Source organism: Vibrio sp. DW001, assembly GCF_029016285.1.
GTDB lineage: Bacteria > Pseudomonadota > Gammaproteobacteria > Enterobacterales > Vibrionaceae > Vibrio.
This window is the reverse complement of the sequence record NZ_CP091976.1, coordinates 57,672-519,044: the sequence shown is the minus strand read 5'-3', so window position 1 is coordinate 519,044 and position 461,373 is coordinate 57,672. Positions and strand designations below refer to the sequence as shown.

At 41.5% G+C, this 461,373-nt stretch carries 406 protein-coding genes and 5 pseudogenes (2 of these 411 running past the window's edge); 237 read left to right on the top strand and 174 right to left on the bottom strand.

The genetic code is table 11. From position 1 onward, the window contains the following. Together L3V77_RS19710 and L3V77_RS19705 are read left to right on the top strand one after the other, a co-directional pair. Positions 1-32, top strand: partial view of a fumarylacetoacetate hydrolase family protein gene (locus L3V77_RS19710; RefSeq protein ID WP_275137948.1) — the 3' portion only. Its footprint begins 583 nt before the window's first position; 32 of the gene's 615 nt are visible here — the last part of the coding sequence; its start codon lies beyond the left edge, outside the window; the stop codon is at positions 30-32. A 194-nt stretch (positions 33-226) separates the two neighbouring features. Next, positions 227-574 (top strand): XRE family transcriptional regulator, encoded by a 348-nt coding sequence (locus tag L3V77_RS19705; RefSeq protein WP_275137947.1) that lies wholly within the window; start codon positions 227-229, stop codon positions 572-574. Positions 575-687: 113 nt separating this feature from the next. Here L3V77_RS19705 and L3V77_RS19700 read toward each other — a convergent pair whose 3' ends face one another. Beyond that, entirely contained in the window at positions 688-2,445 is a 1,758-nt protein-coding gene (locus L3V77_RS19700) for a sigma 54-interacting transcriptional regulator (RefSeq protein ID WP_275137946.1), read from the bottom strand. Between the two features lie 416 nt (positions 2,446-2,861). Here L3V77_RS19700 and ygeW point away from each other — a divergent pair, with 416 nt between their 5' ends. The 11 genes from ygeW (at position 2,862) to L3V77_RS19645 (ending at position 17,613) form a co-directional block, all read left to right on the top strand. Then, the gene (ygeW, locus tag L3V77_RS19695) at positions 2,862-4,049 is read left to right on the top strand and encodes a knotted carbamoyltransferase YgeW (RefSeq protein ID WP_195705996.1); all 1,188 of its coding nucleotides are present in this window, start codon (positions 2,862-2,864) and stop codon (positions 4,047-4,049) included. A 105-nt stretch (positions 4,050-4,154) separates the two neighbouring features. Then, complete coding sequence (dpaL, locus tag L3V77_RS19690) at positions 4,155-5,357, top strand: diaminopropionate ammonia-lyase (RefSeq protein ID WP_275137945.1); 1,203 nt, start codon at positions 4,155-4,157, stop codon at positions 5,355-5,357. A gap of 122 nt (positions 5,358-5,479) precedes the next feature. After that, the gene (locus L3V77_RS19685) at positions 5,480-6,703 is read left to right on the top strand and encodes a YgeY family selenium metabolism-linked hydrolase (protein WP_275137944.1); all 1,224 of its coding nucleotides are present in this window, start codon (positions 5,480-5,482) and stop codon (positions 6,701-6,703) included. Positions 6,704-6,905: 202 nt separating this feature from the next. Then, positions 6,906-8,345 carry a dihydropyrimidinase gene (gene hydA / locus L3V77_RS19680; protein ID WP_275137943.1) on the top strand — a complete coding sequence of 480 codons (1,440 nt, stop codon included), beginning with the start codon at positions 6,906-6,908 and terminating at the stop codon, positions 8,343-8,345. A 79-nt stretch (positions 8,346-8,424) separates the two neighbouring features. After that, on the top strand, positions 8,425-9,327 hold the full coding sequence (gene arcC, locus L3V77_RS19675) for a carbamate kinase (protein ID WP_275137942.1): 903 nt from the start codon (positions 8,425-8,427) through the stop codon (positions 9,325-9,327). Between the two features lie 241 nt (positions 9,328-9,568). Then, positions 9,569-11,200, top strand: coding sequence for an NAD(P)-binding protein (locus tag L3V77_RS19670; protein ID WP_275137941.1), 1,632 nt, complete (start codon positions 9,569-9,571; stop codon positions 11,198-11,200). Positions 11,201-11,209: 9 nt separating this feature from the next. Beyond that, a complete protein-coding gene (gene nifJ / locus L3V77_RS19665; RefSeq protein WP_275137940.1) occupies positions 11,210-14,809 on the top strand; it encodes a pyruvate:ferredoxin (flavodoxin) oxidoreductase in 3,600 nt (1,199 codons plus the stop codon). Between the two features lie 193 nt (positions 14,810-15,002). Next, positions 15,003-15,611 carry a TetR/AcrR family transcriptional regulator gene (locus L3V77_RS19660; RefSeq protein ID WP_275137939.1) on the top strand — a complete coding sequence of 203 codons (609 nt, stop codon included), beginning with the start codon at positions 15,003-15,005 and terminating at the stop codon, positions 15,609-15,611. Between the two features lie 20 nt (positions 15,612-15,631). Continuing rightward, the gene (locus tag L3V77_RS19655) at positions 15,632-15,817 is read left to right on the top strand and encodes a hypothetical protein (RefSeq protein ID WP_275137938.1); all 186 of its coding nucleotides are present in this window, start codon (positions 15,632-15,634) and stop codon (positions 15,815-15,817) included. 480 nt (positions 15,818-16,297) lie between these two features. Next, positions 16,298-17,122, top strand: coding sequence for a DUF2797 domain-containing protein (locus L3V77_RS19650; protein ID WP_275137937.1), 825 nt, complete (start codon positions 16,298-16,300; stop codon positions 17,120-17,122). Between the two features lie 245 nt (positions 17,123-17,367). Then, complete coding sequence (locus L3V77_RS19645) at positions 17,368-17,613, top strand: Rho-binding antiterminator (RefSeq protein WP_275137936.1); 246 nt, start codon at positions 17,368-17,370, stop codon at positions 17,611-17,613. A gap of 107 nt (positions 17,614-17,720) precedes the next feature. On the opposite strand, the gene L3V77_RS19640 is transcribed toward L3V77_RS19645, so the two are convergent. Beyond that, positions 17,721-19,322 (bottom strand): cation:proton antiporter, encoded by a 1,602-nt coding sequence (locus L3V77_RS19640; protein WP_275137935.1) that lies wholly within the window; start codon positions 19,320-19,322, stop codon positions 17,721-17,723. A 471-nt stretch (positions 19,323-19,793) separates the two neighbouring features. On the opposite strand from L3V77_RS19640, the gene L3V77_RS19635 reads away from it, so the two are divergent. Further along, positions 19,794-20,552, top strand: coding sequence for a transporter substrate-binding domain-containing protein (locus L3V77_RS19635; RefSeq protein ID WP_275137934.1), 759 nt, complete (start codon positions 19,794-19,796; stop codon positions 20,550-20,552). Positions 20,553-20,852: 300 nt separating this feature from the next. Further along, entirely contained in the window at positions 20,853-21,380 is a 528-nt protein-coding gene (locus L3V77_RS19630; RefSeq protein ID WP_275137933.1) for an IS6 family transposase, read from the top strand. Between the two features lie 226 nt (positions 21,381-21,606). Here the strand turns inward: L3V77_RS19630 and L3V77_RS19625 are convergent, their stop codons facing one another. Further along, entirely contained in the window at positions 21,607-22,938 is a 1,332-nt protein-coding gene (locus L3V77_RS19625; RefSeq protein WP_275137932.1) for an MFS transporter, read from the bottom strand. Positions 22,939-23,507: 569 nt separating this feature from the next. On the opposite strand from L3V77_RS19625, the gene L3V77_RS19620 reads away from it, so the two are divergent. Further along, the gene (locus L3V77_RS19620) at positions 23,508-23,948 is read left to right on the top strand and encodes a MarR family transcriptional regulator (RefSeq protein WP_275137931.1); all 441 of its coding nucleotides are present in this window, start codon (positions 23,508-23,510) and stop codon (positions 23,946-23,948) included. Positions 23,949-24,080: 132 nt separating this feature from the next. On the opposite strand, the gene L3V77_RS19615 is transcribed toward L3V77_RS19620, so the two are convergent. The 3 genes from L3V77_RS19615 to L3V77_RS19605 form a co-directional block, all read right to left on the bottom strand. Further along, on the bottom strand, positions 24,081-24,437 hold the full coding sequence (locus L3V77_RS19615; RefSeq protein WP_275137930.1) for a hypothetical protein: 357 nt from the start codon (positions 24,435-24,437) through the stop codon (positions 24,081-24,083). A gap of 737 nt (positions 24,438-25,174) precedes the next feature. Further along, a complete protein-coding gene (locus L3V77_RS19610; RefSeq protein ID WP_275137929.1) occupies positions 25,175-25,660 on the bottom strand; it encodes an enoyl-CoA hydratase in 486 nt (161 codons plus the stop codon). Positions 25,661-25,985: 325 nt separating this feature from the next. Beyond that, positions 25,986-26,393, bottom strand: a complete 408-nt coding sequence (locus L3V77_RS19605; RefSeq protein ID WP_275137928.1) for a hypothetical protein — start codon at positions 26,391-26,393, stop codon at positions 25,986-25,988. Between the two features lie 137 nt (positions 26,394-26,530). On the opposite strand from L3V77_RS19605, the gene L3V77_RS19600 reads away from it, so the two are divergent. Next, positions 26,531-27,355, top strand: a complete 825-nt coding sequence (locus L3V77_RS19600) for a LysR family transcriptional regulator (protein ID WP_275137927.1) — start codon at positions 26,531-26,533, stop codon at positions 27,353-27,355. 282 nt (positions 27,356-27,637) lie between these two features. Here the strand turns inward: L3V77_RS19600 and yqeB are convergent, their stop codons facing one another. Together yqeB and yqeC are read right to left on the bottom strand one after the other, a co-directional pair. Further along, positions 27,638-29,236, bottom strand: coding sequence for a selenium-dependent molybdenum cofactor biosynthesis protein YqeB (gene yqeB / locus L3V77_RS19595; RefSeq protein ID WP_275137926.1), 1,599 nt, complete (start codon positions 29,234-29,236; stop codon positions 27,638-27,640). 18 nt (positions 29,237-29,254) lie between these two features. Further along, on the bottom strand, positions 29,255-30,097 hold the full coding sequence (yqeC, locus tag L3V77_RS19590; protein ID WP_275137925.1) for a selenium cofactor biosynthesis protein YqeC: 843 nt from the start codon (positions 30,095-30,097) through the stop codon (positions 29,255-29,257). Between the two features lie 45 nt (positions 30,098-30,142). Between yqeC and mocA the strand changes: the two genes are divergently transcribed. The 12 genes from mocA (at position 30,143) to L3V77_RS19530 (ending at position 49,543) form a co-directional block, all read left to right on the top strand. Then, positions 30,143-30,718, top strand: a complete 576-nt coding sequence (mocA, locus tag L3V77_RS19585) for a molybdenum cofactor cytidylyltransferase (protein ID WP_275137924.1) — start codon at positions 30,143-30,145, stop codon at positions 30,716-30,718. 575 nt (positions 30,719-31,293) lie between these two features. Beyond that, positions 31,294-34,398: a putative selenate reductase subunit YgfK gene (ygfK, locus tag L3V77_RS19580; protein WP_275137923.1), complete on the top strand. Its 3,105-nt coding sequence runs from the start codon at positions 31,294-31,296 to the stop codon at positions 34,396-34,398. Positions 34,399-34,412: 14 nt separating this feature from the next. Continuing rightward, entirely contained in the window at positions 34,413-35,741 is a 1,329-nt protein-coding gene (gene ssnA / locus L3V77_RS19575) for a putative aminohydrolase SsnA (protein ID WP_275137922.1), read from the top strand. Between the two features lie 14 nt (positions 35,742-35,755). Further along, the gene (locus tag L3V77_RS19570) at positions 35,756-37,948 is read left to right on the top strand and encodes a xanthine dehydrogenase family protein molybdopterin-binding subunit (protein ID WP_275137921.1); all 2,193 of its coding nucleotides are present in this window, start codon (positions 35,756-35,758) and stop codon (positions 37,946-37,948) included. Continuing rightward, positions 37,945-38,415: a (2Fe-2S)-binding protein gene (locus L3V77_RS19565; RefSeq protein WP_275137920.1), complete on the top strand. Its 471-nt coding sequence runs from the start codon at positions 37,945-37,947 to the stop codon at positions 38,413-38,415. The genes L3V77_RS19570 and L3V77_RS19565 overlap by 4 nt, the downstream gene beginning before the upstream one ends. Next, on the top strand, positions 38,409-39,293 hold the full coding sequence (locus tag L3V77_RS19560; RefSeq protein ID WP_275137919.1) for an FAD binding domain-containing protein: 885 nt from the start codon (positions 38,409-38,411) through the stop codon (positions 39,291-39,293). The genes L3V77_RS19565 and L3V77_RS19560 overlap by 7 nt, the downstream gene beginning before the upstream one ends. 501 nt (positions 39,294-39,794) lie before the next feature. Then, positions 39,795-40,589 carry a molybdopterin-dependent oxidoreductase FAD-binding subunit gene (ygfM, locus tag L3V77_RS19555; protein WP_275137918.1) on the top strand — a complete coding sequence of 265 codons (795 nt, stop codon included), beginning with the start codon at positions 39,795-39,797 and terminating at the stop codon, positions 40,587-40,589. A 2-nt stretch (positions 40,590-40,591) separates the two neighbouring features. Next, the gene (locus L3V77_RS19550; protein ID WP_275137917.1) at positions 40,592-43,468 is read left to right on the top strand and encodes a molybdopterin-dependent oxidoreductase Mo/Fe-S-binding subunit; all 2,877 of its coding nucleotides are present in this window, start codon (positions 40,592-40,594) and stop codon (positions 43,466-43,468) included. Between the two features lie 277 nt (positions 43,469-43,745). Then, positions 43,746-45,158, top strand: a complete 1,413-nt coding sequence (locus L3V77_RS19545) for a nucleobase:cation symporter-2 family protein (RefSeq protein ID WP_275137916.1) — start codon at positions 43,746-43,748, stop codon at positions 45,156-45,158. 162 nt (positions 45,159-45,320) lie between these two features. Continuing rightward, positions 45,321-46,637 (top strand): guanine deaminase, encoded by a 1,317-nt coding sequence (gene guaD, locus L3V77_RS19540; RefSeq protein WP_195706026.1) that lies wholly within the window; start codon positions 45,321-45,323, stop codon positions 46,635-46,637. Between the two features lie 161 nt (positions 46,638-46,798). Then, complete coding sequence (locus L3V77_RS19535) at positions 46,799-48,181, top strand: NCS2 family permease (RefSeq protein ID WP_275137915.1); 1,383 nt, start codon at positions 46,799-46,801, stop codon at positions 48,179-48,181. A 486-nt stretch (positions 48,182-48,667) separates the two neighbouring features. After that, on the top strand, positions 48,668-49,543 hold the full coding sequence (locus tag L3V77_RS19530; protein WP_275137914.1) for a DMT family transporter: 876 nt from the start codon (positions 48,668-48,670) through the stop codon (positions 49,541-49,543). 11 nt (positions 49,544-49,554) lie between these two features. Here L3V77_RS19530 and L3V77_RS19525 read toward each other — a convergent pair whose 3' ends face one another. Continuing rightward, complete coding sequence (locus L3V77_RS19525; RefSeq protein ID WP_275137913.1) at positions 49,555-50,202, bottom strand: hypothetical protein; 648 nt, start codon at positions 50,200-50,202, stop codon at positions 49,555-49,557. Between the two features lie 325 nt (positions 50,203-50,527). Here L3V77_RS19525 and aroG point away from each other — a divergent pair, with 325 nt between their 5' ends. Beyond that, a complete protein-coding gene (aroG, locus tag L3V77_RS19520; RefSeq protein WP_275137912.1) occupies positions 50,528-51,583 on the top strand; it encodes a 3-deoxy-7-phosphoheptulonate synthase AroG in 1,056 nt (351 codons plus the stop codon). Between the two features lie 62 nt (positions 51,584-51,645). Here the strand turns inward: aroG and L3V77_RS19515 are convergent, their stop codons facing one another. Beyond that, on the bottom strand, positions 51,646-52,653 hold the full coding sequence (locus L3V77_RS19515) for a Gfo/Idh/MocA family oxidoreductase (RefSeq protein WP_275137911.1): 1,008 nt from the start codon (positions 52,651-52,653) through the stop codon (positions 51,646-51,648). A 204-nt stretch (positions 52,654-52,857) separates the two neighbouring features. Next, positions 52,858-53,961, bottom strand: a complete 1,104-nt coding sequence (locus L3V77_RS19510) for a mechanosensitive ion channel family protein (RefSeq protein WP_275137910.1) — start codon at positions 53,959-53,961, stop codon at positions 52,858-52,860. Positions 53,962-54,135: 174 nt separating this feature from the next. Here L3V77_RS19510 and L3V77_RS19505 point away from each other — a divergent pair, with 174 nt between their 5' ends. Continuing rightward, positions 54,136-54,618, top strand: a complete 483-nt coding sequence (locus L3V77_RS19505; protein WP_275137909.1) for a GNAT family N-acetyltransferase — start codon at positions 54,136-54,138, stop codon at positions 54,616-54,618. A 102-nt stretch (positions 54,619-54,720) separates the two neighbouring features. On the opposite strand, the gene L3V77_RS19500 is transcribed toward L3V77_RS19505, so the two are convergent. Next, a complete protein-coding gene (locus L3V77_RS19500) occupies positions 54,721-55,110 on the bottom strand; it encodes a helix-turn-helix domain-containing protein (RefSeq protein ID WP_275137908.1) in 390 nt (129 codons plus the stop codon). A 95-nt stretch (positions 55,111-55,205) separates the two neighbouring features. On the opposite strand from L3V77_RS19500, the gene L3V77_RS19495 reads away from it, so the two are divergent. The 3 genes from L3V77_RS19495 to L3V77_RS19485 all read left to right on the top strand — a co-directional run bounded on the left by L3V77_RS19495 (position 55,206) and on the right by L3V77_RS19485 (position 57,431). Beyond that, entirely contained in the window at positions 55,206-55,697 is a 492-nt protein-coding gene (locus L3V77_RS19495) for a DUF2938 domain-containing protein (protein WP_275137907.1), read from the top strand. 387 nt (positions 55,698-56,084) lie between these two features. Further along, the gene (locus L3V77_RS19490) at positions 56,085-56,429 is read left to right on the top strand and encodes a DUF3316 domain-containing protein (protein ID WP_275137906.1); all 345 of its coding nucleotides are present in this window, start codon (positions 56,085-56,087) and stop codon (positions 56,427-56,429) included. 531 nt (positions 56,430-56,960) lie between these two features. Next, entirely contained in the window at positions 56,961-57,431 is a 471-nt protein-coding gene (locus L3V77_RS19485) for a hypothetical protein (protein ID WP_275137905.1), read from the top strand. A gap of 73 nt (positions 57,432-57,504) precedes the next feature. On the opposite strand, the gene petA is transcribed toward L3V77_RS19485, so the two are convergent. Further along, the gene (petA, locus tag L3V77_RS19480) at positions 57,505-58,089 is read right to left on the bottom strand and encodes a ubiquinol-cytochrome c reductase iron-sulfur subunit (RefSeq protein WP_275137904.1); all 585 of its coding nucleotides are present in this window, start codon (positions 58,087-58,089) and stop codon (positions 57,505-57,507) included. 708 nt (positions 58,090-58,797) lie between these two features. On the opposite strand from petA, the gene L3V77_RS19475 reads away from it, so the two are divergent. Continuing rightward, positions 58,798-59,433 carry an alternative oxidase gene (locus tag L3V77_RS19475; protein WP_275137903.1) on the top strand — a complete coding sequence of 212 codons (636 nt, stop codon included), beginning with the start codon at positions 58,798-58,800 and terminating at the stop codon, positions 59,431-59,433. Between the two features lie 162 nt (positions 59,434-59,595). Beyond that, positions 59,596-59,748: pseudogene (locus L3V77_RS19470) on the top strand (NUDIX domain-containing protein); the annotation flags it as partial. 74 nt (positions 59,749-59,822) lie between these two features. On the opposite strand, the gene L3V77_RS19465 reads toward L3V77_RS19470, so the two are convergent. Both L3V77_RS19465 and L3V77_RS19460 read right to left on the bottom strand, forming a co-directional pair. Beyond that, a complete protein-coding gene (locus tag L3V77_RS19465; RefSeq protein ID WP_275137902.1) occupies positions 59,823-60,416 on the bottom strand; it encodes a hypothetical protein in 594 nt (197 codons plus the stop codon). 208 nt (positions 60,417-60,624) lie between these two features. Continuing rightward, positions 60,625-61,458 carry a pyruvate, water dikinase regulatory protein gene (locus tag L3V77_RS19460; protein WP_275137901.1) on the bottom strand — a complete coding sequence of 278 codons (834 nt, stop codon included), beginning with the start codon at positions 61,456-61,458 and terminating at the stop codon, positions 60,625-60,627. A 167-nt stretch (positions 61,459-61,625) separates the two neighbouring features. Between L3V77_RS19460 and ppsA the strand changes: the two genes are divergently transcribed. Continuing rightward, the gene (gene ppsA, locus L3V77_RS19455; RefSeq protein WP_275137900.1) at positions 61,626-63,998 is read left to right on the top strand and encodes a phosphoenolpyruvate synthase; all 2,373 of its coding nucleotides are present in this window, start codon (positions 61,626-61,628) and stop codon (positions 63,996-63,998) included. Between the two features lie 298 nt (positions 63,999-64,296). Here ppsA and L3V77_RS25080 read toward each other — a convergent pair whose 3' ends face one another. Further along, positions 64,297-65,016 (bottom strand): HTH domain-containing protein, encoded by a 720-nt coding sequence (locus tag L3V77_RS25080; protein ID WP_342752111.1) that lies wholly within the window; start codon positions 65,014-65,016, stop codon positions 64,297-64,299. Positions 65,017-65,199: 183 nt separating this feature from the next. On the opposite strand from L3V77_RS25080, the gene L3V77_RS19440 reads away from it, so the two are divergent. The 3 genes from L3V77_RS19440 to pulA all read left to right on the top strand — a co-directional run bounded on the left by L3V77_RS19440 (position 65,200) and on the right by pulA (position 73,341). Further along, positions 65,200-66,144 carry an alpha/beta hydrolase gene (locus L3V77_RS19440; protein WP_275137899.1) on the top strand — a complete coding sequence of 315 codons (945 nt, stop codon included), beginning with the start codon at positions 65,200-65,202 and terminating at the stop codon, positions 66,142-66,144. A gap of 129 nt (positions 66,145-66,273) precedes the next feature. Next, on the top strand, positions 66,274-66,843 hold the full coding sequence (locus tag L3V77_RS19435) for a YdeI/OmpD-associated family protein (protein ID WP_275137898.1): 570 nt from the start codon (positions 66,274-66,276) through the stop codon (positions 66,841-66,843). Between the two features lie 480 nt (positions 66,844-67,323). Next, entirely contained in the window at positions 67,324-73,341 is a 6,018-nt protein-coding gene (gene pulA, locus L3V77_RS19430; protein WP_275138262.1) for a pullulanase-type alpha-1,6-glucosidase, read from the top strand. Positions 73,342-73,909: 568 nt separating this feature from the next. On the opposite strand, the gene L3V77_RS19425 is transcribed toward pulA, so the two are convergent. Both L3V77_RS19425 and L3V77_RS19420 read right to left on the bottom strand, forming a co-directional pair. Further along, positions 73,910-74,572: a hypothetical protein gene (locus L3V77_RS19425; protein WP_275137897.1), complete on the bottom strand. Its 663-nt coding sequence runs from the start codon at positions 74,570-74,572 to the stop codon at positions 73,910-73,912. A 483-nt stretch (positions 74,573-75,055) separates the two neighbouring features. Beyond that, positions 75,056-75,925, bottom strand: a complete 870-nt coding sequence (locus L3V77_RS19420) for a DMT family transporter (protein WP_275137896.1) — start codon at positions 75,923-75,925, stop codon at positions 75,056-75,058. A 216-nt stretch (positions 75,926-76,141) separates the two neighbouring features. On the opposite strand from L3V77_RS19420, the gene L3V77_RS19415 reads away from it, so the two are divergent. The 4 genes and pseudogenes from L3V77_RS19415 to L3V77_RS19400 all read left to right on the top strand — a co-directional run bounded on the left by L3V77_RS19415 (position 76,142) and on the right by L3V77_RS19400 (position 80,568). Then, positions 76,142-77,470 (top strand): PLP-dependent aminotransferase family protein, encoded by a 1,329-nt coding sequence (locus L3V77_RS19415; protein ID WP_275137895.1) that lies wholly within the window; start codon positions 76,142-76,144, stop codon positions 77,468-77,470. Between the two features lie 159 nt (positions 77,471-77,629). Further along, a pseudogene (locus L3V77_RS19410) lies at positions 77,630-78,225 on the top strand (tyrosine-type recombinase/integrase). A 382-nt stretch (positions 78,226-78,607) separates the two neighbouring features. After that, positions 78,608-79,900 carry a DEAD/DEAH box helicase gene (locus tag L3V77_RS19405; RefSeq protein ID WP_275137894.1) on the top strand — a complete coding sequence of 431 codons (1,293 nt, stop codon included), beginning with the start codon at positions 78,608-78,610 and terminating at the stop codon, positions 79,898-79,900. 470 nt (positions 79,901-80,370) lie between these two features. Beyond that, entirely contained in the window at positions 80,371-80,568 is a 198-nt protein-coding gene (locus L3V77_RS19400) for a hypothetical protein (RefSeq protein WP_275137893.1), read from the top strand. Positions 80,569-80,613: 45 nt separating this feature from the next. Here the strand turns inward: L3V77_RS19400 and L3V77_RS19395 are convergent, their stop codons facing one another. Further along, entirely contained in the window at positions 80,614-81,240 is a 627-nt protein-coding gene (locus L3V77_RS19395) for a class I SAM-dependent methyltransferase (RefSeq protein ID WP_275137892.1), read from the bottom strand. A gap of 671 nt (positions 81,241-81,911) precedes the next feature. Here L3V77_RS19395 and L3V77_RS19390 point away from each other — a divergent pair. Then, a complete protein-coding gene (locus tag L3V77_RS19390; protein ID WP_275137891.1) occupies positions 81,912-82,202 on the top strand; it encodes a putative quinol monooxygenase in 291 nt (96 codons plus the stop codon). A gap of 88 nt (positions 82,203-82,290) precedes the next feature. Here L3V77_RS19390 and L3V77_RS19385 read toward each other — a convergent pair whose 3' ends face one another. Further along, positions 82,291-83,751 (bottom strand): DUF3360 family protein, encoded by a 1,461-nt coding sequence (locus L3V77_RS19385; protein WP_275137890.1) that lies wholly within the window; start codon positions 83,749-83,751, stop codon positions 82,291-82,293. A 369-nt stretch (positions 83,752-84,120) separates the two neighbouring features. Here L3V77_RS19385 and L3V77_RS19380 point away from each other — a divergent pair, with 369 nt between their 5' ends. The 3 genes from L3V77_RS19380 (at position 84,121) to L3V77_RS19370 (ending at position 88,570) form a co-directional block, all read left to right on the top strand. Next, positions 84,121-86,679, top strand: coding sequence for a DUF294 nucleotidyltransferase-like domain-containing protein (locus L3V77_RS19380; protein WP_275137889.1), 2,559 nt, complete (start codon positions 84,121-84,123; stop codon positions 86,677-86,679). A 239-nt stretch (positions 86,680-86,918) separates the two neighbouring features. Continuing rightward, positions 86,919-87,665 (top strand): class I SAM-dependent methyltransferase, encoded by a 747-nt coding sequence (locus L3V77_RS19375; RefSeq protein WP_275137888.1) that lies wholly within the window; start codon positions 86,919-86,921, stop codon positions 87,663-87,665. Positions 87,666-88,039: 374 nt separating this feature from the next. Then, positions 88,040-88,570: a GNAT family protein gene (locus tag L3V77_RS19370; protein ID WP_275137887.1), complete on the top strand. Its 531-nt coding sequence runs from the start codon at positions 88,040-88,042 to the stop codon at positions 88,568-88,570. A gap of 262 nt (positions 88,571-88,832) precedes the next feature. Here the strand turns inward: L3V77_RS19370 and L3V77_RS19365 are convergent, their stop codons facing one another. Further along, positions 88,833-89,354, bottom strand: coding sequence for an NAD(P)H-dependent oxidoreductase (locus tag L3V77_RS19365; RefSeq protein ID WP_275137886.1), 522 nt, complete (start codon positions 89,352-89,354; stop codon positions 88,833-88,835). A 217-nt stretch (positions 89,355-89,571) separates the two neighbouring features. On the opposite strand from L3V77_RS19365, the gene L3V77_RS19360 reads away from it, so the two are divergent. The 5 genes from L3V77_RS19360 (at position 89,572) to L3V77_RS19340 (ending at position 94,262) form a co-directional block, all read left to right on the top strand. Beyond that, on the top strand, positions 89,572-90,474 hold the full coding sequence (locus L3V77_RS19360; RefSeq protein WP_275137885.1) for a LysR family transcriptional regulator: 903 nt from the start codon (positions 89,572-89,574) through the stop codon (positions 90,472-90,474). 119 nt (positions 90,475-90,593) lie between these two features. Further along, positions 90,594-91,349, top strand: a complete 756-nt coding sequence (locus L3V77_RS19355; protein WP_275137884.1) for a nitroreductase family protein — start codon at positions 90,594-90,596, stop codon at positions 91,347-91,349. Positions 91,350-91,614: 265 nt separating this feature from the next. Then, complete coding sequence (locus L3V77_RS19350) at positions 91,615-92,823, top strand: acetyl-CoA C-acetyltransferase (RefSeq protein ID WP_275137883.1); 1,209 nt, start codon at positions 91,615-91,617, stop codon at positions 92,821-92,823. 58 nt (positions 92,824-92,881) lie between these two features. Then, entirely contained in the window at positions 92,882-93,535 is a 654-nt protein-coding gene (locus tag L3V77_RS19345) for a CoA transferase subunit A (RefSeq protein WP_275137882.1), read from the top strand. 79 nt (positions 93,536-93,614) lie between these two features. Then, on the top strand, positions 93,615-94,262 hold the full coding sequence (locus L3V77_RS19340) for a 3-oxoacid CoA-transferase subunit B (RefSeq protein ID WP_275138261.1): 648 nt from the start codon (positions 93,615-93,617) through the stop codon (positions 94,260-94,262). Between the two features lie 6 nt (positions 94,263-94,268). On the opposite strand, the gene L3V77_RS19335 is transcribed toward L3V77_RS19340, so the two are convergent. From L3V77_RS19335 to L3V77_RS19325, 3 genes are all read right to left on the bottom strand, one after another. Next, on the bottom strand, positions 94,269-94,490 hold the full coding sequence (locus L3V77_RS19335) for a hypothetical protein (RefSeq protein WP_275137881.1): 222 nt from the start codon (positions 94,488-94,490) through the stop codon (positions 94,269-94,271). A 358-nt stretch (positions 94,491-94,848) separates the two neighbouring features. After that, a complete protein-coding gene (locus tag L3V77_RS19330) occupies positions 94,849-96,228 on the bottom strand; it encodes a short-chain fatty acid transporter (protein WP_275137880.1) in 1,380 nt (459 codons plus the stop codon). Positions 96,229-96,528: 300 nt separating this feature from the next. After that, the gene (locus tag L3V77_RS19325) at positions 96,529-97,182 is read right to left on the bottom strand and encodes a GNAT family protein (protein WP_275137879.1); all 654 of its coding nucleotides are present in this window, start codon (positions 97,180-97,182) and stop codon (positions 96,529-96,531) included. Positions 97,183-97,382: 200 nt separating this feature from the next. On the opposite strand from L3V77_RS19325, the gene L3V77_RS19320 reads away from it, so the two are divergent. The 3 genes from L3V77_RS19320 (at position 97,383) to L3V77_RS19310 (ending at position 98,700) form a co-directional block, all read left to right on the top strand. Further along, positions 97,383-97,691, top strand: coding sequence for a hypothetical protein (locus tag L3V77_RS19320; protein ID WP_275137878.1), 309 nt, complete (start codon positions 97,383-97,385; stop codon positions 97,689-97,691). 124 nt (positions 97,692-97,815) lie between these two features. Beyond that, positions 97,816-98,415 (top strand): thiol:disulfide interchange protein DsbA/DsbL, encoded by a 600-nt coding sequence (locus L3V77_RS19315; RefSeq protein WP_275137877.1) that lies wholly within the window; start codon positions 97,816-97,818, stop codon positions 98,413-98,415. Positions 98,416-98,571: 156 nt separating this feature from the next. Further along, a complete protein-coding gene (locus L3V77_RS19310; RefSeq protein ID WP_275137876.1) occupies positions 98,572-98,700 on the top strand; it encodes a hypothetical protein in 129 nt (42 codons plus the stop codon). Here the strand turns inward: L3V77_RS19310 and L3V77_RS19305 are convergent, their stop codons facing one another. The 3 genes from L3V77_RS19305 to L3V77_RS19295 form a co-directional block, all read right to left on the bottom strand. Next, positions 98,701-101,853: an efflux RND transporter permease subunit gene (locus L3V77_RS19305; RefSeq protein ID WP_275137875.1), complete on the bottom strand. Its 3,153-nt coding sequence runs from the start codon at positions 101,851-101,853 to the stop codon at positions 98,701-98,703. After that, positions 101,850-103,175 carry an efflux RND transporter periplasmic adaptor subunit gene (locus L3V77_RS19300; protein WP_275137874.1) on the bottom strand — a complete coding sequence of 442 codons (1,326 nt, stop codon included), beginning with the start codon at positions 103,173-103,175 and terminating at the stop codon, positions 101,850-101,852. Before L3V77_RS19300 ends, L3V77_RS19305 begins: the two co-directional genes overlap by 4 nt. 86 nt (positions 103,176-103,261) lie before the next feature. Further along, positions 103,262-103,621 (bottom strand): EF-hand domain-containing protein, encoded by a 360-nt coding sequence (locus L3V77_RS19295; protein WP_275137873.1) that lies wholly within the window; start codon positions 103,619-103,621, stop codon positions 103,262-103,264. A 214-nt stretch (positions 103,622-103,835) separates the two neighbouring features. On the opposite strand from L3V77_RS19295, the gene L3V77_RS19290 reads away from it, so the two are divergent. From L3V77_RS19290 to L3V77_RS19275, 4 genes are read left to right on the top strand one after another with little or no spacing between them, the layout of a single operon-like run. After that, positions 103,836-104,321, top strand: coding sequence for a TlpA disulfide reductase family protein (locus L3V77_RS19290; protein WP_275137872.1), 486 nt, complete (start codon positions 103,836-103,838; stop codon positions 104,319-104,321). Between the two features lie 9 nt (positions 104,322-104,330). Next, a complete protein-coding gene (locus L3V77_RS19285; protein ID WP_275137871.1) occupies positions 104,331-104,552 on the top strand; it encodes a DUF4266 domain-containing protein in 222 nt (73 codons plus the stop codon). Next, a complete protein-coding gene (locus L3V77_RS19280) occupies positions 104,543-105,838 on the top strand; it encodes a DUF3570 domain-containing protein (RefSeq protein WP_275137870.1) in 1,296 nt (431 codons plus the stop codon). Before L3V77_RS19285 ends, L3V77_RS19280 begins: the two co-directional genes overlap by 10 nt. A gap of 17 nt (positions 105,839-105,855) precedes the next feature. Next, a complete protein-coding gene (locus tag L3V77_RS19275) occupies positions 105,856-106,749 on the top strand; it encodes an FAD:protein FMN transferase (protein WP_275137869.1) in 894 nt (297 codons plus the stop codon). A 16-nt stretch (positions 106,750-106,765) separates the two neighbouring features. Here L3V77_RS19275 and L3V77_RS19270 read toward each other — a convergent pair whose 3' ends face one another. The 3 genes from L3V77_RS19270 to L3V77_RS19260 all read right to left on the bottom strand — a co-directional run bounded on the left by L3V77_RS19270 (position 106,766) and on the right by L3V77_RS19260 (position 109,295). Then, positions 106,766-107,944: an HD-GYP domain-containing protein gene (locus tag L3V77_RS19270; RefSeq protein ID WP_275137868.1), complete on the bottom strand. Its 1,179-nt coding sequence runs from the start codon at positions 107,942-107,944 to the stop codon at positions 106,766-106,768. 143 nt (positions 107,945-108,087) lie between these two features. Then, positions 108,088-108,378, bottom strand: a complete 291-nt coding sequence (locus L3V77_RS19265) for a hypothetical protein (protein ID WP_275138267.1) — start codon at positions 108,376-108,378, stop codon at positions 108,088-108,090. Next, entirely contained in the window at positions 108,375-109,295 is a 921-nt protein-coding gene (locus L3V77_RS19260; protein ID WP_275137867.1) for a LysR family transcriptional regulator, read from the bottom strand. Before L3V77_RS19260 ends, L3V77_RS19265 begins: the two co-directional genes overlap by 4 nt. 136 nt (positions 109,296-109,431) lie before the next feature. Between L3V77_RS19260 and L3V77_RS19255 the strand changes: the two genes are divergently transcribed. Continuing rightward, entirely contained in the window at positions 109,432-110,124 is a 693-nt protein-coding gene (locus tag L3V77_RS19255; protein ID WP_275137866.1) for a type 1 glutamine amidotransferase domain-containing protein, read from the top strand. A 278-nt stretch (positions 110,125-110,402) separates the two neighbouring features. Here L3V77_RS19255 and L3V77_RS19250 read toward each other — a convergent pair whose 3' ends face one another. Next, positions 110,403-110,642: an RNA-binding protein gene (locus tag L3V77_RS19250; RefSeq protein WP_275137865.1), complete on the bottom strand. Its 240-nt coding sequence runs from the start codon at positions 110,640-110,642 to the stop codon at positions 110,403-110,405. Positions 110,643-110,810: 168 nt separating this feature from the next. Here L3V77_RS19250 and L3V77_RS19245 point away from each other — a divergent pair, with 168 nt between their 5' ends. From L3V77_RS19245 to L3V77_RS19225, 5 genes are all read left to right on the top strand, one after another. Next, complete coding sequence (locus tag L3V77_RS19245) at positions 110,811-111,290, top strand: GNAT family N-acetyltransferase (RefSeq protein ID WP_275137864.1); 480 nt, start codon at positions 110,811-110,813, stop codon at positions 111,288-111,290. A 14-nt stretch (positions 111,291-111,304) separates the two neighbouring features. Beyond that, on the top strand, positions 111,305-111,844 hold the full coding sequence (locus tag L3V77_RS19240) for a GNAT family protein (RefSeq protein ID WP_275137863.1): 540 nt from the start codon (positions 111,305-111,307) through the stop codon (positions 111,842-111,844). Beyond that, complete coding sequence (locus tag L3V77_RS19235; RefSeq protein ID WP_275137862.1) at positions 111,841-112,467, top strand: HAD-IA family hydrolase; 627 nt, start codon at positions 111,841-111,843, stop codon at positions 112,465-112,467. Before L3V77_RS19240 ends, L3V77_RS19235 begins: the two co-directional genes overlap by 4 nt. Before the next feature lie 92 nt (positions 112,468-112,559). Further along, the gene (locus L3V77_RS19230) at positions 112,560-113,744 is read left to right on the top strand and encodes an MFS transporter (RefSeq protein WP_275137861.1); all 1,185 of its coding nucleotides are present in this window, start codon (positions 112,560-112,562) and stop codon (positions 113,742-113,744) included. A gap of 20 nt (positions 113,745-113,764) precedes the next feature. After that, positions 113,765-114,277: an NUDIX domain-containing protein gene (locus L3V77_RS19225; protein ID WP_275137860.1), complete on the top strand. Its 513-nt coding sequence runs from the start codon at positions 113,765-113,767 to the stop codon at positions 114,275-114,277. A 48-nt stretch (positions 114,278-114,325) separates the two neighbouring features. Here the strand turns inward: L3V77_RS19225 and L3V77_RS19220 are convergent, their stop codons facing one another. The 13 genes from L3V77_RS19220 to L3V77_RS19160 form a co-directional block, all read right to left on the bottom strand. Next, positions 114,326-114,799, bottom strand: a complete 474-nt coding sequence (locus L3V77_RS19220; protein ID WP_275137859.1) for a YHS domain-containing (seleno)protein — start codon at positions 114,797-114,799, stop codon at positions 114,326-114,328. A gap of 72 nt (positions 114,800-114,871) precedes the next feature. Then, positions 114,872-115,621: an NRDE family protein gene (locus L3V77_RS19215; protein ID WP_275137858.1), complete on the bottom strand. Its 750-nt coding sequence runs from the start codon at positions 115,619-115,621 to the stop codon at positions 114,872-114,874. After that, on the bottom strand, positions 115,621-116,148 hold the full coding sequence (locus L3V77_RS19210) for a DinB family protein (protein ID WP_275137857.1): 528 nt from the start codon (positions 116,146-116,148) through the stop codon (positions 115,621-115,623). Before L3V77_RS19210 ends, L3V77_RS19215 begins: the two co-directional genes overlap by 1 nt. Positions 116,149-116,160: 12 nt before the next feature. Next, a complete protein-coding gene (locus L3V77_RS19205) occupies positions 116,161-117,237 on the bottom strand; it encodes a D-alanine--D-alanine ligase (RefSeq protein WP_275138260.1) in 1,077 nt (358 codons plus the stop codon). 92 nt (positions 117,238-117,329) lie between these two features. After that, positions 117,330-117,926 carry a VTT domain-containing protein gene (locus L3V77_RS19200; RefSeq protein WP_275137856.1) on the bottom strand — a complete coding sequence of 199 codons (597 nt, stop codon included), beginning with the start codon at positions 117,924-117,926 and terminating at the stop codon, positions 117,330-117,332. A 144-nt stretch (positions 117,927-118,070) separates the two neighbouring features. Then, a complete protein-coding gene (locus tag L3V77_RS19195) occupies positions 118,071-118,652 on the bottom strand; it encodes an outer membrane beta-barrel protein (RefSeq protein ID WP_275137855.1) in 582 nt (193 codons plus the stop codon). A gap of 237 nt (positions 118,653-118,889) precedes the next feature. Further along, entirely contained in the window at positions 118,890-119,525 is a 636-nt protein-coding gene (locus L3V77_RS19190) for a bifunctional 4-hydroxy-2-oxoglutarate aldolase/2-dehydro-3-deoxy-phosphogluconate aldolase (protein ID WP_275137854.1), read from the bottom strand. A 30-nt stretch (positions 119,526-119,555) separates the two neighbouring features. Then, entirely contained in the window at positions 119,556-120,521 is a 966-nt protein-coding gene (locus tag L3V77_RS19185; protein WP_275138259.1) for a sugar kinase, read from the bottom strand. Positions 120,522-120,543: 22 nt separating this feature from the next. Continuing rightward, positions 120,544-121,956: a glucuronate isomerase gene (uxaC, locus tag L3V77_RS19180; RefSeq protein WP_275137853.1), complete on the bottom strand. Its 1,413-nt coding sequence runs from the start codon at positions 121,954-121,956 to the stop codon at positions 120,544-120,546. Positions 121,957-121,966: 10 nt separating this feature from the next. Next, a complete protein-coding gene (locus L3V77_RS19175; RefSeq protein ID WP_275137852.1) occupies positions 121,967-123,433 on the bottom strand; it encodes a fructuronate reductase in 1,467 nt (488 codons plus the stop codon). A gap of 12 nt (positions 123,434-123,445) precedes the next feature. Beyond that, positions 123,446-125,860 carry a glycoside hydrolase family 31 protein gene (locus tag L3V77_RS19170; RefSeq protein ID WP_275137851.1) on the bottom strand — a complete coding sequence of 805 codons (2,415 nt, stop codon included), beginning with the start codon at positions 125,858-125,860 and terminating at the stop codon, positions 123,446-123,448. A gap of 52 nt (positions 125,861-125,912) precedes the next feature. Beyond that, on the bottom strand, positions 125,913-127,214 hold the full coding sequence (locus L3V77_RS19165) for a TRAP transporter large permease subunit (RefSeq protein ID WP_275137850.1): 1,302 nt from the start codon (positions 127,212-127,214) through the stop codon (positions 125,913-125,915). A 26-nt stretch (positions 127,215-127,240) separates the two neighbouring features. Then, on the bottom strand, positions 127,241-127,738 hold the full coding sequence (locus L3V77_RS19160) for a TRAP transporter small permease (protein WP_275137849.1): 498 nt from the start codon (positions 127,736-127,738) through the stop codon (positions 127,241-127,243). 364 nt (positions 127,739-128,102) lie between these two features. Between L3V77_RS19160 and L3V77_RS19155 the strand changes: the two genes are divergently transcribed. The 5 genes from L3V77_RS19155 to L3V77_RS19135 all read left to right on the top strand — a co-directional run bounded on the left by L3V77_RS19155 (position 128,103) and on the right by L3V77_RS19135 (position 133,561). Beyond that, entirely contained in the window at positions 128,103-129,089 is a 987-nt protein-coding gene (locus L3V77_RS19155; RefSeq protein ID WP_275137848.1) for a TRAP transporter substrate-binding protein, read from the top strand. A 216-nt stretch (positions 129,090-129,305) separates the two neighbouring features. Next, positions 129,306-130,076, top strand: coding sequence for an FCD domain-containing protein (locus L3V77_RS19150; RefSeq protein WP_275137847.1), 771 nt, complete (start codon positions 129,306-129,308; stop codon positions 130,074-130,076). 83 nt (positions 130,077-130,159) lie between these two features. Beyond that, on the top strand, positions 130,160-131,344 hold the full coding sequence (uxuA, locus tag L3V77_RS19145) for a mannonate dehydratase (RefSeq protein WP_275137846.1): 1,185 nt from the start codon (positions 130,160-130,162) through the stop codon (positions 131,342-131,344). A gap of 585 nt (positions 131,345-131,929) precedes the next feature. Then, complete coding sequence (locus tag L3V77_RS19140; protein WP_275137845.1) at positions 131,930-132,775, top strand: patatin family protein; 846 nt, start codon at positions 131,930-131,932, stop codon at positions 132,773-132,775. Between the two features lie 18 nt (positions 132,776-132,793). Further along, the gene (locus L3V77_RS19135; protein WP_275137844.1) at positions 132,794-133,561 is read left to right on the top strand and encodes a GNAT family N-acetyltransferase; all 768 of its coding nucleotides are present in this window, start codon (positions 132,794-132,796) and stop codon (positions 133,559-133,561) included. Between the two features lie 41 nt (positions 133,562-133,602). Here the strand turns inward: L3V77_RS19135 and L3V77_RS19130 are convergent, their stop codons facing one another. Then, on the bottom strand, positions 133,603-134,217 hold the full coding sequence (locus tag L3V77_RS19130) for a 3'-5' exonuclease (RefSeq protein ID WP_275137843.1): 615 nt from the start codon (positions 134,215-134,217) through the stop codon (positions 133,603-133,605). 151 nt (positions 134,218-134,368) lie between these two features. On the opposite strand from L3V77_RS19130, the gene L3V77_RS19125 reads away from it, so the two are divergent. Continuing rightward, on the top strand, positions 134,369-135,271 hold the full coding sequence (locus L3V77_RS19125) for a DnaJ C-terminal domain-containing protein (RefSeq protein WP_275137842.1): 903 nt from the start codon (positions 134,369-134,371) through the stop codon (positions 135,269-135,271). A gap of 71 nt (positions 135,272-135,342) precedes the next feature. Here the strand turns inward: L3V77_RS19125 and L3V77_RS19120 are convergent, their stop codons facing one another. The 4 genes from L3V77_RS19120 to L3V77_RS19105 are packed head-to-tail and all read right to left on the bottom strand — an operon-like array spanning position 135,343 to position 139,017. Next, entirely contained in the window at positions 135,343-136,284 is a 942-nt protein-coding gene (locus L3V77_RS19120; RefSeq protein WP_275137841.1) for a DMT family transporter, read from the bottom strand. Between the two features lie 22 nt (positions 136,285-136,306). Next, on the bottom strand, positions 136,307-137,446 hold the full coding sequence (nagA, locus tag L3V77_RS19115; protein ID WP_275137840.1) for an N-acetylglucosamine-6-phosphate deacetylase: 1,140 nt from the start codon (positions 137,444-137,446) through the stop codon (positions 136,307-136,309). A 7-nt stretch (positions 137,447-137,453) separates the two neighbouring features. Beyond that, a complete protein-coding gene (locus L3V77_RS19110; protein ID WP_275137839.1) occupies positions 137,454-138,317 on the bottom strand; it encodes an N-acetylmannosamine kinase in 864 nt (287 codons plus the stop codon). Position 138,318: 1 nt separating this feature from the next. Continuing rightward, the gene (locus tag L3V77_RS19105) at positions 138,319-139,017 is read right to left on the bottom strand and encodes an N-acetylmannosamine-6-phosphate 2-epimerase (RefSeq protein ID WP_275137838.1); all 699 of its coding nucleotides are present in this window, start codon (positions 139,015-139,017) and stop codon (positions 138,319-138,321) included. Positions 139,018-139,274: 257 nt separating this feature from the next. Between L3V77_RS19105 and L3V77_RS19100 the strand changes: the two genes are divergently transcribed. From L3V77_RS19100 to L3V77_RS19065, 8 genes are all read left to right on the top strand, one after another. Then, positions 139,275-140,240 carry a sialic acid TRAP transporter substrate-binding protein SiaP gene (locus tag L3V77_RS19100; protein ID WP_275137837.1) on the top strand — a complete coding sequence of 322 codons (966 nt, stop codon included), beginning with the start codon at positions 139,275-139,277 and terminating at the stop codon, positions 140,238-140,240. Positions 140,241-140,315: 75 nt separating this feature from the next. Then, positions 140,316-140,822: a TRAP transporter small permease gene (locus L3V77_RS19095; RefSeq protein WP_275137836.1), complete on the top strand. Its 507-nt coding sequence runs from the start codon at positions 140,316-140,318 to the stop codon at positions 140,820-140,822. Positions 140,823-140,828: 6 nt separating this feature from the next. Continuing rightward, positions 140,829-142,112, top strand: a complete 1,284-nt coding sequence (locus L3V77_RS19090; RefSeq protein WP_275137835.1) for a TRAP transporter large permease — start codon at positions 140,829-140,831, stop codon at positions 142,110-142,112. An 84-nt stretch (positions 142,113-142,196) separates the two neighbouring features. Next, on the top strand, positions 142,197-143,087 hold the full coding sequence (locus tag L3V77_RS19085; RefSeq protein ID WP_275137834.1) for a dihydrodipicolinate synthase family protein: 891 nt from the start codon (positions 142,197-142,199) through the stop codon (positions 143,085-143,087). Between the two features lie 376 nt (positions 143,088-143,463). Then, entirely contained in the window at positions 143,464-144,297 is an 834-nt protein-coding gene (locus tag L3V77_RS19080) for a MurR/RpiR family transcriptional regulator (protein ID WP_275137833.1), read from the top strand. A 177-nt stretch (positions 144,298-144,474) separates the two neighbouring features. Then, positions 144,475-145,635 (top strand): N-acetylneuraminate epimerase, encoded by a 1,161-nt coding sequence (locus tag L3V77_RS19075; RefSeq protein ID WP_275137832.1) that lies wholly within the window; start codon positions 144,475-144,477, stop codon positions 145,633-145,635. Between the two features lie 15 nt (positions 145,636-145,650). Next, complete coding sequence (locus L3V77_RS19070; RefSeq protein WP_275137831.1) at positions 145,651-146,712, top strand: YjhT family mutarotase; 1,062 nt, start codon at positions 145,651-145,653, stop codon at positions 146,710-146,712. 168 nt (positions 146,713-146,880) lie between these two features. Beyond that, on the top strand, positions 146,881-148,059 hold the full coding sequence (locus L3V77_RS19065) for an MFS transporter (RefSeq protein ID WP_275137830.1): 1,179 nt from the start codon (positions 146,881-146,883) through the stop codon (positions 148,057-148,059). Between the two features lie 21 nt (positions 148,060-148,080). On the opposite strand, the gene L3V77_RS19060 is transcribed toward L3V77_RS19065, so the two are convergent. Further along, positions 148,081-148,416 (bottom strand): AraC family transcriptional regulator, encoded by a 336-nt coding sequence (locus tag L3V77_RS19060; protein WP_275137829.1) that lies wholly within the window; start codon positions 148,414-148,416, stop codon positions 148,081-148,083. Here L3V77_RS19060 and L3V77_RS19055 point away from each other — a divergent pair. The 3 genes from L3V77_RS19055 to L3V77_RS19045 all read left to right on the top strand — a co-directional run bounded on the left by L3V77_RS19055 (position 148,416) and on the right by L3V77_RS19045 (position 151,660). After that, a complete protein-coding gene (locus L3V77_RS19055; protein WP_275137828.1) occupies positions 148,416-149,558 on the top strand; it encodes a phosphopyruvate hydratase in 1,143 nt (380 codons plus the stop codon). The two genes, L3V77_RS19060 and L3V77_RS19055, sit on opposite strands and share 1 nt — an antisense overlap. 226 nt (positions 149,559-149,784) lie before the next feature. Continuing rightward, a complete protein-coding gene (locus tag L3V77_RS19050; RefSeq protein WP_275137827.1) occupies positions 149,785-150,657 on the top strand; it encodes a LysR family transcriptional regulator in 873 nt (290 codons plus the stop codon). A gap of 79 nt (positions 150,658-150,736) precedes the next feature. Beyond that, positions 150,737-151,660 carry an AEC family transporter gene (locus L3V77_RS19045; RefSeq protein ID WP_275137826.1) on the top strand — a complete coding sequence of 308 codons (924 nt, stop codon included), beginning with the start codon at positions 150,737-150,739 and terminating at the stop codon, positions 151,658-151,660. A gap of 80 nt (positions 151,661-151,740) precedes the next feature. Here the strand turns inward: L3V77_RS19045 and glgC are convergent, their stop codons facing one another. Then, the gene (gene glgC, locus L3V77_RS19040; RefSeq protein WP_275137825.1) at positions 151,741-152,958 is read right to left on the bottom strand and encodes a glucose-1-phosphate adenylyltransferase; all 1,218 of its coding nucleotides are present in this window, start codon (positions 152,956-152,958) and stop codon (positions 151,741-151,743) included. A 184-nt stretch (positions 152,959-153,142) separates the two neighbouring features. After that, positions 153,143-154,024, bottom strand: a complete 882-nt coding sequence (locus L3V77_RS19035; protein WP_275137824.1) for a LysR family transcriptional regulator — start codon at positions 154,022-154,024, stop codon at positions 153,143-153,145. 178 nt (positions 154,025-154,202) lie between these two features. Here L3V77_RS19035 and L3V77_RS19030 point away from each other — a divergent pair, with 178 nt between their 5' ends. The 7 genes from L3V77_RS19030 (at position 154,203) to L3V77_RS19000 (ending at position 162,139) form a co-directional block, all read left to right on the top strand. Then, entirely contained in the window at positions 154,203-154,955 is a 753-nt protein-coding gene (locus L3V77_RS19030; RefSeq protein WP_275137823.1) for an outer membrane lipoprotein-sorting protein, read from the top strand. Between the two features lie 51 nt (positions 154,956-155,006). Then, entirely contained in the window at positions 155,007-156,236 is a 1,230-nt protein-coding gene (locus L3V77_RS19025) for an ABC transporter permease (RefSeq protein ID WP_275137822.1), read from the top strand. Further along, complete coding sequence (locus tag L3V77_RS19020; protein ID WP_275137821.1) at positions 156,226-157,461, top strand: FtsX-like permease family protein; 1,236 nt, start codon at positions 156,226-156,228, stop codon at positions 157,459-157,461. The genes L3V77_RS19025 and L3V77_RS19020 overlap by 11 nt, the downstream gene beginning before the upstream one ends. A gap of 19 nt (positions 157,462-157,480) precedes the next feature. Then, positions 157,481-158,191 carry an ABC transporter ATP-binding protein gene (locus L3V77_RS19015; RefSeq protein WP_275137820.1) on the top strand — a complete coding sequence of 237 codons (711 nt, stop codon included), beginning with the start codon at positions 157,481-157,483 and terminating at the stop codon, positions 158,189-158,191. Beyond that, the gene (locus L3V77_RS19010) at positions 158,191-159,369 is read left to right on the top strand and encodes a hypothetical protein (protein WP_275137819.1); all 1,179 of its coding nucleotides are present in this window, start codon (positions 158,191-158,193) and stop codon (positions 159,367-159,369) included. The genes L3V77_RS19015 and L3V77_RS19010 overlap by 1 nt, the downstream gene beginning before the upstream one ends. Positions 159,370-159,829: 460 nt before the next feature. After that, entirely contained in the window at positions 159,830-161,215 is a 1,386-nt protein-coding gene (locus L3V77_RS19005; protein ID WP_275137818.1) for an alpha-amylase family protein, read from the top strand. A gap of 303 nt (positions 161,216-161,518) precedes the next feature. Continuing rightward, positions 161,519-162,139, top strand: coding sequence for a LysE family translocator (locus L3V77_RS19000; protein WP_275137817.1), 621 nt, complete (start codon positions 161,519-161,521; stop codon positions 162,137-162,139). A gap of 79 nt (positions 162,140-162,218) precedes the next feature. On the opposite strand, the gene L3V77_RS18995 is transcribed toward L3V77_RS19000, so the two are convergent. After that, positions 162,219-162,686: a YhcH/YjgK/YiaL family protein gene (locus tag L3V77_RS18995; RefSeq protein WP_275137816.1), complete on the bottom strand. Its 468-nt coding sequence runs from the start codon at positions 162,684-162,686 to the stop codon at positions 162,219-162,221. A gap of 500 nt (positions 162,687-163,186) precedes the next feature. On the opposite strand from L3V77_RS18995, the gene L3V77_RS18990 reads away from it, so the two are divergent. The 3 genes from L3V77_RS18990 (at position 163,187) to L3V77_RS18980 (ending at position 167,909) form a co-directional block, all read left to right on the top strand. Further along, the gene (locus L3V77_RS18990; RefSeq protein ID WP_275137815.1) at positions 163,187-163,630 is read left to right on the top strand and encodes a hypothetical protein; all 444 of its coding nucleotides are present in this window, start codon (positions 163,187-163,189) and stop codon (positions 163,628-163,630) included. Positions 163,631-163,745: 115 nt separating this feature from the next. Beyond that, entirely contained in the window at positions 163,746-165,731 is a 1,986-nt protein-coding gene (locus tag L3V77_RS18985) for a peptidase U32 family protein (RefSeq protein ID WP_275137814.1), read from the top strand. A 567-nt stretch (positions 165,732-166,298) separates the two neighbouring features. Next, positions 166,299-167,909 carry a GGDEF domain-containing phosphodiesterase gene (locus tag L3V77_RS18980; protein ID WP_275137813.1) on the top strand — a complete coding sequence of 537 codons (1,611 nt, stop codon included), beginning with the start codon at positions 166,299-166,301 and terminating at the stop codon, positions 167,907-167,909. 179 nt (positions 167,910-168,088) lie between these two features. Here the strand turns inward: L3V77_RS18980 and L3V77_RS18975 are convergent, their stop codons facing one another. Beyond that, entirely contained in the window at positions 168,089-169,219 is a 1,131-nt protein-coding gene (locus L3V77_RS18975; protein WP_275138258.1) for a site-2 protease family protein, read from the bottom strand. 514 nt (positions 169,220-169,733) lie between these two features. Between L3V77_RS18975 and L3V77_RS18970 the strand changes: the two genes are divergently transcribed. After that, a complete protein-coding gene (locus L3V77_RS18970; RefSeq protein WP_275137812.1) occupies positions 169,734-170,585 on the top strand; it encodes a putative porin in 852 nt (283 codons plus the stop codon). Between the two features lie 126 nt (positions 170,586-170,711). On the opposite strand, the gene L3V77_RS18965 is transcribed toward L3V77_RS18970, so the two are convergent. Further along, the gene (locus L3V77_RS18965) at positions 170,712-171,335 is read right to left on the bottom strand and encodes a DsbA family protein (RefSeq protein WP_275137811.1); all 624 of its coding nucleotides are present in this window, start codon (positions 171,333-171,335) and stop codon (positions 170,712-170,714) included. Between the two features lie 188 nt (positions 171,336-171,523). Between L3V77_RS18965 and L3V77_RS18960 the strand changes: the two genes are divergently transcribed. Further along, on the top strand, positions 171,524-172,213 hold the full coding sequence (locus L3V77_RS18960; RefSeq protein ID WP_275137810.1) for a haloacid dehalogenase type II: 690 nt from the start codon (positions 171,524-171,526) through the stop codon (positions 172,211-172,213). A gap of 12 nt (positions 172,214-172,225) precedes the next feature. Here the strand turns inward: L3V77_RS18960 and nrtS are convergent, their stop codons facing one another. After that, a complete protein-coding gene (gene nrtS / locus L3V77_RS18955; protein ID WP_275137809.1) occupies positions 172,226-172,474 on the bottom strand; it encodes a nitrate/nitrite transporter NrtS in 249 nt (82 codons plus the stop codon). A 41-nt stretch (positions 172,475-172,515) separates the two neighbouring features. After that, positions 172,516-174,141, bottom strand: coding sequence for a PAS domain-containing sensor histidine kinase (locus tag L3V77_RS18950; RefSeq protein ID WP_275137808.1), 1,626 nt, complete (start codon positions 174,139-174,141; stop codon positions 172,516-172,518). A gap of 377 nt (positions 174,142-174,518) precedes the next feature. Between L3V77_RS18950 and glpK the strand changes: the two genes are divergently transcribed. Further along, on the top strand, positions 174,519-176,027 hold the full coding sequence (gene glpK / locus L3V77_RS18945) for a glycerol kinase GlpK (RefSeq protein WP_275137807.1): 1,509 nt from the start codon (positions 174,519-174,521) through the stop codon (positions 176,025-176,027). 143 nt (positions 176,028-176,170) lie between these two features. Here glpK and L3V77_RS18940 read toward each other — a convergent pair whose 3' ends face one another. The 8 genes from L3V77_RS18940 to yihU all read right to left on the bottom strand — a co-directional run bounded on the left by L3V77_RS18940 (position 176,171) and on the right by yihU (position 186,554). Then, positions 176,171-178,177, bottom strand: a complete 2,007-nt coding sequence (locus L3V77_RS18940; RefSeq protein ID WP_275137806.1) for an alpha-glucosidase — start codon at positions 178,175-178,177, stop codon at positions 176,171-176,173. A 189-nt stretch (positions 178,178-178,366) separates the two neighbouring features. Continuing rightward, on the bottom strand, positions 178,367-179,416 hold the full coding sequence (gene dctP, locus L3V77_RS18935) for a TRAP transporter substrate-binding protein DctP (protein WP_275137805.1): 1,050 nt from the start codon (positions 179,414-179,416) through the stop codon (positions 178,367-178,369). Positions 179,417-179,485: 69 nt separating this feature from the next. Next, positions 179,486-180,775, bottom strand: a complete 1,290-nt coding sequence (locus L3V77_RS18930) for a TRAP transporter large permease (RefSeq protein ID WP_275137804.1) — start codon at positions 180,773-180,775, stop codon at positions 179,486-179,488. 11 nt (positions 180,776-180,786) lie between these two features. After that, positions 180,787-181,317, bottom strand: coding sequence for a TRAP transporter small permease (locus tag L3V77_RS18925; RefSeq protein ID WP_275137803.1), 531 nt, complete (start codon positions 181,315-181,317; stop codon positions 180,787-180,789). A gap of 294 nt (positions 181,318-181,611) precedes the next feature. Continuing rightward, positions 181,612-182,472, bottom strand: coding sequence for a class II fructose-bisphosphate aldolase (locus L3V77_RS18920; protein ID WP_195706147.1), 861 nt, complete (start codon positions 182,470-182,472; stop codon positions 181,612-181,614). A 248-nt stretch (positions 182,473-182,720) separates the two neighbouring features. Beyond that, positions 182,721-183,968 (bottom strand): AGE family epimerase/isomerase, encoded by a 1,248-nt coding sequence (locus L3V77_RS18915; protein WP_275137802.1) that lies wholly within the window; start codon positions 183,966-183,968, stop codon positions 182,721-182,723. Between the two features lie 583 nt (positions 183,969-184,551). After that, positions 184,552-185,613 carry an aldose epimerase family protein gene (locus L3V77_RS18910; protein ID WP_275137801.1) on the bottom strand — a complete coding sequence of 354 codons (1,062 nt, stop codon included), beginning with the start codon at positions 185,611-185,613 and terminating at the stop codon, positions 184,552-184,554. Between the two features lie 47 nt (positions 185,614-185,660). Next, the gene (gene yihU, locus L3V77_RS18905; protein WP_275137800.1) at positions 185,661-186,554 is read right to left on the bottom strand and encodes a sulfolactaldehyde 3-reductase; all 894 of its coding nucleotides are present in this window, start codon (positions 186,552-186,554) and stop codon (positions 185,661-185,663) included. A gap of 239 nt (positions 186,555-186,793) precedes the next feature. On the opposite strand from yihU, the gene L3V77_RS18900 reads away from it, so the two are divergent. The 7 genes and pseudogenes from L3V77_RS18900 to L3V77_RS18870 all read left to right on the top strand — a co-directional run bounded on the left by L3V77_RS18900 (position 186,794) and on the right by L3V77_RS18870 (position 191,487). Next, the gene (locus L3V77_RS18900) at positions 186,794-187,681 is read left to right on the top strand and encodes a PfkB family carbohydrate kinase (protein WP_275137799.1); all 888 of its coding nucleotides are present in this window, start codon (positions 186,794-186,796) and stop codon (positions 187,679-187,681) included. A 14-nt stretch (positions 187,682-187,695) separates the two neighbouring features. Further along, positions 187,696-188,457, top strand: a complete 762-nt coding sequence (locus tag L3V77_RS18895; RefSeq protein WP_275137798.1) for a DeoR/GlpR family DNA-binding transcription regulator — start codon at positions 187,696-187,698, stop codon at positions 188,455-188,457. A gap of 298 nt (positions 188,458-188,755) precedes the next feature. After that, on the top strand, positions 188,756-189,016 hold the full coding sequence (locus L3V77_RS18890; RefSeq protein ID WP_275137797.1) for a hypothetical protein: 261 nt from the start codon (positions 188,756-188,758) through the stop codon (positions 189,014-189,016). Between the two features lie 85 nt (positions 189,017-189,101). Continuing rightward, positions 189,102-190,023 (top strand): annotated as a pseudogene (locus tag L3V77_RS18885) (IS5 family transposase). A gap of 64 nt (positions 190,024-190,087) precedes the next feature. Next, positions 190,088-190,276: a TRAP transporter large permease subunit gene (locus L3V77_RS18880; protein WP_275137796.1), complete on the top strand. Its 189-nt coding sequence runs from the start codon at positions 190,088-190,090 to the stop codon at positions 190,274-190,276. Positions 190,277-190,318: 42 nt separating this feature from the next. Further along, complete coding sequence (locus L3V77_RS18875) at positions 190,319-191,131, top strand: type I phosphomannose isomerase catalytic subunit (protein WP_275137795.1); 813 nt, start codon at positions 190,319-190,321, stop codon at positions 191,129-191,131. Further along, positions 191,083-191,487, top strand: coding sequence for a DUF1801 domain-containing protein (locus L3V77_RS18870; RefSeq protein ID WP_275137794.1), 405 nt, complete (start codon positions 191,083-191,085; stop codon positions 191,485-191,487). The genes L3V77_RS18875 and L3V77_RS18870 overlap by 49 nt, the downstream gene beginning before the upstream one ends. Before the next feature lie 79 nt (positions 191,488-191,566). Here the strand turns inward: L3V77_RS18870 and L3V77_RS18865 are convergent, their stop codons facing one another. Beyond that, positions 191,567-192,070, bottom strand: coding sequence for a hypothetical protein (locus L3V77_RS18865; protein WP_275137793.1), 504 nt, complete (start codon positions 192,068-192,070; stop codon positions 191,567-191,569). A 216-nt stretch (positions 192,071-192,286) separates the two neighbouring features. On the opposite strand from L3V77_RS18865, the gene L3V77_RS18860 reads away from it, so the two are divergent. The 4 genes from L3V77_RS18860 to L3V77_RS18845 are packed head-to-tail and all read left to right on the top strand — an operon-like array spanning position 192,287 to position 193,884. Further along, positions 192,287-192,577: an antibiotic biosynthesis monooxygenase gene (locus tag L3V77_RS18860; RefSeq protein ID WP_275137792.1), complete on the top strand. Its 291-nt coding sequence runs from the start codon at positions 192,287-192,289 to the stop codon at positions 192,575-192,577. A gap of 57 nt (positions 192,578-192,634) precedes the next feature. Continuing rightward, entirely contained in the window at positions 192,635-193,012 is a 378-nt protein-coding gene (locus L3V77_RS18855) for a nuclear transport factor 2 family protein (RefSeq protein WP_275137791.1), read from the top strand. A gap of 8 nt (positions 193,013-193,020) precedes the next feature. After that, the gene (locus tag L3V77_RS18850) at positions 193,021-193,470 is read left to right on the top strand and encodes a GNAT family N-acetyltransferase (RefSeq protein WP_275137790.1); all 450 of its coding nucleotides are present in this window, start codon (positions 193,021-193,023) and stop codon (positions 193,468-193,470) included. A 36-nt stretch (positions 193,471-193,506) separates the two neighbouring features. Beyond that, positions 193,507-193,884, top strand: a complete 378-nt coding sequence (locus tag L3V77_RS18845; protein ID WP_275137789.1) for a MazG nucleotide pyrophosphohydrolase domain-containing protein — start codon at positions 193,507-193,509, stop codon at positions 193,882-193,884. A gap of 201 nt (positions 193,885-194,085) precedes the next feature. Here the strand turns inward: L3V77_RS18845 and L3V77_RS18840 are convergent, their stop codons facing one another. Then, on the bottom strand, positions 194,086-194,709 hold the full coding sequence (locus tag L3V77_RS18840) for a class I SAM-dependent methyltransferase (protein WP_275137788.1): 624 nt from the start codon (positions 194,707-194,709) through the stop codon (positions 194,086-194,088). A 299-nt stretch (positions 194,710-195,008) separates the two neighbouring features. Between L3V77_RS18840 and L3V77_RS18835 the strand changes: the two genes are divergently transcribed. Then, complete coding sequence (locus L3V77_RS18835) at positions 195,009-195,665, top strand: Qnr family pentapeptide repeat protein (protein WP_275137787.1); 657 nt, start codon at positions 195,009-195,011, stop codon at positions 195,663-195,665. Positions 195,666-195,800: 135 nt separating this feature from the next. On the opposite strand, the gene L3V77_RS18830 is transcribed toward L3V77_RS18835, so the two are convergent. Further along, complete coding sequence (locus L3V77_RS18830; RefSeq protein WP_275137786.1) at positions 195,801-196,709, bottom strand: LysR family transcriptional regulator; 909 nt, start codon at positions 196,707-196,709, stop codon at positions 195,801-195,803. 92 nt (positions 196,710-196,801) lie between these two features. Here L3V77_RS18830 and L3V77_RS18825 point away from each other — a divergent pair, with 92 nt between their 5' ends. The 4 genes from L3V77_RS18825 (at position 196,802) to L3V77_RS18810 (ending at position 198,652) form a co-directional block, all read left to right on the top strand. Beyond that, positions 196,802-197,263 (top strand): DMT family transporter, encoded by a 462-nt coding sequence (locus L3V77_RS18825; RefSeq protein ID WP_275137785.1) that lies wholly within the window; start codon positions 196,802-196,804, stop codon positions 197,261-197,263. Continuing rightward, positions 197,263-197,718 carry a DMT family transporter gene (locus L3V77_RS18820; protein ID WP_275137784.1) on the top strand — a complete coding sequence of 152 codons (456 nt, stop codon included), beginning with the start codon at positions 197,263-197,265 and terminating at the stop codon, positions 197,716-197,718. Before L3V77_RS18825 ends, L3V77_RS18820 begins: the two co-directional genes overlap by 1 nt. Positions 197,719-197,860: 142 nt before the next feature. Next, entirely contained in the window at positions 197,861-198,211 is a 351-nt protein-coding gene (locus L3V77_RS18815) for a MerR family transcriptional regulator (RefSeq protein ID WP_275137783.1), read from the top strand. Between the two features lie 57 nt (positions 198,212-198,268). Continuing rightward, positions 198,269-198,652 carry a carboxymuconolactone decarboxylase family protein gene (locus tag L3V77_RS18810; protein ID WP_275137782.1) on the top strand — a complete coding sequence of 128 codons (384 nt, stop codon included), beginning with the start codon at positions 198,269-198,271 and terminating at the stop codon, positions 198,650-198,652. Positions 198,653-198,747: 95 nt separating this feature from the next. Here L3V77_RS18810 and L3V77_RS18805 read toward each other — a convergent pair whose 3' ends face one another. The 4 genes from L3V77_RS18805 to norR all read right to left on the bottom strand — a co-directional run bounded on the left by L3V77_RS18805 (position 198,748) and on the right by norR (position 203,972). Beyond that, a complete protein-coding gene (locus tag L3V77_RS18805; protein WP_275137781.1) occupies positions 198,748-199,419 on the bottom strand; it encodes a cupin domain-containing protein in 672 nt (223 codons plus the stop codon). A gap of 83 nt (positions 199,420-199,502) precedes the next feature. After that, positions 199,503-199,901 carry a SirB2 family protein gene (locus tag L3V77_RS18800; RefSeq protein WP_275137780.1) on the bottom strand — a complete coding sequence of 133 codons (399 nt, stop codon included), beginning with the start codon at positions 199,899-199,901 and terminating at the stop codon, positions 199,503-199,505. A 72-nt stretch (positions 199,902-199,973) separates the two neighbouring features. Beyond that, complete coding sequence (locus L3V77_RS18795) at positions 199,974-202,250, bottom strand: nitric-oxide reductase large subunit (protein WP_275137779.1); 2,277 nt, start codon at positions 202,248-202,250, stop codon at positions 199,974-199,976. Between the two features lie 168 nt (positions 202,251-202,418). Next, on the bottom strand, positions 202,419-203,972 hold the full coding sequence (gene norR / locus L3V77_RS18790) for a nitric oxide reductase transcriptional regulator NorR (RefSeq protein ID WP_275138257.1): 1,554 nt from the start codon (positions 203,970-203,972) through the stop codon (positions 202,419-202,421). A gap of 238 nt (positions 203,973-204,210) precedes the next feature. Between norR and L3V77_RS18785 the strand changes: the two genes are divergently transcribed. The 3 genes from L3V77_RS18785 to L3V77_RS18775 all read left to right on the top strand — a co-directional run bounded on the left by L3V77_RS18785 (position 204,211) and on the right by L3V77_RS18775 (position 206,640). Next, positions 204,211-204,981 (top strand): ferredoxin--NADP reductase, encoded by a 771-nt coding sequence (locus L3V77_RS18785; RefSeq protein ID WP_275137778.1) that lies wholly within the window; start codon positions 204,211-204,213, stop codon positions 204,979-204,981. A gap of 37 nt (positions 204,982-205,018) precedes the next feature. Next, positions 205,019-205,354, top strand: a complete 336-nt coding sequence (locus tag L3V77_RS18780; RefSeq protein WP_275137777.1) for a DUF1971 domain-containing protein — start codon at positions 205,019-205,021, stop codon at positions 205,352-205,354. Between the two features lie 92 nt (positions 205,355-205,446). Further along, positions 205,447-206,640: an MFS transporter gene (locus L3V77_RS18775; protein WP_275137776.1), complete on the top strand. Its 1,194-nt coding sequence runs from the start codon at positions 205,447-205,449 to the stop codon at positions 206,638-206,640. Between the two features lie 25 nt (positions 206,641-206,665). Here L3V77_RS18775 and L3V77_RS18770 read toward each other — a convergent pair whose 3' ends face one another. Continuing rightward, on the bottom strand, positions 206,666-207,820 hold the full coding sequence (locus L3V77_RS18770; RefSeq protein ID WP_275137775.1) for a PLP-dependent aminotransferase family protein: 1,155 nt from the start codon (positions 207,818-207,820) through the stop codon (positions 206,666-206,668). 113 nt (positions 207,821-207,933) lie between these two features. Here L3V77_RS18770 and L3V77_RS18765 point away from each other — a divergent pair, with 113 nt between their 5' ends. The 3 genes from L3V77_RS18765 to L3V77_RS18755 all read left to right on the top strand — a co-directional run bounded on the left by L3V77_RS18765 (position 207,934) and on the right by L3V77_RS18755 (position 209,695). Then, positions 207,934-208,803, top strand: a complete 870-nt coding sequence (locus L3V77_RS18765) for an AraC family transcriptional regulator (protein ID WP_275137774.1) — start codon at positions 207,934-207,936, stop codon at positions 208,801-208,803. 113 nt (positions 208,804-208,916) lie between these two features. Next, positions 208,917-209,465 (top strand): DUF2975 domain-containing protein, encoded by a 549-nt coding sequence (locus L3V77_RS18760; protein ID WP_275137773.1) that lies wholly within the window; start codon positions 208,917-208,919, stop codon positions 209,463-209,465. Positions 209,466-209,473: 8 nt separating this feature from the next. Next, complete coding sequence (locus L3V77_RS18755) at positions 209,474-209,695, top strand: helix-turn-helix transcriptional regulator (RefSeq protein ID WP_275137772.1); 222 nt, start codon at positions 209,474-209,476, stop codon at positions 209,693-209,695. Positions 209,696-209,837: 142 nt separating this feature from the next. Here L3V77_RS18755 and ugpC read toward each other — a convergent pair whose 3' ends face one another. From ugpC to L3V77_RS18725, 6 genes are all read right to left on the bottom strand, one after another. After that, positions 209,838-210,950 carry a sn-glycerol-3-phosphate ABC transporter ATP-binding protein UgpC gene (ugpC, locus tag L3V77_RS18750; RefSeq protein ID WP_275137771.1) on the bottom strand — a complete coding sequence of 371 codons (1,113 nt, stop codon included), beginning with the start codon at positions 210,948-210,950 and terminating at the stop codon, positions 209,838-209,840. A 5-nt stretch (positions 210,951-210,955) separates the two neighbouring features. After that, positions 210,956-211,813 carry a carbohydrate ABC transporter permease gene (locus L3V77_RS18745; protein WP_275137770.1) on the bottom strand — a complete coding sequence of 286 codons (858 nt, stop codon included), beginning with the start codon at positions 211,811-211,813 and terminating at the stop codon, positions 210,956-210,958. Continuing rightward, the gene (locus tag L3V77_RS18740; RefSeq protein ID WP_195706184.1) at positions 211,810-212,733 is read right to left on the bottom strand and encodes a sugar ABC transporter permease; all 924 of its coding nucleotides are present in this window, start codon (positions 212,731-212,733) and stop codon (positions 211,810-211,812) included. Before L3V77_RS18740 ends, L3V77_RS18745 begins: the two co-directional genes overlap by 4 nt. Positions 212,734-212,887: 154 nt before the next feature. Then, positions 212,888-214,135, bottom strand: coding sequence for an ABC transporter substrate-binding protein (locus L3V77_RS18735; protein WP_275137769.1), 1,248 nt, complete (start codon positions 214,133-214,135; stop codon positions 212,888-212,890). 135 nt (positions 214,136-214,270) lie between these two features. Beyond that, complete coding sequence (locus L3V77_RS18730; protein WP_275137768.1) at positions 214,271-215,710, bottom strand: ATP-binding protein; 1,440 nt, start codon at positions 215,708-215,710, stop codon at positions 214,271-214,273. Between the two features lie 4 nt (positions 215,711-215,714). Next, positions 215,715-216,443, bottom strand: coding sequence for a response regulator (locus L3V77_RS18725; RefSeq protein ID WP_275137767.1), 729 nt, complete (start codon positions 216,441-216,443; stop codon positions 215,715-215,717). A gap of 203 nt (positions 216,444-216,646) precedes the next feature. Between L3V77_RS18725 and L3V77_RS18720 the strand changes: the two genes are divergently transcribed. After that, positions 216,647-217,198, top strand: a complete 552-nt coding sequence (locus L3V77_RS18720; protein ID WP_275137766.1) for a DUF924 family protein — start codon at positions 216,647-216,649, stop codon at positions 217,196-217,198. A gap of 281 nt (positions 217,199-217,479) precedes the next feature. On the opposite strand, the gene L3V77_RS18715 is transcribed toward L3V77_RS18720, so the two are convergent. Beyond that, positions 217,480-218,550, bottom strand: a complete 1,071-nt coding sequence (locus L3V77_RS18715; protein WP_275137765.1) for an alanine/ornithine racemase family PLP-dependent enzyme — start codon at positions 218,548-218,550, stop codon at positions 217,480-217,482. Next, positions 218,547-219,686 (bottom strand): DUF1611 domain-containing protein, encoded by a 1,140-nt coding sequence (locus L3V77_RS18710; protein WP_342752108.1) that lies wholly within the window; start codon positions 219,684-219,686, stop codon positions 218,547-218,549. The genes L3V77_RS18715 and L3V77_RS18710 overlap by 4 nt, the downstream gene beginning before the upstream one ends. 284 nt (positions 219,687-219,970) lie before the next feature. Between L3V77_RS18710 and L3V77_RS18705 the strand changes: the two genes are divergently transcribed. Further along, on the top strand, positions 219,971-220,378 hold the full coding sequence (locus L3V77_RS18705) for a GFA family protein (RefSeq protein ID WP_275137764.1): 408 nt from the start codon (positions 219,971-219,973) through the stop codon (positions 220,376-220,378). 20 nt (positions 220,379-220,398) lie between these two features. Here L3V77_RS18705 and L3V77_RS18700 read toward each other — a convergent pair whose 3' ends face one another. The 3 genes from L3V77_RS18700 to L3V77_RS18690 all read right to left on the bottom strand — a co-directional run bounded on the left by L3V77_RS18700 (position 220,399) and on the right by L3V77_RS18690 (position 224,638). Continuing rightward, a complete protein-coding gene (locus tag L3V77_RS18700) occupies positions 220,399-220,746 on the bottom strand; it encodes a hypothetical protein (RefSeq protein ID WP_275137763.1) in 348 nt (115 codons plus the stop codon). Between the two features lie 306 nt (positions 220,747-221,052). Then, the gene (locus L3V77_RS18695; protein WP_275137762.1) at positions 221,053-223,497 is read right to left on the bottom strand and encodes a molybdopterin guanine dinucleotide-containing S/N-oxide reductase; all 2,445 of its coding nucleotides are present in this window, start codon (positions 223,495-223,497) and stop codon (positions 221,053-221,055) included. Positions 223,498-223,543: 46 nt separating this feature from the next. After that, entirely contained in the window at positions 223,544-224,638 is a 1,095-nt protein-coding gene (locus L3V77_RS18690) for a NapC/NirT family cytochrome c (RefSeq protein WP_275137761.1), read from the bottom strand. 333 nt (positions 224,639-224,971) lie between these two features. Here L3V77_RS18690 and L3V77_RS18685 point away from each other — a divergent pair, with 333 nt between their 5' ends. Further along, positions 224,972-225,313, top strand: coding sequence for a thiamine-binding protein (locus L3V77_RS18685; RefSeq protein ID WP_275137760.1), 342 nt, complete (start codon positions 224,972-224,974; stop codon positions 225,311-225,313). 168 nt (positions 225,314-225,481) lie between these two features. On the opposite strand, the gene L3V77_RS18680 is transcribed toward L3V77_RS18685, so the two are convergent. From L3V77_RS18680 to L3V77_RS18655, 6 genes are all read right to left on the bottom strand, one after another. Continuing rightward, positions 225,482-225,991, bottom strand: a complete 510-nt coding sequence (locus L3V77_RS18680) for an RNA methyltransferase (protein WP_275137759.1) — start codon at positions 225,989-225,991, stop codon at positions 225,482-225,484. Positions 225,992-226,167: 176 nt separating this feature from the next. Continuing rightward, entirely contained in the window at positions 226,168-226,353 is a 186-nt protein-coding gene (locus L3V77_RS18675) for a FeoB-associated Cys-rich membrane protein (protein ID WP_275137758.1), read from the bottom strand. A 10-nt stretch (positions 226,354-226,363) separates the two neighbouring features. Continuing rightward, positions 226,364-228,367 carry a ferrous iron transport protein B gene (gene feoB, locus L3V77_RS18670; protein WP_275137757.1) on the bottom strand — a complete coding sequence of 668 codons (2,004 nt, stop codon included), beginning with the start codon at positions 228,365-228,367 and terminating at the stop codon, positions 226,364-226,366. Between the two features lie 62 nt (positions 228,368-228,429). Further along, on the bottom strand, positions 228,430-228,786 hold the full coding sequence (locus L3V77_RS18665) for a FeoA family protein (protein ID WP_275137756.1): 357 nt from the start codon (positions 228,784-228,786) through the stop codon (positions 228,430-228,432). Positions 228,787-229,333: 547 nt separating this feature from the next. After that, entirely contained in the window at positions 229,334-230,557 is a 1,224-nt protein-coding gene (locus L3V77_RS18660) for an IS256 family transposase (RefSeq protein ID WP_275137755.1), read from the bottom strand. Between the two features lie 51 nt (positions 230,558-230,608). Further along, positions 230,609-231,580 carry a transposase gene (locus tag L3V77_RS18655; protein ID WP_275137754.1) on the bottom strand — a complete coding sequence of 324 codons (972 nt, stop codon included), beginning with the start codon at positions 231,578-231,580 and terminating at the stop codon, positions 230,609-230,611. A 292-nt stretch (positions 231,581-231,872) separates the two neighbouring features. Between L3V77_RS18655 and L3V77_RS18650 the strand changes: the two genes are divergently transcribed. The 5 genes from L3V77_RS18650 to L3V77_RS18630 all read left to right on the top strand — a co-directional run bounded on the left by L3V77_RS18650 (position 231,873) and on the right by L3V77_RS18630 (position 235,811). After that, positions 231,873-232,334 carry a GNAT family N-acetyltransferase gene (locus L3V77_RS18650; protein ID WP_275137753.1) on the top strand — a complete coding sequence of 154 codons (462 nt, stop codon included), beginning with the start codon at positions 231,873-231,875 and terminating at the stop codon, positions 232,332-232,334. Positions 232,335-232,416: 82 nt separating this feature from the next. Next, positions 232,417-233,217, top strand: coding sequence for a PhzF family phenazine biosynthesis protein (locus L3V77_RS18645; protein WP_275137752.1), 801 nt, complete (start codon positions 232,417-232,419; stop codon positions 233,215-233,217). Between the two features lie 75 nt (positions 233,218-233,292). Continuing rightward, positions 233,293-234,480 carry a potassium/proton antiporter gene (locus L3V77_RS18640; RefSeq protein ID WP_275137751.1) on the top strand — a complete coding sequence of 396 codons (1,188 nt, stop codon included), beginning with the start codon at positions 233,293-233,295 and terminating at the stop codon, positions 234,478-234,480. Between the two features lie 280 nt (positions 234,481-234,760). Beyond that, a complete protein-coding gene (locus L3V77_RS18635; protein ID WP_195706200.1) occupies positions 234,761-235,114 on the top strand; it encodes a YkgJ family cysteine cluster protein in 354 nt (117 codons plus the stop codon). Positions 235,115-235,256: 142 nt separating this feature from the next. Further along, positions 235,257-235,811 (top strand): hypothetical protein, encoded by a 555-nt coding sequence (locus L3V77_RS18630; RefSeq protein ID WP_275137749.1) that lies wholly within the window; start codon positions 235,257-235,259, stop codon positions 235,809-235,811. A 167-nt stretch (positions 235,812-235,978) separates the two neighbouring features. On the opposite strand, the gene L3V77_RS18625 is transcribed toward L3V77_RS18630, so the two are convergent. The 3 genes from L3V77_RS18625 to L3V77_RS18615 form a co-directional block, all read right to left on the bottom strand. Further along, the gene (locus tag L3V77_RS18625; protein ID WP_275137748.1) at positions 235,979-236,533 is read right to left on the bottom strand and encodes a hypothetical protein; all 555 of its coding nucleotides are present in this window, start codon (positions 236,531-236,533) and stop codon (positions 235,979-235,981) included. 159 nt (positions 236,534-236,692) lie between these two features. Next, the gene (locus tag L3V77_RS18620; RefSeq protein WP_275137747.1) at positions 236,693-237,646 is read right to left on the bottom strand and encodes a hypothetical protein; all 954 of its coding nucleotides are present in this window, start codon (positions 237,644-237,646) and stop codon (positions 236,693-236,695) included. A 165-nt stretch (positions 237,647-237,811) separates the two neighbouring features. Continuing rightward, positions 237,812-238,282: a PACE efflux transporter gene (locus L3V77_RS18615; RefSeq protein WP_275137746.1), complete on the bottom strand. Its 471-nt coding sequence runs from the start codon at positions 238,280-238,282 to the stop codon at positions 237,812-237,814. Positions 238,283-238,367: 85 nt separating this feature from the next. On the opposite strand from L3V77_RS18615, the gene L3V77_RS18610 reads away from it, so the two are divergent. The 6 genes from L3V77_RS18610 to L3V77_RS18585 all read left to right on the top strand — a co-directional run bounded on the left by L3V77_RS18610 (position 238,368) and on the right by L3V77_RS18585 (position 243,041). Then, entirely contained in the window at positions 238,368-239,258 is an 891-nt protein-coding gene (locus L3V77_RS18610) for a LysR family transcriptional regulator (RefSeq protein WP_275137745.1), read from the top strand. Between the two features lie 355 nt (positions 239,259-239,613). Continuing rightward, positions 239,614-240,603, top strand: coding sequence for a rhodanese-related sulfurtransferase (locus tag L3V77_RS18605; RefSeq protein WP_275137744.1), 990 nt, complete (start codon positions 239,614-239,616; stop codon positions 240,601-240,603). 273 nt (positions 240,604-240,876) lie between these two features. Further along, positions 240,877-241,221, top strand: a complete 345-nt coding sequence (locus L3V77_RS18600) for a DUF3316 domain-containing protein (protein ID WP_275137743.1) — start codon at positions 240,877-240,879, stop codon at positions 241,219-241,221. Positions 241,222-241,411: 190 nt separating this feature from the next. Beyond that, a complete protein-coding gene (locus tag L3V77_RS18595) occupies positions 241,412-241,768 on the top strand; it encodes a rhodanese-like domain-containing protein (RefSeq protein ID WP_275137742.1) in 357 nt (118 codons plus the stop codon). Between the two features lie 65 nt (positions 241,769-241,833). Further along, positions 241,834-242,556 carry a DNA/RNA nuclease SfsA gene (locus L3V77_RS18590; protein ID WP_275137741.1) on the top strand — a complete coding sequence of 241 codons (723 nt, stop codon included), beginning with the start codon at positions 241,834-241,836 and terminating at the stop codon, positions 242,554-242,556. 29 nt (positions 242,557-242,585) lie between these two features. Continuing rightward, entirely contained in the window at positions 242,586-243,041 is a 456-nt protein-coding gene (locus tag L3V77_RS18585) for a MarR family transcriptional regulator (RefSeq protein ID WP_275137740.1), read from the top strand. A 443-nt stretch (positions 243,042-243,484) separates the two neighbouring features. On the opposite strand, the pseudogene L3V77_RS18580 reads toward L3V77_RS18585, so the two are convergent. After that, positions 243,485-244,513: pseudogene (locus L3V77_RS18580) on the bottom strand (IS110 family transposase). A 246-nt stretch (positions 244,514-244,759) separates the two neighbouring features. On the opposite strand from L3V77_RS18580, the gene L3V77_RS18575 reads away from it, so the two are divergent. Then, on the top strand, positions 244,760-245,557 hold the full coding sequence (locus L3V77_RS18575; protein WP_275137739.1) for a hypothetical protein: 798 nt from the start codon (positions 244,760-244,762) through the stop codon (positions 245,555-245,557). 172 nt (positions 245,558-245,729) lie between these two features. Next, positions 245,730-247,262: a phospholipase D family protein gene (locus L3V77_RS18570; protein WP_275137738.1), complete on the top strand. Its 1,533-nt coding sequence runs from the start codon at positions 245,730-245,732 to the stop codon at positions 247,260-247,262. 185 nt (positions 247,263-247,447) lie between these two features. Here the strand turns inward: L3V77_RS18570 and L3V77_RS18565 are convergent, their stop codons facing one another. Next, entirely contained in the window at positions 247,448-248,572 is a 1,125-nt protein-coding gene (locus L3V77_RS18565) for a M14-type cytosolic carboxypeptidase (RefSeq protein WP_275137737.1), read from the bottom strand. A gap of 413 nt (positions 248,573-248,985) precedes the next feature. Here L3V77_RS18565 and L3V77_RS18560 point away from each other — a divergent pair, with 413 nt between their 5' ends. Further along, positions 248,986-249,900: a transglutaminase-like domain-containing protein gene (locus L3V77_RS18560; RefSeq protein ID WP_275137736.1), complete on the top strand. Its 915-nt coding sequence runs from the start codon at positions 248,986-248,988 to the stop codon at positions 249,898-249,900. A 451-nt stretch (positions 249,901-250,351) separates the two neighbouring features. Here the strand turns inward: L3V77_RS18560 and L3V77_RS18555 are convergent, their stop codons facing one another. Continuing rightward, complete coding sequence (locus L3V77_RS18555) at positions 250,352-251,095, bottom strand: DUF2007 domain-containing protein (RefSeq protein ID WP_275137735.1); 744 nt, start codon at positions 251,093-251,095, stop codon at positions 250,352-250,354. 144 nt (positions 251,096-251,239) lie between these two features. Between L3V77_RS18555 and L3V77_RS18550 the strand changes: the two are divergent. The 3 genes and pseudogenes from L3V77_RS18550 to L3V77_RS18540 form a co-directional block, all read left to right on the top strand. Then, a pseudogene (locus L3V77_RS18550) lies at positions 251,240-251,425 on the top strand (hypothetical protein); the annotation flags it as partial. A 305-nt stretch (positions 251,426-251,730) separates the two neighbouring features. Continuing rightward, positions 251,731-252,462 (top strand): SDR family oxidoreductase, encoded by a 732-nt coding sequence (locus L3V77_RS18545; protein WP_275137734.1) that lies wholly within the window; start codon positions 251,731-251,733, stop codon positions 252,460-252,462. A 280-nt stretch (positions 252,463-252,742) separates the two neighbouring features. After that, a complete protein-coding gene (locus tag L3V77_RS18540) occupies positions 252,743-253,231 on the top strand; it encodes a DUF523 domain-containing protein (protein WP_275137733.1) in 489 nt (162 codons plus the stop codon). Positions 253,232-253,428: 197 nt separating this feature from the next. Here L3V77_RS18540 and gcvP read toward each other — a convergent pair whose 3' ends face one another. Both gcvP and gcvH read right to left on the bottom strand, forming a co-directional pair. Continuing rightward, positions 253,429-256,293, bottom strand: a complete 2,865-nt coding sequence (gene gcvP / locus L3V77_RS18535) for an aminomethyl-transferring glycine dehydrogenase (RefSeq protein WP_275137732.1) — start codon at positions 256,291-256,293, stop codon at positions 253,429-253,431. Between the two features lie 60 nt (positions 256,294-256,353). After that, positions 256,354-256,734 (bottom strand): glycine cleavage system protein GcvH, encoded by a 381-nt coding sequence (gene gcvH, locus L3V77_RS18530; protein WP_195706228.1) that lies wholly within the window; start codon positions 256,732-256,734, stop codon positions 256,354-256,356. Between the two features lie 441 nt (positions 256,735-257,175). On the opposite strand from gcvH, the gene L3V77_RS18525 reads away from it, so the two are divergent. The 3 genes from L3V77_RS18525 to L3V77_RS18515 all read left to right on the top strand — a co-directional run bounded on the left by L3V77_RS18525 (position 257,176) and on the right by L3V77_RS18515 (position 260,367). Next, positions 257,176-257,799, top strand: coding sequence for an XRE family transcriptional regulator (locus L3V77_RS18525; RefSeq protein WP_275137731.1), 624 nt, complete (start codon positions 257,176-257,178; stop codon positions 257,797-257,799). Positions 257,800-257,947: 148 nt separating this feature from the next. After that, on the top strand, positions 257,948-259,075 hold the full coding sequence (gene gcvT / locus L3V77_RS18520) for a glycine cleavage system aminomethyltransferase GcvT (RefSeq protein ID WP_275138256.1): 1,128 nt from the start codon (positions 257,948-257,950) through the stop codon (positions 259,073-259,075). 293 nt (positions 259,076-259,368) lie between these two features. Then, entirely contained in the window at positions 259,369-260,367 is a 999-nt protein-coding gene (locus L3V77_RS18515) for a serine protease (RefSeq protein ID WP_275137730.1), read from the top strand. Positions 260,368-260,449: 82 nt separating this feature from the next. Here L3V77_RS18515 and L3V77_RS18510 read toward each other — a convergent pair whose 3' ends face one another. The 3 genes from L3V77_RS18510 to L3V77_RS18500 form a co-directional block, all read right to left on the bottom strand. Further along, on the bottom strand, positions 260,450-260,941 hold the full coding sequence (locus L3V77_RS18510; RefSeq protein ID WP_275137729.1) for a type II secretion system protein: 492 nt from the start codon (positions 260,939-260,941) through the stop codon (positions 260,450-260,452). A 150-nt stretch (positions 260,942-261,091) separates the two neighbouring features. Further along, positions 261,092-262,462 carry a YjiH family protein gene (locus L3V77_RS18505; protein WP_275137728.1) on the bottom strand — a complete coding sequence of 457 codons (1,371 nt, stop codon included), beginning with the start codon at positions 262,460-262,462 and terminating at the stop codon, positions 261,092-261,094. 258 nt (positions 262,463-262,720) lie between these two features. Next, complete coding sequence (locus L3V77_RS18500; protein ID WP_275137727.1) at positions 262,721-263,119, bottom strand: GFA family protein; 399 nt, start codon at positions 263,117-263,119, stop codon at positions 262,721-262,723. A gap of 298 nt (positions 263,120-263,417) precedes the next feature. Here L3V77_RS18500 and L3V77_RS18495 point away from each other — a divergent pair, with 298 nt between their 5' ends. Further along, positions 263,418-264,728, top strand: a complete 1,311-nt coding sequence (locus tag L3V77_RS18495) for a peptidoglycan DD-metalloendopeptidase family protein (protein ID WP_275137726.1) — start codon at positions 263,418-263,420, stop codon at positions 264,726-264,728. Between the two features lie 99 nt (positions 264,729-264,827). Continuing rightward, positions 264,828-265,178: a hypothetical protein gene (locus tag L3V77_RS18490; protein WP_275137725.1), complete on the top strand. Its 351-nt coding sequence runs from the start codon at positions 264,828-264,830 to the stop codon at positions 265,176-265,178. Between the two features lie 91 nt (positions 265,179-265,269). On the opposite strand, the gene L3V77_RS18485 is transcribed toward L3V77_RS18490, so the two are convergent. The 4 genes from L3V77_RS18485 to L3V77_RS18470 form a co-directional block, all read right to left on the bottom strand. Then, on the bottom strand, positions 265,270-266,586 hold the full coding sequence (locus tag L3V77_RS18485; RefSeq protein WP_275137724.1) for a ferric reductase-like transmembrane domain-containing protein: 1,317 nt from the start codon (positions 266,584-266,586) through the stop codon (positions 265,270-265,272). 181 nt (positions 266,587-266,767) lie between these two features. Next, the gene (locus L3V77_RS18480) at positions 266,768-267,391 is read right to left on the bottom strand and encodes a bifunctional 4-hydroxy-2-oxoglutarate aldolase/2-dehydro-3-deoxy-phosphogluconate aldolase (protein ID WP_275137723.1); all 624 of its coding nucleotides are present in this window, start codon (positions 267,389-267,391) and stop codon (positions 266,768-266,770) included. A gap of 12 nt (positions 267,392-267,403) precedes the next feature. Further along, complete coding sequence (locus L3V77_RS18475) at positions 267,404-268,342, bottom strand: sugar kinase (RefSeq protein WP_275137722.1); 939 nt, start codon at positions 268,340-268,342, stop codon at positions 267,404-267,406. An 8-nt stretch (positions 268,343-268,350) separates the two neighbouring features. Continuing rightward, complete coding sequence (locus L3V77_RS18470; RefSeq protein WP_275137721.1) at positions 268,351-268,692, bottom strand: cupin domain-containing protein; 342 nt, start codon at positions 268,690-268,692, stop codon at positions 268,351-268,353. A 358-nt stretch (positions 268,693-269,050) separates the two neighbouring features. On the opposite strand from L3V77_RS18470, the gene L3V77_RS18465 reads away from it, so the two are divergent. Together L3V77_RS18465 and L3V77_RS18460 are read left to right on the top strand one after the other, a co-directional pair. Further along, positions 269,051-271,189: a heparinase II/III family protein gene (locus tag L3V77_RS18465; protein WP_275137720.1), complete on the top strand. Its 2,139-nt coding sequence runs from the start codon at positions 269,051-269,053 to the stop codon at positions 271,187-271,189. Then, the gene (locus L3V77_RS18460; protein ID WP_275137719.1) at positions 271,189-273,339 is read left to right on the top strand and encodes a heparinase II/III family protein; all 2,151 of its coding nucleotides are present in this window, start codon (positions 271,189-271,191) and stop codon (positions 273,337-273,339) included. The genes L3V77_RS18465 and L3V77_RS18460 overlap by 1 nt, the downstream gene beginning before the upstream one ends. A gap of 350 nt (positions 273,340-273,689) precedes the next feature. Here the strand turns inward: L3V77_RS18460 and L3V77_RS18455 are convergent, their stop codons facing one another. The 7 genes from L3V77_RS18455 to ulaR all read right to left on the bottom strand — a co-directional run bounded on the left by L3V77_RS18455 (position 273,690) and on the right by ulaR (position 280,654). Next, on the bottom strand, positions 273,690-275,174 hold the full coding sequence (locus tag L3V77_RS18455) for a tripartite tricarboxylate transporter permease (protein WP_275137718.1): 1,485 nt from the start codon (positions 275,172-275,174) through the stop codon (positions 273,690-273,692). Between the two features lie 9 nt (positions 275,175-275,183). Then, entirely contained in the window at positions 275,184-275,639 is a 456-nt protein-coding gene (locus L3V77_RS18450) for a tripartite tricarboxylate transporter TctB family protein (protein WP_275137717.1), read from the bottom strand. Positions 275,640-275,704: 65 nt separating this feature from the next. Beyond that, on the bottom strand, positions 275,705-276,631 hold the full coding sequence (locus tag L3V77_RS18445) for a tripartite tricarboxylate transporter substrate binding protein (RefSeq protein ID WP_275137716.1): 927 nt from the start codon (positions 276,629-276,631) through the stop codon (positions 275,705-275,707). Between the two features lie 10 nt (positions 276,632-276,641). After that, positions 276,642-277,121, bottom strand: a complete 480-nt coding sequence (locus tag L3V77_RS18440) for a hypothetical protein (protein WP_275137715.1) — start codon at positions 277,119-277,121, stop codon at positions 276,642-276,644. Positions 277,122-277,418: 297 nt separating this feature from the next. Beyond that, positions 277,419-278,366, bottom strand: a complete 948-nt coding sequence (locus L3V77_RS18435; protein ID WP_275137714.1) for a LysR family transcriptional regulator — start codon at positions 278,364-278,366, stop codon at positions 277,419-277,421. Positions 278,367-278,790: 424 nt separating this feature from the next. Then, positions 278,791-279,858, bottom strand: a complete 1,068-nt coding sequence (gene ulaG / locus L3V77_RS18430; protein ID WP_275137713.1) for an L-ascorbate 6-phosphate lactonase — start codon at positions 279,856-279,858, stop codon at positions 278,791-278,793. A gap of 40 nt (positions 279,859-279,898) precedes the next feature. Then, positions 279,899-280,654: an HTH-type transcriptional regulator UlaR gene (gene ulaR / locus L3V77_RS18425; protein WP_195706244.1), complete on the bottom strand. Its 756-nt coding sequence runs from the start codon at positions 280,652-280,654 to the stop codon at positions 279,899-279,901. A gap of 391 nt (positions 280,655-281,045) precedes the next feature. On the opposite strand from ulaR, the gene L3V77_RS18420 reads away from it, so the two are divergent. The 7 genes from L3V77_RS18420 (at position 281,046) to L3V77_RS18390 (ending at position 287,261) form a co-directional block, all read left to right on the top strand. Then, positions 281,046-282,824, top strand: a complete 1,779-nt coding sequence (locus L3V77_RS18420) for a PTS ascorbate-specific subunit IIBC (RefSeq protein WP_195706245.1) — start codon at positions 281,046-281,048, stop codon at positions 282,822-282,824. Positions 282,825-282,915: 91 nt separating this feature from the next. Next, complete coding sequence (locus L3V77_RS18415) at positions 282,916-283,380, top strand: PTS sugar transporter subunit IIA (protein ID WP_275137712.1); 465 nt, start codon at positions 282,916-282,918, stop codon at positions 283,378-283,380. A 119-nt stretch (positions 283,381-283,499) separates the two neighbouring features. Next, complete coding sequence (locus L3V77_RS18410) at positions 283,500-284,192, top strand: L-ribulose-5-phosphate 4-epimerase (protein ID WP_275137711.1); 693 nt, start codon at positions 283,500-283,502, stop codon at positions 284,190-284,192. Positions 284,193-284,223: 31 nt separating this feature from the next. Beyond that, on the top strand, positions 284,224-285,045 hold the full coding sequence (locus L3V77_RS18405; protein WP_275137710.1) for a Cof-type HAD-IIB family hydrolase: 822 nt from the start codon (positions 284,224-284,226) through the stop codon (positions 285,043-285,045). Between the two features lie 4 nt (positions 285,046-285,049). Further along, positions 285,050-285,694, top strand: coding sequence for a 3-keto-L-gulonate-6-phosphate decarboxylase UlaD (locus L3V77_RS18400; RefSeq protein WP_195706249.1), 645 nt, complete (start codon positions 285,050-285,052; stop codon positions 285,692-285,694). Positions 285,695-285,706: 12 nt separating this feature from the next. Continuing rightward, a complete protein-coding gene (locus L3V77_RS18395) occupies positions 285,707-286,582 on the top strand; it encodes an L-ribulose-5-phosphate 3-epimerase (RefSeq protein ID WP_275137709.1) in 876 nt (291 codons plus the stop codon). A gap of 250 nt (positions 286,583-286,832) precedes the next feature. Continuing rightward, on the top strand, positions 286,833-287,261 hold the full coding sequence (locus L3V77_RS18390) for a hypothetical protein (protein ID WP_275137708.1): 429 nt from the start codon (positions 286,833-286,835) through the stop codon (positions 287,259-287,261). Positions 287,262-287,316: 55 nt separating this feature from the next. On the opposite strand, the gene L3V77_RS18385 is transcribed toward L3V77_RS18390, so the two are convergent. Both L3V77_RS18385 and L3V77_RS18380 read right to left on the bottom strand, forming a co-directional pair. Continuing rightward, positions 287,317-287,595, bottom strand: coding sequence for a hypothetical protein (locus L3V77_RS18385; RefSeq protein WP_275137707.1), 279 nt, complete (start codon positions 287,593-287,595; stop codon positions 287,317-287,319). 216 nt (positions 287,596-287,811) lie between these two features. Further along, complete coding sequence (locus L3V77_RS18380) at positions 287,812-288,528, bottom strand: FadR/GntR family transcriptional regulator (RefSeq protein ID WP_275137706.1); 717 nt, start codon at positions 288,526-288,528, stop codon at positions 287,812-287,814. Between the two features lie 339 nt (positions 288,529-288,867). On the opposite strand from L3V77_RS18380, the gene L3V77_RS18375 reads away from it, so the two are divergent. From L3V77_RS18375 to L3V77_RS18365, 3 genes are all read left to right on the top strand, one after another. After that, positions 288,868-289,587 (top strand): FadR/GntR family transcriptional regulator, encoded by a 720-nt coding sequence (locus L3V77_RS18375; RefSeq protein ID WP_275137705.1) that lies wholly within the window; start codon positions 288,868-288,870, stop codon positions 289,585-289,587. A 378-nt stretch (positions 289,588-289,965) separates the two neighbouring features. Beyond that, positions 289,966-291,828 carry a DUF294 nucleotidyltransferase-like domain-containing protein gene (locus L3V77_RS18370; RefSeq protein ID WP_275137704.1) on the top strand — a complete coding sequence of 621 codons (1,863 nt, stop codon included), beginning with the start codon at positions 289,966-289,968 and terminating at the stop codon, positions 291,826-291,828. Between the two features lies 1 nt (position 291,829). Beyond that, positions 291,830-292,549: a 3'-5' exonuclease gene (locus L3V77_RS18365; protein WP_275137703.1), complete on the top strand. Its 720-nt coding sequence runs from the start codon at positions 291,830-291,832 to the stop codon at positions 292,547-292,549. Positions 292,550-292,722: 173 nt separating this feature from the next. On the opposite strand, the gene L3V77_RS18360 is transcribed toward L3V77_RS18365, so the two are convergent. After that, positions 292,723-294,603 (bottom strand): methyl-accepting chemotaxis protein, encoded by a 1,881-nt coding sequence (locus tag L3V77_RS18360; protein WP_275137702.1) that lies wholly within the window; start codon positions 294,601-294,603, stop codon positions 292,723-292,725. A 364-nt stretch (positions 294,604-294,967) separates the two neighbouring features. On the opposite strand from L3V77_RS18360, the gene L3V77_RS18355 reads away from it, so the two are divergent. Further along, the gene (locus tag L3V77_RS18355; RefSeq protein WP_275137701.1) at positions 294,968-295,621 is read left to right on the top strand and encodes an SH3 domain-containing protein; all 654 of its coding nucleotides are present in this window, start codon (positions 294,968-294,970) and stop codon (positions 295,619-295,621) included. A 38-nt stretch (positions 295,622-295,659) separates the two neighbouring features. On the opposite strand, the gene L3V77_RS18350 is transcribed toward L3V77_RS18355, so the two are convergent. Continuing rightward, positions 295,660-296,304, bottom strand: coding sequence for an HAD family phosphatase (locus tag L3V77_RS18350; protein WP_275137700.1), 645 nt, complete (start codon positions 296,302-296,304; stop codon positions 295,660-295,662). A 651-nt stretch (positions 296,305-296,955) separates the two neighbouring features. On the opposite strand from L3V77_RS18350, the gene L3V77_RS18345 reads away from it, so the two are divergent. The 5 genes from L3V77_RS18345 to L3V77_RS18325 all read left to right on the top strand — a co-directional run bounded on the left by L3V77_RS18345 (position 296,956) and on the right by L3V77_RS18325 (position 303,427). Next, positions 296,956-298,146, top strand: coding sequence for an iron-containing alcohol dehydrogenase (locus tag L3V77_RS18345; RefSeq protein WP_275137699.1), 1,191 nt, complete (start codon positions 296,956-296,958; stop codon positions 298,144-298,146). A gap of 521 nt (positions 298,147-298,667) precedes the next feature. Next, positions 298,668-300,446, top strand: a complete 1,779-nt coding sequence (locus L3V77_RS18340; protein ID WP_275137698.1) for a sodium:solute symporter family protein — start codon at positions 298,668-298,670, stop codon at positions 300,444-300,446. Between the two features lie 131 nt (positions 300,447-300,577). After that, the gene (locus tag L3V77_RS18335; protein WP_275137697.1) at positions 300,578-301,270 is read left to right on the top strand and encodes an aspartate/glutamate racemase family protein; all 693 of its coding nucleotides are present in this window, start codon (positions 300,578-300,580) and stop codon (positions 301,268-301,270) included. A gap of 986 nt (positions 301,271-302,256) precedes the next feature. Further along, positions 302,257-302,967 (top strand): tetratricopeptide repeat protein, encoded by a 711-nt coding sequence (locus tag L3V77_RS18330; protein WP_275137696.1) that lies wholly within the window; start codon positions 302,257-302,259, stop codon positions 302,965-302,967. Positions 302,968-303,001: 34 nt separating this feature from the next. Further along, entirely contained in the window at positions 303,002-303,427 is a 426-nt protein-coding gene (locus tag L3V77_RS18325) for a hypothetical protein (protein ID WP_275137695.1), read from the top strand. Between the two features lie 224 nt (positions 303,428-303,651). Here L3V77_RS18325 and L3V77_RS18320 read toward each other — a convergent pair whose 3' ends face one another. From L3V77_RS18320 to L3V77_RS18305, 4 genes are all read right to left on the bottom strand, one after another. After that, positions 303,652-305,004 carry a hypothetical protein gene (locus L3V77_RS18320; RefSeq protein WP_275137694.1) on the bottom strand — a complete coding sequence of 451 codons (1,353 nt, stop codon included), beginning with the start codon at positions 305,002-305,004 and terminating at the stop codon, positions 303,652-303,654. Positions 305,005-305,477: 473 nt separating this feature from the next. After that, on the bottom strand, positions 305,478-306,317 hold the full coding sequence (locus L3V77_RS18315; RefSeq protein WP_275137693.1) for a hypothetical protein: 840 nt from the start codon (positions 306,315-306,317) through the stop codon (positions 305,478-305,480). Between the two features lie 27 nt (positions 306,318-306,344). Further along, positions 306,345-307,025 (bottom strand): hypothetical protein, encoded by a 681-nt coding sequence (locus tag L3V77_RS18310; protein ID WP_275137692.1) that lies wholly within the window; start codon positions 307,023-307,025, stop codon positions 306,345-306,347. Positions 307,026-308,057: 1,032 nt separating this feature from the next. Then, positions 308,058-309,017: a transposase gene (locus L3V77_RS18305; protein WP_275137691.1), complete on the bottom strand. Its 960-nt coding sequence runs from the start codon at positions 309,015-309,017 to the stop codon at positions 308,058-308,060. Positions 309,018-309,372: 355 nt separating this feature from the next. Here L3V77_RS18305 and L3V77_RS18300 point away from each other — a divergent pair, with 355 nt between their 5' ends. Genes L3V77_RS18300 through L3V77_RS18280 form a run of 5 tightly spaced genes read left to right on the top strand, consistent with a single transcriptional unit; the run spans position 309,373 to position 313,221 of the window. Beyond that, a complete protein-coding gene (locus L3V77_RS18300; protein WP_275137690.1) occupies positions 309,373-310,080 on the top strand; it encodes an amino acid ABC transporter permease in 708 nt (235 codons plus the stop codon). Between the two features lie 2 nt (positions 310,081-310,082). Then, complete coding sequence (locus L3V77_RS18295) at positions 310,083-310,754, top strand: amino acid ABC transporter permease (protein ID WP_275137689.1); 672 nt, start codon at positions 310,083-310,085, stop codon at positions 310,752-310,754. A 9-nt stretch (positions 310,755-310,763) separates the two neighbouring features. Further along, positions 310,764-311,498: an amino acid ABC transporter ATP-binding protein gene (locus tag L3V77_RS18290; protein WP_275137688.1), complete on the top strand. Its 735-nt coding sequence runs from the start codon at positions 310,764-310,766 to the stop codon at positions 311,496-311,498. Beyond that, entirely contained in the window at positions 311,498-312,412 is a 915-nt protein-coding gene (locus L3V77_RS18285; RefSeq protein WP_275137687.1) for a N(4)-(beta-N-acetylglucosaminyl)-L-asparaginase, read from the top strand. Before L3V77_RS18290 ends, L3V77_RS18285 begins: the two co-directional genes overlap by 1 nt. Before the next feature lie 14 nt (positions 312,413-312,426). Then, positions 312,427-313,221, top strand: coding sequence for a transporter substrate-binding domain-containing protein (locus L3V77_RS18280; protein ID WP_275137686.1), 795 nt, complete (start codon positions 312,427-312,429; stop codon positions 313,219-313,221). Positions 313,222-313,232: 11 nt separating this feature from the next. On the opposite strand, the gene L3V77_RS18275 is transcribed toward L3V77_RS18280, so the two are convergent. The 4 genes from L3V77_RS18275 to tal all read right to left on the bottom strand — a co-directional run bounded on the left by L3V77_RS18275 (position 313,233) and on the right by tal (position 318,277). Next, positions 313,233-314,273, bottom strand: coding sequence for a LacI family DNA-binding transcriptional regulator (locus L3V77_RS18275; protein WP_275137685.1), 1,041 nt, complete (start codon positions 314,271-314,273; stop codon positions 313,233-313,235). Beyond that, a complete protein-coding gene (locus L3V77_RS18270; protein ID WP_275137684.1) occupies positions 314,266-315,009 on the bottom strand; it encodes a copper homeostasis protein CutC in 744 nt (247 codons plus the stop codon). The genes L3V77_RS18275 and L3V77_RS18270 overlap by 8 nt, the downstream gene beginning before the upstream one ends. A 211-nt stretch (positions 315,010-315,220) precedes the next feature. After that, on the bottom strand, positions 315,221-317,215 hold the full coding sequence (gene tkt / locus L3V77_RS18265; protein ID WP_275137683.1) for a transketolase: 1,995 nt from the start codon (positions 317,213-317,215) through the stop codon (positions 315,221-315,223). Between the two features lie 111 nt (positions 317,216-317,326). Beyond that, positions 317,327-318,277: a transaldolase gene (tal, locus tag L3V77_RS18260; RefSeq protein WP_275137682.1), complete on the bottom strand. Its 951-nt coding sequence runs from the start codon at positions 318,275-318,277 to the stop codon at positions 317,327-317,329. Positions 318,278-318,636: 359 nt separating this feature from the next. Between tal and L3V77_RS18255 the strand changes: the two genes are divergently transcribed. Beyond that, positions 318,637-319,617, top strand: coding sequence for a sugar-binding transcriptional regulator (locus tag L3V77_RS18255; protein ID WP_275137681.1), 981 nt, complete (start codon positions 318,637-318,639; stop codon positions 319,615-319,617). A gap of 53 nt (positions 319,618-319,670) precedes the next feature. Here L3V77_RS18255 and L3V77_RS18250 read toward each other — a convergent pair whose 3' ends face one another. The 3 genes from L3V77_RS18250 to moeA all read right to left on the bottom strand — a co-directional run bounded on the left by L3V77_RS18250 (position 319,671) and on the right by moeA (position 322,072). Then, entirely contained in the window at positions 319,671-319,871 is a 201-nt protein-coding gene (locus L3V77_RS18250; protein WP_275137680.1) for a hypothetical protein, read from the bottom strand. A gap of 132 nt (positions 319,872-320,003) precedes the next feature. After that, complete coding sequence (gene moeB / locus L3V77_RS18245) at positions 320,004-320,750, bottom strand: molybdopterin-synthase adenylyltransferase MoeB (protein ID WP_275137679.1); 747 nt, start codon at positions 320,748-320,750, stop codon at positions 320,004-320,006. Positions 320,751-320,836: 86 nt separating this feature from the next. Continuing rightward, entirely contained in the window at positions 320,837-322,072 is a 1,236-nt protein-coding gene (gene moeA, locus L3V77_RS18240) for a molybdopterin molybdotransferase MoeA (RefSeq protein WP_275137678.1), read from the bottom strand. Between the two features lie 301 nt (positions 322,073-322,373). Here moeA and folE point away from each other — a divergent pair, with 301 nt between their 5' ends. Beyond that, the gene (folE, locus tag L3V77_RS18235) at positions 322,374-323,027 is read left to right on the top strand and encodes a GTP cyclohydrolase I FolE (protein ID WP_195706267.1); all 654 of its coding nucleotides are present in this window, start codon (positions 322,374-322,376) and stop codon (positions 323,025-323,027) included. Positions 323,028-323,100: 73 nt separating this feature from the next. Here the strand turns inward: folE and L3V77_RS18230 are convergent, their stop codons facing one another. The 3 genes from L3V77_RS18230 to L3V77_RS18220 form a co-directional block, all read right to left on the bottom strand. Continuing rightward, positions 323,101-323,277 (bottom strand): hypothetical protein, encoded by a 177-nt coding sequence (locus tag L3V77_RS18230; protein ID WP_195706268.1) that lies wholly within the window; start codon positions 323,275-323,277, stop codon positions 323,101-323,103. A gap of 90 nt (positions 323,278-323,367) precedes the next feature. Then, positions 323,368-325,722 (bottom strand): fatty acid cis/trans isomerase, encoded by a 2,355-nt coding sequence (locus L3V77_RS18225; RefSeq protein WP_275137677.1) that lies wholly within the window; start codon positions 325,720-325,722, stop codon positions 323,368-323,370. A 136-nt stretch (positions 325,723-325,858) separates the two neighbouring features. Then, on the bottom strand, positions 325,859-327,292 hold the full coding sequence (locus L3V77_RS18220; RefSeq protein WP_275137676.1) for a methyl-accepting chemotaxis protein: 1,434 nt from the start codon (positions 327,290-327,292) through the stop codon (positions 325,859-325,861). A gap of 303 nt (positions 327,293-327,595) precedes the next feature. Here L3V77_RS18220 and L3V77_RS18215 point away from each other — a divergent pair, with 303 nt between their 5' ends. The 3 genes from L3V77_RS18215 to L3V77_RS18205 all read left to right on the top strand — a co-directional run bounded on the left by L3V77_RS18215 (position 327,596) and on the right by L3V77_RS18205 (position 329,824). Next, positions 327,596-327,724 (top strand): hypothetical protein, encoded by a 129-nt coding sequence (locus L3V77_RS18215; RefSeq protein WP_275137675.1) that lies wholly within the window; start codon positions 327,596-327,598, stop codon positions 327,722-327,724. 181 nt (positions 327,725-327,905) lie between these two features. Beyond that, positions 327,906-328,493, top strand: coding sequence for an ACP phosphodiesterase (locus tag L3V77_RS18210; protein WP_275137674.1), 588 nt, complete (start codon positions 327,906-327,908; stop codon positions 328,491-328,493). Between the two features lie 56 nt (positions 328,494-328,549). Further along, positions 328,550-329,824 carry a DEAD/DEAH box helicase gene (locus L3V77_RS18205; protein ID WP_275137673.1) on the top strand — a complete coding sequence of 425 codons (1,275 nt, stop codon included), beginning with the start codon at positions 328,550-328,552 and terminating at the stop codon, positions 329,822-329,824. Here the strand turns inward: L3V77_RS18205 and L3V77_RS18200 are convergent. Then, positions 329,821-330,570, bottom strand: a complete 750-nt coding sequence (locus L3V77_RS18200; RefSeq protein WP_275137672.1) for a TetR/AcrR family transcriptional regulator — start codon at positions 330,568-330,570, stop codon at positions 329,821-329,823. The two genes, L3V77_RS18205 and L3V77_RS18200, sit on opposite strands and share 4 nt — an antisense overlap. A gap of 184 nt (positions 330,571-330,754) precedes the next feature. Here L3V77_RS18200 and L3V77_RS18195 point away from each other — a divergent pair, with 184 nt between their 5' ends. The 3 genes from L3V77_RS18195 to L3V77_RS18185 are packed head-to-tail and all read left to right on the top strand — an operon-like array spanning position 330,755 to position 335,942. Next, a complete protein-coding gene (locus L3V77_RS18195; protein ID WP_275137671.1) occupies positions 330,755-331,801 on the top strand; it encodes an efflux RND transporter periplasmic adaptor subunit in 1,047 nt (348 codons plus the stop codon). Further along, positions 331,801-332,877, top strand: coding sequence for an efflux RND transporter periplasmic adaptor subunit (locus L3V77_RS18190; RefSeq protein ID WP_275137670.1), 1,077 nt, complete (start codon positions 331,801-331,803; stop codon positions 332,875-332,877). Before L3V77_RS18195 ends, L3V77_RS18190 begins: the two co-directional genes overlap by 1 nt. Next, a complete protein-coding gene (locus L3V77_RS18185; RefSeq protein WP_275137669.1) occupies positions 332,874-335,942 on the top strand; it encodes an efflux RND transporter permease subunit in 3,069 nt (1,022 codons plus the stop codon). Before L3V77_RS18190 ends, L3V77_RS18185 begins: the two co-directional genes overlap by 4 nt. 143 nt (positions 335,943-336,085) lie before the next feature. Here L3V77_RS18185 and ltaE read toward each other — a convergent pair whose 3' ends face one another. Beyond that, a complete protein-coding gene (gene ltaE, locus L3V77_RS18180; protein WP_275137668.1) occupies positions 336,086-337,093 on the bottom strand; it encodes a low-specificity L-threonine aldolase in 1,008 nt (335 codons plus the stop codon). 27 nt (positions 337,094-337,120) lie between these two features. Continuing rightward, positions 337,121-337,636, bottom strand: coding sequence for an NUDIX hydrolase (locus L3V77_RS18175; protein WP_275137667.1), 516 nt, complete (start codon positions 337,634-337,636; stop codon positions 337,121-337,123). A 284-nt stretch (positions 337,637-337,920) separates the two neighbouring features. On the opposite strand from L3V77_RS18175, the gene L3V77_RS18170 reads away from it, so the two are divergent. The 3 genes from L3V77_RS18170 (at position 337,921) to L3V77_RS18160 (ending at position 341,999) form a co-directional block, all read left to right on the top strand. Then, positions 337,921-339,582 carry an ATPase RavA domain-containing protein gene (locus L3V77_RS18170; RefSeq protein WP_275137666.1) on the top strand — a complete coding sequence of 554 codons (1,662 nt, stop codon included), beginning with the start codon at positions 337,921-337,923 and terminating at the stop codon, positions 339,580-339,582. A gap of 9 nt (positions 339,583-339,591) precedes the next feature. Further along, complete coding sequence (viaA, locus tag L3V77_RS18165; protein ID WP_275137665.1) at positions 339,592-341,037, top strand: ATPase RavA stimulator ViaA; 1,446 nt, start codon at positions 339,592-339,594, stop codon at positions 341,035-341,037. 275 nt (positions 341,038-341,312) lie between these two features. After that, entirely contained in the window at positions 341,313-341,999 is a 687-nt protein-coding gene (locus L3V77_RS18160; RefSeq protein ID WP_275137664.1) for a MaoC family dehydratase, read from the top strand. A 175-nt stretch (positions 342,000-342,174) separates the two neighbouring features. Here the strand turns inward: L3V77_RS18160 and L3V77_RS18155 are convergent, their stop codons facing one another. Beyond that, positions 342,175-342,993, bottom strand: a complete 819-nt coding sequence (locus tag L3V77_RS18155) for a phosphate ABC transporter substrate-binding protein (protein ID WP_275137663.1) — start codon at positions 342,991-342,993, stop codon at positions 342,175-342,177. 158 nt (positions 342,994-343,151) lie between these two features. On the opposite strand from L3V77_RS18155, the gene L3V77_RS18150 reads away from it, so the two are divergent. Continuing rightward, positions 343,152-343,511 (top strand): DUF3024 domain-containing protein, encoded by a 360-nt coding sequence (locus L3V77_RS18150; RefSeq protein WP_195706283.1) that lies wholly within the window; start codon positions 343,152-343,154, stop codon positions 343,509-343,511. A 47-nt stretch (positions 343,512-343,558) separates the two neighbouring features. Here L3V77_RS18150 and L3V77_RS18145 read toward each other — a convergent pair whose 3' ends face one another. The 6 genes from L3V77_RS18145 to L3V77_RS18120 all read right to left on the bottom strand — a co-directional run bounded on the left by L3V77_RS18145 (position 343,559) and on the right by L3V77_RS18120 (position 351,699). After that, a complete protein-coding gene (locus L3V77_RS18145; RefSeq protein ID WP_275137662.1) occupies positions 343,559-344,368 on the bottom strand; it encodes an AraC family transcriptional regulator in 810 nt (269 codons plus the stop codon). 56 nt (positions 344,369-344,424) lie between these two features. Beyond that, complete coding sequence (gene rnb / locus L3V77_RS18140) at positions 344,425-346,425, bottom strand: exoribonuclease II (RefSeq protein WP_275137661.1); 2,001 nt, start codon at positions 346,423-346,425, stop codon at positions 344,425-344,427. Between the two features lie 336 nt (positions 346,426-346,761). After that, the gene (locus tag L3V77_RS18135) at positions 346,762-347,868 is read right to left on the bottom strand and encodes an ABC transporter permease (RefSeq protein WP_275137660.1); all 1,107 of its coding nucleotides are present in this window, start codon (positions 347,866-347,868) and stop codon (positions 346,762-346,764) included. A gap of 5 nt (positions 347,869-347,873) precedes the next feature. Continuing rightward, the gene (locus L3V77_RS18130) at positions 347,874-348,998 is read right to left on the bottom strand and encodes an ABC transporter permease (protein ID WP_275137659.1); all 1,125 of its coding nucleotides are present in this window, start codon (positions 348,996-348,998) and stop codon (positions 347,874-347,876) included. After that, positions 348,999-350,717, bottom strand: coding sequence for an ATP-binding cassette domain-containing protein (locus L3V77_RS18125; RefSeq protein WP_275137658.1), 1,719 nt, complete (start codon positions 350,715-350,717; stop codon positions 348,999-349,001). A 10-nt stretch (positions 350,718-350,727) separates the two neighbouring features. Continuing rightward, positions 350,728-351,699 carry an efflux RND transporter periplasmic adaptor subunit gene (locus L3V77_RS18120; protein WP_275137657.1) on the bottom strand — a complete coding sequence of 324 codons (972 nt, stop codon included), beginning with the start codon at positions 351,697-351,699 and terminating at the stop codon, positions 350,728-350,730. A 551-nt stretch (positions 351,700-352,250) separates the two neighbouring features. Here L3V77_RS18120 and L3V77_RS18115 point away from each other — a divergent pair. Continuing rightward, positions 352,251-354,146, top strand: a complete 1,896-nt coding sequence (locus L3V77_RS18115; protein ID WP_275137656.1) for a DEAD/DEAH box helicase — start codon at positions 352,251-352,253, stop codon at positions 354,144-354,146. A gap of 87 nt (positions 354,147-354,233) precedes the next feature. Here the strand turns inward: L3V77_RS18115 and L3V77_RS18110 are convergent, their stop codons facing one another. Then, positions 354,234-354,887, bottom strand: a complete 654-nt coding sequence (locus tag L3V77_RS18110) for a glutathione S-transferase family protein (protein WP_275137655.1) — start codon at positions 354,885-354,887, stop codon at positions 354,234-354,236. A gap of 302 nt (positions 354,888-355,189) precedes the next feature. Here L3V77_RS18110 and L3V77_RS18105 point away from each other — a divergent pair, with 302 nt between their 5' ends. The 8 genes from L3V77_RS18105 (at position 355,190) to L3V77_RS18070 (ending at position 366,647) form a co-directional block, all read left to right on the top strand. Beyond that, the gene (locus L3V77_RS18105; RefSeq protein WP_275137654.1) at positions 355,190-356,377 is read left to right on the top strand and encodes an acetate/propionate family kinase; all 1,188 of its coding nucleotides are present in this window, start codon (positions 355,190-355,192) and stop codon (positions 356,375-356,377) included. Between the two features lie 247 nt (positions 356,378-356,624). Further along, a complete protein-coding gene (locus L3V77_RS18100) occupies positions 356,625-357,929 on the top strand; it encodes a diguanylate cyclase (protein ID WP_275137653.1) in 1,305 nt (434 codons plus the stop codon). Between the two features lie 200 nt (positions 357,930-358,129). Then, on the top strand, positions 358,130-360,379 hold the full coding sequence (locus L3V77_RS18095) for a transporter substrate-binding domain-containing protein (protein WP_275137652.1): 2,250 nt from the start codon (positions 358,130-358,132) through the stop codon (positions 360,377-360,379). 111 nt (positions 360,380-360,490) lie between these two features. Continuing rightward, the gene (locus L3V77_RS18090; protein ID WP_275137651.1) at positions 360,491-361,660 is read left to right on the top strand and encodes a MalY/PatB family protein; all 1,170 of its coding nucleotides are present in this window, start codon (positions 360,491-360,493) and stop codon (positions 361,658-361,660) included. Positions 361,661-362,207: 547 nt separating this feature from the next. Then, a complete protein-coding gene (locus L3V77_RS18085) occupies positions 362,208-364,094 on the top strand; it encodes a PTS mannitol transporter subunit IICBA (protein WP_275137650.1) in 1,887 nt (628 codons plus the stop codon). A gap of 105 nt (positions 364,095-364,199) precedes the next feature. Continuing rightward, a complete protein-coding gene (locus L3V77_RS18080) occupies positions 364,200-365,348 on the top strand; it encodes a mannitol-1-phosphate 5-dehydrogenase (protein ID WP_275138255.1) in 1,149 nt (382 codons plus the stop codon). A 59-nt stretch (positions 365,349-365,407) separates the two neighbouring features. Next, positions 365,408-365,938, top strand: a complete 531-nt coding sequence (locus tag L3V77_RS18075) for an MltR family transcriptional regulator (RefSeq protein ID WP_275137649.1) — start codon at positions 365,408-365,410, stop codon at positions 365,936-365,938. Positions 365,939-366,128: 190 nt separating this feature from the next. Continuing rightward, positions 366,129-366,647 carry a methylated-DNA--[protein]-cysteine S-methyltransferase gene (locus L3V77_RS18070; protein ID WP_275137648.1) on the top strand — a complete coding sequence of 173 codons (519 nt, stop codon included), beginning with the start codon at positions 366,129-366,131 and terminating at the stop codon, positions 366,645-366,647. Positions 366,648-366,665: 18 nt separating this feature from the next. Here L3V77_RS18070 and clcA read toward each other — a convergent pair whose 3' ends face one another. Continuing rightward, complete coding sequence (gene clcA / locus L3V77_RS18065) at positions 366,666-368,006, bottom strand: H(+)/Cl(-) exchange transporter ClcA (RefSeq protein WP_275137647.1); 1,341 nt, start codon at positions 368,004-368,006, stop codon at positions 366,666-366,668. Between the two features lie 432 nt (positions 368,007-368,438). Between clcA and L3V77_RS18060 the strand changes: the two genes are divergently transcribed. Beyond that, entirely contained in the window at positions 368,439-369,419 is a 981-nt protein-coding gene (locus tag L3V77_RS18060; RefSeq protein WP_275137646.1) for a GTP-binding protein, read from the top strand. Positions 369,420-369,501: 82 nt separating this feature from the next. On the opposite strand, the gene ylqF is transcribed toward L3V77_RS18060, so the two are convergent. Next, complete coding sequence (gene ylqF / locus L3V77_RS18055; RefSeq protein ID WP_275137645.1) at positions 369,502-370,446, bottom strand: ribosome biogenesis GTPase YlqF; 945 nt, start codon at positions 370,444-370,446, stop codon at positions 369,502-369,504. Between the two features lie 191 nt (positions 370,447-370,637). On the opposite strand from ylqF, the gene L3V77_RS18050 reads away from it, so the two are divergent. The 4 genes from L3V77_RS18050 (at position 370,638) to gnd (ending at position 375,900) form a co-directional block, all read left to right on the top strand. After that, positions 370,638-371,765: a fatty acid desaturase gene (locus L3V77_RS18050; RefSeq protein WP_275137644.1), complete on the top strand. Its 1,128-nt coding sequence runs from the start codon at positions 370,638-370,640 to the stop codon at positions 371,763-371,765. A 458-nt stretch (positions 371,766-372,223) separates the two neighbouring features. Further along, entirely contained in the window at positions 372,224-373,723 is a 1,500-nt protein-coding gene (gene zwf / locus L3V77_RS18045) for a glucose-6-phosphate dehydrogenase (protein WP_275138254.1), read from the top strand. Between the two features lie 2 nt (positions 373,724-373,725). After that, on the top strand, positions 373,726-374,448 hold the full coding sequence (gene pgl / locus L3V77_RS18040; protein WP_275137643.1) for a 6-phosphogluconolactonase: 723 nt from the start codon (positions 373,726-373,728) through the stop codon (positions 374,446-374,448). Positions 374,449-374,451: 3 nt separating this feature from the next. Then, positions 374,452-375,900: a decarboxylating NADP(+)-dependent phosphogluconate dehydrogenase gene (gnd, locus tag L3V77_RS18035; RefSeq protein WP_275137642.1), complete on the top strand. Its 1,449-nt coding sequence runs from the start codon at positions 374,452-374,454 to the stop codon at positions 375,898-375,900. Positions 375,901-376,090: 190 nt separating this feature from the next. Here the strand turns inward: gnd and L3V77_RS18030 are convergent, their stop codons facing one another. Both L3V77_RS18030 and L3V77_RS18025 read right to left on the bottom strand, forming a co-directional pair. After that, positions 376,091-378,058 (bottom strand): diguanylate cyclase, encoded by a 1,968-nt coding sequence (locus tag L3V77_RS18030; RefSeq protein WP_275137641.1) that lies wholly within the window; start codon positions 378,056-378,058, stop codon positions 376,091-376,093. A 219-nt stretch (positions 378,059-378,277) separates the two neighbouring features. Continuing rightward, positions 378,278-378,814, bottom strand: coding sequence for a hypothetical protein (locus tag L3V77_RS18025; RefSeq protein WP_195706302.1), 537 nt, complete (start codon positions 378,812-378,814; stop codon positions 378,278-378,280). A 521-nt stretch (positions 378,815-379,335) separates the two neighbouring features. Between L3V77_RS18025 and modA the strand changes: the two genes are divergently transcribed. From modA to modC, 3 genes are read left to right on the top strand one after another with little or no spacing between them, the layout of a single operon-like run. Next, entirely contained in the window at positions 379,336-380,052 is a 717-nt protein-coding gene (modA, locus tag L3V77_RS18020; protein WP_275137640.1) for a molybdate ABC transporter substrate-binding protein, read from the top strand. Positions 380,053-380,078: 26 nt separating this feature from the next. Continuing rightward, the gene (modB, locus tag L3V77_RS18015; protein WP_275138253.1) at positions 380,079-380,783 is read left to right on the top strand and encodes a molybdate ABC transporter permease subunit; all 705 of its coding nucleotides are present in this window, start codon (positions 380,079-380,081) and stop codon (positions 380,781-380,783) included. Beyond that, positions 380,780-381,919, top strand: a complete 1,140-nt coding sequence (gene modC / locus L3V77_RS18010) for a molybdenum ABC transporter ATP-binding protein ModC (protein ID WP_275137639.1) — start codon at positions 380,780-380,782, stop codon at positions 381,917-381,919. The genes modB and modC overlap by 4 nt, the downstream gene beginning before the upstream one ends. Before the next feature lie 29 nt (positions 381,920-381,948). Here the strand turns inward: modC and L3V77_RS18005 are convergent, their stop codons facing one another. Together L3V77_RS18005 and L3V77_RS18000 are read right to left on the bottom strand one after the other, a co-directional pair. Continuing rightward, a complete protein-coding gene (locus L3V77_RS18005) occupies positions 381,949-383,868 on the bottom strand; it encodes a monovalent cation:proton antiporter-2 (CPA2) family protein (RefSeq protein ID WP_275137638.1) in 1,920 nt (639 codons plus the stop codon). Further along, positions 383,865-384,470 carry an NAD(P)H-dependent oxidoreductase gene (locus L3V77_RS18000; RefSeq protein WP_275137637.1) on the bottom strand — a complete coding sequence of 202 codons (606 nt, stop codon included), beginning with the start codon at positions 384,468-384,470 and terminating at the stop codon, positions 383,865-383,867. The genes L3V77_RS18005 and L3V77_RS18000 overlap by 4 nt, the downstream gene beginning before the upstream one ends. Positions 384,471-384,770: 300 nt before the next feature. Here L3V77_RS18000 and L3V77_RS17995 point away from each other — a divergent pair, with 300 nt between their 5' ends. Further along, positions 384,771-385,856 carry a ketoacyl-ACP synthase III gene (locus tag L3V77_RS17995; RefSeq protein ID WP_275137636.1) on the top strand — a complete coding sequence of 362 codons (1,086 nt, stop codon included), beginning with the start codon at positions 384,771-384,773 and terminating at the stop codon, positions 385,854-385,856. Between the two features lie 99 nt (positions 385,857-385,955). Here L3V77_RS17995 and L3V77_RS17990 read toward each other — a convergent pair whose 3' ends face one another. Next, entirely contained in the window at positions 385,956-386,573 is a 618-nt protein-coding gene (locus L3V77_RS17990) for a MarC family protein (protein ID WP_275137635.1), read from the bottom strand. A gap of 491 nt (positions 386,574-387,064) precedes the next feature. On the opposite strand from L3V77_RS17990, the gene L3V77_RS17985 reads away from it, so the two are divergent. Beyond that, positions 387,065-389,713 (top strand): diguanylate cyclase, encoded by a 2,649-nt coding sequence (locus L3V77_RS17985; RefSeq protein ID WP_275137634.1) that lies wholly within the window; start codon positions 387,065-387,067, stop codon positions 389,711-389,713. An 88-nt stretch (positions 389,714-389,801) separates the two neighbouring features. Here L3V77_RS17985 and L3V77_RS17980 read toward each other — a convergent pair whose 3' ends face one another. Together L3V77_RS17980 and L3V77_RS17975 are read right to left on the bottom strand one after the other, a co-directional pair. Continuing rightward, positions 389,802-391,505: an FAD-dependent oxidoreductase gene (locus L3V77_RS17980; protein ID WP_275137633.1), complete on the bottom strand. Its 1,704-nt coding sequence runs from the start codon at positions 391,503-391,505 to the stop codon at positions 389,802-389,804. A gap of 212 nt (positions 391,506-391,717) precedes the next feature. Then, on the bottom strand, positions 391,718-391,903 hold the full coding sequence (locus tag L3V77_RS17975) for a DUF2892 domain-containing protein (protein ID WP_275137632.1): 186 nt from the start codon (positions 391,901-391,903) through the stop codon (positions 391,718-391,720). Positions 391,904-392,059: 156 nt separating this feature from the next. Here L3V77_RS17975 and L3V77_RS17970 point away from each other — a divergent pair, with 156 nt between their 5' ends. The 15 genes from L3V77_RS17970 (at position 392,060) to L3V77_RS17900 (ending at position 406,895) form a co-directional block, all read left to right on the top strand. Next, entirely contained in the window at positions 392,060-392,353 is a 294-nt protein-coding gene (locus L3V77_RS17970; RefSeq protein WP_195706312.1) for a metalloregulator ArsR/SmtB family transcription factor, read from the top strand. Between the two features lie 26 nt (positions 392,354-392,379). Then, a complete protein-coding gene (locus L3V77_RS17965) occupies positions 392,380-392,799 on the top strand; it encodes a YeeE/YedE thiosulfate transporter family protein (protein WP_275137631.1) in 420 nt (139 codons plus the stop codon). 12 nt (positions 392,800-392,811) lie between these two features. Continuing rightward, the gene (locus L3V77_RS17960) at positions 392,812-393,267 is read left to right on the top strand and encodes a YeeE/YedE family protein (protein WP_275137630.1); all 456 of its coding nucleotides are present in this window, start codon (positions 392,812-392,814) and stop codon (positions 393,265-393,267) included. A gap of 58 nt (positions 393,268-393,325) precedes the next feature. Beyond that, the gene (locus L3V77_RS17955) at positions 393,326-396,646 is read left to right on the top strand and encodes an efflux RND transporter permease subunit (protein ID WP_275137629.1); all 3,321 of its coding nucleotides are present in this window, start codon (positions 393,326-393,328) and stop codon (positions 396,644-396,646) included. Continuing rightward, the gene (locus L3V77_RS17950; RefSeq protein ID WP_275137628.1) at positions 396,643-397,701 is read left to right on the top strand and encodes an efflux RND transporter periplasmic adaptor subunit; all 1,059 of its coding nucleotides are present in this window, start codon (positions 396,643-396,645) and stop codon (positions 397,699-397,701) included. The genes L3V77_RS17955 and L3V77_RS17950 overlap by 4 nt, the downstream gene beginning before the upstream one ends. A gap of 141 nt (positions 397,702-397,842) precedes the next feature. Continuing rightward, positions 397,843-398,613, top strand: coding sequence for a transcriptional repressor AgaR (gene agaR / locus L3V77_RS17945; protein ID WP_275137627.1), 771 nt, complete (start codon positions 397,843-397,845; stop codon positions 398,611-398,613). Positions 398,614-398,964: 351 nt separating this feature from the next. Then, a complete protein-coding gene (gene agaR, locus L3V77_RS17940) occupies positions 398,965-399,741 on the top strand; it encodes a transcriptional repressor AgaR (RefSeq protein ID WP_275137626.1) in 777 nt (258 codons plus the stop codon). 8 nt (positions 399,742-399,749) lie between these two features. Continuing rightward, a complete protein-coding gene (locus tag L3V77_RS17935) occupies positions 399,750-401,024 on the top strand; it encodes a D-tagatose-bisphosphate aldolase, class II, non-catalytic subunit (protein WP_275137625.1) in 1,275 nt (424 codons plus the stop codon). Between the two features lie 29 nt (positions 401,025-401,053). After that, complete coding sequence (locus L3V77_RS17930) at positions 401,054-402,220, top strand: SIS domain-containing protein (protein WP_275137624.1); 1,167 nt, start codon at positions 401,054-401,056, stop codon at positions 402,218-402,220. A gap of 28 nt (positions 402,221-402,248) precedes the next feature. Continuing rightward, complete coding sequence (agaV, locus tag L3V77_RS17925) at positions 402,249-402,725, top strand: PTS N-acetylgalactosamine transporter subunit IIB (RefSeq protein ID WP_275137623.1); 477 nt, start codon at positions 402,249-402,251, stop codon at positions 402,723-402,725. 14 nt (positions 402,726-402,739) lie between these two features. After that, positions 402,740-403,516 carry a PTS N-acetylgalactosamine transporter subunit IIC gene (agaW, locus tag L3V77_RS17920; RefSeq protein ID WP_275137622.1) on the top strand — a complete coding sequence of 259 codons (777 nt, stop codon included), beginning with the start codon at positions 402,740-402,742 and terminating at the stop codon, positions 403,514-403,516. Then, positions 403,506-404,390, top strand: coding sequence for a PTS N-acetylgalactosamine transporter subunit IID (gene agaE / locus L3V77_RS17915; protein ID WP_275137621.1), 885 nt, complete (start codon positions 403,506-403,508; stop codon positions 404,388-404,390). Before agaW ends, agaE begins: the two co-directional genes overlap by 11 nt. Before the next feature lie 45 nt (positions 404,391-404,435). Continuing rightward, positions 404,436-404,870, top strand: a complete 435-nt coding sequence (gene agaF / locus L3V77_RS17910) for a PTS galactosamine/N-acetylgalactosamine transporter subunit IIA (protein ID WP_275137620.1) — start codon at positions 404,436-404,438, stop codon at positions 404,868-404,870. Further along, the gene (gene nagA, locus L3V77_RS17905; RefSeq protein ID WP_275138252.1) at positions 404,860-406,050 is read left to right on the top strand and encodes an N-acetylglucosamine-6-phosphate deacetylase; all 1,191 of its coding nucleotides are present in this window, start codon (positions 404,860-404,862) and stop codon (positions 406,048-406,050) included. The genes agaF and nagA (L3V77_RS17905) overlap by 11 nt, the downstream gene beginning before the upstream one ends. Then, positions 406,041-406,895, top strand: a complete 855-nt coding sequence (locus tag L3V77_RS17900) for a tagatose bisphosphate family class II aldolase (protein ID WP_275137619.1) — start codon at positions 406,041-406,043, stop codon at positions 406,893-406,895. The genes nagA (L3V77_RS17905) and L3V77_RS17900 overlap by 10 nt, the downstream gene beginning before the upstream one ends. 141 nt (positions 406,896-407,036) lie before the next feature. Here the strand turns inward: L3V77_RS17900 and L3V77_RS17895 are convergent, their stop codons facing one another. Next, the gene (locus L3V77_RS17895) at positions 407,037-407,999 is read right to left on the bottom strand and encodes an endonuclease/exonuclease/phosphatase family protein (protein WP_275137618.1); all 963 of its coding nucleotides are present in this window, start codon (positions 407,997-407,999) and stop codon (positions 407,037-407,039) included. A gap of 285 nt (positions 408,000-408,284) precedes the next feature. On the opposite strand from L3V77_RS17895, the gene nrdD reads away from it, so the two are divergent. From nrdD to L3V77_RS17875, 4 genes are all read left to right on the top strand, one after another. Beyond that, a complete protein-coding gene (gene nrdD / locus L3V77_RS17890) occupies positions 408,285-410,405 on the top strand; it encodes an anaerobic ribonucleoside-triphosphate reductase (protein WP_275137617.1) in 2,121 nt (706 codons plus the stop codon). Positions 410,406-410,450: 45 nt separating this feature from the next. Then, positions 410,451-410,915: an anaerobic ribonucleoside-triphosphate reductase-activating protein gene (gene nrdG / locus L3V77_RS17885; RefSeq protein ID WP_275137616.1), complete on the top strand. Its 465-nt coding sequence runs from the start codon at positions 410,451-410,453 to the stop codon at positions 410,913-410,915. A 310-nt stretch (positions 410,916-411,225) separates the two neighbouring features. Continuing rightward, on the top strand, positions 411,226-412,407 hold the full coding sequence (locus L3V77_RS17880) for an amino acid aminotransferase (protein ID WP_275137615.1): 1,182 nt from the start codon (positions 411,226-411,228) through the stop codon (positions 412,405-412,407). Positions 412,408-412,429: 22 nt separating this feature from the next. Then, positions 412,430-413,125, top strand: a complete 696-nt coding sequence (locus L3V77_RS17875; RefSeq protein WP_275137614.1) for an ATP-dependent zinc protease — start codon at positions 412,430-412,432, stop codon at positions 413,123-413,125. Between the two features lie 58 nt (positions 413,126-413,183). Here L3V77_RS17875 and L3V77_RS17870 read toward each other — a convergent pair whose 3' ends face one another. The 5 genes from L3V77_RS17870 to L3V77_RS17850 all read right to left on the bottom strand — a co-directional run bounded on the left by L3V77_RS17870 (position 413,184) and on the right by L3V77_RS17850 (position 419,723). Continuing rightward, entirely contained in the window at positions 413,184-413,774 is a 591-nt protein-coding gene (locus L3V77_RS17870; protein WP_275137613.1) for a DUF2238 domain-containing protein, read from the bottom strand. A 294-nt stretch (positions 413,775-414,068) separates the two neighbouring features. Then, positions 414,069-415,721, bottom strand: a complete 1,653-nt coding sequence (locus L3V77_RS17865; protein ID WP_275137612.1) for an ABC-ATPase domain-containing protein — start codon at positions 415,719-415,721, stop codon at positions 414,069-414,071. Between the two features lie 105 nt (positions 415,722-415,826). Then, positions 415,827-417,677 carry a bifunctional diguanylate cyclase/phosphodiesterase gene (locus L3V77_RS17860; RefSeq protein ID WP_275137611.1) on the bottom strand — a complete coding sequence of 617 codons (1,851 nt, stop codon included), beginning with the start codon at positions 417,675-417,677 and terminating at the stop codon, positions 415,827-415,829. 162 nt (positions 417,678-417,839) lie between these two features. After that, on the bottom strand, positions 417,840-419,036 hold the full coding sequence (fabV, locus tag L3V77_RS17855) for an enoyl-ACP reductase FabV (protein ID WP_275137610.1): 1,197 nt from the start codon (positions 419,034-419,036) through the stop codon (positions 417,840-417,842). A gap of 87 nt (positions 419,037-419,123) precedes the next feature. After that, the gene (locus L3V77_RS17850; protein WP_275137609.1) at positions 419,124-419,723 is read right to left on the bottom strand and encodes an arylesterase; all 600 of its coding nucleotides are present in this window, start codon (positions 419,721-419,723) and stop codon (positions 419,124-419,126) included. Here L3V77_RS17850 and L3V77_RS17845 point away from each other — a divergent pair. From L3V77_RS17845 to L3V77_RS17835, 3 genes are all read left to right on the top strand, one after another. Then, entirely contained in the window at positions 419,722-420,393 is a 672-nt protein-coding gene (locus tag L3V77_RS17845) for an ABC transporter ATP-binding protein (protein WP_275137608.1), read from the top strand. The genes L3V77_RS17850 and L3V77_RS17845 overlap by 2 nt on opposite strands. Before the next feature lie 2 nt (positions 420,394-420,395). Beyond that, positions 420,396-422,834, top strand: coding sequence for an ABC transporter permease (locus L3V77_RS17840; RefSeq protein WP_275137607.1), 2,439 nt, complete (start codon positions 420,396-420,398; stop codon positions 422,832-422,834). A gap of 439 nt (positions 422,835-423,273) precedes the next feature. Then, complete coding sequence (locus tag L3V77_RS17835; protein ID WP_275137606.1) at positions 423,274-424,734, top strand: FAD-dependent oxidoreductase; 1,461 nt, start codon at positions 423,274-423,276, stop codon at positions 424,732-424,734. Here L3V77_RS17835 and L3V77_RS17830 read toward each other — a convergent pair. The 4 genes from L3V77_RS17830 to L3V77_RS17815 form a co-directional block, all read right to left on the bottom strand. Beyond that, positions 424,731-425,657: a biotin-dependent carboxyltransferase family protein gene (locus L3V77_RS17830; protein ID WP_275137605.1), complete on the bottom strand. Its 927-nt coding sequence runs from the start codon at positions 425,655-425,657 to the stop codon at positions 424,731-424,733. The two genes, L3V77_RS17835 and L3V77_RS17830, sit on opposite strands and share 4 nt — an antisense overlap. Further along, a complete protein-coding gene (locus tag L3V77_RS17825) occupies positions 425,645-426,349 on the bottom strand; it encodes an allophanate hydrolase subunit 1 (RefSeq protein ID WP_275137604.1) in 705 nt (234 codons plus the stop codon). Before L3V77_RS17825 ends, L3V77_RS17830 begins: the two co-directional genes overlap by 13 nt. Before the next feature lie 7 nt (positions 426,350-426,356). After that, entirely contained in the window at positions 426,357-427,100 is a 744-nt protein-coding gene (locus L3V77_RS17820; protein ID WP_275137603.1) for a 5-oxoprolinase subunit PxpA, read from the bottom strand. 429 nt (positions 427,101-427,529) lie between these two features. Continuing rightward, the gene (locus L3V77_RS17815; protein WP_275137602.1) at positions 427,530-430,256 is read right to left on the bottom strand and encodes a bifunctional acetate--CoA ligase family protein/GNAT family N-acetyltransferase; all 2,727 of its coding nucleotides are present in this window, start codon (positions 430,254-430,256) and stop codon (positions 427,530-427,532) included. Positions 430,257-430,471: 215 nt separating this feature from the next. Here L3V77_RS17815 and L3V77_RS17810 point away from each other — a divergent pair, with 215 nt between their 5' ends. Beyond that, complete coding sequence (locus L3V77_RS17810; protein WP_275137601.1) at positions 430,472-431,044, top strand: SPOR domain-containing protein; 573 nt, start codon at positions 430,472-430,474, stop codon at positions 431,042-431,044. A gap of 197 nt (positions 431,045-431,241) precedes the next feature. After that, positions 431,242-432,243 carry a D-alanine--D-alanine ligase gene (locus tag L3V77_RS17805; protein WP_275137600.1) on the top strand — a complete coding sequence of 334 codons (1,002 nt, stop codon included), beginning with the start codon at positions 431,242-431,244 and terminating at the stop codon, positions 432,241-432,243. Here the strand turns inward: L3V77_RS17805 and L3V77_RS17800 are convergent. Then, positions 432,227-433,189, bottom strand: a complete 963-nt coding sequence (locus L3V77_RS17800) for a tyrosine-type recombinase/integrase (RefSeq protein ID WP_275138251.1) — start codon at positions 433,187-433,189, stop codon at positions 432,227-432,229. The two genes, L3V77_RS17805 and L3V77_RS17800, sit on opposite strands and share 17 nt — an antisense overlap. Positions 433,190-433,290: 101 nt before the next feature. Here L3V77_RS17800 and L3V77_RS17795 point away from each other — a divergent pair, with 101 nt between their 5' ends. The 10 genes from L3V77_RS17795 to L3V77_RS17750 all read left to right on the top strand — a co-directional run bounded on the left by L3V77_RS17795 (position 433,291) and on the right by L3V77_RS17750 (position 443,003). Beyond that, positions 433,291-433,653, top strand: a complete 363-nt coding sequence (locus L3V77_RS17795) for a DUF3319 domain-containing protein (protein WP_195706352.1) — start codon at positions 433,291-433,293, stop codon at positions 433,651-433,653. A 1-nt stretch (position 433,654) separates the two neighbouring features. Further along, positions 433,655-433,966, top strand: coding sequence for a stress response translation initiation inhibitor YciH (yciH, locus tag L3V77_RS17790; RefSeq protein WP_275137599.1), 312 nt, complete (start codon positions 433,655-433,657; stop codon positions 433,964-433,966). Positions 433,967-434,108: 142 nt separating this feature from the next. Further along, positions 434,109-434,537 carry a VOC family protein gene (locus L3V77_RS17785; RefSeq protein ID WP_275137598.1) on the top strand — a complete coding sequence of 143 codons (429 nt, stop codon included), beginning with the start codon at positions 434,109-434,111 and terminating at the stop codon, positions 434,535-434,537. A gap of 593 nt (positions 434,538-435,130) precedes the next feature. Continuing rightward, entirely contained in the window at positions 435,131-436,669 is a 1,539-nt protein-coding gene (locus tag L3V77_RS17780; protein ID WP_275137597.1) for a sugar ABC transporter ATP-binding protein, read from the top strand. Next, a complete protein-coding gene (locus L3V77_RS17775; protein ID WP_275137596.1) occupies positions 436,656-437,693 on the top strand; it encodes an ABC transporter permease in 1,038 nt (345 codons plus the stop codon). The genes L3V77_RS17780 and L3V77_RS17775 overlap by 14 nt, the downstream gene beginning before the upstream one ends. Then, positions 437,693-438,802 carry a substrate-binding domain-containing protein gene (locus L3V77_RS17770; protein WP_275137595.1) on the top strand — a complete coding sequence of 370 codons (1,110 nt, stop codon included), beginning with the start codon at positions 437,693-437,695 and terminating at the stop codon, positions 438,800-438,802. Before L3V77_RS17775 ends, L3V77_RS17770 begins: the two co-directional genes overlap by 1 nt. A gap of 16 nt (positions 438,803-438,818) precedes the next feature. Beyond that, positions 438,819-439,721, top strand: coding sequence for an SMP-30/gluconolactonase/LRE family protein (locus L3V77_RS17765; RefSeq protein ID WP_275137594.1), 903 nt, complete (start codon positions 438,819-438,821; stop codon positions 439,719-439,721). Next, the gene (locus tag L3V77_RS17760) at positions 439,712-440,197 is read left to right on the top strand and encodes a YhcH/YjgK/YiaL family protein (RefSeq protein ID WP_275137593.1); all 486 of its coding nucleotides are present in this window, start codon (positions 439,712-439,714) and stop codon (positions 440,195-440,197) included. Before L3V77_RS17765 ends, L3V77_RS17760 begins: the two co-directional genes overlap by 10 nt. A gap of 268 nt (positions 440,198-440,465) precedes the next feature. Further along, positions 440,466-441,215 (top strand): IclR family transcriptional regulator, encoded by a 750-nt coding sequence (locus L3V77_RS17755; RefSeq protein WP_275137592.1) that lies wholly within the window; start codon positions 440,466-440,468, stop codon positions 441,213-441,215. A 453-nt stretch (positions 441,216-441,668) separates the two neighbouring features. Next, positions 441,669-443,003 (top strand): diguanylate cyclase, encoded by a 1,335-nt coding sequence (locus L3V77_RS17750; RefSeq protein WP_275137591.1) that lies wholly within the window; start codon positions 441,669-441,671, stop codon positions 443,001-443,003. A gap of 34 nt (positions 443,004-443,037) precedes the next feature. Here L3V77_RS17750 and L3V77_RS17745 read toward each other — a convergent pair whose 3' ends face one another. Continuing rightward, complete coding sequence (locus L3V77_RS17745) at positions 443,038-444,447, bottom strand: amidohydrolase (RefSeq protein ID WP_275137590.1); 1,410 nt, start codon at positions 444,445-444,447, stop codon at positions 443,038-443,040. A 450-nt stretch (positions 444,448-444,897) separates the two neighbouring features. On the opposite strand from L3V77_RS17745, the gene L3V77_RS17740 reads away from it, so the two are divergent. Further along, positions 444,898-445,839, top strand: coding sequence for a sensor domain-containing diguanylate cyclase (locus tag L3V77_RS17740; RefSeq protein ID WP_275137589.1), 942 nt, complete (start codon positions 444,898-444,900; stop codon positions 445,837-445,839). Positions 445,840-446,474: 635 nt separating this feature from the next. On the opposite strand, the gene L3V77_RS17735 is transcribed toward L3V77_RS17740, so the two are convergent. The 9 genes from L3V77_RS17735 to L3V77_RS17695 form a co-directional block, all read right to left on the bottom strand. After that, positions 446,475-446,618, bottom strand: a complete 144-nt coding sequence (locus L3V77_RS17735) for a YoaH family protein (protein WP_275137588.1) — start codon at positions 446,616-446,618, stop codon at positions 446,475-446,477. A 44-nt stretch (positions 446,619-446,662) separates the two neighbouring features. After that, positions 446,663-447,847, bottom strand: a complete 1,185-nt coding sequence (locus L3V77_RS17730) for a conjugal transfer protein TraF (protein ID WP_275137587.1) — start codon at positions 447,845-447,847, stop codon at positions 446,663-446,665. A gap of 61 nt (positions 447,848-447,908) precedes the next feature. Beyond that, entirely contained in the window at positions 447,909-448,766 is an 858-nt protein-coding gene (locus L3V77_RS17725) for a DUF2861 family protein (protein WP_275137586.1), read from the bottom strand. A gap of 5 nt (positions 448,767-448,771) precedes the next feature. Next, positions 448,772-449,437: a response regulator transcription factor VxrB gene (gene vxrB, locus L3V77_RS17720; protein ID WP_275137585.1), complete on the bottom strand. Its 666-nt coding sequence runs from the start codon at positions 449,435-449,437 to the stop codon at positions 448,772-448,774. Beyond that, complete coding sequence (gene vxrA, locus L3V77_RS17715; protein WP_275137584.1) at positions 449,412-450,818, bottom strand: sensor histidine kinase VxrA; 1,407 nt, start codon at positions 450,816-450,818, stop codon at positions 449,412-449,414. The genes vxrB and vxrA overlap by 26 nt, the downstream gene beginning before the upstream one ends. Positions 450,819-451,040: 222 nt before the next feature. Continuing rightward, on the bottom strand, positions 451,041-452,417 hold the full coding sequence (gene pntB, locus L3V77_RS17710; RefSeq protein WP_275137583.1) for a Re/Si-specific NAD(P)(+) transhydrogenase subunit beta: 1,377 nt from the start codon (positions 452,415-452,417) through the stop codon (positions 451,041-451,043). 10 nt (positions 452,418-452,427) lie between these two features. Then, the gene (gene pntA / locus L3V77_RS17705; RefSeq protein WP_275137582.1) at positions 452,428-453,963 is read right to left on the bottom strand and encodes a Re/Si-specific NAD(P)(+) transhydrogenase subunit alpha; all 1,536 of its coding nucleotides are present in this window, start codon (positions 453,961-453,963) and stop codon (positions 452,428-452,430) included. A 307-nt stretch (positions 453,964-454,270) separates the two neighbouring features. After that, positions 454,271-454,549: an HlyU family transcriptional regulator gene (locus L3V77_RS17700; RefSeq protein ID WP_275137581.1), complete on the bottom strand. Its 279-nt coding sequence runs from the start codon at positions 454,547-454,549 to the stop codon at positions 454,271-454,273. Positions 454,550-454,585: 36 nt separating this feature from the next. Beyond that, the gene (locus L3V77_RS17695) at positions 454,586-454,954 is read right to left on the bottom strand and encodes a late competence development ComFB family protein (protein WP_275137580.1); all 369 of its coding nucleotides are present in this window, start codon (positions 454,952-454,954) and stop codon (positions 454,586-454,588) included. Positions 454,955-455,272: 318 nt separating this feature from the next. On the opposite strand from L3V77_RS17695, the gene L3V77_RS17690 reads away from it, so the two are divergent. Further along, a complete protein-coding gene (locus L3V77_RS17690; protein ID WP_342752106.1) occupies positions 455,273-456,406 on the top strand; it encodes a GGDEF domain-containing protein in 1,134 nt (377 codons plus the stop codon). A gap of 4 nt (positions 456,407-456,410) precedes the next feature. On the opposite strand, the gene L3V77_RS17685 is transcribed toward L3V77_RS17690, so the two are convergent. Next, complete coding sequence (locus L3V77_RS17685) at positions 456,411-457,391, bottom strand: Solitary outer membrane autotransporter beta-barrel domain (protein WP_275137578.1); 981 nt, start codon at positions 457,389-457,391, stop codon at positions 456,411-456,413. 68 nt (positions 457,392-457,459) lie between these two features. Between L3V77_RS17685 and L3V77_RS17680 the strand changes: the two genes are divergently transcribed. The 4 genes from L3V77_RS17680 to L3V77_RS17665 all read left to right on the top strand — a co-directional run bounded on the left by L3V77_RS17680 (position 457,460) and on the right by L3V77_RS17665 (position 459,409). After that, entirely contained in the window at positions 457,460-457,906 is a 447-nt protein-coding gene (locus L3V77_RS17680) for a DUF1499 domain-containing protein (RefSeq protein WP_275137577.1), read from the top strand. Between the two features lie 205 nt (positions 457,907-458,111). Further along, positions 458,112-458,324 (top strand): cold-shock protein, encoded by a 213-nt coding sequence (locus L3V77_RS17675; protein ID WP_195706375.1) that lies wholly within the window; start codon positions 458,112-458,114, stop codon positions 458,322-458,324. Positions 458,325-458,529: 205 nt separating this feature from the next. Then, complete coding sequence (locus L3V77_RS17670; protein ID WP_275137576.1) at positions 458,530-458,991, top strand: DUF3069 domain-containing protein; 462 nt, start codon at positions 458,530-458,532, stop codon at positions 458,989-458,991. Between the two features lie 241 nt (positions 458,992-459,232). Continuing rightward, complete coding sequence (locus tag L3V77_RS17665) at positions 459,233-459,409, top strand: hypothetical protein (protein ID WP_195706377.1); 177 nt, start codon at positions 459,233-459,235, stop codon at positions 459,407-459,409. Between the two features lie 38 nt (positions 459,410-459,447). Here L3V77_RS17665 and L3V77_RS17660 read toward each other — a convergent pair whose 3' ends face one another. Then, on the bottom strand, positions 459,448-461,184 hold the full coding sequence (locus L3V77_RS17660; RefSeq protein ID WP_275137575.1) for an SgrR family transcriptional regulator: 1,737 nt from the start codon (positions 461,182-461,184) through the stop codon (positions 459,448-459,450). Positions 461,185-461,270: 86 nt separating this feature from the next. Beyond that, a protein-coding gene (locus tag L3V77_RS17655; RefSeq protein WP_275137574.1) for a DUF3389 domain-containing protein crosses the window boundary here: on the bottom strand, positions 461,271-461,373 show its 3' end. It continues 131 nt past the right edge of the window; 103 of the gene's 234 nt are visible here — the last part of the coding sequence; its start codon lies off the right edge, out of view; the stop codon is at positions 461,271-461,273.

The following is a 461,373-nucleotide window of genomic DNA, read 5'->3' as shown; positions in this document are numbered from 1 at the left end:
TGATTGTCGAAGCCGAATGGGTTGCTGATTAAGCTCTGGTCTCGGTTATAGAAGTGAACATTGATCAGAGGTGATTACTTACCTGTTTTGGGTTAGAAGTGAATAAGTAGTTAGGTTGCGGTTGCTTCCAAAAATAAATTCACAGGATCAATTTTCACGGGAATTTGACACTTTTCTCAGGTTAAAAGGCATATTCATGGCCTCTATTAATCGTTAGGAAAATAGTGTGGATTTTACACAAGAAGACAGAGAAGAGCTTTACCATGTCTGGATGTCTAAAAAGGCAAACATGAGATTAATTCAGATGGAGGTGGTCAAAAAGTTAGGCATATCTCAAATGGAATTTTCGGCTCTTTTGCGTGGAGGTGCACCACTCACTTACAGTTTTGTTAAACAATTTTGCCAGATCATGCACATAGAGCCACAACAGGCCATTTCATCGCTAAGAAATGGATCGTTGGCAAAGAATAAAACGGCTTTTCTAAAAACGCGCCTTTCGGTCGATGGTGAGATTCAAAGGGCCTATGTAGAAGGTAATGAAGTGATTGTTGAATACATCCATAGAATGGAGTAATGCCTTTCACTCTAGTGCTTTAAGTACGTGACAACCATGAGCTGGAACACCGAAAGCCAATTGTGTTGTGCCCCAACCTTGGTCAAGTTGAGGCGATGGTTGAATGCTAAATGCTAATGGCTATTAGCGTTAAGTCCATACTTTTTGATTTTTCGATAAAGAGTGGCAATTCCGATGCCTAGTTCATCAGCAACCAATTTGCGATTACTCAATCGACTTATTGCATCTTCAATGCGGATTTTCTCCATCTCTTCAAGGCTCATTGCAAAATCATCCATGACAACGTTCGTTGATTGTTTCTCTACCGAGGTTTGCTCGAAATAAGGGGGCAATAAATCAACGTCAATAGTGTCACCTTCAGGAACAACGTTCACCAGATATTCAATTAAGTTACTGAGCTCACGAACGTTGCCCGGCCAGTGATAGGCATTAAGCCTAGCCATCGTTTCATCGGTAATACCTGGGTAAGCAACACCAATTTTTCGCGTATGTATATCTAGAAAAAACTGAACGAGAAGCTCAACATCACCTTCGCGTTCTTTGAGTGCGGGAAGATGAATAGGGATTACGTTGAGGCGGTAATATAGATCCTCACGGAATCGGTTAGACGCGATCATTTCGGCGAAATCACGGTTGGTCGCAGATACAATTCGGATATCGATTGGAATTGAAGTATTTGAACCAATAGGCTTGACCTCTCGCTCTTCCAGCACCCTAAGTAACTTAGCCTGCAATGTCATCGACATATCGCCAATTTCATCCAGAAACAATGTTCCTTTATTGGCGGCTTGAATTAGGCCCGTTTTGCCTTTGGTTGAAGCTCCAGTAAATGCCCCTTTTACATAACCAAAAAGTTCACTTTCTAAAAGTTGCTCGGGTATCGCCGCACAGTTAATGGCGATAAAGGGTTGATCACTGCGAGTGCTTAAATCATGAACGGCGTGAGCGATGACTTCTTTGCCGGTTCCACTTTCACCATTAATAAGCACACTTGAAGGGCTACTGGCGATACGCGAGATTAAGGTTTTCAGTTGGTGCATTTTCTTACATTCACCAATCACATTGGTGAATTGTGGTTGTGGTTCGTTAATTGAAAACGATTTATTCGGTTGGTGAAAACTCATTAGAAAGAGTTGGTGACCGCGGGCATCATGAAATTGACCAACAACTAATTCCTGTCGGTCACCCAGAGAGATAATATGTTGCTGATTCCCTTTCAATTCGTTGTTATGCAAAGAGAGTGGCTGAATATTGACTTCCACGGTTGATAACGCTTCGCGCTCTATATTGAGATTGGTGAGAGCTGGTTGGTTACCATATTTTACTTGGCGGTTACCATCTAACACTAGTACGCCCTGATCCATATTCTCTATCAGGCTTGTTAATACTTCATCCAGACCAGCTTCATGCTCTTTGTCGCTAGCCAATACTTTTGCCACTACAACTTGGGAGATATGCTGAATGTAGTCGGAAAATAACGAAACATTGTCTTTGATTCTTTCTCGTGACTCTTCAGTGAAGGCGACGAGACTGATCACCCCTACGCAGCGGTCTTCAACCATGATCGGTACGCCCAGAAAGGCGGTTTCACGACAAGTCGCTATATTGTCGCAACCTTTGCATATTGGATCTGTACGCGATTTTAGAACGACTTTTTCTTGATGAGTTTCAAGGATGTACCTAAATATTCTGGAGCTTTTGTTTGCTTTCTTACCAAAGAGTTTGCTATACGGCCCAGTGCCCGCAACACGAACTAAATCGGCATCGACGACTTCAGCATCAAGTTGAAGTACAGCTGACAGCATTTGCGTAAAACGCAATATCGTTGGTTGAAGTTGCATCAGTTCGGATTGCTGAGTGTTTTTTAGCATATAGAGATCTACTCGAGAAATGACATACCAAGTTAACAAGATTGATATCAAGGAAGATTGATGTAAGTCAGATTTTACAATGGGGTTACCAGAATGAGACGGGATCTGAGCACTGCATCACACCCGGATATCAATATGATAAACCGTTATTTGGCTACTATCATTTTGGTCGTTATCACTGATAGTAATTGATAGTGCAGCAGAAAAGGTATTGCGTACTAAAAACAGTTTATAAACTGTAACTTGTTGTATTTAATGTATTAATAGGCCTTACCAGATTATTTTACGAGTTACTTTCGTTATTGGCATAGATATTGGAATAAAGGAATCAGTGTCTGTTTATTTAATGGACTTTATCCAACCGAAAATTCCAGCCGCAAACGACATAATAATTTTTAATTACTGGGAAGAATAAAATGAAAAGCATTAATGAACTTATAAAGGAAATCAATGAACTAGACTCTGAACTTCATAAGAAAGATTTCCTATTAACGTGGGAACAAAGCCCTGAAGAGCTAGAGTGTGTATTAAAAACGGCGCAAGTCATCAAAGCAATGCGTCAGGAAAATATTGCTACAAACGTCTTTAAAAATGGCTTGGGCATTTCACTGTTTCGTGACAACTCAACCCGTACTCGTTTCTCCTATGCATCAGCTATTAATATGTTGGGCCTCGCTCAGCAAGATCTTGATGAAGGTAAATCTCAAATTGCTCACGGTGAAACCGTTCGTGAGACCGCGAATATGATTTCATTTTGTGCAGATGCTATCGGTATCCGTGATGACATGTATTTAGGCGCAGGTAATGCCTATATGCGCGAAGTGGGTGAAGCACTCGATGATGGTGTGAAAGAAGGTGTTCTGCCTCATCGCCCAGCATTAGTAAACCTACAGTGCGATGTCGACCACCCAACCCAATCAATGGCTGACTTAGCCTGGCTTGAAGAACATTTCGGCGATCTAGAACAATTGAAGGGCAAGAAAATCGCGATGACGTGGGCGTATTCACCGAGTTATGGCAAACCATTGTCAGTACCACAAGGGATTATCGGCTTGATGACCCGCTTTGGTATGGATGTGACATTGGCTCATCCAGAAGGTTATGACCTTATTCCCGAAGTTGTTGAACAAGCACGTAAGAACGCTGAAGAATCAGGTGGTAGCTTTACTCAGGTTGCCTCTATGGAAGAAGCTTTCGAAGATGCCGATATCGTCTATCCGAAATCATGGGCTCCTTATCAAGTCATGGGCCGTCGTACAGAACTTCTACGTGCTGATGATCATGATGGACTTAAAGCACTTGAACAAGAATGTTTGGCTCAAAATGCAAAACACAAAGATTGGCATTGTACTGAAGAAATGATGAAGAAAACCAAAGGTGGAGAGGCGCTTTATATGCATTGCCTACCTGCGGATATCACTGGCGTATCTTGTAAAGAAGGTGAAGTGGATGAAGCTGTATTCGAAAAATACCGCATAGCCACATACAAGGAAGCGAGCTGGAAACCATATATCATTGCGGCCATGATTTTGAACCGTAAATACCAGGCGCCAGGTGACATCTTACAACAGTTATTAGACGAGTCTGAAAAACGCGTCAAATAACCCAATGTCCCACAACGAGACAACTGGCTAATGTTAGCCATTTATGCGGGGGCATCAATTCGATTCCCCGCCCATTCCATTTAATTCATTCAATGAGGTCTGGTCGTGTCTACATTCTCTCTAAAAATGGAGATTGCTGATAATCGCCATTATAACGGTAAGCAATCTCCTCTATTCACCATTGATGAAGCGGAAAAAGCCCGTGCTTTTCATCAAAAAGTTGAAGGTTACCAACCAACGCCATTGCATTCTCTAGACTGCTTAGCGAAAGAAATTGGCCTTGGTAAAATATTAGTCAAAGACGAAGCATATCGTTTTGATTTATGCGCATTCAAAATGTTAGGTGGTGCATACGCAATTGCTCGCTTACTTTGTGCCGAGTATTCACTCGATATTAATAATTTTGATTTCGACAAGTTGAGAAACGAAATATCGGAAAAAATGACCTTTGCCACTGCAACCGACGGAAATCACGGACGTGGTGTGGCATGGGCAGCAAGTAAACTGGGTCAAAATGCAGTGGTTTATATGCCCAAAGGCTCGGCAGATGAGCGAGTTAACAACATCCGTGCTCTGGGTGCAGAGTGTATCGTTACGGATATGAACTACGATGACACTGTTCGTTTGGCCATTAAGACGGCAAACAAGAACAACTGGAAGATCGTGCAAGATACGGCTTGGGAAGGCTATACCGAAATCCCAACGTGGATCATGCAAGGTTACACCACAATGGCTGCAGAAGCTGTCGATCAAATGAAGCAACAGAATGTTGAACGTCCTACCCATGTATTTTTGCAAGCTGGAGTAGGTGCGATGGCAGGCGGTGTGCTTGGTTACCTTTGTGACATGTACGGCGCAGACAAGCTTCATTCGGTCATTATCGAACCAGATCTTGCAGACTGCATTTACCGCTCAGGTATTAGTGAACAAGGTGAAATGGTCAACGTAGAAGGCGATCTCGCCACCATTATGGTTGGTTTAGCATGTGGGGAACCTAACCCAATCGGTTGGCCTGTACTTCGTGACTGCTCTACGCAATTTGTATCTTGTCAGGACAGTATCGCTGCTCTTGGTATGCGTGTGTTAGCGAATCCGTTAGGCAGTGACCCCAAAGTGGTATCCGGTGAATCCGGTGCGGTTGGTGCAGGAATGTTAGCGGCTATTTACTATCACCCCGAACGTGAGAAGTTGATGGCAAAACTTGGATTAGACCACGATTCTATTGTGCTTCTTATTAACACCGAAGGCGATACCGATCCAGTGCATTACCGTGAAGTGCTGTGGCAAGGCAAACACCCAACGCTTTAACAAAAACAAACAAAATTCAAGTTAATGCGCAGTAACCGTCATCAAACAAAGAGCGCATCAACTCTCTATACAAATCATCATGCCGAACACGATGACCACCGTTCGGTTCAAGGAGCATTACAATGACAATGACAATGACTATCCCATTCCACAAAGTTGTGGAAAAAGCTCAAGACTATAAAGCAGACATGAGTCAATTTCTACGTGACATGATTGCGATCCCAAGTGAAAGTTGCGATGAAGAAAAAGTCGTATTACGCATTAAAGAAGAGATGGAAAAGGTCGGTTTCGATAAAGTAGAAATTGACCCTATGGGTAACGTATTAGGTTGGATTGGTCATGGTCCTCACCTAATTGCAATGGATGCTCATATCGACACTGTTGGTGTTGGTAACATAGATAACTGGGATTTCGACCCGTACGAAGGTATGGAAAATGACGAGATAATCGGTGGTCGTGGCGCTTCAGATCAGGAAGGCGGTATGGCGTCTATGGTGTATGCGGGTAAGATTATTAAAGATCTTGGCCTTGAAGACGAATACACATTGCTCGTGACTGGTACGGTTCAGGAAGAAGATTGTGATGGCCTTTGCTGGCAATACATCATCGAAGAAAGCAACATCCGTCCGGAATTTGTTGTATCAACTGAACCAACAGATTGCCAAATTTATCGCGGTCAGCGCGGTCGTATGGAAATTCGAATCGATGTTGCAGGCGTAAGCTGCCATGGTTCTGCACCAGAACGTGGTGACAATGCTATCTTTAAGATGGGTCCAATTCTAAGTCAACTTGAAGGCTTATCTCACAAGCTGAAAGATGACCCATTCCTAGGCAAAGGTACCCTGACTGTTTCTGAAATCTTCTTCACTTCCCCTAGTCGTTGTGCAGTAGCAGACAGCTGTGCTGTTTCTATCGACCGACGTTTAACTTGGGGCGAATCTTGGGAAGGGGCGCTTGAAGAAATCAGAGCGCTACCAGCGGTACAAGAAGCCAAAGCCGTCGTGTCAATGTACGAATACAATCGTCCGGCTTATACCGGTCTGGTCTACCCAACTGAGTGTTATTTCCCAACATGGTTGATCGATGAAGATCACGTTGCAACCAAGACTCTGGAAGCCTCTTATGAGTTGTTGTTTGATAAAAAACCCACCGTTGATAAGTGGACCTTCTCAACCAATGGCGTATCGATCATGGGTCGCTATGGTATTCCAGTCATCGGTTTTGGTCCGGGTAAAGAGCCAGAAGCTCACGCTCCAAACGAAAAAACTTGGAAAGACCATTTGGTTACTTGCGCAGCGATGTACGCGGTTATTCCTCAAATGTATTTAGAAGAGTTAAAAAAATAGGTTTTGATGCTGTTTAGACAGCGTCACTAAAGAATTCCGTCCCGAGGGTTTCAGTATGCTCTGCCTTAATACTGGACTTATATCCCCCTCGGGATGGATACATTAACGATAGCGAACGCTTTTCAAAGTACCTCATACTCGTAGGTATTTTGAAAAGATATTCACGAATATGACAACGTCTTAACGTTAAAAAGGTGGCGATATGGTTTTTAAGCGTTCTTTTTCCTCACAATTGAATACTGATTCTGATGGACTTTCATCGGCCATGCTAATTCGTCACGGAATTGTGGTCGACCATTTAGAGGAAAAGAAAGCTGACGTACTGATTGTCGACGGAAAAATTGCAGATATTAGTGAAACTATTTCAAACTACCCTGCAGAAACACACATCATCGATGCAAGCGGTTTATACGTAATGCCGGGTGGCATAGACGTTCATACTCATTTCAATATTGATGTCGGCATTGCAAAGAGTTGTGATGATTTTTATACCGGTACCCGAGCGGCGGCCTGCGGCGGCACCACTATGGTGGTGGACCATATGGGGTTTGGCCCCAGAGGGTGTAATCTCCATCATCAATTATCGGTTTATAAAGAGTATGCCAAAGATACGGCCGTTATTGATTACAGCTTCCATGGTGTGATTCAACATATCAACGATGAGATACTGTCTGAAATGGCCTCTATGGTTGAGGTTGAAGGCATTTCTAGTTTTAAACTCTACCTCACCTACGGTTACAAACTTGACGATGAGTCAGTTTTACGCGCATTGACACAGCTAAACAAAGTGAATGCCCTAACCACTGTGCACCCAGAAAACGATGCCGCCATAACGCTCAGGCGTAATCAGCTTCTGGATGAAGGAAAAACAGCCCCTAAATATCATGCTCAAAGCCGGCCGTTAGAGTGCGAAGCAGAAGCGATCGCCAGAATGATAAACTTGGCAAAATTAGCCGATAATGCTCCGCTGTATATTGTGCATTTATCCAATGGGCTAGGGCTCGATTATGTGCGCCTTGCCCGCCAAAACCATCAGCCTGTCTGGGCTGAAACTTGCCCGCAATACTTATTGCTCGACGAGAGCTGTTACGAACGTGACGATGCACTGAAATTCATTCTTAGTCCGCCACTTCGACCTGTTGAAGAGCGCGAAAAGCTTTGGCAGGGTCTGATAGACGGCAGCATTGACACCGTTGCAACTGACCACTGTTCGTTCACTTACTTAGACCAAAAACAACGTGGAAAAGATAACTTCAGCGCTTGTCCAAACGGGTTGCCCGGTGTTGAAAACAGGATGTCACTTCTTTTTTCTGAAGGGGTAATGAGTGGACGAATGAGTCCAAGTAGATTTGTAGAACTAACCAGTTACATGCCAGCGAAATTGTTCGGAATGTTTCCACAAAAGGGCAATATGGCAAAAGGTTCTGATGCTGATTTGGTGCTGTTTGATCCTAAGCAACAGATAACGATTACTCACGATTTATTACACGACAATACAGACTACACCCCGTATGAATCAATGCAATGCCTAGGCTGGCCAATAATGACCATAAGCCATGGGCAGGTTGTCGCGTGTAATGGCGAATTTATGGGGGAAGCTGGGAATGGCCGCTTTGTTCGCCGAAAACCGTTTTCACGTTAATCACATCTTAAACCTAACGAAAAGGCGAAAGATATTGCGGAAAGCGGCTCAGACCATAATTATAATTTAAGGAGTTAACATGAAACCCATCGCAGTTGTGGCCCTTGGCGGCAATGCATTACTACGTCGTGGCGATGCGCCAAGTTTTGACAACCAACTGGCTAATATTAAAGTTGCTGCCAGAGCGATTGCCGAAATAGCCGATAAATACCAAGTGGCAATCGTCCATGGAAATGGGCCACAAGTTGGTCTGATAGCCTTACAAAATTTAGCTTACGATAAAGTTTCACCATACCCTCTTGATGTGTTAGGCGCGGAAAGTGAAGGTATGATTGGTTATATGTTGGCTCAAGAGCTACAGAACCTTCTTCCAGATACTGAAGTTGCTAGCCTATTGACTCGTATTGAAGTCGATCGCAATGACCCTAGTATGCTTGATCCAACAAAGTTTGTTGGCCCTGTGTACAACGAAGAAGAAGCCGGAATTTTGGCTGAAGCGAATAACTGGATAATGAAACGCGACGGTGATTATGTTCGCCGTGTTGTGCCATCACCTAAACCAATTAACATCATTGACAAGAAATCGATTGATACCCTGCTCGCTGCGGGCCAGATTGTGATCTGTTGTGGCGGTGGTGGTATTCCCGTTTGTCGAAACGAAATAGGGTATCAAGGGGTCGAAGGTGTCATCGATAAAGATCTTTCAGCCACCTTGTTAGCTAAACAACTTAATGCAGACAAGCTACTGATTCTAACGGATGCGGACGCCGTTTATCTTGACTGGGGTACGGATCAACAGCGTGCATTACGAACAGCAACACCGACTCAGCTCAGCCAATACGTGTTCCCTGCCGGTTCGATGGGACCCAAAGTTGAAGCCGCAGCCGATTTTGCGACATTTGGTGGGCGAGCCTACATTGGTGCGCTTGAAGAAGGCGTAGAAGTTCTCGATGAGAGAGCAGGCACCTGCGTATCAGTATAGTCGTTCATTTTTTCCAAGATACTTACTCATCTAATAGGCCGTTGGATTTTGGGATTATAATATCCAACGGCCTGATCCGGTTGGCAGTAAGAGCAGAGACGTAACTTTATCTAAAAACTCTTATCACTAGGCACTGTGCTTGAAGGGGGAAATCTAAGAATAGACCTCCACGATCATATATTCACGCCGCAACAGTACGTCTCTTAATTTTACCAACAACCAGACAACAAGGTAAAATACTATGATTAATTGTTCTAAGGATATGACCTTACCGCCAGACCTTACCGTGAAAAAAGGATCTGGGCCGGTTCGTACTAAATTTCCAATCTATTCTAACTCCCTGCCACCCTGTAATCATGCCTGCCCAACAGGCAGTAATATTCAAGAATGGTTATCGCTTGCTCAATCAGAGCAGTATGAAGAAGCATTTCAGGCCCTTATCAAAAACAACCCGATGCCCGCTATTCATGGTCGGGTTTGCTATCATCCCTGTGAATCCGCTTGTAACCGTACGAATGTAGATCAAGCGGTGAGCATCCACGCTGTTGAGCGTTTTCTTGGCGATCAAGCACTAGAGAAAAAATGGCCCGTCAGATTTAAGGTTGAGCCAACAGGCAAGCGAGTTCTCATCGTAGGATCTGGGCCAAGTGGTCTTGCAACGGCTTATCACCTGAAGCGAAAAGGGCATGATGTAGAAATCCGCGACGCGGCACCAATGGCAGGTGGCATGATGCAGTTTGGTATCCCTGCATACCGTTTACCAAGAGATATCCTTGAAAATGAGATTGCCCGTATTGAAGCGATGGGCATTAAAATTGTGCTTAATCATAAGGTTGAAGATCTACTAGCCGAGAAAGTCAAAGGTCGATTTGACGCCGTTTTTCTTGCTATTGGTGCCCATGTTGGTCGTGGTGTTGATATCCCTAATGACTATCCAGATAAGGTGATTGATGCCGTATCCTATCTTCGAGCGATCGAAATGAACACGGCGCCAAAGTTGGGTCAACGTGTCGCCGTATATGGTGGGGGTAATACGGCAATGGACGCCGCGCGCACGGCTCGTCGAATGGGTGCCGATGTCACGGTTATCTATCGTCGTGACCGGGAACATATGCCAGCCCATGATTTTGAATGTGTTGAGGCAATGGATGAAGGTGTAGTCTTTCATTGGCAACGCACAATTAATCGAATCGATGGCACTGCATTTACTCTAGAGAAAACATCGATTGACGAAAATGGTCGTCCGCATCCAACCGGTCAATTTGAAACGGTAGAGATTGACTCTCTCATTTTGGCGCTGGGTCAAAATATCGATACAGAACTGACCGAAAATATTCCAGGCGTAGAGCATAAAAGGGATGGCAGCCTCGAGGTTAACGATCAGATGATGACCGGGTACCACGGGTTGTTTGCTGGGGGCGATATGGTCCCTTGTGATCGTACCGTAACAATTGCTGTTGGACATGGTAAAAAAGCCGCTTCTCATATCGATGCCTTTCTCAATAAACGATTGTTCAGCAAAGTCTCCAAACAGCCTCTTATCCAGTTCGATAAGCTGCATTTGTGGTACAAAACCGATGCAGAGCAGAGTGAACAACCAGCCATTTCTGTGAGTAAACGAGCCACCTCTTTTGACGAAGTTGTGGGTGGATTGACAGAAAAAGAGGCGTTGTTTGAGGCTCAGCGCTGTTACTCATGTGGCAACTGTTTTGAATGTAATGGCTGCTTAGGTGCTTGTCCGTATGGCGCGATAACTCACCTTGGAAAAGGTAAGGGTTATAAAGTGGATTACAACAAGTGTACCGGATGCGAAGCATGTTATTCGCAATGTCCTAGTCATGCGATTGAAATGGTCGCGGCGGAAATGGAATAGGAGCTGATCATGATAGAGAAAAATAACCCCGTTATGCATACCTGCGACGGAAACGAAGCCGCGGCGCATATTGCTTATCGTGTCAGTGAAGTGTGTGCAATATATCCGATCACGCCTTCATCTACGATGGCCGAGTTAGCCGACCAGTGGGCTTCAGAAGATCAACGAAATATCTGGGGAAATATTCCTCTTATAGCAGAAATGCAAAGTGAAGGGGGGGCCGCGGGTACCGTGCACGGCGCTTTACAAAGTGGGGCTTTGACCACGACCTTTACCGCGTCTCAAGGGCTCATGTTGATGCTGCCCAATATGTATAAGATAGCCGGGGAATTGACCTCGGCTGTGTTTCATGTGGCCGCACGATCACTTGCCGCGCAGGGCCTGTCTATATTTGGTGACCATCAAGATGTCATGGCGGCGCGAGGAACGGGATTTGCGTTGCTCGCCTCTTCTTCCGTACAGGAAGCCCATGATATGGCACTTGTTGCTCATGCTGCAACGCTTGATGCGCGAATTCCATTTATCCATTTTTTTGATGGGTTTAGAACCTCGCATGAAGTGAACAAGATAAACCTAATCGCAGATAAAGACATTCGCGCCATGATCTCCGATGAATTAGTGCGGGCCCACCGTAATAGAGGGTTGAGCCCTGATTCACCTTTCATTCGTGGCACTGCACAAAATCCAGACGTCTATTTTCAGGCTCGAGAAACGGTGAACCCTTATTATGAAAAAACTCCAGGGATCGTAGAATCGTGCATGGAAAAACTGGGTGAACTTACTGGCCGCCACTATAAGTTGATGGAGTTCTTTGGTGCTCCTGATGCAGAGCATGTCGTCATCGCAATGGGGTCGGGTGTTGAAACGATTAAGGAAACTGTCGATTATCTGGTTGCACAGGGTAGAAAAATAGGGGTATTACAAGTCCGATTGTACCGCCCACTATCTGCCAAGCATTTGTTGGAAGCGCTACCGAAAACGACAACAAAACTCACCATTCTAGACAGAACCAAGGAACCTGGAGCGAATGCGGATCCGTTGTATCAAGATATATTGACGGCATTGGTAGACAATCAAGATCATTTCGAAAAAATGCCTCGATTGGTCGCTGGGCGTTATGGCTTATCGAGCAAAGAATTTACCCCTGCCATGGTTAAATCTGTGTTTGATAACTCAGCATTAGATAAACCCAAACATCATTTTACCGTGGGTATTATTGACGACGTTAGCCACTCACACTTGGATGTAGATAACCGCTTCGATATTGAGTCAAACGATGTTGTGCGTGCCATGTTTTATGGATTGGGTGCCGATGGAACCGTGGGGGCAAACAAAAATACGATTAAGATTATTGGTGAAGACCCACATTATTTTGCACAAGGATATTTTGTTTATGACTCGAAAAAATCGGGTTCACAAACAGAATCTCACTTGAGGTTTGGACATCATCCGATAAATAGCCCTTATTTAATTCAATCGGCTAACTTTGTGGCCTGTCATCAGTCTACCTTTGTTGAAAGTACAGACATGCTTGCCAAAGCCGCGGAAAACGCCATTTTCTTACTTAACACAACAGAATCAGCGCAAACTGCATGGGATAGTTTACCTGCTCGTATGCAGGAGCAACTGATCAGTCGCAATATGCAGTTGCATGTCATTGATGCGTACAAAGTCGCTCGTGATACCGGAATGGGCAATCGCATTAATACCATTATGCAGACCTGCTTCTTTGCTTTATCAGGTGTGCTTGAAAAAGAACTGGCGATTGACAAGATTAAGAAAGCAATCAAAAAAACCTATACCCGCAAAGGCCCAGAAGTGGTTAAGAAAAACTTTGCAGCGGTTGATCACACACTTGCCCATCTGTATCAAGTTGACCTTCCAGATAAGGTGACGGCCAGTGAACAGATTAAACCGGTGGTATCTGACAATGCCCCAGAATTTGTTCGACAAGTTACCGCGCAAATGATGGCAGGTAGGGGGGACTTGATCCCTGTTTCAATGTTGCCAGTGGATGGTACTTATCCTTCGGGAACCACTCAATGGGAGAAACGAAACATCGCTCAGAAAATACCGGTATGGGAAAATGAAGCGTGCATTCAATGTGGTAATTGCAGTGTTGTTTGCCCTCATGCCGCGATTCGTGCCAAATTCTATGACAAATCAAAATTGGATGAGGCACCTGAAGGCTACAAGTCTGCTGGTATTACCGCGCGTGGTTTCCCTGATACTCGCTATACGTTGCAGGTTTACGCAGAAGATTGTACAGGATGCAGCCTATGTGTTGATGCTTGTCCTATGGTGATCCAAGAAGCTTCAGAGGGACAACCAGAACGTAAAGCGATCAATATGGAATTGAAAGCCCCATACATGGAGCAAGAGAAGAAGAATCTAGACTTCTTTGAAACGCTATCCTACAACGATCGAGCACGAATTGATTTCTCAAATGTACGTGGTGTTCAGTACTTACAACCCCTATTTGAGTTTTCTGGTGCGTGTTCAGGATGTGGTGAAACCCCTTATCTTAAGATGGTCTCTCAGTTGTTTGGTGATCGATTAATGGTCGCGAATGCAACGGGGTGTTCTTCAATATTTGGTGGCAATTTACCCACGACACCATGGTCGAAAAACACAGATGGACGTGGCCCTGCTTGGTCAAACTCACTGTTTGAAGACAATGCAGAATTTGGTTTTGGTTTCCGTCTCGCCGCGGTTAAGCAACACGAAATGGCAGAACAGTTGTTGATGGATAATCGTGAACATCTTGATCCCTTGTTGGTTGATCAACTGCTGAACGCAGAACAGCTTACAGAAACCGATATTCAGGCTCAGATTAAACGGGTTAATACCTTAAAAACTGAGCTAGATACGGTAACGACAGAATCTGCGTTAAATCTCATGTCTGTTGCTGACCAGTTGATCCGTCGCTCTATTTGGATTGTTGGTGGTGATGGCTGGGCATACGATATTGGTTCAAGCGGGTTGGATCATGTACTTGCTAGTGGTGCAGACGTCAATGTCTTGGTGATGGATACAGAGGTGTATTCCAATACGGGTGGACAGATGTCGAAATCAACGCCGTTAGGTGCCGTGGCTAAATTTGCGAGTGCAGGTAAGCAAGCCACCAAGAAAGATGTTGCCATGCAAGCGATATCCTACAACAACGTTTATGTCGCAAGGGTTGCTTTAGGCGCCGACCCTCAGCAGGTGTTGTTGGCCATGCGCGAAGCCGAAGCCTATAAAGGTCCGTCTATCATTATTGCCTACAGCCACTGTATTGCTCATGGTATCAATATGGAAGATGGCCTAAAGCAGCAGCAATTAGCGGTGAAATCTGGTCACTGGCCACTATTTCGCTATAACCCAGCCCTTCGTGATGCCGGTGAGAATCCGTTCTCGCTTGATACATTAAGGCCGACTATTCCTTTAGAGGAGTATCGTTACAACGAAGAACGCTTCCAAACATTGCGCAGAAGTAACCCAGAAGCCGCAGCAGAAATTACTGCAACGGCTCAACATGTTGCGAAACGCAAGTGGCAGCTATATGAAGAGTTGGCAACGCGGCCACAAGGCTCCATTGCACCTCATGCCGAGTTAGACACGCACTAAATGGCACTGAGCCCGCTTAATCAGCGGGCTCTTTCGTGTTGAAGTATTCAATGAGTTTCGCCCCGTCCCTTTCGTAGAGCCGCAAAACCGCTCCATCTCATATCTGATTGGTTGTTATCCATGTTCCTCTTTACTTACATTTGAACTCATTCTATTATACCGACCGTGCGGTTTATTTTGATTTTGGGTAAATATGAACGAAGCGATGAAAAGTAAGCAAGGTACTAAGCATAAATCAGAACAGGAAAGGCGAATTCAAATCCTTCGGTGTTCTATGGAAATTTTTATTAGTAATGGCTATCACAAGGCTACTATGAAAGAAATTATGGCGGCTACCGAACTATCTAAAGGGGCTATTTACCACTACTTTTCTAGTAAAGAGCAGATTTTCATCGCCATAGTCCATGACTTCGAACAACAACTGAAATCTGACTTTGGCAATGTGGCGACATCCGAAAATCCGTTGCTTGAAATCAAAAAAATCATCAATACGAATCTGGATGAAATGATTCGCTTCTATCGTATGTCTATTGTCTGCCTCGAAATTACCGAAAGCGATTCGGTGCAACAATGCTTTGATGAGTGTTCTCGTTACATACGGGCATGTATGACAGAAGCCATAAATGAAAAATATGACTTGTCATCAAGGGTAAATGCCGACGATGTGGTGACCAGCTTTAATTTAATGATGGAAGGGTTGTTCTCGATGGCAGTAACACAGCATTCATTTGATGCCCGTAACGAACTGGCCAAAGTACTGAGAATTCTAGACTACCTATTAGAAGTACCAGAAAAAGAATAATACTGTGGGGAAAGTTTGAAATGAATCATAAATCTTGCCCGTTTTGTGGCAACAAAAAACTGTCGATAGAGTACCTGTACCCGGCTTGGGGAGGGGATGAAAAAGAAGTGCATATTGTGTGTGATGAGTGTGCTTCATCTTCCCCTGTCTATGTCTGGAATATGCGGAAAGATAAGAACAGACAGCCAAATGAGCAGTTGAGTTAATGTTATCTTCGCTCCAAAAATAAAAGGACATAACCTGTAAAGAAAGTGCTCCATAATGCCGAATTAGACACCTACTAAAGATCTCGCTGATTAAGCGGGCTCTTTAGTATTGGATACCATGGACATTCAGGTTCCCAAGTAATATTTTCACGATTACTATCAAATTGATTTGGGACCTTGGGTGAAATTTCTATAAGTTGAAGATCGAAATTACTTGTTAGAAATATCTTTTTAGCTTTGTGATAACGATTGAAGAAATGTTCACGGGCTTGAAATTCTGTGTGTAAGCATTGTTGCGCTGCTTACGGTTCCAACCTAGTTTTATTACGGTGAATTCCGTGATTGTGCCAATAAGTTGGTGTTTGATTATATGTGAAGTCAATGCAGTAGAATAATGTGATTAGATAATCCTATGAGCGACGCTTCTTTGCTACAATTCAATCAATGAATATTCATAATAACAAAAGTAGTAGGTAAGGCATGTCTATTTTAGCGAAAGGAACCTTGAGTAAAATGCGAGCCAATCTAGGAGACGCGGTGTTTTACCGTTTACCTGTTGGAGACTCAGAGATTGATCTCAATCCATACGTAGGTCAAACGATTACACTTACTCATACCGGTAATATCTTCTGCAGTTCATGCGGTAAAAAGACCAAAAAGAGCTACTCGCAAGGCCACTGTTTTGTGTGCATGAGGAAATTGGCTAGTTGCGACATGTGCATTATGAAACCTGAAACGTGCCACTACGACCAAGGTACATGTCGTGAGCCGCAATGGGGCGAAGAGAACTGCATGATTGACCATTATGTGTATCTGTCTAATACCTCTAGCTTAAAGGTCGGTATCACGCGTCACAACCAAATCCCGACAAGATGGATTGATCAGGGGGCCACCCAAGGTCTACCTATTTTCAAAGTGAAAACTCGTTATATCTCTGGATTGATTGAGATTGAACTTGCGAAACATATCTCAGACAAAACCAATTGGCGGACCTTATTAAAGCAAGACGGTGATGCAATGGATTTATCTGACAAATTTGCTGAACTTCTGCCCTTGGTAACCGAAAAGGTAGAGGAAATTAAGCAGCAGTTTGGAGCGGACGCGATACAGGTGTTAACCGAGTTGACGACTGAGATACATTATCCAGTGACTGCTCATCCAACCAAGATTACTTCACATAACTTTGATAAGAACCCTGAAGTGACAGGTATATTACAAGGCATTAAAGGACAATATTTGATATTTGATACTGGCGTGATTAACATTCGGAAATTTACTTCTTATGAGATTGAAGTAAGTGCTTAGCTCGGAATATAGAATTCGAATCGTTGATCCGAGAAAATAAACAGGAGATGCACTCAAAGGAATGCAAAACATACAGATTTTCAAATTTAAATAATCATATTTTATTCTATACATGGATGTATAAATTGAGATTTTTTAAGAAGAATACCGGGTGCTGAATGGTCATTGATACATTGTTTTTTGAGATTGTTGCAATAACTGATGTTCAACCTTACAGTAAGTAATCCATTGTAGAGGCGAGTCTTATGATAAGTTGCAGTGAATATGATTATATTGAAATAGCTTGTTTATACCGTTATCCGGTTAGATTAACGATGAAAGAAGGGGAACCTATAAGAGGTGTTGCTCTTGATACAATTCGTAATGAAAGTCGTAATGAATGCATCAAACTTAATACTGACGAAACAGTTATTCTGATTGAATTGGATGGTATAGCTAAACTGGAAGTTTTAATTGATAACCCACATTTTATTGAGGTTACCTTTAAGTAATCTCTAGATATAAGAATATTTCTACGAGTCGCTTTATTAAGTGATTTTCTTATTTTCAGTTACTAAGGTCGTAAAAATCAACCTGATCTGCATGGCAGAAAAACGGGCTATTTCTTAACGAAAGTTTGTAGTTCATTCGCGAACTCTAGGCTAGCTACGGTGCAAGTATTGAATGTGTGATTTACTCCTAGTGCCTTTAGCTCTTGCTCTTCGTCATAGTATTTGGCCGTAACTGCTATACATCCTTGGTAACCCATCTTATTCAAACGGATGACAGAGTTTATGTTTGCCTCATGGTTTGGCAGCGTTAGCAAAACCCACTCTAGGCCATGGTGTAGTTCTGGTGCTCTTATCCAGAATTCAGGGCTAGTCACATCTCCGGTAAACACATTTAACCCCATAGAAGTGTACTTTGCGGTCTTTTCTCTATCTAACTCCACACCTGCGATACTGCCAGAATAACTTGGTTCTAGAGCGTTATACGCCGCTTGCCCCATACTTCCCATACCAAAAACGACAGCCTTAATGTGCGCTAACTCAATGTTCTCTTCGCCCACCAAACGTTTTTTTCTTTCCAGTCGGTTTAGTTTTGATTTACATTGTTCATATAAGCGATCTCCCGCATTGTTCATTGGCGCTGAAATGATAAATGAGATAGATAACACAACAGAAAGAATCACTAGCCACTCATTGGATAGCCAGCCAGACGACACGGCAATGGCACTCACAATTAGACCGAATTCACTGTAGCTCGCAAGGTTAAGTGATGTTCGCCATGCTGAGTTACTTCTTAAATAAAAGAGACTGAACAAGCCAAAATAGATCGCTATTTTTACTGGCAGGAACAGAATAAATAATAAAGCGATCATAACTTCGCTTCCACTTGGTATGCTCGTCATACCAACACTAAGAAAAAATCCCACTAAAAATAGTTCTTTAAATCCAAGCAGGTGTTTTGCCAGTTCATTTGACTTTGGATGATTGGCAAGCAACATGCCAAACACCAGAGCACCTACATCCCCCTTAATCCCCACTAATTCAAACAAATCGGCACCAACAAGTGCCATGGTAATACCAAAAAGAATTAATAGTTCACCATGCCCAACTTTATCGAATATTTTAAACAGAACAAACCTAAGTGGAAGTAATGCTATCAGCGCAAAGGTCCATATCGAGGGCAAATTTCCCATCGATATAGCGATAAAAACGACTGCTGCAATATCCTGTATTACCAGCACACCAATTGATACCTGTCCATGCAACGTATTGTTTGTTCCATTTTCATCGAGCACTTTGACCGCAAAAACTGTGCTAGAAAAAGACAAGGCGAAACCAATAATCAATGCGGTCTCAACCTCCAATTCTGAAATAAGAGGGATAGATGTATAAGAGAGAAGTATCATCAAGAAAGCGATAAGTGCTGTAGAAATCGTCATGTGCAGCGTTGCGACCCCCCACACTTCATTCCTTACAAGCGACTTTGGTTTTAATTTTAGTCCGATGGAAAACAATAAAAGGGTGATACCAAGATCAGCCAATACGCCCAGAAATCCGCCACCTTTAGCTCCAAGCGCGTTAAGTATAAAACCAGCGATAAGGAATCCAACAAGTGGAGGTAGGCCAAAAGTTTTTATTATCAGACCGCAAATAAAGGCTATCGCTATCCATAATGGGTCGCTGTAGTGAATCGAAAGTAACTGCGGATCCATGCTTGTCCTGATGGTTATCTAACTGAGAAATATACTCAACTGGTTGTCACATGTGACAGAAAGCAACGTTACAACCTCTGCTTAATTTGGTAGCGATATCGCCGTTATTCTTGTAAAGATAGAAGAGATTCTTATTTTATTTTAGCTAATTATAAGATTGGCTGACGAAAAAAACGGTGGGATACCGAGAGGGATTCGATAGTGTTTTCTGTTAATATCTTAAGTTGTAAGCCTTTTTATTGGACATCAGTACAGATAATTGTGTCTGTTGTTGCTAAAGGCATAATTTTGAAAATGATACATATACGCCTTAATGACAAATTATCTAGAGATATAGTTTCAGCCCCTATGTTTTTCAGCTGCTCAATGGTATTTTGAGCCTTGCCTTCTCAGGGGGAAATTGTGCATACGAAAGATCAAGATGTTATGTCGCTTAAGTAAGCGAAAATACAAAGAAGGGGGATAATGGTTATGAAATATGTTTTTATTATGATTTTGTCTTTCATTATCTCAAGCAAGGCTATTGCTGAAACGTATGTATTTGTAGGAACTACTTTCCCATCTATATTGGAACAGAAACATGATGGTGAAATTTATGGTTTAGGTTATGACATAGCAAATAAAATTGTTCATAGACTAGGGCATGATCTAAAAATAGAAATATACCCCTTTAAAAGAGCTTTAAAAATGATTGAACGTGGTGAGGCAGATGTATTGATAGGTCCTTATAAATCCGCTGAAAGAGAAAAGTTCATGAATTACACTAAGTACGCTTTCTATCGAGATCCTATGGTATTTTATGTTAAGGCGGATAACGCTTTTAAATGGGACAATGAATTGTCTTCGCTCAAAGGATTGCATATTGGTCTTACTAGAGGGTGGAGTTATGGTGCAAAATTTGACCAATACAAGGAGAATTTAAGAATTGAGACGACGAATACAGTAAAAGCTAATTTCCAAAAGTTACTTGCGAACAGAATTGACTTACTTGTAAGCCACCCCCGAAGCGCATCAACGCTAATTGATGAGCTGAAAATTAAAGATAAAGTAAAAATGATCTTACCACCTATCATAGTGAATAAAGGTTATTATGGATTCTCAAGAAAAAGGACACTGGATGGTTTTTTAATCCAATTTAATCTGGAATTCAAAAAAATGATTGAGAGTGGGGAGATCCAACAATTAAGCAGAAAGTATAATCTTGATTTTGCGAATATTGTTGAAGAGTAAATCAGTATACATTGGCATTCGTCAATTAATCTTTTATTAGTTAAAATAGCAAAATCGTTAACTCAGAAATACCCAGTAATGAGTCAGTTTACTGCTTGATAGCCGTTTTTACTGAACCACAACAGTTGGCGTTTTATCGCACGAAAATGCCCCTTTCCTACTTAGAGTAGAAATTCTCATACACCCTATGTATGCATTTACCTTATAAAATTTTATCCGAACTAGTGTTCAGCGGCTTTCTAGACATGACACCGCTTAGAGGTACTGTCAAGTTAACCGATGCTATGGCAGTGTTTACATATGAGCATATATAAAAGACACAGATTTCCTCCTGAAATCATCCGACACACCGTCTGGTTGTACTACCGTTTTAGCTTGAGTTTTAGGGATGTAGAAGACCTTCTAGCAGAACGAGGCATTACCGTAAGCTACGAAACGATTCGGTATTGGTGCAACAAATTTGGACGTATCTATAGTAAGCGTCTCAAGAAAAACGCCGGTCGATTTGGTGACACATGGTTTATGGACGAGGTGTATATTAACATTCGTGGAGAGCGTCACTACCTTTGGCGAGCGGTAGATCAGGATGGTGATGTTATCGATATTCTGGTCCAGAAAAAAAGAGATGGAAAGGCTGCCAAGCGTTTCTTCAACCGCCTGTTAACGATAAATCAAGGAGTTAGCCCTTGGAAAATAGTGACAGATAAACTTCGCAGTTATGATGTAGCTCACAGGGAGCAGGTTCCAGATTCAATTCATGATAAAGAAAAGTATCATAATAATCGATGTGAAAGTTCCCATGAGCCAAAAAGAGTGAGAGAGCGGTAAATGAGAAAATTCAAAAGTAGGGCGCACGCACAGCGTTTTCTCAGTATATTTTCGCTCGTTTACAACGTATTCAATTTGCAAAGACATTTGTGTCGAGCTGAATTTTACAAAAGTCGAAGATCTGATGCTTTTGCCAAATGGCGTGATATTACCGTTAGTTAATCTACCCTTCGTCGAACAGTAGAGGTTAAAACCAGTTAACTTGACAGTACCTAAAAAATTATTATCAAAAAATCGCCTTCTTTTTATCCTTAAAATAGCATGCCGCACTGATTGAAATGAACAAAAACGTAAAATAATAGAAAAATGAAGAAAGTGAGGTTAAGAAGTCAATGTGTTGTTCTATTTGTTGCTCGGTGTGGTTCTGAGACACCAATTTATAGTAGTAGGCATACAAGGTACCAATCGAGCCGTACCCGAGGTTAAACATCAAACCCTTAAAGCTTAATACGGTTGCTCTGTTGTGTGATTCGGTCTTTTTATTGAGGTGATAACTAATGAAAATGTTCATAGTCATAGTAATGAAAATTAGGATCAGTGCTGGTATTACCCCGTAAATTGACCATCCCAGACTAATCCAATAATAGGTCGCCATAGCGGCTAAACCCATAACAACAATAAACCTTTTAGGATCCATGCTTTCCGCTAATCTACGACTTTTACCTGCCAATAGAATTTGGAGCAAACTTATCCCCGCGCCAATCAAGCCGAAATAGATAATGGGGATATCAATAGCACGATAATATTGGCTGTTCATGGTTAAAAACATACGCGAAGTGTGTTCGAATAAGCTGTAATAGAGCAACATGAAGAGCACATAAGGTGTAGCAAGTACCCACTTAGCAGTAGTTGCCGTTAATTTAAGGCTTGTTATGGTTGTTGCCAATTTGGTCTGATTGCTTGGTAATACTTTTTTCTCTTCTCTCATGTTTATCGCAGAATAAATGGCGATCATCGCGACAAATAGAGTGGCATAAACGGGAATACGCATCAGATCTTTGGTACTTTCGGGCTCGGCTAATCCGAGAGCATGGAAAATGTTAGCCATAAAGTTAACATCATACATAGCGGCACCTAATAGAGTGACAAAAATGCCGACACTAGAGGAAATGCGAAGCTGGACTTGTAAGACTCTCGGCCACGCTTCTTCCTTGCCTTGCTCTTTTAACGTGTCGTAAGCCAAGGCTTCATCGGCACCGCTTGCCAAAGCCATAGCTAAGCCACTTAATATTCGGTTGATCAAAAATACAATGAATACCAAAGAGGGATCGCCAGTGGGAACAACGGCGATCATTGTGATTTCAATAAACATGACAACCGAAGATAGCACCACGAGTTTTTTTCGTCCTAAAGTATCGGCAAATGCACCCGATGGCACTTCAGCAAGAACAATGGTTGCAGCCCAAACCACGTTAAGCATGGCAAATTGAGAAAGGGTTAAACCGTAATCTAAATAGAGTAAGGTGAATACTGGGTAGTAAAAGCGCGCAAAGTAGCTGCTTCGAAACATCAAGAAGTAGCGGACATTACGGATTTGAAGGATCTCTTTGAGCGTCATAAATTATTCACAACTTTAAATTACATAAGATTATGTATAACCCTCTTTTTGCCTTATGGTAAAGGTTCAGTCTTTAAAATCATGAGATTGTTGTAATTAAATAGTAATTTCTGATTTAGCGAACCTATTGGCACTGTAATATCCACAATCGTTAATGTGAATCGACATCCGTACGACACTTTGATCTTGCGAGCGCTGCTTTAGTGGAAGTCTGTATCTGGACGCGAAGCCAGCGGTGTGCCAGATCTGTGTTCCATTTATTTATTCTTAGGAGGAGTGAGCTCTCATATCGTATACCTTTAGAATGATGAATAAAAAGGAACCGCCAGTATTATTTACACTAATGCAGTATATTGAATTCCAAAGTTAGATGATAAAGTTCAGTATGTCGCGACATTTCTAGGCTTTTCTCTACTTCGATGAGTCGGTTTACATATAAAATTAAAAAATATCAGTTGAGTGTACCAAAATAATTGGAATTAACTCAAATATTGATTCTTGCATTTATAATTATTCAATGAGATCATAACTGTAGATGTTTTTATAGTATATTCGGTGAATAATTCAATATGTCAGAAGATTTTTTGATGGTTAGGAACTCTAGCTTTGGAAGTTTAGCTAATTTAATTACTTTTCATATGACTCAAAGAATGAAAGAAAAGTTAGCTGAAAAAGAGCTAACCATTAAGTTATTTGGTGCGTTAATGATACTAATGGCTGAAGATGAGATAACACAAATTGAAATAGCCAAAAGAGCAGGTTTACCTGGTTATGCGACTAGTCGCACGTTAGATGAATTGGAAAAACTTGAACTTATAGAACGCACTCCTAACCCTTCTAGCAGACGTTCCTTTTTAATTGTGTTAACGAATAAAGGTCGGAAGTTAGGTTCTACATTACCGGCTATCGTTAATGAAGTGAATCAAGATGTTCTTTTTCCTTTGAGTAAAGAAGAGCAAGAACAATTAATATTCAATTTGCAAAAAATTGCCAAACCACTGACTAGCTAAACTACAGCTTTAGTTGACAGCCTGTTTAATTGATTGCAAACAGGAGAAGTCCTGCAATGATTAATAACATAATAATAGTAAAAATAACTTTTCCAAATGTGTCGTGCATTCTAAATACCCTTTAGAAATAAATTATGAGTAAACTGAAAAGTCTTCGAAAACAATATTAAACATTGGAATTCCACCAACATTTTCTAAACCATGAACCGCGCTATTAACGAAGCCAGAAGTTCCACAAATAAAATATAAATATTTCTGGTAGTGAGAAAAATTAATATGTTTATTTAGATAATCTGCATCCATTCGACCTTGTTCAAAACCATATTCTGACGACTCTGAAATAAGTATATGTAACTCCATATTGAGTTTTTTAGATAACTCGATTATCTCTTCGTGATAGAGAAAATCATTTTGGTTACGACAGGCATAAAAAAGTTTAATTGGTTTTTTGTAATTAGTTGCCAGCATTTCTCGTAATATGCTGATCATAGGCGTAATACCAATCGCCAGCCATCAAAACGACGCCCTGTTCATGGATTGATGGACCACGACGCTGGTTTAGTGTCAAGTGGCCATGAGGTCCATATAGAAATACATTTGAACCCACTTTAATGTTTTTCATTGTGTTAGTAAAATCACCGAGCTCTTTAATTGTAAATGAAATTTTAGGTCGATCTGATGGACAAGAACTAAAAGAGGAAGGATATGCTCGATCAGAGAACGGTGAATCGCCAAAAGACACAAAGGCATACTTGCCCCTCTAGATGTTAAAAATCGGTATTGAGATGCACTTGTTGTGGTAACCATCAGCTCATTTCCTTTACAGAAAGTATTTATGTTTATTTAGTTTGCGAAACTATGTAATCAACAGCCGCTTGGATTTGATCATTGGTGCACGTTTTACAGCCTCCCATTGGATCCATTCCTTTACCTCCATCAATCGTTATTTTGGTCATTTTTTCCGGTCCTTTTTCAAAAAATGTCATCCAGTCATTCTTCACTCCTGTTTCTGGTGCACCCGAAATTCAACCTTTAAAACCACCAGAATGACAAGAGGCACATTCTTGATCAAAAATTTGTTTACCAACATCATCTGTGACATTTACTACGAAAGATAAATTAAAAAAAATGACAGTGACTGAAAATATAAACACCCGATTTAAAAGACTAGCAAATTGCTTATTTATTTATTTATTTTTTTCTCCAAGATATAAGTAAGAAGATAGTTATTTATTTTGTAGTTTTTCTTTTCCTAATTTAGATTTGAATGAACCTAAAATCATTTCAAAAAATAAAGGAATTACGTTACTCATACCAATTGTTTTCTCAATTTCAATTTTGTCTATAAAAGCTTGGCTCACTTGCCCTGTTGGTAAAGATTGTTCAGCAAGTAATTGAAGATCGGGCATCATAGGTACAAGAAATACAAAAGCGTTAGTGGCCAAAAAAGCGGTCATCAACAGTTTAGCTTTTAACCAATTTGGTTTAAATTTGAACTGGAAATATAAGATTAGGTCTGAAATTATTTTTAGCGCTAAGCCCGGGATAATCAGAAGATCAGTACTTTGATTTTTATAGATATACACATGAAATGCTGTACTGGCATCGCTGTGCCCAAGGACTACACCAATAACAATATGCGACAAAATACCACCGACATACATAATAGAGCCAATCTCTTGTATAAAACCTAAAAATTGTCTGAGTGACATACCTTCTCAAAATAATTTAGTTCATTAAAAATAAATAGTTATTAAAATAACAATGTCTATTTTGATTAAAGAAAAAAACAAATCGATATAAAAATATTGAAGAGTAATACTTATCTATAAGTCCTGTTTTCTTGTTCGAACGCATATTATCCATTTATTAATGCAAACGCAACAGTTGCGCTTGCATTAATTGGAAGTGCACTGCTATCAGCTCCATTATGGAATTTGTAAATAATTGAATTACCGATAAATTTGTATACAACGTAGATGTATTAAAAATTATTCGGCAATAAATTAATCGTTAGCTAGGTTTGCCTTTTATAAGCTAAACTACAGTCTTATATTTAAGTGCGCCTACATTTTCACGAAAATAATCTAGTTGACCATCTAATTCATGAGAAACAATATATGTTCGGCTTTCAACCGTTTCTTCAGCCAAGCCATACCAAAATGATTGATCAAATATTGTCACATACCATCCGTTCCCCAATGTCTCTGATCTTAGTCCTGTAATTGTCGTTCCCTTAGGAAAAATTTCTGCTCCTAAGCGAGCTAATACTTCGATAAAGCCCTCTTTATTGTCACATCGCTGCCAATCAATATCTGCATCATCTTTATAGTGGTCTATTCGTAGATTGATATCGTCGGCGATGAGTTCTAGCAATGTTAAATCTCCTTCTTCAAATCGGTTTAATACTTGATGGATTGCAATATCACTGTGGCGATCGAGCATATTCTGGTTCCCTTCCTAAGTAGCCATACGAGATGACCTTGTTAGATGAGTTTTTGTATTACTTGTAGACACAAAAGTAGCAATTTCTCTGCTATAGGTATAATATTGATTATATTTACTATCCATAGGTAAATTATATGATAGAGATAAAACCACTCCATTACTTTTTAGCCGCCTATGAAGAAGGGTCTATTACTGCGGCAGCATCGCGATGTTACATCTCCCAACCGTCGATTACTCATGCTATAAAGTCATTAGAAACAAATTTAGGGGTAATAGTTTTTGAGCGTAATAAACAAGGTATTAAACCAACAAAAGAGGGGCACAAACTCTACAAGCTAGCGTCTGATTTGTTATTGCAAAGCCAACAATTAAAAGCGGCCTTTATACCCGATAGCAAAATTGAACTACATATATATATACAACCAGATATCAACATTGAACATTATGTTGGTATGATTGAATCTATAAGAAATGTGTCATTAGATATTAATTTGTCCATCGCAGATTCTATTGAACAAGCGCAAATTGCCATCATTGATGAAGAACGGTTACCGTCGCAATTTGAGTTTAAAATACTTCGTCAGGAAGGCTACAAACTAGTTGTGTGTCGAGATCATCCATTAGCGAAAAACGATGAGGTCAGTCTCAATTCGCTTGAAGGCCTCAAGTTTATTGAAAGACCTTATTGTACCAATCGAAAAGCATTTGAACGTCTTATCAATGAGAAGAACATATCTATTATTTACAAAGGTAAAGCTATACACGATCTACAACTGCAAGGCTTAGTAAAACTAGGGTTAGGGGTAGCAGTAATACCAGAGTCATACATCCAGCAAGATGATGATTTAAAGTATATTTCCATTGCCTTGGACAGGCCAATAACACGCTCTATTGTCTTAGCATATCGCAAGCTACCCAATAAACTAGTAGAAAGCATTAAAGAAATACAGTTCACATAATCGATAGGTTTATGGCGCAAAGAAATAACATACACAAAAAGAGAGTTATAGAACGGTTATGTTTTTCTGGTTCTAACATTTTTAAGTATTTCAAATCCAAAGATGAGAATGTAACAGGTCATTTAGGGTAGGTCAGAACGCGACCCTCTGATATACAAGTCAGAAGGAAATCATATGCTATTAAAAGGCAGTTCAAGTTATTCTCCATTAAAAAACCACTCGTACGAGAGTGGTTTTTTGATTTTTATTAATGGGTTATTAAAACAAACTGACGCTGAAAGATTAACTCAATTCAGTATGTTCTAGGTGAAGCATCGCTTCTAACACACTACCGCCAATGGCTCTGGCTTTATCCGACACCGTTGTATAATCGGCTTCGATTCCTCGAGGGTCAATATCGCCGATTTTAAACCCTTCAGTGACCGTGAGCCCCTCATTCAGTAACCCTCGAACCATTCCGCTTAGTGGCGCGATGACTGGGTTGTCACCAACATGAGCGACGACATCTCCTTCTTCTACAATATCACCCAGTTTGACATGATTATGCATAACGCCATCACTGCTTGCACGCATGACTCTTTGGTGAGTATAACCGGCAATATTGCCCGGAATTCCCGTATTGGCTTGAGTGACACCGTTATAGATAATTCGACCGAGGTAATGGCCGCGATTTGTCTCTATTACCGCGTCGCAATCTTCACCAGCCGTAAAACCAGGACCTAGCGCGATGGTGACTGGCGCCATGTCACGGCGAGTGCCTAGATTACGTTTCGCGAGAATCGCATCGACCAAAAAGGTTGGCTTTAGTTTGTCGATAGAGCAGCACTCTTCATCAACCATAACGGCGATTTCGTTGTCGTCGATTATCTTATAAACGTCTTTACAATTGTTTGCTTTTCTAGCAGTGACCCCTTCCACGGTAGAAGGTTCACCGTATAAGCATTGGGCGAAAGAGACGCTGCAGCGTATTACGGTGGGTTGTGAAATATCCGTCATGACGACTTTAAACCCTGAATTCTTCAGGCGAATGGCGACGCCCGTAGCAATATCTCCCGCACCTCGAATCAGAACCAATCTATTGCGATTAATACGGGGATCATCTTTCATTAATCCGCCAGCAGACTGATGCTTAACCTTAAGGATTTCAGCCATGATACTGATGGCGATTTCGTCTGGGGTTTCCGCACCAATATTAAACCCGATAGGAGAGTGTATTGCTTGGATGTGTTCTTCGCTTACATTGCATGTTCTAAGGTGATTAAACAGAGTCTGAACCTTTCGACGACTCGCCATGAGACCCGTATATCGAGTATCACGATTCACGATCTTTGAGATGGCATCTTTGTCTTGGTGGTTTGTTGCGATAACCACGAAACTCTCTTCGGTAATGTTCAATTTATCGATAGCATCTTCCATGCTCTTACCAAGGATGCATTTGGTGCCCTCTGGGAAATGTTCTTCTGCAAGGCTATCTTCGTACGCGTCAGCAACCGTAATATCAAAACCGAGTACATGCGCCGCGTGCGCGACCGCGCGATTAACATGACCGCCGCCTATTAATAAAAGGCTAGGGCGCAAACCATACACATCAATGAACACACTCATCGAACCTCCACAATCCATTCCCATCGCTTCAGGACCTGATTGCGTCATTCGACCTTTGACCACTCGAGCTTTTCTTTCCGACATCGCTTCTAATGATTGTTCAATCACGTAGCGTTCAATCATGCCGCCACCAACGGTGCCAATAATGGTGCCATCGGTTTTAACGATCATCTGTCCAGAATGACGCGGTGCTGACCCACGTGTTTCAATGATACTTGCTAGTGCAAATGGAACGTTTTTTTCTTCTAATTGTGCTGCTCTTGCAAAAATGTTCATTAATCATGACCTCAGTTTTCATGACGAGCGCTTTATGGGCGAGTTTCTCGTCAGTACGTCTTTAATCGGGGTATGACTGTTCATCGTCGCAAGCCAGATGGCATCAAGTGTTGTGGTTTGGCTGATAATTTTATTGGCTAACGTTACTATTTTGTCGTAATCAGTGGCCAGATCCAGCTTGTTTATCAACCAAATTTTGATGGCATCTTTGGGAGCGTGCTTAAACATTCCATGTTGATGTTCAATCAAGTTTCCCAGTACTCGGTGGTCTATGAGTTCGCCATCCAAGCATTGGGTTAGTGCAGAAAACGTGTCCCATCGATGAATTCTCTCGGGTATCGCCCGAGTATGAATAATTTCTGCACCAGTGACACCGATAACTATATCTGAAGTATTCGGGATGCAAGGCTCATGCCTATTAGGTGCCTTTATTGGCAAACATTTAGCACCGTCTGACTCAATAATAAAAACTGTGAAAGGGGAGTCATTTTTTAAATTATCAATAAATTGACTTGTGACACCCGACACTTTAATTTTGTTATTTTTACTATCGGTTTTAATTTTATTTTTATAACAAAAAGTGATACTCGGCTCTAATAAATTCAAGTGCTGGTATGTTATTAGTTGTTCGTTGGTGTCGTGGAGGTTAATAAAATTATCAGTTTGTTCACTGTCTGGTAAATACATTTTTGTTGTTGTGCTAACAAAAACATGATGACCTTTTTTCTTGAATTGATTGGCAAGCCAAAACACTGTTGATGTTTTACCACCACCGCCTACGAGTGAAATAACAAGCGGCTTTGTTACGGAGGCTTTAAATGGTAAAAAACGCAGTTCATTGTCGTCAAACCCCAACGTCATATGGCCTCCTAATAATGAGATTAATGTTAATTAATGGGTAATATAATGGTTCAACGTCAACACGTAGATTGTGTGATGCCTGCTGCTGGCCTGTCATCTCGAATGGGACGCTGGAAGATGATGCTACCTTACCTTCACCATACAATCCTTGATGAAAGTATCGAAAATGCACTTGGCTTTTGCGCTCGGGTAATACTTGTCGTGGGTCACCGCGGAGGTGAGTTAGCCCAACGTTATAAGAGCAACAGCAATATAGTTGTGGTCGTAAATCCGGGATTTGAACAGGGAATGTTTGGCTCTATTCAACATGGTGTTAAACAAGTCGAAACAGAAAAATTCTTTATATGTCATGGTGATATGCCATGTATTTCTGCCGATGTTTATCAGAGGGTGTGGGATGAGCGCGGCCAACACACTGTCTTTCCCGGCACAGTTCAAGCCCCGGGACACCCGGTTTTACTCTGTTATTCTATGGCGGCTGAGATAGCCAATGCCCCTTTGGACAGTAAGATGAAAAAACTGATACAGAGTGGCGAAGTGAAATACGTGGGAATGAAGGCGTCAGAAATACTGTTCGATATTGACACGCAAGATGCCTACGACGCGCTTTGTCGGCGTTGAAGCTGACTTATTAAATCATGTCCAGTTTTATTAGTATCATTATGAGAGTTGATAGTGAATATTTATCAAAATGATAATAAGTCACTATCACGAGTTAATAACTGCACGGTATAAAATCTAGATTTTTTATTTGAACCTATCTTGTCATTGAGAATAAATCACATTCCACCTTTCTATATTAAATAATTTTTGAACGCTCCGGTTTCTGATAATTACTATCAAAATAAATGGTATCAAAGTGATAGTGATTTATTAATTTGATAGGAATTTTACCTTGACTAAGAATCATAATCATTTCTGATTTATCTTGTTCATTATTAAACGCTTTACCTTCAGGTGCGTGCGTTCACACAATGGGCCTTAGTTTCGACCTCTGTCACGAATTTAACTTAGAACAATCGACTTGATGATCTCGATTTTAATATCTGGCTCAGTAGTTGCTCTTTAATAAATATAGTTGGTTGATTTTTTTCGACCTATCACTTTGAGACCGACATATTTTAGCCCCACGCATTGCATTACGAAATGTACTGGCTGTAACCAAACAAGCAATTATAGCATCAAGGAGATTTATCATGGGAGACATCATGCGTCCCGTTCCGTTCGGCGAGCTTCTTAATCGTATCTTTAGCGAGTATAAAGAAAGCCAGTCGATTTTTGGGATTCCAGCAAAGCAATTTTATCGCAAGGAGAGCAACAAAGATCTTTCTGTTTGGGGTGAGAATTGTGAAACACCAGTCGGGCCGGCGGCCGGCCCGCATACTCAATTGGCGCAGAATATTATCTGCTCTTGGTTAGCGGGTGGTCGTTTCATGGAACTGAAAACAGTTCAAAAGCTTGATACGTTGGAAATCGCTAAACCCTGTATCGACGCAGAAGATGAGTGTTTTAACACCGAATGGTCAACCGAATTTACTTTAATAAAAGCGTATGACGAATATCTTAAAGCGTGGATTGCACTGCATCTATTAGAAGAAGTTTTTGCTCCACGATTAGAAGGCGAAGCAAAATCTTTTGTCTTTAATATGAGTGTGGGCTACGACCTTGCTGGGATCCAAACAGCACCAATGCAGAAATATATCCATGACATGCTTGATTCAAGCAAGCATGAAAATTTCGTTGCATATATCGATGAATTGAATCGTTTTATCGCGAAACCAGATTTTGCTAACGAGTTTAGTTCAACACGCCTTAATCAGCTTACTGAGACAATCACGCCTCAGCTGACGCGTGGTGTCACATTATCTACTATGCATGGCTGCCCACCTCATGAGATAGAAGCGATCTGTCAATATATGATCGAAGAGAAGGGCATCAACACGTTTGTGAAATTGAACCCTACTTTATTGGGCTTCAAACGTGTCCGTGAAATATTAGATAACGCCGGATTTGACTATATTGCGTTAAGCGAAGAGTCATTCGGTCACGACCTGCAGATAGAAGACGCGAAAGCAATGCTTCATCGTTTGGTCGAATTAGGCAAAGCAAAAAATATCGGATTTGGCGTTAAGTTAACCAACACTCTTGGCACGCTAAATCGTAAGGGACGTTTACCCGACAAAGAGATGTATATGTCTGGCCGAGCTTTGTTCCCACTGTCTGTTAACGTCGCCCTTGAGCTTTCTCGAGAATTCGACGGAACATTGCCCATTTCGTATTCCGGTGGTGCTAGTAAGTTTAATATCAAAGAGATTTTTGAAACGGGTATACGCCCAATAACAATGGCAACTGATTTGCTGAAGCCAGGTGGTTATCTTCGCTTGACTGACTGTGCGAAAGAGCTAGAAACCAGTGATGAATGGGGAATGCAAAAAGTTGACCTCGTGAAACTTGAAGCATTAGCGGCAAAATCGCTGGTCGCAGATTACGTACAAAAAGAGTGGCGTGGACCAGAAGAAATCAGTGTCAAAAAAGCGCTACCATTGACCGATTGCTATATTGCACCTTGTGTCACTGCCTGCCCTATTAGCCAAGATATTCCCGAGTACATTCGTCTGTTGGGCGAGCAAAAGTACACCGAAGCATTAGAGGTTATTTATTCTCGTAACGCTTTACCTGCCATTACCGGACATATCTGTGATCATCAATGCCAGTACAACTGTACCCGTCGTGACTACGAAGGAGCATTGAACATTCGTGAAATGAAGAAAATCGCACTTGATAAAGGTTGGGAAAGCTATAAAGCCAAGTGGCATGAACCTGATTTAGATGGCGAAAAATTCCCTGTCGCGGTTATCGGAGCCGGTCCTGCTGGTTTGTCCGCTGCTTACTTTATGGCACGAGCGGGTCATCCGGTAACCATATTTGAGAAGGAACAAAATGCAGGCGGTGTGGTGAAGAATATCATTCCGCAATTCCGAATTCCGGCAGAAGTGATTCAACACGATATTGATTTTGTTACCGCTCATGGTGTTCATATTGAATACGGTTGCAACCCGAATTTAGACTTGGATGCACTAAAATCAAGTGGTTTCAAATATATCTGTCTAGGAATAGGAGCGGATAAGGGCAACCCTATTTCGCTTGCAGGTGACAATAGCAACCTCTATAAATCGCTAGAATTTCTACGTCAGTTCAATGACGGTGAAAAACTGGAGCTTGGCAGTCATGTTGCGGTTGTTGGTGCAGGAAACACGGCGATGGACAGTGCTCGTGCCGCCCTTAAAGTTGATGGGGTACAAAAGGTAACCATACTGTACCGCCGCACAATTGCCGAAATGCCCGCCTACAAAGAAGAGTATGAAGAAGCGGTTGAAGATGGCGTTCAGTTTATGTTCCTCACTAATCCGGAACAGTTCAATGCCGATGGCAAGCTAACCGCTCGTGTCATGGAGTTGGGAGAGCCTGATGAGAAAGGTCGTCGTCGTCCAGTTGCCACACAGGAGACCATTGAGCTTCAGGTGGATGCACTCATTACCGCTGTTGGCGAACAGTCAAACCGAGATGCTCTTGGCCGTATTGGTATTCCAATGGGTGAGGATGGCTGGCCTATTGTTGACGAAGAAAGCTGTGAAACAGGCGTAGAGAATGTCTTCTTAATGGGTGATGCCCACACAGGTCCTTCATCTATCGTTTCTGCTATCTCCAGTGGTCGGAAAACCGCAACAACGATATTGGCCCGAGAATCCAAATCAGAAAGCTTAGCCGATGTTTCTTCTAAGGTTAAGGCCGAGGCAATATATGCACGTAAAGGTGATATTCAAGTTCAGATGATCAACGTTAACGAACTTGAAGAGTCCGACCGTGAAAGCTTCATAGAACAAGAAGCAAGTCGTTGTCTGGAATGTAATTATATCTGTAGTAAGTGTGTAGACGTATGTCCTAACCGAGCCAATATATCGTTACCTATTCCAGGGTTCAAAGACCAATACCAAACATTGCACATCGACGCTTACTGTAACGAATGTGGTAACTGCGCTCAGTTCTGCCCTTGGGACAGCAAGCCTTATAAAGACAAATTCACCATATTTAATCTACGCGATGACTTTGCAAACAGCACCAATGAAGGCTTCTACGTAGAAGGTAAGGAAGTATTAGTTCGCTCAAAAGGTGAGACATATACCTTTAATATTAATAACGAGAGTGAACTGGATATGCCTGTGTCGATGACGGATGAAGCGACAATGATTAGCTACGTTCTTGCGCATCATAATTATTTGCTTGGCAGCGTTGATTTATAGGTTAGGAGTCAGGAATGTTAATACTAAAAAATGCAACGGCGGTGCAGTTAGAACCTGCACTGATTAAGGAAAGCGTTGATATCGTACTTGATGGCGGCGTTATCAAAGCGATCGGTTCAAATCTGGCGGGTAATTACCCCGGCGCGACGGTAAAAGAGATGAATGGAAAATTGGTCATGCCGGGCATTGTATGCTCGCACAACCATTTTTACTCGGGTCTTGCTCGCGGCATAATGGCTGATATCAAGCCAAGCCCAGATTTTATTTCGATTCTGAAGAACCTTTGGTGGCGTATGGATCGAGCCTTAGATGAAGAAGCGCTGTATTACAGTGGCCTGATTTGTTCATTGGAAGCGATTAAGAATGGTTGCTCTTCGGTGATTGATCACCACGCTTCGCCAAACTATATCGCCGGTTCGTTGAAGACTTTGCGTAGCGGTTTCTTAAAAGCGGGTTTGCGTGGAATGACCTGCTATGAGACGACCGACCGTAATGGTGGTATGCAAGAAATGATGGCTGGAGTTGAGGAAAACATTGCCTTTGCTCAACTGATTGACAATGCTAAAGCGAAAGGGGAAGAACCGTATCTTGTAGAATCGCATATTGGTGCTCATGCCCCATTTACGGTGACGGATGAAGGCCTCTCCATGATGTCTGAAGCTGTTAAGGCTACGGGGCGTGGTATCCACATCCATGTCGCAGAAGACCGCTACGACGTCACTCATAGTCATCATCATTACAGTCAGGATATTGTTGAACGTTTGGACAGTTTTGGCCTAATCAATGAGAAAACCCTGTTGGCACATGGTCTATTCCTGTCTGATCGAGACATTGATATCTTGAACGCAAAAGACGGTTTCTTAGTACACAACGCCCGTTCTAACATGAACAATAATGTAGGCTACAACAGCAAGCTCACTCGCTTTAAGAATGTGGCATTGGGAACCGATGGCATTGGTGCTGATATGTTTGAAGAACTTAAATTCGCTTTCTTCAAACATCGTGATGCTGGCGGTCCTTTATGGCCAGATAGCTTTACTCGTAACCTATGGAACGGAAACGAAATTCTTGCACGTAACTTTGGGGCCAAGTTTGGTCGTCTGGACCCGGGAAACAAAGCAGATTTAACGATTCTCGATTACACCAGTCCAACGCCATTTGTGGCCGATAACCTGCCAGGGCATATTGCTTTTGGTATCAATGCGGGCAACGTCAATAGTGTTATCGTTGAAGGACGATTTGTGTATGAAGACCGATCTTTCCCATTCGATATTGCGCCTATCTATGCAGAAGCACGCAAAGTAGCGCAACGCCTTTGGAAAACAATGGATCGATTAGACTAATGTGAGATCTCGATATGGATACGGTTAATACTCGATTCAAGTGGGAAGAAGCCACTGGTGAAGCTAAGTATATTGCCGACCGTCATTACCCGGGACTTTTAGAAGGGCGGTTCTACCGCTCTTCTTGCCCCAGAGGGGTGATTAAATCGGTCGAACTTCCGGAACTGCCAGAAGGCTACCATTTATTTGGTGCTGATGATGTTCCGGGACAAAATGCGCTCCCTATAGTAGAAATAGATTGGCCAGCGTTTGCTTGCACTGAAGTGCGGTATGTTGGTCAGGTTATCTATCTTTTGGTTGGTCCAAACCCAGATGTGATAGAGACATTACTGAATAAAATTAAGGTTGATTACACGCCGTTAAAACCGGCGTATACGATAGAGCAATCTAAAGCGCTTATCGATGGTGCGATTCACTCAACGGACAATGTGCTTGATAGGCACACGCTAACAAAAGGCGATGTCGAAGAGGGGTTTTCCCGTGCAGTGACTATTATTGAAGAGACGTGCAGTACGGGTTATCAAGAACATATCTATCTGGAAACACAAGGCTGTGTTGGTTATCCAAAGGATGGCAAAATTGTTATAGAGGGGTCGATGCAGTGTCCTTTCTATGTTCATCACTGTATGGCGGTACTACTTGGCCATGATAAAGTTCGTGCTATTCAATGCCCGACGGGTGGTGGATTTGGTGGCAAAGAAGACTATCCTGATGTCTTGGCTGGGCCACTGGCTGTCGCGGTTGAAAAACTGCAACAACCTATTCGAATTGTACTGGAGCGTAGCGAAGACATTCAATTTACGTCTAAGCGACACCCGGTAGAATTTCACTACAAAACCGGAATTGATGCCGATGGCAATATTGTTGCTATGGAACTCAACTTTGATATTAATTCAGGTGCTTACCTTAGCCTTTCTGGCATTGTTTTACAGCGTTCTCTCACTACGGCGACCAATGTTTACGATATCCCTAACGTTCGCGTAGAAGGGCATGCTTGGACAACGAACACTGTGCCAACAGGTGCATTTCGTGGCTTTGGTTCACCACAGACGTGCTTTTGTATGGAAACCCATATGAATCATATCGCCAAGCAGATTGGCGAAGACCCAATGGCTTTCAAGCATCGACATTTCCTAAAATCGGACTCGACTACCTTGACCGGCGCGGCTATTTTCGGCGAATTAGTGTTGGATCAAATGTTGGAACGGATACTGAATTTATCAGACTATAACAACAAGGCTGACGCGAATACGATTCTGTCAAATGAGCGAGCGCAGAGACAAGGGCCAGATAACGAAAAACGAAAAGGGATTGGGCTGGCCGTGTTCCAGCACGGTTGTGGTTTTGCTGGAGATTTAGAAGATACGCTGGTACGCGCAAAAGTGCGTCTTCTCAAGTTGGCGGACGGTACTATTCAGATCCTTGCTTCTAATACTGATATTGGGCAAGGCCTAAGCCTGACATTTCGTAAGATTGTCGCTGATACCCTAAATAAACCATTGGATACGATTCAATTAGCGGTGCCAGACACTGGCATTGTGCCGGATTCTGGCCCAACGGTCGCGTCTCGATCAATCTTGATTGTTGGCTATCTGTTGGAGAAGGCAGCCAAAAAAATAAGAGATAATTGGCACGAAGGTGAATCGCTAGAAATCGAAGAGGTTTACCGCAAGCCGGACTATCACGTGTGGGACCAAAATACTTATCAGGGCAATGCGTATCAAGCAACAAGCTACGGTATGAATATCGTTGAAGTTGAGGTCGACATGGCTACCGGCGAAACAGATATTCTCGGTGCTTGGGCAGTATACGATATTGGCCATGCCATTGATCCAGCCGTTTTCAAGGGCCAGATTGACGGAGGTTTGGTGCAAGCACTTGGTTATGGCAGTTGTGAGAAAATGGAGTTAAATGACGAGGGTGTTTTTGCTCAAAAAACAATGGCCGATTATGTCATTCCAACGGCGTTGGACGTGCCGTCGATTGAAAGCGACCTAGTTGATAACCCTTACCCGTATGGACCAAATGGTGCGAAAGGGGGAGGTGAGCTAACCCATAATGGGGGTGCGGCCGCATTTTCAGCGGCAGTAGAATCCGCTATTGGCGAACGCTTATCATCAATACCGGTCACGCCAGAGAAAATATGTCAGGCGATTTGTCAAAGTGAACGAGCACAGAATACTACTGGCGGAGGCAAGGCAAAATGAAGATCGGATTCTATTTAAATGATGAGTTGGTCGAAGTGGACGCGGATCCCCTGCAATCAATACTGCATACACTGCGTATCAATCTCAGTCACATGGCGACCAAAGAAGGCTGTGGTGAAGGGGAGTGTGGCGCGTGTTCAATATTGTTTAATGGCGAATTGGTCAACGCTTGCATGATGCCCATAGGTCAAGCCGAAGGTGGTCAGTTGATGACACTGGAAGGGTTGCGCAAAACAGAAAAAGGATTGTGTGTCATTAATGCGCTTCTTGAAGCAAAAGGCGTACAGTGCGGATTTTGTACTCCGGGTATGGTGCTCGCGTTATATGCCTTACTTGAATCCAACGCCCATCCGAACGAGCTGGAGATTCGGACAGCGATATCAGGTAACCTCTGCCGTTGCACAGGGTACGGGATGATTGTTGACGCCGCTAAAATTGCCAGCGAAAGAGGAGAAGGGTTATGGTAGAAACATATCGTCCGGACACTTTAGAGCAGGCACTGGATAGGCTCGCGGTTGGTTGCCATACGCTTTTTTCTGGTGGCACTGATCTCATGGTACAACACAGCGTCAGACCAGGAATGACGCCGAGTTTTAATCAGGATGTCGTTTTTGTCGATGCAATCCAAGAGCTAAAGCATATTACTAAAACTTGCGATGGCGCTTATTCGAACGGTGATGTAAAAACCGCACTGGTTATCGGCGCAGGGGTGACATTAAACGAGATTGAAAAACACCCCATGGTGCCCAATGTATTACGTCAAAGTGCGGCTAAAATAGCGGCACCTGCTCTTCGTAATCGTGCCACTATGGCGGGTAATATCTGCAATGCTTCACCCGCCGCTGATACGTTGCCTGCGTTATACTTGCTAGATGCACGTGTCGTGCTGTCGTCTGTTCAAGAGGTGCGTGAATTAGAACTTGAAGACTTTATCATTGCTCCGGGACGGACCCAGCTTAGGCAAAATGAGATGCTCACTCATATCATTATTCCGCAAGCTGATTTCCCCGTGACGTTCTACCATAAGGTTGGTACCCGTGCCGCAAATGCACTGACTAAGCTTTCGGTTGCAGGGTTAGCAAACGTTAAAGAAGGCAGATTAGTTGATTGTCGGATAGCTTTTGGTGCGGTTGGGCCGACAGTGGTTCGCAGTCGGCAACTTGAGACTCTATTTACTGGATTACCCATCGAGCAACTTTCAGAGCCAAGTTTTATCGAAGAAGTGATAACCTTGTATGGCAAGATTATTCATCCAATTGACGATCAACGTTCTACCGCTGATTATCGCCTTCAGGCATCTCTTAATCTTTTACGGCGTTGGCTTAGTCAATTAAGTTGCCAATAAGGTTATTGACCATATCAATTTTTCATCGTGTTTTATTGGGGAAGAAAGGGGGGCTATGCCCCCTTTTTCATGCCTGTTCCTTTGCATCCATATTGCTGAACAATGACGTTTTCAAGTTGGAATTACTAAACGTTTTTCACTTGAAACGTGACCTTGTGGTATTGGTATTATCAACTATCACGTTTGATAGATATCAAATTGATAGTGGAAAAATATTATTTTGATAGATATTACTAACGTATTGATAAGCATTCCTATTTGGTGTTTTTTTCTCATCCTGAATTTGTCGATATGCTCAGATTCTATCGATGATTTAGCTCTCATTTCTGCCCCGATTTCAGACGAGGTTCACGAAACGCTTCACTTATTAAGTCCTCGGTCTAGGTTGGCGCAATAGTTGCTATTTTCTTGACTAAGAATAGTTAAAGTATCGTCCAAGGCCTCGCTTAATAAAATAGGCCATGAACTCAAAGATAAGTAGAAATCTAAAGGGTAAGAATAATGATTGAGCACTACTTCAGACCAGACTCTACCGCCCAGGCTTTAGAACTCATGCAGCAATATATTGGCACAGCAACATGGTTCGCCGGTGGTTCCAAGCTTAACGCCACACCAAGTAAAACCGATAAAACAGTCGCTATATCGCTTGATAATCTGGCGTTCGACAATATTGAACAATTCGGTGATGCCATCCACATCGGTGCGATGTGCAAGATTCAGCACTTGATAGACAACGAGCTAGTACCGGTGGCGTTGAAACAATCCGCAAGCTTCATTTACTCTCGGCACGTGCGTAACCAAGCCACACTTGGTGGTGAAATTGCGGCTTTACAGACAGAAGCGCGATTAATACCAAGCCTAATTGCATTGAAAGCACGCGTAGTATTGGCTGATGATAGAGAATGCGATGTCGAAGAATATATCGCTATAGATGCACGAGATTTGATTGTTAAAGTCATTATTCCTGATGTGAACCTCAACTGTATTGGTTACAACATATCGCGCTCTGCTGCGGGATTAGCGGTTGTCACTGCCGCGGTTTCAGTAGACCCCCAAGGGAATAAGATTATTGCACTTGATGGCGTTTCCCCATTGCATAATGGCGCCGCAAAACCTATCCGTTTACGAGATGTTGAAAGTCAAAATCTCAAAGGTGAATTGTTAGAACAAGCGGTAGCGGATGCGGTTCATCCCGTTGCGGATATCATCGGTAGTACGGAATACAAGCGTTACATAGCGGGTGTCGTTGTGGCAGATCTACTGACAGAGTGTCAGCAATTGGCTGAGGAGGCTTAATTATGACCATTCAATTTACGCTAAATAGTCGCCCTCAAGAACTCCAATGTGCTCTTGGTGAAAATGTACAAAAACTACTGCATGGTATGGGGCTGCACTCCGTACGTAACAGTGATGATGGATATGGCTATGCAGGTTCAGATGTCATCTTACTGAACGGAAAGTTAGTGAATGCGTCATTGTTAATTGCAGCGCAACTCGAAGGTTGTGACGTATTTACAGCGGAATCATTAAGCACACACAATAACCTAAACGTAGTTCAGCAGGCGATGATTGATGTCGGTGTTGTCCAGTCAGGATATAACGACCCAGCGGCAGCACTGATTATTACGGATTTACTTGAGCGAATTGCCAATCCTACTCGCGAAGAGATAGATGATGCGCTCTCTGGTCTATTTAGCCGTGATGCTGGCTATCAACAGTTCTACCAAGTGGTCAGTTTGGCTGCAAACCGTAAACATACGCCGGATTACAGTGAAGAAGTGGCACCGGAATTTTGTGATGACTTGGATGTCGTCGGCAAGGTGAGCCCGAAAGACGACTCAGTGAAAATGGTTCAGGCCAAACCTTGTTATGTTGAAGATAGAATCCCTAAAGATGCGTGTGTTCTTAAGGTATTACGCAGTCCTCATCCACATGCGTGGATAAAACGTCTGGATGTCAGTAAAGCCGAAGCGCTAACTGGTGTTGTGTTTGTCATGACGTACGAAAACTGCCCAGACATTCCTTACACGCCTGGTGGTCAAACGGGGCCGGAGCCATCGCCTTTAGATCGACGTATGTTCTGTCAGAAACTACGCCATGTTGGCGACCGAGTTGCGGCCGTTGTCGCGGAAAGCGTCGATATAGCTGAAGCGGCTTTGAAACTTATAGATGTTGAGTACGAAGTACTTAAGCCCGTGATGAGTATCGATGAAGCCGCCGCGACAGATGCGCCAATCATCCACAATGAACCTATTGAGTATCTTGCGGGTGCACCTTCTGATCTCGAAGAACAAAACAGAGATGCTGACCCACGTGAAGGCAAGCTGATTGTTAACTTCCCAATAGGCTGTAAGCCGCGTGAAAATATTGCCGCTTCAGTACATGGTCAAATTGGCGACATCGATCAGGGCTTTGCGGATGCAGACATAATTTTGGAGAGAACGTACGAATCCAAACAGGCACAGCAGGCGCCAACGGAAACCCATATCTGCTACGCCTATATGGATGGCAACCGTCTAGTTATGCATGCTTCTACTCAGGTGCCATTCCATGTACGTCGCCAGATCGCTAGGATCCTTGGCGTTAAGCAAAACCTTGTACACATAATTAAAGAGCGTGTTGGCGGTGGTTTTGGGTCCAAGCAAGATATCTTGGTTGAAGATCTTACGGCTTTCGCTACCTTTATGACCGGACGACCAGTTTACCTTCATTACACTCGTGAAGAAGAATTTATCGCTTGTTCCACGCGTCACGTTGCTAAGGTAAACCTAAAAGTAGGCATGAAAAAAGATGGTACTCTGACGGCAATTGACATGGATTTCCAAGCCAATACCGGCCCTTACGGTAACCATGCTCTTACAGTACCTTCCAACGGCCCTGCGTTATCACTGCCGCTTTATCCAATCGATAACGTGCGTTTTAAAGTGACAACATACTACTCAAATATTTGCCCCACAGGTGCTTATCAAGGTTATGGCGCACCTAAAGGTGTCTTTGCCCTAACAATGATGCTAGCGGAACTTGCTGATGAACTGGATATGGATCTTCTTGATATTATTGAGAAGAACCGAGTTCATGAAGGTGACCCACTAAAAATTAAAGCGGCAGTTGGTGAAGGCGATTTACCGACAGAACCGCCTAGAGTACTTTCGTGCGCGCTTACTGAAGTGTTGCGTCGTGGACGTGACGAGTTCGGCTGGGACACACCGAAAGAAGATCTCGGACCTGACTGGAAAATCGGTCGAGGCGTTGCAATTATGCAGCAAAAATCGGGCATTCCAGATATCGATCAGGCGAACTGTAAAGCTAAGTTGGCCTCAGATGGCACAATGATTGTCCACTCTGGAGGTGCAGATATTGGCACTGGCTTAGACTTGGTCGTGAGCAAGATCGTTGCAGAAACATTGAAGATGCCGCTAGAAGAAGTGACAGTCATCTCTGGTGATACCGATCACTGCCCGTTTGATAAAGGTGCATACGCATCGTCAGGAACATGTTTCTCCGGAAATGCGGCAATGAAAGCGGCGCAAGCAATGCGTGAACGCATACTCATTTGCGGAGCAGAGATGCTTGGTGAGCAGGTTGAAAGTGTCAAACTTGTTTTCCCTGCAACGGTAGAAGCCACAGATGGCAAACAAGTCACCTACGGTGAAATTGCGCATCAAGCTGAAGGTGGTAAGGGTTGGGGGCAGTTACTCACGAGTGGTAGCTTCATTACCTCAGACTTTGCTTTTCCATATGGCGCCAATTTCGTTGAGGTTGCGGTCAATACTCGCTCCGGTCAGATAAAACTGAATAAATTTCATGCCCTTCTCGATTGTGGTACGCCAATCAATCCAGACTTGGCTCTGGGTCAGATCTATGGAGCCAGTATGCGTGCCATTGGTCACAGCATGACTGAGGAGTTGATGTATAACGAGAACGGTGTGCCAATCAATACCGATCTTAAGAGTTACGGCGCACCGAAAATTGGTGATATACCATTAGATTTTCGTGCGGCGTTAGTACCAAGTGATGATCCTGTTGGACCATTTGGCGCTAAGTCAATCTCAGAAATCGGTGTAAATGGTGCTTCACCGGCCATCGCTACCGCCATTCATGATGCCTGTGGTGTATGGATTAGAGAATGGAACTTTACACCAGAGAAGGTACTTAGAGGACTCAACAAACTGTAAATTGAACTAAAAGCGGTTAATTTTCAGGGGATGGGAAATATCCGCTTTTTTAATTTGCGAGTGAGTTGTCATAGCTTGGCTGATACGAACTAATATAGATTTAGTTGTAGTGAAATGGGGTAAGGCAGCACCTAGTTATTTACTAGGTGGGAGCCCCTTGGGGATTTTCTGGCTAGGTTATCGATTCCATACTCGTCCAATCTTTTCGTGGATACTGTTTGACTGAACAGGCACATAAGAAGCCTTAAAGCGCAGTCGTCTGTGAAAAGTCTATAAAATGGATAGTATTGAAATGAAACTCTTTTATAACGTCGAAGATAAGCCTCCTGTTGGAGCCGCAATATTATTAGCTTTTCAACATATGCTCGCTGCTATGGGGGCAATCATTGCTGTGCCTTTAGTCGTGGGAAGTGCAATCGGATTGCCTACCGATCAAATGGTTATTTTGGTCAACGCTGCCCTTATGGTCTCTGGGGTAGTCACGATTGTTCAGTGTAAAGGTGTGGGACCAGTAGGGATTCGTCTACCTGTTGTTATGGGGACAAGTTTTACCTTTGTCGCCATCTCTATCTCTATTGGTTTAGATGCCGGTATTTCAGGTATATTTGGTGCTTCGCTGGTGGGATCACTGGTGATGATTATCGGTAGCCGATTTATGCCTCAGATCCGAAAATTATTTCCGCCGGTTGTCTCTGGTACCGTTGTGGTACTTATTGGCTTAACTATTCTACCTGTTTCCGTGGATTGGTTTGCTGGTGGATTTGTGGGTCAGGAAGAGTACGGTCAGCTTAGTAATCTGTTGTTAGGTCTTTTGGTACTGGTTGTTGTTATTGTCCTATCACAGGTTGGTACCGGCATTATCTCAGCTGCAGCGATTGTAATAGGGATGGCTGTCGGCTATCTGACCGCTATCTTCATGGGCATTGTTGATTTTTCTCCCGTACGTGACGCCAAGTTCTTTGCTTTGCCTGAAATAATGCCGTTTGGCCTTAGTTTTACTGTAAGCGGTATCATTGGTATGTCGATTGCTTATCTGGTCACGATCATGGAATCAACGGGTGATTTTTTAGCACTGAGTGATGCGACTCATACCAAGTTAACGGGTGAGAAGTTATCGAAGGGTATCTTGTGCGATGGTGCCGGTAGTGCACTAGCATCTATGTTTGGTGCCACTCCTTTTTCATCATTTAGCCAAAACGTTGGTATTGTTTCTATTACTGGTGTCGCAAGCCGTCATGTGGTTGCTCTTACTGGTTTCATTATGCTGTTGGCTGGTCTATTTCCAAAGCTGGGCGGTATAGTGGTAACGATCCCTTCGCCAGTACTTGGTGGTGCAGGTTTAGTCATGTTTGCCATGATTATTTCAGCGGGTATTGGCATCCTTTCACGTATTAGTTTTACCAAACGTAACATGTTGATTATTGCGGTAGGTGTTGCCTCTGGCATGGCCGTAACCGTTCGTCCAGAAATACTTACCCACTTACCCGAGTCCTTGAAAGTCATTTTCGGCTCAGGTATCACCACTGGTTCATTGGTCGCACTTGCACTGAATGTTGCTCTAGGCGTTAATCGCGCGGATGAAGCGGAAAGTGCTACCGAAAAACGTGAAGCTTTGGAAGAGCAAATTAAAGAGTGTGAAGTGTGTAATCGTGCTTTGGAAGAAGAAAACTTGGCTCGTCAGAAAGCGTAAATCGGCACTGAATAAACTGGCAAGGAGCCGACTGGTTTCTTGCCATCAATGAATACTTAGAATTCTACATTAGAACTTTAAAATTGGTCTGTACGCTATTTGTGGCCGTCCTGTGATGAGAAACAAATAGATGTGCGTATAAAAAAATTTATAGGGGTAACTATGGAATACTCTCAATCTATTAAGGCAATCCGTGCCTCGTTCATGGATATTGCGCGTGTAGTAGATAAGCCAGGAGATATCGAAGAGAATGTTCGCTTTATAGAAGATGGGTTAATGCTTGTTGATAACGGGCGCATTGAATGGTTGGGTCCTTGGGAAGAGGGAAAAGACAAAGTCCCAGCATCGGTCCGTATTAGAAGCTACCCAGGAAAACTGGTTATGCCGGGCTTTATCGATACCCATATTCACTACCCTCAGGCAGAAATGGTTGGCGCTTATGGGGAGCAATTGCTTGAGTGGCTAAATAACTACACCTTTCCAACAGAAGCTCGTTATAAAGATAAAGAATACTCTCGGGAGATGTCGACATTTTTCATCAAGCAATTGTTACGCAATGGTACAACGACGGCTTTGGTCTTCGGTACGGTTCACCCTGAGTCAGTGGACGCTCTATTTGAGGAAGCTGAAAAAATCAATATGAGGATGATTGCTGGTAAAGTCATGATGGACCGTAATGCTCCTGATTATCTACTTGATACGCCAGAAATTGGCTACAACCAATCCAAAGAACTGATAGAGAAATGGCATAAAAGAGGTCGTTTACAATATGCCATTACTCCACGCTTTGCCCCAACGTCATCTCCAGAACAGTTGGCAATGGCAGGCAAACTAAAAGCCGAGTATCCAGATACATACGTGCATACACATCTATGTGAAAACAAAGACGAGATTGCGTGGGTGAAAGAGTTGTACCCGGAACAAGACGGCTATCTTGATGTATATCATCACCATGGTCTTACGGGACCCAAGAGTGTCTTTGCTCACTGTATTCATCTTGAAGATAAAGAGTGGGACTGCTTACAAGAGACAGATTCTGCCATTGCGTTCTGTCCAACCTCGAATCTTTATCTCGGTAGTGGTCTGTTCAAACTGCAGGAAGCATGGAATCGCAATATAAAGGTCGGAATAGGGACCGATATCGGTGCTGGCACGACGTTTAACCTGCTTCAGACCCTCAATGAAGCCTATAAGGTAATGCAATTGCAGCAGCATAGATTATCCGCTTTTGAAGCTTTCTATCTTGCAACCTTAGGCGCAGCAAACTCACTGTCGCTGGATCATTTGATTGGCAATTTTGAGATCGGTAAAGAAGCCGATTTCGTCGTCATTGACCCCTGTGCAACGCCTTTACAGCAATTGCGTTATGACAGTTCAAAAGATCTTGCTGACAAGTTATTTTTGCTGATGACATTAGGGGATGATCGCAGTATCTACCGAACCTATGTTGATGGTCGTCTCGTTTATGAACGTGGTTAATCCGTCGCCTTTTGACAAAGAATAAAAGAATTTAATAGGTAGTTTAATATACGTGGAATGGAACATTTACACACTTTCTGAGTTGTAAAGGGTATGTCTTATTTTGACGAGTTAATTAATACTAACTCTTTGAACTCAATGACTAACAAGGAAATATCACCATGTCTGAAAATAGTACAATACAAAGTGATCCAGTCAATATACCAAAAGAGCTCGCGCAACAAAGCGGATTAGATGGTTATTTTCAAATTTCGGCTCGCGGTAGTACCGTTAAACAGGAAATGCTTGCAGGGTTAACCACCTTCCTTGCGATGGTTTATTCAGTTATCGTCGTGCCGAGCATGTTAGGCGCCGCCGGGTTTAACCAAGGTGCCGTGTTTATCGCGACCTGTTTGGTGGCGGCGTTTGGTTCTCTGTTAATGGGGTTGTGGGCTAAGTTACCAATGGCGATAGGTTGCGCCATCTCTTTAACCGCATTCACTGCGTTTAGCCTAGTGTTAGGGCAGGGAATAAGTATCCCTGTTGCACTTGGTGCGGTCTTCTTGATGGGGGTTTTGTTTACTGCCATTACTGTGACAGGTATTCGTCAGTGGATCCTTACTAATTTACCTACCGGAATTGCGCATGGTACAGGTATTGGTATCGGCCTGTTCTTGCTACTTATTGCTGCAAATGGCGTAGGGTTAGTTGAGAAGAACACATACGAAGGTTTGCCTGTAAGACTTGGTGAGTTCACTTCTTTGCCTGTACTGATGTCCGTCATTGGTCTGGCTGCAATCTTCGGTCTAGAGCGTCGTCGCGTTCCTGGAGGCATTTTACTCGTCATTATTGCGATCTCTATCTTTGGTTTGGTTTTCGACCCTAACGTAACGTATCAAGGCTTATTTGCTATGCCTTCTTTCGGGGCTGAAGGTGAATCATTGCTGGGTACCATGGATATTATGGGCGCGCTTAACCCGATTGTAATCCCGAGTGTTCTGGCGCTGGTTATGACGGCAATCTTTGACGCGACAGGTACAATACGTGCGGTAGCTGGTCAGGCGAACCTGCTTGATAAAGACGGCCAAATCATTAATGGTGGTAAGGCTCTTACATCGGATTCAATCAGTAGCATGTTTGCTGGTTTTGTCGGTGGTGCACCCGCTGCTGTGTATATCGAATCTGCCGCGGGCACCGCTGCAGGTGGTAAAACAGGGCTAACCGCGACGATCGTTGGTGGCTTGTTCTTACTAATGTTGTTCTTAGCGCCTCTAAGCTATCTTGTGCCTTCTTATGCAACGGCACCGGCATTGATGTATGTTGGTCTACTAATGCTAAGTAATGTCAGTAAGCTTGATATGAGCGATTCTGTAGACGCCTTGTCGGGTCTTATGTGTGCCGTGTTTATTGTACTTACAGGGAACATTGTTACCGGTATTATGTTGGGCTTCAGCTCGTTGGTTATTGGCCGTGTTATTGCGGGTGAATTCAATCGTCTTAATGTGGGCACTGTGTTGATTGCGGTCGTACTCGTTGTATTCTATGCTGGTGGTTGGGCTATCTAAAATGGCGGTATCCGTTCTTTATTTTATAAAGAGGGTGATGGCAGAGTACAACTAAGTGAGATAGAATTTTGACGAAGTAAATGAAAAAATCGGCCTCTAACTGTGTTAGAGGCCGATTTTTTCAATCCAGTAGCGCGTGACTGGAACCATACCCATCTAGAGAATTAACGGAACAACAATATGGATATGATGGAACAGGCACCAATGGACAGCTCACCGACTCTCGATAGAGTGTATTGCGATGTTCGGGCTTGTCGTCGAGACAATATTGAAGCAATATAGTTTTCCGTTTTGCCCATTATTAAGCGTACAAGGACGTCTTGATTGGTCTACGGAGTCATATGCATGTTGATTACAAACCTATTTAGCTTGGTATCTTGGTTTGTGGTGAAGTAAATCATATAAAGTTGTCACTCCTGTTTACAGTGTCACTTAATATCAACTGCTCCTAAGATAGCTGTTTAATTTAATGGATGAATAACCACTTTGAGCTGGATATTATTTACCTTACTCGCTGCTTTTAGTCAGTCTTGGCGTAATGCTTTTCAGAGTAAACTTAGCGCTGAGCTTAACGTTGTTGGAGTGACCTTAGCTCGTTTTCTATGGGCAAGCCCTTTAGCATTGCTTTATCTCGTTTTTCTTTATGTTTGGCAGCCAGCGGGACTGCCTCTCGTGACCAGCGATTCGCTGTTTTATGTATTTGGTGCCGCCATCATGCAAATTGTTGCGACAGCATTGATGGTCGTTCTGTTTAAGCAGAAAAATTTTGCAATTGGGGCTGGGCTAGCAAAAAGTGAAGCGTCCATGGCCGCGCTGATAGGGGTTCTATTTTTTGGTACCTCATTACCGATCTTGGGTTGGGTGGGCGTTTTAATCGGGGGGATCGCAGTATTAATTCTCAGTTGTCCACAAGGCTTCCGGAGCCTATCGAAAAGTACGGCACTATTGGGACTTGCGTGTAGTAGTGCCTTTGCTTTAACGTCTCTTTGGGCCCGTGAGGCGAGCTTAAGTTTATCAGTACCCTTTCCACATCGCGCTGCATGGGTATTATTTTCAGTGATATTTCTGCAAACACTCATCTTGACCAGTTATATGTTGCTGAAAGACAGGGCGACATTAACGGCTATGTTTCGCAAGCCAAAGTTAGTGGTGATGACCAGCGTTGCCAGTTTTGTTGGTTCTTTAGGTTGGTTTAGTGCGATGTCTCTTCAGACGGTACCTTATGTAAAAACATTGGGACAGGTGGAGGTGTTTTTCACCATGCTCATTTCCTTTTTTTGGCTTAAAGAAAGCGTAAAAAGAAAAGACATTATGGCGCTTATTATGATCGCGATGGCGGCCACCTTGGTGATGTGGCAATAATAGCATTGGGTTCAGGTTAATGCGTCTATTGCATGAATGATACCCCGTTTAGGGCTACTTAATACCGGTATTGAAAACGTCCCTTTAGTCGAGGCCTCAGCCATGGAAGCTTGCGCAAGAACCACCGCATCATAGCCTACCTGTTTTTGCTGTACAGCGTCGACAATGGCCATCAGGTACCTCTCTTGTTGGCCTGAAAGAAAATACGACCACGCTTCTTTGACCACGATAAAGTCAATACTAAGCTGTCTGTTTTTTGTAATACATGACTCTTCTAAAAGTGTTTTGGTTGGTTCGATGGTGCTTTCTAGTGCCGCAACGACCAGTATGTATTGGTATTTTTCAACCGCATCGTTCGCCATTGCTCTATCAATACGTTGAAATGAACAATCATTATGAAACGACATTTTTTCGACGACGGAACCTATAGAAGAACAGGTACAAAGAAGTAATCGAGATTGTTCACTGAAAGGCAATAACATTGCATTCAATGACTCAGTCAATGTTGAATCAACGCCGTATTTCTGAGCGTGAAGTAGAAATGATTCATTTACAATGTGATGAGTCTTTAGTTCTGGCGCTAGCTCATCTATTAATATTTGAAAATTGTTAACATGAATCTCGCTGGTATGGAGAAATGTAATATCGAATTTTTTCATAGCGAACACCTAAGGCGTGGTTCCATAATGATTTGTACGTGTGATTTCTATGCTTGACGCTAAAATATAACCCAAATACTCAGGTTCTTAACCTCTAATGGGTAAGCAATGGTCAAAATATCTGAAAATAGTGTCAACAAATGAAGTGTAAAGTTAACGTTACAAGTCGTGTAAAGTGTAAATTTGATATCTTTATTGAACTTTGATTAAAAAAATGGTTGAAGTTATCTTTTTTACTCGATAAGTTACAAGAATAGAGAATGGATGAAGTCAGTTGTATCTATATCAAACTGGCTCACAAATATGAATAGGAATAGTATTAGAAATGCATCAAACTGACGACGTAAGAATTAATAGAGTAAAAGAATTACTTCCTCCTATCGCGGTATTAGAGAAGTTCCCAGCGACCGAAACAGCGGCCACAACGACTTATCAAGCTCGTAAGGCAATCTCCAATATCTTAAACGATAAAGATGACCGTTTATTGGTTGTTATAGGTCCGTGTTCAATTCATGACACTGAAGCGGCACTCGATTACGGAAAAAAACTGAAAGTTTTACGTGATGAGCTAGGGGATCGTCTTGAAATTGTTATGCGAGTTTATTTTGAAAAACCTCGTACAACAGTAGGCTGGAAAGGGCTGGTTAATGATCCATACCTTAATGATACCTACAAGTTAAACGATGGTGTGAGAATCGGTCGTAAGCTTCTTCTCGACCTTACTGATATGGGAATGCCGACAGCGGGTGAATTCTTAGATATGATCACGCCGCAATACATTGCCGATCTTATTAGTTGGGGTGCTATTGGCGCGCGAACGACGGAATCTCAGGTACATAGAGAGCTATCTTCAGGCCTTTCATGTCCAGTGGGTTTCAAAAATGGTACCGATGGCAATATTAAGATTGCGACAGATGCAATTCGTAGTGCGGAGGCTTCGCACCATTTCCTTTCTGTTACTAAATACGGTCATTCTGCGATTATCGAAACGGCGGGCAACCCCGACTGTCACATCATTCTTCGTGGTGGTAAAGAGCCAAACTACAGTGCAGAGCATGTGCAGGCCACGAAATCTCAATTGGCGGCTTCGGGCTTACCGCAAAAAGTGATGATTGATTTCAGCCACGCCAATAGTTCTAAACAATTTCAGCGCCAGATGGTCGTTGCAACAGATATTGCTGAACAGATGGCTAACGGTGAAGATGCCATCTTTGGTGTTATGATTGAGTCGCACCTAGTGGAAGGTCGTCAAGATCTTGTGGACGGAAAAGCCGCTTGCTATGGTCAGTCAATTACCGACGCTTGTATTGGTTGGGATGATACCGAACAAGTACTTCGACAATTGGCTGATGCAGTAGTAACGCGCCGTAAAATGAAGTAGTTAAGTTTAAAAATAAAAAAATCCTGCTTAATAAAGCAGGATTTTTTTATACACGTTATTCATTATCTTTCTACGAATGGATACACCACGCCAGCCTCGTCTAATATTTGATCCATCACTTTCATATTGGCAATGGTTACTTCTGGTCGCATATTGTCAGAAACGATCTGCCCATTCCTTAAGCAACGATGAACTTCATCTACCTGATACTCGAAACCACTTGCGCGCTGTGGTTTGTTGCATTTAAGTACTTCACCAACGTTGGTGGTTAAAGTTGCACTGCGGGCATCCCAAAAATTCCCGTCAACTACAATAGTCCCGTTATCACCGATGATGTGAAATTGATTGTCTAGCTTACTCAAGAAGGTACAAGTGAACTGACTGGTTACGTCGCCATAATCTAACGTCACGGTACAGCGTTCATCAACGCCGGTCTCGCCAACCAAAACCGCGGATTGTATTCTCTCTGGCTGCCTGCCCAATACAAACTCAGAAAGAGCGATATTGTAGATTCCAGTATCGAGAAGGGCACCACCGGCAAGATTGATATCAAAGAGCCTATCGGTTTCATCTTTAGGAGGTTGAAAACCAAATGTAGAGCGTAGGAGTTGAACTTCTCCGATCATTCCTTCTTCTAACCACGTTTTTACTTGGGTCCAGCAGGGTAAAAATCGACTCCATACGGCTTCCATTAAAAAGACGTTCTGTTTTTTTGCTAGATCAAATAGCTCAATACTCTGCTTTGCAGTCACCGTTAAAGGCTTCTCACAAAGCACGGCTTTACCTGCAAGAAGACACTTCTTAACGGTTTCATGATGGTATCGATGAGGGTTGGCGATATAGATTATGTCAATGTCCGGATGTTGGATCATCTCTTCGTAGTCGGCCATGACATGCTGTATGTCATATTGCTTGGCAAAGTGTGTTGCTCGCTCAACATTACGGCTCGCAACAGCAAAAAGATTCCCATCATCGATTGAAGTAAACCCTTGTGCAAAACGATGGGCTATTCGTCCCGGGGCAATGATGCCCCAATTGATCATCTGTTCCATGTCGTTATTGTTGTCCATTTTAAAGAATGTCGTTATTTTGCAGTAATGCGAAGAAAGCGTTTGAGGCTTACCTCAAACAACGGCAACATCAGATCCAAAAAGAGGAATAATTTCTCACCCAATTAATGACATACCTGTCTCGGTGGTGTTTTTAAACAACATGATTGAGACGAACGCTGTAGCAGCGTTTATTCGAGCATTGGTCGTGTAGAGTCAAAAATTTTATTTTCCCATTGATGGGAAAGGGAACCCACTGGGTGGGGTTGATTGCTCTACTTTTAAAGTCTGAGTTGGGAAGGCCACATCCGCTCCGTGGTCATGAATAATCCCCATTACCTTTAATAGTACATCTTGCTTTACCTCGTGAAAGTGCACCCAGTTTACTGTTTTTGTAAATGAGTAGATAAAGAAGTCCAATGATGATGGGCCAAAGGCATTAAAGTTAACGATCAAGGTTTGAGACATATCTAAATCGGGATGATTTTCTAGCATTATCTTTACATCTTTGATGATGCCATCGACTTTGTGCGCATCCTCATATCGCAGACCAATCGTTTCATAAATTCGTCGATTCGACATGCGAGACGGGTTTTCAACAACGATATTAGTAAAAACGGAGTTAGGTACATACAGAGGTCTTTTATCAAAGGTTCGAATGATAGTCATTCGCCAGCCAATTCGTTCAACCGTGCCTTCTATTTGCCTATCTGGTGAACGTATCCAATCGCCTAGTTTGAAAGGGCGGTCGAAGTAAAGCATCATGCCGCCAAAAAAGTTGGATAGTAGATCTTTTGCCGCCAGACCTACGATTAGGCCACCAACCCCGCCAAAAGTGAGAAGACCAGACAGGCTCAAGCCTAAAGTCTGCATGACGGAGAGGACACCCATGATGATGAACAATAGCCTTGCCACTTTAGCTATGGCTTGAACCGTAGATTCATCCCGTTTTTTTTGTTGAAGTACGTATTCTTCTACGTTATTGATAAGTCGGAGGATAATCCAAATGAATATGGCAATAACAAGCAACATTTTGAGCGTAGCTAGCCAATCGAGAGAGTGTTCTATATAGCTCTGCATGACCAAACCGATAGAAACGGTTGCAGGCCAACACCAAAGTAGTGTACTTATCGGTGTTTTTAAAGCACTGATAATTACGTTGTCCCATTGAAACTTGGTTTTGTTCGCAATCACCTCTAGTCGACCATAGATAATCCGCCAAGCGAGCCAAGCAACAAAGCTTATACCTGTAATGAGAAGAACGTCATTACCCCAATCTTGGCTAGGCTGAGAAAAATAAGCTTGTAGTTGCGCAAGTATAGAATCCATTGAGTGGTGACATCCTTTTTGAGTGTAGGGAAAAACTAGCAGATTTTGCGGTTTTTCTCTAGAGAAAGTAACTATTTAGAATTTGTTTGAACTTAACTTATGTTAATGAATGTGAGATCAAGTTAAATTAGGTTGACCTAGGTACAGCAGCTATTGGAAAAAGGGAGAGCTCTCATGATTAGAGAGATCCAAAAGTTAGACTTCGAGCAATTTTGGCCTTGTTTTGAAAAGGTAATCAAAGCTCAAGAAACTTACGCGTTTGACCCTGAAATGACTTATGAACAAGCATACGATTTATGGTGCCAATCCCCACTAAAAACCTATGTTTATATCGAGAACGGCAAGGTACTTGGTTCCTACTACATCAAACCAAATGCTCAGGGGCCAAGTGATCATATCTGCAATTGTGGTTACATAGTAAATGAGAATGTGCGGGGTAAAGGTATTGCTAGGAAATTATGTGTCCATTCAATTGAGATAGCCGTCAATCTCGGATTTGAAGCCATGCAATTCAATTCGGTTGTGTCTACAAATGAAATAGCGGTAAACCTATGGAAAAAAATAGGTTTTTCTATTATTGGTATTATTCCCCACGCATATCGCCATAAAAGGCTTGGTTACGTTGATAGTTATATAATGCATAGGAAACTAACTTAAGGCTATTCACCAGCATCTCTGTCGATACATAATTACTTTCCCTCTCAGTGATGCTGCAACAGACACCTGACTTGCCTTTGCCCACGTTTATCCTTACAAATATCAAGACAAATGGCGCTTAACTGATTTCATCAATTTTTGAAATGATAGACAGTCTAAATGAGAAGGTTGTGGGCAAGTCGCTACATGTTTAAGACTGTCTCGCACTACTTTCAGGCGCTTGATCTGAATATCAATATCTACTGCCTTTTGCGCAAGTAAAGTTCGATCAATAGCTAATTCATCTGACGTATCAAACATCGTTGAGATTTCATTTAGCGATAACCCTGCAATACGTCCCAGTGAGATAATATTTAGTTTATTCAAAACCTTTGGTGAGTATTGTCGCCTTAACCCTTTTCTTCCATTAGAACGAATAAGACCTATTTTCTCATAATATCTTAGTGTTGAAGGAGCTAGCCCTGATTCCCTAGAAACGTCTGCAATATCCATAAAATGTACTATTGACTTAAAGTCGACTTCAAGTGGTATGGTGCTTTTAATATAACAATGTCTAGATAAAATACAAAGTACGGGAGTGATATTGAATGGGAACTTTAATGTGGTTGCAAGCCATATTGATTGGTATTGGTGGCACCTTAACTATGGATATATGGGCTTGGCTGCAAAAAAAAACGTTTGGAATTCCACCACTTAATTATGCACTTGTAGCTCGTTGGCTTGTTTTAATTCCAAGAGGGCAGTTGGTACACCGCCCAATCATGGTGACACCAAAAGTTAGGGGCGAAAACCTATTAGGTTGGATATTGCATTACTTGATAGGTATTGTTTTTGCGTTGATTCATGTATTAATTTGGGGAGAAGTATGGCTAGCAGTTCCAAGTTTCATTCCTGCTTTACTCACTGGAGTTGTAACTTTGGTATTTCCTTTCTGCATTATTCAGCCTTGTCTTGGCTTCGGGGTAGCAGCAAGTAAAACCCCGAAACCTTGGAAAGCGCGATGGTTGAGTTTATTAGCACACAGCGCTTACGGAGTCGGTCTATTTGGGAGCACTTTAGTATTAACGAACTTAACTTAATTTCTAAACAGTATTGTTCATGGCTAAGTGCTATATGATGTATACAAAAATCATTCATCGATTGTTAAATTAACAAAGTTACTAACAAGCTTTTGCCCAGAGCCATGATAGTTTGCACTCTGTCATTCAAATGAAGGATCAGCTTGTTTAGTCCTTCATTGATATTAAACTAAATTGTTTACCGCTCACCAACTGTAGCCCAAACTGTGGCTAAACTTCTCTCCTTTAAAACTTTCATTTTATTGATGCTAAATTGTCCATGATGAATGGTGAATATGTGTGATGTACGTCACATATAAATAGTGAATAATAGCGTTATCGAGTGAGAGGGGCAGTTACCCCAATAAGTAGTCACTCATTTTAACAGACACTTTAAGGGTAAATAAGATGAAAAAATTAACAGTTCTAGCCGCCACGCTACTCGTTAGCGCAACCGCATTTGCCGGTACTCAAACGGTTTATAGTGAAGCAAATCTATCAACAGACAGTTTCTCTTCTAAAGCGGCGGCATATGAAGCCGGGTTTGACTACGTTGACGCATTAGAAACAGCGAGCCATTCTGAATTGCGTTTCAAATTGGCACCCATTGGAGAAAATACGGTCTCTAACCTTAAACTAGACGACACAGCGGTGACAATTGAAGAGTTCTCTGAAGCTCGCGGTGAAATCTCTTACCGCGCTATCGTGAATGTTGATTATCACTTCGACGCCCGTGATAACAACAACGACTAAAATCCCGTAGTTTTAGAATTTGAAAAGCCAACAGATCTCGGTCTGTTGGCTTTTTGTCATTGAGAACAACAAGCGGTAGTACCAGTACTAAAACGAAGGTTCATTGTAAGTATTTTTAATAAGCAAGGCGGTGCACTTCATCTGATAGCATCATCATGATTCTTTTGAATGGAGTGATTAAGAAGTAAAAAACGACGCCTCTTTTCTTTTTGGGAAGGGGCTATGTTGTGTGTGGAGAAGGGACGCTCCTTCCGGAAATGCGCTAGGTGCGACGCTATATCAAAGCCAATAATTGTTCATTCCCTTGAAAAAGGGAATCTACTCAAAGCGTGTGTACAATTGAATTGGTTGTAGATGTAACTCAGAATTGCCCCATTGTGTGTTTCGGGCACTTGATATCTCACTTCATCAAACTACCATTTGACCAAGTTTTTCTAATCAAAGTAATATCTAACGATTATTGATCGATTCATACCCTTTTCTCAAGGCGAGCATTATCGAGAAAGGATTTTGGATGTAACGGTATGGTTTGTGATGAAAATTAAAAAACGCATAGTTGTTGTGTTGTTCTTTGTTCTAACTATCAGTACAAGTACTATATATTATGAGAATTTAGCCCATATATATAAGGTTATTAGAAGTTCAAATAGTTTCCCTAATGGTGTTAAGCTGCCTGAAGGTTACCAACTATTATTTGGTAAAACAGATGGAAAATTAATTATTGTTAGAATTAAAAACAATAATAATCAATATTATACACTAGAAAATGTAAGCTATGACGAGAGTGAATTAGAGATGCAATTGAAACATTGTGATGAACTCGACAACGGTATAATCCTCTGTGCGCTCGAATCTGGGAATACTTTATTATGGATTATCGATGGACGCTCACAACTAACTACAATTGAAACTAGCCCATTTCCACATAAACTTTATCCTAAAGAACTGATTGACTCGATTAGACTTAGAGCCGAGTTTAATGAAATTGTAGTGGATGAATAATAGGTTATAAATTTTGCGGTACCTAACACAACCCGTTAAATGCTAGTTTAGAAAAGCCGCTGACAAGCTTTTGTTATACTTTACCTATTACGATGACCTTGTCGTCCTTAAAATGGTGTGGAGGCACTACCAAGTTCATCGGTGGAGGTGTGTTTCGATGAACTCGCCCTGTTAAATCGAACTTTCCCTTATGACACCCACAAATAAAACCACCATTTGGTAGCTCAGGGTTTTCTTCAATCCTGACAGGGGTTAAAGAGCAGCCTAAATGAGTGCAGTGCCCGTCAACTACGAGATACTCGCGATTTATTGAGCGTAGAGTGGGGTCTATAGTTAATCCTTCTGCGAGAGGATAATTCTCAGAATCATAATCGTAAAAATGTTCAGGGTTAGTGTCTATAAGGTCGATTACCTGTTGGTCTCTTCTTACTATGTAAATAGTTCTGTTTTTCCATGTTGTAGCCATAGATTCGCCGTAAGCTAATTGACTTACATCCACTTCAACATTGGTAAGAGTGGACGGCTCGTTAAGTACTTTTAGCCAAAATGCTGTAACTTTCTGAAGCGATCTTGACAGTGACGTGGTAGCGGCTACTCCGCCTAAAAAACCAAGTGTACCTACAATAAAGCTTCGTCTAGAAAATCCTTTATTTTTCATAGTGAGTCCTAAACATTTAGCGGAACGAATTTAGTTTTGATTGAAATTCATTGGTATGTCAAAAAAAGTAGTGTTTTCTGAGTCATCATTCACCTCATCATTCTGACAATTATTGTCTCTCAATTCAGTGTACGGTTCCATTAGAGCAGAACAGATTAGAGTTTGAAATAAGACAATACATGTTGCATGAGACATATCAATAGTTTCTTATCCATGGTACTTAAAATGTCCAAAAGATTGCACCATCGACATCTGAGATAGATGTGCCGACTAATTTTTTGGGATATGAAGAGTTATCCGAAAGGTAGATATCGTCCGAAGATTCTGAAACGTTTATGTCCAAAAATGAGTTTGAAAATGATCAGACTTTATGTGATTACCAAGCGACTCGCAGTATATAGCGAAGACAGAATATGAACACAACAGTACTGAGAGTTGATAAATTACAAACCTTGTAGAAAGCCGCCTAAATCATAGCCAGTGTAACAATTGACTGATATCCTGATTGCGACAAAGCCGCTCGATAATTAGACCGACAATTCCCCTTCTAATGACACTTTAATACAAAAAATCGCAGTTCAACGCATTTTACACTGCCTTTGAAACACACTTATTTACAAATAAATTTGATAAATTAAAAAATAATTGAGTTTATTTTTCAAAAAAACTGTATCTTGAAGTTGTTATTGAGAATAAGAGGCGTTTCCCATGTCACATTTTGAATTAAGTCATAAACCAGCCACTAAAATATCTGAGAAAGTGGCCTATAAAATCACTCAGATCCTGAAGTTTACGCTCAACATTTTCTATGGAAGCAAGTATGCCAAGCGTGCTGTCATTTTAGAAACCATCGCTGCTGTTCCAGGCATGGTCGCTGGTATGTTCAACCATATGAAAGCGTTAAGGCGCATGAAAGACGATGAAGGTTGGATCCGAGAATTATTGGATGAAGCAGAAAATGAAAGAATGCACTTAATGATATTTTTGGATGTTGCTAAACCGAGCTGGATTGAAAGAGCTCTGGTTCTTATTGGCCAAGGTGTATTTATATTGGTTTACACTGTAATTTACCTATTGTCCTCAAAAATTGCTCATAGAGTCGTCGGTTATTTTGAAGAAGAAGCTTGTAAAAGCTATACAGAGTATCTTGGTAAAATTGATGACGGAGAGGTTGAAAACGTTACAGCCCCCCAAATCGCTATCGACTATTACCAGCTTTCAGCAGACGCAACGTTATACGATGTCATTTTGAGGATCCGTATGGATGAAGCTAAGCATCGTGATAAAAACCATTCATTTGCAGATGCTTATGAAAAAAGAGATTTACCTGCACATCAATACTAACTGTTATTTGTATTGAGCAAGTACCACGATAATCAGTGTCTTTTGAATAATATTTAACATCGTGGATATTTTATCAATAGACACTTGCCGAGAATGATCAGTATAGATGTCTTATCAGTATTGGTGAGCTCTCTGCACTATTACTCTGTCGAGCGTATGGATGAAGACAGTGAATCTTCGCTTGATGCTGCAAAACGAGAGTTGTATGAAGAAACCTCATTAACAGGCAATGATTGGATGCAACTAGATTCTATGTGTATGTTGCCTAAGATATTTTATGCTAGTCATGAAAACTGGCAGAGTCATCAATATGTTATGGGAGTTATGCGAGCGGCTTAACGTACACTCTTAAGGCGTTACATAACAAGTGTCAAAATTACCTCGGTTTTTTACAGTCCTTTCAGTCGGTCTTTGTGTTCCATAAGTAGGTTTATGGCGTCCAGATACTGGTATAACCCGTTAGCCTCGAGCTGATAAAGATCGACCTTATTATCTTCCAGTAATAACCCTCTACTTCTAGCCGTTTCCAACAAGTTGGTCTGTCTAAGCAGGCGGAAGAGTAAGCCATTGGTATTTTCTTCCGCTGAGCTGATTTCTTCCCTGAGTTGATTGTTAAGCGTGTACAACTGATTCGTCTCTTCAGGGACAATCATCGCGGGTGATAGCTTATCGTGCAGGATCAGACCTGAAAAGTAGGCAACGAGAAGGCCGATTGCTGTTATCAGGTTTACGCCCACGGTGAGATAACTGATTATAATGACAAGAACGGACAGGCCACAAATCCAGCTCAGTCGATTGAGGGTTTGCCTGCGCCTTTGCCCACGTTCAGCCTTTAACAGAATTTGGTTCAAGGTCAGAAGTTGCTGACAGCCGTCTTTTAGGTGGTTTTCATATAAAGCGATAGCCGTCATGGCTTCTTTTCCGTCGTCGCTGTTGATTGCTTGCTGGTTTTCTACGTGCTGATGTTGATCTATCTGGGTCATACCTAACTCACTTGTGTTAATGCTGAGCCATGAAAGATAAATAGACCCGGCTCTCAAGATACCAGTCATGTCGTTGAAAAGCGGAGAGAGCTGTCAGACTAAATAGTATCTCAAAAACATTAATTGGTTTTTATGAATTATATAATTGTCAGTGGCATCGATATGCTGGATGAAGCCAGAGAACGATTAAAGCCACTCTGATAGTCAATTAGAACAAGTTTCGTTTTAATCCAGTTAACTGCAATATTTTTGCTGAAATCTCTTCTACCGACAGTGATGAAGTATTGAGGTAAGGGATGGCTTCTTTTCTAAAGAGCAGCTCAACAGACTTTAGTTCATTACTACATTGTTGTGCACTTGCGTAGGTACTATTTGCTAATCGTTGATGTCTTATCTCTGAAAGTCGTTCACTGTCTATGGTTAAGCCAAATAGTTTATGTCGATGCATTTCAAATAATGGTAATAATTTGAGTTGCTGCATGTCTTCGCTAATAAATGGATAATTGATTACTCTAACGCCAAACTGCAATGCCATGTATAAACTTGTCGGTGTTTTTCCACTCCTCGAAACGCCTAACAGGATGAGGTCTGCTTGGTCAATGTCTTTAACTGAAAGACCGTCGTCGTGGTTTAGCGTGTATTCTACTGCCGAAATTCTGTCGAAGTACGCTTTCTCATCCTTATTTACGCTTCGGGAGCGCTGCAACTTAGGTTTAGCTTCTAGTTGTAAATCTTTCTGAATTGGCTCAACCAACGTACCTAAAATATCATAAATATGGGCATCAGCGGTCATGATGACCGACTTCACGTCGGGAACGACCGTTGATAAAAAAACAACAGGTTTGTTTTCCGCTATTTTGCTCACCTGATTTATACGCTGAACGGCTTCCTGAGCTTTAATGCTATTTTCGACAAACGGTATCGTTTGCTCGGAGACAATAAAAGGAAATTGACCCAATACAGCGTGGCCTAAAGTTTCACATGTGATAGCGGTTCCATCAGAAATATAAAACACATCACGTCTTTCGTTTAAATTTTGCATAATAAGTTGAATAATTCAAAAATATTTTATATTTGTATAAGAATAATACTGATACTAACACCATGCAAATCAGTTTTCTGTTCGATATTGGATATTTGCAACAAGATGACGACGGAAATAATTGCTTTCCCCCTACAAGATTAGCGACACAGCTCAGGAGAAACAACGTGAAACAGAACGTACTTTGGTTCAATACTTTATCAATGAATGATGTGGATAAAGTTGGTGGAAAAAATGCGTCACTCGGTGAAATGGTATCGAATTTAGCTCAAGTAGGTGTGTCCGTCCCCAACGGATTTGCTACAACATCGTATGCCTTTAATCAGTTTTTGGATTTTGACGGACTGGATGAACGTATTCATTCAATTTTAGACCTGCTTGATGTGGAAGACGTTGTAGCCTTAAGAGAAGCTGGTGAAAAGATCAGAAATTGGGTGTTACAAGCTCCGCTACCTCCATCGTTAGAGCAAGATATTCGCCATTGTTATGCTGAGCTTATCGATGGTGATAATAGTATGTCTGTTGCCGTGCGTTCGTCAGCGACGGCAGAGGATCTGCCAGATGCTTCTTTTGCTGGACAACAAGAGACGTTTTTGAATATCTGTGGGATAGATTCTGTCATTGAAGCGACTAAGCATGTATTTGCTTCATTGTTTAACGATAGAGCCATTTCGTACCGTGTTCATCAGGGATTTGACCATAGAGGTGTCGCGTTGTCTGCGGGTATTCAGAGGATGGTTCGCTCTGATAAAGGCGCATCAGGCGTCCTGTTTACCTTGGATACCGAGTCCGGATTTGATCAGGTCGTATTTATTACCTCCTCATGGGGATTGGGTGAAATGGTTGTTCAGGGAGCAGTGAATCCAGATGAATTTTATGTTCACAAACCTATTCTGGGTATGGGGTTTCATCCAATTTTGAAGAAGACCATGGGTTCTAAGTTAACAAAAATGACCTATGGAGACAGTCGACAATTAGGGAAGCAGGTTGAGATCGGCAGTACTAGTATTGCCGAGCAAGAAACGTTCTCAATTACTGAACAAGAGATCGTTCTATTAGCTCATCAGGCAATGATCATCGAAGAACACTATGGCTGCCCAATGGATATTGAGTGGGCTAAGGATGGCTTGACCGATGAACTATTTATTGTTCAAGCTAGACCAGAAACAGTTTGCTCAAGAAACGATACTAAAGTTATTGAAAGGTTCCAACTCAATAGCAAAGCCGATATTCTTGTTGAGGGGCGGTCTATTGGTCAGAAGATCGGTTTTGGTCCTGTTCGCCTTGTGAAAGATTTGAGTGAAATGGAATATGTTCAGCAAGGCGATGTCTTAGTAACGGATATGACAGATCCCGATTGGGAACCTGTGATGAAAAAAGCGTCTGCTATTGTAACCAACCGAGGTGGTCGAACTTGTCATGCCGCTATTATTGCCCGTGAGCTTGGGATCCCAGCTATCGTCGGTTGCCATGATGCCACTTCACAATTAAATGACCAACAGCTAGTGACGGTTTCTTGTGCGGAAGGGGAGACCGGGTTTGTTTATCAGGGAGAGTTGGATTTTGACGTTCGACGTTCAGAGGTTGATGAGTTACCGCAATTGCCAGCAAAGGTGATGATGAACGTTGGTAATCCAGATAGAGCATTTGGTTTTGCTTGTATGCCAAATGAAGGTGTTGGCTTGGCTCGTGTAGAATTTATCATCAACAAGATGATTGGAATTCATCCTAAAGCTTTGATTAATTACAATAAACAGTCACTAGAGACACAAAAAGAAATTGATCAACTGATACGTGGTTATGCTGACCCAATTGAGTTTTATGTCGCGAAGTTGTCAGAAGGTATATCTACGATAGCGGCCGCATTTTGGCCTAAGCGGGTGATTGTTCGGATGTCTGACTTTAAATCTAATGAATATAGCAATCTTATTGGAGGAAAGGAGTATGAACCACATGAAGAGAACCCTATGCTTGGTTTTAGAGGGGCATCACGATACGTATCATCGGATTTTGAAGACTGTTTCGAATTGGAGACCAGAGCTATTAAACGAGTTCGAAACAATATGGGTCTTAAGAATGTGGAGATAATGATCCCGTTCGTCCGAACACTAAGCGAAGCATCCTCAGTGATTGATCTTTTAGTAAAATTTGACCTTCGAAGAGGTGAAAAAGGGCTAAAAGTAATTATGATGTGTGAGCTGCCATCTAATGCTGTGTTGGCTGATGATTTTCTTCAATACTTTGATGGTTTTTCAATTGGATCTAATGATATGACTCAATTGACTCTTGGACTGGATAGAGACTCTGGCGATGTGGCACATATCTTTGATGAAAGAAACGCGGCCGTAAAAGCAATGTTGAAAATGGCTATCGATGCAGCAAATCGAGCGGGTAAATATGTGGGTATATGCGGGCAGGGCCCGTCAGATCATCAAGACTTTGCTAAGTGGTTAATTGATGAAGGTATTAGTTCTATATCTCTTAACCCTGATACCGTAGTTGATACATGGTTAACTTTAGGTAAACAGTTAGAAAAGTAATCTTTGAAGCGCCTAGTTGCGGATATTGCAGACCCAAGTCTACAATATCCCCTTCATCCAATGTTACTGCTTCGTTTAATTCGGCGTGACTTTTACACGAAGCATTCACTCTTATGCTTTGAATCCTTTTTCCCATGATTCACTTGTTTAAGTTGATCTTCTGTAGATGTCTTTTCATTGCGTATTTCGACGTCTTTAATGATGAGAAGCTTGCCTAAAGTCTCTTTCCTTATTGCCTGTATCATCACTGTCTCAACTCGACCGACCTGAACAAACGAATGAATAAAGTTTGTGAAAGTTAGCGAGCGAGATTGCGAATTGGAGATACGTGATCTTCGAACGGCACATGTCGTCGTAAAAATGTGACCCCTTCGACGAATTCAGGTGTACTGATTCGATCCATTCGAAAGTGGCGGAAATCACTACATGCAGGATCCCAGGCGACCAAATACCAAAGTGGTGGCAAGATCAACATAGCTTGCGGCTCAACATAGCGGTTGGTTACTGCTCCTTTTGCGTCACGGTATTGAAAGCGTAAATACAGTCGTTGTAGAAAAGCTGTCTCGAAAGCAGGCAGTAGCGCGGGGTCCATTTCTCCCATGTCGGTTATGTCCACTTGCGGTGCAAGTTTCGCGACATACAAGCAATCCAGTAGACGGCGCAGGTCGCCTAATTTGTCTGATGGTAATGCGCTTTCTATTTTGGCAAGCCCTACATCGGCGAGCCCCGAAAACGGAATACCTCCAGTTGCATACATCGATGCAACGCTGATGAGAAGTGCAAAGACCTCGGCGACCGAGAGTCGAATTGTGGTTTGAATAGAGCGTGGATCAAGTTGTAAGCCCCCTCCGCGTCCAGGTTCAGAATGGATGACAAAGCCCTCATCGCGCAGTGTGCAGATATCACGTAATACTGTACGCCTAGATGTACCAACCTCGTCCGCTAGGTCGGCGACCGTCGAAGTACCGTTGCGGCGAAGGATGCGCACGATGGTGTTTTGTCGTAGGCGAATATTCATTTCGTAAGGTTCCTATTCAATGGTGCCATTATTTGTCACCATTACCTTATATACTTTATCTGTCCACGTCAGCAAGGAGATGACGAAGGTGTCATGTACATCCGTAAATCGCTGACGCTGAAACGTGCGCCATCCAAAAAGGAGGTGCTGTTTGAACATCTAAAATAGATAAAGGAGAAAGTCATGTTTGATCCAACCGATTTCCCTAAACCCACTCTTATTTCAGTCAATGGTGTGAAACTTGAAGTCTTCGAAGCGGGTCTGCAAAATGTAGGAAGCCCCATTGTGCTTTGTCATGGTTGGCCAGAACATGCCTTTTCTTGGCGATATCAGATACCCGCGCTCGCAAGAGCGGGCTACCATGTCATTGTTCCAAACCAGAGGGGTTATGGCAACTCATCTCACCCGACAAAGGTAACGGCCTATGATATTGAACACTTGTCGGGTGATCTTATCGCACTTCTCGATCATTACGGATACGAAGATGCCACCTTTGTTGGTCATGATTGGGGGGCGATGGTCGTTTGGGGACTGGCCTTATTGCATCCAAACCGTGTTAACAAAGTGATAAATCTGAGCTTGCCTTACCAAGAGCGTGGAGAAACCCCTTGGATCGAGTTCATGGAACAGATACTTGGCAGTGATTACTATTTTGTCCACTTTAATCGACGTCCAGGCGTCGCAGATGCCATATTGGAGGAGAATACATTCCAGTTCCTTCGCAACCTGTACAGGAAAAATGAGCCGCAGAGAGAGCCAGAGCAGGGCATGGCGATGATCAATCTCGCCAGAGCAGAAGCACCACTCGGTGAGGCGATAATGAGCGACAACGAATTGTCCGTTTTCGTATCAACGTTTGAATCAACAGGGTTCACTGGCGGCATAAATTGGTATAGAAACCTTGATCGAAACTGGCGCTTACTGGCGGAAGTGAACCCAATTATCCAGCAACCTACGCTCATGATCTATGGCGACCGGGATATGATCCCGAAGTCTGAAAAACTAATAGAGTTTGTACCTAATGTAGACGTCGTCAATCTAGATTGTGGTCATTGGATCCAGCAAGAAAAGCCAGAAGAAACAAACCAAGCAATTTTAGAGTGGTTGGGACATCAGGCAACAACCTAACCCTAAGAGCGCCTCTAGGCGAAACGGAGCCTCCAAACGGATGGAAAGTATATTGGCATACTGTAAACAACGCGCGCCGATGCAAAAATTAGTGGTTAACTATTGGTGGCTAATTAAGGAGACAATAAGATGGCGGATCTGATTTTTTTCAAAAACCAAGAAGAATTTAACGTTTGGTTAGAAACGCATCATGCTGAAGTTAGTGAACTTTGGGTCGGTTTTTACAAAAAGAGCTCCGGGCGCGCAAACCTTACGTGGTCTACGTCGGTTGACACCGCTTTGTGTTTTGGGTGGATTGACGGCATACGAAAAACAATGGATAAAGAAAGCTATAAGATTCGCTTTACTCCGCGCAAAGCAAAAAGCGTATGGAGTGCTGTGAACATAAAGAAGGTAAAAACATTAATGCAACTTGGAAAGATGAAGCCAGAAGGAATCAACATCTTTAACAACAGAACCGATACAGAAGGTTATTCCTCCGAGCAGAGAAATGTGCCACTTGCCAAAGAGTATGAAGAACAGATCAGGCGAAACGAACCCGCTTGGTTGTTCTTTACTCATTTAGCACCATCCTATAAAAGAGATTCGATTTGGTGGGTGATGAGTGCGAAAAAAAAAGAAACACAATTTAAAAGGCTATGCATATTGATTGCATCAGCTGAAGCGTGTCTAAAAATACCAACCTTGCGAAAGAAGTAAATATGGCGACCTGTGGAACAGATGAGTTCAAGCCCGAGGTCTAGAATGTATTTGTCCAGAGGTGATCTCTCACTTTTCTTCACGTTGTGAACACTAGATATTCATCGTAGAGAGAATTAGAGTATTTAAATGTCGATTAACAAAAGATAAATTATGATATGGATCACTTTTATCTATTTTGCTCAATTGTTCTTTTATTTCATATCTGAGGTCACGTTGCCCTACTAAATGTGCGCGCTAAGACGCTTTGTATATGTGTTCAGAAAACTAGCAACATAGGTAAATGAACAAAGTGTGACTTGCTTAATGTTTAACCGCTTCTACTCCCTCCACCTCCTCCCACTGCGCCTTATGAATAGGATGAATTAATACTTTGAGGTTAGTTATATCCTCTGCCAATGGTGATAGTTACGTAGATCACCAGAGGAAGGCACTAAAAATAAGGGTAGTGCCTAGTGCAAAAAACTCATAAGAAAAGTGATAGAGATGAAACTAAAAAAACTCACACTGGCTTTCATGTCGCTTGGAATCGTTGCAGGTTGCAACGATAGTAGTTCAGATTCTGTACAACAAGTATCGGATACAGAACTTAGTGTTCAAGCTATGGATGGCTATTTAAGAAACGCTTTGGTTTGGCTAGATGTAAATGAAAATTATACCTTCGATGAAGGAGAACCCAATGCCAAAACAATAGCGTTGGGTAAGGCAACGATAGACCTAAGTGGTTTTAATGGAAACCCTACTGATTATTCATTAATGACACAGGTTATCAAAGGGGAAACGATTGATGAAGACAACCCCGAGATAACGCTAACGACGGGCTATATGATGATGGCCCCGAAAGGCTATTCGCAGATAAGCCCCATTACGACAATGCTCAGTTTAAAAATTGCGCAAGGGGCAACAGAAGAAGAAGCGCTCACTCAGATACGAGAAGAGTTGGCTATCCCAGATTTAGATCCTAAGCAAAACTATATTGCAGACGAAATAACGGTCGTCGCAAATTCGGCAAAAGCATTATCGCAGATTCTACCTAAAGATTTGGCAGACAACTCTACTTCGATAGCCGAAGAGCTTGAAAAATTGGTTAGTGGAGCAAAATCTTTAGGTGAAAAAATCAGTGCCGGAGACGATCTAAATAATCAATCTCTGCGTGTTGATATAAATGGAAAAGTTATCGTTGAAAGCGATAACGATTCAGATGGTGTTGCCGATTCTGACGACGTATTCCCAGATGATCCGAAAGAAAGTAAAGATTTTGATGCAGACGGAATCGGTGATCATAAAGACACTGATGATGATAATGATGGATGGTCCGATAAAGACGAAAAACGTCTGAATACCGATGCTTATGATGCTGAAGATATGCCACCAGAAAGCGCTAAAGATAAAGACAAAGATAAGTCACCAGATCTAGACCGAGATAATATTGCTGATGACAATGATACAGACATTGATGGCGATGGTTATGAGAATCCTGTTGATGCATTCCCACGGGACAAATTTGAATATTTAGACACCAATGGTGATGGTATCGGTGACTTTACGTCAAATGATGATGACGGAGATGGCATTACCGATAGCTTGGATCCTGAACCTAAAAAGGCTGCAGACAAAAGTACGCCTGTCGATCCTGAAACACCTCGTTATACAGAGACCGTTGTTTATTACAAACGTAGTGATAATACATACACCGATTGGGGACTTCATATTTGGAATAATGATGTGTGCAACTCAATCTCTGACGCTGGCTTAGAAGGCGTTACTTGGGACAAACCGTTGGCACCTGTTGCAATAGATGCCACTTACGGGGCTAAATTCGAGATAGACTTGAAAGAAGCTCACGGCAGTTGTATGAATTTTATCGTACATAAAGGCAATGATAAGGGCCTAGGTGATGGTGATTTGAAACTGGATCTCAGTAAAGGTAACACTATCTATACCTTTGATGGCGAGAGCCGTTTTTCTTATACCGCTGTAACGGAATTACCACCACTGCCAAAGGGAGAGGTGACGCTTAACGGCGCATCTGCGCACTGGCTAGAATTAAACAAAATTGCTTGGTCTGAGGCAGTAGAGGCAACGGTCTACGAATTGTGGGCTAAAGCCGATGGTGGCGGGAACATCAAAGTACCAGAAGCGTTTGAAAGTATTGCTTTGACTTTGGATGGTGAAACGAATAATCCCGAGTTCCCGCACCTCACTGGTCGTGCAGAACTGATTCTCGATGTCACGGTAGAAAAAGCAAAAGCTTTGCTTAAGAAACAGCTAGTCGTCGTGGCTAAGGATGATGAAGGTAACGTACTAGAGGCAACTAAGTTGCAAATACCAGGTGTAATAGATGTTATATATACCGCAAACGAAGCCGATGCCGACGAAGCACAATTGGGCTCTTGGGTTGACGGCGACAAAGCAATGTTTGCACTCTGGGCTCCAACGGCCAAAGAAGTAGAGCTCTATCTGTATAACGCAGACAAATCTTCGCGTTTTGAATCACCTGTTGCGATGACTGAAGACCCAATCACAGGTGTTTGGACATACGAAGGGAGCTCCGAATTAGAGAATGTATTCTACCGCTATCGTGTTAATGCTTATCATCCCAAAACAGGTAACATTGAATGGATGAGTTCAACCGACCCTTATTCGTTGTCATTAAGCACTTCTAGTCAGTATTCTCAGTTGGTTAACCTCAATGCGATAGAGACTAAGCCCGCAGGTTGGGATACTCAGACGATTGCAGAAATAGCGGCTCCAGAAGACAACATCATCTATGAGGTTCACATCCGTGATTTCAGTCAAAATGATGCAAAAGGTAACGAATCTTACGACGGTAAGTATCTAGCCTTTACGGAAGATGAACGCGACAGTGTCACTCACTTAAAGAGCCTCAAAGAAGCGGGCCTAACAACCGTTCACTTATTACCAAGCTATGATTTAGCCTCTGTCGATGAAGACACAACTAAACGTATAGAGATTGATAATACGGTCGCCCAATTGTGTACCGTTAATCCTAAGGCTTCTCTCTGTTCTAATGAGGTATCCAGAGGAGTAACGATTCGCTCTCTTCTAGATAATGCAGACCCTGCGACGGGTGAAGCACAGGAGATCATGGCAGACATTCGCCCATTAGATGGCTTTAACTGGGGTTATGACCCATATCATTACAGTGCGCCCGAAGGTAGCTATGCCGTAGAAAGTGATGGTGTCAGCCGTATTAAAGAATATAGACAAATGATAATGAAGCTGCACGATATGGGCTTTAGAGTGGTACAGGACGTGGTGTATAACCACACCTTTTCATCGGGTCTATATGATAAATCGGTACTGGATAAAACGGTCCCTGGTTACTATCACCGTTTAGACCCAGAAACAGGAAATGTTGCCAATTCTACATGTTGTGATAATACGGCCTCTGAAAACCGTATGTTTGAAAAGCTTGTAGAAGACAGCGTTGCGATGTGGGCTGAACAATACAAAATAGACGGTTTCCGTTTCGACCTCATGGGGCACTTGATGAAGTCGAGTATGGAAAAAATCTACGCGAAGGCAAAAGCGGTTGATCCGGACAATTGGTTTTATGGAGAAGGCTGGAACTTTGGTGAGGTACAGGATGGTGTTCGCGGTGAAAATGCCACTCAGTGGCCAATGGCAGGGACAGGGATAGGAACCTATAACGATAGACTTCGTGATGGTGTTAGAGGTGGCAGCGATACGGCGCGAGATAACCCTGGGTTTGCGAATGCAGGAAATCGTTTCAGTGCCAAAGTGAAGTCCAATATGGATCTGATTCGTTATGGTATGGCTGGAAACCTACAGGAATATCCGCTAACAACATCGAGTGGCAGTACTGTTTCTGGGAAAGAATTCAAGTATGGCGGACATGGTGCCGGTTACACAAAAGACCCTCAAGAATCTATCAATTACGTTTCTAAGCACGATAATCAAACGCTTTGGGATATAAACCAATACAAAGCGGAAGACTCGGTAACGTCGGGTGACCGTGCGCGTATGCAAATTGTAGGGTTAGCGCCAGTCATGTTGGGTCAAGGCGTGCCATTTTTACATATGGGGTCAGAATTACTTCGTTCTAAATCAATGGAGCGAGATAGCTATGATTCTGGTGATTGGTACAACAAAGTGGATTTTTCCAAGCAAACCAACAATTGGAATGTAGGTTTACCGCGCGCCGATAAAGACAAAGGTAACTGGGAAACCATTAAATCCATCATAAGTAACCCAAATACGATAGCAAAACCAACCGATATTGAGTGGACGGATGCAAGGTTTAAAGAGCTTCTTAAGATTCGATCTACTACACCACTGCTCAAATTGACCAGTGAAAAAGACATTGTGGACAGAGTTAAGTTTCTAAACTCTGGGGCAGCATCGGTAGCAGGTGTTATCGTGATGAGTGTGGACGATGGGACAAAAGCAGGTACCGATTTAGACAGTAACTATGACGCTATGGTCGTTGCTATCAATGGCCATTCACAACAACAGTCGGTTTCAGTTGAAGGGGTAACAGGCTTCGAACTTCACCCCGTTCATGCAAGTTCTGATGACGTCAAACTTAAACTAGCCACCTTTTCCGAAGGGAAATTTACACTTCCCGGCCTAACTGCCGCTGTCTTTGTTCAAAAACAAGTGGGGGCTCAAGGTGCTGGTTTATCAAAATTGACGACGAATATTATTGAGGGTGACGTTCCTACTTATGGTGAAACGGCTCTTCTCGTTAGAGGGGACATGAACAGTTGGGGCACAACAGATAGCATGGCCTACACGGGCAATGGAACCTATCAGTTACTGCTAAACTTAGAAGCTAAAACGTATACCTTCAAACTAGCAGATGCCGATTGGGGCAGCGTTAACTTTGGCTATGATCAGGTTACGATCGCAGATGGCTCAATGGCTTTAACGAATACTAACGGTAATATTCAGTTGGTCGTTACTCAGCCGGGTACCTATAAAATCACGGTTGATGCTTCTGGTAATAAGTCCAAACCTGTGCTGATAATCAATCCGACTTATGCCTGTTATCAGGGTGAAGGTATTGGTTGTGATCTCAGAATCTATCAAGTGATGGTGGAGTCTTTTGTTAACGGTGACGACACGATTAACTATGAGCAAGGTTACGGTTCTTCTCACCACAAAGGTGACTTACAAGGTGTTATTGATAGCCTAGATTACATTAGAAGCCTTAATGTTAATGCGGTTTGGTTAACGCCAGTGTTTAACTCTTGTAAGGGAGCAAGTGGTGATGTGAAGTTAGACGCAACGGGTTACTTCGCCTGTGATTTCTTTAATGTGGATCCAAACTTTGGAACAAATGAGAAGCTCAAAGAGCTGATTGATACGGCTCATACTAAAGGCATGTATGTGTTTCTTGATGGTGTGTTTGGGCATACAAACTTGACAAGTATTGCGCCTTCTCCGACAGGTTTGACGCCTACACTCAAAGAAGGTGAAAGCGGCTACCCCGGCCAACTTGTTGTCTATCCAGATACAGGTAGTGAAGCCTTCTTTACCGAGGTGGCGACATACTGGATTAAAGAGTACAAAATTGATGGGTGGCGTTTAGATCAAGCTTACCAAGTACCGGTTGCCACATGGGCTAACATACGTACCGCAATAGAAACGGCGGCTAAAGCAAATAAAATGGCTGGTGAAGCATGGGGAACACTGGGTTATATGGTCGGTGAAACCTGGAAAGGTGCGGATGAAATTGCGAGTACCACCTATGGTGCGAATGGGTCACCGGGCTTATTGTCTGCATTCAATTTCCCATTACGTTACGGTGTGGTTCAAGCTCTAGCGGTGGATGAATCCGGAGCTTCGGGCAATGCGACTAAGCTAAACGCAGATTGGAATGCGATGGAAAAATATCCGTTCCATGCGTTACCGAATCTAATGTTGGGTAACCATGATCTTGTTCGATTTGGTGACTTAATTCAGCGTGGGAATCTGTCAGACGCCGCACTACGCCATAAAGCTGCCTTTAGCTTTTTGACTGCATATTCTGGCCCAATTACGTTCTACTATGGCGATGAAATTGGTGACGAACTAGCAGGCTTTTCTGCAAAAGTGACTGAGAGCTGCGTCGATGTGGGGCAGTGTGACGATCATGTTTCTCGCACCAGCGGCAAGATTGAGGGTGTCGTTGATAGCGTCACTCTTGATGATAAGCAGAAAGGTATTAAGAGCTGGTTAGCCAAGGCTATGCAGATAAGGGCGGACAACCCGGCACTATATAAAGGCAACCGCATTAACTTGCTTACGTCAGAAAATATTTACGCTGATTTGAAGGTCTACAACGATCAGCAAATCGTATATATCTTGAATGTTTCGACTAATGCAGCCGAGTTTGACCTTGATATGAGCCTAGTTAAGGATGCGACCGAGCTTGTCAATCTAATGACCGATGAAAAAATATCGGTTGATGATAACAAAACGACGCTTGTTATTCCTGCGTTAAGCGGTCTTCTATTCAAGCTTAATTAACCGGCATTATTAATAATGTTAAAGCCCAGACTCGCTGATAGTCTGGGCTTTTTTATCGGTTTAAGTGTGGATATCGTAGAGAAATACTGGTTTGTTACTGCAACTTGCTTATAAAAAACAGCTGCTGGTGCTGATGGCCCCACTTCATATCTTGATCATGCCAAGAACCTTTACCCATTTTTAGCGATGCTACTACTTCTGAATGTATAGTCATGGTACTCAATGCATATCCGGCCTGTTTGCGCATCGTTATATCAACTCCATCTATGGGTAACACTTTCGGGTATTCGAGCTTTTCAATTTCAACATTTTGTTTTGTTGTTTTAACTTGCCAGAACTCAGTTTCTGTAATCTTGGGTGAAGTTGAGGTTTCTCGTTCAATAACTTCAGCTGATTGTGCATCCTGAAATTCAGGAACCGTGTTTGAACTATTGATGACAGCTGGAATGATAACTTACAAACCTAAATAAATTATGAAAACGAAAGAGATGGCAAAACCACTTCCAAAAACAAGTCCATTTAAAAATCGTTTAAACTCGCCGTTACCTCATTTGAATATAACGCAGAGCTAACCAACGCCGCTTGCGAGGTCTTGAGGGTTACGGATTAGAATTAGGCCAAGCCAGAAAAACCAAATTATTTGAGATACTCCAAACATTTCAGTTAAAATTTCTGCCGGATAGACAGTTAAAATTCCGATCGAACCAACAATGATACCCAAACAGTTTAATGGCAAAGAAAATTCTTTTGCCTTCAAGGCCGCTACACTCAATAAAAGGACCCATAGACCACCAATCAATTCGTTACCACCACCTAAACTTTCTACAATAATATTAATCACGCCCCATACTTCCAAGGCTTTATCGGGGTTATCGGAGGCAATATTTAGTACTGAGGCTAAACCAATGTTTGAAATCATTCCGCTCGCGATAACCAAGCCAACCCACACAGCTCCAAATAGCGTTGCTACTTGAATAAGGGCCGGACACTTATCTACCAATTTTTGATAGATTCCGACGACCAGTATCGCCAATAAACATCCAAAAATAATGTACATAAGAAAATTGATTGCCGAAAAACTAAACTGATGCTCTCGCATAAATGACATGATTTGAGTTGAGTCACCGCCATGAGGAAACTCCCATAGCGCTCCAAAATATAAAAACGCCAAAATATATATGATTCCTTCTCCAATCGCGGAGAAACCCGAAAGTAGTTGCAGTTGCCTCATATTTTAATCCCTGTTCATTCACGGAATGGAAAGCTAACGTCCATATTATGTTTGTGGTTACATTACTTTATTAAGGTAAGTGGCAAAATGGTTTCCAATGTTTTTTGGAATCAACACGATCAAAGCCATCAGGATCTTGCGCAATTACATCTAACTCTATTTTCAAAAAATCGGGGTAAGCGGTTAAAAAACGAGTAATGCCCTGCATTAGGAATTATTTTGTAAGTTAACAACCTTGTATTTTGAAGACCATTTTTTATTATTTGGGAGTTATACTTCTCAGTTAACTCCTCGTCTTTCTCAGAAACTAATAATAAAGTAGGAATATTCACATTCCTAACGAGTTTTTTGACAAAAATGGAGCCCCCCACAGGAGACATTAATATTTGTGCACTAATTCGAGTATCTTTAGAAGTCACAATTACGTTTTGAGTTGTTGCTCGTAACACTTCTGAACTCTCCTATTTGAACCTTTTGATCCTCTCATATATCGCTCTCTTTTTTGAATTTTGCTAGTGTTAATCCATAAATACATAGCACGAGAATCAATCCCCCAGTTATTTGGAAAAGCTCGATCTGGTCGCCTAGAAAGAGGTAAGCCAGCACCATCGTTACTGCTGGCCAAGGCGTAATGATGGAACTTGCAAATGAGACATCAATATATCGTACAGCATAAAACCAAAGGATCAGTTCGAGAAAGTATACTAATCCCATGATCACAGACGTTGCCTGAAAGACTATATCAAAACTGGCTATTATCTCGTTGGGAGCAATAACTGTGAGGGCGATAGAGAGAAAAAGGGCTGAAATTGCAACTCGGAAAAACGTAACTTGTATTGGGGTTATTGGAGTACGACCGAGTTCTTCTTTAATTATGACGTGTGCGATACTCCAGAGCAATGGTATACAGAGGGAAACGAGGAACCATGTTGATACTCCAGACAAAAGCAATGTTCCATCGGTTCCTAAGTAGTAAAGTATAATAACAAGCCCGGCGGTCAACGCTAGTTCAACAGGCGACTTTTTCCGTTTTAAGAAAAGGCTTTCCCATAAAATGACGAAAAGTGGATAGGCTTGGATGGCAATAGAAGTATTCACTGCGCCAGCTTTTTCTATTCCGAGTACATAAAGATAAGTCGATAAACCAAATAAACTACCAGTAAATAACGTGGTCAAAATTATACGATTGCGTTCTTGGGGTGAACGTTTTGAACCGAAAATGCCTTTCGTTTTATTTCTAAGCTCATAGATAAATAAAGGTAACGCAAAAACCACTTGCCAGACAGACAACGCAAATGCGAATGAAAGCGCTCCAACACCTAATGGTCGAAGGTTAGAAATTATCGGCATCATCCCTAAGAGAACCAAGCAGATTAGAGATAAAGTTACACCCTTACTTATAGAGGAGGTCGCGTAAAACATAGAATACCACTGAGTAAAAATTGTACTGATTTATTCATTATTGCGCTTGATAAAAATCAGTGCAATTGATATATTGCACTGATGGCAATCTGGATACCAAATCTCAACGGCCGAAGCGGGCCCATATACAAGCGGATCGTAGAAGCAATGGCTGAAGATATCGCTTCAGAAATGCTGACGAAAGGCACACAACTGCCGCCACACCGTATACTGGCTTACAAACTTGGTATCTCACCTAACACGACAAGCCGAGCCTATAAAGAAGCCGTCAAACGAGCGCTTATCCAGGGTGAAGTTGGGCGAGGTACGTTTGTTCGTTCCATCAATGAAAATCTACCTGTGGGTGCTCTTGCTGATTTAAATCGTGAAGTTAAGGGACCCATTGATCTGTCGCGTAATCTACCAATGCCTGGTTTTGCTGACACTGATATCAAGCGTATTCTTAAAGACATTTCTTATAGTGGAAATGTATCTGCCTTACTCGATTATCAGACGAAAGATGACCTTTCGACTCACAAAGAGGCTGGCAAAATTTGGTTAACTGGCTGCGGGATTGATGCTAATACGGATCAAATAATTCCGACTATGGGGGGGCAACATGGCATATTGTGTGCACTCATGGCACTTCTTCAGCCTGGTGATTTGTTATTAACCGAGGCATTGACCTATATACCAGTAATCGCAATAGCAGAACGTCTTGGTTTGTATACTGCAACCGTTGCTATGGATGATGGCGGTGTTATACCTGAATCATTTGAGCAGCTTTGTATTCAAGCAAAACCCAAAGCATTTTACCTCACACCAACATTACAAGCTCCAACAACTGTAACGTTATCACTTCATCGTCGTAAAGAAATTGCGGAGATCGCTGAGAAGTATAATGTGATTCTCATCGAAGATGATGTGTTCGCTCCTCTCAAGAGGAATCGAGCAGTTCCTATCGCATTGCTAGCGCCCGAACATACCGTTTATATCACCAGTCTGTCGAAGACTGTCGCTCCCGGATTACGAGTGGGCTTTTTGTACTTTCCTTCTCGTTTTTCTCTTGCTTTGAGTCATACGGTAAATCTAAGCATCTGGATGACGCCACCGTTGACAATGGAAATTGCTGCAAGATTAATCAACGATGGCACTGCGAAAACACTAAGCATAAAGCAAAGCGCAGCCGCAGAGGAGCGTCAAACACTGGCGCGTTCTATCTTGACTGGTTTGGACTTTATGGCGGATCCGCAAGGCTTTCATATCTGGATCCCTCTTCCGGATCAGTTCAGAGCGGACCACTTCTGTATGGAATGTGCGAAATATGGCGTGCTCGTAAATAACGGACGATGTTTTGCACCAAACGTCGCCGATGCCCCTGAAGCTATAAGAATATGCTTAAGCCATGAAGTAGACAAAATAAGAGTTGCTCGAGGCCTTAATATCTTAGCAAAATTAATCCAAAAACCACCTAGTATATCCGCATTTGAGATATGAATTAATTTTGATCTGCACTAATAATACTGGATACTCGGCTTAACTTTATAACTCTATTACCACAACTCGAAGTGATTAGTTTAATTGGCAGTAGTTAACTATTTATGTCCATTTCCTTCCTACTACAATCGTGATGACTAAATAAAGAAGGAGGCCATCATGGTGGTTTTCAACAAAATGAAACGAAGTGAGGTGAAAAAGCCTTTTCGGCTTGAGGAAGTTTGGCGGATCAGAACCAGACTAGAGATTGAAAATAGTTTGATGTAGCTTGCGCTACTTAACTTAGCTATTGATAGCAAACTTAGAGCGAGTGATTTGCTCCCGCTCAGGGTTTGCGATATATCTTCGCAAGATAGGATATTTAATCGTGTTAAGCATATCCAGAGAAAAACAGACATTGAAGTTCAATTTGAAATAACGACAAGAACGCACCAAAGTTTAATGAAATGGATTTTTATTGCTTCACTAAATGCCAGCGACTTTCTTTTTCTAAGGCAAAGAAGAAAGGGACAACCAATCAGCTATTCGTACTATCGATACTTTGTTAGAAAATGGGCGTCAAATCTTGGGCTTGGTCCTAACTTGTATGGCCCCCATTCGATGAGACGAACCCAAGCGACATTAGTTTATGCAAAAACGAAAATATTCGAGCTGTTCAGCTTCTACTTGGACATACAAAGGTAGATAACACGATCCGCTACCTTGGTGTTGAATTAGAAGACGCATTGTTACTTTCTAAAGGAACTGATGGTTAGTAGAAAGGAACCCTATTTTTTAAGGGGTCCATTAGCCACTTTTCTGACAAGCTGTTGCCCAATTGTGTGTTTCGACCGATTGAACACACTCTTCACTAAAGCATCATTTGACTTACTTTTTTTCATGCCTAGAATTCTAACTATCTGACCAAATTTGCTAACCCACTACACTGTCAGTCGTTGGGAGTGGTTAAACAGCACTTTTACCTTGAAAAACATGGTCTCTAAAGGACTTGTTGCCGTTAAATTGTCATATTTTCGAGCTTATTGCGACTAATTGGTAAAAAGTCTGCCGTTCCGATACAGTTTGTTCTACAATCTGCGACCGTATTTTTGGTTATGCTTTACGTGGTCGTAGCCGCTTAATTTTAGGAACACAACAATGTCATTTTCATCTCAGAATTTTTCTCCAGAAATTGTGAAAGCACTGTCCGAGTGCGGCTACGAAAAACTTACTCCTGTTCAGCAGAAAGCGATCCCACTCGCTCGTAAAGGGTACGATATCTTAGCGAATGCTCAAACAGGGACAGGCAAAACTGCCGCTTTCGCTCTGCCAATTATTCAGCAGCTATTAGACAAGACCAAAGTTAATAACCATTTTCAAACACGAGCACTGGTTCTTGCACCAACTCGTGAATTGGCCGCACAGATTGCGCAAAGCATTGAAGATTATATCAAGTACACATCATTGAGTGTTGCTGCCATTTATGGTGGCGTGAAAATGTCATCTCAGGTTCAAAAGCTAAAGAACGGTGTTGACATTTTAGTGGCAACACCAGGTCGCTTAATTGAGCATCTGGATGAGAAAAGTGTTTCCCTACAGAACCTTGAGTTCTTGGTTTTCGATGAAGCCGACCGTATGTTAGACATGGGCTTTATTTCATCAATTGAAACCATTATGTCTGGTGTTTCAACGAAGCCACAGACTATGCTGTTCTCGGCGACGTTCTCTCCGCAAATGAACAAACTAGCGACGGAAATGTTGAATCAACCGAAAAGAGTATCCGTAGCTCAAGAAAACGTGACGGCAGACACTATCGCGCATGTTGTCTACCCAGTAGACCAAGAAAGAAAGTATGAAATGTTATCTGAACTTATTGGTCGTAAGAATTGGAAACAGGTATTGGTCTTTGTGAACTACAAAGAAACGGCCAACATGTTATTGAAAGAACTCAAACTAGACGGCATTAAAGCGGTACTATGTCACGGTGATAAAGCACAAAGTGCCCGTCGTAGAGCGCTTGACGAGTTTAAAGAAGGCAAGGCGCGTGTGATGATTGCAACCGATGTGGCTGCTCGCGGCTTAGATATTAAAGACCTTCCGCACGTAGTGAATTTCGATATGCCATTTTTGGCAGAAGATTATGTTCACCGTATTGGCCGAACAGGTCGAGCTGGCCAAAAAGGACACGCTGTGTCTTTTGTCAGCCGTGAAGAAGAACTGACGTTGCAACAAGTAGAGTCGTTAATTGGTCATACGATTAGACGTGTAGAGCAAGCAGGCTACGAGCCAAAAAACCGTGATGCACTATTGCAGAAAATGCATAGCAAACCAGCGTTCAAAGACCGTAAAACTCGTACGAACAACCCTTCTGATGCCAGCCAGGGTTCTGCTGAGAGATGCGCTCGATTACGTAATATCGTGAGAAATAGAGCTACAGCCACTAAGAAGTAAGCGAGTCAACGCACACTAAACGCCGATGATGCAAATCAATCGGCGATTTTTTGTTTTGCCCAGTGAGATCTCTTTCTACTCTCGCTTTATTTCCAACCTTCGATTTCCATGCTTGTTCAATAATTCATAAGAGATCAAATCGCAGCTATCAAAAAGTGTTAACTCGACTTAGGCAGTAACGCCGATTACATTCGTCCTAAAGTGACCTTCGAGCTTGTCACAACTTGGGTGTTAAGTTAATTCTGGTTGGTAACCGAGCTAAACATGATGTATCGATCACTAACTATTGCAATCAAAGCGAAGTCTTGGAACTGGCTTTTGGTGCATAATTCGGACACACTTATCACAAGCGTTTAAGGTTTCAAGATACTTTTTCTAATCTGTGTAGTATCTGTCGGTCACTGGTCGATTCATAAAAATAAATCAATGTATACTGGACAAATAACAAGCAAGTTCAAAGAAAGTAACCCATGTTTTTGTTTACCCCATATTTAACTAAGTTTGCCAATGAACTATTGCCATTGTTCTTTCTGATGACCAGTTTTTCAACGGTTTCGGCCTATGAACGAAACAAAGCCGCCCCTGTAGAAAATATGCCTTTTCCTGCGGTAGATGAAGCGCGTGTGGTATACCTGATCAGTTATGTCCGTGTGGACATTGCGATGTAATACTACAGAACTGAAAGGACTTCCTGATTGAGTTTAAAATCTGTCTTATTGGTGTCTGGCGATGGCAAAAACGGCTTTCGTTGTCCCGCCGATTAAAGTGGTCTGCTCAATTTTGTACTCGGCGCTACTCAGCATGGCTTTTACCTTATCCACGGTGAGTTTTTGTACGGTTGGGGATGGTTGGCCGAAGTTCTCTAGATAGCGAGTGACCATTCCCTGAAGATCTTCTTCTGCCATACCTTCGGAGGTAAGGCTAACGATGATAATCTTGCCGTCAGGTTTCAGTGCCTTTTTCCATTCTCGCAGTGCAAGTTCTGGGTTAGGTATAATGTGGAGTAGGTTTGCTGCGAATATGGTATCAAAGGAATTCTTTGGGTACTGGAGTTCGAAGCAGTTTGCTTTTTCGATGGTGATGCAGTCTAAGCCTTCCAAGCGTTTCTTTGTAGCAGTAACCATTTCATCAGAGAAGTCGGTGGCCGTGAGGTGTTTGGCTCCAAATCGGAGTATATCTGAGAATGCACCGCAACCGCATCCTAGTTCGAGTGTATTACCTAAGTCCTTTTGGTTGGCTACAGCATTTTGGATTATTTCTGTAGAGGCTTTGCCGACGATGTTTAAGCTTTTTTGGTCGAAGTTATCAGCGAACTTGGACCAGTACGTTTCCTTTTCCATAATATTTCTATTCCGTTTGTCTATATGAGCGTGACTAATTAAAATTGAAATAATAAGATACAACTGATAATCATTATCATCCATGATCTGTGTCAATTGTTTCTCATGGGTTGATTCTCCGCAAAAAATAGAAATTTTACTTTAATAAATAACACTCTAGCCTAAACTGTCTTCTAAAAGCTTGTTTATGGTAGAGTGATTTTAATCCGGCTTTTGGGGTTTAATCTTTATTGTCTTTTTTGACTTCTCAATCTAAACAGTCCTGGAATGGTTTCAAAATTTAATGCCAGCACTCATGGTGAAATCTATCCGGAGTGTTTTGACTTCAATGCCAAGGAGAGTCGTGCGAACGTTGCGGAAAAGACGAATCGATACTTGAACGTTTTATCATTCGTTCTGAATTTTCTATCAAATACGCGTTGGCTGGTACAGAAAATATAAGTATTAAGCTCCCAGAAGTTATCCAAAAATACAACGTTGACCTTTTTATTTGCAGCCATCACCATGACTTCTGGAACCATATAATCTTAACCTCACGGCAACTGATTAATACCAATTCGGTTGATATTCTAGTTCACCCTATCAGAAAATGAGTAGAATTATGATTGCCGTTCTGTTTCAATCGCTCGGTGTAAAATGAATTTTATTGAAAATAAAGAAAGGAAAACAACGTGACTAATCTAACTATCTTAGCAAAAATTGAAGCGAAACCGGGTCAAAGTGAATTTGTTAAGCAAGAAGTGTTAAAGCTCGTCGCGCCATCGCGTCAAGATGAAGGTTGTATTGAGTATCGTCTACAAGCTGACAATAATAACGATGGATTGTTTGTGATGTTTGAAATGTGGCAAAGTCCTGAGATGCTAAAAAAACACACAGAGACAGAACATTTTCAAGCTTTTGTAAAAAATACTGAAGGAAAGATAGAGCCTTTAGTTGTAAATGAAATGACAGAACTGGCTTAAAAACGAGCAATAATAAGGGCGCGAATTATTTTTCGTGCCCTTATTATTTATTAGTTGGCGACTGATTACTATGAGTTATGGCTCAGTTTTAGTTACCAATCAACGCAGGAATACCGGGTAATTGACCTACAACCGCAAGTGAACCAACACAGATAATAAATGCAATGCCTGGGATTAAGTATTTGTCTTTAGCCGAAAGTGTTTTAGCACGTTCGTGATCACCAATCAGTCCCATATTATCAAGCAGCATTGTCGCCGCCCAACCAAATACCGGGTTTACAAAGGCACAAGCGAAGATACAAATACCAGCACTTAATGAATCTTTGTGCTTGTGAATCATTTGCATACCAGCTTCAAGCAATGGAAGGAACACACCCACAATAAGTGCAACACGCAATACAGGTTCCCACATCGCTAGATCCATTGGATAACCAATCACAGCAGCAAGAATACACATGATACCTGTCAGTAATGCGCCACCTGGAATAGGACGTTTCGCAATCGCTGCTGGGATCATATAAGTACCCCAAGATGATGCTAAGTTACCACCACCTAATAGCGTACCAACACCTTGACGGATTGAAGCAACAGTCATGGTGTCATCAACATCCATTAATACGCCTTTTGCTTCTTTCGGGTAGTTCAGCTCTTGGAAAACACGGTGACCAAGATAATCAGGTGACCACATTGCAACCGCTAAAAGCGCAAAAGGTGTTACTGCAATGAAATGCTCTAGGTTTGGCCAACCTAATTGCCAACCTGTTGTTTCACCCCACCAGTAGAACGGGCTGAAATGAGGCAATCCAGGTGCCGTTGTAAAGGAAAACTCAGCGCCCAGTGCGTAGGCAACAACACCTGCGATTAAAGAACACAGTGGAATGGCTAACCAGCGCTTGTTTACTTTTGCTAGATAAGCGTAAACCAAAACAGTAATACCAATGACCGCAAATGAGATATAGCCTTGGTCGGTACTTGCTGCCCAAGCTTCAGTCTTATTAATTTGGCCAATGAGTCCTACCGCACCTAAATAGATAAGTAGTCCCCCTCGTACTCCAACACCGGTCAGTGTCATGAGCTTTGAGCCACCTTTGGTATAGGCGAGCGTCAAACCAAATAAACAAACCATTATCCCCAATGCTAACGGGTGTCCACCCGCAGAGGCTATGAGTGGTATGAGCGGAATCATTGGACCATGCGTACCAGCCAAGTTAGCGTTCGGGTTCAAAATAGCGGAGAATAAAATAACAAAAAGAGCACCGGCAATAAGCAATTCGTAACGAACGTTTTCTGCAACAAACTCAGGCGAAAGACCAAACTGCGCTGCAAATACTGCAACCATCGCGGTTACCATCACAACTTTACCAATTGTTGCAGCAAGTGCTGGTACAAAGTCTTCTATTTCAATACTGTAATCACGTGAAGGCAAGTGGATACCCCAACGCTTAAAGTTCATGATTTTAAGATCATGGTTTAGAAACTCTTCTCGACTTTCAAAATCTTGCGCTTTTTTGCGCATATCTCTATAAAACTTCTTATCTTTGTCAGACATATAGTTATTCCTATAAGGATTTCGAGTTTTACCATAGCCAGTCACGTTCCACTTGCGCGTGGTATACTGGTCTTCAACCAGTACTAGACGACATCCCAGACGCTACCATGCTTCTTTAAATGGTTAGTAATAAAGAGGGAAAATGACGGTTGGTATTTCTCGATGATAAATTACTGAGAGAAAACCTCTCAGATTGAATGAAAACGATTAAATCAAGCTAAGTTTATAAAATCCATTCAGCAAAATTATTGATTTAGATTAATTTATCAAAAATAGTTGGGGTGTAATGTGGTTGTTTGAGTAGACTTGCTACTTAGCGCACAATATATGATTCATTTATCAATAGTCCTGTTGAGATAAATATACGTAATGAAAATTACCGAGCACGCTAATCGTACAGAAAATCTTTTTGGTGTTCGTGGCGAAGACATTCACAAATGGATTGATGGTTTTTTTGACCATGATGGAACTGACCATTCGTTAAGAATGGCCAGAAAAATGGACTATGATCCCTATGATCATCGTCGTTTTCGTCACTGTAAAGAAGCCCTTTTTGAAGCGATTAAAGAATTTGGTGATAAATACACTAATCAGCAGATCAAAGATGTGTTTGAAACCCATTTGCGAGATGATTACGACGGTTACTTACCTTCTCGCGCGGATTTTGAAAACGGTACTTTCACTGCAAGGTTTCATGAAGCCACTCACGGCGAAGAACTCAGTGAAGTTTTAGATGCGAACGAGTTAGCCGACTATTTTAATGGATTGCCCTCTTCGCAGCAGGAGAGTCAAAACACCCTCGCGAGTTTCAGTCTTCGAATTGTATTGCCAACCGTCGCAGCTATTGTACTGTTTGTTACCAGCATCATTTACGTCATTGTTCCGCTTGTGGAAGACTCAATGCTGTCACAAAAACGCCAGATGCTTAAGGAGTTGACATCAACGGCAGTCAGTATCGTTGACAGTTATGTCGCATTAGAGCAGCGAGGTCTCTTGGAAAAAGAAGATGCTCAGTCTCAAGCGGCGACGGATATTAAAGCAATGCGCTATGGTAGCGAAAATAAAGACTACTTCTTTATTACCGATATGCAGCCAAAAATGGTGATGCACCCTTATCGAAAAGAGTTAAAAGGGCAAGATTTAACGCACTACACCGACAGTGAAAATACCACCGGTTTTCCCGTGTTTGTTGAGATAGCCAAAATGGTCGCTGCTCAGCAACATGGGTTTATCGAGTATCAGTGGCAGTGGAAAGATGACCCGAGTATTACTGCCCCTAAAATGACTTATGTTGAAGGGGTCGAAGAATGGGGCTGGATCATAGGGACGGGTGTCTACTTTGAAGATGTTCAACAAGGGATCGATTTTCTTGAAAGTACGTTATACCGTGTGTTTTTTGTGATAACCATTGGGTTGATTGTCATCATGGGCTACGTGATTACTCAATCTAAAGTGATTGAAAATCGGAAAAAACGGGCTGAAAAAGCTCTACATGAAGCGAAAAATAGATATAGAGCTTTGGTTGAGTCTTCAAATGAAGGTTACATACTGACTGCCGACGGCAAAGTTATCTTTTCTAATAGTCGGCTCCACCAGTTGCTTGGTTATACAGACACTGAGTTGAAATCCCAATCGATTTGGAAAGATCTTTTTTCAGACAGCCCTCAAAATACGGAAGTTTTACGCCATCTATTATCGCTTTTTAATCATGACAGTGAACCGGGAGAATTTGAGGCTCAGCTTCAATCAAAAGGGGGCAAGCAGGTCGACATAATATTGAGTACATCGAGAATATTTTTGTCAGAGAAGCTTGGTCATGTCATTACATTCCGCCCCATAGTGCGTAAGATTTATGGTGGTCGATTTGGGCCAATGAATAACATAACTAACTACCAAAAGATTAGCAGTAATATCGTGGTTGAGATAGAGAATGGCAGTAGTCATGGGCAAGTCGTAGAGTCACTTAATCGACTTCCAGATCTTATACGAGATATGATAGAAACTGGCACTCGACCTGATTATTTACGCCGTCTCATTGGCAGTACCTACGACGCCGCAATTTGTCGTTTTATCGAGCTTACTATCAATGATATTGGAGAGCCGCCTGTGCCGTTTTCTTTTATTTCGTTTGGCAGTAATGCGCGTCATGATATGACACTCTTCTCCGACCAAGATAATGCCATCGTGTTTGAAACGCCAGCGGATGCAGACCTCAAGTCAATTCGGCGCTACTTTTTGCATTTAGCAGAAAAGGTATGTGCCATGCTTAATCAGGCGGGTTATAGTTATTGTGATGGGCTAATTATGGCGTCTAATCATCAATGGTGCCTGAGTCAAAAAGAGTGGGAAGAAAACTTTAGTCTTTGGATTGAACAAGCTTCACCTGAGTCGATTTTAGAGCTCAACGTGTTTTTCGATATTCGTTCTACTTATGGTCATGCCGACTTAGTTAATGGTATTCAGTCGCACATTCAAAAACTACTCCATATACATCCTGATTTTTTGCCTACTTATGCGCAAAATTGCTTGTCATACGAGATACCTCTAAATAACTCAGATGAGATAAAAACAGAAGATTATGACGGTAGGGCATCACTGAACTTAAAAGCAGGTCTGAGGCCAATGGAGATTTTTTGTCGAATCTATGCCCTTAAACATGATATCAGAGAAAGCAATACCATGGCTCGATTGAAAGGGTTGTTAGCGCAAGGAGAGATCGACGCGATTACGTTTCGTGAAATGGTCTATATCTTTGACCATATTTGGCAACTGCGATTTATCAATCAGATCATCGAATACACAGATTTGCGTAAAGTGAATGATGCTCTGGCGCTTAGCGATATAACTGAACTAGAGCAGAAAAACTTAAAGAATGTGCTGAACCATATTTCAATATTCCACGATAAAGTCACGCGAGATTTTCTTTAATATTGGAGGCGAATAAGGAGAAGCTGGCGATCTATTTGCCAGCTTTTTTTATGCCTTTAAGTATTTGGTGTTTGTTTAAGTTCGAATGATTGTATTGTCGGTTTTGTCATTATGAGTGTCAGATTGAAATATCTGATATTATTTTGAAATTTAATTTTATAACAAGTTGAAATTAAACAATATTACTTGTGGTATGAGCTTTGCAATACTATTTCAAATACCATTGATGAGGTAATAGTATGGACATTAGTGTGCGAAAACTTCAGTCTGACCAGACAAGTTCTTTTGATACCGAGTATATCGACCAAAATATGTTTGCTCGTTTAAGCCAACAAATTGATATGCTTTATCCAACTGACAAATCGTTTCACTTGCTAGATGTTGGCGGTGGTAACGGGTTATACGCGGATAAAATCTTAACTCAGTACCCCAAAGCACAAGTCACTTTGCTTGAACCAGAAAACTCTCTACTTATAAAAAACATTGAAAACCCTAGAAAGAAATTAATATGTTCAGTATTTCAAGATATGGATATTAATGAAAAGTATGACATTATTCAGTTCAACTGGGTTCTCCATCACTTCGTAGGAGATTCGTATAACGCCTCGATTCAACTACAGCAGCAAGCATTGGAAAAATCATTTAAGCACTTATCGCCTAATGGTATTGTTGTTGTTTTTGAAAACTTTTATGAAGGTATTTGGGTTCGAAACTTACCGAGTGCCTTAATTTACCAATCGACGTCGTCAAAATTACTTGCACCGATTACAAGCCTGATGGGAGCAAACACGGCAGGTGTTGGCGTGTGCTTCAACAATCGAAGTACTTGGCATGAAATGATGCTAGATGCCGGGTTTGTCGCTGTCCTTCATGTACCTTTTTATGAATTTGGTAACCTTGGGTTATTAAAAACAAGATTGTTGCATCTCAAGAAACAGAATGTAGGCCTCTTAATTGGTAAAAATTTTGAGAACAATAGCTTATAGTTTCACGAACGCAAATCCACTGTCTTTTTGCAGTTCGAAATATGAATCGCTACCTTGAGTATAGGGGAGAGCAATTTACCTAGTTAGCCAACGATATCGCTGTTGATGGAGTCATTAATGCGAATATATTAGGGGAAGCGGTAACTGAGCAAGGACATGATGAGCAAGATATAAAAAATCGGGCACTAATTAGCGAGGTTTGGCTTTGTGACAGTACAAGAATAAAACAGAATTAGACATTAAGGTGACTTTTTATTACCCGAATAAGCCAGGTTAGCGTGAAAATCTAACTAATTGATGTACAAAACTGCTGGCAGGATAAATGGTTAGCTAGAAAGAAGGTGTCAGTTTGCTACAAAATATAAGGAAGCATCGTGGAAGAAAAGCGAGTAAGTATTAGGCCAGCAAGACCAAACGAACTAGAAGCAATTCATGCCTTGGTCATTTCGAATAACGAATGGACAAAGTTTAATGGTCCTTATTTTCCTTACTCGCACCCGTCATTAGAACAGTTTGAAAAATCTTCGTTTCAACTGTTATTGAACGGCACGGACTTACAACTGATTACGGTAGACGATGTTCCTGTTGGAACAGTAAGCTGTTATTGGGAATGTGAAGCGACTCGCTGGCTTGAATCAGGTGTCGTGATTTATGATTCCGAGTTTTGGGGTAAAGGCATTGCTGCGTTGGCTATTTCTCTATGGGTTTCGTTTTTATTTAAAAATAAAGCGATTGAACGGGTAGGTTTAACAACTTGGTCAGGTAACACTCGCATGATGTCATTAGCACTGAAGTTGGGCTTTCAACAAGAAGCTAGGTTGCGAAAAGTTCGTTATTACGAGGGTAAGTATTACGATTCAGTCAAGTACGGAGTGTTGCGTTCAGAGTGGTTGGGGCACAATTAACAAACAGCGATAGTTTCAAGATGCTTACTCTAATTCGAATTGACTAAGTTGAGGCAGACCTACTATCTTGGCTTTGTCTAGAATTGAGTCAGTTTCAATCTGGTCTGTTCTTTCAACTAGAGATAGAGTGCTTACAAGACAAGAACTTCACAACGTTAATGCACATCGACACCGTCTTCCTGTAAACAAAACACGAAAAAAAGGCAAAACAGAATGATCCTTCTTGTTTTGCCTTTCTTGTTCATGACTGGCTAAACGTTGATTAGAGCTGAGAAATTGCACTTAATAGCTGATCAACAAAAGTTTTATTGGTTAACTGTCCGGTTTCTAAATCAAAGTTGTCGTAGAAACTTGGGATGGATATTGCCCCCTTTACATCGGCTGCGAAATGAGGCGCAGAACCTTGTGCTGCAGCAAGAACATTACTTGCACCGCCGGGACCCGGAGAGGTGGCTAGCATGATGATAGGTTTATTTTGGAACACCTGCATGCTGATACGAGAAGTCCAATCAAACAAGTTTTTATAAGCCGCGGTATAAGAACCGTTATGCTCAGCGAATGAGATAACAATGGCATCTGCTTCGCCAAGCTTTTGATAGAATGCTTTTGCAAGTTCTGGCTGGCCAAGTTCTTTTTCTCGGTCTTCATTAAACAATGGTAACTCATAGTCATTGATATCTAGAAGCTCTACCTGTGCACCTTCTATCTGTTGTGCGGCGTAATGAGCTAGATGTTTGTTTATAGAGTTTTTGCTGCTACTTGCTGCGAATGCGAGTACTTTCATAATCAATGCCTTTTCTTTTTCTTGGGGTATGGATACACTTTAATTGAAACTCATATGTTTATTAATCCCCTAAATGTGGACTAATTATTTCCAAATGACTCGTAATGGACGGCAAAATCGTTGCTTTGGCGTTTATTACTTATAGAATACGACCGCATATAAAAAGCGGTTCGTAATAGAAAACAATGGCTATAGCAGATATATAAAAGGCACTCGTATGGCGGTAAAGAGCAACCTGTTAGACGGCATGGTGATTTTTGTTCAGGTGGTTAAGTTGGGCAGTTTTACCTTAGCCGCAGACGCGAGTGGGCATTCCACTTCATATATCAGCAAAGAGGTGAATAAACTTGAGGCGCGGTTAGGTGTTCGCTTGCTACATCGAACTACTCGGTCATTGAGTTTAACACCAGAAGGCGAGCTTTATTTCCAGCTGAGTAATCAAATAATTGAAGATGCGGAGCAGGCAGAAAACGCTATCGTAGGGAAACAAGGTGAACCACATGGGCTGTTGCGGATCAGTTGTCCCATGTCGTATGGTCTTTCTAATCTAGGCCCAATTCTGGATCAATTTATTGAAAAATACCCGAAAATTCGGTTAGATCTAGAACTCAATGACCGAAAAGTTGACCTCGTATCCGATGGCTTCGATGTTGTCATCCGGGCCACTATGCGCCTTGAAGATTCAAGTCTGATCAGCCGCAAGATAACAAGTTCAGAGGCGTTAGTGCTTGCGTCTCCTAGCTACCTTGCCAAACATGGTACGCCACAACATCCCTATGAATTGGATCGACATAAAGTCATCAGCTATAGCAATCTGAAACAACCGAATGTCTGGCCATTCGAGGATCTTAACGGTGAACAGATACTCGTCCATGTAGAAAGCCATGTATTGACCAATAATTCAACGTTGGAAGTTGGGCTTGCTGTGGCAGGTCAGGGGATTTTTCGGATTCCGTGTTTCGCGCTAAAAGATGAATTGGAGACAGGCAAGTTGGTTGAACTTTTTCAAGATTGGGCCAAGCCTTCTGTCGGTGTCTTTATGGTGTACCCAAGTAGAAAACATATGTCAGCAAAGGTACGTTGCTTTATTGATTTTGTAATAGAAGAGTTAGGGGATTAGAGTTATTACTTTAATTGTTGGTTTAATTAGATAATAATCATATGTTTACTAGTGCATAACATGACTAAGTATAGAAAAACGCTATAAACGGTCAAAACTAACTTTAATAGGTTGAATTAATGAACCCTACAATAGAACAAATGCTCAATCGTCGTTCAGTTCGCAATTTTTCTGGTCAGGCGGTTACCCAAGAAGATTTGCAATTGATTTTGAGGTCGGCACATCAAGCGCCAACATCCGTGAATGGTCAGCAAATTTCATTGGTTGTTATTCGCGATAAAGAGACGATTCAGAAAGTGGCTGATATTGCAGGTGGTCAGCCGCAAGTTGCGGGTGCCGATATATTTGTTGCCATCGTAGTGGATTACTTCAGAGCCGAATCAGTAATGAAAGAGCTTGGACAAGAAATCGTTATCCCTAAGGCTGCTGAGGGGATAATGGCCGGTGCTGTTGATGCAGGTATTATGCTAAATGCCATTCAGACGGCAGCGGAAGCAATGGGATATGGTACCACTGCCATTGGTGGGATTCGTCGAGATCCTCAAGCCATGGTCGAGTTGCTAGGATTGCCTAAAAATACATACCCATTGGTAGGGACAACTATTGGTGTTCCAGATACAGATATGCCTTCTGCGGTTAAACCGAGAGTGGCAATAGAAAGTTTCGCTATGTATGAGAAGTATGATGCCAATAGTGTGGCGAGCGGTGCAAAACAATACGATAAAGATCTTCGCCAGTGGTGGGATAAGATCGGTATGACAGAGATGCCAAGTTACGCGGCCTCAACAGGCTCGTTTTACAGCCAAGTCTATTTCCCTACAATCGCGAAAACACTAAAAGCGCAAGGTTTCGGGTTCGACGATACAGTAGAGTAATTGGTTCTATTCGTGATGATTCAGATCGACGAGAAATAGTCAGTAATTTATACCAATCTAGATAAGTAATGGATGATGAACTTACTTAGCCTAGTATAAATTACTGGCTATTTTTTCATTAAATTTTTGGCTATTCGACTCGACGTCACACATACCACTTTGCATTTTTGCAAACCGCGTTTGAACAGATCGCCATAACACTTTCTTAGGTTCACTAGTACACTAAGTTCATACATCACACTCTTTAAACCACAAGGAATTCGGTATGGAACCTGTTTTTATTGTTGCGGCGAAACGCACTCCGATTGGAAGTTTTAACGGTGCTCTTTCACCCCTAAGTGCGCCGGATCTTGGTGCCATCGCTATTCGAGCTGCATTGACGCAAAGTGAGTTAGACCCGAAGGTTGTCGATGAAGTCATTGTTGGGAATGTACTTAGCGCGGGAATAGGAATGGGTCCCGGACGTCAAGCGGCTATCCAAGCTGGGATACCGGAAACGGTCCCCGCTTATACCTTAAATATGATCTGTGGTAGCGGTATGAAAACGGTTATGGATGCGGCTAGCCACATTCGTTCTGGTGACGCGGAGGTGGTCATTGCTTGCGGGATGGAGAGTATGTCGCAAGCGCCTTTCCTACAGTCCCACCTAGCACGTACCGGTGTACGTATGGGACAACAGGTGGTAGAAGACAGTATTTTTGTTGATGGACTAACCGATGCATTTCATCAATATCCGATGGGTAATACCGCTGAAAACATTGCTGAAAAACTCAATATATCCCGTCAAGAGCAGGATGAATTTGCCCTAAACAGCCAGATGAAAGCCGCCGCTGCGCTGAACAGCCATGCGTTCAGAAGCGAAATAGAATCCGTGTCGGTCTCTCATCGCCGTAAACAATATAACGTGGATGTTGACGAGTATCCGAAAACGGAAACCACTTTAGAGTCACTTACTAAACTCCGTCCCGCGTTTATCAAAGAAGGAACGGTTACTGCCGGTAACTCTTCGGGTATTAACGATGGTGCTGCAGTGCTCATACTTGCCTCTAAATCCGCTGTCGAGCGTTATCAGTTAACACCGCTTGCTGAAGTGGTTAGCTATGCGCAAGCCGGCGTATCACCAGAAATTATGGGGTTGGGGCCAGTACCTGCGATAGCCAAAGTATTGGAAAAAAGTGCATTGTCTCTACAGGATATTTCCTGTCTAGAGCTCAACGAAGCATTTGCAGCGCAATCACTTGGTGTTTTAAAGCAGCTCGCTTCGCAGCACGACGTCACGCAAGAGTGGCTTCTAGAACGTACCAATAGAAATGGTGGTGCCATCGCACTTGGCCATCCACTTGGTGCGTCAGGTAGTCGAATTCTGGTGAGCCTTATCTACGAATTGGAACGACAACAACAAGACCTTGGTTTGGCTTCTCTCTGTATTGGTGGCGGAATGGGGACGGCAGTCATTATTCGTCGGTGTAAATAATTACGTGGTTTCATTTTAGTCACATAACGAATGTGATTGGTATCATAAGGTAGAGACAATGAAAAAAGAGATATCAGCTGAGGCAATTGCCAATCGACTGCATGATGGCATGACGATAATGATTGGTGGTTTTATGGCAAATGGCGCGCCAGAAGGGTTAATCGATATTCTGCTAGACAATGGGATTAAGAATATCAAGTTAATTTCTACCGATACTGGTACACCAACCAAAGGTTCCGGGCGTTTGATAGCGGCCAATCGAATTCAAAAATTGACCGCATCACACATCGGCACCAACCCTGAAACAGGTAAGCAGATGAACGAAGGTGTACTTGAGGTTGAATTGGTACCTCAAGGAACACTAGCTGAACGTATTCGCGCGGGCGGCGCTGGATTGGGTGGAGTATTAACACCGACAGGGTTGGGGACATTAGTAGCGGAAAATAAAGAGATCATTATGGTGGATGAGAAGCCATTTTTGTTAGAGAAACCGATTCGGGCCGATATCGCTTTTATTCGCGGTTCTGTGGTGGATGAACGTGGAAATGTGTTCTACAAGAAAACAACTCAGAATTTTAACCCTTTAATGGCGACAGCTGCCGATCTCGTTATTGTGGAGGCGGAACAGGTAGTCGAAGTAGGTGAAATTGAACCAGAGTGTGTTCATACTCCGGGTTTATTTGTTGATTATATCTATCAAGGAGGGCGCTAAGATGACCCAGAAAACCGGTAGTGAAAATATGCCATCAAGTAATGCTTGTTCTAATAAAGTGCAGACAGATAAACATCAGATGCGCCGTCTTATTGCATGGCGTATTGCTCAGGAACTTAGCGATGGCGATATAATTAATCTGGGCATCGGTATGCCTTCGTTAGTCGCCAATGAAGTAGATTCCGATGTCGAGGTATTACTGCAATCTGAAAATGGCTTATTAGGTATTGCAGGTTTAGCGGGTGAAAGCGATACCGATGCTGATTTAGTCAATGCGGGTGGTCAGCCTATCACGGCTGATACGGGTGCAAGCTATTTTAATAGCGCAGATTCATTTGCCATTATCCGTGGTGGGCATGTTGATGTAAGCGTGTTAGGTGCACTGCAGGTAGATGAGAAAGGCAACCTTGCTAACTGGATCATACCGGGGAAAATGGTTCCGGGTATGGGAGGAGCTATGGACCTTGTTGTTGGTGCTAAAAAGGTGATTATTGCTATGGAGCACACCGCAAAAGGACAGGCAAAATTACTCAAAAACTGTACGCTTCCTCTCACAGCGTCAGGTCAAGTTAATATGATTGTGACCGAAATGGGGGTGATTACTATTACGCCACAAGGAATGCAACTGACCGAAATCGCGTCTGGTTACAGTGTTGAGCAAGTACAAGCCGCAACAGAGGCGGAACTTATCATTTCTACTAATCTAAAACAGATGTGTCAGCCTTAAAGCTTATCAGCGCCTAATCTTGCTGCCTGTCAACGTTGTCGTAAAGGCATTGGTGGCTTGATAAGCGCTGAGTAAACGATTATCCCGTCTATACAGAACGTCCCCAATTTTCTTCTCATTTTTGCCACCACCGATTCCTGCGGAAACTAAAACATCAACTTTGCGGGCAGCTGCAAAGATAGAACCTGTACGGATAACGCAGATAATGAGAGCTCTTTTATCGAGCATGAATTATAGCGTATAACCAGAACGATTGAATATAGTAGTTAGGTTGATATTAGGCGTTATTGCACCTTAATGAGGTTCGAAAAATATAGATAGCTAATCGATGTAACTGTCGCTGATGTAAAACGAAAACATTATGATTACTCTATACCACCTCCTAATATTCAATTTATAGTAATAATTAAAAACCATGTGTCTTTTATATCATTCATTTATAGTTTGGATATTACGCTGGACTTAATGTGGGCTAAAAAAGTATTTATTTAACGCGATGAAAGGACAGATTAACACTGAATAAACCCAAAAAAAAAGAACCACAAATATAATTATTTGTGGTTCTTAAAGTCCGTTAATAATTAAATTATAGAATCATTAACCCTAAACCTATGATAACTCCCGATGCCAATAAGGATACAATACAGTACCCCATAATATCCTTCGCACTTAAGCCTGCAATACTCAATGCAGGTAGCGCCCAGAACGGTTGAATCATATTTGTCCACGCGTCTCCCCATGCGATGGCCATTGCTGTTTTTGCAGCTGGGACACCTAATTCAAGACCAGCAGGCATCATTATTGGCGCTTGTACAGCCCATTGACCTCCTCCAGAAGGAACAAAGAAGTTAACTATACCTGCACTTAAAAATGTAAATAGTGGAAAGGTCGTTTCATTTGAAATAGAAACAAACATGTCAGACATAGCGCCGGCAAGCGAAACGCCATCCGGTCCTTTTGCTACCATCATGCCCATAATACCTGCGTAGAAAGGAAACTGTAGCAAAATACCGGTGGTATTTTTAGTGCCTTCGGCGACGGCTTTTAATAATCTTTTTGGCGTACCATGAAGCAAAATAGCCGTAAACAAGAAGATAAAATTAACAATATTTAGGTTCAGTGCAAAACCGTTATCAATAAAATAACTCACTATGTAAGTAAAACCAAGCAGAGCTAAAATTCGATTGATCCAAGGGCTGTGCTCAAGTTTTTCTGCGGGCGTTTTCGGCTCGAATTCTTCAGTTTCCTCTTCGTCAAACAATAAGTTAGACGGAATAGTAAAGACATTTTCGGCGGTTGGGTGCATAGCGCGATTTAAAAATGGAATAACAGCCAACATCACCAACAATATAATGATATTCATGCTTGAAAAAATGGTTTCACTCGTACCGATGGGTGATGTAAGCGCACCAGCAGTCACTGTTTCTAGATTGCTACCACTTGCCAATGCGAGCGGAACAGAACCGGATAAACCTGCGTGCCAGAATAGGAAACCTGTATAGGCAGAAGCAATAAGAAGGCGATAATCAACCCCTTTCACTCTTGTGGCTAATTCTCTTGCGAAAATAGCACCAACAACTAAACCAAATCCCCAGTTAATCCAACAAGCAATGGCAGATACAATAGTGACCATAAGAATGGCATGGCCGGGTGTTTTTGCTGCCATAGCCAAATATGACAATCCTCTCCTAAATACAGGAGCAGAAGCCATGGCTTGTCCCGTTACGACGACCAGAGCCATTTGCATTGCAAATTTAAGCAGCTTCCAGAACCCTCCGGCGAACGCATCCACAACTTGTAGTGGACTTTGATTTGTAATAGGCATAACCAATAAGAATACAATAAAAGTGAGTATGGCTGCGAAAAGAAATGGGTCTGGCAGGTACCGCTGAACTATCGCAGTACAGACGCCTGAAAATTTTTGTAACAGTGTTTGTTTTGAATTCGGTAGGGTCTCAGTTGACATATATATCTCCTAATTTATGATCGTAGGATATGGTAAAAATAATTATTATCTTTAGTGGCGATAACACTTAATCAGTTATTTAGAATTATTTTCAATACGTTAGGGAATGAAACTACAAAATACATTCCAATATAAAGGGCGTCTTGTTAGCGCTAGACATAACGTTGTAATAACGCGCATAACAAATATACCTTCGCTATCATTTGGTTATATCGAGGGAAGTAGACTTTTTAACGAATACCCTTCCACTATGCGAAAGCCGGGTTTGCATTAATGGGACGTAGAGTGATCTATTACTGGTTATTTGTTGTCATTGATCTTTATGGAGTGGCTATGCATAGAACGAAGTTTTATGTAGAAATACTCGTCTCCCCAACCCGCCTGCGGGGAATCATCGGCTTTTAGGTTGGCAGTGCGTTTAAAGCCCGTTTTTTCTAACAGTTTGTAAGATGCGTCATTTTTCATATCAACGAAGGCAACGATTTTCTGTTTATTGAGTGTAAAAAATAGATAATCGAGTAAAGCAGACAGAGCTTCAAATGCAACGCCTTCTCTTTGGTTCTCGGCTGAAACAGTGAAGCCAACTTCCATTTTTTCTTGATCAATAAAATGAACCGCAAGGTCACCAACAAGTGTCTTCGAGGATTTTTGTTCTATCGCTAACTGGTACCAGTGACCCAAACTTCCAAAGGTGGAATAATCCATTCTTTCAAATAGCTTAACGGCATCTTGGTAGGTGTAATTGCTCCAGCTCTGGTAGCGAGCGACATTCTTGTCTGCTCTGTATTGTGCAAATACAGTTAGATCCGTTTTCTCAAATGCTCGAATGATATATCGAGATGTCTCCAGAATCGGGCATAGGTTGCCCGTAGAATTAGTGTTACTCAATTCGGTCCCTTCCATTCTGTTTTGTTGGGTAAAGCGTTTATCCTTGACCACAAACTTTCTTAGCATGGTATCGCCTCGATTGTCGGCTTATTGGTTATACCTTTCAACTCAATTTTGAATTGACACCTGCAAGAGTGAACACATTTCACCGTTGTTAACGTGAATACCTTTATGTATGATGACAACAACTCTCAACTACTAGTGATTATATGTTGCTTCGTACTCAACCTATTACGATTACTTGCTTTTTGCTCATGTCATTATTGATGATGAGTTTTAATGCGAGTGCGTCTGTGGTTGTGTCATTTGGTAACTACGACATATGCCCTATCGATGCTGCAAATACGCAGGTAGTTTATGCCGGTGCTGTAGAGCATAGTGCGTTGGTGCTAGAGACCAACGCTAACTCGACGTCGCACTGTTGTATGTCTGCTGTCCACGCATTGTATCCGCCGTCTGCACTAAGCCAAAGTTTGCTTCTCACACCTTCTTATACTTTGGCGCTTATTGAAAGAGAGCTCTCTAACAAAACGAATATCCTCGTTCAATCCCTCTATAAGCCTCCAATCTCTTAACTTTTTTTTGTAATGTGAATCAAAGACCATGTATTCGGTTAGACCTAGAGTCTGCCAGACTGGTGATGATATTAGAAAGTAATGTATAAAATTCGAATCGGATTTTTAAGAGAATGAGATTGAAATGAAAAAATTTATATTGTTAGTCGCAACAACCTTGATGAGCCTATCTGCTTATGCCGCCCAATTTTCTGAAGGCAAACACTATACTGTCTTAGATACAGCGAAGGCCTCCTCCCCAACGGTAACAGAGTTCTTTTCATTCTATTGTCCACATTGTTACGGATTCGAACCCGTGATGGAAGGGTTGAAGGATGAGTTACCTGAGGGTGCATCTTTCCAGAAAGTACACGTGTCGTTTATGGGTAACAATATGGCGGTTCCTATGGCAAAAGCTTACGCGACAATGGTAGCGTTGAAGGTTGAAGATCAGGTTGTGATGCCAATGTTCAAACAGATCCATGACTTCAAGAAGACCCCGAGCAATGAAGCCGAACTTCGTCAAGTCTTTATCGATAATGGTGTTTCTGCTAAGAAGTTTGACTCTGCGTTTAACGGTTTTGCAGTAGACTCAATGCAGAAACGCTTTGATAAGCAGTTTAAAGCGACGGGTTTATCGGGTGTTCCTGGTGTGGTTGTGAACAACAAGTACATCGTTAAGTCAGATGGTATCGAAACAATTGCTGAGTACTATCAGCTTGTCAATTATCTGTTAACGCTATAAAAATATTGACGGTTCAGGTCGAGGTGCTCTGACAACTCGAAGTAAGTTTGTGATAAACAGGGAGGTGAGGTCACGGACTTATAAGGTTGGTCACATTCTGCTCTCCTAGCTTATTTATACTCTATGGAGAGATAATTAAATGAGCAGGAGAGTATTATGAGATGGTCAGCCTTAGTTACTATCATTCTATTATTGTCAGGGTGCTGTAACGGCTCAGGTTTAGGACCTAGAGCCGCTATTGATACTGAACCTAACCACCCGATCACTATTGAACGTATTTCTTAACTATTTTCCGCTTAGATTGATGTAACAGTTAGTCGAGACCGGGTACTTGGTGTCCGGTTGTCTTTCTAATGGAGCAAGCGAAGTGAGCTTTAAGTCGTCCAATATTAATAGTACGCAGGGGACGATAATGGAGGCGAGTAATGTTGCTGTCATCAGTCCAAACGCAATGCTCGCAATGAGTGGAATTAAAAACTGAGCCTGAGTGCTACTTTCTGTAAGTAAAGGCAGCAGACCAGCAAATGTCGTTAATGATGTAATAAAAATCGCTCTAAATCGGTCATGAACGGCTTCTTTACACGCTTCTTTTAAATGTTGGCCTTTCGCCATATTTTCTTTAACAAAATTAACCAAAAGAATATTGTCATTAACCACGATACCAGCAAGGGTCGCGAACCCGACTAAGCTCGGAATGGTAAGGTCTAACCCCATACCTAGGTGCCCCCAAATAACACCGATCCACCCCATCGGTATTGCAAGCAGCACTGCGAAGGGTTGACTGAAGCTTTGGAATAGAAAAGCCAAAATTAGAAAGATACCAATCACACCGAGGGAAAAAAAGGTCAATAATGACGAACCAGTGTCAGCGCTCTCTTTGTCTTGTCCTTGAGAAACAAACGTGACATCAGGGAATTTTTTCTTTGAATTCGGTACGAACTCTCCGTAGAACTTCTGCATAATTTCTCTGGAGTTTGCAATTCTGGTATTCACGTTACCCTGCACAGTAACGGTATTTAGCGAATTGATACGATTGATTCTCGAGTACGACTGTTTTTCCTGAAATTCGGCCACACTAGAGAGAGGCACCAATTTTCCATTCGAAGCGGTAACCGCGAGATCTTTTAGACCGCTCAAGCTCGCCTGATAGGTAAATTCATCTACCCTGACGGTAATATCTAGAGTTTCGCCATTTTGGAATACTGAAAGGTCGGTACCACCTTTTACGGCACTCCTTAATGTCTGTGCAACTTGTGCTGCATTGATACCCACGACACCCGCTTCATTTTTCAAACTCACGTGGATCTCTGTTCGGCCATCACGTAGGTCATTCGAAAGGTTAAATACACCATCGAACCCTTTCAGCCACTTGATAAGAGAGCGACTCGCTTTGTTCAGTTCATCGAGAGAGCTACCTTGCACTCTAATATCAATACCGTTGCCAGCAATTCCGCGCTCCTTGTCTGTGAATTTGAGTGAAACCACGTCTGCTGTTGGTCCAACCTTCTTCTTCCAGTTTTGAATTAACGACTTTATGCTTTCTTGTCGGAACTGCGCCGCGAGTAAATCGGCGCTGACTGTCGCTAAATGAGGGCCTGATTCCTTGGCATCGATATTGGTATTGTACATGATTGTCGTGCTTTCAATTAAGGGAGGCGAATCTGGGAATTTGACGGCATATTCTTGATTGAGGTCAGTTAGTGCAGTGGAAACCTTGCTTACTACCGTTTCGGTTTGATTCAGAAGACTCCCTTGCGGTAATAAAATTCTGGCCTGTAAGGTATCGCTTTCTAGTGATGGCATCGCTTTAAACTTTAGCCAACCAGCGGGGAAAGTGGCTGTTGAAACGAGCACAACCATCAACATTAATCCTAGGCTAAAGTAGGGGGTGTCCATGGCTTTGACTGAAATAGGGACAAATATCGTGTCTCTTATCCGTTCGAATGTTGCGAGGAATCGATCTCTGATCGGATTGGATTTGGTCTCTATGTGACTATGGGCTAAATGAGAAGGTAAAATCAAAAATGCTTCAATAAGGCTGACCAGTAAAGTGATCAGAAGAATGATCGGTATATAGCGTAGTACTTCCCCAAGCTTGCCGCTTAAAAACATGAGCGGACCGATGACCATTAATGTTGTCGCAAACGAGGCTATGACCCCAGGAAACACTTGCCTAGTGCCAACGATTGCTGCCTCGTAAGATGACATACCAGCTTGGCGTTTTGCTGCTATGTTTTCGGCGATGATTAATGAATCATCCATCAACAATCCAATTGCAACAATAAGACCGACCATGGTCATCATATTGATAGTATAGCCAAGTAAATGCATAACAAAGATAGAACCAAGAAACGAGACAGGTAACCCCATTGCCACCCAAAAACTAAAGCGGATATTGAAAAATGCCCACAACATTAAGAACGCAAGCGCTAGCCCTTGTATCCCGTTACTGGTCAATATACGAAGACGTTCGTTAATGTTTACGCTGACATCTTGGGTGATCGTCAATTTAATACCAGAGGCGGCCATATTTTGTTCACGCTTTATCAGCTTATCTAACGCTTCTTTTACTTTTAATGTGTCTTGAAAATAGGTTTTTGATATCTGTAATAGGGCGGCCTGTTGGCCGTTGAACAGAATTTTTTCTTCATCCAGTGCGAATTTTTGTTCAATCTTAGCGATGTCACCAAGCCGAATTTGGCTGCCTTTTTCACTGGTTTTGATGATTAAGTTTTTGAAGTCCTCAACATGATTACTTTGGTGGTTAAAACGGACACTCAGTGCTTCTAATTGATTGGTAAATACTCCCGCGGGGCTGTTGATATTTTGTTGCTCAACCAAGGTAGAAAGATCAGAAATACTTAACCCATACTGTTTTAATTTCCAATCTGAAATGCGTACTTCTATCTCTTGCTCAGAAAAACCAGAGACCACAACTTGAGCGATTAAAGGGTTGGCTTTGAGTCGGTTTTTCACCTCTTGCGCATAGTAATAGAGATCTTGTTCAGACATGTCGCCTGTTATCGCCACGCTGGCAACATTCGCCGTCCGGTCCTGTTTGGTAACGGTAATCTGCTCCACTCGATCTGGGAAATCGCTGATAGCATTGACCTGTTGTTGGATATCTGCGGTGAGGACATCAATATCCTCACCGGCTGTGACTTCCGCGTTGGCAATCGCGATGTTTTCTCTCGCATCACAAGTGAGCTCTTTGATTCCGTTGAGCTTATCCAGAGAGTCTTCTAGTGGTGAACATACCTCCTCTAGCACCTCCATTGGTGATGCGCCTGGATAATTAATTCGGACTTCGATGTCTTTGGTTGGTGTTACGGGAAACGTATCTTTCTGTAATTTGGGCAACGCAAATGCGCCTAATAATAGTATCGTTATCATCAGAACATTTGCGCCAGTTGAATGCCGAGCAAAGAAGGCGATCATAACTTACCCTCCGTTTTCGGTGTTTTCCCAACAGAGAAACCAGTGATGTCATTCATCCATGCCACGATTTTTTTGTCTGCTTGAGGTTTCAAAGGCATGCCTTTAACGGCGGGAGACAACTTGCTCACCACAACGTTATCGTTTGGCAAGAGCCCATCTCTAATTACGGCGACTTGGTTCTGGATAAAAGCAACGGTGACCGATTTAATCTCTAGTTTTCCGTCGCTGTTGACGACATAAACGTTTCCTTGATGGATAGCGTTTGCTGGAATTAATAGCTGATTTTTTAATACGGGGGCCTTTAATGTCACTTTCACAAATGTGTCTCGGATCAAAGGGGGTTTTTTACCGGGTTGCGCCTGCCCATAAGGGTTGCTGATACGAACCACAATACTTTGGCTTTGCGTTTGTGCGTCAATCTGCCCGCCAGATCGGTCTACGGCCCCATTCCAAGCGATAATACGGTCACCTGCCTTTAGTTCGATGAGCGCTTCTAGCTCGTGATGCAGATCACCACTCATGTCACTCTTATCGGCTGCTTGGTGCAGTGGCCGCATTTTCCCTAGTGCGAATTGCGCGCTGACCTCTACCGCGTCTATGCCATCCGCTCGAAGTAGAACCTCCCCTTTATTGACGTATTCAGCAATGCCGGCCACTTTTTCCGTAATGCGAAGATCAAAAGGGGCGGAAATAGTGGTTTGTTGTAGATCTCGTTCTGCAAGGGCAAGCTGCATTTGCATGACTCTCTGTTCGGCCTGATTGATCACTATGCTGTTTTTCAGCGTTTGTAATTGCTGTTGATTACTCAATAGTTCTCGTGTCGCTCGGTCTTTTTCTGTTTTGGATATATGGCCCGTTTTGCTCAATTGCATAGAACGTTCATATTCTGATTGTTGAATTCTGTATTCTTCTGAAGCGATCTTTAAAGAGGCTGAAATCGTTTTGTCTCTTAGCTTAGCCACTTCTATTTCGGCATTCAGTTTTGCAACTTCAAGTTCGTACACTGACGGGTCAACCTTTAATAATGGTGTCCCTTTGCTAACGATATTGCCTTCCTGAAGGTTGCCAGATTCCCAGATAATGGTGCCATCCAATTCTGATTGGGCTTCCCACTCTAGTGCCGGTTTGGTATGCCCATAACCGACAGCGACAGGTTGCAATTTTCGTGGAATAACCTTTAAAACCCGAACGACTTTCTTACCGGTGGATTGCGTTATTGCTGGTGGTTCAGCCTTCATTCCCGGAGCAAGAAATAAAAGAATCCCTCCCAGAATAAGAGGTGGAATAATGAGAACTCTTTGCTTCCAATTGAATTGAGACATTTTACTTTCCTAATAATTAGTAAGTTATAATATTCTAATTATAATAGTAAAAAAAATCCCATATTTTGCACATGGGATTTTAGTTTTTATGAAGAGCGACCTTGCCCTTTTCCTTTCCAACCTTGTCGATTGTTGTTACATGGCATTCTTTGATATTCATCTTGGTCAATGAGTCGGTCTCCGTTAGTATCGATATTTTCAAACATAGGTGCATTAGACATATTTCTTAATGTTCGACCCTCTGCTGTTTTTTGAACAATTTGGTCTGCTCTAAAGAGATTGAATTCGTCTAGGCTGACATTCCCATCTTGATTCGCATCCATTTGAATAAAAGTTGGCATCTGGTTGGCCCTTGCCTTGTTGTTGCCTCTGCCAGCTGCGTTCACCCCAACAGCAATAGTCAAACCTAAAATGGCGATAGTTGAAAGCGCTATTTTACTGTTCATGATTCATACCTTATCTGTGTGTGTACTTTAATATTAATACCGTGAATGTATTTCTGTGTAAGTTAATGTAAATCAGTGTAAAGTATTGATATAAATAGAAATGAAGATGATTTTCATTCCTATTTGTTAGAGTGGATTATCTATTTACACTTTTTTCACATGATCTGATCTATGCTCATAGATATATAACGATAAATATAATAATGAGGTTTGGATGATGAGAGTAATCAATCGGTTAGTTTCTATATTGTGTATCGCTTTTAGCGCGTATTCATTCGCTGCCAATGATGCGGCTCCCGATTTTAACTTTGAACTAGAAAATCAACAAACCAGCCTAAAGGCCGTGTCTGAAAGTCGTTGGGTGTATCTGGATTTTTGGGCGAGTTGGTGTGGCCCTTGTCGATATTCTTTTCCGTTTATGAATGAATTACAAAATGAATTTGGTGACAAAGGTTTGAAGGTTATCACTGTCAATGTGGACAGTGACCGGTTATTAGCAGAACAATTTTTACAAGATAATCCCGCGAATTTTTCCGTTGTTTATGACCCTAAAGGTGAGATAGCGAGTGCCTATAAGGTACCAGCAATGCCAAGCAGTTATCTAATTAAAAACGGTGAAATTGTTGGCATGCATGTCGGTTTCAAAACCAGTGACAAGCAAGAGCTCAAGGAACAAATAAGCGTGTTAATTCAGCCTTAAGGAGCAAGAATGAAAAACGCCAAGATATTATTAATGCTGTTAAGCATTAGTCTCATAGCGGCATGCAGTCAGTTAGGGGTGCAGCCATGGGAAAAAGATCTTCTTGCCGATCCTCGAATGGAATTACAGGCAAACGAAATAGATAAAAGCTTTGATGACCATATCTATTTTAGTAAAGAAGCGACGAGTGGTGGCCGTGGTAGTGCGGCAGGGGGTTGTGGATGCAACTAACAAAAATAGGAAAAATTAGCAGTGCGCTTGCCGTCGCGAGTCAATTGCTGGTTAGCCCAAATGCACAAGCGGATGAGAACAGTTCAGACGCCGTTTGGGACTATGACACGGCAATCTTATACTACGGAGAAGATTCAGGCAGAGTCATGGCTTCGGAAGGGATGTTTGGGGCGACGAGAACAAATGGCGATGGGCAGGTATTTAGCTCAAAACTGACAGTAGATGCATTAACTGGTGCGTCTCCTACTGGTGCGGTGGCGCAAAATGAAGCTCAAACGTTTACAAGGCCTTCTGGAAATGGATCCTATGTCGTCGCCCCCGGTGATACCCCGCTAGACGACACGTTTCATGATACTCGTGTTCAACTTAATTTGGGCTGGAGCTCTCCAATAAATCGAGTATGGGATTGGTCTACAGGGTTACATTTGAGCAAGGAGTATGATTATCTATCTTTGGGCGGAAATCTTGGTTTCACTCGCTCCCTGAATCAAAAAAATACGGAGCTTACCTTGGGGGTCGGTGGCTATTTCGATACACTTGAACCTGAAGGTGGCATACCTGTTGGTGGTTCAGAGATGGTCTACCGCAATGATTACTCATCCGATGCTGAGTTTAATGCGGCGTTTGATAGTACTCGTCAAGATAGCAGCGAAACCAAAACGACAACTGAGCTAAATTTTGGTGTTAGCCAAGTTATAAACCGATGGTTAATAACATCGTTAAATTATAACTACTCAAATGTGAGTGGTTACTTAACCGATCCGTTTAAATTGGTGAGTGTGGTGGATGAGACGGGCACGACACAACAAAACGTGTATGAAAACCGCCCTGATTCACGCACGAAACACGTACTGTTTTGGCAGACGAAAGCGAATATCAGTGGGCAGGTATTAGATGTAAGTTATCGATACATGCTCGATGACTGGGAGATTGATTCACATACAATTGATGTGCGCTACAACTACAGGTTTAGCAATAATCACTATCTTGAACCTCACATTCGATTTTATACTCAATCTGCCGCCGATTTTTATTCACCATATCTCATGAACTCCGCTGCATTGCCGGAATATATGAGTGCGGATTATCGATTAGGTGAGATGAACACTTATACGATTGGTTTTAAATATGGCTTACCAATAAATGATGACGAACTCGCATTTAGGCTAGAATATTATGTACAACAACCAAAAAATTCAGGGTTTGATGAACTCGGACAACTGGCCCAACATGACCTGTATCCAGAGATTAAAGCCATCATCGCCCAAGTTAATTATTCGTTTTAGTCAGACCAAGGAAAAGTATGGTTGATAAGCCATTAACGTTGAAATGGAAAGTTGATCACTGGCAGGGCGTTTTTCCTGCCATGGCGAGTCTCTGCGAGATACTGATAGAACCGTGTGAGAAGAGACTCGCACAGCAGTTACTTAACCGCGCGGCAGACACTACTCAGGACATCGAGTCCAAATTCAGCCGTTATAGAAGAGATAATCTCTGTTCTCAGATTAACCGGAGTAACGGTGAACCGGTCGCGATAGATGACGAAACATTTCGATTGTTCCAGTTTGCCGACACATGCTTTCAAATAAGTGATGGGATGTTCGACATTACCTCTGGCGTATTGAGGAAGGTGTGGACGTTTGACGGAGGTGATCAGGTCCCATCAAAAGAGCAAATAGAGCAGTTATTGCCATTTATCGGCTGGAACAAGGTCGAATTTGATGAAAATCAGGTCTGTATCCCAATAGGAATGGAGGTGGATTTTGGTGGTATTGGAAAAGAGTACGCTGTTGACAAAGTCGCTAATCAAATGAGAGAGATGGCGAAAAATACGTCGGTATTGGTTAATTTCGGTGGCGATCTAGCCATCAGCCAGCCCAAATCTTCGAGTAAACCTTGGCTTATTGGTTTTGAACGGCCAATCAGTAATGAGAGCCAAAAATCAATTAATCTTGTGCAGGGCGGCCTTGCAACAAGTGGTGATGCAAACCGATATCTTCTTAAAAATGGTGTCCGTTATAGTCATATAATCAGTCCTAAAACAGGTTGGCCAATAGAGCAGGCACCTTCGCAGGTCACTGTTGCGGGTAGCAATTGTATTCAGGCTGGGTTAATTAGCACCATAGCGATGCTTCATGGTAAAGAAGCTAAATCTTTCCTTCAAGCACAACAGGTGCCTTTTTGGATAATAGAATGAAGGCAATGCACATTCTCTAGATTGATTTCGTGCGATTTTTAGAGATATAGTCGACCGAATCACCCATATTCAGCCCATATTGTTCAGCTTTGATGCATTTCACAATCTGAACGTTTTCGATGGTTTCCAAATCGATATAACTCACATCACAGTATTGCCGTGTTGTCAGGTCATAAAAAGAGTATACGCGAGGCTTGGTTGTATCTTGAATGTTTCTGTTATCGACAATGGCCAGTTTGTCAGAGCTAAGCTCAACAACGGATCCAGCAGGATAAGAACCAACGCAGTCGATAAATCTTTTTACCAATATTTCGTCTAATTCTCCTTCGGCAGCCATTCTTCGAATAATTTCAAATGCCTTGGTATGGGTGAAGCTCTGTTTATAACAACGGGTTGCTGTTAGTGCATCAAATACGTCACAAATCGCGATGATTCGACCATTAATAGGGATGTCACTCTCTTCTAAACCTATTGGGTAGCCACTGCCATTTAATTTTTCGTGGTGCAGAGCGGCAGTATTTAATGAGAGTTTTGATACACCAGAAGTCTGCTTAAGCCTTTTAATCGATTCAGTAACGTGGGATTTCATCACATCAAACTCTGCCGTTGTAAGGCGAGAGGGTTTATAGAGAATTCGGTCAGGAATATCAACTTTACCAATATCATGCAATATTGCGCCGATAGCCATATGTTGAATAACTTCTTCATCTAGTTTTAAGTATCGGGCGAACATGGCAGTCAAGGTGGCGACACCGAGAGAATGTTCTAATAGGTATTGATCTTTGTCTCTAATGTTTTGTAAGCAACCGATAGCATTAGGATTTTCGAACAAGGTATTAATATAGTTGCGAGTCGTTTTTTTTACTTCGTCTATATCAATTTGCAGCCCATTTTGGATGTTTTCAAAAACCTTCCGTTGTACCTCTTTGGATTCATTTAGGATTTCTTGAGTTTTTTCTAAATGCTCAAACGCACTCTTACTTTGAGCGGATTTGAGCGGGTTAGTAGACTTGGGGTATTTTCGTTTTGCGGGATCAACCAATACCTTGGTCACCCCAGACTTTTGAAGTTGTTCAAGAGCAGATTGGTTTCTAATCCAACTCGCATTACTTAAGCGAAAATTACTTTTTTGTTCTGTAATCTCAACGACGTACATACCTATTTTGAGTTCTGAAATCTTGATTTCACTATGCATTTACGAGTCGAAACCTATTATAACTGGGGGGGGGCAAACCTAACTTTCTGATGTGATGTAAGTATAATCATTTTTAATAAGAATTGAGTACTGCTTTTTAACTAGATTGTGAATAGTGCAGTGTTGGGCGATACGATGCTTGATTAGTAATCGATTTTTGTTGGTTCTTCATCCGGTTTTTTCTTTACTAACTTCATCCAGAAATGGCATGCGGCTCTATCTGCGGTGGTCGGGTTACCCCACGCTCCACATAGATCAACAGGCTTGCCTGTTGATCTCAAAAACTGTCTACAGTTACCACAACATTTATTCATCATACTTTTCTTTGTTGGTTGAAAACGAAAACCAGAATATAGCTGCTTTTCATTGTGTTCATTGATGTAGATAACGCTCTTGTTATGTTTACACGTTGTAGGAATATCTGACGGTTTCAAGATAGGCTGCGTCTCTCTCTTGCGTCTCTGTTGGCAAAATAAGATTTGAGAAAATCGAGTAACACCCGAAGCTTTTTGGATTCCGAAGCGCCAGGAGGAAAGACTCCGTATACATTGATCGGTGCAAGGCGGTAATCGTCTAATATAGTTTCTAATTTCCCTAGCTTAAGCTTTGGTGTGACATCATAGAGTGGAATTCGCCCTAGACCATGCCCACCTTCTACAAATGCCGTTCTTGCCGCTGCGTTGTTGGTTGAAATACTTCCTTTTGCTTTGACTCGAAATGAACGAGAGCCCTTCGTTATCTCTAAAGTTGTCGATGTTTGCTTATAGACAACCCATGTATGACCATCAAGTTCGGTTGGGCTTTTTGGGCGACCATATCGATTGAAGTAGTCTGGGGAGGCACACAAACAAGTGGGAAGTGTCGATAATTTAATGGCTTGTAATCCTGAATCCGGTAGAGGCGCGCCTCGAATCGCAAGATCGATGCCTTCTTGAATGATATTAATGACATCGTCGGATAACATGACATCTAAATCTATCTTTGGAAATTGTTCTTTAAATTCGTTGAGCGCAGGGACGATTAATTGTAACCCCACGTTAACAGGGCAGGTAATCTTAATCAGCCCTTGTGGTTCGTTCTTAAAATTATCCATCTTCTGCTGTGCAAACTGTGCTTGCTCAGTGATGACCCTACAGCTTTCGTAATACGCTTTCCCTGCCTCCGTAAGCGATATACTTCGCGTGGAACGGTTGAGAAGCTTCACGCCCAAGTTGTTTTCTAATTTTTTCATGTGGTAACTCACCACCGTTCTAGACAGCTCAACTTTTTTTGCGGCGGCACTAAAGCTACCTTGTTCTACAATATGGGTAAACACGACCATGCTTTTAAGCTGTTCAATTGATACGTTCATATTGGCGTTAACCTATTGTACTAATAATTGAACTAATGTAGTGCATAAGAGCCTCATTGTCTAAATATCATAGCGGTTATATAGTTGTTCTACATCCAATAGGGTCATCCAACAAACAAAATAAGAGAAAGTAATCATGACGAACACAACAGCAAAAAAAATACTGATGGTACTTACTTCACACGCAGATCTCGGCAATACAGGTAAAAAAACGGGTTTTTGGGTTGAAGAGTTTGCTTCACCTTACTATGCGTTTTTAGATGCGGGGATTGAGATTACTTTGGCGTCACCAGCGGGCGGACAACCACCGATTGACCCTAGTAGTGAGTTAGAAGATTTTCAGACGGCGGCAACAAAACGTTTCGACGAAGACCAAGCGGGACAACAGCGTCTCGCGAGTACACTGAAACTTGAAGATATGAATGAATCAGATTTCGATGCGGTATTCTATCCAGGCGGTCACGGTCCGTTATGGGATTTGGTCGACGACGCCAACTCTGTGAAGTTAGTGGAATCCTTCTTAGCAAACAATAAACCTGTAGCTGCAGTTTGCCACGCAACAGCGGTTCTACTTAATGCAAAGGATTCCGAAGGCGAGTATGTGGTGAAAGCAAAAGCGGTTACAGGATTTAGTAACACAGAAGAAGAAGCGGTTCAGCTTACAGACGTCGTTCCATTTTTACTGGAAGATGAGTTGAAGAACCGCGGTGCAGAATATCAAAAAGTAAGCGATTGGGCGTCGTTTGTAGTACAAGACGGACTTATCGTAACGGGCCAAAACCCGGCGAGCTCAGAGTCAGCGGCAGAAAAATTGTTGGGTATGTTATAACCATCTCGAATTGCGCGTGAACAAAAATGCTAAAATAAAAGCCCTATTGATAATAGATCAATGGGGCTTTTATTTGCACGCTGAGTGTTAACGTTATACAACTAATTCATTTTTACATTAAGAAGGAGTGCGGTATGAAATTTCTCTGGCTCAAATTACTCGTGACAATTGTTGTCTTTGCCGGGCTATTTGCCATGGTGTATGTAAAAGTGGCTAGCGGTAGTATGTGAATTTCAGTCATTTACCTATTCGGCGGCGAACCATCAACGGTTCAGAATTTACTGATTGGCTGACTTTACTCTTATTTTGTTATTCGCAACTTCGGTCTGATTTAGGCCGGCAATTGCTGCTATCCCTTCGCTTTTTTCTGGCATTTCAACAAATGCAAATCCTTTTGACAGCCCTGTCTCTTGATCTAACACTAAGTTGCACTGTTTTACTGTACCAAACGCGGAGAATAGGATACGAATTTCTTGTTCTGTGGTATTGCGAGCAAGGTTGCGCACTAAAAGTTTCATAGAAAACCTGTATTTTAAATTGTATTTGGGATTGTCTCAGGTATTGCTAGGCTAACCAAGCTCTAATTGTCGATTTTACTTCCGATTATCATAGTTTGACTTGAGTTTAAATCCATTCGAGCTATTGTCTTAATAATATCTAACTATTGTGAATTAAGAAGGCGCACCATGATAAAACTCAGAAAAATGCGAGATGATGAGTTTTTGGCCTATCGACAGTACTCAATGCTGGCGTATGGAAGAGACTTGGCGGAGAATTATGGTTACACGTTGAGTAAAGCATCGGATGTTGCGGATCATAAACTAAAAGAATGTTTTCCTGATGGTGTGGAAGCCAGCGATCATGAAATGTACTGTATTGAGTTTGGTGTTGAGTCGGCAGCCCAATTAGTTGGATATCTGTGGTACAAAATGATGCCGGCAGATAAAGCCGCCTTTATTTATGACTTTTATGTGTTCAAGGACTTCCGGGGTTGCGGTATCGGAACACAGGTGTTGTCGGAATTAGAAACTCGCTTAATTGAAAACGGAATTGAGTTTCTTAATCTAAGAGTGGCGACCAATAATGAGCGTGCCCAAAGACTGTATCAAAAGTTGGCATTCAACGTAACCGGATACAATATGACCAAAAGGTTGACTGGTGAATAGTGGAGAGAGTTTCGGTGTTTTATAGAGAAATTGACAGTGAAGTAAAGCTTGCGTTAGTACACAAATCATTTGCCCCGCGATACGCCGAATTGGCCAAAGATAATTTTGAATACCTTGAAGAATGGCTTGCTTGGCCCCCTCATTGTAAAAGTAAGCTCGATTTCGAAGAATTTGTTCAGCGTTCTTTGCATGATTATGCTGATGGCAAATCCATGGTTTGTGGTGTTTTTTATAAGAATGAGTTGGTCGGAAATGCGAGCTTTAACTCCATTGCCCATCATCTGAAAAAAGTAGAGATAGGTTATTGGCTTGCCAAACCTTATCAGGGTAAAGGTATCATGGCGCGTGTATGTGCAACACTTATAGAAATAGCGTTTGTAGAACTTGATATGCAGAAGGTACAGATTTCCGCCGCGACTGGGAATAAACCAAGCCGAGCAATCTGTGAACGATTGGGAATGACCCTTGAAGGCATAATCACTCAACAGGAATATCTTGGTGGTCGCCTTGTGGACCACGCCATTTATGCTTTACATAAAGAGAATCAATTGTGATTGAATTAGTGATATTTGATTGTGACGGTACGCTTGTTGATAGCGAACTTTTGTGCAATCAAGCCCTAGAATGGAAGCTGGCGGAATTAGGTATAATCATTGCCGCTCAAGAACTGGTTGATAGGTTCCGTGGCGTTAAGTTTAATGACATTCTTGCCACAATAGAAGACGAACATTCAATGACGTTGCCCGAACATTTTGAGAGGAAATATCGAGAAAAAGTGAAAGCATTATTTGCGGAGTCACTGAGGGCAAACGAAGGGGTTAAGGAACTGCTTGAGAATGTTCAGTTACCAATATGTGTTGCCTCTTCTGCACCTCGAGCAAAAATTGATCAGGCATTGACAATCACTGGCCTGAAAACGTTTTTTAATAACAATATTTTTAGTTGTTATGATATTGAAATTTGGAAGCCTCAACCTGATATATTTTTGCATACCGCAAGAAAAATGGGTTATAAACCCAAGAACTGTCTAGTCGTTGAAGATAGCCCTGTCGGGATCCAAGCGGCTCAAGCTGCTGGAATGAATGTTGTCCTATATGACCCTCATCAAATCCATGCTGATATTGATGTTGAATATCGCGTGTCATCAATGCACGACATTCGCGCATTATTGTCATAGGATGTTCCATTCTATGGAAAACTAAGTTTAAGCTTGGTCAATCGCATCTTAGATTTAAAAAATAAGCGCATTAGCACCACTAAGGATAACCAGTGCAAACATCTAACCACCGGGCTTGGCAAAACCCACAGAATTTTTTGATACTTACTTCTATTGTTATCACTATCGCCTTTTCGAGTTGGCAGGCTTTACTGAATAATTTTGTGGTGGAACGTGCAAATTTTGATGGTGCCGATATTGGTCTTCTTCAAAGTGTTCGAGAAATCCCAGGGTTTTTAGCCTTTACCGTCGTGTTTGTTCTTCTATTTATCCGTGAACAGAAGTTTATGATTATTGCGTTGGCAATGTGTGGGCTAGGTACTGCTGCGACTGGATTTTTTCCATCTCTTGGCGGGTTACTGTTTACAACACTAATGATGTCTATTGGGTTCCATTACTTTGAGACATTAAAGCAATCACTCTCTTTACAATGGTTAACGAAAGCAGAAGCACCAGAGGTGTTAGGTAAGCTTATCTCAGTTAGTGCTTTTGCTTCGCTTTTTACCTACGCAGCACTCTGGTTGGCGCTTGAACAGCTAGAGTTAGACTACATTTGGGTTTATCTTATCGCCGGTAGCGTCGCTTTTATGATCGCGTTGGTGCTTGCGTTCGCCTTCCCAGCCTTTGAAACCCATACCCAACAGAATAAAAAGCTTGTCATGAGAAAGCGATATTGGCTTTACTACGCTTTGACGTTTATGAGTGGTGCAAGGCGACAAATATTTACGGTATTTGCCGGGTTTTTGATGGTAGAAAAATTTGGATATTCTGCAGCGGATATTACCTTACTCTTTCTTATTAACTACGCGTTCAACTGGTTATTCGCAAGGAAAATTGGGCGACTGATTGGCCGGGTTGGAGAACGAAAGGCACTCGCGTTTGAATACATTGGTTTGATCGCCGTTTTTCTTGGCTACGCCTTTGTGGAAACTGCGGAGTGGGGCGCCGCTCTTTATGTCGTCGATCATCTGTTTTTTGCCTTGGCCTTAGCCATTAGCACTTATTTTCAAAAGATTGCTGATCCAGCGGATATGGCGTCAACAGCTGGGGTCGCCTTCACTATAAATCATATCGCAGCAGTGGTTATTCCCGTTACGTTTGGTGTTATTTGGCTTGTTTCACCGGCGGCGGTTTTTCTATTGGGAGCGGGCATGGCGATTGTGTCGCTATTACTTGCGCTGAACGTACCTGAAAAACCAGCGGAAGGTAACGAAGTCAGAGTACTGAGTTGGCGATAAAGGATCAGAGGATTCACAACATGCAGTTTTGTCCTAAATGTGGTTCAAAATCACTGATTATTCAATATGTACCTACAAAGCTTTACACATGTAGCGAATGTTCATTTGCTTTGTTTCAGAATGTGGCGACGGCAGTTATGGTCGCAATTTGTTGTAAAGATGAGGTGCTCATCGCGACTCGAGCAAGGAATCCAGGTTTAGGAATGTGGGATTTCCCCGGTGGATTTGTTGATCCCGATGAAACGTTAGAACAGGCGATTTTACGGGAGCTTTATGAGGAACTTGATCTTGAACTTGATTTAGGTGATGCGATATACGTTAGCTCTAACCCTAATACCTATCCATATAAGGAAATTACGTATAAAACGTGTGATACATTTTTTGTGGTAGAGCTTGATGAAAAACCCGCTATGACACCGCAAGATGATGTGGCAGGGATCAATTGGATTGCGATTACTGATGTAGATCTTAATAATTTTGCTTTTGAATCGACAAAAACTGCGTTCAAGCAGTTAATTAAGTTTAGAAGATAAAATAATCAGGCTATCCGCCTGATTATTTTATCTTCTAAACAAAGGGTATTATTCATTATTAATGTTATTTTTCTTGAATAACATAGGCCAATTTTTATTCCCTTGAGCGATAAATTTAGGTACATTTTTAAGCCATTTATTTTGAATATCTCGATTGTAGTTTATATATAGCTTGTCATCGACTATCGTCCATTGCTCGGGATCACCAGAGGCAAAATCATTTTTTTCTGCTATTGCCCACGCACAATAGCCACCATATTGCGGAGCGTACTTTGAAGGGTTTGCTTTAAACTTATCCATATTGCCTTTGCTAGAAAAATACCAATCAGCACCCATGTATTCTAGTTTGAACTCGCTTTTGCCTTTCATCGCTCGGCTGTGTGAGAAATAGGCGACGGTATCGTAACCATCTAAGGCTTTGTTGCTAAAGAATCCTGTATATACTGGTTCTTCAGCCAGCGCTGGTAGAGTGAACAATACGCTTGCAATCAGTATTAAAATACTCGATAACCACTTTCTCATTGTAACGTCCTTTGATAATTATTCGCAGTTAACAGAGTAGACAGATAAGGACGCGGAAAACTTTCACACAAACTAAGCAAATTTTTCTTTTTGTTTGGTATCGAGTTTAGCTAACGCACTTTTATGATAGGGCGCTTGCATGCATGGTGAGCCATCTTGATAGTTAACGTTTATTTCGTCTTTGTTTACTATCACATGGGTGAAACTGACCGTGTGGGCATCATCTCTATGCATACAGGGTGAAAGATGACCTTTATTGGGCTCGTGGCTATGGTGGAAAGCGAGCCTAGATGTGGTGCTCTCGTCGTTGGAATTGAAGCGGGTGAAAAGTTGCCTACGAGAGGTTCGTACATTATCGGCATCAACGGCGCTGGAAATGAGAGGAGGCAATGGCAACGTATCGACTAATGTCTTGCCATCCCATTGAAGCGCTTTTACGTGGCCTTGGTCTGAACTTAACTGTGCGTCAAATATAACCAAGGTGAATGGGGCATATTGGCTTAGGTTTAGTTTAATGAAATCAGAGGTTAATGATTCTGCGCTGGAAAAATGAGCAAAAGATCGGACTAATTGCCCACGGCTAATTAACTCACCTTCAGGGATGTCACCCTGATAAAAATTCAGAAGACATAACGTGAGGCCAAGCTCATTGGTTGCGATCCAACTTCCCTGTCCAACAGGGTCCACTGGCATCAAAAAACTGACGTCAGATTCACTTTTAACTTGAGATGGTGGCCGCGCTCTCGCTCGACCAATTTGTTCATCTCTATTGAAGAAAACTTGGTAACCCGTTTTATCAAGAAGCCACGATGCCGTGCACATTAAGCTTGTCCTCTTAAATATGTCGCCGTAGCAGGAGCGTAGCCTAAATGCTCGTTAGTTTCTATGTCACAGTGCGTTGTAATTACCTTTATTATGGCTAAATGATGGATGGTATGACTTGAGACGAATAGTAACTCTCGTCTCAATGAAGAGGTCATCTCACACACTTTTTGAGTAGAGATAGTGGCTTCTGACAGGATGGTGATTGGGGCATCAAGTTGATCGGTTTTCAATGCGTCTAACCACGCTTTAATCTCTTGCAGTTCGGAAATGCCCACAAGCAGGTCTGTCTCGACAGGGGCCCCACGACGGCGATGATCGTAATCGACAACACCAATATCGGGTTGCTTAACGAGTGCAAAAAATAGGTCCAAAATATGCCTTAGGTGTTCACCGATAGAACTTTGCACATATGGCGTCGCTTTAAATGCGTAACTGTTATTATCAAGTAGTGCACATAAAGCCAAGCTCTGTTCTACTGCTTCTAAACTGCCAATAATAGATGGACAAATAGATGTATTATTCATATTACGGCCTGCTTAATCCGTTGATGGGTATTGTTTAATAAGTTCATTCTCTTCTTTTAAGGCTTGAAACAAAGCACTCAGCTTCGGTGGTTTATGGCCGGCTTTTTTCTGTAAATACCCTATTTTGTAAAGAGAACGGTATTGGAAGAGTAGGGTTGAAAATATCTCTGATAATGTCGTCTTACTGTCCCAAATATGTGTGGCTTCGCTACTTGCACCATTGATCTCAATAATCTGTAGTTCTTTTCCAGCCATTAAGCTTTCAATGTTTTTAAATTTGATATCCAGCCGTCCGTAGTGGAAACCATTGAAGTCGTCGAATATCGCATCCAATTGCTCTGTTAGCGCGGGCGTAATAAATTGATTACCGTTTTTGAATATACTGCCGCGGCTATGGCTGCCTGCAAACGCCAGTCTGAACTCTAAGCCTTTAGGTAGAACCCAATCGAGTTTCTGCTGATGCCTCTCTTCGTAGATTTTTGCTAACTGTCCTGCTCTTGGATCGTCATGAATCAGCTGCTGTAACGTTTTTATACCATCACCTTCTATATAGGGGGCGTATTTTAACGTAATTGAGAAAACCTGACCTTTGGTTTCGCCAGGGTATCGCATATAGAAAACACCGACTTCAGCATCATAATCAGATTTTTTTTGCAGCAGATAATCAGCCCCTGTTGGGAATCGTTGAATGTAGTCAACCAACTGTTTTTTGTTGTGAACTAATCTGACACCAGCCCCGCGGCAACCTTTGTCTGGTTTGGCGACGACCGGAAACGCCAATTTTTCGGATTCCATTGCATCGAGCGCATCTTGTATCTGAATGGCGATAGATTGGTTGTTTTTCCTAAGGGTGCAGAAAGGTAGAATCCATTGCTTTGCTTCTTTACCTGCTAGGTTAAGGATATCTTTCTTCGATTCACCTACCATCCCGCTTAACCAGATGGATGGGTTCGCGATCAATGGCAGACCAACACTTCGATATTTAAGGCTATGCCATAAGCTTTGAATAATAACGGGTGTATAGAAAAACCATGTTGGCCAAAACTCATATCGAGAAACGGCCGGACCAGATTTGTCCATTTCAGGCATTCCTAGCCGAGACTCTATAGACTGTCCTTTGTTCAGAGGGAGAACGTTGTCCTTTTTTATTTGACCAGTTGGCTCTGGTTGATTGAGTGCGCTCAAATGGAGGCTCCTTTCCCGTGAGTATTCATTCTTTTTCTTGATGTTCGATTGATTAACCATAAAACGACGAAGGCACATGGTGCGATAACCCATTTCCACTGACTGTCACTTAACCAACTGATTGAACCAAGTTGGTAGATACAAAAGAATATGAATGCGGTCCAAATGGCAGTGGCTAACAATACCGCACCCATAAATTGATAAAATTTGATGCCAAATAGGCCGCTTAAGGTAAAACCTATCGTTCTTAGCCCGGGGATAAAGCGAATAATGGCAATGTTTAAAAGAGGGCGGTGTTTGAGCCGTGATCTGACGATACGCATCCCTCTGTTTTTTAATAAGCGGTATCTCAATCCCCGCCATTTTGCGGCGAGTACACCTGCACCATACAAAGCCATATCTCCGGTTGCGATACCAATAAAAATGGCGATTAAAGCAATCGCGGGGGAGATGGACTGGTCAGCAGCCAATAGTGCGGCGGTGATGATGGCGAGATCTTCTAACAAGTAAGAGAGCAAAATGATGGAGACAGCGATCTCTAAAACGGTGAGGTTTCCTGATACAGCCAATCCTTGCGTGAGCCAATCTGTCATTTCTTTCCTATTAAAAATAAGTGATTACCATTACAAGACCCTTAAAGAATAGGATTTATTTCACAAAAGTTAGAATAAAAATAACAAAATAAAAAAACGGCCATCCTAGGATGGCCGTTTTCGTTAATACAAAAAGAAATCGCGTTAAAAGGTGAATCCAGCACGAATAATGAGTGACAAGCTGAATGGCGCTTCGTACAGATCATCGTTAAAGGTGTCGATCTGACCTTCTATGGCAGAAAAAGCACCATTCGATGATTGATAACTAAAGCCAACGGCTTCGAATATTCCCACACCGTTGATTTGTTTAGGGCCAAAGTCACCGTAGTTGTAGCTCAACCCTAATTTGCCGTACACGTCTATTTGTTGGGTGATACCATAGGCAAAAACACCGGCGGCGCGAGTGGAGTAATAATCTACGTCTACTCCACTATTGCTACCACCAAAATAAACAGTGTTAGATATTTTATCTACTCCACCGTTTACACCCCATTTGAACTGTCCGGATTCACCGAAGGGCTTTAAGAATGTGTAGTCAATGCCATAGACATGGCCAGTGGTTCTATCATCTGCTTCACCTAGACCTTCGTATTCTGGTTGTTGGGTAACCCAACCACCACGTACGCCTAATTGGTGCTGTGCTGAGGAGTCAGCAGGTGCTTCATCAGCAATCGCAAAGAAGGGGAGGGATATTAACGCAAGCGGTACTAAAGAGATTCCTTTCATAAATAGCCTATTGTTTTTGTTGATATCTTATTGGAGTAATAGATACATACTATATATTTAAAATAGCCTAAATATTGACGTTTACCGCAATTTTCTCAATTTTGAATAAGATATCATCGCACTAAATGGAACTATTGGATTGAAAGACGCCCTGCGATGCAGATAAAGACATTCGGCTACGATAGTTCGAATATCGTAGCCGAATGGAAGTGGGATAGATTTTGAATTTAAGCCGAGTTAGTTGAACGAGTTAACGAGTTCTACCGCTTCCCTTGTTAAACGGCCTATTTCGTCCCATTTCCCTTCATCGATGAGCTTTTTGTCTACCATCCAGGTACCGCCGCACGCAATGACTCTCGGAATGGCAAGGTAATCGTTGATGTTTTTTGAGTTGATACCACCAGTTGGCATTAACTCAATATCGGTGTACGGAGCAAGTAACGATTTCACCATGGCAATACCACCAGAGGCTTCCGCTGGGAAGAACTTGAGGGTTTTCAAGCCCATCTCTAGCGCCGCTTCCACGGTGCTTGGATTATTGACGCCCGGCACAATATCAATACCCATTTCTTGACACGCTTTTACTGTGTTCGGGTTGAAGCCCGGAGAAACAATGAAGGTTGCTCCGGCTTCTTTTGCTGCCATCGCTTGTTCTTTGTTCAGAATGGTTCCAGCGCCAATCAGCATGTCTGGTTGTGCTTCTCTTAGTAAGCGGATAGCCTCGACGGCGGCATCCGATCGAAAGGTGATCTCTGCGACGGGTAAGCCATTCTCTGCTAGTGCTTTGCCTAAAGGTACGATGTCCTCTGCTCTATCTATCGCGATAACTGGAATAACTTTAAGTTCCTTCAGTTTATCTAATGTTGTGCTCATTGAATTGTCCTTTATGGTTAGACTGAAGGATCAGTCGGTTTGTGTAAATTGGCTCGTTATCGCTTGGGTTGCCGACAGCGGCACAATTGCGCCCTTGCTCTGTATTACAGCTCCAGCAAGTTGATGGCCACGTAAACAACACTCTTCTGGTTTGATACCCGTTAAGTGACCGCTTAAATAACCGGCGTTAAAGGAATCACCTGCTGATGTCGTATCGATAACCGTTTCGATTGGTGTTGTTGCTACCAATATGGCTTCGTTGCCCGTTTGGCGAAAATCTTTAAATAGACAACCTTCCGAGCCCAACTTTATAATCGCTTTTTTAACGCCTGCTTTCTCTAGACGAATCAATGCATCTTCGGGAGAGTCGTCTTCCCAAATCGCTTGCTCATCATCAAAAGTCACGAGGGCAAGGTCGCAAAATGAGAGCAGTTCTGAATAGGTATTTTTAACCGTTTTCCAATCTTCATTTTGTGGCCAAAGTGCAGGTCTGAAATTGGAATCAAAGGCGATCTCTACTCCTTTGGTTGCCAGCGTTTTTAACAGCGCCAACAAGCTGGTCCTATCTTGATCAGAGAGAATAGCTAAGCTGATGCCGCTTAAATAAACCATGTCCATGGCTTCAAGTTCTGTTGCCAGTGACGTGAAACCCGAATGTTGCAGCATATAGCGAGCAGCAGATTGATTGCGCCAGTAGAGAAAAGTACGTTCCCCTTGGTCGTCGAGTTGAATAAGATACAACCCTGGTTGCCTTGTTTTATCCCTTAGCACAAACTGCGTATTGATGCCTTCTGCTTGCCAGCGGTGAACCATGCCTTCGCTTAATGGGTCAATACCCATTGCGGTGACATAGTTGATCTGAACGTGCTGTCTTGCTGCACGCGCAAGATATACCGCAGAGTTGAGGCTGTCGCCACCAAACGTTTGCCACATGTCACCGAACGGTTTTCCGTTTAGCTCGATCATGCACTCTCCGATAATGGCGATTTTTTTCATACTGTCGGCTTTGCTCATAGCGCTATTGTGCTCCATTAAAGAAACGAGCAGCGTTACCAAAACTGATGTTTTCTATCATCGGTTTTAGCAATGAATCGTCATTTGGAACCTCACCATTTTCAACCCAACGACCGACCATCTCACACAAAATACGACGAAAGTATTCGTGCCTTGTATAAGAAAGGAAGCTACGTGAATCGGTTAGCATACCAACAAATTGGCTAAGCAATCCAAGCTGAGACAGTTGCTCAATTTGGCGCTGCATACCATCTTTCTGATCGTTGAACCACCAGCCTGAACCAAACTGGATTTTACCTGCGATACCACCACCTTGGAAGTTACCTATCAGGGTAGCCATCATCTCGTTGTCTCTAGGGTTTAGGCAATAAAGGATCGTTTTGGGTAACTCGTCAGTCTTGTCCATTTCATCAAGTATGGAAGAAAGCTCATACGCGAAGGTACGGTCACTAATGGAGTCAAAACCAGTATCAGGGCCAAGCAGTTTGAACATGCGTGTGTTGTTGTTACGCTGCGCGCCAATATGCATCTGCATTACCCAACCAAGCTTGGTGTACTGCTTACCCAACCAAACCTGTACGGCGGTACTAAATTGTGCAATTTCTAAATCATTCAGTGTTTCGCCATTTAGGCGACGTGCCATCAGTTTGTCGAGATCGGTTTCAGAAGGAATAGCCGCATAGCGGACGACTTCGATTCCGTGATCGGCAGCTCGACATCCGTGTAGGTCGAAGTGTTTCAAGCGGATAGAAAGTGCTGTTAATAGATCGTCGAAGCAGCGAATTTCTGTGTCGGCAGACTCCCCAAGGGCCTGCATATAATGGGCAAATCCCTCGAGTTCAATTTTAAATGCCTTATCTGGCCGCCAGCTCGGCAGAACCTCTATGTCAAAGCTGTCGTCCTTGGCGATAATGGCGTGGTATTCCAATGAGTCGATAGGGTCATCGGTGGTTCCTGCCATGCGAACATTCATCTGTTTCATTATACCGCGAGCACTGAATTCCGGCGTCGCGAGCAGTTCATTACAATGGTTCCAAATTCCGTCTGCGGTTTTTGGCCCGAATAGTTTGCCAGTAATGCCGAATGGGCGACGAAGCTCCAAATGTGTCCAATGATAAAGTGGATTCCCCACGCATTGAGGCACGGTTTTCGCCCATGCCATGTATTTCTCTAGATCGGTACTATTGCCGGTGATCAATTGCTCGGCGACACCAGCACTTCTCATACCACGCCACTTGTAGTGGTCGCCTTCGAGCCAGATTTGACCTAGGTTGTCGAAGCGACGATCTTGCGCTATCTCTTGTGGATTAAGATGGCAGTGATAATCATATATTGGCTGATCTTTTGCGTACTCGTGATAAAGGCGCTTTGCTGTTTCTGTTGTGAGCAGAAAATCGTCACACATAAAGTCTTTCATTGTTTTCCCCTTACAAGGCGGCTACTGCGCCTTTTGCACCTAATGTAATAAGTTGGCTATACGCCTCTTCTATTGCTTTCACAAACTGGCTATTGCTCGCTAATTCTGGCGCAAAGATGGAGTCTATTGTCATCAATGCCTTCACGACTGACGTATCGCGGCCGTGTGTATCGCATAGTGTACGTAGTTCAACTGCCAACGGGTCGAATACCTCAATTGGTTGCTCATTTTCATCGATGCCAGAGGCATAGCGCATCCAGCCAGCGATACCCATTGCCAAGTGTTTGTAACTGGTACCAGATTCGAGATGAAACATGACCGAATTAAGCATTCTTGGGGGCAGCTTCTGGCTTCCGTCCATCGCTATCTGCCATGTTCGGTGCTTCAAACTGGGGTTGGTAAATCGGTTGATTAAGAGCTCTGCATAGGCCTTCAAGTTTGCACCTTCTGGCATGGACAAGGTTGGCGCTTGTTCTTCAAGCATTAAATGGAGAGCCGCTTTTTTGTATGCAGAGTCTGTCATGGTGTCTGAGATATGATCGTATCCACCTAGGTAGCCTAGATAGGCGAGGAACGAGTGGCTACCGTTCAGCATGCGCAGTTTCATCTCCTCAAACGGGATAACATCTTCTACAAATTCCGCACCAGCTAAGTTCCAATTAGGTCGACCAGCGACAAAGTTGTCTTCAATTACCCATTGGCGAAATGGTTCACAGGCGATACCACAAGGGTCTCTGACACCCAATAATTCGGCTATTTCTGTTAGCGTGTCTTCTGTGGCTGCGGGAACAATTCTGTCGACCATCGTGCATGGGAAAGTAACATTAGACTCAATCCATTGCGCCAGCTCTTGGTCTAACAGTTGTACGTAACCCATTACCGCGGCGCGAGCAACATGGCCATTTTCTTGTACATTATCGCAAGACATAACGGTAAAAGGCATTAAACCTCTATCACGACGGAGGCGGAGTGCTTCTACAATGTAGCCAATTGCGGATTGTGGCGCGCTTGGGTTTGCTAAGTCATGGATAATAAGTGGATTGGTATTATCTAGAACACCTGTCGCGGGATCGGAACAGTAGCCTTTTTCCGTAATCGTCATAGAGACTATCGCGACCTGTGGCTCGGCCATTTTTTCTAGTACGGCTTGGGCGCCATCAAAAGTAGAATGCAAAGATTCGACTACGGATCCAATGACTTTAACGTCTATCTTGTCGGCGCCTTTCTCTGCCACCGAATAAAGATGATCTTGCTCTCTAAGTTGTTTGATCAGTTCTTCACCACCAAATAGATTCACTTCGCAATAGCCCCAATCACTCTCGGACAATCCCGCTATTTCGTCAGTAAAAAGCGCTTGGTGAGCGCGGTGAAACGCCCCAAAACCTAAATGGACTATCTTGGTTTTTAGGCGACGACGGTCGTAACTTGGTGTCACTAAACCTGCATTAAGTGTGGTGTTTGAAATATTATTTGTCATGATTAACGGTCCTTATTTCGTCTCTGCAAGTGATAGTGAATCACCCTCTTTGTATGTTTTGCCATTGATGAGCAATGTGCGATTTTCGCCTTGAGCTAATTTGATAACGAATGATTCATATGCAGGCTCAAACTCACCAGTCGATTGGATATTAAGCGCAACAGTTGTTTGGCTGCATACCATGTTAATCGTTAGTGTTAAGAAACCATTGTCTTTGTGATTGTGGCTTTCACCATCATCATCAAAAATAGTCAACGCGATGTCACCGCAACCTTTAAGTGGGAACACTTCAAGGTTTCTTTTCGTATCTTTGCTATGCGCACTATGAGCCACCCGGTCACTTGTCGGCAAGACGGACCCTGCTTTAACCATTAGAGGCAGTGTTTCAAGTGGTGCTGGAACAACAATACTCTGACCGCCGCTAAACCATTGACCCGAATAAAAGTCGTACCAACCTTTACCGTTATTCGGTAAGTAGATCTCTCTTTCTCTTTGGCCTTCCTCTACGACTGAGGCAACCAAAAGGTCTTTGCCCAATAGGAAGTCGTCGCACTCTTCAAAGGTATGAGGATCGTTTTCGTGGTCTAAGAAGGTAGGGCGCATAATGGGCTCATCTTCACTGTGCGCTTGCCATAATAGGTTATACAAGTAAGGCATAATGCGGTAACGAAGCGCCATAGCATCACGAATAATCGGTGTGACCTCTGGGTACATCCAAGGTTCATTAACGCTACCATCGTCGTTCCATGAGTGAATGGTAAAACGAGGGTGCATGACACCGTTTTGCACCCAACGTGCAAATAGCTCGGGATCCGGTCTCTCTCCAGAAAACCCACCAACATCGTGACCTAAGTTATACAGACCCGATAAGCTCATCCCTAAACCCATGCGAATGTTGTATTTTAAGCTCGTCCAGTTGGTGCGATTGTCGCCACTCCATGTTTGAACATAACGGTTCATCCCGGGACAGCCAGAACGAGATATTAAATATGGTCGAACATCAGGCGCATAGTCTACCTGTGCTTCATAAGATGCACGCATCATCAACAATGGCTGAAGGGGGCGAATTAAGCTGATCGGAATCGTTTGACCAAAACCGAAACAGCGAGCACCTTTGTCCCAGATTTCGTATTCGTTGTTATCGTTCCATGTGGAATCGATCCCTTTTTCGAGTAGCTGTTCTTTAACGTTATCCTGCCACCATTTAATGGTGTCTGGATTGGTGAAGTCTAGGTGAGAACCATCGGCGTCCCAGAAGACGGACTTCTCTGGCTCATCATATTCTGAGTCGAGAATAAACAAACCTTTCTCTTGGGCTTCAGCAAATCTTGGGTGGTCATGCAGTAAACACGGCTTAATGTTAGCGGCTAACTTTATGCCAGCATTATGGAATACATCTGCCATTGCATTAGGATTTGGCACTTTGTCGTTATTCCAATTGAAGACATAACGGGTGTTACCAATGGAGGTATAACCAGAAGATAATTGGAAAGAATCACAAGGAATAGCGTGCGTTTCACATTTGTCGACAAACCCTTCTAGCAGTTCTTGCGCATTTGGTGCATCGGTATATTGCATGGTTGAACCGCTGTAGCCTAAGCTCCAGCGAGGGCCAAATGCAGTGCCCCCAGTTAATCGAACAAATTTTTTCGATACATTAGCAACCGTTTTACCTAGCATGAAATAGAAATCTAAATCGCCGTCTTCGGCGCGATAACTACGGTACTTAACGTGATAATTGTCTAGCTCATTACCTAGGTCGAACCAGCAACTGGCCAGATTGTCGTAATAAAGGCCAAAGCTCACAGCCTCTTCTTGGTTTGTTACGCGAGTAATATAAAACGGGATGTGTTTGTAAAGTGGATCGGTAGAGCTAGCGTCGTAACCCATGGCATCAAGGTTACGCATTTCAAAACGACGCCCAGAGCGATTTAGGTCACCTGTTTTCTCGCCGAGGCCGTAATATTGGTCTGACAGGTCGCGGTTCATAAAGTGCGCCACACCGTTTTCGGATACGCCTAGTTGGTACGCTCCTGTTTTACGGTCGGTTGCCAATGGCAGCCATTGGCCTTCTTTTTTATATTCCCATTCCATCCATAAAGGCTGATGGATAGAAAGCCGTAGTGCCTCTGTTTCAATTCTAAATACACCGTCATCTTGTTGTGTAAGATAACTTGGGCAGCTAAATCCCTCGGTTGAATACTTATCTCGCCCTTCCCACGGCACATCTTTTTGTCCCGGAGCAATAGACCAAGTCTTATCGAGACGAAGTTCACCTTTGTTTTTAAACATCACTCGAATGATGTCTTGTTCAAGTACGAAAATATGTAGTTGGTGACGACCGTCGCACTCGATATCAATGCGATTTCTATCTTGCGACAATAAATTTTCTTGTTGCAAAAAGCGCCACTGTTTTACTGTTTTCATAGGGGGTTTCCTTTAACAATTGAGATAGGGCGGGGGTAGCCGCCCGTTTATATTAGTAACCTAGGAAAACTTGAGGGAGAGTCAAGCTAAGCTGAGGTATAAATGTCACAAGCATAAGAGCAAGGATAAGCACGGCGTAGAATGGCAATAGAGGCTTAACGACCTTGTCGATTCTTACTTTCGCGACTGAGCAACCAATGAACAGTGCGCTACCTACAGGTGGTGTACAGATACCGATACATAGGTTAAATGTCATCATGATACCGAAATGCACCGGGTCCATACCCAGATCCATCGCGATAGGAAGGAAGATAGGCGTAAAGATAAGTAGTGCGGGTGTCATATCCATAAATACACCAATAATCAGTAAGATGACATTGATGATGAGTAGAATAATAATTGGGTTTTCAGACACGGCTAGTAATGCATCACTGATCATGTAGGGGATATCGGCGTTCGCCATTGCCCATGACATTCCCATTGAAGCACCAATCAGTAATAAAACAATTGAAGTGGTGACGACCGATTCAAGGATAATACTTGGTAACTGTTTTATGGATATCTCTCGATAGAATACAAACGCCAATATCAAGGTATACACAACCGCAATTGCAGAGGCTTCGGTTGCGGTAAAGATACCACCGATGATACCGCCCATAATGACAATAATGAGGCCTAGGCTTGGTAGTGCATCGAGTGTTCTTTTGACGACTTCTGATGTGGATGGTTTTGCTGATACCGGATAACCGCGTCTTTTAGCGATAAAACCAGCAACCAACATAAGTGATAGCCCCATTATCATTCCAGGGATATAGCCCGCAAGGAACAGCGCCCCGATAGAGGTGCCACCAGATATTAGTGAGTAGACGATAAAGGTGTTACTTGGTGGGATCAGTAACCCGGTTGGACAGGAGGTGATGTTAACCGCAGCAGAGAACGCAGGGTCGTAACCTTCTTTCTTCTGAAGAGGAGACATGGTGCCACCTACTGCTGCTGCTGAAGCAACGGCGGATCCAGAAATGGCCCCAAACATCATATTAGCAATGACGTTTACGTGCGCAAGTGAGCCAGGTAAACGACCGCCTAGCACCTTCGCAAATTCAATTAAGCGTATGGCTATACCGCCTTGGTTCATAATGTTGCCCGCTAAAATAAAGAATGGGATAGCGAGTAAGGCGAAGCTGTCCAGGCCGGAGGCCATTTTTTGAGATATAACCGCAATAGCGGCGTCAAAAGGTAGCTGCAATAAAATCGTGAGTAGTGATGCTACCCCGATGGCGAAAGATATAGGCACTCCAATTCCTAAGAAGAGGAAGAAACTACCAAATAGTACAATGATGACCTGCCATTCCATTAGGCTTCTCCTGATATAAGTGTGAGTTAGCCGTTGACAGGCTTTTTGATAAGAGACAAGTTGCGATGAAAGTCTTCAAGAAGATAGATCACCATAAAAAAACCAGAGATAGGTATTGCGGCATAGATAAGCCCCATTTCAATGCCTAATGCTGGAGAAATTTGACCCGTCGATAAAGTTTTCAACATGAGTGAGCCGCCGCCATAAATCATAATGACACCAGAAAAGATAAGACTGATGATATTGATAACTAAATGAAGACGCGCTTGTTTTGATGGTTGGTGTTCCAGTTTCATCGAGAGCAGATCGATAGCGAGGTGGCGTTTTTTACCCAAAGTATAAGCCGCACCCATTAACCCGACCCAAATAAATAAGAAGCGTGCAACTTCATCTGTCATCGTGCTCGGGGCATTAAGCACATATCGAGAAAAAACCTGCCAAACTACGCACATCACCAAGAAACTACTGAGTGATATACAGAATATAGACAGAGATTTATCCATCACTGAGATTAGCTTTTTCATTATCCCTTCCAAATTAATATTTTAAGTGATTGTATTTTTACCGCGTTGATCACTGCCGATTACTCATTCATGAGAATTGATTGAGAAGCAAAACCATATAACGAACAAAATATTTTCCGGATTATATGCGGATAACAGTTCAGGCCAAGAGAGCTAGATCACATATAATTGGTCCGGCCAATTTGATCTAATTTGTTTGTGATGTAGGTCAAGTTGTAGGTTTATTTTGTTTGAATTAGTAAAGATGTTGGGCCAAATTGTCGAGGCAATAACGTGGACGTGCAAAAAGTCGACTATAAAAGTAAATGAAATAGGTAACCTTACCCGGTTCAATACTCATAAATATGAGAAAATGGAGAATATTATGTTTGGGAATAAAACTGCTGTTGCAACATTTATCGCTTGTGCGGTTGCAGCAACTGCCTCTCTACCAACTTATGCAGCAACGACACTTAAACTAAGTCATAACCAAGACAGAACTCACCCTGTTCACAAATCTATGCAGTTCATGGCTGATGAAGTGAAAAAATTGACGGATGGAGAAGTGAAGATTCGCATCTATCCAAATGGTCAATTAGGTACCCAACGTGAATCAATGGAGCTATTGCAAAATGGTGCACTAGACATGGTTAAGTCGAATGCAAGTGAAATGGAGTCGTTCGAACCTGCATACGGCGCATTCAATATTCCTTACATTTTCCGCGACCGTGACCACTATTATCGCGCAATGGAAGGTGAAGTAGGGCAAAAAATCCTCGCGACTTCTTACGATAAAGGGTTTATTGGTCTGACATATTATGATGGTGGCTCACGTAGCTTCTATGCAAACAAAGAAATCAAGAGCCCTGCCGATCTGGCTGGCTTGAAAATTCGTGTTCAGCCAAGTCCTACCGCAGTAAACATGATCAAGCTTATGGGTGGCTCGCCAACTCCTTTAGCTTATGGCGAACTTTATACCGCGCTGCAACAAGGTGTTGTAGATGGTGCCGAGAACAACCCGACAGCACTGACTAACTCTCGCCATGGCGAAGTTGCGAAAGTGTACAGCTTAGACGAGCACACAATGATCCCTGATGTGCTACTTATCTCCTCTACATCGTGGGATAAATTGTCAAAAGAAGAGCAAGCTGCAGTGAAAAAAGCCGCTAACGATTCTATGGGCTACCACAAAATTATCTGGAAAGAGATGACAGATGCTGCTGTAGAGAAAGCGAAATCATCAATGGGCGTGAAAGTGGTTACTGTTGAAAAACAACCGTTTATCGATGCTGTGAAACCAATGCATGATGACGCACTGAAGAATCCAGCAATTGCAGAATACGTGAAAGGTATCGACGCCTTAGCTAAGTAATGTCTATTAGGGGGCTCTATTGAGCCCCTTTATTGAGAAAACAGCTTTAAAGAGGTTATATTTCTTTCTTTGTGTGGATAGGCAAAGAAAAACATATAGGTTTTTGTTTTTAACGTGGCACCTGACATACCAATTTATTGAGCATTCAATAATTACTGATATGATGTCAGGCCAAAGTTCTCTGAGTGAAATTCGAACAATAGGTTTGATGTAGAAATGATAATTACTAAGCGCCTATATCAGCAGATAGGCTTAAAACTAAAAGATAAAATATCAGCAGGCGAATTTAAGGTTGGGGATAAGCTCCCGCCTGAAAGAGAGATTGCCGAGCAGATGGAAGTAAGCCGTTCCGTGATCAGAGAATCGCTCATCATGTTAGAGCTGCAAAATATAGTCAAAGTACGCAAAGGGTCTGGTGTCTTCGTGGTTAATACGCCAGATGATGCTCAAAAGCTGATGAAAGAGCAGCATAAAATAGAGACCGATGCTGAAGATGACGATGATGTAGGCCCATTTGAAATGCTACAAGCTCGCCAATTTTTAGAAAGCCGAATAGCTGAATTTGCTGCAGGTCAAGTAACAAAGAATGACATATCGAAGCTACGAACAGCACTGGATATGGAACGGAAGCATTTAGATGATAACTGTCTCGATTATGACGGTGACGAAATGTTCCACATCGCTATCGCAGAAGCGACACAAAATAGCGTGTTGTGTGACATGGTAAAAGAGCTGTGGGTACGTCGTGAAAAAAGTTCGATGTGGCGTCAACTACATGAACGTATTTCTGATCAAGACTACCGCAGACGTTGGTTAGCGGATCATGAAAAAATCTATATGGCTCTTGTACGCAAAGACCCAACGGCGGCCCGTGAAGCTATGTGGCTTCATCTAGAAAACGTAAAAGAAACGCTCTTTGAGTTATCGGATGTAGATGATCCCAAGTTTGATGGATTTCTATTTAGCTCTTATCCGGTGACTTCGTAAAACGATAAAAAGGTAGCAAGTATTCGTGTTCGGCACGGACTTTGGTTTGGTATTAAAGCTCAGAATTTTGAAAGGTGAAAGTTATGGAACAGACGTGGCGTTGGTATGGACCAAATGATCTCGTATCGCTAAATGATATTCGTCAAGCTGGTGCAACGGGAGTAGTAACGGCATTGCACCATATCCCTAATGGGGAAGTTTGGAGTATTGAAGAGATACAAAAGCGTAAAACATTGTTAGAAAAAAACAGTCTTACATGGTCTGTCGTGGAGAGTGTTCCTGTTCATGAAGAGATAAAAACTCGGACAGGTGACTACGCTAAATGGATTGAAAATTATCGAGCGTCGCTAGAGAATTTAGCAAAATGCGGTATTGATACTGTCTGCTATAACTTTATGCCTGTATTGGATTGGACCCGTACCGATCTTGAATTTGAATTACCAGATGGGTCAAGAGCATTGCGGTTTGACCAAATTGCCTTTGCGGCATTTGAACTGCATATTTTGAAGCGTCCGGGTGCACAAGCAGATTACTCAGAGAAAGAGCAGGCAGAAGCCAAGGCTTATTTTGATAATATGACTCAAGCCGATATCGATAAACTGACGGCGAATATTATCGCAGGGCTTCCGGGTGCAGAAGAGGGTTATACGCTTGATGAGTTTCAAGCGCGTTTAGATACCTATAAAGGGATCAGTAAAGATGACCTACGAGCACATATGGCGCTCTTTCTTAAGGAACTCATGCCAGTATGCGACCAATATGGGTTGAAACTTGCCGTACATCCTGACGATCCACCGCGCCCAATTCTTGGCCTGCCTCGTATTGTATCTACTATTGAGGATATCGATTGGTTGACGACAGAAGTCCCAAATCAAATGAACGGGATCACGATGTGTACGGGTTCATACGGCGTGCGCGGCGACAATGATCTCGTTAATATGATTAAACAACATGGCGATCGCATTTACTTTACGCATTTACGGTCTACTCAACGTGAAGAGAACCAAATGAGTTTCCATGAAGCTGCCCATTTATCTGGAGACGTTGATATGTATAACGTTGTGATGGCGCTGCTTGAAGAGGAGAATCGCCGTAAAAATAAAGGTGAAACACGCCTCATTCCTATGCGTCCTGATCATGGACATCAAATGATTGATGACCTTAATAAGAAAACCAACCCTGGTTATTCTTGCATTGGTCGATTGAAAGGCTTAGCAGAGATCAGGGGGCTAGAGGTTGCATTGCAACGCTCCTTTTTCGATAAATAGAATGTATCTTCAGAAAGAAAAACAGCAACCCTAGGGTTGCTGTTTTTTTGTAAATTACTACCTATTACTCAATACTCATTACCCATTCGGCAGTAAGCGTGTGTCATTTGTAGCATTTGTAGAATGATTTTTAACAATTTTCTATTACTTGTACGTCTTACTTTGTTTCTGTTACTTTTCACAAAATATACTTAATTTACGATATTACTAAATCAATTTACGATTGTACCAAGTTAAAAAAATGCTAATTTAGCATGCGTGTTACATATTTCTAATTTACCAAGTGTAACCTTTTTGGAACTTTACTAATGACTGCTAACTCAGCAGCGTTGATGTTACTTTTTCTATTTACCAATTGTATTACTATTTGGAACTTTTCTATATTGACTGTTAGTTTCAACAGCTGTGACACACAACTAAATTGTAGTGCTAATATGAGTATTGTCAAATTTGCACATTAATATTTTTCATTGTTATTAATGAAAATAGAGTTAGTGAAATTATAACCTATTGTATTTATTGATGAATGTAGCAAGTTATTATATGGTGTTTGAGCTATCATTAATAAAAAAGGAGGGTTATTGAATGGACGCTATTGGTAATAATGCGTTGATTGTGGAAGGTGGCGCAATGCGAGGCGTTTTCTCTTGTGGTGTACTCGATCATTTTTTATCGGTTAATTTTTCGCCATTTGATAGCTTTTGGGGGGTGTCGGCTGGCGCATCAAATGTCGCCGCTTACTTGGCAAAAATGCCAGGTCGAAATCTAAAGATTTATGCCGATTACAGTTGTCGAAAAGCGTTTTTCACTCCGGTTAATTTTATTCGGGGTGGTGATTTACTCGATATTGATTGGTTGTGGAAAGCCACCATGCAGGATCTTGGTATGGACCTAGAGACAATTGAAAAAGACGGCCGTCCATTTTTCTTAGGTCTTACTAACAAAAGCACTGGCCAACCTGAATACCATCTCGCTCAATCATCGACTTTGGTAGAGACAATGAAAGCGAGTAGCGCATTGCCTGTTATGTATAAGCAGGATATAGCGTTAAATGGGCAGTGTTATGTCGATGGCGGTGCGTCCGATTCTATTCCTGTTGCCGAGACGATACGTCGTGGTGCAAAAAAAATCATGGTATTACGCAGTCGGCCATACTCTTATAAAAAATCGCCCCCCAAAATGCCCACGTTTTATAAACGAGCCTTAAGAAAATCGCCAGCTTTAATACAACCCATGTTGCAACGAGCACAGCAGTACAACGAATCACTCGAACTGATTCGAAACCCGCCGTTAGGGGTAGATATTATAGAAATATGCCCACCTGAATCGTTTAAACTTAAGCGATTGACACGAGAACCTGAACCACTGATAAAAGGCTATAAATTAGGGCTTGAATTGGGAAAGGTTGCTATTTCACGTTGGCAGGAATAAAACAATTAGGGACAAAAGATGAACATTCAAAAAATAATGGATGAATACGCGCAGCACGAGAGAATTGGACTAGATGTTCCGGGTTATTCCAAAATGCAGATTGGTCAGGTTATCCGATTTGTTGCAGAAGAAGAGTGGGGCAGCTTTGTCTCGTATTACCAACTTAGTATTGATCAACTTGATAGCGCGATCGAAACCGAAATCGAATTTTTCAAATCGTGTAACAAGAATTTTGAGTGGAAGGTATACGATACCGATAGGCCAATAGAGATTAAGAAAAAACTTATGCAGTATGGCTTTGAAGAAGGTGATGCAGAGTCGTTTATGTTATTGGATTTGGGTAGCGTTAAAGGCTATTTGCCGGAGTTGGCAACCTGCGTTGAGGTGACGGACGCTGCGGGTATTAGGGATTATATCTCTGTTTCTGAAACAGTTTGGGGTGGAGACCACAGTGGTCAAGAAACGCATCTTATTGCTTGCAAAAAAAGTGCACCACAAAACACATCGATATATGTGATCTATGAAGATGGCTTAGCGGTCTCATCGGCAAGAATAGAATATGGAACCGATAGTCCTTTTGCCGGTATTTGGGGGGGCTCGACGTTGGAAGCGTATAGAGCGCGAGGTCACTATAGTGCTTTATTGCATAAAAGAATTAACGATGCTAAAAAACGCGGCGTAAAATACTTAGTCATCGATGCGTCGGATATGAGCAGGCCGATAGTTGAAAAGTATGGGTTTACATTTATTACCACCACCACACCTTATGAGTATGTGGTGAAATAAATGCCGGTTTTGTAATAGCCTGAATTGGATAGTTTCAAATGTTAGTAGTGACATAGCAATGCGTCTATCGCATTCTTGCTGGTTTTACTGATTTTTTGCATCAGCCCAAAGCTTGGATTAATGATGTTTTGTTCTTCTAACTCTTTGACCATCACCATCCATAATTTGGCTGTCATTTCTGAATCGGCTAAGGCTCGGTGAAAGACGCCATCGTGTTCAATCTGTTTGTGTCTTATTAAGTCACCTAATTTATGGGTTGGTGAATCCTGAATCAAGCGTCTTGCTATCAACATAGAGCAGGCAAATTGACCGGAGTAATGAGCGCCTACTCGTTGTAATTCAGCATCAAGAAAACGTTTATCAAATGATGCATTATGGGCAACCAGATTGTCGTCTCCAATAAATGCGGCAAATTCGGCCATAACCTCTTCGCATGAGGGGGCGTTGGTTAGCATCGCATTCGAGATCCCAGTGTAATTGGCTATAAATCCACTGACTCTAAATCCAGGGTTCATCAGTTGTTGAAAGGTTTCTTGAACCACACCGTCGATAAGTTTTACCGCTCCGATTTCTATCGCGCGATCGCCCATGTTTGGAGATAAGCCAGTGGTTTCGAAGTCGAGTACGATGACGGACTTAGCGGAAGAATAGGTCATGGGAATCCTGAAAACGTGCCAATTTAAAAAATAGGGCCATAGGTTAACATATTAAAATAGACAGAGTAGCCCCCAAGCCATACACTTCTACTTTCTGAAAATTAGGCTGAAAGGCTGAGACCATTTCATATTTTTATTATTGAGGTAATACATGTCTAAACGCGATTATTACAGCGTGCTCGATGTCTCAAAAGATGCCTCTGAAAAAGACATTAAGAAGGCTTATAAAAAGCTCGCGATGAAATACCATCCGGATAAAAATCCGGGAGATGCGACTGCCGAAGCGAGCTTCAAAGAAGTGAAAGAAGCATACGAAATGTTGACCGATTCAAGTAAGCGTCGTAAATACGATCAGTATGGTCATGCTGGTTTCGAAAATAATGGTTTTGGCGGTGGTCAGAGTCGCTCTCAAGGTTTTGGTGGCGGGGGCTTTGAAGACATCTTTGGTGATGCGTTCGGTCAACGTAGACAAGGGTTTGGCGGTGGTGGATTCGACGACGTTTTTTCGCAAGCAAGAGGCCGTCAGCCACGACCTCAAAAAGGACAGGATGTTGAATTCTCTGTGACCGTTGATTTTGTAGAAGCCATTCAGGGTGCTGAAAAAGTCGTTGAGTTGCCTGTTAATGGAGAGCAAAAGAAAATCAATGTCAAAATCCCTAAAGGGATTAAAGAAGAAGAAAAAATACGATTTTCAGGTAAAGGCGGCTCCGGTATCAATGGTGGCCCTGCGGGTAACATGTTTATCAAGGTATTGATTCGTTCTCATCCTTATTTAGAGCGCGATGGAAATGATTTGATCTGTCATTCCGAAATAAATATAGCGACCGCCACATTAGGTGGCGAGCTAGAAGTTCAGGCTTTAGACAATCGATTTAAGCTTAAGATTCTGGCCGGTACGCAAAATGGTAGAAAGTTTAAAGTTACCGGTAAGGGTGTGACGAGTCGTAAGGGTGAAACGGGTGACCTTCTGGTCAAAATCAAGGTGGTGACACCAACGAACTTAACCAGTGAGCAGACCGATTTGATGGAGCAGTTTAAAGCGACATTAGCGTAGGCACTGTGTTTTTAAAATGGTCACTAATATGGTGGCCATTTTTTATTCTTGCTTAAGATGATGTCTAAAACCTAGGTCGAGGTCATTTTCGTTGTCAACGCCCCATAACAACCCAATACAACCCCGGCAGCGCCAATGAGCTGCAAATAAGAGACGGTTTCTCCTAGCGTTATATAGGCGACGATTGCCGTAGAGACAGGCACCATCATTTGCAAAATATTAAAGATAACGACCCCTTTCTTTTGAATGATATGAAATGCCATATACATTCCCGTTGCCAAGCCGTACATACCTGCCACGACTAATAGTAAAATTAAATAATCCGGTTGGACAAAGAGGGTCTCTATCTTGTCCGACATAATGGCGTACCCCAGAAACAAGGCTCCTGTAATTAATGCCGTCACAGTGCTGATAACGAGGGTGTGGACTTTTTGTGCTATTTGTTTAACCAGAATATTTTGGACGGCCGCGATTGTTATCGTGATGATCCAATAGAAAGCACCAAGGGTAAAGTTATTGCCTAATGCTATCTGTTCTGTTGTTCCGACAAAAAACGCTGAGCCAACAATGGCAAGCAAGCTGCTTAAGATGAACCTAGATTGTTTGGCTTTTTTTCTCTCATCAAGATAGAAAAATGCAGCAAGAGTCGTGGTAATAGGCAACCCTAAAATACAAAATATGCTTCCAGTTAAGGCGCTAGTAAGTTGCATTGCAGTCATGAAAAAATACATATTACCGGTCATGAGTAAGGCAACGAGTAACAACTGAAAAATGATCAATCGTGATGAAAATAGTGTCTTTATCTCATGTCGATACTGCACCAAAACCAGTATTAAAAACAGGCAGCCACCAGAAAGAAAACGGACGGCATTATTGTTGATGGTATCGAAGTTCAGGCTGACATATCGCAGCAATGGAAAACCGATCCCGGTTAGAATAATATATGAGAAAAACAACAGCATACTGTTATCTTTTTTATTGGAATAAACAGACGCTAGAGGTGTATTCACCATAGTTTATAGACTCACCGAAGGGTTATTGTTCGAACAGTTGGCCGTCAACTAATACAGACTGAGTTTGATAATGCTCATTGAATATCGTTGCTGATGCTATGAAGTGTGGTTTGAGATAGCCAAGAGAACCGTTCATACCAATCGCGTGAGCAGGGTAAGTCGACACCATTTTGATTGCTTCTACTTCCTCAATTCCCCAGCGAATTAAATTCGCGAGTGATTCATCCAACCCAATGTGCGCACCAACCAAATTCCCCTCGCCGTTAACCAATTTATTTCCGTCAACGTAGATGGTTTCCTCTCCTAGGACAAAATGGCCACGGTCATCACCAAGTGTTGCCATTGCATCCGTTACAACAATGAGTTTTCCATCTGGTTTGATCTTATGTGAAAGCAGAACGTTGTTACTGGCCACATGAACACCGTCAGCAATAATCGAACACCAATGGTTATCTTGGGCTAGGGCGACGCCAACGACACCTTGTTCTCTGCCGGTTAATGGTGACATAGCATTAAAAAGGTGGGTAAAACCGGATAGGTATTGGATGGAATTCGAAAGTTGATGAGCCGTTGCGTTGCTGTGTCCGCATGATACAGTGATACCACACGCCTTTAACCACTCTATGGACTCGGTTTTCACACATTCAGGTGCCAGCGTAACCAGCACTTTCCCATTGGTCAGCCAAGGCATTCTTTCCAATTCGGTGATGTCAGGCGCATAGATGAATTTCTCAAAATGAGCCCCACGTTTTACCGGATTGAGCCATGGACCTTCAAGATGTATCCCCAAGACGCCGGGTACTTGTTCAGAAACCGCTCGTTGGATAACACAAAGGGCCTCATTCATTTTTTCTGGTGTATCGCTTACTAAGGTGGGTAGCAGGTAAGCGGTTCCGTGGCGTCGATGGGCATCGCATATGGTTTTAACCCCATGGGTGTCAGTTTGTTGATTAAACATAACGCCCCCACCACCATTGACTTGCAGATCAATGAAACCCGGTGTGACAGTGCAATCCGGGAAGTGATGGATACGGAGCCCTACCGTCAATTGATCCGTAGGAATAATCGCGACAACTTGACTCTCATCCCAAACCAGTGCTGAATTCAAGTGAAAGTTAGTACCGTCAAAAATACGTTTAGCGACAATGGCTTGTGTTGTCATTGCTCGATCACTCCGTGAATTGATGCGCTGCACCTAATAGGCAAGCATCGTGACTTCCGTTTGCCGCGACAACGCCCACACGAAATGGCGCAGGACGGCTATCTATTTCATTTTGTACACGGAATAGGTAACCTTCTGCTAAGCCAACTCCACCACCTAGAACGATGATATCTAGATCTAAGCTGGCTTTTAGATTGCAACAAAGCGTTGCTATCGCCTTTGCACTCGATTGAATGATGGATTTAGCTTGAGCATTATTACTGGCCATAGAAAAAAGCTCAATGTTGGTTATGTCAGGTGAAATGACGTTTTTTGCTACTTTGTTTATTGCTGTACCGGAAGCAACGGCTTCAACGCACCCCTTTTGACCACAGCCACATTCATGACCATTTTGATCAATCACCATATGACCGATATGCCCGGCAAAATTATTCGCTCCCTTGTGAAGCTGTCGATTCAATACCAGTCCTCCACCAACACCTGTAGATACGGTAATGTAAGCCATGTTCTGAACGTTGTCATCGAGCTGTAAAAACTCGAACCACGCTGCGGCTTGTGCATCATTTAACATGACGACAGGGAGAGCAGTGAGCGCGTTTAATGCATGATGCAAAGGAAAGGGGGCAGGAAAAGAGAGCGTATCAGGATTAATGGCCGTGATACCCTCTGGTGTCACTAAGCCCGTTGTGGATACGCCGATGCGATCAACTCTTGATAGCCAATGATGGCATTCATCTACAATAGTTTTAGCGAACTGTTCAGCAGAACGGACTTTAGGTGTCGGGATTTGCCTGCGTTCCTTTAGTTCTCCTTCTGTCACTAAACCAAGTGCGATTTTGGTTCCACCAATGTCGATAGCTAGCGTATTCATTTTAACGTACCTCTGCTGATTGTGTCGCCGAGTTAAACCAATCAGTTACTATTTCTAGTCGTGTTATCGCGGAACCAACAGTGACGGCAACCGCGCCATTTTCGATCGCCTTAGCAGCAAGCTCAGGCGTATTATAGCGACCTTCGGCCATAGTGAAGAATCCTGCTTGATAAAATTGCCTAACGAGTTGAAGATCGGGTTCGGTTGGTTCAGTGTCACCGCAATAGCCTGATAATGTCGAACCGATAATATCCACACCGTGGTTGTGTGCCCAAACCCCATCTTCAAAGCAAGAGCTGTCTGCCATCGCGAAGCAACCGGAATTTTTGATCGCGGCGGCAATATGTTCTCTTGATTCTGGTCTTTTTCTATCCGTGGCATCGAAAGCAATAATCGTCGCTCCGGCAATTGCTAAAGCATCCACATCGGTTGCAAATGGCGTGATACGTACTGCGCTATCGTCCAAATCTCGCTTAACAATAGCAATAATTGGGATATTAACCGCATTAGCGACAGCCGTTACGTTCTCTGCCCCTTCTATTCTTAGTCCTTTCGCTCCAGCTTGCTCTGCCGCAATGGCCATGGCGACGATGAACTCGGTTTTCTCGAGTGGGCTGCCAGGTACAGGTTGTATAGAGACAATAGTCTGTTTATGTAAAATTCTCTTTAATTCATTGATTTTTAAGTTTTTATTTTTCATTTCTGCCTCATAATATATTATTTTTATAAGGAAATATGTGACAAAAATCGTGGCGATACATAGCCTACTAACCGAGCAAATACATTCATTTGATGAAATATTGCCCGTGATCACATTTCCCATATTCTATAATTGAAAAAATTCTTCATCGACATGATAATCCATAACGAAGATTTTTTTCAAACAAAATAAAATATTTTTTCAAAAAGTTTGAGAGAAGTTGAACTTACATTGTGAAAGGAACAAAAGGGAACCATATGAAAACCATGAACAAGATATCAATAGCACTATTAGCACTAGGTTGTGCTGCTTCTGCTAACGCCGCGATGAAACTAAAGATGGGTATGCAACCGTCTGTTGGTTCGGTTGAATATAACTCAGCCGTTGTATTGGCCGACACACTTAAAGAGCTTAGCGGTGGAGAAATCGAATTAGCGATTTATCCTAGTGCTCAACTGGGTGATGACCGTGCAATGATGCAGCAAGTAACGATGGGTGACCTTGACTTTACTTACGCTGAATTTGGCCGTGTTGGTTTGTGGCTCCCACAAGCTGCAGCCGTCATGCAACCTTATGTTATCAAAGATTATGACCATATTCGCCGCGTATTTAATAGTCCTTGGGGCTTGGATATTCGTAAAGAGATGCTAGATAAATTTCAATGGCGTGCTCTTGATACATGGTACAACGGTACTCGTCAAACAACCTCTAATCGCCCTCTTAACAAAATTGAAGACTTTAAAGGTCTGAAATTGCGCGTACCAAATGCGAAATCTCTATTGAGCTATGCAAAATACTCAGGTGCTTCTCCAACACCTATGGCGTTTTCTGAAGTCTATCTAGCGCTGCAAACCAACGCTGTTGACGGTCAGGAAAATCCATTACCGACGATTAAAGCTATGAAGTTTTACGAAGTTCAAGCGAACTTGGCGATGACGAATCACGTCGTTAATGACCAAATGATTATTATGTCTGATGTAACGTGGAATAAGCTTTCAGAAGAGCAACGAGGATTTGTGACCAAAGCGGTCGAAAAAGCAGGCGCAGCACATACGAAAACGGTTCAAGATCAAGAAGCAAGCTTAGTCGCTTTCTTTGAGTCTCAGGGTGTGACTGTTTCTTACCCAGACCTCACTCCTTTCCGTGAAGCAATGAAGCCTTTATACAAAGAGTTTGATGAAGAAATTGGTCAGCCAGTTATTGATAAAGTTGCTAATATGTAACCCCCTCGTTACATGTATAACTTATTGAGTTGTTGAAACTGAGCTGTCGAATATTGGCAGCTCTGGAGCATTAAAATGTTAGGTAAGATTTTTAAAAATATTGAAGAGATTATAACGGTACCACTAATGATTATCTTGTTGTGTTTATTGACATGGCAGATAGTTACTCGGTGGCTACTGAATGACCCTTCGCTTTGGAGTGAAGAACTCGCTCGTGTCCTTTTTATGTATATGTCGTTAATAGGCTGTGCGACTGCTATCAAACACAGTTCACATGTCAAAATAACTTACTTTTCAGACAAGCTGCCTGAAAAAATCAAACTGTGGTTGATAATGAGCCTAGAGTTGGCCGTATTAGCCTCGATAATCGTCGTTATTGTTCTTGGTTATCAGCATGTTCAACGCACTGCTTTTTTTGAACTGATCACGTTAGGTATCTCATCAAAATGGATGAACTACAGTCTTCCAATCGGGGGATTATTTATGGTTGTGCGCCAATTGCAGAATCTATTTGATATCGCGCGTTCAATTAAAAAGTGTGGCGTATCAGCATCCAAAGACTCACAGATAACGGAGAGGTAATCAATCATGGCAGGTTCTATTTTTGGCTGGCTGGCCCTTCTCTTTGCAGGGATGCCAGTAGGGTTTTCATTGATGTTCGTTGCGATTGCTTTTTTGGTGTTAACCAATAGCACGGGCATCAACTTTGCCGCTCAACAGATGCTTGGCGGTATCAATAACTTCACTCTACTCTCGGTACCATTTTTTGTTCTTACCGGACATTTAATGAATAGTGCGGGTATAACAGAACGTATTTTTAACTTTGCTAAATCACTCGTTGGACATGTGACAGGAAGCTTAGGCCACGTCAATATCATGGCAAGTTTATTGTTTTCAGGTATGTCAGGATCGGCACTCGCTGATGCCGGAGGTTTAGGTCAGCTTGAAATCAAATCAATGCGAGACGCAAAATATGATGACGACTTTGCCGGTGGCTTAACGGCGGCATCTTGTATTATCGGGCCTCTCGTTCCCCCATCTATTCCATTGGTTATCTATGGGGTGGTTTCTAATACCTCCATAGGTGCACTGTTTTTAGCGGGTGCGGTTCCTGGGCTGTTATGCGCTGCTGCGTTGATGGTGATGAGTTATGTCATCTGTAAAAAGCGCGGTTATATGACACTGCCTAAAGCCAGTTGTCGTGAACGTTTTATCTCTTTTAAAGAAGCGTTTCTTTCACTGTTGACACCGATCATTATCATTGGTGGCATCTTTTCCGGCAAATTTACACCAACAGAAGCGGCCGTAGTTTCCTCCCTATACGCGTTATTTTTAGGTGTTGTGGTCTACAAACAGCTTACGCTTAAAATGTTTGTCGACGTTTTAAAAGAGACAGTTAACACGACCGCAGTGGTTGCGCTTATGGTGATGGGCGTAACGGTCTTTGGTTGGATAGTGGCGCGTGAACAGCTTCCTCAAATGATGGCTGATTACTTCTTGACCATCAGTGATAATCCGTTAATTTTACTTTTACTTATCAACTTGTTATTGCTTTTCTTAGGTACATTTATTGAATCACTGGCTCTATTATTATTGCTGGTTCCATTCTTAGTCCCTGTTGCGGCAGCGGTCGGAATTGACCCGGTTCACTTTGGTGTTATGGCAATATTGAACCTAATGATTGGGATCTTGACCCCGCCTATGGGAATGGCATTGTATGTTGTTTCTCGTGTTGGCGATATTCCATTCCATGTTTTGACTCGTGGTGTTATACCGTTATTGGTACCTCTGTTTGTGGTGTTGTTTTTGGTGGCGGTATTCCCTCAGATTACTTTATTTCTTCCTGAACTATTGTTGGACTACGGTCAATAAACGAACGTAATTAAAGTTAATAAAACATCTTATTCAGTCAGGGTAAATATACCCTGACTATTCAAAAATCTAGGATTAATTAGAATGAAAAAACTACAAGGCTTAATTGCTGCTCCACACACGCCGTTTGATACCAATAACAAAGTCAATTTTTCAGCCATTGACCAGATAGCGGAGCTACTTGTTGCACAGGGCGTTAAAGGCGCATACGTTTGTGGTACAACTGGCGAAGGTATTCACTGTTCTGTAGAAGAGCGCAAAGCTGTTGCTGAGCGTTGGGTTAAAGCAGCAGACGGTAAGCTCGACCTTATCCTACATACGGGTGCGCTCAGTATTGTTGATTCATTAGACCTGACTCGTCACGCTGAAACACTCGATATTTTTGCGACGTCAGCAATTGGTCCGTGTTTCTTCAAGCCGGGCAGTGTTGAAGACCTTGTCGATTATTGTGCGCAAATTGCAGCGGCGGCACCGTCAAAAGGATTCTATTATTACCATTCGGGTATGTCGGGTGTAAACCTCGATCTGGAACAATTTCTGATTCAAGGTGACAAGCGTATACCAAATCTATTTGGTGCTAAGTTCAATAACTCTGATCTATACGAATACCAACGCTGTGTTCGTGTTGCTGGTGGTAAATTCGATATTCCATTTGGCGTGGATGAGTTCTTACCTGCAGGTCTAGCGGTTGGTGCGGTTGGTGCGGTTGGTAGTACATACAACTATGCGGCACCATTGTACTTAAAAGTGATTGAAGCCTTCAATGCGGGCAAGCAAGATGAAGTCGCACGTCTGATGGATAAAGTTATTGCTATTATCAGAGTATTGGTTGAATACGGTGGTGTTGCTGCAGGTAAAGTGGCTATGCAATTACACGGTATCGATGCAGGTGACCCTCGCACACCAATTAAATCGCTAACGGCGGTACAGAAAGCCGATGTATTGGCAAAACTTCGTGATATCGATTTTCTGTAAACGTCCTTTTGTAGGGAACATATAAAAACCTGAACTTAGATACTCAGGGTTTTAAATGCTGGTTCTGACACATTCGTTCTCCCAGATGGGAGCGTCACAAAGGAACCAGCATTGAACACGTAAGTTATCTTAATGAACGTTTTCTATTTTCAGTGAAATAGAAAACGTCCTGATGTTTCCAACAAGTAAGATAATTACTTAAAAAACAAGCGATAAGTTCGCGATTCCCTCAAATAGTAGAGCGAACAACCAAACGTTTGAAAAAGCCTTTGTTCCAACATCACCCAGATGCTAGATAAAATACAACATAGTTAGTGCCAATGTATGTGTGCTCTGTTATTTTAACGATGTATAAAAAATCAATTGTGAGGCCATTGTGAATTCGCCTAAAAATCTATTAGTTCGGTTGCGTTCTAACATCGAACCTTTAAGTAAGAAACTAAGAATTGTTGCGAACTATGTCTTAGAAAATGCATACGATGTACAGTTTCAAACGATAACCGAACTGGCTCGAAATACCCAAACCAGTGAAGCCACGGTTGTGCGTCTTTGTCGAGATTTAGACTATAAAGGGTATTCTGATTTTAGAATGGCCTTAGCGGTTGATGTCAGTCAGGTTGCCCGAGATACGGCTGAGCCGAGTGACGGTGACATCTGCGATATCTCTGCCCAGAGCGCTATTGCAAGCTTACAAGATACGGCTAAGTTGATTGACCGAAAATCGATGAAGCGGATATGTGAGTTGATTCATCATGCTCAATTTATAAGCTGTGTCGGGGTAGGGGCATCGAGCATTGTTGGACGTTACCTGGCTTTTCGCCTGATTAGAATTGGCAAAAGAGTCACCGTGTATGAGGACACACACCTAGCGGCCATGAATGCGGCTCGTTGCAGCGAGGGTGATTTGTGGATCTCTGTGTCCAGTTCTGGTTCAACGAAAGAAGTTATCCACGCAGCGAAACAAGCGTATAAGCGCAATGTTCCAGTGGTGACGTTAACTAATATCAGTCATAGCCCATTATCGGCTATATCTACTGAAATGTTAGTGGCTGCACGTCCTGAGGGGCCATTGACCGGAGGTGCATTTGGCTCGAAGGTAGGTGCATTGCTGTTGGTTGATGTATTGGTAAACTCATTGCTAGAGACGTACCCGGAATACTCAGAGTCAGTGCGAGAAACCGCAGAAGTCGTCATGCCTTTAATGAGTTAGTTGCGCGACGGTATTGTAAAAAGCTCATCTATCGATGGGTTTTTTTAGCATTTAAGATAAAAATATTTTTTATTGTTACATTGATCAAAGAAATATTTTTTCATAGATCGATAATGTGCACGAACCAAAAAAACGAATCATAAAGAAACAATAGGTTTAAATAAGGACATTAGAGTAATGAAAAATAGATTAAATTTTTGTGCTAAAACATCGTTAATGATTACATCATTGTTGGTTAGTGTGTCAGCTTTAGCGGTCAATCAATGGCCCGACTTACCTGTAGGTTTAAAAAGTGGAGTGAGCGCTCAGACAGGTGACAAGTTGTTTGTGGGTTTAGGTTCTGCAGGTAAAGAATTTTACATGTTGGATCTCAACAATGTTGATAAAGGTTGGCAGAAAAAAGCCAGCTTTGATGGTCCTGCACGAAGCGGGGCAACGGCTTCTGTCATTGATAACGAAATCTATATCTTTGGCGGATCCGGTAAAATACAAGAGTCGGATGCCGCGCCAGTTTTGTTTGATACGATTTATCGTTACAACGTTAAATCAGACGCGTGGGCGCAAGTGAACAGTGCCTCTCCAGTTGGGCTGTTGGGTGCCTCATCGTATTCTCCAGACGGCAAAAACATTGTCTTTTTTGGTGGCTACAACAAAGGCTATTTCGACCAATACCTGTCTGATGTCATGACGACGGATAAGAATAAAGAGCCTGAAAAATGGCAGAAAATTGTCGATGATTATATGGGCATGAAGCCATCTGGTTACAAATGGAACCGCTCGGTTTTAACGTTCAAACCTGAAACGGGTAAGTGGGTTGATTTGGGTATGTCGCCTTATCTACCAAACTGCGGTTCAGCATTAATTACAGACGGTAAACAGGCAACAATAATCAGTGGTGAGATAAAGCCAGGCTTAAGAACGGCCGAGGTTAAACAGTATCAGTATGGGCAACCACAACCGTGGCAGAGCCTACACTCTCTTCCTGCACCATCCGGTTCTCCTGTTCAGGAAGGTGTCGCGGGCGCGTTCGCTGGCGAAAGTAACGGAGCATTCATCGTTGCTGGGGGGGCAAATTTCCACGGGGCAAAAGGCGCGTTTGAAAGTGGGAAGATGTTCGCACATAACGGCTTTGGTAAAGCATTTAACCCAGAAATGTACGTATTAAAAGATGGCTTATGGGCCCAAGTTAATAACCTACCTGCAGGGCTTGCATATGGTGCTTCTTTCACAACGAACGATGGGGTACTCATTGTTGGCGGTGAAGATGGTGCACGTAAAGCAAGTAAGACCGCGTACTTACTAAGCTGGGACGGTAAAGATGTCACCATTCAAGATTAACGTTTGGAGTAATAAATGTCTGTAGTTTTTAAAAGTTTGCCAGATTTACCTGAAGGGGTAAAAAACGGCGTCGCAACAAGAGATGGTAAGACGCTCTATGCCGGATTGGGTAGCGCAGGAACGCGTTTCTTTTGTCTCAATTTGGACGACCTATCTACAGGTTGGCAACGCGCGAATGACTTTCCGGGTGTGGAAAGGAATGACGCGGTATACATTACAGACGAAAAAGGTGTTTGGGTATTCTCAGGGGCTGGAACCCCTGAGGGTTCTCAACATGCACAGGTGCTTACTGATGTGTATCGGTTCGATTTTTTAGATAAAAAATGGCACAAGGTAGCGACTGAGACACCGGTCGGTCTGTTAGGTGGCAGCGGTTGCGAAATATCAAAAGGTCAGTTCGTGTTTTTTGGTGGATACAACAAACAAACCTTTGATAATTTCTGTCAGAAGATGGCAAATATAGATACAGACAAAACCCCACAGCAGCGACAAGATCTGCTGACAAAATTTATGTCTCAAGAGCCTGAAAAGTACGGTTGGAATAAAGATATTATTCGATATGACACCCACCAAAATCGATGGGAGCTGATACAGGACAATCCATTTGCAGCGAACTGTGGTGCAGCCTTAATCTCGAAAGGCAACAAAGTTACCTTGATTGATGGAGAGATCAAACCGGGATTGAGAAGTACGGATGTGAAACAGTTTACGTTTGACGAAACCTGTCGTTTTGAATCGTCAGTTCTTGCATCGATTCATTCAGATGAAGAAGAACATGAAGGGTTAGCTGGTGCCTATTCTGGTGAGTTGAATGGTCACTATTTTGCGCTCGGAGGCGCTTATTTTGTGGGCAGCCAACACAATTTAAGAAATGGACAGTGGTATACGCACCAAGGACTAACAAAGCACTACAGCGATGCCGTGTGGCGTTTGGATGGTGAGTCATGGAAAGTCGTGGCGCGGTTGCCGGAAGGCGCAGCTTATGGTGCATCCGTTAGCTGCGAAAAAGAATTAATACTCGTTGGTGGTGAAAATGCTACCCAACAAGCATTAGTACGTTGTTATTTGATGAGATGAATCTAGGTTGCTAGCCCCTATTAGCACTTCTAGGTTCATCTGCACTTACTTAACAACAGGTTGAATCACCAGCATTTGTCTAGTCAACATTTGCTGGTGATTTGCCATTATCAAACGATCTTCTCTATTATCAAACCATCGGTACATACAAACCGAAAAGAGCTTTTAATGACAAATAACAAATATCTAATACTCGCGGCCGTCGTGTTGCTTCAAGCTTGTATTGGCGGAACCTATTCATGGTCAATTTACGACGCGGAATTTATCCAAAACTATCAAGTTGATCCCGTGTATTCAACGATGCCTTTTAACGTGTTTTATGTTGTGTTTCCCCTGACATTACTGTTTTCTCACCGCATAATTTCTCGTTTTGGCACTCGAATGAGCGCGCAGATCGGTATCGCTCTTTTTGCTTTTGGGTGGCTCCTCTCTAATTTTGGCGACGTTAATTTTATCTTCACTATTATCGGTGTTGGTGTCATAGGGGGCATCGGCGTTGGACTCACCTATCTCGTGCCCATATTGGTTGGTATAGCGTGGTTTCCCAATAGAGGCGGTTTAATTACAGGATTAGCCGTTGGTGGTTTTGCTGCCGGAGCCGCACTTGTGGGTGAGTTTTCTAATTATCTGATTTATACCGCAGACTTTACGCCGTTTTCCGCCTTGGCGGTGGTTGGAGGGCTCTATTTTGTTGTTGGGTTTATCCCGGCCACACTAATGTATCGACCCATGACGGCCTACCATCAATCGAAAGAGACGTTCCATATTAATCTGGGTGACTTGCTCAAGGATCCATTGTTTTTGGGCTTATTTATTGCGATGACAGTTGGCTTAACGGCTGGTTTCTTTGTAAACAGCAAGATTGTGCTTATTGCTGGAAGTGGATTCGAGTCGTTTATTTCTTTGGTTGCCGTATTTGCATTGTGTAATGCAATAGGACGCGTCGCTTGGGGGGCAATGAGCGACATCGTCTCTGTAACCAATTGTTTGAAGGCGAATTTATTGCTACAGGCGATATCAATATTTAGCCTGTTATGGCTATTCGACTTTGAGTCCTCACCACTTGTATTAGCTGCGTTGGCCGGCTTTAACTACGGTGGAGTTCTTGTTTTATACGCTTCAAGAGTGCGTCAGAAATGGGGAGAGAATGCACTGACTAAAGTATATTCTTGGCTGCTTTTGTCGAACATTGTTGCTGCTATCATTAACTCTTTTTTGAGTGGCATCTTCTCGAACTCTGGAGCAGAGAGCATCGCGATAATCCTAACCGTAATACTGGTCGTTGGTTTTGCGGGGTTATTTTTTGAGAGCAAGCGATCAGCCATTCAAGTTAGTGTTGATCACTAGGGTAGGGAACATATTTCATTGTCACTCTGTCACATAGTTTTCAATATTTTTGCGAAATTCAGATGGAGATAGTTTCTTTTGATTTTTGAAGTAGCGATTAAAGCTGCTGATGTTTGAAAATCCAACTTCGTAAGCAATCTGTGTGATAGAGAGTTCAGTCTCTATCAGTTGCTTTGCTGCTTCATGCACTCGAATACCATTGAGGTAGTGAAGAAACGTTTTCCCAGTGGCTTTTTTAAAGGAACGGCAAAATGCGTGCTCAGTGAGATTGGTAATGGTAGCGATATCGGCCAACTGAATAGGTCGATAGTAATTCGATTCTATCTTCCGGGGCATCCACAGGGCAGTTCGAAGCATTGGAATTACGTGATGGCAATAGAGATGCGTTTTTAGGAAAGTCAGTTTTCCAAGCAATCAATAACGTCAAAACAGAGATAGCTACGCTTCTCATTGGTCACTCGGCCTCTGATCAAGCGAAAATAGACAGACAGATGTGTGAACTCGACGGCACGGACAATAAATCTCGTTTAAGCGAAAACGCAATATTAGGTGTGTCATTGGCCGTTGCAGATGCCAAAGCGAAGTTTAATAAAGTCCCACTGTTTAAAAGTTTATGTAAGGAATCGGGTGACCTATTACCCTTACCAGAAATTCAATTAGTTGGTGGCGGATCACATGCGCAATGGCGTACCGATATTCAAGATTTTTTGTTGATCATTAATGGAGCGAAAACCTACCAAGATACCCTTGAAGCGACCGACAAGATTTATCATGCTGGAGAGACAATCTTGAAAGCGCGAGGTTTGTTAGCTGGCGCTGCGGATGAAGGTGGATTTTGGCCAACCTTTGATAACCATGAAGCGATATTCGAGTTTGTTGTCGAGGCTATCGAAAAAGCTGGCTATAAACCAAGAGAGGAGGTTTCTATCTCATTGGATATCGCCGCAAGTGATCTCTACAGAGACGGTCAGTATCATTTGCCTTTGGATGGTAAAAGTTACAGCTCAGAAGCTTTCCTACAGTTAATGTTAGATTGGTGTCAAAGATATCCAATACTGTCGGTTGAAGACCCGTTTGCAGATACTGATTTTGAAATGTGGGCACGTTTTACCCACCAAGTTGGCGACAAAATACAGGTAATAGGTGATGATTTATTTACAACTAATATCACCCGAATTGAGCAAGGTATCGACAAGAAACTGGCCAATAGTGTTCTGATAAAACTTAATCAGATTGGAACGGTTACAGAAACCATTGATGCTATAAGACTGACTCAAGAGGCAGGATGGCTTCCCGTTGTGTCTGCCCGTTCTGGTGAAACAGAAGATGCTTTTATCAGTCATTTGGCGGTAGCAACCAATGCAGGCCAATTAAAAGTAGGTTCGTTTATTCGCAGTGAACGTTTGGTGAAGTGGAACGAAGTTTTGCGCATTGACAAAAAACTGCAAGGTACATCGCGCTTTCTTGGTGGGGAAATCTATAAACAGCTAAGTAAATAATGGACTTAGATGTGTATAGAGCTGGGCTGGGTATTGTCGTCGTGGATGATACCTAGTTTTTTAATTAGTAACCTATTGAAGACGACAGTGTCCAAATGTCGTTACTAATATCGTATTATTCATTAGCGAAATGACGTATTTAAACGCTTCATTTGACGATGTTTTCATTCAGCCTGTAGTATCGGACATTACGCCTTAACAGTCAGAATGACTAAGAACTTGATGTATGTCTATTAGAACCCTAAGAACTCTACAAGCGATTGCGCAAGCAGGCAGTTTTGCCTCAGCAGGTGACAAGATTGGTTTAACGCAAGCCGCAATAAGCACCCAAATGAAGCAACTTGAGGCCCAACTTAGCAGCAAAATATTCGAAAAGGTGGGACGAAATTTAGTGCTAACTCGCGATGGAGAGAAGGTAAAAGAGCGAGCTGACCACATCATCGCTCTGTATGATGCGCTTTCTGAGGGACTGGGAGAACAGGGCATATATAACGGTGAGCTCTTGATAGGAGCGGTATTCAGTGTTCAAGTGGACTCTCTTGGGCCAGCACTTGCTTCAATACGCAAAAGCTACCCAAAACTCAATATCAAGGTTTTTAGGGGAATGTCCGTCGATCTTGCGCAAAGAGTGGAAGCGGGGGAATTGGATGCGGTACTTATTACCGAACCGCAACGGACGATTCCCAAAGAATTTTCCTGGACGACAATAGAATCTGAACCGTTTTATGTCGTTTCAAATAAAAATCACCCTGAACAGAACGACGCTGATATATTGTCAAATTATCCATTTATTAAATTGGATCCGCTGGCATGGGCGGGAACAATGATCGAAAATGAGATAAAGAGCAGAAAAATCAACACAGATACCATTATGGAATTAGATTCCTTACAGGCGGCCTTAATCATGGTTCAGGAAGAACTCGGTGTGACAGTGATGGCTCTTGGTAAAAGACGTGTAGAGAAGTTAAAAAATGAATTTAAACTCACTCTATTCGGTCAACCACCGCTCCATCGTAATATTGGGTTGTACCAACGGAATGAACACGACAGAAAGCCTTTAGTTCATGTCTTACTTGATGAACTACTAAACATAAAATAATTTTAACTATTTTCACAAAAAGTATAAATATTTTTATTTCTATTTTCTTTGTATGCTGAAGAAAATCTAGGAGAAAATTATGTTTGTCGCTTTTATTGCGTTGTTCCAAGTTTCGTTTGTTGTTTGCCTTGGCTACCTCATACGTCGCCAAATGAAGCTACAGGAATCATTTTGGAACGATCTCTCTAAATTGACCTACTATGTTTTCACGCCTGCATTGTTAATTAGTTCCTTGGCAAACAAACCGTTACAAGGCGTACCTTGGGTCAGTATTGCAGTTACATTGATGATAGTGCTTTTGGTGAGTAGCTTGTTGCTTGTTATTTGGCAGCTTTTTATTCGCCCTATTGATCTTCCTTCTTTTACCTCTGTTTTTCAAGGTGGCGTACGTTTTAATAGTTTTGTTGCGCTTGCCATCGTTATTAACCTATTTGGTGATTTAGGTATTGTTGCCGCCGCTTTGTCCGTGTCTGTGATTATTATTACCGTTAACATCTTGTGTCTTTTGGTTTTTTCCTTGATTGACAAAGAATTAAGAAGTTGGAGGAAATTGCTATCAAATTTGATGCTGAATCCCCTGATTTTAGGCTGTGTGATTGGACTCGCTATCAATTTTAATTCTGTAGCACTTCCAATCGTCATAGATTCGACGCTGTCTATGTTAGGTCAGTGTGCGCTGCCGTTAGCGTTACTTGCCATTGGAGCCGCGCTGAACTTTCAAGAGAGTAGACATTCCAAAGAGATTGTCGTTATTGCATCGATAATACAGTTGTTAGTAAAACCTGTTTTGACTATTGTTTTAGCCCGGTTTATGGGGTTAGAGGGAACGACGCTCGCGGTAGTGGTCATTATGATGGCGGTCCCAACGGCACCCTCTGCTTATATTCTGTCAAGACAACTTGGAGGAAACAGTCAGGCCATGGCGTCGATAATTACCAGTCAGACTGTATTAGCGTTTATTACGCTGCCATTGATACTTCATTATTTGATGGTGTTGAGCTAAATATTGGAATGATCAATGATGATTAGGGGTCATAACAAAACACCACAGTCTATGTGGTGTTTTGTTATTAAGAATACGTGTTACTCGAACACATACGATTCGGGTACCACAACGATACCTTTATCAGAAATGGTAAAGTGTTTGGTATCCTCGGCTGGATTAAGGCCAATTTCTGTGCCATCTGGTATTTTCACGTGTTTATCAATAATGCAGTTTTTAAGTTGGCAGTTTTCGCCCACTTCTACGTGATCAAATAGAATACTATCAGAGACCGTTGCCCCATCATTGATCCGCACGTTAGACGATAAGACGGAATTTTGTACCGACCCGCCAGAGATGATCACACCGCTTGAAATAAGTGAGTTGATAAAAATCCCTTCATTGCCTGTTGCTGAGGAGGTCGTTCTCGCGGGCGGTAATTGCGGTTCATATGTGCGTATTGCCCAATCGCGCTGATATAAATCCATTGGAGGGACTGGCTCTAATAAATCCATATTGGCTTGATAGAAAGAGTCGATAGTACCGACATCGCGCCAGTATGCATCTTTGGTTACTCGTCCGGTGTCGCCACCAAACTTATGCGCAAAAACCTTATTCTGATTGATCAGTTTGGGGATAATATTTTTACCAAAATCGTTGCTAGAACTGCTGTCCTCCGCGTCTCTTTCTAAAGCTTCAGTTAATGCGTCAATAGTGAAAACGTAGATGCCCATAGAAGCCAGGCTGTTATTCGAGTCATTTGGGAGTGAAGCGGGTTTTTCAGGTTTTTCTTCGAATGCGATGATTTTGTTTTGTTCATCAGTGGCCATCACACCAAATTCGCTTGCTTGTTCAATGGGAACTTCCATACACGCGATGGTTAGATCTGCCCCTGTTTCTTTGTGGCGCTGAATCATTGGGTCGTAGTCCATACGGTAAATATGGTCACCGGAAAGTACCACTACATACTTTGCCTCACTACGAGATAACAACCACAGGTTCTGATAGATGGCATCAGCCGTTCCGCTATACCATTTATCGCCTTTCCTCATTTGAGGCGGCACGACGGTAACGTACTCACCGAGCTCTGGATTAAACACTGACCATCCGTCTCGAAGGTGTTTTTGTAGTGAATGTGACTTGTATTGGGTGAGAACTAGGATTCGTCGTAAACCGGAGTGAAGGCAGTTGGTCAGGGTGTAATCGATGATTCTATATTTGCCTCCAAACGGTACTGCGGGTTTTGCCCGATTGTCGGTCAGTGGTGACAGACGCGAGCCCATTCCTCCGGCGAGTACTACCGTTAAAGTCTCTTGCATTTTTATCACTCCCTGATTCAGTGCATCTTATTAATTATGGGTTATTTACATAGAACGATTCAAGTATCGAGCCAATTATTAACCCTATGAAATACAAGAGCATTTAATTCAAAGTGTTTATTAATGCACCATATTGAAGCGAACTATAAATTGTAGCGCACCAAGACAATGCAGAAACTGTCTATCATGTGCTACAAAATGACGCTTTTATGGTTTTTATGAACCAGTCGTATCGGGCTGGCAGGGATCGATATCGCTTCTGTACAAGATACAGGGATTCCTTAATTTCTGTTGTTAGGGGCAAAATAGCGATTTGATCTTGATCTGGAAATGCATTCACTGCACTGGATGGTAGCAGAGTAAAACCTAACCCTTTTGCGACAGGGTAAAGTATCTGGCTTAGCTGATTAATATAGCCAGAATGTTGGATGTTGTTTAGCTCATGTTCTTGATTATAAGCGGACAAAAACTGAAGTAAGTAGTGTTCGCAATCTGGGTGATTAATAATGCCTAATGATTTCAGGTCGTTTAGATTCCAGTTTTGGGAATTAAACCCTTTTGGAACCACTAAACACAGTTTCTCTTCACCGATCAACTGGTACTCAAGCTGAGGTGAGGGAATTTTTTGTGTCACGATGCCCAGATCAATCTTGCGGTTTAATAACTCATCGACGATGCGATAATTTGGTGCAGATTCTAATGAGATGAATAAGGATGGATGCTCTATTTGCCGGTTGAGAAAAACCGCCTGAAATTGCATACATAAAGAACCAGACATCGAAAATAGACAACTGCCAATATAGGGCGAGTCAACTTTCACGGCTTCCATCAGAGCGTTCTCATGTTGTTGTAGTGTTAATGCGTACTGGTACACCTTCTGCCCTGCGTCGGTGAGTTCAAACTGTTTGCCTGTTTTTTCGATCAGTGGGGCATTTAATTGCACCTCCAATTTTTTAATATGCTGGCTTACGCCAGGTTGAGTCATGAACAGTTTTTCAGCCGTTTTGGTAAAATGACCGATTTCAACCAAGGTAATGAATGTATTTAACCACTGCGCGTTGAGCATAAAGATGAATCCTAAATCAATAACAAAATATTATTAAAATAAGAGTAATTGATAAATTTTGATTAATCTAGTGCCGTTTCTTTATTTTGACCATCATACCGTATTGCTCAGGACGTCTAATAAATAGCTATGGACAACTGCTATATTATCTTTAGGTATTTGATAATTCGGTGAAAGCATGCGCACTAATTCAATATATTTCTTTGTTATTCTTTCTTTCTTGTCTGGTTCCGCGTGGGCTGAATCCGCTTTCGATATTGTCGATAAATCAGACAAGCAGATGCGTGGAGACGCGAGTTATACCGTAGCAACAATGAACATTATTCGACCGGATTGGACTCGTAGTATGAGCATGAAAAGTTGGACAAAAGGAAAAGATCTGTCTCTGGTTTTAGTGACTGCACCAGCGAAAGATAAGGGCAGCGCCTCCCTTAAACGCCAACGTGAGATGTGGAACTGGATTCCTGGTATTGAACGAATAATTAAAATTGCCCCCTCTATGCTAAGTCAATCTTGGATGGGATCCGATTTTACCAATGACGATCTGATCAACCAATCATCCATTGTGGTGGACTATGACCACGTGCTTATCCAAGAAGAACGGTTCGATGGAGAATTGACTTATGTCATCGACGCCGTTGCCAAGCCAGACGCGCCTGTCGTGTGGAGTAAGGTGCGCCTTTGGATTTCAAAAGAGACGTATCTGCAACGTAAAGTTGCATTTTATGATGAATTTGATGAACTCGTTAACCTAATGCAAACCTATGACATTAAAGCGCTGGGTGGCCGAATGATTGCAACACGTATGGAGATGATCCCAGTAGAAAAAGAGGGTCACAAAACCGAAATGATTACTCACGAAGCGCAATTTGATTTTGAAATTGGTGATAATTTTTTCTCGCAGAGCCAGATGAAATCCTTACGTGACTAACGTGAGATGGAAGGGTCAGTTATTAAAGCGGTGCAATAAAGAGGGATGAGCATGTTAATAAAGTTAGCGTGGCGTAATCTATGGAGGCAGAAACGGCGTACGTTTTTGACGGCTTCCGCACTCGCGTTGGCGTTGTTCCTCTCTCTGTTGGTAAGAACACTACAAGAAGGCACCTATCAAGCAAATATTGAAAATTCGGCTCGTTTTTATACTGGTCTTATTCAGGTTCAACATCCCGAGTACGCGGATAGCTTAAGTATTGATGATGTGATTCCGGCTACTGGTGAGGTAATTGCGTCAATAGAGTCTCACTCGAATATCAATGTCATGTTGCCGCGTATTGAGTCATTCGCGCTTGCGGCTTCGGCGGAAAAGTCGAAAGGGGTTGTCGTGATGGGGGTCGATCCTGAGAAAGAAAATAACTACTCAAAGATCAGTGAGAAAGTGACTTCAGGTGAATATCTAACGGCTGATGACAAACAGGTTCTTGTTGGTGAAGGATTGGCAAAATTCTTTGACCTGTCTGTTGGTGATGAGCTGGTTTTGTATGGTCAAGGGTATCGCGGTCAAACCGCCGCAGGGCTGTATCGGATTAAAGGGCTCATTCGCTTCCCATTACCACAACTCGATAATCAATTGGTGTATCTACCACTTAAACTCGCACAAACCTTATACAGCGCAGATGGTCTTGTCACTTCATGGGTATTGCACACCAAGGATATCACTCAGTTAGATCAAACCGTTTCGCAATTGAAGGCCAGCTATGGTGATAAATACAATGTGAGAGATTGGAAAGATTTAGCCCCAGAATTATCTCAGCAGATCGCAATGGACAAAGCCGGTGGGATTTTTCTGATTTACCTACTTTATGGTGTGGTTGGCTTTGGTTTATTTGCGACTATTTTGATGATGACTTTAGAACGCCAAAGAGAATTTGGTGTTATGTTGGCTACCGGAATGTTGAGATCTCGTTTGTTGCAACTGATCGCTATTGAATCTGTATTCATCGCCTTTATTGGTGTGATGTTGGGGTTGCTCTGTTCGTTTCCTGTTCTGACCTATCTCTATTTCAATCCTATTGAGATCACCGGCGAGTCGGCACAGCTCATGCGTGACTCTGGGTTCGAACCGATAATGCCAGTGCTTCTAGCGCCTTACCTGTTTATTAATCAGATCCTCTCTGTGCTGACAATCTTAGTGCTTAGTCTTATTTATCCTATGCTCCGAATCTTAAAGTTAGAGCTGGTCAGCGCATTAAAAGGTGGTGCTCATGCTCATTAAACTAGCTTGGCGTAACCTTTGGCGGAATAAACTTCGGACCGGAATTATGCTCGGCGGCATGATATTTGGTTTGATGGGTGTGGTGACCATGATGGGCTTTATGTCCGGAATGGTTGATAACATGGTTCACAATGCGATTGCATGGCAAACCAGCCATGTGCAAGTTCAGAATCGACACTATATTGAGAACCCAGATATTACGGATCTCATCGATAAACCGAATGTTGTTTTTGACTATCTTAGTCGAAACCCAGATGTCTTGGCGTGGTCTGGTCGATTTTTGGCCGATGGCATGATTGGGTCGGCAAGAAGCACTCGAGGGGTCAGAATTATTGGTGTGAATATTGATTCAGAAAGCCGAGTTACGCCAATTCTAAGCAGTATAACGCAGGGTAAGAGCCTTGCAATTGAAGGAAGAAATCCGGTTTTAGTTTCGCAAAACATAGCCGGAAGACTCAAGCTTAAAATTGGGTCCAAAGTGGTTCTGACATTTACGGATGGGCGAGGGGAAGTCACGGGCTCAGCTTTCAGAGTGCGAGGTTTGTTTAAAACACCCTCGACCACGTTTGATGACACTAACGTCTATGTGCGAAAAAAAGATGTAGAAAAAATTGCCCACCTTACTGGGGTCCACGAGATAGCGATCCTATTGAAAGATGAAATAAACACGCAAAAAGAGGGCGCTTTATCTGAATTTACTGCCCAATTACGCGCGCTCAGTTCTGAGCAAAACAGGGTTCGTGATTGGACCAAAGTTCAGCCTATGTTGGCGTCTATGATCGCGACGATGGGGATCAGTAATGTCATTATGCTCGCAATTTTTGTCATCGCGATGGGCTTCGGTATTGTCAATATCATGTTGATGTCAGTATTTGAACGCACCCAAGAGTTTGGTGTATTGATGGCGGTTGGCATGCAGAAACATAAGATTTTTCTCTTGATTATGCTTGAAACGATTTGGCTAGGTAGTTGTGGCGCCGTACTTGGCCTTTTGGCAAGCATAACGATGATTCAAATCCTGCAGTTTACAGGTTTACCTTTGGGGGGAATGGCGGAAGGCCTCGGGGCGTATGGCGTGGATACGGTGCTTTATCCGAGAGTGTCTGTCTATGAGTATGAGGTGATTTTCTTTACCGTGGTCTTCTCAAGTATTATTGCGGCACTTTACCCAGCTCGGCAAATATTAAAGCAGCGGCCTGTCGAAGCCATGTCAGAGAAGCATTGATTTTCCCATAGAGGTGGATATGACGATTCAAATAAAAGGTTTGTGTAAGACCTACAATCAAGATACGGATTTTCCGGTCTATGCAGTGCAGAACCTCGACCTTTCAATTGAACAGGGTGAGTTTGTTGCCGTGATGGGGCCGTCAGGCTCGGGTAAAACCACGTTACTGAACATGCTAGGTGGAATTGACACACCTACTTCAGGTGAAGTTAACATTGACGGTTGTAATATATGTACGCTCAAAGAGAAGCAATTGATCGCGTTTCGCAGAGATAATATTGGCTTTATTTTTCAAGATTACAGCTTACTCCCTGTGCTTACCGCGGTAGAGAATGTGGAATTCGTTATGCAGTTACAGGGTCAAAGCAATGAAGCGTGTCTGACTCGTGCAAAGGCGCTGCTTACTCAAGTTGGGCTAGAGGACCAATTGAATAAAGTACCGAGTAAATTGTCGGGTGGTCAGCAACAACGTGTGGCCGTTGCGCGCGCACTTGCCCCTCGGCCGAGGTTTGTTATGGCGGATGAACCGACGGCAAACTTGGATGCGAAAAGTACCGCTGAATTGCTCGATATTATGCAGCAACTAAATGAAAAAGAAGGGACCACATTTATCTTCTCTACCCATGATCCAAGAGTAATTAGACGCGCTAAGCGCGTGATAGTGTTTGAAGATGGTCAGCTTAAGCAAGACGAGTGGAACACCACTGAAACACAAGATGAATTAGCGTAATGTCTAAATCCCGTTGTCGTATCTTCGTCCTAGCAATAGCATTCTCACGTGTTGCCGAAGCGGACATTCCAGGTTTACAACCCGAAAAGGCGTGGGATCTGAACGGTTATATTAAATACATGGGCACTGCAACCTTGCCAGATGTAGGCGATAACCTATTCGACAACCTTGTCAATCAACGTTTTAATTTTGAATACCGATTGAGTTCAAATCTGCGTTTTAACGCAGGAATGAGAAATCGATTCATCTGGGGTGAGTCGGCTGAAAACCCCTACTACTCTGATTATATCGGATTGGATTTAGGGTATGTCGACCTGTCAAAAAACTGGGCCGAAGGTGAGAGATATGTAGGAAATAGTCAGCTAGATCGACTCTATATTGACTGGAACAAAGACAACTGGCAGGTTACTGGGGGACGATTTCGGATTAACTGGGGAATGACGACCGTGTGGAACCCTAATGATGTATTTAATTCTTATTCTATTTATGATTTTGACTACGAAGAAAGGCCGGGTACAGATGCACTTTCTCTGAGTAGTAAACTAGGCTTTGCAAGTAGTTTTGACCTTGTTTATAGCCCAAATGAAGAACACCACCTTAACAGCTATGCAATGCGCTATCTGTTTAATGTAGAGGAGTGGGATATTCAATTAATAGGTGGAAAGGCAAGATTAGATAACGTCATAGGCGTGGGCATCGCTGGGGATATTAAAGGTGGTGGACTAAGGGCGGAGGTGAGTTACTTTGACCCAACGCAGGATAGTTGGCAAGACGTCGATCAGGTCAGCGCGCTGGTCTCCAGTCTAGAGATGGATTACAGCTTCGGAGGACAAGGTAACTGGACCGTTAAAGGTTCGATTATGCACAACTCGAGTCCGCAAGACCCTATTAGTGCTAACGCCTTTCTTAGTTTGCCTTTAACGGCAAAAACCCTGAGTTTTACAGAGTTAACCAGTTACCTGGATGCAAGCTTTGAGGTGTCAGCGTTGAGCCGAGTTACGTTGTCGACTATTTACTACAAAGATGGTTCTTATTTTTTAGGGTTGTCCAATAACTATTCCCTTGCGAATAACTGGCAGTTGCTCGGTGTTGTGCAATATTTCGATGGGGATAAAGATAGTCTGTTTTCCCAATCTTCCAGCACCTTAATGTTTGCACAAATTAAATGGAGTTTTTAGTGATGCGTTGCGTCAATTTGGTGAATAAAGCACCAAAATGAATATATAAGATGGTTGAAACTTCCTGTGTTATAAAAATTTCACATTTCACTCTGTGTTTATGTATGGCATTTATGCGCGAGATTCTGAGCGCTACAGATTGTTATGTATAAATCGAAAATATTTTAACGCATTGATATATATTTAATTTTTATATATTCTGATGCTGATCTTACATATTGTGTCGTATTATATTTTTCAGAAACGGTATATTCAACGTTCTACGCCCCCATCGCTCCCCCTAAAATACTTCATAAAAGGGTGATTTACTTCTCATGTTGGTATCTATAATGCACTCAATTCTACAGTATTAGGTTGATGTCCTTTCGATGTCACCTAGTTGTTCCAAGTAGCTTGCTTTCTTCCTATCGGAAATGTGTCCGATGATTTTCTCAGCAAGCTCGTATAGAAGGAAAATGAAATGACTAACTATTTCTCAGATAAACAACGATCGCTTTTTGATAAAACGGACGTGATCCTCCATGCGTTTGATTGGCAATATGCTTATGTTGCAGAAAATGCAAAAGAGATCAGTGAATTAGGCTATAAAACCGTCCTCGTCTCACCCCCAATGAAATCGGCTATTCGTGATGATGGTACCGAGTGGTGGCAGCGTTATCAGCCGCAAGACTACCGGGTCATCGACAACCAACTTGGCAATACCAAAGATTTTTCTGCCATGGTCCAGAGGCTAAATGAATTTGGTATCCGTGTTTATGCCGACGTGGTATTCAACCACATGGCAAATGAAGCTTACCTGCGTTCTGACCTTGATTATCCGAACGAGTTCGATATGCAGCGTTATCGTACTGATTGGGAAGAGATCCAAAAACTAAGATTGTTTGGAGACCTAAGCCAACCTTTGTTTACGGAGGATGATTTTGTTGAAGCTTTTGGTATCGAAGATTGGAAAGATAAGTGGGAGGTTCAAAATGGTCGTATCACGGGGGGTCATGAAGACCCGGGTTTACCCACTTTACGGCATAACGACAATGTGGTGTCAAAGCAGCAGGCCTATCTAAAAGCACTAAAAGAGATGGGCGTAGCGGGCTTCCGTATTGATGCCGCAAAACACATGACATTGGAGCACCTACGCAAGGTGTGGACTGATGACATTATGAAAGATGTACACATTTTCGGTGAGATCATTACCGATGGTGGCGCCACAAAAGAAGAGTATGAGATCTTTTTGCAGCCATACTTGGAAAGCACCAAGCTCGGTGCCTATGATTTTCCACTATTTACTACGGTTTTTGAGGCATTTCAACCTAAGGGTGATATGACTTCTTTAATCAATCCATATACGTTTGGTCAAGCGTTATCTAACACTCGTGCCATCACGTTTGCTATCACCCATGACATTCCAAATAACGATGTGTTTAGTCGCCTTGTGATGGAAGAAACGAATGAATGGTTAGCCTACTGCTATATTCTTGGTCGAGATGGTGGGGTACCACTTGTTTATACGGATTTAGATACTAGTGGAATAATAGACAAGCGTGGTCAACCTCGTTGGATGAACGCGTGGAAAGATCCAAGAATGGCGGAAATGATCCGTTTCCATAACTTTGCACACGGTGAACCGATGAAGCGAATGCTTGGGGATGAGGATTTTCTTATTTTTTCCCGCGGAGAAAATGGCCTTGTTGCCATCAATAAATCCGACCATAAAATCGAGATTAGTATGGACTGGCAAAAAGATATGCTTGATCTACTCAGCGATTCAAATCTAAAAGTGGATGAGGGGGAGTTTAATTTCACTCTTGAACCACAAAGTTGCATGATGATGGTCGCAGTAGAACCATAATATGGTGAGCCAATACTGTGCTTGTTGAGTTCGTTCAGGTTTCGTTCCACAGTGTTAATACCAAGCCAAGTAAGCTTGTGATCAACATGGGTATCATTAAACCTGAGCGGCTTATCAATCACGTGTTACAGGTTACTTAGACTGTTTTTTTGCTTAACTACGCCTAGCGCCAGTTGGGCTCACTGAGAGACAATATCCTAATTAATGCTTCTATTTGAGTACAATAATAAAGTGTATCTTTTTCTAAAAAGTCGCGTTATTTTAGTGGGCTGCAAGTAATTAAATAGCGGAAAGGATATCGCGATGAATTGGGCTCTTTTGAGTGTCTTTATACCTACGTTTTTCTTTGTATCGATTACCCCGGGCATGTGCATGACATTAGCACTAGGTTTGGGGATGAGTGTTGGGTATAAGCGGGCATTGTGGATGATGGCTGGTGAAGTGGTTGGCGTTGCGCTCGTTGCTGTCGCGGCTGTTTTAGGTATTGCCGCGGTGATGCTGAATTACCCATGGTTGTTTATCGCTTTCAAAACGATTGGTGCATCTTACTTGTTTTATTTGGGTATTCAGATGTGGCTATCAAAAGGTAAGCTCGCATTAAGTGGTGATACCACCGAAATGCCTGTTGGAAGAAACTGGGACCTTGTGGTTCAAGGATTTGTTACCGCCATTGCTAACCCGAAAGGGTGGGCATTTATGGTTTCGCTTCTTCCTCCTTTTATCGACAATAGCAAACCACTCACCACTCAATTGATTCTATTAGTCTCTATAATTATGGTGTCGGAATTTGTCTGCATGACGCTTTACGCCACTGGTGGAAAAGGGCTTAAACGTGTGCTTGGACATTCTAAGAATGTACGGTTTATGAATCGAATCTCTGGTACTTTGATGATGGGTGTTGGTGTGTGGTTATTTGTGAGTTAATGGGGAATGAATGTTCTTTGAGCTTTTTATCTCAAAGAACGACCCATCGAGAACCACCCTGCCCATGACTGAGTTTTGTTTATGACAGGATTTTTTTGTTTATTTTTACAACCATTTTTTTTATAGCTTTAGGTGAATCGACGCAAATCAGCGGTCTGTGAGGTTGATTTGGATAAAAAATGATAAAATCGCCAGCGGTAAGATCGACATATTTTTCATCGATAACATTATCGACAAAGGCGATATCGTTGCTATCAAGCTGGTTATCGGTAACGGTTTCATATCCTTTGTAGCTGTATCCAAATCTTTCTTCTCCGTCGAGTAAAATCTGAATGTCCATGAAATCGTTATGAATTTCAGATCGTCTCAAATCGAGTGTTTCGGTATCCACTTCTGCGGTAAATAGAAATACATCCTCTTGCAGATGGCGCTTACCGTCTGGCAGATCATTGCGTTGAATCATCTCGGCGACCGTATTGAGGATATCTTTTACAATAGGGTGAAGTTGTGAAGAAAGGGCGAGGTTACCTAGGTTACCAATGTGCATGTTAATTTCTCATTAATGAATTCACTATTGTGAGCATATCAGGATTATAAGGTCGCATAAAAGGTATTGACCTCGTTTTCAAGGGCGGTTAAAGACGAAGTGTCAATATATCAACCTTCATTGAATTCAAAGTATAGACAATGCACTTCCAATGCATTACAATGTATATACAAAATAGAAAGAGGAGATATAATAATGAAACCGGTTATGATCAATAATGAATCTCTAGGTTTTATCGAGCGCATTTGTTTGTTTTCACTGGCCGTCGTTGTTTCGGTACTCGCGCTAGTTTAAGTCGTATATAAAGTATTCGCTCATAAGAATAACACGAACCCCATTAACTGATTCAGTTGATGGGGTTCTTCTTTTGTATAAGGTGAATAACTGGTGACCTAACGAGGCCTGCGTTGTCCTTCCCGATACGCATAGTAAAATGGATGAAAATACCCTAAAATCTTGCTTTGCTTACCAATGATAATTAAACCTGTGGAATTGAATTGATGAATAAATGGCTACTTCTGTTAGTACTATCCTTTAATGCCTCCGCAACTTGCCAAGTTGATGATACTGGTGTTAGCAACGTGATAGTCAATGATATGTTGGGGTTTATATCGAAGAAAGATTCGATTATGACCCGAGTTCTAAAAAAAGAGGGTTATAAAGACTACGCTGAGTATGCACTCAATAATTCTTATTCAGATGTACTGAAACAACTAACGTTGTTGAACGAAGATGATAAAGAAGTATTGGAAGATGTTCACTTGAGTCAATCTCTCGATGACCTAAAAAAGGTCATTCGCAGTTGCACCGAAAAAGATCTGAAAAACCAATTGCAGTTTTTAATGGACGACCATTATGCTCAATATCGTGAAGCGATGCAGGGTAAAAATAAGCGAGTAGAAGAATCTTTATCCTTGATATTAAAAGATATTAATAATAATTAATAATAAGTGCTGATGACATAATGAACCTGATCAGCATTAATCTTAAAATTTCACAAGAAATCTTGCTTGTAGCACAGTAGAATACCGCTTCTAAAAGTGTGAAGTGAGTAGAATCGTGGATAAAAGTCAATTTGAGTTGTTAGCGCCTGGTGGCGATTTAGAGTCGATTAAAGCGGCGATTGTTGCTGGTGCTGATGCCGTCTATTGTGGCCTAGATAGGTTTAATGCCCGCAATAGAGCTGAGAATCTGAGTTTAGAGAACCTTAATGATGTTATTGAGGTTGCGCATCAACGCGACTGTAAGATATTCCTCACGCTTAACATTATTATTTTAGAGAATGAAATTCCTGCGATAACCCGTCTGTTGAAGCAACTTGTCAGTACCAAAGTGGACGGTGTCATTGTCCAGGACATTGGTTTAGCTTACATCCTCAAACATCACTTCCCAGAGCTAGATGTCCATGCATCCACTCAACTCAACACCCACAACGAAGGGCAGATTCTGTTTATGAATAAACTTGGTGTTAGCCGAGTGAATTTATCCAGAGAGTTGAATATCAAAGAGATAAAACGACTCGCTCAGTTTGGACTTGAACATGATGTATTGATGGAAGTATTTGTCCATGGTTCGTATTGCATCGGCTTTTCGGGCTTGTGTTATATGAGCTCCGCTAAAAATGGTGCGTCGGGAAACAGAGGTCGCTGTAGTCAACCTTGTCGAGATCAATATCAAACGACGGAAGTGGGCAGTGACTATCCTCTTAATATGAAAGACAACTCGGCTTTTGGTGATCTGAAAGAGCTAGCAGATGCAGGTGTTTATTCACTAAAGGTAGAGGGACGGATTAAGAAAGCACATTATGTGTATACCGTCGTTGATAACTGGCGCAAACAGATTGATGCGTATTGCGATGGGCAAGATCTCCTAACGGACACTTCTGATCTTTATACTGTGTTTAATCGCGACTTTTCAGATGGCTATTTGCAAGGAGAAATCAGCAATAAGATGTACATTAACCATCCGCGGGATAACGCTTCAAGGCACTTTGTTAAAATATACGGTGTAACAGCGGAAGAAGATGTAAAAAAAGTACAACAAGATCTGTTCGACAAAAAAACGGACATTATGCGTATGGTGGAAGAAAAAACGAAAAATCTATTGTCCGAATCTACACCATCACATGTAATAAGCTTAAAAGCTGGTGGCGTGGATACGATCCCCAAATTGGTGGCACATACACCGAAAGATGAAGACGCACGTCTGTCGGTACTAATATCAAATCAAGCCGATATTGAAAAGGTGCAAGGCGACAACACGGATCTCTATTTTGAGTTACCTAATGCACTGGCTTATTCGCTCAGTGAATTACTGGACGTGTTCCACTCGAATGAAGCCTTGATTCCGTGGTTTCCTGCTATTCTTATCGACAAAGACTATGATGCCGCTGTTGAGTTTTTAGATGAGGTAAAACCTGCTCTGATTGTGACCAACAATATGGGGATTGGTTATTTAGCCGCAGAGAAAGGAATGGCATGGATTGCTGGACCACAATTTAATATTGTCAATTCGTATGCGCTTAAGTGCCTAAAAGAAGAGTTCAATTGTAGTGGTGCGTTTATCTCAAACGAGATAACAAGAATTCAGATGAGACGGATAGTTCGTCCTGAAGGGTTTCAGCTTCTGCACAGTATCTACCACCCCAACGGCTTGTTAACCAGTCGCCAATGCTTGTTCCAGCAGACTAGCGGTTGTAAGAAAATGAAGATTAACAAGGGATGTTTACCGCGTTGTAACAAGCATACATCTATCATCAATTTCAATGAATCGTCTTATATCATCGATAAGCAAAAAGGGAACCATAACACCCTTTATGGTAATCATCATTTCTACAACCCAAATGTCGTTCATGATTTGCCCGAGTTGTTTACTGGTTTTATGGTTGATCTGCGAGATATAGAGACAATGACAAAAACAGAGGCAGATAAAGGGGAACTGGTTACTATGTTTACTGACCTGATTCTTCATAAAGAGAATTCGCAACAGACACTGGAAAGTAATCTCGTTGGTACGGTCAACAACCAGTACATTAAGGGCTTATAGAAGCCTTTGTTGGGAAAGACGTCATTAAAGCGCCAAGACAGGCGTTTTTCAACGTACAGTTAATTGTTTTTCTCGGAGATCAACTAACTGTACGTCGACCGCTCAATCTACCTATCCATTGATTGCTCGCCTCCTTTAGAAACATCCTTTTGCTTAACTTTAAATGTCACTTGTTGACGATACCAAGGATCTCTAACGTGTCCTCCTAAACGTTGCATGAACTTGTAGCAATGTTGCTATCGCACTCATTTGGGTTGATGGTTTCTTAGTTTCATTTAAGAAACAGAACCATACTAAACGAATGTTCAATCAGAGAAATAGGGGGGGAACACCGTTCGGTTTGTTAGTCAGTAATTGCCATTTCTAGATTATGAATAGATTATTAATGGATTTTTAATAGAGTGATCTTCTCCCCAATATTGATCTTTATTATAATTAAATATAGAATCATGAATTATTTTAATAGCTCATAATTTTTCTGCGTCACATGGATGTTTTGTGTGGATATTAGGTTCTTAGCGCTAACGTGTAAAAAGTTTATAGCTTGTGTCTGTAACAGGGAACAGAATGCACAAACAGATAAAAAAACAGATCATTCAAGATTCACTCATCTCTTTCGCCGTCCTATTTTTCGCAATTGTATTGTTTGAGAATTTTGAGGTGTTTGAGAAAATTATTTTTATTCTTAAGAATCAAGAGAATAAGCAGTTAGACGAGCTGTTTCTTGTCATCCTTTTAAGCCCTGCTGTTTTGTTGTGGTTTTCCATTCGCCGTTTTAAAGATGCACTTAGTCAGGTTCAGAAAAGAATACTCGCGGAGCAAGAATTCCAGAATAAACTAAAGTTTGATGCGTTGACCGGTTTACCCAACGGTGCTTTCTTTGAAAGCTTATTGGATGAGAAGGTAGAAAACCTTACTGAGTCGGATGTTACCTTGGTTCTAGTGTTGGTCAATATAACTGAATACGAAAACCTTTATAATTGTTACTCCTCAGAAGAGGTCGATAACAGCTTGATAAAATTAAGCGACCGAATCAGTGATATTTCTGGTCTGAACTGGATAATTGCCAAACCTAGTCGCAATACGTTTGCGCTGTTGATCGAACTGCCTGACGGTCAAAGCGTCGATGTTTTGGCTCGCAACTTGTCTGAACAACTAAAATTTAGCAAACTAAATGCTCGGGAACCGAACATCTATTGCAAATTAGGACTGACTTCTCTTAGCCACACTGAAAAGGCTATCTCTTCCGTCAATATGAGCATGCAGGCGCACGAAGCGCTTTATAAGAGTAAGCATGATGATGATGCAACTTATACAATTTATCAGAAGGCAGAAGAAGAAAGGAAGCTAAGCGAATTTAAGATGAGAGAGGAGCTTAGTTTAGCGATAGAGAACAATGAACTCACTTTGTATTTTCAGCCCCAAGTCGCATTGAATTCGGGTGAAGTGTTAAGTGCAGAAGCATTGGTTCGGTGGAATCACCCTGAAAAAGGGTTCTTAACACCAGACAAATTTATCCACCTGATTGACAACCACCCCATTAGTAGTCGTTTCGGTGAGTGGGTAATTCAAACGGCCCTCAGAAAAATCGCAAAACATAATAATATTTCTATTAGTGTCAATATAACCGCTTGTCATATTGAACGAGCTAAATTTGTTGAAAGTCTAAAAAAGCTACTGGATCAATACCCAATGGTGTGCCCGAGCAAATTGAAAATAGAGCTCACAGAAAGCGCTAGCATAACCGACTATAAGCAAGTAGAGCTGTCTATGAAAGAGTGCAGAATCCTCGGTATCCAATTTTCATTGGATGATTTTGGTACCGGACACTCGGCATTGAATCAACTGAGAATTCTACCTGTCTCGGAGATAAAAATTGATAGAAGTTTTATCCAAAACTTTCTGACAGATCGAACGGATTTTATGATGGTGAGTTCCATCATTGGGCTTGCAAAAAACTTTAACCTTGAAGTGGTCGCTGAAGGGATTGAAACCATGGAACAGTTTACAACATTAAGTGAATTAGGCTGTCAGAAAGTGCAAGGGTATTTATTCTCTAAACCATTGGAAACGTCTGCATTTGATGGTTGGGTGAACAACTACAATGAGCTAAATCTTTTACCGGAACAGAGGCTACAGGCCAAAAAAGATCGTATGAAGAGCAAGAGCAGAGCATAATTTTCACGTGAGGCTATCATCAGAGCTTATTTTGACCTGATGTGGGTTCGTCAGAATGGTAAATGACCATGCAAAGGCCTGACGTGTGTCAGACCGAACGGCGTACTGTTGATGAGAGTATCGTCGTTCAATAGTGATTAAAAGCGAGGCGAAATAGAATCGCTAGATCTAAGCCTGCTTTAGCTTTGCAGAATCTTTAATGGCAATCCAAGCATATCATTGCCGCTGCCCGCTAAATACCAAATAATACCAATTAGACAGGTCACGGTAATAAAGTACCAACACGCTGAAAAAACTTGTCCAGATCTATCTAATGGTAATAAGTGGCTAACGTGGCGGGCTTTCCATTCGAAAACAATTTCAACGCTGCCAATTAATAACATAAGCCCGAGTAGGGTCAGATTTAACGTATAGCTCAAATATACACCAAAGGCAGCACCTGCAATACACAATGATAACCCAACAATAGAGTTCATAGAAAAGCTGATGCTTTTTAAAATGTGACCCCCGTCAAGCGGCAAAATAGGCAACAGATTAAAGAGATTCAGCAGTGCATTGAAAGCGGCAAGACCCGCAAAAAAATCCAAATCGGTTACCCAGTAAGCAATAAGAGAGAGCACCGACATCAACAGGCCAAAAGTTGGCCCCATGATTGAGATGACCACATCTTGCCAACGGGTGTTAATACGTTCATCACTTAGGGCAAGTCCTCCCATGAAGGGGATAAGGTAAATGCCTTTGGTTTTCATTCCAAAGTACTTCATTGCTCGAATGTGGCCATATTCATGGAACACCAGGCAAGCAATAAGAGCTAAAGCAAATTGCAATGAAAATAACCATGAATATGCGGCCACACTAGCTCCAACGAGCACAACTTTAATGAGTTTGGCGCTTTTCAGCAGCTTGAAGCCTAGCGAGGTGAGGCCAATTACGCTGAGTTTCTTCTGTTGTTTGATAGGTGTAACGGGCGTCTGTTGTTCGATATCTTTGGTGTCACGATTACCTTGGAAAGCCAGTTCATTATTTACAAAAAGCTGATAGCGAATCGAAAACGGTTGCCACGTTAAATCCGTGACCAAGCGTACAGTAATGGTTTGTATTCGTGTCGTCTCCATAGACGGGTCAGTTGTTTCTGCAATGCTTGCTGGTTGCGTTTGAAGTTCAAACTGATGCTCTTTAATGCCTTGGTAGTCGACCGATGCCGGCATAACAGAAACGACATTGTTGTCCCAAAAAAGTTGTTGCCAACCAGCCATCGAACCTTCTAGACGAAGTGGTTTACCTAAACAGTCGATATTTAATAATTCCAATGTGTTCTCTTTCTTTATCTCATTCCGGTTTGCATTAGTGCAGGAAGAGTCAGGATTACGCTGCCAAAAAGAAGCGCTCATGACTCCTGCTTAGGATGATACCTGCATGAGACAGTTTATCTAGTAGTAGTTTGATTTCTTGGTAGATAGTCGATTTATGTTCACTCCGTCGAACCCTCTTACCTGACCAGTTATTTAGTGGAATGAGTCTAATCCTTGACCTCATTTCACTATACTGGTGTTTCTGTCATCAACCCATTATCCGCCCGCATCCGTAGTATGGATATATAGAAGGATGTGCCTATCACTTGTGGAGCTTGCGGAAACTGCATAGGCAATTTTTATCATGTTGTTAATATGTACTCATTATGTGACGTTATCGTAACAGTTAAGCCGGCTAGGGCATGATTGAAGGTCGTTTTATAAGGTTGGTATTGGTTACTTGAGATGAAAAAAGATTGAATTTCAGGTAGGTATTCTGGGTTTTACAGTTTATTAATATAAGAGAAAAGTAATGAAAAAACTTGCGTTTTTGATCCTCATCGCTACTGCAAATAACAATGCAATAGCGAATACATATAACACTGAAGTTGATGCTTCGTTTACTTCCAAAAATTACGAAAATAGAGATGTTCACGCTTCTTTAGTCGATGTGATTTATTATTTTGACGCATTTAATACCAATACCGGACCATTAGCTGAGGCCACATTTTTAAATAGAAGTTCTGATATATCAGCAAAATATGGATTCGCGGACAAAACACTAGGTGAAAACTTTAAAACATGGGGACTTGGTGGTCGATACTTATTTAGAGATTATGATCTATTTGTGGGAGTAGACTACCTAGAGAAAAGTTTTGATAACATAATTCGATACGATCGAATTACTGATAGGACAAAACTTGAAATAGGATATTACACCAATGAATATTCACTGCTTACATTCAGTTATAGCGATAGTGAATATGATGTATTATCAGGATCTAATAATGATGAAATCACTTCGAGCACTGATACTTTTCTTTTAAAATACAAATACTTATTTATTTTAGAAGATGATTCTTCAGTGAGTTTATATGGTCATTATGCTTACAGTGATCGTGAAGAAAGTGATTACGAAGACTATCATACCTATTCTTTAGGTAGTGATTATTATTTCAATAAGAAACTGAGTCTTGGTTTGGATATCGCCATATTTAACTCAGATGATGGTTCTAACGATGATTCTGGATCGAGAATTACAATAAAATCAAGTTATTATATTACTGATAGTTTTTCCGTTTACGGAAATTTATCTAATATAGACATACAAGGTAATACATCGGATGCTGATATAGTTAAAGTTGGATTCAGTACGCGTTTCTAAATATTACGGTCACCCTCTATTTTCAGATTATTTAAATGCTGATAGATTATTGATATCAAGCAATTAACCTATTCTATATAAATTATGGTCAGTTGCTTGATATCTAAAATATTTCACTGATTTTCATTAATCTGTATTGCACGCTTTCATTATTTGGCTAATAGTCTCTTCAGAGCGTTGATAATCAATAGGGAGTTCTATAATATTGTCATTTGATCTTACAAACAAAGACGGAAAGCTATTTCCCCCGATAGAACGGGCGAAAGCGATCTCAGCTACTAGCTCTTGATTTAATCCGTCGGATAGAAGATCGTCTGTAAATTTTTTACTGTCTAACCCTATCTCTACAGAGAGTGAAATGAGCGTGTCGTTATCACTGGGGTTACGCGTTTCTAGGTAATAGGCGCTTTGAATGGCACTTAACATCGCTTTTTCAGCACCTTGTTTTCGCGCGGCTAAGGTGGCTCGGCAAGCTGGGTAGGTTGAGCGACGAGGGGTATTATTTTTCCAAAACTGATGATTAAATTCGGTACCTAAGTAGTCTTCGATTTTTTTCCAGTACGAAGCCACTTGTTGCTGCATTTCTTCTGGCATTGGTATGTCGGAATCTGGTGCTAACCCTCCAACTACGTAAACGATCTCTAGATGTTCGGAAAGCTGTTTCTCGATTTCCGTCCACGTGGGTTTATATCCCCAGCACCAAGAACACATGGGGTCATACACATAATAGAGTTTTACTGAAGAAGCCATAGATCAATTCCTTTTAAGATGTTGGTTAACGGTAACAAAAATTGTCGAGATTGTAATTACTCTTGATTTCAGGTGAGTCAAATCGATAAAGTCGTACTTTTCTCTTACATGTTAAGTTACATTTAGTCGCGTCTACTTGGAAAGTTAAATAAAATTCGAGATATTATGATCTCAAAAAGGAGAACTCAATGCCGACGACACTTGCGTTCGATGTGTATGGAACACTTATTGATACTCATGGGATTACATCAATCTTAGAGAAGTTTATGGGGAACAAAGCAGATGCTTTTTCTCATACATGGAGAAACAAGCAACTTGAATATTCATTCAGACGAGGTTTGATGCAAAGTTACCAGAATTTTGCCGTTTGTACCGCCAATGCCCTCGATTATAGTTGTCAGTTTCATAGAATTGAATTAACTACAGAACAGAAAAAAACGCTATTAGAGAGTTACAAAACATTGCCATGTTTTGATGATGTTATTACCGCCTTGAAGCAACTAAACCAGGCTGGTTTTCGCCTGTTTGCGTTTTCTAATGGGAGCCAAATAGCGGTAAATCAGTTGCTTGAATCTGCGGGGATCAGTGAATTATTTAATGGTGTAGTGAGTTGCGATGACGTACAGTCCTTCAAACCGAATCCTGCGGTATATGCTCATTTTTTGCGTGAATCAGAAACTAAATATAATGAGGCGTGGCTGATATCTAGCAACCCATTTGATGTTATCGGCGCGATCTCCGTTGGCATGCAAGCGACGTGGGTTAAGCGATCGGAGGAAGCGATATTTGACCCATGGGGCATTGAACCAACGGCAACAGTGTCAAATTTATCCATGCTACAAGCCGTATTGCAGCGCCATCAGTTGTTGCTGAAGTAACCTGAAAATTGGTTATTGGTTACGTTGATTTTCTATTGTGGTTGAAACGGCAGAATAGGTTGATACGAGATAGGGCACGCAATAGCTGAGTGCAATCTTGATTGCCCGTTGCGTATCAATGTTTCCCATCAGCAGTGCCTCTCCGTGGTTGATCATCATAAGGATAGTACCGACGACGGCGGACACTTTTAGTGAACGCTTAACTATCAACGGAGAAAAGGCGGCATTGAGTATTTTTTTTGTGGCTGTTTGTCCTGACATTATAATCGTTTTCCTCTAAACCGAGCTATATAACTGGGCGATCAGTTCGCCCCTTCGATTGAGGCTATCTCAATGTTGCCATTTACGCAATTGATAAGCTCTTGTCGCTTGAGTGGTTTTAAATAGATTCCGCTGAGGTTGTAGTTGTTAGACCAATAGCGATCGAGATTATCCTGTACAGCATCTGCAGTGACGAAATAGGCGGGTGTGTTTTTGTATTCTGCAAATTCTCGTAATAGGGTTAAGGCTTCGACGCCACTCATAATAGGCATGTGAATATCAATTAAGAAACAGTCAATGCCGGGTGGCAAACTATTCGATTTCACGGCCTTAATTAGATGTTCTCCGTCTGCAAATGCAATGACCTCAGCACCTTCACTTTGTGCCATTAATTTGAGAATCTCTCGATTGAATGTTTGATCCTCTGCGATGCAGATAATTTTATTTTTTAGCAATTTACTACTGCTAGAGTCGTACATGGTGACTTTGGGGACCTGCTGGCTTGTGTGGTAAGACTCTTCTAGATGAATTACTGTTGCGACAAGCGTTCCGTGCCCTTCCTCTGAAAAGAATTTTATCGAGCCGTTCATCAGTTGTGAGAGCTCTTTTACTATCGCCAATCCTAACCCTGTTCCTTCAAAATAGTGGTCGGAATTTCTTAGTTGGCTGAAGGCTTGATAGATTCTTTCTCGATTCGATGTGTTTAGTCCAATACCTTGATCCTTCACGATGATTGATATCTTCTTTTTACCATCATATCTACTGTGATTGACCGATATTCTAACTTCAATCGGTTTTCCATTGGAAAACTTAACGGCATTGGAGACGAGATTCAAGATAATCTGTTTGACTCTGGTTTCGTCGCCAACAAAGTGATGACTTTGGCCTGGTTTTATCTTAGTGATGACTTTTATTTTGCATGTGTTCGCTTTGAATTTCAGGGTGGAAATAACACTCTCTAATATCTCGAGTAAATTGAATTTTTTGTGATCTAAATGTATTTTATTTTCTTCGATTGATGAGATATCCAAAATATCGTTGACCAGATTTAATAGGTGCTCGACAGATGTCGATATATTGTTGAGGTATTTTTTGTGCATTGATGGGTCAGAATGATTAATAAGGTCGATATAACCAACGACGGCGCTAATAGGTGTGCGAATCTCATGGCTCATCTTGGCTAAAAAAAGGTTTTTGGCCATGGTTGCGCCCATTAATTTTTGTTCCAGCATTTTTTGTTTACTGATGTCTACAGCAAGACACATGAGACCAACACAGTTACCATTTGAATCCATAATTGGTGATTTCATCGTGAGATAATATTTTATTTCCCCATTCGAACATGGGACTTTTTCCTCAAATGCGTTTTTTTTCTTGCTGCGCATTACCTGTAAGTCCTTTTCTCTGATCTCTTTTGCTGTTTCAGGCGAAAATGAAAATATTTCCTCGTCTGTTTTTCCAAATACGTTTTCTCTGTCAATCCCTACGCTTCGTTCATAGCACCTATTGGCAATGAAGTGCCTACCTTCCGTATCCTTGGCACACATCACGGCTTCAATATCATCAATAATGTTGGATATGAGATGGAGCTGCTCTTCATTATTGATGCTATCTGCAATCAGATTGGAGAGCATAGTGATATCTAAACAATTTTGCGAAAACAACATCTTTGAAGACCTTGAGTTATTAGCATTAATTGCCCCTATGTTGTTGAAATACCGGGCATCCGTAAATAGCATTATTTTTCAAAAATAGACTTAATAATGCTAAGTGCGGGGGTTGGTTTGCTTCAAACGTGTTCCTTTTTTTCGTTCGAACATAAAAACATGTTCATTCAAGTTAGATAAATGTGAAGTAAAGCGCGTTTTGGGGCGCGTTTGGGTATTGAAGGTCTGTTTTTTATAAGTAAACTGCATAAAGGTTTCGTAATGATAACTATTTCACTTAAGGAGCCGGCGTCGATTTTGGCACTCATATTTGTGCGCGTTTGGTGTCTGTTATAATTTCAGTAAAAGATAAAGCACAGAAAACGAAGGTTCTTCATATGGATAACAAATATATAGTTGCAATTGACCAAGGAACCACGAGTTCAAGAGCGGTTATTTTAGATCACGATGCGAATGTTGTCAGTGTCGCTCAGAGGGAGTTTACCCAGATCTATCCTCAAGCTGGATGGGTAGAACATGATCCGTTAGAAATCTATGCCACTCAAACAACAACACTTATCGAAGCGTTAATACAGCAGGGAATTTCCACAGAGCAGATCGCGGCAATTGGTATCACGAATCAACGCGAGACAACCATTGTTTGGAATAGAGAGACGGGTAAACCGGTATATAACGCGATTGTTTGGCAATGTCGTAGAACGGCCGCCATTTGTGAAGAGTATCAACAGCATGAAGGGTTTGAGGCATATGTGCGAGAGAATACGGGATTGGTACTCGATCCTTACTTTTCAGGTACTAAAGTGAAATGGATCCTAGACAATGTTAAAGGCGCTCGTAAACAAGCCGAAGAGGGTAAATTACTGTTTGGAACCGTTGATACCTGGCTTGTTTGGAAGATGACGCAAGGTAAAGTGCATGTTACTGATTACACCAATGCATCGAGAACCATGCTTTTCAATATTAATACCCTAGAATGGGACCGTAAAATATTGGCTGAGTTCGAGATACCATTTTCTATGATGCCGGAGGTTAAAGCTTCTTCGGAGGTTTATGGCGAAGCCAACTTGGGCGGTAAAGGTGGCACACGTATACCTATTGCGGGTATAGCGGGAGACCAACAAGCGGCATTATTTGGACAGATGTGTGTCGAAGCTGGTCAAGCGAAAAACACCTATGGAACGGGCTGCTTCCTGCTGATGAATACAGGCATAGATAAAGTGTCCTCGTCTAATGGCTTGCTAACCACATTGGCATGTGGTCCAAAAGGCGAGGTGACGTACGCACTTGAAGGCTCTGTTTTTATGGCTGGAGCGTCTATTCAATGGTTGCGTGATGAAATGAAGATGATAGCAAATGCAAAAGACTCCGAGTATTTTGCTACACAAGTAGATTCATCAAATGGTGTTTATGTTATCCCTGCGTTTACTGGTTTAGGGGCTCCTTATTGGGATGCTTATGCTCGTGGAACTATTATGGGGATGACTCGAGGTACAGGTGTAAACCATATCATCAGAGCAACCTTAGAGAGTATTGCCTATCAATGTCGTGACGTTATCGATGCGATGCAAGCTGACTCAGGAATCAAGATAACGGATTTGCGCGTCGATGGCGGTGCGGTAGCGAATAACTTTTTGATGCAATATCAAGCCGATATTCTGAACACCAACGTTCATCGTCCAAAAGTGACCGAAGTGACAGCAATGGGCGCCGCTTACTTAGCCGGTTTAGCGGTTGGCTACTGGGATAGTATTGAAGAGGTTAAAAATAGATCTGAGATCGATAAAACCTTCAGACCTGCAAACGATGAGGATAAACGTGCGAAACGTTATAATGGTTGGAAAAGAGCAGTGAAAGCAGTACGAGCTTGGTCTGACGCGGAACATTAATTCTCGATATACGCGATTATTTTTACCCGTTAATGGTCAGAAGATTCTAGTTGTCACGTGTATGACGATTTATTACTGGTATTTAGATATAAAAAAACCACCTTCATTGAAGGTGGTGTCGTCTTTACTCTCTGGTTATTGGATTAGAGAGTAGCGATTTGGCTCAATAGGTCAACATCTTTGGATGCCTTGCGATAGAACACAGCAGGTTGACCGATTGGAGCATCAACTTCAATCCAACCACCAGTGAATGTCTTACCACTCCATACGTGTACCCATTCATCTTCCGGCAGATAAACCTTCTTAATTTCTTCACCTTGGTTATATACAGGGGCGACGAGTAAATCCCGACCGAATAGATACTGGAACTTGATTTCGTACGCTTCCGTGTCGTTTTCATAATGCATGAATAGCGGACGTTGAACAGGCATGCCTTTTTGAGCATTCTCTTTAGAGGCGGCTTTAATGTATGGCTTAAGATGCTTGAAGATCTTAGTCATACGCGCTAGATGCGCTAATGTGTCTGCATCGGTATAGAACTGATGGTTGTCACCAGGGCGATTACCTTCATGCGTACGCATAATCGGTGTGAACGCGGCCATTTCAGTCCAGCGTTGGAATAGCTCTTTAGTACGTTTACAACCGTGGAGCGTTGTATAGCCACCAATATCACTATGGTGGATGCCGTTACCCATTAAGCCAGACGACAGTGCCGCTGGAATAACGGACGCAAGGCCATCATCAATACACCAATCAACTAATTGGTCACCACCCCACAAAGCATGACACTTCCCTTGAATACCAGCACCGCCAGCGCGCATAAAGAATAAGATGTCGTCTGTCTTACCCGATTCTTCAATCGCTTCATGCTGGACTTTCGCCCAACGATAAGGCCATTTGTTGTGTTCGATTTCAGCGCTAACGCCGTTGCTTAGACTACAGTCTGTTGGTAAGTATTCACCGAAATCACCCATCCAGCCATCAAGACCAAAATCGATCATGTTTGTTTTGATGACGCCTTTATACCATTCGCAAGCATCTGGATTAGTAAAATCAACCACACCACAATAAAACTCACCAAAATCGACGACGTATTTTGAACCGTCCTGCTTAGTCGCGAGGTAACCTTTTTCCGCCGCTTCGTTATAAAGAGGGAAATCTTCTAAAACGTACGGATTGATATAGCCTAAGAAACGAATGCCTTCTCCTTTAAGCTGATGAATTTTGGTATCGAGTTCTGGGTAAAGATCTTTGTTCCACTGCCAATCCCACTGTAACCGTTTACCGAATGAAGTCATCTTGATGCCTTGCCAGTCTTGACACCATGCGCCAGCGACCTCAACACCCGCGGCTTTTGCTGTTTCAATTTTCTCCAGTGTAATATCTGTACCACCTTGAATACCTAGAATGACACCATTGGTAACCCAATCAGGTAGCTCTGGCTGGCGACCGAATACACCAGTGATGTTTTCAACAAGCGATGGGAATGATTCCTCACAATCAAGAAGCAAGTACTCTGGAATATCCCAACATTGAAGCTCATGGAAATCGGCGTTAGTGAAATCGAAATCAGCATAAGCTGTAGTTTCTAAATGGCAAAAGTATTTTTTGTCAGACACAAATGTAGGTTGAGGATAGTTGGTGTTGTAGTAATCGCCACCCGCCTTGTCATTTGTGTCGGCGAGCCACGTTACGTAACTGTCCTTATTACGACCGACACCTGGTTCTGAAGACCATAATGGGAAATTTTTACCGCGAAGGTTGAAGTAGGTAAGTTGTTCACCACATCCATATACTTTCTCTTCTTCCGTTGCGGCTATGCGAAGCCAGAAGCGGTTGTATTTAGGATCAAGCGCTTCGAATTCTGCTTTTAATCGAGATTCAGCGGTTTCGGATACCAACATTTTAATGGCTGGCTGACTATCAAAGTTAAATGTAATTACCGTCTTGCCGTCGATTTTTTCAACAGAGTATTGACGAAGAGGTAATCTCTCGGTGACGTAATCAGTAATATCAAAGTTACCACGATACATATCGTAGTTTGCTTCACCGACGCCTAAAAATAGTGATGGGCTTTGAGCCGAGTGCTTGAATACAGTTCTGTTTTTATGTGTAATAACCAAAGCACTGTCGTTGTAAGATACGTCCATTATATAGCTCCGAAATTGTAAGAGGGAACGGTTTAATTAAATCGCTTAATTTAAGGTTGCTTATTTTTATGTTATTTATATTTTTAAATATGAATAACATAAAAATAAATAACCTATAGATTTGTTGTTACCTTGAAATAATCCCCCCCAGATTAGGGAGGGATAGTTACTACCAGTTAAATACTATTTTTATTTAAACTGAACCTTGTATTCCGCTGCGATCTTAGCTTCACACGTTTTGATTTCGTTTTGGAAACGCTCTAGCCATACTTGACCGTCAGCACCAGCTGTTTTTGCGAAGTAATCACGTACTGGCGCAGCCGCTTTTTGGAATTCAGCTTTCTCTGCAGCCGTTGGGCTATAAACTGTACCGTCAGCTTTTTTGAACTCTTCGTAAGCGGTGTATTCACGGTGCTTAGGATAAGAACGTAGGTATTGATTCTGAGCATCGATAGCATCAACAATGACTTGCTTTAACTCGTCTGGGAACGACTTGAATTTCTTGTCGTTGAATACCCAAGCACCACCCATGTATGCGTGACCATCAAGAATGATGTAGTTCAGGCTTTCTTGGAAACGGTTTTGTACGATATCGACGATACCATTCTTAGTTCCATCTACAACACCTGTTGAAAGGGCAGTATATACTTCAGGCCACGCGATAGGTGTTGGTGCTGCACCAAGTTCTCTAACAAGTTCCTGCTGAATTTTAGCCGGTACAGTACGTAGTTTCAGGCCTTTAAGATCCTCTGGAGTCTTAACTTGTTTTTTCGTTGTTGCTATGTTACGCCAACCACCTGAGTTAGAAACCATCATTAGACGTGAGTTAGGAGCGTTGTTCAAAATGTTGCCACGCACGTCACCTAGGAATTCTTCATTATCGTATACACATTCAGCTATACGGTCATTTGGAAGCATATAAGGTAAGTCAAATGCACCAATTGGCTGCCAGTAGTTTGCTAGCTCAGCGATAGTCGTTTGGAAGTAATCAAACATGCCCGCTTGGATACCTGCAAGACACTCTTTAGCATTGCCACATAGCTGACCTGAAGGATAGATATCTACAGAGATAGCACCATTAGAACGAGACTCAACATAGTTTTTGAATACAAGTAGAGACTGGTGGTTATAGCTATCTAGGTTCGATACGTGCGGTACCGTTAATTTGTAGTCTGCAGCGGTTGCAGCGCCAGAAGCGAGAATTGCTGTAGTTGCTAATCCAAGTAGTGTTTTTTTCATATTATGTTCCTTTAAAATATATTTTATTATAAAGCTAAAGCTTTTATTTCACGTATATCAATGAGGGTGTTACATAACCCCTAGTAGCTGCGGTAAGCCGATAACTAGTTTAGGGAAGAACGAAATTAAGAAGATGATTAAAAATTCTATTGCTAGGAAAGGAATAATCGCCTTCGAAATATGTTGTAGCGGTACACCAGATACACCGGAAGCTACAAAGAGTACGAGACCCATAGGTGGAGTTGCTAAACCAATAGAAAGGTTACACACCATGACCACACCAAAGTGCACTGGGTCGATACCGGCGGCAATCATGATAGGGGCAATGATTGGCGCGAAGATTAGAATCGCGGGGCCCGCATCCAAGAACATACCTACAATAAATAGGAAAATGTTAATGATGAAGAACAGTAAATAAGGGTTGTCAGTGATGCCGTTAAAGAAATCTGCAACGCTATTAGAGATACCAGAGAAGCTGATAGCAGAAGCAAACCCACTTGCTGCGGCGACAATGATTAAAATCGCTGCTGCGTTGACCGATACTTTTGCAAATAGAGCATATGTGGCTTTAACAGTGCTTACTTTAAGAATATAAACCGACAGAATAATGGCATACAGTACGGCGACTGCCGCCGCTTCTGTTGGTGTAAATATACCGCCATAGATGCCGCCAAGAATAATCACTGGAGTCATTAGAGGCAATATCGCCATCTTCATACTCTTACGACGCTCTTCTTTAGATGCACGTTCAAAGGGTTGAATGTCAGGGTAGTGACGGATTTGGAAACGGTTAACCAGCATCAAACCTAGGCAGAAAATCAATCCAGGAACAATACCGGAAAGGAACATTGCTGCAACAGACGTATTCATTACGAATGCGTAAATTAACATGATACCGGATGGAGGGATGATAGTGCCCAATACGGTTGCTGCTGCGGTTAACGCCGCTGCATAGGCCGGATCGTATTTGTACTTTTTCATCTCAGGGATAAGCATATTACCTATCGCTGACGTCGCCGCTACAGAAGAGCCTGTCAATGCACCAAACATCGTTGCTGCGATAATAACGACGTGCCCTAAGCCACCACGCATATGTTGAACACGGGTTTGAGCGAACGAAACGATGCGAGGTGTAATACCACCGCTCGACATGCACTCACCAGCCAACATAAAGAACGGTAAAGCAAGTAAAAGGAAGTTATCAAGACCAGAGTAAAGTCGTTGATAAAGCATGTTAATAAACAAAACTTGATCATCTTGAACAAACGTGATGATTGGTGAAAGACCGAGTGCAAAAAGAACGGGCACACCGATGAGCAAGAATGTCATGAAATAGACGAGGAAAATCGGAGAAATCATTATACGGCGTCCTATCCAGTTACTTCAACTGACTTTGTGTGGTCAGAAAAATGGATGAAATTGTGTATCGACGCTGCTAACTTTTCAAAAGCAGTTAAGCATGACAACGCCAACATCACAGGTGGGATGATGTAGATGGTATACATCGGGATTGGCACGCTATCTGCCATTACGCCACCGGTGGTAAAGAATATGTACCCGTAGTAGATCCAGATTGTGAATAAAATGAGAGCAGCAACGTGTGCGACTATCATAAAAATGTGGTAAACACGCATATTCTTAAACTTGTCTGTTATAAATGTCATCGCGATGTTTTGGTCACGCAAATAAACGATAGGTAGACACAGATAAGTCATATAAATCATCAGAAAACGTGATGATTCATCAGTCCAGCTTAAAGGGATGTTTAATATATAACGACAGCCGACTTGAAGTAGTACGATGGCAGTCATTACTAATAATAAGATACCTGATAACTGAGCCGTAAAATTTGCTATAGGTGCGTTAATCTTATTTAACGCGTTTTCAATACTCTTAAACATAGAGTCACCATTAGAACTTAGCATTGCAAACGTTGACTTATTATAATTAAATCAATAATTTGGGGCTGATATTCTGTAGAGTTAGTTCACGCCTATTAAGCACTTCCTGTGCTCTTTATGACTAAGCTTATTTTTTACTAATTATCCGTTTTGTTTGGCGAAATTTTAGCATTTTGGTTAAAATTGACCGTGATGCTTTTCACATCCAAACAATGCTTGTCATTATCTGCATATTTCATGTCACATTTCTGACATTATTTAGGGAGCGAACTCCCTAAATAAGAGTGACTTTTATTAAGCTTTACCGTTTGAACCGAACAGGCGGATCTTGTGCTTAACCACTTCCATCATAGAGGCGATACCGGCGTTGTTTGCGTCTGCAAGAATAAAGTCATTTTCGTTGTCAGCCCAGTGTGCTTGTACGCCTTTGATAAAGCCTTGACGCAGCTCAGTATCCACGTTTATCTTTGCAACACCGCGCTTAACCGCTTCGATAACCTGATCATCTGGCACGCCTGAACCACCGTGTAGAACGATAGGTTTTTTCACTGCATCTTTGATTTCAGTTAGACGGTCAAACTTAAGTTCTGGTGTTGTTTTATACACGCCGTGAGCAGTACCGATAGAGACTGCTAGATAATCAACACCTGTGCGCTCAGAGAAATCGAGTGCTTCAGCAACCGTTGTTATCATCGCGTCTTTTTCATCAACAGTGATGTCATCTTCGGTGCCGCCGATCTTGCCAATCTCACCTTCTGAACCAAGGTCAAGCGCTCTTGCTACTTCAACCACCGCTTTTGTTATACGGATGTTCTCTTCGAAAGGTAGCGCAGAACCGTCAAACATCAGTGACTGGAAGTCACGTGTTGCCGCTTCCATGCACTGTTCAAACTTACGGCTGTGGTCGAGATGAATACAGACTGGAACAGTGATGTTGTGGTGTTGAATAAGAGAATCTACTGCGTCACGAAGCGGTTTCATACCAATTTCGTTAATGGCTTTTTGACCAATTTGCAACATAAAAGGTGACTGCTCTTCTTGCGCTGCTAGAAGTACCGCTTTGATGGTTTCTAGGTTGTGAGCTGTGAATGCACCGATAGCGTAGCCGTTTTCCCACGCTTCTTTAATCATTGTTTTGCCGGATAGGTAAGGCATTTGAGATAATCCTCTTCATTTGTTTGATAATGTAGAAATTATCAGTCATTTGATTTCATTTCTGTTAGATATGTATCATTTTACGACAAAAACAATCAATAATGGACAAAAGTGAGTGCTAGAACACATCTTGTCACTCTACGAGTTAGTCGACTGCCTTTTCTTAGAAGGGGACAAAAAAAAGATGACAGCTACACGCCATCATCTCTTAATATCCAACTATAAAATGCCAGTAAAGTGGTGGAAATTTACTTCATGTCTTGATCCAATAGCCCGGCTGCTAGTGCAGGTGCTAAACCTGGGGTTAACGGTAGTCGTGGAATCACTAAGCAGTGCATTAGGTGATAAATATCTTGCTTACCATCCCATACTTTGGCTGAAACTACGTTATTCGAATCAAGCTCTTGCCACCATGAGCAACCTTCATAATCCATCAGGTAAGTACGGCAGTAATTCCACCATGTTTGATAGAACTCTTCGTACTTCTTATCACCCGTTACGGTGTAAAGCGCATAAGCGGTTCCAATCGCTTCTACAGGTGTCCAACGAATACGTTCACGTACAACTGGTTTGCCGTCCCAATCAACGGAGTAAACAAAACCCGGTGCGCCATCAACAGACCAAGCATCTCGAACGGTTGCATCAAATAGGCCTTTGGCATCTTCTAACAACCACTCTGGTGCTTCTGCTCCAATCTCTAGTAGTGTCGCGCGAAGATGACAGATTAGGCGTCCCCACTCGATCCAGTGACCAGGGGTACCACCGTAAGCGCGGAAGTGGCTTGCCGGTGTTTCTTTGTTGTAGTCTGGCAACGGATTCCAGTTAGAGTCAAAGTGCTCATTAACACGATAGTTGAGGCTTTTTGCTGTTTTGTGAATCATAAACTCAGTAACATGCAGTGCTCGGTCTAGCCACTTTGTATCTTTTGTTACATCATAAACAATTAAGAAGGCTTCAACGGCATGCATGCTGGCGTTACCACCACGATAGTCTTCCGTCTCTGAGAATGTTTCGTCCCAAGACTCAAGGCACATTTGCTCTTCTTCACTCCAGAAGTATTGCTCAACAACCTTAATCGCTTCATCTAATAAAGCTTGAGCACGCGGGTGCCCAGTGGTTACTGCGCTTGCGGCACCTAATAAAACAAAGCAGTGTTGATAGCCTTGTTTTGATGCATCAACAATACCGTTGCCTTCGTTATCTATCGTGGCGTACCAACCACCATGGGTGTTATCTTTCAATGGCCCTTCTAATGCAGCAATACCATGTTCAACAAGGTCATATGCGCCTGGGCGACCCATTAAAGCGGCGAGAGAATAACAATGTAGCATTCTTGCCGTGATCCATAGTCGTGTTCCCATTTCTTCACGAATGCTGCCGTTATTGCCGACCCAACCAAATCCATTTGGAACTACCGCTTTTCTTCCAAAATCAAAAATTCGATCTGTTTCAGTTTCTAACCAAGAATTATGGGATCTGGTGTTAATCCACTTCATACAATATTTCCTCTAGTGAAAACAAATAATAAGATAGAGCGAAGCTTAACAAACCAAGTAATTACAGTTTTGAAAGTAAAGGTGTGTGTTAAGTTCTAATTAAATACAGTAAAGGTCAATATCGAAAGCAAAACAACAATTATGATGTGTTTTAAGTTGAGATAGCCCCGACATCATGGGGCAACGCTTAGTTATTCATGTCTTGGCGTTTTGAGTGATTCTGTTTACTGTCTGTTATGACTGAAATTATCAGGTTGTAGATTTTAAATCTGTTAGTTATGTAGCATTTTTTACAAAAACAATCACAAATGGACATTAATGAGCACTAAAACACAATCAATCACAGAGAAAACATCGTATTCGATACAGTTAAGTCAGTACTCTGACTGCTCGTTATTCCCGTGAAAAAGAGAATCTGGGTGGGTTTAGATCGACACTTTCGTGGAGATGACGCTGGTTTTGTGAGGATCACAGGAATAGATAACCTAGCCGGACAGCGTTACAAAGGGGGACTGGTATTTTTAGCTCTATAAAAAAGGCGCTCAATGATGAGCGTCTTTACATGTGTTGTTAAAACTGCCGTTTATTTAATGCTGAAGCGGTGGATCGTTTTTTCTTCGAAAATTTCGCCTGGATTCAAGCGAGTTGTCGGAAAGTGGGTTTGGTTCGGACTATCGGCGTAGTGTTGCGTTTCCAAACACATGCCGGCAAACGCTTCATACTTGTAACCATTACGAGCAAACCAAGGTTTGTTAGATAACTTGGAACCGTTATAGAACTGTATCGCAGGTTGGGTGGTTAGCACTGCCATCAAACGGCCACTATTTGGCTCATATAATTCGGCGGCTAAAACATATTCACCTTCCACCTCTCGATTGTGCAAGATGTAGTTGTGGTCATATGCACCATCCGGAACGTTAGGCTTATTCTCACGAATCGTTGTCATTGAGGTAAAGTCCAGTCCAGAGTTTTTAACGGACAAAATTTCGCCTGTTGGGATCATGTTTTCCGCAACTGGCGTATAGAAGTCAGCATGAATTTTTAATGCGTGGTCGTCTATTGTGCCGGAATCATGGCCACCGAGATTGTAGTAGCTATGGTTCACAAGGTTAACAACAGTTGGCTTGTCAGTCGTGGCCTTAAAATTGTAGTGAACCTGATTTTCTTCATCTAGACCAACCGTATGAACAACACTCAATGTGCCACCGTAACCGGACTCACCATCAGGTGACACGCGGCTAAAGTGGACGAAAGTTCCTTCTTGCGCCTCTTCAATCGAGTAATCCCAAACGTATTTGTCGAATCCTATTAAACCGCCGTGCAGATGTTGTACGGTAGGTGGTTCATTGGTTTCTAGTTGAAACTGTTCACCATCTAAAGCGTACTTACCATCTTTGATACGGTTAGCGAAACGGCCAGCAATGGCACCAAAGAATGGATGACCACTAAGATACTTCTCTAAGCTTTCGTATCCCAAAACGACATCGGCTACGTTGCCATTTCGATCTGGTGTCTCAATTGAAGTGACGATACAACCATAGTTGGTGACCGATATCTTCACGCCGTTTTTATTGGTCAGTGTAAAAAGTTGAACAGGTTTGTCCTGACCTTCTACAGCCCCCCAAGAGGTAATGGTAAGTTCCACGTTATTGGCCTCTGCTAGTATTGATAATGAAATTTGCTAACGCGTGATTATTTAATCTTTGGTTCTAGACCAGAAGTAACACGTAGTTGTTCCAGTATCGCAGACCAATCTTGACGTCCACGGCCTGCAGCACGAGTGATGCTATAAAGCTCACGAGAAGCAGCACCACATGGCATTGGAACATTAACTTGGTTAGCCAAATCAAGTGCGATGCCGAGGTCTTTATGTGCTAGGTCAACCATAAACGCTGGAGATAAATCGCCAGACAAAACTTTACCCGGCCACGTTGTAGTGAAGTGTCCTTTACCTGCTGGAGTGCCGCTCATTACTGCCATTGCTGTATCGAAATCTAGACCGATAGCCTCTGCCAGCGTGATGGCTTCTGCGGATAACGCGTTGAGTGCAATACTCATGTAGTTGTTGATTATTTTTACGCGGATGCCTTTACCTGCACCGCCAGCGTCTATAGTTTCACTGCCCATGCAATCGAAAAGAGGCTGCGCTTTAGTAATCTGTTCTTTAGAACCGCCCGCTAAGATAAGAAGTTCGCCTTTTATTGCGTGGTCAGACGTACGGCCTACAGGCGCTTCCATCATGCTGAAACCTTTATCTGCCATCTCTTTTACAAGTGCATCCGTTTCGAATGGGTGGATAGTGGACATATCAATCAATAGCGTTTCATTGCTCATGGTTGATGTAATTCCGTCGTCACCAAATATTACATTTCTTACTAGAGCACCGTTTGGCAGCATAGTGACAATGAACTCAACGTCTGTAGCGGCTTCTGCTGGAGAAGCAACTGCTACCGCACCTTGGTTTACTAGCGCTTGCACTGCGTCTTCGCTGATATCGAAAACTTTTAGAGAGTGACCGCCTTTAATTAGGTTTGCCGCCATTGGGCTGCCCATTTGACCAAGACCGATAAAGCCGATAGTTGACATGATTTGTTCCTTTTTGCGTGTTGGGATTGCGGTCAATATAACGTTTTCGTCAAAAACTACTGTAATCAATGTCACATTTTGTTGTTTTGTGTTCATTTGTTGTTGTTTTGTGATTGTACTCCCAGTAGATATCGACAGTTTTCCTATAATGTAATCATACTGTAGTCCTACGCTTGTCTGTCTTTGTATACAAATTCCACGTACATTCAGATAGGTGATTAATAAAAGAGAATCAAACAATGCCAATAGCGTGCCTTGGAATTACTGTGCTCGATAGAGTGCAACGAGTAAAAGAACTCCCGACGTCGGGTGGTAAATTTGTAGCGACAGATTATTTCGAGATAGGTGGTGGTCCCGCCGCTACCGCCGCTGTGGCAGTGGCCAAGTTAGGACATGAAGTGGATTTTATCGGCCGTGTTGGTGGTGATTCAGTCGCTAAAACGATGCTTGAAGAGTTAGCTGGTTACGGCGTAAACGTGACGAAATCAATACACATTCCTAGTGCTTCGTCAGCCTTTTCTGCTGTATTAGTGGATGATGAAGGTGAACGTATGATTATTAATTATCAAGATAAATCACTTAGCCGTGACATAGAGCCACTAAAGTCTGTCGATTTTTCTACATACTCAACCATACTTTGTGATGTGCGTTGGCCAGAAGGTGCAAAGTATGCGCTAGAACAGGCTAGAAAATATCGTATTCCGTCAGTGTTGGACGCCGATCTTTCACCCGACTCTATTTCAGAATTAGTGGAACTTGCTGATCATGTTGCCTTTTCTCAGCCGGGCTTAGCTAAATTTACTGAGACAGATGACCCAATTCAAGGGTTAAAAACTGCTCAGAAAAGGACAAAAGGTAAAGTTTATGTTACCGTCGGAGCCGAAGGTTGTTACTGGTTAGAAGATGGTGAACTTAAGCACCAGAAAGGTAAAGTTGTCGATGTCGTCGATACAACTGGTGCTGGTGATGTTTTTCACGGAGCCTTTGCAGTTGCGGTTTCAGAGCAAATGGAGTCAAGGCAGTCTGTTGTTTTTTCAAACACAGTTGCGGCTTTAAAATGCACCAAATTAGGTGGGCGTGAGGGCATTCCAAGTAGGGAAATCGTTAACGCCGATATAAACAAATAATAATAAGGTTTATCATGACTAATCCTAGACAAGACAAATTATTACAATTAGTTATCGATAAGGGTTACTGTACCGTTGAAGATTTGGCAGAAACTCTACAAGTTTCTACACAAACAATAAGACGGGATATTAAAAAGTTAAGCGATGAAAGATTAATTGTGCGACATCATGGAGGCGCGAGTTCTCCTTCTAGCACAGTAAACTTAGACTACGAAATTCGTAAAGTATCCGAAACCGATGAGAAAAATGCCATTGGTGAACGAATAGCAAATATGGTCCCTGATAACTCGACGGTTTTCCTAACTATCGGCACGACGGCAGAGATTATTGCTACGCACTTGCTTAAGAAGAGTAACCTTCAAATCATAACTAATTCTCTGCGTGTAGCCAATGTACTGCATAGCAATAAAAGCTTTGATGTACTTATTCCAAGTGGAAAAATTCGTGCGACCAATGGCGGAATTGTTGGAACTGAAGCCCTCGATTTTATCAATCACTTCCGCTTTGACTATTTGATCACGAGTGCTGGTTCTATTGATTCGGATGGTACTTTATTAGAATATGACCTAAATGAAACCGCGGTAGCCCAATCGGTTATGAAGTCGGCTCGAAATGTATTTGTAGCGCTAGATTCAACCAAATACACGCCGAAAGGGTCGATTGAGTTGGGACATATTCGTGAAGCGACCGTTTTCTTCACAGATGAGCAACCGCCTGCCTATATCCAAGAAGTATTAAATCAGACCAATGTGAGATTAGAGGTTTGTGAAGGATAGCTTAAGCTAACCCAGCTTTGATTTTAAAGGGAGAGTGAATACTCTCCCTTTTTCGCGTTGTACTCCAAAAAACATAAAGCTATCGTCATTTTAATAAGAATGACGTGAAAGTGGATCTTCTATCGTTGTTCAGTCGACGCCTCTAGCAAAATAGTTATGTACATTCACCTACAAACAGGAAATTTACAAAATCTTGACCAACACCAGACCGATCCTTCCTAAAATGATGCCATCATCAATTGTAGTACAATAATATAATTTTAGTGCAGAATGTTGCACGTTATACAAAGGGTGGTTCATGCAAAATAATCAACAACTCGAAACGACGACTGAGAAATACAGTGTCTTATTTTTTCTGGAAGGTCTGATGGTACTCAGTTTTGTGATTATCGTCGCTTCGTTTACCGTTCCATCAAGTGCTTATGCAATGAATGCTATTATTGGTGGAATTGTAACCGCTGGGACTTGTGCAGCAGGTATTTTAGCATTCGCTAACGGGAAAATAGGTGTGGAACGCGGGCTGTTTGAGCAACCACTGGTCTCGCAGAGAAAGTACTAATCCAATAGGCTTTGTTTCCTAAATCAGGGAACTAACGCTTAAAACTACAAACAGATCATCTAAGTTCACTCACATACTTAGACCAATGACCAACCCCCGCTACAAAACAATCAATTGGAAGCAATATAACCAAGCTCTAATTAATCGTGGTTCGCTGACATTTTGGATTGATGAAGAGGCAATCCAGCACTGGAAACAGGTCAAGTAAGGCACCGTGGAAGGCCACGTTTGTTTAGTGACTTAGCGATTACAACGGCTCTTATGGTCAAACGGGTATTCTCAATGAAGTTGAGAGGTCTGCAAGGATTCATTAATTCTGTTTTCAAGTTTGTTCAACTGCCGTTGTCATGCCCTCATTATTCATGCATTAGCAAGCGGGCCAAAACGGTTAACGTCACATTCAAGACGAAGACTAAGGGAACGATCCAGCATTTAGCTATTGATGCGACTGGGCTGAAAGTCTACGGGGAAGGCGAGTGGAAAGTAAAAAAGCATGGCACTGACGGAAAGTGTCGAGTTTGGCGAAAGCTACATTTAGCGGTCGATACAGACACGTATGAAATCATTGCCGCTGAATTAAGTCTGTCGAATGTGGCCGACGGTGAAGTGCTGCCTAACTTACTCAAACAGACTCGCCGAAGAATCAATGAGATATCTGGCGATGGATCTTACACAAGGTCGTGCTACGGCTCTATTCTCATCAAACGAGCCCTCCCACTCATTCCACCGAGAAGGGGCGGCTTTTTTGGGAGCGAGGTCATCCTCGTAACCTAGCAGTCGGTTGCCAGAAGCTATACGGTTCAAATAAGCATTGGAAAACGAGGTATGGTTACCATAAACGTTCACTCTCAGAAACGGCGATGTTCTGTGTGAAGAAATTGCTCGGTGGGACATTAAGCTTAACGAATTACAATGCCCAGATTGGGGAAACTTACGCCATGATAAAAGCGTTAAATAAGCTGACGGGGTTAGGTATGCTTAAACGATTACGATTGTCTAATAACTAGCTGTGTTAGAGCTTTTTCATCTAAATTCGAATTAGGAAACAAAGCCGTTTATCAGTTCGGTATCATGATGATCATTAACTTAGGCATTGGCTTTGTGACTCCACCATTTGGCGGTAACTTATTTATCGCAAATCAACTGAGTAATACTTCTGTACCTCAGGTATTTAAGGGTGCGCTTCCGCTGGTGTTAGGTATGTTAGTTTCATTGATTCTTGTTACTTTTGTGCCGTTTATCTCGACAATGTGGTTATAACTATGAATACGACTTATCAAATATTCGGGAAACCGAGACATTATGCATGGGGGGGGGAAGACGTTTATCCCTCAATTATTTCAATTAGAAAATCCAGATCAACAAATTTATGCGGAATGGTGGTTAGGGACTCATCCTGACAACTCATCTACGTTATTAGGTGTTGACGGTAATTCTGAAAGTCTGCTTGACTGGTTGACCAATAACGACTCTGTTCAAGATTTATCAGAGCGTAATCCGGGTTACCCACTTCCATTTTTAATGAAAGTGCTCGACGTTAATGAAATGCTTGCTATTCAGGTTCATCCAACTAAGCAGCAAGCACTTGAAGGTTTCGTTCGTCAGAATGAAGCGGGTATAGAACAGACTGCACCGGAACGGACCTATCGTGATAGCAATGATAAACCTGAAATGATGGTAGCGCTTACGTCTAGCTGGTTAGCTCATGGGTTCTGCGATCACGACACAATTGTAGAAAGATTCAATCACTACCCGTTTTTCTCTGAACTCGCTCGTCATCAGAAAGCTGAGGGTACTCAAAGTACGTTTGAATGGTTGATGTATGCAGAACAAGAAGTATTAGACAGTCTGTTACTACCTCTATTAGCTCACTTAGAGGCTAGGTCGAAAGATCAATGTATCCCTTTAGACGAACCAGAATATTGGATTAATAAAGCTTATTTCGGCGATGGTTCAGGTTGTGACCGAGGCTTAATGACTCTGTTTCTTTTGAAGCCCCTTTTTTGTTTTCCATTCATCTTCCGCTACACTATAGGCAAAAATCACTTAAGGCCGTTTATATTTATATGCATCCGGATATCCAAGCCAAATATGATCATTATCCATCAGAAGTAAAAACAAGAATGACGGAGCTAAGAACCTTGGTATTTGAGGTGGCCAGATCTTTAGGGTTAGCGGATGTTGAAGAAAGTCTCAAATGGGGGGAGCCAAGCTATCTGGTCAAAGGAGGAAGCGCAATTCGTATGGATTGGAAAGCGAAATCGCCGGAGCAATACTGTTTGTATTTCAACTGTAAAACGAAGCTAATTGATACCTATAGAGAATTGTATTCCGATACGCTTCATTTTCAAGGGAATCGAGAAATAGTGCTTAATCTCAATGAACCATTGCCAGAGGACATTATCAGACACTGTATTCAGTTAGCGTTTATTTATAAAAGCGTTAAACACCTGCCTTTATTAGGGGCGTAATCTACTTTAAAGTAGAAAGTAGAAAGTAGAAAGCGACAAAGGTGATTACTCATGATTTGGCGCGTTATTCGATCTTCGATCAGAATCCACCCGCCCATTCGTCAAAATTATCTATAATATCTATCTCTTCCTGTGTTTTTGGTTTCGGAAAATAGGGTAGGGCAAGCAATTTCTCAGACGGTAACAACACCCATTCCGGCGTTATTTTCCTTCGCATGAGTTCACCTTCATCATCCGGAGAAAGATACATATAGTAGCCGTCGGAGTTGGTGTTCGCGTAACTAGCAATACGACCAGTTTCACCAGTCGGGAGCTTTACCTTACGGCCCCATGGGAAAAGCCGATGCAGTGCGTAGCTCACATGTGCATCTTCTAAATAGCCATGTACAAATCGATACCAACCAATAGCGGTAGATGTCATCCTGTGAGACCAACCTGCAAGCAACAACCCACTGAGAGTGTCCTTGAATGGTTGTCCTTTTGGTATCCCTTCATTTGATATGAATTGAACCAAAAGATTGTCTCCGTTTTGTTCAAGAATAGTCAAGAACTGCTCACCAGTTTTATCCGCTAGTAGCTTCATACGTCACCTTAAATTCACTTAACTATCTAACCAATATCTATTATGTATGTTGATTGGTTTACATTTACTTGATTTACCTTTTATCATTATGCGCTTAAGGGAAGAAATTGGTAACAAGCAATGTCAATAAAATATTGAAGATGATGAAAAACAGACAGACAATAACCGTTGGCCCGAAGTAACGGTATGTTGTTATTGAGCAAAAAAGGAAGCGTTATGTTTGCGGTGATTTTTAAAGCAAAAGTGGGTAAACAAGATAAGGATTATCTTGTTATGGTGGCTATTATGCGAGAACTGGCGTTTTCGAAATACGGTTGCTTAGATTTTATTGCAGCATCTGAGGGCGGTCAGGAGATCGCCATTTCATATTGGGAGTCTGAGCAAGATATTCAACGATGGCATAATGATGCGCAACATGCTGTTGCCCAAAAACTTGGAAAAGAAAAGTGGTATCAATCGTATGTGGTTGAGGTAGTCGAAATACAAAGGCGTTATAGTTTTCCATAGTAGATAGGGTTAACAATTAGGCATTATCAGCACAAGATAGATTTTATAGGATTAGGGATGAATTCAAAACAAGTAGTGTTAGCTTTTTGGGAAACCATGCGAAGTAATGATTTTGTTGCGGCCAGTGAATGGTTAACAGAAGATTTCGAAGGGCAGTGGCCCCAGTCGTTAGAACGAATTTGTGGCCGTAAAAACTTTGCGGCAATTAATACCGCTTATCCTGCGGAAGGGCGCTGGGAATTTGTGATTAATGCCATAGTATGCGAAGGCGATGTCGTTGTGACGGATGTGTCTATTTCTGATGGTAGCGTTAAAGCACGAGCTATTACATTCTCGACAGTGCAGAATGGTTTAATAAGTAAGCAAGTTGAATTTTGGCCGGATGACTACGAAGCGCCTCAGTGGCGAGCTCAATGGGTAAAAAACCTCGTATAGGGTTAGGAATGAAAAACATAACAACAGTGTCTTTTGACTCAGAAAATAGTCAGCACAGGCAAGATCTTGAGCGGTTGTTTCTAGAGTATAGTTCGACAGTCGCAGTAGATATCGTAGATAGGCTCTCGTCGCTTACCTATTTTATAGGCTTTATTTTGTATGTAGATAAAAATCCCGCCGGTTTTTCCGTCTGTTTTGAGTCATTTTCTACCTATCGATCTCAGCCTGTACTTAATATCCATGATTTTATGATTGCGAATGCTTTTAGAGGGGCAGGGTTAGGAAAAAATTTGCTCGGGGCTATTGAAGAATATGCTCGAAAAAACGATATGGTTAAGATTACTTTAGAAGTAGACGACGACAATCATGTAGCAAAAAAACTGTATGCTAGATGTGGATTTGAAGATCACCAAGTGGTACTTAAAAGTTTGTTGCATTGGCAAAAGTATCTTAACTAAGTATCAATTACTCGATTGATGAACAAGAGAGAAAGTATGGAAGCGTTTGAAACACTGCTCAATATTGCACAACGTAAAGCCACGTTTGATAAAACAAGTAGCTGGGCGGATGGCGCTGAAACCTATATCAATGAAATCAAGAATGAAGTGGACGAAGTAATAGAAGAGTTACCTAAAGGTAGAGTGTGCTATCTCGAAGATGAACTTGGCGATGTATTGTGGGATTACGTTAATGCACTTATTGCTCTAGAAGAAGAAAAAGGTGTGAGTGTTGAATCAGTATTAAAACGCGCGTGTCAAAAATATGAACAGCGCGTTTCTGGTATTGAAGGTGGCAAGCAATGGCAAGAGATAAAAGAATTACAGAACATCGTGTTAGCGAACGAGCAGGCGCAGAGAAATAAAGTTCAATAAATGATCCTCGCTACGATTAATGCCGACGAGTTAAGACAAAATATTTACTAACTCGCCGTCGTTCCAGTGCAAACGTAATGTTGTTCGGTTAGTGCTAAATACTTCGTCATTCCCGTGAAAACGGGAATCTTGGTGAGTTTAGGTCCCCATTTTCATGGGGATGACGAGATCTGGTAGCCTTAAGTGAAAAGTATTACCCCTTTACGAATGTTTTTTGGCAACAAAGAAAAATAGTGGGTAAGGGCAGTTTTCCCCTGCGTAGTTTTCATGCCACACCTCGTAATATTGTTCGATTTTAAGTATTTGAAACCCTGTATTTTCCGCGATATTTGTAAGGGCTTGTACATCAAATCCATTGTGGCCGCTAAAGGATGGGTTATGTTGATGAAATGAGCCATCTTCTGCATATAGATCCGCAATAATCAACATACCATTATCTTCTAAGGTGCTAAATGCGTCTGAAAAGAACAGGGATACATCGGCAACATGATGCAAGGTCATGAGAGTGGTTATAGCAGAATGCTTCGATTCAAGTTGACTAAGTCGTTCAATATGTTGAGTATCGATATTGCTCAGATTCGCGCTAATGACTTTTTCTTTCGCTATTTCAATCATTTGTCGTGAAGCGTCCGCGAGCACAATGTGATTAAATGTATCGATTAACTGAACACCAAGTAAGCCTGTTCCGCTACCAAAATCTACAATGCTGTTTGTCGAGTTGAAGCTTAGCTCTTTTATTTTATTCGCGGTTGTCTTTGCACGATCAACCTTTAATGGGTTGCTATCCCATGTGTGTGCAACTGAATCAAAGTAATCACTCATCATGCGCTCCTAATCTCTATGTTTTTGTATTATCAGTTCGCTTCGGTTTGGCAATTGTATTGCAAATCTAATCGGCTTTCTGCGTCATTTGTAGAATTGGTCATGATTGATTCTGAGTGCTATAAAACTATTTTTTGACAGCAGGCATGACTTAAACGAATTATAACTGCTCTAAATGCCGAAATGGCCCCTTAAATTGGCGAATTTCGTGCTTTTAAGATACTGATTTTACTGAAGTTGTTTTTATATCGTTTTTATTACGTCGATGATAATCTCTGTGGTACAAAAGATAAGGGCAATATATGAAAAAGACCAACCAGTTGTATGACGACACCGATTTTACTAAACAAGACCTGAGTGATTCGCTATTTGAGAAGTGTACTTTTATTCGGTGCGATTTTAATCACGCGAATCTACGAGATGCGCATTTTGTGGATTGTACTTTTATTAGACAAGGGGACATTGAAGGTTGTGATTTTGGATTTTGTGATTTGCGTGATGCCTCCTTCAAGGATTGTCAGTTGTCTATGTCTAACTTTAGCGGTGCCAACTGTTTTGGTATTGAATTAAGGGACTGTGACTTAAAAGGTGCGAATTTTTTTCGAGCGAGTTTCGTCAATCAGGTTAGCTACAAGATGTTTTTTTGCTCCGCTTACATCACCGGTTGTAATTTGTCTTATGCCAATTTTGAACGTCAGTGTATTGAGAAGTGTGACCTATTTGAAAATCGATGGATTAGTACTAACCTACAAGGGGCGTCTTTAAAAGAGTCTGATTTAAGTCGAGGTTCGTTTTCTGGAGATATCTGGGGGCAGTTCCGTATGGAAGGTTGTAATTTAAGCCATTCAGAACTGGATGGTTTGGACCCACGCAAGGTTGATTTAACGGGTGTGAAAATTTGCGAATGGCAACAGGAACAGCTGCTTGAGAAATTAGGGTTGATCGTCCTACCTAATTGATGAGTTCGGCAAACTGTCGGACATTATCGACGGTCAAACCATGATGGTGTATGCGCTGTCATGGTTTGAAATTGCCTTGATATTTAGGCAGTTAGATTTGTGTCTAGTCAGTAATACCAACGCTTAGATGCCAAATTAAGTCTCCCAACCGCCTGCGCTCTCCTCTAACTTTTCTTTCATAAAGTTTATAAATACATTCACTTTCTCTGGTAGATGTTTCCTTTCTGGATAGACGGCGAATATGGCATGGTTTGGTAAAGAATAATGGTCCAATAATGTAACGAGTTGGCCATTCGCTAAATACTCATAAACGAGAAAGGTGGGCATCTGACAAATACCGAGACCTTGCAGTAAAGCATCCGCTATCGCATCGCTATTATTGACGACAAAATTGCCTTTAGGTTCTATCTTTATTTTTTGTTTATCTTGGAAAAATGTCCATTCGACCCCAGCTTGAAATAAACTGTAATATAGGCAGTTATGGTTAGAGAGATCTTCTGGAGTATTGGGTATACCGTGTTGAGTGATATATTTTGGGGAAGCGCACACCACACTTTTACAATTCGCCAGTTTTCTGGCGATCAATGATGAGTCTTTTAGCTCACCGATTCGAATACCGACGTCAAAACCTCCTTCCACCATACTGATTACTTTATCATCCATACTAAGAATCACTTTTATGTCGGGATAACGGTCAAGAAATTCTTTCATGTAGGGCACGAGATGTCGGCGTGAAAACGTCATTGGTGCATTGATCTTGAGTGTTCCCCTAGGGGCGCCCTGATAATGAGATAACGCGGTAAATCCTTCTTGTGCGAGCGCTAATGAGTGTCTTGCATAATCAGAGAAATGTTCGCCTGCTTCGGTTAGCGTCATTTTTCTCGTCGTTCTATTGAATAGTCTGACCCTTAAGTTGTCTTCTAAAACGGATATTCTCTTGCTGACGGCCGACTTGGTCATGCCTAACTTCTCAGCCGCAGCCGAGAAGCTGCCACACTCTATGACCGCCACAAAAACAGGGATTGCCGAAAAGTCTTCTTTCATTGTCAACTATTACTCTACTATAAGTTTCTGTATTAAAGATTATCATGATATTACATATAAACTAAAGTACGGCTCAAGACAAAGGAGTCGTTATGCAAAAAATAAATTGGTATTCAGGATTGGCTGTCTTCGGTGGCTGCCTTCTTGCTCTCATGATTCATTTAAATAGTCAGCTTGCGTTGGGTACAACAGGGTTAAGCGCTTCATGGTTCGCTCATGGTATCGGGGCGATTACCGCTTGGATTCTTCTTTCCATACTAGGCCCAAAACGGCATGTTGTTGAGCTGGATGAACGTAAGGCACCGCGATCATTCTATCTTGGCGGTATACCTGGCGCGTTTACGGTCATTCTCGCGTCAATCACTGTTAACAGTAGTATCGGTTTATCGGGAACGTTAGCATTAGGATTGATAGGGCAGTTGATCTTTTCGTTGATATGCGAACGGTTTGGTTGGTTACAACTGGAGAAAAAGACATTTTCTATGGTTGATTTTGTTCCCATTGTACTGATTGTACTGGGATCCATTCTGTTGATATACGCAAGGGTTTACTGATGACTATCTATATTTTAATTGGCCTTTTAAATGGTGTCTGTATCGCTTTGAGCAGAATATTGAACGGGCAACTAAGTGTTTATCAAGGGGCATTTAAAGCTTCTTTCATCAATCATATTGGCGGTTTTTGTTTTCTTTCATTGATGGCGCTAATACTTTTGAGCCCGCCTCAGTTTGCCCCAGCATCTGAAAGCTTGATGTATGCTGGTGGCGTCATTGGCGCATTATATGTGGCTATAAATAGTGTGGTGATAACAAAACTCGGTTCTACAAGTGCGATAATTCTCGTTATTAGTGGGCAGATGCTTTTTAGTTTGCTTCTGGATACATCGTCCCATAATCCTGATAGTTTACTTATGAAGACAGCCGGCGTGAGTTTGATTATTATCGGAATGACCATCAAGGAACTGCTTAGACAAAATAGCGTGAAGCTAAAAAAGCAGAACCAAGAATAACAAGGCGTTAGGCTTTATTGAACGTCAACGAGTGAATAGACTGACGTTCAATCCAAATATTCAGTTCTTGAATATGAATGATTATGAGGCATCATGTAAGCCACTTAAAATTTGTCTAAACACTCGGGATTGGAGAAAGCCTATGAACATCAAGTCCTTTGCAGAGGTGACTGGTTTAACACCATACACACTGAGATATTATGAAAAAATAGGTCTATTGAAAGATGTGCGGCGCAATGGGAGTGGTCACCGAACATTCACATCTAAAGAGATTAAATGGGTTGAATTTATTATTCGTTTGAAAGAAACCGGGATGCCTCTAGAGCAGATTTTGCAATATGGTGCGCTTAGAGATGAAGGTGACCAAACCATGTTCGCTCGGCAAACGATGTTGGAAAATCACCGAGAGGCACTTAAAGCGCAGATAGAATCTCAAATGAGACACCTCTCCGCGCTCGATAATAAGATTGAATTCTACAAAAATCACGCTTGACTTAGAGTCGGCTCTAACCTGTAACCTAGGTTTGTTATTCATTCCAAGGAGCAAGATATGAGCAAAACACGGTACGACGTCGGTCTTGAAAATTTAGCCAAGATAGACGGCGAAGCGGGACAAAAAGTGATTGATAGCCTTCAAGATATCGCCCCAGATCTGGCACGTTTCACCATTGAGTTTCCGTTTGGTGATGTTTACGCGCGCGAAGGGTTAGACTTAAAATCACGAGAAATCGCCACTGTTGCGGCATTAACGGCCTTAGGAAACTGCCAACCTCAATTAAAGGTTCATTTACATGCGGCATTAAATGTTGGTTGTAGTGAAGAAGAATTAAAGGAAGTGATTATTCAGATGGCTGTTTATGCAGGTTTTCCGGCCGCTCTAAACGGTATGTTCGCATTCAAAGAAGTGTTGGCAGAGAATGCCAAGTACCTCTAATCTTGCTTTGGGGTGAGAAAAGAGGAGGCTCTGGAAGAGAGTCACCTCTTTAAACCGTGCAATAGCTTCATTTACTAACTAGGTTACATGCGCTATTAAGCGGAATAGTATGAATCTGGGATGGGTAGGTGACCTGTTTTTACTAAGATAACGGTTTCTTCTTCCACATATGGGCAGTGACTGCTCATATGTGGGCTACGAATCCATGTCCCTTTTGGATAATGCCCATATTCGTCACTAAATGTACCGGATAAAACCAAGATCTCTTCACCACCAAAATGATTATGGGGTTGAAAATGCTCGCCTTTTGGCCACTTAACTAACGCAACATGTTCATGCTTAAATTCGTGCAGAGGCATAACCTGTAAACCCCCTAACCCTGCTAACCAGTTTTGCTCTTTGGTTTTTATTCGGATCTGTTTTGAGTCGTTTTCATCAAATTGATTAAGCTTGACGAATAGTATGCAGCCACCTTTACTAAATGGCGCGTGAGCGCTATTCGGTGGGTTCCTTAAGTAAGTGCCAGCAGGAAAGTCACCGCTCTCATCTGAGAAGGTACCACCTAACACAAAAATTTCTTCCCCTACAGGATGAGGATGGGATTTAAATTTAGAATCCGCGTCATATTTTACAATGCTGGTGGTGTGTCCCGCTTCTTGTTCTTGTCGTTCAAATGGTTTGCGCCATACGCCGTTGGCCGGGCTTGCTAACCATTCCATTTTCTCAGATTCAATGACCAGTCTTTGGTTGAAGTCCATATTCAACATCGGCTTTAGTCCTTTAATACGCTATTCGTTTGGTAAGCTTAGCTTATTACGAGCGAAAAAAGCACTGTTATTGAAACGGAGTTTTATTGGAAGATTGCAAAAAGGGTATCAATCTGTTTTGTTAAAGCCAATGTAATCACCACGCAAAGGCAACCAATTGATGCAATGAAGAATAGAATTCGACGTCTTCTGCTCGCTTTTTGACTCATGGCTCCAAATCCGCAAGCAATATAGAGAACGACCATAGCAAGTTTGTAACTGAGCCACGGAGCTGAAGCGGTGAAGGGGATGAACTTAGTGATAGAGACAAGGGCGATACCACTAGAAAACAGTAGAGTGTCAATAACGTGCGGTAGATGTTTAAGCCATAGAGGCTGAGTTTTTATTTCTGATGCTGCATAGTAACGAAGAAACCGAAAGACAAATAATGAAATACTGATGGTGACGGTGACAATGTGAACGGTTTTCACTTCTAGATACATGGTTTTTACCTAGGATTAGGATGGATAGAAAATAAAAAGAGCGGAATAATCCGCTCTTTTTATATGCTGTTGTTAATTTGAAGCGGTTTGCGTAATGAGCTTTGATTTACGGTTACTGATCGCAGCGAATATAAGTTTCGTCATGAAGATACCGATGAATATTCCTCCGATACCGAACAGAATATCGCCTGGCATACGTAACCAAACAAGCATTTCGACCAGTTCGCTATGAATCACGGCCGGAGAACGTGCGTACCAATATCCATGTTCGATGACAGCGAAGAACTGTACGATCCCGACTGGGAACAATGACATAAAGACCATTCCGGCAAGGCCAAAGTTAAGTGTCCAGAAAGACCATTTAAGCCATTTGTCATCCCACGCTTTGGTATCGCCTGTTAGCCCGCGTACGCAAGTCAACATCAAACCAATACCCAACATTCCGTACACTCCCATAAAGGCACCATGTGCGTGTGTTGCTGTGGTGTTCAAACCTTGTATAAAGTAGAGCGCGATAGGTGGGTTGATTAAGAACCCAAGTATGCCAGCACCGACTAGATTCCAAAATGCAGTCGCAACAAAGAACATGATTGCCCATTTGTATCGAGCCATCCAAGGTGTCGACTTTCTAAATCGATAGGTTTCTACTGCTTCGAAACCAATGAGCGCGAGTGGAACCACTTCTAATGCAGAGAATACGGAGCCCCAAGCAATGACGGATGTCGGCGTTCCGGTAAAGTACAAGTGATGTAGCGTACCAATCAAACCACCCGTTAAGAATACCACTGTCGCGAATAATACAGCGCTGTTAGCCGACTGTGCACGAATAAGGCCTAAGCGAACAAATACAAGCGCGATAACTGACGTAGCGAAAGTCTCAAAGAAACCTTCTACCCATAGATGTACAACCCACCAGCGCCAGTATTCAGCAATGGCTAAGTTTGTGTGCTTACCTTGGAATAGGCCAGCACCGTAGAACAATCCAATCGCGACACATGAAGCGTATAACACCCAGATGACAGGTTTCATCTCGCCATCTTTGAATAATGCAGGACGAATCGCTGCGGTAACCAATCCTAACCAAATCAGTAAGCCAACAAGCAATAGGATCTGCCAGATACGTCCAAGATCGATGTACTCTTGACCCTGATGCCCTATCCAATAGCTTAAATCGAGATCAAAGTATTGTTGAACCGCCATCCATTCGCCGGCCATAGAACCGAGGACTACAATGAGAAGTGCCACCCAAAGTACGTTGACACCGAGTCGTTGGTATTTTGGTTCGTAGCCTGAAAGTGCGGGTGCAATGTAAAGACCCGTACCTAACCACGCTGTTGCTATCCAGAATACGGCTAATTGGGTGTGCCATGTACGAGTAACGGAGTAAGGCAGAATCTCTGAAAGAGGGAATCCGTAGAAGTCTTGTCCTTCAACCGCATAGTGGGCGGTAATACTACCCAATAAAATCTGAAGCAAAAACAGGCCAACGGCGGTGACGAAATATTTAGCCAGCGCTTTTTGAGATCTGGTTGGTTTTACACCGAACAGCGGATCGGTTGCAGGCAATTTAGGTAGTGGATGCGCTTTTAAGGTGGCGTGATACCAAGCTAGAGCGCCAACTCCCGCGATAAGGACAACAAAACTCAACACCGACCAAACGATGTTGTCTGATGTTGGTGTGTTACCAATAACAGGGTCAAAAGGCCAGTTATTTGTGTAGGTATAACTCTCATCTGGTCGCTCTGTTACCGCAGCCCAAGCGCCCCAGAAAAAGAACGCAGAAAGTTTGTCTCGATTTTCAGCAGAAGCGATCGTCGCTTCCTTCATCGCGTAGTCTTCACGAACGTGTTGAAACTCGGGGTTATCGCCAAATACATTAGAGTAATAGGTTTGCAGTGCCTTAACTGCTTCACCTCGAGTTTGTGAGATGGTAATGACGTCTGTCTCAGCGTTGTAGCTGTTAGGGCGTATATCATCGCGCAATCTACTTTCAAGTTCGGCTTTCTGGAAATTGTCTAATTGTGCAAAAGGTTTAGAAAACTGAGCTTGAGCGGTGAGATCTAACCACTCTTCAGATTCACGGTGTAGCCAATCTGCTGTCCAATCTGGTGCAATGTAAGAACCGTGTCCCCAAATGGAACCGAGTTGATGTCCACCCATAGTACGCCAAACTAGTTGACCTTCCTGAATGTCTGTTTTGGTGAAAATTACTTCCCCGGTACGGCTTATTACTGAAGTAGGGATAGGGGGTGCTTCACGATAAATCTGGCTGCCCAAACTCAATAATATAGTGAACGAAGTTAAGCACACTATAATAAGAGCGATGATGGACAATTTTTGTTTTGTCATCTTCTGTTCCTTTGTCGTTGTCTATTTCGCTTTCTCTATTACAACAATCGTGCCAGATTTTATCTAATTGATATATAAAGGTTTGTACGTTTTTTATTAGTCTAAATGACAAAGATATAAACTGTCCAAATGACCGTAAATTGTCATTTAGACAGTTTTGACGCTGATTTACTTCATGTTAAGACGTTTCATTAATCTATGTAGGTTTCCTGAATCTACTTTTAATAGACGAGCGGCGGCAGCCCAGTTGTTTCCTGCCTCTCTATAGGCTTGATTAATCAGGTTTACCTGGAACTCATCGGTTGCATTTTTCAAATCGATGACGGTTAATGGCATACTGATAGCGTTACCTGATGTGGGTGGATTTTTCATACTGTTGTCTGACACAAGGCCATCTTGTTCTTCAAGATTAAAGTGTTTTGGTAGCAATACGATCACGTCTGATCTCGACTCTGATCTCGCGAGTACTGCTGCGCGATTTATGGCGTGCTCTAACTCGCGCACATTACCTTGCCAGCTGTGTTTCTGAAGCAACATACTTGATTGAGGATCTATCTTGATATTCGTCACCCCCAGTTTGTGTTGGCAACGCTCGGCAAAGAAACCATAAAGAAGCGTGATATCTTTTCCACGTTCGCGCAAAGGAGGGACAAAGATAGGGAACACACTTAAGCGATGATATAGGTCGGAACGAAAACGTCCGGCTTTGACTTCCTCATGCATAACGCGATTGGTTGCAGCCACAATACGGGCATTTACCTTAATATTACTGTCATCGCCCACCCGTTGAATATCACCATACTGGAGCGCTCTTAGTAGCTTAGCTTGCAAGGCCAATGAGAGTTCGCCAATCTCATCAAGAAACAGTGTGCCATTGTCGGCCAGCTCAAATTTACCTTTTCGATTACTAATTGCGCCCGTAAATGCCCCTTTAACGTGACCAAAAAGCTCACTCTCTGCAACTGATTCTGGCAGCGCTGCGCAGTTTAAGTAAACGAGATTCTTTTTGACTCTGTCCGAATTTGCATGGATAGCGGCGGCGACCAGCTCTTTGCCGACACCGGTTTCACCCATAATAAGTACCGACAAATCGGTATTTGCCACGGCAGAGATATGTGATTTTAGTTCCTGCATTACCTCTGAGTTACCGATTATCTCGCTCGGTACGATGCTCTTACTACTTGTTGCGGGAGAAGAGGTTTCGACACCGACCTGACTCTCTAATTGTTCCATTAAGAGTGCGGTATTTAGGCTTGTGGCCGCTAATGCGCTTATGACTCGTAAATCTTGGTTTCGAAATGAGTCAAACTGCGCAGGGTCAAAGGCGTCAATGGTTATTGCACCAATCAATCTGTCATTGATAAGAAGCGGTAGCCCGATGCATGAGTGCACCCTTAGATCATGTTCATGCTCAGGTATTAATCCGTCATATGGATCTGGTAGGTCACTGTCTGGAGGAAAACGCACCACGTCGCCCGCTCGCGCAATAGCCTCTAATCTGGGATGTTGTTGTATATCAAATCGTCGCCCAAGTACATCGTCGTAAAGGCCATTAATTGCCAGTGGAACAAACTGTTGATCTTGGAAATAGAGTAGGGCGGATGCGTCGCACCTCAACACTTCTCTAATTGAAGAGAGTAAGCGATCAAATCGGTCCTGATCTGAAATTCCAGAGGTTAGATCTAAGGCAATTTTCACCCATTCTTTATTGAGGTTGCTCACGGTTTGACTCGCTATATTGATTTGCTGTTGTTTTGACAATTATAGTGTCTTTTAGACATAAGTAAAGAACTGTCATAATAACAATTTTAATAAGTAAAAAATAAAAATACCTTATAAAACAATACAATAAATAGTTGGCACGACTACTGCAAATGAGAATGGTAATTAATTAGATTATGTAAATGGTTTCTATTAGAATGAAGTGAACATAAACGACAGATCAATAAGTGAGGTAGTAATGAATACAATTCCTCTACAGATGAATATTGGTACGGTTGTCGCTCGCAAAGATTGGACGGCAACCTTGTTTTCGCTTTGTATTAAATCTGAAGCGCTCGATTATACGGCGGGTCAGTTTACCAAGTTGGGATTAGTCGATGGGTCGGGTGAGTTGGTTAGAAGGGCTTATTCAATCGTCACGCATCCGGAGCAGTATAAACGGGATAATACGTTAGAATTTCTTATCATCACTGATGAAAAAGGGCGGCTTTCTCCACTGCTAAACCGACTGCAAGCAGGTGACAATATCTACGTGGGAAATACGGCAGCAGGGTTTATGACGCTTGATGAGATCCCCACACCCACAACAGAGTTATGGTTAATGGCGACAGGAAGTGCTTCTGGCCCCTTTATTTCGATGCTTGGCGATGAGCAGATAGAGAATAGATTTCAGAGAATTGTTTTGGCTCACGCGGTTCGAAATAGAGAAGAGTTAACGTATACAGACGAGATTCGTTTGTTATTGGAAAAGAATCAGGAGATCCGTTATGTCCCAATTATTTCAAGAGAACATGTGTCCGGAGTTTTGTCAGGACGAATTCCAGATCTGCTACTTAGCGGAGAGTTGCAAGCCGCCGCTGAAACATCGTTCCACGTCGATAAGAGTTTCGTCTATTTATGCGGTAATCCTGAGATGGTTAAAGATACAAGCCAAACGCTAATTAAGTTGGGCTTAACGAAACACCTAAGAAAGACACCCGGTAATTTTGGTTCCGAAAATTATTGGTAACGACATAAATTAATCAACTAAATGAAAGGAAATTCTCATGAGCCATCAAAGAATCCCAGCGAACTGGACTATCCAACGTTCAACGCCATTTTTTACTCGACAAAATGTGCCAGAGGCGCTGCTAACTCATCACAACACCGCAGAAGGTGTGTTTGGTCAGTTATGCGTCATGGAAGGTGTTGTTACCTATTATGGTTTTGCCGATTCTGAGGCGAATACCCCAGAGGTGCAGGTTGTGATTGAAGCTGGACAGTTTGCGACGAGTCCACCTGAATATTGGCATCGGATGGAGCTGAGTGAAGACGCGCAGTTCAATATCAATTTTTGGTCGGATAAAGATAAAAGCGGTCAGAAAATGTTCAATAGCAAATAGTAAATCAAAAAATCGCTTTACTTAAAGTTTACTTTAACTATTACCCTATCCCTAGACAACGAGATACTGGACGTTAAGGCAAGGGAAAAGCGATGAGAAAAAGAGTGTTACCTTATTTATCTGGACGGTTATTTGATGGCATCTCTTCTGGGATGTTTATGATGGCGCTACCTTGGATCATGTTAAACGAGCCAGGAATGGGCACATTTGTCGCGATACTGGCTTTGGTATGCACGGGCGCATCGTTTGTATCAACACTTTTTATGGCAACATTGATTGACCGATTTTCGCGTAAAAAGCTATTGGTTTTAATGCAAGTAGTTCAGGCGAGCACGGCGTTATGTGTGTTATTGGCCTATTGGTATGGAGTAGAGTCCATCTGGTTGCTTGCATTTGCCCAACTTGTCTTTTGGTTAAGCGGCGATATGGCGTGGAGTACAAATAACGCATTCGTCCACGAAAATTTTAATCCAAATGAGTACGCGAAAATATCCAGCTATGATGAAGTAGTTATGCAGACGAGCGTGTTGGGTGCAGGTGCTCTGGGAATTGTGGTATTAGAGATGTGGTCAATGGTTGAGTTTGCTTTCTTGGCAACGCTGGCTTCATCATTTGCCGCATTGAGTTATCTAATCACGCCTTATCGACGTCAGTTATCAACGCGAATTAAAGAATCCTATCTTTCTCAATTAGTAGAGAGTAAAAGCATTTTCAGTAAAGATCCCGCTTTCTATGCATTTATCGCGTTATCGTGCCTTTCGTACCCGGTACTTACTTTTTTGGTCAAATTGGTACCCATCTATTTCTCTGAACAAGGTGTTGAGGGTAGCTGGTTTGCTACATGGAAAATGAGTTATGGAGTAGGAGCGTTAATCTGTGGTTTGGTTGTAGCGAAGCTTCTTACGCGTTTTAATCCTGATAAATCGATGCTGTTTTCCATATTCATTATGTCGATACTGTTGCTGGGGATAGGTGTGTTTCTCTCTCCCATCATCATGGTTACGTTGACCGTTATTATTGGTTTCTTTAATGCGTTTAACCGTATATCTAGAATCAATAAGCTGCATCATATGGTGGCAATTTCTGAGCGAGGGAGAGTTGACGGAGGATTGAAGCTGTTTTCAACCCTGTCTCAAAGTTTAAGCTATCTACTTATAGCCTGGTTAACGGCAAATGAACTGACATCATATGGTTTTATGATTATTGCTGGGGTGATGATGAGCGCGGCAATGATGATGTGGCTGCTTATACAAAAAAGAGAAAATGGAGTGATGGTGTTATCCTAACCATCACTCCTATCAAGGTATGGTGCTAGCTTAGAAACTCTTTTAATACGCCGGTTAAGCAGTCAACGGCTTTTTCTAATTCGTCTACCGTAGAGTTGGTAAAGTTTAATCGTAGTGCCGGTTCTCGTTTGTCTGAACTTGGATAAAATACCGGGCTAGGGACAACCGCCACCCCTTTTGATAGCAATACTTTAGCAAGTTCAAATGTGTCGCATTCCGGTAAGGTTAACCACACAAACATGCCACCATCAACTGGTTTAAGATCACAGCTTTTTGGCAACTTACTTTGTAATTCAGAGAAAAGTTTTTGATATCTCTGTTTGTAAACTGAGCGAATATTGTCGATGTGCAAATCAAAATCAGCATGTTCAAGTAAGCCTAGCAAAAGTGCTTGCATTGGAACACTAGAATGCAAATCTGCTCCTTGCTTCACCTTTATCAAGGGTTCTAAGTAGCTTACTTTACCAGTGACGGCGCCGAGCCTTAGGCCTGGTGAGGCGATTTTGGAGAATGACCGCAACACAATTGAGTGATCTGGACAAAAGTTCGATACGAGCTCGATAGGTTTACCGTTGAATCTCAACTCACGATAGGGTGCATCTTCAATTAGGGCTACATTGTACTGAATACACAATTTAGCGACTCTTTGACGTGTTTCTAATGGCCAACATACGCCCGTAGGGTTATGAAAATCGGGCACTGCATAAAACATCTTCGGTGCTTGCTTTGCAAAGCACTGTTCGAGCTGCTCTAAATCAGGACCAAACTCGGTTTGTGAAATCGTCACCATGTTGGCCTGTACTAGGCCGAATACTTGCATGGCACCTAGATAGCTAGGTGCTTCCATCACAACAGTATCACCCGGGTTTACATAGGCTCTTGCAATAAGATCTAAGCCTTGCTGTGAGCCGGTACACATCATGACTGTATGGCTTTCAGGAAGCTGGAACCGCTCAATAAGATGGGTCAATAATGGGCCATAACCTGCAGTGCTTCCGTATTGAAAAATCTCGGGCATGTCGGAAAGCGATTCTAATGTTGGTTTCATAAGTTCAATGGGAAAGGTCTTTTCATCCGGTAACCCCCCCGCTAAAGAAATGACATTTTTGTCGCTCGCGGCACTTAATATTTCTCGGATGTAAGAAGATTGAATCTGTTGTAGTGATTGAGCGATTTCCATTTGTATACCTGTTCGAATTTTCCAATGTCTATAGATAGAGCATACAGGGAGTTGTTTTATTTATCGTGTCCATTTATGCTTATCAATATGTCCATTTATGCTATTTTTAGATTATGAATACTCAACACCTTTCTCGAATTAATGATGTGCTGTTCTATATCCATCAAGATATTGCCAGAGATCTGCCCGTAAATACGTTGGCAGATATTGCCGCCTACTCAGAACAACATTTTCATCGATTATTCAAACAAGTCGTTGGTGAGTCGATTCATCAGTATATTCGGCGAACACGTATGGAATATGCAGCAAATCTGCTTATGTTTGAATCTCAATCTTCGGTGCTGCACATCGGCAATAAGTGTGGGTTCAATTCTGTTTCATCATTTAGCCGAGCATTTAAGACCACCTTCCATATGTCTCCTGGAGAGTGGCGAAAGCATGATTACCATAACGCCGATAAGCCTTATCTAGCCGACCCAGAGATTGCAGCAGGTTATGCACGTGTGTCTAAAATAGGCATTCCCGTACCCGATATCGTTGAGGTTGCTGAAAGGCACGCGGCCTATGTTCGGCATCAAGGTTATAACCGATCGATTCATCGAGCTTGGTTGATCTTAAAAGCGTGGGCTGAATCAGAAGGAAGGGATTTCTCAGTTCAATATGGCTTACACCATTCCAATCCAGCTTTAGTAGCGTTAGAAAAGTGTCGTTATGTTGCTTGTATTGAAATTGATAAGCGACTCAATTATCGCGGTATTGTTAATCAACTTACCATTCCGGGAGGACTGCATGCTGTGTTTAGGCTACACGGTGTTTATGGTGAGTTATTGCCGCAGATAAGCCACGTACTAGAACAATGGCTGCCAGACTCGGGCTTTAAGCTGGGATCGACACCGGCTTACGTGAATTACATAAAGAATCATTTTTTGGCGGAGGATGAAAAGTTCGAATTGGATTTCTTCTTGCCAATTAGCTTTTACTAAGAGGTCCAATTAATAAAAAACAACAATTAATTATCGTTAATCGATAATTAATTGTTGTTTTTTATTCTTGTTTATCGTAATCTTTGGGTGGTCAATTCAATAGGATTATTATTATGTATGAAATTCAGAAACACAGTCGTCGTGTCCGTGTGCTTTTTCAGTCACTGTTCCTACTCATTCCTGTTATGGTGCTTTACTACTGGTTAACCGTCCAAACAGATTATGATTATCTGACTTCGTTAGGCATTATTGAGCTCAGTTTGGACATCGACAGCTATACACAAGCATCCTTGACATTATCAACACGAGTACTGGCTACTATTTCAAGCTTATTACTTTGTTGCATCGTCAACTATGCATTGAAGGTGTTGGTGCACCTATTTCGTAACTATGAATCGGGTCAAATCTTTTCTCTTGAGAATGCTAATTGTTACCAAAAACTAGGCTACAGCTTGTTTTATTGGGTGGCAGGCAGCGTTATTTACGGTGCAGTGATGTCGGTGATTCTTTCGTTTAATAACCCTCCTGGTGAGCGTGTATTAATGTTAGGTTTTGAAGGGATGGACGTGTTAACAATAGTATTTGGGTTTATTGTCTTGATAATTTCATGGGTGATGAAAGAAGGGTATGTTCTTGCTGATGAAAGCCAGCACACGATCTAGGAGGTGTTATGTCTATACGAATAAATTTAGATGTAATGATGGCAAAGCGAAAAATGCGCCTAAAAACGTTGGCCCAAGCGGTTGGTATCACAGAAGCTAATTTGTCGGTATTAAAAAATGGTAAAGCGAAAGCGGTCCGATTCACGACGTTAGATAAACTTTGTGAGGTACTTGAATGTCAACCGGGTGATATCTTGGAATTTGAAATCAATCCCGATGACGAATCTTAACACTGCAACATGTTGAGCATCCCCAGCGATTAGCGCTGGGTGATATTGAAAGCGTAATGAATGCGATAGCCCTAATGCGATTGGAATAAAAAAGGCATGATAGATGGCTAATTTATCATGCCTTTAGTCTGTACACTCAAATTTAGAAATCGATTCTCTGCTCGGTTTCGCCATCAAAGTAGACCGCTTTTGAAAGGTCAAAGTTAAGTGATGCTATCTCACCAATATTCCCCTCGAACTCTGGAGAAAGGCGACACGCGACTTCCTGGTCATTTACTTTAACCATTGCAATCGTGTCTGGGCCAGTTGGTTCCAACACCTCAATCTGTAAGCCTAGGCGTGTAGAAGCGGTGGTATCTTCACTGTCAGTATCGGTGATGTGTTCTGGGCGCAGTCCAATGACGACTTTGTGTCCATCCTGATCTCGCATGGATTGTGGTAGGTTAATATGATGCTCACTGTTCGCACTGCCAACTACCTTAATGATTGGGTTTCGATCGTCATCTAGATCGACCGTAGTTTCAATGAAGTTCATCGAAGGTGAGCCCATAAAACCTGCTACAAACATGTTGTTCGGTTTGTTGTAGATTTCTTTAGGTGTACCAAGTTGTTGCAGTTCTCCATCCTTCATCACGGCAATTCTGTCTGCCAGCGTCATTGCTTCTATCTGATCATGGGTAACATAGACGATGGTGGTCTTAAGCTGTTGGTGAAGGCGCTTTATTTGGTGGCGCATTTCTATCCTTAATTTTGCATCAAGGTTAGAAAGTGGTTCATCGAACAAGTAAAGTTTTGGTCGGCGGGCCAAAGCGCGTCCCATTGCCACGCGTTGTCTCTGCCCTCCAGAGAGTTGTGACGGCTTACGGTCCAATAACTGGTCCATTTGTAGCATTTCGGCAACGCGTTTTACTTCTGCGTCGATCTCATTTTGTGGCATTTTCCGGATCTTTAAACCAAATGCAATATTACCTTCTACCGTCATATTTGGGTAAAGAGCATAGGATTGGAATACCATGGCGATATCTCTATCTTTTGGTTCAACGTTAGACACGTCAACACCGTCGATAAGGATCTGGCCGGAATTAATATCTTCTAAGCCAGCAATGGTGTTCATTAACGTGGATTTACCACAACCTGATGGGCCAACCAATATGAGAAACTCGCCATCATCGATACTGATATCGATACCTTTCAAGGTTTCTACTTCCGCGTTTCGGTATGTCTTACGGATCTGTTTTAAATCTAGTGTTGCCATTTTTATTATCCTTTTACTGATCCGGCGGTTAAACCACGAACAAAATATTTACCAGCTAATACATACACCACTAAGGTTGGTAAGGCGGCGATAATGGCACCAGCCATATCAACGTTGTATTCCTTAATACCAGTACTGGTGTTAACTAAGTTGTTAAGCGCGACCGTGATGGGCTGCGTATCTGAACCTGAATACACCACGCCGAACAAGAAATCATTCCAGATAGAAGTGAACTGCCAGATGACGGTGACCATGATGATCGGTGTCGATAACGGCAGCATAATCTTAAAGAAGATAGTGAAAAAACCTGCCCCATCTAGCTTGGCTGCTTTGACTAATTCATCCGGAATACCGACATAAAAGTTTCTGAAGAACAGAGTAGTAAACGCCAATCCGTAGATAACATGAACAAGCACAAGACCGATCGTCGTATTTGCTAAACCGAGTTTGCCAAGTGTTGTCGCCATGGGTAATAGAACAACCTGAAAAGGGATAAAGCAACCAAACAACATGGCGCTAAAGAAGAAGTTTGACCCTCTGAATTGCCATTTACTGATGATATAGCCGTTAAATGCACCTAACAAAGTGGACAGTGCAACAGCAGGAATGACCATCTGGAAGGAGTTCCAGAAATAGCCTTGAACGCCTTCACATTTCACACCCGTACAAGCACTACTCCATGCTTTTGACCACGCGTCAAATACCCACTCGGTAGGCAATGAAAGTAAATTACCTGCCTTGATATCGGGTAGCGTTTTAAGTGATGTTGTAACCATTACGAACAATGGCATTAAATAGATAACACAGAAGAAGAGGAGAACGGTGTAGATAAAAATTCTGCCAAAATTAAATTTAGTACTCATGATTTCTTCTCCCTAAGTTCTGAATAGAGATAAGGAACCAAAATGGCTAAAATTCCTGCCAACATCATCATGGCACTGGCGGCACCTAACCCGATTTGACCCCGAGTGAATGAATGTGCGTACATAAAGAGTGCGGGGAGATCAGACGAATACCCCGGCCCTCCTGCCGTTAGCGCGGTGACGAGGTCGAAGCTCTTGATCGCAATATGCGACGTGATAATAACGGCGCTGAAGACCACAGGTCTTAGGCACGGCATAATTATCTTGAAATAGATGGTCGGTAAGCTCGCCCCGTCTATCTGGGCTGCTTTGATAATGGAATTGTCTATGCCTCTGAGCCCCGCAAGGAACATGGCCATAACAAACCCAGACGATTGCCAAACTGCCGCTATGACTAAGGTGTATACCACCATGTCAGAATCGACTATCCAATCAAAAGTAAAGTCGGTATATCCCCAGTCACGCACCATTTTTTCAATGCCTAATCCTGGGTTAAGAATCCATTTCCAAGCCGTACCCGTTACGATAAAAGATAACGCCATTGGGTAAAGATATATGGTACGAATAGCGCCTTCTTGTCGAATGTTTTGATCTAGAAAAATGGCTAAGGCGATTCCAAGGGCAATGGCGATGACAATAAACATCACACCAAAAATACCAAGGTTAAGAATTGAGGTTGTCCAGCGATCATTGTCCATCAGCTTCTCATACTGAGACAAACCGACAAATTTGTAGCTCGGTAAAAATCGAGAATTGGTCACTGATAGAATGGCGGTCCAAAAGATGTACCCGTAAATGCAGACCACAACAACTAACATGCTTGGTGCAAGTACGATTTTAGGAAGCCAAACTTGTAGCTTGCTGCTAAAGCTTCGCTTAGGTACAGGTGGTGTGTTAGGCGAATTCAAAACACGCTCCATAACTAATCCTTAATGGTTCAAATTGCATAACATTTTGCATAATATGAGTATGATATTTGAGTGGGAAGACCGTGATCTGGGAGGTGACTACGATCTGAGTTCTCTTTGCAGAGAGCATTTAAGAAAGGCAGGTTTTTAGGCCTGCCAACTTAAATTACATGGCCGCTTTCACTGCTTTCGCAAGTTTTCCAGCCGCTTCTTTCGGATCCGCATTTTGATCGTTAAAGAAGTTAGTGACTACGTCGTAGATTGCACCTTGAGCGTAGCTAGTGGTAGACATACCATGAGCCATACTTGGTAGAAGGTCGCCGCTTTTCGCAGTTGCTTTGAAGTCTTTCATAGAATCAACAGCACAAGAGTCAAACTTAGACATGTCGGCATCCAAACGTACTGGAATAGAACCTTTGTTAAGGTTAAATACTTCTTGGAACTCTGGCGTTAAGATAGTCGCTGCCAATGCTTTTTGTGCTTTTTGTTGCTCAGGATCAGACAACTGGAAGAATGCAAAGCTATCTACGTTATGAGTAAAATGACCTGCGGTACCTGGAGCAGGTACACAGACGTAATCTTTACCTGGCATTTTGCCTGCGGCGGTAAATTCACCTTTCGCCCAGTCACCCATGATCTGCATTGCTGCTTCACCGTTGATAACCATCGATGTTGCTACGTTCCAATCACGTCCTGGAGAGTTTTTATCAATGTAGTTGTGCATTTTTTTGAATAGGCGGAATGTTTCGACCATTTTGTCGCCACTCAACGTATCCATATCTAGGTCGACAAAGGCTTTTCTGTAATCTTCGCTGCCCAATACACTTAGTGCAATTGCTTCAAATATTGTCGCGTCCTGCCAAGCTTGACCACCGTGCGCCAGAGGAATGTATCCTGCTTCTTTTAGCTTATCACCCACCATGAAAAACTCGTCCATGGTAGCGGGTACTTCAACGCCTGCTTTTTCAAATACAGCTTTGTTTGCCCACAACCAGTTTACACGGTGAACGTTAACAGGAACCGCTACATATTTACCATCAAATTTCATGATGTCAGCAACCATAGGTGGAACTAAAGAATCCCATTTGTTTGCCGTAGCAACATCATCTAGGCTAGCTAAGAAACCTAAGCCACCCCATTCTTGAATATCGTGTCCTTTAATTTGCGCTGCTGCTGGTGGGTTACCAGATACTGCGCGAGTTTTAAGAACGGTCATGGCACTTGTACCAGAACCACCAGCGACAGCGAAATCTTTCCAAGTATGACCTTGTTCTTCAAGCATGTCTTTTAGTGCTGATACAGATTTAGCTTCGCCACCAGATGTCCACCAGTGAAGCACCTCAACTTCGCCAGCGGTTGCAAATTGGGTAGCAGAGAGTAGGGATAGAGTAAGTAGGGTTTTTTTAATGTTCATCGTTCTCATCCATGGTTTGAATTATGATTATTATGTAGTGACTGGATATTAATTATCCTTTCGACATTTAGATTAATAATAAAAAACACATTAGATTGAAACAAAGAGTAACGTGAATGTAACAAGTCCGTTACACTAGTGAGAGAGGTTCCGTGGTATAAGGATCTCCACGGAGAAGCCACCTTCTGATAAGTTTCTCAGAATGAGATCTCCGCCGTGTGCATGTAGAATATTGCGGCATATTCCAAGGCCTAGCCCGTGTCCATCGCGATCTTTTGCTATCCGGAAATAGGGTTCAAACACCGTTTCTAACTTATCTTCCGGGATACCATTACCTTCATCTTGGATGGTTAGAGATAACCGATTCCGGTTATCTTTTGGGATGACTACGACGCGGTGACCATATTTAACACCATTTTCAATGAGGTTGCTTAATAGGCGTTTAATCGCAAGTGGTTTACCCACAATTGGCCGAATAGACATCGACGGAATATAGACCCGATTGGATTGCTGATTGTAAGATTCTGCAATAGAAAGCAGGACTTCTTTTATATCGATAACCGCGTTGTTTTCATGAATGTCAGTATCTTTAACGGTTTGAAGTGCACCTTTAACCATCATCTCAAGTTCGTCGAGATCGTTATTGAATTTATCACGCTCTTCATCTTCTTCTAAAAGCGCAGTTCTTAGCCTAAGCCTCGTAATGGGGGTTTTTAGATCGTGGGAGATGGCTGAAAAAAGTGTTTCTCTGTCGTTTACATATCGACGAATACGCTGTTGCATTCGATTGAATGCACGCGTAGCGGTGACCAGTTCATTCGCGCCTTCTTCAACCAGTTCCGGTTGGTCGATATCCATGCTCATTTCATTCGCGGCTTTAGCTAGGTTATTGAGCGGCCTAACTTGCCTACGAATAAGCGGGTATACCAACAACATCAACGTGGTAGTAGACAGCAGTAAAAAAAGCAGCTGTTGAGAACCAATGATTGTGTCATCTAAACTGACATAAGGTGCAGGCAGAAGTGCCGCGATATAGATCCACTCATCACTTTCTAATTGAATTTGTACCACGAGGATAGGCGGTTTGATCGGATCCAACGTGAGGGTGTAATGGGCCCACGATTTGGGCAGGTCATCTAAGAAGATATCGTTTTTTAAGATTCGTAGATGATCCGGTTCAGAAAACTCTACGATGATTTTTTTAACATGATTTAATTTTTTGTCGAGTACGTCTTGAACGGAAGCCACGGCGATTTTTTCTAAAAAATTGTCCGGGATAGTATCTACTTTAAGCTGCTCTTTATTAAATGAGACGAAGAAGCGGGTTCCCCCCATGTCTCTTATTTGATCTAGAATGATGTGTCGATACTCTACCGGAAGAGATTGAAAAAAATTGATGGTAGAAGCAAACATAGTTGCCATACTTGCCGAGGTAGAGCCGATGCCGTCTATTTCTCTCTGCTTAGATTGTGAATACCAAATGGATGTCGCGATACCTTGAGCAAAAATGACGGCAATAAGCGTAAGCCAAAGTGTTCGCGCAACCAGTGAACGCGGAAAGAAAATTGTCTTCATTAAATTAATGCTCGTAGCTTACAGGGGCTGTAAAAATATAGCCGTTACCACGCATGGTTTTGATGTATTGATGTTGCTTACCATTGTCGCCAAGTCGAGAACGCAGACGACTGAGTTGTACATCAATACCTCGTTCGAATGGCAACGCTTCGCGGCCACGCGTGGCACAAGAAATGGTATCGCGATCTAACACCTCGTTAGGACGAGAAAGAAACAACATTAGTAGCGCAAAATCACTACCGGACAACTCAAACTGTTCATTGGTTTCTTGATTGATTAAACCATGGGCTAGTGTGTCTAAATGCCAGACTCCAAAATTAATTGCTTTTGGTAATTTGTCTATATGACCTTCTTCTTCGAAATGGGTACGACGTAACACCGCCTTTATACGGGCGATAAGTTGGCGGGGGTTAAAAGGTTTGGCAATATAATCATCGGCCCCAATTTCCAGGCCGATAATTTGGTCTGTTTCATCTGAAACCGCCGTCAGCATGATAATAGGAACGTTAGAGGTCTTTCTTACTTGTTGGCACAGTTCAAATCCATCATCCCCAGGTAGCATAACATCGAGAAGAATTAGTGTCGGATAGCCATGCGCTTGTAAATGCGCATACATCGCCTCACCGTCTTCCGCTACGGAAACATGATATCCAGATTTAGTAAGATATTTGTCGAGCAAATCTCGTATCTCGTGATCATCGTCAACGACCAAGATATGCGCCTGTTCCTTCATTTACGTTCCTTCATTTGCGGTTAGTTTTACAGAACATGATTCTAACGAGCATTAAAAATAAGGTGATGATTTCCCGTCGAAAGTATGAGCTGAGTGACGTGTTTTTTAACAGAATTTGATCTGCTTCATGTTGAGAATAGTTCTAATCTAAATTAAATAATAGTCTATCATTATAAGCATCGTTTAATTGGAGTGGAGATAGGATGAGAACAGAGCAAAACAGCCAGGCTATAATCGATTTTTGGTTCAAAGAATGCACACCAGAAATGTGGTTTAAGAAAGATCTTGAATTTGATCAGGTGATCCAGAATCGCTTTATGGTGTTACATCAACAGGCAAGTCAATGTGAATTATTCCAGTGGAGGAAGACAGCGGAAGGACGATTGGCCGAAATTATCGTATTAGATCAGTTTTCCAGAAATATCTTTAGAGATACGGCTCTCGCCTTTGCGACCGATACACTTGCATTAGCTTTAGCTCAAGAGGCCGTGATTGGCGGTTATGACCAACAACTTGACGTCGCCGAAAGGACGTTTCTTTATATGCCTTATATGCACAGTGAATCTCAGAGTATTCACCAAGAAGCGTTAAGGCTTTTTAAAGCGCTGGGGAAGACGGGTAATTTAGATTTTGAGATGAAACACAAGGTGATTATTGATAGGTTTGGCCGCTACCCACATCGAAATGATATTTTGGGACGAGTATCAACAGAAGAAGAGCGTGCGTTTTTGAAAGAGCCGAATTCTGGTTTCTAATTTCAACTCTAACGAGGACCTTATGTGTCCCCGTTTGTCCGTCATCGCTCTCTGTCTTTGTACCAGGGATAAATCATTTCTTTTTTTTCTGACGCTTAATTATAATTTTTTCGACGAGTGTTTTCTGTTTCTTAGAGACGGCCTGTTTATGCACTACTTTTTGTAGAATTTCAGACAGGAATGCTCTCTCCCACAAAGTAAATGATTCAAAGTTGAGCAAAATAGCATCATTAAGCTTTGTGAAAAATTTATGGTCATCCATTTTAAACCTTTGATTAAGTTTAGCTCAGTGGCTCTAGAAAATACTTATCTACAAACGGTGATGTCATTGCGGATAAAAGAGCGCTGTAATCTAATTGAAATTGAATTTTTTGTCCTACAACCAAGGAACCTTTAGAGGTCTCAATAAGTAGGTGATCACTTGTTGATGATACAATGCTTATTCCAGTCGGAGGTGTTAGCCCAGAAACACAAACGTCTTGTCGTCCTAACGCGAGAATAGCTTGTGATACAAAGCCTCTATCATGGACCTCTTGTTTTTCTCCAAACGCATTCGCGGCCTGTTTACCCCAAGGTAAAGAAGGCTTAACTTTAGATTCGATAACTTCCGCAGTAAGTGTGACAACGTCGCTAAATAAACCTGCTATTTTTTCTTGATATAAAGGCTCACAACCTAAGAAAATAGCTTCGCCCAGTCGAAGATGATTCACCCGTGTGGATCTTGCATTCTTTAATGCCCAGTCAAGGGAGGCGGAGTTTCCCCCTGAAATTACGTCCAATTTAATATTGAATTTTCTTTCAATTTCGTCGGCAAGAGTAGACAACACCATCATATTATCATCATCGGGTGCGACACCATATCGGCAGGCAAGATTGGAGCCTATGCCCTTTAAAATAATATTAGGTAAATCAATCGCTTGCCTTACAAAATTCATTAGGTCTTCTGGCATAACGCCTTCCCGAAGATCGCCTAGCTCCACCATCACAATAATGCTGTGTGTAATCCCAAGCTGGCTGGCTGTTTTGGAAAGCTGTTGTACCACCGATATTTCAGTATTAAGACTGATATCACAATACTGAATAACATCAGAAACCTGACTTAGCATTGGCGAACGAATAAGCATTGTAGGCAGTATCATACCTGATTGCTTCATTTTTATTATGTTCTCGACTCTAGAGTCTGCAAGTATGTTCGCACCGGATTCTATTAATGCTTGAGCAATAATGGGGTGACCCAAACAAACTTTCGTTACTGGTGTCACGGCTATCTTTTTTAAACCGAGTTGATAAATAAGAACTTTAGCATTATGAGATATTTTTGCGCAGTCGATTTCTAACCGGGGGTAACTCAACGTTCAATCGTCATTTTGCTTTCCAAATAAGGAAAAGCAGACAACACCATCTCTACAAGTTGACTTGGAGGTTGAGTTAATGCGTCGGTTGTTGGAATACCTAGTTGAGTGGCGTGGCTATCGATTGATGAGCGTATTTTATCTGCTGGCATTTCCTCATGATTGAGTGTTAATCCTATTACTGATGTGTCAGAAAAAGTTTCAATAAGATGTATCTCTGAGGCGACAGATGGCATTGCCATTTCTGGAAAGTCTATGCGGTTGATACGTTTAGGTGAGTGTTGCAATATCACTCCAGTCGGACAACTACCACGAAGTATAAATGAACTGGTTGAGAATGCGGGATGGCTTAACGCACCTTGGCCTTCAATAATAATCAGATCAGGGTTTTCTTGTTCGTAGGCGTCAACTATGACTGATTCTAGTTCTCCAGCACAAAACTGAGAAGGCACAGCATCCAAAGCAACACAATAAGCCGCACCTTGAATTATGCCCGTTTGGCCGGTTGCTATCATGACAACATTGAGGCCCTTTTCTCGTAGTATGTTGGTTAATATTGTTGCGGTTGTACGCTTACCGATAGCACAATCTGTTCCCATAAGCGCAATACGTGGGCATTTTACATTGTGAATTTTGCCGCTAAATGTCTTTAAATCTTCTTTGTTTTTAGGCTTACGGATATCTATTATTTTAACGTTGTGTCGTCTGCTGGCTTCTGAAAATATTGGGTCGTCAGTTAGAAATTCATGTAACCCATTAACAATATTCATGTTTAGTGACATCGCATTAAGGATGATTGCTTTTTCCAGTTCAGATAAGATTCCGCTGGATGGCGCTATACCAAAAATGAAGTAATCAGGTTTGCTCTTTGAATGTGCCATTGCATGTTCAATGCTTGAAACAATAGGAATATTGTTTTTTTCTTCACCAAGCACTTCACCTGAATTCATACCGGCTGTTTCGCTATCTATTACAGAAAGAATTTGGTATTTCTGTGAGTGTCTTACAAGTCCATTCGCCGTTTTGCCATCAATCTTACCGAACTGGCCTTCGCAATAAACTATCGCGGTTGGTATTGATGTTGAAGGTGAGATAATCGGAGAGGTGTTCGTTTTTTCTGGTACTAAGTTTGACATTATATGGCCTAATAAATTAGGGCTTAGAAGGGCGACTATAAAGTGCCGAGATAAGACATCGGAAAAGTACAAGAGGTCCCTACTAAGCGGTAGGGAGAGCTGTACACTAACACAGGTAAACTTATATTGTTGTGACTTGAGATGAAAGAGATTAAGGCGTTGAAGTTAAGGAAAATTAAAGTGCCTGTCCTTATCATTGTCTCGATATTGCTTGGGTTTAAATAACCTGAATCTGTTATTATCGTCAATGCTATCAAACGGAATTTCTAAAAAGGAAGGTACACATGACTATTACTGGGGAGTGTTTCTGTGGTGGTATAAAGTACCAGTTAGACGGAATTTTATATGATGCTCGGTCATGTCATTGTTCACGGTGCAGAAAGGCGTTTAGTGCTCAGGCCTCGGCTTATGCATTGGTGAACCAGAGCGAATTTAAGTGGCTTAGTGGCGAAGAACTGTTGTCTTCTTACATTGGGCAACATGGGTTTGGTCTGCAGTTCTGTAGCAAATGCGGATCAACTTTAACGGGTGTTTTTAAAGATGAAGTACATGGCGTTACTTTGGGCTGTGTCAATGGTGACCCTAAGGTTCAGTTGAGTCGCCATATATTTGTCGGGTCAAAAGCCTCATGGGAAGTCATTGCTGATGGTGTACGCCAATATGATGAACTCCCACCAGACAATGTGCTTTAGCAGAGCAAGTTAAATCTGATTCACGACGGTTTAAAGGTATTTATTTCATTCGCACTCGTCGCAGTCAGATCACCAGCAGGATTGATGATATGCGGTAGGATTTTAGGTAAATTAAGTTCGATATCCTTATTTACTACTGCACCTATCACGTCGTTATACCAACCTAACAGTCCAAGAACGGCATAACCAATTGCATCATCGCTTTCGCGGTGCTCGAGAATGATCTGCAAGAAACGTAAGACAGCTTTATCGTTTGATTTGGCTTGCTTTACCGTTGTTCGGAAGATATCTGTTGCTTCAGCAATTAAACCTTCAAATTCGGTCTCTATTGAAACCTTAAAAGAACCGCTATCAACGGAAATTTTCATATTAACTCAACCAATTGTTCTAATTGTGGGAATACTAGCGAAAAAGAGAAGACTTGTCCTTAACTGACCTACAAAATCATCTCTTATTTGACCTTTAATTAATTGGTTTGATGACATCACACTGAGAGTTTAGGCATTTGAAAACTATTCACAATTATTTAAGTATACGAGATACAGCTTTGCATCTCTTATCTCAGTTTTGACTTGTCATTGAGTTTTGATTAATTAGAGTCGGATAAAGTAAGAAGGGTAACGTGGAATTAAAAAAAAGACCCCTTATGAAAGGGGCCCTTGTTTAATGGTAATTTAACCGTTTGTTACAGGTGTAAATGCAGTCAAGTTAGGCACCTCACCAGTGTACTTCTCAATTTTAACTAGAGCCGAGTTACCAGCACAACCGTTACCCAAACGTGAAGACGGTATATCACTAGTCAGTACGTTGACCCCCCCGTTTTTACATAGCCCGGTTTTAGGATCCAAATCAGGCCAAGCACCTTCGTGGATACAGACTGAACCTTGCTTGATTCCATCTGTAACTAATGCGCCCACAAGTACCTGACCACGGTCATTGTAAGCACGAACTAGATCACCGTTGTTAATACCACGGCTTTTTGCATCCTCGGTATTAATGGTTATAGGTTCACGGTTAGCAATCGCGTATTCTTCACGAAGTTTGGCATAATTAAATTGACTGTGTAGACGATGAGCGGCATGTGCTGCCATCAGTTGAAGTTCATCTTTCTTAGCACTTCCACGCCACTCTGTTGGTTCTAGCCAAGTAGGGTGAGCGGGACAATCTTCTAAGCCATATTTTTCAATGGTTTTTGAGTAGATTTCAATCTTACCTGAAGGTGTTCCAAGTGGGTTCATTACAGGATCTTTACGGAACTCTGCATGACGAACAAACTGCGCCGCTTTCTTGTTAAACTTCATTTCTATCAGTTCATTGGTATCCCAGAACTTACCAAAATTAGGCATACGGATGCGCGCCGCGCGACCACCTTTCTGTGCCGTTTCGTAGAAACCTTTCAGCCAATCCATCTCCGTTTTCCCTTCGGTATAAACGTCACGGCCACCAGATTTTATTAGCTCAGCCATATCCGCAAATACGTCAAAGTCATTACGTGCTTCACCTTGAGGTTCAACCGCTTGCTTCATTGGGATAAGGTGTTGATTACTATAGTCACCCGTCATCGTCATATCGTTACGTTCAAATGACGTCGTGATAGGAAGAACAACATCCGCATGCTTCGCCGCAGCCGTCCAATATATCTCAGAGATAACCACGAGTTCGGGTTTTTGCCATGCTTTGATTAAGCGATTTGTATCTTGGTGATGGGTAAAGTTACCGCCACCTGCCCACCAGATCATTTTGACTTCAGGGAAGGTGAGTTCTTGGCCATTATGTTGATATTTCTTACCTGGGTTTTCAAGCGCTTCTACAATACGCGCCACAGGGAATGCATTGACTGCACCAGAAACCGCCCAATCGTTACCTGCTGAAGAACCACCACCGATAGACGATGATATCGCTGGAAGTACGCCGGCATCACGTGTTGGATTACCACCGTTTGAGTAATGGTACGAAAGACCAAATCCACCACCAGGTTGACCAATCTGCCCTAGCATTGCAGCGAGAGTAGCGAGCATCCAGTGACGTTGTTCACCAAATTGCTGACGTTGTACGCCCCAGCCACTCATTAGCATTGTTCTGTTTTTACTAAAGATATCAGCCAGAACTTCCATTTGTTTCGCTGGAACGCCGGTAATTTCTTCTGCCCAAGCGGGTGTTTTCTCGATGCCGTCTTCTTTGCCCAACAGGTACGCTTCAAATTTATCATAGCCTGATGTGTATTTGTCTAAGAAAGCTTTATCGTGTTTTTTGTTGCTAATGAGTGAGTGCGCGACACCCATCATCATAGCAACATCTGTCATAGGGTTTGGCGCTATCCATTGTGCATTATCGCCGAAGAACTCAATGGTTTCAGAACGCATTGGGTCAATACAAATGATAGTCTTGCCAGACTTCTTCAACTGATGGAAGAACTCTAATCCTGACTCATCTGTAGACGACCATGCAATCTTCAATGTGTTCATTGGGTTTAAACCCCAAAGAACGACGACGTCACTGTGCTCAAGAATAACGGGGTGCGTTGTCTGCTGTTCATAGACTTCAATCGACCCCATCACGTGAGGCATAATAACCTGTGAGGCACCAGTAGAGTAATCACCCAGATGCCCAGAGTATCCCCCGGCCATACCCATATAACGTTGAAGCAGTGTCTGTGCCTTATGTAGCACACCACTAGAGCGCCAACCATAAGAGCCAGCAAACACGGACTCAGCACCATTTTCTTCACGAATACGCATGTGTTGTTCGTGGATCAATTTATAGGCTTCATCCCAAGAAACGCGAACGTAGTCATCGTCACCACGTGTGCCTTTCGGAGCCGTTGGGTTTTCCAAATAGCTTTTACGAACCATTGGATACTTAATACGTGCGTTTGTGTGTACTTGATCCGGGCCAGTGGTTTGTAGGCTGTTCGGAACGGTTCTCGCCAGAGCGCCTTTTGTTGAAACAAGTTTGCCATCTTTAACTTCTGCGATCATTGCACCCATTCGACCTGCGGTGAGCACACCATCACCTTTTTGTTTTGCCATTGCTTGCATTGGCACAATGCTGGTAAATACTAGAGTACCAGCTGCCATACTCGTTCCCTTTAGGAAACCTCGACGTGAAATGTTGTTCATAGACATTATTCCTCTTCTCTCGTTCGCAATTGTTTGTAATTATTCGTTAATGACCAACCACATCTTTAGCGTGGCTTTGGAAAAACTTGGTTAAAATTTCTAAGTTTAATTCGGTAATATCGGTTCGTTCACCCATGCTTTTAGCGACAGGGCCCCATGCGTTAACGGTAAAGTGATGACCCGGTATGATTGAGTGGCAGGCTGCACAATAAACATTGTCCAATTCTTCTGCGTAGCTCCATAGAGGATCAATTGAATCAAGAACCGCGGCGTCCGTTGTTGCTTGAAGTTCAGCGGTACGCCAAGCGTTGCCGTATTCGTCTTCTGCAAACTCCCCAACTTTGAGTGCGGCTTGGCCTTTGTCAGTTAGCTTTGCAATAATGGCGCGTTTGCCTTCTCCCACATAAAGGACTTGCTCTGCACCTTTCATCTGATAACCAGAAATTTGAACCGTTCTGGAGTTAGCGTCATTAGAAAGTACAGTGAGTTCTACAGTCGGATTAACCGTACCAAGGTCACCAATAGAAATAGTATCGATTGGATAGACTTTTTGAGCATCAGGTTTCGTAGCATTGGTGAGTTCAATTAGGTTGTCATACGCTTCACTACTCATTTCAAGCTCTGGTGGGAAATGAGCGACACCTTTATGACAATCGATACAGGTTTGGTTGTTTTCGATACCATATTCATGCATTTTTTGTGCATTTTCAGACTGTTCATAGGTGTCCATTGCATCATAGCTGTGACATGAACGACAGGTAGCGGAATCATTTGCTCGCATTTGAGCCCATACGGTCTCGGCCATCGCTAAGCGATGGTTTTCGTATTTTTCTTCCGTATCAATTTTTCCCGTTACGAATTCGTGGTAGATGTCTTTGGATGCTCTTATTTTAGTAATAACGTAATCGATAGGGTCGGAAGGGATATGGCAGTCAGAGCATTCTGCTCTTATTCCTTTTGCGTTACTGAAGTGTTTAGAACCTTGGTATTCTTGGTAGGGGGCGTCCATCGTGTGACATGAAACACAGAATTCTGTGCTTGATGTAAGATGCATTACAACAGCAGTACCACCAAGACTAAACCAGCCAATAATGACGCCAATAATTGCAATAAACGCGATAGACCATTTTTTGAATTTCATAGTAAGAGAATGTATTGGTTAAAAATTGAGTGTATACCTATTTAGGATTAGCGAAATAAGAATAAATCACAAAATAAGTTATTTATTCTTATTAAAATCATTAAATTTGAAGTAGACGACATATAATGCTATATAGTCAGTTAATTCAATAGGTTAAGAAATCAACACTGTTTTTTATGGGCCCGTTATAATCACTCTAATATGAGATTGGTTAGAAGAATGGCAATGTCGTCAGGTATTTCCTGCCCTTGTTTACTTTGCTCCTTTTACTTCGTAACTGATAGTAAAAATGATAGCATGCTCAGACAGTTAACCTCAGAGAGATAAATACAAATGTCGATTCAAAACCCGGTAATTAAGGACGTGTTTGTTGCTTTTCAAGTCATACCTAGGTTGAGAGAAGGTAACAACTTTGAGGTCGTCGATAAAGCGATAGAAGTTGTCAAAGCCGCGAATGTGCCTTACCAAGTAGGCGCAATGGAAACCACAATGAAGGGTGAACTTGATCAATTACTTGATATTGTGAAGTGTGCTCAACAAGCATGTTATGACGCTGGTGCTTTAGAAGTGATTACAAATATTAAAATTCATAGCAAAACGGAATCGGTGACGGATACATTTTGCACATATGACCGTGGTGTGACGCCGGCCAACCATATGTTTGTAAACAAGTAATATCGCGCGCGTTCCGCTTATGAATTCAGGTTACTACCGATGACGGGAATACCGATGACGGGACAGGCACTGCAAAGTTCAAGTACCGTTCAAGAGGACAGACGCTACAAATATTAATGAATACGGGTAGGTTACTCGTCTAAGTCCTCAATATGATAACGATCAGTTTTAGCTGTTAATGCGAAGTTTATTGTTGTTGTCGCGACTGCTTCGGATAAGATCATCGCCTTGAGTGATGTCGTCTGATTTTGATAGTCGATCATATAACAGAACATTAACCGACGCTGCTAGGTTCATGCAGCCAACAGTGGGGACATAAACCACATGGTCGGCCCTATCTGCGATTTTCTGATTGATAGACCCATCTTCTGGTCCGAAAATATACATCGCTTTTTTAGGATGCTGAAAGTTGGGCAGAGGTGTTGCGCCTTCTGCTAACTCGATACAAACAATTTTCATATCGGATGGCAGATCATCAAATAGTGAATCCACACCAGTTAATGAAATGGAATGTACAGCGGATTTAGTATCCGTATTTAACTTGACTGCACGGTCATAACGTCGACCAGTATACCTCACAGCATCTGCTTGGTAGCATCCCGCCGCTCTCATTACGCCGCCAACGTTCACTGGGCTTTTTGGATTAACTAATCCTATAATCGTGTTGGTATCTTTCATGTCGCGTATCTATGACCTAACGTTGTCTAGCAAGGGTCTACCTTGTAAAGGGGCGCATTCTAACAAAACGGATGAAAATTCAAAAGGACCAATCTGTTGGTCCTTTGTTTACTTATGCGCCGCCCATACGGTGGTATTTATGATCTTAATATCGAAAGAATCAATAAAATTATATTTTATTTTATTTCTTTGATATTTATTCTCTTACCTACGGATTTATTTGGTTGTACTTTATTAGAAGAGCATCCACCACTAAGGGAACATCCAATACATTTTATTCCTTTGCGTTTCTCAATAATTATTTTAAATATTGAGAGCGCAATAATTAAAATAATAGTTAACGCTACAATTATATTTGCCATTGGCTAATCCTTAAGAAGAACATAGATCTAAATGTTGTTCTTCTTTCTTTGCGCCTTTATTTACTAGGTACATCAGAATTCCGACCAATATTAAGGAAGCGATAAGACCATATACAAATCCTTGACCTAATACACCCGTTGTGATGTAACTTCCCACCTGATAAGTTGTAAAAGCCGCGACATAACCAATGCCAAATTGGAATGCTACGCCTCCCAACAACCATTTTTTATCTTCTAACTCGGCATTCATCGCACCTATCGCTGCAAAACATGGGGGAGTGAAAAGATTAAATATGAGGTATGCGAATGCAGCGACTGAGGTCAATCCCATAACACTGGCAACGTCCGCGCCACCAGAAACCAATGCAAGCTCTTCTGTATCGATGAAGTTGGTAATGCCATATACAACGGCCAATGTTCCGACTACATTTTCTTTTGCAATAAAACCTGTGATTGCCGCTGCGGCCAATTGCCATGCACCGAAACCAAGTGGTATTAATACAAAGGCGAAAGGAGAAGCAAGACCAGCCAAGATACTTGTGTGCTCCGCACCTTCTGCAACAACTTGAAACTGCCAGTTAAATGTTTGCATAATTTGCACGGCCGCGTTGCATAGCAAGATGATGGTTCCTGCTTTAATTATGAAAGCTTTCGCTCTTGACAATGTAGAGACCGCAGCTCGTTGAATACTCGGAAAACGGTATTCTGGCAATTCAAGTATGAAAAATGATCTTGAATGTCTCTCGCCGGTAATTCTAACCACCATCAGTGCGCCAAATATAATGAGTGCAATACCCGCAAAATACATCGTAGTGCCAACCCATGCTGCATCGTTGAAAAAGACACCTGCAAATAAAGCGATTACTGGTAGTTTTGCACCGCAGGGCATGAATGGGGTTAACATCGCAGTCGTTCTTCGTTGCCTTTCATTTTTTATAGTTCTTGTTGCCATGATTCCTGGAATTGCACAACCTGTGCCTATAACCATCGGAATAATAGATTTCCCCGAAAGTCCTACTTTTTTGAAGAAGCGATCCATAATGACAGCGACGCGAGCCATGTAACCACTATCTTCAAGTAATGCCAGTAAGAAAAAGAGAACCATAATAAGAGGTAGAAAGCCAATCACCGCACCCACGCCACCAATAATACCGTCTAGCAGTAAAGCGCTTAGTAGCGGAGAGACATCATCACCCAATATACCTTCTACAAAAGCGTAAAGTTCGTCTATCCAACCAACAAGGATATCCGCCAAAATTGGACCCAAATGAGTTTGTGATATAGAGAAGACGCACCACATAACGACAGCAAAAATAGGTAGTCCAAACCATTTGTGTGCTAAAACTCTGTCAGCGACATCTTGATTAGTTTTTACTGTGCTTTTTGTCGATCTGTTTTCGGTTTTTCTAACCAATTCTTTTACAAATTCAAAACGCTCAGTATCGGAAGACTCAACTGATTCCGCATCTCTTAAATTGACGTCTTGACTACTAAACGGCACTGATTGAGGCTGCCCTTTAAGCTCAATCGCTTTTTTGACAAGGTTATCTAAGCCATTGTCACTACTTTTTGTAGACGTTGTTTCTACCACGGGGCATCCGAGAGTTTCGCTTAATAACGTAATGTCAATTTCAGTGTTTTTCTTCCTGGTTAAGTCACTTTTATTTAGGGCGACAACAACGGGAATACCAAGTTCTAAGAGCTGAGTTGTAAAAAAAAGGCTTCTATTTAAATTTGTTGAATCAACGATATTTAGAATGACATCCGGCTTTTCATTTTTGACAAAATTTCGAGTGATCGTTTCTTCTGACGTAAACGGAGACATGGAATAGGCACCGGGTAGGTCAACCGCTATAATGTCTTGGTTTGAATGGTTGATTGTCGTTTTTATTAGCCCCTCTTTTTTGTTAATAGTGACCCCGGCCCAATTGCCAACACGTTCTATTTTTCCAGTAATGGCATTAAAGAGTGTGGTTTTTCCGCTATTGGGATTACCTGCTAATGCAATTTTCAAAGTGTTATCTTCCCTATTTAAACATTGAGTTAGTCTTGGCCAACTCATCGTTCTTTGATTAATTAAATCAACATGACTATTTTCGCTAAATCCAAGTCAATGCTGTATCTGGCGTCTTTTACCGCAATTACATAAGTGTCCGATAAAATAGATATAACGGTTACTGACTCACCTTTAAAACAACCTAATGTAAAAAGGAAATGCACCATTTCTTTATCATCTGGAATTATATTTTTAATTTCATATTCTTTATTTAGCTTTGCTTCAGATAAGTTTTTGATGTCACGGTGAACGTTTATGTTCTTATTCTTAGCTTGCAATAACTTGGCTAACTTATCTGGCATTAGACTAAAAATGGCTTGGTTCAAAATTCCATCTCCCAAAGTGGCAATATAGCCTAGAGTTCTTGCTTTCAGCATTGATTGAGTCCGATCAAATGAATGGACTCAAATCGCAATGATTGTCATTTGATAAAGTTAATCTAAATGAAAACAATTATCATAACAATAACCCCTAGAGAATTTGTGGCTAATCTAAGTGGATTTATGCGGTTCATTTGATGTAGATCAATTGCGTAGTATTGAATGGGGACATACGCCTTACGGACAGTTACAGAGCAGTTATAGAAGTTATAGAAGTTATAGAAGTTATAGAAGTTATAGAAGTTATAGAAGTTATAGAAGTTATAGAAGTTATAGAAGTTATAAGAAGTTATAGAAGACACACACTTAACGAGGAACTGATAAGTAGGATTATTTGGTTCATTTGAAGTGAGGTTATTAATAGAGTGAACTGTTTATTAGTTATTACGTGTAATGCACTTGAATACTTTATTATTTTCAGGTGTAAAGCAGGGTGGGGTGCATGTAAAACGACAGGTGAAGGCAAGTCGAAAATACTGGGTGATAGGTTAGGTCGGAAATTTAATTATCCAAGAGGCTGTAACAGATTCTGTGTAACTGCCATTTAGTTAACGTGTTTCTCGACACGGTCTTCGAACTCGATGATAAACCGACTCATCGCCTGACGCCAGTTTTGAATGGGCATCGTCCATTTCTTACTGGCATCTTTAATGGCTAGATAAACCATTTTGGTTGCGGCTTCATCACTGGGGAAGATTTTTCGTTTCTTCAAAGCCTTACGTATCACACTGTTGAGTGACTCAATCGCATTAGTCGTATAAATCGCTTTTCGTATGTTTGCTGGGTAGTTGAACAGGGTATTTAAGTTTTGCCAGTGGTTACGCCAAGATTTTGTGATTTGAGGGTATTGCTCATCCCAAGAGTCACCAAATCGCTCCAATTCAAGTAATGCTTCCTCCTCTGTCGCTGAACGGTACACACGTTTTAAATCAGCGGTAACCGCTTTATAGTCCTTCCATGAGACGTATTTTAAGGAATTACGCACCATGTGAACGATACACAGTTGTATGTGTGTTTCGGGGAATACAGTATTAATGGCATCGGGAAACCCCTTTAGGCCATCAACACAAGCGATAAGGATGTCTTCAACACCACGCTGATTAAGCTCTGTCAGAACATTGAGCCAGAACTTCGCACCTTCGTTCTCCGCTATCCACATGCCCATTAATTCTTTTTGCCCGTCAGTATTAATGCCAAGGGCTAGGAAAATAGATTTGTTGATAATACGTTTGTCCTGACGCACTTTCTGACGCACTTTAATCACAATACAGTCTAGATAGATGATGGGATATAAGGCATCAAGCGGACGAGATTGCCACTCTACAATTTCATCGATAACAGCATTAGTCACGCGAGAAACTAGGCTTGGTGATATCTCAGCGCCGTACCATTCATCGAAGGCATTAACGATGTCACGCGTGCTCATACCTTGCGCGTAGAGCCACAAAATTTTATCGTCCATAGAAGTAAAACGGGATTGATGTTTCTTTACGAGTTTAGGGTCGAAAGAGCCATTTCGGTCACGTGGTGTATCGAGTTCGAATTCACCATCTTCGGTTTTAACTCGCTTACTGCTCTTCCCGTTGCGGCTATTGGTTGTTTTAGATTGATGGCGCTTTTCATAGCCAAGATGCTCATCCATTTCAGCGTTGAGTGCTGCCTCAACAGTGATCTTTTTGAGCATCTGACTGAATTCATTTAAGTCTTCGGGACTTTTAATTCCTTTAGCCGCTTCTTTAGCAAAAGCTTCAAGTGCTTTCTTATCCATGTTGTCTATCCTTAGCCATTACGGCATTAAGTGTAGACAGTTACACAGAATTTAGGACAGTCTCTTATCCAACCGAAAGAGATGAATTCTTACCTTTTTCATATGTAACTTTGCGACCTTTGCGTGGCAATGACATCCAACAGCGGTTACGCCGTATCGTTCTAATTGAGTGCAGGCTTTAAGCCAGGTCGTTTTTGCTATACCAAGCCTTTGTAATATAGGTGGGAGTGACGCCTTTAACGTCGCTTTGTTTTCTCGATACTGTCGTGCTGTCCAATCAACTAACTCAATATAATCCACCAATCGGAGAGGAATGCCGTGAATGATCTTATTGGTTGAGTTACCGACGAAAGGGAACAGGAAGTGGGCTTTCTCTTTTTGCTCTTTTAATGCTTGTAGCCTGACTTTTATTGATGTGAATTCTGAGGTTTCAGGTTTCTCTGCGATACCTGCTTTTAGTGGATTAAGATCGACATAAGCCATGGCTGCCAAGAGTGCTTGCTCATCCAATAGAGCTTGGCTTTTAAAACGACATTCCCAAAAATGCCCTTTGCAGTTGTCCTCTTGATTTGCTTTTAAGGCAATATCGTAATTGAGTTCTTTCATAAACCAGCTTAAATCCCATAAACGATTTCGCCATGATTCGATAATTCTTAAGCACTCCTTTTCTTCTGCTCCAGTTGTTATTTGATGGGAAAGCCAACGTTGAATCAATGCAGGCAATTTATGACTGAGTTGCCAGCGCTCAATCACTTGATTAGACGACAACCCGAGAGCCTCATCACGATTCATATGCAGTACCAAATGATAATGGTTACTCATAATGGCGTAAGCGCAGATATCAATGCAGTAAAGTTGAGACAGAGCTTCAATTTTAGATTCAATCCAAGCGCGACGATGTTCATAGCTCTGTTGAGTATACGGGTCGACGCCACATAGAAAACTGCGTCGAACACAGCGAGAGACACAGTGGTAATAAGGTGTCGATTCAATAGAAACCAGTTGTTTACGGGCAGTGGTCATAAGGCAATCCATATGTGATAAAAATAGATACGGATAAGGTATCCCTTAAGGGAAATGAAGCCACCTCAAATAATTTAATTTGAGATTGACTTAGTATAAATTCATTCTTTGGTTAAGCTTTCGGGCGTGTGTCCTAAACATAAATAGGGCGTGTGTCCTAAACATAAATACACCTATTTACTGCAGTGATCATTAGGGAATTGAGTTTTATTTCAATATCGACAGATATTTAAGGTATAACATTCAACGGACAAATCGCTAGTTAATCCATTTTATAATGACTGATACTATTATGCTGATAAGAAGAGTTAAAATTGAAGAGTTAGATTCCGTTTATCTCATGGGGTATGACGTTTGGGGTGAAGACTTGTCACTAAACGAGTACTTGCTTGAGTGTCGAAATAGTTCTAAGTACAAATTAGGTTGTTGGTATGTACTTGTCGTAAATGACAAACCCGCTGCTTCCTTAATCGTGTATTCGGGCCAATTTGGGTTAGTGAAACATTGTTATGGTATTGGTTCTGTCGCGACAGACAATGAAATGAGAGGCAAAGGTTTTGCATCATATTTGGTTCAATCGGTGACGCATCAATTGTTAAATGAAGAAAAGGCTAGGGCTGTCTTTCTACATAGCGATATTAATACTGAGTTCTATGAAAAACTAGGATATCAGTGTATTCAAAGTACAAGCTGTATGGTGCATCTAGATCAATCGTCAAACAGTTTTGAAGATTCAATTCCTTCATACTTTTAGTTAATAGTTCGTATGTGGTCTACAATCTGTACTCTCTTAATGAAGGAATATGTGCTGCCAAGTACTCATTCAAGGATGATTGATGGATATCGATATATACCAAGTAGACTCGTTTACATTGGAACCATTTAAAGGAAATCCAGCAGGCGTCTGTATCATGGAACGTGGTCTTGATGAAAATATGATGTTTGCCATTGCGGCTGAAATGGCCGTTTCTGAAACGGCATTCTTGTCACTAGAGGATATGAGGCTAAGATGGTTTACTCCGAAAGTAGAAGTAGATCTATGTGGTCACGGAACGCTGGCTGTTGCACATATTTTGAAAGAAAATGGTTTAGTTGTTGCTGGTGAAGAGTTGTCATTCAACACTCTGTCGGGTGTTCTGCTAGTAACCGTTGAAGAACACTATATCGAATTGGATTTTCCAGCTCCGATTATTGCTGTTGATACGGCTCTAAGTTCTGACATGTTGAACAGTATCGGTATACATTCTGATCAAATTGTATCCAGCGGTATTTTTGACTCTAAAATTCTGATAGAAATGGATAGTGAAGCTGATCTGTTATCACTCAATCCGAACTTTGACAGCTTGAAGAGATTACCCGGTCGTGGGGTGGTGGTAACGGTTAAATCGGCATCGAATAGTATTGACTTTAAGTCTCGCTATTTTGCCCCTTGGGTAGGAATAAATGAAGATCCTGTCACAGGTTCCGCACATTGTGCCTTAGCAGTTCATTGGGGGAAAAGGCTTGATAAGTCTAGACTCAGAGGCTATCAAGCATCCGATCGAGGAGGGATTGTTGAGGTAGAATTATTGCCTAATGAAAGGGTTAAATTGATTGGTAATGCAGTCACCGTTATTAAAGGAACGATGAGGGTATAAACCGTAGTCAGAAGGTACGGGAGAATTCGTTGAAACACTTAAAGTGCAGAAATATAAATAAATTAAGGGAAATAAATGTCATACCAACTGATACTAATATGCATTGCCGCTTTGATTTGCATTGGTATACTTTTACATCACCCGTCGCGCACTTTTGGTATTCCTTCTTTGCTGATTTTCATGGGCGTTGGCTTACTGCTCGGTAATGGTGAGTTCGATTTTGTTTACGATAACCTTCAGATAACATCATTAGTAGGAAGCATCGCCCTCAATATTATTGTTTTCGTGGGGGGCCTCAATACGTCGACAGCGAGCGTTCGTATTGCTTATCGTGAAGGTGGCGTTTTATCCACTCTGGGTGTGCTTCTCACGACACTATTTTTTGCCATTTTGCTTTCATTTGTATTGGAACTGTCATTCATCCACTGTTTATTATTTGCGGCTATTGTTTCCTCGACAGATGCCGCTGCCGTGTTCTCCATTCTAGAATCAAAAAAACTCAAGTTGAAGGAACAGACGGACACAGTGCTTGAATTTGAGTCCGCCACCAATGACCCTGTCGCACTTATCCTAGTGGTGCTTTTGACTGAGTTGGCGCTTGCACCCAATAATCCCGTTTCGATGACTGTTATCGGAACTGAGTTACTTGTCCAAATCTCAAGTGCATTGATTATTGCTTATCTGGTTGGCCGGCTCAGTGTTTGGTTGCTTAACCATATCAAATTGGAAGAATACGGGCTGATACCTGTATTTATTCTTTCTAGCTTTGTTCTAGCAACTTATGGCAGTGAGTTTGCTGGTGGTAACATTTTATTAGCATCGTATGTTGTTGGAGTAGTGATCGGTAATGGTATTAAACGCGGTAGAGAAATAAACAAACACTTTTTTAATAGCTTGTCATGGTTAGCTCAGGCGTTAATGTTTATTGTGCTTGGCTTACAAATTTTCCCACATCAGTTATTTGATGTTCTTTGGCTCTCTCTACTCCCTGCTATATTATTAATATTAGTGGCGAGACCTTTAGCCGTCCAAGTTTGCTATTTACCGTTTTTTAAAGCTAGTTGGAAAAAGAGGCTGTTTATATCGGCTATAGGTTTAAAAGGAGCGACACCTATCGTATTTGCTTTGATCCCTGCAGCCGCGGGTGTTAGTGATGCTTTGACCATAGTCAATATGGTTTTCTTCATCGTACTTATATCTGTATTTGTTCAAGGTGGTGCTATCGAACCATTGGCAAAAAAGTTACAACTCAATAATGAATAAGTGTTTAAATTTATTACGTCGTTAATGACGAGTACATCAGCGGGAGGTCTTCAGTTAAGAGTGTTCGTTTCTCCCGTCTGAGTTCTTGCTATTCAATGGCTTTGCTAAAGCAGGGATTGAATCATAAATTATTTGAATGTGAGTCCATGTTTTTCCAAGCATAGGCGTTTGCACATGGGATAGATTTTGTGACACACGGTAGGTTTTAAAGGCATTGCTAACATCTAATGAATTAGGTATAAAGCCGTATCGATCTTGAACTGCACAAACTTAGGTACCCATGAACAATAACCAAGAGATGATTGCCTACCTGCGCGAACGTATTCCAACGTTCGAATGTGTACCGGGCTGTCATGATTGTTGTGGACCGGTAACAACTTCTTCGGAAGAAATGTCGCGATTACCGAGAAAAACGGACGCGCAGCATGAAGCCGCATTGAATGAATTTAATTGCGTACACTTAGGTCCTAACGGTTGTAAGGTGTACGAGGAACGACCTCTGATTTGCCGAGTGTTCGGCACAACACCGAATATGCCTTGTCCAAACAAATGCCGACCGGAAGAGATGATCGATTCGAAAGTTGAGCGTCAGATCCATCATTACATCAGGAATACACGGCAAGTGTTGGTGTAAGTGGTCACGACTTGTTTAAAATTTAAGTCGAATTCGTTCTAGCCATTATCGGATAGTGAGAGGCTTATAAATCCAGATGTGCCTCAATAAGCACTACTATTTAAATCTGTTTCTCAAGGACAAATGTTTCTCAAGGACACACATGAAAGGATTTCTTAAAGGTCGGACAATTTTGGTCTTGTTTGTTATTACAAATATTGTTTACCTTACAATGTTATTTTATTCCATCCCTACATTAGTTGGTTACTCCGAAGGAGTGGATATATTCTATATGTCTCCTTTGGGTTACAGCTATGCGGAAGCTCAGTTGCTTTTAGGTACACTCGGAGAAGAAGGGCGAAATTTTTATCGTTATACACAATTACTGCTCGATTCAGTTTACCCTGTATTATTTGCTGCTACCTATAGCCTACTGATGTTATGGGTAATAAATTTTGGTCGATTGAAGTTAATAGTGTGGAGGGGGTTATCTTTACTTCCATTGCTTGTTGGAGTGTTTGATTACTCTGAAAACTATTTTGTATTCAAAATTCTAACCAGTTATCCAGAAGTGCCAGAACGCTTAGTGTCATACTCAAGTGCAATGACGATCAGCAAAAGTATGACCACGACCGTTTTTTTTGTGGGGTTACTGTTTGCATTCTTCGCAACAACAATAAATCGGATTAAAGACAAAAAAGCCGTGATGAAAAGATAGAACTAAAGCGTGTGTCTTTACTTTCGTTGACTTCTTAATTTCATTATCACTACAATTTACTTGCTTCACTACCTCTTGGGAAACACACTTTAGTAATGCGATGTTGTCGGTGATCTGTTTGGTTGACTCATGAGTCCGTACGTATTGCACCTGTATTTGGCGATACGCTATTTCGAAAGCTCTTTGGTTTTCATAAAAAATTCGAGTTCGGTAGCGTAGTTGACTTTCGTTTCTTTAAGATTTTTTATTTTCGCTTTGATGATGTTTAGATTATTTGTTGCAGATTCGTAGTTTTTGGTGGCTGATTTGTAGTCATCATATTGATCTTCGTCGTTACAGTAGCCAGCTAACTTCTCCCAATTGTACTCTAAATTGCGTCCATTTTTCTTTAATGCTTGCAGCTTAATATTGATTTCTTCAACGCGATCTATTTGTGCTTGTGTGTTGGTAATAAATCTTTCGACGGATTTTCTGTCCACGTCATTATTCATGTGCCACATGGCGCTGTACTCTTTTAAAGTATATCTATTGTGGATAAACGCTGATGGGTTAGTTTTTATTTCATATTCATCAATTTCCCGAAGGAGCTGCTTGTAGCTCTTTACGGTTTTGTTGAATAAGGTACTAAGCTTATCCCAGTTACTGTCACTGCAGTAGTAGGTAGTCGCGTTTGCACTTTGCGTAAAAGTGATGAACAGAATGAACAATAGTATTTTTTTCATTTTAGGGTTATCTCTTCCCTGACTTTAATGTGTCTATTTTACGGTACTCCTACCGACATTTCCTTGAGATTTATCAGCGATACGTAGCAATGATATAGATATCTAACTCCATACCCGAGACATGGATATGTCGATCAGCAATTAGCCTATATAACGGCTTTATTGCGGCCACCAATCTTTGTTTGGGTCACTGCTTTCTATCCACGCTAATTCTTCTCGAGCTTCTAAATATAGTTGTAATCCGTTATACGATGCGAATGCAGCGGCTCCACCTAAATGCTGGAACTCATCAAAGTAATTATCTTCTAAGTGGCACAGATCAGATAGAGTATGAGCGCCTTTCTCCATCGCCCACTTGATTGCAAATATTGGAGCAACAGTGCCTGAAACGGACACATCCATAATGGGTTGGTTATCGGCACTTCTTGAGTGTTTATTAAAAGCGACTTCCCGTTTCTCAGTCTCTTGAACGGTAATTTCATGAATGATTTTGGCGCGTTGAGCGTTAGAAATACGTTTATTCAATTTTGCTATTTTCAAAGCATAATCAAATCTACTTGGTGTAACAATTTCCACAAGTTGAGTGAGTAATTCCTTGTCGATAGCCGTTGCAGTAGCAAAGAAATTGATACATGTGTTTAATGACAAATAGTTCGTACCTTCAAACTCAAAACCACTTGTATCATCAATGGCATCTAATGGAAGATCGTCAATACTGACGACCCAACCTTGAAATGTCACTCTCTGTTTTGCAATTTCATACATACGCCATGCACTTCTACCAAAACCACCTAATATTGAACCTGAAAAATTGCTGTCTATGATCTCTTGCTCCGTCCAGTTTTCTCCTATGGCTAGGTGCTTGGTGTATTTAAATATAAGAGCTTGCTTGATGTAGGAACGCAACGCCCAAATCGACGTTAAGTCGCTAGGATATTTGATAGAGTTGCATTCATTACATATTGGTATCGCTAATAAGGCGTGTTCCAAATTCAAGCTTGAGTTAGCGTTATCTGGAAAATGTAGACTTGTAGAGCATGGTTCTCCACAAAACCAGCACGTATGCCGACAATCAAATGGTATATCTATCGATGTATGGGAATGGGTTTGCATAGTGCTTTTGAACTTATTCTGATGTAAGCAGTTTACCTAGTAAATGTATGAATGTAACTAGTGATGTTGTCGCTCTTACTATGCAAAGATACCTATGAGGTTAAGCCAAAGAACGCTTCGGATGATGAGCCATGGTGTATGAACTACCCATTGCGAAGCAGGGCATCAGAGCTTTCGACAAGTAATTTTATGTCTAAGCTTAGGCTGTTTTCTTTTCTTCGGCATACCATAATCCACCATACGCTGGCGAATCGTGTCATATAACCAGTTGAAACCAATCGAATAAAGCAGAAAAAACATGACGACACCAATATCCATAACAAATACGGCCCAGAAACCAAGCTTGAGTGCCCACATTAGAACAGGGAAGGAGATGAGCATTATACCTAATTCAAACCCTAAACAGTGCAAAACACGAACTTTGAAAGTACGAGCGTTACGATCAGCTCCGGATAATCGGTCATAGCTCCAGTTAAAGATATCGTTCCATCCCATCGCAATGAGCGATAGTACTACAGCCAGCCCAGCCATTTTTGACGCATCTTTTCCGATAATCAGAGTGGCTAGCGTTACCATTAAAATTAACGCAATCAGCTCAAACAACACCATATGCAAAATTCGTTCTTTGAGTGACATTTTTTTATGTTCCGTTGACTTATTTTCGCTCTATACTATCTTTTATTATGATGATTAAAAGTCAATAACTATTAGAAATAATGATATGTATAGTATTGAACAATTACGGATGTTTGTTGAAGCTGCGGAACTTGGTTCGTTCTCGGCGAGCGCAAGGAAATTGGGAAAAGTACAATCAGCCGTTAGTCAAGGTATCAACAATCTTGAAATTGATTCAAACATTCAACTGTTTGATCGATCGACTAGAAAGCCAACCTTGACTAGAGAAGGGCGTCATTTATTTAAGCAAGCCAAAGCGGTTATCTTGCAAGTCGAAAGTTTGAGTGATTTGGTGACCTCCATTAATAGCGGTGAAGAGGATATTATTCGAATAGCGCTAGATGATTCCTTTTTCATGCCGTCATTGTTTCAAATATTAGATCGATTCTCGGAACGTTTTCCGGCAACTGAAATCGAACTCATCTCTATCGCTAGCACTGATGTTAAAAAGCACCTCAAGGACAAAAGGGCTGACCTAGGATTGATGTACGCTGAGATGTCATTTAGTCAAGAAATTGAAGCCTGTTTCATTGGAAATGTTAATTTCAAAGCCGTCTGTCATCCGGGGCATCCACTAGCATCGTTGAGTAAGGTTCAATTGGTCGATGTGATTCCACATCGTCAACTTATGCTTCGAGGTGATAATGGGTGTTTTTTAGAACAATTTCCTCCAGCCGCCTCAAAAATATGGTGGGTTAACAGTTTTAATGCGATGAAACATACGGTGGTAAATGGAACGTTGGGTTGGGCTTATTTACCCTACCACCAAGTAGAACAAGAGGTCTCAGAGGGAGTACTAGTGGAGTTAAATATAACCATCGACCATAAAATGTGGTGTCCTCCTGTCGATATGGTGACATTAAATAGCATTAAAAAAGGGCCGGCTTTGTGTTGGTTACAAACACACCTTAAAGACGTACTTGAGCCGATCTACTAGTTACGGACATCAGCTAAGCAAACTTTTACTACAACTAAGAAAATAATACACAGAAAGGACAGTCAACTTATAAAACAGTGAAAGGACGTATATGGTCACCTCGCTTGATGCAAGGTTTCTTTGTGTTTTGTGTTGCGGTCGTTTTCTATCTTTCCATAAAACAGTGAAGGGACAGTCACCTTATGAAAATACTGTCGCCTTGGACACGTCAATAAGTGATGTGTTATATCATGTTATATAACCCTATCTTTGGTTGGTTTTTGTCATACCTACGCTTAGTTATACTGCGCGTGATTTTAATTAGTTTGTAAAGATACGCTCTGGATTTACGTTCCAGCTGGCTGAAGGAAAAACCATGTCTCAATATGTTGTATGTGCACTATATAAGTTTGTCACACTTAATGATTACCAAGAAATTCGGCAATCTCTAACCGATTTTCTTGAAGTAAAAAAAATCCGCGGTACTTTGCTTCTCGCAAGTGAAGGTATCAATGGTACCGTTGCAGGTAAGCGTGAATCGATAGATGCTTTGCTTGAATGGTTCAAACAAGATACTCGTCTTGCCGATGTTGTTTATAAAGAATCGTTCAGTGATGAACAGCCTTTCAACCGCACCAAGGTAAAACTGAAAAAAGAAATTGTGACAATGGGAGTAGAAGGAATTGACCCGCTTAACGTTGTTGGGACCTATGTTAAGCCTAACGATTGGAATGAACTAATTTCTGATCCGGAGGTACTCTTAGTTGATACCCGTAACGACTACGAAGTGGATATTGGTACATTTAAAAATGCTGTAAATCCTAACACCGAGTCATTTCGCGACTTCCCACAATATGTCGCGGATAATCTAGACCCAGCGAAGCATAAGAAAGTAGCGATGTTTTGCACGGGTGGTATTCGTTGCGAGAAATCAACCGCCTACTTGAAAGAACAAGGCTTTGAGGAAGTGTACCATCTTGAAGGCGGCATTCTTAAGTACTTAGAAGACGTACCAGAAGATGAAAGCATGTGGGAAGGAGATTGCTATGTATTTGACGGTCGCGTTGCTGTTAACCACCAGTTAAAAAGAAGTGGTTATGACGTATGTCATGCTTGCCGTTTACCTATCACAGGCGAAGAGCAAGAGTCTGAGTATTTCGAGAGAGGTGTCAGTTGCCCTAAGTGCGTGGATAAACATAGTGAAGAACAGAAAGCCCGCTTTCGCGAACGCGAAAAGCAAGTGCAACTGGCTAACGCACGCGGTGAAACCCACGTTGGCGGTGAAGCCGCTCACTTAATAGAGCAACGTAAAAAAGAAAAACTGGCTCTGAAAGCGCAACAACGTTCAAGAAAGAAAGTGAAATAACACGGTTAAGCTCTTGTTGGTTCTTGTGGCAAGAGCTTGTTCTTCTTTGCCAATTTGTCTCTACTCATCGGTGTATTTTCCAGCTAACTTTCCGTTACAACTCCCATTTTCTTAAAAACTTTCATTTTATTGATGCTAAATCGTCCATGATGAATGGCGAATTCGTGTGATGTACGTCACGTTTAAATGGTGAATAATAGTGTCATCGAGTGAGAGGGGCCGTTGCCCCACAAATAGTCACTCATTTTAACCGACACTTTAAAGGTAAATAAGATGAAAAAATTAACAGTTCTAGCCGCCACTCTACTCGTTAGCGCAACCGCCTTTGCCGGTACTCAAACGGTTTACAGTGAAGCAAATCTATCAACAGCCAGTTTCGCTTCTAAAGCGGCCGCGTATGAAGCGGGTTTCGATTACGTTGATGCGTTGGAAGCGGCAAGCCATTCTGAATTGCGCTTCAAATTGGCACCTATCGGAGAACATACTGTCTCTAACCTTAAGTTGGGTGATACAGCGGTGACGATTGAAGAGTTCTCTGAAGCTCGCGGTGAAATCTCTTACCGCGCTATCGTGAATGTTGATTATCACTTCGACACCCGCGATAACAATAACGACTAATACCTCGTAGTTTTAGAATTTTTAAAGCCAATCGTTCTCGAACGGTTGGCTTTTGTCATGTTAATTATCAATGATGTATTTCTTTTTGCGCAAATTCTGTACGAGCAAAACGTCTTTCCAATGCAATTTTTACTTGCCTTTAGTCTGTGTACAGACTATCTTTATACAAACAATGTAGAGGAGGCACCACATGAATGCAATCGAATTTTTCGAATCTAAGATAAAATGTACTGTAAGCCCTATGGATTACTTGAATGAGCTGAATAGAGACAAAGATACTGTTGTCTTGGTCGATGTACGTAATGCGCCAGCCCATATCAAAAAAGACAAGATTAAAGGGGCAATAGAAATAGCTCAGTCAGATCTCGCTGATAATCTGGACAAAATTTCTAAGGACAAGAGGGTCGTTGTTTATTGTTGGGATACGTTTTGTAACCTCGGTGCAAAAGCGGCTATTACACTACTGAATAATGGATATGATGTGAGAGAACTCTCTGGAGGGATAGCCGCCTGGAAATCAGTGAGACTAGAGATTGAAGACCTGTAGTACAGATCATAGAGGGTAGTTATTCTTTCTGCCCTCCTTACTTTTAATTGTTAAAGGTACGAGTGATGAAATTCCGGTTTACTGAAGAGTTAGTTAAAGGTGTCATTAAATCCCGACCTAATCGCTTTATTATGTTGGTGGAGGTTGATGGTCAAATAGAAAAATGCCACTGTCCATCGACTGGCAGAATAGGTCGAATCGACTTTCGACATATTCCTTGTCTCTTGTCAAAATCCGATTCTGACAAGAGACAAACAAAATACACTGTTGAAGCTATTTACCCTGACTCGGCGCAAGGTGTTTTGATTGGAATTAATCAGATAAAAGCAAATGCATATATTAATTTTTTTCTTATAAACAACTTATTAGATACGATGATTTCAGCTAATGAAGTGAGAAGAGAAGTTTTTTTGAACCAATCGAAGATTGATTTTTTTATCAATGGTAACTGTTATATTGAAGTTAAAACGCCTTTGAAGGACATACCTTTCGGTCAAAAATTAGTCCGAGATAAATTTCACTCCTTTGAGCGCCTAGTACGACATTGCTCTGATATTTCGAGTCAAATCAGTGAAGGACAAAGGGCGGTAATACTTTTATGCCATCTCTATGATGCTAAGCCGTTTGTTCCCCCAAAAACCATTGATAAAAATGGACGTTATATCAAAGAAGCTGTAAAACAATGTGTTACTAATGGGGTTGAACATTGGCAAATTAATTTACAGCTTGACCGTACTGGCGTTTCGCTCATTGACTACTTTAAACTTGATTTGTCATCTTACCTATGACGAACACTTCGAATTTGATACAGGCCTATATGAAAGAAGATATCTTTGATGATGACCAGCCAGAAAATCATTCTGGCTACCTTATTTGGCAAATTTCAAACATGCGTCAGCGCACTATTAACGCTGGGTTAAAGGATCTTGAGCTAACCTATCCTCAGTTTGTGATTTTATCTGGTATCCACTGGTTAAATCAAAATGGTGGTGTAGTTAATCAAGTAAAACTCATACAATTTACCAAGATGGACAAATCGGTCGTTTCCAGTGTGCTTAAATCTTTGGAGAAACGGCAAATTGTAATTAGGGAAGTTGATCCAATAGACACCAGAGCCAAAAAGCTAGGGCTCAGTGATTTAGGGCTTGATAAACTAAAACAAGCGTTGGATTTGATTAAACAAATTGATATGAACTTTTTCGATCAAGATCAGATAGATATGCAAGGGTTTAACAATATGCTGAAGCAATTAATCAACCATAATTCGAGGTAGTTTATCACTTCGCAGTTACAGTTGATAAAGTACGAATAGATAGGTTACTTCGTATAATTGGCAGAATAAGTAGAGTAAAAGTAAAAAAGTAAAAAAGTAAAAAAGTAAAAAAGTAAAAGGGAAAAAAGTAAAAGGGACATATATGGTCACCTCGCTTGATGCAAGGTCTTTATGTTTGTAGAGCGTTCGTTTTCTATCTTTCCATAGAGTTTTTCCATAACAACAGGGGTTAGCAGTGGTTCACGGTCTTGCGACATATATCCGGCGTCTGTTTGGCATGAGTTCATGCGCGCCCTAATGAGATTCAAATTGACGTCTTATCCTCCTCAACACACACATGGTTTTGATAACCGCTGTCCCGACCAGGTTTTGAATAAGACAATCCGTTTAATTCATCACTGTTTATACCGTTGTTATTTAATTGGCTTTCTGTTCATTTAGCACTACCTAGCGCAAGCGAGTTCGACGTTATAAGGGGCTCTTTTCGTTAATACGGCCCAGATTATTCGGGCCAATTTATTAGCAAAGGCCACAACCACTTTGCAATGGTGTGCACGTTTTTTTAATTCTTGTAGCTATTGACTTAGCGGATCGTCTTTTTTATCGCAATGATTAATGACCGCTTGCGCACCCTGAGTGAGAAGTTTACGAAGAGTTTGATTGCCTCGTTTGGTTATCTTGCCTAAATGGTTTTTGTCGCCACTGCTGTATTGAGAAGGGGTTAGGCCAAGCAATCCTGATAACTGACGTCCATTTTTAAATTCACCCACGCTATTTATCGAGCCCATGATACTTGACGCGACAATAGGACCGACTCCGGGAATACCTGAAAGCAATTGATAGTCTTCATGTTGGCTGGCACATGACACCATTTGAGCCGTGATGGTTTTGATTTCTTCTTCAAGCTGCTTTTGTCGAAGGTAAAGGCGTTGAACAAACGACCGAGCCACCGTCGACAGCTCATTTTCAGCATCTTCTAAAACTAAAGGAATGACGTTCATTAAATTCGCTTTCGTTTTACCCATAACGACACCGTATTCCGCCAAAAGACCTCGTAGTTGGTTGGCGTTCGCCGTGCGTTGCTTTACCAGTAGCTCTCTTATCCTTTGCAGTGATTGAATATCTTGTTGCTTAACGGTTTTCACGCCAACAAAATGAATTTTGGGCCGTTGCGCGGCTTCGGCAATGGCGAGCGCATCGTTAGCGTCATTTTTATTGCCGATTAAGAACGCTTTGACTAATCTGGCGGGAATTAATTTAACCGTATGCCCCAGTTTTTCAATCGCTCTTCCCCAGTGATTGGAGCTATAACACGCCTCCATGACGACAAGAGTGGGCTGGTATTGCCTTAGGGTGTGAAGCAATTTATTTCGGGTGATTTTTTTATTCGAAACGAGGTTATTTTGTTGATCGAGTAGAGCAACTTGAAAGACATTTTTTGCCAAATCAATACTAATTAACTTATAGTTCATAGTGGTCGCCTTTGTTGTTGATTCTGTGCAACCTTAATCATGGCACATTGCGATGCCGAGACAGAGGTGACCATCTCATCACACACTTCAGCCCACAATGGTCTTTCATTGCCTCAAACTTGGTTATCAGCCAACAGGTAGACTGTTTTTAAATCAATAAGCACTTCACAAAATTTACATCAGAGTAGGTTATTTTCGTGTCCGTTGACTTTACTGTATTGGTATACATCAATAGAGGTGACCGATATGGACAAAGAATTAGCCATTATTACTTTACATGGGATGGGTGATTACAAGCCTAACTACTTTCAGGGTCTAAAGAAAAAACTGATGAAAAGCTTTGGTGACGATTGGTCCAAGATTGCTTTTGTACCTATTCAATATCAACCCATTCTTCAATGTAATCAAAATGACATTTGGCAAAGGATGAACGAGTTTCCACTAGATGGTGCGATACTTCGTCGATTCCTTTTATATGGTTTTTCCGATGCGGGATCACTTGAATACAGCGCTCGCTCTAATACCAGTGACCAGTATATTCAGGTGCAGAGTGAGGTTATCCGTGCCCTCGACGAAGCGTTCTTGAAGCTTGGCAATAAGAATAAACCGGTTCTAATTATTGCGCAGTCGTTAGGGTGTCAGGTTATCTCCAACTATATTTGGGATGCCAAAAATAATACAGGTATCTTCAACGCTTTTGAACCGACAGGAAATGACAATAAAAAAGAGTTTAGACGATTAAAAAGCTGTATTCACTTGATCACAACGGGCTGTAATATTCCGATGTTTGTTGGAGGATTAGACCCGATAGAAGCCATTGACAAGCCGTCGGATGAATTTACGTGGGACAACTACTTTGATAAAGATGACGTTTTAGGTTGGCCTTTATCCCCGCTAAGTGACTCGTATAGCGAGTTGGTTACAGACCATTGTATTAATGCAGGCGGTATCTTTTCGAGTTGGAACCCGTGGAGTCATGGTAAGTACTGGACAGATAAAGATGTCACAAAACCGTTAGTAAAAAAAGCACGCTTATATCTGTAGATATTGAGCTAATGCTTCATTCTATTCCAATTTGATTACTCCATAGGGGGAGCGTGTCAGTTTGGTATACTATAACGCATAGATAAGCCGCTATAAATTTTAAGCTTTACCTGAAGTAATGAACTGACAGAACCAGAACTGGTTATTCACAATTAAAAAGGAAGTGTAATAAATGCCTGTGCTTCAACGCATTAGTGTCACCATGCTTTTAGTGGTTCTTTTTACCGGGTGTGCCTCACTCCCAGAGGAGATTAAGCATTCGATAGAGCCAGTTGCTACCCTGCCGACGACGACACTGTCTGAATTGAGTGACACTTATCGACTTGAACCGCCGGCTCAAGGGATGAGTGCGATTTTGTTACAAGATACGGGTTGGGATGCATTGGCTCAGCGATTGGCATTAATTGAAACCGCTGAACACAGCATCGATATCCAGTATTACATATGGAATTCAGACGCTTCTGGGCACTACCTGGCAAATCGTTTGATAGCGGCTGCAGATCGTGGTGTCAAAGTTCGTGTAATGCTTGATGATATCAATCTTAACGAACGAGAGGACCTACTTACCGCTCTGGATTCTCATCCTAAAATAGAGATCCGTATATTCAATCCTATTCCCAGTCGTCGTGGGTTAGTCAAGTGGTTAAATGTATTGAGTGATTTCTCCCGCCTAAACCGTCGTATGCACAATAAGTCCTTTACCGTCGATGGTGTTCTGTCCGTTGTCGGAGGGCGTAATATCGGCGATGAATATTTTGATCTTTCTGATGAAATTAATTTTCGTGACCGCGATGTACTGGTAATGGGTTCCGTGGTAACTGATATTCAAGCGAGCTTTAGAGAATACTGGGACAGTCGCTGGTCTTACCCTGTCAACTTACTAGGTGGTAAAGTCTCATCGGATCGACCGGTGTTAGATGAGGTGGCATCGCCCGTTTACAAGCACTATTCTGCTCTGCCAGAAGGAAAGATGGTTGCAAATCGATTTTTAACGGTTTTAATGGAGGAGATGATCTGGGTTAAAGCTCGTTTTGTTTCTGACCGACCAGTACCAATCGACGAAGAGAACACTAGCGAACCGAAAGCTACAGCCAGATTAATGGCGGAGTTGGCTCGTCAATCTGACCAAGAAATCTTATTGGAATCTGCCTATCTAATATTTGATGATAGCCAACTAGAAGGGTTGAAGGTATTAACCAGCAACGGTGTTCAGATAAAAGCATTGACCAATTCAATGATCTCAAATGATCTCATCACGAATCATTCCGGCTACGCGGGTCGACGTCAAGACATGCTTGACAATGGTATTCAGTTATTTGAGATGAAACCAGATACGGAGCTATGTGTGGATTCAACAAGAGACTTGTCTAAATGTGCACCGACAACGGCCTATGGCCTTCACGCAAAATCAATTGTCTTTGATAGGCGTGTGGCTGGCATCGGTTCTTTTAACTTCAACCTACGTTCAACCTATCTCAATACTGAGTCTATACTCGTGATTGAAAATCAAGGTGTTGCTGAAAGTCTTGCGGATGATATGGAGCAGGCAATGAACGAGGACAATAGCTGGCGTCTGAATTTACTTGAAGGAGAACTCCGTTGGTATTCCGGTACGGAAATCTGGGAAAGCGACCCAGAAACAGGCCAATGGGAACGAGCTAAATCACGTTTTCTACAGCTATTGCCAATAGAGAAGTATTTGTAACACCATTATCTCGTACCGAATTATTCACTATATAAGCTTAACGGTGTAGATATTTTTCCTAATCTAAGCCATTAAGTTAGGCTCTAAGCATTAAACTGTTCTGTCCAGAACCGTGACAGTTTGCACTTTTTTACTTAAATGAAGGACTAGCTCGTTAGTCCTTCATTGGTATTAAACTAAATAGCTTACAATTCATCAACCGTTGCCCAAACTGCCGCTAGCATATCGTGACCAAATGCAGCACTGCGATATGGAGACCAGCCATAAAGTTCATCGACGTGGTTGATGTGATCTTTAAACGGCATCTCGATCGTGTAAGACAAGCAATTAAACTGCTCTCCGACCCAGTTCGAACCGACGGTTAGGTTAGCTTTACCTGGTTCATCTTTGTCGTAACCTATTGTATCTTGGAATTCAGGCGTAATCGTTAGTAATGCTTGTTTGAAGTGGTTCTCCAAGTGAGCGATGCGCGTATCGTAAGAAGGGATGCCTTCACTACCTGCAGCAAAGTTATAGGGGATAGCTTCATCACCATGGATATCTAAGAACATATCGACCCCCGTTTCTAGCATGCGCTTTCGAACAAGGTACACTTCAGGACTGCGTTCCAGCGATGGGGTTTGCCATTCTCGGTTTAGGTTTACACCAATGGCATTGGTGCGAAGGTGACCGCGAATGCTGCCGTCTGGATTCATGTTAGGGACGACATGAATAACCACTTTGTCGAGTAGTGAACGACCAACGGTATCCGTTTCGTCAAGTAAGCGTTGCAAGAGGCCTTCGATAAACCATTCCGCCATCGTTTCACCAGGGTGCTGACGTCCAATTACCCAAATGTTTTTCTTTTTAGGACTTGGTTCTCCGACCGTCAGTAAGCTGATGTCGTTGTTGTCTAGTGTGTGGCCTAGTGTTTCTAACTTACACGCTGGGTGCGTTTGCGCACTGTGTAAAAGATCTTGATGGCGATCGTATGAATATGGTGCGAAATAAGAAAAGTACATTGAATCATGCTCTGGAATTATTTCATACGTCAGTGTGTTGCCATCAAACTTAGTAGGGATGCGGAACCACTCTACACGATCATAAGATGCAACCACATCGTAATCAGTCCAACCTTCTGGGTAGGCCGACGTTGCCAGTTCATTGATTGTAAAGTGGTGTGCCTGTTTCGCTTTGCTCTCTAACCGGAAGTGAAACCATTGCGAAATTTCCGTCTGGTTATCGGCAGGAATAGTCAGTTGAATGTTCTGTGGCGAATCGGCTGAAACGACGTGAATGTTGCCGCTTTCGAAGTTGCTGAAAATTTTCATTGTAGTTGTTATCTCGTGGTGAGTTTGAGTAAGGTTAGCACATTTTTTTTCGAGAAAACGATTCACTCATATTGTAATGAGAGAATACATATGGACATCCAATCGATGAGGCTACACACCTTAACGATCGAGCTTCTCTGAGTAAACTCACTTAACTTGTCCTGACCAGATTTCACGGTGTGTGTCCTCCCTCACTTCCTCCCTCACTGTAGGTGTGCTCCCTCACTGTAAAAGTTTGTCTACTGTTTGCCAAATACGTCGATAACTTAAATTTTTTGACTTGCATAGCTATCATGAGATTTATGAAGTGATAGAATCTCTGGATACCTGATATATAAATGGAAAAGATAAATATATCATTGGCTTATTTCGTATAAAACAGCAGTTTAGTTTTTTTTAGAAAAGGATAACGAATGGTATTGGTAAGATATCTAGTAAGTGTTGGAACGATACTAACAATTCTTGTGTACTCATCCTTTTCTTTTGCTGATGATATAAATAACAAAAGTGAATTTTTAGAGTCATACAGATCGTATGGATATTATACTGATCCCCAGCTGCACAGCCGAGCTTTTGATGGGCTGCCAACTAATGTCGAGAAATTATGCGCGTTAACTAAAGCCCAGTTTATTCACCCTATAACTGATTTACCAAAGTATCGGTCTAAACTACCTGTATCTCGACGCGAAAATGAAGACAAGAAATATGCCAGTATAGCGATGATTTTAGAAGAGCTGTATAAACGAGATCCGCAAGGATTGACAGAAGATCGATCACCTGAAAATCGTCTAATTATGTCATGTAGGTCTCATGCATTATTACTCGCATCTATTCTTAAATCTCAGGGAGTACCGGTAAGGCTACGTTATGGTTTTGCGACTTATCTCTACTCTGGCAGATTTATATATCATGTTGTGTGTGAAGTATGGAGTAACGAAGAACAAAGGTGGATTCTGGTTGATCCAGATAGAGAGCTATACGACTTATCTGGAGAGGACTTTATTTTAGCAGGAAGTGCATGGCAGATGTATCTAAACGGTGATATAGATCCTGACCATTTTGGTGTCCCTAAGTGGTGGGGAGCACATGTAATTCTTGACGTTTTATCTCATGACATGGCAGCAGTTTTAGGTGTGGAGCATTTGTATTGGGTACATCCATCTCTGTATTCTTATTCGTCTATGGGCATCTCTAAAGTTCCTGAGGATGAGATGAAAGTGATCCATGAACTATCATTACTGCTGGGTCAGCCAGCAATTGACGTTAAAAAGTTACAAGTCATTTATGAACAACATGAATGGCTTCAATTTCCCGAACCACCTTTATAACTTCAATTGGCTAGAAGGTTTAGCCAAAAATTGTTATAAATTTCGAGTAATCAAGATTAGCTGAAAGATCAAACTGGTTGTAATTTCGTAACCAGTTTATGCCCCTTTCCTACTTGGAGTAGATGATCTTCACTAAACACTTAGGCTTATATCGACCAATATTTCTAATGTGATTTGCTCCAGTCAGACTGGAGTCTAGGCACTCCAACTCAGTTAAATCAATGTCCAAAACTACTGGTGCGGAGCATTGAGGCAAAAACCAGTTAACTTGACAATACCTCTCCCTAAAAAGGGAGTATATGATCACAACTAAATGTGATCGTCAAATTGATTGTTAAATTGCCTAAAAAACGTTCATGATCTCACCCTGATCTGGACTTGAACTGACAATTCAGAACCGATAATTCAGACATAATCTGACGGACTCATTTGTGCCATGAGTTGTCGCTCACTACTTTGCACTTGTACTGATTATTTCTCCATACTCATCGTACTTAATTACAGTATCAATGACCCCATCTTTATTTGAATCATATTCAGCACTTACTAACTTATCAAGCTCAAAGTTTTGAATTTTTATTACATTTTCATTGTTAGGGTTTAAAAACCTAGCTGTAGCTATAACACCATAATTATATTCGATAATGTACTCATTAAAACCGTCACCATCACTATCAACTTTCTGTTGAAATACGCTACCTTTGTTGTACGAGTATTTAGTTTCAAAAGAGCCATTGAAATCATCATCCGCCAAACTTTTTTTAGGCGTACCTTTACGGGTAAAGTCGGTTGTATAATCAATCTTCCCATCAAAATTACGATCAATTTCTGTCTTAACCATCCTATAGTTTCTGTATGTCCACTTTTCATCAAAACTACCGTCATTGTTGTAATCTATACCATCATAATTCACAGGAGTGTTGTAATATACTCCCACAGATATTACTCCGATAAGAAACCCTAATAGCAATTTGCCTAATCCACTAGACCGCTTCATTGCTAAGGGTACCGCTACATCTGTATCAGGTTGCTTTCTATCCCATTCGATAATAATTTCTTTTGCCATAGCAGCATCTTCTTCATTTACCATTACTCGCACGATACCAATTGGTTGTAATTCGCCTATACCGCCTTGGAGGTGCTCGCCATGGATTTGTGCTTTAATATTTGATTGTTGAAGTAAACTAGTAATCATATGAGTTTCGACAGAACTCGAAACTTGATAGATGCAAATCATATAATATTATCCATATTTATTATTGTTAATATGCTCGTTATATTGCCAGAGCAAAAGATATCAAACCGCAACCTATTGCTCATGGTACTGTCAATTTAACCGATGCTATGGCAATATTTCCATATTAGCATATACAAAAGACATCGATTTTTATCCGATATAATCCAGCACGCCGTGTGGTTGTATTACCGTTTTAGCCTAAGTTTTAGGGATGTTGAAGATGCTCTTGCTGAGCGAGGCGTTATGGTGAGTTATAAAACTATTCGCTACTGGTGCAATAAGTTCGGGCATATTTATAGTAGACGTTTAATGAAAAGTGCTAGGCAGTTCGGTGTGATCTAAACTGTCAATACTGGACACTAAGTTAAGCCACTTTCCATAGTTATAGTTATAGTTATAGTTATAGTTATAGTTATAGTTATAGTTATAGTTATAGTTAACTTCTTAATTTAGCGAAGCCGCTGACACGTTAATGTCCAAAAGTGAGCTACGTTATATTGGAAAAACGTATTATATATTTACTCAGATTATTCGAATGAGTAGAGTCAAATTAAATAAGGACAATGTATGTTATTAGCGACAAGGAAGCCGTGATGAAAAAAGTTGTAATTGTTACGGGAGGCAGTAGAGGCATTGGCGCTGCTACTTCTAAATTACTCGCGTCGAAAGACTATTTCGTTTGCGTCAATTATCTTAATAATCGAATTCAAGCAGAGTCTGTTGTAACCGAAATACAAAAACATGGTGGTGAAGCATTTTGCTTCAAGGCAGACGTGTCTATTGAATCTGAAGTTCAATCTCTGTTTTTTGCTGTGAATAAAAAATATGGTCAAGTAACGCATTTGGTTAATAATGCAGGAATCCTCTTCAGCCAATCATTATTATCAGGCATAGATTACGAACGTTTTAATAAAGTAATGAGTTCGAATGTTGGTAGTTGCTTCCTTTGCTCAAAGGAATTTATCGGTCAATTATATGGTTCTGGAGCGATGGTTAATGTTTCTTCTGCAGCTTCAAGAACAGGCGCTCCATTTGAATATATTGACTATGCAGCATCTAAGGGAGCAATGGATTCATTGACCAAAGGACTTTCATTGGAACTCGCATCTAAAGGGATTCGTGTTAATGGTGTAAGACCCGGTTTTATTCATACGGACATGCATGCCGATGGTGGTGAAGCTAACAGAATTGACCGATTGTCACCGCAAATTCCGATGCAACGTGGGGGAAAACCCGAAGAAGTAGCGCAGGCAATTGTATGGCTGTTATCAGATGAAGCCTCTTATGTAACGGGTACGTTCATTGATATTGCAGGTGGAAAATAACAGGTAAAAAATATTCTAAGAAGCTCTGCCCCATTCTGTTTTAGATTTTTCACACATTCACATCCTGTTAATGTGTATTTTCCCTACCTAATATAGTCTGAACGGGTAGGAAATCGGAGTTTTTGAAATTATGTCACATTTTGCCGCCTAACATCCTTTCATTCACCTTAACCTATTGATAATTGAACTGATATAGAAAAGACTGCATTATAGATGGATGAAAAACGATAATTTATCAACTAATAAGCGTTAGCAATTTCTCGCACATAAAGGAGTTCCAGTGGTAAAAGTTCTTGTTAGTTCGTGCTTGGTTGGAAATAAAGTTAGATACAATGCAAGTTGCTTATCAATCCCAGAGCTCGATTTGTACTGGCTTAAATCAAACGTAGAACTAGTGGTCTTTTGTCCTGAGGTGTCCGCAGGTTTACCTACTCCGAGAGCACCTGCTGAAATAATCACAGGAAAAGGCATTGATGTACTTGACGGTTCGGCTAACGTTGTTGGAAATGATGGGATTGATGTTACTACTCAATTTGTGAATGGGGCGGAGAATGCTTTGAAACTCTGCCATAAACAGCAAATAAAATATGCGGTTCTCGCAGAGGGTAGCCCTTCTTGTGGTAGTTCAAAAATTTACGATGGTACATTCAACGGTATTAAAATCGATGGCTCTGGGGTAGCTGCTGCATTGTTAGAGCGTAATGGCATTAAAGTATACAGTCAGCATACGATAGCTAAACTCCGAAATATGTTGGAAACACATAGTTAACAATCAGTTAAGGCTTCAAGATACTTTTGTCCAGAAATGAGTAAAGAGGGATATTGGTTATATTTTACGGTTCACCGTCAAAATGATGATTGATAATCAAACTGTAACTCACCTCAAAATAGAAAGGCGAACCATCAGGTTCGCCTTTAAAGTATCAAATCAGTTTCCAACTTAGTTATCTGTGATCACCAACTGATCTACTCTTCATACTCCGAAATACTAGGGCAAGAACAGATAAGGTTTCTATCACCATACACATTATCAACGCGATTTACTGTCGGCCAGTATTTTGAAATTTTCGTCTGTTTCGATGGGAAACATGCTAATTCACGTGAATATGGTCTGTCCCACTCTTCAGAAGAAAGATCGACCTGTGTATGTGGCGCATTAACCAATGGGTTATTTTCTATTGGCCATTCGCCATTTTTTACACTGTTCATTTCGTGACGAATCGCGATCATTGCCTCGCAGAAACGATCCAACTCTTGCAAGTCTTCCGATTCGGTTGGCTCAATCATTAGTGTGCCAGCTACGGGGAATGACATCGTCGGTGCGTGGAATCCGTAATCCATTAAACGTTTAGCGATGTCTTCTTCGCTGATACCCGTTTCTTCTTTCAGTGGACGAATATCGATAATACATTCGTGCGCGACGCGGCCGTTGGTACCGCGATAAAGAATAGGATAATGAGGCGTCAAACGCTCCATCACATAGTTGGCATTTAAGATAGCGACCTTGGTTGCTTCTGTTAGACCTTGCTCACCCATCATAGCGATATAGGCCCAAGAAATAGGCAAGATAGACGCGCTACCCAAATCGGCCGCAGAAACCGCGAAATCTTTACCCTCTAAGCCGCCTTCAATATGACCCGGAAGGAAAGGTGCTAGGTGAGATTTTACACCGATAGGCCCCATGCCCGGACCACCGCCACCATGAGGAATACAAAAGGTTTTGTGTAGGTTCAAGTGAGATACATCCGAGCCGATGAAGCCAGGTGTCGTTAAGCCGACTTGCGCGTTCATGTTCGCGCCATCGAGATAAACCTGACCTCCAGCCTCGTGAACCATTTCACATACGAGTTGCACTTGCTCTTCATACACGCCATGGGTAGAAGGATAGGTGATCATAATGCTAGACAGATTATCGCGGTGCTTTTCGATTTTATCAGCGAGGTCTGTGATGTCGATATTGCCAGCTTCATCGCATTTAACTACCACCACTTTCATGGAAACCATTGAAGCGGTTGCCGGGTTCGTACCGTGGGCCGAACTAGGGATAAGACAAACATTTCTGTGCTCGTCGCCTCGGCTTTGGTGATAGCGTTGAATGGCGATCAAACCAGTATATTCGCCTGAAGCACCAGAGTTTGGTTGTAGAGAAAACTCATCATAGCCGGTAATTTCACACAACATCTCTTTCAGAGATGTGGCAAGTTTACTATACCCTTTGGTTTGCTCTTTAGGTGCAAAAGGATGCAGTGAACCAAATTCAGGCCAAGTGACGGGAAGCATTTCAGCAACCGCATTCAACTTCATCGTACAACTACCAAGTGGAATCATACCGTGGGTGAGCGAGAAGTCTTTATTCTCTAGCTGTTTTAGGTAACGCATCATCTGTGTTTCACTATGGTGCGTATTAAATACTGGGTGTGTTAAGTAACGAGTTTCACGGCGGCAGGATTTAGGAATAGCCGCAAACTCATTGCGTGCAATGACTGTCGACAATGCATCGATATCTTCTTTAACATCAAAAATGGCAAATAGATCAGCAATGTCTTGCGTTGTTGTGGTCTCATCAAAGCTGACCCCTATTTTTCCATCTAACTTACGTAGGTTGATGTCTGCTTGAAGTGCCTTAGTATACAGTGCGTCGGTGGCATCGCCTGTGTCGATGGTAATCGTATCAAAATAGTGGTTATTGCTTAGTTCATAACCAGACTTGGTTAATCCAGATGCCAAAACTGCGCTCATATGATGAGTTCGACGCGCAATCGTTTTAAGCCCTTCACTACCATGGAAAACCGCATAAAATGACGCCATGTTGGCAAGTAGTGCCTGTGCCGTACAGATATTCGATGTCGCTTTTTCACGACGAATATGTTGCTCGCGAGTCTGCATTGCCATACGAAGGGCTTTGTTACCCTTTGAATCGATAGAGACACCAATAACTCGACCAGGTATGGTACGTTTATGCTTGTCCCTTGTTGCCATAAATGCGGCGTGTGGCCCACCGTAACCCATTGGCACACCGAAACGTTGTGCACTACCAATGACAACATCTGCGCCCATTTCACCAGCAGGTTTAATCAGCGTTGACGCAAGAAGATCAGTGGCAACTGTGACGAGGGTTTTGTTGGCTTGAGCGGTGGCAATAACGTCGGTTAAGTCGGTGACATCACCGGAAGTAGAAGGGTATTGAAGCAAGGCACCAAATACGTCTTGTTCAGCTAAAGAATCTACAGAGCCGACGACAACATCAAAGCCGATAAAGGTAGCACGGGTTTTGACTACTTCAATGGTTTGTGGATGAACATCGTCGGCAACAAAGAATACCTTGCTTTTGCTTTTGCCTGCCCGCTTACAGAGGGTCATCGCTTCGCCTGCGGCGGTCGCTTCATCAAGCAGTGACGCATTGGCGATTTCCATACCTGTTAGGTCCATCACCATTTGTTGGTAGTTTAGTAGTGCCTCTAAACGACCCTGTGAAATTTCAGGTTGATAAGGGGTATAAGCGGTATACCAACCTGGATTTTCAAGTACATTACGTAAAATAACATTGGGTACAAAGGTATTGTAATAACCTTGGCCGATAAAGGTGCGTTTGATCTGATTGAGTTCTGCTATTTTTTTAAGCTTGACCAACATATCAGATTCGCTCATCGGCGCATCCAGTGAAAGAGGTTTCTCCAATCGAATGGCTGCTGGAACCGTCTGATCAATTAACTGTTCAAGGCTTTGCGCCCTTACGGTTGTTAGCATTTTTTGTTGATCGGTTTTGTTTGGACCATTATGGCGAGAAACAAATTCGTTTTGTGTGCTTAGATGTTGAAGTAGTTCAGTCATTTCCTTTGTACCTTGTTAAAAAGCTGCCCAGTTAGAGCAGCTTTTTCTTATTTTTCCAAATTAATCTTCTTCAATACTGCTTAAGTATTCTTCTGCGTTGGTTAAGTCATCTAACTCAGAAGGGTCAGACATCTTAATCTTAGCAATCCAGCCACCTTCATAAGGTTCTTCATTGATAAGTTCTGGGCTGTCGTCTAGTTCTTCGTTAACTTCAACAATTTCACCTGTGATAGGTGAATATATGTCAGAAGCGGCTTTTACCGATTCTACCAAAGAGAAACTCTCGCCTGCTTCAATTTCACTTTCAACTTCAGGAAGGTCTACAAATACGACATCGCCTAACATCTCTTGTGCGTGCTCTGAAATACCGATAGTTACAGTACCGTCACCATTGTCTTTTATCCACTCATGGCTTTCTGTAAATTTCAGGGTGTTGTCCATCTTATTGTCTCCAAACTGTTAATATCAATAATTGAAAAACTGGTTACGTTTATAACGTTATTCGCTCGCAGCAAAAACCGTTTAAGCAAATGTCGCGAAGAAGAGCTAACTTAAGCATGTTCTCAGTATAAGCGTAGAATATGCACAAGAAGATGAAGATTTCATTTTAATACTCTTAATCTGCTTGGGTGAACTCTTATGTATTTAATTGTCGTTTATTAATGGTCAGTCGTCGTTTCCGCAACCGATTGCATTCGAGGGTCGACGCCATTGACATGTTGGTAACATAACCATTGTTTTTTCAATAATCAATCAAAAATTTCCAATAGGAAACATAATTTCGTATGGTTTGATAAATTGAAGTGAAAATGTTGCTGTTTCCTTATTATTAGGCTTCATGTAACAATAAGATAAAGCATAACAATAATGGATGGATTACGAATGCCTATTGAAAACCTAGACGAATATCCTTCGATTAAGTTAGAAAAAGACGGGGTTAGTGAAAGTATTGAACCTTTGAAGCTAGGACAGAAAATTAAAGATATACGATCGAATTTAGGGATAACATTAGAAGAGGCAAGTCAGAGAACAGGCTTGGCCCGCTCTACGCTTTCAAAGATAGAAAATGAACAGATATCTCCGACGTTCCAAGCAATGCAAAAACTCGCTTCTGGGTTAAAAATAGACATGCCTCAACTTTTTGAACCGCCAAAAAACACAATGGCGACAGGGCGTAGAGACCTTACTATGCAAGGGCAGGGCAAACCTCATCCGACGCCAACTTATGAACATGAACTTTTAGCTACCCAATTAATGCATAAGAAAATGATGCCGTTTAAAAGCCGTATTCGCACCCGTAGCATTGAAGATTTTGGTGACTGGGTCAAGCATGATGGAGAAGAGTTTCTGCTGATTTTAGAAGGAGAGGTCACGCTCTATACTGAGTATTACGAGCCTATTAACCTCAAAGAGGGTGATAGTGCTTATTACGATGCTAACATGGGACATATGTTGACATCTGTCAGCGATGAGGACGCTTTGATCCTTTGGGTGACGGCAAAATAACCACAATCGTCTCTGTTGTTTGTCATCATTCTTGTACCATTTCTGTTAATAAATAGGTGAACAATTTAAAACAATCTGTTATTAATGCTCTGCATAGTAAACAATGTTTATTATTGGAAACAGCGCTGTTTCAATAGTCCAAATCTTTATGGAGAAAGTGATGACCGAATTACATAAAACCCCTTTACACGCACTGCACATAGAAGCGGGTGCTAAAATGGTTCCCTTTGCCGGATACGATATGCCAGTCCAGTATCCGCTTGGTGTAAAAAAGGAACATCTACACACTAGAGATGCAGCCGGGCTTTTCGATGTTTCTCACATGGGGCAACTTCGTCTAAAAGGCAGTAACGCAGCAAAAACATTGGAAGCGCTTGTTCCTGTCGACATTATTGGTCTCCCTGCTGGCAAACAGCGCTATGCCTTTTTTACCAATGAACAAGGCGGCATTCTCGATGACTTAATGGTGACCAATTTTGGTGATCATATTTTCGTCGTCGTAAACGCCGCATGCAAAGAACAAGATATTGCGCACCTGCAAGCAAACCTACTTGACGGTGTCGAATTAGAAATAATAGAAGACCGAGCCCTGCTTGCACTTCAAGGCCCAAAAGCGGTTGAGATATTGTCCGCTTTCCAACCTGCGGTTGCTGACATGGTGTTTATGGACGCACAGGTTATCGATATCGACGGCGCTGAATGTTATGTAAGTCGTTCTGGTTACACTGGTGAAGATGGCTATGAGATCTCGGTTCCTGCTGATAAGGCTGATGAGTTTGCTCGTAAGCTCACGGCGGTTGGCGATGTAGAATGGATCGGTTTGGGTGCACGTGATTCATTGCGCTTAGAGTGCGGATTGTGTCTGTATAGCCACGACTTGGATACGACAACAACACCAGTAGAAGCGAGTTTGCTTTGGGGTATTAGTAAGAATCGTCGCCGTGACGGCGAAAGAGCGGGTGGTTTCCCAGGGGCTGATATTATTCTTACGCAAATCGAAACCAAAGACGTTCAACGTAAGCGCGTAGGGCTAGTTGGGCAAACCAAAGCACCGGTACGTGAAGGCTGCAAACTGTTTGATGCGCAGGATAATGAAATTGGCTTAGTGACGAGCGGAACGGCAGGGCCCAATGCAGGGAAACCTGTTTCAATGGGGTATGTTGCGAAGGCGTTTTCCGTTATAGGAACCGAAATTTTTGCTGAAGTTCGAGGTAAAAAATTGGCTATGACAGTGGAAAAAATGCCGTTTGTACCGCAAAGGTATTATCGAGGTTAATAAATATTTTCTGTTTTATCACTTACGCTTAGCTTCTCAATTATGCATAGCGAGCTTTCATTATCAGAAAGTTCGCTATTCTCATCTCTTCTTGACTACATTAGCGTTAACGTTGTTTTAATTCGCTAGACGAGCACAACCACTTGTAGATAGAGACTTCTGTGCTGAATAAATTGATACTTTTATCGATTATTTAAAGGTAAAATTTGATGGTTCTAACTTATTAATTATATTCCTTAAGTGGTCCAAAAAGACTACTATTTAACTATATACATGCTAAAAAGGTAGCTAATATGTTAACAAAGCTGACGCTAGGGATATCCACCGCACTGTTCACGGTGTCTCTCAGCGCACTAGAAGTTGACTCCTATATTGTCAACGGTACAGATACCTCCACCTCTACTTATCCTTCTTATGCTCGTCTTTATTATAATGAGTACGGCAATTATGGCTATTGTGGCGGAACGTTTATCGATGCTACTCATGTATTGACGGCTGCGCATTGTGTCGACCAAAATGCTGACAACATATCCGAAGTAGACCTCCTTTTTACGGTGGCAATACCTAATTTAGATGATGAAGATGATGCTTCCAATGCAACTAAATATTATGTTTCCAAATTCTACATTCATGAAGATTACGACCCTGATCAAGTCTTCTTAAATGATATCGCTATTTTGGAACTGGAATCAGCCGTAAATATAAGTTCATATACGCAGTTTGCTAGCGATCAAAATCTATACAGAGCGGATGGTGTTAACGAGACGTTTATTGCCGTCGGCCATGGTAATACGAAGACAGGTGAAGACAGTACTACCTTATTGCAAGAGGCGACATTGAAATATATCGCAAACAGTTCATGTACTGAATACAAAGTAGGTGGTGCATCTGAATCCCAGCTATGTATGTCAGGTGACATTGATGCTGGAAGTGGTTTACGTAATTCGACTTGCCAAGGCGATTCTGGTGGCCCTTTGTATTGGAATGGTAATCAGGTAGGCATAACAAGTTATGGGCCTCTTGCTGGCTGTGGGCTTGCCACAATAACCGCAACATCGGTGTTTACAGAAGTAACGGATTATTCAGGTTGGATAACTAATGTCAAAAATGGCTTGGTTGCAGCAACTTATACGGCGAGTGAAAGTGATAGAGAATACTATCGGCTAAATGGGAACTTACCAGATGCAGTATCCGATGTTTTAGGTTCTGGCGGCGGCGGTGGTGGTAGCGTTCCGCTTTGGTCTTCATTGGTTATGTTGGGAATGGCTATTTTTAGGAAGAAGTGCTCTTAGGCGGATTCTGATTAATAGTTTATAAATAAAAAAGGAAGCGCATTGGCTTCCTTTTTTGGTTGTCTTGTTTTTTATATGAAGATTAACAGCCAGTAGTTTCTAATTCATATGCAGGGGAACCACCTTCATCAATGGCTTGGGTGTATTTTATCCAACAGTTTCCCGATTTCGGTGTTCCGGTGTTATCCGTATCGAATCCGACATAAAGATAGTAAGCACCTTCTTCTTCGGTCACTAAATCACCATCCAGCAAAATAGCTTTGCCAATATCCGTGTTATCTATATAGTTCCAAATGAGATCCCATTCGTCGTCATCTTGGACGTTGTTCTTATTGAGATCAATATAGGTATGACGAGCTAATGACGCACTATCTCGACTTTTTACATAACCGAGCTGAGATTTGGCAAAAACGATATTGTTTACAGACTGCATGCTAGCTTTAACACCGTTTAAAGCGCTAATTCTAGAATCTTGCTGTAGATTTAGGAAACGAGGAGCGGCTGTCACCGCGAGAATACCTAAGACAACAATGACTATCACCAATTCGATGAGAGTAAAACCATTCTTTTTCATGTGAATTATTTATAATTGGAATTACGGCTAATATAATGCGAATAGGTTTTATAATCAATAACTAACCCCACAAATGCGGGGTTAGTTAACATCATTATTAGTCATTAGATTGTTTCAATAATCGAAACGGTTCTAGGAAACTAATTCGTCTTAAAATACCAAATGTGCGACACCTGCGATAACTGGCAAAGTGATGAGTGTTCTCAATATAAATATGATGAAAAGTTCGATAAAGTTAACCGGAATACGGCTACCTAAAAGCAATGCGCCCACTTCTGACATGTAAATAAGCTGAGTAACTGACATAGCGGCAATAACGAACCGGGTAATTTCACTATCTACAGAAGATATAATGATGGCAGGTAAGAACATATCTGCAAAACCAACCATCATAGTTTCTGATGCTGCAGCCGCCTCTGGTATTCCGAGCAACTCTAAATAGGGAACAAACGGCGTCCCCAAAATAGAAAACACTGACGTATATTCTGCGACGATAAGCGCGACGGTACCAAGCCCCATAACAACGGGTAATACACCAAAAACCATGTCAACCGCATTCTCTAGACCATCGTTGACGACTTTCTTAACGCTAGTGACCTGAGATGCTTTGTTTAAAGCAAGCTTTAAACCCCAAGAAAAAGCGTTGTGATTGTCTGGAACGAGGTCGATATCTTTGTCTGGAGCCGAACCGTCGATAAAGATATCTTTCTTGCGGCTTAACGGTGGTAAACGTGGAATGATAATCGCTGCAACAATACCAGCAAGACAGATCGAGCCGTAAAATGGTAGAAAATACGCTTCCAACTTAACCTGAGCCAATACGACGAGACTAAACGTAATCGAGACTGCGGAGAAGGTGGTGCCGACAACTGCGGCTTCTCTTTGAGTATAAAATTTGTTGTCGTATTGCTTACTGGTCAACAAGATACCAACGCTGCCATCACCTAACCAAGAAGCAATACAGTCTATTGCACTTCTACCCGGTAAGTTGAATATCGGTCGCATCACCTTACTGAGTAAGGTGCCCACAAGCTCAAGCAGTCCAAAGTTCAATAAAAGCGGCAATAATAATCCTGCAAAAATGAATACTGAAAAAAGCGTTGGTAGCAGGCCCTCTAATACCAAGCCACCGGTATTCTCTTCCCATACCGCTTTCGGACCTAGATGGTAATAGGTCATGATGACCGCTAAACCACCAATAACTCGAACGATAAGCCATAGTAGAGAGGGGTTAAATAGGCGGTCAAAAAATAAATTGTTCTTAATAAATGAGGGTTTGACGACTCTGTAAAGTAGTGACGCAATGGCCATAAATGAAATAATAATGGTGACGATTGGAATCAAGTATTCATCGAGTAAGGCGATTAAGCCCTTAGCGAGTATCGCCACAGGGATAGTAATGTCACCTTCATAACTGATAGGAGCCATAAATAGAAATAGGCCTAAAAGAGAGGGAATTAAAAAAATCCAAAAGGTGCTATTTCTTTTTTCAAGCTGGTTAGCTTGGGTATTGTTTGGCATCTGAAGTCTCTAAATATTTTGGTGTTGTTCGCCGATGTCCTTGGCATAGTTATTCACTAAATATCCGTATTTAGTCAGAATGGCGCAAGATTAGCGTTTGTTGTCTCGAATTGCAATAGTATTCACTTGTATATGGGTTATATTCAGCAAACACGGTTGTATTTGTCCTTTGGTATGGATAAATATGTTGCATAACCGATACCTCACAACATATCAATTAGGTATGTTTGATCTGAGTTTTATGTCCGTAAGGACCATTCAGTCAAAGTGGTCCATTTCGCAGTCAAACAATATCCATCCACGCTTTCTTTGCTCATAAACAGAAAAACTGGGGCTTGTAAAATCTTGTTCTTTGAATAAACCTAAAGGAACGATGGTGGCATCAGGTACAGCGTTCAGTTTCAGTCTCATCGTAGTTCCACAACGGGGACAAAAGTCATAAGTAACTTGATTTCCAGAATCGGCGATTCTGGAATAGGACACGATTTCGCCATCTAGTACGGTATTTTCGGTCAGATAGCGGGCCTGTACGCCAAACACACTTCCTGTCCGCTTTTGGCATTCAAAGCAGTGGCAGATCGCCGTTCTAATAGGTTCACCCATACAACGAATAGTCACGAGATTGCAGGAACACGACGCAGTGCGAATTATAGACATAGCTTTTTCCTTCAACAGTGATACTTCCAATCTAACGGATTAACAACAATTCTCAAATTAAAACAGTGTTTTGTCTCAATTATGCATACTGTGTCAAAGCGTTGACAATTGTAAAGTTAGTAGCGTACTCCAAGGGAATTGTTATATTATATCAATTGTCATAAAATTGACTTTAGTTCAATGGTGCTCAGCATGCACCTATTGTAGTATAACCCCACTGGAAATGGATGCTCATTTTAAGCTAGCGTTATAGCGCTTTCAGTGGCATATCAATGATAAAAGAACGATTGGATGTATTGTGTTTAGAAAACTATTTTCTCCTGTAAGTTATATTTTTTCTCAGGATGTACCTTTCAAAAAAAGATTGTTCGCGACCCTGTTGCCTTTGGTTGCGGTTATCACGCTGGTAAGCTTAGGTATTGACTCTCGAACCGAAGATAGAAAGTTTGTCCCGATTCAACTCAAAGAAATGCCCACCTACGATAGTGCCGAAACACAAGTGGTACCAGAGGGGCTTGATTCGGCTCCCGACTATAGTTATACCATTCAAAAAGGAGATAATCTCAGCTCCATTTTTGATCAGTTAGGCTTTCCTTATAGCGATTTACTTAAGGTTATGGAGGCAGATCTCAACTATCTGATGTTGGATACGTTAAAGCCCGGAAATCAACTGCTTTTTTGGGGAACGGAAGGACAGAATCACCTTAGTAAGATGATTCTACAATTCAATATTGCTGACAAAGTGCTATATACAAGGCATGAAGATGAGAGCTATCAATTCAAAGATATTTCTGTACCCGGAGAGTGGAAACTAGAACCCTATGTTGGTGAGATACATGGTAGTTTTTCTCAATCTGCAAATAAGGTCGGTGTCGGGAATAACGAGATCGAACAGATCAATACCCTATTGAAGGATAAGCTGAATTTTTCTCGTGATTTGCGAGCGGGTGACCAGTTCGAGATTGTTCAAAATAGGCAGTATGTAGGCGATCAAACGACTGGGAAGAAAGAAGTTCAGGCTATTCGAATACATAATAGAGGACGAACTGTTACGGCTTTTTTACACACAGATGGTCAGTATTATGATAAAGACGGTAAGAGTTTACAAAGAGCATTCCAAAGGTATCCGACGGGTAAAAGGTATAGAATTTCTTCTTCATTTAATCCCAATCGAAAACACCCAGTAACTGGTCGAACATCGCCTCACAATGGCACCGATTTCGCGACCCCTATCGGTACACCTGTTTATTCTACAGGGGATGGTAAAGTTATACTGACTCGAAACCACCCATATGCAGGTAAGTACATCGTCATTCAGCATGGCAGTAGCTACAAAACTCGTTATCTACACTTGAGTAGAATATTGGTGAAAAAAGGCCAGGCGATTTCTCGAGGACAGAAGATTGCACTATCTGGAAATACTGGGCGTTCAACGGGCCCACATTTGCATTATGAATTTATGATCCGAAATAAAGCGGTTAATGCAATGAAGGCGAAGATACCTATGGCGAGTTCGGTGCCTAAAAAAGAGATGGCGGAATTTAAGGTTAGGATAGCTGAATACAATGAGTTGCTAGGTCAGCAGTTTTTAGTCAGTACCATCAAGTAAGTCGATAATCTAAATGATCTTAAAAAGAACTGGCCTAAGGTTGGTTCTTTTTTCATTGTCACATACAATCAACGCAATTCTATAAATAGAGATTAGAACATGCTTCAAAATGAATTTGAGAACCTAGTTAATGTACTTTGTGAGCTAGAGAATCTACCTCAGGTATTAGAACACCTGAAAAGTAGTGAAGATGAAGAGATAGCAGAGGCTGCCGAATCATTATCAGGACAGTTTTCTTTGGCCGACGTCGATGGTGAGAAACGTATCTATCACGTGACATTGCAAGAGAATGATACCGGTGATGAACAGGAATTTGTAGAGCATGTGATGAATGAAGGCGATCATGTTGTTAATTTTGTTGCTTGGTTCTTTTTTGCTATGTTTGATGTTAAGCACAAAGAGACGTTTCAAGCTGCGGGTAAGACTTACAAGCAGCCTAAACGTAGCTGATTTGAATTTCGGTTAATAAAAAAGCGCGCTATAATAAGCGCGCAAAAAGCAGAGAATACTCAGCAATATAGAGTTGCTGACATTGAGAACGCTATCTCATCTTAAAAATCTCTTTATGAAATCTTTCCTCTGGTAATCCCGTCAACGCTAAGTGTTGTTGTAGGTTTTGACCAAACACTTTCGGACCACAAAAGCTCACATCGTATTTTTTGCCAGCCATTTTCGATGCAATCTGATCGCCATTTAGCAATTCACCTTTTTCCGCATCGAGCAGGTGCAACTCAATAAAACTTAGATGACTTAATACCTTGACTATCTCACTTTCAAAAAAGGCTTCTTTTTTGCTATTCACACAATAGAAGAGTTCAATTTTCTTAAATGAAGGTTGAGTCTTGTTCGATGTGCGTTTTAGCCAATATAAGCGAGAAATAAACGGCACAATACCAATACCAGCACCGACCCAAACTTGATGATCATGACCTGACATCTGGAAGCGGCCATAGCAGCCTTCAATTGTCACGGCTTGGCCTGTTTCTAATTTGTTGACGAGTTGATGAGTGTAATCCCCAAGGTCTTTGATACCAAATGAAACGAGTCGGTTGTCTTTGTCATAATCTAATATGGAGAACGGATGGGGATCTTCACCATCATGGAAATCTAGATAGGCGAACTGGCCTTCGTTATAGTTTATTTCGTTGTTGAGTTGTACCGAAAAACGAACCACAGAGTGGCTGTCGTTTGTAATCGAAAATTGGGTGACTTCAGATACACGGCCTTTTGTCTTATTGATCTTTCCGATTTTACCAGTAAGTGACATAAAGGAGCACCACACACCGATAATCGATAAAGCCGTAATAGCACCGTTCATTGGGATAGAAGCGATATCCCAGTTGAGCAACATCATAGAGTGGAATACTCCAGCAAAAACCAGTATGCCACCCAGTTTGTGAGTAAATTTGAATTTTTTATAGCTTACGGCTTGTACTAGGGAAATCAGGCTAAATATTAGGAAGACTTTAAACGAAACATCACCGACTTGTTCTGCAATTCCGCGCCAGTCAATGCCTTCTAATGCTGGTCGTGGGCCGCGGTTTGGCATTGCTATTAGTTGAGCATCAATAAGCCAGTGAGCACTTTTTACGGTAACCCAATGTAGAATCAACGCAATTGTGGCGCCTATGCCTAATGTTTTATGCAGCGCATAGCCTTTATCTAAACCTTTTACCTTAGATTCAACCCAACTAAAACGTGCAGCAAGCAATACGGCCAGACTCATATAACCTAGACTCAGTATCCCGGTATACATAGTTAATTGTGATCGCCAGAAGAAAAAGTCACCAAATTTGTTGTAGCCGACAAGCAAGGCTGGTAGCCAAAGAAGGGTAAGTAGAGCTGTGAATTTAAGCATAGTGTGTTGACCAAAGTGAGTAAACGGTACGAATGTATGTATAAGCACATCATAGGGCCTAGCCGATTAAATGACAGTTTCTTTACGCGACTTTATCTTACTTTACAATTATTTACAGAATGAAAAAAGCGCCGAGATAGGCGCTTAAATAGGACGATGAAATAGGGATTAGATTTGTGGCTTAATTGACGGTTATGACTGCATCGGCTATCAACTTACCGAGTTCTTCCCATTTGCCCTCATCAACCAATTTGGTAGGGACCATCCACGTACCACCGCAAGCAAGTACGGATGGAATAGACAAATACTCACCTATATTGTCAACGCTAACACCACCAGTTGGCATAAACTTGACTGGATAGACCGCGGTTAGTGCTTTTAGCATCCCTGTGCCACCAGAAGCTTCTGCAGGGAAAAATTTTAGAGTGCGCAATCCCATATCCATGGCTTGCTCAACCAAACTAGGGCTGTTTACTCCTGGAATTATGGTCACTTTCTTATCTAAGCAATATTGAACAGTACGAGGGTTGAACCCTGGGCTAACGATAAAGTCGACACCCGCTTCTATCGCTTCATCTACCTGCGCGTTGGTCAGAATTGTCCCCGCACCAATCAACATCTTGGGAAATTCTTTGCGCATTAGTGCAATAGCCTCTGCTGCGCATTCCGTTCTAAATGTGATTTCTGCGCATGGCATACCGTTTTCAACCAGAACGCGGCCTAATGGAATAGCGTCTGCAGCTTTGTTTATTGCAATGACGGGTATTACTTTTAAAGCAGCTAATTGTTCGTTTAACGTTGTCATTTGTTCACCTAATTAATCGAGTTCTATAGAGGGCATGGCCTCTGCTGGGATAATAGCGCCAGGATATTGAATGACAGTTCCTGCCACTTTATGTGCGATTTCTGCGGACTTAACGGCTGTGCCGCCGATAAATCGTTTTGCCAAATAGCCGCCACTAAAGGAGTCTCCCGCGGCGGTAGTATCAACAACGTTAGACACCGTCGTTGCCGCTACGTATTCTGCTGTACCATCAGTGATGACCAGACACGCCTTATTGCCTCGCTTTATAACTATTTCTTTTACACCTGCTTTTGTCGTTCTAGAGATACAATCATCTAAATCTTGATCACCATAAAGATCTTGGTCGTCATCAAAAGTGAGTAGAGCGATGTCTGTTTTATGCAGCATTGACATATAGTTTTCTATCGCTGTAACCTTGTCTTTCCAGAGCTTTGGTCGATAGTTGTTGTCAAAAATAACTTTCCCACCACTCTCTCTGAAACGGTCTAAGAATGTAAACATCACTTCTCGTCCACTATCGGTTAAGATAGCCAGCGTAATTCCACTTAAGTAGATAGCGTCATAGCTATATAGCTTGTCGAGTAGAGTTTTTGATTCTATTTGATCAAAGATGTATTTAGCTGCGGCATCGTTTCTCCAATAATGGAAGTATCTTTCACCAGTGTCATCGGTTTCTATATAGTAAAGACCCGGTTGTTTATCTTCCAAACGTAGAATCAAGCTTGTGTCGATACCTTCGCTATTCCATTGGTCAATCATGTCCTGACTAAAAGGGTCGTTACCAAGGGCGGTAACGTAGCTCACATTGATAGAATGTTCTCTAGTTAAACGTGTTAGATATAAGGCGGTATTGAGTGTGTCTCCACCAAAAGCCCGTTTAAGAAGGTTTTTGGGTTGCTGTTGCAGCTCGACCATACATTCACCCAAAACGGCAATGTTTAAAGATGCCATAGAATGCCTTATTTATTAGTAAGAAAATCTTCACGTAAGGGTGAAAATAGGTCAAATAGGATACTGTTATCTTCAAGTGCGACGGCGCCATGAATAGAATTTTTAGGAGCGATATACGCATCACCAGCAGTTAAAATGCATTTTTCCCCGTCTACTTCTGCTTCAAAACTGCCTGCAACGACATAACCAATTTGATCGTGAATGTCGTGGGAGTGAGGAGCACCTATTGCGCCCTTGTCAAAGTTTAGGTGGACAGCCATGAGGTCGTCAGTGTATCCGACTATTTTACGCTTGATGCCTCCACCTAGTTCTTCCCATTCATTTTCGGAAATTTTAAAAAAACGGTTCATACTTAACTCTCCTAAGAAATGCCTAAACAATGTTCTATATTCTATAGCAACATCATACTACTCAAAAGACATATTGTCATACAAATAGCTGCCATATTTGTGATATTAACCAGATATAATTAGTTATATACTGCATTATCAATAGTTTATAATATTAACTAGGTGCTGAAAGTGCCATATTCATGACATAAATGGATAATATTAGTGTGATTTATATCGTCATTTCATAAGAATAACGAGACTTTTTGATTCAATTGTATTACTTTATACTTATATTTTGATGGGAATTTTAGGTTTTAGTGCTTATACGATGTTTGTCCTGATGTTGAGCTCGAGCCAGAAACGATAGAGGATAATAATGAACGCCATTACCCAACCAATATTACTGAATGAAGTAGAAATAGTTGAATTACGAAAAGAGGTAGGACGTGATAGCTTAATGGGGAAAACCATCGCAGCTAATATAGGTGAACTAGAGGCGTTTATGCAGCTCGACTCAGATGTTCCCGGTCATGGTGAAGCTGGTGGTTACGAACATAACCGCCATAAGCAAAACTACACCTATATGAACCTTGCAGGACGTCTTTTCCTCATTACAGAAGAGAAAAAATACGCCGACTTTGTGACTGAATTACTGGCGTTGTATGCAGACAAATATCTCACTTTCAATTATCACGTTCAGAAAAACACCAATCCAACAGGACGCTTGTTTCATCAAATTTTGAATGAACACGTTTGGTTGTTTTATACCAGTATCGCCTTTTCGTGTGTTGCTTCAACGATGAATGAAGAGCAACGTCAACATATCATTGACCGACTCTTTGACCCGATGTTAGAAATGTTCACGATAAAATATGCACATGACTTCGATCGTATACATAACCATGGTATTTGGGCCGTTGCCGCTGTTGGTATATGTGGACTAGCGATTGGTAAAACCGAGTATCTGCAAAAGTCAGTATTTGGTATCGATAACGATGGAACTGGCGGCTTTTTAGCTCAAATTTCTCAATTGTTTGCCCCATCTGGTTACTATATGGAAGGCCCGTATTATCACCGCTATGCGATACGTCCAACGTGTGTGTTTGCAGAAGTATTGCATCGTCATATGCCAGAATTGGATATCTTCAATTATAAAGATGGTGTTATTGGTAATACGGTACAAGCTCTACTTTCAACCGCTTATCCAAATGGGGACTTCCCAGCGCTTAATGATGCCTCTCGTACGATGGGTATTACGGACATGGGCGTTCAAGTTGCGGTTAGTCAATATGCAAAACATTACGGTTTGGATGATAATCTCGTCGGCATGGCCAAAATTCAGAATAGAGTCTGGATGCATTCTTGTGGTTTAGAGCTGTCTCGTGCTTTAGAAAAAGCTGAGAGTATTGGTATGCCGTTTTGGCCAAGTGTAGAATTGAATGAAGGCCCTGATGGAGACAAAGGAGCACAAGGCTTTGTCCGTATGCAAGACAAAACCAAAGATGTGTTCCAGTTGTGTATGAACTATGGCCAACACGGAATGGGTCATGGCCACTTTGATACGCTTGGTATTACCTATTTTAACCGTGGACAGGAAGTATTGCGCGAATATGGCTTTGGTCGTTGGGTTAACGTTGAACCAAAATTTGGTGGCCGTTATTTAGACGAGAACAAGTCGTACTCTCGACAAACGATTGCACATAATGTGGTGACAATAGATGAGACCTGCCAAAATTATTTTGATGTAGAGCGTGCCGACGGTATTCATGGAAAACCGCATTTCTTCAGTGTAGAGAATACCTTTCTTAAGGGAATGAGTGCGTTTGCTAATGACCACTATGACAATACTCAGATGCAACGCAGTGTCTTTATGCTGCAAACTGACGAATTAGAAGCGCCACTGCTTATCGACCTTTATCGAATCAATTCGGAAGGTCAACACCAATATGACCTTGCACAACAATATAACGGTCAAATTGTTCGTACTAACTTTGAATACACAAGCGCGGAAGAACTTGACACCTTGGGTGATAAGTACGGTTATGACCACTTGTGGGATGTCGCCCGCGGAAAGACCGATGGGACAGCATTAGTGAGTTGGTTGCAGGGTAACACCTATTACACATGGCTCGGTACAAGTTCTAATGAACACGATGAGGTGATATTCACCCGTAGTGGCGCAAACGACCCTAGCTTCAATCTTAGAAGTGAAACAAGTTTCATTTTACGTTCAAACGGTGAATCAACATTATTTGCTTCTGTATTAGAGACGCATGGTTACTTCAATGAAGAGTTCGAGCAATCTGTAAATGCTAGAGGCAAGATTCGAGGTGTCAATGTGGTTGGTTTTAACGGTGAAAGTTCTGTTATCGAAATTATGACGGATAAAACTCGACTCACCTTTATGCTCTGCAATGAAAAAGGTTTCGACGAAAACGCGACGCATACTATCACTATAAAAGACAAAACTTACAGTTGGTCAGGTTACTTTGCTGTTAAACAGGAGACACTATAATGAGCTATCAACCCTTACTGTTAAGCTTCGAAGAGGCGGCTGAATTAAGTAAAGATCTAGGCAAGGACACGTTATTAGGTAAAGCACTTGATCGCGATATTGCACTCGTTGAGTCTTATGTTAATGAAGTAGGAATAGAGGTGCCAGGGCACGGTGAAGCAGGTGGTTACGAACATAATCGCCATAAGCAAAACTATATTCATATGGATTTAGCCGGTCGTCTTTTCCTCATCACTCAGGATGACAAATACCGTGACTACATTGTTGAAATGCTCACGGCTTACGCGACGGTATATCCAACATTAAAAAGCAATGTAAGTCGAGATAGTAATCCACCGGGTCGTTTGTTCCACCAAACTCTGAATGAAAATATGTGGATGCTATATGCATCTTGTGCATATAGCTGTGTATTTCACACGTTAGCGGAAGAAACGAAACGTCAGTTAGAAGATGATCTCTTTAAACAGATGATTGATATGTTTGTTGTCACCTATGCACATGATTTTGACATCGTCCATAATCATGGCTTATGGGCAGTGGCCGCGGTCGGTATTTGTGGTTATGCGATAAACGATCAATCGGCGGTAGACAAAGCGCTATATGGCTTAAAAATGGACAGAGAGAGTGGTGGTTTTCTCGCGCAATTAGACCAGTTATTCTCACCAGATGGTTACTACATGGAAGGGCCGTATTATCACCGTTTTTCCTTACGTCCAATATTCTTGTTTGCGGAAGCGATTGAACGTCGTCAACCAGACTTGGATATCTACCATTATAATGATTCAGTTATTAAAACAACGACTTATTCAGTGATGGCGACAGCGTTTCCAGACGGCACATTGCCAGCGTTAAATGATTCATCTAAAACAATTAGTATCAATGATGAAGGCGTTATTATCGCAACAAGCGTCTGTTTTCAACGCTATGAACAAAGCGATACGCTACAAAGTATGGCCAACCATCAACAAGATGTTTGGGTTCATGCATGTGGTCAAAACCTGTCTAATTCAGTAGCAGAAGCAACAGATATCGAACCATTCAGTTGGGGAAGCTTGTTTCTTACTGATGGACCAGAAGGTGATAAAGGTGGAGTGACCATTCTTCGCCACCGCGATAAGAGAGATGACGATACCATGGCGTTATTATGGTTTGGTCAACACGGGAGTGATCATCAATATCACTCAGCACTCGATCATGGGCATTACGACGGCTTGCATTTAAGCGTGTTTAATCGTGGTCAAGAGGTACTGAATGACTATGGTTTTGGCCGCTGGGTAAATGTAGAACCAAAATTTGGTGGGCGTTATATCCCAGAAAACAAATCATATTGTAAGCAAACCGTCGCGCACAATACGGTTACAGTCGATCAAAAAACACAGAACAATTTTGATACGGCTACGGCTGAATCACGTTTTGGTCAAAAGCATTTCTTTGTGACTGAAGACGAGTCTCTTCAAGGGATGAGCGGAACGATATCGGAGTATTACGACGGCATTGATATGCAACGCAGTATTTTGTTGGTCGAATTACCTGAGTTTGAAAAACCATTGGTCATTGATGTTTATAGAATAGTAGCAGACAGAGAGCATCAATATGACTTACCAGTCCACTACAATGGTCAAATAATTCGTACCGATTTTGAATACGAGGTTGCGTCTAAGTTACGTCCTTTGGGTAAAGATAATGGTTACGAACACTTGTGGAATGTGGGCAAAGGCCGTGTTGATGCAGGTTCGCTAATCACATGGTTACAAGGTGACAGCTACTATTCATTGGTTACTTCTGGTTGCGATAATGCGGAACTCATTTTTGCTCGTACTGGCGCAAAAGATCATGATTTTAACTTACGTAGCGAACCCGCTCTGATTCAACGTCAGAGTGGTCAAAACCATGTGTTTGCCTCTGTACTCGAAACACATGGTTATTTTAATGAGTCAATCGAAGCCTCGCTCGGAGCTCGAGGTTTGGTGGTATCGGTTGAAGTGCTAGGACATAACGATAAGGCTACAGTAGTGAATATTAAAACCATCACTGGAAAAAGTTATCGCTATGCAATATCTAACCTAGCCGAAGAACATCACGCAACGAAACAGAGTATTTCGTTTGGTGGTGAGGTTTTCGAATGGCAAGGTCCATTCGCACTAGTATAGCCTGTCTTTAAACATTCCAAGCCGAGCACATCATTGCTCGGCTTTTTTTCGCCCAAAATTTTGATCTCATATCAAATGAGAGATTCTTGATAAGAAATCTAAGTAAAGCTCAGCCAGTTTGAGAGCAATATGAATGTGGACACATTTACTAACCGACAGCTATTTGTCGATAATACAACGAGATAGCTTAACTATTCTCGTCTTTGCAAAGAGGAGAGAGTACATTTGTCAAAGTATGGAATGACTATTAATGTGGCGAGCAATACAAGGATGGTTTGATATTTTCTTATTAATAAAAACAACCTATCCGAATGTATCGCATAGGTTGTTTTTATTTTCATGTCTGGCAATTAAGTGACTGCTGCTTGTTTCTTCTTTAATCGCATTGTTGAATAAACAGAGAATATAGCGAGCAGTATGAAAGCAAGCGCAATGGGTCTTTCGTATAAGAATGACCAACTACCTTCATACATGAGTAGTGCCTTTCTGAGGTTGGTTTCTGCCATTGGGCCAAGGATAATAGCCAGCAAAATAGGTGAAGATGGTATGTCTAATTTTCCTAATACAAAACCTAGCAAGCCAAAACTAATAGCGATACCTATATCAAACATTGAATTATTTATTGCGTAAGCACCAATAATAGACAAGAAAATAATGATAGGGATCATTAACATTTTAGGCACTTCTATAATACGGCAGAAGAATCTAATACCAAGTAGACCGACTAAAAGCATCACAATGTTAGCGACGAGCATTGAACTAAAGATGCCATATACAATCTCTGGGTTTTGGCTAAATAACAGTGGTCCAGGTGTTAGACCTTGAACGATGAGAGCGCCTAACAATACAGCAGCGACCGCATCTCCGGGAACCCCTAATGTAAGTAGCGGAACTAAAGATCCCCCTGTGACTCCGTTGTTTCCTGCTTCTGCAGCGGTTAAACCGCGCACCGAGCCTTTACCGAATTCTGCAGGGTTTTTAGACGACCGTTTTGCTTCGTTATAACAAACAAATGCCGAAATATCGGCACCAGCCCCGGGAACGGAACCAATGGTTGTTCCAATAAGGCCACTTTTGATTGCTGTCGGCATCATATCTTTTAGATCTTGTTTGCTAAGTAATTTGTGACTAAATTTAGGTGGTTTAACTTGTGATTCACTGAGTAATTTTTCTAATTGATTGAGTGCTTCAGAAATAGCAAATAAGCCAATCAACACTGGAATCACGTTAATGCCACTATAGAGATCCATAACATCAAAAGTAAAACGAGGAACGCTACTGATAGGGTCAAGGCCAACGGTTGAAATAAGTAGACCAATAGACCCCGCCAGTAACCCTTTAAGAATGTTTTGACCCGATACACTAGCAATGATGGTTAAGCCAAAAAGTGCGAGTGCAAAATATTCAGGAGCGTTAAATTTTAGAGCAAATTTAGCGAGCATTGGAGCGATAGCAATAAGCACAATAGTACTTAGCAGCCCACCAACAAATGAAGCAACCGCTGAGATACTAAGTGCTCTGGCGGCTTCACCCCTCACGGCTAATGTATGACCATCTAATACTGTAGCGGCGGAAGCCGGAGTTCCTGGTGTTTTTAACAGTATTGCAGCAATAGAACCACCATAGATACCACCGATATACACACCAATAAGCATGACAAGAGCAGCTGTTGGTTCCATACCAAAGGTAAACGGTAATAAAATAGCCACACCCATTGTTGCAGTTAAACCAGGCAAAGCGCCTAAAATTACGCCACCCAATACACCAAAAATGAGAACGGGTAGAACACCAGGACTGAACGCAGTGAGCAGCCCATTTAATAAATGCTCAATCATGAGAAACTCCTAGTAGAACAAAGACCCTTCGGGTAAAACAATGAGAAACACAGTGCCGAAAAGATAATAAATACCAAGTACAAAACCAACAGCGACAAAATAGTAGAGTGGTTTTTTTACTTTGAAATAAATAAGGTAGCTAATAAAAGCAAGTAGACTGGCAATTAAATAACCAACGAAGCTCATAATTACCGCGTATCCAATTAAATACCCAAGTCCGAAAATAGAGAGTTTTGAAAAAATCGAGGTTGTATCTTGGGGTTCGTTTAACCTAGATTTCGCTTTGTGCTGGAATATCAAAGCGAGACAAAGAATTATTTGACCGATAACGATCACTCGTGGGAAGAATTTAGCGTCTACGCTTGCTTCCTGATACATGGGTTCGTCAAACTGGCCAATAAAGAAAAATGCGATTGCACTTAAAAGAATAACTATGGACGGGAAAATGACGTTTCTATCTAGCATAGAATCCATCCTTAAAATAATATCGCAAAAGAAAAGGGGCTAATGGTTAGCCCCAAAATAGAAAGTTATTTAATCAGTGAACCAAGCGCTTTTGTGTCATCTTTAACAAATTGAGTAAATTCTTCCGCATTCATATTATGGATAGTCATTGCGCCTTTTTCCATAAAGTCCTTGAATTCAGCTGATGCCATTGCTTCGTCAAACGCTTTACCAAGAATTTCGATAACTTCATCTGGCGTATCTTTAGGTGCACCGATACCACGCCATGTTCCTGTTGTTACATCAACGCCTTGTTCCTTAAGCGTCGGCACGTCAGGAATGTAAGAAATCCTGTCATTAGACATTACACCCAACGCTTTCAACTGTCCTGAACGAAGTTGAGAAATAGCTTCACCAGGTGTCACCATTGTTACGTCAGTGTGGCCGCCGAGTACGGCTGGAATCGCCTCAGAAGAACCATTGTAAGGGATCGCATTAAGCTTGATACCTTCATGTTTTTCTAGTGCCATCAAATAGAAGTTAGGTTTTGCTGTAGAGGCAAATTTAACTTTCCCAGGGGCCTTTTTCGCCTCTGCTATTAAATCATTGATTGTATTGTAAGGGCTATCAATAGGAACAAGAACTACCGCTGGATCTAAGTTAACTAAACGAATCAGTTTAAAGTCTTCTGCAGAGTGGCGCATTAATCCCATTTGAGGAAGAGATGCTATTTCACGGGTGACGACGGTCAGTGTGTAACCATCCGGTTTTTGTTGAGCGCCAAAGCTCATTCCAACTGCACCAGCTCCACCTGTACGGTTCATTACAGCAAAGTTTTGACCTAAAATATTTTTCGCACTGTTTGCGATAGTACGACCCACTGCATCTGTACCGCCACCAGCACCAAAAGGAACGATAAGTCGGATGTTTTTACTTGGATAATCAGCAGCGAATGTAGATGCTGATGCTAGAATACCCGCGGCGATCATCAAGGATTTTAATAACTTGCTCATATTTATACCTTTATTCGTAGTTTCTGTAGGTTTGGGTAGGGTTGTCTATTTTTGATGTTTGATACTCATGCATTGCGAGTTGTTCGAACGCAACAGCTATCCAGCCGCTGATGAGCATGTCATACCATTGTTGCACTCCGCTACAACCAACAACGATATCTCCATATACAAAAGAACCGAAATAGAGGATGTCGTCTTCTTGGAGTGAAGAGGGGTGTATTAGTTGAGTCTGGATGTTAGCGTTATTGTTACACCATGCTTGTTTTGCTTTTTTACGAGCAAGCTTATCAAATGGAATAGTCCATGACTCAGGCTGGCCCAATGATGCCTGATGAAGAATGGCTTCTTTAAACGTGGTATCCCACGGTTTTAGTCTTGGATCCATAATGACGATGTGAAGCTCTTGACGATTGGTTCGCTCGAAAAGTTTTTCGATAGATGGGGTAACAACTGAAATAGCATCTTTTGCGATTTCTATATGACTTTTCATACCTCAAATCCATGTGTCTTCAAATGATGAAAAAAGTATATTGTATTATTATATGCCCATCAAAGAGGAATATCTCTGAGTGATAACCTGATCACATACGTTCTTCAGAACCTTGATGGAAGTCATGTTATTAACGGATCTATCGACGTTTAAATACATTTCGCGCACACCTTATCAAAATTGCTTATTGACAATTTTTGATAACAGCACTCTACATATTGTATTAAGAAATATTATTGGTATTCAGGAGGGCATGACTTAATGGGGCTGCGTGCCCCTTAAACCAGAAAGTGAGCTTTATTTATAGAGATTTTTATAGTTAGAAATGTAGGCTTCCCAGAAGGGAGGAGTGCCAATGTGATCTTGAACCGATTGAATGAACTCAGTTACAAGCATCGTCTGTTTTCGATGGGGGTAAACCGCGTAGATACCCGTGTCCATTGTAGATATTGTATGGTCAGTAAGTAGTGGCACTAGGTCGGATTCGGACAGTGGACGGTCTAAGTTAAATAGATCAATCATAGAATAGCCTAGTCCATCTTTAACGGCGCTCATCAAAACTCGGACGTCACTAACCTTATAATTGCCCTTCATTTTATAATTCTTTAATTGGTTGCCGTGCGGCGAATCGCTCATTTGAATCAAGTCTAGTGTTGTCTCCCCGTTACTATAAACAACGGCAGGTAAGGCGATTAAGTCTTCGGGGGTTTTCGGATGACCATATTTTTTTAAAAAAGAAGTAGATGCGATCAATGCGAAATTGGTGCTGGCAATTTTTTTTGCAATAAGGTTAGAGTTGGCTAGTTTTCCAACTCTAAATGCTAGGTCAAACTGATTTGAGATAATATCCGTTTTTTTATCTTCTAGTTCAAGCGTCACTTTCACTTCGGGGTACTTGAGCATGAATTTGGTGATTGCTGGCTGTAAATATTCTTGTCCAAAAGAGATAGAGCTAGCGACCCGAATGATACCTTTTGGCTCAGAACGATAAGAATCGGCGATGTTGTGGATATTATTTAAAGTGTCAACTAGGACATGAGTCTGTTTGAGAATCTCTTCACCCGCAGATGTCAGAGAGAACGAGCGCGTTGACCTATTGAGGAGTTGAACACCCAACGTCATCTCTAGCTTTTTTATCTGCTTGGAAAGCGAAGAGTTATCCATGTCATGCAGTGCGGCCGCTTTTGCAAAAGAACCTTGCTGAACAACATCAACAAATAATGAAAGCTGATTGGTAATAGACATTAACGGTTCCTTTTTTATCAAATTTGATGGCAATTAAGTTTTGTTGTTAAGAGAACGACTGATAGGTATCGAGTGTTTCATCGTTAGGTTAAATAACACCACTATTCCACTTTTCAACGCAATTCACCGGCCAAATAGCGTCATTTATCATTTTTATTTTGTCTCACACGCGGAAGGCTTTGGCTAAGGTTAACCTAAACTATGATCAATTTCTTGAGCATGTTCTAAACGATATTATGTCACAAGCGAGTTGCTGACGACTTCTGTAGCATAAGCCACGACTTGTCTCTTGAATACGTTCCTAGCTACAATTGGTTGAATTTTATTTTCGGTTTAATGTCGACAACCATGTGGGAATGGAAAGTTAGATCCAAAAAGCCCTCGGAAACGAGGGCTTTATTATCAGATTGGCTATACGTGTATCTTACAAGAATGCTTTGAACGGTAGCTCTGGTTCGTCGGTATAGATGTCACGGAATCCGCGGAAATGTTGATAGTGCATGCGGCCTTTGTCTGTAGGGTAAGTATACTTGCCACCTACTTGCCAGAAGAACGGAGCAAAGCCGTATTGAAGTCTATCTTTTTTCATGTTCCATAAGACTTCTATTTCTTTTGGATCATTTTGGAAGTTAGCCCAAATATCATGATGGAAAGGAATAACAACCTCACAATCTAGCGACTCACCAGCACGAAGAATATCGGAAGAAGTCATCTTGTCAGTAACACCACGTGGGTTCTCACCATATGAAAGCAGTGCAACGTCGATCTTGTGATCGTTACCGTGCTTAGCATAGTAGTTTGAATAATGTGAATCACCAGAGTGGTACATAGAACCACCAGTGGTCTCAATTAAGTAGTTAACTGCACGGTCATCCATTCCATCAAGAATGTCTTTATCGAAAGATGATGTACCTTCAGGTAACGTGACCAAAGCTGTTCGGTCAAACGAATCAAGTACCTTGATTAACGCGTCACCGATTTGAATTTCATCACCAACTTTAGCAACTAAACAACGATCTTCTGGCACTCCCCAGCTTTGCCAAAGGTCAACACACGCTTTTGGTCCAATAAACTTAACGTGATCACCACAATTTTGTAGTACCGCAGCCGCAACGTTGACGTCAATATGATCGCCATGGTCGTGCGAAGCTAATACCGCATCAATCTCTTTAATTGCAAATGGGTCGAGTGGGAAAATAGCAGTACGAAGGTTAGGTTGTAGCTCACGAACTCCCCCCATGCGCATCATCTGGTGTTGATTTTTCATGAACTTATTTTTTTGTGTTTTTTTGCCAACACCACACCAAAAATCCATCGAAATATTTGTGTTACCTTCCGTTTTAAGCCACACACCTGTACAGCCCAACCACCACATAGAAAACGTGTTTGGTTGCACTTCTGTGTTTTCAATTTCTTCGTTTAACCAAGTGCCCCATTCTGGAAATGTGTCTAAAATCCAAGATTCGCGAGTGATTTCGTTTACTTTGCTCATCGTATAACCCTATTGATTTGTTAATAACCGTATTGATTCATTAAACTAGAATGACTTCGATGCCTTTCTCTCGCAGTGCTGCGATAACAGTTTGATCAGCATCTTTGCCTGTGATTAGGATATCTATCTTGGAAGTGGTGCAAAATAACATGCCCGAGCGTTGTCCAATCTTAGAACTGTCTACCACCACAACCAATTTACCGACTTGTTCCAACATCTGCTGTTCAGCGACCGCTGTGAGCATATCTGTTTTATAAAGGCCTTGTTCGGTAAAGCCTTTACCACTGGTAAACATCCAGTTCCCAGCGTACGTTCCTGTTAATTCAGGTGTTGGATTTAAGAAGATATTTTTAGATTTATTGTATTGACCACCCGTAATGATGACGCAGTCGTGGTCTTGTTCAATCAAGTAACTTGCTAATGGAAAGTAGTTGGTAATGATTTTGATGTCTTCACCGCATAACTCTTGTCCCAACATAAATGCAGTTGAGCCACAGTTGATAACGACGCTATCACCTCTATCACATAAACCGGCAGCAGCAGCAGCGATTCTCGTCTTTTCACCATAATGCTCAGTATTGTCAGGACCTAATGGTGACCAAACTTTCTTAAGCTTCTCTATACGTTCAGCCCCGTTACGAACTTTTCTTAATTTCCCCAAATCATCAAGTTTAGAGAGATCTCTTCTTGCTGTTGCTGGAGAAACATTAAAAGTATCAATAATAGTGCTTACTTTGATGGCGTGTTTGTCATCAAGTAAAGAAAGAATGCCATTGTGTCGTTGTACTTCGTTCATATTATGGTACCAACTATTTTATCAGTGCAAATCACAAAATGATTACTACGTGATTACTTTTGACTCGTAATGAGTCTAATGGTCACGGGTTGTCATGTCAAATCATACTAGTTATAAAGTTTGAATCTCGTCATAAAAAATATGTAAGTTATTGTTTTATATAGAGCGTGATTGTTTTTAGTCATTTTTGTGGATCAAAACAACATTTTTTATGGTCAATGGTGAGCACTATTGATTTAAATCAAAATAATCACGAATGAGCATTGAATGATTATTTATGATTGTTATGTTTAGTGACGTGAGCAAAACAATCGTGAGTTAATTTATCAGATAATAGATCAATTAGCTCTGTCCTATACAAAACTATTAAAAAATGAAAAGGGGTAAAAATATGGAGTTTTTATACGACGTATTCTATATTTTTTACAGTCAAGTAATGACGAAAGCACCGTTACTACTTGGTTTGGTAACATGCATCGGTTACTGTCTGTTGAAACGTGATACGACGACAGTCATTAAAGGTACTATAAAAACAATTGTCGGCTTTATGCTGGTACAAGTGGGTGCGGGAACGCTAGTTAAGGGATTCAAACCTGTTATAGAAAAACTTTCTGAATTCCATGGTTTGACTGGTTCTGTTATCGACCCATACACCACAATGATGGCGACAATGGAGAACATGGGTGACGACTACTCTTGGGTTGGTTACGCCGTTCTTTTAGCGCTTGGTCTTAATATTGTGATGGTACTGTTCCGCCGCTTCACAGGCGTACGTACTATCATGCTTACTGGACATATCATGTTCCAGCAAGCGGGCCTTGTCGCTGTTTTCTACTATATTCTTGATTATACAATGTGGGAAACCATCATATACTCAGCAATATTGATGGCTCTATATTGGGGCATTTCAGCCAACATCATGTTTAAGCCCACTGAAGCAGTAACCGGCGGTGCTGGCTTCTCTATTGGTCACCAACAACAAGTTGCCTCTTGGATTGCGGTTAAAATTGCTCCGAAACTAGGCGATAAAAATGATAGCGTAGACCATATTGAGTTACCAAAATGGCTACATATTTTCCACGATAGTATTGCCGCTACCGCTATCGTAATGACAGTTTTCTTTGGCATCATTCTTCTTTCTTTCGGTCTTGATAACCTTCAATCAATGGCTGGCAAAACGCATTGGTCTATCTATATTCTAGAAACCGGTCTTAAGTTTGCTGTTGCTATTCAAGTTATTGTTGCTGGCGTACGTATGTTCGTCGCGGAATTGTCTGAAGCATTTAAAGGTATCTCTGAGCGCGTTATTCCAAATGCGGTACTTGCTATTGACTGTGCGGCTATCTATGCATTTTCTCCAAACGCAATGGTATTTGGTTTCATGTGGGGTGCTATTGGTCAGTTCACAGCCGTACTTGCTATGTTGGCGTTTGACTCGCCAATCATGATTATTCCTGGTTTTATCCCAATGTTCTTCTCTAACGCAACGATTGGTGTGTTTGCAAACCACTTCGGTGGTTGGAAAGCAGTGATGAAGATCTGTTTCGTGATGGGTATTATCGAAGTGGTTGGTTCAGCTTGGGCAATTCAATTAATCAGTGGTCATGGTGTTGAGTTTAGCGGTTGGATGGGCATGGCCGATTGGGCATTAGTCTTCCCACCTATCTTTGCTGGTATCTCTGCATCTAAATCATTCATTTGGGTATTGGTTGCATTAGCATTCGTATACTTCTACTTCGCATCTAAGCAATTACGTGCGGAAGAAGATGCACAAGCGCAAGATGGCGGTAACGATTTACAACAAGAAGCACCAGAAGTGATAGCAGCAGTACAACAAGCTGTCGCACAATCAGATGGCGTTCGACCTATCAGCATCCTAGCGGTTTGCGGTAACGGTCAAGGCTCATCAATGATGATGAAAATGAAAATCGGTAAATATCTAGAGAAGAAAGGTATCCCGCATGTAATGGATTCTTGTGCGGTATCAGACTATAAGTCGAAATTATCTTCAACCGATATCATCGTTTCTTCTAAGCACCTTTCAAGCGAAATGGAAGTGGGTGAAGGCAAATATATTCTAGGTGTCCAGAATATGCTTAACCCGAATACATTCGGTGATGAATTGGTAGAGCTAATCGACAAAACGTTTGCGGCTCAAAGAACCAACTAAGCCGTATTAAAATGTATAAGTATCAATAAATAATAAGAAACAAAGGTTGCTAGGAGCCCTTTCTAGCAACCCTTTTTACTGGAGATGTATAATGGGTTTTAAACAATCACTAATCGAAAACAATTCAATTAAGTTAAATGTAGAGACGTCGGACTGGCGTGAAGCGATTAAAATCGGCACTGATATGCTTGAAGCATCAGGGGCGGTTGAACCCAGTTACTACAAAGCAATTGTTCGCAGTATTGAAAAATTAGGCCCTTATATCTGTATCGCTCCAGACTTTGCAATGCCACATGCTCGCCCCGAAGACGGCGTAAACAGAACGGCTTTTGCATTGGTTACTTTGGCAACGCCACTCGATATTGAAGGTGAACAAGTCAGAGTGATGGTAACACTTGCCGGAGGTTCATCTGATGAACATATGGAAGGGCTGATGGAAGTCACTCAAGTACTAGATGATGAAGATAGCGAATCTGGCGTTGATGTTGAAAAGCTATTGGCTTGCCAATCAGTGGAAGACGTTTGTCAAGTGATAGATGCCGCGCTAGCGGAATAAATTCAATTAGCTAAAGCGCTCTTAATCGGGCTTTAGTACCACAATTTAATTCATGTAAAGATCGGCTTCTCAACACAGATGCCGAGTGGTTTTTTACATTCAAAATAAGGTTAAAAGATATGTATCAAGCACTTAAACAACGCGTATTAGATGCAAATCTGCAATTACCTAAATACGGTTTGGTAACATTTACCTGGGGAAATGTCTCTGAAATCGATCGTAAATTAGGTGTTATCGCGATCAAACCATCAGGTGTGGAATATGACGATATGGGTGTTGATGACATCGTTGTTGTGAGCCTTGAAGGTCAACGAATTGAAGGGGCTTTGAACCCTTCAAGTGATACCGATACTCACATTGAACTCTACAAAGCGTTTCCAAATATTGGTGGTGTCGTTCATACCCATTCTCGAAGTGCAACCGTTTGGGCACAAGCGAGCTTAGATGTTCCCGCTCTTGGGACGACTCATGCGGATTATTTTTACGGTGATGTTCCATGTACGCGTAATTTAACGCCTGCAGAAATAGACGTTGAATACGAAAAAAATACGGGTCATGTGATTATTGAAGAGTTTCATAGCCGAAATATTGACCCTCAAGCGGTACCAAGTGTCCTTGTTGCTGGTCATGCTCCGTTTTCTTGGGGAAAAGACGCCAAAGATGCGGTTCACAACGCGGTCGTTTTAGAAGAGGTTTCTGCAATGGCTCTTGCGACTCGTTCTCTCAATAGCGATATTAAAATTCAATCAGAGCTGTCAGATAAGCATTACAACCGAAAACATGGTGCCAATGCTTATTATGGACAGCGATAACGTTAACGATCAGTTACGAGAAGGAGCAGTCATGTATAAGGTTCTTGCGCTCGATATGGATGGAACAGTACTCAACAGTCAACATGGTATTCATCCAGATGTTGTACAAGCGATTCGAGAAGCGAAGGAAAAATGTCACGTATTGATGGTAACCGGTCGTCATCATACTGCTGCAAAACCTTATTATGAACAACTTGAACTGGATACTCCCGCCATCTGTTGTAATGGGACTTATATCTATGACTATCGCAATCATAAAGTGCTCATAGAGAACGCTATTCCCAAACAAAACGCGAAAAAGTTTTTACAGTTGGCTCAAGGCTATGGCATGAAAGTTGTGCTCTATACCACTAACTCTATGGTCTATTCACGTCGTCAACCCATTGATTATATGAAGGCATTAGAGTCTTGGGCAGGTAGTTTTGACAAGCATCTGCGGCCAAGTATCAAACGTGTTGATTCTTTCGAAGAAGAGATAGATGAAGCCGAACATATATGGAAATTCGTCATCGAAGGAGAGCCGAAAAATATCGCCGAATTAGAGTCGTTGAATTTTGTAAGCGATAACTTTTCTGGAGAACGTTCTTGGTTCAATCGGGTCGATTTTGCCGCTAAAGGCAATTCAAAAGGCAGCCGATTAGCTGAATATTTAAAGCAACATGGTTACCTGCCAGAGCAAGTAATGGCGGTGGGTGACAACCACAACGATATTTCCATGATCACGCTAGCGGGGTTAGGCGTTGCAATGAGCAATGCCGATGAGACAGTTAAAGCTACCGCTAATCTCGTGTGTCAATCAGATAACAACCAAGGTGGGCTAGCCCAGCTTATTCGTGAGAAAATTAAAGGATAAAATTATGACAAAACCAATGATTCAAATCGCACTAGATCAAACAGACCTAACCAGTGCCATTGCCGTCGCCAATAACGTTGAAAGCTTTGTTGATGTTATAGAGGTAGGAACTATTCTTGCCTTTGCGGAAGGAATGACCGCTGTTGCAACGCTGAGAAAGAATCATCCAGACCATATCTTAGTCTGTGATATGAAAACGACGGATGGCGGTGCCATTCTTGCGCGTATGGCTTTTGAAGCTGGTGCTGATTGGATAACAGTGTCTGCTGCTGCGCATATAGCAACAATTGCGGCGTGTAAAAAAGTGGCGGATGAGTTCAACGGTGAAATTCAGATCGAAATTTACGGTAATTGGACCATGGAAAATGCACAGGCGTGGGTTGACCTTGGCATTAAGCAGGCTATTTACCATCGCTCTCGTGACGCGGAACTCGCTGGAGTTGGTTGGACGGATGCTGACCTAGACAAAATGCGTGCATTATCAGATTTAGGTATTGAGCTATCTATTACGGGCGGCATTGTACCGGAAGAACTGCATCTTTTTGAAGGTATTAAAGCGAAAACCTTCATTGCCGGTCGTGCGCTTGCGGGAGATAAAGGAAGAGAGACAGCAGAAGCATTGCGTAAGCAGATTAACCGTTACTGGTAAGTAAGGAAGGGTATGTTTAATAACTTAGAACGCCACCGTATTGGGCTTTATGAAAAAGCGCTCCCAAACGACTTTTCTTGGGAAAGTAGGCTCAAGAAAGCCAAAGAGTTGGGATTCGATTTTCTTGAAATATCAATAGATGAGTCGGATGAACGCCGTAGTCGATTGGATTGGAGTGATGAAGAGATCTATGGGCTTCGTCATCTGTGCGAGCAATATGGTATACCGCTTCAATCAATGTGTTTAAGCGCTCATCGGAAGTTTCCTTTTGGTTCCGCTCAATCTGAAGTTAGGGACCAAGCCGCGCTTCATATGCAAAAAGCGATAACGCTGGCCTATAAGCTAGGTGTGCGTAACATTCAGCTTGCTGGGTATGATGTTTATTATGAGCCTGCAAATGAAGAAACACATAAACGCTTTATTGAAGGCATGCGTTATTGTTCTAAGTTAGCTGAAAAAGCAGGCGTAATGCTCTCTGTAGAGATAATGGATACCGAATATCTTAACTCATTAAGTAAGTTCGAAGTCCTCAACCGAGAGGTTCGTTCACCATTTTTTACCGCATACCCTGATGTCGGTAATATTAATGGTTGGAACTATGACACCTGTACAGAGCTTGCGTTAAGTGCCCCAAATATCACTCAAATTCACTTGAAGGACACCTACAAAGTGAAAGAAGGATATAAAGGACAGTTCCGTGACCTTGTTATTGGTGAGGGTGAAGTTGATTTTGACGCTATATTCAAAACCATTAAAAAGTCTAATATTGTCGTGCCCCTTGTCATTGAGATGTGGGCACAAGATGAGAAATGGGAAGAGAATATTAAAACGGCTCAAGTAAGACTAAACCAAGCGTGTGAAGCGGCTGGTTTACCGATTCTGTTTTGATTTAAAAGCGCCTATATTCAGTTATAGGCGTTTGCTTCCTGCTGCAAAAATTCTTTAATAACCTGTCTTTATTCAATTCCCAAATAATCACAGCCAATACCTTTCCATTTATCAGTAAATTCAATACGTTTTGAACGGTCCCTTGTTGTCAATCAACGGTGCTCAATTGACTTATCTAACGGTTTGTATCAAAGTAGCTTAAAATATTTAGATATAAATCACAATTTTGTGGTTTTTTTTGAGCACTAAAATGACGCTTCTTCATATACAACTTTTTTGGGTTGAAAATCAGTACAAGCTTCTGTCGCTTGATAACCTTCCTCACCTGTCCGAAAGACAGAAAGAGGAGCTAGAATCGTGGTGCAAAAAACGCAGAAAAATTCTGAATTTTGAGGTTCATTTACAACCTTGGGTGAAAATTACGAGTGATGGTGAATCAACGGAAGTGATACTTAGGCCTAACGGAAAGGCTTATGAACAAGATATGTTTGGTTCCCAGCAGCGAAAAGGGTCTTGGAAAATAGTGGAGGGTTTTTTATTTGTTGTATTTCAAGATGATGCAGATTTCATTGAATACCGTGTTATAGGCAATGCGGACAGCAATACACACTCGGCTGCCGAATATGTCAACGGGAAACCCAATGCCTATATGAAGTTCATTCAAACTAAACCACATTAATTGACTAAATTGGACGTGAATGAGCAGCGTTAAAGCTACTCAAAAAACGTATCTTTTATTGAGGCTTTTGACCTTTTCCTGGTGGTGGCGGAAGCTCATCTTGTGCAAGGTAGCCATCACTATTCTCATCAAATTTATCAAAATCATCTGCCAGCGGTCCTTTAACTTCATCTAGGCTCAACAAATTATCGCCATTTGCATCCATCTCTTCAAAAGTTGGCGGCATCTGCCTTTGTGGCATGTCTGTATTGGCGTAAGAGAAAAGAGTGGTTAGGCCAATGATGCAACCCGCTAAGGCCATTATTGCGGTTTTGATTGGAACAACTTTATTCATATATGACTCACTAATCTTATACATTGAAATGTTAAAAAAAACGCCTAGAGTTCCTTAATGTAAGGGAAAGGGTGCCCCTAGGCGGAAAAACGCAAATGAGTGTCTATTTAAGTAGAGTCACAATGCTCTCTACTGTTTACGAATATAAAACCTAATAAAGGAGCAAATATGGAGAGAAATAGGAGAGAGGCACAGAAAGGGGAAGAGGCGGACGACCTAACAGTCAGAGACTGCGGCCAGCCGTTGATTATGATCTTGCAATAAAGCAACAGAAGCGAGCCTGGCTTGTGTTGAGTTTCCAGCCATGATTGCTTCGTATATTGCTCTGTGTTCATCCAAACAATAGTGGCCGCCTTCAGCTGAACGGTCGATGAAACGCCTAAAAATAGTAGAGAGGATATTACCAAAAGGAATGAAGAAGTTATTGCCTGTAGACTGAAATATCTCACAATGAAACTGCAAGTCGTTTTCAATCCAGGACAGTTCGTCATCTTCTAACGCCGCTTTGTTCATATTTTGGAATAAAACTGAGATCTCTTTTCTTTGTTCAATCGTCGCATTCATAGATGCGAGGGCACAAGCTTCAGGTTCTATCGCTTTTCGGAGTCCAAGAAATTGGTGCAAAAAAATCTCCGTACCCTTTAAATCTTGTATCCACTCCAATAATTGAGGGTCTAGAAAGTGCCAGTTTTCTTTTGTTAGTACTTTTGTTCCAACCTTCGGTCTAGAGGCAATTAAACCCTTGGCGGTAAGCAGTTTCATCGACTCACGTAACGCTGTACGACTGATCCCGAAAAGTTCGCATAACTCGAATTCACTTGGTAGCTTTGTTCCTTGCTCAAGTTCGCTGGACAATATTTTTCTGGCGATTTGCTTTGCAACTTGCACATGGATTTTTTTGCTAGATTCAGCAACGAGTGTAAAAGTGACCATTGTTAACTCCTAACGGGTGAGCGAATGACGCTTGCCGTTCCTATTGCTATGGTGTCGTATTTGTATATGTAGCGATTCAATTGTGATATAATCATACAATACAAGAGCATTACAGCAAGAGTTAGGTTAACATTTTTATCAATAATTAGATCATGAGCATGCTATTACAAACCTTCTTGGCAAATATTGATGTACATAGTTATAGGGATGTTAACACCATAAAAGCTTGCGATTAATAACATGTTGGTCATCACGTTTAATCAGTTATTCATTGGTAAGCAAGGTAAAAAATGTTACATTTCCTTAAATAATACATAATCACTTATTACGAAGAGTCTCATGACCAGTACATTTAATTCAATCTCGGGTTCAAAACGTAGTCTACACGTTCAAGTTGCTAGAGAAATTGCTCGTGGAATCTTATCAGGAGATTTGGCTGAAGGTTCGGTTATACCCGGAGAAATGGTTCTTTGTGAAGAATTTGGTATCAGCAGAACGGCGTTGCGAGAAGCGGTTAAATTACTTACTTCAAAAGGTCTGTTAGAATCTCGACCTAAGATTGGCACCAAGGTTAAGGCGAGGGCTCATTGGAACTTTTTAGATCCACAATTAATTGAGTGGATGGATGGGTTGATTGATACTGACGTGTTTTGCCAACAGTTCCTTGGATTACGTAAGGCAATAGAACCTGAAGCATGCGCGTTAGCCGCTTTACACGCAAGTGCGGATCAACGAATAGAATTGTCTGAAACATTTCAAGCGATGTGTGAGATAGCAAATGCGACTGAATTTGATCAGCAAGCTTGGATAGAAATAGATATGAGGTTTCATAATCTAATCTTCAATTCGACAGGAAACAATTTTTATCTGCCATTTGGTAACATTTTACAGTCGATGTTTATCAACTTTTTTGCACACTCTTCAAAAGAAGGGGATGTTTGCCTGCGCGAACACCGTGAAATATATGAAGCAATAATGGCTGGAAATGCTGAAAAAGCGAAAAAAGTGTCTTCAGAACATTTGCAATCGGATAAGCACCGTTTACCGGCAATAAGTTAGTAAAACTAGTTATTAAAAACCAGTGCTTTTTAGCACTGGTTTTTTTTGGAATAAATTCCATGTTATTAAGCCATTACTCTATCTAACATGTCGTATTGTCCAATTTTGTATTCAACTTAATACTATTGATGTTGGGTATAATAATGGATATGACTGCTCTGTTGTTGATCTACACGCCACTATTTTTATCCATTGTTATCTCTATTGGGATGATCATAGGCATGACTCTGTTTACCGCATCTATGGGTGCGTGTTTCATGTGAGTGATGAATTCTTTTTTGCATAAATTATCTCGATATCATGAAAGTAACACTAGTGATTAATTGAACACTTGAGTATATAATAATACAAAATAGAATCATAAATCGATAACTTAATATGCCAGAAACCTTATTACCTAATATCGTTCAGTTTATTGCTCAAACTGACCCCTTTGATAAGCTTCCTATCACAATTGTTAGAGAACTCTCATTACAGATCCAGATTACTTATCTTGGAATAGGAGAGGTGATTGATATGGAAGATAAAGAGAACAGGTATCTTTATATCATCAGGACTGGTTCGGTTGAACAAAGACTAAAGAATGGTGTGCTACGGGCGAGATTAGGTTCAGAAGACCTATTTGGCTTTACCTTTTTGGACGAAAGGGCTGAGGAACAAGGAAGGTATAGCGCGACAGCGATTGAAAACACGCTACTTTATCTTATACCGCACAATACGTTACTTACTCTTTTTGATTTACATCCAGAATATGCCGAGCATTTTGCCTCTCAAGCTCAAGTACGTTTAAAGTCTGCATTGGATGTGGTTTGGTCAAACAAAGAAAAAGGACTATTCATCAAGCGCGTTTCTGAGGTTGCGAGCGATAAGGTTGCCGTCGTAGACGCTCAAATGACAATCCAACATGTTGCAGCAGAAATGAGAATTGCAAAACGCTCCTCGTCTGCGGTTGTCGTTGAACATGGAAAAATTGTCGGTATCATTACAGATAGAGACATGACCAAAAGAGTGATTGCTCACGGGGTACCGATCTCTCGGCCTATATCAGATGTCATGACCTTATCACCGCTTACGGTAAAACCCACCGATCTAGTATTGCACGCCGCCTCCGTAATGATGCAGTTCAACATTCGTAATCTTCCCGTGGTTGATGACGGAAGAATTGTTGGTCTTCTGACTACGTCACATTTGGTACAGAATCATCGAGTTCAAGCAATATTTCTTATCGAAAAAATCAAATATTCAGAAAATGTCACTGCATTGGCTAAATTAAACCCCGAACGACAAGCAATATTTGAAGCGCTGGTAGAGGGAAAAGTCTCCGTTGAAATTATAGGCAAAGTGATGACTATGATTATGGACGCATGTACTAGAAGACTTATACAGATAGCGATTGAGCAGTTTGGCGCACCGCCATGCAATTTTGCATGGTTGGTCGCGGGGTCACATGCCAGAAATGAAGTACATATGCTTTCAGACCAAGATAGCGCGCTCGTGTTAGAGGAAAATGCGTCCGAATCAGACAGGCTCTACTTTCATCACTTTGCTATGTATGTATGTAATGGACTTGCTGCATGTGCTTATCCTTTGTGCCCTGGAAAGTTTATGGCAGCGAATAGAAAATGGTGCCAACCGATAACAGTATGGAAAGAGTATTATAAGAAATGGGTAGACAATCCAGAGTATGAACGTTTGCTTAATATCAGTGTGTTTTTGGAGATCCGAGCAGTGTACGGTGACGTAGACTATGTCGATCAATTACGATCATGTATGCACAATAAAATCGCTTCAAATAGAGAATTCTTGGGCATGCTGGTTCGTGACGCTACCAGCGTTCATCCGCCGTTAGGCATCTTTAACAGTCTTGTGCTTGATAAAGGTGGTAATAATAAAAAAACGCTGAACATTAAGAAATACGCACTTAACTTAATTATTGACTTGGCTCGAATTTACGGTCTCTCTGTTAAGAGTGAGTTAACTGGGACAGAAGAGCGCTTCCTATATGCAAACAAACAAGAGGTACTTTCAGATAATGCTTATAAGAACATCATTGGTGCCTACCAGTTTATTTCACAGTACCGATTTAGCCATCAACTCAACGCGCTTAAAAATGGAGCCGAGCCCGATAACCATATCAGTCCAGATCTATTCGGAAGTTTTGAGCGTAAACATTTAAAAGATGCATTCCGTATTATTTCGGAACTACAAGAATCTGCAAAACTTCGTTTTGGTAACCTTTGATATGGCATTGTTTCATTATTTTCATCCATTGAAGAAACTCGATCGAGAGAGAGCCAAGACCGTTGATAGTCGCTTGATACCCGGATTCATCAAACAAAATTTATTGGAAAATTATCCAGATTTACATGAAGACGCTTGTCGACAGGAATATATTTGCTTAGATCTTGAAACAACGGGTTTGGATCCAATGGAAGACAAAATTTTGAGTTTAGGATGGGTCACTATTCGTGATCAGAAAATTGATATGTCGAGTTGTGTTGAGTTAATGATTAATGAAGATGCAGATATTCGAGCTAAGACAGCGGTAATTAATCACATTACGCCAGAAATGTTAATGAAAGGCATTACACTCGACGAAGCAATGATGGCGTTTTTTTCTCAATCTGTTGGTAAAGTAATTGTGGCGCATGGTTGTGTGATAGAAAGAAATTTTTTTAATCGCTACCTTTCAAATAGATATCAACTTAAACCTGTTCCCTTATTATGGTTAGACACGCTCGGGTTAGAGAAACATTTAAGTAAGCTTTCTGATCGTTCAATGGAGCTGGATCTAAGATTATCCTCTACGAGGTACAGATATGGTTTACCTGAGTACAACGCTCATGGGGCGTTAATAGATTCTGTTGCAACGGCTGAATTGTTGCTGGCTCAACTAAAGCGAATCTATCGAAACCAAAAAAGTTGTTTTGGCAGGTTGTACCGAATAAGTCGAAGCCAGTAACTTAGGTATAAGAAGATGCTGGAAGTATCGTGAGTTGATGGCTGTTTTTGCTTAAGCGGGCGGTAGACTTGCTCTGAATCGAGAAGTAACCATCCCACCGGTTCTGAAGGTGGGATGTTTATTTATGATGGCTGCTGGTTGCTAAAGAGAGTTAAAGAATAAAAACTTAACAACTAGAGCTTAAAGCTATCGACGGATTGATTGAGAGAAGACGCAATATCCGTAAGCTGGTTGGCCATTCGTGTATTATTCTTGGAACGGTCAAAGGTGCTCTTTGCAATATCATTGATTTCTACTACGTTAACGTTAATCTCTGCTGCGACGTGTGTTTGCTCTTCTGCGGCAGTGGCTATTTGATTGTTCATATCCAGAATAACCGATACAGAATCGCGGATAGCTTGAAGTGCATCATTAGCGCTATCTGATTTCTCAGATGTAGATTGAGCATCATGAACATTCACTTCCATTAACTCAACAGACTGTTTAGCCTCTACCTGAAGTTTGGTGATCATTTCTTGTATTTCACTGGTGCTTTCTTTGGTTCTATTGGCGAGATTACGAACTTCGTCAGCAACGACGGCAAAGCCTCTACCGTGTTCACCTGCCCGAGCGGCCTCGATAGCCGCATTCAGCGCAAGTAAGTTGGTCTGCTCTGATATACTACTGATTACCTCCAAAATGTGGCCAATACTCTGCGTTTCCTGTTCAAGTTTGTTGGTGACAACAACGACTTTTTCTATTCCTTGAACGAGTTTGTTAATATTCTGATTCATCTCAGTGACAACGGATATTCCTCGGTCAGAGTAATCGTTAGCTTCTTGCGCAGCACTAGAGGCTTGTAATGCGTTTCTTGCCACTTCATCTACAGTGACTGTCATCTGGTTCATCGCTGTCGATGCTTGTTCTAACTGCATCATTTGCTGTTCAGAGCTCAGGTTTACTTCTTTAGCTGAAGAGGACATTTTAACAGATGAAGTATTAAGCTCTTCCGCTGCATGATTAATATTTTGAATAATAGATCTCAAATTACTGGTCATATACAAGGTTGCAGCATAAACACCGGATTCGGTACCTGTAGTAGTATGCTGTAAAGATAGATCACCATTGGCGACCTTATGGACCAAATCCTCGATCTCTTTTGGTTCTCCGCCAATTGGGACATACATCAATTTTGTGATGAGTAGATATACTACGACCAACGAAATAAGCACGAGAATTATCGCAATCGAGGTGCTTTGTACTAGGTTGTCGTTGGAAGCGGCATTGATATTGCTGCTGGTATCCCATGCCCATATACTCCAACCTAGCGACTGCGCGACAGCGTTAACGACAAAATAATCCTGACCTTCAAATTGATAAGAATGGCTGCTTCCGGTTTTATCTTTGTATTCCTTATATGATGGGTGCATCTCGAATAGGTTTTTACCAATATAATCGGGGTACTTTGCTGCGAGTATAAAACCATCAGATCGACTCACAAAAAGTTGATTATCGTGTGATAAATGCTCTATAAACTGAGTGATGCCATCGACAGGAAGATTGACAGAGAGAGTCGCGACGACCTTGTCGCTTCTTATCACTGGAACAGCCAGTGCCATAACCAAGTTTCCAGTGCTACTAGTATAAGGTGTGGTTATTATATTCCTTTCACCCGCGAATATTCTTTCATACCACTCCCTACCCAATGATTTTGCATTAAAGTTAGGTATCTCCCCTTTCGGTAGGTAGGTAATACCGCTTTTGAGACCAACATAGGAGGCAAGAACGCCTAGGTCATTTTCGATGGTTTTGAGTGTTTTTGTTACGCTCTCAACATCAATGTTGCCTTGGTCATCGATACTCAAACTCGCACTCATCAAATTGAGGCTGTCAAAATAGCGTTGCATTTTTTCGTCAAGAGCGTTGCTTATCAAAAAAGACTGTCTTTCAAGTGAATGGGTATAGCCGCTAACAGATGTAGATTTGAAATTGAAAAAGCTCACCGCAGTGACTAAAAGAATGGCGAAGGTGAACAGGATACCAATAAAGCTAAGTAATTTTATTTTTGCACTCATATGTATGTCCGTACTCAATCATAGAAAATCTATGTGATTTAGTGGGTTGCATGTTGTGGCGATAATGAAACTTAATGGTAGTCATTCTAATTGAACTTGGTCGAAATTAGTTAAGAGACTTTATAGCCTAGTTCACGTTAATGATAGTTTTATTAGAAGTAGGCTAAACGGCTACTAAATGGAAATACAAAGCAAAAGCGTTGAATACTAAACAACGTAGCAAGCTAGGTAGCCTAATTTGCTAATCTTAGCCGACTAAAGTAATTTGAAATGTGGCCGAAATAAATAGATGGACTCGTGATTTGAATGAACAATTATCTGTTATAAACGAAAGCTCAAGTGTGGGTATAAATAGGCGTAATTTATGAAGAAAATTGTGATTATTATTGTAGTACTTCTACTTTTAGCAGGGGCGGGAGGGGGAGCGTATTACTATTTTTTCATGATGAATGATGACTCTGGGTTGATTGTGCCTGATGAGGTTGCTACGGAGGTAGAAGAACCAGAAATGGAGGTTAAAACGGTTGTAAAAGTGAATATGGACTATTTTGTTGATACCAATAAGCTTAACGTTAGGTCATACCCCAGAAAAGGCGCGTCTATTCGGTCGGTATTGCGTAAAGGTAAATCACTGAAAGCTCTCGAGATAAAAGACGATTGGGTACGGATTTCTGAATATGAAATCCATCAGAGTGGTAATGATGTTGCGGATTGGGTCCATATGGATTTTATTTCTCACAACAAACCCATTATTACCGAAAGAGAGGTTAGAAAAAACATGCTGAAGTTAGTGAATAAATCGGATGATTTTATGACCTATCAAGATCAGTTTGTTATTGCAACACGTAAACTTATCGAAGACGGAACATGCCGGTACGAAGACTTTGAGTTGATGGACGGATGGGTTCTATCGCGAACGTTTGATATTGAACCGGTCTACTTTGTTTATTGTGGCGGTACAAAAAGAGAGAATAAAGTATATGTAACCGTTGAATCAGGTGAAATATTTCAACCTTGATACTCAATAACTTGAAATCGAGCGATGTAATATCTTAACTATGATAGAAGAGAAATGACATCCTCTAAAGTGGAAAAAACATGGTTGGCCTTTGCCTCGATGTCGTTTCGAGGAGGAAGTAAGTCTGGGATCATCACCGTCTGGCACCCTGCATCTATACCTGCTTTCATGCCATTATTTGAGTCTTCTAATATCAATGCATACATTGGTTGAATGTTAAGTATCTTGCAAGCGAGTAAGTAACATTCAGGATCCGGTTTACCTTTCTCTACATCTTCTGCAGTAACGATGGTTGAAAATAGATCTAGATAATTAGAATGAGCGAAATTATCATACACTTCGGGTCTATGTGAAGAGGTGACGAGTGCACACAAAATGCCTTTTCCTTGCAACATTTTAAACAGGGTATGGAAACCAGTTTTATAACGTAGACCTTGTTTTTTTGCTTTGTGAATGTGTTGATCTCGAATATGTCGATATCTAGTTAGATCAAGAGAATGCGAGAATTTATGGGTCAATAACTCTTCACATTCTGGATCTTGTACACCAATAAAATGTCCATAGAACTCATCGCTAATTTCTAACCCTTGGTCTTTAGCGGCCTCTTGCCAACTCGTTTTGTATAAACGTTCAGTGTCAAAAATAAGCCCGTCCATATCAAAAAGAACAGCTTTTATATTCATTGCGATTTACCTTACTTATCAAGCTAAATAAAATCTGACTACCTATAGTCGTTCATCAACGTCATTGATGACATTAATTAGTTAACGTTGATATTAATGCCACAATCCGTTCAAGAGATCTACAAACTCTTAAAAGGAGTATCCTTACTTATTGACAGTTACTTTGTCGATCTTACTTTTTAGGCGCCAAAAGTCTAATCATCATTAATTCAATTCTCCTTTTTGATAATTAATACTACAAATAGAGCTAATGGAAATCATGAAATCTTCGGTGATTAAGGCTTTATCATAATTGAACATCTAGTGAAGGGTAAATAATATCATACTTAACTATATGTATTTTTAGAGTATTTATGAAATAAAAATAAATTAATATAGTTTATTAGTTATGATTCTGAGTCTGAATATTTTGTATTTTGTAATACATTTAGTGAATTTTTGATATAGATCCCATATTTTTCATTTGTAGTACATTATGATTTTAATGCTTACTTATGTCGTTGCTGATTTGGTTAATGACATGAGTGACAACGTAGAAAGAACAGAAAGCCGTTCCTTCTCGCAGTATCTATAAAACACCTTAAGACATTATTGATACGACAAGGTTTTTTAAGGTGTTTGGTGACAATAATCTTTAGGAGTACAGAGGTAATGCAAGATTTTGCGTGGAATTTTCAAACTAAGTTAACCTATGGGCCTGGAAAAATTAGCGAAGTAGGTAATGTAGCGGTTTCACTAGGCGCAAAAAAAGTATTTCTAGCAACATATGAAGCTAATGAAACGTTTGCTCCTGTTATCAATAAGGTTGTTTCATCGTTGACCGATTGTGGCATTGAAGTGGTTATTTTTACAGAGATAGAACCGAACCCTCGTGTTCAAACTATTGATAAAGCGATTGGATTATTTATCGAACAACAATGTGATTTAGTTATCGCATTAGGTGGTGGTTCTGTTATTGATGGGTCTAAATATATTGCGGCTACTTCTTATTCTGGCGGCTCATGCTGGGATTACGTTGTTCTTGGTGACCGCGTTGCTCGTGAATATACAGGCGCATTCCCAATCATTTCCATTCCAACTGTGGCAGCGTCCGGTTCTGAATGTAATGCTGGCGGCGTGTTAAGTAATTGGGAAACGAAAGAAAAGAGTTTCAGTCGTTCGGAATACCGCATCCCTAAAGTGGCTATTATTGACCCTGAATTATACACTTCATTGCCAGATTTTATTACCAATGAAAGCTGTGTGGATATCTTTTCCCACCTAATTGAACACTACCTTTCAAGTGATGCTGACTCGGGCTTTGCTGACAGACAAACGGAAGCTATGATCCTTAACTTAATGGATAATTTCGACAAAGTAATTGAGGACCCTAATGATCTGAACGTTCGTGGTGAACTTGCGTTGTGTTCAATTTTTGGTTGGTCTGGATTACAAGCTTTGGGGCGTTTAGGGTCGATTCCAATGCACTCAATTGAAATGCCACTTTCTGCGCATTTTGATATGCGTCACGCAAGAGGCATGGCGGTAATTGTGCCTCCTTACCTTGAGTTTTTTGCGGGTGTACGTCCAGAGCGTTGGGCACAGTTAGCTCGTCGTTGTTTTGGTGTTGTTGAAACAGATGATAACGTTGCCGCTAAGTTGCTTGCCGTGAAAGTAAGAGAGTGGTTGGTGCGTACGGGTATGTTGATTACGCTTTCTGACGATAATATTCCTGCTGATAGTTTTGAAACAATGGCTGACGATGTTGTTCGAATGTTCGCATTACCTGGAACCAAAACGATAGCAGGTGTTAAGCCAATTACCAAAGAAGAGATTATCGAGGTATATAAACTCGCCTACTAATAATATTAATAAAGTTATACGTATTAGCGATTATCGATGCTAACACCACTCTCGTTGTTAGCCTCTCTCTTAGGATCCGTCCTTTTTACACCCATATTGTTTACAGGCGATATGGGTGTTTTTTTTTACAAATTTGAACAGAACGACTCTTTTCAGTATCGAATACAAAGGTGTCATACTTTGTGAAATATGGACAATTTATATTGTATTTATGTACGATTTAATGACGAAATTTTCATCTGTTAATGTGCAATTTTTGCGTAGAATATGGATGGATTTCTGATTATTATGAATGGTATAGAGTTCGAATATACAGTATTTTATCTTATATAATAGTATGTTATATAATTATATAGCGTATGGTTGACTGGTTTTTCTAATGACCATGTCTAGTTTATTTGTATGATTATTTCTCATGTAAATTAACTGATCTATATCACGCATTGGGTATATTGTACTACAATAAGGCTAGATAAGAAGGTATATTGTCGTCTGAAATTATTTTTATGAAGGCTTAGCGAATGGATCTGAATATTCTAATTGTGGGCATCTACTTTCTATTTTTAATCGCGATAGGATGGATGTTCCGTACGTTTACTAGCACAACGAGCGACTATTTTCGTGGTGGCGGCAACATGCTGTGGTGGATGGTTGGTGCTACCGCATTTATGACCCAGTTTAGCGCGTGGACGTTCACTGGCGCAGCTGGTAAAGCCTATAACGATGGGTTTGCGGTAGCGGTTATCTTTTTAGCCAATGCATTTGGTTATTTGATGAATTATCTATACTTTGCTCCAAAGTTTCGACAGTTGCGAGTTGTCACTGTTATTGAAGCCATTCGGATGCGTTTTGGTAAAGTGAATGAACAAGTGTTTACTTGGTCTAGTATGCCAAACAGTGTTGTATCCGCTGGTGTCTGGTTAAACGCCCTTGCAATCATTGCTTCTGGTATTTTTGGCTTTGATATGGAAACAACTATTATTGCAACTGGTGCGGTAGTTCTGGTGATGTCGGTGACAGGTGGCTCTTGGGCTGTTATCGCGTCAGATTTTATGCAGATGGTTATCATCATGTCGGTGACCGTAACGTGTGCGGTTGTTGCGATTGTTCAGGGTGGTGGCGTTGGCGAAATCGTTAGTAATTTCCCGATTGATGAAGGCGCATCGTTTGTTTCAGGTAATAACCTAAACTATGTTGGCATATTTGGTATTTGGGCAGTATTTATATTCCTAAAGCAATTCAGTATTACAAACAATATGTTGAACTCTTACCGCTATCTCGCTGCGAAAGATTCAAAAAATGCCAAAAAAGCGGCATTGCTAGCGTGCGTATTAATGACTCTTGGCCCAATGATTTGGTTTATGCCTAGCTGGTTTATCGCGGGTCAGGGTGTTGATTTAGCAGCGATTTATCCTGAACAAGGTAGTAAGGCAGCAGACTTCGCTTATCTATATTTTGTTGAAGAATATATGCCAGCAGGTATGGTAGGGTTGCTTATCGCGGCGATGTTTGCGGCTACGATGTCTTCAATGGATTCTGGGCTTAACCGTAATTCAGGTATCTTTGTTAAGAATTTTTACGAACCAATACTTCGTCCTAATTCAACGGAGAAAGAACTAGTCTTTGTATCTAAACTCACATCTACATTTTTCGGTATCGCCATTATCTTGGTAGCGCTGTTCATCAATTCACTCAAAGGGTTAAGTCTTTTTGATACGATGATGTACGTAGGTGCGTTAATTGGATTCCCAATGACTATTCCTGCATTTTGTGGTTTCTTTATTAAGAAAACACCAGATTGGGCAGGCTGGGGCACACTCATTGTGGGTGGTATAGTCTCATATGCAGTCGGTTTTGTTGTGACTGCAGATATGGTAGAAGGCTGGTTTGGCCTCAATGAGTTAACAAGTAGAGAGTGGTCAGATATTAAAGTAGCCCTTGGCTTACTATCCCACGTTGTCTTTACGGGTGGGTTCTTTGTAATGTCGACTCTGTTCTACAAACCGCTATCTGAAGAACGTCAGAAGGATGTAGATAAGTTCTTTGACAATTTGGCTACGCCATTAGTGTCAGAATCGGATGCGCAGAAAGCGCTAGATAATAAACAGCGTCGCATGCTTGGTACACTTATCGCGATAGCGGGTGTTGGCGTTATGTGTATGTTCGTATTACCCAACCCGTTATGGGGGCGTTTCATCTTCGTTCTTTGTGGGTCGATTGTTATGGGTGTAGGCTTACTTCTCGTAAAAGCGGTTGATGACACCGTAGAGAAAAAGGATGAGCTAGCATCACAAGGCTAGTAGTTCTGAGCGCTTAAATGTAAAAAACGAGTCATTGCGACTCGTTTTTTTGTTTCTAATGCCAAACTAAATTCATTTTTGGATAACTTTACGCTAATCTTTCTTAGTTGAAATTAAACGTGGGAATGGTAATGAAAACAGTAGGCTTGATAGGTGGTATGAGTTGGGAGTCAACGGCAAGCTATTACTCCGCTATCAATCGCGGCGTGAAAGAGCAGCTCGGGGGACTTCACTCTGCAAAGTTAGTGTTGTACAGCGTCGATTTCGCTGAAATAGAAACACTTCAGCATCAAGGGGAATGGGATAAAACGGCAGATATACTGTCAGCGGCGGCGCAATCATTGCAAGCCGCAGGTGCGGACTTTTTCTTGATCTGCACCAACACTATGCATAAAGTCGCCGACAAGGTTCAATCGGCAGTCTCCATTCCACTATTACATATTGCCGATGCTACAGCTCAACAACTTGTCGATGACGGTGTTAGTCAAGTAGGGCTGTTAGGGACCAAGTTTACGATGGAGCAAGATTTCTATAAATCCCGCCTAATAGATTCCTATTCTATTGGCGTCGATATTCCAAAGCCAGACCAGGCGAATACGGTTCATGAGGTTATCTATAATGAGCTTTGCCTAGGACAAATCAAAGATCACTCTAGAGAGACTTACCTGACAATCATTGGTGACCTTCAGGCGCAGGGTGCTCAAGCTGTTATTCTTGGTTGTACTGAAATCGCATTGCTAGTGAAACAAGCGGATACGGATGTACCTCTATATGATACCACTGAAATCCATGCTCGAGCAGCGGTGCGATTCGCCTTGGCATAATCGAAGCTCAAAGCTTATGCATCCATGAACGAAATAGACGTTTTATTATCGACCACGACAATCGTTGTGGTCGATTTTTTATGTCTGAAAAATCGGTTGTGGTTTTAGAAAAAAAGACGATATCGATGAACTCAGTTATCAAATGTATGGGCACGTACGATAAGAAAGGTAAAATAAATACAATGAATAAAGCCAAAAGAAAGCAACTTAAGGCACCTTAAGAAGGTTACTAATTTGGTCAAAATTAATGTTCCATGAACTCGCAACAAAACAAAGTTTTAGTTTGCAAACAATAATTCATGCGTGCCTTAATGTGTTGGTTTTACATGATGAAAATCGAAGTGAATGATTTGTATACACATTATAAGGCCAGATATCTTTATTTACAAAAACATCAATAATGTATTAAGAAGCTCAATAATTGACATAAATCTGATTTTTGAGAATAAATTACTGAATCTCTTATTATTAAATTGTGATATTTATTCCATAAGTATAAGGTGTAAAAGCGTAATGGCTATGGATAATGACCTGAAATCAGTTAATTGGTGACAGTTTGTGTGAGGTGAACTTCCAAATACCAAATTTTGGTTGAAGGTTAAGCTAGTTCATCTAATTTCTTTAATAGCTCGTAATTGATTGTTTCTAATTAAATTACATTCAATAATTTATATGTGATGAAGACTGTAGTGTGTCAATTGCTCTTAATGCATTCTTTTTTGGTGGTGAGGGGTGGTTATTTTTATGATTCATGGCCAAAATCGATTTTGTTAATAGGGCGAATCTAGAGTTATATTTAAATTAAACACCTCTGATGCTAGAGGTTTGGGCCAATTTAATTATCGTAAGTTCGGGATGTGGCGATGAGCTAATAGGCCATCTAGGTTTGACGTATATCGCAAGAATATAAGCATCCTTTATGTGCAATTAGCAGGCTGTAACGTAACTCTATTTGTATAATTAATTATTTTTGAGGAAATGTTTTAATGGTAGTTAGGAAAGAAAATAAATTTAAATACTTCGCAATAATGTTAGTTCTCGCCATAGTGGGGTGCTCGAGCAAAACTGTACAAAAAATTGAAGATGATTCACCTGAAGATTTATTAGCTAAGGCTGATTTGTCTATTGAAATCAATCAACCTAAATTAGCTTGGGATAACTTTATTTTGCCACTTTTGGAGTATTGCTCTTCAGAAGTCGTTTCTAAGGGCGACAACGTATTGAGCGCCAGAAGTGATAAAGAGAAGAAGTATTATCAAGAGACGTTATCAACACAGAATAAAAAGATTCAAGTTGTCGACAGTGTTTGCTCGAATACTTATTTCTTAGCGGGTTATGTGCAGTTTGAACTTAAAAATATACAAGAATCTGAGCAGTTTTTACAAACAGGATTAAACATATCGCCGGTAAACTCAAAGTTGTTATCTGAGTTAGCAAATGTGTACCAGTCTAAAAAGCAGTGGCACAAAGCATTATCAACTTATGAAAAGGCTGAAATAAACGCTCAACTATATGCGCCAGAAAACAAAGCAGAGAGTGAATATGCTAGAGCATTAAGAGGGTCTGGATATGTATTAATTGAGATGGGAGAGTTAGATAAAGCATCTAAAAAATATCAGAAGGCACTGGAAATTGATTCTTTAGATAAAATTGCTCTTGATGAGTTGAAATACATCAAAAATTTAAGAGAAAAATGAGTTCGATTTCTTGTATGCCAATGAGGAGAGTAATGTGACAAAAATAGTGGTTTTAGGTGTATTATCAAGTTTATTATTGGGTTGTGTCAGTTCTTCAATGCTCAATTATTCAGACCAGTTTTCATCTTTTAAATCTGGTGACGATAAAAATTTGTATTGTAAATCAGTAATGAAAGAAGGTGAAATCTTAGATAATTGCTTACACCAATTAGTTATTTATGAAAGATCAATAGAAGCATGTAAGGGCACGCCTAAACCATCTTCTTGTATGATTCTAAATAAGAACTTGTGGGCAAATGATGTGTTTAATAAAAGAACGGCGTTAAAAGCTGCTGCGTTCTATGCCGACACTGAATTTGAACCAATAATGTTACATAGTATTATGTTAAAAAATGCATCTACGTTTACGCTGCAGTGTTACTATACCAAAGGTAGACAAGAGGTATGTGCAAACCAGTAACTGCTCTTTTCTTATCTGCAATTTTAAGTAACGAGGACAGGTAGCTGTCCTCGCTAGCATTATTCAAGCGTCTGGTGGAATCATCATTAAATGTTCCAATTAGCGGAAAGTTACAATCGTTTTAGGTTGGTAATTAAAAGAGTTAATCTTATAACAGTACAAGAAAGGAGCACTATCTAATCGATTAGTACTCTCATAAATGATCACGTTGATTCTGTCAGATGTTATTCCAGTTTTGCAGCATATTTCATTGCGTATTTACGAACTTTTTCCCAGTTGGCATTGATTGCCGTATAGTCGAGTTTTGCTTTGTATTTTTGGTTTTCTGACATACCGAGTACTCGACATAACCAAGCGTGATAATCCCTACGTTTTTGAGTTTTATAGTAGCTCCTGCTTGATGCTTCATCTAAAGAGAGGCTTAATGCATCGAGTAATATCTCATTTTTCGGAAACTCTCTATATATCCTTTGAACGGCTGTTTTTTGCAAGTATATATCGTTTGACATAATCATATTGAAAAGCTGATGCTCTTTCCAATCGAGAACGATTTCAGTAGGTAGTGGCTTATGCACATTATTCGCCCTAATTTTTCTAGATTGAAGTACTTCTAGGTTACTCCACGCCATTTCTTTCAGAGATTCTGATTTCGCTTGTGTCGATATTTTTTTGAGGGTGTCTTGATAGTTGATTAGCCCTGACATAGCAATAGTTTCTAGTTGATACTCAACCTCGTCAACTTGTTGCTCTGTTAAGTCAGACATGTAAATAGACAGCAACTGGCTTTCCAAATATTGATATATTTCGTCTTGGTTATTCCATTGCTTTTGAAGTTCTTTATAAGCCGATTTTCTAGTTTCAAAGTTATCGCTTTTCAATCGAGCTATATAATCTTGTGCAATGCTTTTTGGGATATAATCAGTATGTAGTCCAGAGGTAATAAGATGATTGTATTCTTCGAATACAGATTTCATGTACTGAGCAACTTCTGGGTAAATTTCATCACTCATTTCTTTAAATTCGATGCCAGGGGTAACACTAATTAGTTTTTCAGCGGCTAGGTGTGCTGCGGAAATTGAAAATAAAGCATCGCGAGAAACGTTAGTATCTTTAGTAAACAGATCCAAAAACGCACCTACTGAGGACAGTGATATCTGTTTAGAAGAGTTAATGATATACATCACTTCACTTTGTTCGAATGTGGTTATCTGATACATGAAATTAGGGGATGAAACTACATCAGAAGGGAATGGAGTATCTTCTCCGGCAAAGACTCTCCGATAGTCAAAATAAACATTTATAGGTAACACATTATTAGATGTATCGGATGCTAACAAATTTGCCTGTTGCAATGTGGTTTCGAACTGTTTCCTCATTACCTGTGTGGTTCTTTCTTCATCGAGATATTTTTCCATATAAATCCGATAAGCAAGATCGACTTCAAAACTCTCTATTTTGTAAGTTACTCCTTTCGTTAATGTTGCTGCTTTGATTCTTGGGCCAGAATTAGAAGAACACCCGCTAATAAAAACGATAGAAATTAACATTATTCCTAGCATTTTGTTGACTAATTTCACTGTATATCCTTATTTAATGGTTATTTTTTAATTGAAATATTTGAACTTTGTAAGTATAAAATTTTTCAACGAAAATTTGTACTGACGTTTTCTATCATTTTCATGATGATTATATTAATTCGTAATATCAACGTGTTAATGCGGTAACCTTGGTCTAAATCAATAATTTTACTTTAACACCTGAGTGATGTGATATGTGTAGATTTAAAATGGAGCTTTAAGAAAATTAATTTTTAAGCAATAATTATTTCTATAATGGTTTTAAGAATATATTGCTGTAGTGCTTTTTGTTAAAAATACAAAAATGAAATCACAATAAATCACAAGGACACGCACCTTAAAAAATGTTTTTGAAGTAACTGCCTATTGGTTCAGATGATTTTATTTCCATTCGTTCATTAAGCAATGACAGTTTTTACCCCAAAGCAATTATTCGAAAGAAAAGTGGCTTCAATCTCAGTTAATGATGTGCCTTAATCACGGCATTTATCGATATCGTTATTAGAAGGATACGAAATAAACCAATAATGAAGGTCCTGAATAACGTTATACTTACAACGACTCTCTATCATTGCTCCTCTAACAACTTTCTTATCCATTATGAATGTCTCTTTCTTGGGATTGATAATGGTGTATTGGCCCGACAGTTCTCGCTTTGCTATATATAGTGTTTGTTGAATTAGTGAGGATAGATTTCTTACCAATACTTCTATATTTCCACTTTTGATTTCTACTAAGTCTGCCTCGGATAAGATATGACTATGCACTTCTATTAAATTTCTATACTTTGGTTGGCTTGTGTTCTTTGTTTTTAGTTCAACTATGCTAATAAGGAAAAAGCGCGTCATTTCTTTATTGCTGTAGAATACGGGTTTTATAAAAAGAATGTCTTGGTGGCGAACGACGTCTGCATCTACCATCATTGACCTATACTTTCCAACAAGATCTTCAGTTGAAAAGTGCTTTACCAGCTCGACTAACGGCGATATGGCTTCATCAGATATTTTTTTTGCCTCTAGTCGTTTTTGGTCTCTTTGAACGTCAATAACAGATTTGTAGGCTCCAATTTGGGCGAGAACGCCAACTAACCCAGCCTCACCGCTGTACATAATTGGCTCGATATGAACCGAATCGTCACGCGAATAGTCGCCATGTAAGTCAATAGGAGCATAGCCGTCAAATGCGAATCTGAAATGACTCGCTTCTATGTATCCATTATCCATATTATTGACGTATTTAGTGTAGTCCTCGATTTCAACGGAACTGGAACAACCAAGCATTGTGAGGAGCAGGAAAAGCGTGAGTACTTTCATTTGAGCTGTTTCTTTTTTTATGTTCACTTATATGGCGTCTTTAATCTTCTGCTTGATATTTTCTACTGTTTGGTAATATGACGTTGTAACACTTGGAAAATCTGACGGTTCATCCCAATCGCCTAGCGGCTGAACGGATTTTGTGAAGTCGAGATACTGAACATAAGAGTTAGTATTTAGATCTACCGAGTAGATTAATCCGGCAATATAACCCTTTGGATCACTGACAGGAAAGTAGTTATTAAAACTACGGATAGCACCGTGTCTTGGGATGTTGAGTACAACTAGCAGATCAATATTTAGGCTTTCTTTAAGTGACCTAAAATCCTTTGGTGCAAACCCTAATTCATCTTTGAAATCAGGCAGATCTTTAATGGATATTGGTAATGTGCTCAGCTCTACCGTATGTGAAAACTCTGAGTACTCCGACAATACGATTGATTTTATGCTTTCTAGTTCGGTTGTAGAGATTGTTGATTCTAAATGGTCGTCTAGTTCTTCGGTTAATGCAGACGCAACACCGTAACAAAGTAAGCAAGATGCCCCATATATATATGTTGTTGCTTTTTCTTGAGGTGGTATGTAAATAACACCAACGGTTAACTCATCATTTGAAAAGAAGTTGGTATCCAGACTTACAGCTTCTTGAGGTGTACTTTTACAAGCAACCAGAAAAACAGCTAAAAAAGCAACTAAAACATATTTCATTTTAAACATCATTTCGTCCTTAAGTGGAAAGTCATTGCAACTTGAAAGCCATAAAATACAAATTATAAAAAGTGATCTATCTTTATATGCTTTCGTATGAGCTACAAAAAATTTAAATAAAATTTTTATAATTTGGGTGATGCGGCATTTGGAAAATGTACCAACTATGACATTTTACTCTATTTAGTTCATTTATAATAATGAGTTAGGGTTGATTCGGTGACTAATGGGTAAGATACACTTATGGAATAGATATCACAATATCAATATAATGAATATTTATATTTAATTGAAATAATTGGATCTTGATCAATTATGAGCTTTAAAAGTAATTTAATGTTTAATTTGTCAATAAGAATAACATTATAATAGTAGGTGCCATAATAATGTTAAAATATCAGTCGCTATAAAAACCAAGTAGAAAGCATGGTGAGGTGAGTTGCGTGGTTCGTATCATCAATTTGTCACAGTTTATTCATGGACTGATATTGGGATTATTGAAGTGGCGATTCATTTATCTTGGTGAATCGTTCAAAGGTGGAGACAAGATTGATTATATAATACCCATTACAAAGGCGCTTGATATGTTCTGTTTGGTTGTAATGGGTATTCTGATATCGTCTGAAAAATTTAACTTTAAACCTAAGACTACTTCTAGCATGCTACTTGTACACGTTTAACTTCCAAAAACTAACAGTGAAGGTTTGGCATGGCATTGCCCCACAAAAGAAATATCTGTACCACCACCATTTGGATAAGCCTTTAACAACACTGATGGATACTTCAGGGGATACTTCAGCAGGATACTTCAGGAGGATACTTCAGGGACAGGCACCATAAAAAGGGAAAGAAACAGATTCCCAAACTCCCACATTGTAGTTAAATTGGTTAGTTTTGATGTGAGTTTTTAGAAGTGAATTCGCGTACCTAAGATCTCAATCTGATTTTAGTCACTAATTGAATATGACAGGGTCTGAAATGCGACAATTCGTCTTGTCTGTTTTAATAGAAGTGAAAATTTGAGATATTGGACTAGTTTAGTTGACACCCTCGTATCCGACTTCGTTGCAATTGAGATAAAGCAGAGTAAATACTCGTTTTGCCACCGACTAACAGAGCACGTTTTCGTTCCAACTGAGTACAGACTGTCAGCCATTCTTTCCGCGTCAGTTTAAGCCTTTCTAGGATAGGTGGTGATTGGTTATTTACGCTTGCCTTGCCGTCCCTCAGGGCTTTTCCTGACCAGTCCACCAATTCTATATAGTCCATCAATCTAAACGGTATACCAGAGTGTATCTCATTGGTTGGGTTTCCAATAAAAGGGAACAAATTAGATGCGGTTGTTTGTTGATTATCGAGCGTATTTATACGGTCTTTGATGGAAGTGTATTCCGAGGATTCTGGCGTTTTAGCGATACCCGCACGAACGGGATTAAGGTCGGTATACGCCATAGCCGCAAGTAATGCATTTTCGTCAAGTAAAGCCTGACTTTTGTATCTACTTTCCCAGAAATGCCCTTTACAGTTGTCTTCTTTATTGGCCTTTAACGCTATTTCAAAATTCAATTCACGCATAAACCAACTCAGGCTATACAAACGCTCACGCCACTGTTCGATAATATTGAGAGCAACCCTAATCTCAGCTTTACTTCTTAACTGATTGGCCAAAAATCGCTGGATGATGACAGGTTTTGCGTGCAGTAGGGCCCAACGTTGAATGACTTCCAAATCGGTCAGCGAGTCGAGCTTGCCTTTATTAATATGGACAACCAAATGATAATGGTTGCTCATTACCGCATAGGCGCAGATATCAATACAATAGATAGCGCCAAGCGCTTTGATGCGAGCTTCTATCCACGCTCTTCTATGCTCATAGCTTCTATTTGAAAATGCATCATACCCACACAGAAAGGAGCGTCGAACACACCGAGATACGCAGTGATAATAAGGCGTGGCTTCTATACAGACTTGTTGGTTTCTGGCGGTGGTCATAGCGGATCCCATGTAAGGTGTTTAACCCAATATAGCGGGATAATCGTTATGGCACCCATGCAATACATTGTTTTACGAGGCATTAGAAGATTTAGTGTAAATTGAAAGTTTGTTTCATAAGGTGCCTGTCCTCGTTAGAGAAAACGCATTCTACTTCACCGGTGTATTCATCTTTATTTAAGTTAATGGCAATGTTTAATAAAACCGTCCGTCTACTTCATTTTTATAGGTGATGATTGCGCTGTGTTTTGCTCTTTTTATGACATATCAAATGAAAAAGTAGGGTGTATTTTGCACAAATAATGCTACAGCGACGACGTAAGGAGAAATAAATTATTGCTGATATGAGGTTTTTATGAGTATAGTGAAACCGATTTCAATTGAGGATGGATACCACATGTTTGATATCAGTATTATCGTTAAATATATCGATGTTTTTATTGATGGGTTCGCTATTACCGCCGTGGTGAGTGTGGTTTCTATTATGGGCAGCTTTATTGTCGGCCTAAGTATTATGTTTGCGTGTGTCAGTCAGAACAAAGCATTGAGTAAGTTTGGTTATGGGTATATCGAATGTTTTCGAAATATTCCTTTTATTGTACAAGTCTTCTTTATTTTCTATGGGTTACCAGAGTTAGGGATTTTCATCGACCCTTATACCACGGGTATTCTTGCGCTATCGATAGCGGTTGGAGCGTATTGCGCCGATATTCTTAGGGCCAGCGTTCAGCAAGTGGATATGGGTATCATTGAGGCGGCTCAGTCGTTTGGGATCGCAAAGAAAAAGATATACAGCAAGATTATTTTGCCTATCGCCTTAAGAACCTCTATCCGACCAATCGGTTCTGTTTTCATTAATTTAATATTAACCACATCGATTTTATCGACAGTGACGTTGAATGAATTGACGGGTACCGCAAAAATAATTGCGGCGGAAACATTCAGACCGTTTGAAGTCTATTTCTTTTTGTTGCTGTTTTATTGTGTGTTGACCTATGCGTTGTCGCTCATCATTTCGGGTATTCATAAGAAGCTCAATCAACAATTTACGGTTGGAGAATAGATATGTCGAATCACGAATTTGTTCCCTATGACTTGATTGTGCTGCTCAGTGGCATTTCCATATCGTTATATGTGTTTGTTGTTTCGAGTCTATTTGGGTCTGTTTTTGGAATTGTGTTGGCCCTGACCCGTCACTATCGTCTTCCTATTCTTGGTGCGACGTCGACGTTTGTTGGTGAATTCCTTAAAAACTCACCCGTTTTGGTTCAACTCTTTTTGATTTACTTTGGTCTACCTATTTTCTTAGGGGTGAACTTAACAGCAACGGAAGCGGCAATGATTACGCTGACGGGGAATACCGCAGCGTTTGTGTCTGTCATTGTTGTCTCGGCCATTTCCTCTATCGATAAAGGCCAAATTGAATCGGCGCAAAGTTTTGGGCTTTCTGAGTTGAAAATTTTGACCAAAATTATTACTCCTCAAGCGCTGCTGGTTGCCATCGCACCTTTGATTGGCTTAGCGGTTAACCAGCTACAAGTTACGTCATTGGTTTCGGTCATCGGGGTGATGGATATTACCAAAGTGGGACAAATATTGAACCAACGTACATGGCAGCCTTTTGCGGTTTGGCCAATTATTGGTGCAACTTACTTTGTGCTGTCATGGCTGTTAGCAAAAGCAGGCAAGCGTGTTGAAAATAAGCTGAAGCAACATCAGCATTGGGAAAATATTTAAAGGCTTATCATGATTAAAATTAACAATGTAGAAAAACGCTTTGGTGAACTTCATATTCTGAAAGGCGTGTCACTGATCATCAATAAAGGGGATGTCATCTCCATTCTTGGTGCGAGTGGTTCTGGCAAGTCCACGTTGATCCGTTGTATCAATGGATTAGAAAAAATTCAGGCGGGTAGCATCACGGTGGATGGCCTAGAGGTGAGCAAGAAAGCAGAATTGGCGGAGATACGGAAAAATGTGTCTACGATATTCCAGCATTTCAATTTATACCCTCATTTGACGATTTTAGACAATATTACCCTTGCGCCGATAGAGGTTTTGGGGCGCACAAAAGAAGAAGCGACGAGCAAAGCGATGGAGCTATTAAACACAGTGGATCTCGCAGACAAAATGAATGCTTATCCGGCCCAGTTGTCTGGTGGCCAAAAGCAACGCATCGGTATCTGCCGCGCTCTGGCGATGGAGCCAGAATATCTTTTATTAGATGAAGTCACGAGTGCGCTTGACCCTGAGATGACCTCTGAGGTGTTAGATGTGTTGGCGGAGCTTGCCAGGACGGGCACAACCCTAATTTTCGTCACGCATGAAATCGCATTTGCAAAGAAAATCTCCAATCGAATTGTTTTTTTAGACGAAGGGAAGGTTCGAGTTGATTTGGACAAAAATGATTTCTTTTCAGAAGAAGGTGGAAAGAAAGACCCGCGTATCGCTAGATTTTTAGAAAAAATGGATAGTAAATAATGATTGTTCTCTCAAATTCAGAAGCTTGGCCTGGCATTGACGATACCGCAAGGATGCTAGATAACGGGGATAACGGTTTGGACGCCATTATCCATGGCATAGAGAAAGTAGAAGCGGAACCGAGTATTCGTAGCGTTGGCTATGGCGGATGGCCGAATCTTCTTGGTGATATGGAATTTGATGGCGCGGTGATGGATGGTGACTCATTGCGAACTGGTGCGGTGGGTGCAGTTAAAGATCATTTCCATATCACCCGTGTCGCAAGAAAAGTGATGGAAGAGCTGAATCACGAAATTTTGGTCGGCGAAGGTGCGACCCGTTTTGCTAATGAGATGGGTTTTAGTTGTTCTAACCCACTTCTTGAAGATTCCAAACAAGTTTGGTGGAAAAAGCTTCAAGAAATCATGGGGGAAGAGAATCCAGATCTATCACAGTGTGATCTTGCCCCTTTAAATACCATGATCACGGATCCAGAAAAAGTACGGGATACCACGGTATTTCTTACGAAGGACAATCAAGACAGTATTTATTCCGCAACGAGTACTTCTGGTTGGGCGTGGAAATATCCAGGTCGCTTGGGGGACTCCCCGATTGTGGGTGCTGGCTTTTATGCCGATAGCCGTTATGGTGCCGCGGCCTGTACTCATACCGGAGAGATGACTATTCGTGCAAACACATCGTATTCAATTGTCATGGCGATGCGACTCGGTTATTCGCTGCAACAGGCGGTAGAGTTGGCCATTGAAGAGCTTGTCAGGCTAAAAGGTGGATTTTTAGGTGGCGTGGTTATCCATGCCATTGATAACAAGGACAATCACCGAGTGGTCAATGTTGGCTGTGAGGGCGATATTATTTACTGGGTATATAAAACCGGTATGGACAAACCGCAAGAGTGTATTGCGGAAAAATATTAATAAGGGACGAAATTATGAAATTTAGATCTATATTAACGACAATGTTGTCTGGCGTTATCGCGTTGAGCTCATCGGCTGCTATCGCGGGTAAACTGGATGATATCCGCGAACAAGGCTACATTCGAATTGGTGTTTCTCTAGGTGGTGAGCCTATCGGTTTTCGCAATCAGAAAAATGAACCAGTCGGTTATGATGTTGATCTTGCGTATCGTTTGGCAGAGAAGCTAGGCGTGGAAGCTCGCTTTACTGATGTGCACGGTGATGCGCGTGTTTCTATGTTATTTTCCGACCAGCTTGATGCCGTTATTGGTAACATGTCCGCGACGCTCGAACGTGCAAAATCAGTTAATTTCTCTATTCCTTATGCGCGAGCGGGCTTACGAATTATTCATCAAAAAGATATGGCAATTAATTCGCTAGCGGATTTAAAAGGCAAAAAGGTGGTTGTTGGTCGTGGTTCAACGGGCGAAACGTTCTTAAAGCGTGAAGTACCTGAGGCGACATTGGTGTATACCGATAACTTCGCACCAGATGGCATTTTGTTACTGCGCCAAGGCCGAGTTGATGCCGGTATTGAAGACAGTTCTTTGATAGATTATTTGGCGACGCAAACGGACCGTTTAGAGACACTACCTGGCTTACTTTCAAATGATCCGATTGGTGTGGGTATCAGAAAGGGCGATCAAGAGTTTTTACGCTGGATGGATATGTTTGTATCTGAATATATTAGTTCTGGTGACTATGAGACATCATACAAAAAATGGTGGGGTGCAGATGCTAACCCTCCAACATTGAAGCCAATATGGTAACCCCTAATCCATTACAGGTTATCTAGATTATTTAGATAGAACTGAGTCTCAATGACCCAATGGCTTTCTTTCAAAGGAAGCCATTTTCTATTGTCTGTTTCTTTATGGTTAATGTTGATTCCTTGAGAGGACTGAACGTGATCAACAATCGAAATAATGGCCTGTACAAAATCATGTTTATTGTAACCGATGGTCGAAAACTGATAGTTTCCTCGACGCGAAAATTCAGTATTATCGAACCCAAATATGCAATGATTATGAGGTAAAGCCTTCAGATTAAAATAATCAACAGCCGCCATTGCCATGGAATCTGATGTACAAAATACACCGAGATTAGAGGAGTCAGAAATATCAGATGATTGCAGATAATTTAACGCGTCATCGTACGAATAGTTACAAAAAGTGGAACTGATGAGTTCAATTTCGTTGGCGTTAAATTGTTGCAGGTAATGAGAAACACGTTGCTTTTCGGTGACGGATGATTGTCGACCAGCAATTAAAATAGCGCGAGTAACACCTATCGACTGTGCGTAGTGAACCGCACTTAAGATCCCCGGTTCTTCATTGACTTTTACTGAATAGCCATCTTGTTGGCTCTTTCCGTTAAGCATGATGATATTGTTCGTAAAAAACAGGGACTCAGCAAGCGTTGGTTCGATAAGATCAGAGAAAATTAAGGCGGCGTCAACGTATTGAACGAACGAGTTTTTTTGTAACGCTTTTATGTCATCTAGTGATTTTAATCGAACGAAGAGTGCACGTTTACCTATGGCCTGAATGCTTTGAATAAGAGAGTCAAATAAGGTGAGATCACTGACATCTGAGATATGATTGACCACTATGGCCACAAGCCCGGTTTCGTTATTGGCCAGACTTTGCGCAAAAGGGTTAGCGACATACCCCAAGGTTTCAGCTGCTTGCAAAACGCGAGTTTTTTTGTCTGCTGAAATGGGTCTGTTTTTTCCAGATAAGGCTCGTGATGCTACCGCTTTTGAAACGCCGGCTAGGGTGGCCACATCGGCGAGTGTTGGCGTCCGAATCTTCTTATCCATTGAGTAGATTCACTACAGTATGTACTTTGTCAAAAGAAGTCACGTCGATAAGTTGGTCACCATTTATTTCGGCTCCCATACTTACTTGGGAATTGAGGTTAATCATTGCGGACTGACGCTGAGTTTTGCCGGATAGGTGAATCTCTGTTGCCCCTGTCGTTTCAATCAATGGCAGGGCGTTATGTCGGTTCACACCACAACCGGGCATAATTGAAAGGCGTTGGTTTGCTTGTTCGACGAACTGCTTTATTTCGTTGATGCCTTTGTCGGCGGTTGCTTGTTGTCCAGAAGTTAAGATTCGTTCGCATCCAAGATCGACGACTTGTTCGAGTGAATATTGCCAATCTTGTACAATGTCAAAGGCCCGGTGGAAGGTTACACCCAAATCGCCAGCGTGATTGATCCATTGTCGGCAAGCGCTGACGTTGATAGTGGCATTCGCATTGAGTGCTCCAATAACAATACCGGCGACGCCCAAATCTCGCATCATTTGTATTTCATCCGTCATCATGTCAATTTCGTTTGAGGAGAATAGGAAATCTCCCGCTCGTTGACGAATCATGGCATAGATCGGGACAGTGCTATTCTTCACGGCATAATGTGAAAACGCCCAACTTGGTGTAATACCACCGACAGACAACGCGCTACATAACTCTATTCGTTTTGCTCCCGCGTCAACGGCAGTGTGTAAGGATTCAATATTGTCAACGCAGACTTCAACTACGGTATTTTTCACTATATATGCTTCTGACAGATGTACGATGCCATAATTATACCATCTTTAACGGTAAGATAATGAGTAGATATACACGCTCTTAGTCGATCGATTACTGTTAGAAATTCAATAGATAGCGGTAAGATGGAAATTAAAAAAACCGAGCAAAAAGCTCGGTTTTTTTGTTCAGTCATTCTGTTACGAATGACTGATTTCGCGATGATTCGTACGGTTACGCTAGCACTTCATTCGCGGCTTTAACCACGTTCTCGACTGTAAAGCCGAACATCTTGAAGAGTTCACCCGCTGGAGCAGACTCACCAAAGGTGGTCATTCCGATAATACGACCGTCAAAACCAACGTATTTGTACCAGAAATCAGCAATACCTGCTTCAACAGCAACACGTGCTCTTACGTCAGCAGGAAGAACAGCTTCACGATAAGCGGCGTCTTGCTTATCAAACACATCCGTTGCAGGCATAGAGACAACGCGTACTTTTTTGCCTTCTGTTGTCAGTTGCGCGGCAGCTGCAACAACAAGCTCAATCTCTGAGCCAGTGGCAATAAGGATAAGCTCTGGCTTACCGTCACAATCTTTCAGTATGTAGCCACCCTTAGCAATGTCAGCAACCTGAGACGCGTCGCGCTCTTGCTGTGCTAGGTTTTGGCGAGAGAAGATAAGCGATGTTGGGCCATCTTTACGCTCAATAGCGAATTTCCAAGCCACGGCGGATTCAACTTGGTCACATGGGCGCCATGTGCTCATGTTTGGTGTCAAACGTAGAGAAGAAACCTGTTCAACCGGTTGGTGCGTTGGGCCATCTTCACCCAAACCAATGGAGTCATGCGTGTAAACCTGGATATTCTGCACTTTCATCAATGCAGCCATGCGTAGGGCATTACGTGCGTATTCCATAAACATCAGGAAGGTCGCACCGTAAGGAACAAAACCACCGTGAAGGGCTAAGCCATTCATGATAGCCGTCATACCAAATTCACGCACACCGTAATGGATGTAGTTACCTGATGCATCTTCCGGTGTGATTGACTTAGAGCCAGACCACATGGTGAGGTTTGAAGGCGCAAGGTCAGCCGAGCCACCCATAAATTCAGGTAGCATTTCACCAAACGCTTCTAATGCATTTTGAGACGCTTTACGTGAAGCGATGTTCGCCGGATTGGCTTGAAGGTCGGCGATAATTTGAGACGTTTTTGCTTCCCATTCTGCTGGTAGCTCACCGTTTACGCGGCGTTTGAATTCTGCTGCAAGCTCTGGATATGCTGCTTCATAAGCTGCAAATTTCTCGTTCCACGTTGCTTCCTTAGCTGCGCCTGCTTCTTTTGCAGACCATTGCGCATAGATTTCCGATGGAATCTCAAAAGGACCGTGCTCCCAGCCTAACGCTTTACGTGTTGCAACAATTTCGTCTGCGCCTAGTGGTGCGCCATGACAGTCGTGAGTACCTGATTTGTTTGGAGAACCAAAACCAATCACCGTTTTAGTACAGATAAGGGTTGGTTTACCCGTTTCCGCTTTCGCCGCTTCAATCGCCGCATTGATAGCCGTTGCATCGTGACCATCTACCGCAGGGATAACATGCCAGCCGTACGCTTCAAAACGCTTCGGTGTGTCGTCTGTAAACCAACCGTCTACTTCGCCATCGATTGAGATGCCATTGTCATCCCAAAATGCGACAAGCTTACCAAGCCCTAAAGTCCCCGCAAGAGAACACGCCTCGTGAGAGATACCTTCCATCAAACAACCATCACCCATAAACACATAGGTGTTGTGGTCAACAACGTCGTGACCTTCTTGGTTAAACTGAGCGGCCAATGCTTTTTCAGCCAATGCCATACCTACAGCGTTAGTGATACCTTGACCAAGAGGACCAGTCGTGGTTTCAATGCCTGGTGCATAGCCATATTCTGGGTGACCTGGTGTTTTCGAGTGTAGCTGACGGAAGTTTTTCAAATCGTCAATAGAAAGCTCGTAACCAGAAAGGTGAAGCAGAGAGTAAATCAGCATTGAGCCGTGGCCGTTAGACAGTATAAAACGATCTCGGTCAGCCCACTCTGGGTTTTGTGGGTTATGGTTTAGGTGACCACGCCAAAGTACTTCGGCGATATCAGCCATACCCATAGGTGCGCCAGGGTGACCTGAGTTGGCTTTTTGAACACCGTCCATGCTAAGGGCACGGATTGCATTTGCTAGTTGTTTACGTTCCATTTTTCAATTCCAATGAGTTTTAATATTTGAAAATGGTATGAACCATTTTATGAATCTTTATTTAGAAGCGCCCCAGTATTCGTGGAGCGCTTTTATTAAAATTTGAGGATATTAAAGTTTTGCAGCGATCATCGTTTCTAATTTGCCTTGGTCGACAGCAAAATTACGAATACCTTCAGCAAGTTTTTCAACCGCCATTGGATCTTGGTTATGATCCCACAAGAACTCAGCGTGAGTCATTCGTGCAGGACGTTCTTTTATGTCTGTAGTCGCAACAAGTTTCTCTACAAGATCACCTTGTGCATCTTCTAATTCTTGCAGAAGTTGAGGTGCAATCGTTAAACGGTCACAACCTGCGATTTCAAGGATCTCACCAATGTTGCGGAAGCTAGCGCCCATAACAACCGTGTTGTAACCATGTTCTTTGTAATAGTTGTAGATTGCTGTAACAGATAGAACGCCTGGATCTTCTTGAGCTTCAAAGTCACGGCCTTCTTTCGCTTTATACCAGTCCATGATACGACCTACGAAAGGAGAAATTAGGAAAGCGCCAGCTTCAGCACATGCTCGTGCTTGTGCGAATGAGAAAAGAAGCGTTAGGTTACAGTTGATGCCTTCTTTTTCTAGGATTTCAGCAGCGCATATGCCTTCCCAAGTAGAGGCTAATTTGATAAGGATGCGGTCATTAGAGATGCCTGCATCGTTGTACATTTTTACAAGCTGACGAGCTTTAGTCACGCTGCTTTCTTTATCATAAGACAAACGAGCGTCTACTTCAGTAGAGATTCGACCTGGAATAGTAGTAAGAATTTCTTTACCAATGTTAACGGCAAGCATGTCACAAGTATCTTGAACCTGTTGTGCTTTGTCGCTGCTTTGAGATTTTGCATACTCAATGGCTTTATCGATAAGAGGAGCATACTCAGGAATCTGTGCCGCTTTAAGAATAAGAGAAGGGTTGGTTGTTGCGTCTTCTGGCTTATACTTACGAATCGCCTCGATATCACCTGTATCTGCTACTACTGTGGTTACTTTACGAAGTTGCTCTAATTTGTTGCTCATATCCGTCGTCCTGTCTTGTAAGGCTTAACATAGTCAATTGTTATTCTACCAATTATACATTACAAATAATCAGTATTTTTCATTTTAACTGTAAACAATACCCCGTGAACATATGGAACATTGCTGAGGAATTGATTCGTCCAAATTAGCGGATCTGAGTCGAAAGTCAATCAAGGAGACAAGCTAAAAGTGACTTTAGTCAATGTTTGCTGGGTTTTATATGATATAAACGTTTTCGTCACTTTTTGATTAAGAATTAGAGCGCAAAATCCACAGATATTTTGTGTGAGCATATGTAACGGTACTGAGCTAAAGTAATAGCGGTGTACTGGAAATTGAATAGGTTTAGTCGGTGAGATATGAGTAAAAAAAATCAGGATGTTTTGGATCAGAGTACGGATCTTCTAACTGAAATTTCAGTTGCCTACTATCAAGACGGCGCGACACAAGAAGAAATATCAAAAAAATTCACTATCTCTAGAGCAAAAGTAGGCCGGATGCTGAAGCAGGCTAGAGATGAAGGTATCGTTGAAATCACGGTCAAGTATCACCCAGTATTCAGTGCAAAAATAGAACAACGTCTTATTGAACGTTTCGGAGTGAAAAGAGCATTGGTCGCATTGGATCAACCGAGTGTAGAGCAGCAACGCCTGCAAGTTGCGGGTTTGGTATCAAATTATCTGTCGACGACGTTAAAGGACGGCATGGTGGTTACGGTGGGACAAGGAAGGAATGTCTCTGCAGTGGCTCATCATGTTGGGGTGATTACACCAAGAGATTGTAAGTTTGTTTGCGGTATTGGGGGCATTCACCCAAGGGGAGGAATGTATAACGCCGATCATATTTGTCGTCAACTAGCAAAAAAATACGGTGGTTCATCTGAGACGCTATATGCCCCAGCTTATGCGGAAAATAAAGAACAGAAATTGGCCTTCATGGAAAATACTACGGTTAAGCAAACTCTTGATTTAGCACGCAAAGCCGATGTATCTCTGGTCGGTATTGGCGATATGAGTGAAAACAGCTATATGGTCGATCTGGGTTGGTTTACTGCGGAAGAAGTTGTTCAGTCTAGATTACTGCAGGGGGTAGTAGGGGATTTTGCAGGGTATGATTTTTTTGATATCCATGGTGACACAGCGCAGACAGTAATGAGTGATCGAGTAATAGGTTTAAGCATGAAGGAATTTAAACCTATTGCAGAAGTGATTGCGATAGCCGCGGAAAATAGCAAGCCTCTTGCTTTATTAGGGGCTCTGCGTACGGGGGTTGTTGACGTGATTGCCACGAGTGTTAGTAACGCTCTTACTGTTTTGAATTTAGATGAGAAAATGAAATAAAAGTAATGTAGATAAAGCAAAGTCGTGAATGGTGAGTGGATTGTCACTTTTCACTAGTTTGCTATATCACTTTGCTTCCAAATAGCTAATTGTACCCAAGCATTTTGTAGCTCAACGAGTTCTTCTTCGGTTAAAACCGAGGTGGTTGCTCTCTCATCATTATTTGGAACGATGGCAAAAATTCGAGCTTTAAAGTCTTTTTTTAATTGAGAAATTCTGGATTCCATCACTACTACACTCAACAATTTGTTCATATGACACTGATGTTAAACAGAATGACAGCCCAGAATGATCATGCAAAAGATGTTTAAAAAACAGTGGCACAGGTCACATATATTTAGTTATTTAAAGTAAATACTAGAATTTTATTAAAAGCTCAAAAATAGTTAACCGCAAACCACACAGTCGGGATGTTTGACTAATTTCATTTCTCTCCAGCTCAAATTTAGAGCGTCAAAGATCATCAGTTTTCCACGATAATGGCTTCCATACTGAGAAATAACCTTTATGGTTTCCAGAGCCTGTATACCTCCAATAATGCCGACGACGGGTGACATGACACCGGCTTCAACGCAAGTCAGTGCGTTTTGACCAAATAGAGCACTTAGGCATTCATAGCAAGGTTCATCCTCTTGATATGTATAAACGCTGATTTGACCTTCCATCCGAATGGCGGCACCCGAGACAAGTGGTGTTTTGGTTTGATAACAGAGGCGGTTAAGTTGGTTTCTCGTCTCCTTATTATCGGTCGCATCCAATACGACCTGATGTCTTTCGATTAAGGCGAGCATCGCCTGATCGTTTAGCTTTTCTGCGACAGTGTCTACCGTTAGATGTGGATTCAACCCTCGCAAGCTTTCAGAGGCAGATTGTACTTTTAGTTTTCCGATGTCCGAGTCTGAATGCAATACCTGTCTTTGCAAATTTGATAGCTCTACGGAATCAAAATCAACCAGTGTAATATGACCGATACCCGCTGTAGCAAGATATTGACTAGATGCACAACCTAATCCCCCGGCACCAATAACGAGTACGGAGCTTTGTTTGAGGGCTTCTTGTCCTTCGAAGTCGAAATTCTTCAGTATTATTTGGCGGTTGTAACGGAGCATTTCTTTATCTGAAAGGATTTCCATAGCTTTTCCTGACTGGTTTACGATAACGCTTTCGATAGCCAAGCAACGGCTGTTTGAATGAACAGTCGTTGCTTGTTTAGCTGCGATTAGTATTGCGTGTGATTAAATGGTTGGATATGAACGGTCTCACCCGCATTAACGCGGCTTCGTTCGTGTTCTATGATAACAAAACAGTTGGCTACACTCATCGAAGTAAACGCACCTGAGCTTTGATTACCTGCGCTTTCTACTTCAAATTTGCCATCTTTTACAGTGTAAACTCCGCGCTGGTAATCGGTTCTTCCCGGTTTTTTCTTAAAACTAGACAGCGTCGTTGCAGGAATCGATTGAGGTGGTTGCCAGTCGGTTTCACCAGAAAGTTTCGCAAGAAGAGGCTGTACCAATACATAGGTGGTCAATGCAGCTGATACAGGGTTGCCAGGCAATCCGCAGAACCACGCTTTATCTAGCTTACCAAACGCAAAAGGTTTTCCTGGTTTGATCGCGATCTTCCAGAAACTCACGGAGCCTAATTCATCAAGAATGTCTTTTGTATAATCGGCTTCACCAACACTGACCCCGCCAGACGTTATGACGACATCGGCTTGTTCCTGCGCTTGAGTAAATGCATGTCTAAGTTGGTCTGGAATATCCGGAATGATCCCTAAGTCTATTGGTTCACATCCGAACTTATCCAAAAGGATCTTAAGTCCATATCGATTACTATCGTATATTTGACCCTCTTTTAGGGTTTCACCTAATGGTATCAATTCATCGCCAGTCGAGAAGAAAGCAACCTTAGGCTTGTCAAATACAGATAAGTGACTAATGCCGAGTGAGGCGATCATGGGAATGTCTCTAGGGGTGAGTCGAGTCCCAGCCTTTAATACAATATCACCAGTACGGATATCATCGCCTGTAGGGCGAATATTGTTGCCTTCTTTTACGTCGGTATCGCTGAACTGGATACCGCTATCGATAACGGTTGTGTCTTCTTGCATGACAACGCCGTCACAACCTTGAGGTATTTTGGCCCCGGTCATTATTCGAATGCACGTTCCAGTTAACCAGTCTCCCTCAAAGGGTTGGCCTGCAAAAGATTTTCCACTCATAGGCAAAACATTTGTTGTTTTTAGTTCGCTACGCCTAATGGCGTAACCGTCCATCGCAGAATTATCAAACGGAGGAACATTAATTGGGGAAAGAATATCTTCAGCTAAAACAAAGCCAACGGTGTGTTCAAGTGCACGCGACTGAGTTGATTTAATTGCCGTTATGCTTGACAGCATCTGTTGTATAGCGTCATCGATTGGCATTAGACCTGGGGCATCACAACATCCCATAATGAATCCTTATTATCATTATTAAAATTACGGCGAGAACAATAACATATATCCCCGCTTGCTATAGCCTGTGAAATTCACAAAATAGTAAATTTGATGCAAATAGTCGGTTTCTAATCAGAGGGTTTTACTTTCAGGCAATATGAGCAGGACATTCCTCTTGAACTCAATGGCAGATCGAGGCTTGGAGAAATAATTGTTACTGTAATTCTCTATAAATCCGAGTATCCTTATCAGCCGTTAATTGGGGTTGTTGGACGTTAAAACAGGTCGTTGAACGTAGCAAATAGTAGGAGAGATTATGTCGGGTATTAGCGATTCAGCTCAATTAGTAAAGGATGCGCTAGAGCAGAGAGGCCTCGAAACTCCCATGCTGCCTAATCAGGTAAGCCGAGAAGAGAAGAAACGACGCATAGAAAACCATATGCGCGAAGTGCTGCAGTTATTAGAGCTTGATCTTAACGATGATAGTTTAGAAGAAACACCGGCTAGAATAGCAAAAATGTATGTTGATGAAGTGTTTTCTGGTTTGGATTACAAGAATTTCCCTAAGATCACCGTCATTGAAAATAAAATGAATGTGAGCGAAATGGTAAGGGTAAAAAATATTACCGTTACCAGCACATGTGAACATCACCTTGTGACTATCGATGGGAAAGCCGCGGTGGCGTACATTCCTCGTGGCAAAATTATTGGTCTATCTAAAATAAACCGCATTGTACGATTTTTTGCTCAACGTCCTCAGGTTCAAGAGAGGATGACCCAGCAGATATTAGTTGCTTTACAAGCGTTATTAGAGTCTGACGATGTGGCTGTTACCATTGACGCGACACATTATTGTGTCAAATCACGTGGCGTAATGGATGCAACAAGTGAGACCACGACAACCGCGTTAGGTGGAATATTTAAATCAAATTCGGCAACGAGACATGAGTTTCTATCTGGCCTAAGATAGTACCCCTGAGAGAATAAAAGGAAGCCCCATCAGAGCGTAATCTGTTGGGGCTTTCTATTTTCATAGCCATAATTTATTCATCATAGTAATAGTCTTCGAGTGCGTATGGATCATCGTCTAGTACGTGCTCCATTCGCCCGCGCAACTGTTCGAGTTGATACTCAAGCATATTCATAGTGTCAGTGTCACTTTCAGAACAGGCTATGTATATTTGTTGCTCTAGATCTTCTATTTTTTCTCGCATGTTCATGGCTACCTCCTTTTCTTGGATTACATGAGGACAGTACGAGAGATGCTTGCTGATGGTACGTAGTAAACATCTAACTTCTTTATTGAGAAATTAACGATTCTCAAATCGATTATAGTCTAATAAACCGAATTCGACAGGTTGGTTCCGCTTGTACCACTGATGAACCAAATCGCTAAATGGCCAAAATTCCGGTGAGCTGCGACGAATAGCAAAACGATCCAATAACTTAACGTAATCTTGTTCGTTCTCCATTGAACTCAACATTCGATATAGCGCTGGTACATCATCCTCTTTCAGCCGCCAATAGGTAGCGGGATAACTACCGACGACACCCCGAACCAGCGTTAAATCGTCTTTTTCAGGGGTACGATTTTTGTTCTCATTGAATAAGCTATTGATGTTCTTATGGGTATTATTTCGTAGTAAGGTAAAGAGATGTTGCTCGCCATTTTCCCCTTCAATCATGATCATGCTAATTTGAGCAAGTGTTTGTTCAGAGAAGCCAACGAGATCATCAAATTTTCGCAATATCTGCTCTGTTTCGGGCTTCATACCTGTATTTTCGATCTTGAATCTGTCATTCAAACTCGGCTTTAATCTGCTCTCAAATTTGTCATACAGTTCAGATTTGTAGTCATTGGTGTGATAAACAACACCAGAAGGTTGGTTGAATGGTTCTGTGTTTCGAGTGAGGAAATTAGACATATGTTTGCTCTTTTCTTGATACCAAGAATTATGGATCTCATGTCTAACTTCTCTAGGCAGCAAGCTTAGAAAGTTACTTTCTCCTTCTAGTCGTAAAAAATCCATATACAGTCGAGTTACCAGTTGGTGACCATAGTTGCCATAAACATCGAATCCAGCAACGAGCAGATAATGGATGCGTTCAAGCAGTCCATAGTCGATGATCCAAGCTGTTTTTGGCTTTTTTCCGACCATTCCTTGCACGACAGACGCGCTGTCAAAATGCCTGAATACGGTGAGTGCAGCATTGGGGTTATTCTGGTTACCATCCCATAAGATATCCGTTGTCAGATGTTCTCCATTGTTAAACCATGTATTGGCAAAATTGGCTTTCGCTTTTAGGTAACGAGCCTGTTGTTTGGAGTAGGTAATCCAGTTTGTTACTGGTGCTAAGATGGTCTGTCTTTCCCCTGGTAATCGAAGGTTTTCTGTTTGATTCGAATAAAATGTATCGATTTCAGGTAGATCCGCTTTATCTGGGTCTATGAAAAAGACCCAAAAACGATCGTTAATGACGTTCAGTGCCAGTTGCCCACGACAAACTGGACCTTTGATGAAGGCCATAATGGTATTTTGTGCATTATCGAGCAGAAATTCGAAGCGGGATTTAACGGGAAGTTGTACAAATGCGGTCATTGGGTTTGCAGACACCTCAACGTTATAACTTGGTAGTTCAGTGACAATGTAGTCAGCGTCGGTAAACCATTTTTTCCAGTGGGTAAAACGAGTTTCGTCAAGTGCATAAGGCATGTGAGTTTTGTCTACCGTTGTTGCCAGTTCCGATATTAGTCTGTAATACACACGCTCTATTAACGGGTCATCATAAGGTCGACGTGTCGATATTCTCTTCACCGGCTTGCCTGGAGGCGTAGATGATCGAACGAGACTGAAAAAACGAGTATCCTCAGTTATATCTGAAAAATAGAGGTGGAAAAGAAATAGGTGTTCATATAAATAACGAGCAGTAAGCTGCGCCTTAAGATCGTCTTTATTAAGAAACGTTTCCCATTGAGTTATCGTTTGCTTTTCTTGAATAGTGATGGGTTTTGTTGCCGACATTGGTGCGCCCTGCTCTAACCAACCCATTAACGTTTTAAACTCGACATTGGTCAGTTTCGGCATTCCAAAAGGCATTCCCCAGGTTGGATAAGTCTCTTGATAACGGGCATGTTCTTCAATGGTAGGGCATTGTTCACTTCGATAAACTGAAAAGTCGAACCCTTCCAGTTGATCTTGCGGCGGTAGAGGGTGCTCTTCTTTTTGAGTAAGTAACTTAGCGATTAAGCCGGCGTCCAGATTAGCTTGTGAGGTCTGGGTTCTTTCGTTTAGCACGGGATGAAAATTGTAATTTCGCCACGCTTGCGTTGTTTGTGCATCTTCGAATAATCGGGTAGGAGAGGTAGCCGCGAGACGAGTACCGTTATAAACCTTACTTTTACTGCCACCGCGATCTATCCCTTGCACAGACGACATTTTAAGTTGGCATGGGGCGTCGTAACACGCATGACAGACCACGCAACGTTTATCTATGATCGGTTTTACGTTTTGAATGTAGTGTTCTGCTAGAGCGGTTCCATAGGGGACTTCGCGTTCCCTAACGGACTCTTTACCAAATAATTGGTCAAAATTGACCCCGACATAAGTAGCACAGCCAGAAAAAATAATCATGCTGATAATTGTGAGTAAATTGCGAACCTTCATGGCCATCCGTATCGTCGTTCTTTTTTTAAATTATAAGGTCAATAGTATTCATTGTGGAATGTTTTATATAACAAAAGGGCTAATCAAATATGATTAGCCCTTAGTTTCGATACCGATATGAGGGTCGTTATTATGTCTATGCGGTCTTGTAACCTTTTAGTACTGAGTTGAGCTTGCTTGATGCCTCTGTTAACTCAGAGACACCTTGAGCGGACGTCTGCGCGACCTCTCTGATAACGTCTGATTGGCTACGAATATCGCTTAATTCACTTGCTATATCATTTGCAACAGTGCTTTGCTCATCGGCAGAGGTTGAGATATGAATACTCATTTCCATTACCGCGCGAGCCGATTCTGCAATGGAGACCACATCATCACCAATGCTCGAGATGATTTCATTGCTGGTGTTGGCTTGCGACACTGTATTTTCAGTTTTCGATGCAATCAATCCAGTTTCGACCTGCAGTTTTTCGATGGTGGATTGTATCTCAACGGTCGCTTCTTGTGTTCGGCTGGCCAGTGTTCTTACTTCGTCTGCGACTACGGCGAAACCTCGGCCATATTCGCCAGCACGAGCCGCTTCAATCGCGGCGTTGAGCGCCAATAAATTTGTTTGTTCAGATATCGCACTAATGGTTGTAATAACGTCATTAATTTGGGTTGTGCTATCTGCAAGCGTTGCGACTGAAGTTGATGATTCAGAAATAAATTGGCTGAGCTGTTCAATTTCAGAGATCGCTTGTTGAACACGTTGTTGACTTGCCTGAACGTATTTTTCATCATTCTCGGAGTGTTCTGCCGCTTGTTTGGCTATGTTCGAGACTTCCAAAGCAGAAGCGGTCATCTCTTCCATTGCTGTTGCGACAGAATCGAGCGATGAGTGTTGGTAGTTAATCTGCTTTTGGCTTTGCGTTACTTCTGATGCAAACGTTGCGGTTGTCATTTCTAACGTTGTTGAGCTTTCTTTTACTACCTCAACTAACTCCGTCAATGTATCCATCGCTTCATCTAACGCACAGCCGATGGTACCAAACTCGTCACGACCAGAATGGAAACCTAAACGGGAAGTAAGATCGCCATCTGCGATTTTAACGGTCGTTTGCCATAATACCCAAAGAGCACCGGTCAAAAATGTAGCGGTCCAATACAGAACGATAGCAATAGGAATTAGCCACAAGAAGCTAAGTAAAAACGAGTTTAAGGCGGCTTCCTTTGCTGTTTGTACTGAGTCCGGAACTTGTTCAGTCAGTGTCGCGTATTGACCGTTAGCTATTCTAGCAGAGGCCGTGATAGAACGGCTTTTGAAAGAGGCTTCCGTTGAAGCGTTAGAGATAGAGATATTCGGTATGCTTACCTTGCTATCTGGTGCTATCGCCGACGCAATTCCGTTTACTTTGGCTTGTACAATCTTGACGGAATTATTCTCGATACCAGTTATCGCTTGGTTGTATCTGCCAAGGGCGGTGGTCGTTAGAGCGGCAAAGAATAGGACAAAAATGACCCAAAATTTATCGTTGATAGACATTTTTATAAATAATCTGTCAATCAATCGAAATGGTATCTCTTTCATGTTGGCCTCGTTGTTGAAATGCTGGATAGATGTCTCGCAATGTAGATTCTAGATGAAAAAAAGATAAATGCTCGACATTTTTATGCAATAGCATGTATTTTTTAAACCAAAGATGCGACTCGTGTCACATTGCAAATCTGTTTGGTTACGAAGCGAATTAGTATAAAAACTCTACGCAAACGGTTGCATCTGACGGAGCGCATAGTTTTTAAAAATTATCGATGTTTAATGTTAGGTGTTATAAAAAATCTGTCATATAAAAGTGTTATCTCTATATTCATAGACGATAAGGAGGTAATGGTTATGGATGAACAATTTTTAGAAAACGATAGCTTAGAGTGGTTAGATGCATTGGAAATTGGCTTCGACCTAACGGATTATGAGTTGGATGATGCCATAATCGATGACGCATTCGTTATTGATAATCTGTAGAAGTGTGGTTACACGTGAGCACGACTAACGCATTTAAGATAAAGCCAGTGACGAGAGTTGCTGGTTTTTTTGTTTTTGACCGTTACGTCCATTTTATGTTTTAACTTATCGCTCATTTAGGCTAACTTGTGGTTATTATTACCGACGCTCCTGTGTTCAGGATAAGTAGAATAGCTTTTAGATGAATTTTTTGGCGCACATTCATATTGCCACAGTATGCGACAGTGACGTTGCTGGTAATCTGCTGGGTGATTTTGTAAAAGGGAACCCTGTTGGTCGTTACCCTAAAGAGGTTGTTGACGGCATTATGTTGCATCGGTTTGTTGATAAGTTTACTGACCAACATGAAATATCGAGACAAGTTAAGTTGCTGTTTTCACCTGCTCGACGACGATTCGCCCCTATCGCGATGGATGTTTTTTGGGATCATTGTCTAGCGAATGCGTGGTCTGAATACTGTGATGAGAGTTTACATTCTTTTTGTCAGACGGCTGAGAAACGAGTGGCGAAACCGGACGTTGATTTACCTGAACGCTATCTACATGTAACCGAATTGATGTGGAAGCATAGATGGTTGACGTCATACGTTTCATTAGGCACGATTGAAATAGTGTTAGAACGTATGTCTCATCGTAGTACTAGAATGGCACCGTTAGCGGAGTGTTTTCAAGATATTGACACGCATTATGATGAAATGAAGGGATTATTCTCAATTTTATATGATGATGTACTTAAAGCGAGTATTGAAAAAACACGTCATCTACCGTGATAGAGACGTGGGTTATCTGTTACAATCTTGACCCAAATTTCTGAGAGCTTAAGTTAATGTCTGAATCCCCGATTTCTTTTTCCCAATTGAACCTTAATCAACAACTAGTGGAAACGCTGGGCAAGCTTGGTTTTGAACAGCCGACAACAATACAAGAGAAAGCGATCCCCCATGTTTTGGAAGGGAAAGATGTATTAGCTGGAGCCCAGACTGGTACGGGTAAAACGGCGGCATTTGGTTTGCCTATCATTCATAATTTAATGGCTGAATCTCAGAACAGAACCGATGACAAGCCGAGAAAATGGATTAGAAGCTTAATTTTGGTCCCCACTCGTGAACTGGCTCAGCAAGTTTTCGATAGTCTTGTTAGTTATAGCGAGAACTGCGACTTAAACATTGTTGTGGCTTATGGTGGAACGAGTCTAAATGTTCAAAAAAGCAACCTGAGAAATGGCGCTGATATCCTTGTTGCGACACCAGGTCGGTTATTAGACCATGCCTATACTAAAACCATCGATCTAAGACGTACCAAAACCTTGGTACTTGATGAAGCAGACCGTATGTTGGATATGGGCTTTCTTCCGGATATACAGAGAATATTGAAACAACTCCCAACAGAAAGACAAACGCTGTTTTTCTCGGCAACCTTTCATGATCGTGTTAAAAAGTTAGCGTATCAAATACTCGATAACCCTGAAGAAGAACAAGCTACACCATCTAATAGTACGGCGAGCACCGTATCGCAAATGGTTTATCCGGTAGACAAAAAGAGAAAGAGCGAATTGCTTGCTTATCTCATCGGCTCTCGAAACTGGCGACAAGTCTTGGTGTTTACAAAGACGAAGATAGGCAGTGATGCATTAGTTAAAGAACTTAAACTGGATGGCATAAAAGCCGCATCAATAAATGGTGACAAGAGCCAAGGAGCACGCCAAAAAGCGTTGGATGATTTTAAATCAGGTAAAGTCAGAGCGTTAATTGCAACAGACGTTGCGGCTCGTGGCATTGATATTCAAGAGCTTGAATGTGTAGTGAATTTCGATATGCCATATCAAGCGGAAGATTATGTACACCGAATTGGTCGTACTGGACGTGCAGGTAACGCTGGGTTGGCTATTTCGTTATTGGTGCGTGACGAAGAGTATCTACTGAAAGCAATTGAAAGCTTGTTAGATGAACGCCTTCCCCAAGAATGGCTTCAAGGGTTTGAACCGAGTTTGATTGAAGAATCTAAAGAAGAGCGACCAATGAAAAAACAAAATCGCTCTGCTGAAAAAAGAAAAATAAAATCGAAGCTTAATGTCCACCGTAACCGTGGCAAACGAAGCTAAGAGAATTGTCTTAGATTATCGGAACATGTGTCCGGATTCGAGAAATCGCAGGCAATAGGCAATAGAAGATCTCTTAGATTTGAAGACGTCACGATATCATCTGCTTGTATGTTTAATTGACTAGCAATCAATTTATTAAACATCGACCAGTGTCTAAGTAATGCCTCGTCTATGTTACTCACTTCCCCCTCCCATACTATCTTCAGTAATGGGCGCAGACTGATAGCTGCGTGAGCGGTATAAATCATCTGCCATTTGAGTTCCCAGAGATTGACCTGATGGCTTGGGTTTTGCTTGTTGTGCTCATCGATAAGACCCTGTGTGATTGATTCAAACACCCCTGACTGATCCATAAAATAATCGAAAAATTCACCTTCTTGTCTTATCGCGTCAGCAATAAATTGGAGTGGCTGAGGATTAAGTAATAAGTGTGCCATCATCTTAATACTGAAATTATACAAGACAATTTGAGCGGGTTTGTTGTCAGGGAATTCATTGATTAACGCTTTAAGGTAGTTCTGCATATAGGCATTCAACGTATCACTTACGGCATACCAAATTTGTTCTTTACTACCGAAGTGGTGGCGAATAAGGCTATGGGATACGCCAGCAGCTTCGCTAATGTTTCTCAATGATACTTTTTCATAGCCTTGCAAACAAAACATTCTTCCTGCGGTAGCAAGGATTAAGTGCTTAGTTTCTTCTGCTGTTTGCGCGCTTCTTCTGCCCTGTTTTCTACAAATCATAATGTCTTCTCAAAATTCAATAACGCATTCTAATCAATATATTGGTTCTCGTCAGTATAATTTACTATACGTATGTAAAATATACATTGATCTTAGTCGAATTATTCATATACTGCACAAACGTGTAGTAAATACTTTTCACAGTGATGGAGAAAGTAGGGTGAATAAGAAAGGCTTAGTTACAATGTTCAAACTAGCTATAGTAACAGGCGCTTGGGTGTTCCTTGCAGGTTGCGAGCAAGCAAATTCAGAGACACAAGAAGACGTCATTAAACCGGTGAAACTTTATCAGGTACCAAATATCACGGACGCCGGTTATGACGTTTTTTTAGCTGAAGTTGATGCTGGTGACCGTTCTCAACTGTCGTTTCGAGTTCCCGGTGTGATTGACACGTTAAGTGTCAAAGAGGGACAGAAAGTGGTTAAAGGAGAGGTGCTTGCTGTTCTTGATGACAATGACTACCAATTAGCAGTAGATGCGTCACAAGCTCAATATGATTTGACCAAAACTCGTCTTGAACGCAATAAACAATTATTTAAGAAAAAATTGATTAGTGCCGACGTATTTGACCAATCTGAAACGGCATTTAAGGCGGCAGACGCCAATCTTGAAGAGAGCAAAACCGATCTCCAATATACTCAGATTACAGCGCCATTTAATGGTGTGGTGTCATTGAAGTTTGTTCAACCTTTTCAATATGTCTCGTCTAAACAGCCAGTACTTAACATCATCAATAATGAGAACTTGGACATAAATATTGTTATTCCGGTTCCCTATATTGAGAAGGCAGGTATACACAATCTACCACGTCGTGAGTACGCAGTGATATTTGATATACATAATACTATTGTTGTGCCTGCAGCCTTTAAAGAGATGTCTACGCAACCCAATGTCGACACCAATAGCTATAGCGCGACCATCACGATTGTTCGTCCAGAGTCTCTTAATATTCTTACTGGTATGACCGGACAGGTGTTAATAACCAATAATCGAAAAGAAAATATGCTCTCAATACCGGATGATGCATGGATCACTAGAGAGGCTGAAAAAGGCAAAGTTTGGAAGTTTAATCAGTTGGAACAGAGTGTAGAAAGTATTGCTGTTGAGCTAAACGAATTTGGCGCAGTAGTATCCGGTTTAAAGGCGGGAGATCAAATTGTTGTCGCGGGAGCAAAGGATCTTAAAGAAGGACAGATAGTAAGAGCGTGGACTCGAGAGGGCGGTATCTAATGCGAATGCACCGACATTATAAAATAGTGGGACTCCTATTTGTGTTAGCGACACTGCAAGGATGTGGAGTAGAAACAGAAGTGAAAGAAAGGAAAGCCGTTACCGTATCAATATTTGACGTAAAACCGCCTCTTTCAAGCCAGTTTAGAAATTTTAAAGGTACGGTTGCACCCGCGGATCTCACCCCTTTGTCTTTTCGCGTAGAGGGCAAACTGGAAGCTATTTTGGTACGCAAAGGCCAAAGAATTAAGAAAGGAGAACTGCTAGCAAAGCTTGATACCAAAAAACTTCGTCAGCAGTTAGCGGATACCCAAGCGCAATATGAACTCACGGTAAAACAATGGAGCCGTGGCAAAAATCTTCTCAAAAGAAAGATGGTCTCACCATCTGAGTTTGATGAGTTGACCGCGAGTAAGCGAATGGCCTTTGTTAATTTTCAGATCGCGAAAAACAACCTAGAATACACACGCTTAGTTGCGCCTTTTGATGGTTATATTTCTGAAGTGCCAAAGCAGTCTTTTGAAAATGCGAGCCCCGGTGAAGAAATTCTAAGTGTTTATCGTGGCGATGTTGTTCGTATCCGAATTGCTATTTCCGACACCGTGCTTTCTATGATTAATCCAGATAGAGAGACCCGAAATTATCACGTGAAGACACGTTTTTTTGGTGATGAAAGAGAGTTTGTGTCGACTTACTACCAACATTCCAGTGAACCAGCGCAAGGCAGCAATGCCTTTGAGTTTTGGCTAGAGATGCCACAGGTTGAACCGGCTATTTTACCGGGTACAAGTGCCAGCTTAGATGTCGATTTAGTAGCGGCTGGTCTTCGAATTGTAAAGGGGTATCAGATACCGATGACTGCACTTGATGCGGGCGTTAAAGAGAATGAATTTTATGTCTGGAAGCTTATTGACGGCACCGTTCATAAACAATCAGTAGATATCATTCAGATCAGTAGTCATGGAGCAATAGTAGCCAATGGAGTCGTTAATGGTGACGCCGTTGTTAACTCCAATTTAAGAAAAATGCGTGAAGACGCTGTCGTTGCTATAGCAAACAAGGAAGAGATCCAGTGAGCATTGCCGAATATTCAATAAAAAATAAAGTGATAAGTTGGTTATTTCTTGTCATTTTAGCTATTGGTGGAACCCAAAGTTTCTTTGACTTAGGTCGCCTTGAAGATCCCGCATTTACCATTAAAGATGCGTTGGTTATTGCGACTTATCCTGGAGCAACCACAACAGAAGTAGAAGAAGAGCTGACTTACCCAATTGAAAAGGCGATCCGTCAGTTACCGTATGTTGACAACGTTACCTCAATCTCTTCGGCTGGTATGTCACAGATTACGGTGAGCATGAAAATGACTTACGGTCCTGATGAACTTCCACAGATTTGGGATGAGATGCGTCGTAAGGTGAATGACTTACAACCCACTTTGCCTTCCGGGGTGACGTCGCTACAGATCATCGATGATTTCGGTGATGTATTCGGCATTATGATGATGTTAACGGGTGATGGTTATGATTACGTAGAACTTAAACGCTACGCAGATTTGCTAAGCCGTGAAATAGAATTAGTCGACGGTGTCGGTAAAGTCAGTATTGCAGGTGATCAGCAAGAGTACTTGTACGTAGAAATGTCGATTGACCGTCTGGCTTCTCTAAATTTGGACTTTTCAACAATAACCTCGTTACTTTCGCACCAGAATAGTGTTGTTTCTGCAGGTGAGTTGATGATTAATGGGCAGAACTTGACCATTCGTCCAAGTGGTGACTTGAACTCTGTTGAATCGTTAGAAAATTTGATCATCCACGGCCGTGATACGGGTAATCTCATTCGACTAAAAGATGTGGCGTCGGTTAGACGTGGTCTCCAGGAAAAACCAGAGAATATCGTTACGTTTAACGGAAAAACGGCGATTAACCTCGGGATATCTTTTAGCTCAGGTGTGAATGTTGTTGATGTAGGCCATTCGATTGAAGCGAAACTAGCGGAAATTGAAAACATTAAACCCGCAGGCCTTGAACTCAGTTATTTTTACAACCAGTCTCAAGAAGTAGATAAATCGGTACAAAACTTCATGGTAAGCCTAGCAGAAGCGGTCGGCATCGTTATCGTCGTCCTCCTATTGGCTATGGGTCTTCGAAGTGGCCTAATTATTGGTATTGTCCTATTGCTTACCGTAATGGGCACTTTCATTTTAATGAAACTCTCTGATATTGAGCTCCATCGTATTTCTCTTGGGGCATTGATCATTGCACTCGGTATGTTGGTGGATAACGCCATTGTTATCGTTGAAGGAATATTGGTCGGCCTTAAGAAAGGAAGAACCAAACTTCAAGCCGCGAAAGATATTGTTAAGCAGACACAGTGGCCTTTATTGGGTGCGACGGTTATCGCTATTACGGCGTTTGCACCAATAGGTTTATCGTCTGATGCCACCGGCGAGTTCTTAGGTGACCTCTTCTGGGTATTGTGTTATTCACTCTTCTTAAGTTGGATTACAGCACTTACATTAACGCCGTTCTTAGCGGATCTGCTTCTGAAAGATGGCGAGAGTGAAGAGGGCGAAGATACTGATCCATATAAAGGCGCTTTGTACCTTGTGTTTAGCTCTGTCTTGAAATTTGCACTGCGCTTTAGATGGTTAACTGTTGCGAGTATGGTTGCTTTGCTTGTAACGGCTATTATTGGATTTGGCAACGTTAAACAACAGTTTTTCCCTGCCTCTAATACACCTATGTTTTATGTCGATATGTGGATGCCTGAAGGCACCGACATTAGAGAAACTCAGAAGCAAACCGAAGAAGTTGATCGCTTTTTACGTCGCTATGACGAAGTTGAATTTGTCTCCTCTTCTATTGGGCAAGGATTACAGCGTTTTGCATTAACCTATGCACCAGAAAGGAGTTATGAGGCGTACGCTCAGTTTCAAGTGAGAGCAAATGATAGGGAACAGATGTTCACGCTATTGCACAAACTTGATGATCAGTTAGCGGATTCGTTTGACTCTCCAACCTTTCAATTTAAATTATTGGAATTTGGGCCATCACCGGCATCGAAAATAGAGGCGCGAATTACTGGTGCGGACCCTCAGATATTAAGAAATATTGCGGCTCAGGTAGAAGATATTCTTTACCAAGATCCGGGTTCTCGAAATATTCGACACGATTGGCGAGAAAGAACCAAAGATCTCGTGCCAATGTTTAACGAATCTAAAGCTCGTCGCATGGGCGTATCTAAAGAAGACCTCTCCAATACATTGCAAACCGCATTTGGTGGTTCAACCATAGGCTTGTTTAGAGATGGTACGCAAATGATTCCAATTATGGTTCGTTTACCAGCAGATGAGCGTGTCAATTTTGATACAGTGCAAAACCTTGGTATTTGGAGTCCGAGCCAACAAGCCTATGTGCCAATTGAACAAGTGATTGATGGCATTGATTTGGGTTGGTCTGAACCATTGATTATGAGGCGAGACAGAAAGCGTACCTTGACCGTTTTAGCCGACCATGACGTGCTGGGTAATGAAACACCTGCGAGTCTGTTTGCTCGTATTCAACCTAAGGTTGAGGCCTTAGCATTACCTGAAGGGTATGAACTAAGTTGGGGCGGCGAATATGAGTCATCTAAAGACGCTCAAGAATCTCTGTTCAGTTCTTTACCAATGGGTTATTTGCTGATGTTCATTGTCACTATCTTCCTGTTTGGTTCAGTGAAAAAATCATTGGTGATATGGTTTACCGTTCCATTATCAATTATCGGTGTTTCTGTTGGTTTGCTTGGATCAAATATGCCATTTAGTTTCACTGCATTTCTTGGGTTACTGAGCTTAAGCGGCATGATCTTGAAAAATGGTATCGTGCTGTTGGACCAAATAAATTTGGAGTTAACAGAAGGGCGAGAACCTTATGAAGCGATTATACATAGTGCCGTTAGCCGTGTTCGGCCCGTTAGCATGGCAGCGATTACAACCATACTCGGTATGATCCCATTAGTATTTGATGCTTTTTTCGGTTCAATGGCGGTCACCATTATGGCTGGTTTAGGTTTCGCCACGGTATTGACGCTTATCGTTGTACCTGTGATGTTCGCGATACTGTTTAAGATCAAGACCCCTCAAAAGAATCAACAAGCATAACCATAAAAAGACCTAACAAGATCACTTGTTAGGTCTTTTTATGAATTAGGAACGATGGATAATCCTTAATAGCCCTGTTTTTTTACTGCCTTCGACAGGGCATTTTTCTTTTAGATACTAACGCTTACCTAAATAACTCGTTTCTAATTATATAGTTCCGCCAATTTTTCAATCAGCTTATCAATATCTTGCGTTGAAATGTCGTTATGTGTAGCAAACCTGATTGGGTTCATAGCGGTGATAATGATATTATCTTTTGCTAAGGTATCGGCCAAGCTCTCCACATCTACATCGTCATCAATCTTTGCAAAGACTAGGTTAGTCTGAACATGATCGGGATTTACTGAGAAGCCTTTAATGTTGGCTAAGCCATTAGCCAATCTTTTCGCATTCGCATGATCGGTTGCAAGTTGTGCTACTTGTTCGGTCATCGCGAGCTTTGCCGCTGCCGCTAGGATGCCGGCTTGTCTCATACCACCGCCAAGCATTTTTCTTATTCTTCTTGCCCTATCAATAAATTCTGTGGTCCCTAGCAATAAAGACCCAATTGGTGCCGATAATCCCTTCGACATACAGATAGTGATTGAATCGAAATATTGAGTGATTTCTTTGATATCGACATCTAACGCGACTGAGGCATTATAAACACGTGCACCGTCTAAATGTAATTGCAACCCATGTAGATTGACAAACTCACGCGCCTGCCTTAGATACTCAAGTGGCAGTACTTTACCGTTGATGGTATTTTCAAGGCTGAGGAGTTTGGTTTGAGCAAAGTGAAAGTCGTCTGGCTTTATGGCGGCACGAAGTTTATCAAAGCTGATTGTCCCATCTGGGTTATTCTCTATAGGTTGTGGTTGTATAGAACCTAAAACAGCCGCACCTCCTGCTTCGTACTTAAAATTGTGTGCCTGTTGGCCACAAAGGTACTCATCTCCGCGCTGACAATGAGCCATAAGGCCAAGCAGATTTGCTTGAGTCCCAGATGTTGTGAAAAGTGCGGCTTCGAATCCATGTCGTTCTGCTGCCCATTTTTCCAAATCATTGACAGTGGGATCATCGCCATACACATCGTCTCCGACTTCTGCGTTGGCCATTGCCTCACGCATGGCTTGGGTTGGTTTTGTTACGGTATCTGAGCGAAAGTCCATAGAATTCGTTTCCAAGTATTTGATTTACTATATGTAATTTAATAGCTTTGCTTTTAACAAACAAGCGATTGTTTTCGAATCGATTATTGTGCCATTCACGATCATGTCTTCCACTTCCCTAATGCTGAGATACAGTATCTCAATGACCTCATCAGCATCACACGTTAGTCTTGCGGTTTGACTTAGATCCTTCGCGATATAAAGATATTGGATCTCGTCGCAAAACCCGGCTAGAGGAATTAGCTCTCCGAACGATTGAAAGTGTTTTGCGCTGTAACCCGTCTCTTCTTCCAATTCACGCATCGCACAGTCTATTGGTAATTCGTCGTGCTCTAATGTGCCTGCCGGTAGTTCATATAACCAATCGTCTATAGACGGCCGAAACTGTTTCAGTAATAGAATGTCGCCGTTTGACATGATTGGCAAAATAACCGTTGCACCCGGGTGCGTGACGGTGGTGTGTATGACTTTAACACGGTTAGGAAGCGTCATCTCACGTTCAATAAGCGACAGTTGTTTCCACTGATGGATTAATTTAGGCACGTTGTACTCTCTGAGTTTTATCGAGGGGGTTGCATAGTGATAAATGAAAACAATAATCCCAAAAATAATCGGCAAATTTTGCTGCTATTATCCTACGTCACTAGAAATACTGAAGCAATGTAGAAGTGACCAGCGACACATTTACCACTATAACATGTGTTTAGTTACAAGTTTTTTAACCAGTTATAGACAAGACATATTTTTTAACGATACTGGGTTCTGTAAAGTAACACTTTAATAACAAACTCGTTCTATTTTTCAAAGTAACTATTTGCGGTTTATCTATGACAATGTCTCAAAGAGCCTCACACGCCCAAAAAGCGCTTCTATCAGAAAGAATAAATAAATTAGTTAAAGCCCTTTCTTACGGTGTATATGAAAGAGAAGGTACGATTAAACTGTGCTTGCTGGCGGCGCTGTCTGGCGAGAGTGTCTTTCTATTAGGCCCCCCAGGGATTGCGAAAAGCCTCATTGCAAAGCGTTTAATTCAAGCATTCGATAACAGCAGCTATTTCGAGTATCTGATGACCCGGTTCTCTACACCGGAAGAGGTGTTTGGTCCTTTAAGTATTCAAGAATTGAAAGACAATGGTCGATATGTTCGATTAACTGAAGGGTATCTTCCTCAAGCTCAAGTTGTATTTCTAGATGAAATCTGGAAAGCAGGACCGGCTATTCTTAATACACTGCTTACCGTAGTAAACGAGAAAACATTTAAAAATGGTAATGAGATCCAAAAAGTGCCTATGCGTTTGCTGGTGTCTGCATCTAATGAGCTTCCCGATGAGGACAGTGGTTTAGAGGCGCTTTACGATAGAATGTTGGTGCGTGTATTCGTTAACCGAATTCAAAACAAGCAGAACTTCAAAGCAATGCTGATGGTCGGGACTGAACAGGAAGCCGAAATCCCAGCGGGGTTGGCTATCACAGATGAGGAATATCATCTCTGGAAGCACGAATTGGACTTGCTTGTACTCAATGATGAGTGCTTTGAAAAATTATACGCGCTTAAGGCTCTGCTAGAAAAGAAAGCGGAGGAAAACAGGGTTGATTCGTTAGGGTCCGAATTGTATGTCTCGGATAGACGATGGAAGAAGGCCGTTAAGTTATTGAAAGCGAGTGCCTATTTTAATGGAAGAGACTCGATTAATCCTCTTGATTTATTACTCCTAAAAGACTGCCTGTGGCATAGCCCCGAATCTAGGCAATTGGTACAAGAAGTGATTGAAGAGTTCGCGATAAATCACGCCTTCGATCAACATATTATTCAGCAGCAGATAACAAGTTGCCGAGATGGGTTATCGTTAATACAAGATGAATTGGAATCCGAATTTAGCATGACTTTAACCAATGAAGCGGCAACTGGGATTCTGCGCAAAGGTGGTTATAGCCTTGATATATCTAATGCCAAAATGTACAGCGTTGGGAATGCGAGAAGGTTACTAAAACTGGTTCTTTTACAGAGTAATATGTCTGTCAACGAATCGGAAAAAGGGGACAGTCGCTGGATCTATGTAGCGAAAGAAGAGCTAGAAAAGGTGATTAAAGAGGGAGGAGGTGACGCCTACGGTTACGTGAATCAAAATAGTAATCTATGCCGAATTCGTTTCGATATTAATGTCTCTGACCGTTTAGTTGTCAAAGATATCGCGAATCGATCTGTGTTGGCGTGCATTGTTACCAATGAAGGCCTCGATTCCACGCTTTATGGAGAGTGGTGCGAGAAAGCAGAGGATGCAATAAAGCAACTTACCCAAGCTGAACATCATTTTCGTAAAGTGCGGTCTGATTTTCATGGCGCATTACCACACAGCTTTATTGATGACCGATTGCCAGCAAAAATGGAAAGCAGTCTACAGTCACTGATGGACGATGTTGAAGTCATTCAATTAGAGAGTGAAAAAGTGACTCAAAGAATAAAAAGTTTGGATCAGTTCTTTGTATAGGAAAATAAAGTGCTAGGTGCAGATGGACTAAATTTGATAATGATGGTCGCAGAGTCGGGCATCATAGATACGGCGGTTAATGACTTAATCGGTCGATCTCAACTGCTTATGATCCCAGAGAATAGAGCGGTAAAAGCCTCGGTAAATAATCAGATTACCAAGTGGCGAAATGGGGTGAAAAGAAAAATCACCAAAGCGTGTGAGACTGAACGATTGCTTGATGAGCTTAATCTTTATCAAGAAGTTATTCATTATGATGAAGATACATTCTTTGAAAAAGTCCCTGATATTGTCAAACAACTTCAATGGCATTCCCCATTCTATTCTAAAGCGAAGAAGTTATTAGAACGAAACAAAGGTGTCTATAACCCTATGTTTCCTCATTACTTCTGCGAACAGTGGTACAAAAGCTTATCAAAAGCGATAAAACAGGCTGAGATTGCACAGTTAGAATCGGATAAAGAGAAGTTTTTAGCCGATCTCTATCAACGCATAGAAACAATGCAAAGCATGCAGAACGTTTCTGAGCAAGGTGATATTGCCAAGCTTGGTCGACTGTGGGATATGGCAGCGGCAAAACTATCTAAAAGCGATGTTTTGTCGATGAAACGCTATGCGGAATTCTTGAAGAAGAATGCCGAGTTGCAAGCGATGGCTGAAAAACTGGGGCGAATGGCCAGTGAAGTGAGTGACCCTGATTTATTAAAAAATCCAGCTGAAGAGCTAAGAATGGTTGAAGAAAAAAGCGACGAAGCAGCGGATGATATTGTTGGCATTCATGAAAGTGATGATCTCAGCCGAATGTTGCCGAATGAAACGATGTTCTTGGCTTACCCAGAGCTAGAGGTGGTGTTTTACAAGCATTTGGTTGATAAGCGCTTGATGAACTATAAAGTAAAGGGTAAAGCGCGCAAGCTTCGTAAGATCAAATCTCAGAAACCAGAAAATAGGAAAATAGATATAGAAAAAGGGCCATTTATTATCTGTGTCGATTCTTCCGGATCGATGAGTGGATTCCCTGAGCAATGTGCTAAAGCGATGTCTTATGCTTTGATGCAAATAGCGCTTGCTGAAAACAGAGAGTGCTTTGTTATTCTGTTTTCAACCGAACGGATTACCTACGAGTTGACTAAAGCGGATGGTTTAAGGGAAGCCAGTGACTTTCTCTCGTATCAGTTTCACGGAGGGACTGATCTGGATCCTGTTATCGTTAAATCGGTAGAATTAATGAGCTCCGGCAAGTATCGCAATGCTGATATGGTGGTTATTTCTGATTTTATAGCCCCCAAACAACCTGAAGTTATCTTGGATATGGTCAGAACACTCCAATCTAAGAAAAACCGTTTTCATGCGATTAGTCTATCGAAGTACGGCAATCCGCAGTTAATGGCAATGTTTGATCATTGTTGGAACTACCATCCAAACATTGTGGGTCGATTATTCAAAAAATGGTAATGGGTCATGTCCTTTCGTCTCGTTCCCGCTCATACAGATCGGGAAAATGAGCAGAACAGTACGTTTTTCTTCGATTTTGTTAAATATGTGTAAATTTGGTGTATTGATCAGTTGTGTAATAAAATAATGTTTTATTATATAACATACTGTTTATTATAAATAAACATCGTTTCAGAATACACTTGTGCGCTCGAAAGTATTTGCAAGAAAGTGTGAACGGCGTCAAACTTAACTGTTACTGCTCGGTAGACGAGCTTCCATTAGCAGAGGTTTTTATGAAAGTTGTTGATATTCTCAAGCACAGAGGGGAATCTTTGACCAAGCATCATTTGGAAATCAAAGAACTCATGTCGCCTGTGATTAAAGATTACTGGGACGACCTTGTCCATAAAGCGAGTGAAAGCCCGATATTGCATTGGTTTCGTGATCACTCGATGATTCCTGCTGTTAATGAAGAAATGAAACCTAGCGTTCAGGAAAGTTTTGATTTAAGTGATAAAGCGTTGGCGGTTCTCAATGAACTCCATGAAAAGTTAGATGAAGAAATTCATGTTGGTGAGTGGGTTCAAATGACTCAAGACCGCATCAATTCTTTTGGCCAAGTGACAGAAGACATGCAATGGATCCACACTGATCCAGAGAGAGCAGCTGAAGAGTCACCTTTTAAGAGCACTGTCGCTCATGGCTTTTTGACCCTGTCTATGCTATCTAAAATGACAGACAGCGTTGATGCGAATAACCCATTGTTTCCTAGCGCCCGTCTTGTGATTAATGTTGGTTTGAATCAGGTACGCTTCCCTTATCCTGTGAAAGCGGGAAATCAAATTCGAACTCGTAGCAAGCTATTGAAAGTGACACCTATTAAGAAAGGCCTTGAGGTAGAGCGTGAACTCAAAGTTGAAATAGACGGAGTTCGTCGTCCGGGATGTGTGGTAGTGTCGGTTATAAGGCTTTATTTCTAAGATTATTTTTTAAAAAAGAGCGACTATTTAGTCGCTCTTTTTTTATCTTCATTGTTTAACGCTGTTAATCCAATCTAGGTTATATAAAACTAACTAAGTTTGTCATCCTTGACTGGCTCTTTGGTCCTTTACGGTATGATATATCACGGACTCGTCAATTTAGGTCGATGTTTCGTTAATCGTTCGTTGGTATATAACCGTATTGCTGAATGAGTTTCTTTGCACGGTCTGATTTTAGAAACTGAATGAACGTTTGACCATCCTTACTAATTTCTTCCGTTTTGTAGAAAATAATGAAAGGTCTAGAAAGTTGGTACTTTTTGTCGCGAATATTTGTCTGCGTAGCGGTGATACCTTCGAATGTTAACTCTTTTACTGTGTTGTCTACGGAACCATCTGAAATAAAACCTATCGCCTGTGGATTATGTTTAACGATGGTCTTGACCATACTGTTACTACTGACAACCAAATTGGTTGGATTGATATCAGATACTTGATGCTTATTGACTATCCGTGTTAAACCGAGCAGTGATTCAAAACTAGAACGAGAACCAGAAGATAACTCGCGCGTGACAACCGCGATAGTGAGATCTTTGCCTCCGAGTTGTTTCCAATTAGTGATATTGCCTTTATAGACATCGAAAAGTTGTTCGCGAGTGATGTCTTTAATTAGGTTCGCGTGGTTAACAACGACACCCAAGCCGTCATAGGCGATGGTCAGTACCGTTAACTGTTCAGAATACTCACCTTCAGTAAGATAACGTGAACTCATTCCTATTTCCGCAACACCTTTGTTTACCATGGTGATACCCGCGGTTGAACCAATACTTTGAACTGCGATATAGGATGCGTCATGCGTCGCATTAAATTCCTCAGCCAAAACGTCCATGATACGTGACACAGATGTGGAACCTGAAATGTTTACTTCTTTAGCGTTTGCTACTGGAAGTAAAAAGGTGGCTGATAACAGAGTTGCTAGAACAACACGAAACATAAAATCTCCAAAAATGAGTAATCCGAAATCAAATTGTATTTCTGAGGTATGACATTTTTATGAATGACAGTAAGTTTGTCTTTTATTCACAACATTAAGTGTATTTCATCAGATAAGGCTTATAGTTAAATAGGGACCAATTTTAGATGGTGAAGTTCATGCATATATCAGAGATAGAACAGTTTCGCCTTGAAAAAGCCGTTAGGGCCATGTGTTCTAGCCGTAATCAAAGCATCTTAGCTGAGATGGGAAAAGTGCAATATGAAATATATAGCGAAGGCGTGATGTTTTCAAAGCTCTGCTTTTTGCTTGACTCTTCTCACGTAAATGATGAATTTCCAATCGCAAAACTAGAATACGACTCGAACAAAAACACGTGGCAACTTTTTTTAGCAGAAAGCGAAGAAGGGAGTACAGAATTAGAAGCTTGGGTGCCTTACCCAAAGTTACAACCCCAATCAGAATTTGCTCGACTACTTGATGAAATTGAATTGGATCCGCATCAAATTATCTGGTGAATTACGGGGAGAAGCAAATTAAAAGAGAACCATAAAGGTTCTCTTTTTTAACCTTTTTTAACGTGTTGTCGAAACTCTTTCGGTGTCATAGCTTGCACGCCTTTAAACGCCGTACTGAAGTGTGCTGCGCTTTTGAATCCGGATTCTAGCGCAATCTGAGCGATAGACTTGTTACTTAATCTAAGCTTCGTTGCTGCGTAGTTTACTCGCTTTATTTTTAGTATTTGAGAAAAGCTTAAACCTTCCGCAGCCAATCGTCTTTTAAGTGTGGCGATCGACATGCCGAGGAAGCCTGCGGTCGATTCTAGCGAGACATCACCTTCAATATTGATCTCAATAAATCCGATGACTTTCTCTGCCGTTCCTTGATCGCAAGCGCTACGAATAACAGGTAAGAAGTTAGGTTCGATAGACAGGATTTCATAGATAAGAGCCTGAGCTAAAGATTCTAACGTGGACTCTGTGCTCGTATTACTTTCTTTGGCTTTTAGCAATACGGTGAGAATTGTCTTTGCCGTTTCATGGGCATCACTTAATACATGGTTTTGCGTATTGTCATCTGTCGTATTCAACTCTGAATTATTCAGATTGTCACAGAACTGCCGGAACAAACTGGGTTCAAAGGTGATGATATCAGCAGCAAATGTGCCATTATCGGCGTGCGACACTATATCCCTTACTCTGTCAGAGTGGTAAATAGTGAACTCACCAGCAGAAAGCGTTCTAGGTAGGTTCTCTTTTGTTGAATAGCTAACGTGACCATCTCTGACCAAAATTAGCCCACATTGGGTTATTGGATAACGAGTTGCCTTGCGGGCAACGAAAATATCATGCTTATATACTTTTATTCTCGACATAAACTCACATTGAAACAGTAACAAGGTGCAGTAAACACCTTGTTAGATAGTAAACATTATTCCGATTTCTTATTCGGCTCAGCTTGTTCTGGCTCTGCAAAAGGTTGCTTAGGTTTGGCAACTATATTACGATTTTCTATACTTACATCAGTAAGTACTATTTCTAGCACATCACCAAGTTTGTAAACGTGATCCTTGTCGATAGATATAGTACCTAATTCGCTATTGCACTCAATTCGCTCTTTATTCGCCATAATTAGAGACGCAGGCACAAAGCTCGTCGCGCCGTTCTCCAAAATACGAACTCGCATTCCAGCACGATTGATATCAAATATTTCGGCGACAAAAATTGTTTCTTTTTTCGGCTCATTCGCTAACGTTCGAGCATATAGCCAGTTTGCAATATTTCGCTCGGCAATTTTATGGTGTTTTCTATGTATTGCGAGTTCATCACCTAGCGAATCATCGGGTGCGTGAACGGGTTCACGGCCCAAGATATGGTCTTTAAGCAATCGATGGTTGACCATGTCGCCATATTTTCTAATTGGAGACGTCCAAGTCGCATAGATATCAAGGCCCATGGCGAAATGTTCTAATGGCACGTTGCCCATTTCACTATAGGCTTGAAGCTTTCTAAGCCTATTATCTAGATAGGCAGTTTCTTGATTATTAAGCCAACGTCTAAGAGCGCTAAAACCTTCTAACGAGCCTAATTCTTCTTCTGTGAAGTCGTTTTCAGGGTTGCTATTTACCAGTTTAACGACATCTTTAATTCGGTCTGTTTTAAAACCTGCGTGCGTATTAAATATGCCCGTGCCAAATTTTTGTTTCAGTACCGAACCTGCGCAAATGTTGGCCGTAATCATCGTTTCTTCAACCAGTTTGTTTGCGCTTCTGCGTTCTTCTGTATGGATCGCGATGATGTCGTTGTTTTCGCTTAGTTCAAATCGATAATCAGGGCGATCTTTAAATACTACAGCGTTGCTTTCTCTCCAGGAGGCTCTCGCATCTGCTAAATCAGCGAGAACTTGAAGTACTTCTGCTATGCTTGTGCTGGGCTGCCATTGATTCGCCGAAGTGTCTTCTAGCCAATCAGATACATTGTTGTAGTTTAAGCGAGCGTGCGACTTAATATTGGCCGCAAAAAATTGTATATCATTACCAATGGTTCCGTCATCGGAGATAGTCACACTGCAACATAAAGCGGGACGAATTTCGCCTTCAACAAGAGAACAGAGTTTATCTGCAAGTTCTCGCGGTAACATGGGAATGTTTCTACCCGGTAGATAGATAGTGAAGCCACGTGCTCTAGCCACTTTATCCATGTCATCATCGGTGGATATATAAGCGGTTGGATCGGCGATGGCGATGGTCAGTTTATAACCTCCCGATTCAAGTTTTTCAGCATATAAAGCGTCGTCCATATCTTTGGTAGACTCGCCATCGATAGTAACAAATGGTACTGCAGTCATATCAACACGGGTCAGAGAAGGATCATCCAATATCGCCCACTCTTGTATCCCTTCAGGCTCCGTATTTGGTAGGTCATTTTCAGCCAACGTTACCCACCATGGTGCAATTTTGTCATCTGCATCAGTGATTTTTTCAACGATTTCGACAAAAAAACCGCTGTTATCTTTTAGTGGATGCTGGACGAGTTGTGCAACAACCCAATCGCCGTCATTTAGTGTCTCTGGGTTGACCCCTTTCTTGGCCTTGGCCTTAAGTGAGAGTTTTCTGTATTGCTGTTTGTCAGGTACCACATTAAGGCGACCTTTAAACAATTTAACTCGCCCGATGAAACGGTTAAGGCTCTGTTCGATGAGTTGATCTGGTTCGGCGAACTCTTTGTCATTTTCGTTACGAATAAGCGCCACGACCTTGTCACCGTGCAGGCATTTCTTCATATGTGCAGGGGGAATAAAGACGCTGGTTTTGTTATCCACTTCTAGAAAGCCGAAACCTCTTTCAGTCGCTTTAACCACACCTTCTTTTTTAGGGATATTTTCTTTTATTTGCTGCTTTAATTGAGCCAGTAGGGGGTTGTCTTGGAACATTACGAAATCATAATCCTTTAATTTATAAGGGAAAACTAACTCTCCCCGATGCCTCCTCAAAATTCTTCCTCAAAACGAAAGTAAATTAACGTTGAGTAGGATAGAGCGAGACAGAAGTCATTGAACGGTTACGGAGTCTCATATTACTAGGTAATTTGGCGAAAGTATATTTATCGACTCGGTAATGTGCCGGTTATTAAGCCGATTTAAATATGATTGGGTCTCGTTACATGATTCGATATTGCAGCATGGAGTAAACACTAAGGCGGGTCTAACCGCTCAAACGGGCTGTAATCTACAATGACAATAGCCAAATCATGGGGATACTGATATTGGTTATTGCAGTTTGTTTCTTACTAACAAACTCGCAATAATGAGAGAAACACCAGCAACAATCGCCATTGGGATGGTGTGAGCGATGATCTCATGTATTGGTAACGCCTTCAGAAATACGCCTTGTACGATGACCAAATAATGTTGGATGGGTAACCATTCAGCGATGTACTGTAAACTTTGAGGCATGTTAGCAACGGGTGTTGCAAATCCAGACAACAACATCAGAGGAACAACGGCGGCAAAACAACCTAAAATAGCTTGTTGCTGGGTATTTGATATGGCTGAAATCATTAAGCCCATTGCTGCCATCGAGATCAGAAATACGATTAAAGCCAGTTGTAACCATAAAAAAGACCCGGTGAAGGGGATCTCGAAGATAAATATTCCCGCTGCAATCATCACATTCCCAAGGAATAGGCCGACGACTAATGGTGGTATAACCTTCGCGACAATGATTTCTCCCGAACTACATGGGGAGACTAAAAGCTGTTCAAATGTGCCTAATTCTCGTTCACGCGCGATGGATAAGGCCGTTAACAACAAAGCAATGACCATGGAGAGAACCCCAGACAATCCCGGAACAACAAACCATTGATACTCTAGGTTGCTATTAAACCAGTGTCGTACCGTGACTGGGTTGGTCTGCTCTTGACCTAAGTCAACGGTAGCGAGATACAAAGCACTAATGCTTTGTATATATCCAGTGACAACCTGGGCTGAGTTCGCTCTTCTTCCATCTGAAATGACCTGTATTTGTGGGTTATCACCTTTGATGACTGTTTTTGAAAAATCAGAAGGGATGACAATGGCAACTAAACTTTGTCTAAGATTCATTTGGTGTTGTAGTTGTTGATATGAATGCACATTATCAATCTTTTTGACGAAGTTTGCGTTTGCGATTTGATGAATGAACTGCTCAGAGTAGTAACCATTATCTCGATTGAACATGGTTACATTTACATTATTAACATCGAGAGTGATGGCGTATGAAAAAATAATGAGCTGAAGGAGAGGAGGCGCTATTAAGACAATTCTGGTTTTTTTATCGCGTAAAATACATAAAAACTCCTTAATAATTTGCGCCTTTAATGCTGGTGAAAATAACATGGTTTTTATCCTTCTAATGTCTTAGATGTTTTTTTCACAGCAATGATAAAAAATATCAGTCCGATGAATAACATTGCCGCAATATTGGGAATAAATAATGGCCAGATATCCCCAGCTAAGAAAACGGTTTGGATACACGCGATATAATATTTTACTGCCAAAATATGGGTAATTAACTGAATGACATAAGGCATGGAATCTATCTCAAATAGAAACCCTGACAATAAGAACGCGGGCAGAAATGCAGAAAGTAATGCCACCATTGACGCTATAAATTGATTTTTGGCCAATGTTGAAATTAATAAGCCTTGCCCCAAAGCTGGAATCATAAAACAAGAAGAGAGTAAAAGTACGGCTCCCCACGAACCTTCAAGTGGAATATTGAAGACGATGGTGGACAACAAAACGCATATAACGGTCGCGATAAGTCCAAGTATGAAATAAGGGACAAGCTTTCCAAGTAATATTTCTTTAGTCTGAGCTGGTGTCGAGATCAAGGCTTCCATCGTGCCTTTCTCCCACTCTCTCGCAATGACTAAAGCCGTAAGTAATGTGCCTATCATTGTCATCACAATGCCTATCGCTCCTGGAATTAGAAATCGTTTACTTTCGACTTCTGGGTTAAACCAAACACGATTTTCTATCGTAATCCTCTGTGCTTGCTCATTTAAAGTCGATTGCTGAATCCATAACGCCACGACACCTTGTGAGTAGTTAGCCACAAAATTTGCCGTATTTGGTTGAGACGCATCGGTTACAACTTGAATCAAGTTGTTTCGGTCTCCAGAGGCAAAGCGTTGTGAAAAATTACTGGGGATAATTACGGCGCCACTTAACTGCCCAGTGACTATTTTTTCCTTCGCTTCACGAAGGTCACGTACCGGTTCTACTAAGAAATACGTTGTTTGACTAAATGCAGCAGATAAAGACTCAGACCATGCGGAATTGTCTTGTTTAACAACCGCAATAGGAAGTTGTTTAATATCCAACGAAATAGCGGTTGCAAACAACGTAAGCAACACAACAGGCAAGACAAAAGCGATAATAATGGCAGAGGGGTCTCTAAGAACTTGCAGGGACTCTTTGATAATTAATGCGCTAACTCTATTTATATCAAACGCTTTTGCCATCTATTTGTCCTCATTTTCAATCAGTTTAATAAAGGCTTGCTCCATTGATGGGTCTGGTAAATCTGCGGTACGCCACCGGCTTTTTAGGTTGTCAGGGCTATCCAGTGCGATAAGCTTAGCGCGATACATCAAGGCAATTCGGTCACAGTATTCTGCTTCATCCATAAAATGTGTCGTCACCATCACGGTCATTCCTTTCGCGACGAAACCGTTGATATGAGTCCAAAATTCGCGACGGGTAATTGGGTCTACACCCGATGTAGGCTCATCCAAAAATAAAACCTTCGGTTGGTGCATAACCGCACACGCTAAAGCCAATCGTTGTTTGTAGCCTAAAGACAATTCATCAGGGCAATTATGTAGATAGGGCTGGAAATGAAATGTATCGATCATATCTTGAACTCGCCGTTTTTTTACTCTGCCCGATAAGCCATATACACCAGCCGAAAAGTCCAGATTTTGTTTAACAGAAAGCAGGCTATATAAAGAAAATTTTTGTGCCATGTAACCCAACTGCATTTTTGCTTGTTTTGAGGCCGTAGCAAGATTAACTCCTGCTACTTTAGCACTACCAGAGGTCACTGATAACAAGCCACAAAGCATTTTGAATGTCGTTGATTTTCCCGCTCCATTGGGGCCTAGTAGACCAAAAATTTCACCCCTTTGGACGGCAAAAGAGACATCATCCGTTGCTTTGAACTGACCAAACGCTTTGGTTAAATGTTTGCACTCTACAACGTCTTTCAAGTCTTGGTTTATATCGTTCATTTTCTCTGCTAACTCAGAACGTCCCGAAGGTATTCCTCCTAGAAGATCAACGAAGGCATCTTCAAATCTAGCGGGACATTCCTCTATAATAGCCTTCTTTTTCTTCGCAAAAAGCATCAAATTTTCAAGTCGTTTCGAATCGGTAAGTACGACCCTAATCGCTTGTCCTTGGATGACCCCATCGGACGTAAAAGGCATATCCAATAAGTCACGCAGAATTGTCCGTCGCTGTTCATAGATATTGTTTATTTTATAGCTACGATGATGCAGTCTTTCGGTCAAAATGCTGGGTTTACCTGAATAGAGAAGCGAGCCTTGATTAAGTAAAATCACTTCGTCACATTGTTCCGCTTCATCTAGGTATGCCGTTGCCCATACGACGGCCATACCTTCACTGAGTAACTGATCAACCATCGCCCATAAATCTTGGCGACTTAATGGATCAACACCAACGCCCGGTTCGTCAAGTAATAGCAGTTTAGGTTTCGCCATCAATGCACAAGCAAGCCCCAATTTTTGCTTCATCCCACCGGATAAATTACCCGCAAGTCTTTTGGTAAAAGGCTGCAAGCGAGTAAATGTCAATAAATCGGCAAATAGAGCGGCTTGTTGGTTGCTTTCGACGCCTCGCAATTTGGCGTATAGCTGCATATTCTCCATCACGCTTAGGTCTTCATAAAGACCGAAACGTTGTGGCATATAGCCAACATGTTCAGCTAACTCATCATGATACGTAACAGAGTCTTTGCCTATAATCTCAATGTTGCCTTGGCTTGGAATCAATAACCCCGCGATCATTCGCATAAGCGTCGTTTTTCCTGACCCATCTGGCCCGACTAATCCAGTTAACATTCCAGAACGAATGACGGCAGAGACATTATCTAACGCTAGATTGTCAGAAAATGATTTGCTGACTTCTGTTATCGTTGCAGTCACATTGCGGTTAACCATGGTTTCTTTCCTAATACAACGAGATGGTTACTGGTTGCCCTTGATTTAGGCCTTTGTCATCGTTTTCGACGACAACTCTGACCCGGTATACAAGGCTTGTCCGCAGTTCAGGCGTTTCTACTGATTTAGGGGTAAATTCTGCTTTAGGCGATATAAAGCCAATTTTGCCATTGAATGATTTGTCTGAAGAATCGGTATGAATCGTAACAAGATCTCCGGGAGAGAGAGTTCCTAACATCGCTTCCTCTATGTAGGCACGGACATAGGTCGGATTTCTCAACGATAGTGATATTATGGGTTTCCCTGCACTTACCATAGTACCGGGTTCAAGGACGCGCATAAGGACAACTCCGTTATCAGGAGCATAGAGTTTTGTATCCCGTAGCGCGGTCTTTTGTATGGCTAATTCGGCCCTTGCAACGACAATTTCTTGTTCTGCAATGATCAATTTTTCGGTTTTAGTCCCTTCTTGTAGTAGAGACAAGTGTTGTTTCGCACTAGAGAGCGCCGCGAGTGTTTCATTATAGTGAGCCTGGGCATTATCTAAGTTACCTGCACTAGTGGAACCTGTTTTGATCAAATTCTTCTGTCGAGAGTATTGGTACTGTGCATTCTTCAGCGTTGCCGTAATTTGAACCACGTTTTGTCTCGCAGACTCTATCTCTTGAGTACGCGGACCGACGGTCAAATCAGCCAATTTCGCCTCCGCGACAGCCAGTTTTGCCTGACTCAAATCCACTAACTGTTGAAAAGGTACGGGATCAATCTCAGCCAATAAATCTCCTTTTTTTACCTTATCTCCATCTTCTACGTACATTTTCTCTATACGCCCTGATTGACGAAATGCAGGTTTCACTTCTCTGATGTCTACATTTCCATAAATCACATTATTCTCAGTTGAAGGTACTAAATAACGTTGGTACCCAAACCAACTGCCAGTCGCAATAATAATCAATAAAAGTGGGATCAGTTTATTTTTCATAGCTATGGTACTCGCAACCAGTGGGTGAAAACGTTATCTCGAACGTTACTCTCATTTTAGTTAACCTAAATTAAAAATGTACTTGATTTTGCTATGATTAATTCATCAAGTTCGTTGAAACGAATAATATTCGTGAGTTATTGCTGTTGTTTGTTTCAAACAACAAGCTTGTTAATTTGGTCAACGTATTGACCTTAAAAACAGTCCGTAAATAACTACGTCCTATATTCGCCACTATATTGTGTAATCTTAGTCTCGAACATTTTAAATTTGAGAGCCTCATAAGGAGACATGAGTCAAAAAAATGACGATTTGATGAGCAATTTTTATTAAATTGAATAAAAGTGTGATGTATTTCAATTTTTTCTGGATTTTTGTCCTAAACTGAGGCATTATCTCGCCCCCTTAGATATGTCCCTAGCGGCTTGATGCGTTTTTATATACTCTTTGCATCTGAATGGATTTAGTGCGGATGGTTCGTACGACCATAGAAGTATTGGAATTGGAAAAGCACGTGGGACCGATGATTTTTTTGATAAAGTAGGATCCTAATGCAAGATTCCAATATCCAATTCAGCGATTTAGAGCTGAACGACAACCTATTGTCTGCGCTTAACGAAATGGGTTTCGTTAATCCAACACCAATTCAAGCTGAGTCTATCCCTTTTCTTTTAGAAGGTCGTGATGCTTTAGGTAAAGCACAAACCGGTACAGGTAAAACTGCCGCGTTTTCACTTCCTGTTCTAAACAAGATTGACCTTAACCAATACAAACCACAAGCGATTGTTCTTGCTCCTACACGTGAGCTTGCTATTCAGGTTGCTGCAGAAATTAAAAGCCTTGGCCGTAATGTTAAAGGACTTAAAGTTCTTGAGATTTATGGTGGTGCTTCAATTGTTGATCAAATGCGTGCCCTTAAATCGGGAACTCATATTGTTGTAGGTACACCTGGGCGTGTACAAGATTTGATTAACCGCGATCGTTTACACTTAGGCGAAGTTAAAACATTCGTACTAGATGAAGCGGATGAAATGCTTAACATGGGTTTTGTCGACGACGTTACCGCTATCATGGAGCATGCACCAGAATCCGCTCAGCGCGTCCTGTTCTCTGCAACAATGCCTCCGATGCTTAAGAGAATCGTTGACCGCTTCTTGCGTGATCCAGCTCGTGTTGACGTAGCAGGTAGCAACCACACCGTTGATAAAGTAGAACAGAATTACTGGGTCGTGAAGGGCGTAGAAAAAGACGAAGCAATGACACGTCTTCTTGAAACCGAAGAAACAGACGCCTCACTTGTTTTTGTTCGTACTCGTCAAGACACTGAACGCCTAGCTTCTTATCTCGCTGATCGTGGCTTTAAAGTGGCTGCATTACACGGAGATATTCCACAGTCTCTTCGTGAACGTACTGTTGAGAACATTAAGAAGGGTATTATCGATATCCTAGTTGCAACGGATGTTGTTGCTCGTGGTCTTGATATACCTCGTATTACTCATGTATTCAACTACGACATTCCTTTTGATGTTGAGTCGTATATCCACCGTATAGGTCGTACTGGCCGTGCTGGACGTAAGGGTAAAGCAATTCTTCTAGTTCGTACTAATCAGATTCGTATGCTGCGTACTATTGAACGTGTAACAAAATCAAGTATGGAAGAGATTCAAGTTCCGTTACGTGATCAAGTTGCTGAGTCTCGCCTAACGAAATTAGGTGCTGAACTAGAGAGTGAGAAAGAAAACGCTTCTTTAGAGAATTTTGCAGAATTAGTTGCGAAACTACAAGCGTCGCTAGAAATTGACGCTACAACATTGGCAGCGATGCTACTTAAGCGTGCCCAAGGAAAAACACCTTTATTCTATAAAGGTCCAGATCCGATGACTTCAGCTATTGAACGTGACAAGCAACGTCGTAAAGATCGCCGTGAAGGTGGTGATCGTGATGGACGTGATGGTCGTGAAGGCGGTCGCAGTTTTGGTGGAGCAACGAAAGATTGGGATACATACCAATTACAAGTTGGCCGTGATCAAGGTGTGCAAGTTAAAGACATCGTTGGCGCACTCGCGAACGAGCTTGGTTTAACAAAAGGTTCTATTGGTGCAATTAAACTTGCTCAAGGTCATACTTTTGTTCAGCTACCAAAAGCGATGAACTCTGATACTACTGGTAAGTTACGTAAACTACGCATTCGCCAAACAGAAGTGGGTGCAGTGGTATGTGACTTTACAGACTTCCGCGAATCACGTGGTGGTCGCAGCGAAGGTGGCCGCAGTGAAGGTGCTCGTCGTGATGGCGGCGGTTATCGCGGTAACCGTGATGGTGCTCGTGGTAATAATCGTGGTGGTAAAGATGGTGAACGTCGTTTTGATCGTAACCGCAGTGCTGACAGTCGTGGAAGTTTCCGCGGTGAGAAATCGAACCGTGGCGCGACCACTACCGAAGCATAAAATAATTCAGTTAATGTAAATTAATTAACTAAAAAGCCGAGCTATTTTGTAGCTCGGCTTTTTATTATCTTTTTGTTAGAACAATAACTACACGTCTGAACCTGCTTCATCCAACTCTACAATTTGAGTTTCTTTCACCGCTTCAGATATCCACGTATTAAGATCGGGATCCGCTAGGACAAAGTCTAGATATGTCTGGGCTGAAGGTGAAAGCTTTACCTGATAGGTTTTGAAACGCATCACAACCGGTGCAAACATCATATCGACTATTGACCATTTGCCGAAAAGCCAGCCACCTGCGTCGCCGGAGTTATCTATTTGCTTTGCCCATATGTCATCGATACGTTTTATATCGATAAGTGCTTGTTCACTCAATTCAACAAAACGTGTCGCTCTTATGTTCATTGGCATTTCGTTGCGTACAGCGTTAAATCCAGAGTGCATCTCAGAGGCAATAGAGCGGGCATAGGCTTTATCTATCGGAGATTTGGGAAGTGCATGACCACCAAGATAGGTATCGTTGATATATTCGCAAATAGCTAATGAATCCCAAACGGTTACCTCACCATCAATAAGCACTGGTACCTTCGCGGCAGGATTATACTTAACAATTTTGTTATAGAATTCTTCTGTATCAAGCGGCAACAAAATTTCTTCAAAATTTAGCTTTGCTTTACTAGCCATTAACCATGCACGAAGCGACCAGCTAGAATAATTTTTATTTCCGATTACTAATTGCATCTGTTATCCACAAGTTTGAAATTGAGGATAGTAGCATTGACGTTTTACTTTGCTCCGTCAACATATATTTAACATCTCAACGTCTCTGATGTGAAACTATGTTAATAGGCTATTAATAAATAAGAGGTTGATCATTTTAATTTCGCAGCTCGTATAAATTTGTTTTTTGATCTGCATCAATAAAAATGACACCCTTGGAGGAACATCATCAATAAAAGTTGAAAGATTAAAAAATTATTGAATAATAGGGTAAGGAAAAGGCGCACTGCGGTGCAAAACAGTCAACATAGGAAACCTGTCTAATGGCAAATAAGTTTGTGCTTGTGATCAACTCTGGTAGTTCATCTTTAAAATTCGCCGTCATTGATACTATTTCAGGAGACGCAGTCTTGAGTGGTCTGGGCGAATGTTTTGGTTTAGAAGACTCACGAGTGAGTTGGAAATACCAAGGTGAAAAGAATGAAGTGGCAATCACAGACGAAGGTAATCATCATCAAGCGGCGATTACGATGCTGGTCGATTTGGTTAAAGAGCTAGGCCTTACAGAGAATATCGTTTCTGTCGGTCACCGTGTGGTACACGGAGGAGAAACCTTCACTCAATCAGTGCTTCTTAATGAACAAACAATAAAAGACATTGAAGCGATACAAGATCTCGCCCCATTACATAACCCTGCCAACTTACTTGGCATACGAGCCGCTCTAGAAGCCTTTCCTTCTCTGCCTCAAGTTGCCGTATTCGATACTGCGTTTCACCAAACAATGCCTCCTAAGGCATTCACAGGCGGTATAGCACGCGAATTATACGACATGTATTCGATTCGTCGCTACGGTTTCCACGGAACGAGCCATTTTTACGTGAGTAGAGAAGCGGCAAAAATGCTAAATAAACCGGTGGATGAAGCAAACTTCATTTCTGTACATTTAGGTAATGGCGCGTCGGTATGCGCAATCAAAAATGGTATGAGTGTAGATACTTCTATGGGATTTACGCCGCTTTCTGGTTTGATGATGGGAACACGAAGTGGTGACTTAGACCCCGGTGTAATCGAGTTTCTTCTGAAGAAAGGTTGGTCCCAAGCTCAGGTTTTCGACACGCTAAATAATAAATCAGGTTTCTTAGGGGTGTCAGGTTTAACGAGTGACGCTCGTGGTATTCTTGATGCGATGGAAAAAGGTCACGAAGGTGCCAAATTAGCATTTGAAATATTTACTTATCGAGTGGCTAAATACATTAGTTCTTATATGGTTTCTTTAGATACATTAGATGCCATCATTTTTACTGGTGGGATTGGTGAAAACTCATTACCTATTCGTAGTGAAATATTAAGTTATCTCAATCTGCTTGGTTTTAAAGAAGACAGGGCAGGGAATGAGGCTGCACGGTTTGGTGCGAGTGGCATCATTACACAGGGGGGAGGTCATGTCGCAATGGTTATCCCTACCAATGAAGAATTAGTTATTGCACAGGATGCTGTCGCTCTGCTTTAGGCAATACATAGATAAAAAAAAACGGCTTCTACATGAAGCCGTTTTTTTATGTGTGAAATTTGTGAGAGGCCATTGCCGTTTCATAAACTATTCAATACTAATGTTTAGATTTGGTGTTTGAATATTTACACTATATGAATATGGTTAAATATAACATTTTTGTTAAAAAGGACTTACATGTTCGAAAACTAGTCAGTTATACTGCGCTGAATTGTTGGAATAGCTTTGTTATCTGTTGGTTGAATGTATGGAATTTGTCACCGTCGGTGTTGGGTCAGTCTTCTTGGTCAGTATTATAATGCTGACTTATCAAATAGGAATTGCGAAAGCGATGATAGGGAACTTATCTCCCTTTTTTATTGCCAATGCACAAGGTGAGACTATTTATATTAACATGTCACTTCGTGATGATTCGTTACTTGGTCTTTCAACAGAAGATATCTCTGCGTTGCCACCACAATTTGTCTTATTCTTGAAAAATCAAACTGCCCAAAAATCTTTTTATTACAACCATGAAATAAGCCACTTGCAACGTAACTATACGTTTGTCGGCCAGAAAATATGGTATAGGGGTAAAAGGTGTTGGCAAATCGCGGTTATTTTAAACCTGGCAGATGAACGTACACGGGACTGTTCGTTTGGTAATAAAGCGTTACTCCATCATGTGATTCAGAGTGTTCCTGATGCTGTGGGGATGATGAATGAAAACCTGGTCTACGAAGCATGTAATTCTGCATTTGTTAAAGCTCTAGGAATAGATTCACCAGAGGATCTGGTGGGGAAAAAACTGGAAGAGGTTGCCTCAAAAGAAATTGCAGAGAAATTCGCTAGTTCAGATAGAAACGTACTAGAGACTGGCAGAGAGTTTCGTAACATAGATGAAGTCATTGATGACATGGGTCAAAAGCAGTGGATCGAAGCTCGTAAATTCGCCTACACCGATCAGTTTACCAATAATCGAGGTCTTTTCATTATTGCCAGGGATATTACTGAACGGGTACACGCGAAAGAAAAGTTGAATCAAGCCAAAAACGAATTTAGACGGTTAAGCTTAATAGACAGCCTTACTGGTATCGGAAATCGTCGGAATTTTGATGAGAGTCTAGAGGGCGTTTGGCAGCAACATATCGAACAACAATCACCTTTAACCATCATGTTCTGTGATATTGATGATTTTAAGAAGCTTAATGATATTTATGGTCACGGGGAAGGAGACAAAGCGCTTGTCGCGGTTGCTAGCGCATTAGAGAAATCGGTATCAGATACTGAGGGTGGGGTATATAGAATTGGCGGTGAAGAGTTTGCCTTTTTATTAATGGAGACAGAGCAAAACAGAGCCGATCTTGTTGCCAAGCGAATACATGATCAAATAGCCGCATTGAAATTACGTCATGAAGGGTCCTTAATCAAATCAACACTGACCATTAGTATTGGTGTCGTAACGATTATTCCCCAAACAACCGATTCGGTCGTGGATACCCTTGAAGACGTAGATAAAGCCCTCTACCAAGCTAAGTCTAATGGCAAAGATCAAACGATCTACGCGGCATAGCGACTCTTTTTCAACTATTTAGTAGCACAACGAAAACGACTTACCTTCCTTTTTACACGCCATTAAAGCCGAGCAAACATCACAATTTATATTATTAAATTATACAGTTGTCATTAATCAAGCTAATATTATTGTTGCATAACCTAAGTGGCTATTTATGGTTGTTTGATTGATTTAAGTGATTAAAGCAAGGCCGCAACTTGATAACGATATTGCGTTTATTACGCACAGCTAAGCTCGCGATTTATCTGCTATTACTTTCCCCATTTTATTTGGCTTATTCTGCTGAAGAAAAAACGATGCTCGCATCAGTATCAGTCCCTGAACACTCTCAAAAACTTATACTTGAATTTACACCCCTTGAATTAAATTATCTTTCAAAAAAGAAGGCATTAAGTGTTTGTATAGATCCAAATTGGATGCCATTTGAGATGAATAAGAACGGCACTCACATTGGTCTGACAGCGGACTATATGAGGTTATTTGAGGACACGTTAGGAATACCAATTATCCTTTCTTCAACCAAAACATGGAGTGAAACACTAACATTTGCAGAAAACCATCAATGCGACTTCATTTCTGCAGTGGCAAGATCGGAAGAGAAGAGTCAGTATCTCGATTTTTCGCAAGGTTATTTTAAGTCTTCGATTGTGATCGCTACAGACATGCACAAACCGTGGGTGTCAGATATATCTGAGTTGCACGATAAAAGACTCGCCATAGTAAAAGGCTACGCAATTGGTGATTTTTTGAAGGCTAAATACCCCAATCTAACCTTGGTTGAAGTCGACACCTTAGAAAAAGGGCTTGAAAGTGTCGAAAAAGGGGAGATCTATGGGTATGTTGGAACATTGGCGACAGTCGGGTACAACATTCAACAGAATTACTTTGGCAGCTTAAAAATCACTTCAAAGTTGGAAGGAAGTTGGGATCTCAATGTTGGAGTAAGAAAGGATGAGCCAATATTAACGCAGTTAATGGATAAAATGATTTCGGCCATACCTGCGAGTGTTGACCAAAAGATATTGAATAACTGGATCTCCGTTTCGATAGCCCATGAAGACCCAAATAAATTAACGCAATCGGAGAAAATATTTTTACAAAATCATCCAATTATCCGATTTCGAACTCGAACCAATCAGCCTCCATTTGAATTTGTTAGCAAAGGAATGGCAGAAGGTATTGCAGTAGATTATATAAGAGAAATAACAAAGATAGTTGGAATAACACCTCAGTTTGTTTTTGACGACTCACCAACGGACCTTGCTCATAAGGAAATGGCGAATGAAAGGTTGAAATACGATACCTTGCTGTACTCCGTTCAAACGGAAGAGAGGCGTAAGCAATTCAATTATGGAGAGCCCTTTCTTTCTTACCCTGTAATGGTTTTAGTGAATAAGTCAACATTGATTATCAATAATATTAATGACTTAAATGGTAAGATGATAGCGATGGAGCAAGGTCATATTTCGGCCGATTGGATACATGCAGACTATCCAGATATAAATGTTGTTGAGGTATCGAATACTGCACAGGCTCTGTATATGGTTGAAGACAATCGAGCAGAAGCGTATATCGGAAACCTTGCGGTCGCAAATTATATGATTGCATATGGTCTATTATCCAATGTAAAAGTGGGGATTCCGACCAAATACAAGGATATTGAATACCACTTTGTCGCGCCTAAAGAATGGCCAGAATTAACCTCTATTTTAAGTAAAGGTTTTCGTTCACTGACCCCAAGTCAACACAGTTTAATACAACAACGTTGGTACACGTCACAAGCCGTTGAGAAGCAAGATTATACTCTGGTTGCCCAAATTTTGTTTGCTTCTATGATCATGTTTATTTGGTTCTATTGGTCAAATAGTCGGCTTAGCGCGGCAAAATCTAAAGTCGATGAAGCGTTAAGTCAGTTGAAAGCAACACAGCAAGTACTCGAGATAAAGAATATCGAGTTAGAACGATTATCGGTTACCGATAAGCTCACAGGCATCTATAATAGGGTCAAGCTAGAGGCAGTCTTAAGCAATGAACTCGACCGTGCTATCCGCTACGGAGAAGGCTTTGCGGTCATCTTGGTTGATTTGGACCACTTCAAACATGTTAACGACACACTTGGTCATCAATCAGGAGATAGGGTACTCAAAGAAGTTGCTGACCTTTTTGAGGCCAGTAGGCGCAATGTCGATACCCTCGGGCGATGGGGAGGGGAAGAGTTTCTGATCATTTGTCCTCACAGCACATTAAGTGACGCAACAATATTTGCTGAACATCTACGTGAAAATATAGCAATGCACAATATTGTTGAGATTGGCAAAATTACCGCTAGCTTCGGTGTCACAGCATTTCGCCAAGGTGATAATACCATTGATCTACTTTCGCGCTCCGACGAAGCTTTATACGCATCTAAAGCGTCTGGTCGTAATAAAGTGACTTCTCACGCTTAAGTTCGTTTTGGCCTGCCTTATTTGAATGACATCCTACCCAATAAAAAACGACAATGTTTAATCATAAGTAGTATAAATAATTCAGTATGTTATTAAATGAAGGACGCTAGGATGGCAAATTTTAATTTTGATTATAGTGTAGATAGAAAAGGGTCAAACTCGGCAAAATGGGAGTATATGAAAAAAATCTCTCCTTATGCAAATGACAATACGTTACCGCTTTGGGTAGCAGATATGGACTTTGCGTGTGCGCCTGAAATAATTGAGGCAATGAAACAGCGTGTTGATGACCAAATATTTGGTTATAGCATGGTGGATTCAAGCTATTATGAAAGTGTACAAAACTGGTTCTTTAAGAGATTTGATTGGTATGTGAAAACCGATGATATTTACCTTACAAGTGGTGTAATTCCAGCGCTCGAATCGATTATTAGAGCTTATTCTAATGAGCAAGATGGTGTCATTATTCAACCGCCCGTTTATCATATGTTTGCGAAAGTTATAGAGCGAGAAGAAAGGAGAATTGTTAACAATCCCTTGATAGAAATTGACGGGGTTTATAGTATTGATTTTGATGATTTGGAACAAAAAGCAAAAAATCCTGACAACAAAATTATGTTTTTTTGCAGTCCACACAATCCGACGGGTAATGTCTGGAGTCAAACAGATTTGTTGAAGCTGGGTAATATTTGCTTAGATAATGATGTGTTGTTAGTGAGTGATGAAATTCATTTTGATTTAGTACGTATGGGCGTTAAACATTACCCAATCTCAACACTTTTTCCAAATAGCGATAAAATCATCACCTGCACAGCGCCAAGCAAAACGTTCAATCTTGCTGGATTACATATGTCTAATGTAATTATAGAGAGTAAGGAACTGAAAGATAGATGGGAGGCTAAAAATGGTTTTTCAATGCCTTCACCTTTAGGCATTGTTGCAGTAACTGCCGCTTATAACTTTGGTGAACCTTGGTTAGAAGAATTGAAAGCGTATATTGACGCAAACTACTCATTTGCAAAAGCCTTTGTCGAACAACACATACCCCAAGCTCAGTTTACCACCCCTCAAGGTACGTATTTTATCTGGTTAGATTTAAAAGAGTACAACCTAAGTTCAAAACAACTTGATTCTTTGATGATCAAAAAAGCAAATGTATTGCTAGAGGGAGGAACGATGTTTGGTACTGAAGGCGAAGGCTATCAGCGTATAAATATTGCCTGTACACGTCAAACTCTAAAAGAGGCGTTGACTAGAATCAGTAAGGCGCTCAATGAGTAGGTGAGTACTGTACTACGACCATGAGTGATTTCTGCTGTCAACAATTAGAACAATCGCTAATGATTGCTGGAATATATACAAAAAAATATTGACTAATCCACCATCATTTAATTACAGAATGACTCATTTTTCCGTAATTAAAAAACATATCAATATCATTAACATTAAATTAACTTGACATCATTGGAGAATGCTATTTTCATTAGTGATCCAAGTCACTAAATAGGGGGCAGAATAGTAGGGACATTCAGTATGTGTGATTCTTGTCACATATAATTTTGTATTCACATTTAAATAAATGTGACATAAGCCCGCACTTTTAGGTTGACATTAATAATATTAGCAATATGTTGTAAAATTACAGTTCATTTATGTGACTCGCATCTCCAGAATGTTCTCTTTTTGATCTATTAATGTGATCTAATATGCAAAAATCCCGTTCAAGATCCTAATGTTAGTTTATGTGGTAAATTTATTGTGTCGAAACAATAGTCGGTTTTAGCGAACCGAAACACAAACTTATTAGAACATCGAACGGGGAACTCTTATGTTATCACCAGAAGCTAAGGTCAAGGTACAAAATTTTGGCCGTTTTCTCTCCAACATGGTAATGCCCAACATTGGTGCATTTATCGCGTGGGGTTTTATTACTGCTCTATTTATTCCAACAGGTTGGATTCCAAACGAGACTTTGTCTTCAATGGTTGGTCCAATGATTACTTATTTGCTACCTCTACTAATCGGTTATACCGGTGGTAAAATGGTCGCGGGTGAACGTGGTGCTGTCGTTGGTGCTGTAACGACAATGGGTGTTATCGTTGGTACTGACATTCCAATGTTCATGGGGGCAATGATTGTTGGTCCGCTAGGTGCGTTCGCAATTAAGAAATTTGATGAAGCGGTTCACGGTAAAGTGAAAAGTGGATTTGAGATGTTAGTTAATAACTTCTCTGCCGGCATCATTGGTATGATTTGTGCCATTATTGCTTATGTCGTTATTGGTCCTGCTGTTAAAGCGTTATCTACAGGCATGGCTTCAGGTGTAAACGTACTGGTTGAAACAGGTATACTACCTCTTACATCAATTTTTGTTGAACCAGCGAAAATCCTGTTCCTAAACAATGCGATTAACCACGGTATCTTCTCTCCACTAGGTATCCAACAAGCAGAAGAAGCGGGTCGTTCTATCTTCTTCCTAATCGAAGCGAACCCTGGTCCAGGTCTTGGTCTTCTATTGGCTTACATGGCCTTTGGTAAAGGTGCAGCTAAACAGTCTGCGGCTGGTGCTTCTATTATCCACTTCTTAGGTGGTATTCACGAAATTTACTTCCCATACGTATTGATGAATCCTCGCCTAATCCTTGCTGTCATTGCTGGTGGCGCGACGGGTGTATTCGTAAACGTATTGTTCGATTCTGGTCTTGTATCTCCAGCCTCGCCTGGTTCAATCTTCGCTGTATTGTTAATGACACCAAAAGCTGCGTTTGTAGGCGTGATTCTTTCAGTCATCTCTTCGGCTGGTGTTTCTTTCTTCGTCGCATCTTTATTGATGAAAACTCAAAAGCAATCAGATGGTGACGAGTCATTAGAAGACGCAACAAATCAAATGAAAGACATGAAGTCCTCTTCAAAAGGGGCAGAGGGTGTTGCTGTCAATATGGCTGCGGTAACTAAAATCATCGTTGCATGTGATGCAGGTATGGGCTCAAGTGCAATGGGTGCTAGCCTTCTTCGCAAGAAAGTCGATGCAGCAAACCTTGACATTGAAGTAACAAACCTTGCAATTAACAACTTGCCACAAGATGCGGATATTGTTGTTACACACAAAGATTTGACTGATAGAGCGCGTAACCATGCGGGTTCTGCTAAGCATATCTCACTGTCTAACTTCTTAGATAATGCATTATATGACAATTTGGTTGCTGAGCTAGTAACGGCTCAAGAGGGCGCTGTAAAAAAGCCTGATGCACCAGTGAACACAGACTCTAGTGAAGATGGAACACTAAAGTTATCAACTGAGAACATCTTTTTAGGAATGGAAGCATCAACCAAAGAAGAAGTAATCAAGTTTGCTGGTGAACAACTTGTAAAATTAGGATATGTAGCACCTGAATATGTTGCTGGCATGTTAGCTCGTGAAGAATTGGTATCGACATATTTAGGCGAATCAATTTCTGTTCCACACGGTACGATTGAAGCGAAAAAGTATGTCCTAAAAACGGGCATCGTATTCTGTCAATTTCCTCAGGGTATCCAATGGGGTGAAGATGAAGACGATGTTGCAATAATGGTCATTGGTATTGCGGCTCAAGGTGACGAACATATTCAAGTTATCACGGCCATAACAAATTCACTTGATGATGAAGAAGCGATTGAATGCTTGAAGTCGACATCTAATCCGGATGATGTACTTCGAATCTTAAACGGCAAGTAATCCTTTGTAATCATAGCTCCTAAGCAAAGTGAAGGAGGTCGGCCTAGCCCCCTAAGGCCGACCTCAATTTTGATTTTAATAGATTTAATATTTTTTGGAATGCATATTATGAAAGCACTACATTTTGGCGCAGGTAATATAGGTCGTGGTTTTATTGGTAAGTTATTAGCTGATGCGGGTGTCGAAGTTACATTTGCAGATGTAAATGAAGAGGTCGTTAACGGACTAATTGCTAGAAATGAATACCCTGTTAAGGTTGTAGGCGCTGACTGTAAGATAGAAATGGTCAAAGGTGTTACCGCACTTAACTCGACTAGTGCTGAGATTGTAGACGCTATTGTAGCGTCTGATTTAGTCACGACTGCCGTTGGGCCAACGGTTTTGAAAATCATTGCTGGTACCCTAGCGCAAGCGATAGAGAAACGCATTGAAATTGGCATAACAGCGCCCCTTAATATTATTGCCTGCGAGAATATGGTTCGTGGTACCTCTCAACTTAAAGAAGCGGTATTCGAAAAGCTTGATGATGAACTGAAACCGCAGGTTGAGGCGTTAGTTGGATTTGTGGATTCAGCGGTTGATAGAATCGTTCCACCAGCGGCAGAAGGTGAAACTGACCCATTGGCGGTGACGGTAGAGACGTTCAGTGAATGGATCGTTGACGAGACACAGTTCAAAGGTGAGATTCCTAACATTCCAGGAATGGAGTGCACAGATAACCTGATGGCATTTGTTGAACGTAAATTGTTCACGCTTAATACTGGACATTGTGTAACAGCATACCTAGGTTGTCTTGCTGGTTTGAATACCATTCGTGAGGCTATCGAAAATCCAGTTATTCGTGCAGAAGTTAAGCAAGCGATGGTTGAGAGTGGTGAAGTTCTTATTCGTCGTTATAAGTTTGACTCTGATGTTCATGCCGCCTATATCGAAAAAATATTAGGTCGTTTCGCTAATCCGTACCTGATTGATGAAGTGGATAGAGTAGGTCGCCAACCAATTCGTAAGCTTGGAGCAGGTGATAGGTTGATCAAACCTCTTCTTGGTACCATTGAATATGGTATAGAGAACAAAACTTTGCTCAAAGGGGTTGCAGCCGCGCTTAAATACACTAATAATTCAGACCCCCAAGCTGAAGAGTTGCAAAAATCGCTAAGTGAAGAGGGTGTTAAGGCAACTCTTGCTAAATATACAGGTCTCGATATTGAAGGTGGTGAAATAGCCCAAATCGAAACTATGTATGCTCAGCTTTAAGTAATATTGCTAAGAAGAGCGGCGCTCTTCTTAGCATGCTCACGTAGTTAAGATAAAATATGCCAGACAAAGTAGATGAAACAGAAGTAATTGAAAAACTTAACAGCACCACCTCAGTAAGAGCTTTTATTGTTGTTGCTGTAAGTATATTCAATGAGGCCGTGGAAGGGCTTATGCATCGTATCTTCCAAAAAGATAACTTTGCAGTGCAATCCGTTGTTGGTCCACTCCTTCATGATACCGGTCCTTTGGGTGATGTTAGTGTCAGGCTTAAACTGCTTTTTGGTTTGGGTGTTATTCCTGATGCGGTTTATCATGACATTGAAGATATCATTAAACTTCAACACAAACTCAACGCCGATCTTTCCGACCACGAATTCACCACGCCAGCAATACTTGAGGCTATTCAAAAATTGAGACTTATCCAGAAGATGGGAACAGTACAATTTGCGGTGTTAGAGCCAGAGGTCGGTGGTGATCTCGAATTTTACCAATTACAACAACTAAGGCAGCAACAAGTTATAAAGTCGAGCCTAGCGCTGGCTGTTGTAGATATATGCCACGAACTAAATAAAGATAGCCCTTTCTAAGTGAATGTCAGCCGGAATAGAAAGCTGATCGTTCAAAATCGATATCTAATCGAACTATATGGTTCGATTTCGTCATTTCAAACTAAAGTTCTATATTATTTCAATTGACATGTATAAATATACAGTACTATTATCAATGCACGGTATTTGATGTATGAGTATTCTGCTCTGAAGAAAAGAAGGTCTGTGTATGAAACATATAGAAATACAGTATTATAAAACCCCTTGCGGCGAACTTCTTTTGGGTAGCTATGATAACCAACTTTGCATCTGTGATTGGCGTTATCGAAACATGCGGAATGCAATAGATAATCGCATAACGGGTAGGCTACAAGCTCAATATGTTGAGAAAGATAACGAAGTATTGTCGGAAACGAGAAACCAATTGTCCGAATATTTCTGTTCTAGAAGGCGGGATTTTGAGCTACCACTTTTATTTGTGGGTACTGAATTTCAAAAACAAGTCTGGCGTCAACTTGTATTGGTTCCGTTTGGAGATACATCGACGTATTTGAATCTTGCGAAAGCGATAGGTAATAAAGATGCTGTTCGAGCGGTCGCTAACGCAAATGGAGCGAATGCACTGTCAATCATTGTACCGTGTCATAGGATAATAGGCAGTAATGGACAGCTTGTTGGTTACGCTGGTGGATTAGAGGCCAAACGAAAACTTATCATGTTAGAACAAGATATGTTTGCACCTCAATAGAGCCCTAATGGTTAGTAATTAGAGCTCCCAATTCTTATGTTTTAGTTCAAGTAGCGCAGCATACAATGGTTTTCCGCCCATGGCTTGAGCGACAAATGTCGCGCCGAAACACGTGACCATGATGGGTAGAATTAATTGATAGTTGTTAGAAATCTCAACAACGAGCACGACTCCGGTTAACGGTGTTCGCAAACTAGCGGCAATAAGCGCCCCCATTCCTGCCACTGCGTAGGTACCTGCATCCGTAGAAAAATTGGGCACAAAATCATGTATTAAGACGCCATAAGTTAAACCAAAGAATGTGCCTAGAGTCAGAATAGGTGCAAAAATACCACCAGGCGCACCAGAACCAAAACAGGCAATGGTACCAAACATTCTTAGTGCGAAAAATAAAGCCATTATCATCCAAGGTTGCGGCGTAGAAAACAACTCTGTGATTGCCGGTAAGCTGCCTCCAGATAGGATAGGGTAGGTAACGTGTACTAGCGAAAATACCGCGCCAAATATTGCACCAGTAATGACTAGGCGGTAAATATTCGAGCCATGATAGTTTTTAAACCAACTGGTGGCCTTAAGTATCCATTGATTGAAATAAACACCGACAATACCAAACAGCATACCAAGAGCGGCGAATGTAGGTAAAGATCCTAATGGTGGCGCAGCAAAATTCGGTATTAACAGTATCGCGTTTTGACCATTGAGATATTCCATGACGATGGTTGCGGCAATGACAGACAAGGTTACGCATTTAATTGATATTACGTTGTAGCTAAACTGTCTTCGCATTTCTTCGTTAACAAACAGGATTGCCGTCAATGGTGTATTGAACGCTGCTGCGAGACCAGCGGCTGAGCCTGCGGCAATTAAGATATGTTGCGCGTGTTCAAATTTGTGAGCTTTACTCGCAACCATTCTACCAACTGCCCCACCAAGTTGGATTGATGGTCCTCCCCGACCCAAGATCATGCCAGATCCTATCGTCAATGTGGCGGCAATAAACTTAATCGGTAATACACGCTTCCAACGAATATCGTGTTCACCAACTAAAGCGCCTTCTATGTGTGGAATACCACTGCCTTCGGCTTCAGGTGCAAAACGATATGTTAACCAGAAACCTAGAGCAGCCATGGCTGCACCACTAATCACAATGACTGAAGCTTGAAAGACAAATTGATCAGGGACTTGATTATCGATAAAGGAGATCCGAAGCTCAAGAATCCAGTTGATGAAGATATTAAAATAGGAGACAAGAATACCGGCAAGTGTTCCAACGATTCCCGATAGCAGAACAACAATAAAATAGTCACTTTGACTCGAAAAAAAATTGGGAATGAGTGTTGGCCGTGAAAGTCTTGCCATAATAAAAATGTCATCCCTGTCGTTAGCTGTTGAAAAATAAAATGGAATTGGCGGTAAAGCGCGCAATAGTAACATATCTCTCAAGCGAATTAGCCTACTTCACGTCTCAATAAATGTGAACTAACATCTCGGTTTTGCGGTTTAAAGCTCTAAATTCTTGCTTTTTTACTGAAACCTACCACACTTAATGTGTAAGACAAGAGCAACCCAATAACATGGAGGCAATTGAAGTCTTACTTACAATTAGAGTGGAACAATAGAACATTATTTAATCCTCGTAATCAATTGGAATACTTAACTTAGTATCTCCATTACGCATACTCACGAGTGAGTCACGAGGTGTTAAAGGCGTACGAAAGCTTGTACGCCTTTTTGCATTTTATAATTTTATCATTTCCCCTATACTCCGTTATCTTACTATAGGAGTAGTCCATGTCTCAGCGCGTTCCAACAAATATAATCACAGGTTTTTTAGGCACAGGAAAAACAACCTCCATTCTTAATCTGCTTAAACAGAAGCCGAACAATGAAACTTGGGCAGTACTAGTGAATGAATTTGGTGAAATTGGAATCGATGGTGCGATCCTCAGTGACAGTGGCGCACTTATTAAAGAAGTCCCTGGAGGCTGTATGTGCTGCACGGCGGGTGTCCCTATGTCAGTCGGCATTAATGCATTGTTGAGACTGAAACCTGACAGATTGCTCATTGAACCAACAGGCTTAGGTCATCCTAAGCAGGTTGTAGCGACATTAACGTCGACGCAGTATCAAAACTATGTCGACCTAAAAGCGACAATCGCACTCGTCGACCCACGTTACTTTTCTGACGAACGTTACACGAGTAACCAAAATTTCAATGATCAACTTGCTAGTGCCGATATCATCATTGGCAACAAGGCCGAAAAATGTTCTGAAATCGATATTGCCGCGTTTGAAACTTGGATTGCACAGCAAGAACCGAAAAAAAAGAAGTTTACATTGACGTCTCAAGGTGAGTTTAGTCTCTCATTTTTAGAGATTGAGCGAAGTGAAGGCACCATTTCAGCGCATATCGAACCACATCACCATGAACACGCGAGTATGGAACCGCAATTTGATATACCACCGGGTGAAAAATTCATTCGTAAAGAAAATAAAGGGCAGGGCTATCACAGTTGCGGTTGGCTTTTTGGGGCGGAAATAACGTTCGACTTTGATGACATGTTTTCGATGCTCACTGCATTGACTGCTGAGAGAGTTAAGGGGGTCGTTAATACTGACAAAGGCTGCTTTGCCTATAATGTATCAAATGGTGTGGTGTCCGTGAATGAGCTAACACTGAGTGGTTTTGAAACTCGCATAGAAGTGATAGACAACGCATTGCTGCCTTGGGATGACTTGGAAAAAGTATTGATCGATCTTTCTGATATATAAGAATAGATAAAGGGGAATGTGGGAACAATAGGGTTTGAACGCTTTGATTTCGTGTTGCTATTCGGCCTTCAAACCCATTTTCTTATCGCTTATTTCGCAAGTAGCGTTTACGGCGTTCTTCTTTTTTCTTTATTTGTGCTTCTTGTTTTCTTGCCGTCTCAATTTCAACATCAATGAGTTCTTGTGTGATCATTTCTGGTAACTCTAATGTCACTTGTCCTAGCGTTCCGTTGCGAAGCTCATGTAATAGAATCTCAGATGCTTTATGGAGGTCTACTCGGCCTCCTGCACGTAAGCAACCGCGTTTTGCACCAATCGCTTCCATTAGCTCGATATCACTATCAGACAGCTCGTCCAATTGATAACGCTCTTTCAAAAGTTCTGGGTATTGTTTTGCAAGGTATTCGACGGTGTAAAAGGCGACTTCTATGTATTCCATCGCCGTATCTTTAACGGCGCCAGTTGCTGCCAAGCGGAAGCCACTGTGTGGGTTTTCTACTTTAGGCCATAAAATACCTGGGGTATCTGATAGAACAATACCATTTTGAAGATTGATGCGTTGTTGTCGACGAGTAACCGCGGGTTGGTTACCTGTTTGAGCAATAGCACGGCCTGCAAGTGTATTGATAATAGTGGATTTGCCAACGTTCGGTATGCCCATAATCATGGTGCGAATATTTTTGCCCATATCTTCGCGATGAGGTGCGAGTTTACGGCACAACTCCATAATCTTATGAACTTCTTGAGGATTCGACGTGGTTATGGCCATAGCCTTAACGCCTTGCTCTTTTTCGAAATGCTCTATCCAACGTTGAGTCAGTTCCGGATCAGACAAGTCCCGTTTATTGAGAACCTTAACGCAAGGTTTATCACCACGTAATGTAGATATCATTGGATTCTCACTACTAAATGGTATGCGCGCATCTAATACTTCTATGATGACATCTATCTGAGGAATAACTTCTTCAATTTCCTTACGAGCTTTGTGCATATGGCCCGGGTACCATTGAATTATGTTGTTAACCATTTATTAGCCTTTAAAATTTTTGTCTACTGAGGAGCATACTCTGCCTGTCTCAAACGAATTGTGGCGATTCTAACATTATCTATTCAATAACGGAAAACTGTCTAATGGCACATTTATCATTATTTTTAGTTGAGCGTACACTTGTACGCTGATATTCTAGCGCACAAGTGTACTCTCAATTGGCAAGGATTATGAACTCAAGCAATAAACCACCACTAATCTGGCTTAACGCCTTAGTATTTGCAATTACCGCTATATTGGCATTAATCGTCGCACCACTTTATGGGTATTATCAGGGGTACGGATGGGAGCATTGTGTATGGTTCCTCGTTGCCTTCAGTTTTTGTAACCTATCGATTACGGCAGGTTATCATCGATTATGGGCTCACAAAGCCTATGATGCGCATTCTAGCTTGAAGTACATTTATGCGATTGGTGGTGCGTTTGCTCTGCAAAATAGCATTCTTCATTGGTCTTCAGATCATCGGCCACACCATAAGTTCGTTGATAACAACGAGAAAGACCCTTATTCAGCGAAAAGAGGTTTTTGGTACTCTCATATTGGTTGGATGCTCAGAAATTATAACGAAGAGATTTACCACGAATATGGTAACTGTCGAGATCTGCAAAAAGACAAAGTGGTGATGTGGCAGCACAAGTATTATCTCGCATTGGCGTTGCTCACTAATTTTGGCATACCGATTCTGTTAGGTTTGATATATAACGATTTGTTAGGAATGATATTGATTGTCGGTGCCGTTAGATTGTTTATGAGCCATCATTCGACATTTTTTATCAATTCCTTGGCTCATATCTGGGGTTCACAACCGTACACAACCAAAAATACAGCAAGAGACAATGGCGTTTTGGCTGTGTTTACCTTCGGCGAGGGATATCATAATTTCCATCATACCTTTGAAAATGATTACCGCAATGGGATCTGCTGGTGGCAGTATGACCCAACAAAATGGTTGATTAAGAGCTGCTCATGGGTTGGTTTAGCGAATAATTTAAGGGTGACACCAAAGTTAAGAATTGAAAAAGCAAAAGCCCTCGCTTTGCTTAGTAAGGTTAAGAATAACCTTAGTGAAGTGCCAAATAATGTGCAGGTTGCGATTCGGCTGCAAGATGAATGCGAGTTGCTAGTGAAGTACATGAATGATTACTACGAGATTAAGAAAAAACTACTCGAAGGGAAAAAAGAAACCTTGGTTAAACGCTATGAGCACTCGGTACTTAAGGTTGAGTATGAACAAATTAAAATGCGCTTACATGAACAGCAACTAGCATGGAATCGTATGGTAAAGCAGTACGCTTAACCTTTTGAGCTTTAAGAGTTTACCGGAGCCAGCATTAGCGCTGGCTCTTTTTTTACCCGCTAGCACTCAACGTCCAATTCGTATTATCAACTCAATCCAATAATTATGCAGATGGTTCAAAACCTCCTCGTCCGCTTATCGTTAGGATACTTACCGATGGGATTTTATATCTATTGAAGGTTGCGATTAAAAGGGTTGTTAGGTTTTAGCTATTAGATTGATAGAATTTTTCCGCTTAATCTGAGTTTAATTAGTCAGTATGCTTGTGAGAACAAACTGTTGAGCATTGTTTTGGTTTGATATACATTAATAATGTTACGCGTAACGTAAGATTAACTGAAAGAATTTTTTTAATACTTCGGTCTCATCTTTGTACTACTATTTTGAAGGTATGACTTGTCAATGAATGACCCAATAGTTAATTACCTTATGAGAATTATATGAATAATTTAGAAAAAATTGTTGGCCCAGAAAATAATACCATAGTGATATTTGGTGCTTCTGGTGACCTTACACATCGTAAGTTAATACCTGCTCTATATCATTTGTACGCAAATGGAATGCTGCCTACTGATTTTGCCATTCTAGGGGTAAGCAGAACCGCGTATAACGACATGAGTTTCAGAGAAAAACTCAAGGCGTCGTTGATAGAAAACGAAAAAGTGCAAACCGAGTTACTAGAAGAATTTTGTAACCACCTATATTACGTTGCAATTAATACATCGAATTCGACAGAGTATGTTGTGTTAAGTGATAGGCTTAGCGAGCTCGAGCAAAAACACGAAACAGGTGGTAATACCATCTATTACCTATCAACACCACCGAGCTTGTACGGTGTTATTCCAGAATGTTTAGCAGAAGCAAAGCTTAATGATGAAAGTCACGGATGGAAAAACCTTATCGTAGAAAAGCCATTTGGATACGACTTAGAGTCCGCTCAATCTCTCGACCTGCAGATTCATGCTTGCTTTAAAGAACATCAAATCTATCGTATCGACCATTACCTTGGCAAAGAAACGGTGCAGAACCTTTTGGTAATGCGTTTTTCAAATGCCATGTTTGAACCACTGTGGAACCATAGATATATCGATCACGTTGAGATTACCTCCGCCGAATTTTTGGGCGTAGAGGAACGTGGTGGTTATTATGACGGCGCAGGCGCGGTTAGAGATATGTTTCAGAATCATCTGCTACAAGTGCTTGCGATGGTTGGTATGGAACCGCCTTCAGTTATCAACGCTGATTCTATACGAGATGAAGCGGTTAAAGTCATGCAATGTTTCAGGCCATTAAGCGAAGAAGATCTAAAGAACAATTTGGTTTTAGGTCAATATACCGAATCTATGGTACGCGGTAAGCAACTACCCGGCTACCGCGAAGAGCACGGTGTGTCAGAAGACTCACGAACCGAGACCTACGTTGGTTTAAAAATGTTTATAGACAATTGGCGTTGGGCTGGTGTTCCTTTCTATGTACGTACTGGAAAACGGTTGCCAACTCGTGTCACAGAGGTTGTTATTCATTTTAAAAACACGCCACATCCGGTTTTTGGCGTTAATGCACCAGAGAATAAACTTATTATTCGAATTCAGCCGGACGAAGGGATTTTGCTTAGCTTTGGTTTAAAACAACCGGGTGCCGGCTTTGAAGCTAAAGAAGTTTCGATGGACTTCCATTACGAAGACCTACAAGAGACGAATATGCTTACCGCATATGAACGATTGATTCTGGACTGCATGAAGGGAGACGCGACCCTGTTTGCTCGTACTGATGCCGTAGAAGCTTGTTGGCAATTTGTTCAACCGATTTTAGATCATAAACAAAACCCAGAACATTTGTTTGGTTATGCTGCGGGCACCTGGGGACCAATACAAGCCGACCAGTTGCTTCATGATGACAATCGAAAATGGCGATTCCCATGCAAAAACTTAACTAACACCGATTATTGCGAGTTATAGAGATGAATTATCAAGTTTTCGAAAATCCAGAAGCAGTGATTCATTCTCTTTCAGAAAGACTGCTTTATCTTAGTCAAGAAGAGAGACCTGTCCATGTTTCACTGTCAGGGGGCAGTACGCCCAAATTATTGTTCAAAAGATTAGCTCAAACACCCTATAACGAAGGTATCAACTGGGCAAATATTCACTTTTGGTGGGGAGATGAGCGGTGTGTAAAGCCCAGTGATCCCGAGAGTAATTTTGGTGAAGTAAATGAACTATTATTCAAAAAAATAGCGATTCCGAAAGCTAATATTCATCGCATTTTGGGTGAAAATGATCCGAGCCAAGAGGCGAAAAGGTTTTCTGATGAAATGATTCAACAGATCCCGAACAACAATGGTCTTCCAGAATTTGATTGGATTATATTGGGCATGGGAGCCGATGGTCATACTGCCTCTCTTTTCCCTAATCGAACTGACTATTTAGAGCCTGCCATCGCCATTGTTGCCACTCACCCTGAGAGTGGTCAAATCAGGGTTTCAAAAAGTACACGTTTGATCGAAAATGCGAAGCGAATAACGTATTTAGTATTGGGTGAAAACAAAGCATCGATACTTAAAGAAATTCAACAGAACTCAGCCGAAAAGCTACCATATCCGGCGGCGAGAATTAAGTCCACCAATGGTCAAACAGAGTGGTTTTTAGATTTACAGGCAGCAAAAATGCTGTCTCATGGAGAATAAAAAATGAAAGGTGATATTGGTGTAATTGGTTTAGCTGTGATGGGACAAAACCTAATTTTAAACATGAATGATCATGGTTTTAATGTTGTTGCATATAATCGTACGGTGTCGAAAGTAGAAGATTTTCTTCAGGGCCCTGCAAAAGGTACCAACATTATTGGCGCAGATTCGATGCAAGATCTTGTCGATAAACTTGAAGCGCCTCGTAAAGTGATGCTTATGGTACGAGCTGGTGATGTCGTCGACCAGTTCATTGATCAATTGGTGCCACTTCTCGATGAAGGGGATATCATCATTGATGGTGGTAACTCCAATTACCCTGACACCAATCGACGCGTTGCTGTACTTAAAGCAAAAGGTATTCATTTTGTTGGAACCGGTGTTTCTGGTGGTGAAGAAGGGGCTAGATTTGGACCGTCTATTATGCCCGGTGGCGCACCAGAAGCTTGGCCTCATGTAAAGCCGATATTCCAGAGTATTTCTGCAAAGACAGAGTCAGGTGAAGCGTGCTGTGACTGGGTCGGTAAGGATGGTTCTGGTCATTTCGTTAAAATGGTGCACAATGGTATCGAGTATGGTGACATGCAGCTTATCAGTGAAGCATACCATTTCCTAAAAGAAGGACTATCGCTTTCTCATCAAGAGATGCAAGCTATATTTGAAGAGTGGAAATCGACGGAGCTAGACAGCTATCTTATCGATATCACCACCGATATCTTGGGATACAAAGACGAAGATGGTGAACCTCTTGTTGAGAAGATCCTCGATACAGCTGGTCAAAAAGGAACAGGTAAGTGGACGGGTATTAACGCATTGGATTTAGGTATCCCACTTACCCTTATAACCGAATCTGTTTTTGCACGCTGCCTCTCATCACTAAAAGATCAACGCGTTGAAGCAGAGCAGTTGTTTAACAAGACTATCTCACCGATAGAAGGCGACAAAAAAGTTTGGATAGAGGCTGTGCGTCAAGCGCTTCTAGCGTCTAAAATCATTTCTTACGCGCAAGGTTTCATGCTTATCAGAGAAGCCTCTGAAGAAAATGATTGGGCGTTAAACTATGGCAATGTTGCGCTTATGTGGCGTGGTGGTTGTATCATACGTAGTGCATTCTTAGGAAACATACGTGATGCTTATGATAGCAATCCTGATGTTCAGTTCCTTGGGTCGGATCCATACTTTAAGGATATTTTAATTGATAGCCTACCAGCATGGCGAAAAGTTGCCTCTAAGGCAATGGAGATAGGTTTACCTATGCCTACGATGACATCAGCACTCACATTTTTAGATGGATACACAACATCGCGTCTTCCAGCCAATATGATACAAGCGCAACGCGACTATTTTGGCGCTCATACCTATGAGAGAGTAGACAAACCGCTTGGTGAGTTCTTCCATACTAACTGGACGGGTACCGGTGGTAATACCTCATCTACAACCTATGATGTGTAGAAAATGTCGTCTCTTAGATAACCATTAGATGGACTGAGCATTGGTTGTTTTTGTGGAATTGACGAATCGGTGAAATCAAAAAGGGATGTACAAGTGTTCATCCCTTTTTTGTGCATACCAATCATGGACAATGACCGAACCAGTAATATCGATGCAATGGATACGATATAAAAATTTAGTTTACTGAGTGCTATACATCACTTACCACACAGTTTTTCCCTTGTTGCTTCGCCTTGTAAAGAGCCTTGTCCGCTCGGGTAATCGTATCTTCAATTGTTTGGTCTGGTTCTATTAGAACAGCGATTCCAATACTAACTGTAAACTTTGTAAAGGCTTTATCTGTCCTAACCGAGGTTTTTTCAATCTCTTTTCGTAATCGTTCTGCGACGACATGAGCTTGATCTATATTGTTTTCGTGCAATAACGCAACAAACTCTTCCCCTCCCAATCGACAAAATAGATCGCTCGTTCGAAAAACGGTATGGCAAATATCAGAGAGTGACATTAGTGTCGCATCACCAGTAGAATGTCCGTTGATATCATTGATTTTCTTAAAATCATCTATATCAATCATCAGCAGAGCAAGTTTATTGCCGTATCGTCGGCAACGATTGAATTCGGCTCTCGCTAATGGAAAGAAACCACGGCGGTTCTTAGCATTGGTAAGAGGGTCTAAAGTGGCGAGTCGTTTGTTCTCTTCCACTAACTGTCTGTGACTGGATATATCCCAAGTCACACCGTTAACAACCAACCCATTTCGTGACTTACTGTAGCGATGTATCGCAGCACTTTTTACAGCACAAAATTCGTTATTACTTTTTAAGATACGATATTCAGCATCAAATTTTTTCCCACCGCTTAAAGCAAGATGCATAGCGGTTTGAACCCGTTCGATATCATCAGGGTGAACCCGGCTATACCAATCTTGTGTTGTATATATGTTGGTCGTGTTTTCTAAGCCAAATAATTGACTGATTCTGTCATCGGCGTAGAACTTGTTTTTCTTAATGTTCCATTCCCATATACCGAGTTCACCCGCTTCTGCAGCAAGTTGCAATCGGTTTGAATAATTCTTAAGGGAATTTTGAGCGTGACGTAGCTCTCTAGTCAGTACTTTTTGACGCAAATACATAATGATTAATATGCAAAATGCGGCGATGACGGAAATGGCAGCCGGTAAATGTTCGAGTGCAAACTGAGGTATGCTTGTCGTTTTCTGTTCATGGTACGGTGGCAGTTCGAGCTCTGCCAACAGTTCATGAACGGCCACATAGCTTTTAGGGTTGGTCCAACCCGAAATAGCCGCTGAGTAAGCCGCCTTATCTTGAGGGGTCATAAGGAGTAAAGCGGCAGCGACCTGATTAGCGAGTTGATCGCTTACATGTGCAGACTTTGCAAAGGCCCAGTCAGGATAGAGGCGAGTACTCGTCAATTGTGGATAATCTGTGTTGTTGTTATCACTGGGAAGAACACTGAAATCATTTAAGGATATTTTTCCTTCTTCTTCCATCTGCTCTAGTGTTCCAGTGCGAACAATACCAATATCAGCGGCCCCTTTTAGTACGGCCTGAATGACGAGATCATGTGTGCCTAAAAATCGCAGACTTTTTACATCGGATACCATATCAATATCATCGTGTTTAAGTCTGGCTAAAGCAATTTCCCATCCTCCCAAGGAACGAGGATTAACGGCGGCGACAGATTTATTCAACACGTCTTTAGTCGTGTTCAATGTTAGTTTATTTGCCTTAGATATGATGACAGAACCTAAAGTCGTCGCATCATTGTTCGAGTATTTGGAAACAAGTGTGGCGATTCTCGACACGTTATGGGTATTTTCTAATTGCACATACATGGTCGGATTTAACAGAATAAAATCGACAGAATGTTCGCTAATTTTTAGGTCTATCTCATCAAAACTAAGCGGTATGATGTCAAATTTCTTGCTGGGGATAGCCTGCTGCAAATAATCGGCAGTCGCCGCCCACTTTTGCTGTGTAATCGTTTTTCCACGCTTAGCGAGTACACCAATGTATATTGTTTCCTGGTTTTGTGCTGCCAACGGAGGTGTAAAAACGAAACCTGTCACCAAGAGTAGAGTGGGAAGACATAGGAGATAAGCTCTGTTTAAGAACGGTTGTCTAGTTTTAGTTAACATGTGATTAACAAGCTAATCCTTAAGCTATAAAATAAATGCTGCAAATAAGTGGAGGACGATAGTAATCCTAATAATATATCTTCGTATAGTGATATACAAAGAATGTTATTTATTTCATCAGTAAATTATTTAAAAAAATAGGCGCTTTATGATAAGCGCCTAATATACAACAATAAAGTCTAGTTAATATGAACTGACAAGCAGTAGTATGAATTCTATTTAAAAATGAAAGCGTGTATGTATCATCATCTGGCTACCATAAACGCCGTTATCTAACAGTGAAGCGCCCAGTACGAGTTGTTGAGTGGAGTGGAAGCGAGCTCCGGCTTCCCACACGAGATGATTTTCGTTGTCATCAACCAACCAACCGATTTTTCCTTGTAGTTCCACATTATCGAGGAACCAAATACGTGTGCCAACATTAAACTCAGGAAGTATGTCATCACCAATAATATTGCTAGAATCATCTTTAATATTATGAATCAACATTTGTCCTGTGACATCAACAAACTGGTTAACGGGACCGTTGAAACCAACGCCGCCTGCGAAATCGTAATCGCCTTCAAATTCGCTATCGGCACGAATAATAAAATGAGCATTTTCCATAAATTGCATGCTATAGGCTGCGCCAAAAGTTGCTGGGCCTGCTCCAACTCGAAAATCGAGAGCGTTATAAGGAAAATTGTTTGCAGAAACAGACCCTATAGAAAGTAACAAAAGGCTAATAATTGAAAAAGCGCGAGCCGTGCTTAACATGGAAACTCCATTTACTGTTTAATTTAATTATCTAATTGCTAGCAAAACATATGCCAAAGTTCGTCTTCATAGTGGGTAACTTGGTTTTGTAATGCTATTGAGTCTATTTATGGCTATTAGGGGGCGTTGTTTTATTGACGTATTTTAATATATGACAACTATTTGACACGTGAATGTCTCGCATGTCATTAAGTTGTCGTACGTTCAGACATCAATGATTCATAATTTGTTCGTTTGCGTGCAAATAAATAGGTTCAAAAATTTTCATAATTAATTTAGACAGTTATATCTGTTTAGATACTGTACAAACAACAACAGTTAGCCTATCAATTGATAGTGGAGTGAGGTACGTCGCACTTTAAACTGCTAACGATATGGTATTTTGATGTCTAATTACCTTTTTTATGTTTCTAGAATAAGTAATACGTTCTATGGTGAAAATAAAATCGGCTCGGCAATGCAAAGATGGTATGTAAATGAGGATAAATATGATTCGGTTGATAATTTTGTTGGGGTTATGCATGTTATTGCCGCTAAAAGCGGCAATAGCGGCGGATAGTCTTAAAGTGTACGCTGCCGCGTCGATGACGAATGTTATTTCAGACTTAGCGAAAAGCTATTCTGATGAAACAGGCATTAGAATTGTTACGGTATTTGCTGGCTCTTCGTCACTGGCAAGGCAAATAGAGAGTGGGGCTCCCGCTGACCTGTATATTTCTGCAAATAAAAAGTGGGTAGATTATTTGCTTACTAAAGGTCTGATATCTCAGGAAGGTATTCGCGTTGTGGCCGAGAATAAACTTGTGTTGATTGCACCTCACTCTCATCCTCAGAAGTCGTTCGATTTTACCAGTACTGCGGTATGGAATGGTTTGTTATTAAATGAAAGGCTAGCCATAGGACAGCCCGAATCTGTACCTGCAGGGATCTACGCGAAGCAGTCGTTAACCAATCTAGGTGTTTGGGATACGGTTAAAACAAAAGTAGCCCCGACAAGTTCAGTTCGCATTGCATTGGCGTTAGTAGAAAGGGGAGAAGCAACGTTAGGGATTGTATACAAAACGGATGCATTGATGAGCGAAAAGGTGACAATCGTAGACAGTTTCCCGAATACACTGCATGAACCAATTGTATACCCTATGGCGATCATGAATAATGACCCTGTGGTTAAGTCCTTTGCTGATTTTTTAGTCAGCGACCAAGCAAAGCAGGTATTCGCGCGATATGGATTTAAATAATTTTAGAAGTTCTCCGAAAGTGGAGTATAAATAAGTTGTCAGAATTCGAGTTAGAAGCACTGTATCTAAGTCTGAAAATTGCCTCTATTGCCGTCATTGGACTCATTCCTATCGGGATAGGGTTGGCATGGTTACTTGCGAAGAAAGAGTTTTATGGCAAGCAAATACTAGATAGTTTAATCCACCTTCCTCTGGTTTTACCACCCGTCGTTATTGGATACCTTCTATTAGTTGGGATGGGTAAACAAGGTGTCATCGGTGCATTTTTATGGGATACGTTTGGTCTGTCATTTAGTTTCAGCTGGCGTGGGGCTGCGTTAGCCTCTGCTGTTGTTGCTTTACCGCTGATGGTTCGCGCTATTCGTTTAAGCTTAGAGAATGTTGACCCAAGGTTAGAACAAGCCGCTAGAACCCTCGGCGCAACACCTTTCAAGGTGTTTTATACCATCACTCTACCGCTCACATTACCCGGAGTCGTAACCGGTACCATGCTTTCATTTGCACGCAGCTTAGGTGAGTTCGGTGCAACGATAACCTTTGTTTCGAATATTCCAGGGGAAACCCAAACCCTACCATTAGCGATGTACAGTTTTATTGAAACACCCGGAGCAGAGTTTGCTGCTGCAAGGCTTTGCATTATCTCAATTGTTGTAGCGCTGGTTTCATTGTTAATCTCGGATTGGTTGACGCGTCGGACTCAAAATCGTTTAGGTTATTCAAAAGTAAGATGATAGAAATTAAATTAAATCATAAGCTTGGTGATATTGTTCTTGATATTGACCAGAGAATTCCGTCAACAGGAATCACGGCCATTTTTGGGCGTTCTGGTTCGGGAAAAACATCACTTATTAACGCGATTTGTGGTTTGTACACACCTGATAGAGGGAAAATACAAGTTAGAAACAAAGTGCTGTTCGATGACGAAAATAGGGTCAATGTTGCAATAGAAAAACGAAAAATTGGCTATGTTTTTCAAGATGCAAGACTTTTTCCACATTATAGCGTGAAAGGTAACCTACTTTACGGTGTTCAAGATAAAGGCGACGGGACGGGAAAGAACGAACCGTCAGATTTTAACCATGTGGTTGAACTCCTTAACTTATCTCAGCTATTAAATCGTTTCCCAATTGACCTTTCCGGTGGAGAGAAACAGAGAGTGGCTATCGCTCGTGCTTTGCTTTCGAATCCAGATATGCTGTTGATGGATGAGCCACTAGCATCACTAGATCTGCCTCGTAAAAAAGAGGTAATGCCTTTCTTGGAAAAAATGGCTCAGGAAATCGATATCCCCATCCTATACGTGACGCACAGTTTAAGTGAAATATTAAGGCTAGCTGACTATATTATTCTGATGGAACAAGGCGGGGTTGTAACCAGCGGTAGTTTAGAATCTGTTTGGGGTTCTGACGCAATGAAACCTTGGCAATCATTTTCTGAGCAAAGCTCACTTTTTGACGCCGTTATTAGCCAGCACCATAACAAATATGCGTTGTCAAAAGTACGATTAACCGAAGAAACATCAATGTGGGTTCAACATTTAGACGAACCGGTAGGTACATCTATTCGATTACAGATCCGAGCCAATGATGTCTCGATCACGATGAATAGAGCCACACAAACATCTATTCGAAATATCTTGCCGGCAAAAATTGATCAGATTGATGTTATTGAAACAAAGGAAGGCAGTCAAAATGTGTCGGTCTCACTAGATTTAGGCCATCAATGCCAACTCAAGGCGAATGTCACAAAGTGGGCATTTGACGATCTTAAACTTCGCACTGGTCAACAGGTCTATGCGCAAGTTAAAGGGGTAAGCGTGGCACAAAAAGATATGACGATGAAACATGTCATCGCCAATGGACAGTGAACATACATTCTGAGCCGGATTAACTATTCTTAACTAAGTTTATCTTTGTCAGCGTAGCCTTTGGGCGGTGGTGTCCAACCTCTTTCTGTTCGTGCATGGTTGTCGGAACGGTCATTATTCATTGCAGAACTGATCGCATTCTCAAGTTCAATGAATAATTTCCGATACGCGACATCATATTTATCCTCTTCTGAGGCTTCTTTCCAAGTCGCAAACATCTTATCCGCAGCAAGGTTTTCAATCGCGACAAAAGCATTTTTTTGCTGCTCTACCTGAAATGGATGAAAGCCGACATCTTTAAGTGCTTGTTTACCAGCTTCTAAAGCAGAAAAATAGGTCTCCGAAATGATGGTGTCTGCACCTGCCAATCGTAGCGCATATGAATGGCCTCTATCGAACGCTCGGGCAATTATCTTAACGTTGGGGTAGGTATGTTTTACATATTCTACCAACTCTTTTACCGCTTCTTTATTGTCAATAGTAATAACGATAACGGTTGCTCGTTCTATTCCTGCGGTATGCAGCAAATCAGGCTTGGTGGCATCCCCAAAATAGCTTTTGATGTTAATCTTTCGTAGATTTTCAATCTGGGTTGGTTCAATGTCTAACACCGTCGTTTTTATGTTATTAGCGCTTAGCAACCTTGTGACTATTTGTCCAAAACGTCCAACTCCAGCAATAATGACACTGCCTTCTTCGTCAATATTGTCAGGTTCTCGGTCGTTTTCATTTTTTTGATACCTAGGCAGTATTACCTTATCGAATAATATGAATAAGCCAGGTGTTAAGAACATTGAAAGCGCGACAACCAAAGAAAGCGTCTGCGCGATACCTTGCGGTAATACGTGATTCTGCACGGTAAAACTAAGTAAAACAAATCCGAACTCGCCCGCTTGGGCAAGACTCAAAGCAAATAACCAGCGATTGCTCTTTTTAATGCGAAAAATAATGGCGAGTACAAAAAGCACCGTTCCTTTAAGTAACATTAAACCAATAGTTAGAGAGATAATCAGCAAAAAATCACTGAATAGAACGTCAAAGTTAATTCCTGCTCCAACAGTAATAAAAAATAGACCGAGCAATAACCCTTTAAATGGCTCTATATTTGATTCCAGTTCATGCCTAAATTCACTGTTTGCTAACACGACGCCGGCCAGAAATGTACCTAATGCAGGAGACAAACCGACCAAACTCATTAAAGCCGCAATACCGATCACTAACATCAGCGAGGTGGCTGTAAATATTTCTCGTAAGCCAGATTTGGCCACGTATTTGAATAATGGACGGCTTAAGAAATGTCCTCCTACAACGACAACAGCAATAGAAAGAATGATGACTAATCCATAACCCCAGCTCGGTAAACCAGCGACTAAGCTAAGTTCATCGTGGTGTTCTGCCGCTTGTGAAACCACAGATTTGGCTGCTTCAACAAGTTCAGGTAAGGCGAGTAGAGGAACAAACGCCAACATGGGGATCACGGCAATATCTTGAAACAGCAGTACAGAAAAGGCATTTCTTGCCCCTTCTGTTTTTTCTAGTCCTTTTTCGCTAAAGGTTTGTAAAACGATAGCGGTTGAAGATAGGGCAAAAACTAATCCGATGGTCAATGACACGGTCCAGCTAATATCGAACATCATGGCGATGCCCATAACCGCAATCGTAGTCAATCCTACTTGAAGCCCCCCAAGGCCAATCAATTTGTTTCTCATCGCCCAGAGCATTTTTGGTTCTAGTTCTAAGCCAACGAGAAACAACATCATCACCACCCCAAATTCAGCGACGTGCTGAATGGATGTCGTCTCGTCACCCACTAAACCAATTATTGGCCCGATGATCACGCCAGCGATCAGATAACCCAACACAGATCCTAAGCCTAATCGTTTCGCTAATGGCACCGCGATAACCGCGGCACTCAGGTAAATGAACGCTTGTAGGAAATAGCCCGTCATTCGTTAATCTCCGATGTGGCCCAGTTGGTTGACATGTCTGCACTTGACCCTCTTACAAGATCGTCTAGTTTTGCTCGCCATTGATCTAAGTGGGCGTTTAGTTTTCCTTCTTCAACGGCTGTTCTTGACCCAAATAAAGTGAAAGGTGAGAGATATGTCATATGGGTAAGGTTTGCCATTTGTTCTAACGGGTACAAAAGTTCTGAGATGGTGAAATGATTATAACCATCCTTTCGATAAGCTTCTTCCGGGCCACCAGCCGTTAGCGCACACATGAATGACTTATTCATTAGAGCTGTTCCGCCTTCTCCGTAAGCAAAACCATGTTCTAACACTAGGTCTTGCCACTCTTTAAGCATTGAGGGTGTTGAATACCAATAGAGTGGAAACTGGAAAACAATAATATCGTGGTTCTCCAATCGTTGTTGTTCTGCCTCTATGTCAATCTGAAAGGTTGGATATTGAGCGTAGAGGTCAATCGCGGTCACGCCCTCAATATTCAATGCGCTTTCAAACATCGGTTTATTGATTTCTGAACGGCGTAAAGAAGGGTGCGCAAAAAGTAATAGGACTTTATTGTTCTCTGATGTCTCATTATTCATTTGAACTTCCGTTATGTATAAATTGGACAATGTATTTAATGTGTTATCAGGCATTTTCGTCCCTAAATACCATAACAGTAGGGCTATAGGGTAATTGATATTGAGCCGCTAGTATTGGCTTGTTTGATGTTTTTTTAGCAGGATCTGCACAATTAACAACCTATTCAGGAAAGGCATCAAGTCTACAATGTAGACATATTTATACCGAAACAAATTCTCACTTATCAGTGAAGCTATATAAGCGTATACTTGTATATAATATATCGTATAAATAACAAAAATAAGTATACAGAGGAACAGATGACCAAGTACTACGCTGAAATAACCGGTTGGGGAAAATGTATCCCACCAGCGGTATTATCCAATGCTGATTTAAGCACTTTTATAGAAACCTCTGATGAGTGGATCCGTTCTAGAACGGGTATTGAGAACAGACGAATAAGTCATGTAAACACATCAGAACTTGCGACAGTTGCCGCAAAACATGCCCTTGCATGCGCAGGTATTGAAGCGACAGATCTTGATATCATCATTGTTGCAACCTGCTCGGCCGATTCTCTTATCCCAAATATAGCCTCTAAGGTTCAACAGAATCTTGGTGTCGTTGGCGCTGCCGCATTTGATTTGAACGCCGCATGTACTGGCTTTGTTTATGGGTTAGAAACGGCAACACGCTTAATTCAAGCGGGTAACTATAAAAATGCATTGGTTATTGGCGCAGAAAGATTATCGTTTTTCATTGATTGGAGCCAACGAGATACGGCGGTTCTATTTGGAGACGGTGCAGGCGCGGCTGTACTTAGTCGAACCGAGGAAAACGTTGGACTGCAAGAGGCGCTCATCGGATGTGACTCTGCTGGACGCGATATCCTATCGGTGCCAAAATTTGGTACTAGCATGGACCGTTTTGCTGCGAATAATGGCTACTTTGATTTTAATTTTGTCGGTCGTGATATCTTTAAACGTGCCGTTAAAGGGATGGGTGTTGCCGCTCAAACAGTATTGAAGCGTGCAGGGATGAGTACGCAAGATATTGATATACTTATTCCTCATCAGGCGAATATTCGAATTATTCAAACGCTGGCAGATTTGGCTGGAATTTCTCAAGATAAAGCGTTTGTTAATATTCAGAACTACGGTAATACTTCTGCAGCGACCGTGCCTATTGCCTTGTGTGAAGCGCTTGAACAAGGGCGGGTGAAGCCAGGAGATAACATCTTGGTCGCTGCGTTTGGCGCCGGTTTAACCTGGGGATCGGGTCTATTAAAATGGGGCCAAAGAGTGACGCCGATAGGCAGTAGTGATGCTGCGTTACCTGATTGCGATAAAACGGCACTAGAGCTTATTGAAAAACATAGAAACCACTGCTTTAATCGCCCAAAATAAAAAGAATGTGTTATAAAAAAGGGGCCTACAAGGCTCCTTTTTTATGTCAATCGATTTTGTTTCCAAATCTAACGGGTGTCGTTATCGTTGATTGACTCGTTAGCCTATGGCCTTTACAACGGCCGTCACGCCAGTGATCACCATTTGCGTTCCTATGACAGCAAGTATTAGTCCCATGAGTCGAGTAACAATACTAAGGCCGCTTTTTCCTATCAATGCCAGAATGCTTGAGCTGAAAATAAAACAGAAGAAAGTCATAATGCATAAAACCGCAAATACCGATACAGTGATTATTATCCCTGTTATCTCTCCTGAGGAAGAATAATTCATTGCCGTTGCAATGGTTCCTGGACCAGCAAGAAGAGGTACGGCTAAAGGTGATACTGCTATATCCGCGTCTTCACTGCCTTCAGAAGAATGTAACTTGGAACCATGTCCATTAAGCATATGGTATCCGACAAGAAAAACCAAAATGCCCCCAGTTATTCTCAATGCAGATAGGGTGATGCCAAATAAGTGAAAGATCACCTTTCCAAGTAGAGCAAAAGATAGAATGACAAAAAATGTAATAATGAGTGCTTTGGCTGCAATTTTAGTCTGCTCTGCTTTGCATTTGTCTCCGACCAATCCGGCAAAGGCTGCCGTATTGGCAATAGGGTTCATTATCGCAAAAAAGCTTAAGAAGATGGTCATCACTTGTGCATATAGATCATTCATTTGGCTACTATCCCTGCTGTTAATTCTAACCTTTGTATTTTATGCACGGGAGTATACATTACTAGAGTGGTAGAGATCACACGCATACTCATTCTAAACGCCTTGCGGTACTGTCAAATATACTATCAATGTGGCAAGATTGAATCACGTTCATTTATAAATACCATCAATATATTCAATACAATTGAATATAAATTACGGAACCTAACCAAAGGTTCTGTTGTGGGGATTATATACATTGATATATCAGGTGTTCATTTTGTGTGAGAATATTAAGAATAAAATGACGTGACAGAGGTTGAAGTTAGAAGTCTTTTTGGCACTAGTAAGAGGTAATGAGTATCGGTTTTATACGAATGGTGTAGAGTATTTTGATTTAGATACTTGTGTTTAGTTATCTATCACATATTTTATTTTCTATAGGTTAAATTTGAAAGATCAATTCGATGGTTAATCGCGGCAACGTTAGATATTCAAGACGATACACTGTAATGGCAATAATTGCACTGGCTTGCGTGGGTGCATGGTGGCAACTGTCAAACTGGTACCACTCTTATTTATCAGAAGCACATTCAAGTAAAGTTCGTGTTGAGTTGGAAAGATACGCATATGACTTGTCTGCAATTATACAATCTCGTGAAAATTTATTGAATGCACTCGCCTCTTATGTAGAAACTGATGTTGCTAATACACCTAACCCCTCCTTTTACTCAGAAAAGAGGGCTGAAACATTTCTGATTGGATTATTTTCATCAACGGTTGGTGTTCGCAATTTTGCTATCGCGCCTGAAGGCCGTATTAATATGGTTTTTCCGTTAGTTGGTAATGAGGAAGCATTAGGGCATGATCTTTTAAATGATCCTCATGTAGGTGTTAAAGATGTAACGTTCCGTGCGGTCAATCGTCGAGGTATTGCGTACTCAACCCCATATGAATTGAGACAAGGAGGGCTTGGTGTTGTCCTCAGAAAAGCCGTTTATAGTCCAGACGGTTTTTGGGGGATAGTGAGTATGGTTATGGATGTGATACCGATTATTGAAGACGCAGGTTTAACGGCGAGCAGTGGTAACTTTAATATAGGAATACGAGATAACGAAGGACGTATTTTCTTTGGTTCTCCGCAGATCTTTCAGCAGTCTCGGCTTGTAAAGCAAGTTAATATGGCCGATGGGTATTGGGAGATAGCGGCAACATCTATCACCAATATTTCTATCGCCAATAAGGTGCTCACTTTTCAGGTTATCCTTGCGGGTTTTTTTATTCTTGTCTGTAGTTTAGGCTTTATCTTTTTTCCAAAGACAAACAATCAAATAACAACGATTGATTCTCCAAAGGTATTTTTCGAACAACTAACACATATACCAAGTGAGACAAAGCAAGAACATTCCGGTTCGCCTAGTCGACTTATTCCATTTTTGACTAGTTTAGCCATTATTACCTTGGTTCTGGGTTTTTATCGATTTGTCGAACAGAGTAATACGATTACTCAACAATATGATTTTACAAAAGCGCTAATAAAAATTAGCGAAGATATAGAACGAAAATTGGGAACTGATCGTGAATATTTACAGTTAATAGCAGAAGAACTATCACAACAAAATCTCGATTCTAGTTCCTTTCAAACAAGATTAACCAGTTATGTCAATGATCACCCTGGCTTAATTAATGTCACATGGTCGGATAGTGATTTTGTGATACGTCATACTGCACCAATGGAAGGAAATAGTCAGGTAATCGGGTTAAAACTCTTACTGCCTGAACCTAAGCGTGCATCTCGATTAGCATTTAATAGCCGACAACCTGTATACACAGGGCCTTTTATTGTCATTCAAGGTAAACCAGCTTTTGAATTATACGTGCCAATATTTGATAAAAATCAATTTAATGGGACATTGGGTGGAGTTTACTCTATCAACAAACTGATGGGTTCAATATTAAAGAGAGATCCGGCTTTATCTCATTACAAAATTGAAGTGTCAGACGGTATTGATAACGTTTTTTATCAAAATACCTACAGTCAAAACAGCATTCGTCTATCAAAAGCCATTCCTTTAAAACCCGTTGGAGGGAAGTTGTGGTTACGAGTGAGTTCTTTTCAACAAGGGCCGAGTAATGACATGCGAATGTTAATGTTGTTTGCCTTTACGTTAGCATTTGGGTTAGTGGGAAGTATATGGATTCAGTATCGAGAAAGTTGCAAACATTGGAGGATCAGCAAAGAACTTCATCAAAGTCAGAAACATTTTTCTGCTGTTGCCACCGCGTCTCCTGTTGCTATCGTTATCATGAGTCAGACAACGGGATTCATCTTATATGCAAATCACCAAGCCAATAAATTATTCAGTTTTTCCGGTGAATCAATTATCGGTTGGAATAGTGACGATTTATATATGAACCCTGAAGATCGACAACTGCTATTTTGTTCTGTAAGAGAGCATGAGCAGTTAGAAGGGCTCGAACAACATATGAAAAAAGCAAATGGCGAACTATTGTGGACTTCCATTTCGTGTCGATTAGTTGCACATGCTGAAGAAGCGGTTTTAGTTGCCTGTATCATTGATCTTAGCGAAAGAAAGAAATACGAAGATCAGCTATATACTCAAGCTCATCATGACAATCTTACAGGACTTCCTAATAGGAAGTTAGCCTTCGATAAGTTGGATCTCGCGTTAGCAAAAGCAGTGATTGAAAAAAATCATGCAGCATTACTCTATATTGATGTCGATCGATTTAAGAACATTAATGACTCTCTAGGCCATATTGCAGGCGATCAATTATTGATTGAATTAGCGAGTCGGCTGTCACGTTGTGTTCGAAGTAACGATACGGTTGCGCGTTTGGCTGGTGATGAATTTGCTATCATACTTCCAGACCAAGAGAGTAGCGAAGGAGCGAAGATAGTAGCAGAGAAAATTATTGAAGCCTGTTTACCTCTTGTGAGTGTTGGAGAGAGGGAAGTGCCCATTAGTGTCAGTATTGGTATTACGTTATTTCCAGATGATGCGACTGATATTGAGCAGCTCATTAGAGCTGCGGACACGGCGATGTATCAGAGCAAGGCGGCAGGACGCAATCAATTTTGTTTTTTTACTCCACAAATGCATGAACAAGAAGATAAATCACGCTTAGTAGAGAAGTAGGTAAAAGAAATTTTAGATTGTCTTTGTTCCAGAGACGATGGATACAGGGAATGGAAATAAGGGAGCGGTTAGGCTCCCTTATTCGGTTTTAAGCTTTAGAGAACATCAATGTTCTGTAACCACCTATGAGATTACGTGCCTTGTAACCATTGTTGGCTAACTGACGATAAGCCACGTTGCCACGCAATCCTACGGCGCAAATAATTATGATTTCTTTATCTTTTGGAAGCTCATTCATTCTAGGACGAAGTTCATCCACTGGGATATTGATTGCACCTTTCAATGTGCCAAAGTTTTGGATTTCCATTGGTGTACGAACATCAAGAATAATTTGATCATCTGTTAATGTCTCTAACTCATCGAAATGTATTGCTCTTGCATCACCGTTTTCAATATTGTTAGCAACAAATGCCGCTTGGTTGATTACATCTTTTGCACTACCAAACGGTGGCGCATAGGTAAGTTCAAGATGTTGTAGTTGGTCGATAGTCATACCCGCGCGCTGAGCAACCGCCATAATATCAATACGCTTATCTACGCCATCCTTACCTGCTGCTTGTGCACCAAGAATCTTCTTAGTCTCTGGGCAATAAAGCATCTTAAATGAAACGATTTCCGCGCCAGGATAGTAGCTCGCATGGCTGGCGGTATGAACATAGACCTTTCTGTGTGGAATACCTTCACGCTTAAGTGTTTTTTCATTCTTACCCGTAGAAGCAATCGCTAGATCAAAGATCTTACAGATAGCGGTGCCTTGTGTTCCTTGATAAGTTTGTCCTCGACCAAACATATTATCCGCTGCCATACGACCTTGACGGTTCGCGGGGCCAGCGAGTGGAACAACCGTCGGGTTGCCAGTAATAAAGTCTGCTTCCTCGATTGCGTCACCTACTGCATAAATAGAAGGATCACTGCTTTGCATTGTCGGAGCTGTCCAGATCCCGCCTAACTCACCGATTCTAAGGCCGGCTTCCTGTGCCAGTTTGATTTCAGGGCGTACACCAATTGCCATCACTAGAATCTCAGTTTTGATTGTTTCGCCGTTGTTTAGGCTAAGATTTAGGTGACCTTGTATATGTGGATGTTCGTCCGTTTCGCCACTCTCGATTGTCGCAACGTGGGGCTCTTGAACATATTCTACAGCTTCTAAGGCAACACCCAGGCGAAGGTCAACCCCTTTTTCTTTGATTTCAGCATGAGCAAAGCCTGCCATCTCGCGGTCAACAGGTGTCATCACTTGATCGGCTAATTCAACGAGCGTCGTTTTAATGCCTAATTGATGGAATGCTTCCATCATTTCTAAGCCGATAAAACCGCCGCCAACAACCGTTGCATGTTCTGGGCGATTCATATGGAGTGTGTTAAGGATGTTGTCCATGTCGGGAATATTGCGCAGAGAGTGCGTAATCGGGTTTTTAATACCAGGGATAGGTGGAACGATGGGGCCAGCGCCTGGGCTTAATACTAAGAAATCGTAGCTTTCGGTGTACTCTGAACTATCCAATACATTCTTGATGGTAACGAATTTGTTCTCTTTATCGATGCTGATAACTTCGCTCATTGTACGAACATTAACATTGAATCGTGCTAGAAAGCTTTCAGGTGTTTGTAAGAGTAGGTTGCTTCTTTCTGTGATGTCACCACCGATATGGTATGGCAATCCGCAGTTAGCAAAGGAGACAAACTCACCACGTTCGAACATAATAATTTCAGCTTCCTCGCTTAAACGCCTTGCACGTGCGGCGGCAGATGCGCCACCTGCTACACCACCAATAATCACGATTTTAGTCATAGTATTCTCCAAAAATAAATTTGTGTCTCAGCTCTATCTAAGCCAAAAAATAAAGTATCAAATAACAAAAAGCTAAGAAAAAACAACAACACCCACTAATCTATGTAGACTTAACGGGTAATAAATTATGCTTTCTTAGTTTCTTGTTGCCCAACGTATCATAAGTTCATAGAGACCCTCTCGTTAGTACCTTTAACGAGAGGGTAGCAAGGTTATTTACAGCCTAATTTCTTCAAAACTGACACCGCTGGACAGAATCCAGTGAAGGCACTTTGTAACAGGTTTAGGCCAGCAAAGACCGTTAACCATACAAATGCTGGATGCACAAAATAAGTTAAAACTACGGATAACAGAACCATGCTACCAGCCAATACTCTTATACCGCTATCTACTGTCATTTTCCTATCCTCAATAATGATTGCGTGATAACTATAATATTCTAATTTAGTAATGTCTAATGTTATTTTTCTTTATTCGAATAAACTAATTAAGGGTTGACTAATTTTACTATATTAGTAAAATCTAAATAAGCAAATTAACTGACTGGAGCTGGCATGGAACTGATAAAAATGCAAAGTAACGCCGTTGAGATGTCTGAATTGCTCAAGACGATGGCGCACCCAGAAAGATTAATGGTTCTCTGCCAACTAATGCAGGGAGAACTCGGCGCGGGGAAGTTACAAGAACAGTCATCTTTGAGTCAGTCCGCCTTTTCCCAGCATTTGACCGTGTTACGTAAACATGGGTTGGTTAACGTTAGAAAAGAATCGCAACAAGTTTTTTATTCGTTATCAGATGAAAGAGTTGGTTCATTGATTGCGAGTCTACATCAGATTTATTGTGTATAAATTTTAATTACTTTTAGAGGTAAAAAATGGGCTTCGCCATTCCTTGGGATTCGTTGTTCGGTGGTGTGCTATTAGGGATATCAGCCACTTTGTTGTTACTAATGAATGGAAAGATCGCTGGGATAAGCGGGATTCTAAGTGGGCTCTTAACGCCCAAGTCAAAAGATTATTCTTGGCGGTTATTGTTTTTTGTAGGGATGATTTCAGGTGGCATGATAGGCGTTGCGTTTTTCAATGTGCATATACCAACTGAATTCGCAGCGAGTACAGGGTTGATCGCGCTAGCTGGTTTTTTGGTCGGTGTTGGGACCAAACTCGGCAATGGATGTACAAGTGGCCATGGTATTTGTGGGATGGGGCGTTTGTCTTTTCGTTCTGTTATTGCGACCGTTATTTTTATGTTGGTTGCTGCGTTGACCGTGTTTGTTCGTCTTCACTTATTGTAGTTTGGAGTTAGTATGTTTCGTTTCGTTTCTTTAATCGCGGGTATTTTATTTGGTCTTGGTATGGCGATATCTGGCATGGTAGACCCAGTTAACGTGATTGGATTTTTAGATGTGGTGGGTAATTGGTCACCGGATCTTATGTTTGTGATGGGAGGGGCACTTACGGTGTTCTTACCTGCCTATTTACTCATTATTAAACCTCGTAATAAACCAGTTCTAGCAGAGGCATTCACCCTTAGCAAAAACACTAAGATAGATACTCGATTAGTTCTAGGCGCAGGCATATTTGGACTTGGTTGGGGCTTGGTTGGTTTGTGTCCGGGTCCTGTTGTGTCGTCACTCGCCGCTGGTAATGCTGGCGTGGTGATATTTTTCGCTACGATGATGGTTGGACTTGGTACAGTTAATATTTTGATTTGCATCAACAAAAAGAAGTATTCCGACCCCCAAACGGTTTCGGGTAACTAGTATAAATAAGTAATGTTGTGATTAAACATCACAACAGTTGGTCTGTTTAGGAGAAAAGATGAAAAAGGACTTTAATGGTGGGTTTGTTCATAAGGTAATGAACAGTTTCTTTCCTCCAATATTAATTCTGCTTGCGCTCGCAATTGGGGTGGTATCGCTTGTGATGACGCCTAAAGAAGAAGACCCGCAGATCATCGTCCCAATGGCGGATGTTATCATTCAAGCACCGGGTCTAAGTGCTAAACAGGTTGAAAAGCAGGTCACCGAACCACTAGAAAAATTGTTAAGTCAAATAGACGGCGTTGAGTATGTCTATTCGACGTCTATGCGTGGTGCTGCTCAAGTTATTGTAAGGTATTACGTTGGAGAAGGGCGAGAAGATGCACTAGTAAAGCTTTATAACAAGCTTTACGCGAATCAGGATAAGGTACCTGCGTCGGTTACTAGCTGGATAGTTAAGCCAGTAGAGATAGATGATGTTCCCATTGTTGTCGCTGCACTCTACTCAACCAATCCTCAACAAATCGGTAGCTACGAATTACGTCGAATCGCACAACAAGCGACTCAAAGGCTAAAGGCACTAGACAGTACAAATGTGGTTGAAGTCATAGGCGGACAGTCTCGTATCGTCGAAATAGAGTTAAATAGCTCGGCGATGGCAAGTCGTAAAACCACAATAGATGATCTACAGAATGCGTTTACTGTCAGCCATAACAAGCAAAACTCTGGACTAGTCCATCAGTCGGGGTTGGTGTACGAACTGGAATCCGGACAATTCTTCACTAAGGTAGAAGAACTTGGCGAACTGGTCGTTAATGTTGTGGATGGACGGCCAGTGTTTCTGCGCGATGTTGCTGTTATCTCAGATGGGCCGGAAGAAGCAACGGATGATACTTGGTTTCAATTTGGTTCTGCGAATGGAGACATTAGCGAGACCTATCCTGCGGTCTATCTCTCTGTCGCCAAACAGAAAGGCTCTAACGCCGTAACCGTTGCTGAAAGCGTATTGCAAGAGCTTAATAGCCTGAAACGGGAACAACTACCGGAAGGTGTTGAACTCAGCGTCATTAGAAATTACGGTCAAACGGCAGATGATAAGGTATCGAATCTTGTATCAAGTTTAGGTATTTCAATCCTAACTGTTGTCGTGTTTGTGGGTCTGTTCTTAAACTGGCGAAGTGCATTGGTGGTGGGTATCGCTATTCCAATCAGCTACGGTGCCGCGTTAGGGATGGACTTGGCGTTCGGTTACTCTATCAATCGAGTCACCTTATTTGCTTTGATCCTCGCACTTGGCTTAATCGTTGATGACCCCATTGCCAGTATCGATAACATCGAGCGCTATCTAAAACGAAAAGACCTTTCACGAACGAAAGCGATTGTTTTAGCGATGGCCGAAATTCGCAGTGCTTTGCTTATGTCGACCGTCGCCATCGTGATTGTCTTTACCCCGATGTTTTTTATTACAGGCATGATGGGGCCATACATGGCGCCACTCGCATTTAACGTGCCGATAAGCGTCGTATTCAGCACCATTGTTGCCTTTATGATAACCCCATGGTTAGCGCGTAAAATATTGCGAAGGGCAAGTGATGATGGTGCATACGATGTACAAACAACCTTATTGTATAAATGGTATAAAAAGTTACTACACCCACTGCTGAATAATCGACGTAATAGTTGGTTATTCTTAGGCCTTGTTGCGGTTCTCTTTGCGGGTGCTGCTCTGCTCCCAGCTTTAAGGCTTGTCCCTTTAAAGCTGCTTCCGTACGACAACAAAAATGAGTTTCAACTCGTTGTAAATATGCCCGAGCAGTCCAGTTTTGTTAATACATCAAATGCATTGCGAGATTTCTCGGACTATCTGGTTAACGTTCCTGAAGTTATATCAGTTTCTGCCTTTGCAGGGGTTGCATCTCCAATGGATTTTAACGGTATGGTTAGACATTATTTTATGCGCAGTCAGCCTAATCAGGGTGAACTTCGCATTGTCCTTGCTGATAAAGACAGACGGGTCCAACAATCTCACGAGATAGTCACTAGATTAAGAAATGATATCGAGCTTATTGCCGCCAAGCATTTTGCCGATATTCAGTTAGTCGAGGTCCCACCGGGCCCACCTGTGATTGCGACCATCACGGCGGAGGTGTACGGCGAAGAGACAACCAGTTACGACGCGCTCCAACAACAAGCCTTGAAAGTGGCGGAAAGATTAAAGCGAGAGGAATTTGTCTCGGAAGTCGATACCTCCATTCAAGGTAAATTTGAGACGTGGCAATTCGTCGTTGATAGAGAAAAGGCCGCTCTGTCAGGAATCTCGGTGTACGACATTAACGAAACGATTCGGACGGCCAATCAAGGTTTTGTACTAGGGCACCTCCAGGCTGAACGAGAAATCAATCCTTTGCCAGTAAAGGTAAGGTTGGCAAAACATAATCGTGACGATCTGAATAAGTTAACCGCGCTTTATGTACGTGGGCGGGCAGGTATCGCTAAGAATGAAGTTCATGGTGCCTTGGTCGATGCCCCTCAACCCTTGGTACAGGTTTCTGAATTAGGCACGTTCGTAAAACAAGCTGTTGAACAGCCTATAAACCACAAAAACTTAAAACCTGTCGTTTACGTTTATGCAGAATCGGCCGGTAGGGTACCTGGTGGAATTGTTGCTGATGTGATGTCCGATAGAGATGCAGAAACGTTAAGCGAACGAAACCCTGTTAGCACGCGACATTATCTAAATAATGGTGCAGGCGATGGCTGGTCAGTGGAACCCGGTACTACCGTCGTTTGGAGCGGGGAAGGTGAATGGAAAATAACGGTAGATGTGTTCATTGATCTTGGTATTGCGTACGGCGCGGCGCTGCTGGGTGTGTTTGTTGTCATGCTTATTCAAACCGGCCTTCCAGCGGTATCTGGTATTATTATGCTCGCGATTCCATTAACCGTCATTGGCATCATGCCAGGGTTTTGGTTGCTCAACGTGTTTAGTGACGATATCAATGGCTACCCAAACCCAGCACTTTTTACGGCGACGGCGATGATAGGAATGATCGCCTTAGCCGGTATCGTCGTGCGAAACTCACTTGTGCTGATTGAGTTTATCCAACAATCGTTAGCGGAAGGTAAAGCGCTAACCGATGCGCTTATTGAGTCTGGGGCGGTTCGTATGAGGCCCATTTTACTTACGGCAGGTACAACGCTATTGGGAAACATAGTGATTACTCTTGATCCCATTTTTAATGGTTTAGCATGGGCGATTATATTCGGTATAACTGCCTCAACCGTATTTACCTTGTTGGTCATTCCCGTGGTTTATAACCTCGCGTATCGCGATGTAAAAGGACATGGTTTACCCATTCAAGAAGAGGAAGAAGCATGAAGAAGTCAAAGATCTTATTGGGTTTAGCCCTATTCTTTATATTGGGATTGTTGTTTCTATATATGGCCGGTTATTTTACCGCGAAGTTACCAGAGCAAGGGTTACGACACTCGGTTGATTATCCTCAAATCGAATCCGTTGCAATCGTGCCGCAATCGATGTCCGTCAACTATGAATTCACCGGCACTGTGGCGGCGGATCAAAAGGCAATTATATCTGCGCGACTAACCGCTAAGGTGGCGGAAGTCCTCGTTAATGTCGGATCGGTTGTAAAGCAAGGTGATGTATTAATGAGGTTAGAAAGTCGAGACCTCGACGCAAGAGTAAAGCAAACAGAGCAAGCTTTATCGTCTGCTCAGGCAATATTGAATGCGGCACGTAAAGAATATCGACGAGTAAAGGAGCTGGTGAGTAAGAAGCTTCTATCTCAATCTCAGTTTGACAAAGCAGAAAGCGATCTAAAAACGGCGCAAGCTTCATTTAGGCAAGCGGAAGCGGCAGTGGTTGAAGCCGAAACGACTTTTGGCTTTAGTATGATAACGGCGCCTTTTGATGGGCTCATTACTCAGAAGAATGTCAATATGGGGGACACGGCCTCTCCGGGTATGCAATTGCTGAGTATGTATAACCCTGAAAAGCTTCAACTACAGGTTAATATTTCAGAAGCTCAAATTAGAGATGTCCACATTGGTTCCAGTTTAGCCTATCAGTTGCCAACGTATGATATTGAAGGAAAGGGCGATGTTGTCGAGATATCACCTGCCGCAGACAACAGTTCCCGAAGTTTTGTCGTTAAACTAGAGATGGATACCACCTCTCTGGTGTATCCCGGAGTCTATGGCAAGGTTGTGCTGTCAAGCGGTGAGCAATCGGTGCTTATTTTACCTGAAAATACGGTATATCAAGTCGGTCAATTAGATTATGTGAAAGTCATTCAAGATGGTGTTATTCACAATCGTTTGGTTCAACTTGGTGCAGGAAATATATTGAGGAAGGGTGTAAATATAGGGGATGAACTTGTTTTGAATCCACTAGAATTAAAATTTGCCGAATAAAGTAAGAAGATTCTTCTTTTTTAATGTCTATTTTGTCAAAATCAGGTGGGCATTTAATCTTATCAATAATAAGAGGATTTTCTTGCATCTTACTTAAAAAAAGCAAGAATAGAGAACTTATCATAAAACACGCTGAGTATTATGACTAAAACAGCCCAACGCCGCGACGAGATTTTAGATGTAATTCAAAAAGAGGGGCTCGGTAATGTAACCGATCTCGCCAATAAGTTTCTTGTGTCTCATGTCACGATAAGAAGCGACCTTAACGTGTTAGAAAAACAAGGTTGTGTTGTTCGCTGTTACGGCGGTGCAACTATTAATAAGAGATTCACTTTTGATAGCTCTCTAGAAGAGAAAGGACAAATCAAAGCGGATGCTAAAACGAAAATCGCCCTAAAAGCGTTAGAATTTATTAATGATGGTGACACCATCATTCTAGATTCTGGTTCAACGACTGAAAAAATAGCACAAAACCTACCGAAAGATAAATCCTTGGTGGTAATGACCAATGCAATCAATATCGCCTATCATTTGGTGAGCAATGAAAATATCGAAGTTATGGTGACTGGTGGCACAGCACGAAGTAATGCCTTTTCATTACATGGTGAAGACGCAGAAGAGCAACTAAACAAATATCGTTTTGATAAGTTATTCTTAGGTGTTGATGGGTTTGATCTTGAAATGGGCGTGACGACTCCCCATAAAGGTGAAGCTCTGGTTAATCGCGCGATGTGTAAAGTAGCAAAGACGGTTATTGCCGTTTGTGACTCCTCAAAGTTTGATCGAAAAAGTTTTTGCATAATTGCCACTCTAGCCCAGATAGATATATTGATTACGGATAAAGACATCCCTCAGCATTATGTCGACGTACTACAAAAACTCGGTATTCAGATTGAAATATCGGATTCTTAAACCTCATTTATTTTTGATTCATCTTAATTAACAACGATCAAATTCTAAAAGTGTGACATTGATCAGTTAGACAACTGAAATGTCCGATGAACTCTTGCTTATTTGCAACCTTTCACTTACTTCCTTTCAATTCCCTGCATTACAGTACTTTATTAGCAATATTACGAATATATTAACAAAATCACCTTTCATTTAATCGAAAGTGAAAGTGAAAATGCTTTCGTTTTGATGCGAGTTGGCTTGTGATCGACCTAACAAATTTTATTCTTTTCTGATGATTAAATACAAAACGTAAGAAAACGAAGCAAATTTTATTTATATCGAAATGAAATGAAAGTTAGGGTGATAAAGATGACAAGTTCTGAGCGCAGGCAAAAAATAGTTGACTTTATTCGCGTAAATGGCGAAGGAAAAGTTGAAGATTTTTCAGCTCAATTTTCTGTGTCGACAGTGACTATTCGTCACGATTTAAAATTGCTTGAGCTTCAGGGTTGTATTTACCGCTGCTACGGTGGAGCAACGATAAATGCCAACTTCGCGTTTGACCAACCCCTCTATCGCAAAGGTCTTATTAACAAAACGACTAAAGAGAAAATTGCTATCGCTGCTGCTTCGATGATCCAAGACGGTGAAGCAATCATCTTAGATTCTGGGTCAACAATTGGTTACATGACTGAATACTTGGATACAAAGAAAGATCTGGTCGTGATGACGAATGCCATTAATACCGCCTACCAACTGACCGCATACGAAAACGTTGACCTTTTTGTTGTTGGCGGAAACCTTCGACGTTCATCTTGTTCCTTAATTGGTAGTCAGGGAGTGCAGCAGGTCAAAGATTATCGTTTTGATAAATTGTTTTTAGGAGTAGACGGTTTTGACTTGGAGGCAGGAGTAACGACACCAAATCAAAACGAAGCTCAAGTAAATCGAGCGATGTGTGATGTGTCTCGTCAGGTTATTGCTGTCACTGATTCTAGTAAATTTGGCCGTAAAAGCTTTTGTATGATACTTGCGGTTAGCGAAATTGACGTACTCATTACTGACAGTCAGATACCAACCCACTATTTAGAAGCCCTTACCGCTCTTGGTGTTGAAGTTATTCTTGCAGATCAAATTTCCCATTAGGAATAAAAATGAAAACTCTATTAAATCTTATTAAAAAACATAAAAGTGGTGAATCTGTCGGGATCTATTCAGTTTGTTCAGCTCATCCAATTGTTATCGAGGCTGCGCTGAGACAAGCAAAAATGGACCAACAATTAGTTCTAATTGAGGCAACGTCAAATCAGGTAAATCAAGATGGTGGTTATACCGGAATGAAACCAACCGATTTTGTTGAGTTTGTTTTTCAACTTGCTGACAAAGTTGGTGTGGAAAGAAAAAATGTGCTGCTTGGTGGTGACCATCTAGGACCTAACTGTTGGCAAAAACTAGACGCTAATGTTGCGATGGATAAGTCTAAAGTTCTTATTCAAGAGTATGTTGCTGCAGGATTTAAAAAAATTCACCTAGATTGCTCGATGTCTTGCCTTGGCGACCCTATCCCATTGAGTGATGAAATTGTCGCAAGTCGAGCGGCTAGACTTTGCGAAGTAGCCGAACGCACTTGGTCAGAATCGGGTGGTGAAGCGCCAGTGTATATTATTGGTACTGAGGTACCTGTTCCCGGTGGTGCACAAGAAGATCTTGACGATGGCCTTCTCGTTACGACGCCTGAAGCAGCAAAGCATACGATAGATGTACACGAAAAAGCGTTCACTCAATTAGGTCTAGAACATGTCTGGTCAAGAGTTATAGGGTTAGTTGTTCAACCGGGTGTGGAATTTGACCACCATAAGGTTATCAATTATCAACCTTTAAAGGCTCAACAGCTTTCAAGCATGATCGAAGAATACCCAAATATGGTATTTGAAGCGCACTCAACGGATTATCAAGTCGATAAATCGTACCAACAGCTGGTTAATGACCATTTTGCCATCCTTAAAGTAGGACCAGCACTAACATTTGCGTTAAGGGAAGCCCTTTTTTCCTTAGATAAAATTGAGCAAGAGTGGTTGGGTAGTGTTGACTCTTCTCACCTTAGAACAACGTTAGACCAAGTAATGAGGGAGAACCCAGACTATTGGCACCCTTATTATAAAGAAGTAGGGCATCAACAGTACCTAGATTGCTCATACAGCTTGAGTGATCGAGTTCGATATTATTGGCCGCACCAGAAAGTACAACAGGCCTACGAAAAACTAATCAACAATCTAGAGCTTCACCCCGCTCCAATTACGCTGTTGAGTCAATATATGTCGGTTCAAGCAAAAGCAGTCGCTGCTGGCGAGATAGAAAACACACCTAAAGATCTAATCATCCACAAGGTAATGGAAGTTACCAATGTATATGCGCAAGCATGTTATTAATCGATTCACGTGAGTCAGGAGTACACGTTATGAGTAACTATTTAGGCTATGACGAGTCTTGGTTGATCGAAAACAAAGGCATTCATACTGCAAGAGAAATCCAGCAGCAACCGGCTTTGTGGCGTCAACTTATCGGTAGTCTTTTTGAAAAAAGAGTTGAAATAGATGCCTTCATGGCATCGATTTTATCCAAAAAAGAGTTAAGAATTATATTAACTGGTGCGGGTACATCGGCCTTTGCGGGTGAGGCGATAGCGCCTTATTTACAGCAGTTCAATGACTTCAACGTTAAAGCTATTGCCTCTACGGATATTGTTTCCAACCCGTCTCTATATCTTGATAGAAATAAGCCAACATTGCTCGTTTCCTTCGCTCGTTCTGGAAATAGCCCTGAAAGTGTCGCCGCGGTTGAATTAGCCGATCAGCTTGTCCCTGATTGTCATCATTTATTCTTAACCTGTAACGCGGAAGGTGAGTTGTCGAAATACGCCAAAAAACACGAAAATTCATTGTGCGTTTTGATGCCGGAATTATCGAATGATCAAAGCTTTGCCATGACGTCTAGCTTTACTTGTATGACGATGTCTGCTCTTGCGATATTAGGTGAAAAAAACTTAGAAGTTACGGCGAACTCAGTTGAAAAAATTGCATCGGTTTGCGAAAAGCGAATCCCAGAGTGGACAAACTTGGTTTCGAATCTTGCGAAAAAAGATTACAAACGCTTAGTCGTGCTAGGTAGTGGCGGTTTTGTTGGTTTAGCCAGAGAAGCATCGCTTAAAAGCCTTGAGCTAAGTGCCGGGAAAGTGATGACGGCATACGACTCCTCTTTAGGCTTTCGTCATGGACCTAAGTTTACTATCAATAGTGAAATGTTGGTTATCCAGTTCTTATCAAGCCATCCTTACACTCGAAAATATGATATTGATTTATATGACGAAATTTCGTCTGATGATCAAGTTCTTGGTTTAGTGGCATTGAGCGAAGAGAGTTTCACAGGATTAAACACGGTAGAACTCGGTCACACAGGGTTAGAGGAAGTTTGGTTGAGTTTCCCTTACATTATTTTTGCTCAGATGTTGGCATTTGAAAAGTCGCTACAACTTGGGCTCGGTCCGGATAATCCATGCCCTACAGGCGAAGTTAATCGCGTAGTAGAAGGGGTTAACATTCATTCGTATAAGAATAACAATTGCTGATAACGCGGTCGTTATTAAAGGATATCAAATGACAAATATCGTATTAAGCAGAATAGATGAGCGCTTAGTGCATGGCCAAGTTGGCGTGCAGTGGGTAGGATTTTCAGGGGCGAATATCGTTGTTGTTGTAAACGATGAAGTAGCAAATGACGAGATTCAGAAAAGCTTGATGGAGATGGTGTTAGCAGAGGGCATTGCTATCCGCTTTTGGACAGTACAAAAGACCATCGACAACATAGGTAAAGCATCAGATCGTCAGAAGATCCTACTCGTTTGCCGAACCCCAAAAGACTTCAGAATGTTGGTAGAGGGTGGCGTACCTATTAGCAATATTAATGTTGGCAATATGCATTATGTAGAAGGTAAGAATCAAATCGCTAAAACTGTCTCAGTTGATAGTGATGACATAGAAGAATTTGACAAACTAAAAGCACTTGGCGTTACCTGTTTTGTGCAAGGTGTACCGACTGAAAGTGCAACTGACATCTTTACTCTACTTAAATAATAAGGGATATAATTATGGAAATAGGACTACTTCAAGCAACAATGCTTGGCATCCTTGCTTTTTTTGCGGGACTGGACCTGTTTAATGGCCTGACTCACTTTCACCGTCCGGTGGTATTAGGACCGTTAGTCGGTCTTATCCTAGGAGACCTAAATACAGGTATCTTAGTGGGTGGGACGTTAGAGTTAATATGGATGGGACTCGCGCCTTTGGCCGGAGCCCAACCACCAAACGTCATCATCGGCACGATTGTAGGCGCAGCGTTTGCAATCACTACTAAAGTGGAACCCAATGTAGCCGTTGGTGTTGCGGTACCTTTTGCTGTCGCAGTACAAATGGGTATTACACTACTTTTTTCTGCAATGTCGGCCGTCATGTCTCGTTGTGATGACTACGCAGAAAACGCAGATGGTGATGGCATCGAACGAGTCAACTATTTTGCTTTGGCAGTTTTAGGTACATTCTACTTTTTGTGCGCCTTCTTACCTATCTACCTTGGTGCAGAACATGCGGGTGACATTGTACAAAAATTGCCTAAAGATCTTATCGATGGCTTAGGTGTCGCAGGCGGCATCATGCCAGCAATAGGCTTCGCCGTATTAATGAAAATAATGATGAAGAATGTGTACATTCCATATTTCATCCTTGGATTTGTGGCGGCCGCTTGGTTAAATCTTCCTATTCTTGCAATCGCTTGTGCTGTAACCGCAATGGCAATTATCGACTTCATGCGCAAAACCGAACCAACTCCAGTAGCAGCGTCAACAGAGGACTTTAACGATGGAATCTAATGTAAGCAACGAACTTGATTTGCGCCAACAAAATGCAAATGTTCAACCTGCTCCAGGTGTTAGTGACGATGAATATGAAAATAAAAAAATAGGCGCAGAGTTAACTAAATCTGATATCAACAGAATGGCATGGCGTTCTTTGTTATTACAAGCCTCTTTTAACTACGAAAGAATGCAGGCTTCAGGTTGGTTATACGGAATTCTGCCTGCACTTAAAAAGATACACCCGAATCAAGCTGACTTAGCAAAGTCTATGAAAGGTCACATGGGATTCTTTAACACCCATCCATTTTTGGTGACGTTTGTAATGGGCATCGTGTTAGCGATGGAAGGGTCTAAACAAAACATCAATAGTATCCAAAGTACCAAAATAGCGGTTGGGGCACCTATGGGTGGTATTGGCGATGCAATGTTCTGGTTAACGTTGTTACCAATATGTGGAGGGATAGGCGCCGACCTAGCATTACAAGGGTCAATAATGGGTGCTGTCTTCTTCATGGTCTTATTTAACGTGGTTCATTTTGGACTTCGATTTGGACTGGCACACTATGCTTATCGTATGGGTGTTTCCGCTATACCGATGATCAAAGCGAATACGAAGAAAGTAGGGCATGCGGCATCTATGGTTGGTATGACAGTTATTGGGGCGTTAGTTGCAACCTATGTCAGATTGTCTACCACCGCAGAAATTAACGCCGGTGATGCTGTTGTAAAACTGCAAGCCGATGTAATTGACAAGCTAATGCCTGCTTTCTTGCCTCTTGTTTATACCTTAGCAATGTTTTACTTGGTTAAACGTGGTTGGAGTCCTCTACGTCTAATCTCGATAACTATGGTGATGGGTGTCGCGGGTCGCTTCTTGGGTATTCTTTAACTAAATAATAGGGTTGGTAAACCAGCCCTATTAAGGAAATAAAAAATGATTGCAGTAATCCTTACAGGTCACGGTGGATTTGCTTCTGGTATGGAGAAAGCGATTCTACAAATTGTGGGTGAGCAAGAACAGTTTAGGGCGATTGATTTTCCTGTAGAGATGACGACCGTGCAGTTAACCGCCGCGATAGAAACTGCCATATCTGATATTGATTCAAATGATGGCATCGTATTTTTGACCGATTTACTTGGTGGAACTCCCTTTAGAACCGCTTCGCTATTGAGTCAAGATCGAGACGATATAGAAGTTGTGACTGGCACAAATCTTCAAATGGCCGCAGAAATGTTACTAGAAAGAGACGAACTTAATGTGATTGAGTTCAGAACCATGGCTCTAGAATGTGGACATAGAGGAATGACAAGTCTCGCAGAACAGCTTGAAAATAAAAAGGCGCAGGAAGTTGAAGATGATGGCATTTGATACGCAATACTACCGAGCGTCGAAAATTCTCGTTGAAGAGCAATGGCACAGCGATTCAATAATTGGAGTAGATACTCGCGGTGAAATCGCTTTTATAGGTCCTAGTGACGAATTCACACTTCCTTATACAGACTTAGGTGACTGCTCTTTGTTACCTGGAATGATTGATTCACATGTCCATGGAGCGATGGGATGTGATGTGATGGACGCAACACATGAAAGTTTAGAAGTAATGTCGACTTTTTTTGCAAAGCATGGTGTTACGGGATTCGTTGCCACTACGGTAACCGCTCCAATGAAGAAAATTCAATCGGCATTGATTCAAATTGGCAAAAGCAGAACGTTGGGCTTGTCTGGTGCACAGCTTCTTGGCGGTTATTTAGAAGGTCCCTATTTTACTTCGAAAAACAAAGGTGCCCATCCAGATCATCTATTTAGAGAGCTCGACATTGAAGAACTAGATGCTTGGATCGCTGATTCAGATAATAGCTTAGTCTCTATCGCGCTAGCGCCGGAAAAGCCTGGGTCGACTGTTGCTATTCGCCACTTAAAGAAAAGAGGCCTAAAAGTAATGCTTGGACATACTGATGCGAGTGCTGATGAAGTAGAAAAGGCGTTTGCAAATGGGGCAGACGGCATTGTCCATTGCTACAACGGTATGCGAGGGCTTCACCATAGAGACTCTGGAGTTGTCGGTGTGGGACTTTGCCATCATAACAGTTACGTTGAAATTATCGTCGATGGACATCATGTCCACCCAACTGCGATTGATGTTGCTCACCGATGTTGTGGAGATAGATTAACGTTGATTACGGATGCTATGCAGGCCGCTGGAATGCCGGATGGAAAATACCAGCTAGGGGAATATCAAGTAAACATGAATGATGGCGTTGTAACAACTGAATTTGGCAGCTTAGCCGGAAGCACTTTAATTCTCATTGATGCCGTAATAAACCTAGCCAAATGGTTAAACCTATCCTTTGAACAAGCGTGGTTAAGAGCGTCTCTTACGCCGGCGAAATCTTTAGGTATTGACCAATCATATGGCTCTCTCTCAATAGGGAAAATGGCCTCAATGGTTGCCGTTTCCAATTCTTATCAAATTTTAAATACTTGGGTCAACGGAAATCTAGTGTATTCCGCTGACACACAAATATCTTCGGAGGAAGTATGTATCTGATTTCATCACGTGAAATGTTAAAACGCGCACAAATAGGTGGTTATGCTGTACCTGCCTTCAATATGCATAATTTAGAGACGGTTCAAGTTATAGTAGAGACCGCGTCTGAAATGGGTTCGCCTGTTATTCTGGCAGGAACGCCAGGAACCTATAGCTACGCGGGCACCAATTATCTTGTCAATATATGTAAAGCCGCGGCTAAAAAGCATGCAATCCCTCTGGTCATTCACCTTGACCACCATGAAGAGTTCTCAGATATTAAGCAAAAAGTAAATTGTGGTATTCGCTCTGTAATGATAGATGGTTCTCACTATGCTTTTGAAGAGAATATCCAAGTGGTAAAAAAGGTTGTTCAGTACTGTAACCGCTTTGATGCAAGTGTTGAGGCAGAATTGGGTAGACTAGGTGGCCAAGAAGATGACCTCATCGTTGATAGCGCAGATGCATTAATGACAGACCCTTCTTCAGCCGCTGAATTTATTCGTTCAACGGGTATTGATTCTTTAGCGGTCGCAATCGGTACTGCGCATGGATTATATAAGTCGGAGCCGAGACTAGATATGGATAGATTAGCCAAAATCCGTGATGTGGTTGATATACCGCTTGTTTTACATGGTGCGTCTGGTGTTCCAGATGACATTGTTAGACGCTGTATTGAATTAGGTATTTGTAAGGTGAATGTCGCTACTGAGCTAAAAATTGCATTTTCTGATGCGGTTAAATTGCATTTTTCTGAAAATCCTGCCGCAAATGATCCTCGTAAATATATTGTACCGGGAAAAGAAGCGATGAAAAAAGTTGTTATCGACAAAATTAGAGTTTGCGGAAGCGAAGGAAAAATATAACAAGATCAATTAACATTAGGGTAGAAAGGTACAAATTGGAGGAAGTAATATGCTTCCAGTTTGCACCTTATATATTCACAATAACGTCCCAACAGCACTGTGCTTACTAGTGCGACTACAATTAACCCCTTTATTTCAGAGTCATCTTTGCTCATTATCAGAGAGGGAAACCGAAATAGGACAATGGTCACTTAGTTGATAGCTCAAAACCTGTTGTTTGGTATACACGTTTTGTTTGGCTTGACTGGTCGCTAAATCTGAACTTATTACGATGTGGTCAACGAGGTTCTTATATTTGTGGGTTCTGTTTGGGTTTCGTTTTGAACGAACAACACAGTGTGCTTCTGTTTTTCGACTGGCTAAAATAACGTGGTTTTGAATTGTCTTAGTTAAATCGTGGTAAAACCAATCATTAGGAAAGGCGAGGGCGTGATTAAAATCGCCAGCCATAATAAAGCTCTCCTTTTTATGCACTCGTTCTCGCAGCCAATAATTCAGTTTATCCGCTTGCTGTTTTAACGTTGAACACGACGATGATTTTCGGTAGCGACCTCTACATCCTGCTTTTAAATGTACAGACAACAGATGAATGTTAGATGTAATCCTTTTTGTCGCGGGGTACGCCTCTTTATTCATAATTGCAGCGATGTTATTGATAATGATGTAGGTAGCAAATCTCATTTTGCTACTGGCCGCTTTATCTAATCTTATGTCATGTGGATCTTCTACATTAATGCCATGTTTAACGGCAATACCAGTGTACTGATTGATATCGTGGAATTGATGGTTTCGAAATGGCTTCTGAACACGGTCGGAAAGATAAACACGATAACGAGGGCCAACAAGGTTCAGGATAACCTCATTTGAATCGACCTCTTGAAAGAATAAAATAGAAGGCGATAATTGACGAAAATGAATTGCTAACATTTTGATATCTTTTGACGTACGATTTTTTGACAATGTGCTTACTTCTCCGCGACTACTCAACCACTCAAAATTCCAACTTGTGATTAACATTGAATCGGCGAAAGCAAATTCTGTGGATAAAGTGCACGTAACAAAAAGTGAGCCAAAAATCCATTTTGTAATTAGTAATTTTATCATTATCTTTGTTGACTCCTTGCCAACGCTTATGTCATCAGGGTATCAAAAATTTCAACCCCAAAAAGCGCATTTTTGTGTGAAATTTCTGTTTCTTTACGCAATGAGATCTTCTCCAGAAAGATCGAGTGATCTTGGTGTTCACTTAGTTTTTATTGATCTAGATCAAGACTTAAGGTTGGCTGTTTTCGTTAAATACGTACACAATATGTAGTGTGAATTTTAAATGTTAATACCCTATATGGTGTTTTGTTGATAATCTGTGGATATCTAGGGTAAGGAGAAAAAGTGAAAACAGTCGTCATTAAAAGAGATGGTTCTCGTGCCCCTTTTACAAGGGATCGCATTGTTACTGCTGTCGAAAGTGCATCAACCTTTATAGACAGTGATGTCACTGCCTATGCAGAGAAAGTAGCAGAGGCTGTTGAGTGTAAACTCCTTGAACATGACGAAGTTGATATCCAAGAGATACAGACGCTAGTCGAAAACGAAATGATGCAAGGTCCGTACAAAGGTATGGCGCGTTCTTATATCGAATACCGACATGATCGTGACATGTCGCGCGATAAAAAAAGTGCATTAACGAAAGAAATTCAAGGTTTGATAGAGCAAAGCAATGCCGACTTATTAAACGAAAACGCCAATAAAGATGGCAAGGTAATTCCGACTCAACGTGATTTATTAGCTGGTATCGTCGCAAAACATTATGCAAAAACCCATATTTTACCTCGCGACGTTGTAAAAGCTCATGATGATGGTGATATACACTATCATGATCTCGATTACGCCCCGTTTTTCCCGATGTTCAACTGTATGCTGATTGATCTTAAAGGCATGCTTACCCGCGGTTTCAAGATGGGTAACGCTGAAATCGATACACCTAAATCAATATCAACAGCAACAGCAGTCACGGCGCAAATTATTGCACAGGTTGCTTCTCATATTTATGGCGGCACAACCATCAACGCTATTGATGAGATCTTAGAGCCATACGTTTTAACAAGCTACGACAAGCATATGGGAGTGGCGAAAGAGTGGGATATCCATAACCCTGAAGCGTTTGCTATATCGCGTACAGAGAAAGAGTGTTACGACGCATTTCAATCTTTAGAGTATGAAGTGAACACACTGCATACGGCCAATGGACAGACGCCATTTGTGACCTTTGGTTTCGGTCTAGGAACAAGTTGGGCTGCGAAGCTAATTCAGGCATCGATCTTGAAAAATCGTATCGCAGGTTTGGGCAAAAATCGCAAAACAGCGGTCTTTCCAAAATTGGTGTTCGGCATCAAAGATGGTTTGAACCACAAACCTTCCGATCCTAATTATGATATCAAAGAACTGGCGTTAGAATGCGCTACCAAGCGTATGTACCCGGATATCTTGAACTACGATAAAGTGGTCGAAATTACAGGTTCCTTTAAGACGCCAATGGGGTGCCGTAGCTTCCTGAACCCATACGAGCAAAACGGTGAAATGGTCCATGATGGCCGTAATAACCTCGGTGTAGTCAGCTTGAACCTACCAAGAATTGCGATTCAAGCTGGTGGGGACGAAACGAAGTTTTATACACTATTAGAAGAAAAACTTCAGTTAGCACGAAAAGCGCTGGATACACGTATTAACCGCTTAGAGAAAGTGAAGGCGAAGGTTGCTCCTATTCTATATATGGAAGGCGCTTGTGGCGTTCGTTTGAATCCTGATGATGCCGTTGCTGAGATCTTCAAAAACGGGCGCGCCTCGATTTCTTTGGGCTACATCGGTATTCATGAAACGATCAATGCGTTGTATAAGAGCAAAGAACACGTTTATGACAATCCGACCCTGAATGCGAAAGCGATTCAACTCGTTCGTAAAATGAAAGTGGCAGTAGACGCATGGAAAGAAGAAACAGGTTACGCATTTAGCTTGTACGCAACGCCGAGTGAAAACCTATGCAACCGTTTCTGCAGCCTTGATGCTAAAGAGTTTGGTGTAATCGAAGGGGTTACAGATAAAGGATATTATACAAATAGCTTCCATCTCGACGTAGAAAAGAAAGTTAATCCGTATGACAAAATCGATTTTGAGATGCCTTATCCGGAACTATCTTCAGGTGGTTTTATTTGTTACGGCGAATTCCCTAACATGCAACAAAACATAGAAGCGTTAGAGAATGTCTGGGACTATAGCTACAGTCGCGTGCCTTATTATGGTACCAATACGCCCATCGATGAGTGTTATGAATGTGGCTATACCGGTGAATTTGATTGCACCAGTAAAGGCTTTACCTGCCCTAAATGTGGAAACCACGATTCAACTAAAGTGTCTGTGACACGACGAGTATGTGGATACCTAGGTAGCCCGGATGCACGTCCGTTTAATTTAGGTAAGCAAGAAGAAGTTAAGCGTCGAGTTAAACACCTATAAACCCTTCAATTAACCTTCCCTTAGTTGGGAAGGTTTGTGGTCGCTATGAATTATTCTCAATATTATCCGATAGATGTCGTTAATGGCCCTGGTACCCGTGCTAGCCTATTTGTTTCGGGCTGTAACCACCAATGCAAGGGCTGTTATAACCAAGCGACTTGGTCGCCCAGTTCAGGCCATCCCTTTACCGATTTAATGCAAGATCAAGTTATCAATGACCTTAATGACACGAGGATAAAAAGACGTGGATTATCATTAAGTGGCGGTGATCCTTTGCATCCTGAAAATCTGGACACCGTGTTACATTTGGTAAAACGAGTACGCACAGAATGTATTGGTAAAGATATCTGGCTGTGGACGGGGTATCTAATTTCAGAGCTCAGCGAAAAACAACAACAGATCGTAGATCTTATCGATGTGTTAGTGGACGGAAAATTTGAACAAGATCAAGCCGATCCCGCTTTGCTATGGCGTGGCAGTGCAAATCAAGTAATACATTATCTCAAGTAATTGGAAATCATTGATTAGATATCTAGATACTATTGGTTAGTTGACTAACGTTAATGGTCAAACAATCAGAAATAAATGCTTAAATAGTCCTTTCACAAATCCTCATCTGTCTGTATTATTTTTTGTACGGTTTATTGATATAAATCAAAGCTATCACTGAGCTCAATTCTGTTGAATTACTTTGAGTTCTGACTGGCGCAAAATCTAAAAAAGCAGTTCAAGGTTCACTTTTTGCTACTCCAAAGGAATGTTGTATCGCAATGGAATACGCGTTTAAATTAATCGAAACATAGCAAAGGAATGTGATTTTATGTTCGCACATTTACCCACACCTCAACTGGATCCGATACTCTCTCTTTCTGTCGCGTATCGTAATGACCCTCGTATTGGGAAAGTCGATCTTGGCATTGGCGTGTATAAAAATAATTTGGGTGAAACGCCAATTATGTTGGCGGTTCAACAGGCTCAGAAGCAGCTATTAGAAACGCAAACAACCAAGTCTTATGTTGGCCTTGCAGGGTGCGAAGAGTTCAATTCAAGCATGGTGAACCTGCTTCTTTCTGGTACATCAGCAATGGGGCGAGTGTCAGCAATACAAACCCCAGGAGCCAGTGGCGCGCTTCGCATGCTTGGTGACTTGATGAAAGTCGCTAATCCAGATACAACGGTATGGCTTAGTAATCCAAGCTATGTAAATCACCGTCCAGTGATGGAAGCCGCAGGACTTAAGGTAAAGCAATATCGCTACTTTAGCACTCAGACCAAACAGGTTGATGTTGAAGCAATGCTAGACGATATCAGCTCTGCTGGCCCCAATGATGTGGTGTTGCTGCACGGTTGTTGTCACAACCCGACAGGAGCCGATGTCGACTTTCAGGTTTGGAAAGCGATCACAGAACTCTCACAAAAAAATGGTTTCCTTCCATTCGTTGATATCGCCTATCAAGGGTTTGGAGATGGGTTGGAAGAAGATGCTCAAGGGTTACGCTATATGGCGGATAATCTGGAAGAGATGCTCATTACCACCTCTTGCTCTAAGAATTTTGGTTTATACCGAGAACGTACCGGTGCCGCTATTGTTATTGGCAATAATCAAACCGATGTGAGTAACGCCAAAGGGAAACTATTACAGTTGGCAAGAGCCACCTATACTATGCCACCCGATCACGGTGCGGCGTTGGTGAAAACTATCCTTAACAGTGAGGAAATGACAAAGGTCTGGAAAGAGGAATTGGTCTCGATGAGGCTAAGATTGGTCAACTTACGATTACTACTTTGCGATGAGTTGCGATCAGTTCACAGTTCTCAACAGTTTGATTTTATTGAGTCTCACAAAGGTATGTTTACTGTGCTAGGCTTTTCTCAAGCGCAGATGAGTCGTCTTCGAGATGATTACGGTATATACGGTGTGGGAGACGGCAGAATCAATATCGCTGGTCTAACAGAAAAAGATATCCCGTATGTAGCGAATGCTATTGTGCAAATTTCATAAATCGCGACAAATTTAGATAACTATGGTTAGGAGAACGAAATTGAATAGATTATTGTTATCCATTCTGCTGTGTTTAGGCTTAGCAGCTTGCTCTACAACAGGTGAGCAAACTTCTACTATGGATAAGCCAAAAATAGAAGAACCACCAAAGACAACGGTTGAAACACCTGATGTTGATTCAGAAATAGCAAAAGATAAGACGGAAGTTATACAACCGGAAACACCAGAGGCAATACAGCCAAAACCAGAAGTAAAACCAGAACCTAAACCTAAGCCACCCCCAGTGAAAACAGCGGAAGGTAAGTTAATCTTGGGCTCAGAAGAGTGGGTCTATATTCCAGGCTTGGATCAAAGCTTTAGATCTAAAATTGACTCTGGCGCCACTACATCTTCTATTAGTGCGGTAGATGTGGTTCCTTTTGAAAGAGAGGGCAAGGATTGGGTCAAGTTTCGAATTGAACACAATAAAATCTCTTCTCAAGAGATCAGTTTACCGATACTACGTTGGGCAAAAATTAAGCAAGCGAATAGTGCAGAATCGCAGAGACGTCCTGTTATAACCGCGTGGATTCAAGTTGGTGATATTAAAGAGAAAGCAGATTTCACGCTAACAGACAGAAAGCATCTAGAGTATCCTGTGATACTTGGACAGAGTTTTTTCCGTGACATTGCGATTGTTGACGTAAGTAGAAAATTTGTTCAATCTAAAAAGAAGTAACTAAGAACTCGGTATTGCTGCAACGTCAATAAAACTGGCGTTGCAGCGATACTTTCAACTATTTACGAATCGTAAAAACAGTCAAGGAAAACAGTGCACCAAGTGTGTCACAAAGCATATCCTTTTGAGCGTCCCAAATATCCCCCTGCGAACCTAGGAATGCAATACCATCGTCACCACCAGCAAGTTCAGCGTACCACCATTCAATAATTTCATATCCTGCTGCAGTACTCATGAGTGCAAACAGACCGAATAACCCTGCTATCCATTTATTGCAGTACTGATTTTTATAAAGATATTCAGCAATAGGGTAGGCAAAAAAGCCAATCGAAAAATGCGCGACACGGTCAAAGTTATTGCGATCAGAATCAATCAGATTGTTAAACCAGTCAAATGGTACCTCTGCAAAGGTGTATTTTGCACCAATAGTGTGTAAACAGAGCCAAATGAACATGAAAAGGTACGCGGTTGAACTAAACGCAAAGCGTCTAGAAATAACCAAAATACCGGCAAGAATAAGTACGACAGGAATTATTTCCGCTATCCATACTGATCGTGAACTGGGTTCAAAGGCTGAAAAAGCGAATATTAAACCGTAAAAAGTGAGCAGTATCCAAAGGGTTACTTTGCTGTTGTTTACTTTATCCATTGTTTGTTTAACCACCGCTTAATCTAACCATTGAAATAAATCGATTCTATTGAACACCCAAGATAATATCGAACGCGATTCGATCTATCCATTAAATATTTCCGATGTACGCTTAAACATCGCTTTGGCTGAGATAAGAAAGTTAGCTCTGGTTGGTGTGTTGTCATAGTAGAAAGATAATAAAATCAGAGCATTGCGTGGATTTTATTGTGAATATACGACATTGGTCCCCTGAGAGGAGACCAATGGAAATCAACGACGCTCCTCAACTAACGGAACGCAGGTTGTTTCTAGTTATCTTGGTTGGAAGTTTGCTTTGCGCAACCTGTTTAGTGTTGCACTGACTTCTAACGTCCTTGGTTTGGCAAGATCGCCGTAACTAGGCATAGATTGATGCCAATTATCTTGGAGTAGTTGGTCAATTTCTTGCAGCGGTGCGTTTGCCCAACCTGGCTTTTGAGCTAGTTGAAACCAAACCCAACCAATGGCGTTAATCTGACTAGAACTTTCGATCTGTTCTAACGCCGAAATATCGATGAACTCTTTACCAAATCGCAACGCGTCTTTCCCTTTCGCGGATACTCGAAATTTCCCGTCACTTAATATTTTTTGCAGCGTTGTTAAACTTAACGATCGAGAAGGGAACTGACCGAGTTGCTGATTGGTTTCTTGAATTCGTTGGCTTGGATGCAACTTTACGACCTGCTTTGCTTTAGCGGTAACGTCGACGGCTTGATAGTCGTGCATCTGTATGACCGTATCTGCATGATCTAAGTAATCACCAGAGCCACCCATAACTATCATGGTAGAGACGTCAAGTGTCTCCTTCAATTGGCTAATTCTATCCACTAACGGTGTTATAGGTTCATCACCTTTGTTAACCAACGCTTGCATACGTTCGTCTCGAATCATGAAGTTAGTCGCTGACGTATCCTCGTCAATGAGAATCGACGTGGCACCCGCTTCAATAGATTCTTGTAACCATGCTGCTTGTGAGGTTGAACCTGATGCATCTTGCGTAGAAAAATCAGTCGTGTCCTTGCCCATCGGTAGGTGATTTATATAATTGGAGAGGTTAAGCGCATGTACACATCGACCGTCTTCTGCCTTGATCTTCATTGCATTGCTATCGCTAACGATGCCTTCACGACCATCTCCAGGAATATGATTATAAATAGAGCGTTCTATGGCATTGAGAAGTGTTGATTTACCATGGAACCCACCACCAACTATCAAGGTGATTCCTTTTGGAATACCCATACCTGAGATAGTACCTCGGTTAACGGTTTGTAGTTCAACCCGCAGCGATGAGGGCGCTTTAAATCTGATGGCGTCTTTCATTGGTAAGTCACTATTACCTGCTTGGCGTGGCAACAAACTGTCGTTTTCAATGAAAGCAATCAGGTTGTTTGCTTCAAGTTGCGTACGCAGAAAATCTTGATCTTCATTGCACTGGCAATGTCTGATAAGCGCTTCTTTGTCTAGCTCTCTTTCAATGGTGGACTTTCGAATGTACTTCGGTAAATGGAAGGTAATGATATTCAAGGCTTTTTTGGCCAGAATGCTACGGCCTTCAGCAGGGAGGTTGATTCTAAATCTTAGTTCAATACCCTCATCGGTAAAAAGTACCGAGGTACTGTCTAGTACCGTTTGTCCTGTTAACGCGATAGAGATAGCATTCTCTTGTGCTGCAAAATAGGAAAAACTACGGGCGATAAAATCTCGTGCTGCAGCTTGAAAAGAACTCGATTGTTCTCTTAGCCAAAGTAGACCAGTCATCGACCAAGGTCTGACCGCTCTAAATCGAGACGATGATGCATATGGATCACCCTGAACATGGTCAATATATAGGGTATAGTCGTCAAAAGAATATTGGCCTTTAATAGAGTGGTAGGCACGAAAATTCTGTTTTTCGAGTTTTTTAAGTTTTGCTACTAGTTGATCCATAACGCCAAATGCTTGATAAATTAGCCGTACCGTGAATTGAGTATGCTAATAATTATAGTGGTTGGGAATTATAGGTAACGTGTAACGAGATAGCTAGTGTAAATGTCACTTAGCTATGCATTGCTTAAATTCATCGCCAGTCATCGCTTTGCCGTACAAATATCCTTGCGCAAAATCGCAGCCTTCGTTCAATACAAAACGCTCTTGATCCAGGTTTTCTATACCTTCGATAGTGACCTCTAGTTTAAGCTTTTTAGCGATCTGAACGATAGATCGTACAATCTCTTTGTCATTAGGGTTTCGAGTTAGGTTTTGCACAAAACTTTTGTCAATTTTTAGGCTATTAAAGGGATAGTTTTTAAGGTAACTGAATGAAGCGCAGCCAGTTCCAAAATCATCAAGTGACAGTGTCACGCCTAGTTTGCTAAGTGCATAGAGGGTTTTCTTGGCTAGGTATTCATCTGAAATTAAAGAACTTTCCGTCAACTCTATCTCTAATTTGTTCGCCGGAAATTGATACGTTTCTAACAAATGTTGTACGTGATCGGCAAAATCGACATTCTTTAATTGCACGGCTGAAACATTAACCGCTATTTTGAAGTCATTACCGCTTGTTAACCATTCACTTGCACTCTCAATAGCAGAGCGTAATACAAAGTTACCCACTTCAAAGATCAGTCCATTTTGTTCGGCTAGCTGTATAAGGTTTTCGTTTGAAACGGTACCTAAAACAGGATGATTCCATCGAATTAAGGCTTCTGCACCAATCCAGTTTCCAGATTTCAGTTCTACCTTAGGTTGGTAATAGAGTTTTAAATCATTATTGCGTACGGCTTGTAGTAGGTAGCTTTCGATCTCGTTGGTATGTGCTCTCTGTTCGGTACGTGTTTCAGAATAGTAGCTATATTTCTGACCAGTATCTTTGCTTGAGAATGCCGCTTCGTTAGCAAAATAGATTAGATCCTGTGCCTTTTGAGTATCGATACTGGTCGACACGCCAATAAAGCCATGTAGATGGACTGTATCATTATCGATTGAAAAATCGGAATGACAGATTTCTAAGCATCGGTAACAAAAGTTATCGACAAAGGGTGTTAAAGATTTGGTCCTTATTGCGACAATAAAATTAGAGCTACTGGTTCTAGCCGTTACTGAGTCTTCGCAGTCTATTCGACCTATTCGCTCACGAAATGCCACCAATAAACTGTTTAAAGCATTTTCGCCATATCGCTCTTGAAGCTTTCTACCATTTGAAAATGTGATGTGGACGACGACAACACTCTCGCGATCATGTATGGCTTGAGTTATTAGCCTTTTGGTGTGCTCAAATAACGATATTTGGTTGAGAAACCCTGTGCCAATATCGTGATTTTTGTGATAAACCACTTCTTGTTCTGCCGCCTTTCGTTTATCTATCTCTTGGCTGAGCGTGAAATTTAGACTCGCAATATTCTGCGTTTTATTATCCCCTCTAAGTTTGAGACGATGGGTCAATATCGACAATTTTTCATACTGATAAACGGTTTTTAATTGAGCGTTAATGGATTCTCTGAAACTAGAAAGCAGTTTGAATGCATCTGAATTGTGTTTCTGTTTATTTTTATCGACGATAACAAGGGCACCAAATAACGCGCCATCTGGCCACAACAATAGGTAAGCCGAATAAAACGGTGTGCTGTCGTTTAGAGTGATACGCCCGGATAAATGACTACGGGCCTGGGTAGAAAAATCTGAGGTTGTAGACTCGAACAAGACTGAGTATAAAGAAAAAATTAACGGTTTGATGTTAGGTGATTTCGCTAGGAGGTTACAACAGAGTTCGTTGATTGGTTTGTTATACTGAACAACGCCAGCGTATTCGACTTTGGTAATGTCACTAAGCAGATCGACGATATGTTGAAGGTTCTCCAATATATTACTGGATAGCGTGAGCGTTTCTGTTTTCAGTTTCGTCATGTGCACCTTTCCATGTGCTTAATTGATGGGGATGAGAGCCTAACTCCTTTAGGCATTGTTTTCTAAGTATATGGTAGATTTAAACTATTGATATACCAAACCCTCCATTAGGAGGGATCAGTATTAAAAGTGAGTCACTTTGTTTGATTTTTCATCAATTTACTAAGGTTTTAATTTTTTTAGTTGCTCTATATCGAAAAACTCATTGTAGTCAACAGTGTCAAATCCAAATCCATTGAGTTTTAAGAATTCGTCCTTGTATCCTTGGTAGTCACCAACGTGTCTAAAATTATCTGCATTCATCGTATTCATGATGGCTTTGACCTGTTGTTGAACATTTGGATCAAGCTCATATTCATCTAATCGAAGCAGCCTCTGCCCATCAACAGGTACGATATCGGCATAGAGTTTATCACTGAATAATCTATGCATTTGATGAATGCAGGTTTCATGTGTACCTTTGGTTTTCATCACTTTATACAGCGCCAAAATATAGGGAGTAAAAGCAGGAATGAATACACTCGCTTTGGTCACCAAGGCTTTACAAACCGTGGCATACGCGCCGCCACCAATTTTTGCCAGTTTTAAGTTTAGTGCATGGCTAGTTTGATGTAGGTCGACCTTTGCTCGGCCTAATGTTCCTTCGTGGTAAATCGGGTAGGTAAGTTCAGGGCCAATATAAGAAAAGGCAATGGTTTTGCCCCCTTGGGCGATAGAATCAGAATTAATGAGGGTATCGATCCACGATTCCCAATCAGCACCACCCATTACCTTGATGGTAGCGTCGATCTCTTCTTCGGTTGCGGGTTCTACGGTGGTTTCTTGCCAGCTATCATCTTCGAGAATAATAGTGGCCCCCGTTGCGCTTTCGCCGACAGTTTTTATCGCTGAGCGCCACATGCCTTCACCGGATGGTTTTGGCCTGACACCGGTTGCCAGGCTATAGATAACGAGATCAACTTCACCTTCAAAATAGGTTTCAATGGCTTCTATAACTTGGGTTCGAACTTCTTGTGAAAACGCATCGCCTACGATGTTAATAGCCGTTCGGCCTTCAGCTTCAGCCTGTTGGGAAAAGTAGATGTTGTTGTACCAACCGGCTGATCCCGTTCCCTTTTCAGAAGGGCCTCGTTCAAATGAAACACCAATTGTATCCGCTTCACTACCACCAAAGGTCGCCGCTATTCGAGCGGAGAGGCCAAAGCCAGAAGAAGCACCTAGGATAAGTACTCGCTTTGGACCTTTGGTTGTTTTTATGTTGGATTTTACGAAGTCTATCTGTTGTTGGACGGCATGCTTACATCCTTCAGGATGAGCGGTTTTTGCCACAACGCCTTTAATTAGGGGCTCTATTATCATTCGTTCGCAGTCTCAATTTGATAATCACGAGCTTTAATATATAAGTACGTTAAGCGTATAGTTTTGCGCTAGGGCAATATTTGGTGACTAATCGAGATATAGTGCTAAGTTGTCCGCAACAAAGTTAGAGATCCATGGTTGAGCTACCTCTTTAGGGTGAAGCCCATCCTCTTTCATCCACTCTTCTTTCAATATTATTTGCTCTAAAAAGAAAGGCAGTAATGGGATTTGGTATTCATCCGCTAGATTTGGATAGATATCGGCGAATGCTTGACTGTATCTTTGTCCGTAATTTGGAGGGACTTGAATCTGCATTAAAGCGACATTTGCGGACGCTTGTTGGCTCATAGAAATAATCTGTTGCAAATTTTTTGTCACTATACGTGGATGGAACCCTCTAAGCCCGTCATTGGCACCTAATTCAATCAGTACCCAATTTGGCTTATGTCGTGCTAATAGAGCAGGCAGGCGATCAAGACCATTACCTGTTGTATCACCGGAAATGCTTGCATTCACGACGGAGTACTCAAAACCTCTTTCATTCAGGTCTGAAGAGAGCTTGAGTGGCCAACTGCTCTCTATTGGCATTTGATAACCAGCACTTAAACTATCACCTAGTACTAAAATTGTGGTACTACTTGCAGTACAAGAAAAAATAAGAAAAACAAAGGATATAAATCTAGTCATGCCAAATTCCATTATTAAAGCTGAATCGCTCACGAAATTAGTCTCTACTAAACAAGAGCATTTAACAATCCTTGAAGACGTAAATTTAGAGATTAATGAAGGTGAGTGTGTGGCTATTGTTGGTACTTCAGGTGCTGGCAAGTCGACATTAATGACGTTATTAGCGGGTTTAGACGTACCAACAAGCGGTGATGTGCATCTCATGGGTCATGCATTATCCGGTTTAGATGAAGAGAAAAGAGCCGCCATTCGAAGTGATTCGGTGGGGTTCGTATTTCAAAGCTTTCTACTTATACCCAGTTTGACGGCGATAGAAAACGTGACATTGCCTTGCTTGCTCAAGGGTGAGGATGAAGACAGAACAAGAGCAAAAGAGCTACTCGATTCTGTGGGATTAAGCAATCGAATCGATCATCTGCCTTCTCAGCTCTCGGGTGGAGAACAACAACGTGTTGCGTTAGCTCGTGCCTTTATGATCAAACCCAAGGTGCTTTTTGCCGATGAACCAACCGGTAACTTGGACCAACACACAGCAGAGAAAATTATAGAGATATTGTTTGAGCTAAATCAGAAGCACGGTACAACGCTAGTTTTAGTCACGCATGATCCCGATCTGGCTGCACGATGTGATAAAACGTTTCATATGCAAGCTGGAAAATTGGAGAAGTAACCATGGATAACCAAACCGGTTTTTCTCTTAACCGACGTCTATTTAAGTGGAGTCTGGAAGAAATACGCCATGGGCAGTTATGGCCGATATCTATTGCATTGACGTTAATTATTGCGTGTGTCTTCGCATTGTCAGCGCTCGCAGAGCGAATGGAGCAGGTACTGGTTAAGCAGGGTAAAGATGCGTTGACGGCTGATTTGGTTTATTCATCGTCCAATCCAATACCACCGCCTTTACTTGACACTATTTACGCTCAAAAAGAGCTCAGTGAATCTAAGCTAACTCGCTTTTCTACCATGGCGTTTAGTGAAGAGCAGATGCAATTGGTCACGGTAAAAGCGGTCGATTCGAACTACCCATTACGGGGTGAGTTGCAATTAAATGATGATAAACAAACCTTTAATAAAGTACGTTCAGGCCAACTGTGGCTTGATGAACGAGTGTTATCATTGCTTGAAGTTACCGTGGGTGACACTGTCACTCTTGGTGACGCAGATCTTGTAATTAGCGGTAGAATAGTCCAAGAGCCGGGTTTGTCGTTTAATCCGTTTCAGCAAATGCCCACGGTTTACATCCATGAATCTGATATAGAGAAAACAGGTGCGCTTAGGGTGGGAAGTCGAGTTCGGTTTAATCTTTTTTTGCTTGGTAATGAAGAGAGCTTAGAGGCGGCAAAAAACGCCGTAACGCTGACACCGAGTGATCGTTGGAGAGATCAAGATAGCGGCTCAAGAAATAACGAGATGTTTGATCGCACAACTCAATACCTGTCACTGACGGTCGCCATTGTGATCATTATGGCGGCGACAACACTGGTGTTAACTTGTCAGAATTATGTAGCAGGGCGAAGAAAAACCGTTGCCATGTTAAAAAGTTTGGGTGCAAGTAAAGGGTGGTTAAGGCGCTGGTTGTTCACTCAGATCGTTATTTTGTTTGTTCTTGGGGCCACTTTCGGCGTGTTCTCTGGTTATCTACTCGAGATATTTCTGCGAATCCCACTTACTGATCTGCTGCCTAGTCCATTACCTAGCTACGGTCTTACTCCTATTTTTGTTGCATTCCTTACCTGTATTCTTATCGGAATTCCTGCACTTGGTATTCCATTACTGGGGCTTATCAATACATCTGCTGTAAATGTGATGCAGATGAGTAAGGAGGAGACAAAATGGTCACGTTATTTGTTGGTGTTGGTTCCGATTATTCCGATGATCGTTGCTTATCAGAATAACACTTTGGTTTGGATGGTATTAGGTGGGATCGTACTCCTATTCGTCTTGCTTGGGCTCATTAGTATTGCGATCGTCAAGGTGATTAATAAGTTGCCTATATCGGCTTCAATGAAATTGGCAGTCAGTCGCATTAACCGGTCGTCTATTGCCAGTGCATTACAATTTGGGGCTTTGGGTTTGTCGTTAATGCTGTTAGCGGTTATCTGGTTGGTTCGAACCGACCTTTTGCAGGATTGGCAACAGACCATCCCAGAGAACGCCCCTAATGTGTTTGCCATTAATATTGCGCCTTATGAAGTAGACGAATATTTGGCTACGATAGATGGACAATCCATAGAGCGTTCGCAGGCTTTTCCGATTATTCGAGGTAGGGTAAACGGTATCAACGGCACAGAAGCAAAAGATTATGACCGTGTCAAAAAAGAGGCCGAGTCGTTAAGCCGTGAACTAAACTTCACATGGGTAGAACAACTGTCCGATCCCAATTCGATCATCGAAGGAGCATGGACAGAAAAAACAGGTGTCTCTGTTGAATCAGAAGTCGCGTCTGATTTGAATCTGAAAATTGGTGATGAGCTAAGCTTCACTATCAACAGTCAAACAGTCAATGCAACGATTAATAGTATTCGTAATGTTGAATGGCGGGAAATGAAACCTAACTTCTACTTTATATTTACACCGGATGTGCTGGCGTCGTTACCTGCCACTTGGATGGTTAGTTTTAGAGTCGACGAGCAAGAGAGTTCAATATTAAAATCGTTATCACGTGCGTTTCCGACAGTGAGCCTGTTGGATATCCGTGCGATGGGTAACAAGATAAGAAGTTTATTGACTCAGTTAATTTGGTCTGTAACGGTATTAGCTTCTTTAGGCGTCGTTGCCGGGCTTCTACTCATATTTACTCTTTTAAGATTAAGTCTTTCTCAAAGACAGGATGAAATTCGTCTTTATCGAACCTTAGGCGCCTCTAAGAAACGAGTCACCAGCACGCTATGGAGTGAATATGGCTTAATGGCCGTGACGGCTGGTTTGGTGGCGAGTTTTGGGGCCGAGGTGAGTGTTGCTAGTATTATGCGTTTTGGCTTTGATCTCAGTAGTCAGTTGCATCCCTCATTGTGGCTAGCTCTACCCTTGATTTCTTTTATGGTACTTGCGATTGTGATCAATTCGTTAATCAAGAAGCTGTTACAGCCCATTAAAGGGAGTGAATAACGTGACGGCTTGACGATTGGTCGACTAAGTAGATCTAACTATAGTTTTGCTTTATGTAAAGCGGTTGAAATTTCAATGATAGTTGGTTGATCGTTCAAGATGGATTTGAGTGTATATACATAGGCTTTCAAACTCAAAATAGTGACGAATAGTTATTTTGAGTTTGAGGTAGATCCAGTTATCCACAGATTCGGTGGATAAAGTTTTGGATAACTTTAGTGAAATCTAACCTAATGTTTCTGGATCGCCCAACACACGTCTTTTCGCGGAGGATGTTATTCACAACAGTATGAGAAATCGATTGTGTCAAAATTGAGTCAAGTTTTTTTTTGCAAAATAATCTGTTTTTCTTATGTGAAATAACAGTATGAAATGTGGGATTTTTTTCACATGATTTATAGGTATAATCTAACAAGGTTTAATGAGTTAAAGCGCGTAAATGAGTAAGTTAACGATAGATTTAAAAATGAAAAAAATTGGTGTGATTGGGGGAGGAATTGGAGGCGCAACTGTCGCGATAAAACTGGCTGAACTTGGAATCGAAACCTACCTGTTTGAACGCAAGCCGAGCTTAGTTTATGGCCCACCGATATGTCATCTTCATGCTGGAGGAAATCTATACCGAGAAATAGATGAACAGCAATGCATCGACTTGTTAAGGCAATCCATCCAATCGGTGAAGCTATTTCCGCACACGATTAACATCCGTCCGACCATTATTGCCATCCCTAAGACCGATAAAGGGTCGCCAGAGGCGTTATTACCACGTCTCGTCTCTATCCAAAAGCATTATCACCAAATGGTGACAGCTGATGGCGCTAATAAGGTATTAGGGGAGGCGCAAGACTACTACAAAATCTACACACGAGAAGCGTTAGAGAGACTCAAAGGCCAAGAACAAGACGGTCAACCCAACACGCTTGATGATTGGATGTTACCGTTTGTTAATCACGTCGATCTCGATACGTTGAAATACCCAGTAGTGTTGGTTCAAGAATATGGTTGGAGTCTATTTAGGTTGGCCTCTTCTGCTACGATGCTATTAGATAAATACGAGAGTGCGCATGTCTATCTTTCCAGTGAAGTCACCAACATAACAGCGAACCGGTCTAAATGGGTGATAAGTTATCAACAAGGTGAGCAGAATAGTGAGCTTGAGGTTGATTATCTTATCAATGCTTGTGGTTATGAAACTGGAACCGTCGATAATTTTATTAAGGCACCTCGAAGTCGATTAGTCGAATTTAAAGCGGCGTATGTTACCCAGTGGACTGGAATATCTGATACATGGCCTGAAGTGGTCTTTCATGGTGAGAGAGGAACGATCGATGGAATGGCCCAGCTTACGCCCTATGCCGATGGAATATTTCAATTACATGGTATGACTGATGAGATCACCTTGTTTAAAGATGGGTTAGTGTATAGCAATGACGATTGTGCTCAGCCGCAGTTGCCGGAATACTTGGTTTATAAAATCAAGAAAGGGTGGAATGAGATGCAGAAACGAGAAAGAACCGAACTTGCTATCAAACATATAAGCCGATTCATACCTAGTTTTTCTGAGGCGACGTTTGCTGGGAAGCCGTTATATGGTGCTCAACAAATTCCCGGAATGGATGCCTCACTCCGTGCTGCTGATGTCTCTTTTCATGGCTCTAATTATGCGCGAATAGAGATTGTAAAAGGATCTTCTGCTATTGAGGCTGCATTGAAGATAGTCGAGGGCATATTTAGCAACAACAATACTCTCGACAAAATACTCGTTGAGCGTTCGTCCAATCAAAAAGAGACGGTGTCTCTTGATGCAAGAGAGGTAGAGCAGCTTGCTATCCAGTTGGCCATTGAACGTGGTTATCCCGATGGATTAGCAAAGGTGAGCGGGTTAGATCCGCTCTATTAATATCCGAACCTGAGTGCCCACGCACACCATATATCTTGTAGATGACGGCGGTTACCTCGGATAAATTTCACTTCTTGTCCAGGCCTAGCCTGTGCAATTCGAGCATGATCAATCCTCGCCAGTACCCCTAACTTAGGGTAGCCACCTAAGGTTTGCCTATCGTTTAGCAATATGATTGGTTTACCGTCAGGTGGTATCTGCACGGATCCCAAGGCGATGCCTTCAGAGATAATACCTTCTACGGGTGGTGTTATCGGCGACCCTTCTAAACGATACCCCATACGGTCGCTGTGTTGGCTAACTCTATATGTTTGGTTATAAAAAGAGCGCTTTGATTCTTTGTTAAATTGATGTGCTTGATAAGACTCAATCAGTCGTAAACGTAAAGGCAGGTTGTAGTCGGGAGTGAAGCGAAAGGTCAGTTGTTTAGATGGCTTCATTGTGCTCGATTTGCTGTATTTTAGTCTATCGTTTTTGACCAAAGGTGTACCATCTTGATGCAGGCCACCGAGCTGTTCTCTTAACACTGTACTGGTGCTGCCTAAATGTGGAGCAATGTCGAATCCACCCTCTACGGCCAAATAGGCTCTCAATCCGTTTATTGGCAAGCCAAACTTCAATACCTGTCCTCTACGAGCATAGAAAGAGGTCCAGTTTCTGATCGGTTTATCATCTAATCTTGCTTGTAAATCACCACCACATATCGCGAGCATGCAATTTTGGGTAAATCGAAACTCAGCTTGGCCCAGAGTGATCTCTATTGTGGCGCTGTTTGGGTGGTTGCCTAGCAGGTGATTCGACCAACAGTAAGCATATTCATCTAATGGTCCGCCTTGTGTGACACCTAGTGGTGCAAGGCCGTAGCGGCCAAAGTCTTGAATTAGGCTTAATTGACCGGGTTTTACGACCTCTAAATAACCCATAACTCGCCTCCTAATTCTAGATATTGTTGCTTGGTTATCGATTCAAATCTCACTTTATCCCCAATTCGAAAGGGGGAAAGCTGTTCGCTTTCGGGGTCAAAAAGTTTACTGGGACAGTTACCAATTATATTCCAGCCGCCCGGTGTTGTGGAGGGATAGACCGCAGTCTGATTGTCTGCGATGCCTACACTACCCGCAATCACTTTCAGCCTTGGTGTTGCCAGTCGTGGTGTGATGAGGTCACTATCTAAACCGGAAAGAAACGCAAATCCAGGCGCAAAACCAATTGCGCATATTGTGTAGTCTGGCGTCGTATGCTTAGCGATAAGCGTGTGGAGATCCAATGATTTTTTGCGAAGTATCGAGCTCAGATCCGGTGCAACGTCAGAGCCATAATAGACGGGTAATATCACTGTGTTGTCGCTAGCTAAGGCTTGAAAGGAATCGACCTGATGGACAATTTGTGCAAGGCTTTCTAACATAGCGTGTTCTGGGATTCGATAAGGTAGGTAGTCGATTAAAAGCGTGGTGTAAGAGGGGGTTAAGTTCATTATGTTGTCGGTATGGTGTGCATAAATGAGTTCGGCGACCCGATTGATAAAAGGAGGTAACGCCTCATTTATCTCTTCGGCAAACTGAATCAATATGGATGATTCGCAAACGGCTTCAATAGAAAAATTTTTACTTAGCATGTCGGTCTCATAAATTGGCAATTGATTCTCTAATTTTACGAATACAAGCAATAGAGTAGGGATTATCACTATGAATACAAACGGTATCCGCTTGTACCGCTAATGGTTGTCCTGTAACGGTCGTAACGCTTCCATACTTTGCTATCTGCATGACTTGATAATAGATATCGTCGCTATTGTGTATTACGGCTTTGGGGTGATCTCTTGGGGAAAGTTGCCCATTATCAGAATAGGTTCTATCAGCAAACGCTTCAAATAGTAACGGCACATTAAAATCATCGGCCATTTCTAGGTATTGCTGGTTCTCCGAGGTGGACAAAATCATAAGCGGTAGTGAATAAACTTGCGCGGCTTTGGCGATGGCTCTAAATATGGCCGGAGAGCGCATCATGTCGTTATAAAGAGCACCATGAGGTTTTACGTACTCAACCTTTGCCTGATGCAGTTCTGCAAGTGCCTTTATTGCACCAAGTTGATAGAGTACTAAGTGGGTGACTTCAGCTTCTGTATGGGCGATCGAACGTCGTCCGAAACCTTGAATGTCGTTGTAACTCGGATGAGCGCCTATTTTTACCGAATGCTTCAGTGCCAATTGAATGGTTTGTGACATTATATTTGGGTCGGAGGCATGAAAACCACAGGCGATATTCGCCATGTCTATCCATGGCATAACTTCTTCATCTTCACCCATTTTCCAATGGCCAAAGCTTTCACCCATGTCACAGTTAATTGATAACTGTTCAATACTCATCTGAACCTCTTTTGTCTTCCTTGAAATAACCCTAAAGGGCTTGCAACGATTTTACCGATATAAGAGTCCATTTTATTTATTTGATAAATAATTAATGGGGTAAAGCCAACAAAATGGTAATGTTTACTTTCTAATGTTTGAAATTATACGACGGCGGTTATTGATCAGTATCGCTATTCAAAAAGAAAATGGTTATCTGCGTGTTAATTGACCTACTCTGCTGCTAGTATGTGACTAGTTCTTACCTACATTTTTATAACTTTTGTTTTTACACTTTTTGAGGGGGAGATATGGAGCTGGGTCTAATTGTTGTTTTTATAATTGCAGCAGCACTTATGGTACGAAAAGAGATGAAATCTAAATAGTGTTTTCCCTATTTGAATTAAAAAAAGACCGCAATGCGGTCTTTTTTGTCGATAAGTAAAAAAATCAATTAAGAATCAATAACATATCAGCAGTCCCATCCTCAAATTGAACGTCGAGTTCAAAACCAAGTTTTTGTGCCAGAGTTAACATCCCTCTATTAGTAGGCATTGTCATACCTGACATTTGCTTTGTGCCTTTGTTTTTACAAAAGTCGATGATCCTTGTCATTAATATTCGGCCTAAACCACAGCCTTTAAGATCAGAACGGATCAGGATAGCAAATTCTGCATCGGTATTATCTGGGTTAATTAACGCTCTAGACACACCCAATATCTCACCTTTTTGGGTGACGGCAACAAAAGCAATCTCTCGGTTGAAATCTATTTGGGTTAGATTGGATAACGCCTCATGATTCAACTCACCCACTTCAGTAAAGAAGCGTTTGTAGAGATCTTCCTTAGACACATTATTAATAAAGGAGGCGTGAGCGGGTTCGTCTTCGGGCAGGATAGGGCGAAGTTTGACTTCTTCGCCACTTTTTAGGGTCACATATTCTTCCAATTCTACCGGGTAAGGGCGGATAGCTAATCGTTGGTGTGGGTCACCTGTAAACGGCTTTAGAGTCAGGTCTGCATCTAATATGGTTAGTGACTTGTGCCCAACAAGAAGGGGATGGATATCCAGTTCATGGATCTGTGGGTTGTCGATGATCATTTGAGAAAGTCGGACTAAAAAGTCGCACAGTAGATCGATGTCAAGATTGCTGGTTTTCTGGGGCCTTATCGTGTGTCCTTTAATGGCGCGGATAATAAGATATCTCGCTAACGCCATGTTTAAAGGTAGGATACCAACAGCCGCATCTATACTTTCATCCCATTCAGATCCCCCTTCGCCCAGCATAATTACGGGGCCAAAGGTGGCGTCTGTCTTGACCTTAACCCTTAATTCATAGGCTCCAATTCGGCTTGCCATCGCTTGGACTAACAAACCGTGAACATTTGCAGAAGGATAGTTCAGTTGTACACCATCAAGGACAGATTGGGCGGCGGTTTGAACCTCGATGGGATTACGTAAATTAAGAACCACACCGTGTACATCAGATTTATGGGCGATGTCTGGTGACCGAAGTTTTACGGCCACGGGATAACCGATGGTGTCTGCAATTTGAACCGCTTCAGAAGGCTCTTGTGCTATCCATGTTTCCAATACGGTAAACTTATAATTCGACAGTAATGGCGTTATCTCATGTGTATCCAGTACCAATGTATTTGCCACATTTTCTGAGCTGATTTCGCTTGAATGTTGTTTTGTAAGTTCTGACTCAAACTGATTGGCAAGCTTGGTTTCTATCCAACTGCGTGCTTGTTGCTTGTTTTTGACATCGATCTGTTCGGAACTGGTTGGCGTTTCTATGAGTTGTTTCTGATTTCTTCTGTATTCCACTAAGTGCATGTAGGCGACAACAGCGCTTTCGGGCGTTCTGTAGGTTGGTATGCCAGCTTGTGTGAATAAAAGTCGTGCTTCCCTTGCGGTTTTTTCGCCACTCCAGTTGGTCAGTATGTTGAAGCGTTTGTGTCGTGGATGCGCTTTTACACAATCGATAATCGCTTGAGCCGTTTCAATAGAATGTGCAATTGCGGATGGGCTATGCATGATAAGAAGGGCGTCAATATCATCGCTATCGAGTAATGCATTTACTGAATTCACATAACGACTTTTATCTGCGTCACCGATCATATCGATGGGATTACTTTTCGACCATGCTGGTGGAAGCGCTTGATCCAACTTTTCAATAGTTTCGTTACTGAGTTCGGCCAATTTACCACCTCGCTCTAGCAAAGTATCCACGGCCATTATTGATGGGCCGCCTCCGTTGGTAATGATACCGAGTCTTTCGCCTCTTAATGGCACCGCGTGAGTCAGTGTCTCTACGGCTGCAAACAACTCATGGGTGTTTTTTACTCTTAACATACCCGTTCGACTGATCGCCGAATCGTAAATGATATCTAACGTATCGTTGCCTCCGGTGTGACGTTGCGCAGCCCGTCGTCCAGCGTGTGTTCGGCCACCTTTAAGGACCAATATGCGCCGATTTCGAGAGGCCGCTCGGGCAGCTGACATGAACTGACGAGCATCTTTGATAGAGTCTATATAGAGAAGGATCGCCGCTGTTTTGCTGTCGGTACAGAGATGATCAAGCAATTCAGCCACGTCGATATCACTTCCATTACCGATGGATACAAAAGCAGAGAAACCGATGTCTTTGTCGTTTGCCCAATCTAAGATGGTAGTGCAAACCGCCGCCGATTGAGAAACAAAAGCGATGTTGCCTTTCGCTGCACTGACAGGCGAAAAAGAGGCATTAAGGTTTAACCAAGGAAGGATAAGACCCAAACTGTTTGCGCCTAACACTCGAATACCATTCGCTTTCGCGATAGCGAGGCACTGTTGTTCTATGGTTTCTCCATCGTTATTTGTAATATGCATATCGGATGACAGTACAATTGCTGCCGATACCTTTTTTTCGGCTAGTTGCTTAAATATGTCTACGTTGCGTGACGCATTGGTGCAGAGAACGGCGATATCAGGCGTAATAGGTAATTTATCAATAGAGGGATAAGCAAGTACACCACATACCGCCTTATATTTAGGCGTAACCGGCATAATGGCGCCCTGAAATCCGCCTTTTAACAGATTATTCATGACTACTTCACCAGCCCTAAAAGGTCGGTTTGATGCTCCGATAACCGCGATAGAAGTCGGTTTAAGCAGTTTTGAAATATTATTCATAGAAACCTCGGGTGTATACCGGTTTATCAATAATAATAGATTTCTCATTGAATGAATTGTCTATACTTTATCTATGTGACAGAGCATACCGTATTGTTCTGCGAGACTGTGCCTTAGCTCACATCCTAATGGTATCTATTAGCATTATCTACTTGATTATATTGCGTTCAATAGGCATGATTTGCGTAGCTTATTAAGGAACTTATGAATTGTTTATGAGAAATATTTCTATTATTGCTTTGTCTATTTTGCTTACCGCTTGTTCATCTGGTGAAATGATCACCGATGTAACGAGTGAGAGTCATCAAGAAGAGTATAAAACTAAACCAATGGTCGAACCGATGAAAGAGTCGACTGTAATGGAATCCGATGTCGGGGTTACCGCTGTAGCACAACAACAGGTTGTTAAAGCACAAGCCTCTCAACCCAAGCCGTCTACTGCCACGCGTTCTAGTAGCAAGATGATCAAAATCTTGCCGCCGACTCAAAAGCAAGAAGCAAAGATGATGCGTTTTGGCTACACCATACAAGTTATGGCCGTAAGCAGTTCTCAGAAAGCGTTGAGTTATGCAAACCAGTTACCAGAAGCGCATCCGGTTTGGGAGCATCACAAACAGGTGAAAGGAACAGATTGGTATGCGGTTTTATATGGTGATTATGCTACTAAGTCTGAAGCGAAAGCCGCAATTCAAACGTTACCTAAGTATTTCAGAGACTTAAAACCCTTTGTTAAAAGCCTAGACGAGATTAAAAACTCCTCTTATCCGAAGTTGGTTAAGATAAAGTAATCTTGCAATTGGTATAGTCGCAACTCATTTTGCTTAAAATATTAAAAGGAACCCTTGGGTTCCTTTTTTTTGCTTGAATTATGAACGAACAAATGACTAGATTGTGTCAGGCGCTATTTTTTACTGTACCTCAGGTATCAATTGGTTATGATTAGAATTCGATAATAATGTTGTTGTTTCGCGGAATGATCTTAAAAATGAATAAAACATCTATTCTTCTCTTATGTGGTGGTGGTTCTTCAGAGCATGAAGTCTCTTTGGTATCTGCGGCTTATTTATTGGATCAACTTCAGAAACAACCAGAGTTCGAAGTCCACTTTGTGGAAATAACCAAAGATGCGTGGCTGCTTGATGGTGCTCATGTCAATTTGGATATCAATAAGAAAGCGTTAATATTGACTACTGGTGTAATCAAAATTGACTATATTGTACCGTGTGTACATGGATACCCAGGTGAAACGGGCGACCTTCAGTCAATGTTCGAACTTGCTGGTATTCCTTATTTTGGTTGTGGGGCACAAGCGAGCACGAATAGCTTCAATAAAATCACCTCTAAACTATGGTACGACGCGATTGGGATCCCGAATACACCCTATTTATTTCTGGTTAATGCTGACCAGAAATCATTAGATAAAGCCTCCCAAGCTTTTGATAAATTTGGGAAAGTCTTTGTTAAAGCAGCATGTCAGGGATCGTCTGTTGGCTGTTACAGTGTAACTAAAAAAAGCGAATTGGTAGAAGCTATTGAATCTGCTTTTCATTATTCCGATCAGGTTCTCATCGAAAAATCGGTCAAACCGCGAGAATTGGAAGTTGCGGCGTATGAATATCAAGGGGCACTATTTGTCACTAAGCCTGGCGAGGTGATTGCACCGGACAATGCCTTTTACACTTATGAAGAGAAATATAGCGCAGATAGTCATTCTCATACTGAAGTTGAAGCAAGCAATCTTTCGGCGCAGCAGTTATCGGATATTGAAATGTTTAGCAGAACCGTATTTAATCAAATGAAATTGAAGGACTTATCTCGCATCGATTTCTTCTTAACCGAAGAGAATGAACTCTTGTTGAATGAGGTTAATACTTTTCCTGGAATGACTCCGATCTCTATGTTTCCTAAAATGGTTGAACATAACGGGCATCAGTTCAGTGAATTTTTAGCCAGCGCGATAAAAAGCGCACTTAATCCCAAGGTTTAATCACTTTATATTTCGTCATTTCGTTTTCCGCTACACGCTTCATTTGTAAATATTGCGCTGGCATTGCAGGGCTAAGCCAGCGACCGAAATCTTGGATATCCCTGATATTGTAGCCCTGTCTTTCAAGCTCTTGAGTTGCACCTACTCGGGCTGACTGTCCTGTAAATCTGTAGTGGTTGGCCAAACCCAACAAATCACTTGCTCTTCGAAGGATCCGATAAATTGAAGAGTCATCTAGCTGATGCATTCCAATGTTGTTGTGTTTGTCTATGCGACGGAAAAGGTACCCTTGCGATCCCGTGAGAAATTGAATCCAATTAAATAGGGCAGAACCAGCTTTGTCACTCAATTTGTATGTCATGTCATTCAAGCTCACACACCACTGATTGTCAATCTGATCTACATCGTTCAATTGTAGGTTCTTTAGGTTTGTTCTTTTCAAAGCGCACTCAAACATGACGTAATAAATCGCAAGATCACGGTGACCCCGTAACGTATTATCCCGACTCAATAACTCATCTAATGAATCAAGGTGTTTTGTTGTCAGGGCGTTTGCTTGCCTTGCATCACCTTGTTTCTGAAGCCTTAATTGCGACAGAGTAAATTGTATTTGGCGATGTGCTGTCGGGACTGGATAGCCATGTAGTTTATGTATGGTGCCAATAGTGATGCTGTAACGTCTTATGGAGGCGAACTTACGCTCTCTAGACTCATACTCGAGAAACATACGTATTGCTGTAATGGATGCTGGCAGGGCGTTAACATGTTTTGCTTCACAAAACGAAACAAATCTATTCCAGTCGGTTGTCATAGCAAGCACAGAACTAGGGGAATATTGTGTGTCTGTTAACTGATTAATGTCATCTTTAACTACATGATTATTATATTTTTTTCTACTTACATCACGCACTATGATATCCGTGATTGGGGGAATGTTTTTCTTGATCATAGTGCACTATAACTTGATGGGCTGAATGAAAGAATATACTTGAATATGTGACAATTACAATTATTATATAGTGACGAAAAACAAAAAGAATATTCATTATGGCTACGACGTTTCATAGAGGATACAGCATTCAATCCGGTGCTGATAAAGATGTTTGGCATGTCAGGATTAAAAAGCAGATTTTGTCTGGTAATTTGCCAGCGGTTAAGAAATCGGTAGATTGGTGGTGCGATACCGCGACCATTATAGATCCTATCGAATTCGCGTCTCTCGCGCCTAAAAAAGAAGAAGAAGTAACTGAGCAACATGAAGAGTACAATGGCCAACTATTAAAAAGTGACAGTGGAGCTAAAAACTCTTGGTACTGTTTTTTTAATGGCAAGCTTATTAAGGGCTCTAAAGATGCTATCAAAAAGCATATCGATAAACACGTCGCGGTAGCGGCAATAAGAAAGAAATAATATGTCTCTTGTATATTCAACAGAAATCGGCCGAATTAAACCAGAAGAACAAAAAGTAAACCGTCCAACGGGTGATGGTATCGTAAGGATACAGAAACAGACCAAAGGGCGAAAAGGCAAGGGTGTTTGTATTGTCACTGGGCTTGATTTCGATGATACAGCACTAAAGTTAGTCGCAGCAGAGCTCAAAAAGGTTTGTGGCTGCGGCGGTTCGGTAAAAGATGGGACCATAGAGATACAAGGTGACAATCGTGAGAAAATTAAGGCTCACTTAGAGAAAAAAGGTTTCACAGTTAAATTGGCGGGTGGTTGATAAATTGTTAACTCAAGCAGTCCGAGCAATCATAGCCAACGTCGAGTTGGCTTTTTTATTGATATCATGTTGATCAAAAGCTTAGTTAGTCTGGTATAGGTGCAGTAAAGCTAAACCAACGATTATGTAGAGGAAATCTTGAATGAAACAATCAATTATTCATATAGCATTAGTCGTTAGGGACTATGACGAAGCTATCGATTTTTACGTTAACAAGTTGCAATTCGAACTAGTCGAAGATACCTATCAGCCAGAGCAAGACAAGCGCTGGGTTGTCGTTTCTCCACCTGGCTCTAACGGTGTCACACTGCTGCTTGCACGAGCGTCAAAGGCAGAACAGCATAACTTTGTTGGAAACCAGTCTGGAGGGCGTGTATTTCTATTCTTGAACACGGATGATTTTTGGCGTGATTACAATAGAATGATAGAGGCTGGGATCAAATTTGTTAGGCCTCCCCAAGAACAAGATTACGGTGTGGTCGCCGTGTTCGAAGATCTTTATGGAAACCTTTGGGATTTACTCGAACTGAATGAAAATCACCCTATGTCAGTAAGAATGGCACATCAATAACCTTAAAGGATTATCTAACCGATCATATTGAATCAATTGGTTGGTATTCCCACTGGATATACTTTTTCTTAAGTATATCCACAGCCACGAAAAGAATCATTCCCGTCCAATATCGTAAAATACCAATTCAAAGTAATTTATGTTTATCGTAATCGAGTAAATGTTTAACCAGTAATCGCACGGCACCCGCCACTCACCTAACTATAAAAAGTAACAAAAACGGCTACGGAAAATGAATTTGACGAACATTGCTTGATTATAGGTTCAATAAGAGTCAATTATTTCTGCGTATTTCACCTTACTAGATCGAATAAATCATCATCCCAAAAAGACAAATTAACCCTTCGATTGATTAGTGTTTCTATACAAATCTCGAATACTTCTTTTGTAACATATAAGCAACAAAATAATTTACTTTTTGCAGACTAGATCGATTAAAGAGATATCTATAACAGCCATTTCTTAAATAGAGATCATCGTCACTTTTTGTCTACATAAACACAAATACCATAATATGGAATTATATATTAATATATTCCACAATGTGGAATCTATGGAAGTGATATTGAAATATTTAAGGACATGAGTAAGTTATGGCATTAGTTGATACACAACATGAAAGCCTCTTATCTATAAATAAGCTGACAAAACGTTTTTATAACTTTGTCGCGTTAGATTCGGCATCTTTTCATATCCATAAAGGACGCTGCGTTGCCTTATTAGGAGAAAATGGTGCGGGAAAATCGACACTCATTAAAACGTTAGCTGGTATTCATAAAAAATCGTCAGGAGAAGTTCTATTTAAAGGGGATCCTATTGAGGATGCCGCCCGAATTATTACGTCAAATAAGGTTCCTATTGCATTTATTCACCAGGATTTGGGCCTTATTGAGTGGATGACGGTTGCCGAAAATATTGGATTGATGCTTGGATTCCCGAAAAAATGGGGATTTATAAACTGGAAAAAGGCAGAGGAAAAAGCGCAAGAAGTTCTAGGTTTGGTTGGCCTTGATATTAAGTCTTCAGAACGAATATTTAACCTTAGTGCTGCCGAAAAATCTTTGCTTGCAATTGCGCGAGCTCTGGTTGCCGATGCAGAAGTGTTGATTCTGGATGAGCCTACCGCTTCTCTTGTTGCAAGTGATGTGGGAAGGATGTTCCAAGTACTAAAACGTTTAAAAGACAAAGGTGTAGGGATGATTTATGTCTCTCATCGATTAGATGAAATACATGATATTTGCGATGACGTTGTTGTATTACGCGATGGAAAAATGGTTGGTTCGGGCTTAGTGGATGATTACTCAATCGACGATTTGGTAGAACTTATTGTTGGTACCAAAAAAGAGATGGACTATCGCACACCACTTAAAACAAACGCAGACATAGTTTTACAGATAGAAGGTCTGCAAATTGGTGATCTTGACCCTTTCAGTATGAGCTTGAGAAAAGGAGAACTGGTTTCACTAGTCGGATTACGTAATGCGGGACAAGAGATTATTGGTCAGGCTTTATTTGGTCGGTTAAATATAAAGTCAGGTTCCGTTCACCTCAATGAGGACCTCGCTAATTTGTCTTCGCCAGCGAATAGCATAAAAAGTGGTTTTGCTATGGTCGCCGCAGATAGAGTTAAAGAAAGTATATGTGCTCCAATGAGTGCGTTAGAAAATCTAAATTTAAACCCTACCAATCTTGGAACCAGTAATTTCACTTTTCTTTCTAAAGATAAAGAGCAGCAAACAACATTAGATTTGCTGCGTAAGTACGACGTGCGACCGATGGACCCAAATATCGCGATTAGTTCCATGAGTGGTGGGAATCAACAAAAAGTGATTCTAGCGCGTTGGTTCAGTATGAATAAACCCGTGATGATTCTCGACAATCCGACCGCTGGTGTGGATATAGGTGCACGGGCAGAAATATATAAAATTATGCAAAAAGCTATCAGTCAAGGCTTGTCAGTCATTGTGATATCCAGTGATTTTGAAGAGGTTGTAAATATTTCAAATCGCGCGTTGGTATTCAACAGGGGAAGAGTCGTTAAAGAATTATTAGAAGGAGACGTAACGGTCTCTAATTTATTGAAATATGCATCAGGGTCAAAAATAGAAGAGGTTGAACATGGCTACATCTAATGTCAAGTCCACAGCGCTAGAAACGGAGATTACGATGTCGTTAGGGCTCGGAAATATGCTTACTCAAGTTGCGATGCGGTACGGATTACTCATCCTTACCGTGCTGCTTATATTCATATTTGGACTCTCGACTGATACCTTTTTTTCCATGCTAACGTTGCAAGCCATATTGAGTGAAAAGAGTATCGTCGCTATTTTAGCACTTGCGGCCATGGTTACCATGGTGACCGGGAAAATGAATCTTAACGTTGGATTTGGCGTTACTTTTTGGCACGTTTTTGCAATCACACTTCAGCAGAGGTATGGCTTTTCTTGGGAGGTTGCCGCTGTCATTGTAGTGATGTGTGGGTGTCTTTATGGTGCCTTTAATGGAATGTTAGTCGCCCTTGCCGATATCGATTCATTCGTCGCAACTCTTGGAACAGGTACCGTAATTTATGCCGTGTCACTTTGGCACACTGGAGGTCGACAAATTGTCGGAGCTTTACCGGAAAGCTTTTATAACTTTAGCGGCCTTGAAGTACTTGGATTGCCGATTATCGTTTTTTATTTAGCGGCGATCACGATAGTGCTCTGGTTGATTACCGAATACACAGCGCTTGGAAGAAAATTGTATGCCGTTGGTGCAAACCCAAACACAGCCACACTAAATGGTATCAACACTAAAGCGTGTTACATCGGTTCATATATTTTGTCAGATGGTCTGATAGCTTTCGCGAGTGTTTTATTGGCCTCTCATATAGGTATCGGTTCATCTTCTGTCGGTCAAGACTACATGTTACCCGCATTAGTGGGGGCTTTCTTAGGGTCAACAACGTATAGAGCAGGGCGAGTCAACGTTTGGGGTACGCTAATCGGCGTTGCCCTCGTTAGTGTTGGTATCTCAGGGTTACAACAACTTGGTACGCCATTCTTTGTCGAGCCACTGTTTAACGGCGGCATCTTACTCATTTCAATTACTCTGGCCGGTTTTAGCCAGAAACGTAAACAAACAGCAACAAAAAATAACGTGAAGGTGAAATAATGAAAAAAGCGATAAAACTCTTACCGGTACTCATAGGTATCACTCTTACATCGCAAGTTTTGGCTGATGAAGCAAGTGATTATGTACAGCTAGCGAAAGAAATAGTTATGCAAGCGTCTGTGGATTCTTCGGAGCCGTTTTCTATTCCTGTTGGCCCTATGGCGGCCAAAGAAAAATCGGTAATATTTATTGCCTCGGACCTAAAAAATAGTGGTGTGTTGGGGGTTGTAAAAGGTTACGAGGAAGCGGCTAAGGAGATCGGTTGGAAGGTACGTGTTTTGGATGGTGCAGGTAGTGTGCCATCACAATCGTCAGCGGTTAAACAGGCGTTAGCGCTTCAACCAGATGGTATTATTATTGGTGGATTCACACCAAATACTATGGTGCGTAGTTTACGTAAAGCAAAAGAACTGGGAATTAAATTGGTCAGTTGGCATGCCACACCAGAAGCAGGCCCAATCGATGACTTGTATATTGATACTAATATTACCAGCTCGGCAGATGATGTAGCGAAAGTCTCGGCAATGTATGCCATTGCAAATTCTGACGGTAAGGCGAATGTTGTTATCTTAACGGACGGACTTTACAGCATAGCGGTACATAAAGCAGACGTAATGAAATCTTATATTGAGAAATGTAAGGAATGTTCTGTACTTAGTTATGAAGATACACCTCTAGCGAATACATCTGCACGTATTCCGCAACTAACGTACTCGCTTGTACAAAAATACCAAGACAAATATAACTATACGTTAGCAATTAATGATCTCTATTTTGACTATATGTCACCAGCTTTAAAGTCGTTGGGTAAAGAGAAAGGTGAGGGGCCTTATAATATTTCTGCAGGCGACGGTAGTGAATCGGCCTTCGAACGTATTCGTAATGGAGGCTTTCAAAGTGCGACTGTCGCCGAACCTCTTAACTTACACGGATGGCAGTTGATTGATGAACTGAATCGTTTGTTCCAAGATCAACCCGTTAGTGGCTATGTTACGCCTGCTCACCTAGTAACTATGGATAATATCCATACTGCTGGAGGTGACCGAAACCTTTACGATCCAGAAAATGGTTACCGAGATTTTTATAAAGCGTCTTGGGAAACTAAATAAGAGGAGTAAACGAGTTATGTCTTACAAAGAAGCGATCCTTTCTGAGTTAGTAAAGGTCAGTTGTGGACATATTTGGTGTGAGGGTGCTGCATGGTTGCAGCACTCTAATCAGTTGCTGTTTTCTGATGTAAAGAAAAATGCAATGTATGTCTATGACCCCAAAAGTAAAGAAACGACGCTAGTGACAGATCAATCCAATTTTTCAAATGGAAACTACGCTCTGTCCAATGGAGATGTTGTGACATGTGAACATGGTCGCCGTTGTCTTGCTATACGCAGTAAAGACAACCTTTCGGTTGCCAAAATCATAGTCGATAAATTTGACGGAAAACGCCTAAATTCTCCAAATGATGTCGTTGAGCGTAAGTCTGACGGGACTATCTGGTTTACTGATCCCCCTTATGGAATCATTAACGATGAGGAGGGATTTAAATCGGAAAGCCAAATGATTGGTTGTTACGTTTATTGTTACAACCCAGTCACGAATTATTTAAACATCGCTACCTCTGACGTCCAACGTCCCAATGGTTTGGCATTTTCGCCTGATGAATCAACATTATATGTCGCTGATATGTCTATTGTGGATTTTCCTACTCAAGGATTAAAACACATCAAATCTTTTGATGTTGAAGGTGAAAGACTGCTCAATGGTCGTCTAGTCTATGAGGTAGAAAAGGGTATCCCAGATGGAATGACAGTAGATAACTTTGGCACACTCTATTGTAGCTCGGCAGAAGGTATTCTGATTCTAAACGCCAATTTGATTCTAATAGGTAAGATACCCATTCCGGAAAGCGTCTCAAATTGTATTTTTGATGCTGTGCAAAACACCTTATATATTACCGCTTCCAGTTCAGTTTATGCGATTGAAATAGACTGCGAAGCTTTATCAATGATTTCGGAGCCTTTATGTGGATAGGTAAATTTTCGGCACAAGATTATAAAAACTTGCTGCCAAACAAGTTTGTTAAGGCAATAGATTTTGTCGCAAATCAAGATCTTGAATCAATAAAACTGGGTAAACACCAGATAACTGGTTTAGATATCGAAGATGCTTTTTTTGTAGTAATGGAGTACCAAACTTCTCAAAAAAGTAGTGTGGGTCCAGAATGTCACAACAACTATTGTGACGTGCAATTTATCGTCTCTGGTGAAGAGAAATTTGGCTGGGCAGAGTTAACCGATTCAACTAAAGCATCTCTGCTAAAGCAGTTTGATTATGAAACTGATCGTGATATTTGTTTTATTGACGAAGATAGTGTGCGTCTTTCATATATTGAAATGAAACTAGGTGAGTTTTACCTGTTCTCACCTCTTACCGTTCATATGCCCAATTTGACAGTGACAGAGGATCAACGAGTACGTAAGGTTGTTATCAAGATAAAACAGTCATAGCGTCAACTTTGCAAATAAGTTGAGTCATTCAATAGAAGGGACTATTTCCATCAAAAAGTGTAGAATCTGATGAATGAGTTCGCCTACGAATAAAAACCAACAATGAGTTGGTTTTTACGAGTGGGAAAGGCCTCATTTATAAAGAAAAATGTTATGCCATTGATCGAGAATTGAATTAGTAAGTCTTTTTATTATGATAATTAATGGTCAATAAATCCTAAATTCAAATATAATATTATCAATAATAAAAGAAGTCGTGTGATTCAAAATGCAATCTGTATATAAAACTTTTGATGTGTTAGAAAAAATAGCCTGTACTGAAGGCATAAGCCTAGATCTTCTGTGTAAACAATCAGGTTACCCTAAACCCACAGTTCATCGCATATGCAAATGCTTATCTAACAGTGGTTATGTTCGACAGTCTTCTGGTGGACTTTATTCTCTAACCACTAAGATGGTGACGATGGGGTATTCGACTATTCAAAATGATTCTCTATTGAATGAAGCCGTGCCTTATTTGGCTGAGTTAGCGAACAGAATCGGTTTCATTGTCAATTTGCAGAGAAGGGACTTCGATAGTGTTATCCTACTGAAAAAGCAAGAGCCAAAATTATCGGCATTTCACACAAATGCACATGCTGGTTTAACGTCATCGTTGACCCATTCTGCTTGCGGTAAGGTAGTGTTGTCTTATTTTACGCCATTAGAAAAAGAGAAGTACTGGCAAACGCATTGTCAGGATCTTGATGCGTTGGTCCATTTTGGTGAGAACGATATTTCGACAAAAGATGAGTTTTTAGCAGAATTGGATATCATTTATGAACGAGGCTTCGCTATCGATGGTGAAGGGAATGAGTCTGGTATCACCTGTATCGCAGTACCTTTAGAAGTTAGAAAAGAAGCGTCATACGCGATCAGTGTTTCAGGATTAACGCCAGAAATAAATCGATATGGGCATCAACGTCTGTTAACTGAACTGGGTAAAGTCGCTCAAATATTATCTGGTAAATTGACGTAATGAACTTTCAATTATAACCGTGCGACTAACGCCTAGATTCGTTTCTACAAGTAACTATCTTTAGCGTTAGATTCTCTCGAGCATGAAAAAGGGAGAATGAATTCTACGTCACGCGCGCATTCATTTAACATAATATACGTAATACGCACTAAAAGATGGGGAATGAGTATTGTTCGTTCAAATTCTTTGTTGTAGCTATTGTTGCTATTTTCTTGAATTCAACTTTCTCCAATTTTTGCCATATTACGTTTACTAGAGATGGTCGCGGACACATACGATGATCGTCGATATAGACAAGACGAAAAGCCTCTAAAATGTTTGAACATGACAAAGGCAATGAACCGCGTTGGAGGCACATATTAGTTATATAAATATATTTAGAAACAACGGTTCAATTTCAAAATGAAAAGCTTTAACATTGAAAAATATAAATAAATTGGACAAATAACAATCATGTTAGAAGCTTTGGTTCTGAATGTTATAGTGTACTCAGTACTACCACTATACTTTTTGACATTGAATTCTCGAGTATGCATTGCGTCACTCTATGGGTATATTGCGATTACCTTATTCGTAGGTGGATTAGCCGGTGCTATATACTCTTTTCCTTTCTCTGAATCTTTGAATATATCTGGCGGAAACCTTGCTTACGGGGCTTTCATGATGAGCACGGTAATGTTAATTATTATTGAAAATGATACCTGTACGTTTAGGAATATGATTCGCTTGGTGTTGATGGTTGATACATTCGTCTTTTTTGGATTCAGCTTCATGGCATGGTTACTCGGTTCTGGATTAGTTATAGACCCATACAACCTGCCCCCTTCAATTTTTTACGTTTCTTTTTTGGTACTTGTTATCGGTGGAGTTTTAATATTGGGTGAAATTCTGCTGCTCTTGTTTGTATTCCAGCAAGTTCGTAAGTATTTTTCTAGCCTGTTCTCGGTTACTTCTATTTTTACATTGACGTTTATTTTGATCCTCTGCGCCGATGGTATATTTTTCCCGCTTGTCGCTTTCGCATTAGGACTTAGTCCCGTATCCGTCAATATCATTTTTGGTAATATATTGGGTAAGTTGATAATTGCGATATGTTATAGTTTTCCTCTGTTAGGTTTCTATTTGATTTTTCGACAAAAACTCTCACGATTCATTTCGACGCCATTGAGTCTAAATGAGCTGTTCGGAGCCCCTAGGGACCAGCTATTAGATACTTTGCAACGTTACGAAATTCGAGATAAGCAGTTACAACGTGACAAAAAAGAACTCACAGAAATTGCAGAGCGAGATCGGCTAACTTCACTCGCAAATAGACATAAATTTGACGTTATGTTTGAAAAAGAATGGTATCGATGTCAGCGAGAAGGACAGTCTTTAACATTGGTGATTGGGGATATTGATTTTTTTAAACAGTACAATGACACGTACGGACATCATCAAGGAGACGAATGCCTTAAAAAGGTTGCAAGGCTTTGGGGTAATATTTTTGAAAGATCATCCGATCTTCCTGCGCGGATTGGAGGTGAGGAGTTTGCAGTTATAGTACCAAACTCCTCTTCGGAAGAGACATTGTTTAGTCTTCAGAATTTTCTTGTGATATTACAAGAAAACAAGATTCCCCATAGTACATCGTCTATTTCTCCGTACGTTACCATGAGCATAGGTGTAGCAAGTATTATTCCTAACAAAGAGTTTTCAACTAACGATCTGTTTGTTACTGCTGACAAATGCTTATATTCAGCTAAGCATGCAGGAAGGAATACGATCATCGTTAAATCGCTTATTTAGAGCCTGCAAAAGCAGGCCTTAAACGAACTCAATGTTACTGAACGACTTCACCACTATCTATAACGGTTTTGCGAACTATGTCTGAAAACGCCAGTGCTTCTTCCCGGATTTTGTCTTCGTCGACCGTCAGTATTTTCTTATCTTGCATCAACACTTTACCGTCAACAATAGTATGTCGAACGTTTGTCGCATAGGCAGAATAAACCAAAGCTGAGTAAGGGTTGTAGACAGGAACCATATTAGGAGCCTTGGTATCAATCACAATAATATCGGCTAGCTTTCCTAGTTCTAACGAACCTATTTTGTCTTCCATATGCAATGCTCTAGCTGCACCCATCGTTGCCATATCGATAACCTTGATTGGCGGCATTGCTGCGCGATCATGATTAACTAATTTGTGTACTTTGGCCACCTGGCTAAACTCGTCGATAGTGCTCAATGTATTACCGGACATCGGTCCGTCAGTTCCCAACCCGATACGGATGCCTTCGTCATACATTTTAAGCGCTGGTGATACACCTTTTGCAGATTTAATATTCGCACTCATATTATGTGCAACGCCCATATCGCTCTCTTTTACGAGTTCAATATCTTTGTCGTCAACCAAAATCATGTGAGCGCCGACCAGTTTGTCATTTAGAGCACCAATGTCATACATGTATTGAACTGGGCTTTTGCCGTCACTTATCTTGGCTATTTTTTCTTGTTCACGCTTAGACTCTGCAAGGTGAATCAATACAGGGACGTCTTTTTCTTTAGACAATTGGGCAATTTTTTGTAGAATCTCGGTGGTATTGGTGTAAGGCGCATGTGGTGCAAATGCTGGTGTGATACGCGGATGGTCTTTATATTCTTCAATAAAGTTGAGTGCGTATTGAATGCCCTCTTCAGCATTTTTAGCATCAGCTACTGGGAACTTAATGACGGTTTCACCAAGAATAGCACGCATACCAATTTGGTCGACAGTCTTTGCCACTTCATCTTCAAAGTAGTACATATCAGCGTAGGTAGTTACACCTCCCTTAACCATTTCCACATTTCCTAGGTTGGCACCAATACGAACCATGTCACGAGAAACCAACTTCGCCTCGAGTGGAAAAATGTAGCGGTGTAATCGATCGGGAACGTCATCCGCTAGAGAACGAAATACCGTCATTGAAACATGGGTGTGGGTATTAATAAGGCCAGGCATGACGATGTCGCCGTCTACGTCAAATGTTATGTCCGCTTCATATTGACTGGCAATAGTACTGTCACCAACAGCAACAATTTTATTGCCTTTAATGGCGACCGTTCCTTGATTGAATACTTGTTTTTCTGCATTCATCGTTAGCACTGTAGCATCAGTAATTAAAATATCGACTTTTTCTAGCGCAAAGGTCGATATTGAAAACAGACTTGATGCCGCGATAGATAACGCTAAAAATGTTCTGTTAAGTGTCATTATGTGTTCCTAATTTGGTGTGATAAAACCGTAGTACTTGTCAGTGGTTGGTTTTTTACTTTGTATATCTTGGGATAAGCGTCTAGTAAAGGGTAATTTGATCAACATTACAGTTCTTTCATTTTGTGGGGACGACCTAATTATTGACTGCGTATTTTAATACCGAAAACCAATTTTATCCGATGGTTTAATCACACTTATCAATAGATATGATATTAGAATCGATTTACTGCTGTTATATCTATCATCTATGAATATATCTTTGACCTAGCAATAATGGTTAATGGCTAGGTTTTCTTATCGTTCCTTGAACTGAACCGCTAGATAACTCGCCAGAACTTCTCGCTATTCAGACGCTTTGATTGATTCGAGTCAATATATACCAATCAATCATTCGTTAAGCTTATGGGTCGTTTCCTTAAACTGATAAATCTATCAGGTAATTACTGTATGAATGGTAAAAATTGTAGTTGTTCAGAGCTGTTGTCTATCTTAAAAGCTCTTCCGGATAGGGTGTTTATTTTGTCAGAATCAGGCAAGTTTCTAGATGTCTTTGGTGGCGTTGATACGAAGGTCACTTATACGACAGATTCTATAGTTGGCTTAAATCTAGAAGATATTTTGAGTAAGAGCAAAGCGAGTGAGTTTCTCGCTAAAGTGACGGAAGCATTAGAAACGCAGAAGACTCAACATTATCTTTACAGCTTCACTCCTGATAATTTTCCAATAATACCGAATATAACGATCCCGGAAACCACCCAGTGGTATGAAAGTCGTATTCAGCCTCTAACAAGTCCTATCCATGGAGAAACGGCTGTAGTGTGGATTGCTCGAAATATCACCTCTAATCAAGAACATCAAGATCGACTAATTGAATTGTCCGAACTTGACGACCTTACGCAACTACTCAATCGTCGTGCTTTTAGCATGAAAGTAAATCAGTGTTTTGGATGTGTAAAAAGGAACAATATAGAAACGGCCCTGTTAATAATCGATATCGACCATTTCAAATTGGTTAATGATACTTATGGGCATCTTTTTGGTGATGAAGTCATACGAAGTGTAGCAAATATACTAAAAGAAGAAGCACGTGATATCGGCAATGTTGGCCGTATCGGTGGCGAAGAATTTGCAATCCTATTGAAAAATACAGGCATTAATGATGCCCTTCTATTTGCAAGGCAGATATGCCAGAAAATTGAAGAATATCGTTTTACATTTAATTCAGATCAAACTCGCGTGACGGTCAGTATTGGAGTAGGTAAAGTGAGTCGTGATGATGTAGGGCAAAACGATGTGTTTCATCGAGCAGATAAGGCACTGTACGAATCCAAATCAAAAGGCCGCAATCGAGTAACAGTCAATTGTATTGAAATGGACTGTAAACAATAAATGATCCAGATTTCGGTGTTGTAACCTCCTAAGATTTTTCTATCCTCCGGTTTGTTCAATTGCTTCGCATTTGGTAATGCGCTCTGAAGCGATCCTGCTATGCATAATCATTCTCATATATCCCCTCAAAATTAAGATTTCACTTTGTTTCGACCGGTAATGTACTGGCGCTAACGATAAATTCTACAAGAAAAAGTCACAGCCGTGCTCTACGTGAAATCTGACGGGTTTAGCGGGCAGTTAACCATAGATTTTACCGTAATAACCAATCAAACAACGGGCTGTTATTCCCACCAAGAATAGCAAGTGCTCACCAACTAATCACTGCACAACTCTCATCAGAACATTAAACTGATTAAACAAAGCCCTGTGTAATTCTATTACATTGGGCTTTGTTTAGACTGAGTTCTGTTGTTTTGTAAAAGAGCTTTGAATAAATATGCACAGACAAACCATTGAAAAAAAAAGCATTATTTGGGTGACGGGTACTCGAATTTCTTTTATAGCTTATAGAGTTTAGATATATTAAGAGGGGTTCAGATATTTCAGCGTGTATGGTGTTAATATATTTCCAGAGGTAGTTTAGTTATAGTGCGGTAGGGTTTGAGGATATTGTAGAACACTGGTTATGTTAACTACTCTGCTTTCGCTTTTCTAATTTGTTCTGCTACGAGTTTGATCGCTTCAGCAGTACTTATACCCTGCTTCATCAATTCTTGTATTTTCTCTACTGCTTCTTGTTGCTCTTGATGCGTTAACGTTGGTAGATCATCAAACATAAAACTGCCCCTCAATGGTAAGGGGCGTGACTATAATGATTTTTTTAGTAAGTCGCAAGAAAGTTCGCGTATGCGCCCATCGAATCTTCGTTGGTATAACTTACCGCTAAGTCTAACTCGAATAATCCTAGTGGTGAAATACCTAAACCGCCAGTTACTGTCCCATCACTATCTTCATACGCAAGGTTGAGCTTGTAACCCGCACGCAGTTGGAGTTGTCTCATAATATCAATTTCCATACCTACGCGAACCCATTGCGTATTGTCTTCGAACTGGTCGAATCTTTTATCTTCGTTAACATCATAATCCGCACTCAATGAGAAATAATCTGCAACAAAACCCGCACCAATTGTGTATTGAGGGCGCAATTGGTAGGTATACGATTGAGTAGAGCCAGAAGATGTCGTTGATATTTGCGTTTCAATATCTCGCGATACCAAGTTTGTTCCGGCGAAGCCCACTCGGAATGGTCCATAAAACCAAAGAGCACCAACGTCTAGATTGAACGTACTTTCCGATGTGCTGTTTTCAAATACGTCTTTAAGGTCGTAACTCTCGACAGAAGCTGAATAGATATAGGTATTGATTTTCTGAAACTTGGGTGTGACACCAAAAGACATGTGCTGACCAAAGACTGTCTGGTATTTGGCTAAAGAGGCACCCGCTTCCAATATACCGATAGAGACGGCATTCACTGTACTTCGGCTTGCTCTATCTGCAATAGCCGCTTGTTCTGGGAGCGAGTCGTTGGAAGTAGCAATATCCGGCGCGATAAAAGACTCGGCATAGGCTTTACCAAAAATGGTGGTCGAAATATATGGGTTGGGGATACCAAATGCGGCAACAACGCCAAACTCAACCCGGGCGTTATCACCTTCCATGTCATTCATGACCGCATCGAGTTCATCAATTTTTTCTTGAGTGAATGTAGATGAGTCATTCAGATCAACGCCACTTATCAAATCAGCCATCGTATCAATATTGTCTATCAGCTGATTCTCATCGTTATACGATATCCCGACACCAGGTAAAAGCATACCCGCGTCATCGTTTCTGCGATAGATTGCGCCCATTGCAGGGTTATAAAACGGAGCCGTTAAGTAGCTTGCGGATACCACACCAACACCACCCATAGCGTCGCCACGAGCATCGATAGAATAGCTTGCGGCCATCGAATAGGAAGATGAAAGAGTAACAACTATTGCCGCTGGTAAGCGTAATTTATTCATGTTTGTCGCCTAGAATTAATCCATTAATTTCGTATCGGCTTAAAAGAGAAAGACTTTAGGGTTATTCAGAGGAAATATCGTAAGTTTTACTTATAACTTGTTGATCTTCAATAATTACAGGCCCTTGCCAGCGATGGTGTGTAATTCCAACAGCAAGCACATACCTATCTGGTTTTAGCTCACTAATTGGTAATTGCGTTGGATATTTGCCTTCATACTCTTGATTCCAAACCCGAACATACTCGTCTTTGATGTAATCATAAAGTGATACGGTTAATACAGGCAAAGTACAGTATGGATTGAGTTGAGCTAACCTATCCACTGCCCAGCTGTCTTTAGATTCCCATCTGACCACTTCTTTATTGACGGACTCGCCCATGACTATCCATTGATGCCATGGCTGGTTGTTGTCACTATTCACTTCTAAGCGATACAACCCACTCGGTAATCGTTGGTTAAGTTCGTAGCTAATTCTAAAAATATGTTTAGCTTCTCCTTTGATGACTTCAAAGTTCGCCTCTTTGGATACGACGGTATCTGGCCATCGAAGCAGACGTATCCCCGTAATGTCGGTTTCTGAAGTAATCTCAACGATGGCTCTAGAAACTGTTCTACCTGGGCTTTGAATGGATTGCCTTTTCACTATTATGCTGCGAATCCAAGGCGCTACGGGTTCGGTCGCGATACTTTTACCACAGTCATTTTCTAAAGTTTTTTGCAATAACTCGTTTAGATGATTCTCTACGTACTCGGTAGGTTCGGATTGCCAAACCTGAATCATCGCATCGAAACTGCCCTTTAAGTCATTATCAAGCAGCTTCTCATGGGCTTGATTTAAAGGCGAACTTGTCTCAAACCAAGTCTTTGCAACACCACAAAAACTTGGTAATAATAGAATTAGAACAAACAGAATTCTCATTCGTTTTATGCTTTCATCTTATAACCAACACCACGGAGCGTTTCAATTTCAAGCCCTGGGATTTTTTGGCGAAGTTGAAGCACATGGGTATCGACGGTTCGGGTGGTCGGAAAATGGTTATAACCCCATACATGGTCGAGCAATTCATCTCTCGTGAAGACCCGGCCCAGATTACTGGCTAAAAAGAGCAACAGATCAAACTCTGTTCTTGTTAACGTGATTGTTTGGTCTTGGCAAAACACTTCCCGCGTGGCTTTATCAATAACTAAGTTGCTAGTGATAACTTTGCTTAAGTCATCATCATCGTTGTCACTTCCTGGTGAACGTAGTTGTGCTCTGATGCGTGCAAACAGTTCAGCTTCTGCAAAGGGTTTAGTTAAATAGTCATTTGCACCTGCATCAAGACCTGAAACCTTATCTTTGATTGTTACCAGCGCAGTAAGCAAGATGACAGGCACTTTCTTAATCTCTTTCCATGACGGAAGATGATCAACTGTGTCACCATCGGGCAGTTGGCGATCTAAAATCACTAGGTCAGCTTTCTCCCAAAGTGGCGCGACTTCCACAATAGTTTCAGCATGTAAACACTCGTAACCTGCTTGTTCTAAACTTACTAATAATCCATCCGCTAAATTTTTATCATCTTCAACGAGTAGTAGTGTCTGTTTCACAGGGTATCTCCAATTTAAATGTGGTAGGTGGGCCAATGAGAGTCATAGTACCTCCCATTCTATCCACCATCGATTCAACAATCGTTAAACCAAGACCTAATCCAGCCTTACTGACAAATGGTTTCTTAACTGTTTTCCAATTTTTCTTAGTCAAATTGCCTTGATCTATTATTAAAAATGCAATTGAACTCGTACTTACTTTTACTTTTAGTTGTATTGGCTCGACACCGTATTTTATCGCATTGTTAACTAAATTATCGAGGCAGGTGCCTAACCAATACACATTTACTTTTACAGCAGTGTCTTTACTCAGCTCAATGTTTATTGGTTTTGCGCTCTCTTCATATCTATAGTGTAGCCATTCTTCAACCGATGGAATCCATTCAGACGCTAAGTTTTGATGTTCCGATTGAAGGTAGTCTTTGCTTGCTTCAGCCAATTGCCTTAATCGCATCGTGTCTTCGCAAAGTCGTCTAAACTCTTCATACACACTTTCGGGAAGGCGCTCAAACTCTCTTCTAAAACCTTCCACTGTGAGCGATAAGCTCGCGATCGGCGTTCTGAGTTCGTGCGTTAAAATTTGTAGCACTAACATGCGGCTCTTCATCTCTTCGCGTTTTACGTTCCAGCGATAGATCGCCCATCCTGCGACCAAGGTAATATTTATGATTACCAGAGCAATCATGCTCTTAAGCAGTAAGTCAGAATGATCTTCCAGTTCCCAACAGAGGTTGCCACGTTTTACGAAACAATAAATATCTTTTTCTACGTATGTAAATTTTAGTTCCGCTTCGGTGGCATTATGTTGCCAAACTTCACTAGGAAATACGTAGTATTCGTTGCCCTTTTTTAACCACATTTCTTCGTTTTCAACAAACATACGTTCGCCAGCTATCAATGCTGATATCGCGTCGGTTTGCATTCTTTGTAAACGCCCCAGCAGCTCAGTTTCCTGAGCTAATGGTCTTTCTTTAATGTGCATGTAGGATTGCAATTGATCAAATTGGTCAGGAAATTTTGTCGCGTATCGTAGCGCATATGTACCGCCACCGGGATGTATTAGCCCAGATCGAGCAAACCACTTAGTGTTTAACGGTGTACCACGACAAATGGCCCTTACAAATACCAACGGTACGGTAACCAATGGGCTTAGAGGCAATTTACCTGTACAGCTTTGGGATAATTTATAAACTTGTTGGATATCTTTTAATGGATATTTGGCGGTTTGAGGCAGCATGAACTCTGGTGACATCAACTTAGTAGGGAAATCTGTTTGAAGCACCCTAACATCGTAGTTCACTGTCGCTTGCGAATAATCGAACCGTTCCGTGAAATTCGAAATCCTTTCCGGCAACGTCGTCGCTACTACCCTAAATGGCATCAGTGCTATCAAGATAAAATAGGAAAAATTGCGAAAATACAAATTGATGGCCATCTTAAGAGTGAATAACAAATATTATAACATTATTGGTGAAAAGCACATTATTCTCAAGAAGATAGCACTCATTACTACCTTTCAAGTTAGAGAAATGTAAAAGCCAACCTATCATGGTTGGCTTTTAATTCAAATTAACTCTAAAAGTTAATGGTAAACCGGTATTTATTACAGTGCTTTAGAAATGGCATCAACACTTTGCTTTGCATCACCAAATAGCATTTGTGTATTCTCTTTAAAGAATAATGGGTTTTGCACACCAGCGTAACCGGGGTTCATCGAACGTTTAAAGACGATAACGTTACGAGCATGCCACACTTCTAACACTGGCATTCCAGCAATAGGACTGTTTGGATCTTCTAGTGCTGCGGGGTTAACCGTGTCATTAGCGCCAATAACAAGCACTGTATCAGTTTCTGCAAAGTCGTCATTCAATTCGTCCATCTCAAGTACGATATCGTATGGCACCTTAGCTTCAGCCAATAGCACGTTCATGTGACCGGGTAACCTTCCGGCAACCGGATGAATACCAAATCGGACCTTAATACCTTGACTACGTAACTTTTCAGTAATCTCGTGAACTGGATATTGCGCCTGTGCAACTGCCATACCATAGCCTGGAGTGATGATAACAGACGTCGAGTTTTTAAGCATATCCGCAACATCTTCTGCGTTTGTTTCTCTGTGCTCCCCGTAATCTGTATCGCTATCAACGACGACGTCTTGACCGAAGCCACCCGCAATCACTGATAAGAACGAACGATTCATCGCTTTACACATAATGTAAGAAAGAATGGCGCCCGAAGAACCGACCAATGCACCGGTTACGATTAACAGATCATTCGCCAACATGAAGCCCGCCGCAGCGGCAGCCCAACCTGAATAAGAGTTAAGCATCGATACAACCACTGGCATATCAGCGCCACCAATTGAAGCGACTAAATGATAGCCGAATACAAACGCGATTAGCGTCATTAACATCAAGGCAAACATACTGCCTTCCGCGTTCACAAAGATCATCATCAAGAACAGAGAGCCGATGACAGCAGCTAGGTTCCATTTATGTTTATGAGGAATGCTTAACGCTGAAGATGAAATAACACCGCGAAGCTTACAAAATGCGACAATGGAGCCAGTAAACGTAACGGCACCAATGAACACACCTAAGAATACCTCTATTAAATGAATATTTAGCATCGCTTGATCTAGGATAATCCCATGATCCAAGTAACTGTTATAACCCACTAAGACCGCGGCTAAACCAACAAAACTGTGCAATATTGCGACGAGCTCTGGCATCTCTGTCATTTCAACTTTTTTAGCGTAATGGATACCGATACCACCACCAATAACCATGGCGACGATGACCCACGCTAAACCAGCTGAATCAGGTGAAAAGATAGTCGCGATCAGAGCGATCGTCATACCTGTAATACCGTAATAGTTACCAGCGCGTGCGGTTTCCTGCTTAGAAAGACCCGCTAAACTCATTATAAAAAGAACCGCAGCAACAATGTAGGCGGCCTGTACTAATCCTGCAGACATTTACTACTCCTTAGTCTTTACGGAACATTTCAAGCATACGTCTGGTAACAGTAAAGCCACCGAAAATATTTATGCTTGCAATTAATACTGCGATAAAAGAAAGCACTGACACTGCTGTGTTTCCTTGACCAATTTGGAGTAACGCACCCACCACGATAATCCCCGAGATAGCATTTGTTACCGACATCAATGGAGTATGTAATGCATGTGACACGTTCCAAACGACGTAATAACCCACCACGCAAGCTAATACAAATACCGTAAAGTGAGCGAGGAATGCAGCAGGAGCAACACTAGCTACCCATGCAAAAGCACCAACAGCAACGGCCAGACCAGCGATTTTCTTAACTGGAGAAGCAGGTTCTTCAATTTTAGCCACGGGTTTAACTGGTTGCTCAACTTTAACCTGTGGTTGCGCAGAAACTTGAATTGGTGGTGCTGGCCACGTTACTTGACCGGCTTTAACCACAGTAACACCTCGAAGAACAACATCTTCAAAGTCTATATCAATATTTCCGTCTTTCTCTTTACATAACAGTTTGATTAGGTTAACTAAGTTCGTACCGTAAAGCTGTGATGATTGAGTCGGTAAACGACCGACCATATCGGTATAACCGACAATCTTCACGCCATTGGCTGTCGTAATGACTTTATCTGCAACCGTATATTCACAGTTACCGCCGTTAGCCGCTGCAAGGTCAACGATAACGCTACCCGCTTGCATACTATCGACCATCTCTTTGGTAATTAACTTCGGAGCTGGACGTCCTGGTATAAGAGCCGTCGTAATAATAATGTCGACATCTTTCGCTTGCGCTGCATAAAGCTCTTCCGCTTTTTTGTTAAACGCTTCAGACATCTCTTTCGCATAGCCGTCACCAGCGCCAGAATCTTCCTCGAAATCGACTTCAAGGAATTCAGCGCCCATTGACTGTACTTGCTCTTTAACCTCAGGGCGAACATCAAACGCTCTTACAATCGCGCCTAAGCTACCTGCTGCACCGATAGCTGCAAGTCCCGCGACACCAGCACCAGCAACAAGAACTTTAGCCGGTGGAACTTTACCCGCTGCGGTTATTTGACCGGTGAAGAAACGTCCAAATTCATGAGCCGCTTCAACAACTGCTCTGTATCCAGCGATGTTAGCCATAGAGCTGAGTGCATCTAACGCTTGAGCACGTGAAATACGAGGTACTGCATCCATCGCCATAACGTTGATGTTTTTGTTTGATAGCTTCTCCATTAACTCAACGTTTTGCGCTGGCCAAATAAAGCTAATTAGGCTTGCACCCTCTTTAAGCAATTCTATTTCATTGTCCGACGGCGCATTGACTTTCAAGATGAGATCTGAATTCCAAATCTCTTCATTAGTCGTCACGGTTGCTCCAGCGTTTTGGTAGGCCACGTTATCGAAGCTAGCTAAAGCTCCAGCGTCAGATTCTACCGAGACATCGAATCCCAGCTTAATTAGCTGTTCAACTGTCTTTGGCGTTGCAGCGACGCGTGTTTCACCTGCAAGTATTTCTCTAGGTACACCAATTTGCATAGTTATTCCCTACTATTGGCACAGTTAATAAAGTGTTTTTATGAACGATGTTTGAAATCTAAAGTATTTTTTGTCAGAAATACATGTCTATATGACTAATCCGACCTCATTTGTAGGAAAATCATGCAGAACTAGCCGTATTGAATATCGAAATGATATCGAGGGCCTTCTATGTAAGCAAAATCGAATCAAAAACTAAAAGAGCCATTAGCATATACGCTAATGCCCCTTTCAAAAATGATAGAAATCAAGTTGTTTACTTTAACTAATTCAACTACGTAATATGGCTCACATTTCAAGCGCTTAGTTAAAAGATATCGCCTCTCATCTGGTCGATAAACATTTTGGCTTTGCTTAACATGAGGCTATTCGCATCTTGCTCGGAACCGACGACATCAGAACGAATGAAGGTATGCTCTTTCAGTTCTCCGTCTATCTCTTTCGTAATTCGTCCTGCTATTCTGTACTGTCCAGATTCGGGCTTTGCTTCTTGGTAAATAAGAAAGCCATCATATTCTACTGGTTCAACTTGTTTTGCTTCAGCGTTTTTGTTGCTCGAACCAAACAGTTTAGAAAAAAATCCCACAATCACTCCTAAATATATTGCGTTACTAAAAAGGTTCTATTGTTTCGACACGATAGGTACTTCAAACCATTCCAACTCACGATTGTCGTTATCTACTTTACCTTTAGCGGAGTATTCAGACACATCTTCATCTTCACGTACTATGCGACGATCGTCTTTAATCAAACCCTCTGCTGCAGTGACTGCGACTTCAGCTTGTTGTCTGAACACTAGTAAACGTGTTTCGGCTAAACGAGATAAGAAATCAATATCATGGCGGATGTATACAGGTCTTAACTGGTTCAGAGCTAAACACGCCAAATCTGCTAACTGTTCATTACTATACTTATCCGTATATTCGTCGTTAGCGAGTACCGTTCCCACTAGTGTTTCCATGTAATTATGCACATCGACACTTATTTGCATATTTTTACTCCAAGTTCCTAATTTAAGAGGATACTTATTTAAACTAGCACTATAGCCAGTTAACCTCAAGGTACAGACATTCAGTGGTTGGAAAAATGATGCACTATGTTCATCTTAACCCTCAATACTGGAATTTATTCGATAAACTACTTTGATTTTCATGAATAAACAGTATGCTATCATCCTTAGTAACGATACCTTTGCAATTCTAGCAACTTAGAGAACATGTCTTTCATACATTCAAATTTATTTAGACTCCTATTCCCTCTGATTTTAACCGTCCTTATTTTCATTGGAATAAATAATGTCACCTTGTTGGTGCAAACAAATATTCCCTTCGCCAGTCAACTGCCTTACTTTTTATTTGCAATCTGCATCCTTCTTTGTCAAAGCTTTAACCAAGGTCGAATTGGCATGGTCGCGATAGCGATGGCTGTGGCGTACTGGGTTATTCAAACAAGGCTTCAAAGTTCTTTGTCGACAGGGACAACCCAAATAGAGTTTCTGATCTTAGCGTTCACTTTTCCTACGGCGTGCGTCACTGTCTACCTTTTTCCTGAAAAACGCTTTTTCACCTTATCCAGTGCACTTTATAGTGCAATAGTAGCGATACTTCTTGGCTGGTCTGTGTTAACGGTCCAATTTGTCGATAGCAATGGATTGAATCAAACTTGGCAAAATATACTATTTGTCATTCCTGAAATTTCACTACTACCCCTTATCATCATTCTTTATAGCCTTCTTTTGGTCGGTCTGTTCGCAATAATGGTACTCAGATACAATCGACCAATTGATGTCGCAGTATACTCAAGTCTTTGCATATCAACGTTGACCTTTATCTTTTTCCAATACCCCTTCATCTCCAGTATTTTGTTTTCGTTAGGGGGAATACTACTAACGCTAGGCGTTATTAGTACCAGTCACGAACTTGCGTATATAGATCAGCTTACAAATATTCCCGGCCGAAGGGCCTTAGACACAGAGCTTAGACATCTTGGTAAAAAATACACTATTGCCATGCTGGATGTAGACCACTTCAAAAAATTTAATGATACCTATGGTCACGATACGGGAGACGACGTGCTGAAGCTTGTCGCATCATTGATGGCGAATACCAATGGTAAAGCAAAGGTATATCGATATGGTGGCGAAGAATTCACCGTATTGTTCAAAAACAAATATCAAGATGAAACCATCGAACATTTAGAAGAGCTTCGCGAAAGAATTGCCGATTATAAGATGATATTACGTAATCTTGATGACAGACCAAAAAATGACAAAAACGGCGTGACGAAAAGATCAAACTCGCAGCGTTCAGGTGCGGTTAGCGTCACTATTAGTATAGGTGTTGCTGATAGTGTCGACACCCGCAACCCCAAGTCTGTGCTCAAAGCCGCGGATGAAGCCTTGTACAGAGCAAAAGAAGGTGGCCGGAATCGAGTATCGAATTAATGCCTCAATCTTGGTTGAAATATAACACGATACTCCCCCCTTTAAGCGCGCTCCCATAGTTTAGACTCAACCCAATACCTACGTTATCGATTAGAGTGGTCTCGAAAGGGGGAGTTACAAGCCACCCTCCCATAACTTCATAGTAATAACTGGTTCCTAACGGTTCCGTAGAATCACCATTTAAATCGACGCGTTTGAAACTGGCGAAAATAGATTGAACCATGCCACTCCATTCTGGAAAATCGCGATATATCTCTACTTGATTTATCCAACGGGCATTCTCTGGTTTGCCAATATCACCGTTATTCGCTTCTCCCCAACCTCGACCAGACGCGTAATTGAACCTTGAAGATAACTGCCAGTTACCCCAATCCACCTCTTTTCTATAGCCAATTTTAAAAGACGGTTCTATTAAGAATGCCCACGCGTCCGTATTATAGGCGACGCCATCTAAACTGTTACTATAAGAACGGGAAATATTATTGTTGTATTCATAAGAGTTGGTGTAGTACAGCAAATGCCCGCCTATCCCGTACCTGAGAAACCAGTTTTCCGTCAACTGATCGTGATAGCTGTATCCAATATACCCTCCATAAACCTTCTCTTTAAACGTATCGCTCTTCGCGGAAGGAAAAATAGTCGAAAAATCCACTTCCTGCTCAACCTTTAGAAACGACAGTTTGAAATTGACACTGTGATAATCATCCTCACTACTTTCCCAACTTTTTCCAAATGGTACCGTCAATACGCTGATTCTTTGTCGCAAATCTATCGAGTCCGCACTGCCGATATCTTCATTGTCGAGGTTAAGTACGTTGTTGGGGTTAAAGTCACTAATACCAAAAGTGAACGCGTCGCTGTCCGTAAGCACTACCGATGCTGCGAATGTATGCTCCAAGTTGCGTTGCAGGGCGTTTGCCCAACTATAGCTACTCAGACACGCACATAAATTTACACAAATTATGATCGATTTAAATGTACTCATCTGTTAAAACTATGCTCCTTATAGTCTCAAATAATTCTAAAAATACTCATAATTCGAAGGATAAAGTAATGATATATAAAATCGTTCTCATTTTAGTCATCGGCCTAGGCGCATTTATGTTCTACAAGAACAACGCAACGCCTGCTTACTTAGGACTAAAGGATAATCAATTAGCTCCAATGCCATCATCTCCAAATGCAGTGTCAAGCCAAACAGATATAGAAGAAAAAAAAGTTAACTCTCTTTCGTTTACTAGTATTGATGACGCAAAGAAAAATGTAAAACGCGTTTTCGCTCAACTGCCTAATAATAGTGTTGAATTAGAAAATGATAACTATATGCACGTCATATTTACGACTGAAACGATGAGGTTTCACGACGACGTAGAACTTTTCTTCGACCTTGAAAACCAGGTCATCCATTATCGTTCACAGTCACGAGTTGGATATAGCGACCGTGGTCTTAACAAAACACGATACGAACAATTTGCTGAACTCTATAATGATTTGAATTAGTTCAATTAAACGCCAATAGATGCTTAAAAAGCATACAGATCACAACTTGTAAATATTCACAACCTTTTAACTGGAAGAGTAAAAAAGGTTAATGTACGGTTAATTATCTGATGTGTTTTTACATCGGATAGTTAAATGCTAAAACTGGTTTATTGCATTTGACTCATTGTTTTGCATCAAACCGAAATTTACGTAGAGTTTAATTATGAGTGAAAAAGTCAATGGCACGGTAAAGTGGTTCAACCAAGATAAAGGATTTGGATTCATCACACCTGAGAACGGTGGTAAAGATGTGTTCGTTCATTTTTCATCTATCAGTGGAACTGGTCGCAGAAACCTTGAAGATGGGCAACGAGTGTCGTTTGTCATAACTGATGGTCAGAAGGGCCCGCAGGCTGAAGACGTCAGCGAAATCTAAACCGTTATTCAGACCACTAATGGTTTAAACAAACGTTAAGCCGCCTTTAGGTGGCTTTTTTTGTTTAATTTACCATCGATTACTGTTACAACGTCACCTCAACACTCGTCACGCCGCATTTTGTTACCCTATTTCTACGGTATTGATTGACTTTCATGGGGTTCTTTTTAGCATGTGTATATTACTCCTTAATACTAAAGTTATTATGTCTACAGAATCTACGATTTCTACTGAAGAAAAAAACTCAGAACAAGCCAAAATCGATCTCGAATTAGTATCTGCTGAACTGCGCAAAGTCATCGAGTTTGATCAAGTGCCAGAAGAGATGTTGAACATGGTCGTGTCGATCCATGAAGTGTCTGAGGAAGCCGTAAGGGAATCTTGGGATAGCTTGCCTACTAGCGCACAAAATGTTTTAGATAACTTTGAACAGTTTCATGCACTGATCTCGGTAAGCCAAGCGTTTGCTGGTCTAAACTTTATGGAAGAATATAAGACCTTAGAATTACCAAAGGATATGTCTGAACAAGAACAGGAAGATTACCGTACTCAGCTACTTGACCAAGTCCTTTATAATTGTGTCAAAGATATGGTTAAACAGATAAAGAAAGCGCGTCGAGACCCAATACTGAAACGTGATTTTATCGAAGTTTTTGAAAAGAAATAGCCAGACCATATAAATGAATAATGTTTCTTATAAAATGAGCACTATTAATTGGTTATATGGATAGCTAATTTTTGCTTGTTTTTTTTGTGATATTACCAAGGATTGGAGTTACATTAAAAAAATGACTAATATGTGACCAAACGTTCGATTTAATTGACATAAATTAACTAAAATCGTTGACTACACTCGTTATTAGCCAGTAAAGTCATATGCGTTGTATATACGGATTTAAGGTAAGATTGTGACTTCAAAAAACAAAAAAGAGTCCAATAAAAAAGATAGCCAATTGATTATACGTATTAATGGTGAGCAGAGAGATAAATTTGTCTCGATGTGTGAGGATATGGATACCTCCGCCGCAAGAGAAATCAGACGATTTATCAAAGAGTTCCTAACAGAAAATAAAGACGAAGATTAATGACATGAATTTTAAAGCCAGTACATTGTACTGGCTTTTTAGTATACGTTTTCTGGCTTTACCCAAACCCCGCTAAAGTCGAACCATCCAAGTGCATTACATGTCGCATTTTGCAAAGCACCACAATGTTCTTTATTCACACCTAACCAGCAATGAAATAGTGGCACAATTTGATTTGACTCAACTAACTCCTTACCCAATTTCCTTGCTGGGAACTGAGCGTTCTTATCTTGTCGCCATTCTTCCACCAGAGAGCACCATTGATCAAACTGCCCTTCACTACTCATATCACTTATATTGCTATAGTTCATTAACCAACCGGCCAACGCATCATCTCTATCCGTACCAATTCCCATTGGTTTTAACCAAAGGTCTACGTTACTCACGTCTTCTAGGTAATGATGGTACTTTTTAAATACCACTGTAATCCCATCCTTACTGAGTAACTTCGCAATCGCCTTTGCTAATGACGGGAATATAGGATGTTGTGAATGATAGGCCACCGTCACACTTTGTTTAGAGGGGGGCAATACTTTATCACCACCGAGTGCTGAATGTTGCCAACCAGGCTTTAATCCATAAGCGGGCAGTAAACCGAGATCTAGAATTGTCTCTTCGGGCAATAGGCGGAAGAGATTAAATGCGCTTAACGTGGAACAGAAATATCTAGCCCAATTATCCTCTTTCGCTAAGCCACGTTTACGGTTCAATAATAAGTAGGTGCAACCAGGATCCAACTTCACTTCATCGTCACTCGATGTTTTCGCTTTTATTGGGTTACTTAAACTTGGAACGACCATACTTGAATACACTTGGTCTATGACCCAAACTTCGACAACGTCAACTAACGGCCTATAACCAAAATAATTATCAAATGCCTCAAGCACTAAACGCTTTTCGTCATTTAATTTTACTTTATAGGGTCCAGTACCTATCGGTAGGAGATCGAAACCTTCCGACATCCATTCTGAAGGTGGCATTATCTTGGCGTTAGACTCTGCTAGCAACAGAGGTAAGTGCCAATCAGGGGCCGATAAGCGGATGGCTATTACCCAAGGTTTCGGCGAAGATACGTCAACAATATGGTCAAACAACACGTTAGGGAAAACGTCGCGTTTGGTTTTTTTATCTTTTTGTTCCACATTACAAGACAAGGCAGCGACAGAATCAACAACATGACCGATTTGCAATAAATCGCCATTATGAAAGCGCACACCCGGTCGGAGATAAAAGCGCCAGTTTTTACCATCATTTGATTCCCATGTATGGGCAACGTCAGGTTGTAATTGGTCATTCTCGTCTAGTTTGGTTAAACCACTAAAAATCTGACGCATAATATTCTGTTCAGAGCGCCTGTGAGGCTTGGTGGGATTAAGCATGGACAGTTGCCGATAGTACGGTAAACGAACATACTGAAGCCCTTTATTGTGGGTTACACCTAGATAATCTTCGATCACTTTAGCAAGCTTACCAGCATCTTTATTTAGAACAGAGAATGCTTGTTCTATTCTTCCTTCTTCTAAATATTTTTTGGCTAAATTTTCACTGACATCTTGTTGGTTGCGCTTGAAGATTATTCTTGAAAGATTGCCTCGTCCTGCCGCTGGATGCCATTCTATCCAGCCCTCGCCTGCCATTTTATTTAAGACAATTCGTGCATTTCGTCGAGTACAGAATAAAATCGAGACTATTTCATCCAACTGTATGGCACTATCTTGACCTTTGAAGTACTCAAATAGGGATTCAAATTGTGTTCTTAGTCTCGGGCTGCTCATAAAGAGGAAATCTCACTTGTTGTTATTTTAAAATAATACAGTAGTAAATTTCCCTATTTTATCACAGCCAAAAAATCATAGGTAAACTATTCCCATGTAATACCAATAGCTTGAGATACCGCTGACAGTTGTGACTCATTGTCCAACTTAATCGACCATTTGCACTCTCCAGCATTAGCGAGTATTACA

Excerpts from the sequence above, each read along its gene's own strand:
- L3V77_RS19700 (WP_275137946.1), bottom strand. The coding sequence starts at position 2,445 with ATGCTAAAAAACACTCAGCAATCCGAACTGATGCAACTTCAACCAACG.
- ygeW (WP_195705996.1), top strand. The coding sequence starts at position 2,862 with ATGAAAAGCATTAATGAACTTATAAAGGAAATCAATGAACTAGACTCT.
- L3V77_RS19685 (WP_275137944.1), top strand. The coding sequence starts at position 5,480 with ATGACAATGACAATGACTATCCCATTCCACAAAGTTGTGGAAAAAGCT.
- hydA (WP_275137943.1), top strand. The coding sequence starts at position 6,906 with ATGGTTTTTAAGCGTTCTTTTTCCTCACAATTGAATACTGATTCTGAT.
- arcC (WP_275137942.1), top strand. The coding sequence starts at position 8,425 with ATGAAACCCATCGCAGTTGTGGCCCTTGGCGGCAATGCATTACTACGT.
- L3V77_RS19670 (WP_275137941.1), top strand. The coding sequence starts at position 9,569 with ATGATTAATTGTTCTAAGGATATGACCTTACCGCCAGACCTTACCGTG.
- nifJ (WP_275137940.1), top strand. The coding sequence starts at position 11,210 with ATGATAGAGAAAAATAACCCCGTTATGCATACCTGCGACGGAAACGAA.
- L3V77_RS19660 (WP_275137939.1), top strand. The coding sequence starts at position 15,003 with ATGAACGAAGCGATGAAAAGTAAGCAAGGTACTAAGCATAAATCAGAA.
- L3V77_RS19655 (WP_275137938.1), top strand. The coding sequence starts at position 15,632 with ATGAATCATAAATCTTGCCCGTTTTGTGGCAACAAAAAACTGTCGATA.
- L3V77_RS19650 (WP_275137937.1), top strand. The coding sequence starts at position 16,298 with ATGTCTATTTTAGCGAAAGGAACCTTGAGTAAAATGCGAGCCAATCTA.
- L3V77_RS19645 (WP_275137936.1), top strand. The coding sequence starts at position 17,368 with ATGATAAGTTGCAGTGAATATGATTATATTGAAATAGCTTGTTTATAC.
- L3V77_RS19640 (WP_275137935.1), bottom strand. The coding sequence starts at position 19,322 with ATGGATCCGCAGTTACTTTCGATTCACTACAGCGACCCATTATGGATA.
- L3V77_RS19635 (WP_275137934.1), top strand. The coding sequence starts at position 19,794 with ATGAAATATGTTTTTATTATGATTTTGTCTTTCATTATCTCAAGCAAG.
- L3V77_RS19630 (WP_275137933.1), top strand. The coding sequence starts at position 20,853 with ATGAGCATATATAAAAGACACAGATTTCCTCCTGAAATCATCCGACAC.
- L3V77_RS19625 (WP_275137932.1), bottom strand. The coding sequence starts at position 22,938 with ATGACGCTCAAAGAGATCCTTCAAATCCGTAATGTCCGCTACTTCTTG.
- L3V77_RS19620 (WP_275137931.1), top strand. The coding sequence starts at position 23,508 with ATGTCAGAAGATTTTTTGATGGTTAGGAACTCTAGCTTTGGAAGTTTA.
- L3V77_RS19615 (WP_275137930.1), bottom strand. The coding sequence starts at position 24,437 with ATGATCAGCATATTACGAGAAATGCTGGCAACTAATTACAAAAAACCA.
- L3V77_RS19610 (WP_275137929.1), bottom strand. The coding sequence starts at position 25,660 with ATGTCACTCAGACAATTTTTAGGTTTTATACAAGAGATTGGCTCTATT.
- L3V77_RS19605 (WP_275137928.1), bottom strand. The coding sequence starts at position 26,393 with ATGCTCGATCGCCACAGTGATATTGCAATCCATCAAGTATTAAACCGA.
- L3V77_RS19600 (WP_275137927.1), top strand. The coding sequence starts at position 26,531 with ATGATAGAGATAAAACCACTCCATTACTTTTTAGCCGCCTATGAAGAA.
- yqeB (WP_275137926.1), bottom strand. The coding sequence starts at position 29,236 with ATGAACATTTTTGCAAGAGCAGCACAATTAGAAGAAAAAAACGTTCCA.
- yqeC (WP_275137925.1), bottom strand. The coding sequence starts at position 30,097 with ATGACGTTGGGGTTTGACGACAATGAACTGCGTTTTTTACCATTTAAA.
- mocA (WP_275137924.1), top strand. The coding sequence starts at position 30,143 with ATGGTTCAACGTCAACACGTAGATTGTGTGATGCCTGCTGCTGGCCTG.
- ygfK (WP_275137923.1), top strand. The coding sequence starts at position 31,294 with ATGGGAGACATCATGCGTCCCGTTCCGTTCGGCGAGCTTCTTAATCGT.
- ssnA (WP_275137922.1), top strand. The coding sequence starts at position 34,413 with ATGTTAATACTAAAAAATGCAACGGCGGTGCAGTTAGAACCTGCACTG.
- L3V77_RS19570 (WP_275137921.1), top strand. The coding sequence starts at position 35,756 with ATGGATACGGTTAATACTCGATTCAAGTGGGAAGAAGCCACTGGTGAA.
- L3V77_RS19565 (WP_275137920.1), top strand. The coding sequence starts at position 37,945 with ATGAAGATCGGATTCTATTTAAATGATGAGTTGGTCGAAGTGGACGCG.
- L3V77_RS19560 (WP_275137919.1), top strand. The coding sequence starts at position 38,409 with ATGGTAGAAACATATCGTCCGGACACTTTAGAGCAGGCACTGGATAGG.
- ygfM (WP_275137918.1), top strand. The coding sequence starts at position 39,795 with ATGATTGAGCACTACTTCAGACCAGACTCTACCGCCCAGGCTTTAGAA.
- L3V77_RS19550 (WP_275137917.1), top strand. The coding sequence starts at position 40,592 with ATGACCATTCAATTTACGCTAAATAGTCGCCCTCAAGAACTCCAATGT.
- L3V77_RS19545 (WP_275137916.1), top strand. The coding sequence starts at position 43,746 with ATGGATAGTATTGAAATGAAACTCTTTTATAACGTCGAAGATAAGCCT.
- guaD (WP_195706026.1), top strand. The coding sequence starts at position 45,321 with ATGGAATACTCTCAATCTATTAAGGCAATCCGTGCCTCGTTCATGGAT.
- L3V77_RS19535 (WP_275137915.1), top strand. The coding sequence starts at position 46,799 with ATGTCTGAAAATAGTACAATACAAAGTGATCCAGTCAATATACCAAAA.
- L3V77_RS19525 (WP_275137913.1), bottom strand. The coding sequence starts at position 50,202 with ATGAAAAAATTCGATATTACATTTCTCCATACCAGCGAGATTCATGTT.
- aroG (WP_275137912.1), top strand. The coding sequence starts at position 50,528 with ATGCATCAAACTGACGACGTAAGAATTAATAGAGTAAAAGAATTACTT.
- L3V77_RS19515 (WP_275137911.1), bottom strand. The coding sequence starts at position 52,653 with ATGGACAACAATAACGACATGGAACAGATGATCAATTGGGGCATCATT.
- L3V77_RS19510 (WP_275137910.1), bottom strand. The coding sequence starts at position 53,961 with ATGGATTCTATACTTGCGCAACTACAAGCTTATTTTTCTCAGCCTAGC.
- L3V77_RS19505 (WP_275137909.1), top strand. The coding sequence starts at position 54,136 with ATGATTAGAGAGATCCAAAAGTTAGACTTCGAGCAATTTTGGCCTTGT.
- L3V77_RS19500 (WP_275137908.1), bottom strand. The coding sequence starts at position 55,110 with ATGGATATTGCAGACGTTTCTAGGGAATCAGGGCTAGCTCCTTCAACA.
- L3V77_RS19495 (WP_275137907.1), top strand. The coding sequence starts at position 55,206 with ATGGGAACTTTAATGTGGTTGCAAGCCATATTGATTGGTATTGGTGGC.
- L3V77_RS19490 (WP_275137906.1), top strand. The coding sequence starts at position 56,085 with ATGAAAAAATTAACAGTTCTAGCCGCCACGCTACTCGTTAGCGCAACC.
- petA (WP_275137904.1), bottom strand. The coding sequence starts at position 58,089 with ATGAAAAATAAAGGATTTTCTAGACGAAGCTTTATTGTAGGTACACTT.
- L3V77_RS19475 (WP_275137903.1), top strand. The coding sequence starts at position 58,798 with ATGTCACATTTTGAATTAAGTCATAAACCAGCCACTAAAATATCTGAG.
- L3V77_RS19465 (WP_275137902.1), bottom strand. The coding sequence starts at position 60,416 with ATGACCCAGATAGATCAACATCAGCACGTAGAAAACCAGCAAGCAATC.
- L3V77_RS19460 (WP_275137901.1), bottom strand. The coding sequence starts at position 61,458 with ATGCAAAATTTAAACGAAAGACGTGATGTGTTTTATATTTCTGATGGA.
- L3V77_RS25080 (WP_342752111.1), bottom strand. The coding sequence starts at position 65,016 with ATGAATATTCGCCTACGACAAAACACCATCGTGCGCATCCTTCGCCGC.
- L3V77_RS19440 (WP_275137899.1), top strand. The coding sequence starts at position 65,200 with ATGTTTGATCCAACCGATTTCCCTAAACCCACTCTTATTTCAGTCAAT.
- L3V77_RS19435 (WP_275137898.1), top strand. The coding sequence starts at position 66,274 with ATGGCGGATCTGATTTTTTTCAAAAACCAAGAAGAATTTAACGTTTGG.
- L3V77_RS19425 (WP_275137897.1), bottom strand. The coding sequence starts at position 74,572 with ATGAGGCAACTGCAACTACTTTCGGGTTTCTCCGCGATTGGAGAAGGA.
- L3V77_RS19420 (WP_275137896.1), bottom strand. The coding sequence starts at position 75,925 with ATGATGCCGATAATTTCTAACCTTCGACCATTAGGTGTTGGAGCGCTT.
- L3V77_RS19415 (WP_275137895.1), top strand. The coding sequence starts at position 76,142 with ATGGCTGAAGATATCGCTTCAGAAATGCTGACGAAAGGCACACAACTG.
- L3V77_RS19405 (WP_275137894.1), top strand. The coding sequence starts at position 78,608 with ATGTCATTTTCATCTCAGAATTTTTCTCCAGAAATTGTGAAAGCACTG.
- L3V77_RS19400 (WP_275137893.1), top strand. The coding sequence starts at position 80,371 with ATGTTTTTGTTTACCCCATATTTAACTAAGTTTGCCAATGAACTATTG.
- L3V77_RS19395 (WP_275137892.1), bottom strand. The coding sequence starts at position 81,240 with ATGGAAAAGGAAACGTACTGGTCCAAGTTCGCTGATAACTTCGACCAA.
- L3V77_RS19385 (WP_275137890.1), bottom strand. The coding sequence starts at position 83,751 with ATGTCTGACAAAGATAAGAAGTTTTATAGAGATATGCGCAAAAAAGCG.
- L3V77_RS19380 (WP_275137889.1), top strand. The coding sequence starts at position 84,121 with ATGAAAATTACCGAGCACGCTAATCGTACAGAAAATCTTTTTGGTGTT.
- L3V77_RS19375 (WP_275137888.1), top strand. The coding sequence starts at position 86,919 with ATGGACATTAGTGTGCGAAAACTTCAGTCTGACCAGACAAGTTCTTTT.
- L3V77_RS19365 (WP_275137886.1), bottom strand. The coding sequence starts at position 89,354 with ATGAAAGTACTCGCATTCGCAGCAAGTAGCAGCAAAAACTCTATAAAC.
- L3V77_RS19360 (WP_275137885.1), top strand. The coding sequence starts at position 89,572 with ATGGCGGTAAAGAGCAACCTGTTAGACGGCATGGTGATTTTTGTTCAG.
- L3V77_RS19355 (WP_275137884.1), top strand. The coding sequence starts at position 90,594 with ATGAACCCTACAATAGAACAAATGCTCAATCGTCGTTCAGTTCGCAAT.
- L3V77_RS19350 (WP_275137883.1), top strand. The coding sequence starts at position 91,615 with ATGGAACCTGTTTTTATTGTTGCGGCGAAACGCACTCCGATTGGAAGT.
- L3V77_RS19345 (WP_275137882.1), top strand. The coding sequence starts at position 92,882 with ATGAAAAAAGAGATATCAGCTGAGGCAATTGCCAATCGACTGCATGAT.
- L3V77_RS19340 (WP_275138261.1), top strand. The coding sequence starts at position 93,615 with ATGCGCCGTCTTATTGCATGGCGTATTGCTCAGGAACTTAGCGATGGC.
- L3V77_RS19335 (WP_275137881.1), bottom strand. The coding sequence starts at position 94,490 with ATGCTCGATAAAAGAGCTCTCATTATCTGCGTTATCCGTACAGGTTCT.
- L3V77_RS19330 (WP_275137880.1), bottom strand. The coding sequence starts at position 96,228 with ATGTCAACTGAGACCCTACCGAATTCAAAACAAACACTGTTACAAAAA.
- L3V77_RS19325 (WP_275137879.1), bottom strand. The coding sequence starts at position 97,182 with ATGCTAAGAAAGTTTGTGGTCAAGGATAAACGCTTTACCCAACAAAAC.
- L3V77_RS19320 (WP_275137878.1), top strand. The coding sequence starts at position 97,383 with ATGATGAGTTTTAATGCGAGTGCGTCTGTGGTTGTGTCATTTGGTAAC.
- L3V77_RS19315 (WP_275137877.1), top strand. The coding sequence starts at position 97,816 with ATGAAAAAATTTATATTGTTAGTCGCAACAACCTTGATGAGCCTATCT.
- L3V77_RS19310 (WP_275137876.1), top strand. The coding sequence starts at position 98,572 with ATGAGATGGTCAGCCTTAGTTACTATCATTCTATTATTGTCAGGGTGC.
- L3V77_RS19305 (WP_275137875.1), bottom strand. The coding sequence starts at position 101,853 with ATGATCGCCTTCTTTGCTCGGCATTCAACTGGCGCAAATGTTCTGATG.
- L3V77_RS19300 (WP_275137874.1), bottom strand. The coding sequence starts at position 103,175 with ATGTCTCAATTCAATTGGAAGCAAAGAGTTCTCATTATTCCACCTCTT.
- L3V77_RS19295 (WP_275137873.1), bottom strand. The coding sequence starts at position 103,621 with ATGAACAGTAAAATAGCGCTTTCAACTATCGCCATTTTAGGTTTGACT.
- L3V77_RS19290 (WP_275137872.1), top strand. The coding sequence starts at position 103,836 with ATGATGAGAGTAATCAATCGGTTAGTTTCTATATTGTGTATCGCTTTT.
- L3V77_RS19285 (WP_275137871.1), top strand. The coding sequence starts at position 104,331 with ATGAAAAACGCCAAGATATTATTAATGCTGTTAAGCATTAGTCTCATA.
- L3V77_RS19280 (WP_275137870.1), top strand. The coding sequence starts at position 104,543 with ATGCAACTAACAAAAATAGGAAAAATTAGCAGTGCGCTTGCCGTCGCG.
- L3V77_RS19275 (WP_275137869.1), top strand. The coding sequence starts at position 105,856 with ATGGTTGATAAGCCATTAACGTTGAAATGGAAAGTTGATCACTGGCAG.
- L3V77_RS19270 (WP_275137868.1), bottom strand. The coding sequence starts at position 107,944 with ATGCATAGTGAAATCAAGATTTCAGAACTCAAAATAGGTATGTACGTC.
- L3V77_RS19260 (WP_275137867.1), bottom strand. The coding sequence starts at position 109,295 with ATGAACGTATCAATTGAACAGCTTAAAAGCATGGTCGTGTTTACCCAT.
- L3V77_RS19255 (WP_275137866.1), top strand. The coding sequence starts at position 109,432 with ATGACGAACACAACAGCAAAAAAAATACTGATGGTACTTACTTCACAC.
- L3V77_RS19250 (WP_275137865.1), bottom strand. The coding sequence starts at position 110,642 with ATGAAACTTTTAGTGCGCAACCTTGCTCGCAATACCACAGAACAAGAA.
- L3V77_RS19245 (WP_275137864.1), top strand. The coding sequence starts at position 110,811 with ATGATAAAACTCAGAAAAATGCGAGATGATGAGTTTTTGGCCTATCGA.
- L3V77_RS19225 (WP_275137860.1), top strand. The coding sequence starts at position 113,765 with ATGCAGTTTTGTCCTAAATGTGGTTCAAAATCACTGATTATTCAATAT.
- L3V77_RS19220 (WP_275137859.1), bottom strand. The coding sequence starts at position 114,799 with ATGAGAAAGTGGTTATCGAGTATTTTAATACTGATTGCAAGCGTATTG.
- L3V77_RS19215 (WP_275137858.1), bottom strand. The coding sequence starts at position 115,621 with ATGTGCACGGCATCGTGGCTTCTTGATAAAACGGGTTACCAAGTTTTC.
- L3V77_RS19210 (WP_275137857.1), bottom strand. The coding sequence starts at position 116,148 with ATGAATAATACATCTATTTGTCCATCTATTATTGGCAGTTTAGAAGCA.
- L3V77_RS19205 (WP_275138260.1), bottom strand. The coding sequence starts at position 117,237 with ATGCCTGAAATGGACAAATCTGGTCCGGCCGTTTCTCGATATGAGTTT.
- L3V77_RS19200 (WP_275137856.1), bottom strand. The coding sequence starts at position 117,926 with ATGACAGATTGGCTCACGCAAGGATTGGCTGTATCAGGAAACCTCACC.
- L3V77_RS19195 (WP_275137855.1), bottom strand. The coding sequence starts at position 118,652 with ATGAAAGGAATCTCTTTAGTACCGCTTGCGTTAATATCCCTCCCCTTC.
- L3V77_RS19190 (WP_275137854.1), bottom strand. The coding sequence starts at position 119,525 with ATGAGCACAACATTAGATAAACTGAAGGAACTTAAAGTTATTCCAGTT.
- L3V77_RS19185 (WP_275138259.1), bottom strand. The coding sequence starts at position 120,521 with ATGAAAAAAATCGCCATTATCGGAGAGTGCATGATCGAGCTAAACGGA.
- uxaC (WP_275137853.1), bottom strand. The coding sequence starts at position 121,956 with ATGAAAGACTTTATGTGTGACGATTTTCTGCTCACAACAGAAACAGCA.
- L3V77_RS19175 (WP_275137852.1), bottom strand. The coding sequence starts at position 123,433 with ATGACAAATAATATTTCAAACACCACACTTAATGCAGGTTTAGTGACA.
- L3V77_RS19170 (WP_275137851.1), bottom strand. The coding sequence starts at position 125,860 with ATGAAAACAGTAAAACAGTGGCGCTTTTTGCAACAAGAAAATTTATTG.
- L3V77_RS19165 (WP_275137850.1), bottom strand. The coding sequence starts at position 127,214 with ATGGAATGGCAGGTCATCATTGTACTATTTGGTAGTTTCTTCCTCTTC.
- L3V77_RS19160 (WP_275137849.1), bottom strand. The coding sequence starts at position 127,738 with ATGAAAAAGCTAATCTCAGTGATGGATAAATCTCTGTCTATATTCTGT.
- L3V77_RS19155 (WP_275137848.1), top strand. The coding sequence starts at position 128,103 with ATGTTTGGGAATAAAACTGCTGTTGCAACATTTATCGCTTGTGCGGTT.
- L3V77_RS19150 (WP_275137847.1), top strand. The coding sequence starts at position 129,306 with ATGATAATTACTAAGCGCCTATATCAGCAGATAGGCTTAAAACTAAAA.
- uxuA (WP_275137846.1), top strand. The coding sequence starts at position 130,160 with ATGGAACAGACGTGGCGTTGGTATGGACCAAATGATCTCGTATCGCTA.
- L3V77_RS19140 (WP_275137845.1), top strand. The coding sequence starts at position 131,930 with ATGGACGCTATTGGTAATAATGCGTTGATTGTGGAAGGTGGCGCAATG.
- L3V77_RS19135 (WP_275137844.1), top strand. The coding sequence starts at position 132,794 with ATGAACATTCAAAAAATAATGGATGAATACGCGCAGCACGAGAGAATT.
- L3V77_RS19130 (WP_275137843.1), bottom strand. The coding sequence starts at position 134,217 with ATGACCTATTCTTCCGCTAAGTCCGTCATCGTACTCGACTTCGAAACC.
- L3V77_RS19125 (WP_275137842.1), top strand. The coding sequence starts at position 134,369 with ATGTCTAAACGCGATTATTACAGCGTGCTCGATGTCTCAAAAGATGCC.
- L3V77_RS19120 (WP_275137841.1), bottom strand. The coding sequence starts at position 136,284 with ATGGTGAATACACCTCTAGCGTCTGTTTATTCCAATAAAAAAGATAAC.
- nagA (WP_275137840.1), bottom strand. The coding sequence starts at position 137,446 with ATGACAACACAAGCCATTGTCGCTAAACGTATTTTTGACGGTACTAAC.
- L3V77_RS19110 (WP_275137839.1), bottom strand. The coding sequence starts at position 138,317 with ATGAATACGCTAGCTATCGACATTGGTGGAACCAAAATCGCACTTGGT.
- L3V77_RS19105 (WP_275137838.1), bottom strand. The coding sequence starts at position 139,017 with ATGAAAAATAAAAACTTAAAAATCAATGAATTAAAGAGAATTTTACAT.
- L3V77_RS19100 (WP_275137837.1), top strand. The coding sequence starts at position 139,275 with ATGAAAACCATGAACAAGATATCAATAGCACTATTAGCACTAGGTTGT.
- L3V77_RS19095 (WP_275137836.1), top strand. The coding sequence starts at position 140,316 with ATGTTAGGTAAGATTTTTAAAAATATTGAAGAGATTATAACGGTACCA.
- L3V77_RS19090 (WP_275137835.1), top strand. The coding sequence starts at position 140,829 with ATGGCAGGTTCTATTTTTGGCTGGCTGGCCCTTCTCTTTGCAGGGATG.
- L3V77_RS19085 (WP_275137834.1), top strand. The coding sequence starts at position 142,197 with ATGAAAAAACTACAAGGCTTAATTGCTGCTCCACACACGCCGTTTGAT.
- L3V77_RS19075 (WP_275137832.1), top strand. The coding sequence starts at position 144,475 with ATGAAAAATAGATTAAATTTTTGTGCTAAAACATCGTTAATGATTACA.
- L3V77_RS19070 (WP_275137831.1), top strand. The coding sequence starts at position 145,651 with ATGTCTGTAGTTTTTAAAAGTTTGCCAGATTTACCTGAAGGGGTAAAA.
- L3V77_RS19065 (WP_275137830.1), top strand. The coding sequence starts at position 146,881 with ATGACAAATAACAAATATCTAATACTCGCGGCCGTCGTGTTGCTTCAA.
- L3V77_RS19060 (WP_275137829.1), bottom strand. The coding sequence starts at position 148,416 with ATGCTTCGAACTGCCCTGTGGATGCCCCGGAAGATAGAATCGAATTAC.
- L3V77_RS19050 (WP_275137827.1), top strand. The coding sequence starts at position 149,785 with ATGTCTATTAGAACCCTAAGAACTCTACAAGCGATTGCGCAAGCAGGC.
- L3V77_RS19045 (WP_275137826.1), top strand. The coding sequence starts at position 150,737 with ATGTTTGTCGCTTTTATTGCGTTGTTCCAAGTTTCGTTTGTTGTTTGC.
- glgC (WP_275137825.1), bottom strand. The coding sequence starts at position 152,958 with ATGCAAGAGACTTTAACGGTAGTACTCGCCGGAGGAATGGGCTCGCGT.
- L3V77_RS19035 (WP_275137824.1), bottom strand. The coding sequence starts at position 154,024 with ATGCTCAACGCGCAGTGGTTAAATACATTCATTACCTTGGTTGAAATC.
- L3V77_RS19030 (WP_275137823.1), top strand. The coding sequence starts at position 154,203 with ATGCGCACTAATTCAATATATTTCTTTGTTATTCTTTCTTTCTTGTCT.
- L3V77_RS19025 (WP_275137822.1), top strand. The coding sequence starts at position 155,007 with ATGTTAATAAAGTTAGCGTGGCGTAATCTATGGAGGCAGAAACGGCGT.
- L3V77_RS19020 (WP_275137821.1), top strand. The coding sequence starts at position 156,226 with ATGCTCATTAAACTAGCTTGGCGTAACCTTTGGCGGAATAAACTTCGG.
- L3V77_RS19015 (WP_275137820.1), top strand. The coding sequence starts at position 157,481 with ATGACGATTCAAATAAAAGGTTTGTGTAAGACCTACAATCAAGATACG.
- L3V77_RS19010 (WP_275137819.1), top strand. The coding sequence starts at position 158,191 with ATGTCTAAATCCCGTTGTCGTATCTTCGTCCTAGCAATAGCATTCTCA.
- L3V77_RS19005 (WP_275137818.1), top strand. The coding sequence starts at position 159,830 with ATGACTAACTATTTCTCAGATAAACAACGATCGCTTTTTGATAAAACG.
- L3V77_RS19000 (WP_275137817.1), top strand. The coding sequence starts at position 161,519 with ATGAATTGGGCTCTTTTGAGTGTCTTTATACCTACGTTTTTCTTTGTA.
- L3V77_RS18995 (WP_275137816.1), bottom strand. The coding sequence starts at position 162,686 with ATGCACATTGGTAACCTAGGTAACCTCGCCCTTTCTTCACAACTTCAC.
- L3V77_RS18990 (WP_275137815.1), top strand. The coding sequence starts at position 163,187 with ATGAATAAATGGCTACTTCTGTTAGTACTATCCTTTAATGCCTCCGCA.
- L3V77_RS18980 (WP_275137813.1), top strand. The coding sequence starts at position 166,299 with ATGCACAAACAGATAAAAAAACAGATCATTCAAGATTCACTCATCTCT.
- L3V77_RS18970 (WP_275137812.1), top strand. The coding sequence starts at position 169,734 with ATGAAAAAACTTGCGTTTTTGATCCTCATCGCTACTGCAAATAACAAT.
- L3V77_RS18965 (WP_275137811.1), bottom strand. The coding sequence starts at position 171,335 with ATGGCTTCTTCAGTAAAACTCTATTATGTGTATGACCCCATGTGTTCT.
- L3V77_RS18960 (WP_275137810.1), top strand. The coding sequence starts at position 171,524 with ATGCCGACGACACTTGCGTTCGATGTGTATGGAACACTTATTGATACT.
- nrtS (WP_275137809.1), bottom strand. The coding sequence starts at position 172,474 with ATGTCAGGACAAACAGCCACAAAAAAAATACTCAATGCCGCCTTTTCT.
- L3V77_RS18950 (WP_275137808.1), bottom strand. The coding sequence starts at position 174,141 with ATGTTGTTTTCGCAAAATTGTTTAGATATCACTATGCTCTCCAATCTG.
- glpK (WP_275137807.1), top strand. The coding sequence starts at position 174,519 with ATGGATAACAAATATATAGTTGCAATTGACCAAGGAACCACGAGTTCA.
- L3V77_RS18940 (WP_275137806.1), bottom strand. The coding sequence starts at position 178,177 with ATGGACGTATCTTACAACGACAGTGCTTTGGTTATTACACATAAAAAC.
- dctP (WP_275137805.1), bottom strand. The coding sequence starts at position 179,416 with ATGAAAAAAACACTACTTGGATTAGCAACTACAGCAATTCTCGCTTCT.
- L3V77_RS18930 (WP_275137804.1), bottom strand. The coding sequence starts at position 180,775 with ATGATTTCTCCGATTTTCCTCGTCTATTTCATGACATTCTTGCTCATC.
- L3V77_RS18925 (WP_275137803.1), bottom strand. The coding sequence starts at position 181,317 with ATGTTTAAGAGTATTGAAAACGCGTTAAATAAGATTAACGCACCTATA.
- L3V77_RS18920 (WP_195706147.1), bottom strand. The coding sequence starts at position 182,472 with ATGCCTTACCTATCCGGCAAAACAATGATTAAAGAAGCGTGGGAAAAC.
- L3V77_RS18915 (WP_275137802.1), bottom strand. The coding sequence starts at position 183,968 with ATGAAGTGGATTAACACCAGATCCCATAATTCTTGGTTAGAAACTGAA.
- yihU (WP_275137800.1), bottom strand. The coding sequence starts at position 186,554 with ATGTCAACTATCGGCTTTATCGGTCTTGGTCAAATGGGCAGCCCAATG.
- L3V77_RS18900 (WP_275137799.1), top strand. The coding sequence starts at position 186,794 with ATGCCAATAGCGTGCCTTGGAATTACTGTGCTCGATAGAGTGCAACGA.
- L3V77_RS18895 (WP_275137798.1), top strand. The coding sequence starts at position 187,696 with ATGACTAATCCTAGACAAGACAAATTATTACAATTAGTTATCGATAAG.
- L3V77_RS18890 (WP_275137797.1), top strand. The coding sequence starts at position 188,756 with ATGCAAAATAATCAACAACTCGAAACGACGACTGAGAAATACAGTGTC.
- L3V77_RS18880 (WP_275137796.1), top strand. The coding sequence starts at position 190,088 with ATGATGATCATTAACTTAGGCATTGGCTTTGTGACTCCACCATTTGGC.
- L3V77_RS18875 (WP_275137795.1), top strand. The coding sequence starts at position 190,319 with ATGCATGGGGGGGGGAAGACGTTTATCCCTCAATTATTTCAATTAGAA.
- L3V77_RS18870 (WP_275137794.1), top strand. The coding sequence starts at position 191,083 with ATGCATCCGGATATCCAAGCCAAATATGATCATTATCCATCAGAAGTA.
- L3V77_RS18865 (WP_275137793.1), bottom strand. The coding sequence starts at position 192,070 with ATGAAGCTACTAGCGGATAAAACTGGTGAGCAGTTCTTGACTATTCTT.
- L3V77_RS18860 (WP_275137792.1), top strand. The coding sequence starts at position 192,287 with ATGTTTGCGGTGATTTTTAAAGCAAAAGTGGGTAAACAAGATAAGGAT.
- L3V77_RS18855 (WP_275137791.1), top strand. The coding sequence starts at position 192,635 with ATGAATTCAAAACAAGTAGTGTTAGCTTTTTGGGAAACCATGCGAAGT.
- L3V77_RS18850 (WP_275137790.1), top strand. The coding sequence starts at position 193,021 with ATGAAAAACATAACAACAGTGTCTTTTGACTCAGAAAATAGTCAGCAC.
- L3V77_RS18845 (WP_275137789.1), top strand. The coding sequence starts at position 193,507 with ATGGAAGCGTTTGAAACACTGCTCAATATTGCACAACGTAAAGCCACG.
- L3V77_RS18840 (WP_275137788.1), bottom strand. The coding sequence starts at position 194,709 with ATGATGAGTGATTACTTTGATTCAGTTGCACACACATGGGATAGCAAC.
- L3V77_RS18835 (WP_275137787.1), top strand. The coding sequence starts at position 195,009 with ATGAAAAAGACCAACCAGTTGTATGACGACACCGATTTTACTAAACAA.
- L3V77_RS18830 (WP_275137786.1), bottom strand. The coding sequence starts at position 196,709 with ATGAAAGAAGACTTTTCGGCAATCCCTGTTTTTGTGGCGGTCATAGAG.
- L3V77_RS18825 (WP_275137785.1), top strand. The coding sequence starts at position 196,802 with ATGCAAAAAATAAATTGGTATTCAGGATTGGCTGTCTTCGGTGGCTGC.
- L3V77_RS18820 (WP_275137784.1), top strand. The coding sequence starts at position 197,263 with ATGACTATCTATATTTTAATTGGCCTTTTAAATGGTGTCTGTATCGCT.
- L3V77_RS18815 (WP_275137783.1), top strand. The coding sequence starts at position 197,861 with ATGAACATCAAGTCCTTTGCAGAGGTGACTGGTTTAACACCATACACA.
- L3V77_RS18810 (WP_275137782.1), top strand. The coding sequence starts at position 198,269 with ATGAGCAAAACACGGTACGACGTCGGTCTTGAAAATTTAGCCAAGATA.
- L3V77_RS18805 (WP_275137781.1), bottom strand. The coding sequence starts at position 199,419 with ATGTTGAATATGGACTTCAACCAAAGACTGGTCATTGAATCTGAGAAA.
- L3V77_RS18800 (WP_275137780.1), bottom strand. The coding sequence starts at position 199,901 with ATGTATCTAGAAGTGAAAACCGTTCACATTGTCACCGTCACCATCAGT.
- L3V77_RS18795 (WP_275137779.1), bottom strand. The coding sequence starts at position 202,250 with ATGACAAAACAAAAATTGTCCATCATCGCTCTTATTATAGTGTGCTTA.
- L3V77_RS18785 (WP_275137778.1), top strand. The coding sequence starts at position 204,211 with ATGAATACAATTCCTCTACAGATGAATATTGGTACGGTTGTCGCTCGC.
- L3V77_RS18780 (WP_275137777.1), top strand. The coding sequence starts at position 205,019 with ATGAGCCATCAAAGAATCCCAGCGAACTGGACTATCCAACGTTCAACG.
- L3V77_RS18775 (WP_275137776.1), top strand. The coding sequence starts at position 205,447 with ATGAGAAAAAGAGTGTTACCTTATTTATCTGGACGGTTATTTGATGGC.
- L3V77_RS18770 (WP_275137775.1), bottom strand. The coding sequence starts at position 207,820 with ATGGAAATCGCTCAATCACTACAACAGATTCAATCTTCTTACATCCGA.
- L3V77_RS18765 (WP_275137774.1), top strand. The coding sequence starts at position 207,934 with ATGAATACTCAACACCTTTCTCGAATTAATGATGTGCTGTTCTATATC.
- L3V77_RS18760 (WP_275137773.1), top strand. The coding sequence starts at position 208,917 with ATGTATGAAATTCAGAAACACAGTCGTCGTGTCCGTGTGCTTTTTCAG.
- L3V77_RS18755 (WP_275137772.1), top strand. The coding sequence starts at position 209,474 with ATGTCTATACGAATAAATTTAGATGTAATGATGGCAAAGCGAAAAATG.
- ugpC (WP_275137771.1), bottom strand. The coding sequence starts at position 210,950 with ATGGCAACACTAGATTTAAAACAGATCCGTAAGACATACCGAAACGCG.
- L3V77_RS18745 (WP_275137770.1), bottom strand. The coding sequence starts at position 211,813 with ATGAGTACTAAATTTAATTTTGGCAGAATTTTTATCTACACCGTTCTC.
- L3V77_RS18740 (WP_195706184.1), bottom strand. The coding sequence starts at position 212,733 with ATGGAGCGTGTTTTGAATTCGCCTAACACACCACCTGTACCTAAGCGA.
- L3V77_RS18735 (WP_275137769.1), bottom strand. The coding sequence starts at position 214,135 with ATGAACATTAAAAAAACCCTACTTACTCTATCCCTACTCTCTGCTACC.
- L3V77_RS18730 (WP_275137768.1), bottom strand. The coding sequence starts at position 215,710 with ATGAAGACAATTTTCTTTCCGCGTTCACTGGTTGCGCGAACACTTTGG.
- L3V77_RS18725 (WP_275137767.1), bottom strand. The coding sequence starts at position 216,443 with ATGAAGGAACAGGCGCATATCTTGGTCGTTGACGATGATCACGAGATA.
- L3V77_RS18720 (WP_275137766.1), top strand. The coding sequence starts at position 216,647 with ATGAGAACAGAGCAAAACAGCCAGGCTATAATCGATTTTTGGTTCAAA.
- L3V77_RS18710 (WP_342752108.1), bottom strand. The coding sequence starts at position 219,686 with ATGTCAAACTTAGTACCAGAAAAAACGAACACCTCTCCGATTATCTCA.
- L3V77_RS18705 (WP_275137764.1), top strand. The coding sequence starts at position 219,971 with ATGACTATTACTGGGGAGTGTTTCTGTGGTGGTATAAAGTACCAGTTA.
- L3V77_RS18700 (WP_275137763.1), bottom strand. The coding sequence starts at position 220,746 with ATGAAAATTTCCGTTGATAGCGGTTCTTTTAAGGTTTCAATAGAGACC.
- L3V77_RS18695 (WP_275137762.1), bottom strand. The coding sequence starts at position 223,497 with ATGAACAACATTTCACGTCGAGGTTTCCTAAAGGGAACGAGTATGGCA.
- L3V77_RS18690 (WP_275137761.1), bottom strand. The coding sequence starts at position 224,638 with ATGAAATTCAAAAAATGGTCTATCGCGTTTATTGCAATTATTGGCGTC.
- L3V77_RS18685 (WP_275137760.1), top strand. The coding sequence starts at position 224,972 with ATGTCGATTCAAAACCCGGTAATTAAGGACGTGTTTGTTGCTTTTCAA.
- L3V77_RS18680 (WP_275137759.1), bottom strand. The coding sequence starts at position 225,991 with ATGAAAGATACCAACACGATTATAGGATTAGTTAATCCAAAAAGCCCA.
- L3V77_RS18675 (WP_275137758.1), bottom strand. The coding sequence starts at position 226,353 with ATGGCAAATATAATTGTAGCGTTAACTATTATTTTAATTATTGCGCTC.
- L3V77_RS18665 (WP_275137756.1), bottom strand. The coding sequence starts at position 228,786 with ATGCTGAAAGCAAGAACTCTAGGCTATATTGCCACTTTGGGAGATGGA.
- L3V77_RS18660 (WP_275137755.1), bottom strand. The coding sequence starts at position 230,557 with ATGGATAAGAAAGCACTTGAAGCTTTTGCTAAAGAAGCGGCTAAAGGA.
- L3V77_RS18655 (WP_275137754.1), bottom strand. The coding sequence starts at position 231,580 with ATGACCACTGCCCGTAAACAACTGGTTTCTATTGAATCGACACCTTAT.
- L3V77_RS18650 (WP_275137753.1), top strand. The coding sequence starts at position 231,873 with ATGCTGATAAGAAGAGTTAAAATTGAAGAGTTAGATTCCGTTTATCTC.
- L3V77_RS18645 (WP_275137752.1), top strand. The coding sequence starts at position 232,417 with ATGGATATCGATATATACCAAGTAGACTCGTTTACATTGGAACCATTT.
- L3V77_RS18640 (WP_275137751.1), top strand. The coding sequence starts at position 233,293 with ATGTCATACCAACTGATACTAATATGCATTGCCGCTTTGATTTGCATT.
- L3V77_RS18635 (WP_195706200.1), top strand. The coding sequence starts at position 234,761 with ATGAACAATAACCAAGAGATGATTGCCTACCTGCGCGAACGTATTCCA.
- L3V77_RS18630 (WP_275137749.1), top strand. The coding sequence starts at position 235,257 with ATGAAAGGATTTCTTAAAGGTCGGACAATTTTGGTCTTGTTTGTTATT.
- L3V77_RS18625 (WP_275137748.1), bottom strand. The coding sequence starts at position 236,533 with ATGAAAAAAATACTATTGTTCATTCTGTTCATCACTTTTACGCAAAGT.
- L3V77_RS18620 (WP_275137747.1), bottom strand. The coding sequence starts at position 237,646 with ATGCAAACCCATTCCCATACATCGATAGATATACCATTTGATTGTCGG.
- L3V77_RS18615 (WP_275137746.1), bottom strand. The coding sequence starts at position 238,282 with ATGTCACTCAAAGAACGAATTTTGCATATGGTGTTGTTTGAGCTGATT.
- L3V77_RS18610 (WP_275137745.1), top strand. The coding sequence starts at position 238,368 with ATGTATAGTATTGAACAATTACGGATGTTTGTTGAAGCTGCGGAACTT.
- L3V77_RS18605 (WP_275137744.1), top strand. The coding sequence starts at position 239,614 with ATGTCTCAATATGTTGTATGTGCACTATATAAGTTTGTCACACTTAAT.
- L3V77_RS18600 (WP_275137743.1), top strand. The coding sequence starts at position 240,877 with ATGAAAAAATTAACAGTTCTAGCCGCCACTCTACTCGTTAGCGCAACC.
- L3V77_RS18595 (WP_275137742.1), top strand. The coding sequence starts at position 241,412 with ATGAATGCAATCGAATTTTTCGAATCTAAGATAAAATGTACTGTAAGC.
- L3V77_RS18590 (WP_275137741.1), top strand. The coding sequence starts at position 241,834 with ATGAAATTCCGGTTTACTGAAGAGTTAGTTAAAGGTGTCATTAAATCC.
- L3V77_RS18585 (WP_275137740.1), top strand. The coding sequence starts at position 242,586 with ATGAAAGAAGATATCTTTGATGATGACCAGCCAGAAAATCATTCTGGC.
- L3V77_RS18575 (WP_275137739.1), top strand. The coding sequence starts at position 244,760 with ATGGACAAAGAATTAGCCATTATTACTTTACATGGGATGGGTGATTAC.
- L3V77_RS18570 (WP_275137738.1), top strand. The coding sequence starts at position 245,730 with ATGCCTGTGCTTCAACGCATTAGTGTCACCATGCTTTTAGTGGTTCTT.
- L3V77_RS18565 (WP_275137737.1), bottom strand. The coding sequence starts at position 248,572 with ATGAAAATTTTCAGCAACTTCGAAAGCGGCAACATTCACGTCGTTTCA.
- L3V77_RS18560 (WP_275137736.1), top strand. The coding sequence starts at position 248,986 with ATGGTATTGGTAAGATATCTAGTAAGTGTTGGAACGATACTAACAATT.
- L3V77_RS18555 (WP_275137735.1), bottom strand. The coding sequence starts at position 251,095 with ATGATTACTAGTTTACTTCAACAATCAAATATTAAAGCACAAATCCAT.
- L3V77_RS18545 (WP_275137734.1), top strand. The coding sequence starts at position 251,731 with ATGAAAAAAGTTGTAATTGTTACGGGAGGCAGTAGAGGCATTGGCGCT.
- gcvP (WP_275137732.1), bottom strand. The coding sequence starts at position 256,293 with ATGACTGAACTACTTCAACATCTAAGCACACAAAACGAATTTGTTTCT.
- gcvH (WP_195706228.1), bottom strand. The coding sequence starts at position 256,734 with ATGGACAACACCCTGAAATTTACAGAAAGCCATGAGTGGATAAAAGAC.
- L3V77_RS18525 (WP_275137731.1), top strand. The coding sequence starts at position 257,176 with ATGCCTATTGAAAACCTAGACGAATATCCTTCGATTAAGTTAGAAAAA.
- gcvT (WP_275138256.1), top strand. The coding sequence starts at position 257,948 with ATGGAGAAAGTGATGACCGAATTACATAAAACCCCTTTACACGCACTG.
- L3V77_RS18515 (WP_275137730.1), top strand. The coding sequence starts at position 259,369 with ATGTTAACAAAGCTGACGCTAGGGATATCCACCGCACTGTTCACGGTG.
- L3V77_RS18510 (WP_275137729.1), bottom strand. The coding sequence starts at position 260,941 with ATGAAAAAGAATGGTTTTACTCTCATCGAATTGGTGATAGTCATTGTT.
- L3V77_RS18505 (WP_275137728.1), bottom strand. The coding sequence starts at position 262,462 with ATGCCAAACAATACCCAAGCTAACCAGCTTGAAAAAAGAAATAGCACC.
- L3V77_RS18500 (WP_275137727.1), bottom strand. The coding sequence starts at position 263,119 with ATGTCTATAATTCGCACTGCGTCGTGTTCCTGCAATCTCGTGACTATT.
- L3V77_RS18490 (WP_275137725.1), top strand. The coding sequence starts at position 264,828 with ATGCTTCAAAATGAATTTGAGAACCTAGTTAATGTACTTTGTGAGCTA.
- L3V77_RS18485 (WP_275137724.1), bottom strand. The coding sequence starts at position 266,586 with ATGCTTAAATTCACAGCTCTACTTACCCTTCTTTGGCTACCAGCCTTG.
- L3V77_RS18480 (WP_275137723.1), bottom strand. The coding sequence starts at position 267,391 with ATGACAACGTTAAACGAACAATTAGCTGCTTTAAAAGTAATACCCGTC.
- L3V77_RS18475 (WP_275137722.1), bottom strand. The coding sequence starts at position 268,342 with ATGGCATCTTTAAACATTGCCGTTTTGGGTGAATGTATGGTCGAGCTG.
- L3V77_RS18470 (WP_275137721.1), bottom strand. The coding sequence starts at position 268,692 with ATGAACCGTTTTTTTAAAATTTCCGAAAATGAATGGGAAGAACTAGGT.
- L3V77_RS18465 (WP_275137720.1), top strand. The coding sequence starts at position 269,051 with ATGAACGCCATTACCCAACCAATATTACTGAATGAAGTAGAAATAGTT.
- L3V77_RS18460 (WP_275137719.1), top strand. The coding sequence starts at position 271,189 with ATGAGCTATCAACCCTTACTGTTAAGCTTCGAAGAGGCGGCTGAATTA.
- L3V77_RS18455 (WP_275137718.1), bottom strand. The coding sequence starts at position 275,174 with ATGATTGAGCATTTATTAAATGGGCTGCTCACTGCGTTCAGTCCTGGT.
- L3V77_RS18450 (WP_275137717.1), bottom strand. The coding sequence starts at position 275,639 with ATGCTAGATAGAAACGTCATTTTCCCGTCCATAGTTATTCTTTTAAGT.
- L3V77_RS18445 (WP_275137716.1), bottom strand. The coding sequence starts at position 276,631 with ATGAGCAAGTTATTAAAATCCTTGATGATCGCCGCGGGTATTCTAGCA.
- L3V77_RS18440 (WP_275137715.1), bottom strand. The coding sequence starts at position 277,121 with ATGAAAAGTCATATAGAAATCGCAAAAGATGCTATTTCAGTTGTTACC.
- L3V77_RS18435 (WP_275137714.1), bottom strand. The coding sequence starts at position 278,366 with ATGTCTATTACCAATCAGCTTTCATTATTTGTTGATGTTGTTCAGCAA.
- ulaG (WP_275137713.1), bottom strand. The coding sequence starts at position 279,858 with ATGAGCAAAGTAAACGAAATCACTCGCGAATCTTGGATTTTAGACACA.
- ulaR (WP_195706244.1), bottom strand. The coding sequence starts at position 280,654 with ATGAACGAAGTACAACGACACAATGGCATTCTTTCTTTACTTGATGAC.
- L3V77_RS18420 (WP_195706245.1), top strand. The coding sequence starts at position 281,046 with ATGGAGTTTTTATACGACGTATTCTATATTTTTTACAGTCAAGTAATG.
- L3V77_RS18415 (WP_275137712.1), top strand. The coding sequence starts at position 282,916 with ATGGGTTTTAAACAATCACTAATCGAAAACAATTCAATTAAGTTAAAT.
- L3V77_RS18410 (WP_275137711.1), top strand. The coding sequence starts at position 283,500 with ATGTATCAAGCACTTAAACAACGCGTATTAGATGCAAATCTGCAATTA.
- L3V77_RS18405 (WP_275137710.1), top strand. The coding sequence starts at position 284,224 with ATGTATAAGGTTCTTGCGCTCGATATGGATGGAACAGTACTCAACAGT.
- L3V77_RS18400 (WP_195706249.1), top strand. The coding sequence starts at position 285,050 with ATGACAAAACCAATGATTCAAATCGCACTAGATCAAACAGACCTAACC.
- L3V77_RS18395 (WP_275137709.1), top strand. The coding sequence starts at position 285,707 with ATGTTTAATAACTTAGAACGCCACCGTATTGGGCTTTATGAAAAAGCG.
- L3V77_RS18390 (WP_275137708.1), top strand. The coding sequence starts at position 286,833 with ATGACGCTTCTTCATATACAACTTTTTTGGGTTGAAAATCAGTACAAG.
- L3V77_RS18385 (WP_275137707.1), bottom strand. The coding sequence starts at position 287,595 with ATGAATAAAGTTGTTCCAATCAAAACCGCAATAATGGCCTTAGCGGGT.
- L3V77_RS18380 (WP_275137706.1), bottom strand. The coding sequence starts at position 288,528 with ATGGTCACTTTTACACTCGTTGCTGAATCTAGCAAAAAAATCCATGTG.
- L3V77_RS18375 (WP_275137705.1), top strand. The coding sequence starts at position 288,868 with ATGACCAGTACATTTAATTCAATCTCGGGTTCAAAACGTAGTCTACAC.
- L3V77_RS18370 (WP_275137704.1), top strand. The coding sequence starts at position 289,966 with ATGCCAGAAACCTTATTACCTAATATCGTTCAGTTTATTGCTCAAACT.
- L3V77_RS18365 (WP_275137703.1), top strand. The coding sequence starts at position 291,830 with ATGGCATTGTTTCATTATTTTCATCCATTGAAGAAACTCGATCGAGAG.
- L3V77_RS18360 (WP_275137702.1), bottom strand. The coding sequence starts at position 294,603 with ATGAGTGCAAAAATAAAATTACTTAGCTTTATTGGTATCCTGTTCACC.
- L3V77_RS18355 (WP_275137701.1), top strand. The coding sequence starts at position 294,968 with ATGAAGAAAATTGTGATTATTATTGTAGTACTTCTACTTTTAGCAGGG.
- L3V77_RS18350 (WP_275137700.1), bottom strand. The coding sequence starts at position 296,304 with ATGAATATAAAAGCTGTTCTTTTTGATATGGACGGGCTTATTTTTGAC.
- L3V77_RS18345 (WP_275137699.1), top strand. The coding sequence starts at position 296,956 with ATGCAAGATTTTGCGTGGAATTTTCAAACTAAGTTAACCTATGGGCCT.
- L3V77_RS18340 (WP_275137698.1), top strand. The coding sequence starts at position 298,668 with ATGGATCTGAATATTCTAATTGTGGGCATCTACTTTCTATTTTTAATC.
- L3V77_RS18335 (WP_275137697.1), top strand. The coding sequence starts at position 300,578 with ATGAAAACAGTAGGCTTGATAGGTGGTATGAGTTGGGAGTCAACGGCA.
- L3V77_RS18330 (WP_275137696.1), top strand. The coding sequence starts at position 302,257 with ATGGTAGTTAGGAAAGAAAATAAATTTAAATACTTCGCAATAATGTTA.
- L3V77_RS18315 (WP_275137693.1), bottom strand. The coding sequence starts at position 306,317 with ATGAAAGTACTCACGCTTTTCCTGCTCCTCACAATGCTTGGTTGTTCC.
- L3V77_RS18310 (WP_275137692.1), bottom strand. The coding sequence starts at position 307,025 with ATGAAATATGTTTTAGTTGCTTTTTTAGCTGTTTTTCTGGTTGCTTGT.
- L3V77_RS18305 (WP_275137691.1), bottom strand. The coding sequence starts at position 309,017 with ATGACCACCGCCAGAAACCAACAAGTCTGTATAGAAGCCACGCCTTAT.
- L3V77_RS18300 (WP_275137690.1), top strand. The coding sequence starts at position 309,373 with ATGAGTATAGTGAAACCGATTTCAATTGAGGATGGATACCACATGTTT.
- L3V77_RS18295 (WP_275137689.1), top strand. The coding sequence starts at position 310,083 with ATGTCGAATCACGAATTTGTTCCCTATGACTTGATTGTGCTGCTCAGT.
- L3V77_RS18290 (WP_275137688.1), top strand. The coding sequence starts at position 310,764 with ATGATTAAAATTAACAATGTAGAAAAACGCTTTGGTGAACTTCATATT.
- L3V77_RS18285 (WP_275137687.1), top strand. The coding sequence starts at position 311,498 with ATGATTGTTCTCTCAAATTCAGAAGCTTGGCCTGGCATTGACGATACC.
- L3V77_RS18280 (WP_275137686.1), top strand. The coding sequence starts at position 312,427 with ATGAAATTTAGATCTATATTAACGACAATGTTGTCTGGCGTTATCGCG.
- L3V77_RS18275 (WP_275137685.1), bottom strand. The coding sequence starts at position 314,273 with ATGGATAAGAAGATTCGGACGCCAACACTCGCCGATGTGGCCACCCTA.
- tkt (WP_275137683.1), bottom strand. The coding sequence starts at position 317,215 with ATGGAACGTAAACAACTAGCAAATGCAATCCGTGCCCTTAGCATGGAC.
- tal (WP_275137682.1), bottom strand. The coding sequence starts at position 318,277 with ATGAGCAACAAATTAGAGCAACTTCGTAAAGTAACCACAGTAGTAGCA.
- L3V77_RS18255 (WP_275137681.1), top strand. The coding sequence starts at position 318,637 with ATGAGTAAAAAAAATCAGGATGTTTTGGATCAGAGTACGGATCTTCTA.
- L3V77_RS18250 (WP_275137680.1), bottom strand. The coding sequence starts at position 319,871 with ATGAACAAATTGTTGAGTGTAGTAGTGATGGAATCCAGAATTTCTCAA.
- moeB (WP_275137679.1), bottom strand. The coding sequence starts at position 320,750 with ATGGAAATCCTTTCAGATAAAGAAATGCTCCGTTACAACCGCCAAATA.
- moeA (WP_275137678.1), bottom strand. The coding sequence starts at position 322,072 with ATGGGATGTTGTGATGCCCCAGGTCTAATGCCAATCGATGACGCTATA.
- folE (WP_195706267.1), top strand. The coding sequence starts at position 322,374 with ATGTCGGGTATTAGCGATTCAGCTCAATTAGTAAAGGATGCGCTAGAG.
- L3V77_RS18230 (WP_195706268.1), bottom strand. The coding sequence starts at position 323,277 with ATGAACATGCGAGAAAAAATAGAAGATCTAGAGCAACAAATATACATA.
- L3V77_RS18225 (WP_275137677.1), bottom strand. The coding sequence starts at position 325,722 with ATGAAGGTTCGCAATTTACTCACAATTATCAGCATGATTATTTTTTCT.
- L3V77_RS18220 (WP_275137676.1), bottom strand. The coding sequence starts at position 327,292 with ATGAAAGAGATACCATTTCGATTGATTGACAGATTATTTATAAAAATG.
- L3V77_RS18215 (WP_275137675.1), top strand. The coding sequence starts at position 327,596 with ATGGATGAACAATTTTTAGAAAACGATAGCTTAGAGTGGTTAGATGCA.
- L3V77_RS18210 (WP_275137674.1), top strand. The coding sequence starts at position 327,906 with ATGAATTTTTTGGCGCACATTCATATTGCCACAGTATGCGACAGTGAC.
- L3V77_RS18205 (WP_275137673.1), top strand. The coding sequence starts at position 328,550 with ATGTCTGAATCCCCGATTTCTTTTTCCCAATTGAACCTTAATCAACAA.
- L3V77_RS18200 (WP_275137672.1), bottom strand. The coding sequence starts at position 330,570 with ATGATTTGTAGAAAACAGGGCAGAAGAAGCGCGCAAACAGCAGAAGAA.
- L3V77_RS18195 (WP_275137671.1), top strand. The coding sequence starts at position 330,755 with ATGTTCAAACTAGCTATAGTAACAGGCGCTTGGGTGTTCCTTGCAGGT.
- L3V77_RS18190 (WP_275137670.1), top strand. The coding sequence starts at position 331,801 with ATGCGAATGCACCGACATTATAAAATAGTGGGACTCCTATTTGTGTTA.
- ltaE (WP_275137668.1), bottom strand. The coding sequence starts at position 337,093 with ATGGACTTTCGCTCAGATACCGTAACAAAACCAACCCAAGCCATGCGT.
- L3V77_RS18170 (WP_275137666.1), top strand. The coding sequence starts at position 337,921 with ATGACAATGTCTCAAAGAGCCTCACACGCCCAAAAAGCGCTTCTATCA.
- L3V77_RS18160 (WP_275137664.1), top strand. The coding sequence starts at position 341,313 with ATGAAAGTTGTTGATATTCTCAAGCACAGAGGGGAATCTTTGACCAAG.
- L3V77_RS18155 (WP_275137663.1), bottom strand. The coding sequence starts at position 342,993 with ATGTTTCGTGTTGTTCTAGCAACTCTGTTATCAGCCACCTTTTTACTT.
- L3V77_RS18150 (WP_195706283.1), top strand. The coding sequence starts at position 343,152 with ATGCATATATCAGAGATAGAACAGTTTCGCCTTGAAAAAGCCGTTAGG.
- L3V77_RS18145 (WP_275137662.1), bottom strand. The coding sequence starts at position 344,368 with ATGTCGAGAATAAAAGTATATAAGCATGATATTTTCGTTGCCCGCAAG.
- rnb (WP_275137661.1), bottom strand. The coding sequence starts at position 346,425 with ATGTTCCAAGACAACCCCCTACTGGCTCAATTAAAGCAGCAAATAAAA.
- L3V77_RS18135 (WP_275137660.1), bottom strand. The coding sequence starts at position 347,868 with ATGTTATTTTCACCAGCATTAAAGGCGCAAATTATTAAGGAGTTTTTA.
- L3V77_RS18130 (WP_275137659.1), bottom strand. The coding sequence starts at position 348,998 with ATGGCAAAAGCGTTTGATATAAATAGAGTTAGCGCATTAATTATCAAA.
- L3V77_RS18125 (WP_275137658.1), bottom strand. The coding sequence starts at position 350,717 with ATGGTTAACCGCAATGTGACTGCAACGATAACAGAAGTCAGCAAATCA.
- L3V77_RS18120 (WP_275137657.1), bottom strand. The coding sequence starts at position 351,699 with ATGAAAAATAAACTGATCCCACTTTTATTGATTATTATTGCGACTGGC.
- L3V77_RS18115 (WP_275137656.1), top strand. The coding sequence starts at position 352,251 with ATGCAAGATTCCAATATCCAATTCAGCGATTTAGAGCTGAACGACAAC.
- L3V77_RS18110 (WP_275137655.1), bottom strand. The coding sequence starts at position 354,887 with ATGCAATTAGTAATCGGAAATAAAAATTATTCTAGCTGGTCGCTTCGT.
- L3V77_RS18105 (WP_275137654.1), top strand. The coding sequence starts at position 355,190 with ATGGCAAATAAGTTTGTGCTTGTGATCAACTCTGGTAGTTCATCTTTA.
- L3V77_RS18100 (WP_275137653.1), top strand. The coding sequence starts at position 356,625 with ATGGAATTTGTCACCGTCGGTGTTGGGTCAGTCTTCTTGGTCAGTATT.
- L3V77_RS18090 (WP_275137651.1), top strand. The coding sequence starts at position 360,491 with ATGGCAAATTTTAATTTTGATTATAGTGTAGATAGAAAAGGGTCAAAC.
- L3V77_RS18085 (WP_275137650.1), top strand. The coding sequence starts at position 362,208 with ATGTTATCACCAGAAGCTAAGGTCAAGGTACAAAATTTTGGCCGTTTT.
- L3V77_RS18075 (WP_275137649.1), top strand. The coding sequence starts at position 365,408 with ATGCCAGACAAAGTAGATGAAACAGAAGTAATTGAAAAACTTAACAGC.
- L3V77_RS18070 (WP_275137648.1), top strand. The coding sequence starts at position 366,129 with ATGAAACATATAGAAATACAGTATTATAAAACCCCTTGCGGCGAACTT.
- clcA (WP_275137647.1), bottom strand. The coding sequence starts at position 368,006 with ATGGCAAGACTTTCACGGCCAACACTCATTCCCAATTTTTTTTCGAGT.
- L3V77_RS18060 (WP_275137646.1), top strand. The coding sequence starts at position 368,439 with ATGTCTCAGCGCGTTCCAACAAATATAATCACAGGTTTTTTAGGCACA.
- ylqF (WP_275137645.1), bottom strand. The coding sequence starts at position 370,446 with ATGGTTAACAACATAATTCAATGGTACCCGGGCCATATGCACAAAGCT.
- L3V77_RS18050 (WP_275137644.1), top strand. The coding sequence starts at position 370,638 with ATGAACTCAAGCAATAAACCACCACTAATCTGGCTTAACGCCTTAGTA.
- pgl (WP_275137643.1), top strand. The coding sequence starts at position 373,726 with ATGAATTATCAAGTTTTCGAAAATCCAGAAGCAGTGATTCATTCTCTT.
- gnd (WP_275137642.1), top strand. The coding sequence starts at position 374,452 with ATGAAAGGTGATATTGGTGTAATTGGTTTAGCTGTGATGGGACAAAAC.
- L3V77_RS18030 (WP_275137641.1), bottom strand. The coding sequence starts at position 378,058 with ATGTTAACTAAAACTAGACAACCGTTCTTAAACAGAGCTTATCTCCTA.
- L3V77_RS18025 (WP_195706302.1), bottom strand. The coding sequence starts at position 378,814 with ATGTTAAGCACGGCTCGCGCTTTTTCAATTATTAGCCTTTTGTTACTT.
- modA (WP_275137640.1), top strand. The coding sequence starts at position 379,336 with ATGTTATTGCCGCTAAAAGCGGCAATAGCGGCGGATAGTCTTAAAGTG.
- modC (WP_275137639.1), top strand. The coding sequence starts at position 380,780 with ATGATAGAAATTAAATTAAATCATAAGCTTGGTGATATTGTTCTTGAT.
- L3V77_RS18005 (WP_275137638.1), bottom strand. The coding sequence starts at position 383,868 with ATGACGGGCTATTTCCTACAAGCGTTCATTTACCTGAGTGCCGCGGTT.
- L3V77_RS18000 (WP_275137637.1), bottom strand. The coding sequence starts at position 384,470 with ATGAATAATGAGACATCAGAGAACAATAAAGTCCTATTACTTTTTGCG.
- L3V77_RS17995 (WP_275137636.1), top strand. The coding sequence starts at position 384,771 with ATGACCAAGTACTACGCTGAAATAACCGGTTGGGGAAAATGTATCCCA.
- L3V77_RS17990 (WP_275137635.1), bottom strand. The coding sequence starts at position 386,573 with ATGAATGATCTATATGCACAAGTGATGACCATCTTCTTAAGCTTTTTT.
- L3V77_RS17985 (WP_275137634.1), top strand. The coding sequence starts at position 387,065 with ATGGCAATAATTGCACTGGCTTGCGTGGGTGCATGGTGGCAACTGTCA.
- L3V77_RS17980 (WP_275137633.1), bottom strand. The coding sequence starts at position 391,505 with ATGACTAAAATCGTGATTATTGGTGGTGTAGCAGGTGGCGCATCTGCC.
- L3V77_RS17975 (WP_275137632.1), bottom strand. The coding sequence starts at position 391,903 with ATGACAGTAGATAGCGGTATAAGAGTATTGGCTGGTAGCATGGTTCTG.
- L3V77_RS17970 (WP_195706312.1), top strand. The coding sequence starts at position 392,060 with ATGGAACTGATAAAAATGCAAAGTAACGCCGTTGAGATGTCTGAATTG.
- L3V77_RS17965 (WP_275137631.1), top strand. The coding sequence starts at position 392,380 with ATGGGCTTCGCCATTCCTTGGGATTCGTTGTTCGGTGGTGTGCTATTA.
- L3V77_RS17960 (WP_275137630.1), top strand. The coding sequence starts at position 392,812 with ATGTTTCGTTTCGTTTCTTTAATCGCGGGTATTTTATTTGGTCTTGGT.
- L3V77_RS17955 (WP_275137629.1), top strand. The coding sequence starts at position 393,326 with ATGAAAAAGGACTTTAATGGTGGGTTTGTTCATAAGGTAATGAACAGT.
- L3V77_RS17950 (WP_275137628.1), top strand. The coding sequence starts at position 396,643 with ATGAAGAAGTCAAAGATCTTATTGGGTTTAGCCCTATTCTTTATATTG.
- agaR (WP_275137627.1), top strand. The coding sequence starts at position 397,843 with ATGACTAAAACAGCCCAACGCCGCGACGAGATTTTAGATGTAATTCAA.
- agaR (WP_275137626.1), top strand. The coding sequence starts at position 398,965 with ATGACAAGTTCTGAGCGCAGGCAAAAAATAGTTGACTTTATTCGCGTA.
- L3V77_RS17935 (WP_275137625.1), top strand. The coding sequence starts at position 399,750 with ATGAAAACTCTATTAAATCTTATTAAAAAACATAAAAGTGGTGAATCT.
- L3V77_RS17930 (WP_275137624.1), top strand. The coding sequence starts at position 401,054 with ATGAGTAACTATTTAGGCTATGACGAGTCTTGGTTGATCGAAAACAAA.
- agaV (WP_275137623.1), top strand. The coding sequence starts at position 402,249 with ATGACAAATATCGTATTAAGCAGAATAGATGAGCGCTTAGTGCATGGC.
- agaW (WP_275137622.1), top strand. The coding sequence starts at position 402,740 with ATGGAAATAGGACTACTTCAAGCAACAATGCTTGGCATCCTTGCTTTT.
- agaE (WP_275137621.1), top strand. The coding sequence starts at position 403,506 with ATGGAATCTAATGTAAGCAACGAACTTGATTTGCGCCAACAAAATGCA.
- agaF (WP_275137620.1), top strand. The coding sequence starts at position 404,436 with ATGATTGCAGTAATCCTTACAGGTCACGGTGGATTTGCTTCTGGTATG.
- nagA (WP_275138252.1), top strand. The coding sequence starts at position 404,860 with ATGGCATTTGATACGCAATACTACCGAGCGTCGAAAATTCTCGTTGAA.
- L3V77_RS17900 (WP_275137619.1), top strand. The coding sequence starts at position 406,041 with ATGTATCTGATTTCATCACGTGAAATGTTAAAACGCGCACAAATAGGT.
- L3V77_RS17895 (WP_275137618.1), bottom strand. The coding sequence starts at position 407,999 with ATGATAAAATTACTAATTACAAAATGGATTTTTGGCTCACTTTTTGTT.
- nrdG (WP_275137616.1), top strand. The coding sequence starts at position 410,451 with ATGAATTATTCTCAATATTATCCGATAGATGTCGTTAATGGCCCTGGT.
- L3V77_RS17880 (WP_275137615.1), top strand. The coding sequence starts at position 411,226 with ATGTTCGCACATTTACCCACACCTCAACTGGATCCGATACTCTCTCTT.
- L3V77_RS17875 (WP_275137614.1), top strand. The coding sequence starts at position 412,430 with ATGGTTAGGAGAACGAAATTGAATAGATTATTGTTATCCATTCTGCTG.
- L3V77_RS17870 (WP_275137613.1), bottom strand. The coding sequence starts at position 413,774 with ATGGATAAAGTAAACAACAGCAAAGTAACCCTTTGGATACTGCTCACT.
- L3V77_RS17865 (WP_275137612.1), bottom strand. The coding sequence starts at position 415,721 with ATGGATCAACTAGTAGCAAAACTTAAAAAACTCGAAAAACAGAATTTT.
- L3V77_RS17860 (WP_275137611.1), bottom strand. The coding sequence starts at position 417,677 with ATGACGAAACTGAAAACAGAAACGCTCACGCTATCCAGTAATATATTG.
- fabV (WP_275137610.1), bottom strand. The coding sequence starts at position 419,036 with ATGATAATAGAGCCCCTAATTAAAGGCGTTGTGGCAAAAACCGCTCAT.
- L3V77_RS17845 (WP_275137608.1), top strand. The coding sequence starts at position 419,722 with ATGCCAAATTCCATTATTAAAGCTGAATCGCTCACGAAATTAGTCTCT.
- L3V77_RS17850 (WP_275137609.1), bottom strand. The coding sequence starts at position 419,723 with ATGACTAGATTTATATCCTTTGTTTTTCTTATTTTTTCTTGTACTGCA.
- L3V77_RS17840 (WP_275137607.1), top strand. The coding sequence starts at position 420,396 with ATGGATAACCAAACCGGTTTTTCTCTTAACCGACGTCTATTTAAGTGG.
- L3V77_RS17835 (WP_275137606.1), top strand. The coding sequence starts at position 423,274 with ATGAGTAAGTTAACGATAGATTTAAAAATGAAAAAAATTGGTGTGATT.
- L3V77_RS17830 (WP_275137605.1), bottom strand. The coding sequence starts at position 425,657 with ATGGGTTATTTAGAGGTCGTAAAACCCGGTCAATTAAGCCTAATTCAA.
- L3V77_RS17825 (WP_275137604.1), bottom strand. The coding sequence starts at position 426,349 with ATGCTAAGTAAAAATTTTTCTATTGAAGCCGTTTGCGAATCATCCATA.
- L3V77_RS17820 (WP_275137603.1), bottom strand. The coding sequence starts at position 427,100 with ATGAGTATTGAACAGTTATCAATTAACTGTGACATGGGTGAAAGCTTT.
- L3V77_RS17815 (WP_275137602.1), bottom strand. The coding sequence starts at position 430,256 with ATGAATAATATTTCAAAACTGCTTAAACCGACTTCTATCGCGGTTATC.
- L3V77_RS17810 (WP_275137601.1), top strand. The coding sequence starts at position 430,472 with ATGAGAAATATTTCTATTATTGCTTTGTCTATTTTGCTTACCGCTTGT.
- L3V77_RS17805 (WP_275137600.1), top strand. The coding sequence starts at position 431,242 with ATGAATAAAACATCTATTCTTCTCTTATGTGGTGGTGGTTCTTCAGAG.
- L3V77_RS17795 (WP_195706352.1), top strand. The coding sequence starts at position 433,291 with ATGGCTACGACGTTTCATAGAGGATACAGCATTCAATCCGGTGCTGAT.
- yciH (WP_275137599.1), top strand. The coding sequence starts at position 433,655 with ATGTCTCTTGTATATTCAACAGAAATCGGCCGAATTAAACCAGAAGAA.
- L3V77_RS17785 (WP_275137598.1), top strand. The coding sequence starts at position 434,109 with ATGAAACAATCAATTATTCATATAGCATTAGTCGTTAGGGACTATGAC.
- L3V77_RS17780 (WP_275137597.1), top strand. The coding sequence starts at position 435,131 with ATGGCATTAGTTGATACACAACATGAAAGCCTCTTATCTATAAATAAG.
- L3V77_RS17775 (WP_275137596.1), top strand. The coding sequence starts at position 436,656 with ATGGCTACATCTAATGTCAAGTCCACAGCGCTAGAAACGGAGATTACG.
- L3V77_RS17770 (WP_275137595.1), top strand. The coding sequence starts at position 437,693 with ATGAAAAAAGCGATAAAACTCTTACCGGTACTCATAGGTATCACTCTT.
- L3V77_RS17765 (WP_275137594.1), top strand. The coding sequence starts at position 438,819 with ATGTCTTACAAAGAAGCGATCCTTTCTGAGTTAGTAAAGGTCAGTTGT.
- L3V77_RS17760 (WP_275137593.1), top strand. The coding sequence starts at position 439,712 with ATGTGGATAGGTAAATTTTCGGCACAAGATTATAAAAACTTGCTGCCA.
- L3V77_RS17755 (WP_275137592.1), top strand. The coding sequence starts at position 440,466 with ATGCAATCTGTATATAAAACTTTTGATGTGTTAGAAAAAATAGCCTGT.
- L3V77_RS17750 (WP_275137591.1), top strand. The coding sequence starts at position 441,669 with ATGTTAGAAGCTTTGGTTCTGAATGTTATAGTGTACTCAGTACTACCA.
- L3V77_RS17745 (WP_275137590.1), bottom strand. The coding sequence starts at position 444,447 with ATGACACTTAACAGAACATTTTTAGCGTTATCTATCGCGGCATCAAGT.
- L3V77_RS17740 (WP_275137589.1), top strand. The coding sequence starts at position 444,898 with ATGAATGGTAAAAATTGTAGTTGTTCAGAGCTGTTGTCTATCTTAAAA.
- L3V77_RS17735 (WP_275137588.1), bottom strand. The coding sequence starts at position 446,618 with ATGTTTGATGATCTACCAACGTTAACGCATCAAGAGCAACAAGAAGCA.
- L3V77_RS17730 (WP_275137587.1), bottom strand. The coding sequence starts at position 447,847 with ATGAATAAATTACGCTTACCAGCGGCAATAGTTGTTACTCTTTCATCT.
- L3V77_RS17725 (WP_275137586.1), bottom strand. The coding sequence starts at position 448,766 with ATGAGAATTCTGTTTGTTCTAATTCTATTATTACCAAGTTTTTGTGGT.
- vxrA (WP_275137584.1), bottom strand. The coding sequence starts at position 450,818 with ATGCCATTTAGGGTAGTAGCGACGACGTTGCCGGAAAGGATTTCGAAT.
- pntB (WP_275137583.1), bottom strand. The coding sequence starts at position 452,417 with ATGTCTGCAGGATTAGTACAGGCCGCCTACATTGTTGCTGCGGTTCTT.
- pntA (WP_275137582.1), bottom strand. The coding sequence starts at position 453,963 with ATGCAAATTGGTGTACCTAGAGAAATACTTGCAGGTGAAACACGCGTC.
- L3V77_RS17695 (WP_275137580.1), bottom strand. The coding sequence starts at position 454,954 with ATGCAAATAAGTGTCGATGTGCATAATTACATGGAAACACTAGTGGGA.
- L3V77_RS17685 (WP_275137578.1), bottom strand. The coding sequence starts at position 457,391 with ATGAGTACATTTAAATCGATCATAATTTGTGTAAATTTATGTGCGTGT.
- L3V77_RS17680 (WP_275137577.1), top strand. The coding sequence starts at position 457,460 with ATGATATATAAAATCGTTCTCATTTTAGTCATCGGCCTAGGCGCATTT.
- L3V77_RS17675 (WP_195706375.1), top strand. The coding sequence starts at position 458,112 with ATGAGTGAAAAAGTCAATGGCACGGTAAAGTGGTTCAACCAAGATAAA.
- L3V77_RS17670 (WP_275137576.1), top strand. The coding sequence starts at position 458,530 with ATGTCTACAGAATCTACGATTTCTACTGAAGAAAAAAACTCAGAACAA.
- L3V77_RS17660 (WP_275137575.1), bottom strand. The coding sequence starts at position 461,184 with ATGAGCAGCCCGAGACTAAGAACACAATTTGAATCCCTATTTGAGTAC.